The sequence below is a fragment of the Halomonas sp. KM072 genome, assembly GCF_050710315.1.
GTDB lineage: Bacteria > Pseudomonadota > Gammaproteobacteria > Pseudomonadales > Halomonadaceae > Vreelandella > Vreelandella hamiltonii.
The window spans coordinates 56,450-513,500 of record NZ_CP136132.1; the positions used below are offsets into that span (position 1 = coordinate 56,450).

Genomic DNA, 457,051 nt, shown 5'->3' on the forward strand with positions numbered 1-457,051 from the left:
CGCCAATCGGGGTCTTTCCAGAGAGACTCTGGCCATCCAGGCGGCCTTCTCCGGTGATCACCAGATCCGCCTTGGCCAGCAGGCTGCTCACTTGGGCTTGCTGCATGATCATGTCGATACCCGGCGAGAGTCTGGCGTTCAAGAAGTTGCTGGCGGCAAAGCCCATGCCGCCCGCGGCACCCGCGCCTGGCATGTCTCGGTCATCGCGACCCAGGGCTTCTACGGCGAGCGTGGCAAAGTGCCCCAAAGCGCGGTCGAGGGTGGTCACGTCGTCGGGGCTGGCCCCCTTTTGCGGCCCGAACACGGCGCTGGCACCGCGCTCACCGAGCAGCGGGTTATCCACGTCCACGGCGGCCGTGACGTCCAGGCTGGCCAGCCTCGGGTCCAGGGTGGTGAGGTCCAGCGTGGCCAGCTGCTGCAGGGCAGCCCCGCCGGGAGGCAGCGGCTGGCCATGCTGGTCGAGCAGCCTGGCCCCCAGCGCCTGCAGCATGCCGGCGCCCGCATCGTTGGTGGCGCTACCGCCCAACAGGAGCAGGGCCTGGGTGGCGCCGGCGTCCAGGGCCGCCAGGAACAGTTCGCCCACGCCATGGGTGCTGGTGTGCAGGGCATTGCGCTCGTCGCTGTTCAAGTGCTGCAAGCCGCTGGCTTCTGCCAGCTCGATAAACGCGGTACGCTGCTCGCCAAGCCAGCCCCAGCGGGCCTGGCGGGGCCTGCCCAGGGCATCTTGAACGGTGAGCGTGCGACACTCTGCCTGAGTGGCTGCCATCAAGGCATCCAGACTGCCCTCGCCGCCATCGGCCAGCGGGCAGAGGTGCGTGATGGCTGAGGGTGCCGCCCGTGTAATGCCGTGTGCCATGGCCTGGGCCGCTTGTTCGGCGCTCAAGGCATCTTTAAAACTATCCGGGCAAAGCAGTACATTCATCGCACAACCTCCTTGAAACGTTGTCTCAGCGTATTGTCGTTCTTTTTCGTGTTAGCCAGCGAGCTTAGCGTGCTGCTGGACCGCGCACCAGTCGCACAAAGGGCAACCAGTCGCACAAAGGGCAAGAGGAATTCACATGAAGGTTATCCCGATCAGCATGACCTGCCTGCTGGCCTTGGCCGGCTGCCAGACAGTGCCAGACCGCTTGCCCCAGGCCGAGCCTGGGCCTGCTGCGGCCTGTGCATTCCCGGTCCATCAGGCAGCCGACTCCCTGGCGGCGGTCACTCGTGCTGTCGATGTGCTGGAAGCGTGGGGCTTTAGCCTGGACGCCACCGACACTCGGCTTGGCCTGGTCAGCGCCTCCCGCGAGCGCGAGCTGGTGGGATATTATGACCGTTATGATTATTACTCCCCCTACGGCAGCGGCTTCCGGCTGTTTGGCGGGATGGGCGTGGGACGCGGCTCCAGCATCGGCCTGGGAGTCGGCGGGCGTTTTGGTGCGGGCGCCGGGCAAACGCCCACGGAAGTGGAGCGTGTATCGGTGCTGGTCAGTGACGCGCAGCTACGCCTGTCTCGGGACATTCGCCGTTTCGATCACTTCGGTGAGCAGCGCGAGGCCTACAGCGCCAGTAACGATGACTTTTGCGGACGCTTTCAAACAGCCTTTCAACAGGCCCAGGGGCAGGGGGGCTTATGAGCCGTTTCATCAAGTGGGGAGCCGCGCTGGTCACACTGCTGTGGCTGGCCGGATGTGCAACGACGCAGCCGCTGGAAAGCCGCGATCTGCACTACCGTGCCGATACCGAGCAGACGTTCCGTGAGGCCGTCGCGATGATGATCGAACAGGGGTATGTGGTGCGCCATGCCGATATGTCCCTGGGGCGGGCGGAAGCGGTGCTGGCCCGCTGGCCCGGCTACCGGTTGCAGCTTCAAGTGAGCGAATCGGGCGGCGGCACGCTGGTGCGGGTATCTGCGCTCAGCGGCAGCCAGCCGATTCCCCCGTACGTGCTGGACCCGTGGCTGGTGGAGTTGCAAAGCAGATTAGGAGAGTTACCGTGACGTGGAAAACAGCCAAACGCTGGGGGTGGATGAAAGGGGCAGCCTTGGGCATGGGGCTTGGGTTGGCCAGTGGTAACGTATGGGCGCACCCCCATGGCTGGATCGATCTCAGCATGCGCGTGATCACCAACGAGGCGGGTGAGGCCACTGGCGTGCATCAAACCTGGCGCATGGATCCGTTTTACAGCCTGGTGGTGTTCGAGGAGCTGCAGCAGGTGCCCGGCGCGTCGCTGGAAGAGGGCCTGGACCAGCTGGGCAGCGATATCCGCGACAATCTGGTGCCCCAGCACTACTTTACCGAGCTGCGTATCAACCGCCAGCGCCAGGCCTTTGGCGAAGTGACGGAATATACCGCCATGGAGCGGGATGGCCGTTTGACCTTCATGTTCATACTGCCCCTGGAGAGCCCTCAGCCGTTGCAAGGCAACGTGCTGGAGTACCAGGTCTTTGACCCTACCTATTACATCGAAGTGGTGCATGAGGCCGATAACGATGGCCCCAGCAAGGGGGCGCTGGTGTTGAATGGCGAGCCCGCCTGCGAGCTGAGCATCATCGCGGCCGATCCAGACCCCGAACTGGTGCTGCAGGCAGCCCTGCTGGACGTGGACGAAGAGGGTGAGCCGGGCCTGGGACGCCACTTTGCCGAGACCGGCAGGGTGGATTGCCGCTGACGCAGACGCCTGCTATCGTATATCAATTTGTTACTTTATAACTTTTTTGCCGTGGAGGGAGGATGCCGATAACACGACAACAGTTGGCCTGGGCAGCAGGCGGTATTCTGTGTGCCATCCTGTTGGTCTGGGTCGTGCAAAGCAATCTGCAGGGCGTCAGCTACCAGCTGTTGGGCTGGCAGCGCGACTTGCACCGCAGCCTGACGCTGGCCATCACGGAACTCTCCCGTACGCCGTCTACGGGTACGTGGATGACGCTGCTGGGAGTCAGCTTCGCCTATGGCGTGTTTCATGCTGCGGGGCCTGGTCATGGCAAGGCGGTGCTGGCCACTTACCTGGCTTCCCATGGGGGAGCGACCCGGCGTGCACTGGGGCTGTCGTTTGCGGCTTCCTTGCTGCAGGGTGTGACGGCCATCGTCATGGTCGTGGTGCTGGTGCACGGGCTGGGATGGGTCACTCGGCAGGCCATGGGGAGCGTGGTCTGGGTGGAACAGGCGAGCTTTCTGCTGGTGGCGCTGCTGGGCGTCTGGCTATGCTGGCGTGCCATCAGGCAACTGCGCCACGCTCATAGCGCGCAGGCACCGGTGGCCGAGCCCCACCATCATGAGCACAGCCACAGCCACAGCCACAGCCACAGCCACAGCCACAGCCACAGCCACAGCCACGATCATGCCCACTGCTGCGGCGGAGCCCACCATATCGAGCCACAGCAGGCGCTGGAGTGGCGTACCGCGTTGATGACGGTGGGTGCCATTGGCATGCGCCCCTGTACCGGCGCCGTGTTGATGCTGGGGGCTGCCAGCCTGCTGGGGCAGTTCCATGTGGGGGTGGCCTCGGTGCTGGTCATGTCGCTCGGTACCGGCATCACCGTGTCGGCGCTGGCCATGGCCAGTATCGTGGCGCGGGGCTGGGCGACACGGCGGCTGGAACGACAGCAGAGCCAGCAAGTGGTGGAGAAAGTCGCGGGATGGGTCGCCCTCACGGGGGGCGCGCTGATCGTGGCGCTGGGCGTCTCCTTGTCGTTGGCGGGAGCAGCGCAGCCTGCCAGCGGCCCGCTGCTGAGCGAGCCGCCGAGTCGCAGTGTACTGCCCGGCGGCTGAGGCAGCCTAGATGCTCAAGCCATTGATCAGGGCCAGCAGCTGTTCACGCTGTTTTCCCTGGTCCGCAAGCTCATACGGCTCAGGCGTGCCGTTGCCCCATACCGGGGCGGGCCAGCTGGCATCGTCGCGGTAGCGGATCACTACGTGAAGGTGCAGTTGGCTCACCACATTGCCCAAGGTGGCGATATTGAGTTTGTCGCCGTGATAGGCCTCTTTCATGGCCGCTCCTAGGGCCGAAGCTTCTCGCCACAGCTGGGCCTGGTCTGTGTCGCTTAGCTCGAAGACTTCGCTGACATCGTTGACGCGGGGCACCAGCACCACCCAAGGGTAACGGGCATCGTTCATGAGCAGCACACGACACAGGGGCAAGTCGGCCAGTGGGAAAGTGTCTGCTTCCAGGCGAGGGTCGAGAATCAGGTCGGCCAAGTGACGTCTCCAGGTGGGGCTTGATGGCAAGCGTAGGTTCAAGGCTGCAGCATAGCAGGCGAAATACCGAAAATCTGTTACGCTAAGACGGAAGCCGCTTCGTTCTCGACGAAGGGAGGCTCGAAGGCGACATCACTTGTTAAGGAGAACATGATGAAAAAATTACTGGCGACAAGTTTTATCCTGCTGATCACTGCCGGTGCGCTGGCGGGCTGTAATACCGTGGCAGGCGCAGGCCAGGATGTTCAGGAAGGTGGTCGTGCCGTTCAGGATGCCGCTAGCTGATCAAGGCGGGCTTTGAGCAAGCAAGGGTCAGGCAGTCATGCCTGACCCTTGCTTTTAGAGGACGACCATCAAGCGCTTTTCTTGAGGAACACGCATGCCACTTCCCCGTTTCACCTTCCGACATACACGTGCCCTGACGGCGCTGCTGGCTGCCTTGCTGCTGGCCGCTTGCACGTCCCAGGCTCCCAGTGAACCAGCTCCCGAACCTCCCGTGGTCGGCAGCGCGCCGGTGGACGCCGAGGCGGTCTGTGATGCCGATGCCGTGGCCCATGCCATTGGCTCGCCTTTCGACGAAGCCCTTGTCGAAGCGCTGCGCGATGAGAGCGGTTCCCGGCATGTGCGGGTATTGCGGCCTGACAGCGCGGCGACCATGGATTACCGGGAAGATCGTTTGAACATTGTGTTGGGCAGTGACGAACTGATCGAGGCCGTGCGCTGCGGCTAACGCAGTATCAGCCATACGCAGGCAGCGGTGAGCACCCCCATGGTGATGTTGAAGGCCCGCCATGCCCGGTCGCTCTTGATCCATTGCCCGATGGCGCTGCCAAACGCGGCCCAGAGGGCAATGCAGGGTAGCGCGACCAGTTCGGCAAAGCTTGCCAATACCAGGGCGTTCACCACGGGCTGCCCGCTCTGCGGCAAAAAGCTGGCCATGAGGGCCAGTCCCATCACCCACGCTTTCGGATTGGCGAACTGAAACATGGCAGCCTGCCAGAAGGTGAGCGGCACACTGCGCTGCTGGCGGTTCAGGTTGGGCGGCGGTGCCGTGGCGATCTTCCAGGCCAGGTACAGCAAGTAGCCGCTGCCTGCCCAGCGCAGCAGGTTCTGCACCACGGGAAAGCGTTCGAACAGTACGCCAAGCCCCAGCGCTATGGCCGAGAACAGCAAAAAGCAGCCGCCCAGAATGCCCCACATGTGAGGCAGCGTGCGCCGAAAGCCAAAGTTGGCCCCGGAGGCGGTCAGCATGAGGTTGTTAGGCCCTGGGGTGAGTGTCATGGACATCATGTAAAGCGCTGCCGGGCCCAATACTAGCCATTCACTGTTCATTTTGTACCCATACAATTTTTGGTTTGAGTTGTTTTGCCTGCCTGATTTCCAGCATAATTGCCCCTTGATCACCGTCAAAGGTTTTTATTGTCACCATGACAATTTGGGTGCCACATATCGATTCGCATAGCGGTCCTCGCTATCGCGCCATTGCGCTGGCCATCGGAGAGGCCATCCAGCGGGGTGAGCTGGCGCCCGGTACGCGCTTGCCACCTCAGCGGCATCTGGCCGATGCGCTGGGCGTCACGGTAGGTACGGTCACTCGCGGCTATGCCGAAGCAGAGCACCGCGGCTGGGTCACGGCCCGGGTGGGCAGTGGCACCTATGTCAAGCCGCTCCAAGCTCGCCACGTCTTCGATACGCTCCATGAGCGGGAGAACGGTCTGACCGACCTCAGCTTGAGCCTGCCGCCGCCCCATCCATTGAGAGCCCAGGCGCTGAGTACGGCGCTGCAGGCCCTGAGCAGCGAACCGGACGTGCTGAAACGCGGAATTACCTACTCCGGGGCGCAAGGGAGCGAGCACCATCGCCAGCTGCTGGCACGCTGGCTGGGCCGGCTTGGCATGGCCCTGGCGGCCGACGAACTGCTGGTGACCCAGGGTGGGCAGCATGCCATCAGCCTGGTGCTGAGCACCCTGCTGCGCCCCGGCGAGCTGGTCGCCGCCGACGCCCTGACTTATCCCGGCGCCATCAGCGCTGCGCAGCAGGCCCATCTGAAAATGGTCGGTATCCCCTTCGACCAGGAGGGCATGAGCATGGCAGCGCTGGAGGCGCAGTGCGCGCGCCAGCCGCCACGGCTGATCTATCTGACCCCCGATCAGAACAACCCGACGGGCACCTGCCTCAGCGAAGAGCGCCGCACCCAGCTGGTGGCGCTAGCCCGGCGATACGATATATGGCTACTGGAAGATGGCGTTCAGTACCTGCCGGTAGAGCAGCGCGGTACGCCGCTCTACCAGCTGGCCCCGGAGCGCACGCTGTTCGTGTTCAGCACGGCCAAGGTGCTGGCGGGCGGGCTGCGCATCGGCGTACTGCGTGCGCCGCCAGCGCTATTGGAGCGGCTTGCGGCGGGGGTGCGGGCGCAAAGCTGGATGGTGCCGCCGCTGATGGTGGATGTTGTCTGCCACTGGATTGCTCAGCCAGCGGCCAGCGAGTTGCTGGCCTGGCAAACCGGTGAGTTGTCGGCCCGCCAGACGCTTGCCGAACAGCTCCTGGCAGGCTATGCCCTGGGCCGTCGGCCATCTGGAAGCAATGTGTGGCTGGCGCTGCCCGAGGGCGTGCGTGCCCTGGAACTGTGTACGCGGCTTCAGCAGGAGGGAGTCAAGGTGGAGAGCGCCGAGCCTTTCTGCGTGGGCAGTGCCCCGGCACCTCAGGCCATACGCATCTGTATCGGTGCAGCACCGGACCAGACCGCGCTGGTGTCGGCGCTGAACACCGTACGTGCCAGCCTGGCGCAGCCGCCGTTGGCCACCACCACCGTGTGATGCCAAAGCCCGTGGCCAGCTGCCTCAATCATAGCGATCTTTCCAGCGCTGTCGCGCTACCTGCTCCTTGAGCATCTCCAGGATATCCAGCAGCACCTGCTCGGTTACCTGCTGGCTACCCTGGTCGACCTGCAGCCAGCTATCGAAGCCGCTGTCGGCGGTCTGCTCCAACAGTCGGCGAAAGGCCGGGGAGTGCAGCTGCTGGGCAATCTCGTCCACCAGCCGCTGAGCAACGCCGCTCAGCGACGCTTCCAGGGCGCTGGATGCCGCGTGCCCCATGGGCAGGCGCTGCAGGCGACGGATCTCCGGGCTTTCGCGCAGCGTACGGCTGACCAGCTCGCTGATGGCGGTCTGGATGGCGCTGCGGTTCTGCTGATAGGCCTGCCCTGCGGTGGCTTCCAGGCGCTGGGTGATCTCATGGATCAGCTGGCGTTTGCGCGGCATGATGACCCGCTCGATGACCCGCTCCGAGAGGGAGTCGCTGGACGTGATCTGCTGTTGAACGTTGCCTAGCAGGCGCAGAGCGATACGGTCCGAGAGCTCTTCCAGCAGAATGTCGTAATACTTGGCAAAGAAGCGGTAGAGCGGCCACTGGGTGACCGTGATGAGACCAAGCCGATGCAAGCGGTGCAGCAGCGACACCACACGCAGGATGCGCAGCAGCCGGAAACCGCCCACCGGAATACAGCCCAGTACGTCGTACCAGTGGACGAACGGGTAGAAAAACCAGCGGTGATAGCGCCGTTCGGCGATGGCCACCGTCCAGCCCAGCAGGACATCGGCCACGAACAGGCCGACAAACATCAGGTCGATGGTGGTGAAGCGGCTATGGATCGTCGTGTCGTAGGCCGCATGGGCGCTCGGGGCCATGGCGGCGAAGGCTTGATTGAGCGGCTCGATCAGAAACAGCGAGTCGAACAGCAGCAGGCCCAAATTGACGGCCACTGCCGTCAGGATCAGCAAATCCCAGCCGATATGTGCGTATTCGACCCCCTTGGGCAGATGGGGGTAGCGCCGCCTGATGGGCATGGTGACTCCTTGTCATGACGAATAGGGCAGCGACTAGCGCTGCCGGTGATGCTGCTGGGCCCGCTCCTCTTCCTGTTCGGCCTGCTTGCGCAGCTTCTTGCGCAGGGCGGCTTTTTCGAAGCGCAGCTTCTGTAGCGGCGTCTCCAGTGCCAGCGGCGGCACGCGAGCCGGTTTGCCCTGCTCGTCCACGGCCACCATGGTCAGGTAGCAGCTGTTGGTGTGGCGTATCAGCTTGGCGCGAATGTCTTCCGCCACCACTTTGATGCCGATTTCCATGGAGGAGCGGCCAACGTGATTGACGCTGGCCAAAAAGGTGACCAGCTCACCCACATGGATGGGCTGCTTGAACAGGACCTGATCCACCGAGAGCGTCACCACGTAGTGGCCCGAGTAGCGGCTGGCACAGGCATAAGCCACCTCATCCAGCTTCTTCAGGATAGCACCGCCATGCACTTTGCCACTGAAATTGGCCATGTCGGGGGTCATCAGGACCGTCATGGACAGTTCGTGCTGGCCAGGAAGTGGGCTGTGTTCAAGCGTCGTGTCGGTCATGGAGATCACCTTGTGAAAGCCAAAAAATACCCGCCCCCTGGCGCGCTGGCCGAGCGGGGCGGGTGGTCAACAGCGTAGCGGGTGGCTTAGAACCAGACCAGCCCTACCGAGATGATCGCGCCGGTAATGAACAGCTGGATCAGACAGAAGCCCATGATGTCCTTGGCCTTGAGCCCGGCAATGGCCAGTACCGGCAGCGCCCAGAAGGGTTGCAGCAGGTTGGTCCAGGCGTCGCCCCAGGCAACCGCCATGGCGACCCGAGCGATATCCGCTCCGAGTGCTTCGGCCGCCGGTAGCATGACCGGTGCTTGAACGGCCCACTGGCCGCCGCCGGAGGGCACGAACAGGTTGACGATACCGGCGCTGATGAACGACCAGAACGGCAGCGAGTTAGCCGTGGCAAACGAGACCAGCCACTCCGACATGCTCTGCGCCAGGCCCGACTGCACCATGATGGCCATGATCCCCGCATAGAAAGGGAACTGGATGACGATGCCCGCGCCGCCCTTGATGGCTTCGTTCAGGCTGGTAAGCAGGTTGCGCGGCGTGCGGTGCAGCACGATCGCCAGGAACAGGAACATGAAATTCACCACGTTCAGGTTCAGGCTGCCGCCGCGCAGCAGGAAGTGGTCCAGCAAGAACAGCAGGCCAGGTATACCCACCAGCAGGGCCAGCGGCATGCTGTTTTCGAGCTTTTCGGCAGGACGGGTAATGCGACCGATGGGCTCGGGCTCGTCATCCAGCAGCCTGGGGTCTACATACACGCTGTCCTTTTCATCCGGCAGCATCAGGCGATTGACCAGCGGTACGGCAATGAACAGACACACCACGATGGCCAGGTTGAAGAAGGCAAAAATCGTCGAGCTGGTACTGATGACGCCGATCTGATCGGCAGAGAAATGCCCCTCGGTGGCGATGGTGAGCGGCACCGAGCCTGCGAGCCCGCCGTGCCAGACCACGAAGCCGGAGTAGGCGCTGGCCACCAGCAGGCGATAGTCCACCTTGATCAGGCGGGCCAGTTCCTTGGCGAACAGGGCCCCGACGACCAGGCCGAAGCCCCAGTTGATCCAGCTGGCGGCCAGCGAGACCAGCGTGACCAGAATGATGGCCCCGCCCGGCGTTTTGGCGGTACCAGCAATTTTCTGCAGGATGCGCTTGACCGGCGGCGAGCTGGCCAGCATGAAGCCGGTGACCAGCACCAGCAGCATCTGCATGGAGAAGGTCAGCAGGCCCCAGAAGCCATCTCCCCACATGCGCAGTACGGCCAGGGGCGTTTGTCGCTCGACGGCGATGGCCGCTACCGCCGCTACCAGTGTCAGCAGCAGGACAAATATATACGGGTCGGGTAAATAGCGTTCGACCAGCTTGACCGCCGGTTTCGAGATGAGTTTTAGCATGGAGTGCTCTCTTTATTCGTTATTAGGAAGTGCGCGGCTAATATACGGCGGTGCGGCATAATTTTCACCCCTCGACGACTCACGGAGCGGCCCCCTCAAGCTCACGTTAGCGTAATTGGCCAAAGCCGCCCGTTGTGGGCTTCAACGCTAGCTTAGCGAGCTGGATGGTCGCACCACCGGGTGCGCCGGTAGTGGCGGTAATAGAGAATCAGCACCAGCGAACGTGTCACGGTGAACAGGGTGAGTGCCAGCCACAGGCCATGATTGCCAGCATCCTGCAGCCACCACCAGCAGGGCAGGTAGACGGCCAGCCCGGCAAAGATGCTGTTACGCATTTGGCTGACGGCGGTGGTGCCAATGAAAACGCCGTCCAGCAGGTAGCTCCACACGGCGATCAACGGCATCAGCACCATCCAGGGCAGATAGACGGCGGCTACCGCGCGCACTTCTTCCAGCCCGGTGAGCAGGGCAATTAGCTGGTTGCCGAACAGGGCAAACAGCAGGGCGGCGGCCCCGGCGGTCCAGAAGGAGAAGCGTGCCGCGGCCCGGACGGTGGCGGCGAATGCTGGCCAGTCGCGGCGCCCGTAGGCTCTGCCCACCAGCGATTCTGCGGCGTGGGCAAAGCCATCCAGAGCGTAGCTGGTCAGCATAATGAACTGCAGCAGCACGGCGTTGGCGGCCAGCACGGTATCTCCCTGGCGAGCCCCCTGGGCGGTGAAGAATGCCATGGCGAACAGCAGCCCCAGCGTGCGCACGAACAGGTTGGCGTTGACATTGAACAGCGCCGCATAGGCGCTCCATGCCAGCAGCCGCTGGCGCTGAAAGTGGCCCTCGAGAAGCCCCAGCTGGCGCATCACCAGATAACCGCCAAACGCCAGCGCGCTGTAGTCGGCCAGCACGCTGGCCAGCGCAACGCCGTTACTGGTCATGCCCAGCCCCACCACGAACCAAACGTCCAGAAGGATGTTCACACCGTTGGTCAGCAGCAGGATCATCAGCGTCACTCGGGAATTCTGCTGCCCCAGAAACCAGCCCAGGATGGCATAGTTGGCCAGCACGGCAGGGGCCGACCAGAGTCGGATTTCAGCGTATTCCCGGGCCAGCGGGGTGGCCTCGGCGCTGCCGTCCAGCAGCCACAGCCCCAGCGAGATCAAGGGGGAGCCCAGCAGGATCAGCAGCACGCCAATCCCAACGGCGATGATCAGCGACTGGCCCAGCAGGTTGCGTACATCGCTTGGCGCATCGTGCCCCATGGCTTGCGCCACCAGGCCAGTGGTGCCCATGCGCAGGAACCCGAAGCCCCAATAGAGAAAGCTGAACAGGGTGGCCCCCAGCGTGACGCCTGCCAGGTAGCGGGGGTCGGGCAGGTGGCCCACCACGGCGGTATCCACCAGTCCCAGCAGCGGGACGGTGATGTTGGAGAGAATGATGGGCCAGGCTAACGCCCAGATGCGCACGGGTCAGGCTGCGGTGATGATGCGATACTTCTCCATCAGCTGTTGCTGAGTCTCGGGACGTTCCGGGTCCAGAGGAATACAGTCGACCGGGCAAACCTGCTGGCACTGAGGCTCGTCGAAGTGGCCAACGCACTCGGTGCACAGGTTGGGGTTGATGACATAGATCTCCTCGCCGGGAGAAATGGCATCGTTGGGGCATTCGGGTTCACAGACGTCGCAGTTAATGCATTCGTCAGTAATCATCAGGGCCATGGGCATACCTCACGAATGGCGGAACACTCGGGCGGTGATATACCCGAGTGTTTTACTCAACAATAGCGATGGTTAACCAGTGTAGTGCTTACGCAGCGCCTCTGCGACCTGCGGGTGCACCAGCGCTGAAATATCGCCTCCCAGCTTGGCGATTTCACGCACGATGGTCGAAGAGATGTAGGAGTTTTCCACCGCAGGCGTCAGAAAGACACTTTCCAGCTCGGGGTTCTGGGCGCGATTCATGTTGGCCAGCTGTAGCTCGTACTCGAAATCCGAGACGGCGCGCAGGCCGCGCAGAATGATCGTCGCGCCCTGTTCGTGCATCATGGTGGTGAGCAGCGACGAGAAGCCGATCACCGACACGTTCTCCAGCGAGGCGCACACCTGCTGAGCCAGCGCGATGCGGGTCGGCAGCTCCAGGGCGGGGCGTTTGCCGGGGCTGGCCGCCACGGCGATGACCACCTGATCGAACATGCGCGCACCCCGCTCGATGAGATCGAAGTGGCCATTGGTGATGGGGTCGAAGGTGCCGGGGTAGACCGCGATATTGCGGCGTGGGGCGCTCATGACTGCCCCTCGCCGTTCAGTGAGCCAAACGGGTTGTCGACGTTCAGCGATACCGCCTGGTGGTAGCCAGGAATGTGAATACGGTCTGCCTGGATATCCAGCTCCGGGCCTTCCAGCACGGCTTCGCCAAACTGGTAGCGCGGGGCGTAGTGGCCCTTGTCCGCCTGGCTGAGATACGCGGCGGCCTGGGCACGCACGGTCTCCCGCTTGGCTTTCCAGGCCTCCACGGCAGCGCTGCCATGGCGCTGGAGGAGCAGCCGCTCGGTGACCTGGGGAGACAGCACCACGCCGGTGGCGTTATTGCCACCAAACCCTTTGGCGTTGATGAAGGCGGCATCGGCGCTGAACGCCTGGGGCGTCGTGGAAAAGCGCAGCCGCTCGGCATAGACGTCATCGGCCACTGCATCCAGGGTGGGAATGCCCGGCAGCAGGCCGTGGGCGAAGCTGCCCAGTGCGCTGGCCAGCTGGTCGCCCGCCGCAGAGCCCTGGGAGTGGCCAATGAACGCCTTGATGGCCACCACCGGCCACTGCTCGATTCCGTTCGCACGGGCAATCTCATCGAACACATGGGATTCCGTGGTGCGGTTCTTCGGCGTACTGGTGCCATGGGCATGCAGATAGGTACGCTCCTTGAGCGCGGTCTCTCCCAGCATGTTCCTGACCAGCGCCGCAGCCTTGCCCAGCGTGATGTAGTTGCCGATCCCGGGTGCCGAAATGGAGCGCTTGAAACCGTCGGCGTTGACGAACACGTCAGGGACGGCTCCCAGAATGTCGGCCCCCAGTTCCAGGGCCAGCGCATCGTCCATCAACAGCACGAACTGGCTGGCTTCGGCCATGGTGAAGCCGCAGTTGCGGGCAAACGGGCGGCAGGCGCGCTGGTAGTCGGCATCGGTGAGCAGGGTCAGGGCGTCCAGGGCTTTCAAGCTGGCGTCGTCTGCCAGCGCGCCCATGGCCCGAAAGCCTTCGATGATCTCGGGGGTGATCGGCGCATCGGCGGTGCCGACCATGACCACTCGGCGGCGTCCGGCGCGAATGTCGTCGATGCCCAGGCGCAGGTTGTAGAGGAAGCTGGCGCAGGCGCCCAGGGCCGCGCCGGTGCCGCCCACGCTGCCCAGCACATAGGCATTGAGGAAATCGGCCGGCATCTGCCCATACCCCAAGGGCATCTGCTTGGACGTTGCGCGCTGCCCGCTGACCAGGCTTTTCAGCAGCCCGCCCCAGCCTTCGTCATCCAATTGGCCAATCGAATTGCCCGCATAGACGGCGATATGGTCAGGGTTGAGCTGCTGGCGCAGGGTCTCCCAGTCAAGGCCACTGGCGCCAAGGCAGTCGCTGGCCCCGAAAATGGCCATGGCCAACCCCCGCGGATGATGCACGCTGCGGTACAGGCTGGCCGGGTCGAACCCGGAGGGCAGCTGTGCGGCGGCCTGAACCTTGGGTTCCTGGGCATCGGGTAGCAGGACCTCCAGCATGCCCGCCGGCAGGGTCACTTCTACCTCTCGTGCATCCAGCTCGCGTACTTCCCAGCCTTCCGGCAGTTGCTCGGGCAGTTGCCGACGGCGCAGGGTGACGCGCACGGGCTCTGCCAACGCCAGTTCTGCACGGCGGTTGGCAGGCAGGCCCGGCGCCTGGAAGCGGGGGTCCTCGTTACGACGGATCAAGGTGTGGTCGAGCACCTGCTCACGCAGCAGGCTGGCAGGCGAGTCAATAGGCTGGCCTGTGCTGTCTTGCCATCCATGGTCGGAGTGCTCGGCAAGACGCATGAGCGCGGCCAAGCCTTCCAGTGTCTGGCGCTGCTGATCGGCTGGTAAAGCATCAAGCACGGTGCGGCGGAAGGCCTGATGGCCCGAGGTTCTGCCGGCGGGATTGATGCCGCCCATGCCGACAATCACCGGTAAGTGTGACAAGCCGGGTTCCTCGTGGTGCGGTGGTGTTTAATGACAGTTATCGTCAGGGGCCCTTTCATAGCGCCTTACCTGAACTTAATAGTGAGCTTGAACATCGACTCTGGCGTGATCATAGCACCGGGCGAGCAACGGCGTCATGCCGCGCAGCCGGGAGACTGGTAGAATCACGTTTTTTTCATGCAGGGGATGTCATGCAGCACACCTCACGATCGGTGACTTCCAATCAACCGGGCCCACACCAGGATGTGGTGCGGCGCGTTGAGCGTGCCTTGGCGCATCCGCTGCGCAAACCCATCGCCGACCATACTCGCCTGGCTTTCGAGCAGGCGGAGGCCTGGCGGCGACAGCATCCCGCACCGCTGATCATCGATGCAGGGTGCGGGGTCGGGCTATCGACCCGCCGTTTGGCGCAGAGGTTCCCTGATCACTGTGTGATCGGCGTTGACCGCAGCGCAGATCGGCTGGGGCGAGATCACGGCGAGCTGCCGGGCAATGCGCTGCTGGTGCGCGCTGACCTGGTGGATTTCTGGCGTTTGGCGCGGGAAGCCCAGTGGGCGCCCGTGCGCCACTATCTGCTCTATCCCAACCCTTATCCCAAGTCGTCCCACTTGAAAATGCGCTGGCATGGTCACCCGGTTTTCCCCACACTGTTGGCGCTGGGTGGGCGGCTGGAGCTGCGCTCGAACTGGGACCTCTATGTGGAGGAGTTTGCCCAGGCCGTACAGGTGGTCACCGGTCGCGAGGCGGCGGTGGCCCAGATAACGCCCAGCGGCGATTATCTGACGCCGTTCGAAGCCAAGTATGATCAAAGTGGCCAGGCGCTATGGCGCTTGACCATCGATCTGGAGCAGCCATGACCTTTGTGTATCTCGTGCTTGCGATTGTGGCAGAAGTCGTGGCGACCAGCGCCCTGAAAGCGTCGGAGGGCTTTACGCGTCCTGTGCCGAGCCTGCTGGTGGTGGTGGGTTACGGGGTGGCCTTCTACCTTTTGAGCCTGGTGCTGCGCACGCTGCCGGTGGGTATTGCCTACGCCATCTGGGCGGGGCTGGGTATCGTACTGGTAACGCTGGTCGGTATCGTCGTCTTCGGTGAGAAGCCCGACGTGCCTGCCGTACTGGGTATTACCCTGATCGTGGCTGGCGTGGTCACCTTGCAGGTGTTTTCCAACATGAATGTGCATTGAGGTAGCCAAACGTGACGTGTTTTTTTAACTTACCTGCGCGCTGGCTGCGTGGCAGTGTCGTGGCGGGTATCGCCAGTGCCGCGCTCTGCGCCAGTACCTCCCTGTGGGCGGATTTCACTCGGTTGAGCCAGCTGGAAGCCAAGGGGTTTTCGGTGAGTGCCGAGGCGCGCCTGCTGGAGGGTGGCAGCCCCGGTGACCTGCTGTTGGGAAGCCTGAACCCCGAGCGTCAGCTGTCGCCTGCGTCGGTGACCAAAGCCTATATGGCGGCCGCGCTGCTCAACCGCTTTGGCCCCCAACACCGCTTTACCAGCCAGCTGGTGAGCACCGCGCCCGTGGAGAATGGCGTGCTCCGTGGTGACCTGGTGTTCGAGGGCGGCGGTGACCCCGGACTGACCAGCGAAGACCTCTGGCGGCTGGTGCAGCGCCTGCAGCTGGCCGGCGTCGAGCATGTGGACGGCGCGCTGGTGGTCAGCCAGTGGCGCTTTGGCCCGGTGGAGTGCATCACCACCGACCGCTGCAACGCACGCACGCGGGTCGCCAATGCCTACAGTGCGCCGCTGACCTCGGCGGGGGTCAACTTTGGCACCTGGTGCGTCAACGTGGCGCCCGCCACCACTGCCGGTCAGCCTGCGCGCACGGGCTTGTGCGACAGCACCGCGCCGCTGATCGTGATCGACAATCAGGTCGTCACACGTCCGGCCAATAGCGGTACGGAAATCAGCGCAGAGCGGATCACCGATGAGCGTGGCGACGTCATGCGCCTGACGGGACAGATTTCCACCAACGCGGCGGCCCGGGATGTCTATCGTGGGGCTGGCGATGCGGCTGAGCAAACGGCACAGCTTCTGCTGGCCATGCTGAATCAGGCGGGGGTGACGGTACGTGACCCTTGGCGAGTGGGCTCGACGCGTCCGCCCAGCGAAGCGCGTCGTCTGGCCGCCGTCGACGGTCAGCCGTTGCAGGAGCTGCTGCTGCGGACGATGAACTATTCCAACAACTACATGGCCGATGTGCTGGCGCTGAACCTGGTGGAAACGCCCCAGGCACAGCTGCGTCAGGCGGGCCAGGCCATCGAGGCCTATGCCCAGGGGCTGTCTGGCCACGGCCCGATCACGCTTTCCAGCGGTAGCGGCTTGACCACGGACAACCGCACGTCTGCCCATGGTACCAACGTGATGCTGGAAGACATGTATCGTCAGAGCGCGCTGTTTCCGAGCTTCGTGGCATCGTTTCAGTCGCCTGCCAACGGAGTGATGCGCTTCATCCGCCGCGGTTCGCCCACGTTCCAGAATAACGTCATGCTCAAGACCGGTACGCTGAATCAACCCTTTGCCGTGCGCGCAGTGGCGGGCTATTTCCGCACGGCGCAAGGGCGCTGGGGAGTCTTCAGCGTACTGGTCAACGGCAGCGGCAGTACCCCTTATCTGAGCTGGCCGGAAGTGCTCGACCCGCTCTCCCTGGATCTTGACGCCATGATCCTGGCTCATTAATCAACGTGCAGACGAGACAACGGGCATGAAGCCACAACACACCGGGTTAACCCATCTGGTTCACTCCACGCGCTACTCATGGAAAGGCCTGAAGGCCGCGTTTCGTAACGAAGCCGCCTTCCGTCAAGAGTTGGCCATTGCCGCCGTACTGCTGCCGTTTGCCTGGTGGATCGGCGAGGGCCCGGTCAGCTGGCTGCTGCTGGTGGGCAGCCTGCTGCTGGTACTGATCGTGGAGCTGTTGAACAGCGCCATCGAGAACGTGGTGGACCGTATCGGCACCGAACACCACGAGCTCTCTGGCCGTGCCAAGGATATCGGCTCGGCGGCGGTCATGCTGTCACTCATCATGGCGGGGCTCACCTGGGGCCTGTTAGGCTGGGAGAAGTGGCTGGGCTGACCCGCTCCCATGGCCCCGACAAGCAATGACAGGACAGCAATGACAGACCAGCAATGACCGACAAGCAATGAGTCGTGTCACTTCGACGTGCGTTAGGCGCAGAGGTAGATATGCAGACACCGCAGGCTCTCTTTTCCACCACCACGCTGCCTGACGCACTGTCAGGCCCGGCCGCCGACGCTCGGCAGCGTCTCGTGGATGCCCTGGCACAGGCCGACAACCTGGCCTCGATGACCGGCAAGTCACTGCCTTCCGGGCCATGGCATGACCTGCCAGAGGCGCGTCGTGAAGCGCTGGCTCGCGTGGTGACGGTCTCGACGTTCGCATTGGAAACCCTGGCGCGCTTTCCCCACTGGCTGGCCGAGCTGGAGGCTTCTGGGGAGCTGGACCGCGCTCCCGACAAGGCGACGCTCGTGCAGTGGCTGCACGACGCCTTGGCAGGCTGTGAGGAGGAAGAGAACCTGCAGCGTACCCTGCGCCGCTTTCGCCGTGCCCGTATGCTGGGCATCGTCTGGCGTGACCTGAACCGGCCTGCAGGCGCCACCATGTGGCAGACGGCGCAGTCGGTTTCCTGGCTGGCAGAAGTGTGCATCGAGGCGGCACTGGGTTGGCTGGAAAATTTTTACGCCTCTCGGTGGGGGCTGCCTGACATGCGAAGTGATGGCTCACCCCAGCGGCTGGTGGTGCTGGGCATGGGCAAGCTGGGCGCGGGCGAGCTGAACCTCTCCTCCGATATCGACCTGATCTTTGCTTTCCCCGAAAAAGGCGAAACCCAGGGAGGGCGCAAACCCCTCGAGCATCAGGAGTATTTTACCAAGCTCGGCCAGCGCTTGATTGCTGCCCTGGATGCCATGACGGCCGACGGCTTCGTGTTTCGCGTGGACATGCGTCTGCGCCCGTTGGGCGACGGTGGACCGCTGGTGGGCAGCTTCTCGATGCTGGACAGCTACTATCAGGATCAGGGGCGTGAGTGGGAGCGTTACGCCATGCTCAAGGCGCGCCCCGTGGCAGGGGATATCGACGCCGGGCAGACGCTGCTGGCGAGCCTGCGCCCGTTCGTCTATCGCCGCTATCTGGACTTCGGCGCCATCGAGTCGTTGCGCGAACTCAAGGCGATGATCAACCGAGAAGTCAAACGCAAGGGCATGGAGAGCAATATCAAGCTGGGGCCCGGGGGCATTCGCGAAGTCGAGTTCATCGTGCAGGCGTTTCAATTGATTCGCGGTGGGCGAGATACCGAGCTGCAAGTGACATCGCTGTACACGGCCCTCAATCGTCTGCCTGAATTGGGGTTGTTACCCACTGCCGTGGTGGACGAGCTGCTGCCGGATTACGCCTTCTTGCGTGATCTGGAACATGCCATTCAAGCCCTGGATGATCGCCAGACCCAGCAACTGCCCACCGATGACGATGATCGCGAGCGGGTGGCCTTCGCGCTGGGCTACGACGGCTGGTCATCCCTGCAGGAGCAGTTGAACCGCGTGCGTGAGCGGGTGCGCCGACACTTCGATGCCGTGATTGCCGACCCCGAAGAAGAAGCCGACGCGCCGCAGAGCGAAAACGCCCTGGCGCAGTGGCGCTTGCTGTGGCGCGAAGAGCTGGAGCCCGACGAGGCGCAGGCCTTGCTGGCCGGGGCAGGGTTCCATGAGCCTGAGCGAGCCCACAAGCGGCTGGTCAGCCTCTACCACTCACGGGCAGTGCAGAGCATGCAGCGCATTGGCTTCGAGCGGCTGGACGCCCTGATGCCGCTGCTGCTGGAGGCGTTGGCCAGCAGCGACGCGCCGGACACCGCCTTGGCGCGGGTGCAGCCCTTGATCGAGGCCGTGCTGCGGCGGACGGCCTATCTGGCGCTGCTGCGTGAAAACCCCCATGCGCTGGAGCATCTGATGCGGCTCTGCTGCGCTAGCCCCTGGATTGCCGAGCAGCTGGCCAGATACCCCATCCTGCTCGATGAGCTGCTCACCCCGGACACGCTCTACACGCCTGCCGACAAGGCGCGCCTTGCCGACGAGCTACGCCAGACGCTCAATCGCCTGCCCGAGGATGACGAAGAGACGCAGCTGGAAGCACTGCGGGTCTTCAAGCACGCCCAGATGCTGCACGTGGCGGCATCGGATGTGGTCGGTACGCGGCATCTGATGAAAGTGAGCGATTACCTCACCTTCATTGCGGAAGTGATTCTGGAAGCGGTGCTGGCCATGGCCTGGAAGCACTTGGCCCGCAAGCATGGCGTGCCCCCTGGTTGTAATAACCGTGAGCCGGCGTTTCTGATCATTGGCTATGGCAAGCTGGGCGGCATCGAGCTGGGCTACGGCTCGGATCTCGATCTGGTGTTCCTGCACGACAGCGACGGCAAGGGCGCCACTGATGGCCCGCGTTCGCTGGACACTCCGGTCTTTTTTACTCGCCTGGGGCAGCGCATCATTCACCTGCTGACGGCCATCACGCCTGCGGGCAGCCTTTACGAGGTGGATATGCGGCTGAGGCCTTCGGGCAACGCTGGCCTGCTGGTGACCTCGCTGGAGGCTTTCGCCGACTATCAGCGTCAGAATGCCTGGACCTGGGAGCACCAGGCGCTGGTGCGGGCCCGCGTAGTGGCGGGCAGTGATGCACTGGCTGCGCGCTTCGAGACGCTGCGAGGTGCGATTCTGGGCGTCGAACGTGCCCAGGACACCTTGCGCAGCGATGTGGTCAACATGCGCCACAAGATGCGTGACCATTTGGGCAGCAAGGGGGCGGCCAATACCGTGAGCACCGAGGGCACCTTCGACTTGAAACACGATGCGGGTGGCATGGTGGACATCGAATTCCTGTGCCAGTATGCCGTGCTGGCCTTTGCCCACCAGACGCCCGCGTTGCTGACCTACAGCGACAATATCCGCATTCTGGAAACCCTGGCCGACAGCGGGCATATCACCCCCAGCGAAGCCGAACAGTTGAAAGAGGCTTACCTGGCTTACCGCAGCCGTACACACCGGGCCGCGCTGACCGGCGAAAAGGCAGAAGGAAGTGCCCGCGAGCTGGCGAGCCATCGTCGCGTGGTGGCGGACTTGTGGCAGCGTTTTCTGGGCGCCTGATCCACCAAGGGCTAATGGGCAGCCGCCCTGCTGAAAAGATAGCCTGAAAAAGATAGCCTGATAAGCAGTAGCCTGATAACAACAAGGACGACAGGACATGCATGCCACAACCCCAGCGGGCTCGCCGGTTCGGCAGGGCTGCCCATGACTGGCCACATACTCGCCACGCTGCTGCCGGTGTTCCTCATTGCTGGCTGCGGCGCTGCCTACGGGCGCTACCGCAGCCCCGACATTGGCAGTCTGAATACCCTGAACATGGAGCTGTTCGTGCCGCTGCTGGTATTTGCCGTACTGGCAGACCGCCAAGCGCCGCTGGCCGACTATGCCTGGCTGGCAACGGCGGCTGCCCTGGTGGTGCTGGGTTCCGGCCTGGTGCTGTGGCCAGTGGCCAAGTGGCTCTCGCTGGACATCAAGGTCTTCCTGCCGCCCATGATGTTCAACAACTCCGGCAACATGGGAGTACCGCTACTGGTGCTTGCCTTTGGGCCCGAGGCGCTGCCCGCTGCCGTGGTGGTGTTCATCATCGAAATGCTGCTGCATTTTTCGGTCGGGCTCTACATGCTGGACCCGCGTACTTCCCTGTGGCGGATGCTGCGCATGCCCATCGTGGCTGCCAGTGTGGCAGGGCTGCTGGTCAATGTGGGGGGAGTGGCACTGCCCAGTTGGCTGTTGGAAGCCATGCACATGTTGGGAGGTATCTGTATCCCGCTGATGCTGTTTGCCTTGGGGGTACGGCTGCTGGAGATCGATTTCAGCGACTGGCGCACAGGGTTGCTGGGTGCCGTGCTGTGCCCGCTGTCGGGGCTGGTGGTTGCCTTGCCCTTGATGTGGCTACTGCCGTTGAACTCGCTGCAGACCGCCGTGCTGCTGGTATTTGCAGTGCTGCCCCCGGCAGTGCTCAACTATCTGGTCGCGGAACAGTACAAGCTGGAACCGCACAAGGTGGCTTCGCTGGTACTGATCGGTAATCTGGGCAGTCTGGTGGTCATGCCGCTGGCGCTGGCAGCGGCCTTTGCCTGGATACAAGCACCACCCTAGTGACGTGCTGGTCAAGTGACGTGCCGACTCAGTGGCGCGGCTCGTCCTTCACTTCATAGCTGCCTTCCAGAACGTCCTGGTGCGGGCGATGGCCATGAGATGCCTGGTTTTGGGAAGAAGCATGACGTTGAGAGGCATAGCCGCCACCGATATCCTGAGCCTGCTCGGCACGCATCTGTTCCATGCGCTTTTTCATCTTGTGGCGCACGAAGGGCATCATGGCCCAGCCGATCAGCAAAAATATCAGGCCCAGTACCATGCCGACGATCATCAGCGCCCCGAAGGCAAGCCAGGTCAGCAGCAGCTTGACGCTGCCCATTACGCCAGTGGGGCGTGACTGAGCAGCTCGGGCGCGCCACTGGTGCGCAGCTTGCCAGGCAGCATTACGTTGATCGCGATTCATCTGTGGCATATATGCCTCCATCGTTCGTTTGCCTTTATTGGAACATACCCCGGTAGGCAAGTTCACTCTTGCAATCTGCATTTGGCTGATTCGTAAATGAGTAAACGCTAATTTTGCGGTGTGAAGCGCCTGACATGCGACTTCCCACATTGAGTGTTAGGATTTATGCGAGCGCACAAAAGTGTTTACCAAGTTCATTAACCAGGGTGGTGATATGACGAACCATGGAGGTAAGTCGGTATTTATCGCATCAGCGATCATTATTTTCGGCTTGGTCATTATTGGTGCAGCCTTTCCACAGGCCTTTGGCAATGCCGCCGAAACGGCACTGACAACCATCACGGAACTGTTTGGCTGGTTTTATCTGTTTTCGGTGTTTGGCTTTGTGGTTTTTCTGGTCGGTCTTGCCTTGAGCAAATACGGCAAAGTACGTCTTGGCCCGCAGGACAGTACACCCAGCTATAGCTTTTTTTCATGGATCAGCATGCTGCTGGCGGCCGGTTTTGGGGTAGGCCTGGTGTTCTACGGAATGGCCGAACCCATGTCGCATTACATCGAACCCCCTTACGGCGACGTTCCTGCAGAAAGCGAAGCCGCTGCCCGTTACGCTATTCAGTACAGCTATTTCAATTGGGGCATCCACCAGTGGGCGGCATTTTCGGTCGTGGGGCTGATCATTGCCTACTTTCAGTTTCGCAAAGGCCAGGCGGGGCTGGTGTCGTCGGTTCTCTCTTCGGTTACCGCAAAACATCCACGAGTGCGCCCCTACGCGTCCTGGCTGGATGTGTTTGCGGTCGTCGCCACGGTCATGGGGGTCGCGACCTCGCTGGGGTTGGGTGTACTGCAGATGAACGGTGGCTTGAACGCCGTTTTTGGCTTGCCTGAGAACGGCTGGTGGCAGTTCGTGATCCTGCTGGTGATGTTCTGTGCCTACATGGCTTCTACCTGGTCAGGGCTGGATAAAGGTATCAAGCGGCTATCCAATCTCAACATGGTGCTGTGCATCGGCTTGATGGTCTATGTGCTGGTTACCGGGCCGACGGTCGCCATTCTGGAAACCATCACGCTGGGGATCGGGGATTATCTGCAGAACTTCATTGGCATGAGCCTGCGTATCTCTCCCTACAGCGACAACGAATGGGCCAGCAACTGGACGATCTTCTACTGGGCCTGGGTGATTGCCTGGTCTCCTTTCGTCGGCACCTTCGTGGTTCGGGTTTCCCGTGGGCGTACGATCAAGGAGTACGTGTTTGGCGTGCTGTTCGTTCCGCCTTTGCTGGCTTGCCTGTGGATCGGCGTATTTGGCGGCGCTGCGTTGAACATGGAGCTCAACGGGGATGTGGGCCTGGCGGCGGCCACGGAGGCGAACATCACGGTGGCGCTGTTCGAGATGTTTGCCCTGATGCCGTTTTCCGGTGTGCTGTCGGTCATTGCCATGATGCTGATCTTCATTTTTCTGGTGACCTCGGCAGACTCGGCGTCGTATATCGTGGCGCAAATGACCGATAATGGTTCCATCAATCCGCCGTTGTACAAGCGGATTATCTGGGGCGTGCTGATCGCAGCGATTTGTCTGACGCTGATCGTGGCAGGCGGGCTCTCCGGGCTGCAGTCGGCAGCGGTGCTGTCGGCGCTACCGTTTACGTTCATTTTGTATATGATGGTCGTCGTCCTGGTGCGCGAGCTGCGTGCCGACCGCAAAGCCATGCTGACTCAGCTGTATCGGCGTCACGGGGAAACCCCGGTGGGGGCAGATGCCTTCGAGGCCGAACTGTTGGGTGAAGAGGAACGGCTGCGTCGTGCGCCCAATGTGGTGAATCGGCGTATCAACAGCTAGTCAACAGCGTCAATCATAGAGGAAGCACCAATGGAGCAGGCGTGCTGATGGCCAGACAGGGACGTCACGGAGCCACGCGAAGGCAGCCCAAGGGGATAGCCTTCGACCGCTGGCTGGATCGCATCGTGACGGTGGCAGTGGTGACTGCGATGTTGGTGGGGCTTTCCGCCGTACTGGCGCACTGGCTGCTGTGACGAGCCCAGCGGTGTGGTGCCATTGCAGAAACGCCCGGCTAAGCCGGGCGTTTCTGCGTTTCGATGCGGTTTCGTCCGCGACGCTTGGCATGATAGAGCTGCTGGTCGGCGCTGCTCAGCAAGTCGTCATGACCCAAGGGGTGGTCGGGGGTGGTCGTGGCGATGCCCATGCTGGCGGTCAAGTGCGAATGCGTGGTGGAGTAGGCATGGGGGATCGCCAAGTCCAGGATTGCTTGACGCAGACAGCCGGCGATCTGCATGGCCTCCTCGGCCCCCAGGCCTGGTAGTACACAGACGAACTCTTCCCCGCCGTAACGGGCCAACAGGTCCCGGTGCGGGTTTATGCAGCCGTTGAGCGCTTCGGCCACGGCGCGCAAGGTATCGTCGCCCATGGCATGACCGTAGTGGTCGTTGAACTCCTTGAAGTTGTCGATATCGATGAATATGACCGACAAGGGCTGGTGCTGGCGCGCACAGCGCTGCCACTGCTTGGCCAGAAACATGTCGAAATGTCGGCGGTTGGCGACGCTGGTGAGGCCGTCATACTGTGACAACTGGTGAAGATGGTCGCGCTGCTCCAGCCCTGACTGGAATTCACGCAGCAAATGGTCGAGGCTCTCTACCAGGTGCCCCAGCTCATCGTTGCGGTGCCAGGCCAGGGTGGGTTTTGGCCACTGGCCGGGGCGAGTGGGGTCGGTATGGATGATGGACGCATGTACCTTGAGCAGCGGGCGCGTAATGAAGAAGTGAAAGAAGACAATGACCAGGCTGCTCAATAGAAACGCTTCGATCATGCTTCTTCCCACGACGGAGTAGCCGCGTTCCAGAAACTGGCTGGCCAGATAGCTGTCATCCAGCGAGAGGACGATTTCACCGACGATGGCTTCCGGCGCTCCGCTGCCCATGTAGTAACTCAGCGGCATCGCATGATGAATGATATCGCCGAACAGCCGCTTGCCCAGCCAGCTGTCGGGCCGGGGGTCTTGCATGTCAAAGGCTGCCAGCGCGCGGCCGAAGTCGTCACGCACGGCCACCTGGGCAATGTCGTTGCCATTGAAGAGCCCATAGGCAATCTGGTGTGCCAAGTCCGGGTTGAGCTGAAACGCGGCCTCGGCAGCCGCTCCGTTGACGATGGCCAGCTGTTGCGAGGTACGCTGTTTGACCTCTTCACGCATCGTGCTGGCATGGCCCACCAGCTCCAGGCTGCCTGTAATGAGGCTGATCACCAGCGCAATCATCAGGGTCAGCAGCGCCTGCTTGAGTGTGAGTCGGCCACTCATGAAGGGTCTCTTGTCAACGCTCACGGCGCTGGCTCCTGTGTCGGCGCTGGGGGCGTGTCCAGATGGCGTTGCAGCAGGCGGGTGGTTTCAACACCTACGCTAGGGTGGCAAGCCAGGTACAGCGGGGCATAATAAAAGGTAAACAGGTGCTGTACTGCCAGATTCTGAGCGTTGGCCAGGTACTCGGCCGTGGCACGCCCGGTGACGATCACGTCCAGCAGTCCTGCGCCCAGGCGCGCCATGTTTTCACGTTCACTCGGGGCTCGTAGCACGGACACACCCTGGCTCTCCACGTAATCGCCGACAGCGTCTTCACGGAAGCTGCCCACCCGTTTGCCTTGCAGGTCCGCCAACTGAGTGGCGTCCAGCGGTACCGGCGGCGTGGCCAGACTGAAAGCCGACCACTCGTTGATGACCAATGGCCCCACCCACAGGAACAGCTGCTCGCGTGCGGCGGTGCGCGTGGTGGAATACACGCAGTGATGGTCACGCAACTGGGCTTCGGTATAGGCACGTGCCCAGGGCAGCAGGCGGAACTCGGCATCGATCCCGGCGTGCATGAGCGCATTACGGAGTTGCTGAGTCGCCGAGCCGACCACGACGCCCTGATCGTTGTGATAATTGAACGGAGGGTACTCTTCCGTATTGATGGTCAGTGGTGGCAAGTGGGCCAACGCAGGGGAGCTCAGCCAACCGCACAGCCCCAGCATCACCATGCTGCTTCTCCAGAGGAGTCGTCGCCAACGCTGTCTAGCCATCATGGTATGCCTGTGTGACTGCCGGGTAAGCGTTCACCCGCTCCAGCGCCTGCTGCAACTGCGTTACCAACTGCGGGTCGGTGTCAGTGTTCAGGGCAAAGTATAGATAAGATTCGCTGAGTGTATATAAAGAAGTCACTACCTCGGCACGATAGCCTTCCTGTTCGGCGATCCAGCGAGCCACATCCTCGCTGTACGCCCATAGGTCGACCCGTTGGTGCAACAACATGTGCAGTGCGCTGCGATTGTCGATGGCGGGGCGAATCAATCGCTCCGGGTAACCCGCCTCGATCAGTGCCTGGGCGCCAATGTCTTCACGGATGACGGCCACGCTCAGGCCCTGCTGTATGGCGTCTTCCAGGGAAGTGACAGGGTGCAGGGCGCCTTCTGCCGCCAGCAGCACCACTCGGTCTCGGGCAATGGGGCCAACCCAGTGAAAGCGTGGCTCTCGGGAAGGGGTGCGAGTGGTGGAGAAGAGCACGGTATTGGGGCGGTTCAAGGCAATTTCGTAGCCTCTTACCCAAGGAAAATAACGGATGGTGTCACGCTTGAGAGGGGTGCTGGTGTGCGCCAGCATGGCCTCGAGCAGGTCCACCGAGGTGCCCTTTATCTCGCCTGCCTGGAGATAGTTGTAGGGGGGGTACTCTTCGGTAATGAACGTCAACCCGGCAAGCGAGGCAGGTGGCGCATCGGCAAACGCAGACAATGAAGCAAGGCAACTGCCCAGCCACACTGAGAGTACAGCTCCCCCTTGCTTGTTGATCAACTTGCCGAGTCCCATCCTGGTGTGTCCTTGTCATTATATAATCCAGCAAAGTTAGAGTAACTTGATAGCGCTGTCACCTCTATTCTGTTAACGCTTTTATGGCGGTATTGCATTTGGTGCTGCTAATCTTGAGCTTCTTTCCACGCGAGTACTTTTATGCTGCCCAGTGCTGCTCCAATGGCTAAAACGCCTTACGCTTCCCGCCGGGAAATTTTCGGCTGGGCAATGTTCGATTTTGCCAATCAAGCCTACACGTTATTAATTATTACCGTGGTTTTTGGCGAGCTGTTTACCACCGTCATTGTGGGTGACCGCAATGATGGCTATCGGCTCGCCAACTTTCTTTGGAGCCTTGCGCTGGCGATCAGTTATCTGATGGTAGTGGTTAGTGCTCCCTTGTGTGGCGCGATCATGGATTACCGTGCCGAGAAAAAACGCTTTCTGTTCTTCAGCTATCTGGCCACGGTGCTGACCACCGCCATGCTCTATTTCGTGGCGCCGGGCTACGTGGTGCTGGGGTTATTGCTGATCGTGCTGTCGAACTATGCCTACTCCATGGGAGAGTCGTTCATTGCTGCCTTTCTTCCCGAGCTGGGCCCACCGGATGCATTGGGGAGAATTTCCGGGTTTGGCTGGGCGTTAGGCTATGTGGGTGGACTGGTGGCTGCAGGTTTCACGTTGATGGTGCTGGGGGAGGCGACGGCGGATAATTTCGAGCGAATCCGTTGGGTGGGACCCTTCGCAGCCGGGTTCTTCCTGTTGGCGGCAATCCCTACGTTCCTGTGGCTGAAAGAGCGTGGCATACCGCAGCCCGCTGGCGTCCCTTACCGTCAGATTGCTCGGCAGCGGATCATGGGCACCTTTCATGAACTGCGTTACTTCAAGGACTTGAGCATCTTTCTGGTGTCGCTGCTGTTCTCCATGGCCGGTGTTTACATCATCATCGCCTTTGCCTTCATTTACGGTGCACAGGTCATTGGTTGGGATGAGAGCATACGCAACATCATGTTCATCATCGTCCAGGTGACTGCGGCCACCGGGGCCATCGGTTTTGGCTTTTTGCAGGATCGTCTGGGCGCCAAACGCACTTATCAGATGACCCTTGGGCTATGGGTAGCCGCCATCGTCGCCATATGGGCCACGCCGGAACTCACGGCCTGGTTGAATGGCCGTTTCGGGCTGGAGTGGCAGGCGCAGCATCTCTTCCTGTGGGTAGGCTGCCTGGCGGGCTTGAGCCTGGGCTCCAGCCAGTCCGCCAGCCGTGCCCTGGTGGGGGTCTTTTCCCCGTTGCCCAAATCTGCCGAGTTCTTTGGCTTCTGGGGCCTGGCCAACAAGCTGGCAGGTGTCATGGGGATCGTCATGCTGGGTGTATTGCAGGCTTTGATAGGCCTGCAGGCTTCCATTCTCCTGTGTGTGGTGCTGTTCATAACGGCTATGCTGATTTGTATGTTCGTGAATGAACGCCGGGGTCGCGATGCTGCGACGGCCTGGAAAAGCTCCTGATGTCGCGAGGTAAAGCATGACGACAGCCAAGTCGCAGCGAGGCGGTATCGTCATGATGCTGCTGTTCTGGGTGCTGCTGATCGCCGTGGGCACCTGGTGGATACAGGGGGGGCTCGAGCAGATGCTGTACCCCAATGCCCAGATCATGAATACGTCGCCGGAGAATGGCCCTGTCACGCTCAAGCGCAACCGTGCCGGACATTTCGAAGCGCCTGGTGAGATCAACGGCGAAAGCGTCACGTTCTTGCTTGATACCGGCGCGACCTATGTAGCCGTGCCTGGGGAGCTGGCATCGCAGTTGGGCCTGGAGCCGGGGCGGCGCGCCTGGTTCAATACCGCCAATGGCCGGGTCGAAGGCAGCCTGACCCAGTTGGATGAAGTGGTGCTGGGCGGCATTCGCATGAGTAACGTGCAGGGCTCCATCAGCCCAGGCATGGAGCGAGATACCGTCCTGTTGGGCATGAGTTTTCTGAATCATCTGGCCATCGAGATTCGTGGTGGGGAAATGATTCTGCGTGTACCAGAACCTTGAACCAAACTTGTGCGCTTGCCTGACATGTGCTTAGCTGAATGCTCACGGATGCAACCCACCAAGGAGAGATCATGGGTATTGAAGTCGGCGGTTTGTTAGGTTTGATTTGGCTCGTCATTGTCGTGTGGGCCATCGTCAAGGTCGCCAAGAGTTCGGCAGGCGGTCTTGCCAAGTTGCTATGGATTATCGTGCTGTTGATGTTCCCGCTGGTGGGCCTGATAGCCTGGTTCCTGCTGGGGCCCAAAGGGTAGCGTGCTCGACGGCTAGTACGACTGAAGGCAAGTATTGAAAAAGGCAGGCCCAATGGGCCTGCCTTTTTGCGATCAATGCGATGGACGCGCTCGAATCAGCTGTTACTATCGCTGGGTGGGGCCTTGTAATGCCCCGGGATTTTCAACTTCTCACCGTTGGGCAGATCGCGCACTTGGGTGGGTACATAAACACGCTTGATCACACTTTTTGCCTTGCCATTTTCCATGGCGATATCCTCCTGCCACATTGTCGACAGTTGCGCCTTCACATTAGCGCTTGATGGTGGAAGAATCAAGCCACCCACGGAAACGTCAGGGAGATGGGTACTGAACGTTGATCAAAGGGCAGGCGTTACCTCGGTTTTAGGGTATCCTGAAAGCGGTCACAACCTGCGGTTGCAGAGGGGGTGTGCGGGTGACAACACAAACTGCCTAAGCGGAGTGAAGGAAAAGGATGGTGGATCACTTGGAACAGCAATTTCAAGCACTTGGGTCGCAGGAGGCGGTAACGCCCGACTACCCCGACCAGGATCATGTGCTGATTATTGAAGATGATCAGCGCTTGGCGGAGCTCACCCGTGACTACCTGGAAGCCAACGGCTTTCAAGTGACGATCGAGGCGGATGGTGCCAAGGGGGTAGATCGTATCCTGACGCTGCAGCCGGATCTGGTGATTCTGGATCTCATGCTGCCCGGTGAGGATGGCCTGGCCATCTGCCGCCGCGTGCGGCCCAATTTCGCCGGGCCGATCATGATGCTCACCGCGCGCACCGACGACCTGGATCAGGTGCTGGGGCTGGAAATGGGCGCCGATGACTACGTACCGAAGCCGGTGCAGCCGAGGGTGTTGCTGGCCCGTATGCGTGCCCTGTTGCGACGTGCCGACGGCCCTGCTCCCGATGGTGAAATGCGCCTGAAGTTCGAGAATCTGGAAATCGACAATGCCACCCGCGAGGCCTGGCTGGCAGGTGATCGGATCGATCTGACCAGCGCCGAATTCGACCTCTTGTGGCTGTTGGCACGTAATGCTGGGCGGGTACTGACGCGTGAAGAGATTTTCAGCGACCTGCGCGGCATCAAGTACGATGGTCAGGATCGCTCGATCGACGTGCGGGTCTCCCGTATCCGACCCAAGATTGGCGATGACCCCAATCAGCCTCACCGGATCAAGACGGTGCGTAGCAAGGGCTATCTGTTCGTCAAGGACAGCTAACCAGGAGAGGTCGCCCAATGTGGCGAGTGCTGAGTCACGGCTCGTTCTTACGTTTTTATCTGCTGCTCGGGCTGGCGCTGTGCGTGGTGTTCCTGATTGCACTGGGGGGACGCTCGTTCATCGAGCAAGTGCGTCGGGAAGATTACCGAGAACAGCTGGCTGCGTTGCCCATGTCGATGATGACTCAGCGCCTGGCCAGCGTGGCAGAGGACGAGCGGGAAGCGCTATTGGGTGAGCTTTCCGAACGGCTTGGCATGCAGTTGGCGCTGCGTCGCATGGCGGATACGCCGCTGGGCTACTTCGAGCGCACACGTATCGAGCGAGGCAACGTGCTGGTGGAGGAGCCCCCCTGGCAGCTGCGCCAGCGCCTGCCAGGATCGTCACGCCAGCACGAGGCATGGGTGCTGGAGGCGAATTTTGCCGCTTGGGGCGAGCGCCAGTGGCAGGGGACCTTGGTAGCGCTGGGCGAGTGGCTGGCAGATATGCCGCCCTCAGAGCGTACCCTGGCGCTGGGGCACTTGCGTTCTGGTAGCTGGCCATTGACGCTGCTGAGCGCACCACCAGAAGACCTGACCGCCGAACAGCGCTTTCAGATGACGCTGGGGGGCGTCATCACTCGGCTGATGTCCGACAAGCTCGCCATCACGCTGGTCTACCAGCTCCCCGTCCCGCCGGGTGACACGCCCCAGTGGCTACAGGCAGGCCCCGTCACGCGGGGCGATACGCTGCCGCTCAACTTGCACCTCCCGTTGCTGGTCGGCCTGATGGCCGTGCTCAGCCTGATCGTTTATCTGATCATGCGCAGTATCGAATCACGCATGGCGCGACTGGAACTGGCGGCAACTCGCATCGCCAGTGGCCGCCTGGAAACCCGTGTAAAAGTGGAAAGCGGTGATTTTCTCGGCCGTGTCGGCATGGCTTTCAACGGTATGGCCAATCAGGTACAGAGCTTGCTCCGCGGCCAGCAGGAGATGATCCGCGCGGTCTCCCATGAGCTGCGTACCCCGGTGGCGCGTATCCGCTTTGCCGTGCAGATGGTGGAAGACATGACCGACCAGCCAGCCATTCAGAGGCAGCTGCAGGGTATCGATGCCGATATTGCCGAGCTGGACGAACTGGTCGATGAGATTCTGACCTATGCCCGGTTGGGGGGAGACACCCTGCACGGTGCCGAGCTTGAAATGAGTCTGGTCGACTGCCGTGCCATGGCCAACCGGGTCATCGATACCCTGGCCCCGCTGCACGCAGGCCTCACGCTTGAGCTCGACCCTGGCCCAGACATCGAACTGCTGGCCGAGCCTCGCTATCTTCAACGGGCGCTACAGAATCTGGTCGGCAATGCCTGTCGTTACAGCAAATCACAGGTGATCATTCGGCTCTGGGATGAACCCCACCTCGTGCGCATCGACGTGGAAGACGATGGGCCGGGCATCCCGCCGGAAGCTCGTGCCGATATCTTCAAGCCGTTTGCCCGGCTGGACGATAGCCGAGCCCGCAGCTCGGGCGGGTATGGCCTGGGGTTGTCCATCGTGCAGAAAATCATGAGTGGTCATGGCGGCAGCGTCACCGTGGACAGCAGCCCAGCGCTGGGCGGCGCCCGCTTTACCCTGCTCATTCCTCGTCGCGATTCGCCGGCCTGATCCCGGAGAGTACCGCAAAGGAAGTCTCCTGAGCCGTGCGTAAAAAGTCCTGCATCCACGGCGCCTCCATGGTCTCTTCACGAATGGCCGCGTACAGCGTGCTCCAGATACCCTGTTCGCCCAGCTTGACGGCACTGACGTAGTGGCGCTCCAGATACTCGGTCAAGGCCCAGTTGGGCAGCGCGCAAACCCCACGGCCGCTGGCCACCAGCTGCATCATCATGATGGTCAGTTCGGCCGTACGAATCTCCTTGGGGCGCACATTGGCGGGCGTCAGAAATTGGGTGAAGACGTCCAGTCGTGACTGCTCCACCGGGTAGGTGATCAACGTCTCTTCGGCCAGGGCGGCGGGCAGAACATAGGCACTGCCCGCCAGGCGATGCTGGCGGGCTACGGCCAACAACCCCTCGTAACGAAACAATGGCTCGTAGTGCACCCCTTCCAGCGGCTGAGGGTCGGCGGTGATGACCAGGTCCAGCTGTTCGCGAGCCAGAGCAGGTAGCGGGTCGAAATGGTGGCCGCTGGGAATGTCGATTTCCACCTCCGGCCAATGGTCACGAAAATAGTCCACGGTGGGCATCAGCCACTGAAAGCAGCTGTGGCATTCGATGGCCATGTGCAGGCGTCCCTGCTCGGTGCCTGCCAAGCGCGCCAGGTCTCGCTCGGCCTTGCGTACTTCGGGCAAAATGTCATCGGCCAGCGCCAACATGCGCAAACCGGCGCGGGTAAATTCCACGGGGCGCGTCTTGCGCACGAACAGCGCGCTATCGATGCGGCCTTCTAGGTCTTTCAACTGGTGGGAAAGCGCCGACTGGGTGAGGTGCACGCGCTCGGCGGCTTCCACCAGCGACCCCGTTTCCCTCAGTGCCAGTAGCGTGCGCAAATGGCGTAGCTCAATCATGGTGAGTATCTGTCATAGGTAATGAAACAGCTTGGCTGTTATTCAGCGTCACATATGACAGTGTCGCATACCCTCGAACATTCCCCTATCCAGACGCCCCCTGAGTTTCCAACGGTGGCGGCCACTCAGGGTGCTTGGGCGTCGTCAGCTCTTCGTGGCGTAAGCGTAGAGCAGCGTTTCCTGGGCGCTGATGGCATCGCCGTGGCCAGGGTCCTGGAGCTGGTAGCTGCCATCGCTCTGCAGTAGCCAGCTCTGGCAGTTATCGACCAGGTAGGTCTCCAGGTCCTTGCGCACCCGGGTGGCGAGCTTCTTGTCCAGCAACGGGAAGCAGGTTTCCACGCGGTGGAACATGTTGCGCGACATGAAGTCGGCGCTGGAGCACCAGGTTTCCGGTTTGCCGTCGTTATGGAAGTGAAAGACTCGGGTATGTTCCAGAAAGCGGCCAATGATCGAGCGTACGCGAATGTTGTCTGATACGCCCGGCACGCCGGGTTTCAGGCAGCACATGCCGCGAATGATCAGGTCGCACTCCACGCCCGCCTGAGAGGCTCGGTAAAGCGCCTTGATCAGCTTGGGCTCGGTCAGCGAGTTGCACTTGATGATGATATGGCCACGTTTGCCCTTGCGGGCGATCTGGGCTTCCCGATCGATCATTTCCACCAGCCGCTCGTGCAGCGTGAACGGCGCGTGCAGCAGCGTATCGATCTTACGCGCGCGGCCCATGCCCGAGAGCTGCTGGAAGACCTTGTGCACGTCGGCACACAGCGCCTTGTTGGCAGTCAGCAGGCTGTAGTCGGTATACAGCTTGGCGGTCCTGGCGTGGTAGTTGCCCGTGCCCAGGTGCGCATAGTGACGCAGCTCACCCCGCTCACGGCGGACGATATGCAGCATCTTGGCGTGGGTCTTGTAGGCCATGATGCCGTAGATGACGATGGCCCCGGCTTCCTGTAGGCGCGAGGCGAGCTGCAGGTTGTCTGCTTCGTCGAAGCGTGCCCGTAGCTCGATGACCACGGTGACCTCCTTGCCCTGGCTGGCGGCATCCACCAGCGCGCTGACGATGGAGGAGTCGGCACCGGTACGGTAGAGCGTCTGCTTGATGGCCAGCACGTCCGGATCGCGTGCGGCTTCGCGCAGCAGGTCTTCGATGGGGGAGAAGGCCTGGAAGGGGTGGTGCAGCAGAATGTCGTTGTTGGCAATGGCGCTGAACAGGCTGCCGCCCTTCAAGCCCTTGGGCACGCTGGGGGTAAACGGGCGATAGAGCAGCTCGGGGCGGTTCACGTCGCCCAGCACGGCCATCATGCGGGTCAGGTTCACTGGCCCCTGTACGCGGTATAGATCGTCGTTGTCCAGCTCGAACTGGCGTAGCAGGAAGTTGATGAGCTCATCCGGGCAGTTATCGGCGACCTCCAGGCGTACGCCGCTGCCATAGCGCCGTGCTAGCAGCTCGCCGCGTAACGCCGATGCCAGGTCTGAGACCTCTTCCGGGTCGACGCTCATGTCCGCATTGCGGGTCAGGCGGAACTGGTAGCAGCCGCGCACGCGCATGCCGGGGAACAGCTCTTCGGCATGGGCATGTATGAGCGAAGACAAAAAGACATACTCGGTGTAGCCCTCTGCACACAGCTCTCTGGGCAAGGCCATCAGCCGTGGCAGCGAGCGTGGGGCGGGCAGAATCGCCATGCCGCCAGCCCGGCCAAAGGCATCTTTGCCCTCCAGCTCGACGATGAAGTTGAGGCTTTTATTGACCAGTCGCGGGAACGGATGCGAGGGGTCCAGGCCGATGGGGCTGATGACCGGCATGATCTCGTTATCGAAAAACTCACGCGCCCAGGCCTTTTGCGCCTCGTTCCACTGGTCGCGACGACGAAAGCGCAGCCCCTGAGCCTCCAGGGCGGGCAGCAGGGTGTCGTTGAGAATCGTGTACTGGCGGGCGATTTGCTGATGGGCAATGGTTGAGATTTCTGCCAGCACGGCTTTGGGCAAACGGCCATCCGCTGCGGTGGTGTCATCGCCCAGCGCCATTTGGTGCTTGAGCCCCGCGACCCTGATTTCGAAGAATTCGTCCATGTTGGACGAGAAGATCAGCAGGAACATGAGACGGTTCAGCAGCGGGTGCGCATCGTCCAGCGCCTGCTCCAGCACGCGAATATTGAACTGCAGGTGCGAAAGCTCTCGATTGAAGTAGAGCTGTGGGTCATCCAGGTTGGCTTCCGGGAGTACTTCACGGGCCTGTACTCCTGTCGGTGTACGGTTGACCCGTAAAGGCAGTACCTCGGTACTCTCGCTAACGAAAGTCTCGTTACTGGGCACTGCACTGCTGACATCGGTGTTGGAATCGGCTGAGTTGTCTTCCATGCTGGCCCCCTGCGGTAATGGCGCTTGCCCATGCTGCTTGTTATAACGCGAATTGCGTCAAGTATGCAGGGGGAAGATGACAAACAGGTGTCACCGATTTGTCATCTTGATGGCGTCAGCGCTGCAAAAGACGCGCCGCTTCCAACGCGAAGTAGGTCAATATGCCGTCGGCACCTGCCCGTTTGAAACACATCAGCGATTCGAGAATCACCGGCTCTGCGGCCAGCCAGCCGTTGTCGAAAGCCGCGCGGTGCATGGCGTACTCACCGCTCACCTGATAGGCGAAGGTCGGCACCTGCAGCTCGCTTTTGACACGACGCACCACGTCTAGGTAAGGCATGCCTGGCTTGACCATCACCATGTCGGCGCCTTCGGCGATGTCCAGCGCCACTTCGTGCAGTGCTTCGTCGCTGTTGGCGGGGTCCATCTGATAGGTGCGTTTGTCGGCCTTGCCCAGGTTGGCGGCGGAGCCGACGGCATCCCGGAAGGGGCCGTAGTAGTTCGACGCGTACTTGGCGCTGTACGCCATGATGCGCACGTTGTGCAGCTGCTCCTGCTCCAGTACCTGGCGAATCGCACCAATTCGGCCATCCATCATGTCGGAGGGGGCCACAACGTCGGCGCCGGCTTCCGCATGAGAAAGAGCCTGCTTGAGCAGCGTGTCCACCGTACGGTCGTTTTGCACGTAGCCCTGGGCATCGAGAATGCCGTCCTGACCGTGGCTGGTGTAGGGATCCAGCGCCACATCGGTGATGATACCAAGCTCTGGCACGGCTTCCTTGAGGGCACGCACGGTGCGCTGTACCAGGCCACTGGCATTGTAGGCTTCTTCGGCCAGCTCGCTTTTTTGCTCGGCGCCGATCACCGGAAACAGTGCCAGGGCCGGTATGCCCAGGGCATGGGCCTCCTTGGCTTGCTCGATCAGCAGGTCGATGGACAAACGCTCCACGCCGGGCATGGAGGCCACCGCTTCACGCTGATTTTCGCCTTCCAGCACGAACACCGGCAGAATCAGGTCGTTGGGCGTCAGGGTCGACTCCTGCATCAAGCGGCGTGAGAAGTCGTCCCGGCGCATGCGGCGCATTCGGGTGGCGGGGAAGTGGCGCGGGCTTGAGGTGTTCAACGGCTCTCTCCAGACAGTCTCGAAAAGGGTGCCCCACGAGCATTGGCCAACAGCGCGGTCAACTCTCTGGGCGTGGGTTGAGTATATCAGTCATGCCATGCAGCGAAAGCCGCCTTGTGGCCGCAGGGCAGACTGACTAAAGTGAGTCACTCAGCCATTCGCATGGCTTCGACAAGGAGAGAGGTATGACCAAGCAGGTAGCGGTGGTATTAGCCGGCTGTGGCGTGTTCGACGGTTCGGAAATCTACGAAACGACCCTGACACTGCTGCGTCTGGATCAGTTGGGCATAGGGTATCGCTGCTTTGCACCCGATGTAGAGCAGCACCATGTCATCAACCACCTGGATCAGACGCCGGTGGAGGGTGAGCGACGCAATGTGCTGCAGGAGTCGGCCCGTCTGGCGCGTGGCGAGATCAGTCCGATCACCGAGCTGGTGTCCGATGACTTCGATGCGGTGATCGTGCCTGGCGGCTTTGGCGTTGCCAAGAACCTGTCCGACTTTGCTGTGCAAGGCGACGAGATGCAGGTGCTGGAAAGCGTCAAGGAGGCGCTGGCAGGGTTCAAGGAAGACGCCAAACCGATTGGCTTGATGTGCATTGCCCCGGTCATGGTGCCACGGCTGCTGGGGGATGGCATTGCCGTGACGGTAGGGCATGACCCCGGTGTGGCGGGTGCGATCAGCGCCATGGGGGGGCTGCACCGTAGCTGCGGCGTAGAAGAGATCGTCGTGGATCTCGAACATCGCGTGGTCACCACGCCTGCCTATATGCTGGCAACGCGCATCAGTGAAGCCGCCACGGGCATCTTCAAGCTGGTGGACCGTGTCGATGAAATGATGGGCTAGGCTTGCAGGCCCACCCGTAGGGAAAAAGCCTCTGTCATCGTGGGATGACAGAGGCTTTTTAATGGCCGTCAGCATTCACTACGGCTAGTCGGTCTGCTCTTCCTCGGCCTGCGCTTGCTTGGCGTTTCTGGGCTTGCGCACCAGACGGCCAAACAGCAACCCCACTTCGTACAACAAGTACATGGGAATCGCCAGCAGGCTTTGAGAAATCACATCGGGCGGCGTCAGCAGCATACCGACGACAAAGCACCCCAGGATGATATACGGGCGCTTTTTCGACAGGCTTTCCACGGTCGTCGCGCCGGAGAGAATCAGCAGGAACGTGGCGATGGGTATTTCAAAGGCCACGCCAAACGCAAAGAACAGCTTGAGCACGAAATTCAGGTACTGGTTGATGTCGGTCATCACCGCGACATTTTCCGGCCCCGTTTGGGTAAAAAACTCGAACAGCAGCGGAAACACCACGTAATAGGCAAACGCTGCCCCGGCATAAAACAGCGCCACGCTGGAAACGAGAATCGGAATGGCCAGCGCTTTCTCGTTGTCGTAAAGCCCCGGCGCCACGAAGGCCCAGGCCTGGTGCAGCACGAAAGGAATGGCAATGAAGACCGCCACCACCAGCGTCAGCTTGAAGGGTGCCAGGAAGGGCGAGGCGACCTCGGTGGCAATCATCTGGGAGCCTTCGGGCAGCAGTGCCATCAGCGGCTCGGCCACGAAGGTGTAGATATCGTTGGCAAAGGCATAGAGCCCCAGGAAAATCACCAGGATCACCACGACCGCCTTCATCAAGCGCGAACGCAGCTCGATCAGATGCTCGATGAGAGGCGCCTGGCCCTGGTCGTTTTGCGGTGGCTGGGAGTTGCCAGACATGCTCATGAGTGGGGTCTATCCTTTTGATCGGCCGTATCGGTGTCGCTCGGCAGGTCTTCACGCACGGTCTGCAAAGCGTCATCCAGGCGTGCGCTGGCCCTGGCCACCCGCTGTTCGGTGTCTGCCTGAGCGGAAGGCTGGGCAGACGAGGCTGAAGGGGCATCAGCAATGCTCTCGACATCCTGCTTGGCTTTTTTCAGGCTGTCATCGAGCTTTTTCTGCTGCTCATTCAGCTTTTGCCGCAGCTCTTCGGCTTCCAGTTGGGCACTGATTTCACGCTGCATACCGGATACCGTGCGCTTGATCTTGCCGATCCATAGACCCGCCGTGCGCGCCGCCTTGGGCAGGCGTTCCGGGCCCAGCACCAGCAGTGCCACGACGGCGATGAGCATGAGTTCAAGAAAGCCGATATCCAGCATGGGTTATTTGCGCTCTTCGTTGCGGTCGCCAGAGTGAACGTCTGCCGCTGGCTTCTGCTCAGCTTGAACGTCATAGGTGTTGCCGTTCTCTTCGTGGGCGACCTTGGCCTGAGGCTGGTCAGAGGGCTTGTCGCCGTCCTTCTCTTCCTCGTGCATGGCTTTCTTGAAGCCCTTGACCGCGCCGCCCAGGTCGGTGCCCACGTTACGCAGTTTCTTGGTGCCGAAAATCAGGATGATGATGCCCAGAACAATCAGCAGCTGCCAAATACTGATACCACCTAACATATGCGTTTCCTCATGGATGCAGGGTTAACGTTGTGATCGGGACGCTTTTTCGTCGTGACCAGAGATTCCAAACCGTCGCGCAAGCTCGTCCAGTACGGGCTGATGGTCCAGATCCAGATGCGACAGCATGACCAGGCTATGAAACCACAGGTCGGCCGTTTCGGCGATCAACGCTTGACGGGCCTGCTCATCGCCGTGCTCGGCATCCTTGGCGGCCAGCAGCGTTTCGGTGGCCTCTTCGCTCACTTTCTCGAGTATCTTGTTCAAACCCTTATGATGCAAGGAGGCAACATAAGATTCTTCTGGTTGCGCATGGCGACGCTGTTTCAAAACGTCGGCCAGAGCGTCCAGTACGGGAGCTTGGTTGGCATCTGTCATGGTGTTCTCGTTATTCATCGCAATAGAGTGTCATCCGGCACGTGCTGGGAAGGCTCACTGCCAGATCAGCAGCAGCAACCCGACCCCGGCAGCTGCCAGAATCGGCCAATCCTGGGTGGCGGCCCAACTGCTCAGCGGCTGCCAGGCAAGCGCGATGGCCACTAGTGCCAGACCGATGCGCAGCCGATGCTGGCGTTTGCCCTGTTGTTTCAACTGGTGGCGCATCTGGCTGAGCGCGGTGACCTGCTGATGCCGCTGGCGGTGCTCATGTTCCATGCGGCTGAGCGCCTGATGTGCCAGCACCGGCAGCTCTGGCAGCTGATGCGAAAGCTCCGGCGCCTGGCGCTTGAGCGATGCCCAGAGCCCGCCGATACCCGCGCGCTCTCTCATCCACCTCTCCAGGTAGGGCTTGGCGGTGCTCCACAGGTCCAGCTCAGGGTAGAGCTGACGCCCCAGCCCTTCGATGTTGAGCAGGGTTTTCTGCAGCAGCACCAGCTGCGGCTGAACTTCCATGTTGAAGCGTCGCGCCGTTTGAAACAGCCCCAGCAGCACCTGCCCAAAAGAGATGTCCTTGAGGGGCTTTTCCAGAATCGGTTCGCACACGGTACGAATGGCCGCGGCAAATTCGTTGGCACGGGTGTTCTCGCCCACCCATCCCGACTCGATGTGCAGGGAAGCCACCTCGTAATAGTCCTGATGGAAAAAGGCCAGCAGGTTGCGCGCCAGGTAATCCTGGTCTTCCCGGGTGAGGCTGCCCACGATGCCGCAGTCGATGGCGATGTACTGGGGGTCGTCCGGGTCGTCACAGTTGACGAAGATATTGCCGGGATGCATGTCCGCGTGGAAGAAGTTGTCCCGGAATACCTGGGTGAAGAACAGCTCCACGCCGCGCTCGGCGAGCTTTTTCAGATTGGTGCCGCGGGCCCGCAAGGTCTCCAGGTCGGCCACCGGTACGCCGCGAATGCGCTCCTGCACCATCACGTGTCGCCGCGTGTAGGGCCAGTAGATGGTGGGCACGAAGAGGAGCGGCGAGTCCTTGAAATTACGCTTGAGCTGAGAGGTGTTGGCCGCCTCCTTGTAGAGGTCCAGCTCGTCGAACAGGGTGGCTTCATAGTCGCGAATGACTTCTACCGGGCGCAGGCGTCTGGCTTCGGGCACTTTGGCCAGCAGCTTCGCTACCTGGTACATCAGCCCCATGTCCTGACGCATGATTCGGTCGATGCCGGGGCGAATGATCTTGACCACTACCTCTTCGCCACCGTGCAGGGTGGCGGCATGCACCTGGGCAATGGAGGCCGAGGCGAGGGGCACGCGGTCGAAGGCCGCAAAGGCCTCCACCAGGGTCATGCCCAGCTCTTTCTCTACCCGGGCGGCTGCCAGCTCGCCAGCAAAGGGCGGCACCTGATCCTGCAGGCGTTTCAGCTCGTCGGCAATGTCTTCCGGCAGCAGGTCGCGGCGGGTCGAGAGCATTTGGCCGAATTTGATGAAGATCGGGCCCAGTGCCTCCAGCGCCAGTCGCAGGCGCTCGCCGCGACTTCGGCTGCCCACCGGCACCAGTTGGAGGGGCGAAAAGCGAGTCAGTAGCCGCAGCCAGAGCGGCATGCGCTCGGCAGGTACGAGGGTATCCAGGCGATGCCGAGTCACTACCCAGACGATCTTGAACAGCCGCAGGCTCATTCGCTCGGCTCCTCGGGCGCATTGACCTTGGCCAACTGCGTGAGACGCCGATTCAGGCGCTGCAGTCTGGCATCCAGGCGGTCGGTGGCGATTTCCAGCTCGGTGAGGTGGTCGCGCAGCACGTCGCGCTGCTGGCGGCCCGGTAGCAGGCGTGCCTCTTCGAAGACATACTCCGACACATCCTGCAGTAGCTCGTCCTTGGCGCGTAGCCCCCAGCGTGCCGCGCGGCGCAGCCCTTCGGCCAGCGAATGGGCAGGCATGTCGCCCAGCCAGTGTGCCAGCTCGCCTTCCCAGTCGACCTCCAGGTCCAGCAGCAGCTCTCGGGTAGCTTCCAGTAAGTGGACATGCCCCCGAATGGCCAGCTTGCCCTCGAACATCAGCCGCTCCACGGAGGCGCCGCTGAGCCACTCCGAGAGGGTTTCCGGGGTCAGTTCGACCACCGCATCCACGTCGCTTTCATCGACGTCGTCGCCGTGCTGCAGGTCCAGTCCGGCATTGTGATAGCAAAGCAGCAGCGCCAGCTGTGGCTTTTCCAGACGCACCAGCAGACGGCTGCCCGCCAGTGCGGCCAGCCGCCCAGGGGCAGCCGGGTCACGGGCAAGCAGTGCGTTCAGAGTTCGTTCACAACCGGCCAGCAGCAGGGTCGGGGTGACTAGCATGCGGGCCTCGTCGTCCGGTGGGTCAGCGTGCGAGGCGTCATAGCTTGATGCCGCGGTGCAGGGCGACGATGCCGCCGGTCAGGTTGGTGTACTCCACTCGATCGAGCCCGGCGGTTTCCATCATGCCCTTCAGGGTCTCCTGGTCGGGGTGCATGCGGATCGATTCGGCCAGGTAGCGGTAGCTTTCGCCGTCGCCGGCGACCAGTTCGCCCATTTTGGGCAACAGCCGGAACGAGTACTCATCGTAGGCTTTGGAGAGCAGCGGGTTGTTGGGCTTGGAAAACTCCAGCACCAGCAGGCGGCCGCCGGGCTTGAGTACCCGTGCCATGGAGCGCAGCGCGGCGTCCTTGTCGGTCACGTTGCGCAGGCCAAAGGCGATGGTGATGCAGTCGAAACTGTTGTCCGGGAAGGGCAGACACTCGGCATTGGCCTGGACGTACTCGACGTTGCCACCGACGCCGTTGTCCATCAGCTTGTCGCGGCCTACCTTGAGCATGGAGGCGTTGATGTCGGCCAGAACGACCTTGCCGCGGGGGCCGACCAGACGCGAGAACTTGAGGGTCAGGTCCCCCGTGCCGCCAGCGATGTCCAGCACATGATGGCCGGGGCGAACGCCAGCACGCTCGATGGTGAGGCGCTTCCACACACGGTGGATGCCCATGGACATCAGGTCGTTCATGACGTCGTAGCGAGCGGCGACCGAGTGGAAGACATCGGCGACGCGTGAGGCTTTTTCGTCGACCGGGACTTCCTGGTAGCCAAAATGGGTGGTGCGTTTTTCCGTGGGGCTCATGGGGCTTCAGCTCCCGAGTTCGAGGCGGTAGTAGTCGACCATAAGGTCATCGCAATCATTGATTGGCAACATTGTAGCCTTCTCGAGCCTGCTTTGTCTGCGCTTCACCTGGGGCGCGGCGTCACAGCTGCTTGAATTGAATGCCCGCAGGCTCGCGGGAGGCGCCTGCTGCTTCCAGCCGCTCAAGGTAGTTGTTCCAGTAGGCGTGTTGATGCGTCGCGAGGTCGTGCAGGTAGTTCCAGCTGTAGAGGCCGCTGTCGTGGCCATCGTCGAAGTGCAGCTTGAGAGCGTAGTTGCCCGCCTGGGTGATGTTCTGCAGGCCGATGTCTTTCTTGCCTACTTGCAGGACCGCCGTGTCGCCACCGTGGCCACGCACTTCGGCAGAGGGAGAGTAGACGCGCAGCAGCTCCACGGGCAGCCGGTAGGTGTCGCCCGAGGCGTAGCCGAGTTCCAGCTCGCGGGCCTGCTTGTGGTAGTGCACTCGGGTGGGGACCGGGGCGTCGGTGGTAGAGGGCGTGTGGGTAGACGTGTGGGTGTTGGAGGCGTTCATGGTCGGGGCGCTCATGGTTGGCGTGACGTCGTTCAGGCACGAGTGACACCTGGCCGGGGTGGCCAGGTGTCGGGGTGCGGCAGACGTTACAGAATATAGCGGGAGAGATCTTCGTCTACCGCCAGTTCTCCCAGCTGCGCGTTGACGTAATCTGCATCGATCACCAGCGGGCTATCCATATCGCCGCCCTTGAACGAGGCTTCTTCCAGCAGCCGCTCCATGACCGTGTGCAGACGGCGCGCGCCGATGTTCTCGGTGCCTTCGTTGACCTGCCAGGAGATCTCCGCGATGCGTTCGATGCCGTCGGGAGTGAACTCCACGTCCAGCCCTTCGGTGCCCAGCAGTGCCTGATACTGCTTGGTCAGCGAGGCGGAAGGCTCGGTGAGGATGCGCTTGAAGTCTCCGGGAGTGAGTGCGTCCAGCTCCACGCGAATGGGCAAACGACCCTGTAGCTCGGGGATCAGGTCGGAAGGCCGCGCCAGGTGGAAAGCACCGGAGGCGATGAACAGGATATGGTCGGTCTTCACCATGCCATATTTGGTCGACACCGTGGAGCCTTCGATCAGCGGCAGCAGGTCGCGCTGAACGCCCTCGCGTGACACTTCTCCACCGCTGGACTGGCCGCTGCCCTTGGCCACCTTGTCGATCTCGTCCAGGAAGACGATACCGTGCTGTTCGACCGCCTCGACGGCACGAGCCTTGATCTCCTCTTCGTTGACCAGCTTGCCCGCTTCCTCGTCACGCAGCAGCACCAGGGCTTCCTTGACGGTGACGCGACGCTTTTCACGCTTTTGCTGGCCCATGTTGGAGAACAGGCTCTGCAGCTGGCTGGTCATCTCCTCCATGCCCGGCGGCGTCATGATGTCGATGCCCTGGCTCTGGGCGGTGATTTCGATGTCGATTTCCTTGTCGTCCAGCTGGCCTTCGCGCAGTTTCTTGCGGAACAGCTGGCGCGTGCTGCTATCGTCCCGGGGCTGCTCTTCCTGGCCGCGGGGCGGCGGCAGCAGCGCATCGAGAACGCGGTCTTCGGCGGCATCTTCTGCGCGGTGGCCGACTTCTTCCTTGGCGTGCTCGCGCACCATCTTGATGGCGGCTTCCATCAGGTCGCGGATGATCGACTCCACGTCGCGACCCACGTAGCCCACTTCCGTGAACTTGGTGGCTTCGACCTTGATGAAGGGCGCACGGGCCAGTTTGGCCAGGCGGCGAGCGATTTCGGTTTTACCCACGCCGGTGGGGCCGATCATCAGAATGTTCTTGGGGGTGACTTCCGGGCGCAGGTCATCGTCGAGCTGCATGCGCCGCCAGCGGTTGCGCAGCGCAATGGCGACGGCGCGTTTGGCATCCTGCTGGCCGATGATGTACTGGTCCAGCGCATGGACGATTTCACGGGGTGTCATCTGAGTCATAAAGGGGCCTCAACGGTCGTCGATGTTCAGCTCTTCGAGCGTGACGTGGTGGTTAGTGAATACGCAGATGTCACCCGCGATTTGCAGGGATTTTTCGGTGATTTCACGGGCGGAGAGATCGGTGTTCTCGAGCAGCGCGCGAGCGCTGGCCTGGGCGAAGTTGCCCCCCGAGCCGATGGCGATGATGCCGCGTTCGGGTTCGACCACGTCACCGTTGCCGGTGATGATCAGCGAGGCGCTGTGGTCGGCCACGGCCAGCAGTGCTTCCAGACGGCGCAGGGCGCGGTCGGTGCGCCAATCCTTGGCAAGCTCCACGGCCGCCTTGGTGAGATGGCCCTGATACTTCTCCAGCTGAGCTTCGAAACGTTCGAACAGGGTAAAGGCATCCGCAGTGCCGCCGGCAAAACCGGCCAGTACCTTGCCGCGATACAGGCGGCGAACCTTGCTGGCGTTGCCTTTCATCACGGTGTTGCCCAGCGACACTTGGCCGTCGCCAGCGAGGGCGACCTGGTTACCGCGGCGAACGGAGACAATGGTGGTCATGGAGATAACTCCTTGGGGGAGACGCGCTCCCGATGACTGATCGGCCACGTCGGGTGACCGTAAAAAAGCGATTCCCAACAAAATGCGGGCAGCTGATGAAAAATCAACCGCCCGCTCGAGAAAGCCAGGTGATAAAACCGCGCCTTCAGGCGCGGTCAGGGGGATAGCTCAGTTCTGCAGCTGTATCAGCAGGGGGTCGATCCCTTGGGTGTTCATCAGGTCCTGAGCGCGGTTCAGCTCTCGGGTATCCTCGTAAGGACCTACCTGTACACGGTGCCAGGTGTCGCCATTGGCCTGCACTTCGCTGATCTGAGCCAGCAAGCTCAGGTTGCGCAGCCGGCCGCGCAGCTGCTCGGCGTCGCTGAGGTCGCGAAACGAGGCGGCCTGCAGCACGTAGCGGTTCGGCGTGCTGGCACTGGTGCTGGCGGCGGCAGGCGGCTGGGTAGCTGCCACGGCGGCCTGTTCGTTGGGCCGCGTGTTGGCGGCAATGACCTGAGCAATCGGGTCGTTGGCGCTGCTGCCGGTGTCGCCTGGCGACGTGTCGTCCGAGGCTGCTGGGTCGCTGGCGGCCTCTGCGGCAGTCTCGGCGATTTCCGGCCGAGTGATATTGGCCGGAATGGCGCCGCCCGGAGCGATGACTTCGGTTTCGGGAAGCAGCGTGTAGAACTCGAAGGTGGGCATGGCAGGCTCTGCCGAGGCTGCCTGCCTAGTGCCCTGGGCGTCCCCGCGCTCATCGCTGGAGGGCTTGGGCAGCACCGTGGCCTGGGGCGTGCTGCTCTGCTCCTGCCACGGGGCGGTGCCGTGCTGATGCTGCGCCAGGAAGAAGCCAGCGGCCACTCCGGCCACCCCCCACAGCCAGCCGGGAATACGCCACCCGTCGCCGGAGCGGCGAGCAGATTTACGCTGCGAGGTGGCGCCTCGACGGGACGGCTTGTTACGCGGGCTGGCCATGAATTACATCTCCTCTGGGGCACTGACCCCCATCAGATCCAGCCCGTTGCGCAGCACCTGACGCGTGGCCAGACCGAGCGCCAGGCGGGTGTTGCGCAGCGTGTCGTCTTCGACCATGACCTTGACGGCGTTGTAGCAGGTGTGGAAGTCGCCCGCCAGATCCAGCAGATACTGGGCCACCTGCTGGGGCTCGCGATTGCGGGTCGCATGTTCGACCACTTCCGGGTAGCGGGCCAGGCGGTTGAGCACGGCTTTTTCCTGATCGCTGTCCAGCAGCGCCAGGTTGGCCATTGCCACGCCGTGGTCGAAGGGCTGGCCTGCCTCTTCGGCCTTGCGCAGCATGCTGCATACCCGAGCATGGGCATACTGGATGTAGTACACCGGGTTGTCGTTGGACTGGGAGCGCGCCAGGTCGATATCGAAGGTCAACTGCGAGTCGGCGCGGCGCGCGGCCAGGAAGAAGCGGGTGGCATCGCGGCCGACTTCGTCGATCAGGTCGCGTATGGTGACGTAGCTGCCTGCACGCTTGGACAGTTTCACTTCCACGCCCGACCGGGTCACCATGACCATCTGGTGCAGCACGTAGTCGGGCCAGCCCTGCGGAATGCCCACGCCGAGTGCCTGCAAGCCCGCACGTACGCGGGTAACGGTAGAGTGGTGGTCGGCGCCCTGTTCGTTGATCACGGTCTTGAAGCCGCGCTGCCACTTGTTCAGGTGGTAGGCCACGTCGGGCAGGAAGTAGGTGTAGCCGCCTTCACGCTTGCGCATGACGCGGTCCTTGTCGTCGCCGAAGTCGGTGGTGCGCAGCCACAGCGCGCCATCCTGCTCGTAGGTGTGGCCGTTGGCGACCAGGGACTCGACAGTGGCCTCGACCTTGCCGTCCTCGTAGAGAGAGGATTCGAGGAAGTAGACGTCGAATTCGACGCCGAAGGCCTTGAGGTCCAGATCCTGTTCGCGGCGCAGCCAGGCCACGGCGAACGCCTGAATGGCTTCCAGGTCGTCGGCATCGGCCTTGGCCGTCACCTTGCGGTCGTCGGCGGTGACCGTCTTGCCAGCCATGTAATCGTTGGCCACATCGACGATGTATTCACCGCGATAGCCATCGGCAGGCCAGCTTTCGTCCTCGGGGCCCAGCCCCTTGGCACGGGCCTGGACGGAGAGCGCGAGGTTGTTGATTTGCGCGCCCGCGTCGTTGTAGTAGAACTCCCGAGTGACGTCATAGCCGCTGGCTTCCAGCAGGCGGCAGAGGCAGTCCCCAATCGCGGCGCCGCGACCGTGGCCCACGTGCAGCGGGCCCGTGGGGTTGGCCGAGACGAACTCCACCTGCACTTTTTCACCCTTGCCGATCAGGCTGCGACCAAAAGCGTCGCCGCTATCCAGTACCTGGGCAACGATCTGGGCGGCGGCATCGGCGGCGGCAAAGAAGTTGATGAAGCCGGGGCCTGCGATGTCGGTTTTCTGAATGGCGTCGCTGGCGGGCAGGGCGGCTACCAGGGCGTCGGCCAGCTCTCGGGGCTTCATGCTGGCAGGTTTGGCCAGCATCAGGGCCAGGTTGGTGGCGTAGTCGCCGTGGGCTTTGTCCTTGGTGGGGTCGACCTTGATGACCGGCTGTACATCGTTGGGCAGCACGCCTTGGTGTTTGAGCGCATCAACGGCGCCTTCGAGCAAAGCAATAATCGTGTCTTTCATGTCAATATCCGGGTGTCTTCGGTGGCGGCGTGTGCAAGCGCCCAAATGGTGCAGCGTCAAAACGGCCATTATCGGCAATTGGCGCGCAGTTTCAAAGCCGTATTCCAGGCCGGGGCAGGCTGGGCGTCGCGGGCGTTGTCATGGCTAGGCCAGTGTTTGCGGGTCGATGTCCACGGACCAGCGCACCTTGCGCGCATCGCGATGAGCTTCCAGCCACTGTACCAGCCAGTGGGCCGCCGTGTGTCGGTGGCTGCGTTTCTGGGCCGTGATCATGACGTGCAGATGGTAGCGATTCTGGCGGCGCTCCATGGGGGCTGGCACTGGCCCCAGGCAGCGTACCGGCAGGTTGGCATCCGTGAGCCACTGGCGCAAGGCCTGTGCAGCCTGCTGAGCCAGCGCCATGGCAGCAGGCTCCTGGGGGCTTTCGACGCGCAGTAGCGCCATGAAACAGAACGGGGGAAGCTGTGCCAGCCTTCGTTCTTCCAGCAGGTTGCGGGCCAGGGCGCCATAGCCATGTTCGGCCAGCTGGCCCAGATGGGGGTCGTCGGGGTGCAGGGTCTGCACCAGCACGCGGCCTGGATGAGCGGCCCGCCCGGCTCGGCCAGCCACCTGCTCCAGCAGCTGGGCGCTATGCTCCAGCGCGCGGAAGTCGGCGGCATAAAGGCCGCCATCGGCATTGACCACCACCACGAGGGTGACGTGGGGCAAGTGGTGGCCCTTGGCCAGCATTTGTGTGCCCACCAGCAGGCAGGGTTCACCGCGATGGATCTCCTTGAGCACCTGCTCGAAGCTCTCTTTCTTGCGGGTACTGTCGCGGTCGATGCGGTGCACGACGGTGTCAGGAAAGAGCCCCTGCAGGGTCTCTTCGGTACGTTCGGTGCCGCTCCCCAGCGCGCGCAGGTCGCCGCTGCCGCACTCTGGGCAGGCGGCGGGCAGGGCGCGTCGGCTGTCGCAGTGGTGGCAGGCCAGCAGAGGGGGCTGCCTGTGCAGCGTCATGCGGGCATCGCACTGATGGCATTCTGCCAGCCAGCCACAGCTGTGGCACGCCAGGCTAGGGGCGAAGCCGCGCCGGTTGATGAAGACCAGCGCCTGCTTGCCGGCTTTCAGCGTCTGGCGGATGGCTTGCAGCGCGCCGGGCAGCAGGCCTCCCTGGCGATGCTGATGGCGCATGTCCAGGAGTTCCAGTTTGGCGGGCGGGTGGCGGCTGGGGCGCTGGGTCAGGCGCAGGTGCCGATAGACGCCCGAGAGCGCTTGCTGAAGGCTTTCCAGTGAAGGGGTGGCGCTGCCCAGCAGCAGTGGGATCTGGTGGTGGTGTGCCCGGGCCACGGCGAGATCCCTGGCGTGGTAACGAAGCCCGTCGTGCTGCTTGTAAGAGCCATCGTGCTCCTCGTCGACGATGATCGCGCCAGGGTTGGCCAGCGGTGTGAAAATGGCCGAGCGGGTGCCGATGATGACCATGGCGCGCCCGCTGGCGGCGGCTTCCCAGACGTCCAGGCGCTCCGGGTCGGTGAGGCCTGAATGCAGGGCCACCACGGGTACCCGGAAGCGGCTCTTGAAACGCGCCAGGGTTTGCGGTGTCAGGCCGATTTCGGGTACCAGCACCAGCGATTGTTTGCCCTTGGCGGCCAGCGCCTCGATCAACTGCAGGTAGACTTCGGTCTTGCCGCTGCCGGTCACGCCCTCCAGCAGGCACGGGTGGTAGTCGTCCAGCTTTTCGTGCAGCGCCGCCAGGGCCGTGGCCTGCTCACGGTTGAGGGGTAATGACGGCGTTGCCAGCAAGCTGCCGGAGACGGGCTGCCCCGCCGTCAGGGTGATCTCCTGGGGTTCGGCCAGGCCCTTTTTTTGCAGCGCCTGGAGCTGTTCACGGGTGAACCCGTGGGCACTGATGGCCCGCCCTGCCAGCCCGTGGGGGTGCTGGCGCAACAAGCGGTAGAGCTCGGCCTGCCGCGGCGCGCGCTGTAGCGGCGTGTCATCGCCCTGACGCGCATGCCACAGGGTTTGCGTGCGGCCCGCCATGGGGTGGCCCTGGCGCAGGCGTGCGGGCATGGCGTGCTGCATGGTGTCGCCCAGGCTGTGCTGGTAATAGCGGGCGGTGAACTGGCACAGCCACTGCCAGTCTTCGGGGAGCGGCGCGTCGTCCAGTGCTTCACTGACCGCGCGCAGCTGGGCGCGGGGCAGTTCGCTGCCGGAAGCCAGAGAGACGACGACCCCCACCACGTCGCGGCGGCCAAACGGTACCCGCACCCGCAGCCCCGGCAGCCAGCCGCAGGCGGGCGCGCGGGGTGCTGGCAGGTAGTCGAACAGGCGACGCAGCGGCGATGGCAGGGCCACTTTCAGCACCTGGAAAGCGCCCGGAGCACGCTCTGCCGTGGCGGGTGGGGAAGAAACAGAATCAGACAATTGGCCTCCGGCGTTTAGTTTGCTAGAATGCGCGGCCGCTCTCAATCTATCGGATCGAGCGGTTAACCGGTTAGCAGTTTTTCACACCCGTATGCGGTGCCTGGCAGCGGATCAGGTGGCGGCATATAGCTCATGAGGCTCAAGATGAAACAAGGTATCCACCCGAATTACAACACGGTCACCGCCAACTGCTCTTGCGGTGCCAGCTTCCAGGTTGGTTCTACTTCTGGTCAGGACTTCTCTCTGGACGTATGCTCCAACTGCCACCCCTTCTACACGGGCAAGCAGAAGCAGGCGAGCACTGGTGGCCGCGTAGAACGCTTCAACAAGCGTTTTGGCGCTGCAGTCAAGCGCGGCTGATCCCGACGGATTCAGCCCATCGCAGGCACGCTATGTGTCCTGTGCAAAAACCCACGCTACGGCGTGGGTTTTTTGTCCCTGCCTTATTTTGCCGCTCCCTGGCGGCACTGGCATCTGAACGCTGGCCGAACGCTGTGTGATGAAGCCAAGGTCCTGAGCCTTCTGTCGCGACGTTGCCCACAGCCGCTATTGCGCGGCGACTGTGGATAAGTCCGTGCGTCGTTTTGGAATCTATTTCCAGCTTATGCTGCAGTGCACCATAACGAAACCGTTATGGGTCAGGGTGCTACGCATAAGTTGCAGCAAATAAAGCTGAAAAGTTCCGAATGGGTGGGAAAAGTCGCGAAAACGCACGTTTCGTGGGTTGGTTGACTAGCTGCTTGAGACGCTTGGGTTTTTTCTATATTCTGATATGACTTTTCTACTTTAGGCTGATTGGACCTTGACCATGACGGATGCAAACAAGCAGGCAGCTTTGGATTATCACGCTAAGCCGATCCCCGGTAAGCTTTCCGTGGAGTTGACCAAGCCCACCGCGACAGCTCGGGATTTGGCGCTAGCGTATAGCCCAGGCGTGGCTGAGCCGGTTCGCGAAATCGCTCGCGAAGCGGAAAATGCGTACCGTTATACCGGCAAGGGTAATCTGGTCGCGGTTATTTCGGACGGCAGTGCGATTCTGGGCCTGGGTAACCTGGGGCCGCTGGCCAGCAAGCCGGTGATGGAAGGCAAGGGCGTGCTGTTCAAGTGCTTCGCGGGCATTAACTCCGTTGATATCGAAGTAGACGCTGAAAGCCCGCAGGCGTTTATCGACACCGTTGCCCGCATTGCCGACACCTGGGGCGGTATCAACCTGGAAGACATCAAGGCCCCCGAGTGTTTCGAAATCGAAAAGGCGCTGATCGAGCGCTGCAGCATTCCCGTGTTTCATGACGACCAGCACGGTACGGCCATCGTCACCGCTGCCGGGATGCTGAATGCCTTGGAAATCGCTGGCAAGCGCATCGAAGACGTGAAGATCGTCTGCATGGGCGCAGGGGCGGCTGCTATTGCCTGCATGCGCCTGCTGATCTCCTGCGGTGCTAAGAAAGAGAACTTAGTGATGCTGGATCGTCGTGGCGTCATTCACACTGAGCGTGACGGCATCAACGAGTACAAAGCGGAGTTCGCCCGTGATACCGACATGCGCACCCTGGACGATGCCATCGACGGTGCCGACGTGTTCATCGGCCTGTCTGGCCCCGGGCTGCTGTCTGCCGAGCAGGTGAAGAAGATGGCGGCGGATCCGGTCATTTTTGCTTGCACCAACCCGGACCCGGAGATTCATCCGGAGGTGGCTCGGGCAGCGCGCCCGGACGTCATCATGGCCACTGGCCGCTCGGACTTCCCGAACCAGGTCAACAACGTGCTGGGCTTCCCGTTCATCTTCCGTGGTGCCCTGGACGTACGCGCCACGCGCATCAATGAAGCGATGAAGCTGGCCGCTGTGCATGCGCTGAAAGATCTGGCCCGCGAGCCGGTGCCCCAGGAAGTGCTGAACGCCTACGAGCGTACCGAGATGAGTTTTGGTCGTGAGTACATCATCCCCACGCCGGTCGATATTCGCCTGCTGGCGCGTGTTTCCTCGGCGGTGGCCCAAGCAGCGGTGGACTCCGGGGTTGCCCGCAAGCCCTACCCGGCGCACTATCCGCTCAAGACCATCAACGATGTCTACGGCGGTTGAGTGCCGCTCGACACGTGATTGGCTGTTCGAGACGTCATGACATCAACGCCCGCTTTCTGCGGGCGTTGCCGTGTGTGGTGTTCGTGTTCATGTAGGTGCCGGGCGTCAGGTGAGCGGGTAGCGCACCAGCCCCTCTTGTGCCGTCGAGGCAATCAGCTGCCCATCGCGGCGATAGATATGGCCTCGCGCCAGCCCTCTGGCACTGCCGCTCCAGGGAGAGTCGATGGCGTACAGCAGCCACTCGTCCAGCCGCGTATCTTCGTGCAGCCACAGCGCGTGGTCGAGGCTGGCGATACGCAGCTTCGGGTCCGTGTACTTGATGCCGTGAGGGATCAACCCGGTGGTCAGCAGGTTGAAGTCCGACGCGTAGGAGAGCAGGTGGCGATGCAGCGCGGGGTCGTCGGGCAGCGGGCCGCCCGCGAACCGGAACCATAGGCACTGCCCGGCAGGCGAGGCGCTGTCCGGATTGTTCTTCAGGTGCAGGAACTCGATGGGGTGGCCCGGGAAACGGGCATGTTTGGCGTCACCGCTCTCCAGCAGCGCTTCGGGCGTGGGCACGTCAGGCATGGCGCGCTGATGGCTGATGCTCTCTTCAGGGCTTTGAAACGAGGCGCTGCAGAAGAAGATGGGCCGCCCCTTTTGAATGGCGGTGACTCGGCGGGTGGTGAAGCTGCCGCCGTCGCGAATGGTATCGACCTGGTAGACCACCGGGCGATGGGGGTCGCCGGGGCGCAGAAAGTAGCCGTGCTGGGAGTGAGGGCGACGCTCCTCGGGGACGGTGTGGGCGGCGGCGGCCAGCGCCTGGCCAAGTACCTGCCCTCCGTACAGCTGGGGAAACCCGAGGTCCTGGCTTTGGCCGCGAAACAGCGTCTCTTCCAGGGGTTCCAGCTCCAGCAAGCTAACCAGTGACTTCAGCGCATCGTTCATTCTCGGTATCCTTGGTGCTGTCTGCTTGATCACTGAGGAGGCCGCCCTCAGCGTTTGGCGATCACGTCATTGAAACGATCGTTTCGCTACCTTAACGGAGTTTGTCTTGATACGCAGCGATGAATTTTACATGCACCGCGCGCTGGACCAGGCGCACCTGGCGATGGCCGCCGGAGAGGTACCGGTGGGGGCCGTGGTGGTAGACGCCGAGGGGGAGATCGTCGGGGTGGGCCACAATGCGCCGCTGTCCAGCTGCGACCCCAGTGGCCATGCGGAAGTGCGTGCGCTGCGCGATGCCGGGCAGCGGCTGGGCAACTACCGTCTGGAGGGCTGTACGCTCTACGTGACCCTGGAGCCCTGCATGATGTGCACCGGCACCATGGTGCATGCCCGCATTCAGCGGCTGGTGTACGCTGCCGCCGAGCCACGGGCGGGAATGGTGGAGTCAAAGGCCAATCTGCTCGCCCAGCCTTGGTTCAATCACCATATCGACGTCACCGGCGGGGTGCTGGCGGCGCAAGCCAAGAAGCTGCTCAAGCAGTTCTTTGCCGACAAGCGCTAGCGCCGTCCCCGGTATCACGGGGTGAGCGGCGGCACGATCTCGAACAGCAGCAGCGGCTCTTCACTGGCCGGTGTCTGCTCCAGTTGGAAAAACTGCTGTCGACTGCGCTCCACGTATTCGATCATTTCGTAGTAGCGGCGAATGTTGCGCACGTAGATCACCGGCTCCCCGCCACGGGCGTACCCGTGGCGCGTCTGGCTATGCCACTCGCGTTGCTGCAGCAGCGGTAGCGCGGCACGCACGTCCTGCCACAGGTTGGGGTTGCCGCCGCGTCGTTCGGCAATGTTGCGGGCATCATAAAGGTGGCCAAGCCCCACGTTATAAGCAGCCATGGCCATATAGAGGCGGTCTTCGCCGGTGATGCTGTCCGGTAAGCGGTCCTTGATGCTGCGCAGATAGCGGGCTCCGCCGTCGATGCTCTGGGCGGCATCGGTGCGGTCCGAAACGCCCATCTCGCTGGCTGTAGGGTTGGTCAGCATCATCAGGCCCCGCACCCCCGTGGGGGAGACGGCGTTAGGGTCCCAGTGGGATTCCTGGTAGCCCACGGCGGCCAGCAGTTTCCAGTCGAACCCCGTGTCTCGGGCGGCCTGCTTGAAGAGCTCGGTGTAGCGGGGCAGGCGTTCATCCAGGTGGTCCAGAAACGTGCGCGTGCCCACGTACTCCAGGTAATCGTCATGGCCAAAATAGCGGCTGATCAGGCGGTCCAGGGTGCCGTTTTCATGCAGCTCCTGCAGGAACTGGTTGGCCGCGCCGAGTAGACCCAGCCCTCGGCCGCTGGGCAGCGCCCAGACCAGCGAGAGGGGCTCGCCCAGATAGAAACCGCGTTCGACATTGGGAAAGAACAGCCGGTTCAGGCGGAACTGGTGGTCGAAGATGATGGCCGCATCCAGGGTGCCGTTCTCGACTTGGGCCATCAGCTCGGCCACTTCCAGTTCGTTGGACTCCTTCCAGCTCAGGTTGGGATAGTCGCTTTGCAGGGCTTTCAGAGCATCGCTGGTGCCCGCTTCGCTCAGCGTGCCGATGGACAAGCCGACGAGGTCTTCGGGTGCGTTGATGCCATACAGGCCGCGCCGATAGACCACCAGTGGCTGCATCTCGATGATCGGGCGCGTGTAGTGAATGCCGGGGGTATCGGCCATCAGCGGCAGCGCGGCTGCCCCCAGGTCACCCTGTTCGCGCACGGCAGGCAAGACGCCGTCCGGGTGGTGGCTGGCATTCAGATTGAGGCTGACCCCGAGGGAGTCCGCAAAGCGGTGCATCAGTTCGTATTCGAACCCGGTTGGCCCCTGGCGGCCTTCGTAGTAGGTGGTGGGCGTATTGCGGGTATGTACGGTGATGAAGTCTTTGGCCAGCACGTGGGTGAGGTGTTCGCCGTCGGGAAAGGTCGATGGGCGCGGGATCAAAACCAGCAACAAAGTCGCGATCATCGCGAAATATGCCCGATAAAAGGCGCTAAAATGTCGGCAAATCAATGTCGGCATGATGTCTTGTCGGCGTGGAACGAGCTGCCACGATACCCAGCCTTTATCGCCGTGTCACCTTGTTGATTTCGTGTGGCCGCCGCTTTCCAGTATCATAGTGCGCAGTCCGTGTGTCGGTCGCTTAGCGGCCCGGTGATTTCCTGCTCGACTCTTCCTGCTTTAGAGGCTCCCAGATATGCTCGAACTTCGAGGCGCGCCCGCCCTTTCTGCCTTCCGTCATGAACGGCTGCTAACGGTGTTGCGTGAATGTGTTCCAGAGGTGGAAGCGCTGTCCGCCCACTACGTCCACTTCATTGACCACCACGAAGAGCTCGATACCGCCTCCCAGGAACGGCTGGCCAGGCTGCTCGATTACGGCAGCCAAGCCGCCCAGGAACCCCTCGAACAAGCCCTGCGTTTCCTGGTGGTGCCGCGCCTGGGCACCCAGTCGCCCTGGTCTTCCAAAGCCACGGACATCGCCCATAACTGCGGGCTGAGCCAGATCCAGCGCATCGAGCGCGGCGTCGACTACCGTGTTGCATTGCGTGGCACGGCCACGGCAGAGCAGTGGGACGCCATCGGCGCACTGCTCCACGACCGCATGACCGAAAACGTGCTGGCCGACACGGTGGCGGCCAGCCAGCTGTTTGCCCACCACTCACCGGCACCACTGGGCAGCGTGGATATTCTGGAGGGCGGGCGTGCCGCGCTGGAAGTCGCCAACCGGGAGCTGGGCCTGGCGCTGGCAGACGACGAGATCGACTATCTGGTGGCGGCCTTCGTCGAGCTGGGGCGCAACCCCAGCGACGTGGAGCTGATGATGTTTGCCCAGGCGAACTCGGAGCACTGCCGCCACAAGATTTTCAACGCGGACTGGATCATCGACGGCGAAGCCCAGAGCCATTCGCTGTTCAAAATGATCAAGAACACCTTTGCGACCTCACCGGACAACGTGCTGTCGGCCTACAGTGACAACGCGGCGGTGATCAAGGGCAGCCACGGCGGTCGCTTCTTCCCCACGCCGCTGACCGGTGCAGAGGGTGAACGCGCTCTCTACGATGCTCATCAGGAGCCCATCCATATCCTGATGAAGGTGGAAACCCACAACCACCCCACGGCGATTGCGCCTTTCCCGGGGGCGGCCACCGGCTCCGGCGGCGAGATTCGCGATGAAGGCGCCACCGGTATGGGCGGCAAGCCGAAGGCGGGCCTGGCGGGTTTCACCGTTTCAAACCTGCGTATCCCCGAGTTCGTGCAGCCCTGGGAGGCCTTCGATTACGGCAAGCCCGAGCGCATGCAGTCGGCGCTCAACATCATGCTGGAAGGCCCGATTGGTGGCGCGGCCTTCAATAACGAGTTCGGCCGCCCCAACCTGACCGGCTACTTCCGCACCTACGAGCAGGATGCCCTCAGTGCCAATGGCATCGAGCGTCGCGGTTACCACAAGCCGATCATGATTGCCGGTGGGTACGGCAACATTCGTGCCCAGCACGTCCAGAAGGGCGAGATTCCGGTAGGCGGCAAGCTGATCGTCATGGGCGGCCCGGCGATGCTGATCGGTCTGGGCGGCGGTGCGGCGTCCAGCATGGCGTCGGGGGAATCGAGCGCCGATCTGGATTTCGCCTCGGTGCAGCGGGAAAACCCGGAAATCGAGCGCCGCGCCCAGGAAGTGATCGACCGCTGCTGGGCAATGGGTGAGAAAAACCCCATTCGCTTCATCCACGACGTGGGTGCCGGTGGCCTCTCCAATGCGTTGCCGGAGCTGGTCAAGGACGGTAACCGTGGCGGCCTGTTCGACCTGCGTGCGGTGCCCAACGCCGAGCCGGGCATGAGCCCGCTGGAAATCTGGTGCAACGAAGCCCAGGAACGTTACGTGCTGGCCGTGGCCCCGGAAGACCTCGATACCTTCGATGCGCTGTGCAAACGCGAGCGCTGCCCCTACGCGGTAGTGGGCGAAGCCCAGGCAGAGCACCATCTGGAAGTGCGCGATGGCCACTTCGAAACCAAACCCGTCGATTTGCCCATGAGCGTGCTGTTCGGCAAGCCGCCGAAGATGACCCGCTCGTTCGAGCGTCAGACGCCCGAGCTTTCCGGCGTGATGCTCGATAACCTGGACCTGCGCGAAGCCATGGACCGGGTGCTGCGCTTGCCCACGGTGGCCTCGAAAAGCTTTTTGATCACCATCGGCGACCGTTCGATCACAGGCCAGGTGGCCCGTGATCAGATGGTCGGCCCCTGGCAGGTGCCGGTCGCCGACGTGGCAGTGACCACCGCCAGCTTCGATACCCATGCCGGTGAAGCCATGGCCATGGGCGAGCGCCCGCCGGTGGCGCTGATCGACCCGGCTGCCAGCGCCCGTTTGGCGGTGGCAGAGGCGATTACCAACCTGGCCGCCGCGCCGATCGCCAAGCTCTCGGACATCAAGCTCTCCGCCAACTGGATGAGCGCCGCTGATCACCCCGGTGAAAACCAGGCGCTGTATGACGCCGTTCATGCCGTGGGCATGGAGCTATGCCCGGCACTCGGCATCGCCGTGCCGGTGGGCAAGGACTCCATGTCGATGCGTACCGCCTGGCAGGAGGGCGATGATGCCGAAGAGAAGAGCATCACCTCGCCGCTGTCGCTGGTGGTCACTGGCTTTGCACCGGTCACCGATGCGCTGGCCACGCTGACCCCACAGATCAACCTGGAGCAGGATGAGTCGGATCTGATCCTGATCGACCTGGGCAACGGCCAGAATCGCCTTGGCGGCTCGGCGCTGGCGCAGGTGTATGGTCAGGTGGGCGACGAATGCCCCGACGTGGACGACCCGGAAGACCTGAAAGCGTTCTTCGAGGTCATTCAGGGCCTGAACCGGGATGGCAAGCTGCTGGCCTACCACGACCGTAGCGACGGCGGCCTGCTGGTGACGCTGCTGGAAATGGCCTTTGCAGGTCATGCCGGTCTCGAAATCAAGCTCGACTGGCTGATCGACGAGCCGGTAGAAGCCTTCAACGCGCTGTTCTCTGAAGAGCTGGGGGCGGTGATCCAGGTAAGCCGTGAGCACACTGAAGAGGTGCTGACCCAGTTCGCCATGGCCGGTGTCGAAACCTGCGGCGTGATTGCCCGCCCGCGCTACGACGATCAGGTACGCGTGACGCTGTTCGAAGAGCCGCTGCTGGAAACCACCCGTCAGCTGACCCAGCGCACCTGGGCCGAGACCAGCTACCGGTTGCAGGCGCTGCGCGATAACCCCGAATGCGCCAAGAACGAATTCGACAACCTGCTCGACGTGCGTGACCCCGGTCTCAGCGCGGCGCCCACCTTCGATGTCAATGACGACATCAGTGCGCCTTACGTCAACACTGCCAAGCCAGCGGTGGCCGTCCTGCGTGAGCAGGGGGTCAATGGCCAGGTGGAAATGGCCTGGGCCTTCCACAAGGCCGGGTTCGATGCGGTGGATGTGCACATGAGCGACATCCTGGAAGGTCGTGTCTCGCTGGATACCTTCCAGGGCTTGGTGGCCTGTGGGGGCTTTTCCTATGGTGACGTGCTGGGGGCAGGCGGCGGCTGGGCGAAGTCAGTGCTGTTCAACGAGCGCGCCCGCGAGCAGTTTGCAGCGTTCTTCACCCGGGATGACAGCTTCTCGCTGGGGGTGTGCAATGGCTGCCAGATGCTGTCTCAGCTCAAGACGCTGATCCCGGGCGCCGAAAACTGGCCCAGCTTCGTGCGCAACGAATCCGAGCAGTTCGAAGCCCGCGTGGCCATGGTGCGGGTAGAGAAAAGCCCCTCGATTCTGCTGGCCGGCATGGAAGGCTCGACGCTGCCCATCGCCGTGGCCCACGGCGAAGGGCGTGCCGAGTTCCGCGATACGGCGCACCTGCGCAGCATGCAGTCGAGCAGCCAAATTGCCCTGCGGTACATCGACAATTACGGTCAGGTCACCACTCGCTATCCGGCCAACCCCAATGGTTCCCCGTCGGGTATCACGGGGCTGACCACGCCGGATGGCCGTGTGACCATCATGATGCCTCACCCGGAACGGGTGACGCGGGCAGTGACCAACTCCTGGCGTCCGGCAGAGTGGACCGAGGATGGCGCCTGGCTGCGGCTGTTCCGCAATGCGCGGGTATGGCTGGGTTGATGGGCAGGCGCATCATGGCGATGGTGTGCCATGACATACCCTGAAAAGGCGGCCTCCGGGCCGCCTTTCTCGCCTGATGCGCCGCCGCAGCTGCGCGCCTACCAGCAGGAAACGGTCAAGCGGGTGGTTCACCACTTTCGCGCCACCAGCGACCCGGCGGTGGTCGTGCTGCCCACGGGCAGCGGCAAGTCGCTGGTGATTGCCGAGCTGGCGAGGCTGGCTCGTGGGCGGGTGCTGGTGCTGGCCCACGTTCGCGAGCTGGTGGAGCAGAACCACGCCAAGTACCAGGCCTATGGCCTGGTCGCGGATATCTTCAGCGCCGGGTTGAAGCGCAAGGAGGCCAGTCGGCAGGTGGTGTTTGGCTCGGTGCAGTCGGTGGTGCGCAACCTGGCGCAGTTCAACGACGCCAGCTTCACGCTGCTGGTAATCGACGAGTGCCATCGGGTGTCGTTGGAGGAGGATTCCAGCTACCGCCAGGTGATCGACCATCTGCAGCGCCAAAACCCGCAGCTGAAGATTCTCGGCCTCACCGCTACGCCCTTTCGGCTGGGCCAGGGATTTATCTATCACCGCCACTACCACGGCATGGTGCGCGGGGGAGAAGAGAGTTTCTTCACCGACTGCGTGTTCGAACAGCCGCTGCGCCTGATGGTCAAGCAGGGCTTTCTGGCCGCCCCTCGGCGGCTGGACATGGCCATTGAGGGGTACGACTTCTCGGCGCTTGCTCCCTCTTCCAACGGACTGTTTCGGGAAGAAGAGCTGAATCGGGTGGTGGCCGGAAGCCGTGCCACGCCGGGCATCATTGCCCAAGTGGTCGAGCAGGCGGCCGACTGCCAGGGCGTGATGATTTTTGCCGCGACGGTCGCCCACGCCGAAGAGATCATGGGGTATCTGCCTGCCGACCAATCCGCGCTGATCACCGGCGCGACGGCCTCCGCCGAGCGCACCGTGCTGATCGATGCGTTCAAGGCGCGCAAGCTCAAGTATCTGGTCAACGTGGCGGTATTGACCACCGGGTTCGATGCCCCGCATGTGGATCTGATCGCGATCCTGCGCCCCACCGAGTCGGTGAGTCTCTATCAGCAGATCGTGGGGCGCGGACTGCGCCTCTCGCCAGGCAAGGAGGCGTGCCTGATCCTGGATTATGCGGGCAACCCCTGGGACCTCTATGCCCCTGAGGTAGGCGAGCCGCGTCCCGACAGCGATAGCGAGCCGGTGCAGGTCGAGTGCCCCGAGTGTGGGCATGCCAACCTGTTCTGGGGCAAGCGCGACGGCGAGCTGGTGATCGAGCATTTTGGCCGCCGCTGCCAGGGGCTGGTGGAGGACGACGCCGGACGCCGTAGCCAGTGCACCTTTCGCTTTCGCTTCAAGGTCTGCGATGCGTGCGGGGCAGAGAACGATATCGCTGCCCGCCGCTGCCATGGCTGCGAGAAGCTGCTGGTGGATGCCGATGACAAGCTCAAGGAAGCGCTGCGGCTCAAGGACGCCAGAGTGCTGCGGGTGAGCGGCATGCAGCTGGAGGCGACCACCAACGGGCGCGGCCTGCCGCGTCTCAAAGTGACCTACCATGACGAAGACGGTGCCAGCCTGAGCGAATGGTTTGCCCTGGAGACTACCGCCCAGCGCCGCGCCTTTTATGCGGTCTTCTTGCGCGCCCACCTGCGCGCGCCGGGCGTGCCGTGGCAGCCAGCAACGCCAGACGACGTGGTGGCTGCCCAGTCCCGCCTGCGCCATCCCGACTTTGTGGTGGGCAGAAAGGTAGGCCGCCACTTTCAAATCCGCGACAAGCTGTTCGACTATCAGGGCCGCTATCGTAAAGCCGCCGAGGCGGCCGAGATGCCGCATTGATGGAGCGCTGTTACACTGCCATTTTCAACTGACAAGGACTCGACCCGCGTGAGCGAGACGCCCAGCGCCGTGCCGGATCAAGACGCGATGCCTTCTACGGTGGAGCCCACCGTGGAGGCCCTTGGGCGCCTGTTCGATGAACCCATTACGCAGCTGCCGGAAGATCTCTATATTCCCCCCGAAGCGCTCCGGGTCTTCCTGGAAGCGTTCGAGGGGCCGCTGGATCTGCTGCTGTATCTGATTCGTCGGCAGAATCTCGACATTCTGAGTGTCAACGTGGCGGTGATCACCCATCAGTACATCGAGTACGTGGAGATGATGAAGGCCATGGAGATCGAGCTGGCCGGCGAGTACCTGTTGATGGCGGCCATGCTGGCCGAGATAAAATCACGCACGCTGCTGCCGCGCCCCCCCAAGGCGGAAGGCGAGGAAGAAGAGGACCCCCGGGCGGAGCTGATACGCCGCCTGCAGGAGTACGAGCGTCTCAAGGAGGCCGCTGAAGCGCTGGATGCCCTGCCCAGGGTGGGCCGGGACTGGTTCAGTGTGCAGGCGGGCCTGCCACCGCTGGAAACCCGCGTGATTCATCCCGATGTCGAGCTGGACGAACTGCTGGGCGCGCTGTCGGACATTCTCAAGCGGGCCGAGCTGGCCCAGGCCCATCAGATCAGCCGAGAGGTGCTCTCGACCCGGGAGCGCATGCTGAAGATCATGGAGCGCTTGCACGAAGATGGCACCCATGGGCGCTATACCCCCTTCGAAGCGCTGTTCTCCCTGGAGGAGGGGCGGGCAGGGGTCGTCGTGACGTTCATGGCCATTCTGGAGCTGGCCAAGGAGTCGATGATCGAAATCGTCCAGAACGCGCCGCTGTCGCCGATCCATGTGCGTGCTCGGCAGGCGGCGCTGGCCGATGGGGACGAGGACCCCTTTGCGCGGGAAAGTGATGACCCTGCGGACGAAGAGTCTGCCTTCGAACCTGACGAGGAGTCACGGTGAGAGACACCACGTTGGACGATATTGTCGAAGCCGCGCTGCTGGCGGCCGGAGAACCGCTGCCCGTGGAGCGGCTGGAGACGCTGTTTCTGGAGGATGAGTGCCCGTCTCGCAAGGCGCTGCGCGACGCCCTCGCGCGGTTGGCCCGGCGCCACGAGGACGGGGCGCTGGAACTGGTCGAAACGGCCTCGGGTTTTCAGCTGCGCATTCGCCCGCGGCTGTCGCACTGGGTGTCGCGGCTGTGGGATGAGCGCCCCCAGCGCTACTCCCGTGCCCTGCTGGAAACCCTGGCGCTGATTGCCTATCGCCAGCCGGTGACCCGGGGCGATATCGAGGAAGTACGGGGCGTCAGCGTCAGCAGCTCGATCATTCGCACGCTGATGGAGCGGGGCTGGGTACGCATCGTCGGGCACCGCGACGTGCCGGGGCGTCCCGCCGTGTATGCCACGACGCGCAGCTTTCTGGATGACTTCGGGCTCAAGACGCTGGATGCCTTGCCGCCCATGCACACGCTGGTGGCCGCCGACGAAGAAGCATTGGCTGAGGAACCGCCCGCGGCGACGCATGTCGCACTGGACGAAGCCGTCGAAACCGTGCAGGATGCGCCACCCCAGCAAGATCAGAACACGTCGGCAGCGAGTGCCGACCCCCACGCCGAGACGGCGTTAACCCAGCCGCTGAGCTTTGCCGATCTGGAGGCACGGCTTGCGGCACGTGCCCAGCGTCGAGATGAGGACGCGGGCACGCAGACCAACGATGTGAGGTCAGACGACCATGAGTCAGAGTAACAACACCACGCCGCCCACCAGCGAAAAACTGCAGAAAGTGCTGGCCCGTGCGGGCCTTGGCTCCCGCCGTGAAATGGAAACCGCGATTGCCGATGGCCGGGTGAAGGTGAACAGTCAGGTGGCCAAGCTGGGTGACCGCGTGGAAGCCCGCGACAAGGTCAGCTTCGATGACCGCCCGGTCACGCTGCGCCCGGAAGAAGAAGTGCCGCGTCGGGTCATCATGTACAACAAGCCGGAAGGCGAGCTGTGTACCCGCAAGGACCCGGAAGGCCGTCGCACGGTCTTCGAGCGTCTGCCGCGCCTGAAAGGCGAGCGCTGGATTGCCATCGGGCGGCTGGATATCAATACCAGCGGCCTGCTGCTGTTCACCACCGACGGTGAACTGGCCAACCGCTTGATGCACCCCTCCACCCAGGTGGAGCGTGAGTACGCGGTGCGGGTCATGGGCGACGTCAAGCGAGAGCATATCGTCGCCATGGTAGATGGCGTCATGCTGGAAGACGGCCCCGCCCGTTTCACCGACGTGCAGGAGTTTGGTGGCGAAGGTATCAACACCTGGTTCCACGTGGTGATTCTGGAAGGCCGCAACCGCGAAGTGCGCCGCTTGTGGGAGTCCCAGGGGCTCACCGTCAGCCGCCTGAAGCGCGTGCGCTACGGTAATATCTTCCTCGACAAGCGTGCCAAGGCGGGCGAGTGGGTAGAGCTTTCCCAGGACGAAGTCGACGATCTGGCGACCCTGGCGCACCTGGAAACCCGCAAGGTGCCCGAGCTGACGCCGGACGAGAAAAACCGCTGGAGTCGCGACAAGCACAAGCGTCGCCCGGTTCAGGCCATGCGCAAGCCCAAGCGTCGTTAAGCGATGCTCGCCGCGCGGTGTGGGGACACCGAGCACCGCGCGGTTTTTTTAGACGAAAGACAAAAAAGGCTTGCTATTGTCGGGTGTGATCCGTACTATATGCATCCGTTCGGACGGGTCGTTAGCTCAGTTGGTAGAGCAGTTGACTTTTAATCAATTGGTCGTAGGTTCGAATCCTACACGACCCACCATTCGAACAGCGGCGATGTTACCAGGCGATGCACTATGGTAACGCCGTACAGAGCGGCGAAAGCCCTCAGAAAAGCAGCAGGATTTGGGTCGTTAGCTCAGTTGGTAGAGCAGTTGACTTTTAATCAATTGGTCGTAGGTTCGAATCCTACACGACCCACCAAATTCAACGCCCCTGGTAGCTTGCTGCCAGGGGCGTTCTGCTATGCGCGTTCTGGACTGGCGATGGGCAGGGTGCATCGGCAAACCATGCCGCACTGCAGCGTGCGGTTCTGCTTGCAGCAGGCAATACTTGTCCACCACAATGGACCTGTAACGATGTGTGGATTTGGCTGTCGATCATGCTCGGCAGCGCTGGCCCGCAGTAGCAGGCCAGATCGGCAACCGGCGAGTGCGACAGACGCAGCGGCCAGTTGCCCCGAGGGCGGCGCATGCGGAGCGCATACGTCGCAACTGGTGTTTAACGGGGGGATTCCCTGTTCGTCACAGTGGTAGACACGATGACTATTCTGACTTCTCAAGTGGCGCTGGAGGCACCGCTTCCCAGCCCGTACTGCCCAACGCGCATCCCGGCGGAAGACGAAGCGCGAGTGGCTGAGATCAAGCAGTTGCTCAAGGCGAACAACGCCGTGCTTGTGGCGCATTACTATACCGACGACGCCATTCAGCAGTTGGCCGAAGAGACTGGTGGCTGCGTAGCTGACTCCCTCGAAATGGCCCGGTTTGGCGCTCGTCACGACGCCACCACTCTGGTGGTGGCCGGGGTGCGCTTCATGGGTGAGACGGCCAAGATCCTCTCCCCGGAAAAGCGGGTGCTGATGCCCACTCTGGAGGCCACCTGCTCACTGGATATCGGCTGCCCCATCGACGAATTCAGCGCGTTTTGCGACGCCCACCCGGATCGCACGGTGGTGGTCTACGCCAACACTTCGGCGGCCGTCAAGGCGCGTGCCGACTGGGTCGTGACCTCCTCGATCGCCGTCGAAGTGATCGAACACCTGCAGGCCAACGGGGAAAAAATTCTCTGGGCACCCGACAAGCATCTGGGGGGCTACATCCAGAAAAAAACCGGCGCCGACATGTTGATGTGGGACGGTGCCTGCATCGTGCACGAGGAGTTCAAGGCGAGAGGTATCGAGGATCTAAAGCGCCTCTACCCAGATGCCGCCGTGCTGGTGCACCCGGAGTCGCCGGAGGCCGTCGTCAAGCTGGCCGATGTGGCGGGTTCCACCTCGCAACTGATCAAGGCGGCGAAAACCCTGCCCAACGAAAAGCTGATCGTGGCCACCGACCGCGGCATCTTCTTCAAGATGCAGCAGGCCGTGCCGGGCAAGACGCTGTTCGAAGCGCCGACCGCAGGCAATGGGGCCACCTGCCGTAGCTGTGCTCACTGCCCGTGGATGGCGATGAACGCGCTGGATAACCTGGCGGGCGCGCTGCGGGAAGGCAGCGGCGAAATTTTCGTCGATGCGGCCTTGCGTCAGCAGGCGCTCAAGCCGCTGGAGCGGATGCTGAACTTCAACGCATAGGCTCTGCCTGGCGTGAATGCACTAGGCCCGGCGCCCTTTGGCGCCGGGCCTAGTCGTATTTGGCTGGGCAGCGCGGCTAAAACCTTTCCAGCGCCTCTCGGTATTCGATGAACGCCTCGCGGCGCTGCTCGATGCGCGCCAGCGCCTGCTGGTCGTTCTCCTGCTGGGCAGCGTCTCGGGCGATGCCCAGTTGGCGAATACCGCTATCCATTCTGCCGGTGAGCTGCAAATGCTCGGCGCGGGCCAGGTGCCCCCAGGCATTGTGGCCACTGCGGCCAGCCGCTTCCGCCAGCAGGTTGAACCCCTGAGGGTTGTCCGGGTGGCGCGCCGTGACCTCTCGCAACAGCGTGTAGGCTGCCTGGGGGTCGCGTTGCAGCTGCGCTTCTGCCAGGGTGAGCTGGGCGGGGAGGTAGTTGGGCATCAGTCGCAGCAGCCGCTGACTGCGCTGGATGGCATCGTCGTAGCGCTGGGCCTGCAGGGCTACCTGGGCGGCCGAGGCGGGCAGCATGGCGTAGTCCGGCAGCTCGCTGGCCAACCGATCCAGGGTCTGGAGCGCCTGATCGGTCTGGCCGTTTTGCGCATCGATCAGGGCCGAGACGTAGCGCAGGGCGGGCTCCTCGGCGCCCTCTTGCGTGAGGCGAGAAGCTGCTTGTTGAGGGCTGTTACGATGAATGCTGAGCAGTGCCCGGGCGCGCATCATGTCGTACAGCGTGTCGCTGGTATAACGGTTGGCGACGCTGAGCTGTGCTGCCCGTGCCTGAGCATCGCTCAAGCGGCTGTCGGAGACCGGGTGGGTCAGCAGAAATTCCGGGGGCGTGCCGCCCTGCAGGCGCGCCATGCGCTGCATGGCACCAAACATGCGCACCATGGCTTCGGGGTCGTAACCGGCGGCGGCCATGGCTTGCAGGCCCACACGGTCGGCTTCCTGCTCGAAGCGCCGCGAATAGCTGAGCTGGTCCTGAATCAGTGCCGCCTGGGAGCCCATGGCGGTGGCGATACCGGCATCGCCACCGCCGCTGGCGGCAATCAGCATGCCCGCCAGCATGGCGGCCATGGCGGGCAGTTGCGTCTGTTCTGCCCGGGCGCTGCCGCGCGCAAAGTGGCGCTGGGAGAGGTGCCCCAGCTCGTGGGCGATGACGGAAATGAAGGCGCCTTCATCCTCGGCAAAGGCAAATAGCCCCGAGTTGATACCTACCACACCACCGGGCACGGCAAAGGCGTTGAGCGAGCGGTTATCGACCATTACGGTGGTCGTCTGCAGACTGCCCAGCTGACTATGGGGCGCCAGCCTGGCCACCAGGCTTTCCAGGTAGTCGTTGACGATGGGGTCCTGCCACTGGGGTGCATGGGCCCTGAACTGGCGCAGCCAGGCACGGCCCAGGCGATACTCCTCGTTGCTCACCGAGGTAGAGGTCCCTCCCAAAGTGGGCAGCTGGTAGCTGTCGCTGCTATGCGCTGGCGCGCTGAGGCCAGCAGTGCCCAGCAGCAGGGCCAGTACGCAGGCCAGGCGTGGCGTAGCAGTCTTAAGGTGCGCCATGGCATCCCTCGTGGTGGTTGGTTGCTGCAGTTGTTGCAGCAGTTGTTGCAAATGCGTCGCTGCAAACACAGCGTGTGACATTGATTCGGGCAAGGAAGTGCCGTTAAATCGAGTCAGGTTGGTCATCGTCCGAACAGTGTATGCAACAATACGGCGGTTATGTAGCGATGAGCTGTTTTCGTCATGTGTGATAGCGCTTTCACTAGGGAGAGGGTATGTCTGAGCAAATAGCATCCGCGCTGGCCGAGGGGGTAGAGCCCGATGCGGTACTGGACGCTACCGGGCTGCACTGCCCGTTGCCGCTGTTGAAAGCCAAGCAGGCGCTGGCTGGCTTGTCTGCCGGGCAGCTGCTGGAGATTCGTGCCACCGATGCGGGCTCCTGGCGCGACGTCGCTTCCTTCGCCGAGCTGAGTGACCATCGATTGGAAGCCAGAGCCCAGCAGGGCGAGATCTACGTGTTCTGGCTACGCAAAGCCGGGGTGGCTTGCTCATGACCATGCGCGCCATTCTCAGGAGCTGGATCGAACGCTATTTTTCCGATGAAGAAGCACTGGTTCTGCTGGTGGTGCTGATCGCAGGGTTGGCGGCCATCATCATGTTTGGACGCATGCTGGCGCCGTTCTTCACCTCATTGGTGCTGGCGTTTTTGCTACAGGGGCTGGTCAACGGGCTGACTCGGCGAGGTGTGCCTCACCTGTTGGCGGTCATCATCGTGTTCGTGGCCTTCGTCAGCGTGTTGCTGACCATGGCGTTCATCCTGATGCCGTTGATATGGAACCAGCTGGTGGGGCTGGTGCAGGAGACGCCACGCATGTTTGCCACGGCGCAGATATGGCTGGATGAGCTGCAGGCGCGCTTCCCCAACCTGGTCACGCCTGATCAGATGCAGAGCTGGATCGGGGTGGCCGGACGCGAGATCAGCCAGGTAGGGCAGCGCGTCTTGACGCTGTCGCTGTCGTCGCTGGGTAACGTGATGTTGTTGATCATTTATCTGGTGCTGGTGCCCATTCTGGTGTTTTTCATGCTCAAGGATCGCGAGGCGCTGGTGGGGTTTGCGCTCTCGCTGCTGCCGCAAAAGCGCTCGCTGTTGACGCGTATCTGGCAGGAGATGGATCGCCAGATCGCCAACTACATCCGAGGCAAGGCCATCGAAATCGTCATTGTCGGTACGGTCTCGTACCTGACCTTTTCCTTGTTTGGGCTGCCTTATACGGCGCTGTTGGCCGTGCTGGTGGGCTTGTCCGTGCTGGTGCCTTACATCGGCGCTGCGGTGGCCACCATTCCCGTGGCGGCGGTGGCGGTCTTCCACTTCGGCGTGAGCGAGCAGTTTGCCTACGTGCTGCTGGCCTACGGCATCATCCAGGCCCTGGATGGCAACGTGCTGGCGCCGGTGCTGTTTTCCGAGACCAATAACATCCACCCGGTCTCGATCATCGTGGCCGTGCTGTTCTTTGGCGGCATCTGGGGGTTTTGGGGGGTCTTTTTCGCCATTCCGTTGGCGACTCTGCTCAAGGCGCTGGTCTTTGCCTGGCCCAGAGGGCTGGAGGAGCATCAGGAGCTGCGTGAGCAGATAGAGCTGAAGGCCGATTGACGAGGGCTTGCCAAGTGGCACCGGATGCTGTCCCGGTGCCATGGCTCAACGAGCCTTCAGGGCCGGTTATTCGGCGTGCAGTGCTTGAGCTGCTGCCAGCACCTCTTCCGCATGACCGGGCACCTTGACGCCACGCCACGCTTTGGCCAGCTTGCCGTCCTTGTCGATGAGAAACGTGCTGCGCTCGACGCCCAGGTGCTCCTTGCCGTACATCTTCTTCAGCTTGATGACGTCAAACAGCTGACAGACCGCTTCGTCCTTGTCCGAGATCAGCGCAAAATTGAAGTCCTGCTTCGCCTTGAAATTCTCCTGGGCGCGCAGGCCGTCTCGAGAAACGCCGATGACTACGGTGTTCGCGGCATCGAAGGCCGCCTTGCGATCACGAAAGTCGCCACCTTCGGTGGTGCAGCCCGGTGTGCTGGCCTTGGGATAGAAAAATATCACCACCTGCTGGCCGCGCAGTTCGGACAGCGTAATGGTGGTTTCGCCAGTGGCGCTGGCCGAAAAGTCGGGAACGGGTTGGCCAATTTCGAGTGACATACAAGCTCCTCACAGATAGGGGTTCACCAAGATTACACGCATGCGCCGCCGTGCTGTCAAAGCGAATCGTTCTGGTTTGGCAAGTCTCGGTGGTAAACTCTACGTGCTTTACGCTGTACAGGCTCGAATCGCCTGAGTACCATTTGCTTTTTACAGGCGGGGTCATCGTGTCCTTCGAGGTATCCGCGCCGCGTCTTTTACTCGATCATGGACCATGCCACCCCGCTTGGCCGGTCGAGCTCCACTTTTTGCAGGTGAGGAAAATACGGATGATCACAGGCAGCATTGTCGCCCTGGCGACGCCGATGAAGGTCAATGGCGACATCGACTGGGAGGCGCTTCGTCGCCTGGTGAACTTCCATCTCGAGAACGGTACCGACGCTATCGTGGCCGCTGGCACCACCGGTGAGCCCACCACCATGTCGTTTGCCGAGCACTTCGATGTGATCCGTAGCGTCGTGGAAGAGGTCAATGGGCGTATCCCGGTCATTGCCGGTACCGGCGCGAATGCCACCTCCGAAGCGGTCGAGCTGGCGCGCTATGCCAGCGAAGTAGGCGCCGACTACTGCCTCTCCGTGTGCCCTTACTATAACAAGCCTACTCAGGAAGGCCTGTACCAGCACTTCAAGGCGGTGGCCAAGGGCAGCAAACTGCCGGTCATTCTTTATAACGTGCCGGGGCGCACCTGCTCGGACCTCTACAACGAAACCGTGATTCGCCTGGCCGAGGTGGACAACATCATCGGCTTGAAGGATGCCACCGGGAACCTTGAGCGCGCCGAGGATCTAATCTCTCGCCTGAAAGGCAGCGGCTTCATGCTCTACTCCGGTGACGATGCCACGGCTTGTGATTTCATGCTGATGGGCGGACATGGCGACATTTCGGTCACCGCCAATGTGGCGCCCAAGGCGATGCACGAGCTGTGTGTCGCCGCGGTGGCGGGGGATGCCGACAAGGCCCATCAGATCAATACGCGCCTGATGCCGCTGCATACCAATCTGGGTGTCGAGTCCAACCCGATCCCCGTCAAATGGGCCCTGAACCGTATGGGGTACATGGAGCAGGGCATTCGTCTGCCGCTGACCTGGCTGTCCGAAAAGTATCACGGTACGGTAAACGAAGCGCTGCAACTGGCGGGTGTGATCAAGGAGTAACCCCAGGCGCTGCGAACGCATTTGCTACCCGGTGACAAGGTGCCTTGCCGGGTAAATGACCTGTTGACTGTTAAGGTGGCTTGATGAGCTCTGTGCTAGAAAAACGTGCGCTGAAATGGATTCCGCTGGCGCTGGCCGCAACCGTCACGCTGGCGGGCTGTGCGCGTGACGGTTACTACCACGACCGCAACCTGGACTACACCGAAGCCGCCCCAGCGCCGCCTCTCGTTTTGCCGGAAACGCGCAATGCTCAGCGTTATCGTGATGCCATGCCGATTCCTCAGGCGGGGCTTCAAGGTGCTCGTGTCGATGAAGCAGCGCGTATTGGGCCTCCTCAGTCGCTGGCACTGGGCAGTGGGCTGGAGCCTGAGTACGTCGAGCGTCGCCAGGCGGGTGATCAGGTCTGGTTGGTAGTCGCGGCGGATACGGGCGCGGTATGGCCGCAGCTCGAGGCATTCGTGCGCAGTCGCCAGTTGGGCGTTCAGGAAAGCAGCGCTACTCAGGGCGTCATCGTCACGCCTCAAGCCACGTTGCGCTTGCAGAGCGCACTGCGTGCCGGCAGCAGCGAAGTGCGCTGCGAGCAGGGTGGCCAGAGTGTCGAGAGCTGTGTGGCCGCGTTGGAGCAGTACCTCGGTGCGCGTAGCGCAACGGCCAGCGCATCCTCCTGGACCGCTCAACGTCTTGCCAGTGAGCAAACGTTGCAAATGCGTCAGCAGGGCGATGAGTGGGAAGTTCTGATACCGCAGCCCATCGAGCGCGTGTGGGCCGAAATGAACCACTACCTGGCGCTGGACTTCACTCAGGAAGGTCAGCGTGACCTGCTTGAGGCCTCGGCTGATGACTACGAGTTCCTGGTCGAGTACATGACCGAGACCGAGCGTGGGCGTAACCCGCTGCAGATCGTGTTCAGTCAGGACGTGCGCCGCATGTCTCAGAATATTCGCCTCGTGCTCCAGCCGGAGGGCAACCAGACCGTACTGCGCGCCATCAATGCCAGCGAGCGTGGATTCAGCGCTGATGACCAGCGCGAGTTGCTTGAGCGTGTCTCCGGCTACTTACGTTAACTCTTAGACCTCGATTTTAGACGGAGCCCCCATGGAAAAGCGCCAGGAACTCTACGCCGGTAAGGCAAAATCCGTATACACCACTGACGACCCTGACTTGCTGGTACTGCACTTTCGTGACGATACCAGTGCCTTCGATGGCAAGAAGAAAGAGGCGCTCGCCCGTAAAGGCATGGTGAACAACATCTTCAATGCCTACATCATGCAGCGTCTGGAAGAGGGCGGCATTCCCACCCACTTCGAAAAGCAGATTTCCGATACCGAAAGTCTGGTCAAGAAGATGGAGATGATTCCTGTCGAGTGTGTCGTGCGTAATATCGCTGCGGGTGGGCTGGTGAAGCGTCTGGGCGTGGAAGAGGGCATTGCGCTCAATCCGCCTACCTTCGAACTGTTCCTGAAGAACGACGAGAAGGGCGACCCGATGATCAACGAGTCGCTGGCTGAAACCTTTGGCTGGGCCACGCCGGAACAGCTGAGCAAGATGAAGGCGCTCACCTTCAAGGTGAATCACATCCTCAAGCAGCTGTTCGCCGAGGGCGACATGCTGCTGGTGGACTACAAGCTGGAGTTCGGTCTCTTCAAGGGCGAAGTCGTGCTGGGCGACGAGTTCTCCCCGGATGGCTGCCGCCTGTGGGATGCCAATACCCGTGAGAAGCTCGATAAGGATCGCTTCCGTCAGGGGTTGGGCGGGGTCATCGAGGCCTATGAAGAAGTCGGCCGTCGCCTGGGTATCACCTTCCCCACCTGATCCGTCAGGCTTGCCATGGGGCCGCTCGCTGGCGCCATGGTCACTTGCGGTCTTCGGGCTCTATCGCCACCACCTCCAGGGTGGTGGCGTCGTTTTCGGCGGCGGTCAGCGCCCGAAAGCGCACATCGACATTGCGCAGGCGCACCCCGTAAAGACGTTCGGCCTGTCCGCCCCGCTGATAGGCGGGGCGTGGGTCTTGGCCAAGCACCTGCTCGATCAGCGCCCGCAGCGACGCGCCATCTTGCCGCTCGGACAGTGCGCCGTGAGCCTCTGGCGAGAACACCACGGCCACCGTTTCCGGCGGTTGGGGGGCAAATCCCGCCTGAGCGCTGGGGACGGCCTCTGCCCAGGGCAGATAGGGCTTGATGTCCACCACGGGGGTGCCGCTGACCAGATCACAGCCCGCCAGGTGAAGCGTCACGCCGGGCCCGGTCTCGATGCCGGAGAGTGCAACCAGCGACAACCCCAGCCGATTGGGGCGATGGGTGCTGCGGCTGGCGAAGACGCCCACTTTGCGGTTCCCCCCCAGCCTGGGCGGGCGTACCAGGGGCGACCAGCGCTCGGGACTTTGGTGAAAGATGAACGATACCCACAGGTGGCTGAAGTCTTCCAGTCCGCGCACGGTCAGTGGGTCGTCGAAAGGGTGGGCCAGTACCAGGCGAGCATTGGCGGCCGGGGCCAGGCCAGGCTGGCGAGGCACGCCGAACTTGTCCGGGTAGTCGCTGATGATATGGCCAATGGGCGTGATCGAAAACGGCCCAAGGCCCCGAGGATCGTGCATGGCACTCCCTTTTGCGTGTGAGCGCACTGTTGCGTGGTGACATGGCGCCGCACGTTCGATGAATTCAAGCTCGGCTGGCATGGGTTGCCCGCCAGGGCGATGAGTATAGACTAGCCAACGGAACCGACACAGCGCTGCGCTTGACGGCCAGCGTCATCCCATTGAGGCAACGCATGTCAAACATCGATCCTTCTTCACCGGCGGCCACGCCAACGGCCCGCGTCACGTATCGCGCGGCGCTGGCCAAGGACGCCGCCGACCAGGCCGAGGTGTTCTATCACGCCGTCATGCAAGGCGCGGCCAATCATTATGGGCTGGCCGAGCGGCGTGCCTGGGCGCAAGCACTGCCCCGTGAAGCCACTGCCTGGGCGGCGCGTCAGACGCTCTACACAACGCTGGTGGCCGCCTGCGATGGCCGCTGCGTTGGCTTTCTCGAGCTGGACGTGAGCGGCGGGCGCATTGAAACGCTCTACGTCTGGCCATCACTGGCGGGGCGTGGCATCGGCACCACGCTGTTGATCCATGCCGAGCGCATTCTGCTGGAGCATAGCGTTTCGCAGGTAGAGATCGAAGCCAGCCGGATGCTGCTCGAACGACTGCAGCGCCGTGGCTACGATAACCTCGGCGAGCAGTGGGTCGAGCGCAGCGGTGAAATGCTTCAGCGCTACCGGTTGGTGAAGCAGCTCAGCGCGGTGGAAACCTGACGATCAAACGTTGAAGGTCTGGGTGATGCGCATCGACAGGTCGACGGAGGCCACATCCTTGGTGAGCGCGCCGCTGGAAATGCAGTCCACCCCGGTGTCGGCAATGGCTTTCAGCGTCGTGTCATCGACGTTGCCGGAGGCTTCCAGGGTGGCGCGTCCCCCATTGATCTCTACCGCTACGTGCAGGTCTTCGATGTCGAAATTGTCCAGCATGACGATATCGGCGCCCGCTGCCAGCGCCTGGTCCAGCTCTTCGAAGGTTTCGACTTCCACTTCCACCGGTACGTCGCTGGCCAGTTTGCGGGCCTGCGCCACGGCGGCCTGAATGCCACCACAGGCTGCGATGTGATTCTCCTTGATCAAGAAGGCATCCCACAGGCCCAGGCGGTGATTATGGCCACCGCCACAGGTGACCGCGTACTTTTGTGCCAAGCGTAGCCCCGGCAGCGTTTTGCGGGTGTCCAGCAGGCGTACGCCGGTGCCTTCGATCAGGTCTACATAGCGGCGAGTGGCGGTGGCCGTGGCAGACAGCGTCTGCAGAATGTTCAGCGCAGCGCGCTCGCCGGTCAGCAGGCTGCGGGCGGGGCCTTCGAGCTCCAGAAAACACTGCTGGGCCTCCAGCATGTCGCCATCGCTGGCCTGCCAGCGCAGCGTGACGCGCTCGTCCAGACAGCGGAAAATTTCCTCGACCCAGGCAACACCACAGAGTACCGCCGGTTCGCGGGTGATCACCTTGGCGGTGGCCCACTGGCTCTCAGGGATCAGCAGTGCAGTGATGTCCCCGGTGCCCAGGTCTTCCGCCAGCCAGCGGGGAACGCAGGTGCGAATCTCTTCATCAAGCGCGGTTTGATAATGCATAGCAGTGGGTTCTCGAAGCGTGATCTTGGGTGAAAGGCATTATAGTGAAACACAACGCTAACGTAGAGGAGCAAGTAAGCCGAATGAACCAACTCGCATCCCGCGGCCAGTGGGCCAAAGCTCGGCAGGTCGTGTCACCCAACCAGGATGCGCGGCCCGAGCACGAAGTGTCGCTGCTGTTGCTTCACGCGATCAGCCTGCCCCCCGGGCAATTCTCGGGTCACGCCATCGAGGCGCTGTTCACCAATCGGCTGGTGCCCGACGCACACCCTTTCTTCGCCACTATTGCGCACCTGCGGGTGTCGGCGCATCTGCTGATTCGCCGCGATGGCGAGTGCGTTCAGTTCGTCGACGTCGACCAGCGCGCCTGGCACGCCGGGCAATCGCGCTGGTGGGACCCGGCTACGCAGGCATGGCGGACACGCTTGAACGACTTCTCCGTGGGAATCGAGCTGGAAGGCGATGACCAGACACCGTTCAGCAAGGCGCAGTATGCGTCACTGGTCGAGGCCACGCACTGGCTGATGGCGTGTTACCCGGCATTGACCGCTGAGCGGATCACCAGCCATGCCCATGTAGCACCTTTGCGCAAGACCGACCCCGGCCCCGCCTTCGACTGGGCCTATTTCCGCCAGCGCTTGATGGCGGCCACCCATGACACGGTGAAACGTGGCGAATAAGTGGTTCTTTTAGCAACAAATGAAACGGTAGTTTGGTTACACGAAGGTATCCTAAGTCGTAGCGACCAAGGTCCTATAAAGCGCTTATGTTGCAGTGCAATAGTTTGTTTTCGATGGCTTTTTGCGGCGTGCCGGAATTGGCAGCGTGGCGACTTTGCGGTATCTTCGCATATACAAAAGGCTAATTTTTACCAAATACCTGTAGCTTAACTACATTCATGAAAGCGTAGCTCATTGAATGTAGGGTGAAAATCCCCTGCTCGATGCATCGCGTCGGCTATTCACAGGCCTGTGGTGGCCAAACACCGCAGCCGCCCCAGGCCCGAAGGGTTGGCGGGGCTCATTGTCATTTATCGTCATTCGGAGAGACCTCTATGAGTCTGGAGACAAGAGAAGATCTCGATCCGGTCGAAACCACGGAGTGGCTGGAATCCCTGGAATCGGTACTGGATCGTGAGGGCGAAGATCGCGCCCGCTACCTGATGACCCGCTTGGCGGATCGCCTGCGCCGGGACGGGATGAAGGTGCCCTTCTCGGTGACAACCCCCCACCGCAACACGATACCGGTTCATCGCGAAGCCCCGATGCCTGGCGATCTGTTCATGGAGCGTCGCATTCGCTCCCTGATCCGTTACAACGCCATTGCTCAGGTCATTCGAAACAACCGTGCCAATCCTGGGCTGGGTGGTCACATTGCAAGTTTCATGTCGTCGGCCACGCTGTACGATGTGGGCTTCAACCACTTCTTCCGCGCCCCCAAGGGTGATTTCGAAGGCGACCTGATCTATATCCAGGGCCACGTGGCACCGGGTATCTACGCACGTTCCTACCTGGAAGGCCGTCTGACCGAAGAGCAGATGGACAAGTTCCGCCGTGAAGTGGATGGTGACGGCCTGTCGTCTTACCCCCACCCCTGGCTGATGCCTGACTACTGGCAGTTCCCCACGGTATCCATGGGGCTTGGCCCGATTCAGGCCATCTATCAGGCTCACGTGATGAAGTACCTGCATCACCGTGAACTGAAAGACATGAAAGACCGCAAGATCTGGTGCTTCATGGGCGACGGCGAGTGCGACGAGCCGGAATCGCTGGGTGCCATCTCGCTGGCTGGCCGCGAAAATCTGGACAACCTGATCTTCGTCATCAACTGCAACCTGCAGCGTCTGGACGGCCCGGTGCGCGGCAACTCTCGCGTCATGGACGAGTTCGAAGGCGTCTTCCGCGGTGCCGGCTGGAACGTGATCAAGGTCGTTTGGGGTCGTCTCTGGGATCCGCTGTTCGAGAAGGACAAGAAAGGCATCCTTCAGAAGCGCATGGACGAGGCGGTCGACGGCGAGTACCAGAACTACAAAGCGAACGGCGGTGCTTACACCCGTGAGCACTTCTTTGGTAAGTACCCAGAAACCGAAGCGATGGTCAAAGACCTCTCCGACGAGGATATCTGGAAGCTCAACCGGGGTGGCCACGACCCGTTCAAGGTCTACGCGGCTTACCACGAAGCGGTCAACACCACCAACGGCAAGCCCACGGTGATCCTGGCGCATACCGTCAAAGGTTACGGCATGGGCAGCGGCGATGGCGAAGCCGCCAACGAAGCCCACCAGGTCAAGAGCATGGAGTACGAAGCGCTGAAGAAATTCCGCGACCGCTTCGGCATTCCGCTCACCGACGAACAGCTCAAGGAAGTCCCGTACTACAAGCCGGAAGAGGACTCTCCCGAGCTCAAGTACATGCACCTGCAGCGCGAGCGTCTCAACGGCTACCTGCCGAGCCGCCGCAGCGATTTCGAAGCGCTGAACATCCCCAGCCTGGAAGACAAGACGTTTGCTTCCCAGATGGGCGGTTCCAAAGGCCGCGAAATTTCGACCACCATGGCCTTCGTGCGTATCCTGAACGGCCTGGTGAAAGACAAGCAGCTGGGCAAGCAGGTTGTGCCGATTGTCCCCGATGAGGCCCGTACCTTCGGTATGGAAGGCATGTTCCGCCAGCTGGGTATCTACACTGCCGAAGGTCAGAAGTACGAGCCGGTCGATAAAGGCCAGATCATGTACTACCGCGAGGACCAGAAAGGTCAGGTACTCGAGGAAGGCATTACAGAGGCAGGCGCGATGTCGGCGTGGATCGCCGCCGCGACCTCCTACAGCAACAACAACGTCACCTTGCTGCCGTTCTACATCTACTACTCGATGTTCGGCTTCCAGCGTATTGGTGATTTGGCCTGGGCCGCAGGCGACCTGCAGGCGCGTGGCTTTATGGTCGGCGGCACTGCCGGGCGTACCACGCTCAACGGCGAAGGCCTGCAGCACCAGGATGGTCACAGCCTGATCCAGGCGTCTACCATCCCCAACTGCCGCAGCTACGACCCGACTTATGCTCACGAAGTCTCGGTCATCGTGCAGGATGGTCTGAAGCGCATGTTCACGGACAAAGAGAATTGCTTCTACTACCTCACCGTCATGAACGAGAACTACGAGCACCCCGAGCTCGAGAGCGTCCCCGCCGACGATATCGTCAAGGGTATGTATCTGCTCAAGGAAACTCAGGGTGACAAAGGCCGCGTTCAGCTGCTGGGGTCGGGCACCATCCTGCGTGAAGTCGAAGCCGCTGCCGAGCTGCTGACCAACGACTGGGGCATCGGGGCCGATATCTGGAGCGTCACCAGCTTCAACGAGCTGCGCCGCGAAGCGCTGCTGCTGGAGCGCGAAGCCTTCCTGAACCCGGACGCCGAGGCCAGCAAGCCCCACGTGACCCAGTGCCTGGAAGGTCGTGATGGCCCGGTGATTGCCTCTACCGACTACATGAAACTGTATGCGGACCAGGTACGCGCCTGGGTACCCAACGACTACACCGTATTGGGCACCGATGGCTTTGGCCGTTCCGATACCCGCGAGAAGCTGCGCTACTTCTTCGAAGTGGATCGCTACTTCGTGACCGTTGCGGCGCTGCGCGCCCTGGCCGATCGCGGTGAAATTGATCGCAAGCACGTTGGCGAAGCGCTGAAGAAGTACGGCATCGATGCCAACAAGCCCAACCCGCTGACCAGCTAAACCGCTGCCCGGCGGGCCACTGCCCGCCGGCTCGATCCGATTTGGAAGGAGCGCGACCTTGAGTAGCGAAATCATCAAAGTTCCCGACATCGGTGGCGATACCGATGTCGAAATCATCGAGATTGCGGTGTCAGAAGGCGACGTCATCGAAGCGGAAGACACCCTGATCACTCTGGAATCCGACAAAGCCAGCATGGATGTACCGGCCCCGAAAGGTGGCAAGGTGATCAAAGTGTTGGTGAAAGAGGGCGACAAGGTCTCCGAGGGAGACGACATCGTCGAGCTGGAAGTGGAAGGCGGCGGCGATGCCGAACCGGAAGCCAAGGCTGACAGTGCCGCCGAGGAAGCGCCTGCGCCCAAGCAGGAAGAGGCCCCTGCACCGGCAGCGAAAAAAGCCAGCGGTGGCAAGCAGACCGTTGATATCAAGGTGCCTGACCTGGGTGGTTCCGACAATGTCGAGATCATCGAAGTGGCCGTTGGCGAAGGCGACGACGTCAACGCCGAAGACACGCTGATCACGCTGGAGTCCGACAAGGCTTCCATGGACGTGCCCAGCCCGCATAGCGGAAAAATCGTCTCCTTGACCGTCAAGGAAGGCGATACCGTGTCGGAAGGCGATGTCATCGGCAAGATGGAAATCGCCGGTGGCGATGACGCTGCCGACGAAGAGCCTGCCAAGGCCGAACAGCCTGCCCCTGCCAGCGAACCCGCCGAAGAAGAAGCGGCTGAAGAAGAGAGTGCCGAAGAGGAGAGCGGTAGCGGCGAGCCGGAGCGTAAAGAGATTCGCGTGCCGGACCTATCCGGCTCTTCTGACGTGCCGATCATTGAAATCGGTGTGGCTGCCGGTGATGAGGTTAACGAAGAAGACCCGCTGATCACCTTAGAATCCGACAAAGCCTCCATGGACGTGCCGAGCCCTTATAAAGGAAAGCTCCTAGAGCTGACCGTGAAAGAGGGTGACACCGTTTCTGAAGGCGACGTGATCGGTTATATCGAAGTCGCCGGTACCAAAAAGTCGGCGCCGAAAAAAGCAGCGCCTGAAAAGGCACCGCAAAGTAGCGCTAGCCCATCGAGTGCCAAGCCGGCTCAATCGCCAGCAGGCACGCCAAGCCCCGAAGCGCAAATGGCGTCCCATAAGCCGCGCGATGGCAAGCTGGTACATGCTGGCCCGGCGGTACGCATGCTGGCCCGCGAGCTGGGTGTCGACCTGGGGCTGGTGAAGCCCAGCGGCCCGAAAGAGCGCGTGCTCAAGGAAGACGTGCAGGCCTACGTCAAGCAGGTGATGGCCAACCAGGGCAGCGCCCAGGCCGCCGCACCGGCAGCGTCAGGTGGCGCGGGTATTCCTGCCGTGCCGGAAGTCGACTTCAGCCAGTTCGGTGAAGTGGAAGAGAAGCCGATGGGCCGCCTGCTCAAGATGGGGGCGACCAATCTGCATCGCAGCTGGCTCAACGTGCCTCACGTCACCCAGTTCGACGAAGCCGATATCACCGAGCTGGAAGACTTCCGCAAGGCGATGAAGGCCGAGGCCGAAGCCCAGGGTGCGAAGCTCACGCCGCTGCCGTTTTTGGTCAAGGCGTGTGCCTTTGCGCTGCGCAAGTACCCGCAGTTCAACGTCAGTCTGAAAGGCGACGGCGATACGCTGGTCTGGAAGAAGTACGTGCATATCGGTATCGCGGTGGATACGCCGGATGGCCTGATGGTGCCCGTACTGCGCGATGCCGACAAGAAGTCCTTGATCGAGATCGCCAAGGAAATGGCAGAGCTGGGCAAGAAAGCGCAGACCAAGAAGCTCAAGCGCGACGAGATGACCGGTGGCTGCTTCACCATTTCGAGCCTGGGCTCGATTGGTGGCACGGCCTTCACGCCTATCGTCAATGCGCCTGAAGTGGCGATCCTGGGCGTGTCGAAAGCGCAAATGAAGCCGGTGTGGGATGGCAGTGCCTTCCAGCCGCGCTTGATGATGCCGCTGTCGCTCTCCTATGACCACCGGGCGATCAACGGTGCCGATGCGGCACGCTTTACTGCCTTCCTGGCAGACGTGCTCACCGATATCCGTCGTCTGTTGCTGTAATCAGACCACGAGCAAGCCACAAGCGGCGCCCCTATGGGCGCCGCTTGTGTTTCTGTGGCGTCAGCAGAAAACCAGCGTGACCAAAGTACTAGCCATCGCCACTTTGCTGTTTTCGCTTGAAAAAACGCAAAATAATCGGCCTTTCAGGCTTTTGGGGAGTTGTGTCGCCTGAACGGCACCGTTATTGTCGATTCATTGATTTATTCGATCACCACCAATCAAGTACGAACATTCAAGGAGCAGTGCCATGCGTTTAATCCTGTTGGGTGCCCCCGGCGCGGGGAAGGGGACTCAAGCTCAGTTTATTTGTGAGCAGTTCAAGATTCCCCAAATTTCCACCGGGGATATGCTGCGCACCGCCATCAAGGACGGCACTGAGCTGGGGCTCAAGGTCAAGGAGATCATGAACAGTGGTGGGCTGGTGTCCGACGAGATCATCATCGACCTGGTCAAGGAGCGCATCAGCCAGCCGGACTGCGCCAACGGTTTCCTGTTTGACGGATTCCCCCGCACCATTCCTCAGGCCGATGCCATGAAAGAAGGCGGCGTGAAGCTCGATCACGTGCTGGAAATCGCCGTGCCGGATGAAGAGATCGTCAGCCGTTTGGCGGGTCGCCGCGTACACCCGGCCTCTGGTCGCGTGTATCACATCGAGCACAATCCGCCCAAAGAACCGGGTAAAGACGATGTGACCGGTGAAGCGCTGATCCAGCGGGAAGACGATCAGGAGTCCACGGTGCGTAACCGCCTGTCGGTCTACCACGAACAAACCGCGCCGCTGGTGGACTACTACCAGCGGTGGGCCAAAGAGGACCCGTCTGCGGCACCCCAATACCACCGCGTGGAAGGAGTGGGCAGCGTGGCCGATATCACCCGCCAGGTGAAAGAAGCGCTGAACTGAGCCTGGTAACAGACTGCTCGAATGACGATGGCCCGCAGGTGCCCTGCGGGCCATCGTCGTCAAGGCCGCCAGGCGGTATACTAGCGGCCTATTTATTTCGGAGTGCAACACGGTTATGTCGTCGCGATATCTTCTGGCATTGGATGCCTCCTCCAGTGCCTGCTCTGCCGCGCTGCTGCGTCAGGAGAATGATCAGTCCGAGTGCCTGGCGCGTTACGAAATGACGCCGCGTGCCCATACCAAACGCTTGATGCCGATGGTCGACGAGCTGCTGGCTGCTGCCGCCATTGCGCCCGGGCAGCTGGATGCCGTTGCGTTTGGCCGTGGGCCGGGCTCCTTTACCGGCCTGCGCATTGCCGCCGGGGCGGCCCAGGGGTTGGCCTTCGGCCTGGAGCGCCCGCTGCTGGGCATCTCGACGTTGGAGGCCCTGGCCCTGCAGGTGCATCGCCGTTATCACTTTCGCCATGTGGTGACCGCGCTGGATGCCCGAATGGGTGAAATTTACGTGGCCAGCTGGCACTGCCTGAATGACGTGGTCAGCCCGCAAAGCGATGAGCGAGTACTGGCCCCAGGCGCTTTTAGACTGCCATCCGATGAAACCGACTGGGTCGGAGTCGGCTCGGGCTTTGCGCTTTGGGACGCTTTCGATGTGGGAGTGCATGTGGGCATGACCCAGCACCTCAGCGACGACCTGGAGCCGCGCGCCGAAGAGATGGCCTGGCTGGCCGCGCGGGACCTGGACGCGGGGTTGGGTGTCGCCGCCCATGAAGCGCAGCCCGTCTACCTGCGTAACGACGTGGCCTGGAAAAAGCCGGCATGAGCCCGGCGCGCCCACCGATAGCGCTGCCCGCCGGGCTGACGCTGGAAGAGCGCGATGGCCGATTGGCGCTGGTCGGCGACGAGCGCCAGTACGGCAAGCCCTTGAGCGTCGATTTCGTGTCCGGCAAGGCGGCCCATCGGCGTCAGTTCGGCGGTGGGCGCGGCCAGCTGGTGGCCAAGGCGTGCGGGCTTTCCAAAGGCGTGACGCCGAGCATCGTGGACGCCACGGCAGGGCTCGGGCGTGACGCATTCGTGTTGGCTAGCCTGGGTGCCGAGGTGCTGATGATCGAGCGCGTACAGGCCATTGCCGCGCTGCTGGAGGATGGCCTGGCCCGGGCGGCCAGGGACGCCGAGACGGCGCCCATCACCGCGCGCATGCAGCTGCGTCATGGCGATGCCTGTGAGACGCTGGCGGCGCTGGTGGCCAGCGCCGAGTTCACCCCGCAGGTCGTGCACCTGGACCCCATGTTTCCCCATCGCGAGAAATCGGCGCTGGTGAAGAAGGAAATGCGCCTGTTTCGTGAACTGGCCGGGGAGGATGATGACGCCCCGCGCCTGCTGGAAGCGGCGCTGGCGGTGGCCACTCACCGGGTGGTGGTCAAGCGCCCCCGTAAAGCGCCGCCTATTGCCGGCCCTGCGCCGCAGCATACAATCGAAGGCAAAACCAGCCGCTATGACCTGTACGTTCACCGCTCCTTGAGCCGCTGAGGCGGCCTGCAGGCATGGCGCAAGAGAAGGAGTCTCTATGCAGTACGCGTGGCGAGAAGGTAACCGTGTGATTCTGCTGCCGGAAGCATCGCGCTTTCTGCCAGCCATGTTCGATGCGGTCCATCAGGCCCAGCACTATGTTTTCGTAGAGCTTTATCTGATGGAGTCGGGTGAGTTGGCCGACCAGATGATCAATGTGCTGGTGGCTGCGGCCGCGCGTGGCGTGCAGGTGTATGTACTGCTGGATGGCTATGGCGCCATGGGGCTGGACCGCGAAGATCGTGAGCGGCTGCAGGAGGCAGGTGTGGCCTTGCAGCTGTTCAACCCGATTGGCTTCCACTCGCTGGCACGCAACCTGAGTCGTGACCATCGCAAGATCGTGGTGGTGGATGGCGAGGTAGCCTTCACGGGCGGGTTTGGCGCGGTGGATGAATTCCTGGAGGCCTGGTACGAAATTGCCGCCCGGGTCGAAGGGCCCGTGGTGGCCGACTGGGAGGCGCTGTTTCGTCGCTTGTGGCGTTCGCGGCTGACCCGCTATGCCTCCCCGCAAGGGCCGCGTCTGGCACTGCCGGAGGCGCGGGTAGCCGAGCCGCACGAAGAGGGTGTCAGGGGCAGGGTCATCTCGGGTCGTGGCTATCGCTACCAGGCCATTCGGCACTCACTCTACGCGCGGGTCCACCAGTCTCGCCAACGGCTGTGGCTATGTACGCCCTATTTCGTGCCGACCTTTTCGCTGCGTCGGCGGCTGGTGCGCGCGGCCAAACGCGGGGTGGACGTTCGCCTGCTGCTACCCGGTGCCAAGCATGACCACCCCGGCGTGCGTTACGCAGGCCAACGCTTTTACCACAGCTTGCTGAAAGCAGGCGTGCGCATCTTCGAATTCAAGCCAACCTTCATTCATGCCAAGTTCGTGCTGGCCGACGACTGGGTGAGCCTGGGCTCCTGCAACTTTGACCACTGGAACCTGCACTGGAACCTGGAAGCCAATCAGGAGGTGGAGGATGCTGCCTTCGCCAGCGACGTGCGCGAGCTGTTCGAGCGCAACTTTGCGGCCAGTGACGAGGTGGATGCCCATGCCTGGGCCACGCGGCCCTGGTGGCAGCGCGCCCGGGAGTGGGTATATGGCGCGCTGGATGGCCTGGTGACGCGGCTCAAGTAGCGGTTTACCTGCGCTTTTTGCCTTTGGCAGGGGTTTTCTTGCGGGGCTTGGGTTTGGGCGTTTCCGGGGGCACGCGGTAGTGCAGGTACAGGTCGAGCACCAGTTCGGGTAGCTGGGCCACCAGCGCTTCCTGATTGGCCTGGTCACTGGCCATCTCGGCCATGTCGGGTTCGTCATCAAACAGACCCGAGAGCAGCATGAAGGGCAGCAGCAGGGTGGCCGCAGCCTCTTCGTCTTCCTGGAACCAGGCGCTTTCGTCGCTGAACACGCCTTCCATGAAGCCTGCGCACCAGTCGCCGATGGGCGTCTCTTCGGCGGGCAGGCCATCCAGGGTCAGCTCGAAGGGCAGCTCCGGCAGGCCGCCTTGCTCCAGCACCGCCATGGCGTTATCACGCAGCAGGCAGAGGAGGTGCGTGACCTCGTCGCGTTCGGCGTCGTCCTGGTAGTTGGGCTCGCCCTGAAAGAGCTCGGCAAGCCACGCGTCGCGGGGCTGTTCGCTGGGCGCCACGGCCAGGGCCACCAGAAAGCCATGGGCCGAAATCAGGTCCAGGGCATCTTCGCCCACGCGGTCCGAATCGAGAAAGTCGTCCAGCCTGTCCAGCTGCTCATCTTCCAGCAGCGGCTGGGGGGGCACGCTGTCGGAAGCGGTTGCGGGGGGCTCGTTGTTGCGCTCTGCCATGAAAAGCCTCATCGGGTATCTTGAATCGAACAACATCTTGACGGTTAGTTTATCACTAATGAACACCACACCACTGCCTTCCTGGCCTGCTGATGAGCTGGAAGCGTTGTCACCACCCGCGCTGGCTTCCGCCGCCCGTGAACGGGTCGCGGAAGCGCTGGCCCGCTGTCGGGAAGTGTATCCGACGCTACCTACTCCCGGCGTCTGGTTCGACCTGAAGGGCGCAGGGGCTGGGCAGGCCCACTGGGGCAGACAAGGGCTGCGCTTCAATCCCGTGCTGATGGCGGCCAACCGCATGGCCTTCTTCGACGAGGTGATCCCCCATGAAATGGCCCACTGGCTGGTCTTTCACTTGGCCAACGGCACCCGTTTGAAACCCCATGGCCGGGAGTGGCAGACCGTCATGCGTGACCTGTTTGGGCTGGAACCCCGGGTTACCCACCGTTTCGATATCGGGCAAGCGCAGTCGCGGCCCTACCGCTACCAGTGCGCTTGCCAGACCCACGCTTTTACGGCCAGACGTCATGCCTTAGTGGTAAAAGGGCAGCGATATCGCTGCCGACATTGTCATCAGACCTTGGTCTACAGTACTTGATGGATCTCGGAAATATGTTTTAAGTGTATGTTTTTTAAAATAAAAATGTTAATACCAATGTCTAAGGGGAAGCCATCATCGGGAGGTTTATGCTAGGTAAAGATTAGCCGGGTCGGTACCACCAATAACAAGACCGACACAACTTCCACGAGAGTGCATTTTCACGGACAGAGGCAATTTCATGAGCGAGCATCAGAACGTCTATCCAGTGCGCGATAGCATCGCAGCCAAGGCATGGGCCGACAAAGACAAATATGCGGCAATGTATCAGCAGTCCATGGAGGACCCTGAAGGCTTCTGGGCCGAGCAAGCCAAGCGTCTCGACTGGATCAAGACCCCCAGCAAGATCAAGAATACCTCGTTCGCCCGCGACAACGTCGATATTCGCTGGTTCGAAGATGGCGAGCTGAACGTCAGCGCCAACTGCCTGGACCGCCATCTGGCCACGCGTGGCGACCAGACGGCGATCATCTGGGAAGGCGATGATCCCAGCGAATCCAAACACATCACCTACCGTGAGCTGTACGAGCGTACCAACCAGCTGGCCAATGGCCTGAAATCGCTGGGCATTCAGAAAGGTGATATGGTCACGCTGTATATGCCGATGATTCCCGAAGCCGCCATGGCCATGCTGGCCTGTGCGCGGATCGGCGCAGTGCACTCGGTGGTCTTTGGTGGCTTCTCCCCGGACGCCGTGGCTCAGCGCGTCATTGGTGCGGACTCCAAGCTGGTGATCACCGCCGATGAGTCGGTGCGCGGTGGCAAGCATGTGCCGCTGAAAGAGAACGTCGACTCGGCGCTGACCCGTGATGGCACCGACGTGTGCAAGAACGTGCTGGTCGTCAAACGCACCGGGGGCGATATCGACTGGCAGGCAGGCCGTGACCTGTGGTTCGACGAGCTGGTCGATCAGCAGTCGACCGAGTGCCCGGCCGAACCCATGAACGCAGAGGATCCGCTGTTCATTCTGTATACCTCAGGCTCTACCGGCGCGCCGAAAGGGCTGAAGCATACCACTGGCGGCTACCTGACCTATGCCGCCATGACCCATCAGTATATTTTCGACTACCAGGAAGGCGAGATCTACTGGTGTACCGCCGACGTGGGCTGGGTCACCGGGCATAGCTATATCGTGTACGGGCCGCTGGCCAACGGTGCTACGACGCTGATGTTCGAGGGCGTACCGAGCTATCCGACCCACGGTCGCATGGGTGAAATCGTCGATAAGCATCAGGTCAATATCCTCTACACCGCACCGACCGCCGTGCGTGCGCTGATGGCTCATGGCGACAACGTGATGGATTCCAGCAAGCGTGATTCGCTGCGCTTACTGGGGTCGGTGGGGGAGCCGATCAACCCGGAAGCGTGGGAGTGGTTCTACCGCGTCATCGGCAACGAGAAGTGCCCGATTGTGGATACTTGGTGGCAGACAGAAACCGGCGGCATCATGATTGCGCCGCTGCCGGGGGCCACCGACCTGAAACCAGGCTCGGCGACCACGCCTTTCTTTGGCGTCAAACCTGCCCTGGTCGATAACGAAGGCCACCAACTCGAAGGAGCCACCGAGGGCAACCTGGTGATTCTCGACTCCTGGCCGGGGCAAGCGCGCTCTATTTGGGGCGATCATGAGCGCTTCGTTCAGACCTATTTCTCTACCTACGACGGCATGTACTTCACGGGCGACGGCTGCCGTCGTGATGAGGATGGCTACTACTGGATCACCGGCCGGGTGGACGACGTGCTGAACGTCTCCGGCCACCGCATGGGCACCGCCGAGATCGAGTCGTCTCTGGTGGCGCACTCTGCCGTGGCCGAAGCGGCTGTAGTGGGCTTCCCCCACGATATCAAAGGCCAGGGCATCTACATCTACGTGACCCTGAACGACGGTATCGACCCCACGGACGAGCTAAAGAAAGAGCTGACCCAGTGGGTGCGTAAGGATATCGGCCCCATTGCGTCGCCGGATGTCATCCAGTGGGCGCCGGGGCTGCCCAAGACCCGTTCGGGCAAGATCATGCGACGCATCCTGCGCAAGATCGCGGCCAACGAGTGTGATGGGCTGGGCGATACCAGCACGCTGGCAGACCCGTCGGTGGTCGATGACCTGATCGAACATCGTGCCAACCAGTAAGGGAATCACCCCCATGAATCGTCTTGTGGGGGCTGTTTTCAATGACCAGCGTCACGCCTGGATTTATTGAATCAGGGCAAATTGCGTTAGTCTGTCGCGGTGCCGGCCATGAGCCGGCACCGCTGTTTCTGTTTGAATGACGTTCCAATGACAAATTGTGCATGTGATGCTTGGGCATGATGAAGCCCATGGGGTACCATGCCTCAACCGTATGAGCCTAGCGTCGCGGCGGCAGGCAACCCCGCTGCTCGAGGAACCGGAGGAAAATCCATGGCAGTAGCCCATAAGTTTATCGTCGCTGACGACCATCCGCTGTTTCGCGCAGCGCTTACCCAGGCGTTGCGCCAGTTGGCCCCCCAGGCCGAGATCGTCGAAGCCGACACCATGGAAGCCACCACGGAGGTCGTCAACCGACATCCCGATGCGGATTTGATCCTGCTGGATCTGCACATGCCGGGAGCCCACGGCTTTTCGGGGTTGATTCAGCTGCGCGGGCAGATGCCCGATATTCCCGTTGCCGTGGTGTCCGGCAGCGATGAGCCTTACGTGGTGCGGCGTGCCATCGACTACGGGGCGTCCGGGTTTATCCCCAAATCCTCCTCGCTGCAGCTGATTGCCGAAGCCGTGGGCGAAATTCTGCAGGGGGAAGTATGGTTGCCTGAAGCGCTGGCCAACGTACTGGAAGAGACCAGCGAAGAGGAGTCGCGTTTTGCCGAAGCGATTGCGTCGCTGACTCCCCAGCAGTTCCGGGTATTGAACATGCTCACCGAAGGTCTGCTCAACAAGCAGATTGCCTATGAGCTGAATGTCTCGGAAGCCACGATCAAGGCGCACGTCACGGCAATTCTGCGTAAGCTGGGCGTTCACTCGCGCACCCAGGCGGTCATCGCCGCGCAAAAGCTGGAAGTGGAGCCGCCCAAAGTCGAGTCCTGATCGCGACGGTAGGCAACCAAAACGCCGCGTCTGGAGTTCTCCAGGCGCGGCGTTTTGTTAGCTGTGGCCTTGTCAGGGCCAGGGTCAGGGTTTGGCCCGACTGGCCTGCAGGGTGCGTGTCAGCAGAGCACGCAGGGCGGCGGGTTTCACGGGCTTCAGGAGCATGTGGTACCCCGCCCGCTTGATCTCCTCGGCCACGGTTTCGGTGCGGTCAGCGGTGATCACGATGCCCGGCACGGCGCCCTCGAAGCGCTCGCTGAGGGCTTCCAGAGCCATCAGGCCGGTGACTTCGTTATCCAGATGGTAATCCGCCAGGATGGCATCCGGGTCGCCATCCATGTTGCGCAGAATCGACTTGGCCCCTCCGATGCTGGTGGCGGTGAAGACCTCGCAGCCCCAGCCGCTCAGCATGGCGGTCATGCCCTCCAGAATCAGGGTTTCATTGTCGATACAGACGATGCGGGTGCCCGCCAGCTTGTTGCCACTGCGGCGATGACCAGCCTCTTGCTCTATCGGCGCAATCTCCTTGGCCGCCACGATGGGTACGCTCACCGAAAAGACCGTCCCGATGCCTTCCCAGGAGCGCACCTTGATGGGGTGGTCCAGCACGCGACTCATGCGGTCGGCGATGGACAGTCCCAGCCCCAGCCCTTTTTCGCTCTCCTTGTGACGCGACACCTGATCGAGACGACGAAACTCCTGGAAAATCTCGGTGAGCTTGGACTCGGGAATGCCGGGGCCGCTATCCCATACCTCGATCAGCAGCCGTTCGCCCTGGCGGCGGCAGCCCAGCAGCACGCGCCCTTCCTGAGTGTAGCGAATGGCGTTGGAGAGGAAGTTCTGCACGATACGGCGCAGCATTTGCGGGTCAGAGTCGACCCACTTCTGGGTGGGAACGACGTCCAGGTCCAGACCGCGGTCGTCGGCCATGACTTCGAACTCGGCCCGCAGCGGGCGGAAGATGTCGGCTAGCGCGAAGTGGCTGCGGCGTGGGGTCAGCGCGCCCGCATCCAGCTTGGAGATATCCAGCAGCGTACCCAGCAGCTCTTCGGCGGCCTGAAGCGAGTTGTCGATATGCCCAATGGTGCGCTGGGTATCGCTGGCGGTGACGTTTTGCATCAGCGCCGAGGTAAACAGGCGCGCAGCGTTCAGCGGCTGTAGCAGATCGTGGCTGGCGGCGGCCAAAAAGCGCGTTTTAGAGGCGTTGGCATCCTCGGCCAGCTGCTTGGCCTGGCGCAGCGCTTGCTCCGCTTCTGCGCGCACCCGGTTCTCCTGGCGCAGAGCGGCGTTGGCCTCTGAAAGCGCCTGGGTGCGCTCCCTGACGCGCTCCTCCAGGGTTTCATTGGTCTCCTTGAGCGCAATCTCGGCCTGGCGGCGTTCGGTAATATCCTGATACAGCGCAAAAAAGCCTAAAATCGACTGGCTGTCGCCAAAGTGGGGCGTATAGGTCACCAGCATGTAGCGCATGGCGTCATTGACGCGCATGGAGACTTCGAAGCTGACACGCTCACCGGCCAGCGTTCGCTGTACCCAGGGCAGCCGCTCTTCGGCCTGCTTGACCGGCAGCACGTCTTCGTAGCGCCGCCCAATCACCGCGTTGCGGTCGATGTTGAAGGCCTGCTCGTAGGCGCGGTTGGTGAACAGATAGCGGCTCTCCTTATCGAAGTAGGCAATCAGCGCCGGTACGTTATCGGTGTAGATACGGATATTGTTTTCAGAGCGAATCAGCGCCTCTTCGATACGCTTTTGCTGGGTAATATCCTGATAGGTGTAGACAAAGCCGCCGCCGGGCATCGGGTTGCCCTGTACTTCCAGCACGCTGCCATCCTGGCGGTAGCGCACGTAGCGGTGGGGTTGACCATCGCGAATGTTATCCAGCAGCAGTTGCACGTGCTCTTCCGGGTCGCCAGGGCCGTACTCGCCATTATGGGCGTTGTAACGGAAGATGCGATCCATCGGTGCGCCGACGCGAATGATGTGGTCGGGGAAGCGGAATAGCTCTAAATAGCGCTGGTTCCAGACCACCAGCCGCAGGTTCTGGTCGACCACACTGATACCTTGGTTGATGTTTTCGATGGTGGCCTGCAGCAAAGCGCGGTTGAACTCCAGCACCTGGGAGGCTTCATCGACGATGGAGATCACATCGGAAATGCCGATGCCGCGCCCCTGCAGCGCCGAGTTCACCACAATACGGGCCGACGAGGCGCCCAGCACCGATGCCAGGAAGCGTTCGGTGAACTGGATGACGTCGATGGAGGCACGGGCGCCATCGTCCAGCGGTTTGCCCACGCGACGGGCGTAGTCTTCGAAGGCGCGGTCCACCTGGCCTGCACCGAGGAAGCGCTCACACAGTACCTTCAAGTCGCCTACCGTGGTCGCGCCCGTCCAGGGGCGGTTCACCGAGGTCTGGCGGGTCTCGACGCTATCGACGAACAGCGACGCCTGAATGCGCTCGACCACGCGCTGGGAGGTGATCTGCGAGACGAAGATATAGCAGAACAGATTGATCCCCAGCGAGAGCATTACCCCGTGGGTGAACGGGTCGCCCAGGTTGAGGCCGAACAGGGCCGTGGGCGAGAGCCACGAGATGCCCAGTGGCCCGCCGAACAGCCATGCCTGGGGCAGCACGCCGGCGTTGATCATGGCCGGCATCAGCAGGCTGTAGGCCCAGATGGCAAAGCCGGCATTCATGCCGATGACGACGCCCAGCCGGTTACCGCGCTTCCAGTACAGCCCGCCGATCAAGGCAGGCGCAAATTGCCCGGCCGCGGCAAACGAGAGCATGCCGATGGAGGCCAGCGAGGTGAACTCACCAATCAGCTGATAGAAACCGTAGGCCATGGCCAGCACGGCGATGATGGTCAGGCGGCGAGCGCGCAGCACCAGCCGTCCGTAGTCTCGGGCCTTGGTGTCGAACCAGCGCAGCCGGAACAGGGCCGGAATGACGATTTCATTGGAGATCATGATGGACACCGCCACCGCGGCCACGATGACCATGCCGGTGGCTGCGGAAAAGCCGCCAATGAAGGTCAGCAGGATCAGCCACTGCTGGCCTGAAGCCATGGAGAGCGCCAGCACGTAAGTGTCGGGCTCGACGCCGCTTTCCGAGAACAGCATCAGCCCTGCGGCGGCCAGCGGTACCACGAAGAAGGCAATGGCCAGCAGGTATAGCGGGAACAGCCAGCGCGACTTGCTGGCGTCGTCCGGGTGAATGTTCTCGACTACCGCCACGTGGAACTGACGTGGCAGGCAGAGGATGGCCAGCATGGCCAGTAGCGTTTGTGCCCAGAAGCTCTGGCCGAAATCCTGGTTGGCCAACTGGCGCTGCAGCTCCAGCTGGCTTTCCGCATGGCCCATCAACTCTCCCAGCCCGCCGAACATGCCCCAGGTGACGAAGGCCCCCAGCACCAGGAAGGCCAGCAGTTTGACCAGTGACTCGAAGGCGACCGCGTGAATCAGCCCCTCATGGTGCTCGGTGGCATCGGTATGGCGTGTGCCAAACAGGATGGCAAAGATCGCCATGACGATAGCCACATAAAACGCCGTATCGGCAAACAGCGGGGTGTGAGTGATGTCCTGTGCATCGGTCAGCACGCTGAAACTGGTCGAGACGGCTTTTAGCTGCAGGGCGATATAGGGCAGCGTACCGATCAGCGCCACCAGGCTGGCAAAGGCGGCCAGCGACTGCGTCTTGCCGTAACGCGACGCAATGAAGTCGGCGATGGAGGTGACGTTCTGGTGCTTGGCAACGCGAATCATCTTGGCCAGTACCGGCCAGAACAGCAGAAACGTCAGAATTGGCCCGACGAAAATGCTGGCAAACGACCAGCCTGCCGTGGCGGCCTGGCCCACCGCGCCGTAAAACGTCCAGGACGTACAGTAGATCGCCAGCGCCAGGCTGTAGATGATGGGGCGGCGGCGGCTGGCGCCATGGGTCCGCGCTCGGCGGTCGCCGTACCAGGCAATGCCGAACAGCACGGCAATATAGAGTAGTGATACGGCTACCAGCAGCCCGCCGTGAAACATGCTTCTCTCCCTGTCTTGTTATCTGCGCCCCATGCGGCGGTGCGTTCGGTGAGGCTCCATTCTAGGGGAATTGCCCTGCAGCGCCAGTGCTCAAGATGAATGAGCAGGCTCGGCGCAGGCTTGTTCGAGCAGCGTGGAGGAGGTGCGCAACGTGCGGATGCCGGTGATGTCCGGCGAACGGGTGTCGATATCCACCGGCACCAGCTCACGGCTGCTGCAGTTCAATAGGTAGGCCTGGGGAATCACCAGGTCCGTATGGTGGCGCTCGAAGTGGTAGAGCATGAACTCGGCAAGCAGGGCGCCCTCGTGCTGGGTGCTCTGCAGGCTATCGCGGTCGAGCACGCTGAAGCGCGTGGTCATGGGAAACACGAAGGTCCAGGGGCGCCATACTTCGGTGCCGGTACTGCTGTCCACGACCACCGCCGAGGCGGGCAACTGCTGCTGCTTGTGATCGAACCAGGAGTACTCCACGTGAATCTGGTAGCTCAGCATGCCGAGTCCGGCAAAGACCGGCACGATCCATTTGGGCAGACGGCGTCCTGACAGGTGGCGCAGTATCAGGGCAATACCCGCCGCCGCCAGGGCGGCGAAGACAGCGGCAATCAAGTGCCAGATCATAACGATGCTTCCTAAAACAGCTCGGGCTTCCCATGGGAAGCCCGATGCGTGATGGGTTCCAGGGCTAGCCCGTTGGCTAGCCAGGAACGATTATGGCTTAGTGATCGACAGCGGCACCAGCCCCTTTCGGGTAACGCACGCTCTCGACAAGCTCCTGAATCTCCTTGGGCGGTGCTGCCGTGACGCTGGAGACAGCGAAGGCGACCGCAAAGTTGATCAGCGCGCCGACGGCACCGAAGGAGAGCGGGGAAATGCCGATGAACCAGTTGTCAGGCGTGTTCGGCAGCATGTTGGTACCGGGGATGAAGAACCAGCCCAGGTAGGTGAAGATGTACAGCAGGGTAGCCACGAGGCCCGCCAGCATGCCGCAGATTGCGCCAGCGCTGTTCATGCGGGTGGAGAAGATACCCATCATCAGCACGGGGAACAGCGAGGCTGCCGCGATACCGAAGGCCAGGGCGACCGTCTGTGCCGCAAACCCGGGTGGGTTCAAGCCCAGATAGGTAGCCAGCAGAATGGCACCCCCCATCGAGATCCGTGCCGCCAGCATCTCGTTTTTCTCGGAAATGTTGGGGTTGATGGTGTTCTTGATCAAGTCATGACTGATGGCCGAGGAGATCGCCAGCAGCAAGCCCGCAGCTGTGGACAGGGCGGCAGCGATACCCCCCGCGGCGATCAGGCCGACCACCCAGCCGGGCAGGTTGGCAATCTCCGGGTTGGCCAGTACCAGAATGTCATTGTTGACGTTCAGCTCGTTGCCTTCCCAGCCGCGCGATTCGGCGGTGGCTGCGAATGTTGTGTCGGCGTCGTTGTAGAACTGGATACGGCCATCGTTGTTCAGGTCATTGAAGGTGATGAGGCCGGTATCTTCCCAGGTTCTGAACCAGGTGGGACGGTCTTCATACAGCAGAGGCTCGGCCGCTGCCATTTCGTAATCCTCTACCTGCCCGGTCATTTCGGGATAGACGGTGGTCATCAGGTTCAAGCGCGCCATGGAGGCCACCGCAGGTGCGGTGAGGTAAAGCAGAGCGATGAACACCAGCGCCCAGCCGGCAGACCAGCGAGCGTCAGCCACCTTGGGTACCGTGAAGAAGCGAATGATGACGTGGGGCAGGCCCGCCGTACCGATCATCAGCGACAGGGTGAACAGCACCATGTTCAGCTTGTTGTCCACATCTGCGGTGTAGTCGCGGAAGCCCAGCGCGTTGACGACGTCATCCAGCTTTTGCAGCAACGGAACGCCCGACTCGGTGTGGGTGCTGAACATGCCGAACATCGGGATCGGATTGCCGGTCAGCTGCATGGCGATGAATACCGCAGGAATGGTGTAGGCCACGATCAGTACGATGTACTGGGCCACCTGGGTGTAGGTAATGCCTTTCATGCCACCAAATACGGCGTACAAGAACACGATGGCAGCGGCGATCCAGATGCCCCAGGTACTGGGCACTTCGAGGAAGCGAGAGAACGCCACCCCGGCACCGGTCATCTGGCCGATGACGTAGGTCACCGATGCGATGATCAGACACACCACCGCCACCACGCGGGCGGTACGGCTGTAGAAGCGCTCACCGATGAAGTCCGGCACGGTAAACTTGCCGAACTTGCGCAGGTAAGGTGCCAGCAGCATCGCCAGAATAACGAAGCCGCCTGTCCAGCCCATCAGGAAGGTGGAGTTGGCGTAGCCGCCCGAGGCAATCAGGCCCGCCATGGAGATGAACGACGCGGCAGACATCCAGTCGGCAGCCGTGGCCATACCGTTGGTAATGGGGTGAACACCGCCCCCCGCCACGTAGAAGTCTTTGGTAGACCCGGCCCGTGCCCATATCGCAATGCCGATATAGAGCGCGAACGACGCGCCTACGAACAAAAGGTTAATGGCAAATTGGCTCATGCTTGCTTACTCCCCCAGGCCAAATTTCTTGTCGAGCTGATTCATTCTCCAGGCATAGAAGAAGATCAGGCCGATAAAGGTGAGAATGGAGCCTTGCTGAGCGAACCAGAAACCCAGGTCCGTACCGCCAACGGAAATGCTGGCCAGCAGTGGGCGGAACAGGATGGCGCATCCGTAAGAGACGAAGGCCCAGACGATCATGCACCCGAAGATCAGGCGTACGTTGGCCTTCCAGTACTCAGCAGCATTGGTCTTGTCGTCTGCCATTGTGTTGCTCTCCAGTTGTGATTTTTAGGGTTGGAAAGTGAACTCAAGATAGCGTGTGATCCATCAGGGCAACGCAGACAAGAGATACCGACGGTGGTGGACTCATTGAATGGCGTTACCAGGCACGTCACCTTATTGTTGTTAAGCCGTCAGCGTTGAGGTGTTCTCGAGTTGTTGTCAGCGGCTCTGGATACATGGCTAGGGTGGTGTGCTTTAATCCTGTATGACTCGCTAATAATACTGGGCAATAAATGCAAAAAATAAATCCCAGACTTTGGTATCACGCCCCTTGAGCGGCTTTTTATGGCCTGGATTTTGTTTTATATCTTACTGTTTTTTAGGGAATAAGCGATCTTTTCCGCAGGGTGAGGCATGACGATAGGACAATGGTCTATGGCTCTGGCTAAACCAATGTTTGCTACCTTGGTAAAAGTGACCAAACAGCGTTAAAGAGGAAATGGAAAAGCGAGACTTTAGTCGCTAAACCAAGGTCGTTAAGACGTTAGCGTTATAGCGTAAAGTAGCAGGTTGCAAAGCAGGTCAAAGAGGGTAACAGGTCAACAATAATCACAATAGCCATTGCGTGGCGCGATACAAGGCGCTTGATCGAGGTTGCTACATGGTAGAAGTAGAGCTGTCTCAACTGCCATTTACCCTGCTGGACGAGGATGGCCGAGATCACGTGCGTCGGGGCATGGACCTGGCGTTTTTCGAGCGTGACGAAATCATTCTGGAAATGGGTCAGCCGGGCGTTTCGGTGTTCTTGATCCACAAGGGCGAAGTGGCCGAGCTGGATCCGACGCTGCCTGCCGCCAGCGCGCGTATCGGTCACTATACGGCGGGCGACCTGTTCGGCGCGATCAGCATTTTGAATGGCAAGAGCCGCTACCGTTTTCAGGCTGAAGACGAATGTCTGTGTTATGTCATGCCCAAGGCGCTGTTCAGCCAGCTGTGCCGACACTACCCGGCGTTCGAGCAGTTTTTCAAGCAGTCGCTGTCTCACAAGGCACGCCTGCTGACCGAGAAGCGTGCCGATGGGGGAGTCACCATGGCGGGGTTCATGCTGGCCCGCGTCAGCGAGTGCATGCGTCAACCGCTGATGATGGATGCCCAGGCTTCCATTCAACAGGCCGTCCGACAGTTGAATGAAAGTCATGCCGACAGCCTGCTGGTGGCCACCGAACGCGGCCCAGGCATGGTCACCAAAACGGATTTGCTCAACGGTCTGGTCCTCGATAGCGCTTCATTGGACACCCCGGTGGCTGCGTTGGCCAACCTTGCACTCGTCACTGTTGCCCCCGGGCAATATCTGTTCGAAGCCTTGATCACCATGACCCGCCATCAGGTATCACGCGTCGTGGTGATGGAGGAGGGCAGGGTGCAAGGGGTCGTAGAGCTGACGGACGTACTGGGGTTCTTCTCCAGCCGTAGCTATGTGGTCAGCTTGCAAGTGGAGCAAGCCGATAGCTTGCCTGCCCTGGCATCGGCCAGTCAGCGCACGCCCGAGCTGGTCAAGGCGCTCATGGCCCAGGGCGTCAAGCTGCGTTTTGCCATGGACCTGCTGGCCGCGTTGAATGGCCGCATCATGAGCAAGGCGTGGGCCTTGACCGTACCCGAGCAGTATCACCCGCAAAGCTGCCTGATGGTCATGGGCAGCGAGGGCCGTGGCGAGCAGATTCTCAAGACCGACCAGGACAACGGGTTGATTCTGGCCGACGACTGCCAGTGGCCGGACGTGGCCGAGTGCATGAACACCCTGTCAGAGACGCTGGTGCAGCTGGGCTACCCGCCGTGCCCTGGCAACATCATGGTGTGTAACCCTGAGTGGGTGGGCACGGTGTCGACGTGGGAGTCGAACATCGCCAGGTGGGTGTCGGCCCGGGATGGCGACAGCCTGATGAAGCTGGCCATTTTGCTGGATGCTCACGGCGTCGCGGGCAACCCCGCGCTGCTGGACCGTGTGCGTGAGGCGCTGTTTGCGCGCTGTTCCCATGATGAGCTGCTGCTCTCCTATTTCGCCCGCGCAGCGCTGCGTTTCTCGACGCCGTTGACGCTGTTTGGCTCGCTGAAAAAGCCCCAGCACGGCATCGATATCAAGAAAGGCGGCATTTTTCCGATTGTTCACGGGGTGCGCACCATGGCGTTGGAGCGGCGCATCAAGGCGACCTCTACGCTGGACCGGCTCGACGCCCTGGCCGCCGACGGCCGCCTGGACCGCCGCTTTGCCGACGACCTGGGTGAGGCGCTGGCGCTGTTTACCGAATTGCGTCTTAAGCAGCAGTTGCAGGAGCTGAAAAGCGCGGGCGCCCGCGATGCCGATACCGGCAAGCGCACCAACCGAGTCGTGGTTCAGGAACTATCGTCGCTGGAGCGCGACCTGCTGCGCGAGGCGCTGCACATCGTCAAGGACTTCAAGCAGCGGCTGTCCCATCGTTATCATCTGGAGTATTCGTGAGTGGAATGCGGCTATTGGATAGGCACGTGGGTCTCTTGAGCGGCTCACTGAGAACGTTGGTGCAGCGTGAAAGCGATCGACGGCGGTTCGCGGATACGCCGTATGGCTGGCTGTTTCAGCCCTATATGGGCGAAGAAGCGGTGGCGTTGGCGTGCCGTGAAAGCCAGGCTCGCCCGGGCGAGCTGCGCATGGCCGCTGTCGTATTGACGCCGCGCCGGGTGTTGACCAGCCATGCCTGGAGCGACACGCTGACCATGAAAGGCGAATACATGCCTCATCGTCAGGAGCGAGACGACGCACCTGCTTCGTCAGTTGACTCGGGAGCCCGGGTCGAAGCGTTGGCGGAGTTCATCGGCAATCGGCCAGTGGTGGGGTGGCAGCTGGATACCTTGCTGGCGCCGCTTGGTCGGATGTTCAAAGCCACGCTGGGGTTTGGGCTACCCAATGCCCAAGTCGATCTGGCCAGGCTGCACGCTCGTCAGCTACGCCGCTTGCATCCCCAGGCAGAGGTCGGCCCGAGCATCAACGAAGCGCTGTCATGCTGGTCTTTGCCGCTGGCCTGGCCCTCGGTGCAAAGCGAGGCCACGGCGGCGGCGCTGCTCTATCAGCGCCTGCAGAGTGAGCGCCTTTTCACGGTGTGAGCCGACGCGCTGCCGCTCGGTGTGGCCAGAGGCCGACGATGGGTTTGTATTGGGTCGCGCCTGCGAGTCTTGTAGAATAGCCGCTGCTCCTTCACCCATCGGCAGTACAACGACCATGTTATCACCTGACTTTTTCGACCCCTCCTCGGCGACGCGTGCCACCAATGCGGCGTCTGAACAGCAGCCTGAACTTCAGGATGCCAAACAGAAGCGCGAATTCAACAAGTTGCAGAAGCGTCTTCGTCGTGAAGTGGGCAACGCCATCATCGATTACAACATGATCGATGAGGGTGATCGGGTCATGGTATGCCTGTCGGGTGGCAAGGACAGCTACACCATGCTGGAAATCCTGCGCAATCTGCAGCGCAATGCGCCGGTCAATTTTTCCCTGGTGGCGGTCAATCTCGACCAGAAACAGCCGGGCTTTCCCGAGCACGTGTTGCCCCGTTACCTTGATAAGCTGGGTGTGGAGTACCACATTCTGGAGCGGGATACCTATTCGGTGGTGAAGGAGAAAACCCCGGAAGGCAAGACCACCTGCGCGCTCTGCTCGCGGCTGCGTCGCGGGTCACTTTACGGGTTTGCCGAGGAGATCGGCGCCAACAAGATTGCCCTGGGCCACCACCGGGAAGACATCCTCGAGACGCTGTTTCTCAACATGTTCTTTGGCGGGACCTTGAAGGCCATGCCGCCCAAGCTGCTGTCCGACGACGGCAAGAACATCGTGATCCGCCCCCTGGCCTACTGCAAGGAAGCGGACATTGCCGAATTCTCACGGCTGATGGAGTTTCCGATCATTCCCTGCAACCTGTGCGGGTCGCAGCCCAACATGCAGCGTCAGATCGTCAAGGACATGCTGGCCGAATGGGACAAGAAGCACCCGGGTCGCTTGGAAAGCATGTTCAAGGCCGTCACCAATGTGGCGCCTTCCCAATTGGCCGACCGGGCGCTGTTCGACTTCGTCGGGCTGGAAGCCAAACAGGCGGCGTTGATGGAAGGGCGCATTCAGGCGTTCAACGTGAGCTGATTGCCTGCTCTTCCTCTTCGGCCAGGGTGATGAGCCGTTGCAGGTCGAGAATATTGACCTCTCGACCCGAGACGGCCACCACGTTCTGCTGCTGAAAGCGGCTCAGGATGCGGCTGACGGTTTCGACGGCCAGGCCCAGGTAGTTCCCCATATCGGCGCGGGACATGGAGAGCCGGAAGCTGTAGGGCGAGTAGCCGCGTCGCCGGAAGCGGTCAGAGAGGGTAATCAGGAAGCTGGCCAGCCGCTGGTCGGCGGTTTTGCGCGATAGCAGGCGCATCATGCGCCGATCATCACGCAGCTCCTTGCTCATGCTGCGGTAAAGCTGGCCGCGCAGTTCCGGCAGCTCTTCCGATAGGGTGTCCAGGTGGTCGAAAGGAATCTCGCACACCGTGGTGGTTTCCAGGGCGATCACGCTGCCGGGATACTGCTCTTCATCGATACCATCCAACCCCACCAGCTCGCTGGGCAGATAGAAGTTGGTCAACTGATCGTTGCCGTTGCCTTCGCTGGTCACCTGTTTCAGGCTGCCGGAACGTACCGCATAGACGCTGGTGAACGCATCGCCCTGGCGAAACAGCGGTTCGCCCTTCTTGAGCGGTGCGCGGCGGCGGATGATGGCGTCGAACTGGCTCATATCCTCCAGCTCCAGGGCGAGCGGTAGGCACAGCGAGCTGAGGCTGCAGGTCTGGCAGCGCGCCTCTTGCAGCAGTGAACGTCGTTGGCTGGCAGGATATGGCATGTTGTTCTCCCTTTTCATTAGCCATCATAGGGTCAGGGGGTGGATGTCTCAAGGTGCCGTTTATACGATCTTCGAGTAACGCTGGGAGGATTGCCCCGGCAGGCGCGCATCGAATGCCATGGCCAGGTGGCGAATCAGCAGCCGCCCGGTCGGTGTTGCCCGCAGGCGGGTCCCTTCGCGCTGCAGCAGGCCATCCCGCTCGGCAGGCTGCAGATGCTCCAGCGCACTGGCGAAGTAGACGGGCGCATCGATGTGCCAGCGCTGGCCAACGCTGGCCAGGTCAATTTCCATATCGCACATCAGGCGCTCGATGACGTCTCTTCGTATTAGATCATCCTTATTTAAACGTATCCCTTTGACGGTTGCCAGCCGACCTTCATCCAATGCCGCTTCGTAGGCTGCCAGTTGGGTGGGGTTCTGGGCATACAGGTCATCGATACGGGAAATGGCCGAGACACCCAGGCCAATCAGGTCGCATTGGGCGTGGCTGGAGTAGCCCTGAAAGTTGCGCTGCAGGGTGCCTTGGCGCTGTGCCTGGGCGAGGCTGTCGTCCGGGCGGGCGAAGTGGTCCATGCCGATATGCACGTAGCCTGCCTGAGTGAGCATCTCGATGGTGGTTCGCAGGATCGCCAGCTTCTCGTCGGCGCTGGGCAGGTCTGTTTCGCTGATGCGCCGCTGGGGGGCAAAGCGGCTGGGCATGTGGGCGTAATTGAACACCGACAAGCGGGCCGGGTTGAGGTCGATGACCTGGGCAAGCGTGTCGGCAAAGCTCCGCTCGGTCTGTAACGGTAGCCCGTAAATCAGATCCAGATTGAGGGAGCGAAAGCCCAGCCGGTGTGCTTCGTCCATCAGGGTTTCAGTCATGACCTTGGGCTGCACGCGGTTGATGGCCGCCTGTACGCTAGGGTTCAGGTCCTGGACGCCCAGGCTGAGGCGATTGAAGCCCAGCGACTGCAGGTGGCGCAGGGTGAAGACATCCGCCTCGCGGGGGTCGATCTCGATGGCGTAATCGCGGTCAGGAGCGTTGGAGAGCCCAAACCTCGCGTCCAGCCTGTCTATCAGGTCGCTCATTTGCGCCAGGGTCAGGAATGTCGGTGTGCCACCGCCCCAGTGCAGCTGTTGCACGGGCCGCCGAGTATCCAGGTGGCGCGAGGTCAACACCATTTCACGATCGAGGCGCGACAGGTAGGGCTCGGCCAGCTGGGTGTTCTTGGTGGCGATCTTGTTGCAGGCGCAGTAGAAGCAGATCTTGCGGCAAAAGGGCACGTGCACGTACAGGGAGAGCGGTCGCTGGCTGGCATTGCTGCGCGCCAGGGCTTCAGTGACGTCGTCGGCACCGATGCCTGCGTCAAAGGAGAGTGCTGTGGGGTAGGACGTATAGCGTGGGCCGCTGGTATCGTAACGGCGCAGCAGGGCCTCGTCCCAGGCAGGGGTCTCGGCCGCTGCGAGGTGAGGAGTTGCGGTGGCAGCAGAGGCAAGGGGCATGAAGAGACGCTCCGTGGTAACAGGGCAAAGTAGCCAGGTGGTGGGCCACCGGCCGACATATGCCTGCATGCTAAGGCATCGAAGCGGGCAAAGCGTTGAGCTATATCAAGCTATGAGTGATGCGCCGTCGGCAGCAGCGACCACAGTTGCCACAGGGCAAAGCCGATGATGGTCAAGGCAGCCACGGTACGCGTGGCGGGGTGGCGAATGAGGTGGCCCATCTGGCGAGCCGCCAGGCCGGTGGCCAGCAGCGCGGGCAGCGTGCCCAGTCCGAAGGCACCCATCAGCAACGCGCCCTGCCGCGGGTCGGCCGTGGCCAGGCTCCAGGCCAGCATGGAGTACACCAGCCCACAGGGTAGCCAGCCCCAGATGGCGCCCAGGGCAAAAGCTTGGGGCAGGTGCACGACGGGCATCAACCGTCGGCCCAGAGGTTCGAGATAGCGCCACAGGTAGCGCCCGGCGGCCTCGACTCGGAGCAGTCCTTTCCACCAGTTGGCGATGTACAGCGCCATCAGAATCAGCATGACCGCCGCTACCACCTGCAGGCCCACTCGGGCGGCCGGGGAGAGCGAGACCAGCGTGCCCAGCGCGGCCACCAGCGCACCGGCCACCATGTAGCTGAGAATACGCCCCAGGTTGTAGCTCATCAGCAGCCCGCCCAGGCGAGCAGGGTGGCGCATGCTGGGCGGCACGGCGAAGGTGAGGGCGCTCATGATACCACCGCACATGCCGATGCAGTGTGCCCCGCCCATGAGGCCAAATACCCAGGCCGCCAGCAGCGGCGGCAGGTCCAGCCCGGTCGGGTTCATGGCGGGGGCTCTTGGTCGCGAGGCGGTTTGGCCCTGTTTTTTCGCTCGGCGCGCTGTTCGGGGGGCAGGTCGTTTTCATCGTCATCGAACAGGATGCGGTGGGCAGGGCCTTCCAGATCTTCGAACTGGTCGTGCTTCACCGCCCAGAAGAAGGCCCAGACCGCGAGGCCGAGCAGGATCAGCGATAGCGGAATCAACAGGTACAGAATGCTCATGCAGTCACCGGTGTGGCGGGGGCGATGCTGGGGGGTGGAGCACTGCGCCAACGCGATAGACGCAGGGCGTTGCCCACCACCACCAGCGAACTCAGCGACATGCCGATGGCGGCCAGCCAGGGCGGAATGAGCCCCATGGCGGCCAGCGGCAAGGCCGAGAAGTTGTAGCATACCGACCAGATCATGTTTTGACGCATGATGCGGCGGGTGGCCTGGGCAATATCCACGGCATCGTGGATGCGCATCAGGCGTGGGCTCATCAGCACCGCATCGGCGCGGGTACGCGCCAGGTCGGTGGCACCGTTCATGGCAATCGCGACATCGGCCCCGGCCAGCACGGGCACATCGTTGATGCCATCACCAATCATCACCACCCGTTCGCCCTGGGTCTGCAGCTCGCGCAGCCGGTTCAGCTTGTCCTCGGGGGACTGGCCCGCGTGCCAGGTCTCGATATTGAGCTGATCGGCCAGGCTTTCCACGGCTTCCCGGGTATCCCCGGAGAGCAGCTCCACCGCCAGACCGCGTGCTTGCAGGGCCGCCACGGTTTGCGCGGCGTCTTCCCGAATGCCGTCATGCAGCTTGAACCAGGCGCGCGGCTGGTGATCTTCGCTCAGCAGCAGCCACTGTCCGCTGCCCGGCACCGCGATGCTTTGCTGGCTGGCGAAGTCGGGCTTGCCCAACCGCCAGACGGCACCATCAAGAGTACCCTCGAGGCCGCTACCGGTATGGCTCTTCACATGTCGGGCCTGAAGCGTGGCATCCCGGAAGGGGCGGAAGGCGCGGGCGATAGGATGCTCGGAGTGGGCTTCCAGCGCGGCGGCAATGGCGCGTAGATGCTCGCTATCGTGATGTCCCAGCGGTTGGGTCTGGGTGAGCTGCATTTCACCGCGGGTCAGCGTGCCGGTCTTGTCGAAGATGACGCGGGTAACGTTGGACAGCGACTCGATGGCATCGGCGCGGGTAATCAGCACGCCCCGCTGGCGCAGCTGGCCGTGGCCGGCGGTCAGCGCCGTGGGCGTGGCCAGAGCCAGTGCACAGGGGCAGGTGACCACCAGTACCGACAGCATGATCCAGAGCACTCTCGATGGGTCGATGATCCACCAGGTGATGGTGACACAGGCCGTCACCAGCAGTAGCCGAAGGACGAACAGGTGGGCCATGCGGGCGGCCATTTGCGCCAGGCGGGGGCGGCTGGCAAAGGCGCGATCGGTCAGGTCGACGATGCCTGCTACCCGAGCCGTATTGCCGGGGTGGGTGACGCGCATGATCAGCGGATTTTCCATGTTCTGGCTGCCGCCCACCACGCTATCGCCGATACGCCGGGTTACCGGCAAGTACTCGCCGGTCAGCATGGATTCGTCGAGGCTGGATTCGCCCTCTTCAATCACGCCATCGGCAGGGACGCCGTGGCCAGGTTTGATCAAGACGCGGTCGCCAATCGCCAGTTCGCTGGCCGGCAGAATACGCTCACTGCCATCCGCCTCCAGACGAATGGCCGAGACCGGCAGTACGCCGCTCAGCGCATTGCCGCTGTGGCCGCTACGGCGCCGCGCGCGGCCTTCCACGTAGCGGCCAAACAGCAGAAAGAAGGTGAACATGGCCACGGAGTCGAAATATACCTCGCCGACATCGAACAGCACCGCATAGCTGCTGGCCAGGTAAGCGCCGCCAATGGCCAGCGAGACCGGCACGTCCATGCCCAGCACGCCGCTTTTCAGGTCGCGCAGGGCATTGCGGAAAAAGGGCTGTGCCGAAAACAGCACCACTGGCGTTGCCAGCGCAAACGATAGCCAGTGGAACAGGGCATAGAAGTCGGCGCTCAGCTCCCCGGGGTCCGACACATAGATCGGTATCGAGAACATCATCACTTGCATCATGCCCACGGCGGCTACGATCAGGCGCCGCACGTTCATGCGCTCTTCGTGTTGCAGGCGTGCCTGGGCCTGATCGGGCTCGTAGGGTTGGGCGTCGTAGCCAATGCTGGCCAGCTCGGCAAACAGTTGGGAGAGCTTGATACGTGTCGGGTCCCAGCATATGCGCAGGCGGTGGTGCGACAGGTTGACCGCGCTGGAGCTGACGCCTTCCAGGGCGTTCAGGCGGTGTTCGATGAGCCAGGCGCAGGCGGCGCAGGTAATCCCCTCTACGGCCAGGGTGGCCCGCAGGTGGCCGTCATCCCCTTCCGGGTGGGTGAACTGGGCCTGCAGCGCCGGGTCGTCGAACACCGACCAGGTCTCTGCTTTGCTGGCCTGACGCTCGTCGGGACGCTCCGGCAGCTCGGTGCGGTAGCGGTAGTAGCTCTCCAGGCCGCCTTCCACGATGGCGTGGGCGACGGCTTCGCAGCCGGGGCAGCAAAGCGGCTGGGGCGCTTCGTCAATGACGATTTTCCACGGTGCCCCATCAGGCACCGCGTTGCCGCAGTGATAGCAGCTGGCTAGAGATGCAGTACTCATTCGCTCTGCGTGCGGCCTCCGGGTAGAAGGGCGACACTCTCTTCATTGGGGAAGCGCGCCTCACCGATCAGCCGCCAGTCGGCGTCGGTTTGCTGGGGCTGTAGCTGAATGTACCAGCGGTAGCGCAGATTGTCGGGGCCCTGGGTGATGTAGCGGCCTTCGCGCACGTGCTGCAGCACGAACTCCTGATCACGGTCATCCTGGGTCGGGAAGATCAGCGTCAGGTAGAGGGTCTCCGGGCGGTCGTCGCCGGTCAGGTCCAGCACGATATCGCTGGTGAGCGGATCGATGCGCAGCTCTGCAGAAAGCCCCAGCTCATTGGCACGCTCCTGTTTGGCCAGCACCATGTTGATGGCTTTGCCGTGTTCGTAGTAGTCCTCCTGGACCACCATGCCGTCGGCGGTCTTGACCGACAGTACGGCAAAGGTGGTGCTGACCACGATGGACGAGGAGAGCAGTGCCAGCAGGAACCATGGCCAGAACTGCTTGTACCAGGGCTGAATAGGGGTGTCGGACATGGGGACTTATCTCCTAACGTCGCCCAGGAAACGTGTCTCACGCTCCGAGCGAATGGTGTTGTCTTGCTGAGACTGCAAGATAAAGGTAATCGGTTGGCTGGGTTCTCGTAGCTCCGCCGGGTCGGCCAAAGCGGTCACGATCTGGGTACGAGTCTCACCAGCAGGCACTTCGATCGATGTGCGGTCCAGGGTGAGTGTCTCGAGCCCGGTCGCGCTCAGTCGATAGGTATGGGCCGTATTGTCCAGATTGCGAATCGTCAGGTTATAGACGTTGCTGACCTGACCCTCTCGCGTGATCTGGTAAAGCTGGGTGCGCTCCCGCTCGGCCTCGAAGCCCAGCGGCATGCGGTCGTTCACCGCCCAGGCAAACGTGGCGATCATGACCAGCAGCGCGGCCAGATAGCCCAGCAGGCGGGGGCGCAGCACATGGCTCTTCTTGCCTTCCAGCGCGTTCTCCGTGGTGTAACGAACCAGCCCACGGGGGTAGCCCATGCGATCCATGACGCTGTCACAGGCATCGATACAGGCGGCGCAGGTGATGCATTCGTATTGAAGGCCGTCGCGAATATCGATCCCGGTAGGACATACCTGTACGCAAAGCTCGCAGTCGATACAGTCACCGTATCCTGCCGCCTGAGCCTGGGAGTGGCTGAGGGTCTTCTTGCGGTGGCCGCGCGGCTCCCCACGGGCCGCATCGTAGGAGACGATCAGCGTATTGCGGTCGAACATGACCGACTGAAAACGGGCGTAGGGGCACATGTAGATACACACCTGCTCACGCAGCCAGCCCGCATTCAGGTAGGTGAACACCAGGAAGAAGCCGACCCAGAAGTAGGACCAGCCGTGGGCCTCCAGCGTGGGCAGCTCGACCAGCAGCGAACGAATGGGCGTGAAATAGCCCACGAAGGTCACGCCGGTGGCCAGAGCGATCAGCAGCCAAGCGCTGTGCTTGGCGGTCTTGCGCCACGCCTTGCTGGCGTCCATGGCCTGTTTGTCCAGCTTGATGCGCTGATGGCGGCTGCCTTCGATACGATGTTCCAGCCAGATGTACAGGAAGGTCCAGACGCTCTGCGGGCAGGTATAGCCGCACCAGACACGACCAGCAAACACCGTGATGAAAAACAGCCCAAAGGCACAGATGATCAATAGCCACGAGAGCAGCACGAACTCTTGCGGGTAGAAAGTCGCCGCAAAGATATGAAACTCACGCCCGGGCAGGTCGAACCATATGGCCGGTCGCTCTCCCCAGTTCAACCAGGGAAGTAGAAAAAAGGCCATCATCAGCGCCCAGTTGGCGCTGCGCCGGATCTTTTGAAACAGGCCTTTGATTTCACGCACGTAGATATGCCGCCGCTTGGCGTACATCTCCTGGGTCTCGTTCTGGCCAGGCGTGTGGTGCCCAACGGTTGGCGGCGTAATATCGTGGCTAGGTATTTTTTCCATGGCGGTGATCGCAGCTCAGTGAGGCAGACGTGGGCGGCAGCCGAGTGGTGGTTGCGGGCGTTGTAGCGTTATGCCGTGTCGCTAAATCTGTGTCGATAAACCTGTTTCGATAAACAATAGTGTAACGGATCGCCGAACGGCTGAGCGGTTGCTGGATGTAGAAAGGGTGCGGTATGAAACCGCACCCTTGGTACACGCTGGCGTCAAACGCCTGATAACGAGATCAGTCGCGGAAGCGCAGGCTGTACACGTAAGCGGCCACCAGGTGGACGCGCTCTTCACCAATGTACGCCGCTTGAGCAGGCATGTGGCCGTTACGACCATTGCGCAGCGTTTGGCGAATGGAGTCGGCAACGCTCTGACCCGGTGCCTGATACAGCCAGATATCGTTGGTCAGGTTGGGCGCGCCGAGTGCCGTGTTGCCGGTGCCGCTAGGTGTGTGACAGGCGGCACAAGCGGCCAGGTACGTGCTTTCACCGCTGGCGGCGCGTTCCTCGTCGTGCTCCAGATTGGAGAGCGACAGCACGTACTGGGTCAGGTTCTCGATGTTGTTTTCACCGAGCTGCTGCCAGGAGGGCATCAGGCCGTTACGACCATTGTTCAGGGTCGCGAGAATGTTCTCGGGCTCGCCGCCATACAGCCAGTCGTCGTTGGTCAGGTTCGGGAAGCCGTAGCCGCCCTGTGCATTGGAGCCGTGACACACCGCGCAGTTGTTCAGGTAAATGCGCTCGGCCACCTGCATGGCCTCGGCATCCTGTGCCAGCTCGGGGATCGGCACTTCCTGGTACTGAGCAAAGATCGGTGTGAAGCGCTCGTTGGCCTGCGCCACCTCCTCTTCCCACTGGCCTTCCTGGGTCCAGCCCAGTACACCTGCATAGTTGCCCAGGCCTGGATAGAGCACCAGATAGCCCAGCGCAAAGACCACGGTCAGGATGAAGAGCTTGAACCACCATTGGGGCAGGGGGTTGTCGTACTCTTCGATGCCGTCAGCCGCATGGCCAGTGGTCTCTACGTTGCCATCAGCATCCGGGGTCTTGTCGGTGCGGCGGTTGGCCATGAGGATCCAAACGCTCAGCGCAATCGTGCCCAGAGTGATGACGATGATCCAGGCGCTCCAGAAGCTGGATAGGGAGTCACCCCATAAGTTATTCATCTATTCTTATCTCCCCTGTCGTGGCGGGAATCCGCTTCGCCCTCTGGCGAAGCATGCTTGTCACGGGTCGGTTGCTTATCGTTTTCATCGTCGGCAAAGGGCAGGTTGGCCGCTTCATCGAAGTCGGGTTTGCGCCGCTTGGAGTAGGCCCAGAAGAAGATGCCTACGAAAGCGACAATGAGAATGAACGTGATAAGTCCGCGGAAAGTTCCCGTATCCATAACTTAACGAGTGCCCTCGAGCACGGTTCCTAGCTGTTGTAGATAGGCCACCAGCGCAGTGATTTCCTGCTGGCCGCGTACTTCGGCGGTGGCGTTGGCGATATCTTCATCGGTGTAGGGAACGCCCAGCTGACGCAGCACGCGCATCTTGCGCGGTGTTGCTTCGCCATCCAGGGTGCGCTCGAACAGCCAGGGGTAAGCCGGCATGATGGACTCGGGCACGACATCGCGCGGGTTGTACATGTGGGCGCGGTGCCAGTCATCGCTGTAGCGGCCGCCTACGCGCGCCAGGTCTGGCCCCGTACGCTTGGACCCCCACAGGAAGTTGTGCTCGTACACCTGCTCACCAGCCACGTTGTAGTGGCCGTAGCGCTCGGTTTCCGCACGGAACGGGCGAATCATCTGGGAGTGGCAGCCCACACAGCCTTCGCGGCGGTAGATGTCCCGGCCTTCGAGCTCCAGTGCACTAAGCGGGCGCAGCCCCTCCACGGGCTCCGTCGTATCCTTTTGAAAGAACAGTGGCACAACTTCGGCCAAGCCGCCGAAGCTGATCGCAACCAGGATCAAGACGGCGAGTAGGCCAACGTTCTTTTCGACAATCTCATGTTTCATTGGTCTGAACTTCCCCGGTTTAAGCGGCTTGTGGTGCCGAGTAGCTGATGGCTTCACGACGCTTGACGGTCATGTACACGTTGAACGCCATGATCAGCATGCCGACTACCCAGAACAGGCCGCCTATCAGACGAACGAAGTAGCCTGGGCCGCTGGCTTCGACAGACTCAACGAAGGTATACATCAGCGTGCCGTCGGCGTTGATGGCGCGCCACATCAGGCCTTGCATGATGCCATTGACCCACATCGCCGCGATGTACAGTACGGTACCGATGGTGGCCAGCCAGAAGTGCACGGCGATCAGGCTGACGGAGTACATTTCGGTGCGGCCGAAGACCCGCGGAATCAGGTGGTACATGGAGCCGATGGTGATCATCGCTACCCAGCCCAGGGCACCAGAGTGCACGTGGCCGATGGTCCAGTCGGTGTAGTGAGACAGCGCGTTGACGGTCTTGATGGCCATCATCGGGCCTTCGAAGGTCGACATGCCGTAGAACGACAGAGCCACGACCAGAAAGCGCAGGGTCGGGTCGGTGCGCAGCTTATGCCAGGCGCCCGACAGGGTCATCATGCCGTTGATCATGCCGCCCCAGGAAGGTGCCAGCAGGATGATCGACATGATCATGCCCAGCGACTGCGCCCAGTTGGGCAGTGCGGTGTAATGCAGGTGGTGCGGGCCTGCCCACATGTAGATCATGATCAGCGCCCAGAAGTGGACGATGGACAGACGGTAGGAGTAGATCGGACGCTCGGCCTGTTTGGGTACGAAGTAGTACATCATGCCCAAAAAGCCTGCCGTCAGGAAGAAGCCCACCGCATTGTGGCCGTACCACCACTGCACCATGGCATCCACGGCACCGGCATAGATCGAGGTGGAGTACATCATGGTGACCGGAATGGCGGCGTTGTTGACGATGTGCAGCACGGCCACGGTCAGGATGAACGCAGCAAAGAACCAGTTGGCCACATAGATGTGGGACGTGGCGCGCTTCTTGATCGTCATCAGGAACACGATGGCGTAGCTGATCCAGACAACGGCAATCAGGATGTTGATTGGCCATTCCAGCTCTGCGTACTCTTTCGTGGTGGTATACCCCAGTGGCAGGCTGACCACGGCAGAAAGGATGACCGCCTGCCAACCCCAGAAGGTGAACGCGGCGAGCTTGTCAGAGAACAGACGTGTCTGACAGGTACGCTGAACGACGTAATACGACGTCGCGAACAGCGCTGAGCCACCGAAGGCAAAGATGACGGCGTTAGTGTGTAACGGACGAAGACGCCCGAAGCTAGTCCAAGGTAAGCCGAGGTTCAGTTGCGGCCAAACCAGCTGGGAGGCGAGGATGACGCCAATCGTCATGCCCACGATGCCCCACACAACGGTCATGATCGCGAACTGCCGAACTACCTTGTAATTGTAGGTCGGGTGTTCCAGTGCTGTGCTCATTTCATGTTCCCATCGAACGCGGTTAGGGGGTAACCCGTAGCATTGTGCATTAGCATTTTGCCTGGGTGCGGCCACCCGCTTGATGATGCAGGTCAAGATCCGGCCTAGATTCTATCGCAGCCGAGGCTTAAGCTGAACACGCCAATGGATGTAACGCTGAATTAGCAGGAGTCGACGTTGTCCTATTATGCTGGTCTGGGGTTCGAGCCGCTTGCGCCGCAGGCACTGTTCAAGGGTATTGCCAGCCCCGCTGTTCAGCGCTTTTACGTGGAAGGATATGGGCCGGTGAGTGTTTCCGGCATGCCCCGGCAGGGGCGCTTGCTGCTGCTGCACGGTGCGGGAGCAGGGCACCTGAGCGATTTTATGCGGCAATTTGCCGCGACGCTGGCGGCGCATGACATACAGGTATGGGCCATCGATTTGCCCTACATGCAGCAGATGCACGAGCAGGGCAAGCGTCGCCCGCCACCACCCGTGCTGAAAAATGTGGCCTGTGTCGCTGACTGGTACTCCCTGATCGAGCCGTTGGGCCCACTTCCTTTATGGGTGGGGGGCAAGTCCCTGGGCGGGCGCCTGGCGTCGTTATTTGCCAGTGAACGGACGTGCCCGGGCGTGATGGCCGTGGGGTATCCGTTCCATCCTCCTAAAAAGCCGGACGTGCTGCGAACGGAGCACTTTGCGTCGTTGTCCTGCCCGACGTTGATCATCCAGGGCGAGCGAGATCCTTTTGGCACCCGTGCTGAGGTAGAGAGCTACCGACTACCGAGGCGCGTGCAGGTGGAATGGCTTGCCGATGGGGACCATGATTTCAAGCCACGGAAATTATCCGGCCTGAATCAAAAGGTTTTGATTGACGAGGCTGCCCGGATTGCGGCATCCTTCGTCCGCGCTCAAGGAGCGGAAGTCGGTGATACGTGCAGCACACTGGTTTAAATGCAGAATTTAAACGCTTCGTGTTGACATTTGAACAGGCTTCTGTAGAATGCAGCGCCACGTGACCAGCGGGTGGTTAGCTCAGTTGGGAGAGCACCAGCCTTACAAGCTGGGGGTCACTGGTTCGAACCCAGTACCACCCACCATTGACATGGTGCCCTGGAAACGTAAGCAGCAAGTGATGCATTTGTGGACCGGTAGTTCAGTCGGTTAGAATGCCGGCCTGTCACGCCGGAGGTCGCGAGTTCGAGTCTCGTCCGGTCCGCCATCATCGCTCAATGTTGCACATCAGTTATCGTAATTCGGACCGGTAGTTCAGTCGGTTAGAATGCCGGCCTGTCACGCCGGAGGTCGCGAGTTCGAGTCTCGTCCGGTCCGCCACGATAACCTGAAGCAGTCGATTGATCAGCCAATGGCTATCAATGATCGGGTGGTTAGCTCAGTTGGGAGAGCACCAGCCTTACAAGCTGGGGGTCACTGGTTCGAACCCAGTACCACCCACCATTCAGTTTCACATTTATGCGCCTCTGAACCGCTTAAATTGTCTGTTGAATGGTTATGTGTCTTACAGTGGACCGGTAGTTCAGTCGGTTAGAATGCCGGCCTGTCACGCCGGAGGTCGCGAGTTCGAGTCTCGTCCGGTCCGCCATTAAGCACCTGCCGGCAGTCATTAAGATGAAGCCGAAAAAATTCCAAAAAGCCCGAATCATAGATTCGGGCTTTTTTATTGCGCGTACATAACACGCTAACAGCACCGTGCAGATCATTGACTGCACGGTGCTGTTACTTGCTTTTGTTACTTACTATGGAAGCGTTAGGCGATTGCGCTGACGCCTGCTTTGGCAATTTGCACGTCTTGATCTGGCTTGACGCCAGAGATGCCAACAGCGCCGACGACTTGGCCATCCACGATGATCGGCACGCCGCCAGATAGCAGACCCTGTAGCGGCGCAGAGACAAACGCCGTGCGGCCACCGTTAATCATCTCTTCAAACACTTGGGTCTCTTTACGACCCAGGGCCGCGCTACGCGCTTTTTGGGTAGCAACATCGGCGCTAAACGGGGCAGCACCGTCTAAACGGCGCAGTGCCAGCAGGTGGCCGCCATCGTCGGTGACGGCAATGGTGACCGGCCAGCTGTTGTTGTCAGCTTCTTTCTGTGCAGCGTCGAGTACTTGGATAACGTCGGCTTGGCCTAAAACAGCTTTGGTTTGCATCAAAGGTTCCTTTTTATCATAGGGATTAAAGCGCTGCGCCCGACAGTTAATGCGTTGTGAAAAGCGCAGCGAGTGTTCAGGGTTATACCAGGGCAGCGTCCACGACTTCTACCCAGTGGCGTACCGGCGTGCGGTTGGCACTGGCCAGATGTGTCTGACAGCCGATATTGGCGGTCACAATCACCTCAGGGTTGCCTGCTTCTAGCGCATTCAGCTTGTTATCGCGCAGCTGGGTAGCGAGCTCTGGCTGTGTCACTGAGTAGGTGCCCGCTGAGCCGCAGCACAGGTGGGCATCTTTCACGGGCGTTAGGGCAAAGCCGAGTTTGCTAAGCACGCCTTCCACTGCGCCGTTGAGCTTCTGGGCGTGCTGCAACGTACAGGGGCAGTGGAATGCCAGACGCTGATGCTCCTTGAGCTGCAGGGTCTCCAAAGGCTCGTCGCGCAGAATCTCGACGATATCCTTTGCCAGTGCACTGACTTTTTTGGCCTTTTCAGCGTAGGCGGGGTCGTCCTTGAGCATGTCGGCATACTCTTTGACGAACGCGCCGCAGCCGCTGGCGGTTTGTACGATGGCTTCCGCGCCCTGCTCGATTTGCGGCCACCAGGCATCAATATTGGCGCGCATCCGCTCGCGGCCCGCCTCTTGGGCATTGAGGTGGAAGTCGATAGCGCCGCAGCAGCCGGCTTCACTGATTGGTGTGACGCTGATGCCCAAGCGGTCGAGCAGGCGAGCCGTGGCTGCATTGGTGTTGGGCGACAGGCCTGGCTGCACGCAGCCTTCCAGGATCAGCACCTTGCGGGCATGGCGCTGGCTGTCGGGTCGCTGGCCTGCATCGACCGGTGCGGGCGGCATTTTGCTACGCAGCTTGCCAGGCACCAGCGGTTTGAAGGTTTGCCCCAGACTCAGCAGCGCCTTGAAGCGCTTGGGGTCCACCAGCATTTTACGCAGGGCGTAGCGTTGGGCGCGTTCGGCGGCCGAGCGGGGCACGCGGCGCTCGATCTCGGCGCGTCCTATATCCAGCAGCTTGTGATACTCGACGCCCGAGGGGCAGGTGGTTTCACAGTTGCGGCAGGTCAGGCAGCGGTCGAGGTGCAGGCGAGTCTCTTCGGTGACCTGGTCATCGTCATCGCGGCTCTCCAGCAGCTCTTTCATCAGGTAGATACGCCCGCGCGGCCCGTCTCGCTCATCGCCCAGCAGCTGGTAAGTGGGGCAGGTGGCGTTACAAAAGCCGCAGTGTACGCAGGTGCGCAGAATACGCTCGGCTTCCTGAATATGCGGTTTCTGGCGGTCGGCATCGGTAAAGTGCGTCTGCATGTCAGCTCTCCTGATTAAAATGCCGCATAAAGACGACCAGGATTGAAAATGCCGTGGGCATCCAGTTCGGCCTTCAGGTTGCGATGATACTTTTCCACGACTGAATTCAGTGGCGTGAACGGTGACTCCGCACCGCCCTGATGATGCGGGGTGTAGCAGGTGGCGTGGCCGCCTGCCTGCTGGCAGGCATCGCGCAGGGTTTGCGCGGGCAATGGGGTTTTCACCCAGCGCTGACTGCCGCCCCAGTCGTAGAAGATATCGCTTTCATCGACGGCCAGTGCCAACGGCGGTGTATGGGGTGGTAGCGACAGGCGCCACAGAGCTTGGCCCTCGGCCAGGTTGAAAAAGGCGTGCTGCAGGTCGCGTAGCTGCTGCCAGAAGTCTGCCGAGAGGGCGTCGCCGCCCAGCCGCTCTTTGGTCGCCTTGACCGAGCTTTCGCCGCCTTCCAGGCGAATGAACAGCTCGCCCGCGTGCCAGGCTGCAGCGGTGATCGGCAGCGGCTGGCGGCCCAGCTCGGAGAGCTTCGCCAGGGCGTCTTCCAGACCCATGGAGAGGCGCAGGCTATGGCTGGCGGTGGGAATCGGCAGCACCTTGAAAGAGATATCGGCCAGTACGCCCAGCGTGCCTTGGGCGCCGGTCATCATGCGGGAGAGATCGTAGCCCGCCACGTTCTTCATGACTTCGCCGCCAAAGCGCAGCAGTTTGCCTTCCTGGGTGATCACCCGGGTGCCCAGCACGAAATCCCTGGCAGCCCCGGCCCAGGGGCGACGGGGGCCGGACATGCCGGTGGCGACCGCACCGCCAATGGTGCTGGTTTCGCCAAAGATCGGTGGCTCGAAAGGCAGCATCTGATGCTTCTCGGCAAGTGCTGCGTTCAGCGCGTCAAGCCGTGTGCCGGCCCGCACGGTCACCACCAGCTCCACGGGGTCGTAGGAGACGATGCCGCGATGGGCCGCGACATTGAGTTCCGCGCCTTCTACCGGGCGGCCATAGAAAGCCCGAGTGTTTCCCGCCACGATGCGTAGCGGAGTGCGCTCGGCGTAGGCGCTGCGCACCTGTTCGCACAGTTCAGCGGCGATATCCTGGTCAGCGTGTATCGCTAGTTCGGTCATGGTCGGTCCTTGTGGCATCAGAAGCGTGGCAGCTCCGGATGCGGTAACTCGTTGTTATGTACATGCATGGCGCCAAATTCGGCACAGCGCGCCAGGGTGGGAATGTTTTTCCCTGGGTTGAGCAGCCGTTTGGGGTCGAACGCCGCTTTCAGCGCGTGGAAGACCGTCAGCTCATCGGGCTGGAACTGGCTGCACATCTGGTTGATTTTTTCGCGACCTACGCCATGCTCGCCAGTAATCGAGCCACCGGCGGCCACGCATAGCTCCAGGATCTTGCCGCCTACGTCTTCCGCCAGGGCAAGCTGACCCTCTTTGTTGGCATCGAACAGGATTAGCGGGTGCATATTGCCATCGCCCGCGTGAAACACGTTGGCCACGGCCAGACCACTCTCCTCGGAAAGCGCGGCAATGCCCTTGAGTACCCGGGGCAGCTCGCGGCGGGGGATGGTGCCATCCATGCAGTAGTAGTCCGGTGACATGCGGCCTACCGCCGGGAAGGCGTTCTTGCGCCCGGCCCAGAACTTGGCGCGCTCGGCTTCGTCCCGGGCCTGTTGAATATGGGTGGCTCCGGCCGCTTCCAGTACGCGGCGCACGGTCTCACAGTCGTCGTCCACGTCTGCTTCGACGCCGTCCAACTCGCAGAGCAGAATGGCTTCGGCATCCACTGGATAGCCCGCCTTGATGAAGTCTTCTGCGGCTTGAATGGCGAGCTTGTCCATCATTTCCAGGCCACCGGGAATGATCCCTGCGGCAATGATGTCACCCACTGCGCGGCCTGCCTTTTCGATATCGTCGAAGCTGGCCATGAGGACCTTGGCGGTTTCCGGTTTGGGCAACAGCTTGACGGTAATCTCCGTGACCACCCCCAGCATGCCTTCGGAGCCATTCATCAGCGCGAGCAGATCAAAGCCTGGCGCATCCAGCGCTTCGGAGCCCAGCGTCATGTGCTCGCCTTCGATGGTCAGTACGTCCACGCGCAGCACGTTATGCACGGTCAGGCCATACTTGAGACAGTGCACGCCACCGGCATTTTCGGCGACGTTACCGCCAATGGAGCAGGCAATCTGGGAAGACGGGTCGGGCGCGTAATACAGGCCATAGGGCGCCGCCGCCTCGGAAATCGCCAGGTTGCGAACGCCGGGCTGTACCCTGGCCAGACGGGCATCGGGGTCGACGCTGATGATCTGATTGAAGCGCGACATGACCAGCAGCACGCCTTGTTCCAGGGGCAGGGCGCCGCCGGAAAGCCCGGTGCCCGCGCCGCGGGTCACCACCGGCACGCCCAGGGCGTGACAGCGCTTGAGCAGGCCTTCCACTTGGGCCAGCGTTTCCGGCAGGGCGACCAGCATGGGCAGCACCCGATAAGCCGCCAGGCCATCGCATTCGAATGGGCGCAGGTCTTCTTCGCGGTGCAGCAGGGTCAAGGTAGGCACAGCGCTTTGCAGGTCGCTGAGCACCTCGGCTTTATCACGGTGAACGAGCTCGCCATCGAGGCGCTCGTCGAACAGGATATTCATCGCGACATCCTTCATTTTTATCGTTGAACAGAGCAGCAGGTTGCCGCCGCTTGACGCCAATCTGAGCTTTTTTCAGGCGCCTGTCCAGCCTGTGGTGCAGTGGTCTGACCAGTAATTGGTCGATAGTCGCAAGGTTCATGGCATACTCACCCCAGGCAGCTACTTGGTCTTACCGCCAGGAGGCATTGTGGCTCAAGCAGAGAGGAGGACAAGTGGTACTCAACAACGACGACATCGCCGCGGGCAAACGCACGCCCGAGCACGTGGCGGCCAAGCTGGAAGAGCTGATTCTCGAGGGAGTCTTTCGACCGGGGCAACTGCTGCCTTCCGAGCGGCGGCTATGTGAGCGTCTGGGTGTTTCTCGTGCCTCCCTGCGTGAGGGGCTGAGGATCTTGCGCAGCAAGGGCATCATCAACACTCGCCAGGGCCATGGTTCCACCGTGGCATCTCTGTTGCCGAGCCAACACCAGAGCCCGCTGATGCACCTGTTTCGTGACCATCCACGGACGTTGTTCGACCTGCTGGAAGTGCGCGCGCTGCTGGAAGGCGAGTCGGCCTATCTGGCGGCTCGGCGTGGCACGTCCATGGACCGCGTGCTGATCACACGCCGCTATCGTGACATGGCCGAATACGCTGCCCAGACGGATACCCTGGAAGTCGAGCAGTTGGCGCGGCTGGACCACGCGTTTCATCTGGCCATCTCCCAGGCCTCCCACAACCCCGTACTGGTGCATACGCTGCAGGGGTTGACCGATCTGCTGCTCAGCTCGGTCTTTGCATCGGTCAAGCACCTCTACCACCGGCCCGGCCCCAGAGAGATGATCAATCAACAGCACGCACGCCTGCATGACTCGGTAGTCAGCGGCCACGCCGAGCAGGCGCGGCAGATTGCGCTGGAGCACCTCACCAGCATCAGTGAATTGCTGAGAGAGCTGGAGGCGGAGCACGATCGCCTGGAGCGCTCCGCCATGCGCCTGGAACAGTGGCAGTAATCGTGACACTCTTCATGAGCGAATAACCAACAAAAGGAGCGTTACGTGGCCATCTATCAATTTGGCGAGCATCGGCCCGCTATTCATGAAGACGTATACATTGCCGACACGGCGGACGTCATCGGTCAGGTTACCCTGAAGGCACGCGCCAGCGTGTGGTATCAGGCGGTACTGCGCGGCGACAGCGATCATCTGGAAATCGGTGAAGAGAGCAACATTCAGGATGGCGCCGTACTGCACGCGGACCCCGGCTACCCGCTGAAGGTGGGAAAGGGGGTGACCGTCGGGCACCAGGCGATGCTGCATGGCTGTACCGTGGGGGATGGCTGCTTGATCGGCATTCAGGCGGTCGTGCTCAACGGCGCCGTGATTGGCGAGAACAGCCTGGTAGGCGCAGGGGCCTTCATCAAGGAAGGGGCGGTCTTTCCGCCAAACTCGCTGATTGTCGGCTCACCTGCCAAAGTGGTCAGGGAGCTGTCGGCAGAGGCGGTGGAAGCGCTGAAGCTGAACGCACAAAGCTATGTGATACGGGGCAAGCAGCACGCTGACTCGCTCAAGCGCATCAATTGAGCTTGCATGTACCTGAAAACGCCCACCCCCAGGCGTGGCCTGGGGGTGGGAGAGGGTGTCTGAGCCCAACTGAGGTTACATCAGCGGGTCAGTGATACCCAGCACGTAGAACGCGACCAGCGCGATGATGCCGGCGAATATCAGGTAGTAGATGGTCGGAATGATCGTTTTACGAATCGTGGTGCCTTCGCGACCCAGCAGGCCAACGGTTGCCGAGGCAGCGACCACGTTGTGAATCGCGATCATGTTACCCGCTGCAGCACCCACCGCCTGAAGTGCGACCATGGCGGCGGTTGAGAGTCCCAGGGTTTGCGCAATGCTGAACTGGAACTCGGCCAGCATCAGGTTGGAAACCGTGTTGGAACCGGCGATGAAAGCGCCCATGGCGCCCACGGCGGGAGCAAAGAAGGGATAGACACCACCCACGCCGTTGGCGACGGCCTGGGCCATCATGACGGGCATGGAGACCAGGTCTGCGCCATTGACGCCCGAGTTGATCAGGATGCGCACCATCGGCACGGTGAAGATGAGTACGAAACCCGCACCAAAAATGGTCTTGGTGGACTCTGAAACCGCAGCGCTCATCTGACGCGGATTCATCTTGTGCAGGAAGTAGGTCACGAACACCACGGCTAGAATGATGCCGCCCGGCAGGTAGAGCGGCTGGAGGCCGCCGCTGACGCCGGTTTCACCGAAAATGTTGGTCCAGTTCAGGTTCACGGAAGTCAGTGCCACACGCAGGGGCTCGACGGTACGGGAGGCCACCAGGAAGATCGCCAGCAGTACATAGGGGATCCAGCCTTTGAGCGTCGAAATCGGCGTCTTGCCTACCACGTCATCCAGCTTGATCTGCAGATTGCCGATCCACTCGTCCGGCCAGGAGGTGGCTTCCGGGAAATCCCAGGTGTCTTTCGGCAGCAGGAACCCTTTACGCGCGGCGGGTACGACAATGGCCAGACCGACCATGGCACCGATCATCGAGGGGAACTCTGGCCCCAGGAAGACGCCTACCAGCATGTAAGGTACGACGAACGCGATGCCCGTGAAAATGGCGAACGGAGCAATGGACAGCCCCTCTTTCCAGGAGCGGTTGGCGCCAAAGAAGCGCACCATGATCAGCACTAGAATCAACGGCATGAGGATACCCACGATGCCGTGAGTGATCGCCGTGGTGCTGGTGACCTGTTGGAAGAAGGCTTCCCAGGTGGAGCCGTTGGCTTCCAGCTGCGCCGTGATACCGGCACGGTCCAGGCCGCTGCCTACGCCCACTACAATCGGGGTGCCCACTGCGCCAAACGATACCGGGGTCGACTGAATCATCATGCCTACCACGACGGCTGCCAGCGCCGGGAAGCCCAGGGCGACCATCAGCGGTGCAGCCACGGCGGCAGGAGTACCAAAGCCTGAAGCACCTTCGATAAAGCAGCCAAACAGCCACGCGACGATCAGCGCCTGCACACGACGGTCCGGGCTGATGCCTGAAAAGCCGTTACGAATGGCCGTGATGCCACCGGAGTGCTTGAGGGTGTTCAGCAGCAGGATGGCGCCAAAGATGATCCACAGCAGGCCAGCGGTCTGGATCAACCCTTGAACGGTGGATGCCGCGACACGGCTGAACGACATGTCCCATGCGGTCAGGCCGATAATGGCGGCGGTGAGGAAAACGATCGGCATTGCTATCTTGGCGGGGATTTTAAAGCCTATGAGCAATATCCCTGCCAGCAACAGCGGCAGAAATGCCAGAAGAGCTAGTATATTTTCATTCATGGGAGGAACGGCCCCTTGTTATTGATTTGGTGTGCTCCGCGAAAGCCAACGCATCATTTTCAATGATAGTTGGGACAGCGTGAAAGATACGGTCAGGCGCCTGGAATGACTATATTGGAAAATTGGTCTTACCAGTAAAAGGGGCTTTTTCGGCCGCGTGTCGAGGCGTTTTTTTAATATCAAGTGACTGTTATTCATTGCTTTTTTAGTGCTGCAAAGAAGCGCCGAGTCGACACCGTTATTAGACTAATAGACAGTTCAGTCAAGGAGGAGAAAGGCAGTACACAGAGGAGGGATGTTCTAGGCCTATCGCGTATGCTGTGACGGCGTATAGTGTAGGTGCACTCTTTACCTCTTTTCAGGATTCGTTCGACCATGGCCATCACGCTTTATGATTTGTGCGGTCGCGATGATCGCTTGAGATTTTCCCCCTATTGCTGGCGCGTGCGCATGGCGCTGGCCCACAAAGGGCTGGCATACACTACCGTGGCTTGGCGGTTTCAGCAGAAAGAGGCGCTGGCATTTGCCCACTACGACAAGGTGCCGGTGTTGACCGATGGTGACACGGTGGTCACCGACAGCTTCGATATCCTGCGCTACCTGGATACCACTTACCCTGAGGCGCCGGTGCTGGGCGATGGGCTGGGCTTGCAGCGTGTCACGTTGTTCAAGCAACTGGTGGATCGCAGCATTACGCCCGCGCTGTTTCGTATCGTGGTGCTGGATCTGCTGGAAGCCATCCACCCGGAGGATCGAGAGTACTTCCGCACCACCCGTGAAGCGCGCTTTGGGGCCAGCCTCGAGGCGGTTCACGACCCTGAGAAAGGCCGCCAGCAGCTGCACCAGGCGCTGGTACCCGTCAGTGCGCAACTCAAGGAGATGCCTTTCCTCGATGGTGACTCCCCCGCTGGGGCAGATTACCTGCTGTTCGGCAGCATGATGTGGGCCTATAGCGTCTCGACCGAAACGCTGGTGGAGGAGCGTGACCCCGTGGCCGGATGGTTCCAGCGCATGCTGGCGGTGCACGATGGCGTGGCGGGCAAGGCCATGACCATTCGTGATCTATACTAGGCAAAGCGGTAATCGCCGCTGACACTCACAGGCAACATGAAGGGCCACACCCTGTATGGGCAAGCCCTTCATGGACAAGGAGATGGCAATGATTGACCTGTATTACTGGACAACGCCCAACGGCCACAAAGTCTCCATCATGCTTGAAGAAGCAAAGCTCGCTTATCGCGTAAAGCCCATCAATATCGGGCGTGGCGAGCAGTTCGACCCCGAGTTCCTGGCCATTGCGCCCAATAATCGTATTCCTGCCATCGTCGACCATGCCCCGCGCGACGGGGGGCAGCCCATGGCGCTGTTCGAGTCAGGGGCGATTCTGGAGTACCTGGCAGACAAGAGTGGCCAGTTCCTGCCAGCAGAAGGGCGCGAGCGTTATGTGGTACTGCAGTGGCTGCACTGGCAGATGGGTGGGCTAGGCCCCATGGCCGGGCAAAATCATCACTTCTGCCACTATGCGCCCCACAAGATCGACTACGCCATCGAGCGCTACGTGCGTGAAACCAATCGGCTTTATAGCGTGCTGGACCAGCGTCTTTCCCAGCAGCACTATGTGGGCGGCGACCGTTACTCGATTGCCGACATGGCCATCTACCCATGGATCGTGCCCTGGGAAAAACAGCGCCAGACCCTGGAGGAGTTTCCCGACCTGGAGCGCTGGTTCGAAGAGCTTTCCCAGCGTCCCGCCATTCGCAAAGCCTATGCATTGGTCGAGGATGTGAACCCCCAGGCAGGTGCGCCCATGGATGACCTGGCGCGTAAGCACTTGTTCGGAAACCGCTAATAATGATTAATCGCGAGTGAGTCATCGATAATGGCGATGCAGCGTGTGTGAAGGTAAAAAATTCATGTTGCGCTGCACAAAAAGCGCTGCTAGCTTTGATGTTAGCAACGGCAACCGCCTATCAAGATGCGCCGTCGAGCGCATCGTACCGCTAGCTCACTCAAGGAGATTTAGTGATGAACAAGACAGCAGAAAAAACTAGCCAGCAGTTCGAGTCCGTGTTTGTTTCACCCATGCGCTCTTACACACTGGCAGCGCTGGACTACTACGAGCAACTGGTCGGTGCTCAAATGGATGCTGCACGCGCCTATTCCGACATGACCATCGCCCAGGCGCGCACCTGGCTCGACGTCAAAGACGCCGATAGCTTCAAGAAAGCCATGGAAAGCCAGCAGAAAGCGGCCAGCGACATGATGGAGCGCATGAAAGGTGACTCCGAAAAAGTGACCTCTATCAGCCAGGGCTTCCTGCAGGAAAGTCAGAAAATGGCGGAAGAGACCACCAAGAAAGCAGCCGATACTGCCAAATCGTAACGGTTGCTCCATGAAAATGCCGCGCCCTGAAGCGCGGCATTTTTTTATCCGAAGAGCGGGCGTTAGGTGGCGTCGCCTGCACGCGCTCTCAGCCGAAACCGTGCAATCCTGATGATTTGCTCGATGGCCGTTTTTCTTTCTTGTACCGGATCGTTGTTCAACCGCTTTTCAAAGGCCTCCAGAATGGCATAGCGGTCCAGGCCCTTGACGGCAATCACGAAGGGAAAGCCAAATTTTTCCTGATAGGCGGCGTTCAACTGCTCGAAGCGGGCAAACTCTTCCGGTGAACACTGATCGAGCCCAGCACCGGCCTGTTCGCTGGTAGAGTCGTGGGTCAGCTCCCCGGCCAACGCGGCTTTGCCGGCCAGGTCAGGGTGTGCCTGAATGACGGCTGTCTGCTGCTCGGGGGATGCCTGTTGAAGCATCTTGCCCATCAGTTCGGCCAGCGCATCCGGGGCGTCGTGAGCCTTTTCCAGGCCGTGTTGCCAGGCAGCCTTGGCCACCCAGGGAGAGTGTTCATAGACATCGCCATAGTGGGCCACGAAGGTTTCCAGGCTGCTTTGGCTCGGGGCAGGGGACAGTCGCAAAGGCGTTTCAGTCGGCACAAGGGTTCTCCAAGCGTGCGAAAAGGGAATTGCTGTATACAATAAATAGCATCAACGGTACTCTTTGACCAATAGGTCAAACCTGCCAACAACACCAATAACCCTGCCAATATGAGGAGTGACGATGGGACGCTTGACTACCCACGTGCTGGATACCGCCAAAGGGCAGCCCGGTCAGGGCATCATCATCGAGGTCTTTCGGTTGACCGGTGGCCAGCGCGAGCCGTTAGCGACCACCGTCACCAACAGCGACGGCCGCTGTGATGCGCCGCTGTTGGAAGGCGAGGCGCTGACCGCTGGCGAATATGAGCTAGTGTTCCATGCGGGAGACTATCTACTCCAGCAGGGGGTCGAGGCTGCCGAGCCCCGCTTCCTGGACGTCATCCCGCTGCGCTTTGGCGTGGCCGATGCCAGCCAGCATTACCACGTACCGCTGCTGCTCTCGCCGTATGGCTACTCGACCTATCGCGGTAGCTGAGGGGGCTTCACATGCAAGCGTACACTATCGAATTTGCCAACCTGCTGCTGCGCTGGCTCCACGTGATTGCCGCCATCGCCTGGATCGGAGAGTCGATCTATTTCGTCATGCTGGATAACAGCCTGCGCACGCCCAAGGCTCAGGAAGATCGTGACAAGGGTGTGTTTGGTGAGATGTGGGCGGTGCATGGCGGTGGTTTCTATCATAATCAGAAATACGCCACGGCCCCTGCCAAGCTCCCCAACGACCTGCACTGGTCGTTCTGGAAAGCCTACACCACATGGCTCTCTGGCTTTGCGCTGTTCGTCATTCTTTATATGGTCAATCCGGGCTTCTACCTGGTCAACCCCAACAGCAACTGGGCCTGGGCGGCCAACCTCACCGGTTGGCAAGCCAATCTACTGGCATTGGGCTTCCTGCTGGGCGGCTGGGTGGTCTATAACGAGCTTTGCAAGCGTATCAGCCCGGATATGCAGCGTGACGGCCTGCTGAGCATTGCCGTGGCGGTGATGATGGTGGTCGTGGCGTATTTGAGCACCCAGATGTTCACCGGGCGGGCAGCCTTTCTGCTCACTGGGGCCGTCATGGCCACGGCCATGTCGGCCAACGTCTTCTTCTGGATCATTCCCGGCCAGCGCCGCATGGTCAAGGCCATGAAAGCCGGAGAGGCCCCCAACCCGCTAGATGGCAAGCGCGGCAAGCAGCGCTCGGTGCACAACACCTACTTCACGCTGCCGGTGGTGCTGCTGATGGTGAGTAATCACTACTCTTTTCTTTACTCCCATGAGCAGGCCTGGATCGTCATGGCCTTGTTCATCTTTGCTGGCGCGCTGATTCGTCAGTTCTTCGTGCTGATGCATGCGGGCAAGGTTCAGCCTGCCTATCCTGCGATAGGCGTAGGGCTCATTCTGCTGGCGTTCTGGGTAGCAGCCCCCAGCCCGCGCGCCGCCGTGGAAAGTACCGGCGCGGCCCCCGATCAGGCTCAGATCACCGCTCTGGTGGAGCAGCACTGCACCCTGTGCCATGCGCGTAACCCTGAGCACGCCGGGTTCTCCGCGCCGCCTGCGGGCTACGCCTTCGATCACTGGGAAGAGATACTGGGCCACAAGGCGCAGATTCAGCGGGTCGTCGCCACTCGCTACATGCCGCTGGGCAATATCACCAACATGAGTGACGAAGAGCGCGATATCATAGCGGCCTGGGAGGAGTAAAACGGTTCGCAGAGAGGAGACCCCATGAGCGAAGCGCAGGCGGCGTTGAAACGGCGGCCCACGGAAAAAGAGGGCGACGAGCGCCACGAAGCCATTTACCGAGCAGTGAGCGATGCCATCGTGGAGCAACGCCTCAAGCCGGGTGCCCGGCTGCGCGAAGATGCCCTGGCAGAGGTGTTTGGCATCAGCCGCACGGGGATCCGTAAAATCCTGCAGCGGCTGGCGCTGGAGCAACTGGTGACCCTGACGCCGCGCCGTGGGGCCAGCGTGACGCGTCCTACTGCCGATGAAGCCAAGGACGTGTTCGATGCACGCCAGCTCATCGAGTGCGGCCTGATGCCCGACGTGGCAAGGCGCATGGATGCCAAGGCGGCTGCCGAGCTGCGAGACATGGCCAGGCAGGAGCGACAGGCCCTGCGCGGCGGCCAGCAAAGCGTGGCCATCCGTCTCTCGGCCGATTTCCACGTGCGCCTGGCGCAGCTCTCCGGCAACGCCACCCTGGCGGAATTCGTCGAGCGCCTCTGCTCGCGCTCTTCACTGATCCTCGCCGTATATGGTCATCGCGGCCACCTGGGCTGCGAGTCCCACGACCATGACGATCTGATCGGCTACCTGGAAGCAGGCAATGGCGAACGCGCCAAGGCCTTCATGAGCCGTCACCTCAAGGCCATCGAAGCGTCGCTGTCGATAGTCGAAGAGAAAAGTGATACGCCCGACCTGCGTGAAGTCTTTCGTCTTTGAACTCTATCACCGCAGGGCCTGATCACCGCAGTGCCGGGTAGGCGTTGGGTCGTTTTAAAGCCTGCTGGCGCTGTCCGTGATGCCATCTTCCTCGATGTGTGCTCATGAGTGGCCTTGATAGGGCTGCGTCGGCTGCTGTGGCGCACTATTTTGGGTTGAACGCGTGCTCGCTTGCACCGTTGCAATGCCTTCAAGCCAACAGGTACAGCACAGGCGTCGCGCAGCAATAGCAGGATTGTGTTGTCTTTCATAAAAAGAGGGTCAGGAAGAACTCTCGCTAAATATCTCATGTATACGAAAAATATATTTTTTGTACATTGCTTTTTGCTGCTTTTGGCACCGTTTTGATGGTTGGCCTCCTTTTTGGCACTCCTCTTGCACTACTTAAGCACGGTATAAGCATCAAGAGCTTTGCTTTCTGCTAAGTAAACAGTAAGGGGACGATTAAAATGGTATACAAGAAAATGGTGGCGACCCTGCGTTTCATGCATCAAACCCGACGTACCGCGCTGTTATCGCTGGGCGTAGCGCTTTTCGCAGCCCCAGCCATGTCGGACGAGCAAGTGCTGCGTATCGCGATGACGGCCTCCGATATTCCGCTGACGACCGGGCAGCCTGATAGCGGCTTCGAGGGTTATCGCTTCCTCGGTTACACCATCTATGATGCGTTGATCAACTGGGACATGTCCTCGGCAGAGGAGGTAAGTGGATTGACGCCAGGGCTGGCGGAAAGCTGGGAGGTCGATGCGGACGACCAGCGAGTGTGGGTTTTCAATCTGCGTGAGGGTGTGCTTTTCCATGACGGTAGTGAGTGGAATGCCGACGCTGCCATCTGGAACCTCGATAAAATTTACGATGAAGCGTCCGAGCAGTTCGATGCCCGCCAGGCAGGTAACGTGCGGGGCCGTATTCCTTCCATGGATGGCTACGAAAAAGTAGACGACTACACCATTCAGTTCACCACCAGCGAGCCAGATGCATGGTTCCCCTACCAGCTTTCCTTCCTGCTCTTCTCAAGCCCTGCGCAATGGGAAGCATTGGGCGGTGACTGGGATGCGTTTGCCAGCGCTCCTTCGGGTACAGGGCCTTTCAAGCTGACGCGCCTGGTGCCTCGCGAGCGTGCCGTGCTGGAACCCAACCTGGAGTATTGGGATGAAGCGCGTGTGCCTCGTTTGACACGACTCGAACTGATCCCGATGCCTGAATCCAGCTCGCGCACTTCCGCACTGCTCTCGTCGCAGGTCGATTGGATCGAGTCACCTGCGCCAGATGCCATTCCTCGTATGCAGTCTCAAGGTATGGAGATCACCAGCAACCCTTATCCGCACACCTGGCCTTATCAGTTCTCAATGCAAGAAGGCAGCCCCTGGCGTGATATCAACGTCCGCAAAGCGGCTAACCTGGCAGTGGACCGTGAAGGTCTGGAAGCCATGCTGGGTGGTTTGATGGTGCCCGCAGTGGGTATCGTGGCGCCGGATCATCCCTGGTATGGCGAGCCCACCTTCGAAACCCGCTACGACCCTGAAGAAGCCATGCGGCTATTGGCCGAGAGCGGTTTTGGCCCCGACAATCCCGTCGACATCAAAGTGCTCATTTCGACCTCCGGCTCCGGCCAAATGCAGCCCTTGGCCATGAATGAGTACATTCAGCAAAACCTTGCGGAGGTTGGTATCGACCTCGAGTTTGAAGTGCTGGACTGGGAGTCGTTATTTCCAAACTGGCGTCGTGGCGCTGCGGATGCCAGCAGTCGTGGAGCGCATGCGACCAACATCACCTTCGCTTGGTTGGACCCGTTCTCTGCTTTTTACCGCTTCATGCACTCCAGTATGGCTCCCCCCAATGGCTTCAACTGGGGCTATATGAATGACCCTGAATATGACCGTTTGCTGGATGAAGCGCGTGTCACCTTCGATCAAGCCGAGCAAGACGCCATCCTCGCCGAGTTCCATGCCCGCATGGTCGATGATGCCGCTTGGCTGTGGGTAGCCCATGACGTTGGCCCGCGCGCGATGCAGCCCCACGTCAAAGGGTTCGTTCAGGCTAAAAACTGGTTCCAGGACCTGACCCCCGTCTATATCGAGGAGTGAGTTATGCACGCGGAGTGGCTTGTCAGCCACTCCGCGCATAGCCAGGAGACACGATGAGCACCTACTTCCTCAAGCGAATTCTGTATGTCATTCCGATCACCTTGGCGGTGAGTTTTTTCTGTTTCTCATTGGTCCATCTGTCACCGGGCGACCCCATGGACGCCGTCGTCTCTCCCGATGCGCCCAGTGACGTCGTCGCGATGGTGCAGCGAGCCTACGGCTTTGACCGGCCATTGCCAGAGCAGTTTGGGCGTTGGGTGAGCCGAGCCGTGCAGGGTGACCTGGGCATGTCGGCCGCCAATGGCAGGGCGGTGACGACAGAAGTGTTCAGCGCCCTCAAAAACACCCTGTTGCTCGCCGCTGCTGCGTCAATGATTGGCTTTACCTTGGGGTGCACGTTTGGAGCACTCGCCGGCTATTACCAGGGGTCCATGCTTGACCGCATCGTGACGGGCGTTGCCGTGGGTGGCGTCAGTATTCCGCACTACTGGTTGGGCATGCTGCTGGTGATCATCTTTTCAGTGGAGCTGAGCTGGCTGCCTTCCTCCGGTGCAGGGCCAGGAAGCTCCAGCGATTGGAGTTTCGAGTGGGCCTACCTGCGTCACTTGATTCTACCTGCGGTGACGCTGTCGGTGATTCCCATGGGCGTCGTTACGCGCACGGTGCGAGCCATGGTGGCGGATATCCTGGCCCACGAGTTTGTTGAAGCGCTGCGCGCTAAAGGTTTGGCAGAGCGGCGTATCTTTTTGCATGTCATCAAGAATGTCGCGCCTACTGCGTTAGCGGTGATGGGGCTGCAGTTAGGGTATCTATTAGGTGGCTCAATTCTCGTCGAGACCGTGTTCTCTTGGCCTGGGACAGGGTTGTTGCTCAATAACGCTATTTTTCAGCGCGATTTGCCCATCTTGCAAGGCACGATTTTGATCCTGGCGTTGTTCTTTGTAGCGCTCAATTTAATGGTCGATCTCGTCCAGGCGCGCCTTGACCCACGTATTCAGCGCGGCTGATCGGCTAGGAGAATCTCATGACAACGACCTCTCTTGATGCTTCGGCGAAGACCGACGTGCAGGTGACCCCAAGCAAAGGGTACTGGGGGCCGGTATTTCGGCGCCTGAGGCGTGACCCTGTGGCACTGGTAGCAGGCATCATCCTGCTGTGTATCCTGGCCATGGCGATATTTGCTCCCTGGTTGGCTCCCATGGACCCGTATAAAACCAGCATGATGTCGCGGTTGCGGCCGATTGGTACATCAGGCCATTGGCTGGGTACCGACGAGCTAGGTCGCGACATGCTTTCGCGATTGATCTACGGCGCTCGATTATCGCTATTGATCGGCGTCATGCCAGTGGTGAACGCGTTCGTGATAGGAAGCGCGATCGGTATTGTCGCGGGCTTTGTAGGAGGCAGAACCAATACCATCTTCATGCGCATTATCGATGTGTTTTATGCCTTCCCTGCCGTGCTGCTGGCGATTGCGTTAGCGGGGGCATTGGGTGCAGGCATCATCAACTCGCTATTCTCGTTGACCGTGGTGTTCATACCACCCATTGCGCGGGTCGCGGAAAGTGTGACAACGCAAATACGCAGCGCCGATTACATTGAAGCCGCCCGTGCCAGTGGGGCGGGCAGTTTGAGAATCATCCGCTGCCATGTGCTGGGCAATGTACTCAGCCCCATTTTCGTTTATGCCACCTCGCTCATCAGCGTCAGCATGATCCTGGCCTCAGGTCTCTCATTTCTTGGTTTAGGGGCCAGGCCGCCGATGCCGGAGTGGGGCCTTATGCTCAATACCTTGCGCGATGCCATCTACGTCAACCCATGGATTACCATTCTGCCCGGCGTCATGATTTTTACGGTATCGATCTGTTTCAACACGCTCAGCGATGGTCTGCGCTCTGCCATGGATGTGAAACTATGAATGCTGAACGTGTTTCGATAGACGCTTCTCCAGCCGTGACAACACCCTTGGACCCCCGTGATAGAGGAGGGGCTGCCCAGCCACTGTTGAGCGTGAAAGGGCTGCGCAAGCACTTCATTATCAAAAAAGATTTTTTCGGCCGTCCTGTCAGTAAGGTGCATGCCGTTGATGGCGTCGATTTCGATGTTTTGAAAGGTGAAACGTTAGGCATTGTCGGCGAATCAGGCTGTGGTAAATCCACCACGGCACGCCTGTTGATGCAGCTACTGACCCCCGATGCGGGTGAAGTGATCTTCGATGGCGATCCCGTCGGTACGCCTGGCGGCTTGTCGCTGCGTGATATGCGTCGCCAGGTTCAGATGGTGTTTCAAAACTCCTACGCTTCGCTCAACCCCCGTATGAGCGTCGAGGAGTCCATCGCTTTTGGGCCTCAGGTACATGGCCTTGGCAAGAAAGAAGCCACTGCCAGGGCTCGCAAGCTGCTGGACCAGGTCGGCCTGCTCCCGAATCAGTTTGCGAGTCGTTATCCTCATGAGCTTTCCGGGGGGCAGCGCCAGCGCGTCAATATTGCTCGCGCGTTGGCACTTGAACCCAGGCTACTGATTCTTGATGAAGCCGTTTCGGCCCTGGATAAATCGGTAGAGGCTCAAGTGCTCAACTTGCTGGTCGACCTGAAGCAAGAGTACGGTTTGACCTATCTCTTCATTTCCCATGACCTGAATGTCGTGCGATATATCAGTGACCGTGTGATGGTGATGTATTTAGGGCGAGTCGCTGAAATGGGCGAGAGTGAGTCACTCTATCAGGCACCCGCTCACCCTTATACACGCGCCTTGATGTCGGCCATGCCCTCCATGGATCCCGATAATCGCACCCAGGCAGCCCCACTTGCGGGCGATCCTCCCAACCCGATTGATTTGCCCCGAGGTTGCCGATTCTGCCCGCGTTGCAGCATGGCGGTGGAGGCTTGTCGTGCAGAAGAGCCAGAGCTGAGACCGTTGAAGGAGGGGGCGACGCGCCACTTCGAACACCGTTCGGCTTGTTGCCGGGCAACCGAAGTGCAGTTGCTGGCAACGACATCGAGTGTTGAGGAAGCATCGCTATGACGGCCCATGATCCTTTGAACTGCCAGACATCTTCTGAGCCATCCCCGCAGGCGCTGACCTCCGTTAGCGAGCCATTGGTGGATGTACAAAACCTGAAAGTGCACTTCAAATCCCCTGGCCGTTGCGTGCAGGCGGTGAACGGCGTTGATTTGACCCTTGCCAAAGGCGAGGTACTGACGATTCTGGGGGAAAGTGGCTCGGGCAAGAGTGTGACATTACGCGCGCTGATGCGGCTGCTGCCCGAACGAAGAACGTCCATGGAAGGCCATGTGACAGTAGCCGGGCAAGATATCCTCGCCATGTCGCGGCGTGAGCTGTCGGCCTATCGGGGGTTTACCACCTCGATGATTTTTCAGGAACCGATGCTCGCGTTCGACCCTGTCTTTCGTATAGGTGATCAAATCGCCGAGACGGTATGCCGCCATGAGGGGGTAAGTCACGCAGAGGGCTTGGCGCGGGCACTGGAACTATTCGAGCTGGTGCGGATTCCATCCGCCAAACGACGCTTGTCCAATTATCCCCATGAAATGTCGGGGGGGATGAGCCAGCGGGCCATGATTGCCCTGGCCTTGTCATGCCGCCCACGGCTGCTGTTGGCGGATGAGCCGACAACGGCTTTGGATGCGACCGTTCAGATACAGATCCTGCTGTTGTTACGCGACTTGCAGCGTGAGTTGGGTATGTCGGTCATTTTTGTGACTCACGATATGGGCGTTGCCAATGAGATTTCCGACCGCATCGCGGTGATGTATGCAGGCCGCGTCGTGGAAACAGGCAGCGTGGATGAAATTATTCGCGCACCACGACATCCTTACACTTTAGGGTTGATGCAGTCGCGTGCTTCTGGTGAGTTAAAAGGTGCGCGACTCAGTGCAATTCCTGGCTCTCCGCCGGACATGGCGTTTCCACCACAGGGCTGTGCCTTTGCACCGCGCTGTTCGTTGGCCACAGAGGAGTGCCGGCAACACGTGCCTCCCGCTAAAGTGCTCGGCCAACAGCATTGGGCCGCGTGCTGGAAAGTGGACGCCTGAACGCTTCAGGGTACGCAAGGAGTATGCTTTCGGAAAGATGCCCGCCACGCAAGGTGGCAGGCAAGGGCAGGGCGGATTACTGAGTGAAGCGCTGGCAAGCGGGCCAGTGTTTCATCAGCAGGTAGTAGGTCAGCCCGGCGGGGATCAGGCTGGCATACCAGGAGACCGATGAGAAAGCGAGGGCGGCTGCGATGCCGACGACCGTGGCGATCAGTGCGGCCTGGTTGATGCCCTGATAAGGGCCGTTTTCATCGTAGAGCTTGCCGATGTCCAGCGTGCGGCGACGGATGACGTAGTAGTCCACGACCAGGATGGCGAAGATGGGGCCGAGGAAGGCCGAGTAGGTTTGCACGAACATCTGCAGGCCTGCGGCCGACTCCGGCTGCACCAGCTTCCAGGGGAAAGTCGCAAAGGCCAGCAGCCCGACGATCACGGTGGCCACCGGAAATTTGAGCTTGAAGACGTCCATCAGCACGTAGGTGGGCGGCACCACGTTGTTCAGCACGTTGGTGGTCACCTGGGCAAAGGCGATGAAGAGCAGGGTGATCATCAACAGCGGGGTGTTATCCACGGCGTTGGCGAATACCTGAATGGGGTCGGCGGTGCCGGTAGCCTGGGACACCATGTAGCCGATCAAACCCATGAACAGCGTGCAGGGCAGAATCGACATGGCGTAAATGGTGGTCAATAGCCCTTGTCCGGTGCCTTTTTTATGTTCACGCGAGTAATCGCTTACATTCAGCATCATGGTGCTGTAAATGCCTAGAAACAGCATGGTGGCGCTCCAGAAGGGCATGCCCCAGGAGCCTTCCATGGTCAGCAGGCTGGCCGACAGCTCATCGCCATAGCGCTGCACGGTGGCGTAGAACATGTACATCAGCGAGCAGAGAATAAAAGCGCTGCCGATATTCTCCAGCCACTTGATGCCCTGAAAGCCGAGCACCGAGAGGCCGATCTGCAAAAACTGAAAGGTGATGAAGTAGAAGATCAGGTTGTCGAAGCCGAACAGCGTCGCCGACACCATGTTGAGGGCACCGGCCCCAATCCAGCTCTGGAAGCCATACCACACGATGGCAGGCACGGCGCGCACCAGCCCGGGGATACGCGTTCCGGTGAACCCAAAGGCGCTGCGCGCCTGCACCATGAACGGAATGCCGTACTTGTATCCGGCGGCGCCATTGATGGCCAGCGCCACGCCGATCACAAAGCAGCCGATGGCGATGGCCAGCGTGGCTTGCAGCAAGTTGAGCGTGCCCACCACGCTGGAGCCCATGGCGAAGGTGCCAATCGACACGCAGCCACCAAACCAGGCAAGAAAGTAGGAGGTGCGCCCCATGATACGGGTGCTTTGCGGCGCCAGGCTTTCTGCGCCGACGGCTTTGCTGGCGCCTGACTGCGCCGCGTTGGGTGCTTCTTCTGAGGTAAGAGCAGAGGTAGAAGTGCTCATGTTACCGTCCTCGCAAGATTATCGATGTTATTGGTAACCCGGGCAGTAGACTGCCCGGGAGACGCTTGCGGCGTGGCGTGCTGATGCTGATATTCGTCGTGTTGTTATGATTTTTTGTAGGCGTGCTTTCTTTTACGGCCGGTTGCTGGTGTCAGCTCTTCACTGGCGCGTGGGTGGCAGCGTCAGGTCGGAAAAACCTGAAAACTTGCCGGTAAAGGTTTTGCGGCGCGGGTAATCCAGGTCGCCGTATTTACTGGTCTGCAAGCCCAGCCCGACGAGCGACTCGGCCAGTTTCAGCGCGGCGCTCACTCCTTCCACCACGGGCAGGCCTACCTCGTGGCTAATGGCCTGGGTCAGGTTGGCCATGCCCCCGCAGCCCAGCACGATGGCGCCAATGCCATCTTCGTCGCGGGCACGGCAGCACTCCTGCACGATACGGCTGAACGCCGCGTCCGGATGATCTTCCAGATCCAGTACGGGGATCTCGGCGGCGCGGATGCGGCGGCAGTGGTGGCGAAAGCCGTACTGCTCCAGCAGGTGCTCGGCGATGATGCCGGTGCGTCCCAGCGTCGTCACAATGGAGAAGCGAGTGCTGATCAGCGTGGCCATATGAAAGGCGGCTTCGGCAATGCCGATCACCGGCGCGCGAGTCAGCTCGCGGGCGGCCAGCAGGCCAGGGTCGCCAAAGCAGGCCACCACGTACGCATCGATACCGCCTTCGCGTTCGCCTTTCAGAACTTCTTCGGCAACGCCTACTGCGCTCACCGCTTCATCGAAGTGGCTTTCGATGGAGACCGGGCCAGCCTCGGGTTGCGTCGCGCTGATGAGGGTCCCCGGTGCTGCCAGCTTGTCGGCGGCTTGACGAATGGTTTCTGTCATGGCCGCCGTGGTATTGGGGTTGATCAGACGTATATGCACTTTCGGATACTCTTGTGTGAACAATATTTTCTATCTTGTATACAAAAATAGGGCGGTTTTTAGCCAAGTGCAAGGGGCTAATGCACTTGATGCTCTCGATATGGGTTGACCAATCGTTCAGGTTTCAATAGCTTGGCTCAGCAGGGGCCGTCAAAGCGTCGAGAACTCAAATGATTAGCCCTGCGCTGCATTGCAGGCGCTGGTTAAAATGACTATTTTGTATACAAACTAATATGCGCTGCCTCGCTAAAGGAGCCCGACCATGTCTTCCCATTACCCGCGTGACCTGATTGGCTACGGCCAAACGCCCCCTCATGCCCAGTGGCCCAACGGCGCCAAAATAGCCGTGCAGTTCGTACTCAACTACGAAGAGGGCGCGGAGAATTGCGTGCTTCACGGAGATGCGGGGTCCGAGCAGTTCCTTTCCGAGATCATCGGGGCGGCCAGCTATCCCGACCGCCACCTGAGCATGGAGTCCATCTACGAGTACGGCTCGCGAGCTGGCGTGTGGCGCATTCTGCGCGAATTTGAGCGTCGTGGGCTGCCGCTCACCGTGTTTGGGGTGGCCATGGCGCTGGAGCGCCACCCGGAGGTGGCGCAGGCGTTCAAGGAGCTGGGCCATGAAGTGGCCTGTCACGGCTACCGCTGGATTCACTATCAGGAAACGCCCGAGCACGTAGAGCGCGAGCACCTGCAAAAAGCCATGGAGATTTTCCAGCGTCTGTACGGTGAGAAGCCACAAGGCTGGTACACCGGCCGCGATAGTCCCAATACGCGGCGCCTGATATTGGATGAAGGCGGGTTTCTCTACGACAGCGATTACTACGGCGACGACCTGCCCTTCTGGACCCGCGTGAGCGACAGCCAGGGCGCCGAGCACCAGCATCTGGTGGTGCCCTACACCCTGGATACCAATGACATGCGTTTTGCGGCGCCGCAGGGGTTCAATACCGCCGACCACTTCTTTACCTACCTGCGCGACGCCTTTGATGTACTGTATGCCGAAGGGGAGGAGGCGCCGAAAATGCTTTCGATTGGCATGCACTGCCGGTTGCTGGGCCGCCCGGGCCGTTTCCGTGCGCTTCAGCGCTTTCTGGACCATATCGAAGCGCATGATCGAGTATGGGTTGCCCGCCGGGTCGATATCGCTCGTCACTGGGCCGAACACCACCCCGCACCGACTCAGTAACCCAAGGATGCGATAGGACACCATGACGCCCCACATAGGACAACGGATTGCCGCCCAATTCGATGCGCTGACGGCCCAGGAGCAGCGGGTCGCCACGTTCATTCTCGACCATTTCGATGACCTGGCGGTCTACAGCGCCGCCGATCTGGCGCGACTGACGGGGGTATCCAAGTCCACGGTGAGCCGTCTGTTCAAGCGGCTGGGGTTCGAGAGCTTTCGCACGGTCAAGACCCACGCGCGGCAGCTGCGCAACCTGGGGGTGCCGCTGGTCATCGATGACGATGCCATGCAGGAGGAGGGCGGTGCACCGTTTCAGCGCCACCTGCAGCGCGAACAGGAGAATCTCCAGCGCTGCCTGGCCAGTTTGCCCCCCGCCACGTTTGCCGACTGCGTCGATGCGCTGGCGGCTGCCCAGCAGATCGTGGTCATGGGGTTTCGCAACAGCTATCCGCTGGCGTTACATCTGCGCCAGCAGTTGATTCAGGCGCGTGGGCGAGTACGCCTGGCGCCTCAGCCCAACCAGTCGCTGGCGGAAGAGATCGTCGATTTGACCGAGCAGGACACCATCGTGCTGTTCGGCTTTCGTCGTCGGCCCACGGCCTTTGCGGCACTGGTGACGGCCCTGGAGCGTTCGCCCGCCAGGGTGCTGCTGATCGCCGACCCCACCGCCGCCACTTTTGCACCGCAAGTGTCGTGGTTCATGGAAGTGCCTCTGGAGAGCTTGTCGGCCTTCGACAGCTACGCCACCGCCAATAGCCTGATTTGCCTGCTGGCCAATGCGGTGCTGCATCACAACCTGAGTGATGGGCGAGAGCGCATCAGTGATATCAGCGACCAGTACGAGGCGCTGAGTGAGCTGGCAGCGCCAGTGATGAGCGTGGATTGGGACGCTCACCAATAATGGTGCGTGCTGGTTCTTGATGCACCAAACACGAACGTTGAGGCCTGTCGAAGCGTTGCTTCGACAGGCATCTGCCTGCCTGAAAAACTCTCAAACTGCTGTTATCCATGCACTTTGTGCCTGAGTGGCCCTGTAATTGCTCTGCTGAGGCTGTGAAACAAAAGTTTCGGACTGTACTTGCTTGCAACGAAGCTTTCATCACGGCGCTATTCATACGCGACTGTCGCACTCGCTGGCTTGGCCAATCGCATAACTGCAGGAGAGCATCATGGGCACGATCCCTCAGGGCTTTACACAATCTATTCAGCACTTCTTGAAACGTTGCCAATCCGGCGTGCTGGCCACCGGTGTGACCGCTGCGCTGGCTGTGGGTGGCGTGGGTGCCAGCACCGCCGTGCAAGCGGATGCGCTGGAAGCCATCGAATCCCGTGGCACCATACGCATTGCGGTCCCGCAGGACTTCCCGCCGTTTGGTTCGGTCGGCACCGATCTGCAGCCGCGCGGCTACGATATCGACATGGCCAACTACATTGCCGATGAGATGGGCGTGACGCTGGAGCTGATTACCGTGACCAGTGCCAACCGCATTCCCTACCTGCAAACGGGCCAGGCGGACCTGGTGATCTCCAGCCTGGGCAAAAACCCGGAGCGTGAAGCGGCAATCGATTTCTCGGAGGCCTATGCGCCTTTCTTCCTGGGAGTCTTCAGCGCTGACGCCGATGAAAGCATCGCCGGCCCCGACGAGCTGGCCGGTAAAACCATCGGCGTGACGCGGGGCGCCGTGGAAGACATGGAGCTGACCGAGGTCGCCCCCAGCTCGACCACCATCCGTCGTTTCGAGGACAATGCCACCACCATCTCGGCTTTTCTGTCTGGCCAGGTGGACTATGTCGCGACCGGCAACGTGGTGGCCGCAGAAATTGCCGAGCGCAACAGTCGCCGCGCACCGACCCTGCTGTATCAACTGCGTGATTCCCCCTGCTATATCGGCCTGAACAAGAACGAAGCAGCGCTGCAGACGGAAGTGAACCGGTTGATTGCTCAGGCGCTCGAGGACGGCACCCTGAACGAGTTTTCCCAGCGTTGGTTCAGTGCCGACCTGCCTGACGGCTTTGGTAGCTGAGGGTCGTCATGGGGCCAACACTCGATTTCTTGACCCTGTTGCCCTACGTCGGTGAGCTGATCAAAGGCTTGACCACCACGGTCATCTTGACCGTGGTGACCACCTTGACCGGTTTGGCACTGGCGGTAGCGGTAGCTTATCTGCGGGTAAACGGTCAGTCCTGGGTACGCTGGGGGCTGGGCGGTTATGTCGAAGTCATCCGTAATACTCCGTTCATCGTGCAACTGTTCTTTATCTTTTTTGGTCTGCCTGGCCTGGGCATCAAGCTGGACGCCATCACGGCGGCGTTTATCGCCATGACCCTGAACCTTGCCGCGTACAGTGCCGAAATCCTGCGTGCGGGCATCAGTGCCACGGCCAGGGGGCAGTTGGAAGCCGCCCGAGCGCTGGGCATGAACACCCTTCAGGGGTATCGCCATGTGGTACTGGTACCGGCCTTTGCGCGTGTCTATCCGTCACTGATCAGCCAGTCGATCATCGTCATGCTGGGGTCGGCGGTGGTGTCGCAAATTTCGGTCTTCGATCTCACCTACGCGGCCAACTTCATTCAGTCTCGCAACTTCAGAAGCTTCGAAGTCTATTTGCTGATCACCTTGATCTACCTGCTGCTGGCGTTCGTGATGCGCCGCGTCTTCATGCAAGTGGGTAAACGAGTCTTTGCCTACCAGCAAGGAGAACAACGATGATCGAATTCACCTTCTGGGATATTTTGCGCAACCTGCTGCTGGCGGCCCGCTGGACCGTAGTGCTGTCGTTGATTGCCTTTGTCGGCGGGGCCACGGTGGGGCTGGTATTGACCTTCATGCGCCTCTCCAGCTCGCGCTGGCTGCAACGCCTCACCGCGCTCTACGTGGATGTGTTTCAGGGCACCCCGCTGCTGATGCAGCTGTTCCTGATCTTTTTCGGTGCGGCGGCGCTGGGGTACCCCGTGACTGCCTGGCTGGCGGCCTCCGTGGCCCTCACGCTGTTCAGCAGCGCTTTCCTGTGTGATATCTGGCGGGGCTGCCTGGAAGCCGTTGCCAAGGGGCAGTGGCATGCCGCTCGGGTGCTGGGCATGAATTACTTCCAAACCATGCGTCATGTCATCCTGCCCCAGGCGCTGCGGCTTTCGGTACCGCCCACGGTCGGTTTTTCGGTACAGGTCATCAAGGGCACCGCGCTGGCTTCGATCATTGGCTTCGTCGAGCTGACCAAGGCGGGCACGATGCTCAACAACGCCACCTTCGAACCGTTCACCATCTTTGCCCTGGTGGCCCTTCTGTATTTCGCGCTGTGCTACCCGCTGTCCTGCTACGCGCGCCATTTGGAGAAAAAGCTCTATGACGCTGGTCTGCGTTGATAACGTTCACAAAGCCTTTGGTGACCTGGAAGTGCTCAAGGGAATCGACCTCTCCGTTGCCCAGGGCGAAGTGGTGGCCATCATCGGCCGGAGCGGCTCGGGCAAAAGTACTCTGCTGCGCTGCCTCAATCAGCTCGAACAGCACGACAGCGGCGAGATCACCATTGCCGGTCAAGCGCTGGATGCGGGTGTCATGTCCCCCCGTGAGCTGAGCGAAAACGTGGGCATGGTCTTTCAGAGCTTCAACTTGTTCCCCCACAAAACGGTGGGGGAAAACGTGTGCCTGGCCCCCGTCGTGGTGCGCGGGGAAAAGCGCGACGAGGTCGAGAAAATCGCCCGTGAAGTGCTGAGCAAGGTCGGCCTGGCCGACAAGTACGATGCCTACCCGGCACAGCTGTCCGGTGGCCAGCAACAGCGGGTGGCCATTGCTCGGGCGCTGGCCATGCGGCCCAAGGTGCTGCTCTGCGACGAAGTGACCTCGGCCCTGGATCCGGAGCTGGTGGGGGAGGTGCTGCGCGTGCTGGAGGCGCTGGCGGCGGAAGGCATGACGTTGATTCTGGTCACCCATGAAATGGGCTTCGCCAGAGACGTGGCAGATCGCGTGGTATTCATGCACCAGGGGCGCATCCATGAAGAGGGCGAGCCGGGCGAACTGTTCAGCCGCCCCCAGACCGCCGAGCTGAAGCAGTTTATCTCGGCGGTGCTGTAGGGGGCTGAAGGGGGTGCTGACGTGAGCGGCCTGGGCTGGCCGCTTTACGTATGGTGCAACGTGGCTTATCCGACCCACTGCGTGGCTTGGGCAAAAATCAAGAAGCCCAGTGCTATCAGTACCCACACGCAGAAGAGTGGAAAGAAGAACTTGACCCACTTCTGCCAGGAGACACCGGCCAGTGCCAGGGTAGCCATGAAGTAGCCGGAGGTGGGGTAAAGAATATTGCCGATGCCATCGCCCAACTGGAAAGCCAGCACCGCCGTTTGGCGGGTCACGCCAATCATGTCCGAGAGCGGGGCCATCAACGGCATGGTGACCAGTGCCTGGCCGCTGCCGGAAGGAATGATGAAGTTGAAACCAAGCTGCGCGAAGAACATGCCGATGGCAGATAGCAGCGTGGGCAGGCCTCCGACCAGATTACCCAGGCCATACACCAGGGTGTCCATGATCTGGCCATCTTCGAGCATGACTGCGACCCCACGGGCAACCCCGGCAATCATGGCGCCGACCAGCACGTCTCGGAACCCTTGATTGAAACCTCCGCAGATGTCGTCGGTGCTCAAACCTGCAACGAGGCCGACGACCACGCCCATGATGATGAACAGCCCGGCCATCTCCATCATGAACCACCCTTGCTGCAGGACGCCGTAAACCAGCAGGGCAAAGAAGGCGAAGGTGGTGAGCGCCGCCAGTTTCTGGCGAGTGGAGGCTACCAGCGCACGGCTGTTCTCGGCATGCTGGTAAAGGGCACGCTTTTCGGCTTCGCCGGGGTCACTGTTCAGCAGGCTTCGCTCGGGTGAGTGGCTCACCTGGCGAGCATAGCGCATCACAAAGAAGATCGCCGCGGCCAGCATCACGATGAAAGCCAGAGTGCGCAAGCCGTACCCGGAGTAGAGAGGCAGTGCCGACAGCTGCTGGCCAAGGCCGGTGTTGATCGGGTTGAGCACGCCCGTGGTAAAGCCCACGGTGGTGGCGCACAGGGCCACGGCGGCTGCAGTGACCGAGTCGAAGCGTAGTGCAATCATCAGCGGCAGGATGACCGGTACATATACCAATGCCAGCTCTTGCGTGCCTATCACGGTGGCAATCAGGGCAAACACGGTCATCAGCACCGGCAGGGTGAGCAGGCCCTGGCCAGCGAAACGTCGGGTCAGCTTGTCGACGCCAATTTCGATGATGCCGGTGCGCCTGAGCACCATGAACATGCCGCCAATCATGAAGGTGAAAAAGACCACTTCGCCAGCGCTCATCAGCCCATTGGGAATGGCCAGCATGAAGTCGGTGAGCCCGACGGGGCTGGGGTCGATCGTGGTATAGGAGTCGGGGTCGATGGTGATGCGGCCATTGGGCCCTGGAACGCGTTCGAATTCTCCTGCGGGTACGAAGTGAGTGGCAATGGCCGCCATGGCGATAAAGACAAACAGCACCACGTAGATGTCCGGGATGCGGCACCAGCTCTTGGCGGTGCCAGGGGTACCCGCAGAAGAGGGGCGATGTTGTGACATGCAGGGCCTCGCATTGTTGGGCCATCCGGGGACGGCTCTTGTTATCCATTGCAGTGGGCCGGGGCGCCGCGATCACCCATCGATGGCGGCAGAACTCGGTTCGTATGTTTTAGAGTTATGAAACGAAAGTTGCCAAAAACATTACTACTGGGAGGTATGTTTCACAAGCCCGTCGGTATAAGCTTTAAAAAGTGCGGTTTATTTTGTATACAAGAACATCATCAACATTGACCACTCGACAGGACATGCCATGCCAGCCAATTACTATGCGCCCACCGGCGGACACCCGCCGCAAACTCAGTTGACCGCCGACCGTGCCGTTTTCACGGAAGCCTATGCGCTGATCCCCAAAGGGGTGATGCGCGATATCGTGACCAGCAACCTGCCTTTCTGGGAAGGCACGCGGCTGTGGGTATTGGCGCGTCCGCTGTCCGGGTTTGCAGAGACGTTCTCTCAATACATCATGGAAGTGCAGCCCGAGGGCGGCAGCGACAAGCCTGAGCTGGACCTTCAGGCAGAAGGGGTGCTGTTCATCGTGGAAGGAGAGCTGACGCTGACATTGGCTGGCGAGCGTCATCTCATGGGCCCTGGCGGCTACGCCTTCATTCCCCCCGGCAGCCACTGGCAGGTTCGAAACGAGTCCCGCGAGCCGGTGCGCTTCCATTGGGTGCGCAAGGCCTATGAGTTCGTCGAGGGGCTGGACGTACCGCCGGCCTTCGTCACCAACGAGCAGGAGATCGCACCGATCGAGATGCCGGGCACGGAAGGGCGCTGGGCAACGACGCGCTTTGTCGAACCTGGCGATGTGCGCCACGACATGCACGTCAACATCGTGACGTTCCAGCCCGGTGGCGTGATTCCGTTCGACGAAACCCACGTGATGGAGCACGGGCTCTACGTGCTGGAAGGCAAGGCGGTCTATCACCTCAACCAGCAGTGGGTAGAAGTGGAAGCGGGGGACTTCATGTGGCTACGCGCGTTCTGCCCTCAAGCCTGTTATGCGGGTGGGCCTGGCCCGTTCCGTTACCTGCTGTACAAGGATGTGAATCGTCACGCGGCGCTGCGCCTTGGCGCTCGCTGACGCTGGCGCACAAGCACACTGACCACCAGGAGCCATCATGCTGACACTCGAAGCAAAACCCCTGACACAAGCAGCATTTGAACCATTTGGCGAGGTGCTCGATGCGCGTACCTCGCCATCGTTTCCGATCAACGCAGGGCGTACCCAGCGGCATCACGATTTGGCGCGGGTCGAGACGCTGGGCGACAACCCGCGCACCCTGGTGAGCATCTTTGTCAGCCAGCCGGTGTCGCTGCCGTTGACGCTGACGTTTCTGGAGCGCCACCCGCTGGGCAGCCAGGCCTTCATGCCGCTGCACGAAGAGCGTTTCATCGTGGTGGTCGCCCCGCCCGGCGACACCATCGCGCCCCAGGACGTTCGGGCCTTCGTGACGGATGGCCGCCAGGGGGTGAACTACCGAGCAGGCACCTGGCACGCCATTCAGTCGGTGCTGGAGCGGGAAGGCGAGTTTCTCGTGGTGGACCGCGGTGGAGATGGCAACAACTGTGACGAGTACCCGCTGTCCTTGTGCGTGCACGTGGCGCCGTAATCGCTGACATTGGCCGTTGCAACAAGTACATGCGAGTGTCATCTTGCTTGGGGTATGCTGATACGCGAACACTTCCTCTTTCACTGGTCAGGACATTTATGAGCACAAACACCCATATCCCCCTTCGTCGTACCAAGATCGTCGCTACCCTTGGCCCTGCCAGTGACCGCGAGGGCGTACTGGAGGCCATGCTGAAGGCAGGGGTGGATGTGGTGCGCTTGAACTTTTCGCATGGCACCGCCGACGACCATCGGCGTCGCCTGGCCCGGGTGCGTGAGATTGCTGCCCAACTGGGCCGCAGCGTAGCGGCGCTGGGCGACCTGCAAGGCCCCAAGATCCGCGTTGCCCGTTTCAAGGAGGGCGCGGTGTATCTGGAAGAGGGCCAGGACTTCGTGCTCGACATGGCCATGGACAGCGATGCCGGTACCCAGCAGGGCGTCGGTTGCGACTATAAGACCCTGGCCGATGACGTCACGGCCGGCGACCGCCTGCTGCTGGACGATGGCCGCGTGGTACTGGACGTGACCCGTGTCGAAGGCAAGCAGGTACACACCCAAGTTGTCGTGGGGGGCAAGCTCTCCAACCACAAGGGGATCAACAAGCAGGGGGGAGGCCTCTCCGCGCCGGCCTTGACCGAAAAAGACAAGGCCGACCTGAAAACGGCGGTGGAGATCGGCGTCGATTACCTGGCGATTTCGTTCCCGCGCTCGGCAGAAGACATGCGTGAAGCACGTCGGCTGCTGGGCGAGGAAGGCAAGGAGATTGGTCTGGTGGCCAAGGTCGAGCGTGCCGAGGCCGTGGCCGACGAGGCGATGCTGGATGGCATCATCGAAGCCTCTGAAGCCGTCATGGTGGCGCGTGGTGACCTGGGCGTGGAAATTGGCGATGCCAAGCTGGTCGGCGTGCAGAAACGCATGATCAAGCGCGCCCGTTCGCTCAACCGGGCCGTGATCACGGCGACCCAAATGATGGAAAGCATGATTTCTGCGCCGCTGCCCACCCGAGCAGAAGTGTTCGACGTGGCCAACGCCGTGCTGGATGGCAGCGATGCCGTGATGCTGTCGGCAGAAACGGCGGCGGGCGACTACCCGCTGGAAACCGTCGAGGCCATGGCGCGCGTGTGCCTGGGAGCCGAGCGAGAGCGGGTGGCGCAAGAGTCCGGGCACCGTATTCATGAAGGCTTTACCCGGCCGGATGAAACCATTGCCCTGTCGGCCATGTACGCTGCCAACCACATGAAAGGGGTAGCGGCGATTGCCTGTATGACGGCGTCTGGCTATACGCCGCTCATCGCATCGCGGATTCGCTCCGGTCTGCCCATCGTGGGCCTGGCACACAACCCCATCGCTCAGCGTCGCATGGCGCTTTATCGCGGCGTGGTATCGCTGCCTTTTGATACCTCCGAGATGAGCGCCACCGAGCTGAATGACCAGGCGTTGACCCTGCTGGTCAAGCAAGGGGTCGCCAAGCTGGGTGACCACGTCATCCTCACCCGTGGCGACCACATGAATGCTCACGGTGGCACCAACACCATGAAGGTGATGGTGATTAACGAGCAGCATGTAGAAAGTGCTCAGGCCTAAGCGCATGCGTTGGCTGCTGTGCCTCGGTTGCCTGCTGCTGGGTGCGCCTGCCATGGCAGGCGCACCCATCGTAGCGGCGGCCTCCAGTCTGCACTTCTTTTTGGAAGAGGCTTCTGAGCGGTTTACCCAGCAAACCGGGCATCGGCTGCGCCTCAACCTGGGCTCTTCCGGTAACTTCCGCCGTCAGATCGCCCAGGGGGCGCCCTTCGAGCTGTTTCTTTCCGCCGATGAGGGCTTCGTGCAAGCGCTCTACCGGGAAGGGCACGTCGTGGATGAAGGCGTGATCTATGCACGCGGGCGGCTGGCCTGGGTACAGCCTGTCGGCCGCTATCCTCCGCCCGATGAACAGGCGCCCTTGGCCGGCGTGGAAGACGCCGTGGCCGCGTTGCAGAATGGCCAGCGCCTGCGGATTGCCATGGCCAGCCCCGAGCATGCACCGTATGGCGTGGCCGCTCAGCAAGTGCTGGAAAGGGCAGGGCTCTGGGAGGCCAGTCGCCCGCTGCGCATACAGGGGGAAAACGTTTCCCAGGCGATGCAGTTTGCGCTGTCCGACGACGCAAGGGGCGGGCTGGTGGCCTATTCGCTGGTGCTGGCGCCTGGGCTGGCGGCCCGTAGCGAGAGCGTGCTGATCCCCGAAGCGTGGCACACGCCGCTGACTCAGCGCATGGTGCTGACCCCTCACGCCGGAGAAGCCGCCCAGGCCTTCTATGCCTGGCTGCAACAGCCCGAGGCCCAGGCACTCTTTCGCGCCTACGGCTTCAGTACCGAGTGATGGACTGGACGGCGCTGGGAGTCTCGCTGCGGCTGGCGGCGTTGACGAGCCTGCTGCTGGTGCCACTGGGCATCTGGTGCGGGCGGTGGCTGGCCACGGCTCGGTTTCGTGGCAAGGGCGTCTGCGAAGCGCTGATTGCCCTACCTCTGGTGCTGCCGCCCACGGTGCTGGGCTTCTATCTACTGCAGCAGTTTGGACGCGATGCGCCGCTGGGCAGCGCCTGGGCGGCGCTCACTGGCAGCGGCCTCAACTTTACCTTCACCGGGATTCTGCTGGCCTCTTTGATTGCCAACCTGCCGTTTGCCATTCAGCCCATTCAGCGGGCCTTCGAGCATGTGCCCGTGCATTTGCGCGAAGCGGCCTGGTGTAGCGGGCTCAGCCCCTGGCAGACCCTGTGGCGTATCGAACTGCCGCTGGTGTGGCCAGGCATCCTGTCGGCGACCGCGCTGACCTTTGCCCATACGTTGGGGGAGTTTGGCGTGATTCTGCTGGTGGGCGGCGCCATCGATGGCGAAACCCGAACGCTCTCCATTGCCATTTATGACCGAGTGCAGGCCTTCGACGAGCAGGGCGCGGCCACCATGTCGGCGCTGCTGCTGGCCATCTCGCTGGCGACGTTGGGGCTGGTCTATGGGTTGGCGGGCAGGCGCAGGTGGGTACGTGGCTGATTTGACGGTGTCCGTACAACAGGCGGGGCCCATCCCCTTGAACGCCACCTTCCGCTGCGCGCCGGGGGAGCTGCTGGCGCTGGTGGGGCCATCGGGCAGCGGCAAGACCACCCTGCTACGCGCCATTGCCGGGCTCTACCATCCTGCCCAGGGCCACATCAGCTGCGCCGGTGAGCGTTGGCTTTCGGCCGGACAGGGGCCGCGCCAGGCACTGACACCCCAGCAGCGCAAGGTGGGCATGGTCTTTCAGGACTATGCGCTGTTCCCGCACCTGACTGCGCAGCAGAACGTCCAGATTGCCATGGGGCACCTCCCCCCAGTGGCAAGACCCGCACGTGCCGCGCAATGGCTGGCCCAGGTGCGCCTGGAAGGGCTGGAGAACCGCTACCCCAGCCAGCTTTCGGGAGGGCAGCGTCAGCGGGTTGCCCTGGCGCGGGCACTGGCACGAGAGCCCCGCGTGCTGCTGCTGGACGAACCCTTTTCTGCGGTCGATCAGGTCACTCGGCGCCGCTTGCAGCGGGAGCTTGCGCTGTTGCGTCAGCAAATTGCCATCCCCATCGTGCTGGTCACCCACGACCTCGAAGAAGCGACGGCCTTGGCCGACCAGATCTGTGTGCTGCACAACGGCAACAGCTTGCAGCAGGGCGGCCCGGAGCGGCTGTTTCGCCAGCCTGACACGCCCCTGGTGGCGCGTTTGCTCGACCGCCACAATGTTTTTCAGGGGCAGGTGGTCAACACGGCCAGCGGGCCACGGCTGCAGTGGGGCGAGTGGTGGCTGGAAGTCGCTCGCGGCCTCGAGCACTGCTCGGTGGGGGAGACCGTGACCTGGTATCTGCCGCCGTCGGATATCGTCTTGCACCGACGCGGGCGGCCCTCCCAGGGGGAGCGCGAAAACCCGGTGACGGCCACAGTGAGTGAAATGGTGGTGCTGGGCAGCATGACCTCGGTTTCGCTGCGCGTTTCGCATGGGGATATGCTACGTTTCGATATCGCTACCCACGCGGCCAAACGCAACCAGCTGGCGTTGGGGGAGCCTGTGACCGTCTCGCTGCTGGCCGAGGGAATTCACCTCATGACCTCGCCGCAGGCCACTGTATAGGAAGAAGGAATCTGTCATGACCCTGTCCCGCCGCCAACTGCTAAAAACCACCCTGGGGGTCTCCCTGGCGAGCTGCCTGCCGCTGTCGCTCGTGACCGCCATGGCCGCCGAGTCGGCCATGGTCGATACTCTGCCGCTGGCGATTCACAGCGAGGGCGGGCCGCATCGTCTGGAAGTGGAAGTGGCCGAAACGGTCGCCCAGCGTCAGCGTGGGCTGATGGGACGTGAACACTTGCCAACCTCACGCGGCATGCTGTTCCGCTTCGAGAGCGAACAGCCCGCAGGCAATGCGTTCTGGATGTATCGCACGCTGATCCCGTTGGATATCGCTTACATCGATGACCAAGGCCGCATCGTGGCGATCAATACCATGCAGCCCTGTGAGTCCAGCACCCCGCGTGAGTGCCCCTCCTACCCTGCCGGCGTGGCCTACCATGCCGCCCTGGAAGTAAACGCGGGCTACTTTGCCGAGCGTGGCATCCAGGTAGGCGACTGCGTGTCCGTGCCTGCGCTGGCCGGCTTCTGCCGCCCGGAGTAACCCCGCATACCAGCCAGCAGTGAGTGAAGACGCTGCGGCGAAAGTCGATGGCCAAAAGCAGCGGCCAGCGCTTCCCTTCACTCGGTGAGCGCCTACAATGGGGTGTCGCTGGCGGGGCTTTCCCGTATGGCGCGGAGCGCCCGCCAGATCACGGCGTTCTTCACGACTCATAAAAATGAAAAAAGGATCGATAACAATGACGCTGACACGCTCCATGGCTCGTTTGACCGCTGGCTTGGCCGGTGCTGCACTCCTTTCCGCTGCTTTTTCTGCACAGGCGCGTGAACTCTCTGTCTCCACCGTGCTGTCCGATGCCTTCCCTTGGGGGCAGGCCGCCGAAAAATGGGCAGAGCTGGTGGAAGAGCGCAGTGGCGGTGAACTGACGCTGCGGGTATACCCCAACTCCCAGCTGGTCTCCGGTGACCAGACCCGCGAGTTTTCCGCCATGCGCTCCGGGCTGATCGATGCGTCCGTCGGTTCGACCATCAACTGGTCGCCGCAAGTGCCGGAGCTCAATCTGTTCTCCTTGCCGTTCCTGATTCCTGACGAAGCCGCCGTGGACGCCGTGACTGGCGGTGAAGCGGGTGACATGGTCTTCGAGGCCATCGAGTCGCGTGGCGTCATGCCGTTGGCCTGGGGGGAAAACGGCTTTCGTCAGGTGTCCAACTCCCGTGGCCCCATCAGCCAGCCGGATGATCTCGATGGCCTGAAAATTCGCGTGGTGGGCTCGCCCCTGTTCCAGGACACGTTCTCGGCACTGGGCGCAGACCCGACCCAAATGAGCTGGACCGACGCTCAGCCTGCGTTGACCACCGGCGCGGTCGATGGCCAGGAAAATCCGCTGTCGGTGTTCGACGTGGCGCGCATCGACCAGGTGGGCCAGGCGCATTTGACGCTGTGGAACTACATGAACGACCCGCTGATTTTTGCGGTGAACCAGCAAGTGTGGCGTACGCTCAGTGAAGAGCAGCAGACGATGCTGCGTGAAACCGCGCAGGAAGCCGGAGCGTGGGAGATCGCCATGACCCGCGAGCAGGAGCATGAGCGGCTGGCCGCCATTCAGGAACGCGGGGTGACCGTGACCGAGCTGACCGATGAGCAGTACCAGGCGTTCGTGGAGGCGACCCAGTCCGTCCATGAAAAGTGGGTGCCCCGCATCGGCGAAGCCCTGGTAGAGGCTGCGCAAGCGGCAATCGACGCACGCTGATATTTCGCTAGCTGCCGTCGCCGCTCCCGAGCGGCGGCTATTTGTGTGAGGTTGCCATGAAAGGCCTTCCTGATGCCCGGCCCGAACGCTGGCTGGGCGCCCTGGCGTTGATCATCATCTCGCTGATCAGCCTGGGGAACGTCATCACGCGTTACATTACCGGCGGCTCTTTCTCGTTTACCGAAGAGTTCTCGGTGTTTCTGCTGGTGGTGCTGACCTTTGCGGGCGCCTCCGTCGCCTTGCGCCACGACCGGCATATTCGGCTGGGCTTTCTGGAGCGCGCCTTGCCTCCAAAGTGGCGGGGTGTCCTGATCCTGTTTCAGGCGCTGTGTGGCTTGACGGTGTTGGCCCTGATTACCTGGTATGGCGGCAAGCTGGCCTGGCAGGAGCGGGAGTGGCAATCGCTTTCTCCTGGGTTGGGGTTGCCTCAATGGTGGTACTTGGCCTGGTTGCCAGTACTGACGCTGGCCATGAGCTGGCGACTGGTGCAACAGACCCGGGCGCGCTTGAAAGGGGAGTTTTCTCATGACGCCTGATATCTGGATGATTCTGGCGTTCGCGGGCCTGCTGATTGCTGGTGTGCCGGTGGCCTTCTCACTGGCGCTGGCCGGTTCTGTGGGCATTGTCGCGGGGCTCTCGCCCGACATGCTGGCGACCCTGGGCACCAACACCTATAACAGCATCGCCAAGTAAGTGCCTAACCGAAAGTTTTCGTGCATAATGTATGTAGGATAACTGACACGGACGGAACCATGGCAAGGCGCTTCGTTGCACCTCTCACTGAGTCTGAGCAGCAGACGCTGTCCTCCGCCTATCACCATGGTGAGAAGCGCGCCCTACGTCGACGTGCGCATGCCATCTTGCTGAGCAATCAAGGTCATACCATCGCTCAGATCTGTGAGATATTGCAGGTCCGCCGCGATGCCGTATCTCGATGGCTCAAACAGTGGGAGGTAGCAGGGCTTGATGGGCTGATCGACAAGCCGCGCAGTGGCCGCACGCCGGCCTTGGATGACGACGACCACCATCGGCTGCAGGAACTTGTCGCCGAACAGCCCCACCAGCTCCGCTCCTTGCATGCCCGCTTTCAGGAAGAGACCGGGAAAAACATCAGCATGGTGACGCTCCGCAGGGCGCTGAAAAAAAAATAGGCTCAGCTTCAAGCGTATTCGGCATTCACTGAAGGCACGGCGCGACGAAACGGATTTCCGCAACACTCAAGGCCTTCTCAAGGTGCTTCAGGAGCGGGAAGACCTGGGTGAGCACGAGCTCTATTACTTCGATGAGTCGGGCTTTTCGCAGTCGTCACCGGTTCCATACGCGTGGAGTCCCATTGGGCAGCCCTTTGAGATGACCGCCTACTCCCATAGCCGAAGGTTGAACGTACTGGGGTTCCTCAGCCGAGCCGGGAAGCTGGTCTACCATACCTCCACGGAGCCGGTGACTACCGAGACAGTCATCGAAGCATTTGATCAATTTGTGGCCCAGAAAGATCCCGATACCTTCGCCATCGTGGTGCTCGACAATGCCAGCATGCATCGCTCCAAGGCCTTCAGAAGGAAGATTATGGAGTGGATGTCGCATCGTGTGCATCTGGTCTACCTATCGGCTTACTCGCCGGAGCTTAACCTGATAGAGATTCTGTGGCGGCAGATGAAGTACGCATGGCTACCGTTGAGTGCCTATCTCTCATTTGACCACCTCAGCAAGGAGGTCTGTCGCCTACTCGACGGCTACGGGTCTGAACGCACGATAAATAAATAAGGTAATCCCCCGGCTTTGCCGGGGGACTACCCGAGGTTTGACCGTGTGATGCGGTCAAAGGGAACCTCCAATCTCGGCCAAGAGATAGGAAGTTCCCAATGAGAGAGTACCAGAGTCTTGCTCACACAACATGGAACTGCAGGTATCATGTCGTGTTCATCCCCAAAAAGCGAAAGAAGGTGATCTTTGGTGGTATCCGAAAACACCTTGGTGAGGTGTTCCATGAGCTGGCAAGACAGAAGGAGTGCCAGATCGTAGAGGGGCACCTGATGCGTGATCACGTTCACATGTGTATCAGCATCCCTCCGAAGCACTCGGTGTCACATGTGGTTGGCTACATCAAAGGGAAGAGTGCGATATCTATAGCCAGAAACTTCATGGGCAGATCGCGAAATTTCTCTGGTGAAAGCTTCTGGGCGAGAGGTTATTTCGTCTCGACAGTAGGGCTTGATGAAGGAATGGTAAGGGCCTATATCCGGAATCAGGAAAAGGCGGATGAGCATTATGATCAGCTCAAGTTTGGAATGTGAGGCAGCCGCCTTCAGGCGGCTCAGATTCTTGCCCCTTTGAGGGGCTAACAATATAAAGCCCCCGGCTTTGCCGGGGGATACTTACTTTTGAATAGCCACTTAGCCGCCATCAGGCTCTTTTGAAGGTCGGAGGCGAGTATGACTGTATTGGCATTCCTTGCTGGGCTGTTACTGCTGATCATCGGGGCCGAGGGGTTGGTCAGGGGCGCTTCTCGCCTGGCAGCCCGGTTCGGCATGTCGCCGCTGATCATCGGGTTAACGGTCGTGGCCTTTGGCACCAGCTCGCCGGAACTGGCGGTCAGCCTGAAGGCGGCCGTCGATGACCAGGCGGGTATTGCCATGGGTAACGTGGTGGGCAGCAATGTGTTCAACGTGCTGTTCATTCTGGGCGTCTCGGCGCTGATCGTGCCGCTGACCGTGGCACATCAGCTGATTCGCTTCGATATCCCGCTCATGGTGGGCCTCTCCTGGCTGGTCCTGCTGCTGGTGCTGGATGGCAGCGTTGGGCGCTTTGATGGCGGGCTGCTGGTGGTAGGCCTGGGAGCCTACCTGGTGTTCCTGTTTCGCCAGAGCCGTCGGGAGCCCTCGCCGGAGAGCCCCGTGGAGCCTCGCGCGGAAGGTTACGGGCTGGTGAGCAACCTGGCGTATGTGCTGGGGGGCTTGGGCATGCTGGTACTGGGGTCACGCTGGCTGGTGGACGGTGCCGTGGTATTTGCTCAGGCCCTTGGCGTGAGCGACCAGGTAATCGGCCTGACTATCATTGCGGCGGGTACCTCGCTGCCTGAAGTGGTCACCTCGATCGTTGCCGCACTGCGTGGTGAGCGCGACATTGCCGTGGGCAACGTGGTGGGAAGCAACGTGTTCAACATCCTCGGAGTGCTGGGCCTGACCGGGTTGCTGGCCCCCACCGGCATTGCTGTCCCTGATGCGATGGTGGGCTTCGATATTCCGGTCATGATTGCGGTGGCCGTGGCCTGCCTGCCAATCTGCTTCACCGGCGGGGTGATCAGCCGCTGGGAGGGCGGCGTGCTGTTTGCCTATTATCTGGCCTATACCCTCTACCTGATCTTGGCCGCCACTCACCACGATGCGCTGCCGGTCTTCAGCGTCACCATGCTCTACTTTGCACTACCGCTGACGGCCCTGACGCTGGCGGTGTTGGCGGTGCAGGAGCGCCACCGGAGGATACGGCCTTGAATAATGGGTGGGACAAGTCGGGGCTATCAAGTCCGTGGACGCTATCGACTGACGGAGAACACATTCACCTCTTCGGCGGGTAGCGGTTTGACGAAGAGGTGGGCTTGGCCTGCGTTCCATGTCAAGGCGTAGTTGTGCTTCTAATAAACAGTAAAACCGCTTCACTCAAGAGTGAAGCGGCCTTTCTCTACTGCCATAGTGATGGATTACAGGGTCATGAAGGGTTTGGCCTCACCGCCGCGGAACTGGTAGACGTCCCAGTCGCCCCGCTTGGGCCCAGGCATGCCGGGGGTGCCGATGGGCATGCCGGCGAGGCCGATCCCGCGGGTGTCCGGGCGTTCCTCGAAGAGTTTCTCCACCGCCTCGAAGGGCACGTGACCCTCGATGGCGTAACCCCCCATCTGAATGGTGTGGCAGGACCCGAGGCCATAGGGCAAGCCGACGCGCTGCTTGATCTTGCCGACCTCGATATCGTCGACGAGCTTCACCTCGACCCCGCGGGCCTCGAGCTGGCGGGCGTACTCGTCGCAGCAGCCGCATTCCGGATTCTTGAACAGGGTCGCCTTGTCGGGCAGAGCAGCCTGGGCGGTGCCGGCGCCGAGCAGTAGGGCAGCAGAGAGCATCAGAGTAGAGCCGAAGCGGTTCATGAGTGAGCCTCCGGAAGGTCACGGGACGTGGGGCGGGGCGTGAACAGATACTTGGTGAGCGAAGCGATGCCGAGACCGAGCAGCAGCATCATGGCGACGGGCATGATCCAGCCCAGGGGGCCCATCAGGGCGGCACATTGAGTCATCATGGTCTTGGCTCCTCTCAGTGGTTTACCCAGGTCACGCCGTTGGGACCCTGGCCGGTGTCATAGCGGCTGATCACAGTCCCGGCCTCCAGGTCGATGACCGACAGGCTGTCGTCATAGAGGCTGGTCACGAAGGCGAAGCGCCCGGAATCATCGACGCTAATACCGTGGGCACCGGCACCGACCTCATGGGTGGCCACCACCGCCAGGCTGTCGAGAGCGATGACCGAGACCCGGTTATCGGGCTCGTCCTCAGTGCCCTCATTGGCCACCAGCATGTAGCGGCCATCCGGGGTGGCGTGTACCTGGATCGGCAGCCGGCCCACCTCGATGCGCTCGACGACCTCGCGGCGGTTGGTGTCGATGACGGCCACGCGGTTCTCGTCCCGTAATGAGACGAAGACCCGGGTGCCATCCGGGGTGAAGCCCACTTGCACGGGAGCCTGGCCGACCGGCAGGCGAGCGACCTCTTCCCGCGCTTCGACATCGATGATCGATACGCTGCCATCCAGGACGTTGGCCACATAGAGCTCCTGGCCATCGGGACTCAGACGCAGTCCGTGGGGATACTCACCGGTGGCGATGGTCGCCACGCTCTCCTTTGCCTCCAGGTCCACGACCGAGACGCTGTTGTCCCCCGCATTGGTGACGAAGGCGAATCGGCCTTCCCGGTCACTGACCACATGGGCCGGGTGGCTGCCCACCTCGATGCTGGCCAGGGGAGCGCCGCTCGGGTCATGGGAGGGGTAGAGCTTGAGCTTGCCGGGGGCATCACCGTGGGCATGGCCGCCGTCATGGCCATGGCCGTGGTCGTCGGCTGCCGGCTCCCCCACGGCCATCAGGTAGCGGCCGGAATCGCTGATCTGAACGTTGTGGGGCGCGATGGCCATGGCGTGGGTGCTGGTCCCGCCGCTCGACAGGTTGATGTGGGTGAGAGAGGCACCACGCTCGTTGGCGGTAACCACCGTGCCCGCCGGTACCGCGTCGGCGAGTGTCGGCATAGTGGAGAGGGCTAGCCCGGCGGCCATGAGCCAGCCGAGGAGCCGGTGGTTGCCGGTGAGCGTCAATGAGGAAGGCAGGAATGCCTCGCGCGCCGTTGCGGCCGATGAAAAACGGATAGACATGATGTACTCCTGAGGAACGTAACCATAATGCGAGCGGTGTCGCGGCGAACGGTGTCGCGGTCCGACGGCCGGGCCGTCTTCGTTCGATCAGGCTCTGGGAGGGCGCCTGGGAGTCGGCGGGATCTGCGGGGATGCGGCCATGGCCGCTGAGATGGCCCGCCGCTCCGGTCCCACCACGGGCAGTAGCGCCTGACCCATGGCGGTTGAACAGGTGACGCAGGATGAAGCGTCATGGTCATGCTCGGCACTGAGACCGCCACTCGAATGGGGGTCATCCGACATCCACTCGGCGGGGACGCCGCAGTCAGGGGATGACGCCATGGTGGCGCCGTGACTCGATAGCGTCACCACCGCCAACAGCAGCGCGAGCAGGAGGGCCAGCCAGCGGCCTCCTGTGCGTTGCGTCAGCGATGTGCGTTCGAGTCGTGCCATGCTGGACTCCCCCTAATGTGGCCTTCAGGTTGCCCCAGTTTGGGCGACGCTGCATTGATCCTGGGCAACTTCCGCCGCGGCGGCTGGGTACCCATCAGTCGTCATGTCTGTGGCTGTGGCGATGGATGAACAGGTGCAGCCCCATGCAGAGTCCCATCGGCAGTAGCAGTAGCCAGGTGCCAGCGCCGAAGGGGTTGCCGCGCCACAGCACGGTAAACATGGCCACTCCCATCAGCACCAGACAGGCGATCATCATCGCGTTGTGACGGTTCATGTCGATTCTCCTTGCGGGTTCGTGCGGGTGAAGCGCCGCTTGAGCAGCAGCGAATTGCCGATCACCGAGAGCGAGCTTGCGGTCATGGCGATCACGCCAATCATGGGGTGCAGCAGGCCGGTGGCGGCGATGGGAATGGCGGCCACGTTGTAGCCGCTGGCCCAGATCAGGTTCTGGACGATCTTGCCGAAGGTGGCACGCGAGAGGTGCATCGCCTCCACCACGCCTGTCAGCTCGCCGCGCACCAGGGTCACGTCGGCGGCCTCGATGGCCACGTCGGCCCCGGCGCCGATGGCGATGCCCACGTTGGCCTGCTTGAGTGCCGCGGCGTCGTTGATGCCGTCGCCCACCATGGCCACGTGGTTGCCATGCTTCGCCTGAAGCGCGCGGATGGCGTCGACCTTGCCCTCGGGCAGCACCCCGGCCTGGACCTCGTCGATGCCGACCTCCTCGGCCACGGCGCGGGCGGCCCGCTCGTTGTCGCCGGTGACCATCACCACGTGCAGGCCCAGCGCGTGCATGCCGCGAATCGCCTCCTTCGATTCCTGCTTGAGGGTGTCGGCCACGGCGACGAGGCCGAGCGCCTGGCCGTCGGCGGCGACGATCACTACCGTGCGCCCCTTGCCTTCGAGCTTGCCCATGGCGTCATCCAGGGCCTCGAGGCCGGCCACGCCTTCCTCCTCGAGCAGCCGGCGATTGCCGATCAGCACGCTCGCGTCGCCCACCCGGCCCGAGACGCCGCGGGCACCGGTGGAGCGGAACTCGCTGACCTCGCCGGGCGTCACATCGCGTTCCTTGGCACCGTCGACAATGGCCCGGGCGATGGGGTGCTCCGAGGCGTTCTCCACGCTCGCCGCCAGGGTCAGCAGGCGCGACTCCTCGACGCCCTCGGCGGCCACCACCTCGGTCAGCGTCGGTTCGCCGCGGGTGATGGTGCCGGTCTTGTCCAGCACCATCACCTTGACGTCCTTGAAGGTCTGGATCGCCTCGCCGGAGCGGATCAGGATGCCGCGCTCGGCACCGATGCCGGAGCCCACCATCAGCGCCGTGGGCGTTGCCAGGCCCAGCGCGCAGGGGCAGGCGATGACCAGCACCGCCACGGCGGCCAGGATCGCCAGCACCGGGGTGGCGGCCTCGGGGTTGACCCAGGGCAGGAAGGTCGCGCCCCAGTCGAGGATCGGGCGCAGGGCGTCCGGAATGAGCAGCCACACCACCAGGCTGGCCAGGGCGATCAGGATCACCGCCGGCACGAAGCGGCCGGTCATGCGGTCGGCGAACTCCTGGATCGGCACCCGGGAGCCCTGGGCCTGGTCGATCAGGCGCACCACCTGGGCGAGGAAGGTGTCGCCGCCGACCCGGGTCGCCTTGACCCGCAGGCGCCCCTCCTTGTTGATGGTGGCGCCGATCACGCTGTCGCCGGGGCTCTTGTAGACCGGGATCGATTCGCCGGTGGCGATGGATTCGTCGAGGTGGCTCTCGCCCTCGACCACCTCGCCGTCGGTGGGGACCTTGTCGCCGGGGCGCACGATCATGATGTCGCCGGGCGCCAGCTCCTTGACCGGCACCTCGACCTCCTCACCGTTGCGCTCCACCCGGGCCGTCTTGGCGCCCAGGGTCAGCAGGCGGCGAATGGCCTGGGAGGCGCGCCCCTTGGCCAGGGCCTCCAGGTAACGCCCCAGCAGGTGGAAGGTCATGATGGTGGCGCCCATCTCGATGAACGAGGTCATGGGGGTAATGAAGCCGACCAGGCCGATCAGGTAGGGCGGCAGGCTGCCCATGGAGATCAGCACGTCCATGTTGAAGGTGCCGTTCTTCAGCGAGCGCCAGCTCGAGCGGTGCGTGGCGGCGCCGCCGTAGAGAAAGATCACCGGGAAGGCCAGCAGGGCGACGATGGCCAGGTAGCCCGGGATCGGCTGCCAGAACATGTGCGGCATCATCAACAGCATGATCAGGGTGGCGGGTATGCCGGCGATGATCAGGCGCTTGCGCGCCTGGGCGAGGTAGGCCTCCTCGATCTCGGCGTCGCCGTCGCCCGCCTCCTGCTCCTCGGTCTGCACGGCGGCCACGTCATAGCCGGCCCCCTCGACGGCGCGCTTCAGCGCCTCACCATCGGGGCCACCGGCCTCGATGGTCACACTGACGCGGTGGCTGGCGATATTGGTCTGGATCTCGCCCACGCCATCGAGGCGTTCGAGCGTCTTGCGCACGATGCCGGCGCAGTGGTCCGAGCCCATGCCGGGCACCGTCAGGCGAATCTGCTGCTGGCCACCACCGCTGACGGCGGCCACATCGTAGCCGGCGCCCTCGACGGCGGCCTTCAGGGTATCGCCATCGGGCCCGCCTTCCTCGACCGTCACGCTGACATGGTGGTTGGCGATATTGGTCTGGATCTCGCTCACGCCATCGAGGCGCTCGAGCGTCTTGCGAACGATCCCGGCGCAGTGGTCGCTGCCCATGCCGGGAACCGTCAGGGTGATCGTTCTGGACCTGGTGTCACTCATCACGTGCCTCCTGCCGCTGTCGCCGAGTGGACGGCCAAGGTTGGCCGTCCTGGATGTTGCGTACTCAGTGACTCCGCCGATCAGTGATGGGCGTCGTGGTCCTCGGGATCCGCGTCGGCGGGTGCCGCCTGGCGGAGCTGCTCGCGCTGCTCATCGGTCATGAGGTCGTGCATGGCGTTACGCATGCGCACCATCTCGGCCATAATTTCGCCCTGCAGCTCAGCCATGCGACCGTGGAGTTCCTGCACCTGCTCAGGGTCCGGACGTTCGCCGTGCATCTCGGCCATCAGGTCGTCGCGCAGGTTCATCAGGCGGCCCTTGCGCTCGAACTGGGCGGGGCGGTGTTCCTGCATCAGCTCGCGCATCTGGCTGCGCTGGTCGGGCTCGAGCATCGACATCATGCCCATGCCTTCGGCCATCATCGGGCAGGGCATCATGCCGCCACCCATCATTCCTCCCATCATGCCGGGGCCCATGCCGCCCTGGCCGCCACCACCCATCATTCCTCCCATCATGCCGGGGCCCATACCGCCCTGGCCGCCACCACCCATCATGCCGGGGCCCATGCCGCCCTGGCCGCCACCACCCATCATTCCTCCCATCATGCCGGGACCCATGCCGCTTCCCTGGCCGGGTTGAGAGTCCGGCATGCCCTGGGCGAGGGCGATCCCAGAACCACTGGCACCGATGGCCAGCGCGAGTCCGAGGGCGAGAGTCTGCTTGCGAAGTTTCATGATCGTTCTCCTTGCTGCTGATTGGTCCCGTCGAGGGCCAATGCTCACAGTATTCCGGCTATGTGCGGCGCAGAGGTCAATGCCGCGCGATTACGACTGTGTGTCTGGGAAACCACCCAGATCTCAGGACCGGAAGCGCTGCGTCAGCAGGTAGAGGGGAACGACGTGGGGAGAGGCGGGCCCAGGAAGGGTCTGACCAAGTGCCGAGGTGAGGTGTATAGACGGCCCGGCGGCGGGGACGATCGGAGGCCACGGATCGGGGGTGACATCGGGCGCCTCGCTCCGGGGCAAAACACCTGATACAGAGCGCCAGGCGTGGTCATGGTGGCAGTGGGGCCCCGCGGGAGGTGAGGTGAGCCAGGCGTCCGTCGATACCTCGCCGGTGGCGAGCTCGAGGCTGGTCGCAGCCACCGGGTTGCCCGGGTGGTCAAGCTCCTCTGCATGGGCCTTGGCCAGGGGTGCGGCTAGCAGCAGTGCCAGCACGAACAAGGCAGCAAGCCAGAGGGAGATTCCTCTCCGGCCGTGACCTGCACACTGTTCAGGCACCTGTGGCTGCATGACGGGGGCTCGCTTCTCGGTACCGCGTTGACCTTACCCTAGCCCAACGGCGTGCCCTGTCCATTGATTCACATCAAAGGAGCTCCGTTGGTAAACCTGCGTGCAGGGCTCAGGTTGCGGCTCTCTTCTTGGCCGTGAAATACTCGCGCTTCCATTGGCTCACAAGGCCGCTTGTCCCTAATGCGTCGACTCTCCTATCACTGGCTACTCAGCCTGCTGATGGCCCTGGTGCTGGCCATGGCGCCGCCCGTGGCCGCGGGCGGGCATCACGGTGATGCCTCCTGCCTGGGGAGTCAGCTGGAGGAGCGTTCGGCCATGCAGGGGTCGGCGGACTGGGACCTCTCGGCAGCCGCCGACCCGAGCGAACCGGATGCCTCCCTGGCTTCTCCTTGCTGCATGCCCTGTGCCCAGTGTGGCGCCACCTTTGCTCGGTTGACCATTGACGCGATGGCCTCCCCCCTTCCCCTGTCCGGGCCCGACCTGGGCTATCCATCGGGACCTCCTGCTCCCTTCGAGCGGCCTCCTCGTACCTGAACCTCCCCCCCTTGAAGGCGCCGTGGTCGATCTAGCCCTTCCACGTGCATGGCACCCACTTCCAGGTGATCGCCACCCGCGATGCCGACAGCGACTGGCTGTTCCACTGCCACATCATCGAGCAGGAGGCGCTAGGCATGATGGCGACGATCCGCGTGAGCTGACCTTGCCGTATGGTGTTTCGGCGCCATGTGGTGGTTCGCATGGCGCCGGCCACACCTGACGAAAGATAAGGAAATGACGTCATGACCCATTATCGATGGCCACTTGTCATGGCCGTGCTACTGACCCTGCTGGCGGGTTGCTCCCGCGAGCCGAGCGGTATCAGTCTCGAGCAGCTGCGACAGCAGACCCACATTCACGGCCTGGCCTTCGACCGAGCGGATGGCGAACGACTGTGGCTGGCCACCCACCACGGCTTCTATGCCGTGGGTAGCGATGGGATGGCCCGCCGGGTCTCCGAGGAGACCCATGATTTCATGGGATTCGCGCCCCACCCCGAAGAGGCTGAGACCTTCTTTGCGAGCGGCCACCCGGCCAGGGGAGGCAACCTCGGGGTGGTGATGTCCACCGATGGGGGTCGAAGCTGGTCCCGGCATGCTTCCGGCGTTGATGGCCCGGTGGATTTCCATCAGCTGACCATCAGCGCGGCCAGCCCCGACACGCTCTACGGAGCCTATGCCGGCCAGCTCCAGGTCAGCGAGGATGGCGGGAGCAGCTGGCAGGTTCGAGCCAAGGCACCGGCCGGGCTGATTGCCCTGGCCGCCTCGAGCCGTGATCCCGATCAGCTCTATGCCGCCACTCAGACCGGGCTCTTGATGAGTCCGGACGGCGGTGAGCGCTGGCGCCAGATATACCCCGAACGCCGCCCAGTGAGCCTGGCGGTGGCCAGCCAGGGGACGCTCTACGCCTTCATGCTGGACGTCGGCCTGCTGCGAGCCGAGGAAGCCAGCCGTGACTGGGAGGTGGTGAAGCGGGGCTGGGGAGAGCGCTATCTGATGCACCTGGCGGTGGATCCGAACGATCCCCAGCGCCTGGTGGCGGCCGATGACCTGAACCGGCTGCTGATCAGCGATAACGGTGGACGCGACTGGTCGCGTCTCGAGTGAGCCGGGGGGTAGCGCATGCTGCAATATCCCCAGATTGACCCGGTGGCCATCAGACTCGGCCCGTTCGCGATTCACTGGTACGGCCTGATGTACGTGGTCGGCATCGTCGCCGCCTGGTGGCTGGGCCGCCTGCGCGCGCATCGCCTGGGCCTGACCCATGATGATATCGGCGACCTGATCTTCTACGCCGCCGCCGGCGTGGTGCTGATCGCCGGGTCGCGTCGTCAAACCAAGGAGGTAACATCATGAGCCATCACGATCATCGTGTCGGTGTATCCGAGATCCACCTGGTAACCCGGCACCTGAAGCTCGAGCCCAACGATGAGGCGGCGATAGGCGCCGCAGTGGCCGACATCGATGTGCTGTACGGGCTGGATAGCGTCTTCTACGACGCCAAAAAGCACCGGCTGGATTTCGCCTATGACGCGACGCGGCTGTGTCTCGACTGCATCGAGGAGATTCTCGAGAAACACGCCGTGACCATCAGCCAGGGGTGGTGGAACCGGTTCAAGGAAGAGCACTACCGATTCGTCGATCAGAATGTGAAGGATAACGTCCGCCAGGAGCCTTGGAGCTGTCATCAGTCGCCGCCTAAGGGAAGGAGGAAGTGACAGGACGAAGGCACGGACTCGCCAGGGGCGGAGGCGGCCCGGTGAGGCAACTTCTGGCCACTCCGGAATTCAACGTGGTGCTGTTCGCCTTGCTGCTCAACTTCCCCTGGGAGTTCCTGCAGGTCCCCCTCTTCGCTGAGATGCCGGCCATGGCGCACTGGGACGCCGTGCTCTTCTGCACACGGGCGACCCTGGGTGACGTGCTCATCGCCCTTGTCGCCTACTGGGTCGTGGCGGGGGTGCGGCGACGGCGCGACTGGCTGCGCTGCCCTGACGCCAAGGCGATCGCCGGCTTCGTGGCGGTGGGCGTCGTGATCACGATCGGTCTGGAGTGGCACGCCACGGTCCTGCAGGATCGCTGGCAGTACGGTGAGCTGATGCCCACCCTGCCGCTGCTGGGGACGGGGCTGGCCCCGCTGCTGCAGTGGCTGCTGTTGCCGCCGCTGATCGTCTGGCTGGCGCGTCGCCAGCTGCTGGGCGTGATCTATCTCCAGCAGGTTGACCCTGCCACCGCCGCTTCCGCCGACTCGGCACGAGAGGAACGACCATGATGAGCATGAGGTTGCTGAACGGACGCCAGAGCGGGTGCCGCAGGTGAGGGGGACGCGAGAACCACCCGCCTCAGGCCGGGTGCCGGCCAGGCGACGTCGGCCCTGGCGCTGCAGCTGGTGTTTCTCGAGGACTGGCGCTGGGCCACGGAGGAACTGCCCTGGACGCCGCGGGTGCCGAGCCACCATGGCACCCCGGTGCTGATCCTGCCGACCGGGCCCGCGGATCGCTTCGAGACCGCGAGCCTGATGATCCAGCAGGCGATCCATGCCGCCCATGAGCGAATCTGGATCTCCAGCCCCTACTTCGTGCCCGACGAGGGGGTGCTCTCGATGCTCAAGCTGGCCGCCCTGAGCGGCGTGGACGTGCGGGTGCTGATCCCGGAGCGGCCGGACAATCCGCTGACCTACTTCGCCGCCTACGCTTTTCTCGACTCGCTGCTCGAGGCGGGGGTCGAGGTCTATCGCTACGAGGGGGCTTCCTGCACGGCAAGGCCTGCCTGGTGGACGACATCGGCGCGGCGGCAGGCACCGTGAACCTCGACAACCGCTCCTTCCGCCTCAATTTCGAGGTCACGGCGCTGGTGATGGACCCGTCGTTCGCCGCTGAGGTCGAGTCGATGTTCGAGGTGGATTTCGCGCGGTCCCGGCAGATGCACCCAGCAGAGATCGAGGCTCAGTCGCGCTGGCACCGGGTGGCGGCGCGGGCGGCCTATCTGCTCGCGCCCGTGCTCTGAGGCTGGATGTCGCCGCCGTGGTGCATCCCTGGCATCGTCAGTCCCTGACGTCGAACGCCAGCACGCCGGTCACGTCCGAGAACGTCATACGCACCTGCCAGGCACCCGACATGGGGAGCGGCGCCGCGACCGCGTAGCTGTCGCGGTCGGTCGGTTCGGCCGTCCGGCTGAGTGACATGTCATGGCCGGGCATGACGAAGGTGATCGGGACGCGCATGGCCTGTCGAGGCGGGTTACCGTCGGGCCCGCGCAGCTGGAAGGAGAGTTGTGCCTGTTGCTCGGCATCGATCACGAGACTGCCCGCCACGCTCCACTGGTGCACCGTGCCGGAGAAGCGGACCCCGCCGCGTTCTGCCCCCGACTGAGTCGGTACCGGGCCGTCGACCCGGAGGGTCGTTTCATCCCCCGCCATGAAGGGCATGGCCATGAGCACGGCCAGCACCAGGAAGCAGGGGATCCCCACGGCGAGCGCGACAAGGCGGGCAGAGCGATTGGGTTGACTGGAATTGAGAGCCATCGAATCACTCCTCCGATGATGTACGTTGCGTGCCGGAGAGCGGCAGGGTGAGGCAGAAGGTCGTGATGCCATTCTGAGAACGGACCGCGACGTCTCCACCATGGGCCTTGACGATTGATCGGGTGATGGGGAGTCCCAGACCTGCGCCTTCGCCATGGTGGTGGCGGATGTTGTCGGCGCGGTGGAAGCGATCGAACAGTTTCGGTAACTGATCGGCGGGGATCGTCTCTCCAGGATTGATGACACACAGTTTCGCCATATCCTGGTCATGGGTAATGGTGATCTCGATCGTGCCGCCAGGGGGAGTGTGCCGCACGGCGTTCGACACCAGGTTGGCAATCGCTCGGCGAAGCATCAGGTGGTCGCCGGTGACTGTGGCGGTACCACTCAGCTGCATCCTGACCTGTTTCTCCTCGGCAAGGGCATCATAGAACTCCAGCAAAGCGGTCACTTCCTCCTCCAGATGGACCGGTTCGGCAGGATTTGGCAGTAGCCCATGATCGGTCTTGGCCAGGAACAGCATGTCGGCGATCATTCGCGCCAGTCGTTCCAGCTCCTCCAGGTTGGAGTGCAGTGCGTCCTGGTATTCCTCTGTGCTGCGTGGTCGTGACAGGGCGACCTGGGTTTCGGTAAGCAGGTTGGACACCGGGGTGCGCAGTTCATGGGCGATATCCGCCGAGAACTCGCTGAGGCGTTGAAAGTCGGCTTCGAGCCTGTTCAGCATGCCATTGAACGCATTGGCCAGCTCGACCATTTCCGGTGGCGTGGCTTGCAGATCAAGGCGATCATCCAGGCGCTCAGCTGACAGCCGCCTGGCCGTCGCGGTGATCCGCTTGAGGGGGGCCAGGCCTTGGCGTGCAACCAGCCAGCCGAGCAATGCTGTCAGCAGGGCGGCTATCGCAATGACCGTCCAAAGATAGCGGCGGGTGTCCTCGAGAAAGTGAGCATGGTGGGTGATATCCAGGCCAAGCAGGACACGTACCGGTATGGACTGCGGTAGAGGAAGGCGCTTGTGAACTTCATCACCAATGAATTCGTAGCCCGCCACGCTCCAGCGGGTACTGGGTGAGTCAACGTCTCCATTCTTTACTGGCTCGAGAAACTCCGGTTGGTAGGCGTAGAGTATTCGCTGCTCCTCATCGCGGATGGAGACGGAGAGTGTGGCTTGGCTCGTCAATAGGTCGTCAAGATATCTGGGCAGTGTATTCAGCGCGGCAGGGCTATCGACTCGATCAAGCAGGTTCTCGATCATGTTCAGCTTTGCTGTCAACTCCATATGGTCGATTTCGTCGAAGTGATCCCGAATCAGGTACTCGAGCCACAGGCCAAGCAGCAGCAGCAGGATTGCCACCAGCAAGGAGTAGAGTGTGGCCAGGCGGGCCGTCAAGGAACGTGGGTAAAGGCTCATTAGCTATTTCCCGGCTCCAGCACATAACCCATGCCGCGTACGGTCCGGATCAACTTCTCGGGGAAGGGGCCATCGACCTTGGCGCGTAGCCGTCTGACGGCTACGTCGATGACGTTGGTATCGCTATCGAAGTTCATGTCCCACACCTGCGAGGCTATCAGTGAACGGGGGAGGACTTCTCCCTGGCGGCGAATCAAGAGCTCTAGCAGGGCAAACTCCTTGGCGGTGAGGTCGATACGTTCGCCGGCTCGAGTCACACGCCGTCGCAGCAGGTCGAGTTCCAGGTCGGCAGCGCGGAACACTTCTGGCTCACGTGCCTTGCCGCGCCTGAGCAGGGAGCGAATCCGCGCCAGTAGTTCGGAGAAGGCGAACGGCTTGACCAGATAGTCATCCGCCCCGAGCTCGAGCCCCCGCACTCTGTCGTCGACCTCGTCTCGTGCGGTCAAAAACAGTACGGGTACGTCCTGCCCTGCGCGGCGCACCATTTGCAGGATGGTCCAGCCATCCATCCCAGGCAGCATGACGTCAAGCAGCAGCAGGTCATACTCCCCGGTCTGCGCCAAGTGCAGGCCATCCAGGCCATCGCGCGCCAGGTCAACGACGAAGCCTGCCTCTCTAAGGCCTTGCGCCAGATAGTCGCCGGTCTTTGGCTCGTCCTCAACAATCAATAACTTCATGAAGCCTCCACTGGCGGGTCTGGCTCGACATGACAAAAATGTCATTTTCGAGTCAGTTTCCTGTCCGCTACTGCATCTTACTATGCCTACATGAACAAGCAACACGGGGGATGAGTAGGCAGAATGGTTACTCTATCACGCCCGAAGTTGAAATTGACAGTCCTGGCGTTTGCAAGTTGTTAACAGGAAATTTCATTGGAAAAAGAGGTGTGTCATGATCAAGAAGATTGCTTTTGCTACTGCCGTTCTCACTATGTTTTCCGCTCCTGCATTTGCCAGTTTCGGCACTGCGGCATCAAACGGGAATGTGCTGCAAGAAGGTAGCACGCCTAGCGTGATCATTAATTCTGGCCAGCCGCATACTTACCAACTCAACCTGGATGAAGCCGCAACGGTCAGGATTGCTAGCAGTCACTTCCCCGGGATGCACTCCATACTGCCAATGAAAGCCGAGTTGATCGATGCTCAGGGCAATACCTTGAGTCAGGTGAGGTCTTCTGGTGGCGACTTTGAAATTCGAGAAGCGTTGCCGGCCGGCCAGTATAGCTTGGTGGTATCAGGAAATTCCGCGCCGCGTGGGGATAGTTGGGACGTCCATCGTTATAGCCTTCACGTTGCGTTCAAATAACGCGGTATTCAAGCTTTGAAGAAGCATGGCTGGCCGGCACCCGTCGGCCAGTTTGATACATATAACCAAGATTGTTTATGGCTTTTGGCCATGGTGCATCCGCCATGGCGCTGTTCTTGCCGCAGTGCACAGGTGAGTATGGAGGGTGGTGAATGGGCTCTCGGTTACCCAAGATGTTGGCTGTGGCGTTAAGCACGGCTTTTATGTTGCCTTTGCCGGTATTGTCAGAGCCGGTGCTTTCTCTGATGGAAGCTGAGCGGCTCGCTCGCATCGACGACCCTGCCTCGCTGCGCTACCAGGAGCTGGCTGAGGCTCGACGTGAGGCCGCCATCTCGGCCAGACAGCTTCCCGATCCCATGCTGATCATGGAGGTCATGGACGTCGCACGAGAGGGTCTTTCCATCGATGACGACACCATGACCCAACTGCGTGTGGGAGTGCGCCAGACCTTCCCGAGAGGCGACAGCCGTCGATTGGCAAGCGAGCGGGAAGGCGCGTTGGCCATGGCTGACGCAGCTCGTGGCAGCAACGCAGAAATCACTGCCGTTCGCGCCGTGCGGCGTGCCTACCTGTCGCTCTACGAGCAGCGCGCCATCCGGGAAGTGCTGGAGAAGAGCCAGACCTTGTTCGAGGACCTGCGCGATATCACCGAACGCGAGTTTGCTTCCGGCTTTGCCGATCAACAGGATCTGTTACGCGCCGAACTGGAGCTGAGCCGGTTGCATGATCGCCTGCTTTCCGTTCAGGCACAGGAAGCGGCAGCACGGGCCCAGCTTGCGCGTTGGGTCGGTCAGGATGCCATTTCACGCCCCTTAGCCCCCGACCTGCCCGACCTGCCCGACATGACCGCGCCGGCGGATGCGTTGCTGTCGCACCCGCTGCTCGCCGCAGAACAGGCTCTCGTCGATGCCGGCAACCACGGTGTCGAGCTGGCGCGTCAAGGCTACAGGCCTCAGTGGTCGGTCGAGCTGACCTATGGCACGCCAACGGAACGGGGCATGGACATGCCGGATCGCATGTCGGCGATGGTCATGGTCGACCTTCCGCTCTTTACACGCCAGCGCCAGGACCGCGATCTATCGGCCAGCGTGCACCGTCGTGAGGCCGCCCAGTATGCCTGGGATGCACAGGCCCTCGAGTTGCAGCGCCAGGTGGGGGAGACCCAGGCCAGGTGGCATCAGTTGAGCGAGCGTGAGCGTCAGTATGCAGAGCGCCTCCTTCCGCAGGCCAGGGAGAACGCCGAAGCCGCCGAGCATGGGTATCGCAATCGCACCACGGACTTCAACTCGTTTGTGCGTGCACGCCTGACCGAGCTGGAAACGCATATCGAGGCCGTGCGTATCGGGTCGCAGCGTCGCCTTGAGCAGGTGGACCTGCTCTATCTACTGGGAGAAAACGCATGAAGGCGTTCGCTGTCATCGTCCTGCTGGCTGCGGGGGCTGCCGCAGGCGCCGCTGCCGTGACCTACTGGCCGGGTTCCCACGCACACGTTGCCGCGGTGGACACGACCAACGGTGAGAGAGAGATTCTCTATTACCGCCACCCACATAACCCCTCCGTGACCTCTCCCGAGCCGCGCAAGGATGAGATGGGCATGGACTTCATTCCGATCTATGCGGGTGGCGGCGACGCGACGCCCGGCACAGTCAGTATCAGCCCTGTCGTGCAGCAGAATATGAATGTGCGTATCGGCTCGGTGGCTCGTGGTGATCTGGCGCGCCTGGTCGAGACAGTCGGCTTCGTCGACTATGACGAATCGAGACTCAGCCACGTTCACCTGCGTACTCAGGGCTGGATCGAGGAACTCAGCGTCAGAACCACCGGCGAGCGAGTCGAGGAGGGGCAGCTGCTGTTCCGCCTCTATTCGCCGGAACTGGTCAATGCGCAAGAGGAGTTGCTGCATGTCGTGCGTCGTGGCGGCAGTCCTGCTCCTGCGCGCGAGCGCCTCCGGGCGCTGGGGGTCAGTGCCGCCGAGATTGCCGAGATCGAGCGGGCCGGTCAGCCGCGCCGACTGATCTCCGTACGGGCGGGGCAGAGTGGGGTAGTGGAGTCGCTGAACGTGCGTGAAGGCATGTATGTCACACCGGGCACCGAGGTGATGACCATTGCCGACCTCTCGCAGGTATGGGTGATTGCCGACCTGTTCGAGCATCAGGTGGATGCCGTGGCTCGAGGTGACGCCGCCCATGTGAAGCTGCCCTTCCGCCCGGGCGAGCGTCTCGAGAGCAAGATCGACTATATCTATCCGAGCCTGAACAGTCAGACGCGAACCGTTCAGGTTCGCCTGGCCTTTGACAATCCCGGTGAGCGACTCAAGCCGGGAATGTATGCCGATGTCCAACTGACCACTCGACCGCTGCAGGGCGTCCTGTACCTGCCGGCCGAGGCCGTGATCCGTACCGGCAGGCAGGACCGCGTCATCCTGGCGCTGGGTGAAGGGCGTTTCCAGGCGCGTGAAGTTCAGGTAGGGCGTCGTGCCAACGGCAACCTGGAGATCATCGAAGGCCTCCAGGAAGGAGAGCGTGTGGTTCTCTCCGGCCACTTCCTGCTCGACTCCGAAGCGGCAGTCAGTGCCGAGCTGGCGCGCATGACCGAAGCCGAGCAGGAGAGTTCGGATGGCGATGTCTGGGCCGATGGGCGCCTGATTTCCATCGACCGCGATGCCCGCGTGCTTAACGTCGACCACGCGCCGATTCCCCTGCTGGGCTGGCCGGCAATGGTCATGGACTTCACCGTGGCCGATGATCTCGAACTCGATGGGCTGCACGACGATATGCCGATACGCTTCCGCATGCGCGAGCGCGAGGAGTTCGTCTACGAAATCACCGCCATCGAGCCGCTGAGCCACGACCACTGAGGAGTCGATTCATGATCGAAAGGATCATCACGTGGTCGCTGCACAATCGCCTGCTTGTGCTCCTGGTAACGGCCATTTTCGTCGTCTGGGGGCTCTTCACCGGCAGGCAGATGCCGCTGGATGCCATTCCTGATCTCTCCGACGTTCAGGTGATCGTTCATACCAGCTATCCCGGCCAGGCCCCCCAGGTGGTGGAGGATCAGGTTACCTATCCCCTGTCGACGGCCATGCTGGCCGTACCCCAGGCGCGCGACGTGCGCGGGTTCTCCATGTTCGGCGACTCCTACGTCTACGTGCTGTTCGAGGATGGCACCGATCCCTACTGGGCACGCTCCCGCGTGCTCGAGTACCTGAGCCAGGTGGCGCCGCGGCTGCCAGCCGGCGCCACGCCGGCGCTGGGGCCGGACGCCACCGGTGTGGGCTGGGTCTACCAGTACGCCCTGGTGGACCGCAGCGGCGAGCTCGACCTGGCCGGCCTGCGCTCGCTGCAGGACTGGTTCCTGAAGTTCGAGCTGCAGTCCGTGACGGGCGTGTCCGAGGTCGCCACGGTGGGCGGCATGGTCAAGCAGTACCAGGTGGTGCTTGACCCGAATCGTGCGCGTGCCTATGGGCTGACCCTGTCCGGCATCCGCTCGGCCATCGAAGGCGCCAACCGCGAGGCAGGTGGTTCGGTCATCGAGATGGGCGAAGCGGAATACATGGTGCGCTCGCGTGGCTACCTCACCGGCATCGAGGAGCTACGCCTGGTGCCCGTTGGCCTCGGCGGCGACGGAACCCCCGTCTTGCTCGAGGACGTGGCCGAGATCCGCATCGGCCCTGCTGCCCGTCGCGGCATCGCGGAGCTGGATGGCGAGGGCGAGGTCGTAGGCGCCCTGGTGGTCATGCGCCATGGCGAGAACGCGCTGGCCACCATCGAGCGGGTCAAGGCACGTCTCGATGAGCTGCGACCGAGCCTGCCCGAAGGCGTCGAGATCGTGGAGACCTACGATCGCTCGGTGCTGATCCAGGAGTCGGTCGACAACCTGACGGTCAAGCTGCTGCAGGAATTCCTCATCATCGCACTGGTATGCATCGTCTTCCTGCTCCACTTCCGCTCGGCGCTGGTTGCGATCGTGGCACTACCGATCGGCATTCTGGCGGCACTCATGATCATGCAGGCCAAGGGCGTCAACGCCAATATCATGTCGCTGGGCGGCATTGCCGTGACCATCGGCGCCATGGTGGACGCCGCCATCGTCATGGTGGAAAACCTGCACAAGCGGCTCGAGAAGGCGCCCCCGGGCGAGGATCGCTGGCATACCGTGGCCGAGGCGGCCAAGGAGACCGGCCGGCCGATCTTCTTCGCGCTGTTGATTATCGTGGTCAGCTTCCTGCCCCTGTTCACTCTCCAGGGACAGGAGGGTCGGATGTTCCAACCGCTGGCCTTCACTGGTACCTATGCCATGGCGGCGGCCGCCGGACTGGGCATCACCCTGGTGCCGGTGCTCATGGGCTACCTGGTGCGTGGGCGCATACGCCCTGAGTCTGCCCATCCGCTGAGCCGCATGCTGATTGCCATATACCGCCCCGGGCTGGATGCCCTGCTGCGCTATCCCTGGGCCACCATTGCCGCAGCAGTGCTGATTGCCGCCAGCGTGGCCTATCCGGCGACCAAGCTGGGCAGTGAATTCATGCCCCAGCTGGATGAAGGCGATCTCATGTACATGCCCTCGCTGGAGCCCGGTGTCTCCATCGGCAAGGTGCGTGAATTCATGCAGCAGACCAATCGTCTGATCATGTCGGTACCGGAGGTGGATCGTGTCTTCGGCAAGGCGGGGCGTGCCGATACGGCCACCGATCCGGCCCCGATCGGCATGCTGGAGACCGTCATTCGCTTCAAGCCCCGCGATCAGTGGCGCGAGGGCATCACCAAGGCCGATATCATTCGCGAGCTCGACGAGGCGGTGAGCTTTCCCGGGGTGGCGAACGTCTGGGTGCCGCCGATCAAGACGCGCATCGACATGCTTTCGACCGGCATTCGCTCTCCCGTGGGCATCAAGGTGGCGGGTGCCGACCTGGCGGAAATCGAGCGCATCGGTCGCGAGATCGAACGCGTACTCCAGGACGTCCCTGGCACGGCCTCAGCCTATGCCGACCGCACCGCTGCCGGGCGCTATGTCGAAGTCGATATCGACCGGCGCGCTGCCGCGCGTCATGGCGTCAACGTCAGTGACCTGCAGGCCATCATTCAGACGGCGGTGGGTGGGATGAATGTCAGCGAAACCGTCGAGGGGCTGGAGCGCTATCCCATCAACCTGCGCTACCCCCAGGATTGGCGTGATTCGCTGGAGAGCCTGCGGGACCTGCCGGTCATCACCTCGACAGGAGCCTATCTCCCCCTGCAGGCACTGGCGAACGTGGGCATCGTCGACGGCCCGGCCATGATCCGCACCGAGAATGCACGCCTCAACGGCTGGGTCGTGGTCGACATTCGCGGACGCGATATCGGCTCCTACGTGGCCGAGGCGCGCCAGCGTGTGATGGATCAGGTCGCTCTGCCGGCCGGGTATTCGGTCACCTGGTCGGGCCAGTACGAATACATGGAACGGGCCAAGGAGCGCCTGCAGTGGGTGGTCCCGGTGACCATCGTGCTGATCTTCCTGCTGCTATACCTATGCTTCCGTAACGCTGCCGAGACTTTCATGCTCATGGGTTCGCTGCCATTCGCCGCCGTCGGTGGCGTGTGGCTGCTCTACTGGCTCACCTATGACGTCTCGGTGGCCGTGGCGGCGGGTTTCATCCTGTTGATAGGCCTGGCAGCAGAGTTCGCCGTGGTGATGCTGATGTATGTCCGCGGGGCAGTGGAGCAGCGGCGGCCCCGTACCCGAGGTGAACTGCGTGAAGCGATCATCGACGGCGCGGTCATGCGGGTACGTCCCAAGGCCATGACCTCGCTCACGGTGGTGCTGGGTCTGAGTCCGCTGCTGCTGGATTCCGGCCCAGGATCCGAGGCCATGCAGCGTATTGCCACGCCCGTGGTCGGCGGCATGATTTCTGCCCCCCTGGTATCGCTGCTGCTCATTCCCGTTCTTTATTGGCTATGGCAGCGACGACACTTCCCCGAGTCCGTCTCATCCGAGGCTGCGCTCAGCAACTCCAAAACCGAAGGAAACCTTTGATATGAAAAACAGTATGCTTCAGTTGGTGGTCGTGATGGGCGTTATGGTGGCGCTACCTGCGATGGCGACCAGCGATCATGGACACGGCAAGCATGCCGGTCATGGCGCCAAGACAGGACATGAGCATCAGGAAATGCGCACAGCCGAAGGCTTCGGTACCGTACAGTCGATCACGCAGGATGGCTATAGTGTCGTGCTGGCCCATGAACCCATCGCCGAGCTTCGCTGGCCGGCCATGACCATGGAGTTGGCTTTGGCCGATCCGACCTTGGCAGAGGGTATTGACGCCGAGGAACGTGTTCGCTTCGTGCTGCGCCAGACCGGCGAGACCGATTATGTCATTGTGTCGATCGAGCAGGTGAGGGCCCCGTAAGGCGGCCTTATCCTGGCGATAAACGCAGTGCCCTGGCGGCATCGTGGACGTGCTTCCCCGCAAGATCCCTACGATGTCCTGCTGATCCATGTCGATCGCAGCACCAGCGTCTATCAGGCATATCGCTGACCAGCGCGAATGAAACGGCTAATGGCTCGGGATCAATCTCGGGATCAATGAGGAGAATGCAGTCATGAACACAGTGGATCTCGACGTGCAAGGCATGAGTTGCGGCTCATGTATCGCGAAGGTCACCGATGCACTCAAAGAGTTGCCGGGAATCAATGGGGTGGAGGTACATCTGGCCACGGGCCGCGTTCGTGTCCGTGGCAACTTCGACCAAGGCAGCGATCCGCTGCTGTCGACATTGCAACAGGCCGGATATCCCGCGCGCCTGTCAGACAGCGACGTCCTGTCCAGCCAATCAGCGGGCGGCAATGGTCGCCGGGGTTGCTGCGGCTGATTTTCTCGAAAACTAGAAAAGGTGCAACGCACATGAACCGTATTTCTCAAATTCGCTCTCTGATTATCGGTACCAGCCTCGCAATCGGCCTGCTGATCACATCGGTTGCCCAGGCTCACATCTCCCTCGTCGAATCCACACCGGCGGCCGATGCCGTCGCCGCGACCCCGAAGCAGATCGATCTCGTCTTCAATGAACGGCTTGTACCCCGCGCCTCGCGCCTGGAGCTGAGCGCCATAAAGAACGGCGAAGTCACGGAGAAATTCGAGCATATCGACATTGAATTCATCAACGACGGCAAGACACTACGCGCCAAACTGCATCATCCTCTCGGAGCGGGCGTCTACCGCGTGCAGTGGCGCGCCGTCGGCGACGACAACCATCCGATGACCGGAGAATTCAGCTTCACTGTCGAATAAGCAGGTGCCCTCATCATGTTCAGCATGCTCGACTACGGGCTTCGGCTCGCGCAGTACCTGGACCTCATGCTGTTGTTCGGGTTACCGCTGTTCGCGTGGTACGGCCCGGCTGCGTTGACGGTCAGTGGTGATCGGTGCTCACTCCTGCCCAAGCGGGCCTTGAGCCTCGGGCTGCTGATCTGTGCGGTGCTGGGCCTGGCGCTGGTGAGTATCGAGATTGCGCGCAATACCGCGGGCATCATGGGCATCGCGGTTTCCGAGTTGGGCCGGGATGACCTGGCTTGGTATCTGTTCGACGTCCCCGCCGGCTTCGCCGGCTTGACGCGAGCACTCCTGCTGGTTGTGCTGATCGCTGTGCTCGGCTGGCGGTTGTGGCGTGGTGAACGCCCGTTCCCTGTCCGGCGAGTGACCGTGCTGGCCGGTGTGGCGCTGCTCAGCCTGGCCTGGAACGGACACGCTGCCGGGGGCGATGGTGTGAGCGGTGCAGTGCGGCTGGTGGCCGGTATCGCGCACCTGCTCGCCGCCGGCGGTTGGATCGGCGCCATAGCGGCTTTTCTGCTCCTGTTTCTGCGGCACGGCAAGCCCGCCAAGGGCCAAGGCTTGTATGTGCTGTGGCAGGCGCTGCACAGCTTTTCACGCCCAGGCACCGTTTTCGTCGGCGTCCTGGTGGTGACCGGCATCCTGCACTACGCGGATCTGACCGGCTGGTCCATCGCACCGCTGTTTCACAGCCTGCACGGCAACCTGATGCTGTTCAAGCTGGCACTGTTCGCTGCGATGCTGGGCCTGGCCGCCCTGCATCGCTGGTGGTTGGTACCCCGACTCGAACATGACATCCATTCCGGCGCCCCCTCGCACTCCGCGCAGCACCTGCGACTGAGTGTGATCATCGAGGCGACGATCGCTCTCCTCATCCTGGTAAGCGTAGCGGTACTCGGCACCCTAAGCCCTCATGGATGACAACGCTTGGACAACAACAGGTGGACAACCGCCAACCAGGAATTTCGTGCACGCCTTGCACGAGTAATGAGGGTGCCTCATGGAGCTAAGTGCCTAACCGAAAGTTTTCGTGCATAATGTATGTAGGATAACTGACACGGACGGAACCATGGCAAGGCGCTTCGTTGCACCTCTCACTGAGTCTGAGCAGCAGACGCTGTCCTCCGCCTATCACCATGGTGAGAAGCGCGCCCTACGTCGACGTGCGCATGCCATCTTGCTGAGCAATCAAGGTCATACCATCGCTCAGATCTGTGAGATATTGCAGGTCCGCCGCGATGCCGTATCTCGATGGCTCAAACAGTGGGAGGTAGCAGGGCTTGATGGGCTGATCGACAAGCCGCGCAGTGGCCGCACGCCGGCCTTGGATGACGACGACCACCATCGGCTGCAGGAACTTGTCGCCGAACAGCCCCACCAGCTCCGCTCCTTGCATGCCCGCTTTCAGGAAGAGACCGGGAAAAACATCAGCATGGTGACGCTCCGCAGGGCGCTGAAAAAAAAATAGGCTCAGCTTCAAGCGTATTCGGCATTCACTGAAGGCACGGCGCGACGAAACGGATTTCCGCAACACTCAAGGCCTTCTCAAGGTGCTTCAGGAGCGGGAAGACCTGGGTGAGCACGAGCTCTATTACTTCGATGAGTCGGGCTTTTCGCAGTCGTCACCGGTTCCATACGCGTGGAGTCCCATTGGGCAGCCCTTTGAGATGACCGCCTACTCCCATAGCCGAAGGTTGAACGTACTGGGGTTCCTCAGCCGAGCCGGGAAGCTGGTCTACCATACCTCCACGGAGCCGGTGACTACCGAGACAGTCATCGAAGCATTTGATCAATTTGTGGCCCAGAAAGATCCCGATACCTTCGCCATCGTGGTGCTCGACAATGCCAGCATGCATCGCTCCAAGGCCTTCAGAAGGAAGATTATGGAGTGGATGTCGCATCGTGTGCATCTGGTCTACCTATCGGCTTACTCGCCGGAGCTTAACCTGATAGAGATTCTGTGGCGGCAGATGAAGTACGCATGGCTACCGTTGAGTGCCTATCTCTCATTTGACCACCTCAGCAAGGAGGTCTGTCGCCTACTCGACGGCTACGGGTCTGAACGCACGATAAATTTTGAATAGCCACTTACCCGCTGATCGCCATTCCGCTGTTCATATTGACCGGGCTCATTTTTGAGCGGGCAGGGGTCGCGCTGCGTCTGGTGCGCTTTGCTCAGGCCTTGATTGGCCCGCGCCATGGCGGCCTGGCGCTGGTGGCCGTGCTGGTATGCATGATCATGGGCGGCATGAGCGGCTCGGGCCCGGCCGATGCTGCCGCCGTGGCCATGGTCATGCTGCCCAGCATGACCAAAGCGGGCTACCCGAAGCCGTTTTCTGCCACGCTGATTGCGGCCTCTGCGTCGACCGCGATTCTGATCCCGCCCTCGGTAGCGCTGATTCTTTACTCCATCGTCGTGCCGGGAGTGGACCTGCGGGCACTCTTTGCCGCTGGCCTTTTTCCAGGCGTGCTGGCCGGGTTGGCACTGCTGGTCCCCGCCATGCTGGTCGCCAAGCGCTACGGCTGGGAGGGCACCCCGGTGGAGGGAGCCGAGCAACTGACCGTGCGCGGCACCTTTCGTGACGCCTTGCCTGCCCTGTTTGCGCCGATCTTGATACTTGGTGGCCTGCGTTCAGGCTTGTTCACGCCTACCGAGGCCGCCGTCGTGGCCGTGGCCTACGGGGCGCTGGTGGGGCTGCTGCTGACCCGTGAGCTGACGCTGCGTGATTTATGGGAGCTGCTGGGCGAAGCCGCGATCATTTCGGGGGTGGTCATGCTGATCATTGCCCTGGCCGGTATCTTCGCCTGGGCAGGCACCATGCTGGGCACGTTCCGGCACATGGCCGAGTGGATCATCGGTTTGACGGATAACGGCGTCCTGCTGCTGATACTGGTGATGCTGGCCGTCCTGGTGGCGGGCATGCTGCTGGATGCGATCTCCATTTATCTGATCATGATGCCGATTCTGATTCCGGTAATGCAGCATTTCGAGTGGAACCCGGTATGGTTCGGCATTCTGCTGGCCATGAATATCGCCATTGGTCAGTTCACTCCGCCTGTGGCGGTCAACCTCATGGTGACCACCGAAGTCGCCAAGATTCGTCTGGAGCATACGATAGGCTGGGCCATGCTGTTCGTGCTGGCCATGGGCTGTGCGCTGGCACTGGTGGCCATTTTCCCGAGTATTGCCCTGTGGCTACCCCAGGTGCTGGGCTACAACGTTTGATGCATGGGTAATCGGGTCAGCCGGGTTGGGATACCCTATGCAAAAATGGTATGGCTGAGGGAGGCATGTTTAACGGTGACTAAACGTTACATATGCACAAACCCCGCTAAACTTATTCCTCAGTGGCGTCTCGTGGCAACGCGTAGCAGCCCAGCCTTCGAGGGAGGCACTCGCTGCAGGGTTGCCCTCGACATCCAGGGGGTGACTACTTGCGCGGCATGCTCAGCGGGTGCGTAGGGGCGGAAAAAACGTCTCCTGTAGCCGCAGCGGCAAGCATGAAATAGCGGCGAGCTTCGCCAAGTGGTTTTTTTTTCGCTAAAGTAGTCACCGTCGGCAGTAATTGCCGAGGTCGATAACAGACTGTCTTGACAACGTTTTGCAACCGTAGCACCTGAAGGGAACCGTTCTGCAGGTGGTTGCAAGGCGCATAACGCTCACAACATCAAGATAAAGAGGTGTATTCATGAAACGCCATGTATTTTCTACTGCGGCCTTCTCGGGCGCGTTCATTGCTGCGGCTTCCTTCGCTTCTCCGGCGGTAGCTCAGGATCGCTACATCACCATCGGTACCGGTGGCCAAACGGGCGTTTACTACGTCGTCGGTCAGTCGGTGTGCCGTATGGTCAACCGTGGCAGCGATGAGCACAACATTCGTTGTAACGCACCGTCCACCGGCGGCTCCGTTGCCAACGTCAACGGCATGAAGAGCGGCGAGCTGGACATGGGCGTTGTCCAGTCGGACGTTCAGTACCGTGCTTACAACGGTGAAGCCAACTTCGAAGAAGAAGGCGCGTGGGAAGACATGCGTGCGCTCTTCACCATGCATGGCGAGCCGCTGACCGTGGTTGCCCGTGCCGACTCCGGCATTCAAAGCATCACCGACTTCCCCGGCAAGCGCGTCAACATCGGTAACCCCGGTTCAGGCCAGCGCAATACCATGGACGTGGTGATGGATGCGTTTGGCTGGGACGAGAGCACCTTCGCTCTGGCCTCGCAGCTGGACGCTGCCGAGCAGGCGGCTGCACTGTCTGACAACAACATCGATGCCATGGTGTACGTGGTAGGCCACCCGAACGGCTCTATCCAAGAAGCGACCACCACCATTGATGCGCGTCTGGTCTCTGTGACTGGCGAAGAGATCGACGGTCTGATCGAAGAGTACCCCTACTACACGCGTTCTGTGATTCCGGGTGGCCTTTACCGTGGTAACGACGAAGATGTCGAAACTTTCGGTGTGGCGGCAACCTTCGTTTCTTCCACCGCTGTTGATGAAGACATTGTTTACGAAACGGTGAAAGCAGTATTCGAGAACTTCGATCGCTTCAAGCGCCTGCACCCGGCATTCGAAAACCTGAACGAAGAAGACATGATCTCCGACGGTCTGACGGCGCCGCTGCACGATGGCGCAGCACGTTACTACCGTGAGCGTGGCTGGATCGAATAAGTCTTGAAAAGCGATGCTGCTGGCTAAGGTGAGCAGCCTCGCGATGAGTGATAAAGCGCGGGCACCTTGGGTGTCCGCGCTTCTTGTTGAAAGTACTGATTCACAGTGCTGACCATTAGGCAGGGCAAGCGTATGCGTGATGACAAACAACCTTCGGCAGCCGCGGAAAGCGACCTGGAGGATATGGTCGCTTCCAGCGATACAGGGGCAAGGAAGCCCCTGGGCGTGCCGGGTAAGCTGCTGGTAAGTATTGCAGCTGCCTGGTCGCTATTTCAGCTATGGATTGCATCGCCACTTCCTTTCATGCTCGGGTTCGGCGTTTTCAACTCTACGGAAGCGCGCTCCATTCACCTGGCATTTGCGCTGTTTCTGGCCTTCATGGCCTATCCTGCGTTCAAGCGCTCGCCGCGTGATCGCGTGCCGCTGCTGGATTGGGGATTGGCTGCGGTTGCCGCCTTCTGCGGCGCCTATCTGTTTCTGTTCTTTGGCGATTTGGCTCAGCGTCCGGGCAGGCCCATCACCCAGGACGTGGTGGTCGGCGTCGTCGGCATTGTGCTGCTGCTGGAAGCCGCCCGCCGTGCGTTAGGGCCACCGCTGATGATCGTGGCCGGGGTGTTTATCGCCTACTCCCTGTTTGGGCCTTATATGCCGGGTATTCTGGCGCATCGCGGAGTCAGCCTGAACGGTTTGATCAACCACCAGTGGCTGGGCACGCAAGGGGTGTTCGGCATTGCAGTCGGCGTCTCTACCAGCTTCGTTTTTCTGTTCGTACTGTTTGGCGCCTTGCTGGATAAGGCAGGGGCCGGTAACTATTTCATCAAAGTGGCCTTCTCGATGCTGGGGCACTTCAAGGGCGGTCCGGCCAAGGCAGCGGTGGTGGCCTCGGGCATGACGGGACTGATTTCGGGCTCTTCGATTGCCAATACGGTCACCACCGGTACCTTTACCATCCCCATGATGAAACGCGTTGGCTTCAGCTCGGAGAAAGCGGGCGCGGTGGAAGTCGCTTCTTCGGTGAATGGCCAGATCATGCCGCCGGTCATGGGGGCTGCCGCCTTCCTGATGGTGGAGTATGTCGGCATTCCCTATGTGGAAGTCATCAAGCATGCGTTCCTGCCGGCCATCATTTCCTACATTGCGTTGATCTATATCGTCCACCTCGAGGCACTGAAGGCGAACATGACCGGTCTGCCGTCCAGCAACCCGGCACGCCCGTTGATCAACAAGGTGCTGGGCTTCCTGACCGGTCTGATTCTGATCATGGCTCTCTCGTTTGCGGTCTATTATGGCCTGGGGTGGCTGAAACCGCTGTTGGGTGATGCGACTCCCTGGGTCGTCGCGGTGCTGCTGGCAGTGGCCTACGTGGGCCTGCTGAAAATCGGGGCGGGCTACCCTGAGCTGGAGATGGACGACCCCAACTCCAAGGTCGTCACGCTGCCTCAGACGCGTCCCACGGTCATGGTCGGGCTGCACTACATCCTGCCGGTCGTGGTGCTGGTCTGGTGCTTGATGGTCGAACGGCTCTCGCCGGGGCTGTCTGCCTTCTGGGCAACCGTGTTCATGATCTTCATCATGGTTACCCAGCGGCCAATCACCGCTCTGTTCCGTGGCCGTAGCAAAATGGCCGCCGACATCAAGGAGGGTTTCCTTGACCTCTGGGATGGTCTGGTAGCCGGTGCTCGCAACATGATTGGGATCGGTATCGCCACGGCCACCGCCGGGATCGTGGTGGGTGCGGTATCCCAGACTGGCGTAGGCCTGGTGCTGGCCGACGTGGTCGAAGTGCTGTCGGGCGGCAATCTGATGATGATTCTGCTGCTGACGGCGCTGCTGAGCCTGATTCTGGGTATGGGGCTGCCGACCACTGCCAACTACATCGTGGTGTCGGCGCTGATGGCCCCCGTCATCGTCCTGTTGGGCCAGCAGAACGGCTTGATCGTGCCGCTGATTGCCGTGCACCTGTTCGTGTTCTACTTCGGTATCATGGCCGACGTGACGCCCCCGGTGGGCCTGGCGTCGTTTGCGGCGGCTGCGGTGTCGGGGGGCGATCCTCTGCGGACGGGCTTCCAGGCGTTCTATTACAGCCTGCGCACGGCGGCCCTGCCGTTCCTGTTCATCTTCAATACCGACCTGCTGCTGATCGACGTTTCGTTCCTGCAGGGGATCGTGGTGTTCATCATCGCGACCATTGCCATGTTGATCTTCGCGGCGGGAACCCAAGGCTACATGCTGGTTCGCAGCCGCTGGTACGAGTCGCTGCTGCTGCTACTGGTTGCCTTTACCCTGTTCCGCCCCGGTTATTGGATGGACCGCATCCATGATCCGTACGAGTCGGTGCCGCCAGCACAGTTTGCAGAAGCACTTGGGCAAGTCGAAGATGGCAGTAACCTGCGCGTGCAAATCGCGGGAGAAGACAACTTCGGCGACCCCATGACCACGTATATTCTGGTGCCTGTACCGCGTGGCGATTCCGCTGAAGAACGCATGGAGCGTCTGGGCATGGAGCTGTGGGTAGACGGTGATCAGGCCACGGTCGACTTCGTGCAGTTCGGCGGCCTGGCGCAGGATCTGGGCTTCGATTTCGATCAGGAAATCATCGAAGTGCTGGCGCCCGTCGACCGCTGGGCAAAAGAGTGGATGTGGATTCCCGGGTTCGTCCTCTTTGCCTTTGTCGTCATGCTGCAGCGCCGTCGTCGCGAGAAAGAGCGTGCGGCCATGGCCAACACCTGAGGAGACCACGATCATGTATCAGAAGATCCTGCTGCCGGTGGACCTGAACGAAGAAGCGTCATGGAAGAAGGCGCTGCCCACGGCAGTGACATTGTGCCAGACCTTTGGAGCATCGCTACATATCGTGACGGTACTGCCAGAGTTCAAGATGCCCATGGTGGGGGCCTACTTTCCGAAAAATTTCTCGGAAAAAGCCCACTCTGCCATCAAGGAGGCGCAGCATACGTTCATCAAGGAGCAGGTGCCTGAAGGGATCAAGACCCAAAGCGTGATCGTTGATGGCTCGCCCTGGGAGGCCATCATCAAGGTCGGCAAGAAAATCGATGCCGACCTGATCGTGATGGCCTCGCATACCAAGCGCAAGTTCGTCGATTATGTGCTGGGCCCCAACGCCGAGCACGTCGTGCATCATGCCAAAGTGTCGGTCATGATCGTGCGCTAACTGCTCGCTTCGAAAGTACCCAAGCAACGCGCCAGGCATCTAGCCTGGCGCGTTTTTTTGCATATTACCCAGCGCTAATGCATCGAATTATTCGTTGGTAATGGACCCTCTTGAGGATTTTTTGTACGTGACTCCATGAAAGCGCTTTGCCTGGAAACAACTCAACTACATTAAAAGAGCATTAAGCCATTAACGTGGAATTAATGGTGTCATCACACAGGGGAAGCATTTGCCTGAGTGTTTGGTGCGACAACGCCATCTGGGGTAAATCACGGGAGTTACGCCATGAATGTAACAACAAAAACACAGCCAGTGGCAGGTGTGCCCAACGTCAAGATCACTATCAACAAGGTAGGCATGGACAGGCCAAGAGCCTGGCTGGCCGCTGGCGTAGAAGATTTTCGTCGCGCGTCCGCCATCAGTCTGGCGTACGGACTGTTCTGGGTGGGCTTGAGTATTGCCATTACGGCTGGGGCCTTCACGCTGGGTTACTGGTACTGGCTGCTGCCCATGATTGCCGGGTTCATGTTCGTGGGGCCGTTAGTGGCCGTTGGGTCTTACGGTATCAGCCGTGCCCTTGAGCAGGGGCGCGCGCCCAACCTGGGCGATGCGTTTGGCAGTTGGAAGCCCCATGCGGGTCAGTTGGCCATGATGGGCGTGATGATGATGATTTTCTTCCTCGCCTGGATTCGCTTGGCCACACTGCTGTTCGCGCTATTCTTCGGTTTTGAAGTGCCGAGCCCCGCTACGCTGTATACCGCGCTGCTCACTACGCCCGAGGGGTTGGGAATGTTGGCCGTTGGCACAGTGGCAGGAGGAGTGCTTGCCTTTGGCGCGTTTGCGATCAGCGTGGTGGCCATTCCGACGCTGATGGATCAAGACCTGACCTTCATGGAAGGCATCGAAGCCAGCGTGCGCTGCGTGGCACGCAATTTCCGCCCGATGTTGCTGTGGGCCGCCATCCTGACTGGTTGTGTGCTGGTGGGTGTCATGACGTTCTATATCGGCTTGGCGCTGATTCTGCCCGTGCTTGGGCATGCCAGCTGGCACGCCTACGAAGAGCTGGTGCGCTTTGAGCCCATCGAGCAGCTGAAGACCTGATGATACGTTGATGCAATGTCACCTCGGTAGGAGGATGTCATTCGCGACGGGCCAGAAACATCGTAATTAGCCTGACCTGTGAATCGAGATGGCGTACCCTAGGCGCCATCTCTTTTTATTTTATTCCTGTCGCAAGGCTTGATTCGCGTGGTGCGCTCAGGGCAATACGATACGAGGGCATAGTAGTGAAAGCGATGTTATTGGGGTGGATCATGCTGGCGTTCAGCATTCCTCATGCAGTGCTGGCAGAGACGACAAAACCGCTGGAAGCGCCTGAAGGGCCTGTCATTCTCACGGTCGACGGTGGCATCGGAGCCACCAACGCAGAGCATGAGGCACAATTCGACCATGAGATGCTGCTGGCGTTGCCGCAGCACTCGTTTACCACGGGGACACCGTGGACAGAAGGCAAAAGCCACTACCGTGGGCCGTTGATGCGCACGCTGCTGGAGTTCCTGGAGAGCGAGGGAGATACCGTCAACGTTGCCGCGCTGAATGGTTACGAGGCGGAAATCCCGATCAGTGACTTTTACGACTACGATGTCATTCTCGCGCTGGAGCGCGATGATCAAGCCATCCCGATTCGTGAGTATGGCCCGCTATGGGTGCTTTACCCTTTCGATCATGACGAAGCACTGCTGAGCGAGCGCATGCGCTTCAGGGCAGTCTGGCAGGCAATGCATATCAATGTCCGCCAGTGAGTCTACGCCTCGGGCACCTCGCTTGCTGCGTTACCCTCGGCGTCTCAAGCTGCTGGCCATCATCACGGTGCTGCTGTTTGCCGCCGCACTGGTGGTGGCAGGGCTCTCCGCATGGCGCCAAGACAACCTGACCCAGAGCTTGCGTGAAGATACGGCCTGGGTGGTCTATAAACTCGATCGCGATGCCGTTCAGCTATTGAATCATCTGCTGGCAGAAACGCGTACTTCGCTCTCTCCCACCGCTCAAGACGCGCTCAACCTGAGGTTCGAGCTGCTCTACAGCCGCATCACGCTGCTGCGAGAAGGCGAGGTGAGTTCGCTATTGCAGAGTATCAGTGCGGCGAGGGAGCTATTGGCGTCGATTCAACAACAACTGGATCGGCTTGACCCCATGTTCGAGCCCTATGCCGTGCTGACCCCACTGCCCATCACGGAACTGGAAACAGAGCTGCAGGCCCTCACTCGCCTGACCGAACGTTTCGTGATTGCGATCAATGGCTATCTCGCCGAATCGGCAACAGAAGAGCGCGCCTTGTTGAGCGCGCTGTACAAGCTGCTCATTACGCTGCTGTTCGGAATGAGCGTGGCCGTCTTGCTGGTCATTGCGTTTTTGGTGCGTGAAATGCGGGAAAGCGCGGCCGCGCGCCGTGAACAGGAGCAGCTGGGCAAACAGCTTCAGGTGACCGCTCGCCAGGCGCAAGCGGCCAACCATGCCAAATCCGATTTCCTGGCCATGGTCAGCCATGAAATTCGTACGCCTCTGAACGGCGTGATCGGGATGAGCGAACTGCTGCGTGAGCCTGCCAGCCCTGCTCAGGTAGAAGATTACGCCCGAACGATCCACGAGAGCGCCAATCAGCTGCTGGCCATGATCAACGAGATTCTCGACTTCTCCAAGATCGAGGCAGGTCATTTGACGTTGGAAACGATCCCCACGGCGCTCCCCCCCTTGGTGGAAGGCGTCATGGCACTGTTCGAACCCAGGGCTCAGGCCAAGGGCGTGCAGCTCTCGCTGTATATCGATGCGCTGGTGCCCGCCTGGGTCATGATCGATGCTGGTCGGCTGCGCCAGATTCTGCTCAATCTGATCGCCAACGCCATCAAGTTCACCGATCATGGCAGCGTCACCATCCGCGTCAGTTCTACCGTCAACGTACTGGTATTTGAAATCCGCGATACCGGGTGCGGCATCCACCCTGAACAGCAGGCATCCTTGTTCGAACCCTTTCAGCAGGCCGACGAGAGCGTCGCCAGGCGCTACGGGGGTACCGGGCTGGGGCTGGCGATTTGCAAGCGCTTGTGCGAAGCCATGCAGGGCCGCATGGGAGTGAACAGCGAGCCTGGTCAGGGCAGTACGTTCTGGTGTGAGCTGCCTTTGGTCGAAGCAAGCCCGATCGATGCTCCCTTGCCCGTCGTTCCTTCCAAGGATTTTGCGGGGTTCTCGCTACTGCTGGTGGAAGATAATGCCGTCAATCGGAAAGTGGCCGTGGGCTTGCTCTCGCGACTGGGGTGTGAAGTGGTGTGTGCCGAAAATGGTCATGAAGCGCTGAACATGGTCAAGCGTCAGCCAGTACACCTGGTGTTCATGGATATCCAGCTGCCCGATATGAGCGGCATCGAGGTCACGCGTCGACTGCGCCAACAGGCAGGCTGGTGTCAGCAGGTGCCCATCATCGCCATGACCGCGGGCGGTGCAGACGATGACCGTCAGCGCTGTCTGGCCGCCGGGATGAACGATTACATCACCAAGCCGCTATCGCTGCTGGCATTGAGCAATGTGCTGGCACTGCACCTGACCGAACAGCACGGGCAGCTTCTACCCAGCATGCCTGAGACACGGGAAGAGCATGATGACGCGTGCCTGTTGGACGAGACCGCACTGCAAACGCTGTTGGCCTCGTTGGGTAGCGAGAGTGTGACCCAACTGATCGTGCTTTATCACCAGCAAGTCAGCGACTATACCGCGCAGCTAGCCGGCTACTTCTCCCGTGAAGGGCACGTGGGCAGCGAACAGGCACTGCAAGTGAAGCGGCTAGCGCACCAGCTGCGCGGCGAGTCGTTGAGCATCGGAGCCGAGCGGTTGGCTGCCGAGGCCAAGCGCCTGGAGCTGATGGCCGATATGCCTGCGCCCGAAGGTGAGCAACTGATGCGTGCATTCAGCAGCGTACGCCACTGCGCAGGTCGTACTCATGCAGCGCTGGAGAAATGGCGTCGTGACCATCAACTCTACTGACAGCGGTATTCGTACGGCTGCAAGTCGCCATGCCGACCCCGCTCAGGCGGCCGCAGAGCTGGCTTCCCAACTGCACCACCCCAATGCGGGATTTTTGCTGTTCTTTTGCAGCGCGGGGTACCCATTGGAGGCATTGGCAACGGCGCTTGGTGAGGCCTTTGGTGAGCTGCCCATCTGCGGTTGTACCACGGCAGGTGAGCTGACTCCGCAAGGTTACGAGCGAGGGTCCATTGTCGCCATATGTCTCGATCAGCGGTTTTTCGCCGTCGAAACGGCATTGATCGACGATCTCGAAGGTTTTGATCTCGCCGTGGCTCAGTCACTGGTCGACACCTTGCTGGATCATTGTCGGCAGCAGGCGGTGGCGCCCGTCAATGAACACAGCTTTGCGCTCACGCTGCTGGATGGCTTGTCGAGCCGAGAAGAGCAGGTGCTGGCCACGCTGGATGCCGCGCTGGGGCGCATTCCCAGCTTCGGAGGCTCGGCCGGTGACGACAATCACTTGTCCCATACCCATGTCTACGCGAATGGCCGCTTTCACACCCAGGCTGCCGTGGTGGTGATGATCAATACTCAGCTGCCGTTCGAGGTGTTTTCCACGCATCATTTGCGACCCTTGGCGCACAAGCTGGTGGTGACGGCGGTCGACCATGAGCAGCGGCGGGTACATGAGCTGAATGGGTTGCCCGCGGCCCAGCTCTATGCCGAACTGGTAGGGCGTCCGGTGGCGGCACTGGACCCCGTGGTGTTTGCCCAGCACCCGCTGGCCGTGCGATTGGGAGGCCAGCACTACATTCGCTCCATCCAGCGCGTCAATGACGACGACAGCCTGAGCTTTTACTGTGCCGTTGAAAACGGCATCGTCCTCACCGCCATGCAGCCGGCCCCCTTGTTGGAGAACCTGGCGACCATGCTGGCACGTGTGGAAGCTCGCCTGGGGGCGCCAGTGGCTATCCTTGGCTGTGACTGCTTTTTGCGGCGCATGGCGCTCGAGTCGTTGGGGCAGCTGGCTCAGGCCTCGACGCTGCTGCGCCATGCCAACGTGGTCGGTTTCAATACCTACGGTGAGCAGCATCATGGCATGCACGTCAATCAGACCTTTACGGGGGTGGCCTTTGGCGCTCTTCCAGCCGCCTGAGCAACACGGTGAACAGCCGACTCTGGCAACGCTGCAGGAGGAAAATCGCCGTTTGCGCAAAGTATGCCAGGCGTTGATGGCGCGCGTGGAGTCAGGCGGCAGCCCCAGTGGCGCCCCGTATGCCGCGTTCGAGCGCTCGGTACTGCTGTCCGAGCAGGTGCGTGAGCGCACCGATGCCCTGCACCGTGCGCTGGACGAACTGGGGCGCGTGAATGCTCGGCTGTTGGCGGCCAATGCCCAGGCCGAAGCTGCCAACCTCTCCAAGACCCGCTTTCTGGCGGCGGTCAGCCATGACTTGCTGCAGCCCTTGAACGCCGCGCGGCTGTTTGCCAGTGCGCTGGAATCTCACACCCTGCCCGATGCCTCGCAGGCGTTGGTGGGGCATATCGGCCGCTCCTTGAAGGATGTCGAAGGCTTGCTGGGCACGCTGGTGGACATTTCACGGCTGGACGCCGGGGTGCTCCACGCCGACAAGGCACCCTTTGCCGTGAGTACCCTGCTGGATGCGCTGGCCGAGGAGTATCGTCAGGTGGCTGCCGTGCGCGGCTTGTCGTTTCACTACGTGGCGTCTCGGGCCTGGGTGGACTCGGATCTGGCGCTGCTGGCGCGAGTGGTGCGCAACTTCCTGAGTAACGCCGTGCGCTACACCGAACAGGGGCACCTGTTGTTGGGATGTCGGCGGCGAACCAACGGGCTCGAGATCATGGTGGGAGATACGGGCACCGGTATTCCTGAAGCGCAGCGGCAGGCGATCTTTCTCGAATTTCGGCGTGCCAGCCAGCCTCAGGGAGACCACAGCCGCGGGCTTGGGCTGGGCCTGGCCATCGTCGACCGTATCAGCGCCATGCTGGAGCACCCGATTGCGCTTACGTCGCGCCCCGGGCGCGGCTCCCTGTTCTCCGTTCTCGTGCCCTATGCGGGATCGGCCGGTGCCGCGTCTGCAAGTGGTGTGGGCGCTGGTTGGTGGCACGAAGACCCTCTACAGGGCTGCGTGGTGTGGGTGGTGGATGATGACCCGGACATCCTCGCGGGCATGCAGGCACTGCTCGGCGGTTGGGGTTGCCGCGTGCGTGCTGCCGCCACGGTGAGTGCGCTGGAGGCGGCCAGTGACGGGGAGCGACCTGCGGTTCTGCTGGTGGATTATCACCTGGGTGAGCATCGTGAGAATGGTATCGATCTGGCCGCGCGACTGCGGCGGCGTTACCCCGGCCTGGCGACCGTCGTCATTACCGCCAACCACGAAGCTGCGGTCAAGCGCGCCTCTCGGGAAGCAGGCCTGCACTACTTGCTGAAGCCTCTGAAGCCCCTGCGGCTCAAGATGCTGCTGGGAACGCTACTGGAGAACCATCCGCCAGGATAGGGCGCGTTGGCTCAAGGGGAGGGCTTGCCCGGCAGACCGGCAGTGCGCTGGGCAATATGGCTGCTCAGATCCTCTTCGCTGGCCAGCACGATGGCATGCACACGGCTGGACGCGCCCAGTTTGCGCAGGATGGCGGAAACATGGGTCTTGACGGTGGTTTCGGCAATCGTCAGTTCCCGCGCGATCTGCTTGTTCGACATCCCCTGGCTCATGCAGCTCAATACATCCAACTGCTTGTCGGTCAAGCGCGGTAGGCGCCCGGGTCGTTCGACGTCCTGGAGGGCGGTCGACGAGGAGACACTGGCCGCGACAGGGGCGCGCTGGGCAGGAGGGCGGCGCATGATATCGGCAGGCAGATACAGCTGGCCCTGGAGTATCTGCTCCAGCGCCGACAATAGCTGCTCGCCAGGGGTGGACTTGGGGATATAGCCCACCGCGCCCTGGGTGATGGCATCCAGCACCAGTTGGCGCTCCTGATGCGCCGAGACAATGGCCACCGGCAGCCAGGGAAAGGCGCTGCGCAACGTTTTCAACCCTTCCAGGCCGTCGGCATCCGGCAGGCTCAAATCCAGTAGCAGCAAGTCCAGCGTGTCGTGTGCCTCGATATGCGCCATGGCTGCCGCCAGGCTGTCAGCCTCCAACAGCTGCGTGTCGGCCAGCCCGCCGCGGATGACCGCTTGAAGCGCGTCGCGAAACAGCGGGTGGTCATCGGCCACTAGTAGCGAATACATAGCATCTCCTACCAAGGAATGAGGGTGCATCCTGCCATTGGGCGATACCGGGATTGCCTTCGGTGACCAACACTGAATAGGCACCTTTTAATAATCATAATACTCAGGAGCAGTACCATGATCTACGCCAACCCAGGTGAATCGGGCTCAGTCGTCTCGTTCGAAAAACGCTATGGCAACTACATCGGCGGTGAGTTCGTACCTCCGGTGAAGGGCCAATACTTCGACAACATTAGCCCAGTCAATGGCAAAGTGTTCTGTGAAATTCCCCGCTCCAGCGCCGAAGACATCGAAAAAGCGCTGGATGCCGCCCATCAGGCAGCGCCTGCCTGGGGCAAGACCTCCGCGCAAGAGCGCAGCAACATTCTGCTCAAGATCGCCGACCGCATAGAGCAAAACCTCGAAATGCTGGCCGTGGCCGAAACGTGGGATAACGGCAAGGCCGTGCGGGAAACGCTCAATGCCGACATTCCGCTGGCGGTCGACCATTTCCGTTACTTCGCGGGCTGCCTGCGGTCCCAGGAGGGCACCGCGGCCGACATTGACGCCAATACCGTGGCCTATCACTTTCACGAGCCGCTGGGGGTCGTCGGGCAAATTATCCCCTGGAACTTCCCCATTCTGATGGCTGCCTGGAAGCTTGGCCCCGCGCTGGCTGCCGGGAACTGCGTGGTGCTCAAGCCCGCCGAGCAGACGCCCGCTTCCATTTTGAAAGTGGTCGAGGTGATCGGTGACCTGCTGCCGCCTGGCGTGCTCAATATCGTCAACGGTTTCGGCGCGGAAGCCGGTCAGGCGCTGGCCACCAGCAAGCGTATTGCCAAGATTGCCTTTACCGGCTCGACGCCCGTAGGGTCGCATATTCTCAAGTGTGCGGCCGAGAACATCATTCCCTCTACTGTCGAGCTGGGCGGCAAGTCGCCCAATATCTACTTCGCCGATATCATGCAGGCCGAACCGTCCTTCATCGATAAGGCGGTCGAGGGCCTGGTACTGGCCTTTTTCAACCAGGGCGAAGTGTGTACCTGCCCGTCGCGTGCGCTGATTCAGGAGAGCATGTACGACGAGTTCATGGCCAAAGTGCTCGAACGCACCAAAACCATCAAGCGCGGCAACCCGCTGGATACCGATGTCCAGGTAGGCGCTCAGGCCTCCCAGGAGCAGTTCGACAAGATCATGTCCTACATGGACATCGCCCGTGACGAGGGCGCGGAGTTCCTCACTGGGGGTGACAAGGAGACCCTCGACGACAGCATCAACAGCGGTTACTACATTCAGCCCACGCTGCTGAAAGGCAATAACCAGATGCGCGTGTTCCAGGAAGAGATCTTTGGCCCGGTGGTGGCCGTCACGACCTTCAAGGACGAAGAGGAAGCGCTGGCCATCGCCAACGACACCGAGTTTGGCCTGGGGGCAGGCGTGTGGAGCCGCGACATCAACGTGGCCTTCCGCATGGGGCGTGGCATTCAGGCAGGCCGCGTGTGGACCAACTGCTACCACCAGTACCCGGCCCATGCGGCCTTCGGTGGCTACAAGAAGTCCGGGGTTGGCCGTGAAACCCACAAGGTCGCGCTGGAACATTACCAGCAGACCAAAAACCTGCTGGTCAGCTACGACATCAACCCGCTGGGCTTTTTCTAGCCTGCATCTATGTATAACGCCGCCCGGCACCTGCCGGGCGGTATTGTCAGTCCCCCCTGACGCTTACTCTATTGATAAGAGCCGTTTTCAAATGGCCGTATCGACCATCAAGAGGAGTTGCACATGGATAGCACAATGCGCGCGGCAGTGGTTCGCGAGTTTGGTCAGCCGCTGGTCATCGAAGAAGTCGATGTACCTCGTCCCAAACAGGGCGAAGTATTGATGAAAGTGGCGGCCTCCGGGGTTTGCCATACCGATTTACACGCCGCCCACGGTGATTGGCCGGTCAAGCCTTCGCCACCGTTCATTCCTGGGCATGAGGGCGTCGGCTACATCGTGGCCGTTGGAGAGGGCGTCTCCCATGTCAAAGAGGGGGACCGCATTGGTGTTCCCTGGCTCTACTCCGCCTGTGGCTACTGCGAGCACTGCCTGGGCGGGTGGGAGACGCTGTGCGAATCTCAGCAAAACACCGGCTATAGCGTCAACGGCGGCTTTGCCGACTATACATTGGCAGATGCAGGCTATGTGGGGCGCCTGCCGGAGTCAGTGGATTTCATCGATATCGCTCCGGTGCTGTGCGCTGGGGTGACGGTCTATAAAGGCTTGAAGATGACCGACACTCGCCCGGGCCAGTGGGTGGTGATCTCCGGGATTGGTGGGCTGGGGCACATGGCCGTGCAGTATGCCAAGGCCATGGGGCTGAACGTCGCAGCGGTGGATATCGATGACGGCAAACTTGCCCTGGCCGAACGTCTGGGGGCGACGGTGACGGTCAACGCCATGAAAACCGACCCGGCGGCCTATCTGAAGAAGACCATTGGCGGTGCTCATGGGGCATTGGTCACGGCCGTTTCACCGAAGGCTTTCGATCAGGCGCAAAACATGCTGCGTCGCGGTGGCACGCTGGTGCTGAATGGGCTGCCGCCCGGCGATTTTCCGCTGCCGATCTTCAACACGGTACTCAACGGCATTACCATTCGCGGGTCCATCGTCGGCACACGCAGCGACCTGCAGGAAGCGCTGGACTTCGCTGCCGAAGGCAAGGTGAAGGCCACGGTAGCGACAGATACGCTAGATAATATCAACGATGTCTTCCAGCGCATGATCGACGGCAAGATCGAAGGTCGCATCGTGTTGGACATGGCGAGCTAATAGCCAGTGAATGGCATCACCTCAGGGGAAGGCTACTTCCCCTATTTTAGTACTTCACACCCCCAGGTTCGCTATCGGCCACCACCTAGCCAGCGGCGAGACATACGCTCCGCGTGAGCAAGCGTACGGACGACCGCCAGTTTGCCTGTTTCACGCTTGATGCCTGCGCGCTTCAGTTTCAACGCCAGGCGTGGCGGTAGCCCCACGAAGATGATCCCTACGCCTTGCTCGCCCAGCTCTCGGCGCAGCGACGCCAGTGCCACGATGGCGGTGGTGTCCAGGCTGGGCACCTCGTGCATGTCTAGCACGACCATACGAACGTCGGAGTCCACGATGCGTAGCGTGGCGATGGCCTTTTCGGCGGCGCCAAAAAACAGCGGGCCGCTCATCCTGTAGAGTGCGGCCTCTGGTGGAAAGCACTCTCCTGTAGAGGGTGAGTCCAGGCGCTGAGTATGGGTCAGTTGAGCCATTCGGCGGATGAACAGGGCGGCTGCCAGCCCGATACCGACGGCCACCGCGATGACCATATCGAAAATCACCGTCAGCCCGAAGCAGATGAGCAGCACCGCCACATCGCTGGCGGGGGCGCTTTTCAGCGTATGCATGAAGTGGCGCGCCTCGCTCATGTTCCAGGCAATGATGAACAGCAGCGCCGCCAGAGAGGCCATGGGAACAAACCCCAACAGGCCTGCCAACGCCACCACGGCCAGCAACACCACCAGCGAATGCACCACGGCAGCGATAGGTGAAAAGGCACCGCTCTTGACGTTGGTGGCAGTCCGAGCCAAGGCCGCCGTGGCGGTAATGCCACCAAAAAAAGGCACCACCATGTTGCCCAGGCCTTGGCCAATGAGCTCGGCATTGGGGTCGTGGCGGGTGCGTGTCAAACCATCCGCTACAACGGCACACAGTAGCGACTCGATGGCGGCCAGTAGCGCGATGGCCAGGGCGGGGCCCAGCAGCGCCTGAATCAAGGCAAAGTCGATCACCAGTGGCTGACCATCGGCGCCGGGAAAATGCCACGGGGCGATCAGCCCAGGGGCGAAAGGGGGAATGCCGTTGCCGTGTTCACCGCCAAGCTCCCAACTGAAGCGAGACGCAATGGTGTCCACTTCTATTCCGCCCCACAGTAACAGCGTGGCGGCCAACGTACCGATGGCCAGGCCTGCCAGCGGCGCGGGGAGGGGAGTGTGCAAGCGTGGCCAAATCAATAGAACGGCCAGCGTGACCATCCCCACGCTGAGCTCTTCCAGCGACAGGCTCGGCAGTGCCTGGCCAATCAACAGCAGGTTGTGCAGGGTACTGTCGCCGAGCGTAATGCCGCTCAAACCAAGAAAGTCAGGCAGCTGCAGCAGCGCAATCACCACGCCGATGCCCGCTGTAAAGCCCAGAATGACCGGGTAGGGCACGTATTGGATCAGGCTGCCCAGCCTGGAAAGCCCGAGGGCCACCAGGATGACGCCCGCCATGAACGTGGCAATGAGCAGCCCGCCGAGACCATGGTGGGCGACGATAGGAAAGAGGATGACCACGAACGCTGCCGTTGGGCCGGAGATGTTGAACCGCGACCCACCGGTCAAGGCAATGATGGCACCGGCGACGATGGCGGTGTAAAGCCCGTGTTGTGGGGGCACCCCCGTAGCTACGGCCAAGGCCATGGAGAGGGGCACCGCGACCACGCCGATGGTCAATCCCGCCAGAACATCGCGCTTCAACCGATCCAGCGTATAGCCTTCACGCCACGCCTGTAACAGAGCACTACCAGGCATCGGGAATACATATCCCGACGTGCGAGCGTCACGAGACATGGGAAAGCCTCCTCAACGATAAGCCAAACAAGCTCTTACGCTACGCCTGAGCCTGCGTTCTCACAACAAGGCGTTAGTCTCGACCGTTCGTCTCGAACAGGCATAAAAAAATCCCGGCACGGTGGCCGGGATAGAGATTGCAGGGAGAACATGCTGACGCTACATCTGGGCGTCTTCTGGTGGCTCGCCGATGGTGCCGGGCATGGCTTGCACATGGCCCATCTGCTCCCCGGCCAGGGTCAGGAAGTGCAGGTGGCGTTCGTACTCGGCCACCAGATCGCCAATCACCTGACCACGGGTATAGCCGTTGAGGTCTTTATCCTGGCCGCCTTCGGCCAGATAGACATCCAGGCGCACATAGAAGTCATCGTCTGCCGGGATGAAGCTCGGGGTGCGCATGCGGTGCGGGCAGACCTGATAGACAAAGCTGGTGGCTTCGCCAAAGTCGACCTGCAGCGTCAAGGTGGGCAGCGACTCGCCTTCCACCTGCTCTTCGGTCACGTTGGCGGTTTGGCCACGGCTTTCGAGCTCCTGGGCAAACTGGGTCATGGCGGGACGGATCGCGTGCTCGATGGTGGCCGCTGCCCCGGCACGGTTGGAGGTATCCAGCGCACGGTCCAGGCGCTCGCGCCAATCGCCGCCAGGCGCACTACCTGCAATCATGCGGCGTGCATCGGCCTTGCTGCCTTCCAGCTTCAAGGCTTTGTAGGTGCCTACCATGATGGCAAAAATCACCACCGAGAACGGCAGGGCGGTGATCACCACGGCGCTTTGCAGTGCGTTCAGTCCGCCTGCCATCAGCAGTGCCACGGTAATCAGGCCGATCACGGCCGACCAGAAAATGCGCAGCTTCACCGGGGCATCATGGTTCACGTCGCTCAGAATCGAGGTGAAGTTGGCCAGTACCAAAGCGCCGGAGTCGGCAGAAGTAATGAAGAACACAATGCCCAGCACGGTGACCACAGCGGCGGTGATACCGACGTAGGGGTAGTACTCCAGCAGCGTGTAGAGGGTGGTTTGCGGCGAGTTCAACGCCTGTTCGCCCAGCTCGGCGACGCCTTGATTGGCGACCAGCTCGATACCGCTGTTACCGAAAATGGACATCCACACCATCATGAACGACAGCGGAATGAACAGCGCACCGGCGACGAATTGGCGAATAGTGCGGCCACGAGAAATACGCGCCAGGAACAGGCCCACGAAAGGCGTCCAGGCAATCCACCAGCCCCAGAAGAAAATGGTCCACCACATTTTCCACTCCTGGGCGCCTTCGTCGGCAAACGCGTAGGTATCGAAGCTGGCAGCGACAAACCCGGAGAGATAGTCACCGGCGTTGTTCACCACCTTGTCGAGCAGGGTCAGGGTATCGCCGGAAAACAGCACGAACAGCATCAGCGCCAGCGCCAATAGCATGTTGAACTCGGAGAGGCGGCGAATGCCCTTCTCGACCCCGGTCACCACGGAAATGGTGGCCAGCACCACGACCAGACCAATCAGAATGATCTGTACCGTCAACGTCTCGGGAACGTCGAACATGTAGTTGAGGCCGTAATTGAGCTGCAGAACGCCAATCCCAAGACTGGTGGCGATACCGAACACGGTGGAAATGACCGCCGTGATATCCACGGCATTACCGATGGGGCCGTGGATGCGCTTGCCCAGCAGTGGGTAGAGGGCGCTGCGGATCGCCAGTGGCAAGCGGTGGCGGTAGCTGAAGTAGGCGAGTGCCATGCCCATCAGCACGTAGAGCCCCCATCCCGAAAGCCCCCAGTGCAGGTAAGTCTGAACGACAGCGTTGCGCATGGCCTCTTGGCTTTCAGGCGTCAGGTCCGGCGGGGCCAGGTAGTGGGCCACCGGCTCTGCCACGCTGAAAAACAACAGGTCAATGCCAATGCCGGCAGCAAACAGCATGGCGGACCAGGAGAGCAGCGAGAACTCCGGGCGTGAATGGTCCGGGCCCAGGCGTATGCTGCCGAAGCGCGACATGCCGATCAGCACCACGAACACCAGGTAGGCGACGATGGCGAGCATGTAGTACCAGCCGAAGGTGGTACTGACCCAGGCCAGGCCCGCGTCGAAAAAAGCGCCTGCCTGCTCGGTAAACAGCATGGTCATCACCAGAAAGATGAGTATACCGGCGACGCTGCCGTGGAAAACCACGGGGTTGAGTCGATCCCGCGAGGGGAGGGTCGAGTTGTCTTTCGCCATGGAGGCGGACTCCTGTTGTTAAGACAAGGGAAGAATTATTTTTGAATGAACGTTCAAATAAAATACGCGGTTTGCTACGCCAGTTCAAGTGACGAGCCAACCACGTAAAATGTTGAAACAGGAGTATAGATAGCCCTGCGCCCAGCAGAGCTGGGCGCAGGGTGGCAGGACGAACGTTAAATCAACGCTTATTCAGCATTGGCCTGATCACCGTGGCGGCCACCACGCTTGCCGTGCTCCTGACGGTATTCGGCGTGCACCTCGTGCATGGCATCCCGCAGTGCCTGCTGCTCTTCATCTGACAGAATGTCTGCAACGCGGGCCTGATGCTCCTCACGCAGCGCCATGACCGCTTCACGATGCTCGGCATGGGCCTGATTCAGTGCGGTTTGCTGCTCTTCGCTCAGCTCGGCGCGCTGGTAAACTTCCTGGCGGCGCTCTTCCATGCGCTCGTGCATGGCTTCACGGTCCATGCCACGGTGCTCATGTTGCTCGGCCTGTGCGGTGAACGCCAGGGGCATCAGGGCAATGGCCAGAAAGGCAGGAGCAAAACGTTGGCTAAGAGACATTTTCATGGCATACCTCATGGGTCATTAATGGGCTAATGTTGACCATGGCAGTATCCAGGGGCTTGGTGTAAATCGGTTGCAGGAAGTGTGCAACAACCGTGGTCTTATGCGGAGGGGCAAGGATCACGCCACAGGGTGAGGGGCACAGGAAACAGGAGAACACCATGCCAGAACTTGGATTCATTGGCCGCTATGCGCGCCTGGGCGCGCTGGTAGCGCTGCTCAGTGGCTGTGGTGCCACCCATCAGGCCAGCCAGGGTGAACCGGCCATCGAACGCCAGGGCCTGCGGGAGGCGCTGCCGTTCACGGCGCTGGTCCAGCAGCGCTATACCCCGGACGACTGGCCCGAGCCGCTGGTGGCCGATGTGCTGCTCCCCCGCACCGAGGGCGCGGGAACTAGATGTCAGAGGGTTGTGTGAGGGCCGAGCTGACGGGGCCAGTGCGTCTTGCGCTTGGCCCATTTTTTTATTTGACGCCCCACCTGGCGAAAGCAAAAATTAAAACGGTTGACTTAAACTCAGCGGCTGCGTTATTCCATGGAGAGCCTGTGCGGTAGAAAAACATGTAGAAAGCTAATAAAAACAATGGCCCCTTCATGAAAGGGCCCCAACGAAGAGAATGTGCATGTCAAATGATCACTTCTATGACAGCGCGCCGTGGGCACATCTTTATGGCACCCACCATCACGCAATAGGTGACCAGCCGCAGCCGCGCTTTGCCAGTATTCCCGCGATGGTCACTGCGGCAGCCCAGCAGTTTGGCTCCCACACCGCGTTCACCACCTGCATGCCCAACGGCATGAATGGCACGCTTGCTTATCGGCAGACGGATACTCTCTCCGATGCGTTTGCGGTTTACCTGCGTGACACCCTGGGACTTGCCAAAGGCGACCGCGTTGCGGTGCAAATGCCCAACTGTCTCGCGCTTCCGGTGGCCATTTTCGGCGTTTTGAAAGCGGGCTGTGTGCTGGTGAACGTCAATCCGCTCTATACGCGTCGAGAAATGGAGCATCAGTTCAATGATGCTGGCGTCAAGACGCTTGTCATCATGGATATGTTTGCCGACAAGCTGGAGGACGTGCTCCCCAACACTGGCATTCAGCACGTCGTACTCACGTCGCTTTCGCAATGGTTTTCACCAGTCGTACGCACGGTATTGGATGCCGTACTGAAATATTGGAACAAAGCCATCCCCAGGCACTCGCTGAACGCCGTGACGTTGAGCCAGGCCATTCAAACGGGTAGCGAACGGCAAGCCGAACAAGGCATTGACGTGGCGCGCTACTGGCAGGCTACCGCGCGTGAAGACACCGCGCTGTTGCAGTACACCGGCGGCACCACCGGCGTCAGTAAAGGCGCAGAGCTGACGCACGGCAATCTGCTGAGCAATTTAGAACAGGTCGATCTGGTGGTTGACAGCCACATAGAGGTTGGCAAAGAGTGCGTTCTCACCGCACTGCCCATCTACCATATCTTCGCGTTTACGGTGAACCTGCTGGCGTTCTACAGCAAAGGGGCGCACAACGTGCTCGTGCCCAGCCCGCGGCCTATCCAGAACTGCCAGCGCGCTTTTGATAACTACCCGATCTCCTGGATTTCAGGCGTCAATACGCTGTTCAACGCGCTGCTCAACGAAGAGTGGTTCACCGTGTACCCGCCTAAAAACATGAAAGTGGCGATGGCGGGCGGCACCGCGCTACATAAATCCGTCGCTGAGCGCTGGCGCGCGGTGGTCGGCACACCGATTGCCGAAGGCTACGGGCTGACAGAAAGCTCTCCGGTGATCTGCTTCAACCCGATTGGGCATGAGCGTGCTGACAGCATCGGCATTCCCGCGCCGTTTACCCAGGTGCGCATCGTCGATGAACAGGGCGTGACGGTTGCCCCGGGCGAGCCTGGCGAGATTATCGCGCGCGGCCCACAAATCATGAAAGGTTACTGGAACAACCCGGAAGAGACTGCCAAAACGCTGAAAGGTGGCTGGCTTTACACCGGCGATGTGGGAACCATGTCAGAGGATGGTCACTTTCAAATCGTCGACCGTAAAAAAGATATGATTCTGGTCAGTGGATTTAACGTTTACCCCAACGAAGTAGAAGACAGCATTGCACGCTTACCTCAAGTGCAAGAGTCCGCCGTCATTGGTGTCCCCGACGATCAGACAGGCGAAGCGGTTCACGCCTACGTCGTGCTGCGTGAACAGGGGCTAAGCGCCAAGGACGTTATCCGGCACTGTAAAACAGAGCTTGCCGCCTACAAGGTTCCCAAAAAAGTGGTGTTCTGGGATGAGCTGCCCAAAACCCCTGTTGGCAAGGTGCTGCGCAAAGAAGTGCGTGCCATCGTGCAGGGCAGTCACGCCGAGACTCAACAACAATAACCGCAAACAGCGGCAGGCTACGGAGTTACAGCACCATGCTAAGCCCATTGGAAGAAAGCTTACTGTCGATCATGATGGTGATCATCATGTTCGGCATGGGGGCATCGCTCACCTTCAAGGACTTCAAACTCTCCATGCGCCACCCCCAGGCCATTGGGGTTGGCTTCTCATCGCAGTATCTGCTGATGCCTTTTATCGCCTTTGCCCTGGCGCGCCTTCTCGACCTGTCGGTTGAACATACCGTGGGGCTAGTGCTGATGGGGTGCATGCCGGGCGGCACGACCTCCAATATTTTTGCCTACTTCTCACGAAGCCTGCTCAGCCTCAGCATCATGATGACCATCTGCTCCACGCTGGCGGGCTTTGTTCTGGTGCCGCTGTGGATGGCGTTTTATACCCAGGGGATCGATGACGCCTTCCGCATACCGCCCGACCAAATTGGCCGCTTGCTGTTCGTACTGCTGATTCCAACGCTGTTGGGCATGTGGATACGCCGTAAAAATGCCAACCTTGGCGCCGTCATTGAGCTGGTAGGTGGCGTGTTGGGGGCTATCGTGATCGTGTTTCTGGTGGTGACGTGGGCACCGCGCAACTGGCGCTTGCTGATGGAGACCAGCTGGCAGGTATATGCAGCGGTGATTCTGCTCGGTTTGGTGGGTTTTCTGTTCGGTTATTTATTCTCCCGCGTGCTCAAACTCAACCCGCAAAAAGCCCGCACGGTATCTCTTGAAACGGGGATTCAAAACGGCCCGCTGGCCGCATTGATCGTCATCATGACGTTCAGTGGCGAAACACAGCAGCTGATTCTGCTCATACCCGTCATGTATTCGCTGTTTATCGTGCTGAATTCCACGGCCGTAGCAGTGTTTTACCGCAAGCTAACGAAAAAGGAGGAATTGGCCCGCGATCAAGCCAAGGTCGAACCTGCGTAGGTCGGTCGGAAGGTTCAGCCGGAGGGCAGGTGCGGGGACTAGACTTTAGTTGGTTTTGATCCCCGTGCAAGGTTGATGACAGTTTCGTGGGATAGCGTTGTTCTCTACAGGCAGCCGCCTGATTCTAACAACACGCACAACAAGAGACATCGCTATGCTCAAGCAACCTGTCAGCTCGTTTCCTCGCGCGCTCAAATCCCTGCTGGTGGGCGCCACCGTCACGGTAGCGTCACTGGCCATGGTGCTGCCTGCTGCAGCAGACAGCTACCCGGAACGCCCGCTCAACATGGTCGTCGGGTTTGGTACCGGCGGCAGCGCCGATCGGTTGGCCCGCTTGATGTCGGGATACATCTCCGAAGAGATTGGCGTACCCATTCAAGTCACCAACCGCCCCGGGGCGGGTACTCAGGTCGCTTCCAACTACGTGCTGAACGTACCGGACGACGCCTACACCGTTTATGCCTCCACCTTCGCCCCTTACCTGACCAACTCGATTCTGACGGGTGGGGCCAATTTCAGCGTGGATGACTTCTCTTACATCAATTTTCAGTGGTTCGACCTCGACCTGATCGCAGCCAACAAGGACAGCGGTTACGACGACCTGCCTTCGCTTTTGGAGGCGATTCGTGAGCAGCGCGGCCAGGTGCGCGGTGCCGTGGTACAAGGCTCGGCGGGCCACCTGATGGTGCGGTTGCTGCTGGAAGAAGCCGGTATCCCCTAACGTCGAGGCAATCGAGCGCGCAAGATTGTCGTTATCTTCTACGATGAGCGCTTTCATGGTGCATTGACCCGTAGCGGTGCCCAAGTGCGCCTGTCGATCTGCCAGGCTTACCCTTCGGGCTGATATTTGTAACCCACACCATACACCGAGCGAATGATTTCCTGCTCGGGCAGGGCTTCGGTGATCTTTTTGCGCAGCTTCTTGATATGGCTGTCGACAGTACGTTCGGACACGATACGGTTGTCGCGATACATGTGGTCCATCAACTGCTCGCGGCTGAAAATACGCCCCGGCGACTGCATCATAACGCGTAATAGCTGAAACTCCACGGCGGTGAGCCCCAGGTCCTGGCCATTGACGAGGGCCTGCCAGCCCTCTTCATCCAGGGTGACCGGCGCTTGCCGTGTGGTCGGGGTGTGGCCGGTGGCCTCGGCAATGGCCTGGCTGCGGCGCAGCACGGCCTTGACCCTGGCCACCACCTCGCGGGGGCTGAACGGCTTGCAGATGTAGTCATCGGCGCCCAGCTCCAGCCCCAGCAGCCGGTCCACCTCCTCGACCTTGGCCGTTACCATGATGATGGGCAGCAGCGGCCACTGCTGGCGTATTTCCCGGCACAGGGTGAGGCCATCCTTGCCGGGCAGCATGACGTCCAGCAGTACCAGCGCCGGTGAGTGCTGGGTGAGCCAGGGCATCACGTCGCTGCCATGGCCGATGATGGTGGGGGCGAAGTTATGGCTGCCAAGGTAGTCCGCCATGAGCCTGGCAATTTTGGGTTCGTCTTCGACGATCAGCAGGGATGCTTCCTGGGTCATGGTCAACTCGCATTCAGTAAGGGTCAGAAGAAATCAGCGGAAAGCGCAGTGTCCAGGCCAGCCCGCCCAATGTCGAGGCGCTGGCTTCCATGGTGCCTCCGTGAGCACTCACCAGGGCGCTGGCAATCGACAGGCCCAGGCCGCTACCGCCGCTGGCACGGTTACGCGACCCCTCGACCCGATACAGCCGCTCGGTGAGCCGCCCCAGCTCGCTGTCGGGGACACCGGGGGAGCTGTCCTGCCAGACGATGACGGCCTGACCGCGCTCGCAGCCGAGCGTGACGCGCAGCGCCCCAGGCGATTGCGTATAGGCACAGCTATTGTCCAGCAGATTGCTCCACAGCTGGCGCAGGCGTTGGGCATCGCCGCGAATCATGATGTCTTCTTCCAGCTGGCAGGTCAGGCTCAGGCCGCTCTGCTCAAGCCAGCGGTCGGCGTCGGTCAGGCGGCTGCCCAGGCTGTCGCTCAGGTTCAGCGGGGCCAGCTGGATGTCCAGCGCTCCCGCATCGCTTTGCGAGAGCAGCCGCAAGTCGGAGACCAGGCGCTCCAGCTGAGCCACTTCCTGGGCCAGCGAGCTCAGGTTTTCCTGATTCAGCGGGCGAATACCATCCTGCATGGCTTCGATTTCACCGCGCAGTACGGCCAGCGGGGTGCGCAGCTCATGGGCCGTGTCCGACACCCAGCGTGCCCGGGCCTCACGGCTGGCTTCCAGGGTGGCCGCCAGCACGTTGAAATCCCGGGCCAGGCGAGACAGCTCATCGCGGCCGCGTTCGGGCAAGCGGGTATGGTAGTCGCCTTCGGTGAGCCGCAGGGTGGCACCGGCCAGCGCCCGCGTGCGTCGGCCCAGCCACCAGGAGAGCCCGCCAGCCAGCAGCAGAGAGGCCAGGCCCAGCGAGACCACGATCAGGATCAGGTTGCGCTGCTGGCGCTCCAGAAAGCGGCTCTCCATGCGCTCCATCATCTCCTGGGGCGGGCGAAAGCCGAGGGCGCCAATGGCTTCACGCTGGCCATTGGGCGCCAGGTCGCTGTAGAGGGTCATCCAGTGCCAGTTGCGGGAGCCCCGTGGAGTATCGCTGGGGGGAATGATGGCGTGGCCATCGGCATCCTGCAGAGCGAAATCCTGCGCTTCCCCCAAGGGAGATGGCCGATCACGATGCTCCTGGCCCAGTTCGAAGCGTACGATGTAGGGCCAGCGGTCGGGGGCCTCTTCCAGCCACGCCCAGCTGTTCTGAGTTTCCCAACGGGTAATGAGGCCGTCGGCCAGCAGCGTGGCACGGCGCTCCTGGGCCTGGTTCAGGTAGTCGAGAAAGCCGCGATCGATACTGTAGGTGACCGCCAGAAACACACTGGCAGCAATGGCCACATTGACGCTCAGGATGGCCGCGAACAGCTTCATGCCCAGCCGCGAGGGGCGCCATTGGCGCAGGCTATGAAACGCCTTCATGGGTTGGCTCTCTCGGGTTCGGGTGGCTGTGGTGCGCTGAGGCGTTCGCGCAGATTCTCCAGGCTGAGATAGAGGCAGGGCACCATGATCAGCAGAATCAGCGTGGCGAACAGCATGCCAAAGCCCAGAGAGATGGCCATGGGAATCATGAAGCGTGCCTGTCGCGAGGTTTCCAGAATCATCGGTGCCAGCCCCAGGAAGGTCGTCAGTGTGGTCATCATGATTGGCCGCAACCGGCGTGTGGCAGCGGCCACGATGGCTTCCCGAGGCGCCATGCCTTCGCGCCGCTTGCGGTTGGCGTAGTCGATCAGCACCAGGGCATCGTTGATGACCACGCCGGACAGCGCCAGCATGCCCAGCAGGCTGATGATCGACAAGCCAAAGCCCATCAGCAGATGGCCCCCAATGGCCCCTACGATACCAAACGGAATGGCGGCCATCACCAGCAGCGGCTGCAAGTAGCTTCGGAAGGGAATCGCCAGCAGGGCATAGAGTGCCGCAATCATCAGCCACATGGCCTTGCGCAGCGTGGCCAGGTTGTCGGCGGTATCCTGCTGGCGGCCACCCATGCTGACTTCGAGGCCCGGCCAGGTATTGCTGAGGGTGGGGAAGACATCCTCCTGCAAGGTGGCGAGCACCTGATTGATGGCCTGGTCGCCCTCGGAGTCGGCGGTGACGGTGATGATGCGCCGGCCGTTGATGCGTTGCAGGCTGCTGGACGCCTGGCTGAGGGTGATGTCGGCCACCCGCGACAGCGGCACGCTGAGCCCCTCGGGGGTGCGTACGGGAAGCCGGTACAGCTCACTGAGGCTATCGCGAGAGGCTTCCGGTAAACGCACTTCGACGCTGACCTCTCGGCGGCCGATGAACTGCTCGACAGCGGTGGCGCCTTGCAGCGGACCACGCAGGGCCTGTGCCAGGTCACTGCCGGTCAGCCCCAGCGAGCGGCCTTCGGCCGACAGGCGCATTTCCAGCTGTGGCTTGCCGTCGCCCAGGCCGCTGTCGATGTCCGTCAGCCCGTACTCCGCCAGCTGTTCGGCCAATCGTGTGGCGGCTGCCTCCAGCACCTGGGTATTGGGGTGCGAAAGCCGCAGGCTCAGCGCGGCGCCGCTGCCGGGGCCGCCAAAGTCGGATTCGAAGCGGACCGATTGTGCGCCCAGCAGGTCGCCGGTCAGTTCACGCCACTCGCGGGCAATGCGTGAGGGTGGCCAGCTCTCCAGGCTTTCCGAAGCGATGTCGAGGCGTACGGAGAGGCTTTCGCCATCCAGGCTGCTACGGGTGCTGGTGAAGCTCAACCCCTCTTCACGCTTGCTCAGGGCCGTGGCGGCGTCCAGCAATTGCTGGCTCAATTCGCGGCTGACGCTGATGTGGCTACCAATCGGCAGGGTGACGCTGGCCTGAACCTGGTCGGATTCCACCCGGGGCATCAACGAGAAGCCCAATCGGCCGCTCATGGCCCATGCCAGGGTGATCGCCAGCAGCGCCACGCCCAGCGAGACGGTCAGCAGACGCTGGTTCAGTGCACCCTGCAGAAAGGGCTCGAAGCGCCGGTAGGTGAAATGGTGCAGCCCCTGCTGCATGCGTAGCCGCACGGCCTCCAGAGGGCGCTGCCAGGCTGGCGTTTGCCTCGGTTTGCTGGCGTGGGCCAGGTGTGCGGGCAGGATCAGCAGCGCTTCCACCAGCGAGATCACGAAGACCGTGATCACCACGACCGGCACCGTGGCAAAGATCAGCCCCAAAAAGCCGGGCAGGAACAGCAGGGGCAGGAAGGCCACGATGTTCGACAGGATCGCAAAGGTGAGCGGCGTGGCAATTTCCTGGGCGCCCTTGACCGCCGCATCGCGCAACGAGTAACCCTCCTCGCGATAGCTGTAGATGTTCTCGCCCACCATGATGGCGTCATCGACGACGATACCCAGCGCAATGATGAATGCGAACATCGACATCATGTTGAGCGAGACGCCTATCCAGGGCAGGAACAGCATGGCCCCCAGAAACGCCGTGGGAATGCCCAGCGTCACCCAGAACGCCAGTCGCGCTTCGAGAAACAGCGCCATCAGCACCAGCACCAGCGCCAGGCCCATCCAGGCGTTCTTGAGCAGCAGACCGAGCCGGTCTTCGTAGACCTCCGAGCTGTCCCGGGCGATGTCCAGGCTCACGCCGTCGGGCAGGTTGGCGCGCAGCCGTTCCAGCTCGCCGCGTACTGCGTTGGAAATGCTGGTCGGGGTCTGGCCGCCGATCTGGTACACATCCACCGAGATGCCCGGCTGGCCGTTGTAGAACTCCTCCCGGTCGGTTTCGGCAAAGCCTTCACTGACCTGGGCAATGTCGCGCAACAGCACCGGCGAGCCCTGGGCCGTGGTCAGAATGGGCAGCTCGGCGAACTCTTCGGCGCTATTGCGGCGCCCCTGGTAGCGGATCAGCCATTCGCCCTCGGCGGTGGTCAACTGGCCGCTGGCCAGATCCAGTGCTTCGGCGGCGATGCGGCTGGCCAACTGCTGATGGTCGAGCCCGTAGCGCTCGATGGCTTCATCGTCCAGGTGCACCTGGATTTCCCGGTCCCGGTTGCCGGAGAGCTCTGCCCGGGAGATGCCGCTGGTGGCCTGTAACTCGGCCCGCACGTTCTCGGCGGCGTCATGCAGGGCTTCCTGGCCCACCCTGCCGTACACCTGCAGGCTGACCACGCTGCGCGAGCGGCCTGCCAGGGTAATGCGGGGCGGGTCGGCGGCGGCGGGCAGGGTGGTAATGGCATTCACGGCCTGTTGGATGTCCTGGTAGGCGCGCATCACATCCACGCCGTCGATCAGCGTTGCGCTGACCACGCCGCTGCCTTCGCTGGCGCTGGCGGTCATCTCGTCGATGCCTTCCACGTTGGCGATGGCGGCTTCCATGGGCAGCAGCAGGCTTTGCTCGATATCTTCCGGGGTGGCGCCGGGGTAGCTGATGGAGACCTGGACGATTTCCGTTTCGAACTCCGGAAAGACCTCTTTCTTGATGGCCATCGAGGCCATCAGGCCACCCACGATGAACAGCACCATCATCAAGTTGGGGGCAACGCCGTGATCCACCATCCACGCCAACGGGCCTTTACGCATCATTGAGCGCTCTCCTGATCACGTGCCGGGGTGTCGCCGCGTTGGCGCAGGCGAACTTCCTGCCCCTCGCGGGGCTGCGCCAGACCTGCAACGACCACGCGCTGGCCCGCCTCCAGGCCCTCCCGGATCAGTACGTCATCCTGGCCGCGATAAGCGAGAGTGACGCGGGTACTGCGCAAGCGGTTGTCGTCGTCCACCCACCAGACCTGCTCGCCGGGGCGCAGCGCGGCAGAGGGTAGCCTGATCAGTGGCTCCTGAGCGCGTGTGTGGAAGGTGAGCCGCATGACGTCGCCCAGCCGCAGGGCGGGACCCTCATGATTCAGGGCCAATGGGTCGTTCACGGCAATCAGCAACTGGGCCTGCAGGCCGTTCTCTTCCAGGTTGGGCAGCACGGAGAGCAGCTCGCCCTCCCGTTCGGCCTGATCGGGCCAGCCCTGGCTGGTGAGCGTGACGCGACCGCCACTCTCCAGCCAGGCCAACGTATCGCCGGGCAGCGACGCGCGTACCCAGAACTGCTCGACACCCACCAGGCTGAGCACTTCGGTGCCTTGGCTCAGCAGGCTGCCAGCCCCCACCAGGCGCTCCTGAACCATGGCGCGCCAGGGCGCCGTGAGGGTGGCTCGTTCCAGGTTTAGCGCCGCCTGGTCGCGGACCACGCGCGCCTGGGTCAGCTGCGCCTGGGCCTGGCGCAGCTGGGGTTCACGCAGCACCAGCGCACGCCGTTCGGCGCTGAGCTGCCTGCCGAACGACTCGTACTCACTGCGGGCGCGCTGCTGTTCGGCCTGCTCCAGGGCCAGCTGGGCTTCGGCGTTTGCCAGTTGAGCCTGGGCATCCTCCAGTGCCAGCTGCAGGTCGGCCTGGTCGATGTAAGCCACCGGTGCTCCCTGCTCGACCACACGGCCGGGCAGTACGCCTTCGGCAAAACGTTCCAGCTGCCCGGCCACGCGGCTGGCCAGCAGCGTCGACTGTTCCGCTTCGACACGACCAAAGCCACTCAGGGTAGGCGACTGTAGGCGCTGTTCGACGGTCGTCACGTCGACCACCGGGGGCACGGGCGGCGGCGGCGGTCTGCGCTCTACTCTGGGTGGCTGGCTGATGATCCACCAGGCCACGGCAAGGCCGCCTGCCAGTACCAGCAAGGCGGCCAGGGCACCCAGGCCCAGGCGGCCTTGCTGTGAGGAGGCAAAAGAGCGAGGTGGAGTCATGGCCGGGGGGTATCCATTGGCTGAAGGCAAAAATGCCCGAGAAGTGGCAAGATCATGCTAGCATCACCGATTCCTACGCAGCGATTAGGCAAGCATTGTGCAAATAGCGTGCAACCCAAACGCTGACGCGGTTTCCGATACCTGTCATCATCGACGTGAAAAACCATAGACTTCCTGGTCTGCATGACGCTATGAAAAACACCGCCACGCGCGATAAGTTGATTGATACCGGCGCTGAGCTGATTGCCCAGCAGGGCTATAACGCCACGGGTATCAATGCCGTTCTAAAAACCTGCGGTGTACCCAAGGGTTCGTTTTACCACTATTTTGCCAGTAAAGAGGACTTTGGTCTGGCGGTGATCGAGCGGTTTGCCAGCCAATACGATGCCAATCTGGCCACCTTGATGGAAGATTCGGCCGTGCCACCTCTCGAACGCCTGCGTCGCTACTTCGCGGCAGGCCGGGCGCATATGCTCGACTGTGACCACTCCACGGGCTGCCTGATCGGCAACCTGGGGCAGGAGCTGGCGGGCCAGAACGACACCTTCCGCGATGCCCTCAGCGTGGTCTTCCAGCGCTGGGAAAAACGCCTGGTCACGTGCTTGAGCCAGGCGCAGGCAGAAGGCAGCGTGCCGGAAGGGTTGTCACCTGACACGCTGGCCAGCTTCATTCTCTCGGGGTGGGAAGGTGCCATCCTGCGCGCCAAGACGCTCAAGTCCCTGGCTCCCATGGAGCAGTTCGAAGCCATTCTGTTTTCCCACGTGCTGGCGACTGCGACACCACCGCCTCGTTAATGGCGCGCACGAAAATGGTACTCCCCTGCGGCGATATCGTTCTGAATGGCGGCCAGTAGCGCCGCATCCAGGGATGGGTCGTCCAGTGCCAGTAGCCCGCACTGGGCGAGTGCTTCGCGCAGACTGGTCTGCTCATCCAGCCGCTGATAGACCACTCTCACACAGCAGGGCATGCGCTCGCTGTTGTCCGCCACGCCCATCTTCAGCCCCGTCAATCGCGTTACCTGGCTTTGAAAGCTGGGGAACAAAATGGTTTGAGTGATCTCGTGGCCGTTCAGGGTTTCAGCGCCCGCTCAAGTAGCGGTTGAACTGTGCCCGGTTGATGGGCAAACGACGACACACGTCGGCAATAGAGGGGTAGTAGCTGCACAGCAGGCGCAAATTGGCCACAAATTCATCGTGCATGGGCGTGACTCGAGGCTCTTGGGCGGTGGCGGCTAATGTGCCGCCTTGTGTCGGCAAGTGCAATGCTTTCATCTGTTTCCATCAAGGGGCATAAGATGTTCGAAGGCTTTGAAAAACACACGCGCCATGTGAATGGCATCGATATCCACTACCGCCTGGGGGGCAGTGGCCCGGCGTTGCTGCTGCTTCACGGGCACCCGCAGACCCATATGATCTGGCACAAAGTGGCGGCCAAGCTTGCCCAGCACTTCACGGTGATTGCCGCCGACCTGCGCGGCTACGGCGACAGCGGCAAGCCGAACGATGACGCAGAGCATCTCAATTACGCCAAGCGCACCATGGCCGCCGATATGGCCGAGCTGATGAGCGCGCTGGGCTTTGAGCGGTTTAAAGTACTGGCCCACGACCGCGGCGCGCGGGTGGCGCATCGTTTAGGCGTTGATTACGCCGAGCGGGTTGAGCGCATGGTGCTTTTAGATATCGCCCCCACGCTGGCGATGTATCGCGGCACCAATGAAGCGTTTGCCCGCAGCTACTGGCACTGGTTCTTTCTGATTCGCCCTCAGCCGCTGCCGGAAATGCTGATTCAAGCCGACCCCGCTCAGTATCTACAAAGCGTGATGGGCGCCCGCAGCGCAGGTATGGCACCGTTCGCCCCGGAAGCGCTGGCGGAGTACGAGCGCTGCCTGTCGCTTCCCGGTACGGCCACGGGCATCTGTGGCGACTACCGCGCCAGCGCCACCATCGATCTGGAGCACGACCAGGCGGATATCGACGCGGGGGTGAAACTCACCTGCCCGATCAACGTGATGTGGGGTGCCGAAGGTGCGATTGAAGCCTGCTTCGATGCGCTGGGCGAGTGGCGCAAGGTAGCGACCCAGGTAGAGGGCAAGGCGCTGCCCTGCGGGCACTACATTGCGGAGGAGATTCCTGACCTGCTGCTGGAGGAGGCGCTGCCGTTCTTGCTGGATCCGCAATAAGTGATTCACGCGACTGCCCAAGACGAAGCGGGCAAAAAACTGGATAATGGCCGCCATTCGCCTGATGCGTTGGTGCTCAGGCACACTCATTACTCCGGACGCCCGCTTATGGAAATCAAAGTTAACTATCTCGACAACCTCCGCCTGGAGTCCAGGTTCGACGATTTTACGGTCATCTCCGACCAGCCGATTCGCTACAAGGGCGACGGCTCGGCCCCTGGCCCGTTCGACTACTTCCTGGCGTCGTCGGCCATGTGTGCCGCCTACTTCGTCAAGGTGTACTGCAACGCGCGCAATATTCCCACCGAGAACATTCGCCTGTCGCAAAACAACATCGTCGACCCGGAAAACCGCTACAAGCAGATCTTCAAGATTCAGGTAGAGCTGCCGGAAGATATCTCGGAAAAGGATCGTGAAGGCATCCTGCGCTCCATCGACCGCTGCACGGTGAAGAAGGTTGTTCAGACCGGCCCCGAGTTCCAGATTGAAGTGGTCGAGAACATCGACGAGGACGCTCAGGCGCTGCTGATGGGCGCGCCGGAAGGGAGCAGCACCTACATCGAAGGCAAAGATCTGCCGCTGGAGCAGACCATTGCCAACATGAGCGGCATTTTGGCCGACCTTGGCATGAAGATCGAGATTGCCTCCTGGCGCAATATCGTGCCCCACGTGTGGTCGCTGCATATCCGCGATGCGGCCTCGCCCATGTGCTTTACCAACGGCAAAGGCGCGACCAAAGAGAGCGCGCTGTGCTCGGCGCTGGGCGAGTTTATCGAGCGCCTGAGCTGCAACTTCTTCTACAACGATCAGTTCTTGGGTGAAGAGATCGCGAACAGCGAATTCGTGCACTACCCCAATGAGAAGTGGTTCAAGCCGGGCCCGAATGACGAGCTGCCCGCCGAAATTCTCGACGAGCACTGCCTGGCGATTTACAACCCTGAAGGCGAGCTGGGTGGCTCCAACCTGATCGATACCAACTCGGGTCGTGAAGACCGGGGCATCGTTTCGCTGCCCTTTGTGCGCCAAAGCGATGGCGAAACGGTCTACTTCCCCTCCAACCTGATCGAAAACCTGTTCCTCAGCAACGGCATGAGCGCGGGCAACACCCTGGTGGAAGCCCAGGTGCAGTGCCTCTCAGAAATTTTCGAGCGGGCGGTGAAGCGGGAGATCCTCGAACAGGAGCTGACGCTGCCCGACGTGCCGCAAGAAGTGCTGGCCAAGTACCCGAGCATTGTCGAGGGCATCAATGCCTTGGAAGCCCAAGGCTTCCCGGTGCTGGTGAAGGATGCCTCCATGGGCGGGCAATTCCCGGTCATGTGCGTGACGCTGATGAACCCGCGTACCGGCGGGGTATTCGCTTCCTTTGGTGCCCACCCAAGTTTTGAAGTAGCGCTGGAGCGCAGCCTGACCGAACTGCTGCAGGGGCGCAGTTTCGAAGGCCTGAACGACCTGCCGCTGCCAACTTTCAACTCGCAGACTGTCTCTGAGCCGAACAACTTCGTCGAGCACTTCATCGACTCGGTAGGCGTAGTCTCCTGGCGCTTCTTCAGTGCCAAGCCCGACTTCGAGTTCAGCGAGTGGGACTTCTCTGGCAGCAACGAGGAAGAAGCCGAGACCTTGTTCGGTATTTTCGAAGAGCTGGGCGCGGAAGTGTACATGGCAGTGCGCGAAGACCTGGGCGCGCCGGTATGCCGCATTCTGGTACCTGGCTACTCCGAGGTGTACCCCATCGAAGACTTGATTTGGGACAACACCAACAAGGCGCTGGACTACCGCGAAGATATTCTCAATCTGCATCGCCTGGATGACGAGCAGCTCACCGATCTCGTCGAGCGCTTGGAAGAGAGCCAGATGGACGACCACGCCGATATCATCACGCTAATTGGTATCGAGTTCGACGAGAACACCGTGTGGGGCCAGCTAACCATTCTGGAGCTGAAACTGCTGGTTTACCTGGCACTTGGCCGCCATGAAGAGGCGCTGGACTGCGTGCAGATGTTCCTCCAGTACAACGACAACACCGTTGAGCGCGGCCTGTTCTATCAGGCGGTCAACGCGGTGCTGGAAATTGCCCTGGACGACGAATTGGAGCTGGACGACTACCTGCCCAACTTCAAGCGCATGTTCGGCGAAGCGACTATGGAGGCGGTCGTGGGTTCAGTAGACGGCACTGTACGCTTCCACGGCCTCACGCCCACCAACATGCAACTAGAAGGCTTGGATCGTCACCAGCGCCTGATCGAAAGCTACAAGAAGCTTCACGCAGCGCGAGCGGCTAAAGCGGGTATTGCGCGCATGTAACCAGTAGAGGCGATTGGGGTTGACGAGGCATTAAGTACTCCGTAAGCTAAAAATTATCCACGCCTTAGGCAGTAAGCTTTCCCACATATCTCGGGATAAGCCGACCCCTAGGGCGTTTTTTGTTTGAAGCAGGAAAAGGCCCGCACCGTTTTTATGTGGTGCACTCTGGCGCAGTGAGTGCAACCAACTGCACCGCTGCGCCAAATTTAATTACATGCCTGGCTTGGTACAACACTCTTCGCGCAATTCAGCCAAAGAACCAGTAGCACACCAGAATGGCGGTGGTGATGCCTGCTACATCGGCGACCAGGGCGCATCCCAGCCCATGACGAATGCGGCTAATGCCCACGGCGCCAAAGTAGACCGCCAACACATAAAAGGTGGTTTCGGTGCTGCCCTGGAACGTGGCGGCCAGTAGCCCTGGGAAGCTATCGACACCAAAGGTGTTCATGGTCTCGATCATCATGGCGCGGGAGCCGCTGCCGGAGAGCGGTTTCACAAAGGCGGTGGGTAGCGCATCCACAAAGCGGGTATCCCAGCCGATGCCCTCTACCAGCCAGCGAATGCCGCCAAGCCCGGCATCCAGCACGCCGCTGGCGCGCAGCACCCCGACGGCCACCAGCATGGCCACCAGGTAGGGCAGCAGGGTGATGGTAAAGCTCAGGCCTTCTTTGGCACCCTCGATAAAGGCGTCATACACCTTCACGCCGCGCAGTGCCCCCACGACCAGGAACATGATCACAATGCTGAACAGCGTGAGGTTGCCAACCAGCGTGGAAGCCGCGGCCAGCGCTTGAGCCGACATCCCCGCCAGTGTGGTGATCAAAAGCCCCAGGGCCAGCGCAGCGGCCAGCAAGTACCCCAGCACCACCGGTTGCCAAAGCTTCAGACGCTGCATGATGGCCACCGCCAGCAGCCCGGCGAGGCTGGATGCACTGGTCGCCAGCAGAATCGGCAGGAACACCAGCGTCGGCTCTGCCGCCCCTTGCTGGGCGCGGTACATGAAGATCGTGACGGGCAGCAGGGTCAGCGATGAGGTATTCAGTACCAGAAACAGGATTTGCGCATTGCTGGCGGTATCGCGGCTGGGGTTAAGGGTTTGCAGCGAGTGCATCGCTTTGATGCCAATGGGCGTGGCGGCGTTATCCAGCCCTAGAATATTGGCGGCAAAGTTCATGCTGATCAGCCCCATGGCCGGGTGGCCGCGGGGCACTTCGGGCATCAAGCGGCTAAAAAGCGGGTCGAGTACCCGCCCCAGTAGTCGTATCAACCCTGCCTTTTCGGCAATGGAAAGAAACCCCAGCCACAGCGTCATGGTGCCCAGCAGCACCAGAATGATATCGACGCTGACCCTTGCCATATCGAACAGCGACTGCACCAGGCGGGCAAACACTTCGCTATCGCCACCCACCAGCCATTGCCAGAGAGATGCCGCAAAGGCGGCAATAAAGAAGCTTAACCAGATTCCGTTGAGCATGGTGGGTGGGCGTCCTTGATGATCGAAGCAATACGCTAGCTGCGTATCCTACCCAAGGAGCGCCCGCTCACGCTAACCCGACAGCGAAAGAAAGAACAGAATCAGCGGCGGGGAGAGTAACGAGAGGATAAAGCCGCTGACCACGGCAATGGGCACGCAGGCCACGCCGCCATGCTGCTGAATCACGGGCAGGGTGAAGTCCATGGAGGTGGCCCCGCCATAGCCAATCGCCAGCGCGGTGTGGCGATGGATGACCAGCGGAATCAGTATGAATGCCAGCAGCTCGCGGGTCAGGTCGTTGAAGAACGCCACGCCGCCCATCAGCGGGCCGAGCTGGTCGCCAATCAGGATGGCGGAAAGCGAGTACCAGCCGAAGCCTGAGGCCATGGCCAGGCCTTCGTTCCAACTCAGCGAGAGCAAGGGGGCGGCGGCCAAGCCTGCCAACAGCGAGCTGAGCGCCAGGGTGACCGCAATGGCGAGCCCCAGACGGTTGAGCAGAATCTGCTTGAGCGGCATGCCCGAATTGCGCAGCTGGCAGCCAATCAACACCAGCAGCACGTAGAGCACCCACTCTGCCAGCCAGTCCGCCGTGGTATACAACGTTTCCCCCAGCACAGGGCCGAGCAGCAGCCCCAGCGCCACGCCACCCGCTACCACGGCAACGAGCATCAGCGAGCCGCCCATGGCCGCCAGTTTGCTGGTGGGGGCGTCCTTGACCACGGGAGAGTTCCCCGCGCTCAGGCGTACGCGCCTGGAAAGCCACCAGAGGGCGGCAAGATTGAAGAGGGTGGTGATACTGAACAGCAGCAGGGCGTTGCCCCCGAGGCGAGACAGCTGGCTACCCAGGTTTTCAAGCCCCGCCAGGCTCACTCCCATGAACAGCAGTATCAAGTATACCGAGCCGCTGACGGCTCGGTTGATGAGGTTCAGCCACCACGTGGAACGAACGCGAACCAGATAGCCCAGAAACAGCGGCAACAGTACGATCAATAAGCCAGAGAGCATCTAGAGTTCTTTACCCTCGGCAGGCGTGAAGCGTGTCATGGTGATGGCGGTCTGGCGACTGCCTTCCTTCTGGTACTCCGCAGAGAGGATCAGCCCGGGCCAGTCAGGGTGGAAATTGATCACCAGGTGACGGTCGGGTTTCTCGGCATCTACCAAGGTGACCTGCTTGGCGTCGAACTCCCCAGCGGGGACGCTGACGCTGGCTGGGGGATTCAGGTAGTACTGGAAGTGCTCGTCTCGACCTCGGTGGTCCACGAACGAGATATCGCAAGGCGCTTCTTGGGTGCAGTCTTCATGGCCGACCCGCCGTGACAGGTCGAACAAAGCCGTCTGGCGGTCCAGCGAGTGGATATCGGCTTCGTTCAACTGGTAGCTATCGCCCACGCCGAATAGCGAGTAGCTGCTGTGGTAGAGCAGCGAGCGTGTGGTGTCATCGTCCACCGCAAAGCGGCTACGCTCTTGTCCGCGCGCCACGGCCACAGAGAAGCTCATGTCGCTGAGCCAGTGCAGGCCTTCGTTGGATAGGGTGTGGGTGATGGTCGCGCCGGGCCAACCACGAATCTCCAGCCGATACTGAGCTTCGAACGGTTGGGGCGCTGCCCACGGGGAGTCTTCGATGGGTTGCTCTGCGAGGGCGGCTGTCATGCCAGACACGCTCAGGGCACCCACAGTGATGCTCAGCCAGCGGCGAGCCGCAGTTACGTTGACGTGACGCAAAGGCCATTCCTCCATTGAATATATGATTCTCAGAACCCTTGTGTCAGCCCTTGGTTCCACAGCGTCGCTGGCCCGTTCTCAGCAAACGATCACGCTTGGCAAAGTATAACGTGCCAAGCCAGGGGCGTCAGTAGCCCGCATCGGGGTTGACGGTGGCGAGAGGCTCACCGGCATCGAAGGCATGCAGGTAGGAGATGACCTGGTCGATGGCATCGTTCAGCGGAGTCGGGGCCGCCATATGCGGCGTCACGATCACCTTGGGGTGTTGCCACAGCGGGTGATTGGCAGGCAGCGGCTCTTCGTGGAAGACGTCCAGCAGCGCACCGCGCAGGTGGCCTGGCTGCTGTTCCGTGCCAAGGGCTTTCAACAGAGCTTGTTCGTCGATCAGACTCCCGCGCCCCGGATTGATAACACTTGCCCCTGGCGGAAGTTGCGCCAGCCGGGCGGCGTTCAGGATATGCCGAGTGGCCGGGGTATCGGGCAGGATGGTCACGACGCTTTGCACCTTGCTTAACAGCTGGTCCAGGCCCTCGTCACCGTGCAGGCAGCGTACCCCGCTGATCTGTTTGGCAGAGCGGCTCCACCCCAAGACCGGAAACCCTGCCTGCTGTAGCGCACTGGCCACGTAGCCACCAATGGCCCCGAGCCCCAGCACGCCTACCGGCCAGTCGGCCTTGTCGGCGACTGGCTGCGGCGTCCACTGGGCGTGGGCCTGCTGCTCGCGGTAGCGGTCCATGCTGCGGTAGAAGTGCAGCACGCCGTATAGTACGTAGTCGGCCATCAGTTCGCTCATGCCCGCGTCGCGCAGTTTGACGATGGGCACGCCTTCAGGAAGGCCCGGCGTATTGAGCAAATGGTCGACGCCAGCCCCGAGATTGATGATGCCTTTCAGGTGCGTTTGCTCCTGCAGCAAATGGGCCGGTGCCTTCCAGACGGCCAGGTAATCGGCATTGAGCCGCTCGCTGGCCGGGGCGTCGCTGGTCAATACCGTGGCCTGGGGCAATGCGTCGGCAATAGCGGCCTGCCACTGCGCGGCATTGTCGATATGGACGACAATTTTCATGAAGGCTCCTTAGCTGCGGCTTTTGGGGAAGCTCTATCATGAGCGAGAGAACCCGAAGACCGCAACCCATGCCAAGCGCGTCGCTTCACGGCCAACGCCTCGTTAGAAGCGATGTTAACGGTCTATGCAATTTTTGACATAAAGGCTTTGACCGGCAGCCAAGGAGGGGTGCTAGTATCGCCTTAAGACGACATTGGCGGGCCAGCAGCGGCGGTGACCAGGTCGATCCTGTGGCCCAGTGGCGCGTTTCACCGCAGGCGCTGGTTCTAAGTGATCTTTTATTGGCGAGTTGCCCGATGACAGAGGTTTCCCTGCCTTTCACCCGTGAAGAGTACGCCAGCCGTTTATGGAAAGTGCGTGCTGAAATGGCCGGTCGCGGCATCGATGTGTTGATCGTCAGCGACCCCTCCAACATGGCGTGGCTGACCGGCTACGACGGCTGGTCATTTTACGTGCACCAGTGCGTGCTGGTGGGGCTGGAAGGCGAACCCGTATGGTTTGGTCGCCGTATGGATGCCAATGGCGCGCTGCGCACCTGCTGGATTCACCCTGATAATATCACCTATTATCCGGATTATTACGTCCAGAACCCTGACATGCACCCGATGGAGTATCTGGCGCAGTCGATTATGCCGGACCGTGGCTGGCATATCGGTGTGGTGGGCATGGAGATGGATAACTACTACTTCTCCGCTAAAGCGTATCAAAGCCTGCTGAAAGAGTTGCCCCATGCGCGCTTTATGGATGCCAACTCGCTGGTGAACTGGTGCCGGGCGATCAAGTCTCCCCAGGAAATTGCCTATATGCGGGTCGCCGCCAAGATCGTCGAAGGCATGCACTCGCGCATTCTGGAAGTGATCGAGCCGGGGCTGCCCAAGAGCAAGCTGGTGTCTGAAATCTATCGCGTGGGCATCGAAGGGTTCATCGACGAAAATGGCAAGGTGTTTGGCGGTGATTACCCGGCCATCGTGCCCATGCTGCCTACGGGTAAGGATGCGGCGGCACCCCACCTGACCTGGGACGATACGCCGTTCCGCAATGGTGAAGGCACCTTCTTCGAAATTGCCGGGGTGTTCAAGCGCTACCATGCGCCCATGTCGCGCACTGTGTTCCTCGGCACGCCGCCCACCGACTTCATCCGCGCCGAATCGGCCTTGCTGGAAGGCATCGAAAACGGTTTGGCCGTTGCCAAGCCCGGCAATCGCACGGCCGATATCGCCATGGCGCTGGGCGCAGCCATGGACAAGTACGGTTTTGACCGCGGTGGCGCGCGCTGTGGTTACCCCATCGGTATCTCTTACCCACCCGACTGGGGCGAGCGCACCATGAGTTTGCGCCCCTCGGATGAAACCATCCTGCAGCCCGGCATGACCTTCCACTTCATGCCCGGCCTATGGGTTGATGACTGGGGCCTGGAGATTACCGAAAGTATCCTAATAACCGAAGACGGCTGTGAAACCCTGGCGAATTTCCCCCGCCAGCTGTTCGTCAAATAGCCGCGTGATAACACAAGGGAAACACAATGACGCTTCACCCGAACCAACTGCGGCCAAGCCCCATTTCCGCCACCGTTGATTTCGACGCCGATGGCGTGCAGCACGGCTTTTTAAAACTGCCGATTTCCACCGATGAGTCGGCTTGGGGCGCGGTGATGATCCCCATCACGGTAGTAAAAAATGGCGAAGGCCCCACGGCACTGCTCACCGGCGGCAACCATGGCGATGAGTACGAGGGCATCACTTCGCTGTTGAAGCTCTCCTCAACGCTGAAAGCGGAAGACGTGACCGGACGCGTGATCATCGTGCCCTGCATGAATACCCCAGCGGTGATGGCGGGCAAACGCACCTCACCCATGGATAAAGGCAACCTGAACCGCAGCTTTCCTGGCGACCCTAACGGCACGGTGACCTCACAAATTGCCGACTACTTCACCCGGGTGCTGGTGCCCATGAGTGATGTGGTGCTCGACCTGCACTCTGGCGGCCGCACGCTGGATATTCTGCCGTTTGGCGCTTCCCACGTGCTGGATGACAAAGCTCAACAGCAGGCCGCCCTGGAAGGGGCTAAAGCGTTTGGTGCGCCTTACGCCATGGTGATGTTTGAGCTGGATGCCGAAAAACTCTTCGACACCGCCTGCGAGCGCCAAGGCAAGGTGTTTGTGGCGACCGAACTGGGCGGCGGCGGCACCTCTACGCCGCAAAGCATCGCCATTGCCGAGCGCGGCGTGCGCAACTTCCTGATTCATTACGGTTTGGTAGAAGGCAACGTGGAGATGCCCGAAGGCGGGCAAATGTACCTGGATATGCCGGACGCCAGCTGCTACGTGCAGAGCCAGCACGCCGGTGTGCTGGAGCTGCTGGTGGCACTGGGCGACGAAGTGAAGAAGGGCCAGACCATTGCCTATGTTTATGACATGACCCGCAGCGGGTCGGCGCCAGTGGCGTACCAGGCCGAGCGTGACGGCATTCTGATGGCGCGCCGGGCCCCTTCGCTGATCAATATGGGGGACACCCTGGCGGTGATCGCCGATGTTGTCGAACGCCTGGAGGCGTAGCCCCCGGCATGATGAAACTGGATCGCTATGATTTAAAAATCCTCGATATCCTCTCCCGGGATGGACGGATCACCAAGTCTAAGCTGGCCGAGGCGATCAATCTCTCGGTCAGCCCCTGCTGGGAACGGGTGAAGCGCCTGGAAAAGGCCGGAGTGATCGAGGGCTACACCGCGCGCATCAATGCTGAGGTATTGGTGCCGCGCAACCCCGTATGGGTGCAGATCGAGCTCAAGCAGCACAACGCCGAAAGCTTTGCCCGTTTTGAAGCGCTCGTGATGGCTACCCCCGAGGTCACCGAATGTGTGGCCGTGGGCGGTGGCGTTGATTATCTGGTGAAGTTCGAGGCCCGCACCATCGACAGCTACCAGCGGCTGATGGACAAGTGGCTGGTATCCGAGGTGGGCATTGAGCGCTACTTTACGTATATCGTGACGAAGACCGTCAAGCATCAGCCGATTGGCATCGACCTCAGCGCTGCGCTTTAGCCGCTTTGCCTTGCGGCCAAAAAAAACCATCATAAAACGTCTTGCCACAAAAAAAGTGCCGGAAAACACCGGCGCTTTCAAAAACACTTCGTGGCGATTCTCCCTTACGCTAGGCACATCGATTTAGCGCGGCCCTTGAGCCGCGATGGATGATCCTTTTGATGTGCACGGTGTGTCGCCTCTAGCGGGCCTCATCGTATTGGCTGCAACCTGGGGAGGTGCCCATGACCACACTATCGACCACGCTTGCTAAACGTCTGGAAGACCCGCGCCTGTTCCGGCAGTACGCCTACGTGAACGGCAAGTGGACCCATGGCGAAGGTGGCCGTGAAGAGGCCGTGTACGACCCGGCAACCAACGAAGCCATTGGCCATATTCCGCTGCTGGAAGCAGAGCAGATTACCGCTGCTGTGGATGCCGCCGAAGCGGCGTTTGTCCACTGGCGGGCACTGCGCGCCGACGAGCGTTGCGAACGCCTGCTGGCCTGGTACGACCTCATTCAAGCCAACCGCGAAGACCTAGCGACCATCATGACCCTGGAGCAGGGCAAACCGTTGCCCGATGCCCGTGGTGAAGTAGAGTATGGCGCAAGCTTCGTGCGTTGGTTCGCGGAAGAGGGCAAGCGCACCTACGGCGAGACCATCCCGAGCCACATTCCCAATGCATCGCTCGGCACCATTAAAGAGCCGGTGGGCATTGCCGCGATGATTACACCGTGGAACTTCCCGCTGGCGATGATCACCCGCAAAGCCGCTGCCGCGCTGGCCGCAGGCTGCCCGGTGATTGTGAAGCCTGCCAACGAAACGCCGTTCTCGGCGCTGGCGCTGGCAGAACTTGCCGAGCGAGCGGGCATCCCAGAAGGCATCTTCAACGTGGTATTGGGCGAGCCTGCGGAAGTCTCCAAGATTTTGTGCAGCGAACCGCGTATTCGTGCGCTCTCGTTCACCGGCTCCACCCGCGTTGGCCGCCTGCTCATCGAGCAAAGCGCTAGCACCGTGAAGCGTCTTTCACTGGAGCTGGGTGGCAACGCGCCGTTTATCGTCGGGCCAGATATGGACCCGAAAGAGGCCGCCTATGCTGTGGTAGCGGCCAAGTTCCAAACCGCTGGGCAAGACTGCCTAGCTGCTAACCGGATTCTGGTACACGAATCGATTCACGATGAGTTCGTGGCCCAGTTCACCGAGCGTATGGCGGCCCTCACCGTGGGCAATGGCCTGCACGGAGAAGTTGATCTTGGCCCGCTCATTCACCGCCAAGCGGTCGAAAAAGCAGCCGCGATTGTGGACGACGCGATCTCCCAAGGCGCTACGATGGTGGCGGGCGACCAAAGCCAAGCGCCGGGCGACAACTTCTTCATGCCGGTGCTGCTGACCGGTGTGACACCGCAAATGAAAGTATGGCGGGAAGAGAACTTTGCCCCCGTGGCTGGCATTACCGCTTATAGTAGCGACGACGAAGTGATCGAGATGGCCAACGACACCGAATACGGCCTGGCCGCGTACATCTACACCCACGATATTCGTCGTATTTGGAAGCTGATGCGCGCACTGGAGTACGGCATGGTGAGCGTCAACTCCGTGAAGATGACCGGCCCGCCCGTGCCCTTCGGCGGCGTCAAACAGTCCGGCCTTGGCCGTGAAGGTGGCGCTACAGGTATCGATGAGTACCTGGAAACGAAATACTACTGCCTGGGCGCGCTGGGTTCGGTATCGGGCAGCTAGGTTTAGGAACCACAGCATCGCGCGCTGAAGCGCCCTCCCACAACACCCGCTGAGGTGCTTGAATAGGCCCTGTGGGAGGCCGGCTCCGCCGGGCGGAGGCACCGCTAGGTGCCCAACATTACGTCAGTCACCAAAGATAAAACACCCTCCCCAACAGTGGGGAGGTTTATTGTAAAGAGAGAACGTTATGAGCTTGCATCAGGATCTGATCGAACGCGACCGTAAAGTCACCTTCCACGCCTCTACCCACCTGCGTGACTTCGCCCACGGCGACGCACCGGGCCGTGTTATTACCGGTGGTAAAGGCATTAATATCGTTGATAAAGATGGCCGTGAGTTCATCGACGGTTTTGCGGGTCTTTACTGTGTGAACATCGGCTATGGTCGCACTGAAGTGGCTGAAGCTATCTACAAGCAGGCGCTGGAACTCTCCTACTATCACACTTATGTAGGCCACTCCAACGAGCCGCAAATCGAGCTTTCCGAGCGCGTGCTGAAAATCGCAGGCCTCAACATGTCCAAGGTCTACTACGGCATGTCGGGTTCTGATGCCAACGAAACCCAGCTCAAAATCGTGCGTTACTACAACAACGTACTGGGCCGCCCGCAGAAGAAAAAGGTCATCTCGCGTATGCGCGGTTACCACGGCTCCGGCATCGCGTCTGGCTCGCTGACCGGCCTGAAAGCGTTCCACGACCACTTTGACCTGCCCATCGATACCATCCGCCATACCGAAGCGCCGCACTACTACCTGCGCGCCGCCGAGCAGCACGGCATGACCGAGCTCGAATTTTCTGCCTACTGCGCGGACAAGTTGGAAGCCATGATTCTGGAGGAAGGGCCGGACACCGTGGCTGCCTTCATCGGCGAGCCGGTGCTCGGTACTGGCGGTATCGTGCCCCCGCCGGAAGGCTATTGGGAAGCGATTCAGCCGATACTGGACAAGTACGACGTGCTGCTGATTGCCGACGAAGTGGTGTGTGGATTTGGCCGTACCGGCTCCGACTTCGGCAGCCACCACTACAACATGAAACCTGACCTGATCACCATCGCCAAAGGCCTGACCAGCGCCTATCAGCCTCTTTCAGGTGTGATCGTTGGCGACAAGGTGTGGAAAGTGCTGGAGCAAGGCACCGGCGAATTCGGCCCCATCGGCCACGGCTGGACCTACTCCGGCCACGCCCTGGGCTGTGCTGCTGGCCTGGCCAACCTGGATATCATCGAGCGTGAAAACCTGGTGGGCAACGCGGCAGAAACCGGCGCTTACTTCCAGCAGCAGCTGAAAGCGACCTTCGAGGGTCACCCGCTGCTGGGCGACGTGCGCGGCGTTGGCCTGATGGCGGCGCTGGAGTTTTCACCGGATGCCAAACAGCGCCTGCACTTCGACCCCGTGCTGAAAGTCGGCCCGCGCGTCGCGGCGGCGGCCATGGAGGAGAACCTGATTGCCCGCGCCATGCCCCAGGGCGACATCCTCGGCTTTGCGCCGCCGCTGACCATCAACCGTGGAGAAGTGGACGAGATGATTGGCCGTGCCAAGCGTGCCATCGACCGAGTCACTGATGAACTGGTGCGCTCTGGCGATCTGAAAACCGGCCAGCAGGAAGCAGCCTTTACCGTATAAGTTCAGGCCTTCATTGCTTAAACACCGCTGCCTATGGCAGCGGCGTTTTGGTTTGAATAGCCGCGTTGGGCCAAAACTGGCTCAGGACGACAGGGCGATAAACTCGCTAAGCTGTAGCAGTGCGCCAGGAGATGGATTGAACCAGGACTGTCGTTAGCGCATGAGCACACGCATAATGGTCGTTGTTCCATCATCAGGATGCTTGATCATGTCGAAGAAAATCTACTGTACCGCCAGCTTCAAACCCAAGCCCGGCAAAGAAGAAGCGGTCTTCAAGGCATTGCAAAGTCTCGAGCCCAACGCCCATCGTGAAGATGCTTGCCTGCTGTACACGGTGACTCGCCAGATCGACAATCCGTTTGCCCAAGGCACCAGCTACCCCATCGTGTTCCATGAAATCTGGGCTAGCCGTGAAGAGTTCGAAGCGCATTGCCAGCGTAAAGAGATCCAGGAATTTTTCGCTCGGCACGTCGAGTCGCCGGATGGCGACATCGAAGACGCCAACGTATGTGTCTACACCGATGAGCCGTGGAATTTCGACGCCCCCAAGGTGTCATGAGTGCACAACGTGTAGAATAGCCCCGCGAACGAGAGCGACTACGGAGTCAACATGACCGAAAAAAAGATGAACGTCGAAAGCTTTAACCTGGATCACACCAAGGTAAAGGCACCCTACGTGCGTCTGGCCGATATCAAGGAAGGCCAGCACGGAGACCGTATCCACAAATACGACCTGCGTATCTGCCAACCCAACAAGGAGCACATGGAGATGCCAGCGCTGCACTCCCTGGAGCACCTGATGGCGGAATTGTCGCGCAATCATACCGATAAAGTCGTCGATATCAGCCCGATGGGCTGCCAGACCGGCTTCTACATCGCGTTGATCAACCACGACGATTACGACGACGTACTGTCGATCATCGAGCAGACGCTCAACGATGTCTTGACCGCTACCGAAGTGCCTGCCTGCAACGAAATGCAGTGCGGCTGGGCCGCCAGCCACAGCCTGGAAGGTGCCCAGGAACTGGCCCGTAACCTGCTGGCCAAGCGCGGTGAGTGGACTGAGGTGTTTGCTTAATCGGTCGCTGTTTCGAACGCCCCATTGACGGGGCGTTCGGCAATATAGGTGCACGTCCCTGTGCATGAAATCTTCTGCTCAAATATGCGTGTCAGCAGCCAGTTGCTCGATGGAGTGGGCGACATGGCGGGCGTCTTGCAGAATCTTGTTCACGATGGCATCGATTTCGCTGACGCTGGATTGGCTGGCTTTGCCTTGTTGAATCACCTGTTGCATGGCTTGCGTCGTGCGCTCTACCAAATGGCTGTTCTCTTTCAAGACACGGGTGATCTGCTCGACGGCTTCTGAGGCTCCCTTGGCTAGCTGACGCACTTCATTGGCTACGACGGCAAACCCGCGACCTTGCTCCCCAGCTCTGGCGGCCTCTACGGCAGCGTTCAATGAGAGCAGGTTGGTTTGGCTGGCAATACTGGCAATCGATTCCGTGATCTTGTTGATGCTCTGTGATTGCTTGTGCAGAGCATCGATCAACTCTTGTGCCTGTGCCAATGTCTGGGCTGCCTGCTCAGAGCCTTTGACCATCTCATCCAGATGGTCCAGGCTGTCCTTCGCGGTGCGCTCTATTTGCGAAGTGCTGCTTTGAGCGGAACTGATGGTACCCGACGTGGCATTGACCTTCTCGACCAAGGGGGTGATGTCGCTGGCAAACTTGACGACTTCCACGACATTGCCATCGCTATCCCTGACGGGGTTGTACGTGGCTTCCAACCAAATGCTTTTGCCCTGCGCCGTTTTGCGCTCGAACCGACCCTTGGTGAAATGACCTTGTGCCAAACGTGCCCAGAAGTCTGGATGCTCACGATAAAAGTTGTCGTGGCAAAACATCCGGTGGTGTTGCCCCACATATTGATTGGCACGGTAGCCAATAGCCGCTTCGAAGTTTTCATTGGCCTCGAGTATTTCTCCCTGAGGAGTAAACTCGATGACGGCCATCGAGGCATTCAAGGCTTTCAATACGGCTTCCTGGCGCTGAGCCTTTTGATGTCTTGCGGTGACATCGTTGGCAATCTTGAGCACGCTCTTTACCGTGCCGCGATAGTTGGTGATCGGCACGTACATGGCTTCCAGCCACACTTCTTCACCGCTGTCTTTGAAACGCCGGAATCGCCCGGTGAAACTCTCCCCTGATGCCAGCGAACGCCAGAACTGCTGGTACGCTGGCTGTTGAGCGTCTGTAGGGTCACAAAAGATGCGATGGTGCTGCCCTTTGATCGCGCTCAACTGGCAATCCATGAGCTTGAGAAAAGCAGGGCTTGCATGTTTGATCATCCCCTCTGGCGTGAACAGAATGCAGGCGGTATGGCCGAGTAACGCATGATAGAGCGGTGCATTGAAAAAATGGGTATCCATATTTTCCTTCTCTATAGACTGTTAGCTTGCTTAAGAGAGGGCAAGGGGAGGCTCCTAAGCTAACCATGGCACAGCAACTGCTTTTGAGCTAATTTATATTAGCCGCATGCTGTCCTGTCATTCACTCATTGGTATGAGGTTATGTTTGACAATATAGCAGGACTTGTCTCATATTCGTTCAATTATAAATGTTAAAAAAAGTGAATTGTTTTTCTATAAGTGGCTGATAAATAAAGATGGTGACGCTTTTCTTGAGGTCTTTTCAAAATCCGGTGGAAGACGCCAAGCCAAAGGGTCGCTAGTCTACGTTGGGAGCGGTAAGTGAAACGTATTGCGGGCCAGTGACACGAGGCGAGCATGCTAAATCAACGTTGGCAGCACATCAGTAAGTACAAGCTCACGCAGGAGAATGAGTCGGATGCTCTGGATCATCTGATTGCCTCCTTGGCAGACTTCTTCGAATTCCCCGTTGCATTGATCTCGGTGCTTGGCCAGAAGCAGTGGTTTATCGCCAAAGCGGGGTTGGACGTGGATTTCACTTCCCTCGAGGATGCCTTCTGTCGCTACGTCGTTGAACTGCGCGCTCCGCTGGTCATCGAGGATGCCAGCCAACACCCGGATTTTTGCGATAACCCCCTCGTGCTTTCCAGCCCGTATATTCGCTTTTATGCAGGTGTGCCATTGGTGGCGGGCGGGCGGGCGGGAGGTCGGCGCCGTGTGCCTGATCGATGATCGGCCCAATACGCTGACCGCCAAAGACCTCAAGTTTTTAGAATCGCTCAGCTTTTTCATCAGTGATTACATCCGTCTCATCGACAAGCAGCGCGCCAAGGTCAGCAGCGCAGATTTTTCATTGATGATCGAGGCCGCTGATGTCGGCGTCTGGGATTGGGAAATTCCCAATGACCATAACGTCTTCAATCAACGTTGGTGCGAGTTGCTAGGGCTTGAGCGCGATGAGGTGGAGAGCCGGTCGTCTTTCTGGAAAGGCTTGGTACATAGTGACGACTATGCGCGGCTCAACAATGCCATACGTGCCCATCTGGCAGATGAAAGCGCCGTCTTGAATGTGGAGTATCGGCTGCGCCATGCGGAGGGTCATTGGCTATGGGTCAACACTTATGGACGTACCGTGGCCAACGACAGTGCAGGCCGTCCACTGCGCATGACCTGCGTGATTCGTGATATCAGCGAAAAGAAACGTATCGAGCTGCGCGAGTACAAGCAGGTTCAACTGCTGAATTTCATGAATCGTGCGCAGAGCGTCTTCCTCCAGGAAAAAAACATTCGTCACTCCTGCGAGCTGGTGTTCGATGAATTGCTTGCCTTGGCAGAGAGCCAGTTCGGCCTGATTGGCCAAGTCGTGGAACAGGAAGGTCATGGCAAGACTTTGTTCATTCATGCGCTGACGAACATTAGCTGGAGCGAAGAAACCAATGAACAGTACCGTGCTTATCAGCGCGGCGAGCTTTTTTTCAATAATCTCGATAACCTGTTTGGCCACGTCGTGACGTCGGGTAACGTGGTCATGGCCAACCAGCCCAGACGCCACCATGCGTCACGGGGAACGCCGGCTGGCCATCCTCCCCTCAAGCGCTTTCTGGGCCTTCCTATCAAGATCGGTGACGAGACCGTCGGCATGATTGGACTGGCCAACAAGGAAGAAGATTATTCCGAAGAGGACGCGCTTTTCTTGCAGCCGCTTCTGGATACGTTAGGGGCTCTGTTCTACGCCTTGGAGGTCGAGCAGTCGCGACTCGATGCCGAGCGTAAGTTGCGCTATCTGGCTGAAACGGACGTGTTGACCAAACTGCCTAATCGGCGTGCTTTTATCGAACGTATCCAAGGGTTCTATGCCCATGATGCCAGCGTGGCCAGAAGCTTCTGCATTGCCGTCATCGATATCGACTATTTCAAGACGATCAACGATCAATATGGGCACCAAGTGGGCGATGAGGTGCTTCAAGAAGTTGCTTTCCGCCTGAGCAGTAGTGTGCGCTCCGACGATCTGGTCGCACGCCTGGGAGGAGAGGAGTTTGGGGTGGGGATGTACGATACCAAAGAGGGCTGTTCGCTGGAGCATTTGCGCAAAGCGGTGGCCTTGACACCCATCGTGACCAGTGAAGGCCTGGTGAGCGTCACCGTCAGCATTGGAGCCTGTCAGGTGAATCCTGAAAGCGCCCCTGCACAGTGGGAAAGCGACCTGCGCAGCGCCGACCTTGCCCTGTATCGTGCAAAACGCGATGGCCGCAATCGAGTGAAGTGGCACATGCCCTCTTCGGTCATCAACCCTTGATGGGTCAGGCAGGGTCGATGGTCAGCAATAACCGTTTTTGACCCTCTTGGAGGGCGGGGCTTCGATGCACCAGGCCATGCTGTTCTGAACCTTCCCAGGCGCTGCCCTTGATCAAGGCAATATCGCCGGGTTTCAGCCGCTGTATGGCGTTCTCATCCAGCACGATATCGGGGCGGTTGGGGTGCGGGGCGCCCAAGCCTTGTCGGTTGACCGCGTCATTGGGCAGCCACTCACTGCCCGGTCCTGAGTAGGTGCACACCAGTCGTACCCCCAGGTTATCGCAGTGAAAGCGGGGGCACATGGCCGCCGTGAGCAGACGCAGGCGAATACCGACGCTGTCGGTATCGAACAGGTAGGCAATGGCCTGGGCAATGGTCGCCACATCTTCCACCAGCGCATCGCCTGCCTCAGGGGAGGGCAGCTTGCGTTTTAGGTCGGCCATGAAGGCTTCTTCCGGCGCTCCTAGCCAGGCATAGTGCCAATCGCGGGTGGTCTGAGACTGTGCATTGGCGTTTACTGCCAGCTCGGCGGGTAGCTTGCGCTGAAAAATGGCAATATTGATAGGTGCTTCGAAAATCTGTGGCAGGACGCTGATGTCATGCCCTTGGGCGGCATGAGAGGGCAGAGGCTGGGTCGGCGTTGAGAGCAACGGCGTCATGATGGGCTCCTCGGTGAAATCTGTTTGTGCTCATGTTGATATGTTATAACATATTTTTAATGAGTGGCCACAGAGGGTAAGAGGCTTCCCTTCGGTCCCCGCCAAGACACGCACGAGGTTGCCATGCATGATACGACGCCGATCCCCGTCAACGTCCTGACGGGATTTTTGGGCAGTGGCAAGACTACGCTGCTCAATCGCTGGGTTCGCCAAGCCTCCATGCGTAATACGCTGGTGGTGATCAATGAGTTTGGGGAAATAGGGCTCGACCACCAGTTGCTGACCCATAGCGATGAGCAGGCGGTCGTCGAGATGAGCAGCGGCTGCCTGTGCTGTACGCTGCGGGGCGATTTGAGCCGAACCCTGCAACGGGCCCTCGACGCTCAGGCCGCAAAAGGCAAGCCTGCCCCTGAGCGTGTCGTGATAGAAACCACTGGCCTTGCGGATCCTGCCCCGTTATTGCAGCTCATGATGACGGACCATTGGCTGGCGCACCGCTTTCAGCTCGATAGCGTGATCTGCTGTATCGATGCCGCCAACGGTGATGCCACGTTGCGTACCCATCGCGAATCCCAGCGCCAAGTGGCCGTGGCCGATCGGCTATTGATCACCAAGACCGATCTGGTCGATGAACATCTTCTCTCGGCACTGGCCAATCAACTGGCCACGCTGAATCCGGCGGCTGAGCAGTGGCAGGTGCTATCCGGCAACCTGAACCCTGAACTGCTGGTAGGCGCCGGGCTCTATCAGGCGGGTACAGGTCGATATCGCGTGGAAAGCTGGCTCAAGTCGGCGAGCTATCACACCACCTCGCTGGCCAGTGGGCAGTTGGAAGATTCTGGTGAGCAGCAGAGCCTTGCTCCTCTGGCGCCGCCCTCTGTGTCGGCGCATCACGACGATCAGATCAAGGCCTTCTGTTTCAGCGTAGAGGAGCGTATCAGGCCGGAAGCATTGGAGAACTGGCTGGATCTGCTGATGGCCATGATGGGCGACAGGATGCTGCGCATGAAAGCCATCGTGCATCTGCAAGGGCGAGACACACCGCTGGCGCTGCATGGCGTGCAGCATATCTTCCACCCACCGGCGTCGTTACCCGCTCACTGTGTCAGCGATCAGGTCTCCCGGTTCGTGTTCATTACCCATAACGTCTCTCCGGAGACGGTGCGTCAGCTATATACGTTTTTCAACGGGACGATACCATCCTCGTCGGATGACTTGGTGGCAGACTGAGGGTGATCACATTGCATACGGGGCTAGGCGCCAGTCCGAGACTCAAAAAAACGCTAATCTATTGACAGCTTGCTCTTCGAGGGAATATAAGTCCTCTACCACTCACTGCCTCAGGCTGCCATGCTCCTCTTATTGATCACCGCCACCTTGGCGATTGCTGTCTCTTTTCTTTGTTCAATACTAGAGGCTGCGCTTTTATCCATCACACCAAGTTATATTGCCAAGCAAAAAGATCATAAACCACGTTTGCATGCAGCGCTGGTAAAGTTAAAAGGCAACATAGATCGCCCGCTTGCCGCTATTTTGACGCTCAATACCATAGCGCATACCGTTGGAGCCACTGCCGTAGGGGCTCAGGCAGCCACCGTGTTTGGTGAAGCATCCATCGCCGTCGTCTCGGCGGTCATGACGCTACTGATCCTGGTGCTTTCTGAAATCATCCCTAAAACAATAGGCGCTACTTATTGGCGCAATATCGCACCTTTATTGCCTCGTTTGTTAAATATCATGATCGTTGGCTTGTTGCCTTTTATTTGGATGTCGGAGTTGATGACACGACGCTTGGGCAAGTCGGAACATGATGTCGATTTGCGCGACGAGATTAAAGTGTTGGCTAAAATAGGGCTGGAAGAAAAGGTACTGGATGCCGATGAGTCGCGTACAATTATCAACACGTTGAATTTGCATGATATTGCCGTGAGTCAAGCAATGACGCCTCGTACGGTCTGTGAAACCGTGCCGCCAAGTATGACCGTGCATGAATTCGACAAGAAACATGGAAAGTCTTCGTTTACTCGCTTTCCTGTCATGGATGGAGGTGAACTGGCGTTTGGCTATGTACATAAATCGGACATGTACCATGCTGATGATGCCAGCACGATGCGCGAACTCATGCACCCTATTGGCAGCGTTGATGTCACCAGTAACGTGGAGCAGGTCTTTACCTCGATGCTCAAGGATCACCTCCACATGCGTGTGATTTACGATGAGCATGGCACGTTCGTGGGTCTTATTACATTAGAAGACATCATCGAGACTATCCTGGGTCAGGATATTGTGGATGAGACAGACAGCGTTACCAACCTTCGCCACTTTGCAAAGCAGCGTTGGATCAAAAGAGCTAAGTGAGCGCGGGCATTTGTGTGCTTCCATCATGAACGCCGTTTACCTGCTTAGCTCAAAAAGTTCTATAGTGAAGGGCGATAAAGTCATATAAGGTATGAAAACCGGATACCCTTACTTGAGGAGCCACCATGTCACTACGTATCAATGCCGTTGTACCTGACTTCGAAGCGGAAACCAGCCAGGGACCGATTCGCTTTCATGAATGGATAGGCGATAGCTGGGCGATTCTGTTTTCCCACCCCAAGGATTTCACTCCTGTCTGCACCACTGAGTTTGGCGCGGTGGCTACCCTGAGCGCTGAATGGGAAAAGCGTGGCACCAAGGTGATCGGGGTGTCTGTGGACGGTGTCGAGGATCACAAGCGCTGGGCGGGCGATATCGAGACCGTCAGCGGCAGTGCTGTGAGCTTCCCTATCATCGCCGATGAAGGGCTCAAGGTCTCCAAGCTGTTCGACATGCTGCCGGAAGACGCCTACTTGCCCGATGGCCGCACGCCTGCCGATAGCGCGACGGTGCGCTCGGTTTTCATCATTGGCCCGGACAAGCAGCTGAAGCTCTCGATGACCTACCCGATGACCGTCGGACGCAATTTTGCCGAGATCCTGCGCGCGCTGGATGCTCTTCAAACCACCGCCAAGCACGGCGTGGTCACGCCTGCGGATTGGAGTGTAGGGCAGGATGTCATCATTCCTCCCAGCGTTTCCAATGAAGATGCTCAGCAGAAATTTGGTGAATTCGACGCGGTACTGCCGTACCTGCGTAAAACCAAACTGCGCTAAACCGTAGCACGCCCCGCCAGCCTGAGCTGGCGGGGTAGCTCAGCTCGCTTCGAGCGCGAGTCGCTCGATCGAGTGAGATACGCTTTGCGCTCCCTGCAATATCTCGTTAACGATCGCCTCGATCTCCTTCACGCTGTTCTGGCTATTCTGGCCCTGTTCCACCACCTGCTGCATATTTTAATAATTATCAATGATTGATCTGCTCCACCAGGGCTTGAGCAAAGGTCGACGTCGTGCCAGTGCCGCCCATGTCGGGGGTGATCATGTCTCGGCGGGTTTCGAGTACCGCACGGATGCCGTTGCGAATGGCGTCTCCTTTTTGCTGCATGCCCAGGTGGTCCAGCATTTGTGCTGCTGCCAGTAGCAGCGCACAGGGGTTGGCCATGTTCTTGCCCGCAATGTCGGGCGCAGAGCCGTGTACGGCTTCGAAGATAGCGGCTTTTTCACCGATGTTGGCGCCTGGGGCGAGCCCAAGCCCACCCACGAGCCCGGCGCACAGGTCCGAGAGAATGTCGCCAAACAGGTTGGTGGTTACCACTACATCGAACTGGTGCGGGTTCATGACCAGTTGCATGCAGGCGTTATCCACGATCATTTCCTGAAACTCGATCTCGGGATACTCACTGGCGACTTCCCGGGCTACGTCCAGAAACAGGCCGGAGCTGGTCTTGATGATGTTGGCCTTGTGGACAGCCGTCACCTTTTTACGCCCGTTCTGTTTCGCTAGCTCAAAGGCGTAACGCACGATTCGTTCGGAGCCCTGGCGGGTCACCTTGATCACGGAAAGCCCGGTATTGCCGTCGTCCACCATTTCCTGGCCATCGGAGAGGTAGGCACCTTCGGTATTTTCCCGCACGGTGATCATGTCGATGCCATCGTAGCGTGAGCGCGTGCCGGGAAAACTGATGGCCGGGCGAACGTTGGCATAAAGGTCAAAATGACGGCGCAACTGAACGTTGATGGAGGAGAAGCCCTTGCCAATCGGCGTTGTCAGCGGCCCTTTCAGGGCGATACCGTGTTTCTCGATGGCATCCAGCGATGTTTGAGGCACCAGCGTGCCGTGCTTCTCGAGCGCGACCAGTCCCGCATCGATAAATTCATAGGTCAGCCCGCACTCCAGGGCCTCCAGCACCTTCAGGGTGGCGTCCATGATTTCGGGGCCGATGCCGTCGCCTTTGATCACTGCTACTGTCTGGCTCATGTGCGGATCCTCTCGTGAAGTGGTTGAAAAAGGATGAAGAACAGGCGGCAGGCCTGCCGATTGAGTGCCATGGTAAGCGATACTTAGGGAACGGGTCATCGTCTAAACGTCTAGGGTGGGTGGGTGCGAAAGCCCCTGTTTGCTGATAAAATGCTGCGCTCAAAGCGAGCCGGGCCCTCGGCGGTCTCTGCCTCGTCTGAAGCGACAAAAGGCCAACAAGGTTTATCTTGCAATGAACGACACCATGGCAGCCATCCTTCTGCCGATATCAGGGCTGATGACTCCACCCTAGGTTCTCCCTCCTTTTCGGCGCCATGACGCGCTTCGCGTCATCTCGGTGCCATGGCATTCCGTTGCCGTTATTTGGCTATCGGCGCGTCAGCGTCTTCGTTTGGTAGTCTTCCTTCAACAAACTTTGACAACGCTATGCCCACATGCTGCCTCCGTGCGGTCCTGGTGTGCAATGTCGATCACCCTCAAACCATGGATTCCCTGAATGGCACTTTTCAGCAAGCAAGAATGGTTCTCCAATATCAAGGGCGATACGCTCTCAGGTATTGTCGTCGCGCTGGCGCTAATTCCTGAAGCCATCGCATTTTCGATCATTGCTGGCGTCGACCCCAAGGTGGGGCTGTATGCCTCGTTCTGTATTGCCGTCATCATCGCCTTTACCGGTGGTCGCCCCGGCATGATTTCTGCCGCCACCGGAGCGATGGCGCTGCTGATGGTGACGTTGGTGAGAGAGCATGGCCTGGAGTATCTGCTGGCGGCCACGCTATTGACGGGTGTATTACAAATCATCGCGGGCTACCTGAAGCTGGCGGAGCTGATGCGCTTCGTCTCCCGCTCGGTGGTCACCGGGTTTGTGAACGCGCTGGCGATTCTGATTTTCATGGCCCAGTTGCCGGAGCTTACCAACGTGACCTGGCATGTTTATGCCATGACAGCCGCAGGGCTGGGCATCATCTATCTGTTTCCCTATTTACCGGTGGTGGGTAAGTCGATTCCGTCACCGCTGGTGTGCATCGTGGTATTGACCGTAGTGTACATGGTCAGCGGTATGGAAATTCGCAGCGTCGGCGATATGGGCGAACTGCCGGATACGCTGCCCGTTTTCCTGTGGCCGAACGTGCCGCTGACTCTTGAAACGCTGATGATCATTTTCCCTTATGCGGTCATGCTGGCGGTCGTGGGCCTGCTGGAATCGATGATGACGGCCACGATCGTGGATGACCTCACCGATACCTCCAGCGATAAGAATCGCGAGTGTAAAGGCCAGGGCGCCGCCAACATTGGTGCCGGACTGATGGGCGGTATGGCGGGCTGTGCCATGATTGGCCAATCGGTGATCAACATCAAATCCGGTGGTCGTACGCGCTTATCCACGCTGATTGCCGGTGTCGTGCTGCTGCTGATGGTGGTGTTCCTGTCGGAATGGGTGTCGCAAATCCCCATGGCCGCGCTGGTGGCGGTGATGATCATGGTCTCGATTGGTACCTTTAGCTGGGAGTCCATTCGCGACCTGAAGAAACACCCGATGAGCACCAATATCGTCATGCTGGCAACCGTCGCCGTTACGGTGAGCACTCATAACCTGGCGATGGGTGTCTTTGTGGGTGTACTGCTGGCGGCCATGTTCTTCGCCAATAAAGTCGGCAACATCATGTACGTGGGCTCCAAAGAGCTCGTGCCTGGAGAGAAGCGCGAATATCAGGTGGTCGGGCAGGTGTTCTTTGCGTCGTCCGAGCGCTTCATGGCTGCGTTCGATTTCAAAGAGAGCGTCGATAAGGTCACCATTGATCTATCGAAAGCGCACTTCTGGGATGTGACCGCTGTGCAGGCCCTCGATCGCGTGGTGATCAAATTCCGCCGTGAAGGCACCGAGGTCGAGCTGGTAGGCCTGAACGAAGCTAGCGCCACCGTGGTCGATCGTTACGCGGTGCACAACGACCCGGAAGCGGTTGAAAAGCTGATGGGCGGCCACTGAGCCAGGTAAGGAGAACAACATGACTGAACAGGTAATCGCCGCCATTGACGGCTCCCAATTTGCCGAAGGCGTTTGTGACTACGCCGCCTGGGCCAGCCTGGCCCTGGAAGCACCTTTGACGCTGGTGCACGTCGTGGATAACCACGCAGGCGTGCCCGAAGCGCAGGATTTGTCCGGCAGCCTGCGTTTCGGTGCCCGCGAAAAGTTGATGGAAGAGCTTTCGGCGCTGGATGAGCAGCGTGCCAGGGTAAACCGAGAGCAGGGCAAGCTGATGCTCGAAGCTGCCAGTGCCAGAGCGGTAGAAGGCGGTGTGAGTGCGCCCACTCCCCGCCAACTGAATGGCACGCTGGTGGAAACGCTGGTGGCGTTGGAGAAAGAGATGCGCTTGCTGGTAGTGGGCAAGCGTGGTGAAACCGATCATCAGGCAAGCGGGCATCTGGGTGCCCACCTGGAGCGTATGGTGCGCGAAATGCAACGCCCGATGTTGATGGTGCCCAGAGCCTTCAGGCATCCAGAGGAGGTGCTGATAGCCTTCGACGGTAGCAAAACGGCCAGGAAGGGAGTCGAAATGTTGGCCCGCTCCCCGCTGTTTGCCGGGGCAACCTGCCATGTGCTGATTGTCGGGTCAGACACGGCGGAACATCGCAGCGAGCTGGCATGGGCGCTTGGCACCTTACGCGATGCGGGACATCATGCGCAGGGAGAAATTCGTGCCGGGGAAGTGGATGACGTTTTACAGGCGTATGAGCAAGAAAACGCCATCGACCTGCTGGTCATGGGTGCTTACGGGCACTCGCGGATTCGTCATTTGTTGGTCGGCAGCACAACCACGACCATGCTGCGCAATAGCCGAATTCCGGTACTGATTCTGCGCTGACCGACCTACCGTCTGCCGTCAGGAGTGTCATACACGCCAGTCTTTATTCGAGACTGGCGTTTTTCGTTAATGGCTCAGGCAGCAATTTGCTTGGCACCCAGCGAAGGTAGCCCACCATGCCGAACAGCTCGACGAGGGACTGAAATACGATCACGACCACGGCAGCTTGCCAGCCGTTGGGCAGAGTGAGGGCGATGGGCAGCATCACAAAGGAGTTGCGTGTGCCAAAGCTGAAGGCCAGGGTGCGTGCGCTGCGGGTCGGGAGTGAGAAAAGTCGTCCTAACGCTCGGCCCAAGAGCCCCGCCAGCAGGAGATAGCCGCTAAACAGAAGCCCTAATGGCAGCAACCACTGGGTCAGCGCCACCACGCTGGCCACTTGCGACGCCGCGATGATGAACACGACGACCGCCAGCAGTGGTACCGGGCAGTATCCCATGGCTTGCGTGATGCGTTGAGCCTTTGCTGAGCGCTCCGCCAGACGCTCCGTAAGCCAGGCAAGCAACAGAGGGGTGGCGATCAGCCCCACAAAGGCGCTGATCAGTGCTGTGGATAGGGCGATGTTCAGCCACTCTATGCCCAATAGCCACCATAAATAGACGGGGAGGGCGATCATTTGTATCAGGAGCAGTAGCGGCGTGGCGGCAATGGCGCGGCCCGTATCGCCTTTGCCCAGATGAGTAAAGGTGATGAACCAGTCGGTGCAAGGCACCAACAGCACTAGCAGTACGCCAGCCAATAGGGCGGGTGGCAGGGGCAGCCATAAAGCTGCCAAGCCTGCGGCGGCAGGAATCACGATGAAGTTGCCCACCAGCAGTGCTGCAATGAAACGTTTGTCCTGAAGGCCTTGGCGAATAGCGAGCAGGGGGATTTGGGTAAAGGTGGTGTAGAGCAGCGCACCCAGTAACGGCCAAAGCAATGGCTCCAGCACGGCCATGCGTTCGGGAGCCCATAGTCCTGCGCTTATGCCCAAGCCAATGCCAAACAGATACAGCCAGCACTGCTGTCGTTCCAGGATATCTTTCATTCGGCAGCAGGCGATGAGGCAAGTGCCCAGCGCTCTCCGGCCCAGGCGGCCAGCAGCCATAGCGGGACGCTGACCAGCACGTAGAGCGGTGCCAACCACCACTGGGGCTGTTGGGCGAGGTAGAGCGTTTCCAGGCTGAACAGTGAAAAGGTGGTGAAGCCGCCACAAAAGCCTGCCACCAGCAGAGGTTGGTGGCGTGCCAGCGCGCGGTGAGGAAAGCGCGAGGCGGTGGCTGCCAGCCAGCCGATCAGCAGCGAGCCCACGATATTGACCAGTAGCGTGCCCCAGGGGAAATAGCTGCCAAGCGCTGCCAGGGATGCCAGTGACACCCCATAACGCAGCAGGCTGCCCACGGCGCTGCCGAGCCCAACGGCCAGATAGGCGTTCATGACAACCCCCCGCCCAGCCACCAACCCAGGATGGCCATCAAGAGCCCCAAACCTAACGTACTGGCAACGTTGAGTGCCGCCCGAGCGGCTTGGCCGGACTGGTAAAGCTCCAGGGTTTGCAGGCTGAAGGAGGAGACGGTGGTATAGCCGCCCAGTAGGCCGATGATGGCGAAGGCCCAGATGGGGTCGTGATGCTGCAAGCCATAACGTGCCAGCAGCCAGCCCGCCAAGAGCGCGCCGCTGGCATTGACGATGAGCGTGCCCCAGGGGAAGGCTTTGCCTAGCCGTTTCGCGGCGGCATTGGACACGGCAAAGCGGCCCATGCCGCCAAGCGCGCCTCCCAGGGCAATCAGAAAGAGACTGGCCATGCCAGCGTCCATGGTGGCCTCGTGCGGAAAGCAGAATCAAGGCCGGAAAGTGTAGCATGTTCGGCAAGGCCCTGAGGGCGGGCCTTGCTCACTTTCATGCCTCAACCGGCGAAGATCAAGCGGTGGCCATGGAGGAGTGCTCGACGGGGGCCTCGCTGGATGCCGCCGTGCTGGCCATGTTGATGCCTGACAGCACGGCCTTGAGCGAGGCACTCACCGTGTCGCTGTCCTCTGCCACGGCACATACCCGTTGGCCGTCGATATTCAACTGCACGAAGGCAATGGCATTGGCCTCGCTGCTGCCCCCCAGTGAGTGCTCGCTGTAGTCCAGAATGGCCACGTGGCTGCCGGTATGCTGTTTCCAGGCGTCGGTGAACGATGACATGGCTCCGTTGCCCGTGCCGGAAAGGCGCAGCGTTTCGGTGCCGTGCCACAGGGTGATGTCGATGCCTTCCTGATGGCCTTTGGAAAGCCGGTAATCCGCCAGGGAGAGCGGGGCATCCAGGGCAAACTGATCGAACATCACCTGGCGGACCATGGCGCTGGAGAGCTCGCTGTTGCGCCGCTCGCTCTCTTTCTGCACGTGGGGGGCCAGTGCCAGCATCATCCAGCGGGGCAGGTGAATGCCGTAGTCGCGCTCCAGCAAAAAGGCCATGCCGCCTTTGCCTGACTGGCTGTTGACCCGGATCACTGCCTGGTAGTCGCGGCCGATGTCATGGGGGTCGATGGGCAGATAGGCCACTTGCCACGGCTCATCGGGCTTCTGATGCTTGAGCGATTTACGAATGGCATCCTGGTGGCTGCCGGAAAACGCGGTGTAGACCATCTCGCCCACCCAGGGGTGGCGGGGGTGAATGGCAATGCCGGTGCACTCATGCACGACCTGGATGATCTCGTCGGGGTTGGAGAGATCCAGCGCCGGGTCGATGCCCTGGCTGTACAGGTTCATGGCCAGCGTCACGATATCCATGTTGCCGGTACGCTCGCCGTTGCCCAGCAGCGTGCCCTCGACGCGATCGGCACCCGCCAGCAGGGCCAGCTCGGCAGAAGCCACTGCGCCGCCCCGGTCGTTATGGGTGTGTACCGAAATGATCACGCTATCCCGACGGCTGATATGCTGGCAAAAGTACTCGATCTGGTCGGCGTGGTGGTGTGGGCCGGCCACTTCCACGGTGGTGGGCAGGTTGAGAATGCACGGGTTGTCTGGCGTGGGCTGCCACACATCCATGACCGCTTCGCAGATGGCCAGTGAAAAATCGATCTCCGTGCTGGAGAAGCTTTCAGGGGAGTACTGGAAGCGCCAATCGACGTCGGGGTACTGCGCGGCATGGGTCTTGACCCAGGTGGCGCCCTGAACGGCGATGTCGGTAATGCCCTCGCGGTCCATCTCGAAGACCCGTTCGCGCTGAATGGTCGACGTGGAGTTGTACAGGTGGATGATGGCGCGCTTGACGCCCACCAGCGAGGCAAACGTTTTCTCGATCAAATGCTCTCGGCACTGCACCAGCACCGCAATGGTGACGTCATCGGGAATCTGGTCCTCTTCGATCAACCAGCGCACGAAGTCGTAATCCGGCTGGCTGGCAGAGGGAAAGCCGACCATCACTTCCTTGATACCGACCTTGATGATCTGGTGCCAAAAGCGCTGCTTCTGCTCGACGGTCATTGGCTCCAGTAGCGCCTGGTTGCCATCGCGCAGGTCCTCGCTCACCCAGATGGGAGCGTGGGTCAGTTCCCGGTCGGGCCACTGGCGATTGAACGCGGGTACCCGCGGGGCAGGGCGATACTTGCGATGATCGAAGGCAGACATGGTGAGTTTCCTGAAAGCATGAGGTTGTTTGAGGCGGCCGCTTGTGGCGTGAGCCGCGTGCCAGGCCTCCGGGTAAGAGGCCCTGGGAGCAGCTGCTTTTGGCAGACATGCTAGTGTAACCGGAATGCCGCGAAAGGTTATTGCGAAAATAGGCCAGTGGGCAGAAAAAGTGGCAGAATATGGCGGGTTTATGGATTTCATTAGTAGAGGCTGTCGAGCATGTCGGTGACTCCCCTGACGCTGGATCGTTATGACCGTCGTATCCTGGGTATCCTTCAGCAGGAAGGGCGCATCAGTAACCAAGAACTGGCCGAACGCATAGGCCTCTCGCCATCCCCCTGCCTGCGCCGGGTTCGGGCGCTGGAAACCCATGGGCTGATTACTCAGTACCGGGCCGTGGTGGACGCTCGGCCGCTGGGCTATCAGCTGATGGCGCTGCTGCATATTTCCATGGATCAACACACCCCCGAGCGCTTCGATAACTTCGAGCGCCACGTGCGTGACATTCCCAACGTGGTGGAGTGCTTGATCATCACGGGTCAAGCCGCCGACTTTCAGCTCAAGATTCTGGTCAAGGACATGGATGACTACCAGCATCTCCTGCTGCATGTCATCAATCGGATCGAAGGGGTCACGGGGGCGCATACCAGCTTTGTGTTGCGCCGTGTCTTTGAGCACCGCCCGGTACCTACCTGAGACGGGCTGTTCGATATGACCGGACAGTTCGATATGGGATAGGCAGTGGCTTGCTGGCGGTTTACACTGCTTTTTTTAATCGACACAGGAGATTGAACCATGAGTATTCAGCGTCATGATACAAAAGCCCGCATGAGCCGTGCCGTGATCCATGGCGGCGTGGCGTATCTGTGTGGCCAGGTGGCGGGCCCCGAGGCGCGCCATGGCGATATCAAGGAGCAGACCGAGAGCATGCTGGCGCGGGTGGATGCGCTATTGAAGGAGATCGGCTCCAGCCGCGAGCAGTTGCTCAGTGCGACGATCTACCTCAAGGAGGGCAGCGATTTTGCGGCCATGAACGAGGTTTGGGATGCCTGGGTACCGGAAGGCCATGCACCGGCACGCACCTGCGTGTGTGCACCGATGCCTGCCGATGAGTTGAAAGTCGAGATTACCGTGACCACGGCGGTAGATGCGTAGTCGCCGCGTTACTTGATGGACTTTTCGGCCGGAAAGCGGGTATCGCGCAGGCTGTCCTTGATCTTCTTCAGGTGCGGCAAGAAATCTTCGCCGCGCCTGAGGGTGACCCCCGTGGCCAGCGCATCGATCAAGGTGAGCTGAATCATTCGGGAGGTCATGGGCATGTAGTGGTCGGTATCTTCGGGGGTGGCGACTTCCAGGGTCGCGGTGCACTCACGTGAGAGCGGAGAGTCCGGTGCGGTAATCCCCAGCACCACGGCGCCTGCTTCGCGGGCCACCTTGGCGATATCGACCAGTTCCCGCGTGCGGCCCGTGTAGGAAATGATCACCACCACATCGCCCGTATGGCAGGCGGCAGCCACCATGCGTTGCATCAGCACATCCACATATGCCATGACCGGCAAGTTGAAGCGGAAGAACTTGTGCTGCGCATCCTGGGCCACGGCACCGGAGGCACCCAACCCGAAAAAGTGAATCTGCTTGGCCTGGGTCAGGTAATCCACCATACGCTCGACGGCGGCCATGTCCACCTCGCGCTGGGCTTCGTCCAGGGCGGCAATGGTGGCTCCGAAAATCTTGTGCGTGTACTGGGTGGCCGTATCGCCGGGCTCGACGGCACGGGTCACGTAAGGCGTTCCGCCGGCCAGGCTCTGCGCCAGCTTGATCTTGAAATCGGGATAACCCTTGGCGCCGAAGTTGCGGCAAAACCGGTTCACGGTAGGCTCGCTGACGCTGGCCGCCTGAGCGAGGCTGGCAATGCTCAGGCTGGTGGCGGCTGCCGGGTCGTCGAGGATCACGTTCGCCACCTTGCGCTCCGAACGATTCAGCTCTTCGAGACGTTCCCTTAGGCGGTCTAGCAGGTCATGCGCCATTGACTGACTCCGTGGCAGGCGTTGAGGGTAAACGAGGCGTCCACTGGCTGCACCAGTGATAAAACTCATCTGCAGGCAGTGGACGAGCATAGTAATACCCTTGCGCCGCTTCGCAACCTATCGAACGCAAATAGTCGGCCTGGGCAGCCGTTTCGATGCCCTCGGCGACGACGTCACAGCCCACCGCATGGGCCAGTTGGGTGATGGTCAAGGCCAGGTGACGATCCACGGCGTCCTTTTCCAGATCCATGACGAAGGCCCGGTCGATTTTCAGCGTCGAGAAAGGCAGGGTCTTCACATAAGCGAGGGATGAGTGGCCGGTGCCAAAATCATCGATGGCCACGGCAATATTCACATCCGCCAACTGGGCCAACTGGATACGTGCATTATCCAGGTCGCTGAGCAGGCCAGACTCGGTCACTTCGAGCGCAAAAAAGCGCGCCGGAATCCCGTGCCGGGCGAGTCGCGCCAGCAGCGCTTCGGCAAAGTCCTTGCGTGCCAATTGGCGCGCAGCCACGTTGACGGCGATATGGAAGTCATCGTCCAGCAGGCTCTGCTGCCGCCACTGGGCAATATGGCGCATGGCCTCTTCCAGCACCCACTCGCCAATCGACAGAATATCGCCACTGGCCTCGGCCAAGGGGATGAAATCCCCAGGCGAGACATGCCCCAGCTCGGGATGGTGCCAGCGCAGCAGCGCTTCGGCGCCCAGCACCCGCTGAGTGGCCAGCGACAGCTTGGGTTGAAAAGCCAACGACATCTCGCCACGCTGGGTCGCCCCACGAATGGCCTGCTGCAGGTGCAGGCGGTGGCGCTGCTGGGTTTCCAGCGTTTCGTTGTAGCTTTGAATGCGCAGCGAGCCTGACTGGGGTAGTGCCAGAGCAGCCTTGTGCACCAGCCGTTCGCTGTCGAACGGGCCCTGTGCCCAACTGATGCCAATGCGTGCATTGAGCGGCAACAGCAGGTCGCCCACTGCCTGATCCTGATCGAAACAGCTCAGTAGCTTGGATGCCAGCTGGCGCAGGGCCTTGAGGTCGTTGCTATCGGCAATGACCAGCAGTTCGCTGCCGCCCCATACGCCCAGGGTGCAGCGTTCACATAGCTGGGCGTGGAGCCGATGGCTGATATGCACCATGAGCTGATCGGCAACGCCGTAGCCGTGCAGGCGTACCACATCGTCGAGATGATCCAGGGCGATGAACAGCAGGCCCGTGTCGTCACCTGCCTGGGCGGCCTCTTGCAGCGTTTGGGTCAGCGCCCGTCGATTGGGTAGCTGGGTGATGTGGTCGGTGCGCGACTGGCGGTCCAGCTCTTCGGTGCGTTTGGCCACCATCTGTTCGAGGGTCTCGGCCTGTTTGTCGCGCACCTGATAACGGTGTTCCACATCCAGCGTGTTGCGAATGCGCTGGAGTACCTCGTCATGCTTGAAAGGCTTGGTGAGAAAATCACGTACCCCCATGCTCAGCGCTTTATGGCGTGTTTCGTCATCGATCTGGGCGGTCAGTACGATGACTGGCGGCATCTGAGCCCCGAAGTGCGCCTGCAGCTGTGACATGACCCCATAGCCATCCAGGTAGGGCATCCGGATATCCAGCAGGATCAGGTCGGGCAACTGTTGTTGGCACAGGCCCAGCACCTGGCGAGGGTCGCTGATTCCCTGCACGTGGTCGAAACCGTGATCGTCCAGCAGGTCCAGCAGCAGCTCGACGTTGATGCTGTTGTCGTCGACGATGAGTAAGCGCTTGCTCATCAGGGTCATGTGGCCATCCTTGGAGAGTGAGCGGGGGCGACAGCCAGATAGTGGCTCAGGGTCGCGGAGAGCTTGTCGAGGTCGATAGGCTTGGTCAGGTAGTCGGCAAAGCCAGCCTCGAGGCCTCGGGCAATGTCCCGTTCCATGGCGTTGGCCGACAGGGCAATGACGGGAAGGTGCTTGAGCTGCTCATCGTGGCGAATGATCTCCAGCGCTCGATAACCGCTCATACCCGGCAGGTTGATGTCGAGCAACACCAGGTCGGGCGGTGAGTAACGCATGATTTCAAGCCCCAGCTCGGCGCTGGACACGGTTTGCAGCTGGACGTGTGGGTAGTCGTCCACGATATCTTCCATGAGCTTCTGGTTGGTGGGGTTATCCTCGATATAGAGCAGGCGGTAGCTGCTCTGTGAGGCAGTGTCTCCCAACGTTGCCGACACCGCCGAGGAAGGCTCGGCGGTGTTTTTTTCTGCCATGGGCAAGGTAAACCAGAAGGTGGAGCCACGTTCGGGTTGGCTGTCCACGCCAATGGCCCCCCCCATTCGCTCCACCAGCTCACGGGTAATGGCCAGGCCGATGCCCGTCCCTTCGATGACGCCGTGCTCCTCATCCAGCCGATTGAAGGGTTCGAACAACTCTTCCAAACGTTCGGCAGGGATGCCTTTGCCAGTATCGGTCACGCTGACGCGCAGCATCGGTGCCTGGGGCACCACCTCCAGGGTGATACTGCCCTGAGGGCGATTGTATTTGATGGCATTGGAGAGCAGGTTCAGCAGGACCTGTTTGGTGCGGGTGTAATCTGCCTGCACGACCCAGCTCGAGTCGAGGGTCGGGCGCTGAAAGTGAATGCCTGCGGCTTCGATGCTGGCTTCCAGTGTACTGGCAGCATCTTCCAGCAAGCGATCGAGGGCAATGGTCTCGATGGACAGGCTCATGTGCCCAGATTCGATCTTGGCCAGGTCCAGCACCTCATTGATCAGGCTCAGCAGGTGCTGGCCACTCTTCTCGATTTGGCCTACCTGCCGCTGCTGCTTTTCGCTCAGCGGGTCTCGTCGACCTTTGGCCAGCAACTGGGCAAAGCCGATGATGGCATTCAGTGGCGTGCGCAGCTCATGGCTCATCGAAGAGAGGAAGTCGCTCTTGGCTCGGTTGGCTTTTTCAGCCTGGTCACGGGCCGTGGCCAGATCCAGAGCGACCTGTTCGCGTTCGGCCATTTGCCGATAAAGATTGATCAGCAGGGCACAGGTATCCGTGAAGGGCTGCAGCCAGTTGAGTAGCGACTGGTCCAGCGGTTGTCTGCTGTTGGCGATGGCGAACATGCCAATCAACTGGTCGCCACTGAAAATGGGCGCACCCAGGTAGTTGTCCAGCCGCGGGTGACCGGGAGGGAAGCCGCCCCGCTTGCTGTGCCCATAGACGTCATCGGTGATGACCGTTTCGCCATGGGCGTACACCCGCCCAAGCAGCGAGTCCGGATTGGTCAGGGTCATGTCGCCACTGCGCAGCATTTCCATCAGGTGGCGCGACTCGTCGTTCCAGGACAGATCGGTGATGGCGTGGATCTTCAAGGCACTGGTGGTGTCCGTGGGGAGCACTTCGCCGATCAGGGCGTAGTCACTGTCGGTCAGCTCGCGCAGTGCCTCCATCAGGAACGTCCACAGCTGCTCGCCGGACATCAGCGCCTGATAGTCGGTGATACCCTGATGCAACACCTTGAGCAGGCTCTGCTCCTTGTGCATGCGCTTGGTGGCGGCATGCACATCCGTCAAGTTGGTCAGGATGCCCAGGAACTCGACGATTTCCCCCTTTTCATCGGCAATGGCATTGACCGCGAGATGCACCGGTACGGTGTGGCCCTGCTGGTGCAGTGCGTCGACTTCCCGGCCACGGCCAATCACCCTGGGGTCGCCTCCGGCCAGAAAGTGGGCCAGGAAACCGTCATGTTGGTCACGGATGGACGCGGGTGTCAGCATGGAAACGTTGCGCCCTACCACTTCATGATGGGCATAGCCCAGCATGCTGAGCGCATAGGGGTTGATGCTCAGCACCTTGCCTGTGCGGTCGATTCGGACGATGCCCGTGGCGCTACCATTGAACAGTGTCTGGTAGCGCAGATTCGTCTGGGAGAGGTGGTAGCGCATCTGATGCTGACGCAGCAGCTCATCGACCTGGCCTGCCAGCTGTTCGAGTAGCCGGCGGTCACGGTCGGAAAATGGGCGTGGCTCGGGGCCGATCAGGCACAGCGTGCCCACGACCATCCCTTGAGCAGGCCGGAGAGGGTGGCCCGCATAAAAGCGTATGTGGGGAGCCCCGGTGACCAGCGGATTATCGAAAAAGCGTTCGTCCTCGTGAGTATCTTCCACCACCAACGGTGCATCTGCCGCCACGGCGTGGGCGCAGAACGACACTTCACGGTTGGTTTCACAGGCATCGAGCCCTTGACGCGCCTTGAACCACTGCCGGTCACGGTCCACCAGCGACACCAGCGACGTGGGTACGTCGAACAGCTCGCAGGCCAGCTGCGTCAGGCGTGCAAAGCCTTCGTCGTCTGCAGTGTCGAGAACGTGTAACCCATGCAGGGCAGCCAGGCGCTGAGATTCATTGTCTGGTAAGTCGGCCGCGTGCATGGCATTTCCTGAGTGTGTGAGCGTATGCAATCAAAGCATATTAGATAAATATCGGGCGTTGGCCTGTAATCTTTAGCCGAGCCTGAGCAATTTCAGCATCCAGCGGCGATAAGGAGGTCGCAGCCAGCGGCTGTTGGCGCGTTTGGCTTGATAAAACATTCCCCGCATATGGCTGAAACGCTCGAAGCCGTGGCGGCCATGATAAGCCCCCATGCCGCTTTCACCGACCCCCCCGAAGGGAAGCGAAGGTACGGCGTGGTGCAGCAATGTTTCGTTGAACACCAGCGCGCCCGAGCGAGTGCCCTCACGCAGTAGCTGCTGCAATCCTTTGTCATGGGTAAAAGCATAGAGCACCAGCGGCGCTGGGCGAGCGTTGATGAAGCGCAGCGCGTCCTTCTGGTGCTGTACGCTGATGATAGGCAAGGCACGGCCAAAGATCTCCTCTTGCATCAGAGGAAGCCCCTGATGGGGGTCGATCACCAGCGCGGGAGCATGCGAGCCGTGATCGATCACGCGGCAGCCTTGATCACGCGCTTGCTCGATCAGGCGCTCACTGCGTGTGGCGAAGTGTTCACTGACATGGCCGGTGGCTTCCTTGGCGGTGGGGCGCTGCTGGCGTATGGCCCGCTCCAGTGCCTTGATCAGCGCTTCCAGGCGGCTGGCCTCTACAAGAACATAATCGGGAGCCAGGCAGGTTTGGCCGTTGTTGAATCCTTTGCCGAACACGATGGCCTCGGCAGCGCTCTCCATATCCACATCGCTGGCGACCAGCGCAGGCGACTTGCCGCCCAGCTCCAACGTCACTGGGGTCAAGTTGGTCGCAGCGGCGGCTGCGACCAGGCGGCCCACTCTGCTCGAGCCGGTAAAGACCAGGTGGTCGAACGGCAGTGCGCTGAAGGCGGCGGCCACGTCCTCGCCTCCCTCGATCACAACGAACTCGTCATCGGTAAAGTATTGCGGCACCAGCTTGGCCAGCAGCGCGCTGGTATGCGGCGCCTGCTCGCTGGGTTTGAGGAGCACGGTATTACCCGCAGCCAGCGCATCCACGGTGGGCATCAGCGCCAGGCACCAGGGATAGTTCCAGGCGGACATGACACCCACCACGCCCAGCGGCTGGGGCGAGATGCGTGCACGGGCTGGCCACAGTCGCCAAGGTATGGTGGCGGCTTGCGGGCGCATCCAGTGCCACAAGTGCAGGCGGGCGTGGCGAATGGCGTGCAGCACCGAGCTGATCTCGGCCAGGCGAATTTCTACTTCACTGCGCTGACCAAAATCCGCTTGAATCGCCTGGATGATCGCCCGTTGATGGCGCCGTGTCATGAGTGCCAAGCGTGCCAGACGCTCGCGCCGAATGGCGAGGGTCGGGTAGGGCGCAGTGGCGGCGGTTTCCCGCTGCGCGGTCAGTAGGGTCGTGAGATCACGCTTCATGGCCACTCCTTGGAATCGTTCGACATTGACCATACTGGCAGGTTATAGAGGGGGAAACCCTCGACGCCAGACATTGACAATTGTTCACATCGTTAATGGTAAAGTAAGCCATCCACGGCGTCTGCCCGTGCCCTGGGAGTTGTCATGCCTTCTCTGTCGTTGACCATTCTACCTGCCATCGAGGCTGTTTCGGCAAGCCAGTGGGATGCATTGGCTGCGCCGGGTCAGCCGTTCATGCGTCATGCGTTTCTCCAGGCGCTGGAGCAAAGCGGCTCGGTCAGTGCTGCCACGGGATGGCAGCCCAGTCATCTGTGCGTCTGGCAAGGGCAGCAGCTCGTCGGGGCGCTGCCGCTGTATCGCAAATACCACTCCTACGGTGAGTACGTGTTCGACTGGGGCTGGGCCGACGCGCTGGAACGGGCAGGGGGGCAGTATTACCCCAAGGCGCTGAGTGCGGTGCCGTTTACCCCCGTGCCTGGGCCACGCACTCTGATCGCCGAGGAGGCACCTGCTGCTGAGGTATACGCCTGTCTGGCCCAGGGCATCGAGCAGTTGTGTGAAGCCCGGGAGCTCTCCAGTTGGCATCTGCTGTTTGCCCATGAGCAGGAGGTGGGCGCCTGGCAACGCCAGTGGCCGCAGCTCATCACTCGTGAAGGCGTACAGTTTCAGTGGCGTGACCAGGGGTTTGGGGATTTCGAAGGCTTTCTGGCCTCGCTGGCATCCAAGCGCCGCAAGATGATCAAACGTGAGCGCCGATTGGTGGCCGAACAGGGGATTACCCTGACGCGTTTGGTGGGCAGTGAGATCAGTGACGCAGACATGGCGCACTTCTACCGCTGCTACACCATTACCTACCATGAGCGTGGTCGCCCACCGTATTTGAATCACGCCTTTTTCGAGCGCCTGCGTCATACCATGACCGAGTCGCTGGTGCTGATCCAGGCCCGGTTGGAAGACCGCCCGGTGGCAGCGGCGCTCTGTTTTCAGGATGCCACGACCCTCTATGGCCGTTACTGGGGAAGCGAAGTGGTCGCAGACTGCCTGCACTTCGAAGCTTGCTACTATCAAGGCATTGAATACTGCCTGGAAGCCGGGTTGACGCTGTTCGACCCCGGCACGCAGGGAGAGCACAAACTGGTGCGTGGCTTTGCCCCGCAGCGCGTGCGTTCGCTGCACTACATCGTTCACCCCGGGTTGGCTGCCGGAGTAGGGCAGTTTTGCCAGCAGGAAGCCGAGCATGTTCAGGCGTATCGGCAGGCGGCCAGCCAGTCTTTACCCTATAAGTCGCCTCTGGCGTCGCAGGACCCTGCGGCTTGATGGCATAATGCGCGCCGCTCTGGCTTTTATACAGGAACACTCTCATGCACAGATGGCTCTTGGTGATACTGCTGGCAGTGCTTGGCCTGATGCAGTACCAACTGTGGCTGGGCAACGGCGGCTGGCGCGACCTTCAGCGGGTCGAAGAGCGTGTGGCTGAACAGGAGGCGGCCAATCAGCCCCTGCGCGAGCGTAACGCCCGACTGGCGGCCGAGGTCACGGATTTGAAAACCGGGCTGGCCGCCATCGAAGAGCGTGCACGCAGCGATATGGGCATGGTGCGTTCCGACGAGCAATTTTTCTGGGTGCCTGGTGTCGCCATCGAGAACGAGCTGCTGGGGATTCATGCGGGGTTGATCGCCCAGCCTGGCGTCATTCCACCGCGTGAGCGCGAAGGCGGTGAGCCATGAGTGAAACGCTCTGGCTGGTGGTGCCCGCCGCAGGGCAGGGCAAGCGCATGGGGGCTGATCGGCCCAAGCAGTATTTGTCGCTTGATGGGCAGCCGATCCTGGCCCATACCCTGGCCAGGCTAGCCCAGGCTTTTCCCGAGGCCCATCTGGTGCTCTGCCTGGATCGCGACGACGGCTGGTTCGACCCGCATAGCGTACCGTTCAAGCGCTGGCAGCGGGTCGATGGCGGCCAGGAGCGCATGCATAGTGTGCTCAACGCGCTGCGTGCCATTCCCGCTCGTGCGGATGACATCGTCATGGTGCATGACGTGGCGCGCCCCTGTATCACCCAGCAGGATTTGCTGGCGCTGCATGCGGCCATCCAGAGCCACTCGGCCGGTGCGCTGTTGGCCATGCCGGTGGCCGACACCATGAAGCGTGACCGAGGTGATCAGTGCAGCCTGCGCACCGAACCCCGCGACGGGCTGTGGCATGCGCTGACTCCGCAAGGCTTTCGTTACGCGCTGCTGGTGCGCGCCCTGGAGCAGGCTGTGCTGCACGGTACGCTGGTCACCGACGAAGCCTCTGCCGTCGAAGCATTGGGAGAAGCCCCGCGGCTGGTCAGCGGTCGTCGCGACAACCTGAAAGTGACCCACCCCGGCGATCTGGCGCTGGCGGGCGCCATCTTACACACTCAACAAGCCGCCGCGTCGATGGCGGATAACGGCAACAGGAGCGCCTAATGCGAATTGGCCATGGATTTGACGTGCATCGCTTTGGACCCGGCGACCATCTCATGATTGGAGGCGTCGTGCTGCCCTTCGAGCAGGGGTTTGTGGCGCACTCCGATGGGGATGTGCTGCTGCATGCCATCAGTGATGCGCTGCTGGGTGCCTGTGCGCTGGGCGATATCGGCCATCATTTCCCGGATACCGACCCCGCCTGGAAAGGCGCCGATAGCCGTGGACTGCTGCGTCACGTCATGTCGCTGGTGCGCCATGCCGGCTATGAGGTGGGCAATCTCGATGCCACTTTAATGGCGCAGGCCCCTAAAATGGCGCCTCATATCCAGGCCATGCGAACCGTCATTGCCCAGGATCTGGAAATCGCCCTGGGCCAGGTGAATGTCAAGGCCACCACCACCGAACGGCTGGGCTTTACCGGGCGGGGTGAAGGTATCGCTGCCGAGGCCGTGGTGCTGTTGACTCCGCGAGCGTCAGCGGATGCTTGAACTTCCTGATTGGCAGCGCAGCCTGACGGCCGATTTCGGCCCGCCCGCCCCAGGCCACTACCGCACCGCGCCGGAAGATTTTCGGGTCGACGAGCAGCTCGACTTCATCCCCGAAGGGCAGGGCGAGCACCTTTGGCTGCGGGTGGAGAAGCGCAACCTGACCACGCTGGAGGTGGTCAGGCAGCTCAGCCGACTATGCAGCGTGGGGCAACGCGATATCGGCTACTCAGGAATGAAAGACCGGGTCGCCGTCACGCGGCAGTGGCTCAGCGTACATCTGCCGGGGCGCCAAGCGCCGGAAGGGCTGGCAGGTGCCCTGGCCGAGCTGGGCATTCAGGTGCTGGAGCAGGCGCGCCACCCGCGCAAGCTGAAGCGCGGCGTGCACCGCACCAACCATTTTCAACTACGGCTCAGTGGCGACGCCGTGCAGCGGGAAGACTTTACCGCGCGTTGGGAAGCACTGTGCCGTCACGGCGTACCCAACTATTTTGGCCATCAGCGCTTTGGCGCGGGTGCCCGCAACTTGCAGCGAGCCCAGGCGGTGCTGGCCAAGGGCTGGCGCAAACGCGATGACCGCCAGGGCATGATGCTCTCCACCGCCCGCAGCTTTCTGTTCAACGAACTGCTCAGCGTGCGCTTGCAGGAGGGCAGTTGGTGCTGCCCGTTGGCAGGCGACACGCTGATGCTGGAAGGCACCCAGAGCGTGTTTGCCGTCGATTCAGTGGATGAGGCGCTGATCGAGCGGGCCGCCGCGATGGACCTTCACCCCACCGGGGTGTTGTGGGGCGTTGGTGAATTGGCGCAGGGGGCGGCGGCGAAGTATGAAACTCTGCTTCGGCAGCGGCATCCAGCGCTGTGTGAAGGGCTTGAAAAAAGTGGCGTCAAGCGAGCCCAGCGGGCCCTGCGCGCCTGCCTGATATCACCCAGCATCACCCATGAAGACAACGCTGTGCTACTCTCATTTGCCCTGCCGCGAGGCAGCTTTGCCACGGCGGTGATCGGCGAGTTGATCGACCACCCCGACACCGCCTGATGCACGTGTAAGGAGACCGACATGCGGCGACTGCTGCTTTCCAATGACGATGGCGTTCACGCCCCCGGCCTGAAGGCGCTGCATGATGCGCTCACGGCCCATGCGCACTTGCGCGTGGTTGCCCCTGACCGCGATCGTAGCGGGGCCAGCAATTCGCTGACACTGTCTCGGCCGCTGTCGCTGACCGCACTGGACAGCGGTTTCTATAGCGTCGATGGCACCCCGGCCGACTGCGTCTATCTGGGGGTGAATGGGCTGTGGGACGAACGGCCAGAGCTGGTCATCTCCGGCATCAATCATGGCAGCAACCTGGGCGATGACGTGCTCTACTCCGGGACGGTAGCCGCCGCCATGGAGGGTCGTAACCTGGGCATGACGGCCATCGCCATGTCGCTATGCGGCACCCAGCACTTCGCTACGGCCGCGCATGTGGCGGCCAGCCTGGTGGGGGCCGCCGACCGCCTTTCGTTGCCGCCGCGTACGCTGCTCAACGTCAATGTGCCCGATTTGCCCTGGGAAGCCATCAAAGGCGTCAAGGTCACTCGGCTAGGGTATCGCGGCCCCGCTGAAAAGCCCGTGCCGGTGCAAGACCCCCGTGGCCGCACGCGCTACTGGATTGCCCCGGTGGCGGCCAACGCCGATGATGGTGAAGATACCGATTTTGCGGCGGTCGAGGCGGGCTATGTCTCGATTACCCCGCTGCAAACTGACCTGACGCGCCACCCGGCGCGCCGTGATGTACAGGACTGGTTGGATGCCTTTGCCTGATCTATCGCCTGGCGAGTTGAGAGGGCGTGGTATGACCTCTCAGCGCACCCGAGATCGCATGATCGAACGGCTGCAGCAGCAGGGCGTACAGGATACGCGGGTGCTGGAGGTCATGGCCCGTGAGCCACGCCACTTGTTCGTGGACGAAGCACTGGCGCACCGCGCCTATGAAGACACCGCGTTGCCGATTGGTTTTGGACAGACCCTGTCGCAACCCCTGACCGTAGCGCGCATGACCGAGCTGGTCTTGAAGGCGTCGCCCCGGCGTGTGCTGGAGGTCGGAACGGGTTCCGGCTACCAAACGCTGATTCTGTCGCGCCTGGTCGACACTCTCTACTCCGTAGAGCGCATCCACGCGCTGCACGCGCGTGCGGCAGAGCGGCTGTGGCGGCTGGATGCTCCGGCGACTCTCGCCGTGGCCGATGGGGGCGAAGGGTGGCCGGAAGCCGCCCCTTTCGATGTGATTTTGCTCACTGCCTGTGCGCAAACGCTACCCCAGGCATTGCTTGAGCAGTTGACGCCAGAAGGCGCATTGATTGCGCCGCTGGAAGAGTCCGACGGCAGCCAATGGCTGACCCAGGTCAAGCGCATTGGCTGTGCATTTGAAAAGCGCCGGCTCGAACCCGTGCGCTTTGTTCCCCTGTTGCAAGGAGTTGTGGATTGAAGCGTCGAGCGATAGAACTTTTTTTCAAAGGCGCTGGCATGGGAGCCGCCGATGCCGTTCCCGGAGTGTCCGGTGGCACCATTGCGTTCATTACCGGTATCTATGAAGAGCTGATCAACACCATCAAACAGTTTGGCCCCAGCGCCCTGGGGGCCTGGCGTCATGGTGGGCTGCGCGGGCTTTATGTCCACCTCAACCTGGCCTTCCTGACGCCTCTGCTGGCCGGTGTCGCCATCAGCCTGTTCAGCGTCGCGCACTTGGCGCTTTGGCTCATGGAGGCCCAGCCGCTGTTGCTGCAAGGCTTCTTTTTCGGGCTGGTGGCGGCCTCGGGGCTGGTCGTCGGCCAGGCGGGGGAGCGCTGGAAAATAGCCTATCTGCTGCCGCTCGCCCTGGGGTTGCTGCTGGCTCAACTGCTGCCGGGCATGATGCCGCTGGTGTTGATGATCGGTAATGAAGCGATGGTCGTGGTGGTCGCCGGCGCCATCGCCATCAGCGCCATGCTGCTGCCGGGCGTGTCGGGGAGTTTTCTATTGCTCACCATGGGCCTCTACGGCACCATCATGGGCGCGATTCGCAGCTTCGACCTGGGGATCATCATCCTGTTCGGCATGGGTTGCCTGCTGGGTCTTGCCCTGTCCTCACGACTACTGTCATGGCTATTGAAACGCTATCATGGGGCAACCCTGCAGCTGCTGCTGGGGTTTATCGTCGGTTCGTTGCCGGTTCTCTGGCCCTGGCGTGAGCTGTTACGCTACCAGCTGGGTTCGGAGGGGCAAATGATACCGCTGGCCTATCGCTATCTGTTACCCAGCGACTACGCCGTGCTGACCGGCGAGTCCGCGCAGGTCGCTGGTGTCGTATCGTTGATGGTCTTTGGAGCACTGCTGGTCGTATTATTGAATCGTCGCGCAGTGACGCATTCCTCACGCTCAACAACCCCGAGCCATTGAGCGGGAATCGAATCATCGAGTGTGAGCGCACGGCATTGAAAAGGAGTAGGGATTGCATGCGTAAGGTTTTTATCGTGTCGGTGTTGGCGCTGGCGATCAGCGGCTGTGCCAACCAACAGCAGGGTACGCCACAGGTACGCGATTTGAGTGAAGCCCGTCGCGTGGTTGAAAATACCCCTCAGTACACCGTCAAGGCAGGCGATACCCTGTACGGTATTGCTTGGCAGCACAACCTGGATTACCGCCAGTTGGCGGCCTTGAACAACATCAGCCCGCCTTATCAGATTCAGCCGGGGCAGACCATCGCCCTGCGCGAAGGCGCGGGTGCCAGCACGGCCCCCAGTCAGGCACCTGCCACGGCGTCGCGGGGTGTGGTGGCCACTGGGTTACAGCCTCAGGCCACGGCCGTTGCCAGTAACGAGCAGGAACTGGACTGGCTGTTGCCCGATGAGAGCGCCATCGAGCGTAACCAGCGCCTGACGGCGGAGCCTCGCGCCGTGGAAGCTGCGCAGCAGGTGGCTGCCAATACGGCGCCGTCAGAACCGCCTGCATCGGCTGCTGCTGAGCCGCCGTCTGAACCTGCCGCCGAGCCCGAGCCGGCTCCCGAGCCCGCGCCCGCCGCAACGCCAGAGCCAACGCCTGCGGCGCAGCCTGCTCAGGCCGCTCGCCCGGATCGCTCCTCGCGTACCTTCACGCCTGTCGATAATGTCGACTGGCGCTGGCCTACCGATGGAGAGATTACCGGTGAGTTTGGTCAGGGTGGGAGCATTACTGCCGGGATTGATATCGCGGGGCAAAAGGGGCAACCTGTGCGAGCGGCAGGCCCCGGTATCGTGGTGTACGCGGGCAGCGGTGTGCGTGGCTACGGTAACCTGATATTGTTGAAGCACAACGATCAATACCTCAGCGCCTACGCACACAACGACAGTTTAAGTGTCAAAGAGAACGATGTTGTCGAGGCCGGTGAGGTCATTGCCACCATGGGCGATAGCGACGCAGATAGTGTCAAGCTGCATTTTGAGGTGCGCCGCGATGGCCAGCCACAGAATCCACTCGACTATTTGCCCGCTCGCTAGGCACCACGCTCTGAAGGTAACGTATTAGCTTGATCAAGGTAACCCGGACAGCTAACTAAGGCGTCATATAACAATAAGGTGCACGCGCACAGGGAGTGCGACCACCCGGACTTTTTCGAATGGCGGATAGGTGAGACAACGGGGGTATGACCATGAGTATGCTGGAGAAGGACCTACAGGAGATCGACCTCGACGAGGTTGGGGAAGCGCTGGACGAGGCCGATGACGATGCCACGGCTGAGGAGGCAGAGTTCGAGAAAGCGCTGGGTCGGGACGACCGCCAATCCACTCAGAGCCTCGACGCTACCCAGATCTACCTCAATGAAATCGGCTTTTCGCCGCTATTGACGCCGGAAGAAGAGGTCTATTACGGACGTCTGGCGCGCAAGGGCGATGCCCTTGGGCGCTCGCGGATGATCGAGTCCAACCTGCGGTTGGTGGTCAAGATTGCCCGACGCTATTTGAATCGAGGTTTGACGCTGCTGGATTTGATAGAAGAGGGCAACCTCGGGCTGATCCGCGCGGTGGAAAAGTTCGACCCCGAGCGGGGTTTTCGCTTCTCCACTTATGCCACCTGGTGGATTCGGCAAACCATCGAGCGCGCTTTGATGAATCAGACGCGCACCATTCGTCTGCCGATTCATGTGGTCAAGGAGCTGAACATCTATCTGCGTGCCGCCCGTGAGTTGACCCAGAAGCTCGACCACGAAGCCACCGCAGAAGAGATTGCCGAGCATCTCGACAAGCCGGTCGAGACCGTCAAGAAGATGCTGGGGCTCAACGAACGTGTTTCCTCGGTGGATTACCCAATGGGCGGCGAGAGCGACAAGCCACTCATCGATACCCTGACCGATGATGATGTGCTGGGTCCGGAAGCATGTCTGGTGGATGGAGACGTGCGCGAGCATGTCGACCACTGGTTGGACGAGCTCAGCGAGAAACAGCGCGAGGTGGTGGTGCGTCGCTTTGGCCTGCGTGGGCATGAAGCCGCCACGCTGGAGGAAGTGGGTGCCGAAATCGGTCTGACCCGCGAGCGTGTTCGTCAGATCCAGGTAGAAGCGTTAAAGAAGTTGCGACGCTCGCTGGAAAAACAGGGGCTTTCTCTGGATTCGATTTTCGAGGCGTAGCCTCGTCGAAGCCACTTGGCCCGGCCAGCACGTTCGACATGCTAGTCTACAGCGCACCGAGCATTTCACTCGGTGCGCTGTTTTTGATAGCCAGCCTGTCTGGCAATCGGGTAACGCCCGCTAAACCCATATCCGTTCGCTAGCCGTGCGGATTATCAGCACCGCGCTGTCGTACGAGCGCTCTGATAAGTGAGATAGCCATGCGCCCGTTAGTGGCCCATATTGACCTGGACGCGCTGCGTCACAATTACCAGCTGGCCTGCCGCTGCGCGCCTCAGAGCCGCTCGGTCGCCGTCATCAAGGCCGATGCCTATGGCCACGGTGCGCTGGCCTGTGCCAACGCCCTGGAAGCCGAGGTGCCTGCGTTTGCGGTGGCCTGTATCGAAGAAGCACTGAGCCTGCGTGAAGGCGGCATCAAGGCCCCCATCATCCTGTTGGAAGGTATCTTTACCGCTGACGAGCTGGCGCTGGTCGACCATCATGGCCTGTGGATCAGCGTGCACAGCCATTGGCAGGTAGAGGCGCTTTTGGCCTATGCCCCGCAGCGGCCGATTCCCGTCTGGTTGAAGGTCGATTCCGGCATGCACCGGCTGGGATTCTCTCCTCAGGAGGCGCCTGCGGTATGGCAGCGTCTGCACAGTGCCCCACAGGTCACGGCGCTGCACCTGATGAGCCACTTCGCCAACGCCGATGCCCAGGATGCCAGCTACTTCGAACACCAGATGGGCGTCTTGCAGGCCCTGGCGGCAACGCTGAAAGCACCGCTTTGCCTGGCCAATTCACCTGCCACCCTGGCTCGGCCAGTCGCCCATGGCGACTGGAATCGGCCGGGTATCATGCTGTATGGCAGTGACCCCCTGGAAGTGGCCAGCGAGCTGACCCGCCAGCTGCGCCCGGTGATGACGCTGCGCTCGGAAATCATCGCCCTGCGTGAGCTGGCCGTCGGCGAACTAGTGGGCTACAGCGGACGCTGGAAGGCCCCACGCCCCTCTAAAATTGCCGTAGTCGCCGCAGGTTATGGCGATGGCTATGACCGCCACGCGGTGGATGGCACTCCCGTATTGGTGAACGGCCAGCGCTGCCCCATTGCCGGTAAGGTCTCGATGGATATGCTGACGGTGGACGTTACCGACGTGCCTGATGCCGCGATTGGCAGTGAAGTGGTGCTCTGGGGCACTGCTAGCAATGGCAGTGTGCTGCCGGTGGACGAGGTGGCCCGCTACTGCGATACCATCAGCTATACGCTGCTGACCGGTGTGCTTCCCAGGGCTCCTCGGCGCTATCATGGGGCTCACGTTTAAACGGTTATCTGTATGTCAAAAGCGTCTTATCCGCGCTCCTTTGCGCACCCTCGCTACTGGCCGACATGGCTGGCGATTGGTCTAATGTATGTGGCCGCGTGGCTCCCCTGGCGGTTGAAGCTATGGGTAGGTAAAGCGATTGGCCTGCTGGCGTGGCGCTTCGTGAAGCGTCGTCGGCACATTACCGCCACGAACATCGCGCTCTGCTTTCCCGAGAAAAGCGCCGAGCAGCAGCGCCAGCTGGTCAAGGAAACCTTCATTGCCAACGGTATCGGGCTGGTGGAAACCGCCACCGGCTGGTGTCGCGATGCCGAAGGCCTGCGTCATCGCGTGGCCTATCATGGCCAGGAGCACCTGGCCCATGCCAAAGCTCAGGGCAAGGGCGTGCTGGTGGTCGGTATTCACTTCTCGACGCTGGATCTGGGTGGCGCGCTGCACTCGCTGTTTTTCCCGGCGGACGTGGTCTATCGCCCCCATAACAACCCGCTGTTCGAACGCTTCATGACCCGGGCACGCTCGCGCATTTTTGGCCAGGCCATCGACCGTCACGACCTGCGTGGCGTGGTGCGGCGGATCAAGGCGGGGCATATCGTATGGTACTCCCCGGACCAGGATTTCGGTCGCGATGTCAGCGTCTTCGCTCCGCTGTTTGGGCAGCAGGCGGCCACCATTCGCCTGACGGCCAAGATCGCCCGCATGACCGGAGCGCCGGTGGTACCGCTGATGTTTCACCGCAATCCGGACAACCGTACCTACACCATCGAATGTCTGCCCGCCTTCGAAGGCTTCCCCAGCGGCGATGAAGTGGCCGATGCCACCCGAGTGAACGAATTCATCGAACGGGCCATTCGCAAGCACCCCGAGCAGTACCTGTGGCTGCACCGGCGCTTCAAGACGCGCCCTGAAGGCGACGCCGGGTTTTACTAGCGCAGCCTGGGGTTGGCGCATGAACGAGCATGAAAAAAGCCGCCCGAAAGGGCGGCTTTGCGTTGTGCCAGCGGAAACTTTTGCCCGCAACCTCAGTCGAGATTGCGCGAGTAGAAGATTTCCAGCATCTCTTTGCGCAGACGGCCTTCGATATCGCGGGCTTCTTCGAAGGTGATGTCGCGGCGCGACGTGCCGAACAGGTAGTTGTCCAGCTCGAAGTCCTTGAGCAGCATCTTGGTGTGGAACATGTTTTCCTGATACACGTTCACATCGATCATCTGGTAGGCCTGCTTGGTATCTTCTGCCAGATAGTCCTGAATCGAGGTGATATCGTGATCGATGAACAGCTTCTTGCCATCGACGTCACGGGTGAAACCGCGCACGCGGTAGTCCATGGTGACGATGTCGGAGTCGAAGCTGTGGATCAGGTAGTTCAGCGCTTTCAATGGGCTGATATGCCCACAGGTGGATACATCGATATCCAGACGGAAGGTGCTGATGCCGTTGTCGGGGTGCGACTCGGGGTAGCTGTGTACCGTCACATGGCTTTTGTCCAGGTGGGCCACGACCGTTTCCGGCAGCGGGCCAGGTCCTGGCTCGGTTTGCCCTGGCGTCGGGTCATCCAGCTCGTGCTCGGCAATCAGAATGGTCACACTCGCGCCATGCGGCTCATAATCCTGACGCGAGATGTTCAGTACATGAGCGCCAATGATGTTGGTGACGTCTTTCAGGATCTGCGTCAAACGTTCGGCGTTGTAAAGCTCATCGATATAGTCGATATAAGCCGCACGCTGCTCTTCGGTTTTGGCGTAACAGATGTCGTAAATATTGAAGCTCAAAGAGCTGGTCAGGTTGTTGAACCCGTGGAGTCGGAGATTATCTGACACTTCCGAACCTCCCTATGGCAGATGAGGACACCCCGACGAGCCAGCGCCGGAACCGACAAACACTTGTCACCGTGCTAACGCAGCCGCCGTGAAGACGACCCCGCACTACGCAGTAAAGGGAAAAACAAGCGGGCGTATTATGCCCGCCCAGGGCGTGGCTTGCATCCAGCCACGCCATTTTTTTTGATGCTGCAGCGTCACCCGCGTGGCCAGCCGACCCATGACGGCTCAAGCTTCGCGGATCTCATAGGAGTGAGTGATGTCGACACCGCCTTTGACCAGCATGATCGACGCGCTGCAGTACTTCTCGGCCGACAGCTCCACGGCACGCTGGACCTGCTTCTCTTTCAGGCCGCGACCAGTGACCACGAAGTGGACGTGGATCTTGGTGAAGACGGCGGGGACTTCATCGGCGCGCTCGGCGTCCAGCTCGGCAACGCAGTCGGTGACCTCTGCGCGGGCCTTATCAAGAATGTTCAAGATATCAAAGGCGGTGCAACTGCCCATGCCCATCAACAGCATTTCCATCGGCCGAGGGCCGGTGTTGCGACCGCCGTGGTCGGGTGGGCCATCAATCACAACGCTGTGTCCGCTACCGGATTCCGCCACAAACTGGCGGCCATCGGTCCATTTTACCTGTGCTTTCACGTTGCTCTCCTCATCTTGGCGACGAAAGGTAAGTCGCGCAGCATAACATTTCTAGAAGGCAACGCACGGCTTCATCGTGCGCTGCCAGCTGGTATCAGGCTGAGTGAAGGTGCCTATCAAGCTCGGCCAGTCGTTCAGGCGTGCCCACATCGACCCAGTGGCCCGCAAAGTGCTCGCCGCTAACGCGGTGCTCTGCCATGGCCCGTTTCAGTAGTGGGGCCAGGGCGAAGGCGCCGGCAGGTTCAAAGGCGACCAGTTCAGGGCGTATCAAACTGATGCCTGCAAAGGTGAAGCGAGCCTCCCCGTGTGGTGAAACGCGCCCCTGGCGAAGTGAAAAATCGCCTTCAGGGTGATGGGCAGGGTTATCCACCAATACCAGATGCGCCAAATCACCTGCTGCCAGCGTGGAAGCACTCGGTAGGTAGTCACACCACACATCACCATTGACCAGTAAGAACGGCGCATCGCCCAGCAGCGGTAGTGCCTGTTGAATACCACCGCCGGTCTCAAGCGGGCTAGCCTCCTGGCTCCAGTGAATGCGCATTTGGTAGGCCGAGCCATCGCCCAGTGCAGAGATAATTTGCTCGGCACGGTAGCTCACGTTAATGACCACTTCATTAATGCCTGCACGCTTTAAACGCTCCAAGTGGTGCACGATCAGCGGTTTGCCCGCCACGGGCAGCAATGGTTTAGGGCAGTGGTCGGTGAGCGGGCGCATCCGTTTGCCCAGGCCTGCCGCCAAAATCATCGCCTTCATGGCGCGTCCTCTTCCAGGCGCTGCATGATCGCCGGGCGCAGCACGCCCGTTACCCACTCGGCAAACGTGCGATGTTCAGGCAGGGCCGCCAGGCTATCTTCCAGGTGATCGAGGAAGTGGGGCAGGCGGGCCAGGTAGCCCTGCTTGGCGTCGCGTAGCGTCAATCGGCAGAAGATGCCCAGTACCTTGAGCGAACGTTGGGCTGCCATGGCATGGCACTGGACCAGAAAGTCCGCTTCCGAGGTGGTGCGGAGCAGTCGCCCCTCCTGGCGAGCCTGCTGGTAGAATAGCGATACCAGCTCGGCAAACTGGCTGGCGCTGAAACGGCAGTAACGCCCCCGCAGCAGCGAGATCAGGTCGTAGCTGAGCGGGCCAGCCACGGCATCCTGAAAGTCGATCATCGTCAGTTGCTGATCCTGGCACATGAGGTTCATGGCATCGAAGTCCCGATGTACGCTGACCACGGGCTGTGCCAGCGCGCTATGGATCAACGCCTGACGCAGCGCGGGCCACGACTCGGGGGCGGTCAGCCCTAGCCAACGTTCCAGGCACCATTCGGGGAACAGGTCGAGTTCACGCCCCAGCAGCGCCTCATCGTAGGCGGGTAGCGCAGCAGGGTCGGCACGATTCTGCAACTGAGCAATCAGCGCCATCGCTTCAAGGTGGCGCTGGCGGGTGCTGTCAGGGTCCGTGAAGGTGTCCTGAAGCGGGGTGTCGCCCAGATCCTCCAGCAGCAGGAAGCCTTCGTCGAGGTCGCTGGCATAGATGCAGGGGACCGCTAGCCCGGCGGCATGCCAGCGTTTGCCGATGGCCACGAAAGGCGCCGAGTCCTCCTGGGCGGGCGGCGCGTCCATGACGATGCGTGTGCTGCCATCGGGGAGCGTGAGGCGAAAATAGCGCCGAAAACTGGCGTCGCCGCCCGCCGGTGCCAATTGAATATGCGCGGGCGCGAGGCCATGATGCTGCGCTGCCCACTGGGTGAGGGCGTCGATCCTGGAAGAGGACATGCAAGCTCCTTGCTGGTCGGGCATGATGCGGGCTGTATAATACCGATTCTGGATGCCAAGGATAACGAACATGGGCAAGCGAATCTCGCGCACCACTCCGGTTGCGCAAACGCTGTTGGGCAGTGTGCTCGCCGGTGCCTCGCTGTCAGCGGTGGCTCAGGGCCAGCCGCTGTCGGCTGACGCGCTGGACTGGCAGCCCTGGGGGCAGGACGAAGCACGTCAACAGCTGTGTCGTGGGCGCTATGTGATGCCCGACTATCGTTTGTCCGCGCAAGAGAACCCGGAAACGCTCTCGGTGGAAACCGATGAAGCGGATTATGCCGCGGATGGCGAAGCGTTGCTGCGCGGCGATGTGGTCTTGCGTCGCGGCAATACCGAACTGCAGGCCGATCAGGTATTTCTCCCGGCGGACCGCCAACGCGTCGATGCCGAAGGTGATCTGGTCATCCGCGACGGTCAGGCCATGGTGCGTGGTGAACAGGCCACGCTGATGCTCAATGAAGATCGCGCCTCGCTGCGCAATAGCCATTACGTGCTCTATGAGCAGCACCTGCGCGGTCAGGCCAGTCAACTGGAGCAAACCGGAGAAGAGCAGTATCGCCTGCGCGATGCCACCTTCACTACCTGTGATCCGGGTGCCAACAGCTGGCAACTGGTGGGTAGCGATATCCAGTTGAACCAGGCCACCGGATTCGGCACGGCACGCCACGCGCGCCTGCAGGTCAAGGACGTACCGATTTTCTACTGGCCCTGGCTGCGTTTTCCCATCGATGACCGCCGCCACACGGGGCTGCTGTCGCCCACGCTGAGCTTCTCCAGTGACGGCTTTGACTATGTTCAGCCGTTTTACTGGAACATTGCGCCTAACCATGACGCCACCATTACACCGCGCTGGATGTCGGACCGTGGGCTGCTGCTCAATGGCGAGTATCGCTACCTGTTCGAGCAAAGCCAGGGGATCGTGGAGGGTGGTTTCCTGGGCAGCGATGGTGGCAGCAGCACCGGAGACAATCGCTTCGAAGGCGAAGAGCGCTGGTACATCGATGCGCAGCACGCCGGTGCCTTGGCCCCGCGCAGCGACTATCAATTGCGCTACGGAGCGGCCAGCGATGGGCGCTATTTCGACGACTTTGGGGGTGAGTTCGGCAGCGGTGATCGGGTCAGCATGGAGCGCCTGGCGCAGGTGGACTACCGCGGCGAGCGCTGGCAGCTGGACGCCAGGGCCCAGGGGTTTCAGCGCCTGGAAGACCCGCTCAGCGATACCGATCGCCCTTTCTACCGCCTGCCCAGCCTGACCGCCAACTCGGACTGGCAGCTGGGCAGCGGGTTTTATACCCAGTGGCGCTCCAACGCGACCTATTTCTGGCGTGACGTGGACGAACGGCGGGTCCCCGAGCGGGAAGCCGCCATTGGTACCCGCCTGCACCTGACCCCCAGCGTGGGCTGGCGCTATGAGCAGCCCTGGGGCTATATCGAACCGCGCAGCGAGCTGTGGCATACCGCCTACGAACTGGATTACGGCGACCGTATCACGGACCGCGATACGTCGCCCTCGCGTAGCGTCGCCATCACCTCCATCGACGGTGGGCTGGTCTTCGAGCGTGAGCTTGAGCTGGGCGGGCGTGACTATCGCCAGACTCTCGAGCCCCGTATCAACTACGCCTACGTGCCGCGTACCAACCAGACCCAGCTGCCGGACTTCGATAGCCGTGAACGGGCGTTCTCCTGGGATCAGCTCTGGTCCCCGCACCGCTTCTCGGGGGCTGACCGGGTCGGTGATCTGAATCGCGTCTCGTTGGGCGTGCAGTCCCGGTTGATCGAAGACAGCGCCGGACGTGATCGTTTGACGCTGGGCGTTGGCCAGAGCCTCTATTTCGCCGAGCGGCGTATCGACAGTGACGGTGACCCGAGCACGCTGCCGCCGCGTCCGGAGGATGCTCCCAATGCCAATCCGCTGAGCCGCTATCAGGCCACGCGAGACCGCTCACCGCTGGTGACCCGTCTGGACTGGCAGATCAACGACCGCTGGAGCACGGGCTATGAATGGCTCTACGACGACGAGCGTGAGCAGACCGAACGCTCCAGTGTCGATGTACGTTATCGCCATCCGGACGGCCACGTAGTGAACCTTGGCTACCGCTGGGAGATCGAAGGGTTCGATCCTTCCGTGGTGCCCGGCGACGACGGCTTCCGCGACTACAGTCGTGAAGAGTGGGACCTGTCGCTGGCCTGGAAAGCCAGCCCAAGGATTGATTTGATTGGCCGCTACCTGCACGATCAAACCAACGATCGTCCTCTGGAGCAGTTGGCGGGCTTGCAGTGGAACGACTGCTGCTACGGTGTACAGCTTGTCTGGCGGGAGTGGATAGACGACAACGATACCGCCAGAGTGGAAGACGACTTTAGTGACCGTGGGCTGTTCTTGCGCTTTGTCTTCCGTGGTCTTGGCGGTGTTGGTCAACAGGCCGACAGCTACTTTGAGCAGGCGATCCCTGGCTACCGCCCCACACCCCTTTAACGATCACCTTGAATGGCGACTGAAAGAGACTTTTTATGACGATCAGAAAGACCCTGCGGACCCGCAAGCTCTCCCAGCGGGCAAGACTGCTTTCGGCGGGCACCATGATGACCCTGTGCCTGGGTGCTGGTGCTGCCCTGGTACCGTTGAGCGTTCAGGCCCAGAGCTTCGAATCCGCGCAGCGTCAGCCGCTGGATAGCGTCGTGGCCGTTGTCAACGATGGTGTCATCATGCGCAGTGAGCTGAACGACCGCATCGCGCAAATCGAACAGCAGGCGGCCGCTCAAGGCGGGCAACTGCCGCCCCGCAGCCAGTTGGCCCAGCAGGTGCTGGAGCGCATGGTGATGGACGAAATTCAGCTGCAGATGGCCAGCCGCGCCAACCTGAGCGTGGACGACACCGAGCTTAACCGTCAGCTGCGTACCATTGCCGAGTCCAATGGCATGAGCCTGGATCAGTTTGCCGATGCCGTGGAAGCCGATGGCATGAGTCTGGCCAGCGTGCGTGAGGAAATACGGCGCGAAATGCTGATGCGCCAGGTGCAGCAGCGTCAGATCAGCCAGCGGGTTTCCGTGTCGGACCGGGAAGTGGAGCGTTTTCTCGAGCAGCAGCCCTCTCAGCAGGGCCAGTCGTTCCTCGAAGAGACCCGTGCGCGCCACGTGCTGGTCGAGCTGACGCCCACCCGTGACGAAGCGCAAGCGCGTAGCCGCGCAGAGCAGGCTCGCCAGCGCCTGCAGCGGGGCGAAGACTTTGCCACCGTTGCCCGTGAACTCAGCGATGACCGGGGAAGCGGCATGAACGGTGGCGACCTGGGTTGGGTGCGCCCCGGCCAGACGGTGCCTGCCTTCGAAGAGGCCATGAACTCGCTCGGCCCCAACCAGCTGTCCGAGCCGGTGCGCTCGCAGTTTGGCTACCACGTGATCGAAGTGCTGGAGCGTCGTCGTCAGGACGTGACCGAAGAGAGCCGTCGCGAGCAGGTGCGCCAGGCCATCTTCCAGCGTCGTGCCAATGAAGAGCTGGAAGTATGGCAGCGTGAAATTCGCGAACAGGCCTTTGTGGACATTCGCCTGTAATGTCGCTGCCGCTGCTGATCACCACCGGGGAGCCCGCCGGTATCGGCCCCGAGCTGACGCTGATGCTGGCGGCCCAGGGGCGTCTGAACAACACCGTGGCGGTAGGTGACCCGACGCTGCTCGCCCAGCGGGCGGCGTTGCTCGCGCTCACGGTGGAGATCGTGGTCGCCGAGCCGGGCAGCCAGCAGGTCTCCTCGCCAGGGCGCCTGGTGGTGTGGCCGGTCGCCTTGCGCGCACCGGCCACGCCCGGCGTGCTGGACTCTGCCAATGCAGGCTATGTGCTGGACACCCTGCAGACGGCAGTGGAGGCCTGCCTGGCGGGACACGCGGCGGCCATGGTGACTGCCCCGCTGCACAAGGGCGTGATCATCGAAGGCGGCTACCCGCACTTCACGGGCCACACCGAGTGGCTGCGTGACGCCTGCGGCGTGGATGAGGTGGTCATGCTGTTGGCCACGGACGCTGCGCTGCACGCCACGTCGCCACAGTGGCAGGGCGAAAGCGACCTGCGGGTTGCTCTGGTGACCACCCATCTGCCGCTGCGCGATGTGGCGGATGCCATCACCGGCGAGCGCATCGCGCGCATCAGCCGCCTGCTGGTGGCGGACCTGCAGCGTCAATTCGGCATTGCCCAGCCTCGGGTGGCGGTATGTGGGCTCAACCCCCATGCGGGTGAAGATGGCCACCTGGGCCGCGAAGAGCTGGAAATCATCACGCCCACCCTGCAGGCGCTGCGTGCCGAGGGCCTGAACGTGGAAGGCCCGTTTCCGGCCGATACCCTGTTTACCCCACGCCATCTGGCGGGGGTCGATGCGGTACTGGCGATGTATCACGACCAGGGCCTGGCAGTGCTAAAATACGCAGGCTTTGGTCAGGCTGCCAACATCACCCTGGGGCTGCCGCTGGTACGCACCTCGGTAGACCATGGCACGGCGCTGGACCTGGCAGGCCGCGGCATTGCCAACCCCTCCAGCCTGGGCGTGGCGGTGGCACTCGCCCAGCGGCTGGCCACCCAGCGTGCCTCCTCTCAGGCCGCCCCATGAATCAACCCTCCAAGGAACACTGTTAGATGTCTCAAGTGCCCCAGCAGCACCGTGCTCGTAAACGCTTCGGTCAAAACTTTCTCCGTGATCTCGGGATCATTTCACGGATTGTCCGTGCCATCGGGCCGCGTGAAGGCGATCGGCTGGTCGAAATCGGTCCCGGCCAGGGTGCGCTCACTGCTCCCTTGCTGGAAGCTACCGGCAAGCTGGAAGTCATCGAGCTGGATAGAGATCTGATTCCGGGGTTGCGGGTGCAGTTTTTCAACTACCCCGAATTCGTGATTCACGAAGGCGACGCACTGAAGTTCGATTTTGCCGCCCTCAAGGGCGACGGTCAGCCGCTGCGCGTGGTGGGGAATCTGCCTTACAACATTTCGACGCCGCTGATCGTGCACCTGCTGACCATGGGGCCAGCCATCGCCGATATGCACTTCATGCTGCAAAAAGAGGTGGTGGAGCGCCTGGCGGCCGAGCCCGGCAGCACCGATTGGGGGCGGCTCTCGGTGATGGCGCAGTATTACTGTCAGGTGGACCAGCTGTTCATCGTGCCACCGGAAGCCTTCGTGCCCCGTCCCAAGGTCGATTCCGCCATCGTGCGGCTGACGCCCCATGCATCGCTACCCCAGGTGGCCGATGATCCGGTCCTGCTTTTCGAGCTGGTCAAGCTGGCCTTTGGGCAGCGCCGCAAGACGCTGCGCAACAACCTGAAGGGGCGGGTCAGTGCGGAGGCCCTGGAAGCGTTGGGCATCGACCCTGCCCGGCGCCCGCAAACCCTGACCGTGGCGGAATACGTGACCATCGCCAATCATGTTGCTGCCAATGAGGACGTGGAACAGCGGAGTGGTGACGCGTGAGCGGGCTGGAGATCGAGGTCAGCGTCACGCCAGAGTTTCAGGACGCCGAGTCGAGTGCCAGCGAGGCCCGCTACGTGTTCAGCTACACCGTGACGGTGCACAACCAGAGCCCCCATAGCGTGCAGCTGATGGCACGCTACTGGAAAATCACCCAGGGCAATGGCGACAGCCAGGAAGTGCGCGGCAAGGGCGTGGTGGGTCAGCAGCCGCTGATTGGCCCGGGGCAACGGTTCCGCTATACCAGCCGAGCGATACTGCAAACCCCGGTAGGTGTCATGGAGGGTGCTTACACCTTGTTGAACACCTACACCCAGCGGGCGTTCGATGTGCCCGTCTCGCCCTTTCGGTTAGCGGTGCCCCGCCAGCTGCATTGACACCTCACCTAGCGCGACCAACGTGCCACCCGTGATCAGGGTGAAGGTCTTGAGCGCATCGCGCCGGGTAAGACGCAGGCGCGCGTCGTCGGGCAAGGCAGAGGCAGGCATGGCGGGGCATCCTTGTGGTGGCCAGTCGTGCGCGAATCGCACCCCCGGTGGTTGTCAGGGCTTGGCAGATAGGCCTGCCAAGGGTTGCCGAGTCGCTAACGTTATAGTGGGATATGCACGGCGATTGCTCCAGCGGTTTATGCGTGGCCACCGATACGGCCCCGCGATGCCAACATTGAATCAGTCAACAGGCCTTTACCCATGAGCACTTATGTCATTGGCGACCTGCATGGATGTCATGCCGAGTTTGTCGCCTTGCTGGATAAAATCAGCTTTGATCCCGCCCGCGATACGCTCTGGCTGGTGGGCGATTTGATCAACCGGGGGCCTGGCTCCCTGGCCTGCCTGCAGGAAGTGAAAGCGCTGGGCAGCGCCGCACGCAGCGTGCTGGGGAACCACGATTTCCACCTGCTGGTGGTGGCACGGGGGGGCGGCAAGCTCAAGCGCCACGACACGCTGGACGACATTCTGTCTTCGCCCCACCGTGACGATTTGCTGGACTGGCTGCAAAGCCTTCCTCTTGCGGTACAGGCCGATAACACGCTGATGACCCACGCCGGGCTGCTGCCCAGTTGGAGTGCCGAACAGGCGCTGGCACTGAGCGGAGAGGTACAAGCAGCGCTGGGCAGCGAGCAGGCGGGAGCTTTCCTGCGCCAACTGTTCGGCAATCAGCCTGACCGCTTCCACGACCAGCTCGAAGGCATGGACAGGCTGCGCTGCATCGTCAATGTGTTCACTCGGATGCGCTTCATCGATACCCAGGAGCGGCTCGATTTTGCTGCCAAGGAGGGGTTGGATAGCGCGCCTGCGGGCTTTGCGCCCTGGTTCCAGTTTCCCCGTGCCGACGATCTGCGCCTGCTGTTTGGCCACTGGGCAGCGTTGGAGGGGCGTACCCCCGGCGCGAAGGTGGATGTGCACGGGATCGATACCGGGTGCGTGTGGGGCGGTTCGCTGAGTGCGCTGGTGCTGGAGAGCGGCCAGCGTGTCAGTGTGCCCAGCCAGCAGGGAGGCCGCTGATGTTTCAGCTGGATGCATACACCCAAGGGCTGGAGGTCTACCGCGTGGGTGGGGCCGTGCGGGACGAGCTGTTGGGATGGCCCGTGGTGGATCACGACTGGGTGGTGGTGGGGGCAACCCCCGAAATGATGCAGCAGCGTGGATTCAAACCCGTCGGGCGCGATTTTCCGGTGTTCCTGCACCCGGCTACCCAGGAGGAGTATGCGCTGGCGCGTACCGAGCGCAAGTCGGGCCACGGGTATGGCGGGTTCGAGGTGCACGCCAGCCCCGACGTGACGCTGGAAGAGGATCTCTCCCGTCGGGATCTGACCATCAATGCCATCGCCCAGGCGGCGGATGGGCATTTGACCGACCCTTATCACGGCCAGCGGGACATCCAGCAGCGCTGGCTTCGCCATGTCTCCCCCGCCTTCAGTGAAGACCCCTTGCGCGTACTGCGTACTGCGCGTTTTTTAGCCCGCTATGCCTCCATGGGCTTTGCCGTTGCTCCGGATACCCTGGCCCTGATGCGCGCGGTCAGCCGCAGCGGAGAGCTGGCGCATCTGGCAGCCGAGCGCGTGTGGGTCGAGACCGAGAAGGCGCTGGCCGAACCCAGCCCCGAGTGCTATTTCACGACCCTGGCCGCGTGTGATGCGTTGGCGGCGTGGTGGCCTGAGCTGGCAGCGAAGGCGTGTCTGGCCCAGGCCCTGGAGGCCATGCAGGCAGCTCCCGAACAGCGCGAGCCGCCGCTGGCGCACTGGCGCTATGCGCTGCTGGTGTCGGTGCTGAGTGAGCCACAGCGCGAAGCCCTGGCCGTGCGTTTGAAGTTGCCCAATAGCGTTGCGCAGCTGGCACGCCATGCCGCCTCGACCAAGGCGCTGCTGGCAGCCCCGCTGGAAGCCGAGAAAGTGCTGTGCTGGCTGGAGCGTCTGGATGGCTGGCGCAAGCCTGCCCAGGTCAGCGCGCAATTGCAGTTGCTGGAGCGGCTTGCGCCGGCCTTGCGCCCCGTTCTGGAGGCGGCCTGGCAAGCCGCCTGCGCGGTCAGCCCTCAGGTGTTGATGGGGGAAGGCTACCGAGGGGCAGCCTTGGGAGAAGCGCTGCGTCAACGGCGGCGCGAGGCCGTGGCCGCAGCGCTTTAGCGCGCGTGGACCTTGCGCGGCAAGGGGTCGGCCTGGGAAACGAAGCGCCCCTGCCACTGAAAGTCGATGGCCCACAGCCGCTGACGACCCAGGGTGAAACGCTGCCACAGCGTGGCATAAGGCGTATGGCAGCGGGGGTGCCGTTCGTCGGGCAGCAGCTCGGCCAAGGGTTGCAGTACGAACGCGTTCTGGGTGATTTCAGCCCGCGGCAGGGCCACGTCATCTATCACGCCGCAGGCGTCCCCTACGGTCAGCAGATCGATATCCAGGGCGCGTGGGCTGCACTTGACCATGTCGGGCGTCCGCCCATGGGCCATTTCCAATGCTTTGGACCAAGCCTGCAGTCTGGCCACGGACCAGTCGCTATGGAACGCCACCACCAGGTTGTAGAAATTGCGGCTATCCTTGAAGCCTACGGGTTCGCTCTCGAAAATGCGCGATATCTGCAGTTCGCCAAACGTCTCTGCCAGGGCATCCAGGCACAGGCGGATGTGCTTTTCCGGGGCGATATTGCTGCCCAGGCTCAGTGTCACCAGACTCATGGGTCGCTATCCTTGCGGTTTTTTGGCAGGCTGCCACGGGTGATTTCCAACCCGACACTGGCTGCTTGAGGCACCGCGCCGGGCTTGCGCACACGCATGTGCAGCCAGCTGATCGGGAACTCGTGCTGCAAACTGGCGGCCAGCCGCTCGGCAAAGGTTTCGACCAGCGCAAACTGATGCTCGTCGGCGAACTGCTGGATTCGCTGGCAGATCGCGGCATAATCGAGAGTCAGGCGCAAATCATCGGTGGCGGCGGCAGGCCGGATGTCCGTGGCCAGGGAGAGATCCAGGCTCAGCGATTGCGTGATGGTGCGCTCCCAATCGTATACGCCAATCACGGTTTCTACGGTGAGTGCTTCAATCAATATGCGGTCCACAGGCCATTCCCCAGCGTCGACAAGCGGGCGATTGTACTGGAGGACGACCATAAACGACAGTTCAGGCGGCGGCGCTGGCTGATGATGGGCAGGGTGAGCAGGGGATGCTGTGGATCGTCATGGGGTACTTGAGCGGCAGTTGGCTGGCGGCGGTGAGCGTCTGCCGTTGGGCAGGCGTGGCCGATCCGCGCTTTTGCGGTTCCTGTAACCCCGGGTTTTCCAACGTGTTACGGCTGTATGGCCCTCGGCTGGCGGCGGCCACCCTGGCGTTGGATGCCTTGAAGGCGGTGCCGGTGGTCTTGGCTGCCAAGTGGCTGGCCTTGCCGATTATGTGGCAGGGTCTGGTAGGGCTGGCGGTGCTGCTGGGCCACAGCTTCCCGCTCTGGTATGGGTTTCGAGGCGGCAAGGCCGTCGCCAGCGCCTTCGGGGTGTTGCTGGTGCTGGTGCCCAGCGTCGCACTGCTCAGCGCTGCCATCTGGGCGTTGATGGCATGGCGGTTGGGTACCGCCGCGCTGGCGTCGGTTGCGAGCGCGCTGTTGGCGCCCCTGCTGTGCGCCTGGCTGGCGCCTGACTATATGATCGTGGTGGGCGGGTTCAGCCTGCTGGTGCTGACCCGTCATGTGCTCAATATTCGTCGTTGGCGGCAGGGGGAAGAGCCCCCGCTGCGCAAATAGGCCAACGGCTTATCGGGTGGTGCTGAGGGGCGCTGTCAGCGTGTCCAGTGGCCAGCGTGGTGTAGCCTGCATGATACCGCTGTCGTCGCGCTCTCCTGCCGCCAGACGCTGGGCGCCCACATAGGCAATCATGGCACCATTGTCGGTGCAGAAGCGCCCACGTGGGTAATAGGCCCGGGCCAGGCGCTTTTGGGTCTCCAGGGCCAGGCGCTCGCGCAGCCGCGTATTGGCACTCACACCACCCGCCATCACGATGCGTTTCAGGCCGGTCTCGTCCAGGGCTCGGCGGCATTTGATGACCAGCGTATCCACGACGGCCTCTTCGAAGGCGCGTGCCACGTCGGCTTTGGCCTGTTCGTCCAGCTCGCCTGCGGCTTCCAGCTGGCGAATCGTCGTCAAGGTGTGGGTCTTCAGGCCTGAAAAGCTGAAGTCGAGCCCGGGGCGGTCGGTCATGGGGCGCGGGAAGCGAAAGCGCTTAGGGTCGCCCTGTTCGGCCAGCTTGGCCACCAGCGGGCCGCCTGGGTACGCCAGGCCCAGCATCTTGGCGGCCTTGTCGAAGGCCTCACCGGCCGCATCGTCTACCGATTCGCCCAGGAGTCGATAGCAACCCAGCCCCTGTACTTCCACCAGCTGGGTGTGGCCGCCGGAGACCAGCAGGGCCACGAAGGGAAAGGCAGGAGCCTCCTCCTCCAGCATGGGCGCCAGCAGGTGGCCTTCCATGTGATGCACCCCCAATACGGGAATGTTCAGCGCCCTGGCCATGCCATGGGCGGTGCTGGCACCGACCATCAGCGCACCCACCAATCCCGGGCCCGCCGTATAGGCGATGCCGTCCAGGTCGTGGCGAGAAAGATGGGCCTCTTTCAATACCTGTTCGATGAGCGGCAGCAGCTTGCGTGTGTGATCCCGAGAGGCCAGTTCGGGCACCACGCCGCCATAGTCGGCGTGCATGGCGATCTGGCTGTACAGGGCATCGGCCAGCAGACCCTGGCCGCCAGTGTAGGCCGTGTCGTAAATGGCGACGCCGGTTTCGTCGCAGGATGTCTCGATGCCCAGTACACGCATGGCAAAAGCACTCATCTGATTGAAAAGGCAGGTACTCGAAACCGACTAGTCTAGCATTGTCGTGCCCGCTGGGCGTAAGCATTTGCAAAGATGGCCAACCACGACTAGACTACTGTGCGCTGTAAAACTGGGTCGTACACCGTCTTGTTCGGTGTGCGTACTATCCGAACTCAAGACTCCTTAAGGTAGGTGAGTGCTTAATGCCTTCTGTAAAAGTACGTGATAACGAGCCGTTTGACGTCGCCCTGCGTCGCTTCAAGCGTTCTTGCGAAAAAGCTGGCGTTCTGTCTGAAGTACGTCGTCGCGAGCACTACGAGAAGCCGACTGCTGAGCGCAAGCGCAAAGCGGCAGCTGCCGTAAAACGTCACGCCAAGAAGTTGCAGCGTGAGCGTAAGCGTTTCGAACGGCTCTATTGATCCGTACCTGGAGAGAGCCAGAGCAGTTGGCTGGTTGTCTCAAGAGGGATGCCAAGCGGCCGCCACCAGGTGGCCGTTTGTTTTTCGTTTCGTGTTGTCTGTTTTACGCGGTTTAAGGTGATCAGGCGCGTGGCCTGATGACGTTAGACCCGCCCACAAGCGTGTTGCGCGAGGATGCCCTCAGCCCATGGCAGGTCAAATTCCACAGCGATTTATCGACGATCTGCTTGGCCGCGTCGACGTGGTCGAGGTGGTGGGGGAGCGCGTACAGCTCAAGAAAGCGGGCCGTAATTTTTCCGGCCTGTGTCCTTTCCATCAGGAAAAAACACCTTCGTTTACCGTCAGTGCCGACAAGCAGTTCTATCACTGCTTTGGCTGTGGTGCCCACGGTAATGCGCTACGCTTTTTGATGGAATACGACAAGCTTCCCTTTCCCGAGGCGGTCGAGCAACTGGCCGGGCGGCTGGGGCTGGACGTGCCCAGGGAAGGGGCGGACGACCCGCGTGCCCAGCAGCGGGAGAAAAAACGCAAGGAAGGTGTCAACCTTCTCGAGGTGGCGGCCAGCTTCTATCGCGAGCGATTGAAGATGCAGGAGGGGCAGGCGGCCCAGCGCTACTTGCAGGGGCGTGGCCTTTCGCCAGACGTGATGACCACCTACGGGATTGGCTATGCCCCCGGCGGGTGGGAGGCGCTGAAGCAGCATCTGAGCGCCAAGGGTATCGGTGAGTCGGTGCAGGTCGAGTACGGCCTGCTGATTCACCGCGAGGACACTGGGCGCACTTATGATCGCTTCCGCGACCGGGTGATGTTTCCGATACGCGATTTGCGCGGTCGGACCATCGCCTTTGGCGGTCGGGTCATGGGGGATGAGCAGCCCAAATACCTCAACTCGCCGGAGACGCCCGTCTTTCACAAGGGGCGCGAGCTGTACGGCTTGTACGAGGCGCGTCAGGCGACCAGCAAGCTGGAACAGCTGGTGATGGTCGAAGGTTACATGGACGTGGTGGCGCTGGCGCAGTACGGCATTCATAACGCCGTGGCCACGCTGGGCACCGCCACCACCGAAGACCACCTGACTCGGCTGTTCCGCCTGGTCAGTCGCGTGGTGTTCTGTTTCGACGGTGACCGCGCCGGGCGTCAGGCAGCCAGTCGTGCGCTGGAAACCGCGCTGCCGCAGATGATCGATGGCCGCGAGGCACGGTTTCTGTTCTTGCCGGAAGGGGATGACCCGGATTCGCTGGTGCGCCGCGAGGGTCGCGAGGCCTTCGAAGACCGCGTGACCTGCGCCATGCCGCTGTCGGAGTTTCTGTTCGAGCAGGCTGCCCAGGGGCGCGACTTGCAGACCGTGGAAGGGCGCGAGCGCTTCGCCAGTCACGTGCTGGAGGCGCTGCAGAAGGTCCCGGAAGGCATGCTGAAGTCGCTGCTGCTGGAGACGCTCGCCAAGCGAAGTGGGCTGTCCCAGGCGCAGTTGCAGGGGTTGCTGGACAAACGCGTGGCAGCAGCCTCCAGGGTGTCGCCGCAGTGGGAGCCGGTCGATGCGCAGGCGGCGCCGGAAGAGCAGGTTCGCCCGCGCGCTGGTCGGCCGTTGCGTCAGGCGAGCACCTCGCGGGCGCTCTCCACCGTAGGACGTATCGTGCAGCTGTTGCTGCATGAACCGACGCTGGTGGCCGTTCTGCCGGAAACGCAGGATTGGCTGCCTGGCCAGGATCCTCAGGCATCGCTGTGCCGTGACCTGATTGCCCTGCTGCGCGCCGGACGCTACCGCAGCCCGCAAGTGGTACTGGCGCACTTTCAGGGCAGTGATGAGGGGCGTGTGCTGGCAGAGTTGGCCGCGCGTGAGCTGCTGATTCCCAGGGCGACCCGTGAGGACGAGCTGACCGGACTGGTCGAACACCTGGTCGAGAAGCAGCGCAAGCGTTCGCCGCAGGAAGAGTACGATGCCTTGCTGGCGCTGGAGCGCTCAGGGCAAAAGCTGGATAAGGAGCAGCGGCAGCGGTTGGCCGGGTTGGTGATGGAATTGACCCAGGGCCGCTAATGCACAAGGTGGTTGCAAGAGGTGAGGGGTTGAAATCTCGAACTTCAGGGCCACATAGAGGTTATGCCGCCAAGTATTGGCTAACCGAACAACCTAACACACCTGAATGATCGCGAAAATACGTTTCGCTGGAAAAAATCCAGCTATTTACGCTATACTGTTCGGCTTGTTGAGTTTAATCGATTCAGCGCCCCAGGTGTTTCATTCTTCTTCGTCGAGATAGGGTTTCTATGGCTGGAAATGCGCAGCAGCAGTCACGTCTGAAGGAGTTGATCGCGCGCGGCAAGGAACAGGGCTACCTGACCTATGCCGAGGTCAACGACCATCTACCCGAGGATATCGCCGACCCGGATCAAGTGGAAGACATCATTGGCATGATCAACGACATGGGTATCAGTGTCGTTGAAGAAGCGCCAGATGAAGACACTTTGATGATGTCGGATCACTCCGCGGACGAATCCGCTGCGGAAGAGGCCGTTGCGGCACTCGCCGCCGTGGAAAGCGACGTCGGTCGCACCACTGACCCTGTCCGCATGTACATGCGTGAGATGGGCACGGTGGAGCTGCTGACCCGTGAAGGCGAAATCGAAATCGCCAAGCGGATCGAAGAGGGCACGCGGGAAGTCATGTCGGCGCTTGCGTACCTGCCCGGTGCCGTTGCCTCCATCCTCGAAGCCTACGACGCGACCCAGGACGAAGAGGCGCCAGGGCGCCTTTCCGACCTGTTCTCCGGCTTCATCGACCCCGATGAAGGTATTCCCGGGGTGGCTGAAGCGGAAGCCCCCGAGCCGGAAGTCGATGCCGAGCTGAGCGATGACGAGGATATCGACAGCGACGATGATGACGAGGACACCACCGCCAGCGAAGGTGGCCCGGACCCGGAAGAAGCCAAGGCGCGTTTCGAGCAGATCCGTGAGCAAAATGCTGCCGTCGAAGCGGCGCTGGCCAAGTTTGGCCGTGGCAGTAGCGAGCTGAAGGCCGAGCAGGCGCGTCTGGCCGAGCTGTTCTCGCCCATCAAACTGGTGCCCAAGCACTTCGAGCGTCTGGTGGGGCAGATCCGCATCAGCGTGGAGCAGGTGCGTGCCCAGGAAAAGGCGGTCATGCAGCTGTGCGTCAAGAAAGCCAAGGTGCCGCGCAAGACCTTCATCAAGTCCTTCCCGGGGCATGAGTCGGACTTGTCGTGGCTGGACGCTTTCCAGGAAGCGCAGCCCAAGTATGCCGACCGTCTTGAGCCACTGCGTGCTGACATCGCGCGCTCTCAGCGCAAGATTGCGTTCGAGGAAGACATGGTGCAGCTGACGGTGGCGGACCTGAAGGAAGTCAACCGCAAGCTCTCCATCGGTGAAGCGAAGGCGCGCCGGGCCAAGAAAGAGATGGTCGAGGCCAACCTGCGTCTGGTGATCTCGATCGCCAAGAAGTACACCAACCGTGGCCTGCAGTTCCTGGATCTTATTCAGGAAGGCAATATCGGTCTGATGAAGGCGGTGGACAAGTTCGAGTATCGCCGTGGCTACAAGTTCTCCACCTACGCGACATGGTGGATTCGTCAGGCCATTACGCGCTCCATCGCGGATCAGGCGCGGACCATTCGTATTCCGGTCCACATGATCGAGACCATCAACAAGCTCAATCGTGTCTCTCGTCAGATGCTGCAGGAAATGGGCCGCGAGCCGACGCCTGAAGAGCTGGGCGAGCGTCTTGAAATGCCGGAAGACAAGGTGCGCAAGGTGCTCAAGATCGCCAAGGAGCCGATCTCCATGGAGACGCCGATTGGTGATGACGACGACTCTCACCTGGGCGACTTCATCGAGGACAGCACCATGCTGCTGCCCATCGATATGGCGACCGGCGAAGGCCTGATCGAAGCGACCCGTAACGTCCTCGGTGGTTTGACCGCTCGCGAAGCGAAAGTCCTGCGTATGCGTTTCGGTATCGACATGAACACCGACCACACCCTGGAAGAAGTCGGCAAGCAGTTCGACGTGACCCGAGAGCGGATCCGCCAGATCGAAGCCAAGGCGCTTCGCAAGCTGCGTCATCCCAGCCGTTCCGAGCCGCTGCGTTCCTTCCTGGACGAGTAAAGCCGCGAGTAGTGAAGAGTGAGTGGTGAAATAGAGTAGCCACGAAGACCAAAAAGCCCGCCGTTCAGAGAACGGCGGGCTTTTTATGTTATGCCGTTTAAAGCTTAGAGCGTGTAGTAAGTGGCAGAGCCTGGACCAACCGGCAAGCCAAGAATAAACACCCAGATAAAGAACAGCGCGCTCCAACCGATCAGCATGAACAGCGTGTAAGGCAGCATGAGAGCGACCAGCGTGCCGATGCCCATGTCGTTACGGTAGCGGGTCGCTACGGCCAGAATCAGCCCGAAATAGCTCATCATCGGGGTGATCAGGTTGGTGACCGAGTCGCCGATCCGGTAGGCGGCCTGAATCACTTCCGGGGCGTAGCCCATCAGCATCAGCATGGGCACGAAGATGGGTGCCGTCACGGCCCACTGCGCCGATGCGCTGCCCAGCGACAGGTTGATGAAGGCGCACATGATGATGAACAGCGCAAATAGTCCAGGCCCGCGCAGCCCCAGGGACTCCAGCAGGTCGGCCCCGGCAATGGCGGTCACCGTGCCAAAGTTGCTCCAGTTGAACAGCGCCACGAACTGAGCGGCAAAAAAGACCAGCACGATATAGAGGCCCAGGCTGCTCATGCTCTTGGCCATGGCGTCCACCACATCGCGGTCATTGTGCATGGTGCCTGCCAAGCGACCATAGATGAAGCCCAGCACGCTGAACGAAACGGCCACGATCACCACGATGCCGCGCAGGAAGGGGGAGCCGCTGATCAGCCCGGTCTCGGGGTCGCGCAGAATGCCGCCTTCAGGCACCACCATGATGGCCACCAGGGCGATGAGTGCCAGAGTGGCCAGGCCGGTGCCCTTCAGCGCCCGCTTTTCGGTGTCGGACAGGCCCTCCATGCGCTGCTGATCGATACCGCTGTCGGCATAGGCCGTATCGAACTTGCCCAGCTTCGGCTCGACGATGCGTTCCGTGACCAGGCCGCCAATCAGGGTGACGAAAAAGGTGCTGGCAAACATGAAGAACCAGTTGGCTTCGGCCCCGACGATATACGCCGGGTCCAGCAGACGAGCGGCTTCCTGAGTGATGCCCGAGAGGAGCGGGTCGACGGTACCGATCAAGAGGTTGGCGCTGTAGCCGCCGGAGACGCCACAAAACGCGGCTGCCAGACCGGCCAGCGGATGTCTGCCCAGCGAATGAAAGATCATCGCCGCCAGCGGAATCAGCACCACATAGCCAAGCTCGGCTGCCATGTTCGACATGATGCCCGCAAATACCACGGCATAGGTGACGATGCGCGGTGAGCGGTTGAGTACCAGCGCGCGCATGCTGGCCGACAGCAGGCCCGAGTGCTCGGCCACACCCACCCCCAGCATGGCCACCAGCACGGTACCCAAGGGCGCAAAACTGGTGAAGTTGGTCACCATTTCGGTGACCAGGCGGCGCAGGCCCTCGGCGTTGAGCAATGAATTGACGGCAATCCACTCGCCTTCATTGGCTGGGCGTGGGTCGGCTACCGATACCCCTAGCGCCCCCGCAATGCCGCTGCCGACCACCACCAGTACACACAGGATGGCGAACAGTGTCACCGGGTGAGGCAGCAGATTGCCCAGCCATTCGACGCTATCCAGGAAGCGAGTGAACGCCCCGCGTTTTAGCGTATTTTCACGATTGTTTGGTGTATTCATAACGTTTGTGTCGTCAGTTGGTTGTTTTTTAGCAAAATTGCCCAAAGCGGTGTGGGGGACGACACTACGTGGATGGTCAAGGGGGCGCAAATGGCTTTACGTATAGCGGGATGTAAAAAATGAAATGCCGTCTCTGGTGGTGCTCCCAAAGACGGCAAGAAGAACCGATTGGCAGAGCGTCAGGCGCTTTTCTGGCGAGCAAGGTGCAGGCGTCGGGCCAGCAGGAGCAGCTCGATCATGGCAAACAGAATCAGGCTATAGCCCAGCAGCTCGACCACTTCTTCTGCCACATCCTTGAAAACCCGGACGTACTGCTCCTCCAATACGGCGCGCCAAAACACTTGCCTGCCATACAGACGTGAAAATACATAAGTAACCAGTACGCCGCCTGCAAACAGCCCAAAGGCAAAGCTATTGCTGAAGTGGCGAAACTCCTCCAGAAAACGCTGACGCTGGTACACGACCCAGGCCAGTGAGGGGAGGATGATCATGGCGACCAGGATTTTCCAGGTATGCCGTGCGACGTACTCATCGAGAAAGTAGTCCTGCTCACGTACCAGCGAGGCAGTGAGGAAGGCCAGCAGCAGAAGGGTCACCGTGGGCCATACTTTCAGTACATGGCGTACGTAGAGGAGCAGGGTGCAGCAACTGATCAGAATGAAGGTCTGGGTCAGCTCGGTGAACCCCAGCTCGGTATAGCGCACGCTAGGCAGATACAACGCTTCCAGATACGCGCCTTGGGCGATGCCTCCGATGAAGAGCATATAGAGTGTCGCGCGCAGCAGCGCAGTGCGAAAATCAATAGGCCAGGAGGGTGGCATCACGGTTCCTCTACGTCAGGCGAGATCAGTCAAACAACAAACATGCATGAATGGATGTTCATTATATCGTCACTTTTCTGTGCTGACACGTCGAACGTACCAGGAATATCTCGACGAATGGCGGGTTGCACTGCAAAGTAACGACATGAAAGCAATAACGACCGTTGAGGGGCGGGTGTCGCCATGGCAATTAGCGTCTTTGATCTGTTTCGGATAGGCATTGGCCCATCCAGCTCGCATACTGTGGGGCCCATGCGCGCGGCGCGGGATTTCGTGATGGCGTTGCCGGAAGCGCCAGTGTCACGGCTGGTGGTGCGGCTGCACGGGTCGTTGGCCGCGACTGGGGTAGGTCACGGCACCGACAATGCGGTGGTGATGGGCCTGATGGGTGAAATGCCCGAGTCCATCGAGCCCGACAGCATTGCCGGACGCCTGGCGGCGCTGGACGACGGGACGCCACTGACGCTGCCCAATGGGCATTCGCTGCCCTTCGACCGTGCGCGAGACATCGAGTGGGACGAGACCTGTCTGGCCTTTCATCCCAATGCCATGGTAATCACGGCCTACCAGCAAGAGCGGGTCATCGCGACCAACACTTACTACTCGCTGGGCGGCGGCTTCTATGTGGACCAGGCCTGTGCCGATCAGGGCGGGCTGGATGAGGACAAGACGGCGCTGCCTTATCCGTTCGAGTCGGGTAACGAGCTATTGGCACTGTGCCAGGCGAATGATTTGCGTATCAGCCAGCTGATGCTGGAAAACGAGAAAGCCTGGCGCAGCGAAGACACCATCCGTACCGAACTGCTGAAGATCTGGCACGCCATGCGTGACAGTATCGAGAACGGATTGAAAGCCACCGGTCGGTTGCCCGGCGGGCTGAATGTGCGCCGTCGCGCCAACGCCCTGCATCAGCAACTGCTTTCGCCGCCCGCCCAGCAGCGCCTGATCGTCAGCAGTTTCAGCGTGATGGATTGGGTCAACCTGTTTGCGCTGGCCGTCAATGAAGAGAACGCGGCCGGCAAGCGGATGGTCACGGCGCCCACCAATGGGGCTGCCGGTATCGTTCCGGCGGTGCTGGCCTATTACCTGAAGTTCGAACCCGACGCTTGCGATGCCGACGTGGTCGATTTTCTGTTGGCGGCGGGCGCCATGGGCATACTCTGCAAGAAGAATGCCTCGATCTCCGGGGCGGAGGTGGGCTGCCAGGGGGAGGTCGGCTCGGCGTGCGCCATGGCGGCGGCCGGGCTGGCCGAAGTGCTGGGCGGTACGCCGCGGCAGGTAGAAAACGCTGCGGAAATTGGCCTGGAGCATAACCTGGGGCTGACCTGTGACCCGGTGGCGGGGCTGGTGCAGGTCCCCTGTATCGAGCGCAATGCCATTGCGTCGGTCAAGGCCATCAATGCCGCCCGCATGGCGCTGCATGGTGATGGCGACCACTTCGTCTCGCTGGATAAAGTGATCAAGACCATGCGCGATACCGGACGCGACATGCAGGACAAATACAAGGAGACCTCCAAGGGAGGGCTCGCGGTCAACGCCATCGAGTGTTAATCCGGCAGCGCGTGTCAGGCCTGGGGCAGGGTGCGGCCGATATTGGCCACCAGATAGTCCACCAGTTGACGAATCTTGGGTGACAAGTGGCGGTGGCGCGGGTAGACCGCCCACACCGCCGTATCGTGGTGCTGGAAGGGTTCCAGCACCGAGATCAGTTCACCATTGGCCAGATGCGGAGCGACGTAGTAATCCGGCAACTGAGCCAGGCCCAGCCCTTTCAGGGCTGCATCCAGCAGGGCTGGCCCCGAGTTGCCGCTCCAGCACCCCTCCACCTTGACCTCTCGCCGCTGGCCGTTCACTTCGAACAGCCAGTTGGGGCGCGACCCCAGCAGGCAGCGGTGTTGGCTCAGCTCGCCCAGCGTGTGGGGGCGGGGCGCCTGACGAAAATAGGCCTGTGAGCCCACCACGTATTCGCGGCGTTCGCACAGCCGCCGAGCAATCAGGCTGGAGTCTTTCAGCACCCCCATGCGAATGGCGATGTCGAAACCCTCTTCGATCAACTCCACCGGGCGATTGGTGAAGTGCATGTGTACTTCGAGCTGAGGGTGCAGGCGCTGGAAATCATTGACCAGCGGGGCAACGTAGCGCTCGCCGAAGGTCGTTGCCGAGGTCAGTTTCAGTAGCCCATGGGGTTTGGCCTGCAGCTCGCTGATCGCCTGCTCGGCATCACGCAGCCCATCGAACAAATGGCGGCAGTGCTCCGCGTACAAGGCCCCCGCATCGGTCAGACGAATCTGCCGCGTGGTGCGGTAGAGTAGCTGCACGCCTAGCTGATTCTCCAACTGGCTGACCAGCCGACTGATATGCGAGGTGGACACCTTCAAGTGGCGAGCCGCGGCCGAAAAGGTGCCGAGCCGTACGACTTCCACGAACGCTTCGATACGATCCCAGCGCTGCATGGCGCTCCTCATGTGCATCTGGCGGTGAAGGGTGGCAGCGAATGAGCAACGCGATTATTGCTCAGTGGCAATAATCTTGTGAGTGTATCCCGCTTTATCCCTTTCGCCTAGCTGGCCTACACTGCAAGCACGTTTATCCATCCACTTTATCGAGCGCTGTTGCGCCCAGGCAGTGGAACGTCGCTGCGCAACACCTCGGGGAGATTTGCATGAAATCACGTGCTGCTGTTGCACTCGAAGCGGGCAAGCCGCTCGAACTGGTCGACATCGATGTGGAAGGTCCCAAGGCGGGCGAGGTACTGGTGAAGATGGCGGCCACCAGCGTCTGCCATACCGATGCCTATACCTTGTCGGGCGCCGACCCGGAAGGCAACTTCCCGGCGGTACTGGGCCACGAAGGTGCGGGTATCGTGCAGGAAGTGGGCGAAGGCGTGACCAGCCTGAAGCCGGGCGACCACGTCATTCCGCTGTATACCGCTGAGTGCGGCAAGTGCAAATTCTGCCTGTCCGGCAAGACCAACCTGTGTGGCAGCGTGCGCGCTACCCAAGGTAAAGGGGTCATGCCCGATGGCACATCGCGCTTCTCGCTGGAAGGCAAGATGCTGCACCACTACATGGGCACCTCCACCTTCAGTGAGTACACCGTGTTGCCGGAAGTATCGCTGGCGGTGGTCTCCAAAGAAGCGCCGATGGATAAAATCTGCCTGCTGGGCTGTGGTGTTACCACGGGTATTGGTGCCGTTATGAATACCGCGAAAGTAGAGCCCGGCTCTACCGTTGCCGTGTTCGGCTTGGGTGCCATTGGCTTGGCGGTGATTCAGGGGGCGGTGATGGCGAAAGCTTCTAAAATCATCGCGATTGATGTCAATCCAGACAAATTTGTGCTGGCCAAGCAGTTCGGCGCGACTGATTTCGTCAACCCCAAAGATTACAGTGACCCGATCCAACAGGTCATCGTTGATATGACCGACGGTGGCGTGGATTACTCCTTCGAGTGCATCGGCAATGTCAACGTGATGCGTTCTGCCCTCGAGTGCTGCCATAAGGGCTGGGGTGAGTCGATCGTCATTGGCGTGGCGGGTGCCGGTGAAGAGATCTCCACGCGTCCCTTCCAACTGGTCACCGGCCGGGTATGGAAAGGCTCTGCGTTTGGCGGCGTGAAAGGGCGTAGCGAGCTGCCGGGTTATGTAGACCGTTATATGAACGGCGAGCTGAACATCGACGACTTCATTACCCATGACATGCCCTTCGAGAAGATCAACGAAGCCTTCGACCTGCTCCATGCCGGCAAGAGCATTCGTACCGTTCTGCATTACTGAGTATGATGAAAGCAGCCTGAAAGAACGCGGCCGGGGCAACCCGCCGCGTTTCACTGTTTAAGGAGCCTGCCCATGAGCATGAGTGAAACGTTGGAACTGGTGTCGGCAAACCGCAGTTTTGGCGGTTGGCACAAGCGCTACCGCCACTACTCCCGAGCCCTGGACTGCGACATGGTCTTTGCGGTGTACCTGCCGCCACAAGCCGAAAACGAGCGGGTGCCCCTGCTGTGGTGGCTGTCGGGGTTGACCTGCAATGACGAAAACTTCATGCAGAAAGCCGGCGCGCATCGCATTGCGGCAGAGCTGGGCGTGGCGATCGTGTGCCCGGATACCAGCCCGCGTGGCACCGATCTCCCCGGCGAGCACGATAGCTATGACCTTGGCTCCGGGGCGGGTTTCTACGTGAACGCCACCCAGGCGCCGTGGAAATCCAACTACCGTATGTACGATTACGTGATTGAAGAGTTACCGTCGGTCGTGCGCCAGCACTTTCCTGTCAATGGTCGTGAATCGATCAGCGGGCACTCCATGGGAGGGCATGGTGCATTGATTCTGGCGCTGCGTCATCCGGGGCGCTTCCGCTCGGTATCGGCCTTTGCGCCGATCGTGAACCCGATGAACTGCCCTTGGGGGCAAAAAGCCTTCACCAGCTACTTGGGCGACGACCAGTCGCGCTGGCGTCAATACGATGCCTGTGAGCTAGTGGCCAACGGTGCATCTCGCCAGCGGCTGTTCATCGACCAGGGCGAGGCGGACCAGTTCTTGGAAGAGCAGCTCATGCCTGAGCGCCTGGAAGCCGTCTGTGAAGAGCACGATCACCCGCTGACATTGCGTCGCCAGCCGGGCTATGACCATAGCTACTTCTTCATTGCCTCGTTCATCGAGGACCATTTGCGCTATCATGCGGAACACCTCATGAAACGCTAAGGATTCCGAGATGCTCGATCGCGCGCTGCGCCGTTGTCTTCGTCTGCTATGGCGGCTTGTCTGGCGTGGTGCGCTGGGGTTCGTGGTGCTCTCCGTGGCGTTGGTGCTGCTATTTCGTTTCGTACCGCCGCCGGGTTCCATGGTGATGGTGGAACGCAAGGTACAAAGCTGGGTCCATCGCGAACCCATCACCATCCAGCGCCAGTGGCGTAGCTGGGACAATCTCTCGAATAACGCCAAGCTGGCGGTGATTGCCGCCGAGGACCAGCGCTTCCCGATTCATCGTGGTTTCGATGTGGTGGAGCTGCGTCGTGCCTGGGAGGCCAGCCGCGATGGATCGAGGCTACGGGGGGCCAGTACGCTCAGCCAGCAAACGGCCAAGAACGTTTTCCTATGGAGTGGGCGCAGTTGGCTGCGCAAAGGGCTGGAAGCCTGGTTCACCCTGCTGATCGAAACCTTCTGGAGCAAGCAGCGGATTCTGGAGGTGTACCTGAACGTGGCCGAGTGGGATACCGGGGTGTTTGGGCTGGAAGCTGCCGCCGACCACTACTTTGGTGCTTCCGGAAGTGCCTTGACCGAGCGCCAGGCCAGTTTGCTGGCGGCCATCCTGCCTAGCCCGCGCACTCGCAGCGCATCGCGACCCGACGCCCAGGTCGAGCGCCGCGGCCAGTGGATTCGCCAACAGATGCGTAATCTGGGCGGCACGGCTTACCTCGAACGGCTTTGAACGTTCTTCAATCGTATTGCTCGTCAGCCACGCTGGCCAGCACGCCTACCTGTGGCCTGGCGAAGTAATACCCCTGCTGTACCGAAATGCCCAAGGCCAGCAGGCAGCGTGACTCCGCCCGTGTCTCGACCCCTTCGGCCACCAGTTGGGTGCCCAGAGTGCGCGCCAGGGCGACCAGGCTCTTGAGAATGGCCTGCCGCCGTGGATTGCCGTCGCAGCCCATGACCAGCTCTCGGTCTATCTTCAGCGTATCCGGTCGCAAATCGGTCAACAGGTCCAGGTTGGCATAGCCGTTGCCAAAATCATCCAGCGACGTGGTGAACCCCATGCGGCGATAGCTATCGATGATGTTGCGCAGGTGTGTTCGGTCGACCACCCGTTCGGTTTCGGTGATTTCGAAGTTCAGCCGTTCGGTGGGCCAGCCCACCCGGCGTGATGTCTCCAGGGTAGATTGAATACAGGCTTCGGGTTCGTAGACGGCATTGGGAAGAAAGTTGATCGAGAGACGCGCCTCCATCCCCAGCTCACTGGCCAACTCGATGGCTTTGACCCGACACGCCTGGTCAAAGCGATACAACAGGTCGTCGGTCACCTGCTCCAGAATGGAAAAGGCGGACTCACCGTTGATGCCTCGTACCAGCGCTTCGTAATAGATCACTTCACGACGAGCTACGTCCACGATGGGCTGAAAGGCCATGGTAAACGCGAAAGGTACCGGTGTGTCGCAGCGGTTGCAGACGCCGTTTACTCTGGCGCAATGAGGTTGTGCTGTCATGTTCTTCCAAGCCCTGGAACGATCAAAATTATTAGGGTTATTTGCTGGCGGATTTGACGACCATCACCACCCCTGCAATGGCAATGATCATGCCGATGAGCCCCATCAGCGGCAGCCGCTCATCAAATAACCACCACGCCTGCAGCGCGGTCACGGGAGGTACCAGATAAAAGAGGCTTGCCACGCGGGAAGCCTCCCCCTTTTTTATCAAGGCCATCAATAACAGGATAGCGGCAATTGACAGAATCAGCACGAGCCAGCCCAGCGTCAGCAGGAAGGTCGTGCTCCACGCTACGGAGCGGGTCTCGAACAACAGCGCGCCCAGGCCCAGCAGGGTGCCTGCAGCCAGGTACTGAATCACTGCACCCGACAGCAGCGGCATGCTGGTGCAGTAGCGTTTCTGGTACAGCGTGCCCAGTGAAATACCCAGCAATGCGGCGAGTACACTGACCAGTGCCCCCATGCCAAAACCGCTGAACAGCGAACTGCCAAACTCCAGCTTGCTACCCAGCACCAGGCAGATGCCTACCAGCCCCAGCGCCAGGCCCAGCCATTGCCGTGCGCCCAGGCGTTCGCCCAGCAGTGGGCCTGCACAGGCGGCGGTCAACAATGGCTGCAAGCCGACCAGCAAGGCCGCCAGACCCGCTGGCATTCCCAGGTAAATGCCATAGAATACGCCGCCAAGATAGGTGGCATGCACGAGCAGGCCCGATATCCCGATATGCATCCATAGCCTTGGTGAACTCGGCCATGGAATGCGCATCAGCAAGGTCAGCGGCACGAGCAGCAGCAGCGTCAACACGAAGCGGATAAACAAAAACGTGAAGGGTTCGGCGTAGGGCAGGCCAAACTTGGCACCAATGAACCCCGTGCTCCATAACAGCACGAAGAGCCCAGGCATGGCGGCCAGGGCGAGCGAATGGCCGTGCATGTTTTGCAAGGCCTTGAAATGGCTAGACATAAAGCTCCTATTTGCCAGCGTGTTGTTTATCTGTTGTTGTTACGTTATGTTCTTCTTGTAACGTGTTTTTACATAAAAGACTGAACCTGTGCCTGAACCACGCGTCACACTGGGCACATTCATAACGCGCCAATGAGGTTTCTTACCATGCAACGTATGACTGCTTTGTTCTCTGCTGCTCTCCTTGCCACTGGCCTGATGGCGGGCACTGCCCACGCCCAGCAAGCCCAGGACCCGGCACAAGATCCGATGGCGACCCAGCAGGCGCCTGCACAGGATTTTTCTGATCAGCAGCTACAGCAGTTCGCCGATGCTTCTCAAGAAATTGCCGTGATCTCTCAGGAGTACACACAGCGTCTGCAGGAAGCAGAAGACGAAGCTGCCCAACAGGAAGTTCGCGCTGAAGCCAATGACCGCATGATCGAAGTGGTCGAAGACAGCGGTCTGGACGTCGACACGTTCAATGCTATCGGTCAATCCATCCAGCAGGATCCGGAAATGATGCAGCGCGTTCAGGAAATGGCTAGCCAGTCATAAGCCTGTTGCCACCGCCTCTGGCGGTGGTGAACCATCGAGACCTGCAGGATAGTGCCAGATTTTCCTTAACGTGCGAAGTACCTGCCTGTTCTGTGGTCCAAAAGCCCAGCGCCAACGCGCTGGGCTTTTTTTGCGTGGTTCACGCAGGCTGAAAGGTTGTCCTCTACCGACGCACACGCCACACTAAATGGCTGATCATTAACCCTTTGAGCCTCTGCAGGAGAGCGTATGGACGTGGAACTTCTGGAAATCCGCCAGCACATGGGACAGTTCCCGCCATTCGATGGGCTGTCCGACGAGCTACTGGACGCCATTGCCGCCCGGGTGGAGGTGAGTTACTTCAAGACGGGTAGCGACATTCTCGAGCTGGACGCCACCCTCGATGAGCTGTGCTATATCCGCAGTGGGGCAGTAGAAGTGTATCGGCGGCAGGGCGAACTCTACAATCGCCTGTCAGAAGGAGACATCTTCGGTCATTTCAGCCTGCTGCGTAACCACAAGGTGCGCTTTCCTGCCAAGGCCATCGAAGATACGTTGATCTATTTCATACCCAACGACGTTTTCCAGCGGCTCTGTGAGGAAGACGATGAGTTTGCCGACTTCGTGGAGTTGGAGCGGCCTCGGTTGGAGACCGCTGCCGAGCAGCAGAAAAAGTCCAACGACATGATGGTCACGCGCATACGCAAGCTGGTGACACGCTATCCGGTGATGGTGGAGTCCACCACCAGCGTTCAGCAGGCGGCACAGCAGATCAGCGCTGCCCAGGCATCGGCCGTACTGGTGATCGATGAGGGGAGCAATCATCCTCGCTACAGCTTTCAGGACAGCGAAGGCAAGACCTGGCAGATGTGCGGCATTCTCACCGACAGCGATTTCCGCACGCGGGTCGTGGCCGAGGGGCTGGCGCCCTCCACGCCTGTGGGTGATGTGGTATCAGAGCGGTTGATTACCGTCCAGTCGGATGCCACGGTCTACGAGGCCATGCTGGTGATGCTGCGCAGTAACGTGCATCACTTGCCGGTGCTGTATCGCCAGCGCCCGGTAGGTGTGGTGCATCTTTCCGATATCATTCGCTACGAGACCCATAGCGGTCTTTATCTGGTCAGCAATATTTTCAACCAGTCCAGCGCCCAAGGGTTGGCCAAGCTGTTGCCCGATGTTCGCGCTGCCTTTGCACGGATGGTGCAGGAGGGGGCCAATTCACAGATGGTGGGCAGCGCGCTATCGACCATCGGGCGCAGTTTTACCCGCCGTTTGCTGGAGTTGGCCGAAGAGTCGCTGGGGCCACCCCCGGTGCCTTACTGCTTCATGGTCAATGGGTCCATGGCGCGTAACGAGCAGAGCATCGTGACGGACCAGGACAATGCGCTGATCTTGTCCGATGATTTCGTCCCGGACGAGCACGACGCGTATTTCCAGGCGCTGGCAGCCTTTGTCAGCGATGGATTGGCCGCCTGTGGCTACACCTATTGCAAAGGCGATGTCATGGCCACCAACCGCCAGTGGCGCCAGCCGCTGAGCGTGTGGAAACGCTACTTCCAGGACTGGATGGCCAACCCCACCCCGGAGAGGTTGCTGCACAGCTCGATCTTTTTCGACCTGGACAGTGTCTATGGCGAAGAACACTACGTGGAAGCGCTTCAGGACCTGATCGCCCAGACGGCACCCCAGTCGCCTCTGTTTCTGGCCGCCATGGCGCGTAATGCCTTGAACCGTACGCCCCCGCTGGGCTTTTTCCGCACGTTCGTGATGGAAAAGGATGGCAAGCACAACAACTCCATCAACCTCAAACGGCGTGGTACGGCGCCCATGGTAGACCTGATTCGTGTGCATGCGCTGGCCTGTGGCTCCAAAGCGCAGAACTCCTTTCAGCGGCTGAACGACATCAGCCAGACCCAGCTGTTGGCCACCGGGGTCAGCGACAAGCTGAGCTATGCCCTGGAGTTCCTGTGCATGTCGCGTATTCGCCATCAGGTCATCGACCTGCAGGAAGAGCGCGAGCCGGATAACAACATCGAACCCGAAAACGTCGAAGACAGCGAGCGGCATACGCTCAAGGATGCGTTTCAGGTGTTGAGCCATGCGCAGAAATTCCTGAAATTCCGCTACCCGATTCCCACGCAACGGCAGGGGCGTTGATATGCACGGTATTCGCCCACGTCAGAAAGTGACCCAGGCCGACTGGGCTGGCTACATGGCTGCTCGCGCCCAGCGCGCTGATAATGAGGCGTTGCAGCGTTTCTTCAGCACGCCCTTGCCAGACCCCGACACCCCTCTGGGCGAGGTGCCCATGGTGGCGCTGGACCTGGAAACCACCGGGCTGGACGAGCGTCGCCACGGTATCGTCAGCGTGGGGGCCGTGCCCTTTACGCTGAGGCGGATACCGCTTGCCCAGCGACGTTATTGGGTGGTGAAGCCTGCGCGGCCGCTGGACGAAGCCTCCATCGCCTACCACCATATCACCCACTCGGAGGTGGCTGACGCCCCTGATCTGGACGAGGTGCTGGATGAGCTGCTGGAGGTGCTGGCGGGCCGAGTGGTGGTGGTCCATTTTCGCAACATCGAGCGCCCTTTTCTGGATGCCGCCGTGAAAGAGCGGCGCGGCGAGGGCGTGCTGTTTCCCATGATCGACACGATGTCGCTGGAAGCCAGACTGCATCGGCAGACCCTGTGGGCGCGCTTTCGCCGCTGGCTGGGCAGGCCGCCGGTGTCGATTCGGCTCAATGCCAGCCGTGAACGCTATGGCTTGCCGCCCTACCAGGGGCACCACGCCCTGGTGGATGCGCTGGCCACCGCCGAGCTGCTGCAGGCGCAAATCGCCAACCGCTACTCAGCGGATACGCCGCTCAAGGCACTCTGGTGCTGACGGACTAGCGTGTGGGTAGCGTGCAAACACAAAACGGGCAGCCCATGGGCTGCCCGTTTTGCGTAAGGCCAGCAAGAAACGCTGGCCAAGGAGGGGTCAAACGGCTTTGGGTTCGCTCATCAGCCCTTTGATGATGGCGTAGCAGGCCACCAGTAGAATGATGGTGAACGGGAAGCCCGTCGATACGGCCATGGTTTGCAGCGCGGTCAAACCGCCCCCCAGCAGCAGTGCAATGGCAATGGCCCCTTCGATGATCGCCCAGAACACACGCTGCGGCTTGGGAGCATCCACCTTGCCACCGGCCGTGATGGAGTCGATGACCAGCGAGCCCGAGTCAGACGAGGTCACGAAGAAGATGATGACCAGCAGAATCGCAATGAACGAGGTGATCTGCGACAGCGGCAACTGCTCCAGCATCATGAACAGCTGCAGGTCCACACCGGCGTCACGCACGGCTTCGATACCCTGGCTCACGTACTGGTCGATGGCAGTGCCACCGAACGTGGTCATCCACAGTACCGAGACGACCGAAGGCACCAGCAGCACCGAGATCAGGAATTCACGAACGGTACGGCCACGGGAAACCCGCGCGATGAACATGCCGACGTAGGGTGACCAGGAGATCCACCAGGCCCAGTAGAAGGCCGTCCAGCCTTGGCTGAAGTTGGCATCTTCACGGCCAAAGGGGTTGGAGAGGGCCGGTAGATGCACCACGTAGTTGATCAGGTTTTCGAAAAAGCCCGTGGCAATCAGCAGGGTGGGGCCTACCGCGATGACGAAGAACAGCAGTGCCGCCGCCATGGCGATGTTGATTTTCGACAGCAGCTGTACGCCTTTGTCGACCCCGGCAATGATGGAGCCGATGGCAATGATGGTGATGCCGATGATCAACAGGATCATGGTGACATCGCTTTCCGGTGCGCCGAACAGGTAGCTCAAGCCCGCAGCGGCCTGGGTAGCACCCAGCCCCAGCGAGGTCGCCAGACCGAACAGCGTGGCAAACACCGCCAGAATATCGATCAGGTGCCCTGGCCAGCCCCATACGCGCTCACCCAGCAGCGGGTAGAACACGGAGCGCATGGAGAGCGGCAAGCCTTTGTTGAACGAGAATAGCGCCAATGACAGAGCCACCACGGCATAAATCGCCCACGGATGCAGACCCCAGTGGAAAATGGTCGCGGCCATGCCCAACGCAGCGGCGGCAGCCGTGTCACCTTCGGCTCCCGCCAACGGTGCCCAGTCTCCGCCGTCCAGCGAGGTGCCAAAATGGGTCAGCGGTTCGTTGACCCCGAAGAACATCAGCCCGATGCCCATACCCGCCGCAAACAGCATGGAAAACCAGCCGGTATAAGTGAAATCAGGCTTGGCGTCCGCTCCGCCGATGCGAATCTTGCCCAACGGCGATACGATCAGGCCCAGACAAAGCAGGACGAAGATATTGGCGGACAGAATGAAGAACCACGACAGGTTGCCGGTCAGAAAGCCGAAAATCGAGTCGTAAAGCGGTGCGATGGTGTCCTGTAGCGCCAGCGTGAGGATCACGAACAGCAGTACCACCAGCGCCGAGATGGTAAATACCTTGCCGTGCAGGTCAAGGCTGAACCCCATGGTGCTGGTGGTAATGTTGTCCTGACCGATCACGTAGTCGGTATCTATCAGGTTGGCCGGGCCATCAGGGGCGGGGATGCCTTCTGATACCGGCTCATCAGCGGGATGCTTAGAGTCAGGATTATCCACGGGAGCCTCTCCATGTCGGACAGAAACCGCCAAACGCACCTGGATGGGCCAGCAGTTACCTTCTGGCCAATCACCAATGCGTTAGCAGGCGTGTATTACATCAGTAACAGTAGCAAACGTTGCTTAATCTTTGTTCAACGCGCGGGCACATTAGCACGAAAAAACGTCACATTTACAACGACGACAGAGGGCCGAAGCCCTCTGTCATTTAACGCTCGGGGCAGAGTATGACTAGCCGTTGAGCCACTGCTCGACCACGTCTTGGTTCTCTTCTACCCACTGCTTGGCATTTTCGTAGGGGTCGCTGCCATCTTCTTGGTTCATCAGCATCACCTCACCCATCTGCTCGGGCGTCCACTCGAAGGCATCCAGAATGGCGTAGGCTTCTGGCATGTCTTCTTCCAGACCGCTACGTACGACGGTATGGATCTGCTCGGCACCGCCGTAGACGTTTTCTGGGTCTTCGAGGTACTTCAGATCGAACCGAGCAAACATCCAATGCGGCGTCCAGCCAGTGACGACCACATCCTCTTCGTTTTGGATGGCACTGGCCAAAGCAGCCGTCATGGTGGCACCGCTGCCGCTGCGCAGGTTCAGCCCGAGGTCATAGGTATCCACGACCTCTTCGGTGAGTGCCATCAGGCCGGCACCGGGGTCAATACCGATGATCTCGCCGTTGAAGCTGTCGGCGTTGTCGTTCAGATCGGCGATGGAGTCCACGTCGGTGTACTCAGGTACGACCAAGCCGAGCTTGGTGCCATCCAGATTGGGGCCTAAGTCTTCGGTATTGTCACCGACACGCTCCATGTAGTCTGCGTGAGTGGTGGGCAGCCAGGCGGCGACGATGGCATCGGCATCACCCGTGGAGAGGGCTTGGAACATGGCCGCTGCGGACAGCGAGGTCAGTTCCACCTCGAACCCTGCCTGCTCGAGAACCGCAGCAATGACGTTAGTGGAAGCGACTTCAGAGGACCACTCGACATAGGCCAAGTTGACCGTGCCTTGATCTTGGGCGTGGGCCATGCTACCGGCAGCGAGACCTGTGCCAGCGAAGAGGGCTAATGAGGCGAGACGGATGCGGTGATTCAACGTACGAGTTTTCATTCACTTGCTCCCTGTTGATGGGCAGTGGCGAGCGCCACTGCAGTATAAATAGTGTGTTGTGGTTTAACGTAAATTACCTTTTGGCGCTTTCAGCATGGTCAATCATCATGGAGGGATCAAATGCCATGGTCAACGCAGCGCCAAGATCGGCTATGAGCGGCGCGATTTGCGCAGCGACTGCGTCAGACGATCCAGCAGCATGGCTAGAATGACCACGGCAATCCCGGCTTCGAAGCCATCCCCTGGACGCAAACGCTGAATGGCTCGCCAGACTTCGCTACCCAAACCATCGGCGCCGATCATGGCGGCAATGACCACCATCGACAGTGCCAGCATGATGGTTTGGTTGATGCCCGCCATCACCGTGGGCAGCGACAGCGGCAACTGCACTTTGAACAGTTTTTGGCCTCGCGTGGCACCGTAGGCGTCGGCAGCTTCGATGAGTTCGGTCGGCACTTGGCGGATGCCCAGTGTGGTAAAGCGAATGGCGGGCGGCATGGAGAAGATGACCGTGGCAAAAATCGCCGACACCGAGCCAATGCCGAAAAACGGGATGGCAGGGATCAGGTACACGAACGCGGGCATGGTCTGCATGAAGTCCAGCACGGGCATGATCAGCCGGTAGAGTCGCTCGGAAAGCGCTGCGGCGATGCCTACGGGCAGCGCGATGACCACCGCCACCAGTGTGGCAATCACCACCAGCGTGAGCGTCTCGATCATGGGGTTCCAAAGCCCTAGGTTCCAGATCAAAGCCAGCCCGGCAACCGCACCAATGGCCAGGCGAGTGCTGGCGAGTTTCCAGCACAGCAGTGCAATAATCGCCAGTAGCGCCCACTCGGGCAGCCACATTAGGCCATCGTTGAGGCTGTTGATCCCTGTCTGTGTCACGCGGGAAATGCTGCGGGTAACCACCGAATATTCACTTGTCAGCCACGTCAGGCCGCTTTCGATCCAGCTACCTAAAGGAATGCGTGTTATCTCCATTACTGTTCTCCTGCTCGTGCCAGTTCATCCAGGACTGCGCCTTTCACTACAACGCCCAGCAGGCGCTGCTGCTCATCCACCACGGCAATCGGGTAACTCTTTTCGCTAAACATGGCGAAGAGGTTTTGCAGCGGCTCGTCTGGCGGCACTTTGCGGAAATCTTGAGTCAGATGCTCGGTAATGGTCTCGGCTTTTGCCTCAATGGCGCGGCTGGCAGCGTCCGCTTCCAGCAGGCCTAACAACTGACGGTCACGGTCAGTGACGTAGATGGAGTCAATGCTGTGGTCGCGCATCCGATGCAGCGCTGTACGTGGGCCATCGCTGTCGCGTGCGGTGGTGCGTACCGGGCGCATGGCGCTCTCGGCGGTCAGAATGCGCGAGCGGTCCACCCCTTCAATAAAGCGGCGGACGTAGTCATCGGCAGGCTTGGTCAGAATCTCTTCTGGCGTGCCAATTTGTACGACTTCACCATCTTTCAGCAGCACGATGCGGTCGCCGATATTGAGCGCTTCATCGAGGTCGTGGGTGATGAAGACAGTGGTCTTCTGCATTTTGCTTTGCAGCTGCAGTAGCTCTTGCTGCATATCCTTACGGATCAGCGGGTCGAGGGCCGAGAACGCCTCGTCCATCAAGAGCACACTGGCATCGTTCGCCAGGGCGCGAGCAAGCCCAACGCGTTGCTGCATACCACCTGATAGTTGATTGGGGTAGGCGTCTTCCCAGCCCTCTAAGCCCACCTGCTTCAGCGCGTTATGAGCAATCGACTGGCGCTCCGATTTTTCGACGCCGCGAATTTCCAGGCCGAACTCGGCATTCTGTTGAACCGTGCGATGGGGGAAAAGCGCGAAGTTTTGAAAGACCATCGAGAAATGACGGCGGCGGCACTCCAGCAGCGCTTTTTCACCCAACGTGGGGATGTTCTCTCCGTCGATGATGATCTCGCCTTCGGTCGTATCGATCAGGCGATTCAAACAGCGAATCAGCGTGGATTTACCCGAGCCAGACAGGCCCATGATGACCAGTAGTTCACCTTCGTAGACGTCGAAGGAGATATCGGAAAGGCCGAGGGTTTGGCCGGTTTTTTCGAGAATCTCAGGGCGTTTGAGGCCCTGGTCGCGTAACTCGAGGGCTTTTTTGGGCTGTTTGCCAAAGACCTTGCTCAAGCCGCGTACCTGAATTTTGACAGGGCGTGTCTCGTCCATCAGCGGTGCCTTTTGATTGAATGAGCAGCCTTGTGTCGTTACTCAATGCGCTTACCTGCGGCATTTACGTGCTCCCTGCAAGCAGCGACACAAAACGGTTCATAAGTAGAAGGTTAGGTTATGTTTAATAAATTATTAAAAATTATTATACATAAATGGGCGGGGTGTGTCACAACGCGCCCGCCAGCCAGGCCATATTACGCCACATGTGCCATTTTGAACCCACGCCCATGACCCTGTCGTGACAGCGAACGGTGGCTGCGATTTTTTAATAAGCTATTGTTTTTTTTAAATATAAATGTATTTTTTCAATGTTGGCATGAAGTGTGAATGTACCTTTTTAGAAAAGCTTGGCAAGTGACGCAAGCACGTTACACGTTAGTCGAAATAAGGAGGCAATCTTTATGGATAAACAAGTGAGCCAATCGCGCAAGCGTCCACGCGTACTGACACTATGCATGCTCGCCGCCACGGTCAGCACACTGGCACTGGCAGGTTGTGGAAATGGTGAAGACGAGATGCCCCCGGCTCAGCAGCCTGAGACCATGGAACAGGGTGCGACCTCCGGCCAAGTGCCCAGCACTACCGAAGGCGATAGCATGATGGGCGAAGAGCCCGCTGCTCCAGCAGATCCCATGGCAGACGATCCCATGGCGGCTGACCCAGGCCTCGAGGGTGATGCGGCATCCACGCAGGAGCCCATGCCCGGCGAGACCACTGATATGACCGACCCGCAGGAAGAGCCTGGCTTTGGTGAAGGCACCGACCCGATGCCCGGCGCCAATGACGAAGCACCTGCAGACGACGAAGACGAGATGACCACGACCCAGTAACGTTTACCGCTCCCTACGATGCCAGGTCGCCCAGCTGTCTGTTCCCTGCGGCTGCTCCACACGGCCTGTCATCCTTTCACCCCCGCGCCCGCGGGGGTTTTTTGGTGCGCCCGGCACGGGCGCACTCCTGGAGGTGCAAGTCCTCCCGTGAGCTGGCCACAGCGAACGAAGCGAAGCGCAACTGCGGAAGGGCGACCGACCGTGGGGAGGAAGCGTGGAGCGTAAACCGTGAGCCGATGAACAAGAATCGGATACGAGGCACTGCCAAGCAGGGCGAGCGGGCCAAAAGTCGCGAAGTTCTTGTGGCCAAGGCGAGGCGGTGTAAATCCGGCGGTTGTGCGGTGAAGGAGTGTGTTCTTACCCGGGGAGATCTCGCCTCATGTCTGAAAGGGCGACGTGGCAACACGGAGCGAGAAGTCAGCAGAAGCCATAGTAGCTGCTTGGTCAGGGCGAAGGGCTGAACGAGAAGGAGCGTCAAACGCCTTGTCGATGAGCACTGTAACGCATCAGATGCCCGCGTCAGCGGGGCGGATCGCGGAACGGAAAGGTGAAGCCTTGCCGAATGCGCTCAGCGATGAAACAGGGCTCCCGCGGCGAGAACCGGAAGGCGCAGGGCGAAGCCTGCTTGAGCAGGCCTTCGCACGAGAGAATATGCAACGGGCATGGAAGCGCGTGAAGGCCAACAAGGGATCGGCAGGTGTGGACGGGCTGGATATTGCCCAAACCGCGGAACACCTGCGATGGGTGTGGCCGGAGCTTCGCCAGCAACTGCTGAGCGGCTCCTACCAACCACAACCCGTTCGTCGGGTCGGCATCCCGAAACCGGACGGCAGTGAGCGGGAACTGGGTATCCCCACCGTCACCGACCGTCTGATTCAACAGGCACTGCTGCAAGTGCTGCAACCTCTGATTGATCCCACCTTCAGCGAGCACAGCCACGGCTTCCGCCCGGGCCGCCGGGCCCACGATGCGGTGTTGGCTGCGCAACGCTATGCCCAACAGGGCCGCCACATCGTGGTGGATGTCGACCTGTCGAAGTTCTTCGACCGGGTTAACCACGACATCCTGATCGACCGCCTGAAGAAACGCATAAACGACCCCGGAGTCATCCGGCTGGTGCGTGCGTATCTCAACGCGGGCATCATGGATGGTGGCGTGGTCATGGATCGGCATAAGGGCACGCCGCAAGGCGGGCCGCTCTCGCCGTTACTGGCCAACGTTCTGCTGGACGAGGTGGATAAAGAGCTGGAACGTCGGGGGCACTGCTTCGCCCGTTACGCTGATGACTGCAACGTTTACGTTCGCAGTGAGAAGGCGGGAGAACGGGTGATGCGCCTGCTACGCCGGTGTTACAACAAACTGCGCTTGGTGATCAACGAATCCAAAAGTGCAGTCGCCAGCGTGTTCGGTCGCCAGTTCCTCGGCTATACCTTATGGCAAGGGAGGAACGCAGAGGTCCGACGCGCGGTATCCACCAAGGCGTTACAGGCGTTCAAGCTCCGGATCAGGCAACTGACCCGGGGGGCAGGTGGTCGCAGCATGGCACAGGTGGTGGAGAAGCTCCGCAGTTACCTGCTCGGCTGGAAAGGGTACTTCAGGCTGGCACAAACGCCACGCATCTGGCGATCACTGGATGAGTGGATACGTCGCCGCCTGAGAATGCTCCACCTCCGGCACTGGCGACGGGGCAAGACGATCTACCGGGAGCTGACCCGCTTAGGCGCGAGTTCCTGGGTTGCGGAATCCGTGGCGGCGCTGAGTCGTCGCTGGTGGCATAACAGTCGCTCTGCCATCCATAATGTGCTGACCATTGCCTACTTCGATCGGTTGGGAGTGCCGAGACTCTCGTGAAACCTCAACTTCTCGAACCGCCCGGTGCGGACCCGCATGCCGGGTGGTGTGGGAGGGGCGGAACTTATTGGTTCCCCCCTATCCCGATCATCCTGGCCAGTAGCCGCTAAAGTTAAACAGGCAGGAGGCGAACAAGCAGGTGTTTGGCCTGCCAAACGCATTCGACGATCTCGCTTTCCATGGGGGGCGTTTTTCACAAGAGATTTTCAAAAGGGAAGGAGCACGACATGAAGTCACCAAAGCACCAGCGTGTATATGCAATGTTGTTCAGTGCGCTCTTGATGACCGGGGTATTGGCGGGGTGTGGCGACAGCTCGCCGCCTAACGGAGAGCCCGAACCGGAAGAGCCCATGGGCAGTGGCCCCATGGCCAATGATGGCACCACCCCTGAAGAGACCCCGGGGGAAGGCGTGGATAATTAAGAGGCTTCAACGAGACCGCCCCCTGACATGGGGGCGGTTTCGTTATGGGTCACTCGTCGCTGTCTTCCAGGCGACGGTAGAGCGTTCGCCGCGCGATGCCCAGAACTTCCGCCGTACGGCGCTTGTTGCCGCCGGTGGCTTCCAGCACTTTGCGGATGTAGCGTTTCTCCACCTCTTCCAGACTGGGCCAGCGGGCCGGCGCAGGGGCCGGTGCCGAGGTGCCGGGCAATACTTCGCCACTCAAGGTCGGCGTGGGGTCGGCACTGTTTTGCTGATGAGCCTGGTCGCGTAGACGCTCGGGCAGGTCCTGATGCTTCAACAGGCCCTCCTCACTCAAGGTCACGGCCCGCATGATGGCGTTTTCCAGCTCGCGCACGTTGCCGGGGTAAGTGTAGTTGAGCAGGCTGTTGAGTGCTTCAGGCTCGATATGCTCCACCTGCTTGTGCTGAGACTCGGCGTGTTTGTCGATCAGCGCAAAGATCAGGTGTTCCACATCGGTGCCGCGCTCGCGCAGGGGAGGAATACGCAGCGAGAACGTTTCCAGACGATAAAACAGGTCGCTACGGAAGTTCTCCTGCTCGATCTCCTTTTCCAGGTTGCGGTGGGTGGCCGCAATGATGCGCACGTCCACCGGTTCCTCGCGCTCCCCGCCCACCGGGCGAACGGTCTTCTCTTGCAGAGCACGCAGCAGTTTGGCCTGCAGGTTGATCGGCATTTCACCAATTTCATCCAGGAACAGGCTGCCCCCCTGGGCGCTCTGGAACAGGCCCTTGCGGGCTTCGTTGGCGCCGGTGAAGGCGCCTTTGACATGGCCGAAAAACTCGCTTTCCATCAGGTCGGCGGGAATGCTGGCGCAGTTGACGGGCACAAAAGGCGCGTCGTGGCGGCTGCTCTCCTGATGAATGGCCCGCGCCAGCAGTTCCTTGCCGGTACCGCTTTCACCCAGAATGAGAATGGGGGCGTCGCTTTTGGCCAGCCGTGAGGCATCGTGGAACAGCGACTGCATCGCCGGGCTTTTGCCCACGATGCCATGGAATTGGCTCAACTCGGTATCGTGGGATAGCGAGAGGCGCTGGCGCTCCAGCACACGAAACACCGCTTCGCGAATCGCATCCAGATCCAGCGGCTTGGTCAGAAAATCGTCGGCCCCCAGCTTCAGGGCTTCCACGGCCTGGTCGATGGTGCCAAACGCGGTAATCACGATGATGCCCAGCTCGCTGCCGCTCTGGCGAAGCTGCTGCAAGAGCTGAATGCCGGTCATGCCTGGCAGCCGTACATCGGTGATCATCATCGCCACTGGGGTATGGCTAAGTAGCGCAATGGCTTCTTCGGCGCTGGCGACGCCTACGGTTTCATAGCCCGCATCGTGAAGCTCCTCTTCCAATAACTCACGTATAGCGGCGTCATCTTCCACCACCAAAAGCGGTAACAGGTGTTCCTGATGGGTCACAAGCGTTGTCCTCAAGCGGATGCGGTGTCACAAAGGGGCAGCGTGATCTCGAAGCCAGCACCACCCAGGGTGCTGTCAAAAACGCCAATCGTCCCGCCGTGGTCGTTGATAATGCGGTGTACCATGGACAGCCCCAGGCCACTGCCTTGCCCCACCGGCTTGGTGGTGAAAAAGGGGTCGAACACTTGATGATGATGCGAAGTCGGTATGCCTGACCCGTTATCTTCGACCCATACCGTAAGCTCGTCGCTGTGCGACTGGGCGCGAACACGAATATGGCTAACGTCCGGGGCTTGGGCGGCGTTGCGTAATAAGTTGGTCAGCACCTGCACAATTTGTTGACCGTTAACTAATAAATGGGGGGGAGGGGACGGAAGATCAATATCCAGGCGAATATTTCTTGGCTCCAGCTCTTCCTCGACCAGCTCGCTGGCACTCAGGATAAGCTGGTCGAGCGCCTGATTTCCTTTCTCTACGTTATGTTGTCGGCCCAATTCCATCAATTGGCGCACGATTTCGACGATACGCTCCACTTCGCCGCGTATTCTGCCCAGTCGGGCGCGCTCATCGTCGCCGATGGTGTCCCGGCGTGCCAGGCGCTGGGCCTGGCCGTTGATGACGGTGAGCGGGGCACCGATTTCATGGGCGACACCCGCTGCCAGTACGCCCAGCTCGGCCAGCTTCTTGGATTTGCGCAGGCGCTTTTCCAGCTCGATCTCGCGGCGCTGACGATCCTCGATATCGCGGTCCTTCTCGGCCATGGCGTCCAGCATGCCGTTCAGGCCTGAGGCCAGCCGACGGTATTCGGTAGGGCCATCAGCCGTGGCCCGTTGGCTGCGGTCGCCATCTTCTACCAGCAGCATGACGTGCAGCAGCCGGTTCAGGGGGCGCTCGATGTAGCGACGGAAGCCCCACCAGATACTGAACACGATGCCCGCCGCACCGATCACGAAGACCAGCACGGCCACGATGCTGATGAACCCGGTGTAGTTTTCGATACCGGTATTCAGGCGGTTGACCTGCAGCACGCCCTGTACGCTGCCATCCTGGGTACGCAGCGGGATCAGTGCCGAGTAGTAGGTCCAGCCCTCCTGCTGGCGATAGTTGCTGTAGAGGTCGTCGCGTTCGATGACTTTCCGGATCTCTTCAGGGGTGAACAGGTCCTTGCCCAGCCCCAGGCCGTATACCTCGCGCCCATGGGTGTCGAACACATAGGCACCGTAGATACGGTGAAACGAGAAGGCCGACTGCAGGGCCTCCTCCAGGGGGGTGGCGCTGTCGCGGGCCACCGCGTAACTCAGCGACGTGCTCAGCGCCCGGGTGATGATCTCCACCTCGGTTTGCAGCTTGGAGCGTACGTTGTCTTCCAGCGATTTGATCGCCACCAGACTAAACACCACCAGGATCACGAAGAGCGGCACGATGACCGTTAAGATGATGAGGTTACGTAATCGCATCGTGCTTCCTGGTGGTGTCTCGGGAGTCGAACAAGGTTAGCGCTGTGTGGGCGTCAAGCGATAAAGGCTGCCTTGGCCGCCATCGGTTAGCAAATAAATCGCTTCATCTGGCCCTTGGCGCACATCGCGAATACGGCCGATCTCACCTTCTAAAATCAGCTCTTCACCGGCCACTTGACCCTCTTCAAGGGTAAGGCGCAGCAGCTTTTGGCTGCCCAGACCACCCGCCAGCAGGCTTCCTTGCCAGGGCTCAAAGGCATCGCTAGTCACCTCGGCAAGACCTGAGGGGGCAAAGCGCCCATCAAAGCGATACACCGGGTCAACCATGCCAGGCTTAGATTCAACGCCTATCGGTTCGTTGGTGCTGTAGTCATTGCCTAAACTCACCTCCGGCCAGCCGTAGTTATTGCCAGGCACAATCTGATTCAGCTCATCACCCGTTCGCGGGCCATGCTCGGTGGCCCAAGGTTCACCATTGCTGAGAACGGTCATGCCCTGAATGTTGCGATTGCCCATGGTGTAAATTTCATCCAGTGTATCGTCGTCATCCACAAAGGGATTATCGCCAGGGGCCTCTCCGGTCTCGGTGAGCCGAATGGTAGAGCCTGCGTGGTCATCGCTGGCCTGAGCGCGAGAAGGGTCTACGCCGCGGTCTCCGATGCTCATCAGCAGCGTGCCATCTTTAAGCCATGCCAAACGGGAGCCGTAGTGTCGGCCGGGAGAGGAGGCGCGATCCTGCTCGAAAAGATGCTCAACGTCGCCTAACGAATCCCCTTTCCACTTAACGCGGGAGAGCGCTGAACGGCTGTTATCGCCCTCAGGCTTGCTCCAAGTAAAGTAGATCCAATCGTGCTCGCCATCGCCAAACTCAGGGTGCAGCGCCACATCCAGCAGGCCACCTTGGTTGTTCTGGCTCACTTGGGGCATGCCTTCAAGCACTTGCGTTTGCCCGTCAGAGTCAGCGAGATTTAACTCACCGCTGCGCTCGCTCACCAAGTAGCGACCATCGGGAAGAAACGCCACCGCCCACGGGTTCGCAAAGCCATTGGCCACGCGCTCAATGGTAATAGCGAAGTGGTCGGTTTCCAGGGCATCATGAACCACCTCTGCCTGGGCAGTGCTGGCAAGCATCAGCCCCACCAGGGAAGGAGCCACCCAGCGTTTAGCCTGTAAACGTAGCGAGCGGTGTGGGGTCATCAACGGCGTAGCGTATCGAGTTGGCATCGAGTGTCCTCTGTTAGCGCTGGATCAGAGTCTAAGTCTAGCAGTGACTGCCGTAAGCGGCCGGGGGTTCCCCGGCGCTACATCAACAGTGCCAACAGTATCGGTAAATATATTAGCGCCATGAGCGTTGAGCAGAAGACTAAACTGGCCACATAAGCGGGTTCGCGCCGGGCGCGCTGGGCAAACAGATAGTTGAATACCGCCACGGGCATGCACATTTGCACCACCAAAATGCTCTGCGCCAGCGGCGGTAAGCCAAGCCAACCAGAAATAAACCAAGCGGCAGCGGCGGCCAGAGGGATACGGATCAAGCTAAAGCCAACCCCTGAGCGTAAGCTTTCCACCTGAATACTAGCGAGCGATACACCGAGGGTGATGAGCATCAGCGGTACTGTGAACCCAGACATTAAATCAACGGTGTTGGCCATCCATAGCGGGAGCGGCGTGTCGGTCAACAGCAGGGTCATGGAAATTAAGATGGCATAAACCGTGGGGGTTTTAATCAGCGTTTTAATCGGGTTTCCGCTACTGCTGAGCACGGCTCCTAAGGTGAACTGAAACAGCGATACCGTCACCATCACCGTAATACCGTAAGCAAAACCTGCGCTGCCGAAAGCGTAAAGCACGACAGGCAGCCCCATATTACCCGTGTTGGGATACATCATCGGCGCGATCAGTACCCGCCAATCTCGACGCAGCAGTTTGGCCACGGCAAAGCTGGCTGCCCCCATGCTGATAATGACCAGCGCGGTGGCCAGCATCATCTGCCCAAAGGTGCCGGCATCAATGTTGGCACCAGAGAGCGACGCCAGTACCAACGCAGGGGTACCAATGTTGAATACCAAACGCGTAATAAAATCGACGGGGTAGGGTTGCCCTAAGCGTACCCATAAAAAACCCAGCCCGGCACCGGCCAGCACTGGCGCCATGACGGCGAAGAGTTCAGCGAGCATTAACGTTCCTTGACGATCATCGGCCGCCTATTGTGGGTAATTAGGCGGCTAACTGGCAAGGCGAATTGCTAATGGGCGTAAACGGCGTTTGCGTGGGTTTGCCACTCGTTAGGCACCTGGTCACGCAGAAAGTCCAGCAGCGCGTTGACCCGGCGTGAGTGATGCCCATAGGCATACAGCAGCGTCACGGGTAAGGGGGCGGGCTCCCAGCCGGGCAGGCAGTTGACCAAATCGCCAGGGTGGTGGCGTTCGCGTTTCTCGACCACCCAGTGGGGCAGCAGGCCGATCCCTTGGCCATAGGCAATGGCATCGATGTGCAACGCCGTGAGATCTACCCGGAGCCGCGAGCGGGGCGCGTTGAACAGGTAGTCGGCGTGTTCGGGGTGATGCAGCAGCAGGCCGCTAGAGGCAGTATCCAACAAGTCGATCCAGGCATGCGCATCCAGCTCTTGGGGGTGTTGCGGTGTTCCCGCGTGGGCCAGATAGTGTGGGTTGGCGTAGAGGCCGCGGGTGAGGTGGCCCAAGCGCTCTTGATTCAGCCCACACTCATGGGTAGCGCCTAGCCAGATATGCACGCTATTGCTGTGCATTTTACTAGGCGGCGTTTCCCGGGTGTGCAAGGTCAGCTCGACCTTGGGGTAGCGGGTCAGAAACGCATCCACGACGCCCGCCATCCAGCCCCGGGCCAGGGCGCCATGCACTTCCAGGGTGACCTTGCCGCTGATCTCTTCACGCAGCTCGGCCAGCGCCTCTTGGCTATGGGCCGCCATGGCCAGCAGCTCGTTACAGTAGCTCTGGAACAGCAGCCCCGCTTCGGTCGGGATCAAGCGATTGGCTTGGCGCCGCAGCAGCGGCTGGTTCAGGCGGGCTTCCAGTTGGCTGATGCGACGGCTCAGGGTGGACTTGGCCAGCCCCAGCTTCTGGGCGCTGCGGGTCAGGCTACCCGTCGACATCACATCGGCAAATGCGGCAAGTTCATCGAAATCGTACATGGCACGGCCACCGAGCTGAGTCATGGAGCGAATAGTGTGCCATTTATTTTGATGAATGAAAATAATTTATATTTGTGTTCCGATTTGTTGAACGCACCGTCCCGCCTCTTTGTGCAAAGAGTATGCAAAAATACAAATGCTAATAATTCGTATTTAAGTATGAGTGCTCTTTCAATTCAAAGGAACCCGCTATGTCTTTACGTTTGCGCCGTACGCTGCTGGCCAGCGCTATCTCATCTCTCGCCTGCGGGGCAGTTGCGGCTCAAGAAACGCCTCAGCTCAACGATATCGTGGTCACCGCTTCTGGCTTTGAGCAGCAAATTAGCAGTGCGCCCGCCTCAATCAGCGTCATCTCCCGTGAAGAGCTGGAGCGTGGTCACTATCAAAACGTCACCGATGCGCTGCGGGATGTCCCCGGCGTGGTAGTGACTGGAGGCGGGGCAGGCGATAACGGCAATGACATCTCCATTCGCGGTATGCCTTCCCAATACACGCTGATTCTGGTGGATGGCCGCCCACAAAACTCCCGCGAATCACGCCCCAACGGCAGCGCAGGCTTCGAACAGGATTGGCTGCCGCCGCTGCAAGCCATCGAGCGTATCGAGGTGGTGCGCGGGCCGATGTCAACGCTATACGGCTCCGATGCCATCGGCGGGGTGATCAACGTGATTACCCGCAAGGTAGCGGATACCTGGCACGGCAATATCCAGCTCGATACCGTGCTGCAGGAAGACAGCGCCTCCGGCGACAGCCGCCAAGCCAACTTCTACCTAAGCGGGCCGCTGGTGGCGGATCGTTTAGGCCTGCAGCTGTATGGCCGCACCTCAGAACGCGACGAAGACGATATTGAAAACGGCTACGAAGAGAAGAGCTTGCAAAGCCTGACCGCACGGCTAAGCCTGGCCGCCAGCGATAACCACGACTTTACTGCAGAGGCGGGGATCACCGAGCAGGATCGCCGCTCGCTGGTTGGGCGCTCGGCGCCTGCGGAAGGGTGCCGTGGCGGCTGCACCGACAGTATCGGTGAATACACCAATAGCCATGTAGCGCTGACCCATAGCGGCCGCTTCGAGTGGGGCACCAGCGAAACCTTCGTACAGCGTGAGCGCAGCGAAAACCAATCGCGGGATATCGAGATTACCAACACCACCGCGAAAACCAGCGCAGTGATTCCCTTGGGTATGCACATGCTCACCGTCGGCGCGAGCTGGGAAGAGGAGTCGCTGGAGGATGGCACCACCAACCAAATCTCCGACCGTACGGCGGTTGAAAACAGCCAGTGGGCGCTGTTTATGGAAGATGAGTGGATGCTGACAGACGCCTGGGCACTGACCGGCGGGTTGCGCTTGGACGATGACGACAACTACGGCAGCCATCTGAGCCCGCGCCTTTACAGCGTATGGAACATGACGCCGGAATGGACGCTGAAAGGCGGCGTATCCACCGGCTACCGTTCCCCCAACCTGCGGGAAATTACCCCGGACTGGGGGCAGATCAGCCGTGGCGGTAATGTTTATGGCAACCCTGACCTTGAGCCGGAAACCTCGCTCAATAAAGAGATTGCCCTGCTGTACGGCAACGACGCAGGCCTGAACGGCAGCCTGACGCTGTTCCATAACGATTTCGAGGACAAAATCACCCGTATCGCCTGCCCGATCGATATTTGCAATGCAGGCCCGAACCAGTTCGGCAGTGACCCCACGTACCGGGTCAATATCGACGATGCAGTGACCCAAGGGGTCGAGGCCAGTCTGAGCGCACCGTTGAGCGATACGCTGGCGCTGACCGCCAGCTACACCTTCACCGATTCCGAACAGAAAAGCGGTGAGTACGCCGGCGAGCCACTGACCCAGCTGCCCCGTCACCAAGTGTCGGCCACGTTAGATTGGGATGTGAACGCACGGCTTAGCCAGTGGACCAAAGTGAGCTACCGGGGCGAGGAGAGCCAGCCCACCACCGGGCCGTCGCAAAGCTCGATTGTCGCACCGTCTTACACCTTTGTGGATGCGGGTATTGGCTATCAGCTCAACGATAGCACCACGGTGAATGCCGGTATCTACAACCTGTTTGATGAGCGCATCACCTACGACGAATACGGCTATGTGGATGACGGCCGCCGGTTGTGGCTTGGCCTGAACGTCGCTTTCTAAAAACGTTGCTTTCTAAACATACTGTTAGTAGGCAATAGACGCGGCCACCGATGGGTGGCCGCGCTTTTTATGCCCGCGACCAGCCCGGCCACTGATGAGGAGAGCAGCGCATCCTCCAGGGAGTTCACCGTGCCGACCAGGTTAAGCTCTTGATAGATCGGCTCCCCGTTGACGCTGGCCAGTTCCACCCGTGGGGCCGATTGTGCCTGCGCGGTGCTGGCGAAGAGTGAGAAGGCCAGTAGCAGTACAAAGGGGAGTGGGCGGGCAAGTGAAGGCACCGTCATAACAGGCTGTTTCCTAACATGAGTGAAAGGTGGTAAATGCGAAGGCGAGTAAAAGGCGCTGCTCATACTACCCAAGCGAGTGCGTTGACATATAGTAAAACCATGAATTGTCGCCATAGAGGGAAGCTACTGCTGAGGTGATCCACAAAAAGCATAAAAAAGCCCCGGTGCGAAGCCGGGGCAGCAAGTGAGCATTGAAACAGTAAGCAGAAACTACATGGGCGTCTGTTTAGAACTCATAGCGAGCAGAGAGCCACAAGCGGCGACCCTCTTCGCTGTTGGCGTAAACGTTGCCAAAGCTAGTGCCATCGCCGTAGGCGCGGTAGTCGACAAAGTCTTTATCAAATAAGTTGTAGAGGGTGGCGCTGACGTTAAATTGGTCAGTAAACGCATAGCTGCCGCCTAGGTGAAACAGCGAGTAGGCTTTGAAATCCCCCAGGTCAGCGAAGGAGGGCGCGCCCCTAACACGTTCACGGTTGCGATAACGCTCGCTGCGGTACTCGGCAGAGAACCAAGTATCTAGCTTCGGTGTCGCCTGCCAACGCAGCGTGGCGTTCAGCGCGTGTTCGGGCGTATCAGTTAGCGGTTCGCCACGGTTATTGCCGCTTTTCTGCTCGCTATCGGTGTAGGTGTAATTAGCGGATAAGCGCCAATCGGGGGTGAATTGATAGCTGGTGGAGAGCTCAACCCCCTGGGTCACCGCTTCATCGATATTCACGTCCTGGCTATACATGCCATCCGGGATAAGCGGGTCGTTTTCAATCAGGATATCGTTGCCGCTGGCAATTTTATCGTCGAACTGGTTGTAGAACAGCGTCGCGCTGGCGGTAAAGCCTGTTTGGCTATCGTAGTGCGCGCCGATTTCGCTGCTGGTGCTGGTTTCCGGCTCAAGGTCCGGGTTGCCGATCGTCAGGATCGTGCCCTGGCCGGTCACCCCGTTATTAACCCGGCAATAAAATAGCTATGATGCGGCGTATCGAATTGACGGGGCTTTGAAGTATTTCGCGACTCGCCTCGGGAGCTTCTGAAGCTTCCGAAGGTGAGACATCGCCTTCCTCTTCAGCTGGTCTCTGCTGCGCGCCGGAGTACCGCTATGCACGCCGGCTTTGAGGTCGCAGTTCAGATACTCATCGGGGTTCAATTCCGGCGAGTAGGGTGGAAGGTAGAACACTTCAATCTCATCCCGATGCTCCGCCAGCCAGGCCTTGACGATCTTGGCGTGATGGACCTTGAGGTTGTCCAGGATCAGGAAGACCTTCCGCTTGGCATCACGAATCAAGCGCTTCATGAAGTCGATCAGAATTTGCGCATTCATGGTGCCGTCGAAAAACCGGAACCGTACCTTGCCCTGGTTAGTGACGGCGGAAATGAGATTGATCGTCGCTCTTCTCGCATTGAGCCGGAGGATGGGGGTGACGCCTTGAGGTGAGTAGCCACGCACATGCTGGCTATCGCTACGCAACCCGGTCTCATCGCCCCAGTAAATCTCGGCATCTTCGGCCTTGGCTCGGGCATGAATGGTTGGGTAGTCCTCCTCCAGCCAGCGCTTTACTTCGGCTGGACGCTGCTCATAGGCCTGCTTCTTGGGCTTCTGAACAGTGAACCCCCAGCGTTTCAGATATTCGCCAATGGTGCGAATTGGCACCCACTTCCCGGTTTCCAGCTTGATCAACTCCTGTACGGCCTTGCGTGTCCACAGGGCATACTGAAGCTTCAACTGGTCAGGTGTCTTGTCGACCAACATGGCCTGGAGTCGACTTTCTTCATCAGGGGTGAGCTGGCGGCCAGAGCCCTCTCTTCGCCCACGAACCTGGGCGAGCAAGGCCTTTAGACCGCCTTCACGGTATTTCGTAAGCCACCGGCCGACGGTGAGAGGGTGAACGCCAACCTCCTTGGCGATCTCTTTGTTCTTCATCCCACGCTTGGAAAGGCGAACCGCAAGTTTTCGCTTTTCTTCCTGAGCGGCGGGATGGAGTGTGCGAGCATCTTCTCTGTTCATGCCGGCATTATAGCATATCTATTTGGATGCCGGGTTAATAATACCCGAGTGAAGGTCATTCAGGGTCGGGGTCTTGTAGCCACGGCTCACGCCGCCTTTTAGCGTCCAGTTCGGCGTGGTGTTCCAGACTAAATAGCTACGGGGGCTGAACTGGCTGCCAAACGCATCGTGATGGTCGTAGCGGCCGCCCAGCGTCAGCGCGAGATCATCACGCAGCATCCACTCGTCTTCCGCAAAGAGCGACCAGGTGGTTTGCTCGAAAGTCTCATTGGCCAAGCCATCATCCAACTCAGCATCCCACCACTGTAGGCCAACAGTGGTCATGTGGTTACCCAGCGGCATAATAAACTTGCTATCCAGTACCGTATTGGTGGTTTCCAGCTTACGCGGGGCACCGCCAATAATGCTGGGGAAGCCCTCATAAGCAACACCCTCTTCTCCGGGAATGGTGCGTCCGGTAGTTTCCGTGGTGTTACGCATCAGGCTCGATTCCAGCGTGCCAGAGGCGAAACGCCCAGTATGGCCGATAGCCACCTGTTCCCGCTCAAAACGCAGCTCGTCGGCATAGCCGTTTGCCGCGCCAGGGTTGGGCGCACAGCTGCGGGTACGGCCGTCCAACGTGCCGAGTTGGCACTCGTCGTTGTTGTAGCGCTGGCGGTTCACTTCCCCATCCAGCCAAAGGTCGTGGCTGTCGTTAGGCGTCCAGGTTAGTTTGCCGCCCAGGTTGTACACATCGCCCTCTACCGGGCTAGGGCCGCGCTGGCTTACCTCAACCGGGTTGCCGTTAGCGTCGGTGTAGACAAGCTCTGATGCGTCACGCTCATAAAAACGCCCGCGCAGTTGAACGCCCAGCGTGTCCTCTACCAGCGGGCCGCTGGTGTAGAGGTTAATTTCACGGCGGTCGCCAAAGTCACGATCTTCATTAAAGGTACTCTCGACGCCGACCGAGCCAACCCATTCGCGGTCTACTCGGCGGGTAATAATGTTGATCACGCCGCCCATGGCATCTGAACCGTATAGGGTGGACATCGGCCCGCGAATTACCTCAATACGTTCAATGCTGGAGACCGGCGGGAAGAAGCTGGTCGAGGTTTCACCAAAACCGTTAGGCGTGACGCTTCCAGCCGCATTTTGGCGGCGGCCATCAATCAGGATTAGCGTGTAGTCGCTGGGCATACCGCGAATGCTGATATTGCTGCCACCGGTTTTGCCCACTTGTCCGCCAACATCGACTCCTTCTACATTACGCAGTGCATCAGCCACGCTGGTAATGCGTTCGCGCTGAAGCTCTTCTCTGGAAATAACCGAGATACTCGCCGGAGCATCCACCATTGCCTGCTCAAACCCACTGGCAGAGACAACAATGTTATCCAGTTGCGCTGATTCTTGCGCATTAGCCACCGAGGCAGTAACGCTGAGCGCGATGGCGCTCGCGAGGGCGGTGCGAGTAAAGCGTGGCATGGCGATCCCCTGATATGAGTCTTGTTTGCTAATGAAACTGATTATCAAATGAGCGGCAGGTTCTAAGAAGAAAAGTTCCCACTTGCGAGATGGTTTTATCGAACAATGCGTTGCTAGTAGTGGAACGGTCGCTGGCAGAGATTCTGACCTGCCCATGGCGTTAGAAGCGCCATGTGCCGTTCCACCCAGCGTTGCAGGACATGCAACGGGAGATTCGTTGGAATATAGGTGCAAGTGTTTTTGAGAATCGTTATTATCAGTGACGAGGATTATTTAGGCATAGCGTTTCACCGGAGAGTCATATGCGACACACGTTACTGCAGCGCGGTTTACTGGGAATGTTGATGGGCGGTTTGCTGGTGGGTACTGCCCAAGCGCGCACCTTGGAGACGGCCTACGGCGACGTGGAGGTTACTGATAACCCGGTGCGTGTCGTCACGCTGTATGAAGGCGCGCTGGATGCCGCGCTGGCGGCGGGCGTGACGCCGATAGGGGCCGTCACCACCCGTGGCGGTGATAACGTGGCGCAATACGTTACTGACTACCTGAATGCCCACGAGCTTGCGCACCCCGAGATTGTGGGCGTCGTGCGGGAAATCAATATCGAAGCCGTGTTGGCCCAGCAGCCGGATCTGATTCTGGCCGCGGCCCAACTGCCGGAGGAGCAGTACCAGCTTTTGTCACAAATCGCCCCCACCGTGGTACCTCCCACACAGCCACTGGCAGCCGATAACTGGGAAGCCGAAGCGCGCCTATTCGGCCAGGCTTTGAACCAGGAAGAGGCCATTGACGAAGCGATCAGCGCCGTCGATCAGCGGGTCGACGCGATGGCAGAGGCGGTGGCTGACGCCGACGTAGGCGACAACGCCTACCTAGTGCGCTGGATGCCCGGTGGCCCTATGGTGATGTCGGAAAACCTGATTGCCACCGGCCTGTTAGAGCGCGTCGGCCTGGATGTTCAAGGCGGCGAGCTGATCGGTGAACGGGGCGTGCACAGCGACGTATTAAGCCTAGAAAACCTCTCTCAAGTAGACGGCGACTGGCTGTTTTTAGCCACGCTAAATGATGACGGCCAAGCCGCGTTAGATAGCGCCAAACAGAGCCCCGCCTTCAACCGCTTGAACGTGGTACAGAACGAACGAGTGGTGCCGGTAAATGGCCAGCTCTGGAGCAGCGCCAACGGCCCGCTGGCGGCCCAGGCGATTCTGGATGACATCGAGAATGCCTTGTTGCCGTGATGCTACTTACCAAGGCAGGGAGTAGCGCCAGGTGGCGCTGTTCATCTCGACACTGGATGCTGATTCTGCTCACCGCCCTTGTGGCGGTGAGCGTCGTTAGTTTGTTGATAGGCGCAGGCAGCGTTGGCCCCCGCCAAGTGCTGGGGCTGCTAAGCGGTAGTGATCACGCGGAAGCGCGTTTTATCGTCTGGGAGCTGCGCGCCCCTCGCACGCTAATTGGTATTGCCGTTGGCGTTGCGCTGGGCGTAGCGGGGGCGCTGCTGCAAGCGGTTTCACGCAACCCGCTGGCCGAGCCGGGCTTGTTGGGCGTGAGCGCTGGCGCTGCGTTTGCTGTTTCCCTGGCGCTGGTATTAGGGGCCAGCGCGTCCACTTTACGCATTCCCGTGGCCCAGTTAGGGGCGCTGATCGGCTGCGTGTGCGTGCTCGGCGTGGCGCGGCTGCGCGGTGTGGGGAGCGACCCGGTGCGCTTGGTGCTGGCCGGTGCCGCGTTTTCGGGGCTGCTTGGTTCGCTTAGTGCACTGATGTTGCTCTACGACCAGCGTGCCGCCGATGAGATTCGCTTTTGGGTGGTGGGCAGCTTGGCCGGTAGGCGGCTAGACGATTTATGGGCCGTACTGCCCAGCCTGCTGGTCGCAGGGGTGGGCGTTGTATTGATTGCCCGGCCGCTGGCCGCGCTGGCGCTAGGGGAGCGGGCCGCCAGCGGTTTAGGGCACCACCCTGGGCTGATTCGCTGGCTGGCGGTGGGCTGCGTGGCGCTATTAGTCGGCGCGGCCACCGCTATTGCCGGGCCGATTGCGTTTGTGGGGCTGGTGGTGCCTTTTGTGGCGCGGGCCATCGCCGGGCCGGATATTCGCCGCACGCTCTGGTTCTGTCTGCCCATTGGCCCACTGATCGTGCTTACCGCCGATATTATCTCCCGTGTCGTCGTTGCTCCCTCCGAGCTGCCCTTGGGCGTACTCACCGCGCTATGCGGTGCGCCGGTGCTGATTGCGGTGGTGCGGGCCAAGCGCCTGCCGATGCTCTAACGCACTCTCTTTGGTTATCTGATGCTATGAAAATGACGGCAAAACAGTCGATGAGCGGTGTGGCAATGCCCCGCACATCCACCGCTTATCAAGAAGAGGTGAGTGCCCAGGCGGTGGCTGCCCCGCAGGGCTACTGGCGCGCCGCGCTGCCTCGTTATGGGGTGAGCGTGCTGTTGGAAAAACGCGCCGTGGCAGTAAATATAGGGCTTAGCGCCGCGCTGCTGGCCGCCTGCGTGCTCTATTTAAGCCTGGGCAGCGTGACGCTTTCCCCCAATGTGGTGGTGGCTTCCTTAATAGGGCAGGGCGATAGCATGACCGCGTTTATGGTGCAGCAGCTGCGCTTGCCGCGCCTGATCGCCGCCTGCTTCACCGGGGCTGCGTTTGCGCTGGCCGGGGTATTAATGCAAACCCTGGCCCGTAACCGCTTGGCGACCCCCGGCATCATCGGTATCGATAACGGTGCCACCGCCTTTGCGGTGGCCTCGATTGTTGGCTTGGGGGTAGGCATCGCCCCGCCCGCCATGGCGCTGGCGGGGGCGACCACCGCCGCCGTACTCACCTTTGGCTTGGCCGCAGGCAGCGGCACCCAGGGCTACCGCTTTATCGTCGCGGGCATTGGCGTGGGTGCGGTGTTCGGTGCGGTCACGCAGCTGATGCTGGCGCGGGTAGCGATTGATACCGCCAACGCCGCCTACCCCTGGACCGTCGGTTCCCTCAATGCCCGCCCGGCAAGCGCGGTACAGCTGCTGGGCATTGGCCTGGCGCTTGGGCTGGTGGCCGCGCTGGCGCTGGCCCGCTCGCTCACGCTGCTGCGCTTTAAGGATGCCATCGCCAGTGGCTTAGGCACCGCGGTGAAAGCGCGGCGGCTGCAGGTGCTGTTACTGTCAGTGGTGCTCACTGCGCTAGCGGTTGCCGTGGCGGGGCCGGTGGGCTTGGTGGCGCTGATTGGCCCTGAAATCGCCCGTTCGCTCTCCAGCGCCCGCCATGTGCCCATTTTAGCCGCTACGCTGGCGGGGGCGCTGGTGATGGTGCTGGCCGATTTAGCGGGCCGCACGCTGTTTGCCCCCATCGAGATCCCCGTGGGGATTGTTACCGCCGTAGTGGGTGGCCCCTGGCTACTCTGGATACTAATGCGCCCGCAACGGAGCCGCCCATGACTTCATTACCCACGCTTTCCACCGATGCGCTCAGCATGAGCTACGGCCAGCGCCAAGTGATTCACGAACTCGGCGTTAGCTTGCCCAGCGGGCAAGTAACCGCCATTGTTGGCCCCAACGGCTGTGGTAAATCCACGCTGCTTTCTGGGCTTGCCCGTCTACACAAACCCGATAGCGGTGCCGTGCTGCTCAACGGCCACGACATCGCGCGGATGCCCGCCCGCCAACTTGCCACCAAGCTGGCGCTACTGCCCCAAGAGGCGGTCGCTCCGGAAGGGCTGACCGTCACCGAACTGATTCGCTTTGGCCGTCAGCCCCACCAAGGCTGGCTGCGCCAATGGTCGGCGGAAGATCAACAGGTGGTGCACCATGCGCTTGCCGCTGCCGGGTTGGAAGCGCTAGCCGACCGGCCGTTGGAAGCGCTTTCCGGCGGCCAACGCCAGCGCGCCTGGATCGCCATGACCATCGCTCAGCAAACGCCGCTTTTACTACTCGACGAGCCCACCTCCGCGTTAGACTTAGGCCACCAAATAGAGGTGTTCGAGCTGGTGCGCGACTTGGCCTGCCACGGCCGCACGGTGGTGATGGTGCTGCACGACCTGGCCAGCGCCTGCCGCTACGCCGACCACCTGATTGCCATGCGCGACGGGCAGATTGTTGCCCAGGGTGCGCCCGCTGAGGTGGTGACGCCTGCGCTGGTGTGGGAGCTGTATCAGGTAGAGTGCACGCTGCTGCTCGACCCCGATACCGGCAGCCCTTTGCTTGCCAACGTGCGGCGGGCGAGCCAACCCGCGTAACGTGTCGACGGATAACCACCCTAGATAACAACGTAAAAGGAATTGATGTGGCTTCTTCCCCGACCCCCGCTGACAAAGCGTCCGTCAATCAAAGCTTTCACGCCTTAATGCGCCTGCTGCGCTATGCCAAAGGCTATCGGCGGCAGATTATCACCGCCACGATCTGCTCCATCATCAACAAGCTGTTCGATATTGCCCCGGAAATTCTCATCGGTGTCGCCATCGATGTGGTGGTGAACCAGGAGAACAGCTTCGTGGCCCGTCTGGGGTTCGAAACCCCGCACGAGCAGATCGCCATCCTCGCGGTGCTGACCTTCTTTATCTGGGCGGGGGAGTCGCTATTCGAGTACCTGTACCAGGTGCTGTGGCGCAACCTGGCCCAGCGGCTGCAAGCGGATATGCGCCAAGATACCTATGAGCACGCCCAGCGGCTTGATATGGCGTTTTTCGAATCGAAAAGCTCCGGCCAGCTGGTGGCCACCATGAACGATGACGTCAACCAGCTAGAGCGCTTTCTGGATGGCGGTGCCAACGCGCTGATTCAAGTGGTGGTCACGGTGGTAGCCGTGGGCGCGGTGTTCTTCGTGCTTTCTCCGCTCATCGCGCTGCTGGCATTCACGCCGATTCCGCTGATCATTTGGGGCGCGTTCTTCTTCCAACGCAAAGCCGGGCCGCTGTACAGCGATGTGCGCGAAAAAGTGGGCGACCTTGCCAGCCGTCTCTCCAACAACCTCAGCGGCATCGCGACGATTAAAAGCTTCACCAGCGAAGCGCGGGAAGCCGAGCGACTGCGGGATGCTAGCGAAGCCTATGTAGAAGCCAACCGCCGCGCGATTAAAGTCAGTTCTGCGTTTATTCCGGTTATCCGCATGGCGATTTTGGCGGGCTTTCTCGCCACCTTTACTGTTGGTGGCATGATGGCGCTGAACGGCAGCCTCAACGTGGGCGCTTACGGCGTGCTGGTGTTTCTGACCCAGCGCCTGCTGTGGCCGCTCACCGGCCTTGCCCAGGTGATTGACCTGTTCGAGCGCGCCATGGCCAGCACCAAACGGATTCTGGATTTGCTCGAAGTACCGATTACCGTAAAGGACGACAGCACCACGCCGTTGGCCGCCCCGGTAAAAGGCGAGGTGCGTTTCGAGGCGGTGAGTTTCCAATATGAGGCTAGCCAAGTAGGCGTGAACGGCGTTGATCTACACGTGCCCGCTGGCAATACGCTGGCGCTAGTGGGGGCCACCGGCTCCGGTAAATCAACGCTGATCAAACTGCTGCTGCGTTTTTACGACCCCGCCAGTGGCCGTGTGTTGGTAGATGGCCAGCCGATCACCGACGTCAGTATGCACTCACTTCGCCAAGCGATTGGCCTGGTCAGCCAGGACGTGTACCTGTTCGAAGGCAGCATTCGCGACAACATCGCCTACGGCATGCCCGATGCCGACGAAGCCGCCATCATCGAGGCCGCCAAAACCGCAGAAGCCTGGAGCTTTATCGAGACGCTGCCCCAAGGGCTGGACACCCCGGTGGGGGAGCGGGGCGTGCGCCTTTCCGGCGGCCAACGCCAGCGCCTTTCCCTGGCCCGGGCGCTGCTCAAGGACCCGCCCATTCTGGTGCTGGACGAAGCCACCAGCGCCGTGGACAACGAAACCGAAGCGGCAATCCAGCGCTCGCTGAAGCGCATTGCCCACGGGCGTACGGTCATCATGATTGCCCACCGGCTGTCCACCATCGTGCATGCCGATGAAATCGTCGTGATCGAAAAAGGCCAAGTGGCCGAGCGCGGCACCCATGCCAGCCTGCTAGACGCTGACGGCCACTACGCTGCCCAGTGGCGGGTACAAACCGGTGCCGCCCAGGCGGGCGATGTGGAAGTGCTGGGCCGTTAGGCCGTCACTTGCCACTTACGCAAGCGCCGCCCTATGGGCGGCGCTTGCGTTTAGCGGTTCACCAACAGCGCGTTCAGGGTCACCGGCACATGCTCATCGATCTGCTGATAGCCCAGCAGGGAAAGCACCGTGCGCAGCGTACTGTTGGCCATCAGGGCATTGCCATCCAGCGCCATCGGTTCGGCATGGGTGACCCTTACTTCGTTCAGCCCGACGCGGGTAAAGCGCAGCGGCACCGCTTCCTCCTGGGTCAGCCGGTCGGTCTGGACTCGAAAGGTCAGGGTTTCCACCAGTTCCTCGCCCATGTCCAGGCGGTCCAGGCGCTCGGGTGGCATTTGTGCCACCAGCGTGACCAGCGGCGTATTGGCCAGCAGGCCCACCCACGGCGGCAGGTCACCCAGGCGTTGCAGCAGGTCGGTCTGGCTCAGCCGGAGCGGCAGGCGCAGCGTGCCATCGGGGGAGATATCGCCCTGCAAATTGCTCACGTGATGATGATGAGTTTGCGGCGCGCTACCGTCCAACTGGGTAATGGACGCCCGCACCTGCGATTGGGCAGGGTCCAACTGCCAGTCGGCCTGAACGGGCAGCGCCAGCAGCAGCGGAAAAAGAGCAATCAAGGCTTTCACAGCGTGTCTCCATAGAAGCAGTCATCAGCAGACCCCGGCCGCGCCGATTAGTGCCCGAAGGCCCGCAGGCAACCGCATCATGTCAGGTATCGCAGCCTGCCCGAAAAAGTGCCGCCCCACCACAAGATAGCGCCCCAAGGGGTAGCCGTGCCCCCACACATTCGCTATGATATGCACGCTTTTCGGGCCTATAGCTCAGTTGGTTAGAGCAGGGGACTCATAATCCCTTGGTCGTAGGTTCAAGTCCTACTGGGCCCACCATTTCTAAAGGTTCTGCTTTTCCTCGATAGCGATTTATTGATTTCTGGCTCCTTTTGCCATGTTTTAGCTCCCTTCTATTTATATCTTCACTCATTTTTATTACTGTCTAACGGCAATGAATATTTAGTGCGTTAGTGATGGGCGTGACGAATAGTCGCCAATGTCTCGAAATCGACCCATACGGTGAAGACAGTGGAAATGCTCGATAACATCAACCGTCTTTTGGGCGATGACCTGAAAACAAGCGTTACGCGTGGCGCCCGTTTGAAAATTGCCGCTTCCTGTTTCTCCATCTATGCCTTCGAAGCGCTGAAGAAAGAGCTGACGGGAGTGGAAAGTCTGCAGTTCATCTTCACCGCGCCCACCTTTGTACCCAACGACGTCACGGATCGGCAGAAGAAGGAACGTCGGGAATTCTTTATTCCCAAGTCTCAGCGTGAAAATGGCCTATATGGCACCGAATTTGAAATTCAGTTGCGTAACAAGCTCACCCAGCGGGCAGTCGCTCGAGAGTGTGCCCAATGGATTCGTCAAAAAGCCACTTTCCGATCCAATAAAACCAAATCTCCGATGCAACCCTTTATACACGTCGCAGGAGAAGGCAAAGCGACGGCCTACATGCCTGTCAACGGTTTTACGGCTGTCGATCTGGGGTATCAGCAGGGCGATGCCGTGTCCAATTTCGTCAATTGCATGGACGAGCCTGCCCACACACAGATGTATCTGCACCTCTTCGAGCAGATATGGAATGACAAAAGCAAGGTAGAAGATGTTACCTCGGCGATTTGCGACCATATCGAGTCGGTCTACCAGGAGAACTCTCCCGAGCGCATCTATTTCATCATGCTCTACAACATCTTCCGGGATTTCTTGGAAGATGTTGACGAAGACGTGCTGCCGAATGAGCTGACCGGCTATCGCGATACCCTGGTGTGGAACAAGTTGTTCAACTACCAGAAGGACGCAGCCACCGGCATCATCAACAAGCTGGAAACCTATAACGGCTGCATTCTGGCCGATAGCGTAGGCCTCGGCAAAACCTTCACTGCCCTGGCCGTGGTCAAGTATTACGAGCTGCGCAACAAGTCAGTCCTGGTGCTGTGCCCGAAGAAACTGGCGGACAACTGGCGCAACTACAACAGCAACCTGACCACCAATATTTTCGCCAAAGACCGCTTCAACTATGACGTGCTCTGCCACACGGATCTGTCCCGCACTTCGGGTGAGTCCTTTGGCATGCCCTTGAACCGGGTCAATTGGGGCAACTATGACCTGGTGGTAATCGACGAGTCCCACAACTTTCGCAACAACGATGTCTACAAGGACCGTGAAACCCGTTACCAGAAGCTGATGAACAAGGTTATCCGAGCCGGGGTGAAAACCAGGGTGCTGATGCTGTCTGCCACGCCGGTCAATAACCGCTTTATCGATCTACGCAACCAGTTGGCGCTGGCCTATGAGGGGGAGTCCGATGCCCTGGGCAAGCATCTGAACACCAATACCAGCGTGGAAGAGATTTTCCGCCGGGCACAGAAGGCCTTCAACGCCTGGTCGGACTTGCCCCCGGAGCAGCGCACCGCAGCGTCCATCCTCAAAGCACTGGACTTCGACTTCTTCGAGCTGCTGGACTCGGTCACCATTGCCCGCTCGCGCAAGCATATCCAGACCTTTTACGACACCACAGACATTGGTTACTTCCCCGAGCGCCGCAAGCCACTGTCGTTCCACTGCCCGATTACTGCACGTCAGGATGTGGCTGACCTCAACGAGATTTTCAGCCACCTATCGGTGCTAAAGCTCTCGGTTTATGCCCCCGTCAGTTACATCCTGCCCAGCCGGTTGCGCAAGTACGAAGAGCTGTACGATACCCAGGTAGAAGGTGGCAAAGGCAAGCTGCGCCAGGCCGACCGTGAACGCAGCCTGCAGGCCCTGATGACCACCAACCTGCTCAAACGCCTGGAAAGCTCAGTAGCCGCTTTCCGCCTGACACTGGCGTCGCTCAGCGGCAACATTACTCGCACGCTGGAAGCCATCGACGCCTTCGAGTCCAGCGGCAAAGCCGATCAGGTAGGTGATTATCTGGATGATCTCGGTGTCTTTGATAGAGATGATGAAGAGTTCTCGGGCCTGGACGAGTTTACCGTAGGCAAAAAAGTCCAGATCAGTCTGGCGGATATGGACCTGCCTTCCTGGCGTCACGACCTGGCAGCAGACCTGGCCTTGATCGACAACCTGTTGGAGTCCATGCGCAAGGTAGCCCCAGCGGATGACACCAAGCTGCAACACCTGCTCACACTGATCAACGACAAGATCGACCGGCCGCTGAACCCCGGCAATCGCAAGGTGCTGATCTTCACAGCCTTTGCCGATACCGCCAATTACTTGTATGACAACCTTGCGCCGATGGCCTTGAAGCGCGGATTGCATGTTGGCAAGGTGACAGGATCTGATGCCCCCAAGTCGACCCTGCGAAAAGGCTACGACTTTCAGAGTCTGTTGACCCTGTTCTCGCCACGCTCCAAGGAAAAGGCCATAGCGTTACCGGATGAGCCCGGCGAGCTGGATATTCTGATTGGCACCGACTGCATTTCTGAAGGCCAGAACCTGCAGGACTGCGATTACCTGATCAACTACGATATTCACTGGAACCCGGTGCGCATCATTCAGCGCTTCGGACGTATCGACCGTATCGGGTCGCCCAATCAGCAAATCCAGCTGGTCAACTACTGGCCGGATATCAGCCTGGATGAATACATCAACCTCAAGGAGCGGGTAGAAAACCGCATGGTAATCGCCGATGTCACTGCCACCGGTGATGACAACGTGCTCACCGCCAAATCCAGTGACATTGCCTACCGCAAGGAGCAGCTCAAACGCCTGCAGGATGAAGTCATTGAGCTGGAAGACGTCAAGGCCGGCATCTCGATTACCGACCTGGGTCTGAACGACTTCCGTATGGATCTGCTGAACTATGTGAAAGCCAACGGCGAGCTGGATAACGTCCCCTTTGGCATGCACGCCATCGTTCCAGCGCAACCAGACGTCGGCCTACTGCCTGGCGTTATTTTCGCCCTGAAAAACATCCACGACAGCGTCAACGTCAACCAGCAGAACCGTCTGCACCCCTATTACCTGGTGTATATCGGGAACGACGGTGAAGTGATTGCCGACCATACCGAGGTCAAACGTCTACTCGACCTGATCCGCAGTAGTTGCAAAGGCAAGGATGAACCCATCCGCGCCCTGTGCCAGCTGTTCAATGAGCGGACCCAGGACGGGCGCAATATGCAGCCCTACTCCGACCTGCTCAGCCAGGCCATTCGCAGCATGATCGAGGTGAAGGAAGAAAAGGACATCGACAGCCTGTTTGGCGGCGGCCGCACCACGGCACTGACCACCACCATCCAGGGACTGGATGATTTTGAACTGATTGCGTTTCTGGTCATCGAGGGCAGCACCGCATGACCCTCTTTGCCTGGCCGAAACAGGCGGCCTTCGGCCGCGTGGTGCCCAAGAGCAAGATCTACGAGCACGCCACCGTCAGTACCGCTCTTAAGGAACGCTTTGTCCAGCAGGTGGAGCAGATCAACTGGGCCTACAAACTGGCCCCGGAAACGGTCAATCTGCCAGCCACGCCTGCGGTGGCAGAAATCCAGGTGTTTCGTCTCAACCTCAAGGGGGCTAGTCTGGACCAGGACGTACTCAAGGCCATCGACCGTGCCATTCCATTTCCGCTGATCTTTGAGCTGGTACAGGGTGGCCGCATCAAGCTAGCAGCAGCTTACAAGCGGCCCGCGCAGAAACCCAAAAGTGATGCGGACATTTCGATAGTGGGTAATTACCTTGAGACAAACTGGTGTCCGCGCGACACTCCACGTCAGTCCTTGCCGGTGGCACTGGATATGAACGGGCTTTACGAACAACTGTTGCTTCACATGATGCCCATACCTGCACGGTCAGAGGAGTCTTTAGCTGACGCGGTGGGGCGCGTAGAGCAGCTTCGGGCTAGGCAACGGGAAATAGACAAGGTCGCAGCTCGGTTGAAGCGTGAGAAGCAGTTTAATCGCAAGGTTGAAATGAATGCAGAATTGCGGCGAATGAAAGCTGAGCTTGAAAGGCTAAAATAAACGAGTTTGTTGACTATTTTCGAAATTACCCTGTAGGGGAGCAACTATGGCCACCGGCAAACTTCTCCGGCAGCTTGTAAAATCAGGCACAGAGGGCAATCTCGAAGCCTTCAAACGGGCTTCTGAACAACTGATCCAAGAAGAGCGTGCAAGAAAGCATCATCTTCTGGCCAACGACCTTGAAAGAATTCTTTATGGTCGTCGCAATGCCACCGGAGCGGCTAATACGTTCTTAAGTGATCGCGTCCCAAAAGATAAAGAACGCAATATCCCGCTTTTGCAGATCAGTGAACCCGTCCGACGCATCGAAGATGTCGTGTTGTCGGATGAAAACGCTTCTTTGCTAAACGAGCTATTGCAAGAGCATCATCGAGCTGAAGCCCTGCATAGCTATGGCTTGCACCCAGCTGACCGATTACTGTTCTGCGGCCCGCCTGGCTGTGGAAAGACGCTGACAGCAGAGGTTCTGGCCAGCGAACTGGGACTACCTCTAGCAATCGTGCGCATTGATAGCGTGGTGTCTTCGCTGTTGGGTGAAACCGCCTCAAATTTGCGTCAGGTTTTTGACTTCATTGCCATTACACCGATGGTTGTTTTGTTCGATGAGTTCGATGCGTTGGCTAAAGAGCGCGCAGATACTGCTGAGCATGGTGAGCTGAAGCGTGTCGTTAATGCCTTCCTACAGATGCTAGATGCCTACGAGGGAAAGAGCATTCTGGTCGCGGCGACTAACCATGAGCGCATCCTTGATACGGCAATCTGGCGCCGCTTTGACGAAGTGCTGGTCTTCGAGTCTCCAAATCTGGAGCAGTTACGTCGATTATTGTCCATCAAGCTCCGCGGGTTGCGTCGTGAGTTCGATATTGACGATGCACGCATAACGAGTCTTTTCAAGGGCATGAGCCATGCTGATGTGGAACGTGTGTTACGTCGGGCAGCAAAAGACATGGTGCTAACAGGTAAAGAATTTCTCAGCGAAAGGCACCTTCAATCGGCTATTAGTCGCGAAGATGCTCGCAGAGCTCGCATGCAAGGAAACTAAGTCGTCATGGAAGAAACCTTTCCGCATCTGAACATTCAACGAGAAGCACCAGTTAACGAAAAGCGTCCTGGGGGGAACCCGCGCACCGCTCCACCGGACGATGTACCTTCTCATGGAAGAGGGCTACTCGGAAAGCTAGCTAATGCAACGAGAGAAGCTAGCGAAGATATCGGTGGTTTTGATGAACGTAAACTCTTTCGGTTCACAGTTCAGAAAGGGTTTAACCCTGACGACCTAAGAAAAATTTCCACGGAAATAGAAGTTGTCAGCCAGGAAGACGAAACCGTCATCATAGGCTTCGCTACCAATGCGGCGATGGCACAGTTTGAAGCTCGTCTTGCCAGCATGGCATCCGGGGGATATGTCACCAATAAAGAAGTCATTTACGCATTACAAAGTGTGGATGGTTGGAGCCCGGAAGATCGTAAAAGTTGGGCACTGAAGCAGCACGGTTTTCCTGATGATGAAGATTTTCTTTTGGACGTCGAAATCTGGCCTCTAGAAGATAGGCCTGATGCCAGACAACAAGCCTGGGATAAGTTTGATAGCTGGTTATCAGAACAAAGGATTGAGAAGCTTGACCAGGTCAAAAAACCTGAGCTGACTCTTTACCGTTTACGCTGTACAGCCGCTCAGGCTGAATCATTGCTCCACCATCGCGATATTCGATCAATCGACCTACTGCCAAGCTTTGCGCTGGAGCGCTCGATAGTGTTCCAAGATCTTCAGCAATTCCCAGAAGTGCAGGCACCGCCAGCCCAAGCGCCGGGTGTTGTAGTGCTAGATAGCGGCATTGCCGATGGTCACCCTTTATTGAAAGCAGCCGTAGCCAACACAGCAAGCTTTCTACCGGGCGAAGGCCCGCACGACGAGAATGGGCACGGCACCCACGTTGCGGGCTTGGCGCTCTATGGTGATTTTGAAAAGCATCTTCGTGCGGGAGCCTTTACACCGACCTTACGCCTGTACAGTGGTCGGATTCTCGACAGAAGCAATGAGAACACCACAGGCTTTGTAGAAAACCACATAGAAGAAGCCGTTCGACACTTCGTTACCGAGCATGGTTGCAAGGTGTTCAACTTGTCATTTGGTGATTCCAACAAGCCTTACTTTGGAGGGCACCTGAAAGGACTTTCGGTCACGTTGGACACCCTTTCTCGTGAGCTTGGGGTGCTGTTTGTCGTATCATCGGGAAATCATCGGATTGGTGAAGGTTCGCCAGATGGCCTGGAATGGCGCGACCAATACCCAGAATATCTGCTAAATGAAAGTTGGCGGGTTATTGAACCAGCCCCTGCATTGAACGCGCTTACCGTAGGTAGCTTGGTTAGACATACTCAAACTTATAACAGTCAACGTTATCCACTCGACCCGGCGGAAATACCAATTGCGCAAGCGGGCCAGCCATCCCCTTTTACTCGCAATGGCCACTCAGTAGATGGTGCTATCAAACCAGAATTGGTAGCACACGGCGGAAACTGGGCGATACACGCGCGAGCTAACTACGCATTGCTGGACGGATTAACTGGCCTGGGGGTTGTATCCACCGGTCTGCAATTTGTGCATGGTCGACCTTTCCATGTGGATACCGGGACCAGCATGGCAGCACCCCAGGTTGCACATCTGGCAGCGTCCATATTCCACGAATACCCTGATGCCACAGCCAATTTCATCCGCGCGCAACTCTGCCTGAACGCAGCTATACCACAGGCCAGTCAGCACCTCTTTGAAAAGAACAAAGCGCTTAGCCGGGTTTGTGGCTATGGTGAGGTGGATGAAACTGCGCTGAAGCGGTCCAGTGAAAATGCTGTCACCCTCATTACGGAGAGCAGGATCGAAAACAAGCGGCACCATTTTTATGAAATCCCGGTGCCGCCTGACTTCACCAGCGGCGGAAAGAAGCGTCTTCGGGAAATTGCGGTCGCATTGGCCTACGCGCCGCCTGTTCGCTCAACACGAATAAAGTATCGCGCCACACGCATTGATTTTAAATTGGTTGCAGCGCGAGACCTTGAGCATGTCACTACTATGTTTAATAAGGCAACGAAGAAGGATGACTATCAAAGCATCAAGGAACTAGCCGGGGCGACTATTGGGCAGACTGCCCGAAGCAAGGGAACAGTCCAAGCTGATTCCTGGAAATTTTTTCAATTCAATTCCAACTCCGCATTACGCAATAAAAAACTGTTTGTTGTAGTCACTCGTAATGATTTTCCATGGGGCGAAAGTCTATGTGATAGCGAAGAAAGTTACTCACTTCTGGTAAGTCTCCGCGATAAGCAGAATTTATCCGCGCAACTTTATACACAAATCAAGGCTCGCTTGGATGCCAGGGTACCGGTACGTATTCGCGTATAGCCATATCAGAACCTGAGAAAAGAATTCAAGAGGTATATTTCCGTGGACAAACTCAAAATGCACAGTCCTGATCTGAGTCAGGACAATATTGCCAAAATTCGTGAGCTGTTCCCCGGCTGCGTGACCGAGGCACGGGATGAGGCAACAGGGAAATTGCGCCTCGCTGTTGATTTTGATCAGCTGCGCCAGGAGCTAAGTGATTCGATTGTGGATGGGACGCAGGAACGGTATCGGTTGGACTGGCCAGGGAAACGAGAGGCGTTGGCGCTAGCAAATGCGCCTATTGCGAAATCGCTTCGGCCGACGTTAGATGAAAGCTCTCAGTTTGAACAAACAGAAAACATATTCATTGAAGGTGACAATCTAGAGGCTTTGAAGCTGCTTCAAGAGACCTACCTCGGAAAAATTAAGATGATTTACATTGACCCACCTTACAATACGGGCAATGACTTCATATATGACGACGATTTTTCTGAGGATACAGAAGCATTTTTGCAAAGATCTAACCAGATGGACGAATCTCGAAATCGCTTGGTGGCAAATACAAATGCCAACGGAAGGTTTCATTCGGATTGGATCTCTATGATTTACTCAAGAATAAAGCTAGCAAAAAACTTGCTGGCAAATGACGGGGTTATTTTCATCAGCATTGATGATGTAGAGGTCGACAACCTTTGCAAGGTCTGTGACGAGATTTTTGGTGCAGAAAATAGAATTGGGTTAATAACCGCTGTGAGCAATTTGAAAGGGCGTAGTGATGATAAATACTATGCCACGGCCCACAATTATTTGCTCGCTTATCAAAAGAAGAATTTTATATCGCTAGGTGTCCCTCTTCCAGATGAATACTTAAAGGAGTATCAAGAGACTACTCCAGATGGAAGAAGGTACAGATTGCAAGGACTGAGGAAGCGGGGTGATAGTGCTAAAAGGATAGACAGGCCTAAAATGCACTATCCTTTCTATGTGAACCCCTTGGATAACTCTGTTTCGCTTCAGAAGTCTGAACAACACAGCATAGAGGTGCTCCCTCTTCTCTCCGATGGAGAGGATGGTCGGTGGCGCTGGGGAAGAGAGACATCCGCGGAAAGAATATCTGAGCTATGTGCTCGCACCGTGGGTGCAAATAAAAGATACGATATTTTTCAGATTGATTATGCCGAAGGAGAAAATGGGGAAAAAAGAATAAAGCCTAAAACTGTATGGAGCGGCAATGGTTTTGCGAACGAAACTGGGTCGCTGGAGCTTAAAAGTCTTTTCGGAAAGAAATTTTTTGATACTCCAAAACCAATAGGATTGATTAAATATTGCCTTCAGCATGCCACCCATAACAACGATTTGGTTTTGGATTTTTTTGCGGGATCGTCTACCACAGCACATGCGGTCATGCAGCTAAACTCTGAGGATGGTGGAAGACGCAAGTTTATTATGGTGCAACTCCCAGAGCCGTGCGATGAGAAGTCCGATGCATTTAAAGCTGGCTATGGATCAATCGCCGATATTAGCAAAGAACGTATTCGCCGTGCCGGACAAAAGATCCTTGAAAGTGATTGTCACCCCGACTGGAACCGCGATGTGGGCTTCCGCGTGCTCAAGGTCGACACCTCTAACATGAAGGACATCTACTACCGCCCCGATCAGCTGTCCCAAGGCGATTTGTTGGAAGCCGTGGACAACGTCAAACCCGACCGAACGCCGGAAGATCTGCTGTTCCAGGTGCTGGTGGACTGGGGTGTGGATCTGACCCTGCCGATTCGCCGCGAATCCCTGCAAGGCAAAACAGTGTTCTTCGTCGATGACAATGCCCTGGTCGCCTGCTTCGATACTGATATTACCGAAGAGCTGGTCAAGGAGCTGGCCAAGCATGAACCACTGCGGGTGGTGTTCCGTGACAATGGCTTTGTCTCCGATGCGGTGAAGATCAACGTCGAGCAGATCTTCCGTCAGCTGTCGCCCAGCACCGAGGTCCGTGCGCTATGAACCAAGGTGCTGATCAGCCCGGTAGCACAGGGGATGTCCTGCTGTATGAGGCGGCCGAAGGCCGGCTGCGGCTTGAGGTGCGCTTGCAGGATGAAACCCTGTGGCTGACCCAGAACCAGCTAGCCGAGCTGTTTCAGACCACCCAGCAGAATATCAGCGGCCATATTCAGAACGTCTACGCTGAGGGCGAGCTGGAGCGGGAGGCAACTCACAAGAAATTCTTGTCAGTTCAGCTCGAGGGTAGCCGCGAGGTCAGCCGTCAGCGGGATTTCTACAATCTGGACATGATCATTGCCGTTGGCTACCGGGTCAAAAGTGCCATCGCTACCCGCTTCCGGATCTGGGCTACCGAGCGCCTCAAGGAATACATCATCAAAGGCTTTGTCATGGATGATGAGCGCCTCAAGGAGCCGCAGAACGACCGCTATTTTGAAGAGCTGCTGGCGCGTATCCGCGATATCCGCAGCTCTGAAAAGGTATTCTGGCGCAAGGTGTTGGATATCTACGCCACCAGCACGGACTACGACCCCAAGGCGGAGCAAACCCAGCTGTTCTTTAAACAGGTGCAGAACAAGATGCACTGGGCGGCTCATGGGCATACGGCCTCTGAACTGATTTTCCAGCGTGCTGATGCCAGTTCACCCAACATGGGTGTCACCAACTTTCCGGGCAAGAACCTGCTGAAGCGTGATATCGAGGTTGCCAAGAATTACCTGAATGAAGAAGAGCTCAATATCCTGAACCGCATCGTCAATGCCTACCTGGAATTGGCTGAGGTGCAAGCGCTCAACCGCCAGCCCATGACGATGGCCGACTGGCAGCAGCGACTGGATCAATTCCTGACCATGACAGGGCGTGAGCTGCTGACCCATGCAGGTAGCATCAGTAACCAGCAAGCGGTGAACAAGGCGCATCAGGAGTTCGAGAAATTCCGCGAGCAAAGGCTGCAGCAGCCTTCAGAGGTGGAAAAGCACTTCGTCGAGGCAGAAAAGAAGCTGAAGCAACTGAAGTCACCCACACGTAAGGGCGACAAGGGCGGGCAGCGTTGAGCGCCGCCCTCGGTTCTTTCTGCATGACGACGTGCAGAAAGCCTTGCAGAAAGAATGCAGAAAGAGAATGCCATGAAGCTGAAGTTTAAAACCCAGGCCTACCAGACCCACGCCGTGGAGTCCGTGGTCGACTGCTTTGCCGGTCAGCCCCTGCTCGATGGTCTGACCTACCGGATCGATCCGGGTCAGCACTCCCAAGCCAGCGCCTTCGACGAAGATGGCTTCAGAAACGCTGATCTGGTGCTCAGCGAAGCCCAGGTATTGGAAAACGTCCAGACGGTCCAACGCCGCCAGAACCTGCCGGTGGTAACCTCGCTGACCGAGTTCACCACCTTCGACAACAAGGGCAATCGAGTGCCCGTCAAGGCGGCTTACAAAAAGGATGCTCTGGCGGCTACGCGCATCCACCTCGACGTAGAGATGGAGACCGGCACCGGTAAGACCTACTGCTACATCAAGACGATATTCGAGATGAACAAGCGCTATGGCTGGAGCAAGTTCATCATCATGGTTCCATCCATTGCCATCCGTGAAGGGGTATACAAGTCACTACAGATCACCGCTGAACACTTCACCGAGAGTTATGGCAAGAAGGCGCGATTCTTCATCTACAACTCCAAGCGACTGCATGAGTTGGAGAGCTTCTCGTCGGATGCCGGCATCAATGTGATGGTGATGAACATCCAGGCGTTCAACGCCCGAGGCGCAGACAACCGACGTATCTACGATGAGCTGGATGACTTTCAATCTCGCAAGCCTATCGATGTGATTGCCGCCAACCGGCCTATCCTGATTCTGGATGAACCGCAGAAGATGGAAGGCAAAGCCACCATGGAAGCGTTGCCCCAGTTCAAGCCGCTGATGATCCTGCGTTATTCGGCCACTCATCGAACCCAGCATAACCGTATTCACCGCCTGGATGCGCTTGATGCCTACAACCAGAAGCTGGTCAAGAAGATCGCCGTGCGTGGTATTCAGACGCGGGGGCTGGCTGGAACAAATGCTTATCTGTATCTGGAAGGCATCGATATTTCCAGAAAGGCGCCCGTTGCTCGTATCGAGCTGGAGGTGAAACTCAAGTCGGGTGTGATCAAGCGTCAGCTACGCCGCCTGCAGTTTCGCGATGACCTGTTTGCCGAGTCCGGCGAGCTGGACCAATACCGTGACGGCTTCACTATTAGCCAGATCGATGCCACTAACGATACCGTAGAGTTCACCAACGGGCAGGTTTTGCAAGCCGGTGAAGCCAACGGCGATATGTCCGAGCGAGACATCCGGCGTATCCAGATCCGTGAAACCATCAAGGCCCACCTGGATCGGGAAAAGCAGTTGTTTGCCCAGGGCATCAAGGTACTGTCGCTGTTCTTTATCGACGAGGTGGCCAAGTACCGCGACTATGACCAGTCGGATGAGAAGGGCGAGTACGCCCGTATCTTCGAAGAAGAGTATCAGCTGCTCAAGAACGAATACTTATCCGAGTTGGCTATTGATAACGAGGCTTACAGGAAGTACCTGGAAGGTATTGACCCAGCAGCTACGCATAATGGTTACTTCTCTATTGATAAGAAGACAAGCCGTCTGAAAAACCCCAAGGTCGGTGCCCGCTCCGTCGACTCCGACGATGTGGATGCCTACGACCTGATTTTGAAGGACAAGGAGAGTCTTCTGGCCTTCCATGCTTGGTCAGATGACGCAGAAACTCGTGCTAAACGACAGGTCAGGTTTATCTTCTCTCACTCGGCGCTGCGCGAGGGCTGGGATAACCCCAACGTCTTTGTCATGTGCATGCTCAAGCACAGTGACAATACTATTTCTCGACGTCAGGAAGTGGGGCGTGGGTTACGTTTGTCGGTGGATCAGCACGGCGACCGCATGGATACCCCGGCCATCGTACATGACATCAACGTACTGACCGTGATTGCCAGTGAAAGCTATAAAGACTTCGTAGCAGGGCTTCAGCAGGAAATTGGTGATACGTTGAGTGCTCGGCCGCGTCAGGCAACTGAAGCCTACTTTACTGGTAAGCAGTTGCTCACCGAAGAAGGCCCGATAGATGTGACGGCCGCTATGGCCAAACAGATTTACCGCTACCTGGTAAAGAACGACTATACCGATAATGATGACCAAATCACGGATGATTATCACAATGCCAAAAAGCAGGGTACCTTGGCCGATCTACCGGATGACCTGAAGCCTTATGCCGATCAGGTGTTTGACTTGATCGACAGTGTGTTCAGCGATGCTCAACTGCCGAAGATCGAGGATGGCCGTAAACCCAAAACCAACCCCCTCAACGCTAACTTCGACAAGAAGGAGTTCCAGGCGTTATGGCAAAGGATCAATCGCAAAGCAGTGTACCGTGTCGAATTTGACTCGGACGAGCTGGTGCGCAAGTGCATCGCAGCCCTGGACAAGAGCTTGCGCGTCACCCCGCTTCAATACACCGTGCAAAAGGGCATCCAGCAGGATGGCTTGACTGATGAGCAACTGAAGAAAGGCGATGGCTTCAAGGTCGAGGAAACCGCCACGGAGTATGGTGATTCAATCCACTCGCGGGTCCGCTATGACCTGGTAGGCAAGGTGGCCGAAAACGCCCAGCTGACCCGCCAGACGGCAGCCAAAGTTCTGCAAGGTATACAACCCGCCGTGTTCCAACAGTTCCGGCAAAACCCAGAACATTTCATTGCCGAGGCCTCCCGGTTGATCACCGAACAGAAGGCCGCGATGGTGATCGAGCGCCTGGCCTACGATGAAGTGGACGAGCGCTACGATGTGGATATCTTCACCGCCAACCAAACCGGACAAGACTTCTCCCGAGCCACGCAAAAGCTCAAAAATCACGTCTACGACTACGCCATCACCGATTCTGAGATCGAGCGTCGCTTTGTCACCGAACTCGATACCAGCAGTGAGGTAGTAGTTTATGCCAAGTTGCCACGTGGCTTCCTGATTCCTACCCCGGTGGGCGACTACAACCCAGACTGGGCTATTTCATTCCGAGAAGGTAACGTCAAACACATCTACTTTGTCGCTGAAACCAAGGGCTCAATGTCGTCCATGAAACTACGCGAGATCGAAAAAACCAAGATTGAATGTGCTCGCAAGTTCTTCGCCGAGATCAGTCAGCAGGTCACCGGTGATAAAGTGAAGTACGACGTGGTAACAGACTACGCCAAGCTGATGGATGTGGTAGGTCCGTAAGCTGCTCGAGGGCGATCAACTGTCAAGTCATGCTTGACAGTTGATGTGGATCTGCGTGTTCGGCAGCTACCGACAATATAAAGCTCCTCGAGCTCGCCCATATGATGCTTGCTTATGGTCGATATTGCTTTAGTGCGAAGCCAGCTCTTCAAAAAACGCAGGGTCATCCTGAATCGTCGCCAGTACCTTAGCGTGCCACACGCTGCTATCTGTCTAGCCCAGAAGGGTGAATCCTACTTCCACCATCCCAAACACCGCCACCCCCGCCGCCACTGGCCAGCCCAGGGAGCGCAGGCGCCGCCATACCAGCAGCGTCACGCTCAGCCCGATGGCCGTGGCGAGCCACGAGGTCGGGCTGGGGTTGACGGGCACGATGGAAACCCCGAGCACGCCTGCAATCATCAGCGGGCCGAGGATCACCAGCCACTGCGGCATGGCATTGAGGCCGGTGTCGCTACCCAGGCGGCGCTGCATCCACAGAAAGGGCACCACCCGCATCAATAGCGTGCCCAGCGCGCATATCACCACGGCAACCCACAGCGATGTGCTCATGGCGTGTGCTCCCGGCTGCGAAAGGTCAGGGTGTAGAAACACAAAGCGCCGCAGGCCGCCGCCAGCGGAATGGCCACATTGCTCCAGCCTGCCAGGTTCAAGCCCAGTGCGGCCAGCACGGTACAAGTGGTGGCGGCCGCCCAGCGTTTGCTGGTAAAACGCGGTGCCACCATGGTGAGGAAGAGCGCAGGCAGGGCAAAGGGCATGATTTCTCCCAGCAATGGCCAGCGGGCGGTGACGGCTTCGCCACCGCTGGCTCCGGCAATGGTACCTATGATCCATACCCCCCAGGCCAGCAGCGACGCGCCCACGAACCAGGCAAAGCGCTTGGCCTCGGGGAGCTGCGGCAGGCGGGTGAGCGCCAGGGCAAATACCTGGTCGGTCAGGCCGTGCATCAGCCAGGGCCAGTGGCGGCTACGGGGTAGCAAAGGCGCCAGGTTTGGCCCATACACCACATGGCGCACGTTGATCAGCAGGGTCAGCGCCACCACCAGCCACAGCGGCGCACCAGCCGCGATCATGCCCACGAACAGAAACTGCGAGGCGCCAGCGTAGATCAGGGCCGAAATGATCGCGGCTTCCCAGGTCGTGAAACCCGCCTGGGTTGCGACCAGGCCAAACGACAGCGAAACGGGCACATAGCCACCCAGCAATGGGATGGCTTCGCGAACGCCCTGAAAGCCGGCGCGCAGGGCGGAATGCTGGCTCGTATCGGCTTGCTCGATCGACTGGTTCACGATGGCGTACTCCCTTGGCCGTCAGTAGGAAACGTTAGCTTGGCAACTATTATGACCTTCTGTCAGGGGCGTGTCATGGGTAGAGAAGGTTTCCAGTGGCATCTTTCATGCATGGTCTATAGCGCGTCTGCTACGAGGAAGCGCGATGTATTCATTAGCCATGCTCAACCCCGTTAAATCGATACTGCGCAGTGTGGCACTTCTGTTGCTGGGCAACGGCCTGCTCAACACGCTGCTTACCCTGCGGGGCACGGCGGAAGGTTTCTCCAGCGCGGTGCTGGGCATCATCATGTCCGGCTATTTTGTCGGGTTTATCTGCGGCACCTGGGTAAGCGGGCGCTTGATTCGGCGTATGGGGCACATTCGTACCTTTGGCTTCTGCGCTTCCATTTGTTCATCGGTGGCGCTGTTGCATCTGGTGTTTATGAAGAGGATGAGCGTGAGCGTTTGGCGAGACTGCTGAAAACATCCAGCGGGTAGTACGCGAGCGTCGTAGAGCAAATCGTGGGTAACCGTCGTGGGGAGGGCGTGCGGGGGAGTGGCGGTGGTCAGCCGCCACTCCCCCTGGCAAACGCCTACGCGCGCTTCGCCTCTTGCGCCCGGCAGGCGGCAGCCGTAAACAGCACGTCGGTGGACGAATTGAGCGCCGTTTCGGTGGAGTCCTGCACCACGCTGATGACGAAGCCGATTGCCACGGCCTGCATGGCGACTTCGGTAGGAATGCCGAACAGGCTCGCCGCCATGGGAATCAGCATCAACGACCCACCGGCCACGCCAGACACACCGCAGGCCGCCAGGGCCGAGACGACGCACAGCAGCAGGGCAGTGGGGAAGTCCACGGCAATGCCCAGCGTATGGGTGGTGGCCAGGGTAATGACGGTAATGGTGATCGCGGCGCCGCACATGTTGATGGTGGCGCCCAGCGGAATGGAGATGGAGTAGGTATCGGCATCCAGCTTGAGGCGGCGGCACAGTTCCAGGTTCACCGGGATATTGGCCGCCGAGCTGCGCGTAAAGAAGGCGGTGATGGCACTGCCGCGCAGGCAGGTGAACACCAGGGGGTAAGGATTCTGGCGAGTGACCAGATAGACCAGCAAGGGGTTGCTCACCAGGGCGACGAACAGCATGCAGCCCACGATGACACCCAGCAATTGGGCATAGTTGAGCAGCGCCTGCATACCGGATTCAGCCAACGTACCCGCCACCAGGCCAAAAATGCCAATGGGGGCCAGCCGAATCACCAGCGTCACGATGCGGGTAATGGCGTTGGAGAGGTCTTGCAGCGCCTGGCGCGTGGTATCGGCCGCCTGACGCAGCGCCAGACCCAGCGCAATGGCCCAGGCCAGAATGGCGATGAAGTTGCCTTCCATCAGCGCGCTGACCGGGTTGGTGACCGCGTTCAGCAGCAAGTCACGCAGTACGCTGAAAATGTCGCTGGGCGGGTTGCCGTCTACCTGGCCGGCATCCAGCGTCAGTTCGGTCGGCATCCAGAAGCTGGCGGCCACCGCAATCAGCGCGGCGATCAGCGTTCCACATACATATAAAAGCAGCACCGCACGAATGTGCGTAGGTTGCCCTTGGCGATGTGCCGCGATAGCCGCAGCGACCAGTACGAATACCAGAATGGGGGCGACGGCCTGCAGGGCGGCGATGAACAGTTGGCCCAGCAAGCCAATGTCGCTGGCGACCGTAGGGGCGAGTAGCGCCAGCAGCACCCCCGCAATGATCCCCATCACGATCTGGGGTACGAGCCCCCATTGTAACAGTGGTCGGAAGAGGGCAGTGGCGGTAGCTATCATGACGGAACTCTCAGGTAGTGGGTGCAGATAGTAGGTGCAGATAGTAGGTGCAGTAGTCGGTGGAGCCGCGAGCTGGCAAGCCGCCAGCCCGTGCCTGAAAGGGGCAGTATTCTATCAGCTACGCAGAAGCTGTGGGGGGGCTGCAAAAAAGCGCCTAAGGCTATCTCGAAAATGGCGGGCCAGAGATATACTGATATTAGCGTCTGGGCTCGGCGTCAGCAGGCTTGGCGCGCTAACGTGGTTTCCTCTAAAAAAACATCAGGAATACACCCATGCGTATCAAAGTGTGGCTCTTCTCTTTATTGCTGCTGTGCAGCTCGTCGCTCGTGATGGCGGACGATTACTATGTGGATATCACCAATCGGACCGGCTACACCATCTATTACATGTACGTGAGCCCAGCATCGTCTTCCAGCTGGGAAGAGGACGTGCTAGGGAGCGATGTGTTGATGAATGGTGATACCCAGCGGGTGACGTTGACGGGCTATCGCAGCCCTTACTTCGATATTCGCCTGGTCGATGAGGATGACGATAGCTATACCTTCTGGAACATCGATGTATCGCGCCAGGATATCGTGGTCACGTTGGAGCATCTGGACTAAAAGAAACGGCTTGCGCTCAGGGAGCGCAAGCCGAAGTAAGCCTTGTAGGAAACTGGGTAGTCAGTGCATCAAGCCACGGCGACAGAAACGGATGACGTCGCTTTCATCGCTTGATTAGCGGCACTGGAAGATTCAGCGTGCTGTGCGGCGCTCAAGGTCGCCATGTCGGCATAGGCCTTGCCGTCGCCTATGCGATTGAGCACGATGGCCAGCAGCGCCCAGCCATAATGCTCGAAGGCCAACAGGGGCAGGGCCAGCATACCGATCAGAAAGGCCGCCAGGGTCACCTGATCCGGGGTGATGCGGCAGGCGTGAAGCGCGCGGGCGACCCAGCGTAGCGGAGGGTGGGTCAGGGGCATGGTAAAGCGGTCCAGCATGGGTGAACTCCTGAGCGGGGTGGGGCTCAGCCTGGAGCAGTGAAACAGATTTGTATACCTTGATTCTCTGCGGGCAACATCTTAGCCAATGCTAATAATTACGACCAAAGTGTTTAGACTTTGGTTGTAATTGTCGTCAATTTACTGGACTAATGGCTTATGGCAGTGAATAAAGGGCACCTCAAAAAAGCCAGACGCGCTGGCACATTTGTCCTTGGGTTGGCCCGTAAGGCGCCCATTCGTTCACCCTGACTGCGAGCGGTACTTCATAATGCGCAGAACTGCCACGATGACGCTCTGGGACTCCCTTTGGCATTCCCACGACCAAGCAAAAAACCTCCTCATGTGTGCGCTGCCCACTTCTGGCACGGGCAGCGCTGGGCGAGGTGGTTCCTCTGACGCACAGCCAGGCAATCAGCCTCCGCGTCCGCCTGCCTTCAACACGGCGCAAAAAATTGGCCTGGTACTCGGGCCTGCTCTCTTTGCCTTTGTTTTGCTGTTTTTTCATCCGGCCGACCTGAGCTTCGAAGGGCGCATGGTGCTGGCTACCACGCTGTGGGTTGCCGTCTGGTGGATCACCGAAGCGATTCCGATCCCGGTCACCTCGTTACTGCCCATCATCCTGCTGCCGATTACCGGCGCCCTGGATGGCAATACGGTGACGGCGGCCTACGGTAACCCGATCATCTTCCTGTTCCTTGGCGGCTTCATGATCGCTCTGGCCATGGAAAAATGGGATCTGCACAAGCGCATTGCGCTGTCGATCATTTCCATTTTAGGCACCAGCATCAATAGCATCGTCTTTGGCTTCATGGCGGCCACCGGCTTCTTGTCCATGTGGGTATCCAATACCGCAGCGGTCATGATGATGCTGCCGATTGGTACCGCCATTGTCTACCAGGTGACCCAGGAGCTGAAAAAAACCGAAGGAGATCACAGCGACGAGATTGATAAGTTCAGTAAGTCGCTGATTTTTGGCGTGGGCTACGGGGGCACCATAGGCGGTTTGGGCACCCTGATCGGCACCCCGCCCAACATCATTCTGGCCGCTATCGTCAGCGAGCTGTTTGGCGTCGAAATTTCCTTTGCGGGCTGGCTGATGTTTGCCTTCCCGGTGGTGGTGATTCTGCTGTTCATCGGCTGGATCATGCTGACGCGCTTTATTTACCCCATCAAGCTGGCCAAGTTGCCGGGTGGCCGTGCGCTGATTCGTAAGGAGAAAGAGGCGCTGGGCAGCATCTCCTTCGAAGAGAAGGCGGTGCTGGGGGTTTTCCTGTTTGCAGCGTTCTTCTGGATCACCCGCTCGTTCCTATGGCAGGGGCAGATCCTGACGATCCCCGGCATTAACGACACCATGATTGCGATTACCGCTGCCGTGGCGCTGTTTCTCATTCCTTCTCCCAACAAAGGCGGCTGCCTGCTGGGGTGGGATGTGGCCAAAGACGTACCGTGGGGCATCTTGCTGCTGTTTGGCGGTGGCTTGGCGATTGCGGCGGGCTTTGGCTCGTCGGGTCTGGCTTCCTGGATTGGCGGCCAAATGAGCGTGCTGGAAGGCGTCAACTTCCTGCTGGTGATTCTGCTGGCGGCCGGCATGGTACTGTTCCTGACCGAAATCACCTCCAACACAGCCACAGCGACGATGATTTTGCCGGTGCTAGCCTCATTGGCGCTGGCGCTCGATATTCATCCGTTCGTGCTGATGGTGCCAGCGGCCATGGCGGCCAACTGCGCCTTTATGCTGCCAGTGGGCACGCCGCCCAATGCGATCATCTTCGCCACGGGTAAAATCAAAATCATCGAGATGGTGCGCAACGGTTTCTGGCTCAACATCATTGCGATGCTGTTGATCGTGGCCGCGGTCTACTTCCTGCTGCCGATGCTGTGGGGCGTGGATATCACCACCTACCCGGATGCGTTTAGAGACTAACCCGCGACGTGTTCCGCATTAATCGCCCCGCCTCGTGCGGGGCTTTTTCATGGGTGAAACGCAGGCGCGGTTGCTATGATGACCGCACACTTTTTTCATCGAGCCTGTCATGCGATTACTTCACACTGCCGATTGGCATTTAGGGCGTCTATTTCACAACCTTTCCCTGCTGGATGACCAGCGTCATGTGTTGCAGCAGTTGCTGGAGATCATCGACCGCGAGCAGGTGGATGCGGTGCTGGTCGCGGGCGATATTTACGACCGCTCGGTGCCACCCGCTGCGGCGGTCACGCTGCTGGATGAGATATTGGTCGAGCTGTGCGAGCAGCGCGGCCTGCCGGTCGTGATGATTTCCGGTAACCACGATGGCGCTGAGCGGTTAGGGTTTGGCGCGCGCCATTTGCGCCAAGCCGGGCTGCATATTCTCACTGACTTAGCCACTTGCGATCAGCCAGTCACGCTCACGATTGGCGATGACACGGTGGATGTGTTCGGCATCCCCTACGCGGACCCAGAGTACGTGCGCAGCGCGTTTGGCGTGGACGTACGCGACTTCGATAGCGCCCACCGCTACCTGCTGGAGCGCATTGAGGCACAGCGCCAGCCGGGCCGCCCGACGCTACTGATGAGCCACTGTTTTGTGGATGGCGGCACCGCCAGCGACTCCGAGCGCCCGCTCACCCTAGGCGGTGCCGAAAGCGTGGCGTGGGAACCCATGCAGAGTTTCGACTACGTGGCGTTGGGCCACCTTCACGGCCCCCAGATTCGCGGTGGCGAGCACATTCGCTATAGCGGCTCGCTGCTGAAGTACAGCTTTTCCGAAGCCACCCAGCGCAAAGGCGTCACCCTTGTTGAGGTGGGCAGCGAAGGTGTCACTCAAATAGCCCACCATCCGCTGCTGCCCCACCGGGACGTGCGCGTGCTGGAAGGTGAGCTGGCTCAGCTGCTGGCCCAAGGGGCCGCTGATCCCCACGCCGATGACTATCTGCTGGTGCGTCTCACCGACCGTCATGCCATTCTCGACCCGATGGGTAAGCTGCGGGCGGTGTACCCCAACGTGCTGCACCTGGAAAAGCCCGGCATGCTGGAAGCAAAAGGCCGCCAACAGCTAGGCCGCGAGCGGCTTACGTTCAGCGCGCTGGATATGTTCAGCGACTTCTTCACTCAAACCAGCGGCGAACCAATGAGCGACGCCCAGGCCCGTGCCATGAGCGAGTTGATCACCGCCTTGAGTCGCGAGCAGGAGGGCCAAGCATGACGCCATTAACGCTGACCATGCAGGCTTTTGGCCCCTTTGCCGGTAGCGAAACCATCGACTTCACCGCGCTGGGCAGAAGCCCGCTGTTTCTGATTAACGGCCCCACCGGGGCGGGTAAAAGCTCGATCCTCGATGCGATTTGTTTTGCTTTGTACGGCCAAACCACCGGCAACGAGCGGGACGCCGTTCAAATGCGCTGCGATCAGGCGGATGCCTCTCTGCTCACCGAAGTCAGCCTGACGTTTCGCCTGCGTGATGTCATGTATCGGGTGCGCCGAGTGCCTCTGCAGGAGCGTCCCAAAGCCAGCGGCGAAGGCACAACGACACAAACCGCAGAAGCCCAGCTGTGGCGACTCACTCCAGAAGGCGAGGAGGACGAGTGCCTAGTGGCGCGTAAGGTCACCGACGCCACGGCGGAGCTGCAAGCGCTAATAGGCCTAGACGCCAATCAGTTTCGTCAGGTGATGGTGCTTCCCCAGGGTAAGTTCCGGGAGCTGCTGCTGGCAGGCTCCAAAGAGCGCGAAGTCATTTTCTCCCAGCTGTTTCAAACCCAGGTGTTCCAGTGTATTGAAGAGCGCCTGCGCACTCAGGCTAATCAAATCGAGCGGGCGGTGAGCGATCATCGCCAGCATATCAATGGCATTCTTGCCGGGGGGGAGCTTGAGAGCGAAGCCGCGTTGGCGCAAGAGCTGGAAGCGCTGGTGCCACAGGTAGACCAAGCGCGGGAAGGCTTTGAAACCGCGCAGCGAAAGCGCCGACTTGCCGAACAGCAGCGCGATGAAGCCCTGGCGCTGCAGCGCCAATTTGAGGCGCGGGACGCGCTGGCAGCCGATAAAGCCCGTCATCTTGAGCAGCGAGGCGAGGTGGAAAACAGCCAGTCGCGGTTAGCGCAAAGCGCCCATGCCCAAGCGCTGCGCCCCCAAAAAGCCGCTTTAGACCAAGCGCAGCAGGCGTTGGCCACCGCTCAGGCGGAACAGCACCAGGCGCACGCCGCGTTAACGACGCAGCGCACTAGCGCTGAGCAGGCGCAGCAGGCGTTAGAATCGGCGCGCCAGCGTCAGGTAGAGCTTCCTGAACTAAGGGAGCGGCACCGTCAACTGGGAGAGTTTATTCAAAAGAGCCAGCAGCTCAGTGAGCTGCAGCGGCACTTTCAAACGTCTCAGGCTGCCTGGCAACAAGCCGATGAGGCGCTTAAGCGCGATGAGCAGCAGCTAGATGGCATTCGCCAGCAGGGCGAAGCCATTGGCGTTCACCTGGAACGCTTGCAGAGTGAGTTTCAGCAACTGGCCAGCGCCCCCGCTGAGCTAAGCCGCCATCACCACCTGCTAACCCTGCGCCAAGAGCTGGATGAACTCACCCAGCAGCGTCAGGCGTTAACCACGCAACAGCAGCAGGCTAAAAACGCGCTCAGCCACCAGCAAGGCGAGACCGAGCGTGCCGAACGCTACGCCACTGAGCAGGAGATGCGCTGGCACCAGGGCCAGGCCGCGCTGTTAGCGCTGACCCTTGAGCAGGATGCCCCCTGCCCGGTGTGTGGCAGCCTGGAACATCCCGCCCCAGCGATGAATCGCGCTGAGTTGGTCACCCAGGCACAGGTGGAAGACGCTAGAACGGCGCAAGAACAGGCGCGCCAGGCACTGCAACGTGCAGAGCGTCACCACCATCAGCTCGCTCAACACATCGACAGCCACACCGAGCAGGCTCAGCGGCTTACCCAGCAGTTGGGGGAGTGGGCTAGCCAGCCGCTGCTTGCACTACAACAGGCCTATGAAGACCTGCGCCAACAGGTACAGCGCCGGGAGCAGGTTGAGGCCGAGATTCGCCAGCAAACCGCTGCCCGGGAGTCGCTGCGACGTGATTGGGGCACGCTGGATAAGCAGCTTAAAGCCCAGCGTCCTGAGGTGGAAAAGGCGAAAGAGAGCGCGTTACGCCTAGAGAGCCAGCGTGATCAGCTGAGCCAATCGCTGCCGGAAGACGCCCGGCATCCTGAGGCAATGCGCCAAACCCTGGCTGAGCTGGAGCAGCACATCGCCCAGCTTGAAAAGGCCTGGGAGAGCGCTCAACAAGCACTTTCGACTAGCCAGACCCAACTGGCGCGGGCGGAAGAGCAGCTACGCGGGGCGAACGAGCGGGTCGAGCGTAGCGAGCAGTCGCTTCAGCAGGCTCACGCCGAGTGGCAGGCCGCGCTGCAGGCTAGCCCCTTTGGTGATGAGGCGGAATATCAGGCCGCCCAACTGAATGATGCCCAGCGGCATGAGCTGACGCATCGGGTGGAGGCGTATCAACGCCGCTTGGCCGAGCTTGAGGGCGCGCTAGAGAATTACCAAACCCAGCTGGCGGAAAAAACGCCGCAGGATGTTGCTGCACTGAATGCCCAGGCTGAAAGTGCACAGGCTCAAGAAAACAGCCAGCTAGAGGCCTGGCGGCAACTGGATGGGCGATTAGCCACGTTGCAAAACATTCACCAAAAGCTGGCGGCTGCCCACGCCTCCCAGGCGGAGCTGGAAGCCCAATACCAGCTGTGGGGCACGCTGAGCGACGTCGCCAATGGCCGCACCGGTCATCGCATCAGCCTGCAGCGCTTCGTGCTGGGCGTACTGCTGGACGACGTGTTGATTCAAGCGTCGGAACGTTTGGTGCGCATGAGCCGTGGGCGTTACCAGTTGGTGCGCCGGGAAGCCCCCTCCAAAGGCAATAAAGCGTCTGGCTTAGAGCTAGACGTGGCTGATACCTACACCGGCAAAAATCGCCCGGTGGCCACGCTCTCTGGTGGGGAGTCGTTTATGGCGGCGCTGTCGCTGGCGCTGGGGCTTTCTGATGTGGTGCAGGCCTACGCGGGTGGTATTCAGCTCGATACGCTATTTATTGATGAAGGCTTTGGCAGCCTGGACCAAGACGCCTTGGATCAAGCCATTGCCATGCTGAGCGAGCTGCAAATGAGCGGTCGCATGATTGGGATTATTTCCCACGTCAGCGAACTCAAAGAGCAGATGCCGGTTCGTATTGAGGTGAGCGCTAGCCGTCATGGCAGTTCGGTCGCGGTGAAAGGGGCGTTGAGCTAAGCGCTAACGCGAGGTTAATTCATGCTGCATTCATGTAGCATGCGCTATAACAAGGGTTAAACGACCCGCGTTCGATCCGTCGAACGAATGTTTATTGAGGAGTGCAAGGATGAACGCAAGCAAAATTCTACAGCAGCTGATGAGCCAGGCCAGTGGTAGCAAAGGCAGCAGCGGCGGCATGGATGTCAAAGGCGTGATTGATGGGCTCTCCCGCCATTTAGGCGGTAATAGCAGCCAAGGTACGCGTCAAAGCAGCGGTTCCAGCGGTTTTGATGTGAAAAGCCTGCTGGGCGGCAGTGCCCTGGGCATGCTGGTGGGCTCGAAGCGTGGCCGCAGTATGGGCGGCAAAGCGCTCAAGTATGGTGCCATTGCGGGAGTCGGCGTACTGGCCTGGAAGGCATGGCAAAGTACTCAGGAGAAGGAGAAGAAGGGGGCTGGGACCCAATCCTCATCAGAAGGCGAGCGTGTCGAGGTGTTGAGCGGTGAGTATCAAGAGCGCCGCAGCCTGGAGCTGCTGCAGGCAATGATCATGGCTGCCCGGGCGGATGGTCATATCGACGAGCAGGAGCAGGCGCTAATCACCGATCAAATCGATGCCCTTGGCGCGGATCAGGAGATGCACCGCTGGGTGGAACAGCAGCTAAAAGCGCCGCTGGATGCCCAGGCACTCGCCCGTGAGGCGGACTCCCCCCAGGCAGCTCGCGAGATGTATCTCATCAGCGTGGCAGTGATTGACGACCAAAACCCCATGGAGCGGGCATGGTTGGATCAACTCGCCAGCGCGCTAAACCTAACGCCAGAGATGGCGGCGGAGCTTGAACGTCAGGCACAGCAGGCTGGCTAATGCTCGATACGTTTAATTTTTGGCTAGCTACCGGCTTTGGGTTGGGGCTAGCGCCCGTTGCGCCGGGTACCTTTGGGTCACTGATTGGCTTGCCGCTGGCGTGGTGGCTCTTGGGTCGCCCGACCGGGCAGCAGGCTGCCATCATCGCGCTGATGCTGGTGGCCGCGGTGCCGGTGTGTCATATCGCGGCGTGGCACTACGATGGTTTGGATCACGGTAGCATTGTCGCCGATGAGTACGTCGCCTTCCCGCTGGTAGTGCTGGGGCTAAAAGCCGCTCGCCATCCGCTGGTACTGGCCTTGGCGTTTGGCGTTTATCGCTTCTTCGACGGTTTGAAGCCGCCCCCCATTCATTTAGCAGAATACGTGAGCGGTGGGTTGGGCATTGTGTTGGATGATGTGATTGCCGCGCTGGTAAGCTGGCTGGTGGTCGCGCTGATAGTGATGCTATGGCAGCGTTGGCAGCAGAAAATCGTCTAACGCCACTTTTAAAATACGCTACCCATAAAAAATGCCGCAGGTCATAAACGACACTGCGGCGTTTTTATGGATTAGCCCATCGTAAGCCGATGGGCTTGGCGGTGTTAGCTTTGCACCACAATCACCGATTTAATGTTGACGAACTCGTGCATACCAAAGCCGCCGTGCTCACGGCCGTAGCCGGAATCTTTCACGCCGCCAAACGGCATTTCAGGCGTTGCCACACCAAAGCCGTTGATAAACACCATGCCGGTATCGAAATACTTGCTGGCAAGCTCGGTGGCGCGCTTCACGTCTTTGGAGATGATGCCGCCGCCCAAGCCGTAGCGGCTGTCGTTGGCGATGCGCATGGCATCTTCATCATCTTTGGCACGAATCAACGCGGCAACCGGGCCAAACAGCTCGTCGTCATAGGCGGGCTGGCCGGGGGTGACGTTATCCAGCACGGTGACCGGGTAGAATGCCCCTTTACCTTCTGGTTTTTCGCCACCGCAGAGGATTTTTGCGCCTTTACGCACGCTCTCTTCCACCTGTTTGTGAAGGCCGTCACGAAGATCGACACGGGCCATCGGGCCTAGGTCGCTATCTTCTTTGGTCGGGTCGCCTGCTTTTAAGTCCTTCATGCGTGCCACGTAGCGCTCTTTAAACGCTTCGTAGTTCTTTTCGGTGACCACAAAGCGTTTTGCCGCTACGCAGGTTTGGCCGCCGTTAAACACGCGGCCAGTGACGCAGGTATCCACCGCCACGTCCAGGTCGGCATCGTCCAGCACCAAGTAGGCATCGTTGGAGCCTAGCTCTAGTACGGTCTTTTTCAGATGCTCGGCGGCTTTGGCGGCCACTTTGCGGCCAGCGCCGTCGCTGCCGGTCAAGGTCACACCACGCACGGCTTTATGGGCGATGATGGTGTCGGATACATCGTGTGAAATCACCAGCGTGCGGAAAACGTTTTCCGGCAGGCCCGCTTCGCGGTAGATTTTTTCCAGCAGCAGGCCGCTGCCCGTCACGTTTTCAGCGTGTTTTAGCAGCACGCTGTTGCCCGCCATAATATTGGCGATGGAGTAACGCACCACTTGGTAAGCAGGGAAGTTCCAGGGCTGAATGCCGTAAATCACGCCCATGGGGGAGTAGGTAACAATACCGCGCTCGCCGTTGCCGGGTTTGCGCTCTTCATCGGCCAGCTTGGTGGGGCCATGTTCGGCGGTGTAGTCACAAATGCCGACGCAGAGATCCACTTCCAGGCGCGCTTGCGAGGGCAGCTTACCCATCTCTTTGACCATCAGGTCGGTAAGCTCTTCTTTATGCGCGTTTATGGCTTCGCCAATCGCTTTCACCACCTTGGCGCGGTGCTCTAGCGGCTTGAGCCGCCAGTCTAAAAACGCCTCATGACTGGCCTCGACTATCTGCTTGGCCTGGCTTTCATCCATCAGCGTGTAGGTCTCAAGCGTTTCGCCGGTGGTCGGGTTCACTGTCGTAATGGTGTTGCTCATAAGATCTCCTATCTCTTTAGATCAACGGGGCGTTCAATCAAGTAGAGTAGTCCTTTAGCCGACTGGTCTATTAATGCTGACTTTTTACCTTAGTAGAAAAATGGCGTTTTGCCCAAATGAATAATTAGCCATTTAATAACGCTCACGTTGGGGCAAGTCGCATAGGAAATCGTTCCATAAAAAAACGCCAAGGCGGATAAAGCGTCTTGGCGCTTTTGAGGGTAACGGAGAGGGTTACTTGTCAGGTTCCGCTTCCTTACAGCGACCTTAGCCGATGCGGCCACACCGTATCGAGGGTGTCTAGTGCGGCTTTAATCGTGGGCTCGGTGGCGCGGTCGCAGCGCCAGATCAGGCTTAATGCGCAGGGCAGGCGAACGTTGTCTGCCACCGCCAAGCCGCTCTCTTGGCGTTCGGCCATGGCCAGAGCGTCTCGCGCTAGGCTCAGGCCCACGCCTGCTCTGACTAAATCCAGCATACACGCCTCTTGGTCGACCTGGGCAACACGGTTCGGAGTCGCGCCGCTTGCGGTCAGCGCCCGCTTAAGTAGTCGCGAATGCGCTGACACGGTGGGAGTTACAATCCAGGGTAGTTGCGCAAGCGCCTCCCAGCGGGTGTCGGCAAGTTTGGCTTCCCAGCCCGGCGGTGCCACCACGTGGTAGTGAAAGTGAGTTAACTCCCGCCACGCCAGGGCGCTATTGCCGGTACCTTCGCCGGGCGGGGCGAGAAAAAAGCCCACATCCAACTCCCCTTGCTCAACGCTGTCCAATACGCTGCCGCTCATGCCGTGGTGAAGCTCGGTTTCCAGCTGGGGTGCTCGGGCCATCAGGCGGCTGAGAAAATCGCCCAGGCGGATGAATTCAGGGTCCACGATGGTGCCGATGCGCAGCTTGCCGCGCAGGGTGCTGTGCAGGGCACTGGCGCTTTGTTCGAATGCCAGCGCACTGGCCAGGGCGTTTTCGGCGGCGGGCAGCAGGGCATAGCCATCGGCAGTGAGGCGCAAGCCCTGAGGGCGGCGGGTGAACAGCGTCAGGCCAAGGTGTTGTTGAAGCTGCTTCAACTTTAGGCTGACGGCAGGCTGGGTGAGGTGCAGCTGTTCAGCGGCGCGAGACACGCTGCCGGTATGGGCAACGGCCACAAAGGCCCGTAGCGTGGCGTACTCCTGCATGGTCGATGACCTTCGTTGTCATGTTATTAGCAGAGCTTATATCCGGGTTAAAAATTACTCAATTGCTTGGCCTGTGGCGCCGAGTAGTCTAGGGCAGATTCTCCTCACCACTTAAACGATGTTTATAAAGGTAGCGACAATGACAACTCACGCCATTCACCACTTCATCAACGGCCAGCGCAGCGAAGGCACCTCTGGTACTTCCCAGGACGTGTTCAATCCGGCCACGGGTCAGGTCACCGGCCGCGTGGCACTGGCGTCGGCGGCGGATGTGGATACGGCCGTGCAGGCGGCCCAGGCGGCCTTCCCTGCCTGGGCCGACACGCCCCCCATTCGCCGCGCTCGGGTGATGTTCAAGTTTCTGGAGCTGCTCAATACACACAAGGATGCGCTGGCCGAAGCGATCACCAAAGAGCACGGCAAGGTGTTCACCGACGCCCAGGGGGAAGTGGCGCGTGGCATCGATATCGTCGAGTTTGCCTGTGGCATCCCTCAGCTGTTGAAGGGTGACTATACCGAGCAGGTGAGTACCGGCATCGACAACTGGACCGTGCGACAGCCGCTGGGCGTGGTGGCCGGGATCACCCCGTTCAACTTCCCGGCCATGGTGCCCATGTGGATGTTTCCCATCGCGATTGCCGCCGGGAATACGTTCATTCTCAAGCCCAGCCCGCTGGACCCCAGCGCTTCGCTGATGATTGCCGACCTGTTGCAGCAGGCGGGCCTGCCGGATGGCGTGTTCAACGTGGTGCAGGGCGACAAGGACTCCGTGGAAGCGCTGATCGATCATCCGGAGGTGAAGGCGCTGTCGTTCGTCGGTTCCACCCCCATTGCCAACCTGATTTACGAGCGTGGCGCGAAGCACGGCAAGCGCGTGCAGGCGCTGGGCGGCGCCAAGAACCACATGGTGGTGATGCCCGATGCCCACCTGGACAAGGCCGTCGATGCGCTGATCGGTGCCGCCTACGGCAGCGCCGGTGAGCGCTGTATGGCCATCAGCGTGGCCGTGCTGGTGGGCGACGTTGCCGATAAAGTCGTGCCGATGCTCACCGAGCGAGCCCAGGCGCTGAAGGTCAAGGATGGCATGCAGCTGGACGCCGAAATGGGCCCCATCGTGACCCGCCAGGCCCATCAGCGCATTACCGGTTACATCGAAAAGGGCGTGGCCGAGGGTGCACAGCTGATCGTCGATGGCCGTGAATTCGACGGCGCCAACGCGGGAGAAGGCTGCGCCGAGGGGTTCTGGATGGGTGGCACGCTGTTCGATCACGTGACCCCCGACATGACGATCTATAAAGAAGAGATCTTCGGCCCGGTGCTGGTGTGTGTGCGCGTGCCGGACGTGGCCACCGCCATTCAGCTGATCAACGACCATGAGTTTGGTAACGGCGTGAGCTGCTTCACCGAAAGCGGTAGCGTTGCCCGTGAGTTTGGCCGCCGTATCCAGGTAGGTATGGTCGGCATCAACGTGCCGATTCCCGTGCCCATGGCGTGGCACGGTTTCGGCGGCTGGAAGCGCTCGCTGTTTGGCGATACCCATGCCTATGGCGAAGAGGGCGTGCGCTTTTATACCAAGCAGAAGTCGATCATGCAGCGCTGGTCTGACTCCATCGACGCCGGTGCCGAATTCGTGATGCCCACGGCGAAGTAACGCCCGCTCTTCACCGGAGTCACCCGCATGTCCAACAATACAACTACCCCCATGGCGGCTCATGCCGCCATGCAATGCTTTGACTATATCGTGGTAGGCGCAGGCACCGCTGGGTGCCTGATGGCCAACCGACTGAGCGCCGACCCGAACAATCGGGTGCTGCTGATCGAAGCCGGTGGCCGAGACAACTACCACTGGATTCATATACCCGTCGGGTACCTGTATTGCATCAACAACCCGCGCACCGACTGGCTGTTTCGCACGGAGCCCGACCAGGGGTTGAACGGTCGCTCGCTGATCTACCCGCGCGGCAAGACCCTGGGGGGCTGCTCCAGTATCAACGGCATGATCTACATGCGCGGCCAGGCGCGGGATTACGACCACTGGGCGGAAGTGACCGGCAGCGATGCCTGGCGCTGGGAGAACTGCCTGCCGGACTTTATCAAACACGAAAACCACTACCGATTGGATAAAGGCAGCGACGGTGATGACACTCACCGCGCGTTTCATGGCCACGGCGGCGAGTGGCGGGTGGAGAAGCAGCGCCTGAAGTGGCAGGTGCTGGATGACTTTGCCGAAGCTGCCGTTCAGGCCGGTATTCCTCGAACCGAGGACTTCAATCGAGGCAGTAACGAAGGCGTTGCCTATTTCGAAGTCAACCAGCGCGACGGCTGGCGCTGGAACACGGCCAAGGCGTTCTTGCGCTCGGCCTTGAAGCGGGACAACCTGACGCTGTGGCACTCCACCCAGGTGAATCGGCTCTGCTTCGAGCGTTATCAGACCGTCCCCCGCTGCGAAGGAGTCGAAGTGGTGCGAGCAGGCAAGACGCTGCGCGTGCAGGCCAGCAAGGAAGTCGTGCTGTGTGCCGGCGCGATTGGCTCGCCCCACCTGCTGCAGTTATCGGGCATCGGTCCCGCCGAGCACCTTGCCGAGCATGACATCGAGGTCGTGAACGACCTGCCGGGGGTGGGCGAGAACCTGCAAGATCACCTCCAGATACGTTCGGTGTATCGTGTCAGCAATGCCAAAACGCTGAACGCCATGGCCAGCACGTTATGGGGCAAAGCCGGTATCGGATGGGAGTACCTCACGCGGCGCACGGGACCCATGAGCATGGCGCCGTCGCAGTTGGGCGCGTTCACGCGTAGTTCCGACGACCAGCCGTATCCCAATATCCAGTACCACGTGCAGCCGTTGAGTCTCGAAGCCTTTGGGCAGCCGCTGCACCCGTACCCTGCGATCACCGCCAGCGTGTGCAACTTGAACCCTACCAGCCGAGGCACCGTGCGCCTGAAAAGCGCCGACCCGCGCCAGGCACCGGCGATCGCGCCGAACTATCTGAGCACCCCCGAGGACCGCAAGGTGGCCGCCGATTCGCTGCGGGTGACGCGACGCATCGCCGAGCAGCCCGCCTTTGCCAGATACGCCCCGGAAGAGATCAAGCCGGGCGTGGAGTACCAGACCGACGAGGAGCTGGCCCGTTTGGCAGGGGATATTGGCACGACGATTTTCCATCCGGTCGGCACCACGCGGATGGGAAAAGACGACGACCCCATGGCCGTGGTGGATGCGCAATTGCGGGTTCGCGGGGTGTCTGGACTGCGGGTGGCCGACGCGGGAGTGATGCCCACCATCACCAGTGGCAACACCAATTCGCCGACGCTGATGATCGCCGAAAAGGCCGCCGGATGGATTTTGGAAGAAAATTCATTGCACTGACATTTTTTTCCATCATAGTGTTGACGTGCAGCGTTGTTAAGCGCATGCTGCATGCAGTTGGTTAGCAAGTCGAACGTAGTCAGCAGTATCGAAACGCTCTCGCGTTGAGTCTGGTGAAAGTTTCTTGTTCTACCCACTGCAACTCGGGTATTACCCGGCTCTTCATTAAGCTAAATCGAGGATTTCGATCATGGCAACTGGTACCGTTAAGTGGTTTAACGACACTAAAGGCTTCGGCTTCATTTCTCCGGACGACAATGGCGACGACCTGTTCGCGCACTTCTCCGAAATTCAAGCTGACGGCTTCAAAACTCTGCAAGACGGCCAGAAGGTTTCCTTCGACGTCACCCAGGGTAAAAAAGGCCTTCAGGCTTCCAACATCAAAGTTCTGTAATCTGAACGAATGATGTTGTCAGGTGATCTACGGGTCAGCCTGTAAAAAAACCCCGCCTTCGTGCGGGGTTTTTTGTTTGCCACGATTTTCACCTCACCTCACCTCACCTCACCTCACCTCACCTCACCTCACCTCACCTCACCCCTCATGGGTATATTCTATTTTGTTCTTACTGTGTTTCTAAAAATAACTTTTTAGAATATCGGGCGGGCGGCACAATATCCCCAGGTTCGTTTATCAAGGATATGGGTTTATGCCGCTGGATGCCTGGATTGCCGTTGGGGTGGTGCTGACGATTTTCCCCCTCATGGCGCTGTCGCGCCTGGGCCCCGATATCATTCTATTGGGAGCCGTGGTGGTATTGATGACCCTGGGGGTCATCGACCCGCAGCAGGCGCTGGGAGGCTTCTCCAACAGCGGCCTGTTCACCGTGGCGTTCATGTACGTGCTGGTGGCCAGCATCCGTGAAACCGGCGGCATCGATTTGATCATTCGCTATGTGCTGGGCCGCCCGAGCACCGAGCGGGGCGCCCTGACCCGGCTGCTGCTGCCGGTGGCGTCGCTGAGCGGCTTTCTCAACAATACCCCGGTGGTGGCCACCTATATCCCTGCGGTGATGAGCTGGAGCCGCCGTTTGAAGTTGTCTCCCCAGCGGCTGCTGATGCCGCTGAGCTTTGCCTCCATTCTGGGCGGGACCATCACGCTGATCGGTACCAGCACCAATCTGGTGGTGCATGGGCTGCTGGTGGAGCGCTACCCGGAGCTGGCCATGGGGCTGTTCGACCTGGCCTGGGTTGGCCTGCCGGTGGCTCTGGCCGGGCTTGCGTACCTGATCGTGCTGGGCCCGCGCATCCTGCCTGCCCGTAAAGGCGTCGCCAATGCCTTTGCCAACCCCAGAGAATTTACCATCGAGATGGAGGTGGACCCCACTGGCGTGCTGGTGAACCGCACCGTGGAGGAGGCGGGGCTGCGGCATCTTCAGGAGCTGTTTCTGGTCGAGATCGAGCGTGACGGTAACGTGGTCAGCGTGGTGGGGCCGGGCGAGCAGCTCAAGGGCGGTGACCGGCTGGTGTTCGTGGGCACTTCGGCGGCGGCCGTGGAGCTGCAGCAGATCCGGGGGCTGATTCCCTCCCGGGATGGCGCTTCCAGCCTGGAGAAGGAGTTCAAGGAACGACGTTTGGTAGAAGCCGTGGTCTCCAGTCAGTGCCAGTTCATTGGCCAGCGCATTCGCGACGGACGCTTTCGAACTCTGTACGGGGCGGCGGTGCTGGCGATTTGTCGCGGCGGTGAGCGGGTGACCGGCAACCTCGGGCAGGTACGCCTGCAGCCAGCGGACGTGCTGCTGCTCGAGGCTCGCCCGCCGTTCATCGAGCGCCATCGCCAGTCCAAGGATTTCCTGCTGATCAGTGAACTCAACGGTGCGGCCAGGCCGGTGCATGAAAAGGCGCCGCTGGCTTGGGCGATCCTGCTGGGGGCGGTGATGCTGGCGACCTTTGGCGTGCTCAGCATGCTCAATGCTGCCATGCTGGGCGCTGCCATGGTGCTGCTGACCGGTTGCTGCACGGTAGGCGCAGCCAAACGGGGTCTGGATACTCAGGTTCTGCTGACCATTGCGGCCTCGTTCGGCGTGGGGGCTGCGCTGCAAACCTCTGGAGCAGCCGACGTGATGGCGGGCGGTATTCTCTCTCTGGTGGCAGGTAATCCCTGGCTACTGCTGTTGGGCACCTACTGCGTGGTGGCGCTGCTCACCGAGATGGTGACCAATAACGCGGCGGCGGTGATCATCTTTCCGGTGGTGATGGCGGCGGCCGAAAGCCTGGGCGTCAATCCCATGCCCTACGTGGTGGCCGTCATGTTTGCTGCGTCGGCCAGTTTCCTGACCCCCATTGGCTACCAGACCAATCTGATGGTGCATGGCCCAGGGGGGTATCGGCTGGGGGACTTTCTGCGCGTAGGAGGTGGCTTGAACCTGCTGACCGGGGCCATTGCGGTGACGTTGATTCCGTGGGTGTGGCCGTTTTAAGTGGGGAAGGACTCGCCCAACGCGTCGCTTTACGCTAGGGTGGCGCTTTTGACAGCCACCAAGGAATGCGACATGACAGCTCCAGGCGAACTGATTATCGAGCCGCAACATGGTCAACCCGCCGATGCGTGCGTGTTCATCATTCATGGACTCGGTGCCGACGGGCACGATTTCGAGCCGCTGGTGCCTGCGCTGGCCTTGCCGGAAAGCGCCCATGTGCGCTTCATCATGCCCCATGCGCCGCGCCTGCCGGTGACCATCAATGGGGGCATGGTAATGCCTGCCTGGTATGACATCCTGGCCATGGACCTGGGGCGCCGGGTCGACGAAGTGCAGCTGAAAACCTCTGCTGCGCGCATTCAGGCGCTGATTCAGGAGCAGATCGATCAAGGCATCGATAGCCAGCGCATCATCGTGGCAGGGTTCTCTCAGGGCGGCGCGGTGGCTTATCAGGCGGCTCTCTCGTTCCCCCAGCCGCTGGGCGGGTTGCTGGCGATGTCGACCTACTTTGCCACCGCCGACAGCATTGAACTTGCCGAGGCCAACCGCCATATCCCCCTTGAGGTGCATCATGGTAACTTTGACCCCATCGTGCCGGAAACGCTTGGCCGCTCTGGCGCCGAGCGCCTCAAGGCGCTCGGTTACTCGGTGAACTATCGTCAATATCCCATGGCCCACGCGCTCTGCCCGCAGCAGGTCAACGATATCGGCAGGTGGTTGAGCGAACGGCTCGCGTAGTACGGCCTCCTTTTTCGCTGGCCAATGCACAGGATAGGCGGAGGCACTTCATGATGTCGGTGGATATATTGGAAGCTGGGCTGGCGCTTTGCCTGGTGGCAGTGGCGCTTGCCTGCCTGTTGGACCGCCATCTGCGGCGGACCTGTCGGTTGTTTTTGCTGTTCACGCTGCTGATGAGCCTGGCCTGGTGGCAGTGGCAGGCGCCCTGGTTGGGGCTGATGGAGCTGGTGCTGGGGGGCGTGCTCACCGGCGGCAGCTTCTTCTATGCCTTGAAGGCATTTCCCTCGGCTCACCCAGAGGCTGCCCACTACGACCGAGTGCAGCACGGGGCCGGGCATGTCATCAGTCGTGGGCTGCTGGCGCTGGCGTGGAGCGTGATGATCGGCGCCGCGCTGCGCTACCTCTTGCCCGACATGGCCTACTCGTTGAGCGAACACCCCTTGATGCTGGCGGCGGTGGTCATGGTCTCGGCGGCCATGGGGGCTTTTGCACTGCATCGACACTGGCTGCGTCGGCTAATGGCCTTCAACGTGCTGGGGTCGGGTGTGTTTCTGCTGTTGGCAGGCATGGCGGGCCCCTTGCCCAATGCCCAGGCGCTGATTGGCGTGGGCTTGCTGATTGCCTGGCTGGGCACCCTGCTGGGCGTGCTGTTGATACGACATCTGCTGCAGCTGGAAGGGGTGTCGGCCCTGGTCGATGAGCAGCCAGCCCCCCTGGCCCCCCGTGAGGCTTCACAATGAGCTGGCGTTTTGGCTTGCATGACAGCACTTTCGAGCCGTTGTGGTCGACCCACTGGGCGCTGCTGGTCGTTCTGCTGCTACCTGCCCTGATAGGCCTGCTGGGGGCCTGGTTGCGTCCCGCGCGCATGGTGCCCGTCCTGCTGGCCTGTACGCCGGTGCTGGTAGCAGGCCTGTGGATGGTCATGGATGCCCAGCAGGCGGGCGTGTTGCGCTGGCAGTGGCAGCTGGCAGGGGTGGATCTGGCGCTGCGCTTCAGTGGCGTGAGCGGCTTCATGCTGCTGATTACCCAGTGGGTCGCGTTGGCCGCTGCGCTGTATACCCCTGGGCACTTGGCGCTTTCCCAGGCTGGCCCTCAGGGGCGCTGGCTGTGGCTGCTCATGGGCGTTCTGGTGAGCGCGCTGTCGTTGATCTGGATGGCGGCCGATTTGCTGACGCTCTACGCCGCCTTGGAGCTAATGGGGCTGGCCGCCGTCGGCATGCTGTTGCTGTCGGGCAAGGGCAGTGCGCTCAAGGCCGGTATGCGCTACCTGCTGCTGGCGTTGGTGGGGTCGTTGGCGTTCCTGCTGGGCATTGCCCTGCTGCTGGGGTACTGGGGGGAACTGACGCTGATGGGCCTGGCCCAGGTGGTCGAGCCAGGCCCGGTGAGCTGGATTGCGGCGGCGCTGATAGGCGCGGGGCTGGCGCTGAAGGCGGCGCTGTTTCCGCTGCATGGCTGGCTGACCCCGGTGCACGAAAACGCCTGGACGCCAGTGAGCGCCCTGCACGCGGCGCTGGTCATCAAGGCCTCGCTGTTCATTCTGCTGATGGTGTGGAGCGTGCTGCTGCCCGATACCTGGCTGGCCCCGCAGCTGGTGGGCTGGCTGGGAATGGCGGCCATCCTGTGGGGCGGGCTGGTGGCATGGCGGGCAGTATCGCTGAAAACCCTGATCGCCTCGTCCACGGTGGGCCAGCTGGGTTATTTGATGGTGGCATTTCCGCTACTGCTGGGGCCGCAAGCCTCGCCACTGCCCCAGGCGCTGGCCTGGGAGGGTTTCTGGCTACAGCTGATGGGGCACTCGCTGGCCAAGGCGGCGATGTTTCTGGCGGCCGGCAATCTGCTGCTGGCCACCGGCAAGAGTGCTCTGCAAGCGCTGGCGGGCACCAGCCGCCGACTGCCGCTCTCACTGCTGACTTTCGGCATCGCCTCCATCACGCTGATGGGCCTGCCACCCAGCAGCGGTTTCACGGCCAAGTGGCTGCTGCTGCAGGCCATGGTGCTCACTCAGCAGTGGCTTGCCGTTGCAGCATTACTGGCGGGAACGCTGCTGACCGCGGCCTACGTGTTCAGGGTCTTCCGCTACTCGTTCGATGAAACCGCACCGCGCCATGACTACCAGCCATTGGCGCCGGGCATGGATGCGGTGGCACTGGCGCTTGCCCTGGCCGCGCTGCTGCTGGGTCTGTTGGCCCACTTGCCGTTGGCCCTGCTACAAGGAGGTGGCGCATGAACGCAGCCTGGTTACCGCTGACCACACTGGCGACGTCCATGCTGGCCGCCGTGGCCATTTTTGCGCTACCTGAAGAGGCGCGGCGCTGGCGTACCGGCATCAATCTGCTGGCGGCGGTCAGCAAGCTCGTGCTGGTCGTGCTGATGGTCGGGCGCGTGGCGGAAGGCTACGAGGACACCTTCAGCTTCCAGATTGTCGAGGGCGTCGATTTCGTACTGCGCGCCGATGCGCTGGGCGTGATGTTCGCCGGGCTCTCATCGCTGCTCTGGCTGTGCACCACTGTGTACGCCATTGGCTACCTGGAGCATGCGGCCAACCGCAAGCGCTTCTTTGGCTTTTTCAGCCTCTGCGTGGCCAGCACGCTGGGCATTGCGCTCTCCGGCAACCTGTTTACCTTCCTGATTTTTTACGAAATGCTGACGCTTTCGACCTACCCGCTGGTAGTGCATTCGGGCACGGCCAAGGCGCTGGCGGCAGGGCGCGTGTATTTGCGTTACACCCTGACCGGCGGGGTCGTGCTGCTATTGGGGGTCGTGCTGCTGTATAGCCTGACAGGCGACCACTCCTTTGCCTCCGAGCGGGGTCTGTCGCCTTACCTGGCCGACCACCGTGGCCTGCTGACGCTGATTTTCGTGCTGCTGGTCGGCGGCCTGGCGGTCAAGGCGGCCATGGTGCCGCTGCATGGCTGGCTGCCCAGAGCCATGGTGGCGCCTGCTCCGGTGAGTGCGCTGTTGCATGCCGTGGCGGTGGTCAAGGCGGGGGCCTTCGGCATTCTCCGCGTGATCTATGACCTCTACGGGATCGAGCTGAGCGTCGAACTGGGGGTGACCACGGCCTTGGCCATCGCGGCCTCCATCACCATCATCTACGGCTCGCTGAGGGCCATCGCCCAGCAGGAACTCAAGCCACGGCTGGCCTTCTCGACCATCAGTCAGGTGTCGTATGTGATTCTGGGGGTCAGCCTGCTTGGGCCTTTCGGCACCATCGGTGCGCTCGCCCATCTGCTCCACCAGGGGCTGATGAAGGTCACGCTGTTTTTCTGCGCGGGCAACTACGCCGAAGAGCTGGGCATCCATCGCATCGATGAGATGGATGGTGCTGGCAAACGCATGCCGCTGACCAGTCTGGCCTTTACCGTGGGGGCGCTGGGCATGATCGGGCTGCCGCCCATCGCGGGGTTCATCACCAAGTGGTACCTGGGCATTGGTGCCATTCAGGCCGAGATGTATTGGGTGGTGGCGGTGCTGGTGGCCAGCAGCACGCTGAACGCCATTTACTTTCTGCCTATCCTGCATCGGCTCTGGTTCCGGCAGGGGCCCGATCACGGGGTGGGTGCGTGGCCCAACGAGCAGCGTCTGGGGCGCCTGGAAACCCATGGCTGGCTGTTGTGGCCAGCCGTGTTTACCGCGCTGGCCAGCCTGGGGGCCGGGCTGCTGGCAGGCTTGCCGTTTAGCCCCCTGGACTGGGCAACGCGGGTGGCGGTAGGGGAGTATCTACCATGATGACGACACTGCTGCTGGCCGTGGCCTTGCTCTGGCCGCTGTGCGTGGCTGCCGGGGCGGTATGGCATGCCTACCGCACCCCGCCAGCGCAGCGGCGCTACTGTTCGTGGCTGTGGGTCAGCGCCGCCTGGCCTGCGTTACTGCTGGCTTATATGGGTGAAGGCCGTTGGGTGCTGGAAGCCTGGATGCTGGGGGGCTGGTGGGAGCTGAATGCGCTGAGCCGCCCCTGGCTGGCCTTCAGCGCGCTGCTATGGAGCCTGGCAGCGCTGCATGCCCGGGGCTACTTTGCCGCCGAGGAAGCCTTGGCTCGGGGGGGCGATGACGACGCCCAGCGGCGCTTGCAGCGGTTGACGCTGTTGTGGCCCCTGGCCCTGCTGGGCAATGTCCTGCTGATCCTTGCCCAGGACATTGCCAGTTTTTACCTGGGCTTTGCGCTCATGACCTTTGCCGCCTACGCGCTGGTGGTGCATAGCGGCAGCGCCGAGGCGCGGCTGGGGGCTCGGGCCTACCTGATTCTCGCCGTGCTGGGCGAAGGGCTGATTCTGGGGGGGCTGCTATGGGCGGCTGGCTCCATCGACACCTTGACCCTGGAGGGCGTTCGCGAGGCCATTGCCCGCTCGGAGCACGGTGCCTGGATGGCACTGCTGCTATGGCTGGGGTTTGGCGTCAAGGCCGGGGTGGTGGGGCTGCATGTGTGGCTTCCGCTGGCCCACCCGGTCGCCCCTGCGCCTGCCAGCGCGGTGCTCAGCGGTGCCATGATCAAGGCCGGGCTATTGGGCTGGCTGAACGTGCTGCCCCTGGGGGAGTCGGGCCTGGCGCCTGAATTGGTACTGCTGGGCCAGGCCATGATGGCGCTGGGGCTGGCCGCTGCGTTCGGGGCTGCCCTGTATGGTGTGTGGCAGCGTCACCCCAAGGCCGTACTGGCCTATTCGAGTATCAGCCAGATGGGCATGCTGACGGCGCTGGTAGGCACCGGGTTGACGGTGCCTCAGGCGTGGCTACTGCTGCTGCCCGGACTGGTGCTGTTTGCGGCCCATCATGCGCTGGCCAAAGGGGCGCTGTTCATGGGAACCAGCATCAGCGAACACATGCCCCGCTGGCGTGTACCGCTGCTGTTTGCGCTGATGGCGCTGCCGGGCGTATCGCTGACAGGTGCCCTGGCAGCCGGGCTGGTCAGCAAGTGGGGAGTCAAATCGGTGCTTTACGATGCCCAACTGACCACGCTGGTGCTATTGCTGACCTGGGCAGCCGTGGGCACCTCGCTGCTGGTGAGCGTGTGCCTGTGGCGGCAGTGGCAGCTGCGCAAGAGCGGTGGCAGCCACCCCATGCAGTGGGGCGCCTGGTTGGCCGCCGTGGTGGCCGCGCTGGCCACCCCGCTGTGGCTGCCGCTGTACGGTGCCGAGGTGCCGCCGTTGGCCGAGTGGGCCGGTATCGTCTGGCCTTTCCCGGTGGGTCTGTTGGCGTTGGTGGTAGCGCTTTCCCTGCGCCAGCGTGTGAAAGTTTCTCCACCGCCAGCGGGCGATCTATGGTGGCTGTACGCGCCGCTGGCAGGCTATGCCCTGCAGGGCTGTCAGCGCTTCAGTGATGCGCTGGGGCGCGTCAAAGCTGCGTCGGTGGCGCACAGCCTGGCTTTCGAGCGAACGGTCATGCAACTGCTCAGGCACAGCCTGCGTGCAGAGCCCTGGCTGCGCCAGCACGGCAGCGGGCTGATGATGGCCATGGCCGTGCTGCTGGCGCTACTGTTGATGTGGGAGGGACGGGCATGAGCAAGCCACAGGCGGGGTCGCAAGCGTACCAGGCAGACCGAGGGCGCCAGGCCGTGACGCCGGATGACATACCCCGGCTAGGCTGGCTGGATATCGGCTGGCGCGTGTTGAGGGCGGCCCGCCGAGACCGGGTGACCATGTACGCTGCCTGCGTGGCGTTCTACGCCTTGCTGGCGCTGTTCCCCACCATAGCCGCCGTGATTTCCATCTGGGGGCTGCTGTTCGACCCGGTAGAAGCAGGGCGCCAGCTTTATGAAATCAGCCGTTTCATGCCGTCCGATGCGGCCAACCTGATCGATCAGCAGGCCCAGGACGTGGTGGAAAGTGCCCAGCGTGGCAACGTCATGGCCGCCCTGGCTGGGTTGATGGTGGCCATGTACATCGCTTCCAAAGGGGTGTCGGCGCTGGTGGTGGGCCTCAACGTGGTTTACGGCGAGCGTGAGAAGCGGCCCGCACTGTTGCGCCTGGTCGTGCTGGTGGCGCTGACGTTCGGGCTCATCGGCATGACCCTGGTGTCGCTGGGGTTCATTGCCGTGGTGCCCATGCTGGTGGAATGGCTGATGGTGGAGCCTCCCTTTGACAAGCTGTTGCAGTGGCTGCGCTGGCCAGCGCTGCTGGTGCTGATGAGCCTGCTGATTGCGCTGTTGTATCGCTTTGCACCGTACCGCCGAGCGGCCAAGTGGCGCTGGCTGAGCTACGGCACGCTGCTGGCCACCGCCACCTGGCTGCTGGGGTCTGGGGGGGTGTCGCTTTACGTGCGCTACTTCTCCTCTTTCAGCGAGCTTTACGGTTCACTGGGCGCCGTGGTGGCGCTGATGCTGTGGTTCTGGATGTCGGCTTTCGTGGTGCTGCTGGGGGCCGAAATCAACTGTGAAATGGAGCGCCAGACCTACCAGGACACCACCACCGGCGAGCCGCGCCCGCTGGGTGACAGAGACGCCTTTGCCGCGGATACGGTGGGCGTGAAGACCCCTTGGCAGGATCGCGACTCGCAGGATTGAGCAGCGGCGACCGCCCAGCCAGGCTGTGCGGTCGTGGGTTGGATGGTAGGACGACGACGTCAGTGGCTGTTCAAAGCAGTTCCTCTGCTGCCAGTGCCAGCCGTGAGCGCTCGACGCTTTTCAGCGTTATGTGACCTGCATGGGGCCAATCCCGGAACCGCTCCACCACGGCGGCCATGCCGCAGGTGTTGGCGGTCAGATAAGGAGTGTCGATCTGCCCCACGTTGCCGAGGCAGACGATCTTGGTGTTGCGTCCTGCCCGTGTCACCAGCGACTTGAGCTGTTTGGGCGTGAAGTTTTGCGCCTCGTCGATGATCAGAAACGTATCGTTGAGCGTGCGCCCGCGCATGAAGCTGGGCGAGCGGATCTGCACCCGCGAGCCGATCAACTGCCGCGTGGCACCGTTGTCCCAGCTCGACTCTCCCTCTTCGTTGCGTAGCAGGTTATCCATGTTGTCATGGAAGGCCCCCATCCACGGTGACATCTTTTCCTCTTCCGTGCCCGGCAGAAAGCCGATGTCTTCGCCCATGGGAATGGGGGCTCGAGTGAACACGATGCGTTCGAAGCGTTTGCTGTCCAGGGTCTGCTGAAACGCGGCGGCCAGGGTCATGAAGGTTTTACCGGTGCCCGCATTACCGGCAATGGTCACCAGGTCGATCTCGGGGTCCATGAGCAGGTTCAGGGTAAAGTTCTGGCGGCTGTCATGGGCGTGTACCCCCCAGACGCCCGCGTGGTGGCGGTAGTTGGTAAGCAGCTGCAAGCGGGCAGAGGAGGGCGATAGCTCCCGAACGATGGCTTCGAATTCCGCGCCGTTTTCGCTATCCGACACCAGCATGCCGACATGCCAGTCCCTGGGCATGGTGCCGCAGAGCTGGTAGAAAGTGTGGTGCGCGACGCGCTCGACATTGACCTCCACGTTGAGACTTTCCCAAAGCGAGGCACCGCCCAGGCCCGCGGCCTCGTACACCTTGGCCCCTTCGATCATCGCATCGCTGTCGGAGAAGGCGCGGTCGTTGAGGTAGTCCTCGACGGGCACTTTCAGCGCGGCAGCCTTGACGCGAAGATTGATGTCCTTGGTGATCAGAATCACCGAGGCATCCGGGCGCTCGTCACGCAGGCGGCAGGTCTCTGCCAGGATGCGGTTGTCGGGACTGTCATCCAGCGCGTCGAACGGCTTCAGGTCGTTGTAGCACAAAAAGTGCAGCCGACCGGACTCCCCGCTGATACGTGGAATGGGGATGCCTTTCTGGATTTCATCGAAGGTGACCTGATTGGTCAGGTCGGACAGGGTGCGGCTGATCTGGCGAGCGGTGCGGGCAATTTCACGGATGCCGTTCTTGTGCTTGTCCAGCTCTTCAAGCACGGTCATGGGGATGACCACATCGTGCTCATCGAAATGATAGAGCGCGGCGGGGTCGTGAATCAGGACGTTGGTATCCAGCACATACAGCCTGGTGGCTTTCTTATCGAGTCGTACCATCGCGGAAACTACTCCTTGGTTGACGGCAATACCGACACTGGCAGATGCTCTTTACGCTTGGATGACACTTACCTGTGCCGCTTCGCTAGCGTGTCCTGCTCCTCCTTGTTAAGTACTTGCTTATAGCGTGGAAGGCTTTGGCCATTTTCGCTACCGCGATATTTCAACGTAGTCATTGATCCCTGTGGTGATGACGTTCGAGGCCTAGCGAGTCGCGCTCAGAAAACGCGTAACGCTGGTCAATAGCGCGGTGGCTACCACGCCAAGGCTTTCGCCCTCCACGTAGCGGTAGTAGTGGCTCTCCAGCGCCAGGTCATGATTGAGCGCGCAGAGCTGGCCGTTGGCCAATGCTCCTTTGACCAGCGGGTAGGGCAGGAGTGCCCAGCCGGTGCCGTTGATCGCCGCATCACGGATCACCTCGAACATCGTCAACCCCAGGTAGTTGGTCGAAAACAGCGCTTCGCTGACCAGCCTGTCGCCCTGGTCGAAGGTCAGGCACACCTGCGTGTACTGGGCCAGATCATCTCGGGTGACGCTGGGCAGGCGGCTGAGCGGGTGATCGGGAGCGGCCACCAGGCTCATGCTGACCGGTGCCAGATGATTGGCCTTCACCGTGGTGCCCTCGGCGGTATACAGGCCGAAAGCGATGTCCACGGTTTGACGCACCACGAACTGTGGGTGCTCTTGCGGGGGCAGCAAGTACACCGAAATGGCGGTCAGCGGGTAGCGCTGCTTCAGTTCGTGCATGACCTGACGCCAGAAGGCTTCTGGCAGCGCATCGTCGCGGGCAATGCACAGTTGGCTCTCGACGCCTTGCAAATGCTGCTGGCAATGCTTCTTGATCCGGCTGGCACTGGTCAGCAGGCGGTAGCAGTCCGGCAACACGCTTTCGCCCACCGCCGTGAGCTGCAGGCTGTTGCCCGAGCGTTCGAACAGCGCCACCCCCAGGCTATCTTCCAGTGCGTTCACGGCCGCACTGAGCGTGCTGCGTTTCATGCCGGTATGCCGAGCCGCCGCCGCAAAGGAGCCGTGTTCGGTCACTTCGATAAATGCTTCCACCTGTTCTGCGCGCATGATGTTGCCTTCCTGGGTGCCAATAATATTGGCGCTGAGCGATTGGTTTAACGTGGCAGGTCTCCCTATGATACCTCGCGCTATACCTACTTTTCATGGAGCAATTCGCGTGACCCCCTTCATCGCAGAGCGCCGTGCGCTCAGATTTTCCGCCATTTCTGCCAGTCTGTTCGCGTTTACCGGCCTGGCGATCGGCTTGGCCAGTGGCTCGATCACGATACTCTTCGACAGCGGCTATTCGCTATTAAGTTTAGTGCTGGCCTCGCTGTCGCTGTTTGCCCTTCAGCAGGCGCGCAAGCCCGCTGATGATCACTACCCCTTTGGGCGGTTGACGGTAGAGCCGTTGGCAGTGCTGCTCAAAGGCGTGGTGATTGCCCTGGTCTGCCTGTTTTCGCTGGTCTCGGCGCTGTGGAGCCTGGCTCAGGGAGGCCGCCTGGTGACCCTGGACCTGGCTCTGATCTTTGGTGTGGTCAACGTCACGGGGTGTCTGGTGACGTGGTGGTGGCTGGCGCGTCATGCGCGGGTTGCCAAGTCTTCGCTATTGAATGCCGAGCTTCGTCAGTGGCAGATGGATACCTGGCTGAGTGCCGCCGTGATGCTGGGGTTCGTGCTGACCTGGGGGCTGACGTTGACGCCCTGGGCGCATCTGGCACGGTTCGCCGACCCGGTCATGGTGCTGATTATCGCGGGCTATTTCTTGCCAATGCCGATTCGCATGGTCAAGGATGCCTTGCGTGAACTGATGTTCGGTGAGCCCGTGGGCAGCGTTCGTCAGGAAGTGATTCAGGAAGTGGCGGATTTCGATATTGCCGACGACGATGTGCGCCTGGCCCAGGTGGGCAGTTTCCTGATGGTGGATATCCAACTGGACAAGCAGCAGATCGATGACGCCGAAGAGATCGTGGAAAGCGTCGAGCAGCACTGCAAGCAGCGTAATTTGCGCCCGGTCATGAGCATTACACTGGCGACTTCCAAAGCGTTGACACGCTATTAAGTTTGGCAGTAGACGATGAGATGTCCACCGCCACGTTCAACTCACGAGACCTCCATGACCCCGGCCATCAATAGTGCACGGCAAGCAGGCATTGCCTTTCAGGTACACGACTATCCACATGAGGCAGCGGCTACGTCCTATGGCCTGGAAGCCGCCGAAAAGCTGGGTGTTTCACCGGCACAAGTGTTCAAGACGCTGGTGGTCAGCCTGGATGGCAAGCAGCTGGCCGTGGGGATCGTACCGGTCGATTGCCAGCTGGGGCTGAAGCAGATTGCCAAGGCCGCAGGGGCCAAGAAGGCGGCGATGGCAGCGCCTGAAGCAGTAGAGCGCAGCACCGGTTACGTGCTGGGCGGCGTCAGCCCGCTGGGCCAGAAAAAGCGTTTGCCCACCTTCATCGATGCCTCTGCAAAGGCGTGGCCCACGCTGTATGTCAGTGCCGGGCGCCGTGGGCTGGAGATCGAGCTCTCCCCCGATGACCTGGCCGCCTTGAGCCAGGGGCAATTCGCGGCGCTCTCCGCCTGACGCCATGCCAAGGGCGGCCCGCTCCCAGTCAGGCAGGGCAGGGAGCTTTCTGGTATGGTGCTTCACATTATCGAATTGCTGGGCCTCATGCCCCTTCAGGAATTTCTTGTGTCAGATACCTCTTTTGCATCTCTTGCGCTGTCGCCTGCGCTGCTTGCCACGCTGGACTCCCTTGGCTATCACCAGATGACGCCGGTTCAAGCGCAGAGCCTGCCGCCCATGCTGGCGGGCCGCGACGTGATGGCCCAGGCCAAGACCGGCTCGGGCAAGACCGCCGCGTTTGGCCTGGCGTTGCTCTCTCAGCTCCGGGTGGAAGCGTTCAGCGTGCAAGGGCTGGTGCTGTGCCCGACCCGGGAGCTGGCAGACCAGGTAGCCGAAGAGCTGCGCCGTCTGGCGCGCGGCATGGCCAACGTGAAAGTGCTGACACTGTGTGGCGGCGCGGCCTTTGGCCCGCAATTGGCCTCCCTGGAGCACGGTGCGCATATCGTGGTGGGCACGCCGGGGCGCATTGACGAGCATTTGCGCAGAGGCTCGCTGACGCTGGGGTCACTGACGACCCTGGTGCTGGACGAAGCCGACCGCATGCTCGATATGGGCTTTCAAGCCACCATCGACGACATCATTGCCGACACGCCTGCCGACCGCCAGACACTGCTGTTCAGCGCCACCTTCCCGGACGAGCAGTCGACCGAAGGCTTGGCCATCATGACACGGGGTGTCATGCGCGACCCGGTCAGCGTCAAGGTGGAAGAGACCCACGATGCCACCACCATCGAGCAGCATTTCTACGCCGTGGCCAACGACGACGCACGCTTTGCGGCGCTGAAACAGCTGCTGCTGGCCACCCGCCCTACTACCAGCGTGGTGTTCTGCAACACCAAGCGCGAAACCCAGGCGGTGGCCGACAGTCTGGTCGATGCGGGTTTCAGTGCGGTGGCCCTGCACGGCGACCTGGAGCAGAAGGATCGTGATCGGCTGCTGGTGCTGTTCGCCAACCAGAGTGCGTCGATTCTGGTTGCTACGGACGTGGCCGCCCGTGGGCTGGACATCGCCCAGCTGGATGCCGTCTTCAACTACCAGATCGCCCGCGAGCTGGAGGTTCATGTACACCGGGTCGGGCGCACCGGGCGTGCCGGTGCCAGCGGTATCGCCTGCACGCTGGTGACCCCGCAGGAGCAGTATCGCCTCGAACGCCTTGCGGAGCTGCTGGGCGAGCCGCTGTCCCCCGAGCCGCTGCCCAAGGCGTCCGACAGCACTCCGTTCGAGCCACCCATGGCCACACTACAGCTGGCAGGTGGCAAGAAAGATAAGCTGCGCCCAGGCGACATTCTGGGCGCCTTGACCAGCGAAGGCGGCCTGCGGGGTGATCAGGTGGGCAAGATCAAGGTACTGGCCCGCAGCGCTTACGTAGCGGTGGAGCGCGGTGCCGTTCAACGCGCCCAGGCCAAGCTGGAGCGGGATAAACTCAAGGGGCGTGCTTTCCGAGTGCGCCGCATTCGTCACTAACAGGATCAGCGCAGCAAGCCATGAAAACACCCAAACGATTACAGCCCCTGGTCGACGATGGCCTGATCGATGAGGTGCTGATGCAGTTGATGAGCGGCAAGGAAGCGCAGGTGTACGTCGTACGTTGTGGTGACGAGAGGCGCTGTGCCAAGGTCTTCAAGGAGGCCAAGCAGCGCAGCTTCAAGCAGGCGGTGCAGTATCAGGAAGGGCGCAAGGAGCGCAACAGCCGCCGCGCGCGGGCCATGGCCAAGAAGACCCGCTACGGCCAGAAAGAGCAGGAGCAGGCGTGGCTCTCCGCCGAGGTGGACGCGCTGTATCGGCTGGCCGCTGCCGACGTGCGCGTTCCCAAGCCCTATGGCTTCGTGGATGGCGTGCTGCTGATGGAGATGATCAGCGATGCGGCGGGCGATGTGGCCCCGCGCCTTGACGATGTCACCCTGACCCACGAGCAGGCGCTGCGCTATCACGCCAAAGTGATCCAGGACGTGGTGCGTATGCTGTGTGCCGGTCTCATCCACGGCGATTTATCCGAGTTCAACGTGCTGGTGGATGCCGACGGCCCGGTCATCATCGACCTGCCCCAGGCGGTGGATGCCGCAGGTAACAACAGCGCCGCCGCCATGCTCGAGCGCGACGTCAACAACATGCGCGCCTATTTTGGCCGCTTTGCCCCGGAGCTGCTGGACACCCACTACGGCAAGGAGATGTGGGCGCTCTATGAGTCCGGCGAGCTGCACCCCGAAAGCCAGCTGACCGGCCACTTCGAGTTCGACAGCCACATTGCCAACGTGGCAGAGCTGATGGAAGTCATCGACGACGCCAAGGAAGAGGAAGCCGAACGCCTGGCGCGCCTGCGCGGCGATGACGACGAAGACTAGCCGCCGATATCGTGTACACTAGGCTATCCATTAGCAGAGTAACGACATGCGCGGGTGTCGGCGGCCGGTCGCCAGTGCTTGAGTAGGTCACGTTTCAGGGAGGGGCGCGTGAAGGGAAGTCGTTTCAGTGCAGCCAGTGCCAGAGCGCTGGCCTTGTCGCTGGGTGTCGGCGCCCTGGGCGGCCTGCTGTTTCAACTGCTGAACCTTCCCCTGGCCTGGATGCTGGGCCCGCTGGTGGCCAATCTGCTGGCCTCTGCCAAGGGCGCCAGCGTTGCAGTGCCCGAGCCGCTGCGCAACGTGTTTCTGGCCGTCATGGGGCTGGTGCTGGGCAGCCAGGTAACGCCGGAGCTGGCACATCGTGTGCTGGACTGGCCGCTGTCGGCGGCGCTGCTGCTGCTCGGGGTGGCCGCCTCCACCGCGGTGGCCTCGGCCTGGTACCGGCGCTGCGGGTTCGACCCGGTGAGCGCCTGGTTTGGTGCCGCCCCCGGCGCGATGACGGCGATGATTCTGCTGGGCGAAAAGTGTGGTGGTGACCCTCAGCGCATCGCCGTAGCCCAGTCGCTGCGCATTATTCTGGTCATTCTCTTCCTGCCACCGCTGTTCTGGGCCTTTGAAGGGGGCGAGGGCTCGTTGGGGCCAGCCGCTTCGTCGCTGGAACACGGCTGGATGTTGCTGACCATTCCCCTGCTGATACCGCTGGGCCGCTGGCTGCGCATTCCCAGCTCGGCGCTGCTGACCCCCTTGCTCATGGCGGCCCTGCTGTCGGGGCTTGACCTGGCCAGCCTGGCGCTGCCCCAGTGGGGCATGAACCTGATGCTGTGGGTGCTGGGCAGTGCCATTGGCTCGCGTTTCCAGGGCATGACCCGCAGGTTGCTGGGCCGCTACCTGTGGCAATCGGGCGTGGCGACCCTGCTGGCCCTGATGGCCCTGGCGGTATTCGCCGAACTCATTCATCGCACCGTAGGGGTGGGCCGAGATGTGGCGCTGCTGGCGCTGGCCCCTGGCGGCATCGGTGAAATGGCGATTCTGGCCGTTGCCCTGGATATCGACCCGGTCTTCGTGGCATTTCATCACCTGCTGCGCATGATTACCCTGATGGTGTTCGCGCCGTTCTGGGCGCGCTGGCTGCTGAGCCGCCGCCGAGCGCACTGACAGACGCCATTCGGCTCTCTTCAGAGGCTTCTTCGTCAAGGACTTCCCATGTTGTCACGCCTGCTGTTGCCGCTGTTCCAGTTTTTTGAACGCCGCGTAAACCCCTACCCGGAAGGTGAGGTGTCGACGCCTCCCAAAGGGTTGCTGCCGTTTATCTGGCACTTTTCGCGGCCAGTCTGGCCCTGGCTGCTGCTGATGTCGCTGATGACTGCCGTGGTGTCCGCCGCCGAGGTGATGTTCTTCAGCTACATGGGCGAGCTGGTGGATTGGCTGGGCCGGGTCGAGCGGGCCGACTTCTGGGCGCAGCACGGGCTGTGGCTGGCGGGCGTCGGGCTGGCGGTAGTGGTCGGGCTGCCCCTGCTGGTACTGGGCCAGTCGCTGATCACCCACCAGAGCATTTTTGGCAACTACCCGATGATTGGCCGCTGGCTCTCGCATCGCCATATGCTCAGCCAGAGCCTGGCGTTCTATCAGGACGAGTTTGCCGGGCGCGTGTCGCAGAAAGTGATGCAAACGGCGCTGGCCGTGCGGGAGACCGTCACCAAGGTCATGGACCTGATGGTCTACGCCATCGTCTACTTTACCGGCGCGGCGATTCTGCTGGGGCGGGCCGACCCCTGGCTGCTGCTGCCGCTGGGTGTCTGGCTGGTGGGCTATCTGGGCATCATGCGCTACTTCGTGCCCCGGCTGCGGGACGTTTCCATGGCCCAGGCGGATGCCCGTGCGCAGATGACCGGCCGGGTCGTCGATAGTTATAGCAACATTCAGACCATCAAGCTGTTTGCCGACACCCAGCGCGAAGAGCGCTACGCCAAGGATGCCATGGAAGGCTTCATGATCACCGTACACCGTCAGATGCGGCTGGTCACGGTGATGAGTGTCTGCTTGACGCTGCTCAATACGCTGCTGCTGGTCGGCACCGCCGGCATGGCCATTGCGGCCTGGTTCATGGAAGCGATTTCGCTGGGGGTATTGGCCATTGCCATTGCGCTGGTGATGCGTATCCGCTTCATGTCGGACTGGATTCTCTGGGAGGTCGCCGGGCTGTTCGAGAATATCGGCACGGTACAGGATGGCATGAACACCATCGCCCAGCAGCCGACGGTCAAGGATGCCCCCGACGCCAAGGCGCTGAGCGTGCCCAAAGGCGAAATCGTCTTCGATGCCCTGCGCTTTCAGTATGCCCAGGCCAAGGGGCAGAGCCGACACGTGTTCGACGGGCTGAGCCTGACCATTCGACCCGGCGAGAAGATCGGCCTGATTGGCCGCTCTGGGGCGGGTAAGTCGACCCTGGCGAACCTGCTGCTGCGTTTTTACGACCTGCAGGGGGGGCGCATTCTGATCGACGGCCAGAACATTGCCGAGGTCACCCAAACGTCGCTGCGCCACCAGATCGGCATGGTCACCCAGGACACGTCGCTGCTGCACCGCTCGCTGCGCGACAACATTCGCTACGGCAGCCCCCAGGCCAGCGACGACGATGTGTGGCAGGCGGTGTGCCGCGCCCATGCCGATACGTTCGTTCATGATCTGGTCGACCCGCAGGGGCGCCGGGGCCTGGATGCCCATGTGGGCGAGCGGGGCGTCAAGCTCTCCGGGGGCCAGCGTCAGCGCATCGCCATTGCTCGGGTACTGCTCAAGAATGCGCCTATTCTGGTGCTGGACGAAGCCACCTCGGCGCTGGACTCCGAAGTGGAGGCCGCTATTCAGGAGCAGCTGGATGCCCTGATGGAAGGCAAGACCGTCATCGCCATTGCCCATCGGCTTTCGACCATTGCCATGCTGGATCGCTTGATCGTGGTGGATGAAGGCCGCCTGGTAGAAAGCGGCACCCATCAGGAGCTGCTGGCCCGCAACGGTATTTACGCCGGCCTGTGGCAGCGCCAGTCGGGCGGTTTTTTGGGCAATGACCTTGATTCTGAACAGGCGACCCCCATGTAGCCGTAGAGAGTCGATACTAGACCGGTCGCCTATTTTTGGCGCATGCAAAGGAGACAGTGATGCAAGCCATACAGCTACGTGCCCCCGGTGGGCTGGACCACCTCGATGTCGTCGACCTCGCTGCTCCCGGCGAGCCCGGCCCCGGCGAGATCAAGGTGCGCCTGCACGCCAGCTCGCTGAACTTCCATGACTATGCCGTGGTGGCGGGAATGATCCCTGCCGCTGATGGCCGTATCCCCATGTCGGATGGGGCCGGGGTCGTGGAGGCCGTGGGCGAGGGAGTAGAGGAGTTTGCCGTCGGTGATGCAGTAGTCTCGACGTTTTTCCCCGATTGGCTGGAAGGGCCCGCTCGGGTAGGCGATTTTGCCACCACACCCGGCGACGGCGTCGATGGCTATGCCCGTGAGCAGGTGGTGCGCCCGGCCAACTGGTTCACTCACCAGCCGAAGGATTACAGCCATGCCGAGTCCGCCACGCTGACCACGGCGGGTTTGACCGCCTGGCGTTCACTGGTGGTAGACGGCGGGCTGAAAGCGGGCGATAGCGTGCTGGTGCTGGGCACCGGTGGCGTCTCCATCTTTGCTCTGCAGTTTGCCAGGCTGATGGGCGCCCGGGTCATCGCTACCTCGTCGTCCGATGCCAAGCTGGAGCGCCTGCGTGAACTGGGCGCCGAGCACACCATCAACTACCGTGACACGCCGGAGTGGGGCAAGCGCGTGCTGGAGTTGACCCATGGTGAAGGGGTCGATCACGTGGTGGAAGTTGGTGGGCCGGGCACCTTGCCGCAATCCATCGACGCCGTGAAAATCGGCGGGCACATTTCGCTGATCGGCGTGCTGACCGGCCGTGAAGGCGAGGTGCCCACGGCAAAGCTGATGGCCAAGCAGGCACGTTTGCAGGGGCTGATCGTTGGCAGCCGCCGCCATCAGATGGAGATGATCAAGGCGATCGAGGCAGCCAATCTGAAGCCGGTGATCGACCGGGAGTTTGCGCTGGCCGATATCGCGGATGCGTTTCGTCATCAGGAGTCTGGCAAGCACTTCGGTAAAATCTGCCTCAGCTATTGATCGGGAGACCGTTTGATCGAAGGTAAATTGATCGAACCCGAGCAGATAGCGATAAGCACAACGCCCGCCATGATGGCGGGCGTTGTGTTGCATGACAGCGAAAAGGGAATGATGCTGAACAGGCTTGCTACGCCTTGCGGCTGAACACCACGCCCTTGACCTCCAGCTCCCAGATATCATCGTAGTGCACGGTAACACCGTTCATGTCACCGGGGTCGCCGGTACTGTTCTTGATGATGGTCTCCGGGATCACTTTGACCCCCGTCATACCCACATGCTGTATGCGCGCGCTGAACCGATTACCGTCCTGTTCGATCAGCACCCGCTCCCCAGCAATGCACTTCGCAAGCTTCTCGTGTAGCTCTTCCCTGGTGACGTCAACCACGCTCATCGTTGCCTCCTGCGCATCGCTCATCAATGGATTGGCCTTATCCTAACGACTTTATTTTAGACGATAAGTTCGGCTATCACTGGAAGCCTTTCAAACACCGCAGCATACCCAGGCCAGCCAGTGGCAGCGCAGTTGGCGCGTGGCCACTGCCTGGATGCTGGGAAACCGTGCCGACAGGCGTCAGGCGGCACTGGAGAGCGAGCTGCGCGCCTTGCCGGAAGTGAAACTCGCCCACTGGGCGCCTCCGGTGGATTGGACGCCTGCCGCGATGAGCTTGCATCGAGCGCTGGCCGCCTATCAAGAGGCACCGCTGGTGCTGTTCGTGTCGCCTCCCCACGGTGGGCATGCGGATATCGTTGGCCACTGGGCGGGCCAGCGCGGCATCGAGTGCCTGGAGGTGCCTACCTTTGCCGAGCGCATGGCTGGAGAGCTGGCGTGGGTAACGGCGGCTGGGGCAGGGCGTGTTGGGGTGTGATAGCTGGAGCTACGCCTTTCTGAAGCAGGCCGTCGGGCTGGAAGGAGTTCCCGTGTTGACGCTGCAAGGGCTAGAAGGCGCACAGCTGGCGGACTATTTTTCCCAAGCCGCAGGCACTGCTGGCCCTGGCCAGAGGGGAAGCCGTCGCGGCACTGGGCCGCTCTCAGGAAAACCCCTATCTTTACCGATACACCGAGCGTTGGCTGTTCGAACGTGGCGTCACGCCGCTATCGCCCATCAAGGACATGATTGGCAGCCAGGCCACCAAAGGCATGCACGTGCTGGCGCGCTTTGCGCCGCATAGCGTGGCGTGCGGTCAGTGGCAGAGCGAGCAGGGGGAGCTGACTGTCGTGGAGGGGTATCCATCCCCCGCCAACAGGACATGCACGATGCATGGCAGTGCGCGTTGCTGGCCTGGGCTCTGGAGCATGCGCCCCAGCAGGTTGCCTGGCCGCCAGCGGAGATGCCGACGGCCGAAGGGTGGATTTTCGTTCCTGGTGATGCGCTGAAGGGCTAGCCGCTCAGGCGTTCTCTTCCGGCAGTTCGGCGCTGTGGAAGACGTTCTGCACGTCGTCCAGCTCGTTGAGCATGTTCAGCAGCTTTTCGAACATGGCGACGTCGTCACCTTCCACTGGCGTGGTGTTCTGCGGCAGGAACTGGATTTCATCCACTTCGAAGTCGATCTCGCCAAAGGCGTCCAGCAGTGCCTGCTTGGCCTTGGCGTAGTCGGTGTGGGGGGCAAATACCGTGATGCGACCATCTTCCTGCTCGATGTCGGTGACGTCCACGTCGGCTTCCATCAACGCTTCCAGCACGGCTTCTTCATCGCCACCGGTAAACGAGAAGATCGCGCAGTGATCGAACATGTGGCTCACACTGCCCGGCGTGCCGATCTTGCTCTTGGTCTTGGTAAAGCAGCCGCGCACATCGCCAAAGGTGCGGTTGGGGTTGTCGGTGAGGCAGTCGACGATGACCATGGCATTGCCGGGGCCGAAGCCCTCGTAACGAGCGGACGAGAAGTCCTCGCCTCCGGCACCGCTGGCCTTGTCGAGGGCCTTGTCGATGACGTGGGACGGCACCTGGTCTTTCTTGGCACGCTCCATCAGACCGCGCAGCGCAAGGTTGCCATTGGGGTCGGTGCCCCCTGCCTTGGCGCAGACGTAGATTTCACGCCCGTACTTGCTGTACACCTTGGTTTTCGCAGCGGCCGTCTTGGCCATGGATTCCTTACGGTTCTGAAACGCCCTACCCATATTGAAGTCCTTTATTAACCATGAACTGCCTGCACGGCAGGCGTCATTGATCGGCGTTGCCGAACGTTCTGAAAAAGGAAAATTTTACCCAACAGCGTACCATGCTAACAGCGTTATTTAAGGCCGTATTCAAGGCCGGGGGAGGATTCCACGATGCGCGGCCCAGGCAGCCACCCGCCTGCGCTTGAGCTGGCGTATACTGGTGCGCTGATCAACCGCTGGACTCATGGAGAAACGCATGCCGCTGACGCTCTGGTTATCGCTGGCCGCCATCTGTGCCATGGGGGCCATGTCCCCGGGGCCTAGCCTCGCGCTGGTACTGCGCCACACCCTGGGGGGCGGGCGGCTGCCCGGCGTGACCGCGGCGGTGTTCCATGCCCTGGGCGTGGGTTTTTATGCCCTGTTGACCGTGCTGGGGCTGGGCGCGCTGGTGGTACGCCATCCCGAGGTCTTTCAGCTGATCACCTGGGGTGGGGCCGCCTACCTGGCGTGGCTGGGGGTCAAGGCCTTGCGGGCCGGGCGCGCCAGCTCGCTGGCAGCCAATGCGGTGGTCACCACGCCAGGCCAGGCGGCCCGAGAAGCGGTGCTGGTGGCCCTGGGCAATCCCAAGCTGATCATCTTTTTCGTGGCCCTGCTCAGTCAGTTCGTGACGCCGGACATGAGCCCGTTGGCCAAGGGCATCATCGTGGCCACGGCGATGGTCATCGATGGCGGCTGGTACGTGCTGGTGGCCGTGGGGCTGTCGCACTCGCGGGTGCTGCCCTGGCTGCAGCGCCACGCCCACTGGGTCAACCGTGTTACCGGTGTGCTGCTGATCGCGCTGGCGCTGAGGGTCGTGGCGGGGCCACTGTTATAAGCAGCCATGGTGGAAAATTCGCGCAGGCGTGAGCCGCCGGGCTGGTGCTGGCAGGCCGCCTCGTGGCAAGGTAGCGTCAGACGATAGCAAGAGGGTGTGTGATGAGCATTTACGAACAGGATTGCTACACCCATCAGGGCCAGCCCTTCAACCTGCGTGCGCTGCGCGGCCAGGTGCTGTTGGTGGTCAACGTCGCCAGCCAGTGTGGCTTTACGCCCCAGCTCAAGGAGCTGGAAAGCCTTTACCAACGCTACCGTGACCGTGGCTTTACCGTGCTGGGCTTTCCCTGCAACCAGTTTGGGCGGCAGTCGCCCGAAAGCGCCGAAGCATTCTGCACCTTCGGGGAGCAGCAGTTCGGGGTCAGCTTTCCGCTCATGGAGAAGGTGAACGTCAACGGGGGCAACGCGCATCCGCTCTTTACGCTGCTCAAGCAGGAAGCGCCAGGCGTGCTGGGCACGCGGGCCATCAAGTGGAACTTCACCAAGTTTCTGGTCGCCAGAGACGGGCAAGTGCTGGCGCGTTTTGGCCCACGAGACCATGGCCCACGCCTGCGCCTGGCCGTGGAGGCGGCGCTGGACAAAGCGTGAAGGGGCTAGAGCTCGCCCCGGCTGACCATCAGCCGCTGCATCAGGTCGTTCCAACGGTGGCGTACCATCATGGTGGTCAAGCCCGAAAACAGCGCCCAGGTTTTGCGCCGCCAACCCTTCAGGCGCAGGTTGTGATTGACCAGCTGCTTCATCAGCTTGTAGTCATCGAACTTGCGCCACTCGCTGGCCACCGACAGCTGATGGCGTGACAGCACCGGGGCCAGCTCGATACGGAACACCCACTCGAGCTCCTTGAGCGGTAGCCCGTGCTGTTCGATGACCTCGATCATGCGGGCGTAGTCGCGCTCGGTGGGTTCGCGGTCCAGCCAAAGCGGGGCGAGCGCCAACCAGAGGTCGCCGCGTTCATCGACTAGCTGCTGTGCATTCATCACGGTTCTCATCGGCAGGAAGTGGGCAGGGCGCTATCCTGCCGTGAATCCCCCATAACCTCAAGAGCGGACAGGGCGCGCCGAGCCCGCTAGAATAGCGCCTACTGGCAAGTGAGCACGAGGGTGCTCCGATGATACTCATCCGATGAAGGGGTCCAATGTGATCATTAAACCGAAAGTTCGGGGCTTTATCTGCACCACTACTCATCCCAAAGGCTGCGAACAGAACGTTCTCGAACAGATCGAAGCGACCCGCGCCCGTGGTTTGGACAAGCACCAGGGCCCGAAGAAAGTGCTGGTGATCGGGGCTTCCAGCGGCTACGGCCTGGCGGCGCGTATCACGGCGGCCTTCGGCTACGGTGCCGATACCCTGGGCGTGTTCTTCGAAAAGCCCGGCAGCGAGAAGAAGCCCGGCACGGCGGGCTGGTACAACAGCGCGGCCTTCGACAAGTTTGCCAAGCAGGAAGGGCTGTACAGCAAGTCCATCAACGGCGATGCGTTCTCCCATGAAGCCCGCGAGAAAGCCATCGAGCTGATCAAGCAGGACATGGGCGAGATCGACCTGGTGGTTTACTCACTGGCCTCGCCGGTGCGCAAGATGCCCGATACCGGCGAGCTCAAGCGCTCCAGCCTGAAGCCCATCGGTGAGACCTACCGCGCCACGGCCATCGATACCAACAAGGACGTGATCATCGAAGCCGAGGTGGAGCCGGCGACGCAGCAGGAGATCGACGACACCATCACCGTGATGGGCGGCGAAGACTGGGAGCTGTGGATGAGCGCTCTGGCAGACGCAGGCGTGCTGGCCAAAGGTGCCCGCAGCGTGGCGTTCAGCTATATCGGCACCGAAATCACCTGGCCGATCTACTGGCACGGTGCCCTGGGGAAAGCCAAGGAAGACCTGGACCGCGCAGCGGCGGCCATCGATGCCAAGCTGCAAGAGAGCGGCGGCGGTGCCAACGTGGCGGTGCTGAAATCCGTCGTTACCCAGGCCAGCGCGGCGATTCCGGTGATGCCGCTGTACATCGCCATGGTGTACCGCATCATGAAAGAGCAGGGCCTGCACGAAGGCACCATCGACCAGTTGAACCGTCTGTTCGGCGAGCGCCTCTACTCAGGCCAGCCCGGTGAGATGGCCACCGACGAGCAGGGCCGTCTGCGTCTGGACGACTGGGAGCTGCGTGACGACGTTCAAAAAGCCTGTCAGGACCTGTGGCCAAACGTCACCACCGAGAACCTGTTCGACATTACCGACTATGCTGGTTACAAGCATGAGTTCCTGAAGCTGTTTGGCTTCGAGCGTGACGATGTGGACTACGATGCCGATGTGAACCCCGATGTGGCGTTCGATGTCGTAACCTTGTAACGCTGGGCGACGGAGTGAACGCCGCGCTGTTTCATCTAACCGGTCAGGAAGAGGTGGAGTATGGATACCAGAGAGAGCAAGACCCCGGAAGAAGAGAAAGAGCACGTACTGAACCAGCGGTTGCCCGAAAATTTCGACAAGGCGGCGCCGCATAAACAGCCGGAGGCCAAGAAGCCCCCCAGTGGCATGCACAAGCTGCTGCCCGTGGTGATCATTGGCCTGGGCCTGGTGGTGGCGGCCTTTGTCATCCTAGGCATGGGCAACAGCGGCGGTTGACGCAGCACCTTCGTTTGCCGGGCCAGTGGCCCGGCAATTTGCATTTATGCGCCGTGTTTTTGTTCCTGCGGTCATGGCGCTGCCTTCCGCGCCGCAATTGGGTAAGATGACGTTTGATTTGAACACGTTATCTCGACAGCCAGCGGCGGTTTCCATGCAGTGCCTCTCACCTTGTCACACCTTCACATGCCCACTCGGCCGTTGACGCCTTCCCCCGATCAGCGTCGGCGGGTTGCCTTTGTGCTGCTTCCCGGGTTTTCGCTATTGGCCCATGCCAGCGCCATCGAGCCACTGCAGATGGCCAATCAGCTCAGTGGCCAGATGCTGTATCACACGGTGACGCTCAGCCTGGACAACGAGCCCGTGCGCAGTGCATCGCAGCTTTCGCTGCTGGCCCAGCACCCGTTGGAAGCCGCTCTTGGGCCGCTGGACATGCTGCTGGTCTGTGCACCGATACCGCTACCCTACGTACTGCCCGCCAGGCTTCACGAGTGGCTGCGCGGTCATCAGGGCAGGGGCGTTGCGCTAGGCGGCCTGGCGGGGGGCACCGAAGTGCTGGCCCGCTGCGGGCTGCTGGAAGGCTATCGCGCGACGCTGCCCTGGCAGCGCTTCGACGCATTTGCTCAGGCGTACCCCCAGGTCACGCTTTCCCAGCAGCTGTTCGAGATCGACCGTGACCGTCTGACCTGCGCGGGCGGCACCGCTGCCATGGACATGATGCTGACGTTGATCGGCAAGCATCACGGCCCACGGCTGGCAGAGCAGGTCTCGGAGCAGTTCGTGTGCGATCGCATTCGCCTTGCCGATGAGCGCCAGCACGTACCGCTGCGCCACCGCCTGGGCCACGCCCCGCAAAGCCTGGTGGATGCGGTCACGCTGATGGAAGCCAATATCGAAGAGCCGCTTTCGACCCTGGAACTGGCCGAACATCTGGGCATTTCCCGGCGTCAGTTGGAGCGGCTGTTCAAGAAGTTCCTGCAGGCGGTGCCCAGCCGTTATTATCTGGACTTGCGGCTGCAGGAAGCCCGCAAACAGCTCAGAGAGAGCGACCGTCCCGTGGGCGACATTGCCCTGATGACCGGTTTCTCCTCGGGCGCGCACTTTTCCACCGCCTACCGTAACCACTTTGGGATCACCCCGCGGGAAGAGCGGCTGGGGTAGGCGCAGCTTTTCATAATTTAGCGTCCCAATCGTGAAAGCAGGGCGGCCACCGCCCCTCGTATACTGATGTCATCGCTGACTCCACCGGAGGATTTGTTTCATGAGCCACACCCCAAGTCGCCAGGATTTCGACCACTACATGATGCCCAACTACTCACCGCAACAGAGCATTCCGGTGCGTGGTGAAGGCAGCCGCCTGTGGGATCAGCAAGGCCGTGAATACATCGATTTTGCCGGGGGGATTGCGGTGAACTCGCTGGGCCACTGCCACCCGGTACTGGTCAATGCGTTGAAAGAGCAGGGCGAGAAGCTCTGGCACTTGTCCAACGTGTTCACCAACGAGCCTGCGCTCAAGCTGGCCAGGACGCTCACCGAGCGCACCTTCGCCGACAAGGTATTCCTGTGCTCTTCCGGCGGTGAAGCCAACGAGGCGGCGCTGAAGCTGGCGCGCCGCTGGGCGGTGGATCACCACGGCGAGCACAAGGACAAGATCATCTCGTTCTACCAGTCTTTCCATGGCCGCACCTTCTTCACCGTGAGCGTGGGCGGGCAGCCAAAATACTCCCAGGGCTTTGGCCCGGTGCCCGGCGGCATTCTGCACGCCAACTTCAACGACCTGGAGAGCGTGCGCAAGCTGGTGGGCGATGACACCTGCGCCATCATGGTCGAGCCCATGCAGGGGGAGGGCGGCATCGTGCCTGCCACCCAGGAGTTCCTGCAGGGCCTGCGCGATCTGTGCGACGAGCACAACGCGCTGCTGATTTTCGATGAAGTGCAAACCGGCGTTGGCCGCAGCGGCGAGCTGTACGCCTACAAGAACTTCGGCATCACTCCGGACATTCTCACCAGCGCCAAATCGCTGGGCGGTGGCTTCCCGATCGGCGCCACCTTGACCACCGACGCCATTGCCCAGTCGCTGGTGATCGGTACCCATGGTTCCACTTACGGCGGCAACGCGCTGGCATCGGCGGTGGCCCTGGCGGCGGTCGAGTTCATCGACACCCCCGAAGTGCTGCAAGGGGTCAAGCAGCGTCACGACCTGTTCCGTGAGCATCTGGAAACCATCAACCGCAAGCACGGCGTGTTCAAGGAAATCCGCGGCATGGGCCTGTTGATGGGCGCACAGATGTCCGATGCCTTCGAAGGTCGCGCCAAGGATATCCTGCCGCTGGCCATGGAAGAGGGCGTGATGGCGCTGATCGCAGGTCCCAATGTGCTGCGCATGGCGCCGTCGCTGGTGATCCCCGAGGCCGACATCGCCGAAGGCATGGCGCGTCTCGAACGAGCCATCGAGCGCCTTGTTGCCAGCGCATGAGCAGGCCGCAAGCGTTACCAGAAGGAGCGTTGAGCATGCTGGTTATCCGTCCGGTCACTCTGGCTGACCTGCCTGCCCTGGAACAGCTGGCCGAGCACGCCGTTCCTCGGCTGACCAACCTGCCTGCCAACCGTGAGCGGTTAGAGGAGCGCATCCTGCGCTCCCAGGAGGCGTTTGGCAGCGAGGTCGATTTTCCGGGTAACGAGCAGTACATGTTCGTGCTGGCGGACGATCATCGTCATGAGGTACTCGGTACCGCCACCATCCGCGCCCAGGCGGGGGCCGCCGAGGCCTACTATACCTACCGCCAGGAGACGCTGATCCACGCCTCCCAGCAGCTCAACGTGCGCCGGGAAGTACAGACCCTGGCGCTGTCCCACGAAGTCTCGGACGCCACGCTGCTCTGTGCGCTGTCGCTCAACCCGCGTTACAAGGGCACCAGCGCCGAGAGCCTGCTGCGGCGGGCGCGGCTGATGTTCATTGCCCAGTACCCGGAGCGCTTCTCGCGGATTCTCGCCGTGGCGTTTCCGGGCTATCTGGACCGCCAGAATGAATCACCCTTCTGGGAGAGCGTGGGCCGCCACTTCTTTGCCCGCGGTTTCCAGGAGATGAACCACATGGCCGGGGTGCGCTCGAAAAGCTTCATTGCCGAGGTGATGCCCCAGTTTCCGCTCTACCTGCCGCTATTGACGCCGCCCGCCAGGGCAGCCATTGGCCGTGAACATCCGGCCCATGAAGCGGCGCTGACGGAAATGCTGGCGGAAGGCTTCGTCCGTTCCCGGCATGTGGATATCTTCGATGCCGGGCCCATCGTCAAGGCCGAGCGCGAACGGCTGGAAACCTGTCGTCGTGCCGCCTGGCACCCGGTGCGGGTGCGCCCGGAGCATGCCTTGCCGGATGCCGAACCGGCGATGATCGCCAACCAGACGCTGAGCGATTTTCGCTGCATCGTGGCGCGCTATGCGCTTTCGCCCACCGGGCAGCTGATGCTTTCCCCGCAGCATGCACAGCGCCTGGGGGTGGAAGAGGGGCGTGCCGTATTGGCGGCACCGTTAGCCCTGCCCAGCGCCGTCGATGCGCTCGATGAAGGAGAGATGTAATGCGCATTCGCCCCATTGCCCGTGATGATCTGGATGGGCTCCAGGCGCTGGCGCAGCAGGCAGGCGTTGGCTTTACCTCGCTGCCGGATAACCGTGAGTTCCTGGCGGGCAAGATCGACGCCGCCGCCCGCGCGTTCGAAGAGCGCACGCCAGTGGACGACCGGCTCTACTTTTTTGTACTGGAAGATGAGTCCAACGGCGAGCTGGCAGGCTGCTGCGCCATTGAAGGTCAGGTGGGTCGTGAGGTGCCGTTCTACAACTATCGGCTTGGCACCCTGGCCCACTCTTCGGTACAGCTCGACCTGCACCGTACCATCGACACGCTGTTTTTGAGCTCGGACCATACCGGCGATGCCGAGGTGTGCTCGCTGTTCCTGCGCCCGGAGTACCGTGGCGAGGCCAACAAGCATTTGCGCAACGGTGCGCTGCTTTCCAAGGCGCGCTGGCTGTTCATGGCTCAGTTCCGCGACCGTTTTCCCGAGAAGGTGCTCGCCGAAATGCGCGGCGTGTTCGATGAAAATAACGTCAGCCCGTTCTGGCAAAGCCTGGGCAAGCACTTCTTCCCCATGGATTTCAGCGAGGCAGACCGGCTGACTGGCCTGGGTCAGAAAAGCTTCATTGGCGAGCTGATGCCCAAGTTTCCCATTTACACCACGTTCATGTCGGAAGAGGCGCGGGCCTGTATTGGTCAGGTACATCGCCACACCCGCCCCGCGCTGGAGATGCTCAAGAAAGAGGGGCTGCGCTGGGAAGGCTACATCGACATCTTCGACGGCGGCCCCACGGTGGAAGCCTATATCGATGATGTGCGGGCGATCCGCAATTCACGCTGCTATCAGGTGGAGGTGTCGCCCGACGCTGCCGCAGAAAGCGTCAGCCGCTGGCTGGCGGCCACCACTCAGATGCAGCACTTTACCGCTGGCTGGATTGGCCGAGGCCCCGCCGACGAAAGCACCGTCGTCCTGACCCCTCAGGAGGCCGAGCGGCTGGGCGTCGCCACGGGCGACACGCTGCGTCTGCTGGAAACCTGATCTGCCCACGTACCCGACTACCCGGCTCAGCAAAGGAGAGCGTCATGCATAACCCGAACGCACGCACCCCGCGTATGCCCGCCCAACAGCAGCAGTTGATCGATGGGGGCTGGGTGGTCGGCGAGGCCGCCCCCGTGACCAAGCACGACCCCGTGGCAGGCACGCTGCTCTGGCAAGGTGCTTCGGCGTCGCAGCCCCAGGTGGGGCGGGCAGTCGAGGCCGCCAGGGCCGCCTTCCCCGGTTGGGCGCGCACTCCCTTTGCCGAGCGTCAGGCGCTGGTGGAGCGGTTCGTCGAGGTGCTCAAGGCGCACCAGGAAGACCTCGCCGTGGCGATTGCCGCAGAAACCGGCAAGCCGCTATGGGAAGCGCGTACCGAAGTCGGAGCCATGGTGGGCAAGGTGGCGCTCTCCATCAAGGCGTACCACGAGCGCACCGGCGAACGTGAAAAAGAGCTGGGTACCGCCAGGGCGGTCCTGCGCCACCGGCCCCACGGGGTGATGGCCGTGTTCGGCCCCTATAACTTCCCTGGGCACCTGCCCAACGGCCACATGGTGCCCGCGCTGTTGGCGGGTAACACGGTGGTGTTCAAGCCCAGCGACCAGACCCCGCTCACCGCGGATTTGACCCTGCAGTGCTGGCTGGAAGCCGGCTTGCCCGCCGGGGTGATCAACCTGGTACAAGGCGGCGTGGCCGTGGGGCAGGCGCTCTCTGCCCATCCGGGTATCGATGGCCTGCTGTTTACCGGCAGCGCCAAAGTGGGCGGCCTGTTGCAGCAGCAGTTTGCCGGGCAGCTGGATAAAATCCTCGCCCTGGAGCTGGGGGGCAACAACCCGCTGGTGGTCAAGGAGGTGGAGGATCAGCGCGCAGCCGTCCTGACCATTTTGCAGTCGGCGTTTCTTTCCGGCGGCCAGCGCTGCACCTGCGCTCGTCGTCTGATGATTCCCCAGGGGGAGGCGGGAGATCGTCTCATCGATGCGCTTTCGGATGCCATCGCCAAGCTGCACGTGGCGGGGCAGTTCGACGAGGAGCCCGCGCCGTTCTATGGCGGCCTGGTGAGCGTGGCCGCGGCCGATGGCCTGCTCAAGGCGCAGGACGAACTGGAAGCCATGGGCGGCACGGTGATCAACCGTATGCAGCGCCTGGCAGAGAACACCAGCCTGCTCAGCCCCGCGCTGATCGACGTGACCGGCCTGGAGGTGCCCGATGAAGAGCACTTTGGCCCGCTGCTGAAAATCCATCGCTATGCCGATTGGGACGAGGCGCTGGCACTGGCCAACGACACCCGCTACGGGCTGTCTGCCGGGCTGATCGGGGGCGAGCAGGCGGATTGGGACGACTTCCTGTTGCGTATCCGCGCCGGTATCGTCAACTGGAACCGCCAGACCACCGGGGCATCGGGTGACGCGCCCTTTGGCGGCGTAGGCGACAGCGGTAATCATCGCCCCAGCGCTTACTACGCCGCAGACTACTGCGCTTACCCGGTCGCCTCCATGGAGGCCGAAAGCCTGGAAATGCCCGAAACCCTGCCACCGGGAGTCACCCTATGAGCGTCCACAGCATTCGGGAAGTCAACTTCGACGGCCTGGTAGGGCTGACCCACAACTACTCGGGACTGGCCCACGGTAATGTGGCCTCCATGAGCCACGGGGGCCTGGTCTCCAACCCCCGAGAGGGCGCGCTGCAGGGGCTGGCCAAGATGAAATCGCTGATGGACGCGGGCTATGCCCAAGGCGTGCTGCCTCCTCAGCAGCGGCCTGATTTGGGCGCGCTGCGCGACTTGGGCTTCACCGGCAGCGACCGTGAGATGCTGGCACGTGCCGCGACACAAGCGCCGCAGCTACTGCGGGCGGTGTGTTCAGCCTCCAGCATGTGGACGGCTAACGCAGGCACAATTACCCCCAGCGTCGATGCGCCGGATGGTCGGGTGCACTTTACTCCCGCCAACCTGCAGTCCAGCTTTCACCGCTACCTAGAGCCGAAGACTACCGGCCGCGTGCTGCAAGCGATTTTTCGCCATGAGCAGCACTTTGCCCATCACCCGGTGCTGCCTGCCACGCCGGCATTTTCCGATGAAGGGGCGGCCAACCACACCCGCCTGTGCGGCGAGTATGGCGAGCCAGGCGTGCACCTGTTCGTGTATGGCCGACAGGCGTTTGGCGGCGGGCGGAACGAACCCAAGCGCTACCCCGCCCGGCAAACGCTGGAAGCCAGCCAAGCGGTGGCCCGCCAACACGGTCTGAGCGACGCGCAAACCGTCTTTGCCCAGCAGCACCCGGAGGCCATCGATGCTGGGGTGTTCCACAACGATGTGATTGCCGTGGGTAACGGTCCGGTGCTGCTCTACCACGAAATGGCATTTCTCGATGAAGAGCGCACGCTCAACGAGCTGCGCGCCAAGATGAGCACGCCGCTGATTCCCGTTCGGGTGCCGATGGAAGCGGTGAGCATGGAAGACGCGGTGGCGTCGTACCTGTTCAACTCGCAACTGCTTTCCAACCCGAATGGCACCATGACTCTGGTGGTGCCCAGCGAGTGTCAGGAGCGTGAAGCCGTGTGGCGCACGCTGCAGGACTTCATCCTGGCAGGCAATAACCCCATTGGCGAAGTGATTGTCAAGGACGTGAAGCAGAGCATGCGCAACGGCGGTGGCCCCGCCTGCTTGCGTCTGCGCGTGGTGCTCAGCGAGGCCGAGCGGGCTGCCCTCAGCGGTCGCGTGCTGCTCGACGATGCGCTTTACGACGACCTCACCGCCTGGGTGAGCCGCCACTACCGCGACCGCCTCGCTACCGACGACCTGGCCGACCCGCAGCTCGCGACGGAGGTGCTCACCGCGCTGGATGAGCTGACGCAGCTGCTGAACATTGGCTCGGTGTATCCGTTTCAACAGGGGTAAGCGCCCTGCCAAACAGCTCATCATGAGGTTTTCTCATGATGAGTTGAATTAATGTCGCTTTTCATTCATGTGGTGGGTCTGGCATAAAGAACACATCCTCTTCGATGACGTGGCGCTAACGCCCGTCTATCGAAACGTCACACATGGCATCGAGCGCTGAGCTGCATTGGGGCGCCGTCGCCAATCTCGACCAACAGGGTGTTTGTTCGCGATGAGCTACGACTTTACCTTCGATATCAAGAGCGTCCGGTTCGACGAAAACTACCGTCCTGCCGAGAGCACGCGTACCACGACCAACTTCGCCAATCTGGCGAGAGGCGAGCGCTGCCAGGAAAACCTGCGTAACGCGCTGACCATGATCGACAATCGCTTCAATACCCTGGCCCATTGGGATAACCCCAAGGCAGACCGCTACGCCGTCGAGCTGGAGATCATTACCGGCGAGCTAAGCGTGGCGGCTGAAGGCACTACCTTCCCGGCGATCGAGATGTTGAAGACGACCATCATCGATCGGCATCTCGACAAACGCATCGAGGGCATGACGGGGAACAACTTCTCCTCCTACGTCCGCGACTACGACTTCAGCGTGTGGCTCTCGGAGCACAACAAGGAGCGGTCGGAATTTGGTATTCCGGAGGGGTTTGGCGATCTTCACGGCAAGCTGTTCAAGCGTTTCGTCGACTCCGAGGCGTATCGATCCGTTGCCAGCAAGGCGCCGGTGATCTGTCTCAGCGTTTCCAGCAACAAGGTGTATCGCCAGACGGAAAATCGCCACCCGGTGCTGGGCGTCGAATACGTGAACGACACATCGTCACTCACGGATTTCTATTTCGCCAAGATGGGCCTGCAGGTGCGTTACTTCATGCCGCCCCATAGCGTGGCACCGCTGGCGTTCTACTTTTCCGGCGATCTGCTGGCCGATTACAGCGATCTCGAACTGATCAGCGCCATCAGCACCATGGAGACGTTCCAGAAGATCTATCGACCGGAAATTTACAACGCTAACTCGGCGGCAGGTAAGGTCTATCAACCGCATCTGACCCATCAGGACTACTCGTTGACCCGTATCGAGTACGACCGCGAAGAGCGTAGCCAGCTGGCCATCGAGCAGGGGCGCTTTACCGAGCAGTATTTCATCAAGCCCTTCCGCCAAATACTCGACAAGTGGTCGGCCGATTACGCCCTTTGATCCCCTCATCATGAAGGTTTTTTCTTATGAAGACACTGTTGCCCACCTCGACCGCCGGTAGTTTGCCCAAGCCCGCCTGGCTGGCCGAGCCCGAGACGCTCTGGTCTCCCTGGAAACTGCAGGGCGACGAGCTGGCGGAAGGCAAGCAGGACGCGCTGAGGGCGTGCCTGCACGATCAGCGTCAGGCAGGCATCGACATCGTCAGCGATGGCGAGCAAACTCGCCAGCACTTCGTGACGACGTTCATCGAGCATCTCGATGGTGTCGATTTCGAGCAGCGCAAGACGGTCAAGATCCGTGATCGCTACGAGGCCAGCGTGCCTTCGGTGGTGGGCCCCGTCTCGCGGGAAAAACCGGTCTTCGTCGACGATGCCAAATTCCTGCGTCAGCAGACCGACCAGCCCATCAAGTGGGCGTTGCCAGGCCCCATGACCATGGTCGACACCCTCTATGACGGCCACTACAAGAGCCGTGAAAAACTCGCCTGGGAATTTGCCAAGATCCTCAACCAGGAAGCCCGTGATCTGGCGGCGGCGGGGGTAGACATCATTCAGTTCGATGAGCCCGCCTTCAATGTGTTCTTCGATGAGGTGAACGACTGGGGCATCGCTGCTTTGGAAAAAGCCATCGAAGGCGTCGCCTGCGAGACCGGCGTGCATATCTGCTACGGCTACGGCATCAAGGCCAACACCGATTGGAAGAAGACGCTGGGGTCCGAGTGGCGCCAGTACGAGGAAATCTTCCCCAAACTGCAGGCCTCGAACATCGACATCGTCTCGCTGGAGTGCCAGAACTCCCACGTTCCCATGGAGCTGATCGAGCTGATTCGTGGCAAGAAGGTGATGGTCGGAGCCATCGACGTGGCCACCCACACCGTCGAAACCCCGGAACAAGTCGCCGATACCCTGCGCAAGGCGCTACGTTTTGTGGATGCCGACAAGCTCTACCCCTGCACCAACTGCGGCATGACGCCCCTGCCGCGCAAAGTAGCGCAAGGCAAGCTGAAGGCATTGAGCGCAGGTGCCGACATCGTGCGCCGGGAGCTCTCTCGATAACAGGCTCCTCGATAACAGGCTCTTGGATAACCAGGCTCGATAGCCTGTCCCGATAAACAGGCCAAGTCCTTCCCGCCATACCCTGCTAAACGCCATTGGGCAAGTCACCTGCTATCTCGCGCCTCCCCAGTGAGGCGCATCAAGCGGCAGTGGTGGCCAGCACGCCAGTGCCCAAACGCTCATAAAGTGCTGCCAGCGCAGCTGCTTTGCTCTCTTCGCTCCAGCGCTGGGAATAGGCCTGGCCGCGTTGGCCAAGGTAGCGGCGCAGGACGTCATTGGTGAGCAGGCAATTGACGTGTTCTGCGAAGCGAGCAGGGTACGCTTCCGCGATCAGGCAGCCTTCCCCTTGTTGCAGTACGTCCAGCGTGCCCATGGCCGCAGTAGAAACCACCGGCGTTCCCAGGGCCATGGCTTCCAGCAGTACCAACCCTTGTGTTTCGGTGGGGGAGGCAAACACGAAGGCGTCGGCGGCTCGATAAGCGTCCTGCAAGGCGCCATCGCGGGACAGGTAGCCCACGAAAAACACCGCCTCTGCCAATCCTGCTTGCGTTGCTTGGCGTTTCAACGACGCCAAGGCAGGCCCTTCTCCTACGATTACCAGGCAGGTATCCGGGTGCCGTTGGCGTACCTTGGGTAGCATGTCGATCAGAAAGCCGATGTTCTTTTCATAGGCGGCACGACCCACGAACAGCAGCAAGTGTCCTTGGGTGGGGAGGCCGTGGCGCTCCCGAAAGTGCCCACCTGCCGTACTGGTGACGAAGCGGTCAAGTGACAAACCGGTAGCAATCGTCGCGATAGGTGACTGAACGCCGTAGGTTTTCAGCGTGTTGGCCATGGCCGACGATGGTGCGATCACGGCAGCGAGCTGGTGGCATTGGTGCACCGAAAAGCGTCGAGCGGCAAACCGCAGGCTGCGGCGCGGCAGTCCTGGCACGTAATGATGAAGATACTCTTCGAAAAGCGTGTGGTAGGTGCCCACCACCGGAACGTTCAGCCGTTTACCCAAGGCAATGCCTGCATAATGCGCCACGAAAGGCGTATGCACATGAATCAGGTCGAACTTCAGGCAGTCCAGGGAACTGGCCATCGCCATGATGCGCTGGTACCGCATCATGCGGTCTTCAGGATCGCCGATGACCCCGCGTGAGTCGATGCGCCAGGTGCGCGGCTCCTGAGCTGTGTGAGCAGGGTAGTCGGGGCAGATCAGGTGCACTTCGTGGCCCTGGCGCTCCAGGGTGTTGCGGAAGCTCTCGATCGAAGTGGAAACGCCGTTAACGCGCGGGAAGTACACGTCGGAAAGCATTAGAATCTTCATGTTAGGCGACTTGGCGGCTGGCAGGGTAAGGCCAATCTGCCATAGTGCCGTGACGCCGCCGTGACAATGGCCCTGCGCCTGGGGTGGCGTTCGACGCCGAGAGGCTGCCTGGTTGGGCAGCGGCATGTTCACTCAAATGGAATCGTGATGCGACGTTTATGGGTATTGCCTACCTCCCGTGCGGGCTGGTGGTTGTTGGTAGCGTTTGTGGGGCTGGTCGGTGCTGGAATCTGGCCGGTCATTGGCTGGGTCAACCGAGCGACGCTGGTCATGGGGTTGCCGCTGCTGGTGGTGTGGAGCTACGTGATCATATTGGCCTGCGTGGTCGTCATGCTGGTGGGCAATCGCATCGTGGAGCGTGACGACCATGAGTAGCCTCTGGCCGCTGACCATCACGCTGCTGTATGTGGCCGCTGCCATGCTGCTTGGCCTGCGCGCCCGAGCGGGCCGTTCCATGAATAGCCTGGAGGAGTGGGGGGTGGCAGGGCGCAGCATGGGGCCTGTCACGCTGTACCTGCTGATAGCGGCCGGCAGCGTCAGTGCCTACACCTTCATGGGCGCGCCCGGCTGGGCCTACTCCAAAGGCGTGGCAGTGTTCTACGTGGCCGTTTACCTGGCCTATCTGGCGCTGGTGGCCTGGTATTTCGGGCCCAAGGTATGGCAGTTCGGCAAGCAGTTTGGCCATGTCACCCAGGCCAGTGCCATTGCCGACCGCTACCAGAGTGTGGCGCTGGGCGCGCTGGCGGCCAGCGTCATGGCGGTAGGCTCGATTGCCTATGCGGTGCTGCAAACGGTGGGGTCGGCATACATTCTCTTCGTGATGAGCGGCGGGGCCATTCCGGTGTGGCTGGGGGTGGTGCTGGTGCTGGCGTGTATCGCCGTGTATCTGTGCGCCAGCGGTCAGCGCGCGATTGGGCGCACCAACGCGTTTCAAGGGGCGCTGATGCTGGTCGTGGCCTGGGCCGTCGGGCTTTGGGCGATGCAGAGTGCGACGGGCAGCGTGAGTTTTGCGGCCGTGTTCGAGCGTATTCAGACTGACCACGCGGAGTTTCTGACGCTGCCTGGAGCGGCGGGCGACATGAGCTTCAGTTTCTGGACCACTTCGATCATCGTTTCGATGTTGTCATTCATGCCGCCCGTATGGACCCAGTGGATGAGTGCTTCCTCGGCACGCACGATACGCCGTAGTGCGACCTGGCTGCCGACCTACTACATCGTGATTTTGCCCATGGTCACCGTGGGTTTCATCGGTATCTTTTCATTGCCGGAGCTGGCACGGGCAGACTCCGTCGTGCTGGAGTATGCCATGCAGCACTTGCCGGTGGTGCTGGTCGGACTGTTGGGGGCAGGCACGCTGGCAGCCGCCATGTCGTCGAGTGAGCCGTTCATACATTCGGTCTCCCTCTCCATGAGCAAGGATGTCCTGCAGCCTTTGCTGGGGTTGTCCGATGGTACGACGGCCAAAGTGGCACGCTGGTTGATCCTGCCCATCATGGCGCTGGTGATTGCGCCGCTGGCGATTGCCGAGCCGGGAAGCCTGGTGATGATTCTGCTGGTGGGGCTGGGGTTTGCTTCTCAAGTGCTGCCTGCGTTCATCGGCATGTTCTTTTGGCCTAGAGCGTCGAAGCTAGGTGTCATGGCGGGTATCGTGGCGGGCTTCATGGTCACGGTGGCATTCACCGCCGTGTGGCCACATCCGCTGGGGATCCATGCCGGATTCTGGGGGCTGATGGTCAATCTGCCGCTCTTTTTTGCCGTGTCGCTGGTCACTCCAGCGGGGGCCAGTGAGGTGGTCGAGCGGTTCTTTCGCATTTCGGCGCCACGAGGGCTGACCCGGCTGGGGCGTTAGAGGAGAAGAGAGAAGAGAGAACAGACGAGGCCAGCGCTGACGCTGGCCTCGCGGGTATGGCTACGATTGGCCGCCTGCAGCGCCCCCCACGATGCCACTGCGGAAGCCGCCCTGACGAGAATTGGCGTGATCCAGATGGTTGGCCACGGCGTCTTCCGGGGTGCCCGCCATTTCACGGAACATGCCCATGGAGCCCAGCAGCGCCGAGGATTCGTAGGGCACGAAGACGCGCTCGCCGTCCTTGGCCATGGTGGGCAGCACCTTGATGTAGCTCTGGCCAAGCAGATAGCCCACTACCGTACGCTTGTGCTCGTCGCTGTCGCCAATGGCGCTGAGCACCAGCTTGATCGACTCCTGCTCGCCCTGGGCACGCAGAATGGCCGACTCTTTATCGCCCTGGGCGTTGAGGATGGCAGACTCACGCTGGCCCTGGGCCATGGCGATGGCTGCTGATTTCTCGCCTTCGGCTTCGGTGACCGTTGCACGACGCTTACGCTCGGCAGCCATTTGCAGACGCATGGCCGACTCCACCTCTTCCGGCATGGCGATGTCCTGAACTTCGACCCGGGAGATCTTGACCCCCCACTTGGAAGCAGGCTCTTCCATGGCAGCCTGAATCTCGTTGTTCACCTCGGCCCGGGATTCGAACAGCTTATCCAGCTCCATCTTGCCGACCACCGAACGCAGCGTGGTCTTGGCCAGTACCTCCACGGCCTGGCTCATGTTCTCGACTTCATAGACTGCTCGCTTGGGGTCGATGATCTGATAGTAGAGCGCGCCGTTGATCCGCACCGTGACGTTGTCGGTGGTCACGACCGGCTGGCCCGGAAAGTCCATGACGGTTTCCCGACGGTCGATACGAATTTCATCGCTGGTGATGGGGTGATACTCCTCGCCCATCTTCTTGTAGCGAATCATGGTGATGGCGCGGGGCTGCTCGATAAAGGGAATGATGATGTTGATGCCGCTCTCCAGCACCCGGTGAAACGAGCCTAGTCGCTCGATCACCATGACTTCCGATTGGCGAACGATCACCAAGCCCTTGGAAATGATCAGAATACCGATGACCACGATGATCAGGCTGATCAACAGGCCTGGGCTGATGGGTAGATCCATGGTTAAAGCTCCTTGTGTTGCGAATGGTCGTCCTGGGGAACCGGGTTGCTGGCAGGGGCCAGCATGACCAGGGCGGTGGTGCCCTCGAAACGTTTGAACACCACCGGAGTGCCGGAGGGCAGCTCGGTGGCTCCGCTCTCCAGCACGCGTAGTCGATAGAAGTCGCCATTGACCTTGATGCCGGTGGCATTATCGAAGTCGCGGGTCAGGGTGACATAGTGTTGGTTCTTTTCCACACCGGTACCGGTGGTGCCGTAGGCGACCCCCTTGGGCGAAAAGCGCGGGCGAATCACCATCACGCCCACGGGCACCAGAATACCCGCGAAGATGCCCATGCTGAGCAGTTGCCAGGGCAGTGTCAGCCCCAGCGCGGTGACGGCGGCGGTCAAGGCGGCGGCGATGCCCAGCGCCAGGAGGACCATGGCGCCAGAGGTCAGCTCGCCGAGACTGAGCAGCAGCGCGATGACTAGCCAGGTGTAGGCCGGATTCCAATCCATGAGCACTCCTTATCAAGTGGACTCCCCCAAGGGTAACGTACCTTAGGCCTAGCGTCTCCCCACTTTTCCACAGGTGGTGCTGTAACTGCCTGAATAGCGTTGAAAATTTCAGTGCTATCAACGAGATCGGGGCTTTCCCGCCGGTATCATGTTGTTACCCCTAACACCATGAACCAAAAGGAAAGCCCCGATGCTTCAAGATGCCAAAGACCGCGCCAAATGGAAAGCTCGCCTGATCGACTGGTGTGACGACCTGTCGGATCACCTCGCTCGACCCGTCGTGAAGCTGGCGGCAGAAACGCTCTTTGGCATCCTGGCCAGCGGTAGTTTGCGCCAGGCCGAGATCGCCCGCGCCTTGAAGGAACCCTGTCGGCTACACCACACGCAGAAGCGGTTGTCGCGCATGCTGTCCCGGCACAGCGAGCTTGCCTGGGCCGCGGAGCAACTGCAGCTCCAGCGGATCACGCCCTATATCACCGATGACATGGTGCTGGCCATCGATCCGGGCGACCTGAACCGGGATGGCGCCCCGACCAGTGAATACCGAACCCGCGTTCGCGACGGTGATACCGGCGAGATCGTCGGCGGTTATCCGCTGATCAGCGTGGTGGCACGCGACCTGAAGCGGGGCACCACCTGGCCACTGCTCACGCGGCTGCTATCGCCGGCTCGCGGCGGCTACCGCAGTGAAAACACCGATATCCTGAGCGTGATGGATACCGTGCAGCGCCATGTGGAGGGCCGGCCACTGTGGGTCATCGATCGTGGCGGCGATCGAGGGCGGCTGTGGGATGCCTGGCTGCGCGCCGAGCGTCATGTGCTGGTCCGGGCCGCCAATCAGCGCTTCTGGCAGTGGCGAGATACCGCCAAGACGTCGCAGCAGATTGCCCGAGATCTGCCACTGAAGCACCGCGGCCACTTGCGCCGTGGGCAGCATATCCCGGTGCGGTTCGGCATCACCAAGGTCACACTGCGGGAGCATCCGGAGACGCCGCTGTGGATGATCGTTGTCGATCATGAGAAGTCGGAGCGCCTGGTGCTGGTGACGACGCGCCCGGTGCGTGGTCGCCGCCAAGGCGAGCGGATGATTCAGGCTTACCTGGATCGCTGGGCCTGCGAGGAGGGGTACCGGTTCACCAAGCAGGGGTTCGACCTAGAGGGTGTCCAGGCACGCCGTTTCACGACGCTGCAGAACCTGGTGGCGCTGGCCAGCCTGGCCTGGGCACTGCTTGTCATTTTCAGCAATTAGTGCGACCCTCAGGGCGTAATATCGGGCTATTATGGTAGTCTGTACAGGATTGAGTGCGACAGAATTAATAGCAATTGATGCGACAGGTCTTGTTTTATTCAACATTTGGTGCGACTGCCCATGCCACTGCCTACATCCGTTCGTAAAATCGGCCCTACCCGACGAAGTGTGTCTGGCTACTATGCCTTTCGCGGGGAGGAGTCTATTGCGTTCGAGTCGACGCTCGAACGTGATTTCCTCATCAAGGCTGACTTTGATGTGAGCGTCCTTGGTGTGATATCCCAGCCGTGCGAGATCCCGTTTCATCATCCCGTGACCGGTAGGCGCTACACCTACACACCTGACTATTTGGTTTATTACCGTCTCGGTAACCGTCATTACAGGGATTACCCAAAACCTCTCCTGGTGGAGGTCAAACCACGGGAAAAGTGGCAAGCACATTGGCGTGAATGGTCGCCTAAATGGAAGGCGGCGATACGGCATGCCAACAATGAGGGCTGGGCGTTTCGCATTCATGATGAAAGCCGCATTCGTGATAAGACCTTGGACAACATTACCTTCCTAGCGCGCTACAAGCGGATGGTGTTTCCCTCTGTCGAAAGCCAGGCAGTCCTCAACACGGTGAGGGAAATGGGGGTGGCGACCTTGGATTACCTGCTTTCTCGGCACTTTATGGGCGATATTTACCGGGCAGAGGGGATTGCGCATTTATGGCATCTACTGGCGACTCGGCAGTTAGATTGCGATATGGCCCAATCCTTCAGTCCTCTATCGGAGGTATGGGTACCCGATTATGAATAACCATCGTGGCAGCGCAACTGAACCCAATAACGGCGTCGCCCAAACACGCCAACACTTGCAGATTATGGTGGGTGAGCAGGTTCAGAAAGATGGCACCGTTTACCGAATTTCCCAGGTGCTCGATTTTGAGACAGTCATTGGCATTGCCGTTGAGTCCGGGCGTAGTTGCCCGCTTCGCATCAAAGAACTAGCGCCTCTCAATAGCGGGTCCGTATCCCCTGAGCAGGATATGTCCGAGATTGGGGATACCGATTGGCGGGAGGCCGAGCATCGCTTTTCCATCATTAAGCCCTTGGTGGATCGCCATACGGTGGGGCGGGATGCAGCGGAGGAGCGTGCGAAACAAACGGGGGTTGATACGGCTACGATCTACCGTTGGTTGAAGCGGTATAAAGCGACGGGCTCGGTGCTCGCATTGATTCCTCAAAAGCCAGGGTGGAAGAAGGGAAAGTCGCGTATTCCCGCGCATGCCGAGGCAGTGATTCAGGAAGTCATCAAAGAGGTGTATTTGACGCTGCAGCGTCCGTCCGCACAAAAAGCGGTACAGGAAGTCATGCGGCGCTGCCATGAACGGCGCATCGACCCGCCGAGCCCTGGTACCGTTCGTGCTCGTCTGCGTGATATCCCAGAGCGTGACCGGTTGCGTGGCCATGGTTTTAGAGACAAAGCCATTAACAAGTTCCAGCCGGCTGCCGGAAAATTTCCCAATGCGGACTATCCCCTGAATCCGTGAGACCGGCCCCCGGAAGCACTTCTAACCCACTGACCTGCATGGCAATATAGCCATTATCGCCATTCACCCAGACAGTGCCATGCCCAACATAAAGTTCCGCGCCAGTCGCCGCACCCTCACCAGCCACGCCGGGCTGTCCATCATCGGGCAATGCTTCGAGATCGCTGGCGTCGACAGCATCGACAGCCGCTTCCCCACCACGCTGGGCATGCGCACCAGTGACGTGATCAAGAGCTACCTGGGCCTGCTGTGTCTGGGCATGAGCGACTATGACGCTGTCGAGAACTTCCGCCGCGACAAGCCCTTCCAACAACTGCTGACCCTGCAGAAGGTGCCGAGCGCGGCGACGCTGCGACAGCGGCTGGAGAAACTTGCCGCCAACGACCTGCAGGCGCGCACCGCCACCTGGTCCACGACCCTGCTGTCACTGATCGAAGCACCGATCACCGCCGAGACGACGCACGTCTGCCTGGACATCGACACCTTCGTCATGGACAACAGCAACTCGAAGAAGGAAGGCGTCTCGCGGACCTACCAGAAGGTCGATGGCTACACCCCGATCGCCGCCTATCTGGGCAACGAAGGGTGGTGCCTGGGTCTGGAACTGCGGCCTGGCAAGCAGCACACCATGAAGGAGAGCAACGCCTTCCTGGAGCGGGTACTGCCTCGCGCCCAATGCTTGACCAGGCAACCGATCCTGTTACGCGAGGACAGCGGCTTCGACAGCCAGGCGCACCTGGCGCTTCTCGAACAGCAACGCCAGGTCTTTGCCGACGAGGGGCGCCGGCTCGACTATGTCGTCAAATGGAACCCGCGCGGCTCGGCCACGGCTGATCGAGATACCTGGCTGGCGGTGGCGGCGGACTACTGGGAAGAGCTGCGTCCTGGCAAGCGCCAGGCGCTGTGGACGCAGACCGTCTCGATCCACGACGACAACAAGACCGAATACGTCGTCCAACGCGTGATGCGCCTGGTAGAGCGCACCGCCGATCGCGATGGCCAGTTGCTGCTCGAACCGGACTATGAGTTGGAAGGCTGGTGGACCAGCCTGGACGAGGCGCCGGAGGCGGTGATCAAGCGCTACCAGGCGCATGCCACCCATGAGCAGTTTCACAGCGAGATCAAGACCGATCTCGACCTGGAGCGCTTGCCGTCCGGCAAGTTCGCCACCAACGATCTGATCCTGCATCTCGCCCAGTTGGCCTACAACATCCTGCGCCTGATGGGACAGCTGGGCATGACCGGCGAGCTGAGCCCGGTTCGCCACCCGGCCAAGCGGCGCCGGCTGCGCACCGTGCTACAAGAGTTGGTGCACCGTGCGGCTCTCGTGATTCACAAGGCACGGCAGATCATCCTCGACTTCGGGCAGGATATCGGGCGCATGACGGTGCTCAAGACGCTGCGGAGCCGACTGCGTTATCCATGAGGAACGCCATGCTGACCGTCAATCGGCGACACTCTATCCACAAGCAGTTCCAGGCGACACGCGATCGCCAGATATGTCGTGCCTGGCGGGTGGAAAGGCATGACAAAACGGGCCGTCAGCACCGATCAGCACGGTGGGTTTTGGCAATAACGGGCTTGCGAAAGCCAACTTGCACGGGGCGAATGATCAAAAAGTGCTCGCTGGCGGTGATAGGGAAAGTGTCGGCGCCGGCTTCACGGATTCAGGTATCCGTTAGCCGTTATGCAGATTGACCACACGCCTGCCGATATTATTTTGGTCGATGACGTGTATCGCAAGCCGATTGGTCGCCCATGGATTACGTTGGCCATGGACGTGTTTACTCGCATGGTCACGGGGTATTACTTGTCGTTTGACCCGCCCTCTGAAACATCTGTCGGCATGTGTGTGGCGCACTCCATGCTTCCTAAAGATGAGTGGTTGCTACTGCATAATGTGGAGGCTGAGTGGCCGGTATGGGGCACACCCGCCACGATTCATGTCGATAACGGCCCAGATTTTCGCTCTGAGACGTTTCGGCGCTCATGCCTAGCCTATGGGGTCAACCTTGAGTTTCGGCCTGTTAAGCAGCCTCGTTATGGTGGCCACATTGAGCGGGTACTGGGCTCTCTTCTAAAGGAAATCCATAACCTGCCTGGGACGACCTTCTCCTCCATTAAAGAGAAAGAGGGATACGATCCAGAGAAGCACGCGGCCATGACGAAAAGCGAGTTTGAAGAGTGGCTGGTGACGTTGATTTGCAAGGTTTACCACCAGCGCCTTCATTCTGGGATTGGTATGTCGCCGATGAAAAAGTGGGAAATTGGTGTGTTTGGCAATGCGGATGTGCAGGGAGTGGGATTAGCGCCGAGGCCTGCTGACAGGCTCTCTGTATTGCTCGATTTTTTGCCCAGCTTTCAGCGTACGATCCAGACCTTTGGTGTGACCATCGATGGCATAAACTATTACGATGAAGCGCTAAGACCTTGGATCAATGCCAAAGATCCAGACATGCCAGACAAGAAACGCACCTTTGTTTTCCGGCGCGACCCTCGCGACATTAGTGTCATTTGGTTCAAAGACCCGGAGCTCGGGCACTATTTTCGCGTGCCCTTTGCCAATCTTGCCCTCCCCTCGATGAGTGTTTGGGAGTATGCCCAAGCTAAAGCGCGCCTTCGGCAGGAAGGAAGAAACTCGGTCAATGAGACTGAAATTCTACGCGCTATTAGTGAGCTGCGAACCCATGTGGAGGAGTCGCAAGCACGTACTAAGCGAAGTCGCCGTCAGGCACAACGACGTAAAGAGCATGAGAAGAAGGTGACGCCTGCAGATCCCCTTTTACATGCGCCCTCAACTGCGGCCCCTAAAGAGACACCCGCTCAAGGGGACGGTCTTTTAACGGGTGATATCGATGTGAACTGGGACATAGCATGAGCACACACCTTCATCCTGATCTTCGTCACGTCTTGGGGCTGTCCGCTAAAGAGCGAATGGAGTTTATGGATCAACCGCGCTGGTTGGGCTATCCATTGGCCAATCGTGTCATTGAGGTCATGCGTGGGTTGATGGAGAAGCCCAGTCGTCCTCGTATGCCTAACCTCTTGCTCGTGGGTGACTCCAACAACGGAAAGACAAGTTTCGTAAGCAGTACGGTGAAGGCTACGTGAATGAAGACGTAGAGCCCGTGAAGCCTGTTGTTGTCACTCAGGCTCCCCCGAGTGCCGATGAGAAAAGTCTGTATATCGCAGTGCTAGAGAGTTTCTGGGCTCCCTACCGGCCTACAGATCCTGTTCCCAAGCTGCGCTACCAGGTGATTCATCAACTGCGTGCTTGCCATACGCGCTTACTGATCATCGATGAGTTTCACTCTCTGTTAACCGGTGGTGCTGTTAAGCAGCGCGAAACGATGAATGCCATTAAGCTTTTATGCAATGAGCTAATGATTCCCATCGTTGGTGTGGGGACGCAAGATGCTGTGCGTGTGCTGCATTCAGACCCACAGCATGCGAGTCGCTTTGATGTGGTCGCGTTACCAAAGTGGGAGCTCAATCAGGAGTTTCAGAAGCTGCTCGCTGGCTTTGAGAAGATATTACCTCTCAAACATCCTTCCCAACTGCATGAGCCCCAATTGGCGACCCAGCTCCACGCGATTTCTGGCGGTAATTTGGGTGACCTGCACCGGCTGCTGATTGAGTGTGCAAATGCCGCTATTTTGTCTGGAGCTGAGTGCATCGATGAGAAAATTATTCAGAGTAAATCATGGGTGCGGCCCACCCGTGGCATTAGGGAAGTGATGCTGTAATGACCTGGGCGCTGAGTGTGCCCCTGCTGCCTGAGGAGTCCCTTTCATCATGGCTCGTTCGGGCGGCGTTGCGACAGGGGTGTGATCCTTTGTCGCTCACCGGGGCTATTTGGCCAACATGGCGTATATGGACGAGGGACATTGATAGGGAAATACCCCTCGCAAGAATGCGCCCATTAGTGAATGCCTCGGGGATATCTTCCGCTAAGTTTCAGAAAGCGGGGATGCGGGACGATTGTGAGAAAGTGGTCGGTTACTCGTTACCGGAAACCCGGACTTGGCCCTGGTTGTTGGCACTCGGCAGCCGAAATCGAACCCGCCATGGAGGACAACAGGTATGCACGTTGTGCTTGGCAGAGGACTCAACCCCCTACTTGCGCCGGCACTGGCGATTCGCTTGGCACACTGGGTGCCGCTTTCATGGGGTGCAGCTGGTAGATGAGTGCCCAGCATGCAAGGCCCCTATAGAGCCCCATCGCCTGACAGCGGAAGATCAACATTTAGCTCAATGCAGCCGGTGTCATAACGATTTTAGAAAGGCGGTATGCACGTCGCCTTTACCTGAAGCGTTCAGTGTTCAAGTGATGGCTGATCGTGTGTTAGAACAGGATAAGGTGACGTTTAGGCAGGCCTCTATCGCACCCGCCGATTGGTTTTCTATGGTGGCCTTTTTTATTGGCGTTATACGGCGTGCAAGTCGGCGGCCTGTGTCACCCCTGGCCGATGCGCTTCTTTCATTGGGCATTTCGGTTACGGATTGCCGAATGCCTGTGTCTGGCCTGGCGTTTGAGCTGCTGGCTGTCAGCGAGCGTAGTGCCTTATTGGTAGCGTTGGAACGCTTGCTCAGTATGGGCCTTGAAGAAACGTTCAGCGTTCTGGTCGCGTGCAATGTCAAAACGAGCGCGCTTCATGATCCCCGAAGGTCGCCCCCCGTTGTGTTGTTGCCGCTGCTATCACGGTTATCTCACCACCCTCATGGGCCGCATCGCCGCCGTGTTCCCCCGGCTTGTCGCCCCATGTCGGAACGCGCTGTTAGAGCCTCATGGGCGCGTTTAAAACGCAGAATGAAAGCGGAGCCAACCTCTTGAATCAACACCAAACGGTCGACTGCGATGAGTGTGGCCGAGAAGTCTCCAAATTGTGGCGACGCCATAAAGGGCACGGCTACTGTTCAACTTGCTATGCTCGTGTGTTTAAGCGGCGGATGTGCCCACGATGTGGTGAGTTAGCCCGTCTGCCTAAGAATGACCCAGACGCCGTCTGTCGTCAGTGCAACGTTGACAAACCGTGTGCACGATGTGGAAAAGCCAGTTCAGACTACAACATCGGCAAGGTCACTCCCTACGGCCCTGTCTGTATCGCCTGCGCTCCCTATTTCAAAGAACCAGAGCCCTGCGAGGCGTGTGGGAAAGCATCTCAACGTCTTACCCGAGTGGCGCGTATGGGGCATGATCATCTCTTATGTCCACGCTGTTCGACAGCAGACCACGGTACCTGTTCTGCATGTCGTCGACATCGTTTATTGGTGGTGGCACCCAACGGGGATGCGTTGTGCAAAGCCTGTAATGAGCAAGGGGAAATTGCCTGCCCATCGTGTGGTAATCCCATGCCAGCGGGTCGAGGTGATGCCTGTGAGCCCTGCTATTGGACGCGAACATGCCGTAAACGCATCACCATTGGCCAAGCCGGTATCACTACCAAAGCGTTAAGTGAGGCCTTTGGGGAATTTGGTGAATGGCTGATTCGTATCACTGGGCCGCATAAGGCTGCCCTCAAGATCAATCATTTCTTCTCGTTCTTCCTTGAGCTCGACCAGGCATGGTCACGGATACCGAGCTATTCGGAGCTACTTCATCACTTCGGGGCGGAGGGCTTGCGGCGTGTGAGGCTTCCCATGCGATGGTTGCATGAAGAGCAAGGGGTAGAGCCGGATCACCAAGCAAAGCGGATCGACTCAGAGAAAAGACGTATTCAAGCGTGTCTCAGTTCTATGCCGTTCGCTTCGCTATCAGACCAAGTGCTGCAAGCCTATTGGCTGCAATTGGAAACCCGTATAGAGGCGGGCAAAACGTCCCACACCTCCGCACGACTTGCACTAAGAGCGGCAGCCGCATTGCTACTCGCTACTGACCGGGAGGGGCAGCGACTGCCTCAACAGGGCGATGTGGACAACTATTTGCATGCGGTGCCCGGACAAGCAGCCTCGGTCACGGGGTTTACTAATTTCTTAAATCGCCAACATGCCACCACGTTGGCTCCTCGGGTGGATGTAAAACGGGCAAGAAAGCGGCGAAAAGAAACACTAGCCCGCACCCTGATGACGATGGCCCGGTGTGCTGATCAAGGAGAGGCCTGGAGGGAGGCATGGATCGTTGCTGCCATGGAGTATTTCCATGACACAAAATTAACGCAGAAAATGCTTCGACAACAGACCGTAGAGCGGACGACAGACGGGATACAGGTGGTAGTGGGTGGCGTTACCTACTGGCTGCCTCTGGATATTGAGTGCTAAGACACTGATAGCGCGCAGTCACTTGGAGGGCCCCGCGACTCTGTAGGCGAATGTCGCCCCGCCGTTTGGACGGGGCTATGGCTCTCTACCTATATGCCAGGGCTCAACGGGGTGCCAAAAGGCGTGTCATGACCGTTGAGATGACGTCAAAACCAGGTCTTCATAAATGCCCTTGATAGCCTTCTCTTCTGGGCTGTGGCGCTGTGGCTCCTGTTCCTGCTTTGGATGTAGTGGGGTTATAAGCCCGTTAGAGAGTGACAGGACATCGCTGAGCTGCTCGTAATCGAGGTTTACGTTATCGACATTGTATTGGTTAAGGCGTGTCATGGTCTCTGTGAGTGCGGTCATACTGTGCTCTTCTTCTCCAAGCGGCGGAAAGGCTTGAATCAGCGGCTGACCGCCTTCCCAACCTATCTTGATCGGCTGATTGATGATGTTGACTTGGGTGCCGGGTGGAATGCGGTCAAATATAGATTCGATGTCTTTGGGTAACATGCGGATACAACCTCGGCTTGCGCGCATGCCAATGCCATCGGGCTGGTTGGTGCCGTGAATCAAATAGCCATCGAAGCCTAGGATGATGGCATGGTCTCCTAGCGGGTTATCGGGGCCGGGCGGTACAACGCTTGGTGCGGTTTCGCCGCGTGCTTCCGCTTCACGTTTTACCGACTCAGGCGGGTACCATGCGGGGTTTTTAATGTTCATGGTGGTCTCGGTCACACCAAGGGGTGTATCAAACCCTTCGCGACCGATGCCGATAGGATAGGTCTCAACGCGCGGTGTCTCACCGGTTTTGACATCTGGGTAGTAGTAAAGCCGCAGCTCGGCGATATTGATGACGACCCCAGTACGCTCGACATTCGGCAGGATGAAGCGTCCTGGAATGGTTACTTCAGTACCCACTCCGGGCACCCAAATACTGACCTCTGGGTTAGCACGTACAATCTCCTGGTAGCCAAGGTTGTGACGTCTGGCAATATCAATCAGAGTATCCTCGTAATTCTTCACGATGAAGGTGTCAGCCTCTCCGATAATATTGCCTTCCTCAGGTAGTGGGTAATGCCCCTTGGGCCATTCCGTCTCCTGGGCAGTGGAAGGTTGTGCCGCCATGGCGACAGGGAGCCATGCCAGAAACGAAACCATCACACTCACGATGAAGCCGATCTGCATTGGCCATGGGAGGAATCTCTTAAGTATTGCTGCGTTCTTTGCCAAGAGCATCGCTAGGTTCCTTTTTCATCTAATGCGTCGTTTTTTGATCGAGATAAGTTCAGTTGTAACCCGAGCAGTGTCAGCACCGCAGCGAGTATCCAAGCGGGGCCACTACCGGTGCGTGTGAAAGGAGTTAGGCCCTGCATCGGGGTCACCTCGCCCGTTAAACTGGCCTGTTCAAACTGTGGGGCACGGGCTGTGACGTGACCTTGTGAATCGATGATGGCCGTCACGCCATTACTGGTAGCTCGAAGTAGGTGACGACCATTTTCTAAGGCACGTAGACGCGCCATTTGAAGATGTTGGTGTGGGCCAATGGAACGCCCAAACCACGTATCGTTGGAAACCGTTAATAGCAGCTCGGCATTACGCGCCTGCTGGGCGACATGGTCGGCAAAAATGATTTCGTAACAAATGGCATTGCCAATGGTGGCTCCAGCCACGTGTAACGGAGCCTGTTCGCCTGACCCTGGGGTCAGGCGAGGTACTGGCAAGTCGAAAAAAGCAAGGGTGCCAGCGAGGAGACTTTGGAATGGCAAATACTCGCCAAAGGGCACCAAGTGCGCCTTCTGGTATTCGCCCTGCACATCATTTAGCCCTATGACGCTGTTATAAGAGCGCCCTTCACTGTCGCGTTGCAAAATGCCGGTCAACAAGGCGGTGTCAGGCCCCAGGTCGGACGCTACTTGCTCAAGTATTTGCTGTGCTTCCTGCTCAAGCATGGGAAGGGCTGCCTCGGGCCAAACGATGAGATCGATATCCCTTGCTTGCTCCCGTGTCATCGCCGTGTAGATACTGATCGCCTCGCGCTGCCCTTGGGCAGTCCACTTAATGCGCTGGTCAAGATTCCCTTGCAGCAATGCCACCCGGATGGGCTTGCCAGCCGGGGTTGTCCATTGGGCGGGCAATAGGAATGGAACGATCCACAAGGCGGCCATTGGGACAAGGAAACTCCAGCGGCGACGCAGTACCTCTACCCCTAACGTACCTGTCAGCGCGGTCATGAGTGACAGCAAGTACACACCACCAACGGGCGCCCATGGGGCTAGTGGAGAATCAATCTGAGAGGTGCCCAGCAATAACCAGGGAAAGCCGGTGAGCATCCAAGTGCGTAGCCATTCGCTCACCACCCACATACCGGCAAAGCTAAGAAAGGCGAACCGTGGCCCCGTGATGCGTCGATAGAGCCCAAAGGGGACTGCAAAGAAGAGCGCCAGGACGCTGACAAAAAGAGTGGTGAGGAACATCGCCACCAAGGCCCCGGTGCCACTGAAATCGTGAATAGCAACGAAGACCCACGACGTGCCTGAACCGAACAGGCCTACCCCATAGCACCACCCACGCAGGGTGGCCATGGCGGGCGTTAGCAACTGTATCTTCCAATAGACCAGTGCCACGGCCACTGGGCCAAGCCACCATAGGGAAAAGGGGGCGGCACTCAAGGTGGTCAGCACCCCAGCGGCGAGCGCTACAACGCAATCGACTATTGGTGAGGAGCGCCCAGCAAAAAGCGTATATTCTTTATCTTTATCGACCACATCCATAGCGTTACTCAGAGCGCTTAAAAGCAGGACTTTCACGCCATAACGCCACCGCGAACATCAATACACCGGCAAATAGCGCGATATCGGCCATGTTAAAGGCGGGCCAATGCCATTCGCCCCAGTAAATGTCCAGATAGTCGACGACGTACCCTCGCGCTAAGCGATCAACAGTATTACCGAGCGCGCCGCCAAGAATCAGGCTGTACGCACAGGCCTCCAAGCGCGACAGGGGTTTGCATAGCTGCACAACCAATACGACGACCACCACCAACGCTAAACCAAGAAAGAGGTAGCGCTGCCAACCCCCTGCTTCTGCGAGAAAGCTGAAAGCGGCTCCTGTGTTCCCGGTATAAACCCAGTTAAAAAACGGCGTTAGCGGAATGACTTGGCCAAACGACATCTGAGCATGCACAATTTCCTTGACCAGTTGATCGGCTAGAGCCATCACGCAAGCTAATGTGAACCATGGCCAGCGACGTGAAGGGCTATCGTGTTGCACTGTTCTCATGAGGTTACTTTTCCTTGTGACAGGCCTGTCATTGCGGTACTGGGCGAAAAGCGGTAACCCAGCAGTCGCATGGCGTTCAACGTCACCAGGACGGTAGCACCGGTATCGGCCATCACCGCAATCCACATGCCGGTAATACCCAGCGCCGTTGTAACTAGGAAAATGGCTTTTAAGCCAAGGGCGAGAACAACGTTGGTTTTCACATTGCGCAGCGTGGCACGAGAGAGGTCTATCAGCTCAGCGATGCCGGTAACGCGGTTCTTGAGCAAGGCTGCATCGGCGGTTTCCAACGCCACATCCGTGCCGCCCCCCATCGCGATACCCACATCGGCTGCCGCGAGTGCCGGTGCATCGTTGATGCCATCGCCTACTTTACCGATGGGGCCACGGCCAGCCGCTTGCCAGTCTCGAACATACGCTGCCTTGTCTTCAGGCATTAGTTCGCCGTACGCTTCAATGCCTAAGCGACCCCCCGTGGCAGCGACGGTGCGGGCATTATCACCGCTGAGCATGACCGCCTGTACGCCTAAACGGGATAGCGCCGCTAGGCCTTCAATGGCATCTTCGCGTGGCTCATCGCGAACCGCGATCAAGCCCAGTAAACGCTCGCCTTCGACGAGGAGAGCGAGGCTCTTACCGGCTTCTTCTAACGCGACAATCCGAGCACTGAGACTTTCCTCAAGGATGACTTTCTCGTGAAGGTGACGAGGCGTCATTAAGCTCAGCTCGCGACCCTCCACCTGGCCGGAAACACCGCGCCCCGCCAGAGCGCGGCCGCCGGTGACGGTGGGGAGGTTGATGCCCGACTGTCGGGCATGCTCAACGATAGCCGTGGCGATAGGGTGACTGGAATCCCGCTCTATTGCGGCGGCGAGCCGCAATACGCTGTTATCGTCTTCCTCAGCAATCCAAGACTCCACATCTGTGACTCTTGGGGTACCCGCAGTGAGGGTGCCCGTTTTATCTAATGCCACCAAGCGAAGCTTACCTAACTGTTCAAGAACGGCTCCCCCTTTGATCAGTAGTCCGCGCCGAGCTCCCGCCGAGAGACCGGCGGCGATGGCGGCTGGGGTGGAAATGACTAACGCGCAGGGGCATGCGATTAACAGCAATGCTAACGCACGGTAAATCGACTCCGACCATGCCATGGTCGATACCAGCGGTGGCACTATCGCCATCAGTAGGGCGAGTAAGACGACGGCGGGCATATAGTAATACGCAAAACGATCAATAAAGCGTGCTATCGGTGCCTTGGCGGCCTGTGCTTCTTCAACCAGACGAATAACGCGTGCGATCGTATTGTCATCAGCGCCTCGTGTTACCTCCACCTCCAGGGCGGCATCAAGATTCACTGTGCCAGCAAAAATGTCATCACCAGGCGCTCGCGAACGGGGTATGGACTCGCCGTTTACCGGCGACTCGTCAATGTCGGAGGTGCCCACCAGGATGCGTCCATCGCAGGGTACGCGATCACCGGGCCGCACCAGCACACGCTGCCCGGGTTTAAGTGACTCCGCCGAGACGTCACGCAGATGGCCGTTGTCCATCAGCCTCGCCGTTGAGGGTGTTAAATTTGCCAAGGCTGAGATACTGCGGCGCGCTCGTGAAGCAGCTACCCCTTCGAGTAGCTCACCTACGGCGAACAAGAACACGACCATCGCAGCTTCAGCGGCAGCATTGATGGCCAATGCGCCAAGCGCAGCGATGCACATCAGCATCTCTATGGTAAAGGGATTGCGCATTTTGAGGGCGCCCCAGGCACTCTGCGCAATGGGTATTAAGCCGACTAGCGTGGCCAAAATGAAAGGCATATTACCCAGCGCAGGCCATGCTAAACGAAGCGCGAAGGCCACTATCAGCAGATTTCCTGTGATAATGACCAAGCGCCCTTTAGCGGTTTGCCACCAAGAGGATGAAGCACCAGATGCGCGTGTTTGGCCATCATGGGAAGCCACTTGATAGCCTAGTTCGTTCAGGATGCCCTCAATGGTCTTTCGCGAGGGGGCCCCGTGATCGTGGTGGTGAATCTTCACTGATCCCGTGACCGAGCTTGCCGTGACTTCCTCAATGCCTTCCAGTCGCTCTAGCGCCGACACAACCTTGCGCTCACAACCGCCGCAGTCCATGCCTTCAACACGCAGCGTCAAGGTGGTAGGCGCTGTTGTCGGCGTTGATGTTTTCATGGTGCCTCTCCTGCCAATGGGCTATGGTTTTTAAGTGTAAACCTTGTAGCAACTACAGCTTCAAGCCCTGCGTAAGGAGTTTTACCATGTCGATGATCGGCCAAAGTATCAGCATTGGTGAGTTAGCACGACGAGCCGATTGCAAACCTGAAACGGTTCGCTATTACGAGCGTATTGGGCTGTTGCGCGATGCGACACGAACCGGTGGGGGGCAGCGCCGCTATGGAGACGACGCTGTGCGGCGCTTGACCTTTATTCGTCATGCCCGTGACTTTGGCTTTTCGGTGGAGTCAGTGCGAGAGCTTTTGGCCATGTCAGATCAACCTGATATGCCTTGCCAAGAAGTCGATGCCATCGCCACGCATCACCTAAAGAAAGTGGAGTCCCGCCTTCAACGACTGTCCATACTGCGTGAGGAGCTTCAACGGATGGTCACACAGTGTGCCGGTGGTAAAGTGGAAAGCTGCCGAATCATTGAGGTCATCAGTGATCATCAGCTCTGTATCACTGAAAAATCGCACGGAGGGGCTCACGACTTGGGTTAGCACTAACGCTACGCCCCACGCCCAATGGTTAGCCCAGCGAAACATCCAAAAACAGCATGAGTACCAATCCGATGGAGAGGCCCAGCGTGGCCTTTTTTTGGTGCCCGCTTCGATGAGTTTCGGGAATAATCTCATGACTGATCACATACAACATCGCCCCCGCTGCAAAGGCCAACCCCCAGGGCAGTAGCGCTTGTGACATGCTGATGACTCCAGCGCCTAATAAGCCACCTAACGGCTCAACAAGCCCCGTAAGGGCGGCAATCGTCCATGACCGCCAACGTGAATAGCCCACGCCTAGCAGTGATACTGCTACGGCCAGTCCTTCTGGGGCATTCTGAAGTCCAATGCCAATCGCTAGTGGAATGCCTCCTTCGCTTCCCCCTGCGCCGAAGGCCACGCCAACGGCCAGCCCCTCTGGCAGGTTGTGTATCGTAATGGCAATAATAAACAACCAGATACGACGTAGTGAGGCAGCCTCTGGCCCTTCTCGCCCCTGTTCGAAGTGCTCATGAGGTAAGAGTTCGTTCAGTAGTGCGACCATTCCAATCCCTAGCAAGATGGCCGCACAGGCAATGGCAGCAGGTACCACGCTACCTCCGTAACGCAGCTCCGAGGCTTCTAAGGAGGGTATGATCAGTGAGAAGAAAGAGGCCGCTAGCATGACGCCAGCGGCGAACCCCAACGCTAAATCGCGAACACCACGATTCGGTCTTTTGGTAAACAAGATAGGAAGCGCCCCGACAGCCGTCATCAAGCCCGCGGCAAGGCTTCCCAATACCCCCATTGTGACGAGAGAAACCTCTTCCATACCGATTACCTGTCTTGTGGTAGATGAGTGATCACAGCGCTAGGGTTCCATAACGAGGCAAGCACACGTTCACGTTACTAACAATCCATGCAACGTTGCTAAGCACGGGTGGTTACGGCTCGTTAAACGAGATCAAGTCATAAATGGACGCCGTGCCGATAGCTTGTTCCAAGCGATCTCTTGCCTCGTAAAGTGACGCTTGATATTCACCTTGAGTCGGCTGCTCACCCAACATGATGCGTTGACCTTGACCAAGGGGATCAACAGGCTGGTTATTGACTCTCACTTCGTAATGCAGGTTGGGGCCCGTGGCGACCCCGGAGGAACCTACCTCTCCGAGCGACTCTCCCGCATTGACTAAATCCCCAACCACTAGCTGTGGGGAGAATCGGCTAAGGTGTGTGTAGCGACTAATGGCCCCTGTGTCGTGCTCCACCTCGATCACCTGCCCATATCCCCCTTGGCGACCCATAAAGAATACGCGCCCAGGTGCGGTGGCAATGACCGGCGTTCCTGTCGGCGCAGCCAAGTCAATTCCATTATGAGGACGCATCCCTCCATACACAGGATGTCGCCGATTCCCAAAGCGAGACGTTAAGCGGGCACTAAGCACGGGCAACCGCAACGTGCCTAGCAGGGTGTCGCTTTTGAAAAGAGCTACGTCCCCCTTTTGGGTGACCGGCCATATGACCTCCAAGGGCTCTGCCTGATCAGGCAGAGCGGCATAACTGAGGCGTGGTGGCCCAACACGGGCGCCGTCCTGGCGTCGATCTTCCTCCCACACTAATTGAATACGTTCACTGCCAGAAAACTCCAGCGGCGCTGCGATAAACTCGCTGAGCAGTGTTTCCAGTTTAGTGGCGAAACGCGTTGGGACACCTTCTGCTGCCAAGGCCTCGTAGAGGGTGGTATCAATGACGACATCACGCCCAAAGGTTAGGGTATCAACGCTATCGAGCGGTAATGTGCCTTCTTGCTCGCTAGCCGCCTGTAACTTGACAGGGCTAAGTTCAGACGGAGGCAATGACAGATGCGTTTGCCAATTGGCTTCGGCTAGCAAGGGGTAAAAGCCCACCAAGCCTAGTAACCACCAGCGCTGCATCACTGGCCATCCTCTTCCCCAGAGATCTCCGCTACTTCACTCTCGACGGCATCAATCAGCTCTTGCATACCAAAGGGGTCTAAAGGCTCGCCATTGACAAAAAAGGTAGGTGTTTGGCGAATCTGATTGGCTCTGACATCCGCCATGTCTTGGTCAATCACCGCCTGCACCTCAGCAGAAGTCAGTTGCTCTTCGGCAGCCGCTAAATCAAGGCCTCCTTGGCTCGCGATATCGAGGATAGCGGATTCATCAAAACTGCCATGTGAAGCCCATTGATCCTGGCGAGCCAGCAGCCTCTCCAGTACCGGTTCAAAGACGCCCTGACGACGAGCAACTTCTAATACCCGAATGGCCTTGTCCGATACGTCGCCGTGGAAAGGAGTGTAGCGCACGATGAGCCGCACTTTTTCTGGGTAGGTTTCCAGAATACTTTTTGTCAGGGGATAGAAAGCACGGCAGGCTTCGCAAGCCGGATCGAAGAATTCCACAATCGTCACCGGCGCGTCTTCTCGTCCCAAGATGGGGGAGTGTGAACGCACCAAGGAGTCCTCGGCCTGGACACCGCTCTCTTTTGCTGCCTGAGCTTGCATGTCTAAGAGGGCAGGCTTCGATACGGCGACGATCGCAGCGGTCAGCATTAACGTACCGGCCAATATAAAAGACGCTTTTTTGAACATGTTTCTCTCTCTGTCTCAACGATGGGGTGGAAAAGTAGGGTTGAAAAATAAGCCAATCGCTATGGGAGTAAGCTGCTCGCTATCTACCTGAGCTGGGAGCCGGCCTCGGTCTGTCACTCATGCCCATATAGATTGGCATTTTGATGCGCGTGGTCACTATGCTCAAACTCTAGGCTGGAATGAGCAATACTGAAGCGCATTTTAAGCTGCTCCTTGATCTCTGCTTTGACGGATTCAAGCTGCTGCCAGCCGGTTTCTGTCAGAACCACGTGGCAGTCAAGGGCTGCCATGTTTTCCTGCATCTGCCATAGATGCACATGGTGAATATCCTGGACTCCCTCGATATCTCGTACGGTCTCAACGACTGCCTGCCCGTCAATGTCCGGGGGAGATCCCAGCATTAGCGTACGGATAGGGCCGCCAATTTCAGAGAAGGCTAGGTAAAGAATATATAGCGCAATCCCTATCGTGATCGCGGGGTCTACCCAGCGCATGTCGTACAGTAAAATAAGCGAACCACCGATAATCACGGCGATGGAGGCAAACGCATCCGATAAGTTATGCAGAAAAAGGGCGCGGATATTGACACTCTCTTTTTGCATTGACCACGTGAGCATGGCGGTAAGGGCATCGACGACGAGCGCGACGCCACCAATAATCACGATCGTCCATCCCTCTATCTCAGGGGGATCGACCATCCGCATAGCGCCTTCGTAAATCAGGTAGACACCGACAATAATGAGGGTGGTGTAATTGATGAGTGCTGCCACTATCTCGATGCGGCCATAGCCAAAGGTCATATGCACATCGGCAGGCCGTCTGGCGATTTTACGAGCAGCAAAGGCAATGACTAATGCTGCCAAGTCAGAAAAGTTATGTAACGCATCAGCGATCAGCGATAGGCTCCCCGCCATAATGCCACCGACGATTTGAGCGATGGTTAAGAGCCCATTGGCCCAAATGGAGATGCTGACGCGCCGGTCGCCAGAGGCAGGATCAATGTGGGGATGATCATGATGATGTCCCATCTGTTACCCTCTCTCGAATTATCTGTTCTTGGTACTATAAAACCTCTAGCAACTAAAGCTTCAACCCTTGAGCATTATCTATTTGCATCGCTGGATTGGGAAGCACGTCCCTAGCTACCAAGGAGCCTTTGTGTGCTGGGCCGAAGGTGATCATGTTTTAGGTGCGGGGCTCAATCCACTTCAACCGGTAACGTCCAATCCACCATGGGTAGATTCATTTATTTTGTCGAGGCGCACCTTGTCTGGTTTGTAATCGTCGTCGCGGGGGGAGGCTTACTCTTTCCGGCCACCGGAATAATGCTTAAGTTCGCGATTGGGCCATTACTGGCATTACTGATGTTGATTATCAGCCTCACATTCGATGCGCATGCAGTGCGCATCGTGTTCCGAAAGCCGTCACGGCAGTTGTTGGCATTGGGGCTGGTCTATGGGCCTATGTCGATTGCCGGGTGGCTAACGGGCCGTCTATTTTTTGGAAGCGGCCCGCTGGCTGCTGGCCAAACCTTGCTCGGCACGCTGCCGACAGATGTGTCTTCTCCTCTTTTGGTACTGATGGCGAAAGGCAATGTGGCGCTTGCCGCTGTTTTCAACGCAGTCAACACCGCGTTATGTCCGTTTATTGTTCCCTTCCTGTTTTTATGGCTCACCGGCCTTCAGTTAGACGTGCCGCTTGGATCAATTATTCTTGAATTAACACTAATCGTGCTTCTTCCTACCGTGATTGGGGTCAGCTTGCGTACAAGGTTCTCGGCTTTCTTTGCACGGCATGATTCAGCGTATGCAGGGATAGGGTCGATTCTGTATCTGCTGATCCTACTCGCCGTGGTCGGGCCGAATGCCACCACGATCATTGGCTATGGCTGGTATGCGTTTGTGATTGCGGGCGCGGCCCTGTGCCTCAATTTGATTGGGTACCTGGTAGGTATGTCCTCACGGTTACTCACCTCTGATCGCAAAGAGGTGATTACCTATCTTTTCACGGTCAGTAAAAAGGAATTCAGCATCGCTGCAGCGTTTGTCGCTGCTTCTGGCTTGCCATCAGAGATCGCAATTCCAGCCGCTTTTTTTGCCGTGATTCAAATGATCACTTCGCCCATCGCAGCGAAGATCCTCGCCCGCCACTGAAGGGATGGCCGTATCGGCTCTTCGTCAGAAGAGCAACCTGCACACGAGGTGTACAGGTTGCTCTTAGCGACAAAACAGACACCGCTACTCATAAAGGTGGCAAATAGTACCTATGCTAAGTCACTGCGACCAATACTGACCTTGCTAAAAGCATTTAACACAGAGGCTTCGCAGGGTATCTGTTCCTTTTTGGATTTAGGGTGCTTGAACGTATCGGCGAATCCTGGGCAGTGACCAACTAGTTTTTGGACAACACCTTCTACGTGCCGCACGTTAGACAGCACTTGGCGTAACCACTGCTCGAAGCTGCCTTGGTGGCTCAGCGTGAAGACTAAACCTTTATAGGAAGGAGGCTTGGATGCCTCCTCGCTACCGCCAGCTCTGGGTTTTGGAGGGCGTCGTTGGATCTCCATGAGATAGAGCGTTTGATCTAACACATGCACCCGAACGACGAGCACCCCGCGAGGTACCTTGGTCTGAGTATCAATGTAAACCCAATTAGCGACTGACGTTTCCACCTCCTCGTCTATTTCGAAAGGTTCGAGGCTGATCAACCGAGGGTCGGGGGAAGTGCTAAAGCCGTCTTCAAAGGTAAACCAGCTAACGCCACGAATCGTTTCGGGATAGGCCGATTGCAAATAGAGAAGCGCATTCCACATATCACGTAGAAAGCCCTGTGATTCCAGTGTAATAGGAGCATGAATAGAGGCCTGTCCGACCCCTTTTCCTGATCCATGCGGCTCCCCAGTGGAGAAAATAGTTTCGTCACCCGGAACGGGGACGCCTCGTGTATCGGGCACATTTTTTCGAGTATATCGTTTATCCAAGACGGCGCGAGGCTTACCTAAAATAACGAATTCGTCCTCAGGAAGGTCTAGCCAAGAAGAGCCATGGTCGGGCTCTTCATCATCCGTCAGGTCAATGACATCGGGGATGTCTTGAAGCTGATGATAGGGAAATTGAGTGGGAGCATCATCGCCATCGGTGGCTGGTACTGTCGTTGACTTCTCTCTTTCGCGGTGGATCGTGGCACCATCGGGCTGCGTACAGCCTAATATCTGCAAGCCTAGGAATGTGTTGCCACCATCAATTGGAACGCCAGAAACAGAGATTTCCCCGCTGCCTTGAAACCATGGGGTGGCTTTTAAAAGCATCTCATCTGGCGTGGAGCTGGTTTCAAATTGTGAATATATATATTTTGCAGCGCGCTTGGCATACGGATCGTACAACATATGCGCGAGCAAAATGGCATCGTGTTTATGAACATGATAGGTAAATTTGACAGGCCACGTACCTGGGGATGCAGGCGCATCAAGCGGTCGATAAAGACGTTTTTTGACTTCTTCCCAAGGGTAAGTGGCGAGCACTCGCTTGATTTCAGAAGATCGGCCGTAAACGCGAATAAAAAATTCTGTGCAAGGGATGAGCAAGTGTTTGCCATCTGGAAGGTCAAATTCAATCAGGTATGTTTTGTGCTGATTTTTCTGGGGTAAGTAGTTCGAGTCATGAAAAGCGGTATAGAGGCTTCGTCCTGATTGTCGTAAATCATCTAAGGTGACAATTCGCCAGCCGCCTGGAGAAAAAGAAACGGAGAATTTTCTTTCCTCGTAGGCAATACGCGAGCTACTCACGCCCTTTTCCCATACTGACCCTATTCTCAATAGCCCAAGATGCGTTAAGACAGTCTCACGTCTCATCACGCCTCCTAAGTTATTTTCATGGTCGATGGTTCTTAAGAAGATATGGATTTTAGGGACGCTTCGTAAGCGATTGTTCTTAAATATAGGCCCGTACCACCAAACGACCAAGCGCTCTGCCTCGTTTTTTAGGGTGCCATCATGGAAGCTAAAGGTTCTGGATTGTTTAAGAGAAACGGTCACAAAGGCGCACTCTATGTAAACTCAACATAGAGATTGTCGCAGCAATTATTGTTTAGTCGCAACAATTGTTGGAAATGACACTGCTTGCGGCCTATCAGGACCGAGCGCCGGAGTTGGTGCGGCACGCGCAACGTCAGAAGCGACACCGCCGGCTGATATTCCCGTTCTATAGCCTGCAGCGGGGCTGGCAACGGCTGTTTGCTCAAGGCCGAAGTGTTTTCTATCCCCTCTGGAGAAGAGCGCCAGACGCCGAGGCACGAATACCAGACTTGTTCACCTCCTCAGGAGGACTATGCCGATGACACGCCGGAAAATGGGGAGACCCTAGACCTTAGGCCTCTTGACCTCTGTGCTGCCCCAAGGTTTTAGACTTTTAATCTATCGTGACGATAGCGTCCTGCCTGACAGAGGCAGGCAAAGCCAATCAGCCATTGAGGAGCACACTGATGTCCAACGCTTGCCAAGGTGTCACCCAGAGCCTTTTACCCGCCATGCCCAGGCCGTACTGGGTAGGCGTCATGATGCTCGCGGGGGCGCTGATCACGCCGCTCAGCCATGCGCAATCAGATAGCCACGCCCACGAGTCCCATGGGCAGGCCGCATCACCTTCAGAGAATCCGGCCGTTGCCGCTTTTCAGGCGGCCAATGACCGTATGCATGAAGATATGAACATGGCCTTCAGCGGAGATCCCGACGTGGACTTTGCCAAGGGCATGATTCCGCACCATGAAGGCGCCATTGCGATGGCCGAGATCGTGCTCGAATATGGCGATGACCCAGAGATTCGCCAGCTCGCCGAGGAGATTATCGCGGCTCAAGAGAGTGAAATTGCGTTTCTGCGCGAGTGGCTCGAGCGTCAGGAACATTAACGTCACCTTGCCCGCATAATCCGCTACGCACCGGCCGCAACAGTGATATTCTGTCCGCCTCTTCAGGGTCGCATCAAAGGAGCGCCGCGTGTCGGGGGTAATTTACGGGTTGGATTTGGCGGGGATGATCGTGTTTGCCCTGTCGGGAGTCATTTTGGCCTGCCGTTCGCGGATGGACCCGTTTGGCATGCTGGTGCTGGCAGCGGTGACCGGGGTCGGCGGCGGCACCTTGAGGGATCTGGTGCTGGGTGTCCGGCCGGTGTTCTGGGTCACCGACCCCACGTATCTGTGGGTCATCCTCGCCACGGTGGGCGTGTCGTTGGTGGGATTTCACTATATCCATCGTCTGTCTCGGGGGTTTTTACCCATCGCGGATGCCTTCGGCCTGGCGCTGTTTACCGTGATCGGTACCCACAAGGCGCTGCTGCTGGGCACGTCGGGGGTGGTGGCGGTACTCATGGGCATGATGACCGGCGTGGCGGGAGGCATGATTCGTGACGTGTTGGCCCAGCGGGTGCCCATGGTGCTGCGCGAAGAGATCTATGCCACCGCCGCCATGGCGGGCGGGATCGTCTATGTGGTGCTCCAATCCTTGCAGGCACCGCTGACGCTTGCCATTGCGGCTGCCTTGAGTGTCACCCTGGGGCTGCGCTTGGCGGCGATTCACTGGCACCTGGCGCTGCCGGTGTTTGCCTGGGTGACCGTGCCGCCCAAACACGACGAAGCCGACGACACGACAGAGCCACACACCACCTCGCTCTCGACGCCCCAGAAGGCCAAGGAGCGGGTGCGCATGATTCGCCGCGAGCGTCGTCGTCGCTAAGCGCCTGCCGGTACTTATGGGCGTTGGGTGGCGCGCCATTGATCGAACCAGCGCCGAGGCTGAATGACGCGCAGGGTTGGCTCGCTCTCCACCAGCTCGACGCCGATACCCAGCGCCCCCAGGCGGGCATACAGCGCGCCATTGGCCTGCTGATTGTCCAGGGTGATGTCCGACAGTAGTAACAGGGGGCCACCTGTCAGCGCCAGGTTGGCCAGTCGGATCTGTTCGTCGTCGATGTTCAGTTCAGCGCTGCCCTCGATGGGTTGCACGTCGAGCAGCCGACCCAGCCAGTCGCGCTCTCGGGCGCGGGCTAAAAAAAGCCGCGCCAACAAGCCGGAGTCGCGCATCCCCAAGCGCAGCTGGCTGGTCAGCTGCAGCGGGTCGCCCCACACCAACCGTGCCTGCTGCAGGTCGAGCTGCACCCACCAGCCCGCATCCTGAGTCCCTTCCTCGCTTTGGCGGAACATGTTTTCCAGCCGCACATAGGAGTCGCTGGCGGTGAAGCGGCGAGCATCGAGATCGCCGTCGGTGAGCCTTAGCTGCATTGCGATATCCCCGCGTAGCCGCTGGTCCAGCAGGGCCAGCTCGGTCTCGAAGGCGCGCAGGGTAATCTCCCCTTGTGCCTGGAGCCCTTCCAGCAGCCATTCGCTGCTCAGGCTGGCGTGGCCGGAGAGCAGCTCCACCCCGGCATCGTCAGGAAGAAAACGGTTGTAGCGGGTCATGTCCGGCACTTCGGTGATGGGCAGCACGATGCGGGTCACGAAGTGCTCTGGGGCGGCGGCTTCCAGCACCTCACTGAAGCGGTCTGTCTGCGTGGTCAGCGCCAGGTGGCGGCCTTGAAGATGGGGGCGATCGTCGTCCTGATGGCTCAGGGCAAACTGGGGAATGCCGAGTGAAAGCCGCGCCTGTTCGGGGCTGTCCAGCTGCGCGGTCAGCTCTCCACGCCCTGTGGCGAGATAGTCCAGAAAGGTCACGGCCAGCTCATTGGCGTTGACCCTCAGGCGTGTGGGGGCCTGGAGCTGGTCGTCCTGAAATGCCCCCTGCAAGAAGAGCTGGCCTTCGCCCGAGAGGCTGATGCCATGAGCATCTGGTAAAAAAGCGTTGAGAAAACTGAGCCGTTGAACGCTGCCGTCGACGCTGAACTGCCCGCTGGGCACGCCTGCCCGGCGCTGAAACTGCCCGTCGCGAAGCACGATGATGCTCTCCAGCGGCTCCTCCAGGGCGTGCTCGTCGGCCACCTGCCAGCGCAGCCGTGAGCCGCTGATATCCAGCGCCGTGCCGTCCAGCGCGGCCTGGCGTATCGTCAGCTGCAACTGCGCGTTGCTGACTAGGGTGCCGCGCTGATCGCCCCGCTGCCAGCCGGTGGTCAGCTGATTGCCCGCCAGGTGCAGCTCACCCTGCATGGCCTGTGTGTCGAACTCCAGTTGTCCCCGGCTGGTGGCGCTGCCGCGCTGTAGTGTCAACGGGGCGGGAGAGGGCAGCAGGCCTGCCAGGTAGGGTTGCAGTACGCCCAGATCGGGGAGCGTGGCTTCTGCCCAGCTCAGCCGTGCCGTGGCCTGCTGCCTGGCCTGTTCGGGGTCGAGGGGGCTGGTGGCGTCCAGGGTCAGCTGCGCGTTGGCCATCAGTTGGCGCGTCTGGTGATACAGCTCGGCATCACGCAGTGCCAGCGTGGCGTGCAGCTGCTCATCTTCGTTCAATTGCGCGTTCAAGGTGCCTCGGCCCTGGGTGGTGAAGTCCAACAGCGCTGCACCCAGCGCTGGGGCCTCGATGGCCAGCTCGGCCTGGTAGGGGCGTGCGTCGCGCAGGGCAAGCTGGGCATCGATACTCCCCTCGCCAGTGAGCCTGATGCCCTGGCCTTCCAGCGCGGTGGCCAGGTAGCGGTCCAGCATGTCCAGCCTAGTGACCTGGCCAGAGAGGGCCAGCGTGGCATGGGTAGGGAGCGCCAGCTGGTCCAGGCGCTGGTTGGGAAGCTCGGTGGCCAGGGTCAGTTGGGTATCGGTGGCATAGGGGCGGGTGTCGGAAGGTGTGGCTTCTGCCAGCGTCACCTGTGCCAGACGGGTGGAAAAGCGCAGTTGCTGCTCTTCCACCGCAAGACGTACCTGGCCTTCGCCGGTGGCGGTGTGGCGTGGGGGCGAGGCATCTGCGAGCAGCCAGCGGCGTGCTTCATCGCGGCGCGCCAGGCGCTGCTCATCCAGCGCAAGCTCCAGGACGGGCGCGGTCAGTACCAGCTCGCTGTCGGGCTGCAGTTCGCCTGCCACCAGCGCAAGGTCACCCTGGAGCTCACCGCGGCCCGCCAGGCTGAGCCACGGCAACGCTTCCAGATAGGGCATGAACACGTCCCAGGCATCGGCCTGGGCGGTCAGCGACAGCCGCGCATCCAGGGCGCTCAAGAGCGCTTCTTCGAGGGCCTCCCCCCGTAATGCCTGGGTAGCGGTCTCGGCCAGCGACGCCGTACTGCGCAGGTCGATCTGCTGGATCAAGGTGGTCTGATCACTGAGCCGCACCAGGCTGCCCAGGGTAATGTCCAGTGACACATGCGGCAAGGCCAGCCGATCCTGACTAAGCTGGGTATCCATGACCTGCAGCTGGCCTTCGGCCTCCAGCGCCAGATCGCCAACCGTCAGGCGGCGAATGCCGTCGGCATTCAGGGCGTGAAGGTAGAGTTCGCCACGCAGCAGGGCCAGTAGCGAGAGCGACAAGGTGGCCCGTTCGGCCTCTACCGAGAGGGGCAGGGCAGCATCGTCCCGGGCCAGGTAGAGGTTTTCGACCTCCCAGCGGCCGGGGTGCAGGCTCTGGGCACTCGACCAGCGCACCTCTACGCCGTCGATGGTGGAGATCTGGCGCGGCAGCCACTGGCTATTGAGCAGCCAGTAGCTGCCCGCCAGCCAGACCAGAGCAACCAGAATCACGCCCACCAGGACGTAGATTAAAGGGGAACGGCGGCGCGGCGTGGGGGGCGTCTCGTTGGTCATACAAGCATCCTGGCAGATGACTCCTGTTGGCGCGTGTTTTATGGCATTATGCGCGACGTGGGGCAGTTATGGGTTTTCGATTTCAACGCTAGGCAGGCAGCAAAGCCATGTTCAAGGATTTTTACGCGCAGCGCGGAGAGTACGTGGTGATCTCCGCCGAGCAGGCCAGCCGCTTCGCCAAGGGCGTGGCCGGTGACTACAACCCGATTCACAACCCGGACGCACGGCGTTTCTGTGTGCCCGGCGATTTGTTGTTCACGCTGGTACTAGTGAAGTTCGGGCTGTCGCGACAAATGGAATTTCGCTTCACCAATATGGTAGGCGCTGATACACCGCTCAAGTTTAGCGAAGCCGACAACGGCGATATCCATGTCTGCGACGAGAGCGGAAAGTGCTATTTGCAGGTGGTGCGCCGAGGGGAAGTCACCCGTGACGAAGCGGCCGTGGAAGCCTTCGCGCGTTGCTACGTGGCCTTCTCGGGCAAGAATTTCCCGCACTATCTGAAGCCCTTGATGGAGCAGCACGGGGTGATGTTCAACCCCAAGCGCCCGCTGGTGATCTACGACAGCATGGGCTTCTGTCTGGACCGGCTGGATGCGCTGTCACCGGATCTCGCCTTGACCCAGTCGTCTCTCGAAGTCCAGGGCAAGCGTGCCGATGCGCTGCTGGAGTTCTCCATCCAGTCCTCTGGCCAGCCCGTGGGCGTGGGCTCCAAGAAGCTGGTGGTCAGCGGCCTGTGCAACTACGACGACAGCGAGATGGCGGCCATCGTGGCTGAGTTCTATCGTCTCAAGGCCGCTTACGAAGCCGCCTGAAGCGCGATGTCAAAGCCCCCATGGCGGTGTGACGCCATGGGGGCGCTGCTCTCAAGTTTCCGGTGGCTGCGTGGCCAGCTGTAGCGCCACGGTGGTAACGCGCTCCCCCAGAATCCCTTCGACGCTCAGCGTCATGCCGTCCAGATGCAGCGTGTCGCCGGCTCTCAAGGGCTCGTCGAGCGCTTTGTGAAACGGCGTGTCCAGCGCCCTCTCATCGGGATCAAGTGTATGCAGTTGGTGGAAAACGGTGGCGTGCGGTGTACGGAGTGGGTCGGCATGGCATCGTCCTGATGGCAGCGGAACCTTTACCGCTTGCGGGCTTGCCGTACGCTTATTCGAAGTTGATGACTCGCCACAGCGGGGCGAATTACAGCGCGTTAACTGCCAACATTGCCGCCACTGGCTCGACAGACACCATTCAACACAAGACTAAACGAAAGCAGGGGCACGCAATGGCGAAAACAAGAGCCAAAAAGTGATACGTCGCTTGGGTAGGTCGGACCCCCGGGATCTACACGACCTGGGCTGAGTGTGAGCGCCAGGTTAAAGGGTTCCCCTCCGCACGCTATAAGTCTTTCCAAAGTGAAGAGGCTGCCCACCAGGCGTTTGCCAGAACGGCCAAGGCGCCAGCTCACAAAGCAAGTGGCAGCCGCTCCACCAAGAAAACGGCCGCGAAAACGCCAAAGGCTCCGACTCAGAAGACCCTGAGCGCCGTCGATGTCGAGATTTTCTGTGATGGGGCGTGCGACCCTAACCCTGGCCCCTCCGGCTCCGGCGTGGTGGTTTACCGGCAAGGCATGCTGAGCGACCTGTACTACGGCCACTTTGCCCCGATGGGAACCAACAACACCGCCGAGCTGTTGGCGCTGCAAGAGTCGCTATTCCTTGCCAAAACGGCCCTTTCCGAAAGTAAGAGCGTGCGTATCCGCCCCGACTCGCAGTATGCAATCAAGTGTATCAGCCAATGGGCGAGCGGGTGGAAAAAGCGTGGTTGGCGTCGGCCCAACAATGAGCCGGTCAAGAATCAGGCCATTGTAGAAGCCGCTTATAACCTCTACAACGAAATTGGTCACGCCATCGAATTGGTGCACGTCAAAGCCCATGCGGGGATCAAGGGTAACGAGTTGGCCGATCGCATGGCGATGAAAGCTTCTGTCGAACGCCAGGGCGCGTTTGTTAAATACCAGGGTACTCTGGACACCCAAGAGATCCTTCGCTTGGAGCGGGGGTAAGGAGAGACAGATGGAATTTTGCTCACGGTGCGATGGTGGGGCTATTCACGCGCCAAACTGCCCGATGTGTGGAGGTTCCGGTTTTGTCGATAGCCAGAAGGGGGCTAGTGCGTCAGCTTATAGCGTGCCGTCTCCGTTCCATAACAACGCCAGCGCGGCCCGCCTCGCACGAGAGGAAGAAAAACGACGCTCGGTGAAAGTCTACAGGGCTAAGGGCAGCCCCCAAAAGGAATCAAGACTTGGCCCGAAGACTGAAGCCGTTCCCGCGATAGCGCCTAACCCGCACTCTCATGCGAAACAGGCGAAGACTAGGCGGCCCCAGCCAAAATCGGGCAAGGCAAAGGAAGCATCTGGAGCCAGGATCACCAACACCGCATTGGCCGATCAGTTGAGCGCTTTAAAATCGGAGCTAGTGCTGGCACCGGCGAAACCGGCTAAAAAGCGCAAAAAGAAACGACGCTCTCCCAAAAGTCGAGAGAACCCGGTCCTATCGGCTCCCCGGTTATCACGGCCCAAGCCCCGCAAGAACATCCCTTTCATTCCTGTAGTGAATGGCAAGGTATCGGTACTGGTGGGGGTGCGTGAAAAGAGCGAATCACGATTTGCGACCAGTGTTGGGCCCATGCGTGCCGCGGGAGCCTTCAAAAGTGATCTTCCTTTTAATACGGCGCGCGACGAAGATGAGCCGCAAGGCACAAGCCGTGCTTTTCAAGAGCATCACCAGGAAGAAGATGGTAGCCGCTATATGGGCCATAGCTTTCGTGAAGAAAGCGGTCGCTTTGGCTCACTGCCGCTGCACGACAACCTGGACGAAATAGACGATTATTAATTTTTTTCAAATGGCAAACAGCCCATTATGGGCCCGACACAAAGAGGTATATATGAACCATCTTCATGCTGACAATGCTGGATTCAGCGCCAACGAAGAAACACAGGCTGCTGGCGCTCACAAGGATAATGTCGCTCCGTTTCAGCTGCCCGCAGATCACGTCGAGTATCCCGCTGCCTCTTTGGAGGAGATCGCACCGCGGGTAGACGATATCCTGGAGGCCGCCAAATCACTGGCTTCTGCGGCCAAGAAGCTGGAGAAAAACCGTCAAGAAGAAGAAGAGGCAGAACAGAGCGCAAGAGCGCTTCAACAAGAAGCCAATGAGGCTTTTGACGCTCGCCTAGCAAAGCGAGAAGCACCGGAGGCACGCTCTTTTGAGGATGTACAGAAAGACTTGTTGAAAGCGATCAAGCGACTCGACAAGGCCGTGGAGAGTGCCAGCGAGGAAACAGGGAAAGCACAGGGGGCCTATAGAGAATTGCTCAGCATCATTACGCCATCCCACTGATTGTTAAACGGCATCGGAGTGAATCATGCATAACAGCGTCTCAAGTGATGGTGTGATTAGCCTGCCGCAGGCCTTGGCGAACTACAAAATGATTCTGTCAGCCGCCCAAAGGCTGTCGTCGTCAGTCAACAAAGCTGAGCGAAAGCGCGCTGAGGAAGCACGGGCCAGGGAATTGGCGAGTCGCCTGCGCGATGAGTCGAAAGCCGCTTATAAGGCCTTAGCGGATGGAGACTTTTCAGGGCAGTTGCGTATCGAAAAGACCATCCAGAGGGATCTCCAAAAGGTCAATAATGAGGTCGATCGTGCCATAGAGGGAGCAAACAAAGAGGCAGAGAAATCCGAACAAGCCTACGCGGATCTTTTGTCGGTTCTCAGAGGTGTATAAACGTTACCCCAAACCCAGCCTGTCGGCTGGGTTTGGGTCTCGGGCAATGCGCTAGGGCGACGTTTGCTGAAATTTCTGGTAAAGCGCATCAAGTCGAGTGAAATTGACCTCTTCGCCCAATAAGCCGTTCTTTTCCACTAAATGATAGCGGTCTTTGTCTTTGGTAATAAAAACAACATCGCCATATTTACGTGGGGTATGTAAGCTCTTATTCCGAATGTCCTTTATGTCGTGCTTGGTTTCCACAAGCCGCTGCAAGGGTTTATCTCCGGGCAAGTGAGAAACGCAAACTACGAAGTCAGGATAGAAGTTATTGCGATGCTCGCCGCGTACTAACCGTACGCTAAACGGCTTACGGTCTGGATTGCGGAACCACCATGCCACAAAGTCGGCTCGATCTAGCGCTTCAGCAAAGGCCTTCTCATCTTTATTCAGGAAAAAGTCATTATCCATCAAGACGCTGCGAACGACGCTGGTGCCGATGGTCCAATGACGATTTCTGGCGAATTGGCGTGACTCATAATCCAACAGCTGCTCTATGTCGCCAGCAGCGTCTTTCTGTGGTGGCATGATGCCGTACAGATGTTTCGTGGAGGGGTTAAGGCCTACCTCCGTGGGAAAAAGGTAACCATCAGGCAACGGCTCACTCGGCACTAATTTGGAGTGTTGAGAGACCTCTTCCCATAAACCTTCTTCTAGCGCTGCACGGTGCGTGCAAACAACCCAGTGAGCGGCATAGCGGGCTAACCGCTGTACCTGTGCGCTGTCCAGCTCATCGGCGTCACCGTCGCTATCGAGTAACGCTTGCTCAATCGGCGGTGTTAGGCGCTTGGCGAGCGTATTGATAAGTTTTTTCCTGTCGTCGTCCTCTAACATGGGGAGTCCTGCCATTTGAATGGCGGCTTCCCGTGCTAAGGCGTTTCGATCAAGTGCAATAGAGACCTTTCTTTCTTCTATGCTATCCGGGCGGGTAAGCTCAATACGTCGTTCCGACTCGCGGTGTTTGCCACACGCTAACCTTATCGCCTGCTGCTGGTCGTCGTTCGAGATTTGCAGTCGAGTCGCCACCTTCACGATCAGCGAGGCCATATCCAGCGCATCAGGCCTTGCCTCGCTCTCTAGTGCATCAGGCACTTCGGGGAAATGACGGCGAAGAGGGTAGACACTAATGCCATGCTCATTCAGATGGCTCACCCATTCGTCCCAGCTTTCTGCTGTATGAGGAGAAGGGCGCTTCGGTGTGTTGTCACTTTGCACTTCGTCTAGGTCGTCACCGCCAATGAGGTCTAGGCCTCCTTGCCTGCTTAGAGGTGGAGTGTCAGGTCCCGTGCCTGTAGGCTCTGTGTGACGTGTATGGGTATCTGAATGCTGCCCCGTCCAGCGCTGTTGGTCATCACTGCTTCTGGGCGCTGAAGGCGGGAAGTTATGGCTTATTTCCCCTTGCGGTGTTGGGCGGTTAGTGAATGTGCGGGCGCCACTACGGGTGGATCGCTCCTGCATTTTTTCGACTTGCCCTTCTAATTGGCTCTTAACTGCCATGGTTGTTTTTACGGCAGCCTGGAACCCAGCCTGTGCGTCTGCATCCCCCAGGTAAACATACGCTGTGTTCAAGTTGTCGGGGATATCTTTTGCGGTAGCGAACGCCTCACGAATAGGCTTAGCCACGCGCATGACGCGGCCAATAAACTGCATGGCAAAGTCAGCGTCACTAACAGGTTTAAGCGATGCGAGCACGAAGGCACGCGGCGCATCGAACCCTGTGCCTGCGGATTGTTTAAAAATCAGAACTTCGATATTGGGGTCATTGGCGATAGCGCCCATCATCGTGGGGTTTGGTTCGTCAGCAGAGTGCTTGCCAATAACATGGGGAGAAACGCCTATGTTACGTATTATTAACCCGGCAATAAAATAGCTATGATGCGGCGTATCGAATTGACGGGGCTTTGAAGTATTTCGCGACTCGCCTCGGGAGCTTCTGAAGCTTCCGAAGGTGAGACATCGCCTTCCTCTTCAGCTGGTCTCTGCTGCGCGCCGGAGTACCGCTATGCACGCCGGCTTTGAGGTCGCAGTTCAGATACTCATCGGGGTTCAATTCCGGCGAGTAGGGTGGAAGGTAGAACACTTCAATCTCATCCCGATGCTCCGCCAGCCAGGCCTTGACGATCTTGGCGTGATGGACCTTGAGGTTGTCCAGGATCAGGAAGACCTTCCGCTTGGCATCACGAATCAAGCGCTTCATGAAGTCGATCAGAATTTGCGCATTCATGGTGCCGTCGAAAAACCGGAACCGTACCTTGCCCTGGTTAGTGACGGCGGAAATGAGATTGATCGTCGCTCTTCTCGCATTGAGCCGGAGGACGGGGTGACGCCTTGAGGTGAGTAGCCACGCACATGCTGGCTATCGCTACGCAACCCGGTCTCATCGCCCCAGTAAATCTCGGCATCTTCGGCCTTGGCTCGGGCATGAATGGTTGGGTAGTCCTCCTCCAGCCAGCGCTTTACTTCGGCTGGACGCTGCTCATAGGCCTGCTTCTTGGGCTTCTGAACAGTGAACCCCCAGCGTTTCAGATATTCGCCAATGGTGCGAATTGGCACCCACTTCCCGGTTTCCAGCTTGATCAACTCCTGTACGGCCTTGCGTGTCCACAGGGCATACTGAAGCTTCAACTGGTCAGGTGTCTTGTCGACCAACATGGCCTGGAGTCGACTTTCTTCATCAGGGGTGAGCTGGCGGCCAGAGCCCTCTCTTCGCCCACGAACCTGGGCGAGCAAGGCCTTTAGACCGCCTTCACGGTATTTCGTAAGCCACCGGCCGACGGTGAGGGGGTGAACGCCAACCTCCTTGGCGATCTCTTTGTTCTTCATCCCACGCTTGGAAAGGCGAACCGCAAGTTTTCGCTTTTCTTCCTGAGCGGCGGGATGGAGTGTGCGAGCATCTTCTCTGTTCATGCCGGCATTATAGCATAGCTATTTGGATGCCGGGTTAATAAGAGCGTTTCGGCCTCTTCAATGGTACCGGCACCATTGGCAACCTGCACCAGTAGCAGCGGCGTCATGCTCGTGATCCCAGCGTCGCTTAACTGGTTTTTCAGCCATTGGTTCCGTTTCCAGGCTTGGCGTAGCAGCGTCAGCTTTAAGTCAGCTACTTGTTTGATCTGTGCGCTTAGGTCGTAAACAACCGCCTGGACGTAGGCTTTGTTTAGGCGAGCCTCTATTACATCATCTCGGCTGACATTAAATGACTCAAAGCTTGAGCGGCCAGAATGGTGTAGGAAGGTGTTTATGCGGTCGCTCTTTGGCGTCGCGGTGGCCATGGCTAAGTAGTCAGGCGCCAGCCAGTGGACAAAGCGACCAAACTCCGTGGCGTTATCAAGGGCAATATGTGCTTCATCAACTACCACGCCGATGCGAAGCTGTTTTGCTTTGGCGCGTGTTTTAAATTGCGCCAGCGTTAGCTTCTCCTCGCTTCCGCCTTCGTCGTAGTCAGCTCGCCGCCACATTTTGCGTGAGACGCCTTGTGTCGTTGAAATAAGCGCTTGTCCTGCTTGAGGCTCCTGGTTGAGTCCATCCGCCAGTAAGACGGGAGCGAGCCCTGGAGCAGTGCTTTTAAGCGCATCCATGGTTTGCATGACCAAGTTGCTAAAGGGCACGAACCATAGCCATATTACGTTGGCGTCGGAGGATTGCCCTATTTGCTGCATGCACTGTGACAGCATGAACGTTTTGCCCGATCCCGTGGGGGCTCGCAGTAAGCAGGGTGGTTCGCGCTCACTTAAAAGTGCCTGTGATATGTTGGCTATCAGCGTGCTTTGAAAGGCTTCTGGTACGAGCAACGAACCACGGCCTACGGTGACACCTTCCGCTAAGTTGACGGTCTCCATTAGCAGGCCTCCGCTGTGCTGGTAGTCGGCTTGACGTAATCAAACACATCGCTCAATGCGCGACTTTCTATGTGGCTGTCATAGGGCAGGGCGTCAGACAGTGTTTGTGGCCGTCCGCTATACACAATCACGCGCTTGGCAGGCCATTCCTTTAATTGGCGAATGACAGCTTCATCCATTTTACGACAAACGAGGATGGCTACATGGGCATCGCCCCCCACCGGCAATATGTGTGTATCGCTGGCACCACTGGGAAGGTGAAGTTGCTCTGTATCGCGCATTGAAAGAAGGGCTTGTGCATGTTCTGGCGTCGCGTCTAGCTCCAGGTCGGCTTCTTCGATCAAGTCAAGAGTGAGGTACGCGAAGCTGCCGCCCATGGCTTCAATATTACGTTGGCCAGCCATAAATCTGCGAATGCGCTCAGCACAAATGTCCCGGCAGACGTTTTTGTTAGGGCTTTTTTTGGTGGCCTCTGTACTGGAGCATAGAATAAAGCGGCGGTTACCCCCATCTTCCTGATTTAATTCCATAACAGCCTGCCCAGTAGTGCCACTGCCCGCAAAAAAATCTAGCACAATATCATTAGGCTGCGTCGCTTGGGCCAGCAAGTTTCTAATGAGGGTTGGTGGTTTTGGATATTGAAATGCTTTATGTCCAAATACCTCTTGAATAATTTCTGTTCCTTCACCTGCATTGGGCGAAGTTATAGGAGCAAAATCTTCATCGTCGTACAGTTCATTAGTGCGGAATATCCATGAACTGAGTGGATTTGTGTGGCTTCTTAAATCTTTCCAAAATTTCTTAAACAAAGGGCGTCCAAAGCCTATCTTTTTACCAATCCAAAACTCTAAATCAGGCGATCCTTTTGAAAAAAGAGGGCGTTTCCGTTTAGGGAAACACTGCACAAATCCCGCCAGAGCTGTCTCGTGGCCACCGGCGGGGTAGAATCTGACCCGTTCAACACCCACTGACAGAGCTATCCGATGAAGCAGATCTCGTTCGCCCAGGCTGAGCACCAGAACAAGAAGAAGGTTACCCGCCGAGAGCGGTTCCTGACCCAGATGGATGCCCTGGTGCCATGGCAACGCCTGATCGACGCACTGTCGCCATCCTACTTCCCCAACGCGGCAGGCAAGCGGGGCCGGCCGCCGATTGGTCTGGAGCGCATGCTGCGGATCTACTTCCTTCAACAGTGGTATGCGCTTGCTGACGAGGCGCTCGAAGATGCCATCTACGACAGCCAGGCGATGCGCGACTTCGTGGGGATCGACCTGGCCATCGAGAGCGTGCCGGATGCGACCACACTACTGCGCTTCCGCCATCTGCTGGAAAAGCATGCCCTGACGCATCGGATCTTCGAGGAGATCAATGCTCACCTGGCCGAGAAGGGGTTGTTTATGCGTGAGGGCACCATTGTCGACGCCACCATCGTCGCGGCCGCGCCCTCCACCAAGAACAAGGCCAAGCAGCGCGACCCCGAGATGAAACAGACCCGCAAGGGCAACCAATGGTCCTTCGGCATGAAGGCTCACATTGGCGTCGACGCGGTGACCGGGCTGACGCATACCGTGGTTGCCACCTCGGCTAACGTGGCAGATGTCACCATGGCAGACCACTTGGTGCGGGATGATGACAAGCGAGTCCACGCTGATGCCGGCTACATCGGTATGGGCAAGCGCCTGGGTGAAGAGAAGGACGCGGAGGATTCCCGTTGCTGTATCGCGGCAAAACGGGGCGGCATCAAGAAGATGGAAGAGAGCCCGATGAAAGAACTGTTGCTGAAGATCGAGAGAACCAAAGCCAGCATCCGCGCCAAGGTGGAGCATCCGTTCCACGTCATCAAGAACCTCTTCGGCTACCGCAAGGTGCGCTACAAGGGGCTGGCCAAGAACCAGGCGCAGCTATTCAGCCTGTTCGGGCTGGCCAACCTGGTGCTGGCGACGAGATGCGAAGGACGAGTTGACGGGGCCAGTGCGCCTTGAATCTGCCCTGCCAGCCGAATAATCCGGCTGGCAGGGGAAATAGGCCATCTTTACTGGTCAGAAAGCGACCGCTGATGCGGTGAAAGTACCATTCTGAGCGCTTCAGCCGCTTAGAACCGAATTGATCAGCGGTTCCTTAGGTGTGACTGGAACTTCTCCAGCGTCAATAGCCGCATATAATTCAGCCAAGCTTTCCCACACCACAACCTTCTCGTTTTCAGGGAATATAATTTGATCGTTCCGAATAAAGTCTTCCATTGTTGAAGCTTGGAGAGACTGCCTCTCGCTGACTCGGCTTTCAGTCGCGTATGCCCAGACACGGTTTTCGTCACACGGATACCATGTATCTGTGTCAGGGTTATATATCGGGTAATACAAGTTAGGCCGCTCAAAACGGTCGAAGGCCAAGGTCAATGGATCACCATTCCACGCTCCTCTTGGATCATTGTCTGGGTTCTTATACTTTTTCTGTGTTTTTGCCTGCCCATTAAAAGCAAAACCTTTATTGGCATAAACCAAGATATGCTCATGAACGTCACTAAAGTTACGCCCTTTCGCACTTGTTGTGTCCCTTGTCCTCCATACCAAGCTACCCACTCTACGGCTTGGCAATACCTCCTCCATTAATAACTCTAACCGAGACCGGTTTTCATCGTTGATAGAGACAAGAATCACCCCATCCGAGGTAAGAAGGTCTCGCGCCAACTCAAGACGCCGGTACATGAACTCAAGCCATGTTGATTGCCGGTATCTGTCGGTTTTGCTCATGATCTTGTCGTTATATACCCAAGCGCTGTTTCCAGTGTTATACGGCGGGTCGATGTAGATAACCCTGATTTTTCCCGCATGGGTTTTCCGTAACAGACGTAAAGCATCAAAATTATCGCCTTCGATGATCATATTGCCGGTACTTTCATCTGATCCAAAATGTGACAGCTCAGGAGACAATTTTGGAAGCACCGCATTGGCATTAAGCGCACGGTCATGGTCAATAGCATCGCGCTCCCAGACTAAACCTAATGGTTTTTCCGTCAGCAGGTAGGCCAATTGTCGGCGCAGTTCTTGCTCGCTCATCGAATTGAGCCGCTTTAATAAATCAGAGTGTTTACTCGCCATTAACAAGTCTCCTTGGGGGATATTTGATTTCCGTTGCGCGCTTTCTTTGGATAGGGCTCCAAAACGAGTTGAAATTGGATTGTCTGCCCTATGGCCGGTTTAGCCATTCGGCCATGCCGCCATCCTCCAGCGCATAAGCGCCTCTGCCTGAACGCCATACAATCTCTTTTTCGCGCAAGCTTTCCAGCGCTTTCTGAATCTTTGTCGCCGTTGGGGCCTTGGCTTTTGGGTCTAGCTGGCAAAGGTGTCCGTTAATAATGCTAAGCGTGTCTTCTTTAAACGGGGCGAAAGGCAACTTAGCGGTTGACTGTTCGGCCATCGCTTGAAGCACCGCCTTCTGCAAAGCAGGGAGAGCCTCAAAGGTTAGTCGGTAGTCTATCCATAGCTCTTCCTGGAACTCATGGGCGTTCCTTTCCAATAGGTCACCTAGATTAGGCGCTTCACCCATTTCTAGGGCAACTCGTCGGACAATGCTGGCCAATAGCTCCGGTCGATGGCCGACCAAGCAAAAGGCTTGATACATATCTTCTTTATCGAAGTGGTTTGTCTCAGCAAGCTTCGCGTTCAAGTCCTTGGTATAAGCCTCCACAAAATCCCGATCTAGCAAGGGGAAAGGGGTAATTTCAGCGCCAAAGAACGGTTGTTTGGTATGCAGCACTAGCTGCGCTAGCTTGTCTCTACTGGAGCCGGTGAAAACGAGCCGTAGCCCTGGCCGCTTCCCTCCCTGGTTTAATGCATCGCGGGCAGCTTTAAGGGCAAACATGGCATTGACCCCTTCATTGCTGTTGAGAGCGTGCTGGGCCTCGTCCACGATTATTAACCCGGCAATAAAATAGCTATGATGCGGCGTATCGAATTGACGGGGCTTTGAAGTATTTCGCGACTCGCCTCGGGAGCTTCTGAAGCTTCCGAAGGTGAGACATCGCCTTCCTCTTCAGCTGGTCTCTGCTGCGCGCCGGAGTACCGCTATGCACGCCGGCTTTGAGGTCGCAGTTCAGATACTCATCGGGGTTCAATTCCGGCGAGTAGGGTGGAAGGTAGAACACTTCAATCTCATCCCGATGCTCCGCCAGCCAGGCCTTGACGATCTTGGCGTGATGGACCTTGAGGTTGTCCAGGATCAGGAAGACCTTCCGCTTGGCATCACGAATCAAGCGCTTCATGAAGTCGATCAGAATTTGCGCATTCATGGTGCCGTCGAAAAACCGGAACCGTACCTTGCCCTGGTTAGTGACGGCGGAAATGAGATTGATCGTCGCTCTTCTCGCATTGAGCCGGAGGACGGGGGTGACGCCTTGAGGTGAGTAGCCACGCACATGCTGGCTATCGCTACGCAACCCGGTCTCATCGCCCCAGTAAATCTCGGCATCTTCGGCCTTGGCTCGGGCATGAATGGTTGGGTAGTCCTCCTCCAGCCAGCGCTTTACTTCGGCTGGACGCTGCTCATAGGCCTGCTTCTTGGGCTTCTGAACAGTGAACCCCCAGCGTTTCAGATATTCGCCAATGGTGCGAATTGGCACCCACTTCCCGGTTTCCAGCTTGATCAACTCCTGTACGGCCTTGCGTGTCCACAGGGCATACTGAAGCTTCAACTGGTCAGGTGTCTTGTCGACCAACATGGCCTGGAGTCGACTTTCTTCATCAGGGGTGAGCTGGCGGCCAGAGCCCTCTCTTCGCCCACGAACCTGGGCGAGCAAGGCCTTTAGACCGCCTTCACGGTATTTCGTAAGCCACCGGCCGACGGTGAGGGGGTGAACGCCAACCTCCTTGGCGATCTCTTTGTTCTTCATCCCACGCTTGGAAAGGCGAACCGCAAGTTTTCGCTTTTCTTCCTGAGCGGCGGGATGGAGTGTGCGAGCATCTTCTCTGTTCATGCCGGCATTATAGCATAGCTATTTGGATGCCGGGTTAATAACACGACAAGCCTGCCGGTGGCAGCAGAAAGCAGCTGAAGCGCATCACTGAGCGTCGCGCCAGCAGGCAGTTTGCCTGTAGATAGATCCCAAGTGACCGAGCGTAGAACGGTGACCTGCGAGACGCCTGTAGACTTGAGCAGTTTCGTTACCTGGCTCTCATGGTCACTGAGCTTCGATACAATGGCGCTTTCGATTAATGTGGACGGATCGGCATCACGGTTTGACCATAGATCGACATAGACAGGCTCCCATCCGGCAGAGAGGCACGCTGGAATTAGGTCCTCCTTGAGGAAGGTGCTTTTTCCAGTGCGTCTTGGGGCTGTTAGGAACATGCCGCTGCTGAAGTCGATAATGCCAACGCCAGCCATGCCATCGACCAGAGAGGAGGCGAGTTTTTGCCGGTGGTACACAAAAGGGAGCTGCACTTTATCACCAATTATCTAAAATCATATAAATTACACTCTAGCAGATAATTCAGGATAAAAGTAATGTGGCTATGTGTTCTGGCCGAGGCCTGTACCGCCCCACCTCGTTAAGCTTCTCCCTACCCCCAAAGGTCATCCTATGCGTCCTGAAGCGCCTCTTGATCAAATTGCGCGTCAAACCTCGGCCTTCCAGGCCGGGGAAGGATAGCGCGAGGCGCGCAGCGCCTCCTGGTTGACAGGCTATATTTACCGCGCTAGATTCAAGTCATGACGACCGTACACCGCGCCTACCGTTATCGTTTTTATCCTACGCCTGAGCAAGTCGATCAGCTTGCCCGGACGTTTGGTTGTGTGCGGTACGTCTACAACCATTTCCTGCGCCAGCGCACCGATGCCTGGTTCGAGCGTCAGGAGCGCATGGGCTACAGCGCCACCGCCAAAGCGCTCACCAGCCTCAAGAAAGAGCCGGGCACAGCGTTTTTGGCTGAGGTGTCCAACGTCTGCTTGCAACAGTCGCTCCGGCATCTGGATCGGGCCTTCAGCAACTTCTTCAAAAACCAGGCGCGGTATCCCACCTTCAAGAAGAAGCAGCGCAAGCAATCGGCCACTTACATGGCCAACGGCTTTCGCTGGCGCGACGGCAAACTGTGGCTGGCCAAGCAAAAAGACCCGCTGGCTATCCGCTGGAGCCGGTCTTTTTCCGGCACGCCAAGCAGTATCACGGTGAGCTGTGACACCGCAGGCCGTTATCATGTCAGTTTTTTGGTGGAGGAAGTGGCCACACCACTGCCGGTCACCCCCAAAATGGTCGGCATCGATCTGGGGCTGACGCACCGCGTCATCACCAGTGACGGCGACAAAATCCCCAACCCGCGTTTTTTGCGGCGCACTGAGCGTAAGCTGGCACGGGCGCAACGGAACCTGTCGCGTAAACAGAAAGGGTCGCAGAACCGCGCCAAAGCGCGGCATCGGGTCGCCAGGGTGCATGCCAGGCTGGCCGACCAGCGCCGTGACGCCACCCACAAACTTTCCACGCAGCTTATTCACGAGAACCAAGTCATTGCTGCCGAGAGTTTGCAAATCAAGAACATGGTCAAAAACCGCTCACTGGCCAGGGCCATCAGCGACGTGGGCTGGCATCAGCTCACCCAACAACTGACGTACAAGGCCGAACGGTACGGGCGTGATTTCGTCCAGATCGACAAGTGGTATCCCAGCTCGAAGCGTTGTTTTCACTGTGGTCATATCACCGAGAAGATGCCACTGAACGTCCGCACCTGGGACTGCCCTGGCTGTGGCACCCAAGGCATTGACCGCGACGTAAACGCTGCCCGCAACATACTGCAATCGGGCAAAGCCATTCTGGCCGGGGCTGACAAGCTTCGCCAGCATGAGAAAACTACCGTGGGACTCACGGGAGGTTAAGCCTGTGGAGCGTGTATAAGACCTGAGGTGCTATCACCAAAGGCGACGGGCTGCGAAGCAGGAACCTGGAAGGCAACAACCAGGGAATCCCCCTTCCTTTCCGTCGTCAGACGGCAGCGCAAGCTGAGGGAGGGGAGGAGGTCAAAAGAACGCCTATCATCCTGTCTTTTGCGCCGGAGCGTCAAGCGGGATACCAAAAGCACGGGTGTTATCAACGAAGTAGCTGGGGTATTCTCAAGGCGCTAACGAAAATAACGCAAGACGCTGGTCTTGCCGCTGGGATCCCGAGAGGCTTTGCATGAAACGATTCAAAACGCTGACACTGGCCTGTGCGGCGGCTGCTTTGGCCGTCACTTCCCTGAGCGCCCAGGCGCGGGACTTTCGCTTGGGGCTGATCACGCCCGCCCAGCACCTCTGGTCGACGGAAGCCGAAGCCTTTGCGCAAACCGTGCACGAACGCTCGAACGGCGAGCACAGCGTAAGCGTTTTTCCTGCCCAGCAGCTAGGCAATGAAGCGCAAATGGTGCAGCAGCTGCAGACCGGTGCCCTGGACATGGCATTTTTGACCATCGCCGAAATCTCCAACCGGATACCGGATTTTGGTGCGCTGTATGCGCCCTACCTGGTGGATGACGTCAACCATGCCGCGCGCCTGCTGCGCTCCGAGGCGGCCGCCGAGCTGCTCGAGCTGATGCCGGAAGGCGTGGGCCTGGTAGGGCTGGGGTATGGCATGGTCGGTATGCGTCAGGTGCTCAGCCGCAGCCCCATCGAGAGCGCCGCTGATTTTCGCGGCCAGCGCCTGCGCATCACGCCCTTCGAGCCAATCCGTGATTTCTACACGGCCACTGGCGCAGCGCCTGCGCCCATGCCGCTGCTGGAAGTCTACGATGCCCTGGCCAACGGTCAGGTCGATGCCATCGACATGGATTTCGATTCCATCCTGATCCTGAAATTTCATGAGCAGGCGCAAAACCTGCTGATCTCCAACCATATGATGTTCCCCATGGTCGGCGTGGTATCGGGGCGTGTGTGGCGTGAGCTGTCGGAACAGGATCGCGAGCTGTTCGAAACCGCCATGGCCGAGCATCTCGACAATGTGCTGAGCGGCTTCGAAGCCATGGACGCCGCCCAGGAAGAGGAAATTCGCGCCCTGGATATCAACATCGTGGAAGCGGATGCCGAGTTCTTTGCCGATGCCATCGCTCAGTGGGAGGGCATCTGGGCGCCCAAGGCTCCGATGCTGGAAACCCTGCGGGCGGAAGCTGACCGCTTGCGCGACGAGTAGCGCTGAACCAGAGGCTTTCGATGATCATGCTGCAACGCCTCTCCCTCAGGCTTGCCCGTTACGAAGAGATGACCGCCGCTGCCCTGGCAGCGGCGGTCACGTGTCTCATCCTCGCCAACATTGCCTTTCGGGCGCTGGGCAATCCGCTTTACTGGGTCAGTGAACTGGCTATCTACGCCATGATCTGGATGACGTTTTTGATTGCCGGGGCGGTCTTGAAGCGCCGCCAGGGCATTGCCGTGACGCTGCTCAGTGATCTGTTGCCCGCCACGGGGCAGCGTGCCATTACCTTGGCGGTGGACGCCATGGTGCTGCTGTTTGCGCTGCTGTTGGCGTGGCTCTGCTGGCGCTGGTATCAACCCTGGGCGTTGGCCCAGGCCGGGTTCGATGTGCGCGCCTTCCAGGGCCAGACCTTCAATTTCATCTACGCCGAAAACACCTCCACGCTGGGCATCAAGAAATTCTGGGCGTGGCTGATCGTGCCCTGGTTTGCGCTGTCGCTCAGCCTGCACGGCGTGGCCAACCTGCTGCAATCCGTTCAGGGGCTGAGGGAACGCACATGACCGTTGTGGTATTTCTGATTCTGCTGCTGGGAGCGGTGCCGATTGCGCTGGTGCTGGCGCTCACGGCCATGTGGTATATCCAGGCATCCGGCAATGCGGTGCTGTTCGATTCGTACCCTCAGCAGCTGTTCAGCGCCATCGAGAGCTATGGGCTGCTGGCCATTCCGCTGTTCATGCTGGCGGGCGAGCTGATGAACGAAGGCGGCCTGACCAAACGGCTGATCGCCCTGGCGCGGCTGCTGGTGGGCGGGTTTCGCGGCGGGCTGGCGTATATCAACCTGGTGGCCAACATGATGATGGCGGCGATCATTGGTTCTGCGGCGTCGCAAATCGCTATCATGTCGCGGGCCATGGTGCCCGCCATGGAGCAGGAAGGGTACGACAAGCCCTACAGCGCCGCGATTACCGCCGCCGGTGGTTTACTATCGCCGATCATTCCGCCCTCGATGCTGTTCGTGCTGTTTGGCGTCATGGCGCAGGTGCCGATTGCCGAAATGTTCATTGCCGGACTGCTGCCCGGGCTGCTGTTAGGGGCCAGCTTTTTCGTGGTCATTGCGCTGGTGGGGCTGGTCCAGCAGTACCCCAAGGGGGAGTGGCCCAGCCGCCAGCAGGCGCTTCACGACGCGCTCTGGGGGCTGCCCGCGCTGCTGATTCCGGTGATCATCATTGGCGGCATTCTGCTGGGCATTGCGACGCCCACGGAGTCGGCTGCCCTGGCATCGCTGGCGGCCCTGCTGATGGGGCGCTGGGTGTATGGCGACCTGCGTCTGGGGCAGCTCCCGCAGGTGTTGGCACGTACGGCCATGAATGCAGGGCTGGTGATCATGCTGATTGCCGCCGCCGGGGTATTTGGCTGGGTGGTGGTGTATGAGCGCTTGCCGCAGATGGCCGCCGCGTGGATTGCCGCGCTGACCAGTGATCCTTTCGTTTTCCTGCTGCTGGTGATTGCGGCGCTGCTGCTGGTGGGCATGATCCTCGATGGCATTGCTGCACTGATCCTGGTGGTGCCCATTCTGATGCCCATTGCGCAGAGTCAGTTTGCGATCAGCCCTTACCAGTTTGGCGTGGTGGTGTGCCTGACGCTGGTGATGGGGCTACTGACCCCGCCAGTGGGAGCGGGGCTGTTCATCGCCTCCTCCATGACCGGCGCGCCGCCGCTGAAAATTTTCCGCGCCTTGCTGCCTTTCCTGCTGGCCACGCTGTTCACACTGGTGCTGCTGGCCTGGCTGCCGTGGCTGACCAACGGACTGATTCAGCGCTGAGCGGTTCTATCCCCTTGTCAGCAGGCCTTGACGATGTGCCCTGGTGAACGGATGCCAGGGCCCAGCGCAGGCCGGTCAGGCCGCGCTATGGTCGGTGAGCGGCATGACATCCACTTCCACTTCGAGTTGGTGCTCCCCGCCGCCGTTCATGACGCCTTTGAGCGGGGCCACATCGGCGTAGTCGCGACCCCAGGCCAGCACCGGATGCTGTTCACCGGCCAGGGTGCCGTTGGTGGGGTCCAGGGCTAGCCAGCCCCAGTCGGGTATCCACACGGCCAGCCAGGCGTGGGAGGCATCGGCGCCAATCAGGCGGGGCTGGCCGGGGGGAGGCTGGGTTTCCAGATAGCCGCTGACATAGCGGGCAGGCAGGCCCACCGAGCGCAGCGCGCCAATGGCCAGGTGGGCAAAGTCCTGGCAGACGCCCCGTCGGTTGGCCAGTACGTCACTCAAGGGGGTGGCCAGGGTGGTGAAGCTGGGGTCGTATTCGAAGGTATCGTAGATGGTCTGGTTGAGGGCCATGGCGGCTTCCACCAGCGGGCGGCCGGGCGTGAAACAGCTGCGGGCAAAGTCGGCCAGCTCATCGTTGCGGCGAATGAATGGCGAATCCAGCCGATACAGCTGCATGTCGAAGCGGCTGTCCTGGCGCAGTTGCGCTGCCACGCTTTCCCAACTGGGCGAACTGGCAGGCAGCGGCCCCAGAGGCTGAGTGTTCAAAGGCGTGACGACCGTCACGTCCAGCGTCTGGTGCACCTCTTCCATGGCGAAGTAAAGTACCCGATTGCCAAACACGTCCCGCCGCTCTGCCTGTACGTGAGGCATAGGGCTGATGGCCAGCTCGGAGGCCCCGCACTGCTGGTGCTGCGTCTTGCGAGGCAGCACGCGCGCCTCGCTGTGGCACAGGGTCACGGGCGCGCTGTAGTGGTAGCGCGTGGTGTGCCGCAGGGTGTAATTCATTCGTCGGGCTCCATGCTGACAAGTTGGCGCGGTCGCTCTACATGGCTGAAATGACTGTGGCTGATGGCGTCCGAAAGGGCACTGAGCGGCGCAATCAGCTCATCCAGCAGCTGTTCCAACGCGGCCTGGGCATCGGGCGTGTCGGCCAGATGGCTCAGACGGTCGATGTCGGCCAGGTGCAGGGCGGCATTGGCCTGGATCAGCAGCCGCCGCTCGGCGTTGCGGTAGGGTGACGAGCTGCCGGGTAGGCGGTCCATCTGCCGTTCCAGACGCTTGAGCATGTAGCCCACCGAGCGAGGGTTGGTCTCGTCGAACAGCAGCAGGTCGAGAATGGCCTCGGGGTGCAGCTCGCTCCGGTAACGGCGACGATAGGCGGTGAAGTTGTCCGTGGTGGCCAGCACGACCTCCCAGAGTGCCAGCCCCGGCGAATGGGGCGCGTTCAGGGTCAGCTTGAGCAGCGATAGCAGCCCCAGCACGCGGTCCAGAAAGCGCCCGATGTCCATGAACCGCCAGCCGTAGTGATGGGGCATGGTTTCGTTGCATAGCCCAAAGAAAGCGGCAATTTGCGCCGATAACCCTTCACAGGCGCGCCGCGCGGCGCTGGCGCCCAGGCTGGGGCTGAACGTATCCACCCGCTGGCGTAGCTGATGCACCACCCGCCAGGAGTCGTCGCCCAGGTGGTCGCGTACGCTCCGAGCGTTGCGCAGCAAATGAGCAAACAGGGGCTTGAGGGCCTGGGGGTCTCGCTCGTCGAACTGGGCCAGCAGCGCCGTGCGTTTTTGGGCAAAACCCACCAGCGGGGGTTTGGCGCCTTCGCCGTCGGCGTTCAAGGTGGTGATTTCCAGCGCCAGCAGCAGTTCGTCCAGTAACTGGTCGGCAATTTCGTCCTGGTCGTACTCCATCAGGCGCATCAAGGCTTCACGCAGCAAGCGGGCACGGGCATCCAGCCGCTCGCCGTAGCGACCCAGCCAGAACAGGCTTTCCGCCACTCGGCTGGGCAGGTCGGTGCCATCACGGGTAGCCACCACGGGGCCGCGTGCCTGACGCAGTTGGCTGACGTGGGGCTGGGGCGTATTGGCGGTCACCCAGACGTCCTTGACGATGGGACTGCTGAGCGACGGCGAGCCGGGGGTGCCCACCCAGGCAAGCCCACCCGGCATGACGTGATAGTCGCTGGGCTGTTGGCTTTGGGTCGCCACGCTGCCCGGGGCTCTGGAAACGAAACAGCGCAGGTTCAGGGTGGTGGGCGACAGCCGCTGCATGTGCGGGTCGAACATGGGGGCCGTGGCGGACTGTGTCCGGGCATCGGCGCTGGGCAACAACAGCGCCTCCCCCAGCAGGTGCTGGCACAGTGCTGGCAGGTAGTCGGCCAGTTCCGGCAGCTCCAGAGCGCCTACGCCCAGCGCATTCGACATCGCCACGCCGCTGGCGCGGGCGGCTTGCAAAAGCCCTGGTACGCCCAGGTGCGAATCACCGCGCAGTTCCAACGGGTCGCAGTAGGCATCGTCGCAGTGGCGCAGCACCACGTCCACCGGTTGCAGGCCGCCCAGGGTACGTAACCAGAGCTGGCTGTCGCGCACGACCATGTCCTGGCCTTCTGCCAGGTCGATGTTCAGGTAGTTGGCCAGGTAGGCATGCTCGAAATAGCGCGGGCTGCCCGGCCCTGGGGTCAACAGCACCACGGTCGGGTTGTCGCGGTGCTGGTAGGCCAGTGCGGTCAGCGTGCGGTGGTATTTGTCCAGGAAACCCGCCAGACGCTTCAGCGGCGCGTTGCGGTACATTTCAGGCAGCGCGCGGGCCATGAGGATGCGGTTTTCCAGCGTGAAGCCGGTGCCGGAAGGAGCCTGCAAGCGGTCGCCTATGACGCGCCACTGCCCCTCTGAATCCTGGATGACATCGATGCCGTGAAAGCTGATCGCAGGGCGGTCGCTGGGCTGAGAGCCATGGCAGGGCAGCAGGAAGTGGGGCGAGGCCAGCAGCGCCTGGGTGGGCAGCAGGCCCGCATCGAATAGCGTGCGAGGCCCGTACAGGTCGTCATACAGCGCATTGAACAGCCGCGTGCGTTGGGTCAGGCCGATTTCCAGCGCTTGCCACTGCGCCTGGTCGATGACCCAGGGAAGCGGGTCCAGCCGCCAGGCGCGCCCTTGGGTGTCATCGTGCATATTGAAGATGACACCGTTCTCGGCCAGCAGCCGCTGAAGCTCTTCATGCTGCTGATAGCGACCCTCGGCGCCCAGACTTTCCAGAGCGCTGAGCAGGCTCTGCCAGCCTGGGCGCAGTTGGCCATGATGGTCGAGCATCGCATCAAACGTGCCGGGCTGTCCCTTGCCTAGCTGATTCAAGTAGTCCTCGATGAGCCCGGCAGCGCCGAGCTCAAGCAGTGAGGGAGAGACAGGGGCGGTCATGATCCTGAGAGTCCTGAGCGAGTAAGGGACGGATTATCCTGCAGCTAGCACCGATAGGAAAGCATTACACTCCTCATCGGCGCGGGCTCCAGCGTAGGTCAAGGGTACACGGCAGTTCCTGGCTGGGTGTTTCTGGCATGGGCGCCTGGTAGCCATGACCGTGGCCGCTGTCGCTGAAGCGGCCCAGGCGTCTGGCTTCGGCTTCGAAGGCATTGACCGGGAACGTCTCGAAGCTGCGCCCCGTGGGATGCACGACATGGTAGGTGCAGCCCGCCACCGAACGCTGGTTCCAGGTGTCGATCACATCGAATACCAGCGGGGCATGCACGGGGATCTGGGGGTGCAGGGCCGATGGCGGTTGCCAGGCGCGGTAGCGCACACCTGCGACGGCTTCGCCGTTGCGCCCGGTGGGAGTGAGCGGCACCTGGCGGCCATTGCAGGTCACCACGTAGCGGTCGCCGCTCATGCCGTTGACCTTCACTTCCAGGCGTTCCACCGAGGAGTCCACATAGCGGGCGGTACCGCCTGCCGTGGCTTCTTCACCCAGCACGTGCCAGGGCTCGATGGCCTGGCGCAGCTCGATGGAGAGCATGGGAGTATGCAAGCGGCCATGCACCGGGAAGCGGAACTCCCGGAACGGCGCAAACCACTCCAGCTCGAAATCGAACCCATGGTGGCGCAGGTCGTGCAGCACATCGTTCAGGTCTTCCCACAGGTAGTGCGGCAGCATCCAGCGGTCCTGCAGGGCACTGCCCCAGCGTACCGGGCGCGCACGGTAGGGCGTCTTCCAGCAGCGCGCCACCAGAGCGCGGATGAGCAGCGTCTGCATCAGACCCATGCGGGCGTGGGGGGGCATTTCAAAGCCGCGCAGCTCCAGTAGCCCTAAACGGCCGCTGTCGCTGTCCGGTGAGTAGAGCTTGTCGATACAGAACTCGGCGCGGTGGGTGTTGCCGGTCAGGTCGGTGAGCAGGTGACGCAGCAGTCGGTCCACCAGCCAGGGCTGAACGACCTCGCCTTCGGGCATCTGTTGCAGGGCGATTTCCAGCTCGTAGAGCGCCTCGTGGCGGGCTTCATCCACTCGCGGGGCCTGGCTGGTCGGGCCAATGAACAGCCCGGAAAACAGATACGACAGGCTCGGGTGGTGCTGCCAGTAGGTCACCAGGCTGGCCAGCAGGTCCGGCCGACGCAGAAAAGGTGAATCCTCCGGTGTCATGCCGCCCAGCGTGACATGGTTGCCGCCGCCGGTGCCGGTATGGCGGCCATCGACCATGAATTTTTCGGTGCCCAGCCGCGCCTGGCGGGCTTCGTCGTAGAGCCGTTCGGTCTGGGCGACCAGCGCTGGCCAGCTGTCGGCCGGCATGATGTTGACCTCGATGACACCGGGGTCCGGGGTGATCTGGAAGCTGGACAAACGCGGGTCACGGGGCGGCGCGTAGCCTTCGATCATGACCGGGCAAGCCAGCGCCTGGGCGGTTTCCTCGATGCTGCTCAACAGGTCGAGGTAGTGCTCCAGGTGAGTCAGCGGCGGCAGGAAGATATGCAGGCGGCCCTCGCGAGGCTCGACGCACAGGCTGGTATGGATCACCTTGTGTTCGCGGTCGTCGGCGGCGCTTGGCTGCTGCTGAACGGCTTCGCCTTCCGGGTGGCTATGGCTGGGATGCAGGCTCTGGCCATGGCGCTCGGCGCTGGTGAAGCGATGCTGTTCGGCATTGCGGCGCGCCACTTCCCCGTGAATGTCGCCCAGCGCAGGTCGCGGTGCAAACAGCGACTGGGGCTGCGGCTGGTCTTCCGGGTCGGCCCAGGGCAGTGCCGACAGCGGCAGACGCAGGCCCATGGGTGAGTCGCCCGGCACCAGGAAGAGATGGTCGCGCTTGAGCGGCCAGCGGCCGCTCTCCCAGCGATGAGACTGGGCAATCGAGTGGCGCAGCGGGAGCGCATAGCCCACCACAGCGCCCAGGTCCTGCTCCAGCAGGCGTGCCAGGCGACGGCGTTCGGCATCGTCTTTCAGGTCGGCGTTACGCGGGTCGACGCTGACCGGCAGGGTCTGCTCTTTCCAGAGGTAGTAGTAGGCATCTTCGTAGGCGGGAATCCAGTGGCGCTGCGCCACGCCCAGACGCTCGCCCAAGGCATGAATGAAGCGCTCTACCATGGCGTCGTCCACCTTGGCGAGGGGCGAGCCTTCGGTGCTGGCCAGCCACTTGGGGTCGCGCCACAGGGGCACACCATCCTTGCGCCAGTAACAGGCCAGCGCCCAGCGGGGCAGCGGCTCGCCGGGGTACCACTTGCCCTGTTGCTGCTGAATGACGCTACCGGCCGCGTAGGCTTCCTGCAGTCGGGTCAGCAGCGCCTCGGCACGCTCACGCTTGTGCTCGCCCAGCGCTTCGGTGTTCCACTGGGGGCTCTCCATGTCGTCGATGGAAACGAAGGTCGGCTCGCCCCCCATGGTCAGGCGAACATCCTGCTGCTGGAGGACCTCATCCACCTGGTCGCCCAGTGCCAGAATGGCCTGCCACTGCTGGTCGCTGTAGGGGCGGGTGACGCGCGGGTCTTCATGGATGCGCTCCACGCGCATCTCGACATCGAACTCCACTTCGCACTTGTCGGAAAAACCGGTAATGGCCGCAGCGCTGCCGGTGGTGGGGGTGGCGGCCAGCGGAATATGCCCTTCACCAGCGAACAGGCCGGAGGTGGGGTCCAGGCCCACCCAGCCTGCGCCCGGCAGGAAGACTTCGGTCCAGGCATGCAGGTCGGTAAAGTCCACCTCGGTACCGCTGGGGCCATCCAGCGCTTTGACATCCGGGGTCAATTGAATCAGGTAGCCGGACACGAAGCGGGCGGCCAGCCCCAGATGGCGCAGGATCTGTACCAACAGCCAGGCGCTGTCACGACAGGATCCACTGCCCAGGGTGAGTGTTTCTTCACAGCTTTGTACGCCGGGCTCCATACGTACCAGATAGCTGATGTCCTGTTGCAGACGCTGGTTGAGCGCCACCAGAAAATCGACGCTGGTGGTGGGCTCCCGAGAAACTTCCTTTAGCCACTCCTTCAGACGTGGCCCCGCTTCGGTAACCTCCAGGTAGGGGCCCAGCTCTTTGCGAAGCTCGTCGGAATAGCTAAAGGGAATGGTCTGGGCGGCATCGTCCAGAAAAAAATCGAACGGGTTGATGACCGTCATCGGCGCCACCAGCTCGACGGCAATGGTGAGCTCCTTGCGTGGCTCTGGAAACACGATACGCGCATTAAAGTTGCCAAAGGGGTCTTGCTGCCAATTCAGAAAGTGGTCATCCCCTGAAATATTCAGCGAGTAGGCATCGATATGCGTGCGGCAGTGGGGGGCCGGGCGCAGGCGGACGACATGGGGTGACAGTTTGACGGGGCGGTCAAATCGATAGGTCGTGCGGTGATGCAAGGCAACGCGAATGGTCATGAGCCACCCTCAAATAAAAGCGTAAATTCTCGCAGCTACTGATGAGCTGCGACGCAACAAGACATTTACCCAAGAGTATCGTTGGAGTTGAACTTTTTTGCAGCTGCAATATGCCTCAAGGCGTTTAAGAAGTGTGGAAAATTGTTATCGCACTAAATTGGTGCTTTTTTTATGTGTCTTTTTGGTTGGGGCACTAAATTGGTTCAGGTGGCGTATGAAAAAAACATCAGTGCTCAGAAAAGCGGGCATGTTTTATCAAAACTCAGCGTCATAGCGTTGAAAAATCGGGGAAGGTGGTACGCGTCTTGCGTGGTTATATAGCCCAATAAGTACGTCGATTGCACGCGGCAGGCCTACACTATTGTTCAAGGAAGTTGCCGCTTCCACCCTAGCGCCAGGAGAGCGCCCATGAGCCAAGTCAATTGGAACAACTATGCGTGCCGTGAGTTTTATGATGAGTTGCTAGAGGCGCCGGGCAAACCCAGGGCCTCTGCCGATGAACTTTGCAATATGTTGGCTCGGTTTAGTGCCGAGGAGTTGGCGGAAAGAAAAACCGCCGCAGAAATTGCCATTCGTACCATGGGTATTACGTTTACCGTTTATTCCGAAGGGGCGATGATCGACCGTGCCTGGCCATTCGATATCGTGCCCAGGATCATACCGGCCCATGAATGGCGCAAGACAGAAGCCGGTTTAAAGCAGCGCGTTCAAGCACTTAATCTCTTTATCGACGATCTTTATCATGACCAGAAAGTGGTCAAGGACAAAGTGCTGCCTGCGGAAGTACTGGCCCAGTCGGCCAACTTTCGTCCCCAGTGTGTAGGGATCAATCCGCCCCATGGTATCTGGGCGCATATCTGCGGTTCGGACCTGGTGCGCGGAGGCGATGGCACGCTTTATGTGCTGGAGGATAACCTGCGAATTCCTTCCGGCGTATCCTACATGCTGGAAAACCGCAACGTGACCAAGCGCGTGCTTCCCGAGCTGTTTGCCTCGGGCAAGATTCTGCCGGTAGACGACTACGTGGCGCAGCTGTACGACATGCTGGCAGCCATGTCTCCCCGCCCGGGTGATGACCCTCAGGTCGTGGTATTGACCCCCGGCATCTACAACTCGGCCTATTTCGAACATGCCTATCTGGCCCAGCAGATGGGGGTCGAGCTGGTGCAGGGCAGCGACATGCTGGTGGACGACGATGACGTGGTCTACATGCGTACGGTGGAGGGGCTGCGACGGGTGGATGTCATTTATCGTCGTGTGGATGACGAGTTTCTGGACCCTGAAGCCTTCAATCCGCATTCCATGCTGGGCGTGCCTGGGCTGATGCGCGCCTGGCGGGCGGGCAAGGTGGCGCTGGCCAATGCGCCAGGGGCAGGCGTGGCAGACGACAAGGTGGTATACGCCTTCGTGCCAGAGCTGATCCGCTACTATCTGGACCAGGAGCCGCTGCTGCCCAACGTGCCCAGCTACCTGTGCATGTTCGATGAAGACCGCAAGTACGTACTGGATCACCTCGATGAGCTGGTGGTGAAGCCTGCCAATGAGTCCGGCGGGTATGGCATGCTGATCGGGCCTCGCTCCACCAAGGAAACCCGTGACGAGTTCGCCCGCCTGATCAAGGAGAACCCGCGCAACTACATGGCCCAGCCTACGCTGGCGCTCTCCACCACGCCCACCCTGGCCAACGGCTTGCCGCAACCGCGCCATGTGGACCTGCGCCCGTTCATTCTCTCCGGCCCTGAAACCCATGTCACTACGGGAGGCTTGACCCGCGTGGCGTTGGTGGAAGGCTCGCTGGTGGTCAACTCTTCTCAAGGGGGCGGCAGCAAGGATACCTGGATCGTCGAGGTCGATGAGAACGCGGCTGATGCCGCCGAGCAGGAAGGAGTCTAGCGCCATGCTGTCACGCGTAGCTGAAAACCTGTACTGGATGGCGCGCTACATCGAGCGGGCCGAAGACACTGCGCGGCTGTTGAGCGTCAATAGTCACCTGATGCTCGACCTGCCGCGCCACCTGCCGCTGGGCTGGGCGCCGCTAATCGAAATGACCGGCACCCTTGAAGCGTTCAACGAGCGCCATTCCAGCTTTGACGAGCGCAGTGTCGTGCATTTTTTATGCGCCGATGCGCAAAATGGCAGCTCGATTCTCTCGGCGCTGGCCAGCGCTCGGGAAAACCTGCGCACTACTCGGGACGTGGTGCCCAGAGAAATCTGGGAGGAGGTCAATCAGCTCTATCTGAGCGTGGCCGACCACGCGGAAAACGGCGTCAGCCCGCGCCGACGCGACTCCTTCTTGAAGAACGTGATTCGTGGCTGCCAGACGCTGACTGGCCTGATCGAAGGCACGTTGAGTCATGGCTCGGCACGTACCTTCATCCAGTTGGGAAGGCATCTTGAACGGGCCGACATGACCACGCGTATCGTGGACGTGCGCTCGGCAAGCCTGTTGCCCCAGAACCCTGAAGAGCTGCTGCCGTTCGAGAACCTGCAGTGGATGAGCGTGCTCAAGTCCCTGACGGCTTATCAGATGTATCGTCAGGAAGTGCGGCTGAGAGTGCGGGGCCCCGATGTGCTGCGCTTCCTGCTACAGGACCCGAACCTGCCGCGCTCAATTGCCTGTAGCCTGGAAACGCTGGGCCAGGAGCTGCAGCTGCTGCCTCGGCAGGATCGGGTGGCCGCCACGGTGTCGCTGGTACGGGCCGATGTGGTCGACGCCGATATCCAGGCGCTGGCTCACTCGCCCAGCAAGCTGCATGCGTTCGTCGACGAGCTGCAGATCGGCTTTGCCGCGATCCATGACACGCTCAAGGCCACGTATTTCGTGAACAGCGACAACGTGCCCAAGGTGACCCAGCGTCAAAGCCAGGGCCACCTGGGTGATCATGACAACGATTGATCACGCGGAGCGAGCGTCGGCGCTGGCGTTGTGGATCAGTTCGTGAAGGTACGCCAGCTTGTCGCGTACCGGGGGTGGCAGCACCCCCGGTGCCAGGTCCAGTAGCCCCATGTCGCGGTTGAGTTCATTGACGGCCATGCCTACCTGATGAAACGCCCGTAACATGCTGTCCAGCGTGCCGTCATATTCGGCGCGTGAAATTCCCATGTGCAGAGCGGTATCCAGCACGGCCACCATGTCCAGATAAAACGCGAAGGTTTCGGCAAAGTCCTCCCACGGGTGCATGGAGGCATAGGCAGAAATGAACCGGGTCGGCCAGTCGGCTGGCGCGCCTTGCTGGTAGTAGATTTCCAGCGCATCACCGTAGGTGGGGTCGTTATGGTCGCCAAACACTCGGCAGCTGGCGGCCTCGTCCTGATCCTTGACTAACAAGTCCCAATAGTAATGCCCCACTTCATGGCGAAAATGGCCGATCAGGGTGCGGTGGGACTCGTTCATGTCCACCCGCAGTCGCTCACGCTCGACGTCGTCGGCTTCCTTGACGTTGATGGTGATATGGCCGTTGGCATGGCCGGTATAGACCTTTTCCTGATTCGCGGTGGAGCGCCAGAGCCCTTTGTCGGGGAGGGCGTCGGCCATGAACGAGAAGCTCAAGGGGACGCGAATATCATCGCCCTGGGTTCCGTGAGGGAGCTTGAGAATCTCCAGGGTGTGGAACAGACGACGCTTGGCAGCTTCCAGTGCGGCCCAGCGCTCGCGGTGACCCGCTACATTCAGGTCAGGAATCACATCGTTGTAGCGACAGCAGTCGCACAGCGTGTCGGCTTCGCCTTGGGCCATGATCACCATGCGGTTGCATACGTTCTCTACCGCGTAATTGTGGCACTTCATCAAGTGGGTGCCGCAGCCTTCGTGAGTGCAGCGGTATCCGCCGCCTTCCAGGGGGGCCAGAGCAACGATATTGCTGCAGGCCGGGCACCAGCCGACTTCCGACTCACAGGCCACGCAGTGGGTGTTTTCGAAGAACAGCGGATTGCCGCATTGGCAGCTGAACGTTTGCATGGATGCCTCCTTGTGGAAAGCCACGTTATGCATCGTCGATAGTCAGGTCAGAAATAGTCAGGTCAGAAATAGTCAGGTCAGAAAGGTGCTTTGTCAGCATAGCGAGGCTGCTTCCCGTAGGGAAAGGCTATTTCCCCATGGCCGTGAATTTAGCTTTATCGAGTGGCTAATTGACGTTTACGTCAACTTGCTGATATACCCTAGTGGCTCCTTATTCAAACCCATAACAAACACAACCACGAGGAACGTCTGTATGTCCGTTCGCCAGATTCCCATGTATATCGATGGTCAGCCGGTCGAGTCGCAAAGCCAGGAGTGGCGGGACGTCGTCAATCCGGCGACCCAGCAGGTCGTGGCCCGCGTGCCGTTCTGTACCCCTGAAGAGGTAGAGCGTGCCATTGCCAGTGCCAAAACCGCGTTCAAGGAGTGGCGCAAGGTGCCACTGGGCAAACGCATGCGCATCATGCTGAAGCTTCAGGCCCTGATTCGTGAGCACACCGCAGAGCTCGCCGCGCTGATCACCGAAGAGCATGGCAAGACGCTGCCTGACGCGGAAGGTGAGGTTGGCCGCGGGCTGGAAGTGGTCGAGCACGCCTGTTCGATCACGTCTCTGCAGCTGGGTGAGCTGGCCGAAAATGCGGCCAATGAGGTCGATGTGTACACCATGCATCAACCGCTCGGTGTGGGCGCCGGGATCACTGCGTTCAACTTCCCCATCATGCTGCCCTGCTTCATGTTCCCGCTGGCCATTGCCACGGGCAATACGTTCGTTCTGAAGCCTTCCGAGCAGGACCCCAGCTCGACCATGCGGCTGGTGGAACTGGCCCATGAGGCGGGTATTCCAGCGGGCGTGCTCAACGTGGTGCATGGCGGGCCCGAGGTCGCCAACCAGATTGCCGACCACCAGGACATCAAGGCGCTGTCGTTCATTGGCTCTACCCATGTGGGGTCGCTGCTATATGGCCGTGCGGCGGCTGCCGGTAAGCGCATGCAGTCCATGATGGGGGCCAAGAACCACTGCGTGGTGATGCCGGATGCCAACCGTAGTCAGGCCATCGACAGCCTTCTGGGGTCGGCTTTCGGGGCGGCAGGACAGCGCTGCATGGCCAATTCGGTGGTGGTGCTGGTAGGCAAGGCACAGGAGTGGCTGAGCGATATCGAAGCGGGCGCCCGCAGCATGAAGGTGGGCCCCGGTACTCAGCGGGATGCCGATTTGGGGCCGCTGGTGTCTCCTCAGGCCAAGGAGCGTGTCGAGCGCTTGATCACCGCCGGTGAAAAAGAGGGGGCAACGCTGCTGGTGGATGGCCGAGGCTATACGGTAGAAGGATACCCGGAGGGCAACTTTGTGGGGCCGACGCTGTTTGCCAACGTCACGCCGGAGATGACCATCTACCGTGAAGAAATATTTGGCCCGGTGCTATGCGTGGTGGGGGTCGAGACGCTGGACGACGCCATCGACTTCATCAACGCCAATCCGAACGGCAATGGCACGTCGATTTTTACCAACTCGGGCTGGGTGGCACGCCGATTCGAAACCGATATCGACGTTGGTCAGATCGGTATCAACGTGCCGATTCCGGTGCCGGTAGCTTATTTCAGCTTCACCGGCTCTCGGGCTTCCAAACTGGGGGATTTGGGCCCCAATGGTAAGCAGGCCATCGCGTTCTGGACACAAACCAAGACGGTGACTGCACGCTGGTTCGAGCCCGAGAACGTCTCCAGCGGGATCAATAGCACGATCGCTCTGTAGAAATCCGCTTGAAGAGTGGGTGACACGTCAGAAGTCTTCTTCCCGATGGAAGAAGACTTCTGTTATTCAAACGGGCTCGAACAGCGGCAGGCTGTCGCGCAGGAGCTGCTCGATAGGCTCAAGTTGGCTTTCATGCAGCACCAGAAGGTAGGGAGCATCTGGCTCATCGTTCAGCGGGGCCAGCAGGGCAAATTCGCCCTCTTCGAGATGGAACTCATGGATTTCGCGCAGGCCGTGGGGCGTTTCGCACTGAGAGCAGCGGTAAGTATCGTCTTCGCCATAGACCAGGCGATGATACATCTTGAACAGCGTGTAAAGCGCCAGCCCCCCTTCGAACGCTGGCCAGCGAGCAGGCGTTTCGCGGATATCCTCGTTCAGGGTCAGGCCTTCGGCTTCGGCACCTGCGATGGCGTCGGCCAGCGGCGCTGCCAGGATGGCGCTGCCATCGGCAGGTAGCGGTGCATTCTGTCGATTGGCCGCCGCAAAACGCGCAGCCGCGGCATGGAAATCTGCCAAACTGTTCAGGTGGAAATCAGCATGTTGCAGGTCTTCTGGCTCGAAGCCGCCGTTCTCCCAACCGTGAATCACCCGTAACGTGATTTGACCATGAGCGATAGGGCGAGCCAGCAAAGTATGAAGCATGATGCGGATATGCAACTGGCGCTCATCCGTATCGTTTTCGAACGCACGGTAGGGGTCCGCGAACAATGCATGCAAACGCCCTGGCGTGTGCTCTCTTGCTTCAGAATAAGACATGGTGGTTTCCCTGTTCCAGACGCCGCTTGGCTCAACGCTAACGGCTCTTGTGAGATATGCTCAGCAAGAGTATGGCGAGCCTCAAGGTGTAATGAAAGCCTAAAGAGTTAGCATTTTGTTAACCATAAAGACGTATTGAAGATGACGGTCATCAACATAACAAGAAAGAGGTAAACATGTCTGCGTCATTAAGCCGATTTAATATCCCCGAGAGCCTGGACGACCTGCCTGACGACATTCGCAAGGCCATGTTGGCGGTGCAGGAAAAAGCCGGGTTCGTGCCCAATGTGTTTCTCATGCTGGCGCATCGCCCAGCGGAATTTCGCGCTTTCTTTGCCTACCACGATGCATTGATGGAGCGGGAATCCGACACCTTGACCAAGGCAGAAAAGGAAATGATCGTGGTCGCCACCAGCGCTCGCAATCGCTGCCTATACTGCGTCGTGGCGCATGGCGCGCTGGTACGCATCTACAGCAAAGACCCTCTGCTGGCCGACAACGTGGCCATCAACCACCACACAGCGGGGCTGAGCGAGCGGCACCTGCGCATGCTCGATTTTGCGCTGCACAGCGCCATCGAGCTGGGGGAGTTGACGCCGCAGTGGCAAACCCGGTTGGCGGAAGTGGACTTTACCCTGGAAGACTGCTGGGACATCGGTGCCATCGCCGCCTTTTTTGGCATGTCGAATCGTTTGGTCACCCTGGCGGGAACCCCTCCTAATCCAGAGTTCTATCTCATGGGGCGCGTGCCGAAACCAGCCTAGGCCATGGTTCAGGACGCATTGTAACGCTTTACCAGGGTTCCCCTTTCAGTGAAGATACCGCCTTCATTCACTGTCGCCAGGGGAGCCCACTACGGGCTGAGAATGCGCGTCACGCAGACCCTGGAACCTGATCCGGTTAATACCGGCGGAGGAAGCGCGACATGCCGTACCTGACGTCTGCTGTGCTGGGCGCAGCGCTGTGCTGCTTTGCTTTTTTAGGCCTTCGGGCACGTTTTGGGGGAGGCTCGCTGGATGACTATGTCACGGCGCGCAACTCACAGACGGCAACCACCCTGGGGCTCTCTTTTCTGGCGTCGGGGATGGGGGCCTGGATTCTCTTCGCGCCTCCTGAAATCGGCGCGTTCGTGGGGCCGGTGGCTCTGTTGGGCTATGCCTTGGGGTCGGCGCTGCCCTTTCTGGTGCTGGGGCTCTACGGGCCCAGAATACGTCGGGCGCTGCCAGGCGGGCGCAGTATCGCCGAGTTCGCCGAGGTGTGTTACGGGAAAGGGGTTCGCCACTGTGTCACGCTGGCCTCCGTGGCGTACATGGGGTGTTTCCTGGCGGCTGAACTGACGGCCATCGGTGCCATTACCGCGCTACTGTCAGATGTTCCACCTGCCTGGGTCATCATTGGCGTAGCGCTGACGACCCTCGTCTATACTGTTCTGGGTGGACTGCGAGCCAGTTTGGCCACCGACCGCTGGCAGGCTTGGCTACTGTTGATCTTGCTATGTGCCGTGGCGGGCGTGACGTTATGGCGCTTGCCTGCCATGCCCAGTGACGCGGCGTTGCCGGCCTTGCCCATGGGAACTTCGCTGAGCGTGGCATTGACACTGGTCATTGCCGTGACCGCAGCCAACCTGTTCCATCAGGGCTATTGGCAGCGGCTGTGGGCGGCTCAGGATAGCGCCAGTCTTGGCCGTGGGGCATGGCTGGGAGGCGGCATGACGGTGGTCGTGGTCATGGTCATCGGTGGAGTCGGCATGATGGCAGCGCTGAGCGGTGTGAACCTCGGCGAGCCGCCGATGCCCTTTTTTGCCCTGTTGGCAGAGGCTCCTGTATGGATCACGCTACCGGCACTGGTGCTGGCCGTGACGCTGGTGACCTCCAGCGTGGATACGCTGCAAAACGGCATTGCGTCGCTGTGGGCAACGGGAGAGCAGCCACATGCCTTGAACAAGGCACGCTGGATCACGGTACTGCTGATGGTGCCGGTGATTCTCATCGCCTTGCAGGGGCTGTCGGTGCTGAGACTGTTCCTGATTGCCGATTTGCTGTGTGCGGCCATCGTGGTGCCAGTGCTGCTGGGCCTGTGGCAGCGCATGACGCCACTGGCGGCCATCAGTGGTGGTGTAGCGGGCCTGGTGGGGGCGGTATTGCCGGGCTGGCTGGGTCAAGGCTCCTTGATGGCGGGCATCATGGCTGCCACGTTTCCTGGCAGTATTCCCACCCTCGGGCCCTTCCTGGGAGCGCTGCTGCTCTCTAGTCTGGTCAGCGTCATCGTGGCCTGTAGCACCCCTGTGGGTAAGCGGTGACAAAAAAATCAAGGCGTTAGGCAGGCTCACAAGTTTCACGTTATGATGTTCAGGGGGTGTTAACGACATTAGGTGTAACGACCATGAGCCACCTGTTGCCATCGAATGAAGCGCTGCGTATTGCCGCCTTGCAAGAGCTGGCGTTGCTGGACACCCCCAATGAACCGGTATTCGATCGAGTCACTCGGTTGGTGACGGTCCTGCTGGGGGTCCCTCAATCTACCGTCACGCTGGTGGATACCGACCGCCAGTGGTTCAAGTCTCAGGTTGGGCTGGAACTTTCGGAAACGCCGCGCGACGTGGCGTTCTGTGCCTATACCGTGCTGGCGGAAGCGCCGCTGGTCGTCAACGATGCGCTTCAGGATCCGCGCTTCGCCAGCAACCCTTATGTCATCAAACCCGACGGCATACGCTTTTATGCCGGAATCCCTCTGAAAACCACCCAAGGTCTGGTATTGGGCTCCCTGTGTGCCATGGATTCGCGCCCTCGCGAACTGAGCCCCCAGGAATTCACCGCGCTACAAGACCTGGCCGATGTGGTGTCCGGTGAAATTCATTTGCGCGAGCGTTTGATACAGGAAGAGAAGCGTAATGCCAGTTTCAAACGTGACCTCACCGCGCTGCATAACAGCCTGGAACAGCAGATAGAGCGGCGTACCCGCGAGCTCAATCTGGTCATCGAGTCGGCCTACGACGCCTACCTGAGCATCGACGATCGTGGCCGTGTTCTGGACTGGAACCACGCAGCGCATACCATGTTCGGCTGGTCGCGCAAGGAGGCGTTGACTCGTCCCGTCACCGACCTGATGTTTCCTGCTGGCGTGCCTCGGGAAGACGATGCTTCACCCATCGAGTGGGAAGCACGGCGTCGAGACGGAGGACGTTTGCCGGTAGAAATACGCCACAAACGCTACGAGCTCAATGGGCGCTGGCGGCGCAGCCTGTTCATTCACGACATCACCGATCGGCAGCAGCTGGCACGCCTGCGTGACCAGGAGGCCAGGCAGGATGCCTTGACCGAGTTGCCCAACCGCCGAGCCCTCGACGAACGCTTGCCTGAGGCCATGGCGCGGGCGATGAGCTATTGCGAGACATCGCCAATCGCCTCAAAACCGCCGTGCGTGAAACGGACTTCGTGGCCCGTTGGGCAGGGGACGAGTTCGTTCTGGTGCTGGAGAATATAGAGCACGATGCCATCGCACCGCTGGCGCAGAAGTTGATCCAGCTCATTGAAGTCCCTCTATCCATAGGCGATACCGTGCTCAAGGTCAGCACCAGTATCGGTATTGCAGAGTATGTCCCCGGGGCAGAAGAAACCCCGCAAGAGTTGTTGAAGCGAGCCGATGTGGCGATGTACGAAGCCAAGCGAGCCGGCAAGGCGCAAACGCGCTTGGCAAGCCCTGCGCTGCCTTCAACCGACGCCAGTTAATTCAAGGAAAGCACATGATTCGATGTCTGATGACCACACCAGAGGGAGAAGTGCGCGAAGGCGACCTCTCGCTGATCGATGTCTGGAAACGCCAGGAGGGCGCGCATATCTGGGTCGATATGCAGGGCGAAAGTGAAGCCAGCGAGCGCGAGGTGCTCGAGGGATTTTCCTGCCATCCCATGGCGATTCAGGATGCCCACAAGGTGCGTCATCCTCTGTGGTGATCTGGTGGATGGCTACATCTCGATTTCATCGCATCAGTTGAACATCACCATGGTGTGGTTGCATAGCGCAAACAGCGTGGGGAAAAAAGCCGAGGCAGAGAGGCCAAACAGCAATGCCCCTGTACAGGCACCCACCAGGAAGGTGCCTATCAGGTGGTGGAAAATATCTTGAGTGATCGGCACGCCCAGCCTGCGCTGATCAAGGAGTAACGTCATCGCCGAGGTCCAGGTAACCGGCCTGTTCGATACGCGTCCAGACGGGCGCTTTCTCTGCGTCGGTCATGCTGCCCCAGCAGGCAATCTCATCCAGAGTGCGCCCGCAGCCGCTGCACAGCGCCGTCTCGGGGTTGATTTGGCAAATATGGCGGCAGGGTGACACAGGGCGAGGCTGGTTGGGCATGGGGGCGTGGTATCCGGTTCGAAATGGGGGAGGTTCACGGAGGGCGTCAACCCAGCGGCACTTTACCACGCAGTGACTTGATCTTGCCTTTGCGGGTCTTGTGGTCCACCCGCCGCCGCTGGGAGCCTTTGGTGGGCTTGGTAGGGCGGCGTGTCTTCGGCGTACGGGCCACGCTTTGAATCAACGCCTGCAAGCGGTTCAAGGCGTCTTCCTTGTTCAGCTCCAGCGTGCGAAAGCTCTGCGCCTTGATGATGACCACGCCCTCTTTGCTGATCCGCTGGTCGGACAGCGCCATCAGCCGCTCCTTGTAGGTAGGGGGCAGCGTCGAGCGCGCAATGTCGAAGCGCAGATGCACGGCAGAGGCGACTTTATTGACGTTCTGGCCGCCCGCCCCCTGGGCACGAATCTGGCTGATATCGATTTCCCAATCGGCCAGCGTGACGCTATTGGAAATAGTGAGCATTCAATTCTCTGGTAACCCATGAGTTGACAAGGCTAGCACACTTGACAGCAGGACGGCTCGACGGCCTAGTAACACTCGGTCTCTACAACAATGATTACCTGGTTCCTATGGCCTGATAAGGAGTCTTCATGGATACTCTGCTGGAAACCTCGCCGCTAAGCGCCGGAACGCTCTATCGCCTGCTGTCGGGCAGTATTTGCCCCAGACCCATTGCCTGGGTGGCCACCCAGGATGGCCAGGGCAATGCCAATCTGGCGCCGTTTTCGTTTTTCAACGTGGCCAGTATCGACCCTCCCATTCTGGCTTTTGCACCGCTGCTGGATGGCAGAGCCCAGCCCAAGGATACGCTGCGCAATCTGGAAGACGTCGGCGAGTGCGTGGTGCATGTGGGCACCGAAGGCTTGATCGAGGCGCTCAATACCACCAGTGCCAGCCTGCCGCCCCAGGAAGACGAGTTTGTCCTGGCAGGGCTGGAAAAGGCTGCCATGCCTGGTGTGAGCGTGCCGCGTATTGCGGCGGCGCCCATCGCCTTTGGCTGCCAGCGAGTACAGGTGATCCGCTTCGGAGATCAGCCGCTGGCAGGCAGCCTGATCCTGGTGAAAGTGGTATCGATCCACACCGATGAGTCCGTCTGGGATGGCCGCCACGTGCATCTGGACACGCTCAAGCCGGTGGGGCGCCTGGCAGGTAGCGACTATGTCAGAGTCAGCGACCGCTTTGCCCTGCACCGACCTGGCTAGAGGCCGAAAACGCCCTCTTGGGCGATTAAAGTCGTGGCGGTTTGTGCCGATATTTGTCCAAAGCAACCTGAGGATAAAGCAATGCACAAAATGAGAACGTGGCTTCTGGTAGCGGGCTTACTCACTTCCCCGCTTTCTCTGGCGGAGCTCAAGGTGGGTATCGTGGCACCGTTGAGCGGTGCAGCGGCTCCCCTGGGCACGGGTATGCAGCAGGGTATCGAGGCTTATTTTGCCAAAGTAAATGCCGAAGGTGGCGTCAACGGGCAGTCGCTGGTACTGCAAGCCTTCGACGATCAATACTCGCCGCTGCCCGCCGCCGCGCATACGCGGCAGCTGGTCGGTGACAGCTCCCTGCTGGCGGCCATCGGTAACGTCGGCACGCCCACTGCCGCCGTGACCATTCCCATTCATAACCAGCACAACACGCTGCTGTACGGCGCCTTTACTGGCGCTGGCATTTTGCGCCGTTCACCCCCCGACCGCTATGTGATCAACTACCGGGCAAGCTATGTGCAGGAAACGGCCGCCATGGTGGCGGGGCTATTGGAAGCAGGAATCCAGCCCGAAGAGATTGCCTTTTTCACGCAGAACGACAGCTTTGGTGATGCAGGTTACAATGGCGCGCTGCGCGCCTTGCACGAAGAGGGCTTTACCGACACCTCACAGCTGGCCCACGGCCGTTTTACACGCGGTACCCGCAATGTTCACCAAGGGCTGGCAACCATTCTTCAGGCACCTGTCGTGCCTCGTGCGGTGATCATTGTCGGCACCTTTGGCCCCGCTGCCGATTTTATCCGCGAAGCGCGTCAGGACCTGCCGGAGACCGTGTTTCTGAACGTCTCTTTCGTGGGTAGCCAAGCCCTGCTGGAGGCGCTGGGGCCACTGGCCGAAGGGGTGATCGTGACTCAGGTCGTGCCGCCACTGGATGCTGACCTGCCAGCGGTAGAAGAGTACCGCCAGGCGTTGGCGGCGCATGTGCCCGGCAGCGAGCCGGATTTCATCTCCCTGGAGGGGTATCTGGCTGCCAAGCTGTTCGTGGAAGGGGTGAAAGCCGCCGGAGAAAATCCGAATCGGCAAGCCATCGTGGAAGGCTTGCTGGGATTGGGCACCATCGATATTGGCGTAGGTGAGCCGCTGACCCTGGGGGAAGGAGACCATCAGGCCAGCGATGCCGTGTGGGCCACGGTCATTCGCAACGGACAGTTCGAGCCGGTCGATTGGGCAAGCGTTGCACCATAATTCAAATAGCATAACCACTGACACAGCGAATACCCCTGATGAAAAAGACGATAAGCATACGAGCCATGCTCATTAGCCTATTCGCTGCCGCCGTTCTGGGCGCGATGGTACTGGCGGGCACCGGCTGGATGACGAATCAGCGGCTGATCAACGTTCAGCACCTCATCACCAGCGATGTACTTCCTTTGCAGGATGCCAGCCGCAGCATGGTACTGACCATGGGCGCGTTTGGTCAGCGTCATGCCGACCTGCTGGCGGCCGACAGCGAGGCGGCCCTTGACGGCGTGACCTCGCGCAGCGCGTTGAACGAACGCTTTGCACGTGCGCGAGACGGATTGGAGCGCAGCAGCCAATCGGCGCTATCGAACCAGCTCAGTGCACTGGACACTCACTACCAGAGCTTGCTGGCGGGTGATGAAACACTGGAAGAAGTACGCCGTGAAGCCTTGAATCTCTCGGCACAAATGGTCTCCCAGCTGCAACAGATGCAGGCTGCCATCACCACGGTCATGCACAGTGCCGAAGACATCGCCGGTCGCACGGCGCTGGCGCAGGTGCGTGAAGAGCGCCGTCAGCGTGAGCTGATGGAAGCCTGGCGTGAGGAGGGCACGACCTCGCTACCGACCCAACTGTTGGACACCATGTTCGCTCCTCGGGTGGACATTGGACGGCTGAGCGGCAATGCCCGCATGGCCGTGGCGACGCTATCCGACCTTGCGCGCCAGATGATGCAGGTGGAGAGCGTGGATGCGCTGGTCAACCTGCGTACCAATGAGATTGCCCAACAGGTAACCCTGGCACGCCAGTCGCTGGCTGCCATGGGAGAAGCACCCAGCACGACCGTCGAACAGCGCGCGCTGATCGCCGAACTGGACTCGGTGATTGCCGACCTGCATGCCCTGATGGTGGAAGATACCGGCTCCGTTTATGACCTGCGCCAGCAGCAGCTGGCCCAAGGCGAGCAGGTACAGGTGGCGCTGGCCAGCGTGGCACAAGCGTCCGATGAGATGCAGGGCGTACTGAGCGATATCGAAGCCTACACGGTCGAGCGTGCCGCCAGTGCCAGCAGTGAAGCGGAAACGCTGGCCAACGCCGGGCGCACGCTGCTGGTACTGGTCACGCTGGGCGTCATCGGCGTGCTGGCCATTTTTGGTTGGCGCACGATGGTGCGGGTACTGGGTCCGCTGGTCGCCATGCGCCGCCAAATGGAAAGCATCAGCGGTGCTGCGGGTGAAAATGCCGATCTCTCCATGCGTCTGGCCCTGGCCCATAATGATGAAGCTGGGCAAACCGCCCAGGCCTTCAATGAGATGATGGACACCTTCGAAGCCATGGTGGCACAGATCCGCGAAAGCGCCGAAGCCATTGCTTCCAGCAGCCGCCAGATTGCTGTTGGCAACGAGAACCTGTCCCAGCGTACCGACCAGCAGGCGTCCTCGTTGGCGGAAACCGCGTCCAGCCTCGAACAGATTACCGCCACGGTCAAACAGACGGCGGACTACGCCGACCAGGCCAAGGATGCCAGTACCAACGTCGATGGCCGGGCGCGCTCGGCGGGGGATGTGGCCCAGCGTACCACTGCAGCCATGAGCGACATCCGCCAGGCCAGCGAGAAGATCACCTCGATCATCAAGGCCATCGACGATATCGCCTTCCAGACCAACCTGCTGGCCCTGAATGCGTCGGTCGAGGCGGCCCGCGCGGGAGAGCAAGGGCGAGGGTTTGCGGTGGTCGCCCAGGAAGTTCGCAAGCTGGCAGGGCGCAGTGCTGAAGAGGCCGCCCAGATTCGCCATCTGGTCGACGATAGCGTGCAAAAAGTCAGTGAAGGTGAGCAGCTGGTGACGGCCTCCAGCCAGCACCTGCAAGAGATCATCGACAGTCTCACCGAGGTCACCCGTTATGTGACCGAGATCGCCGATGCCACCAAAGAGCAGTCAGCCGGCATCGATCAGATCAATCAGGCGATTTCGCAGCTGGATCAGGTGACTCACCAGAACGCACGGCTGGTTCAGGAGGCCACTACGGCAAGCCACACGCTGGATGAGCGCGCGGGGGACATGCACTCCCTGGTCAGCCGCTTTCAGGTAAGCCACGATGCCGGGCGTCAGCCTGCGGCGCTGCCCTCTCAGTCATTGTCTCAGTCACCGTCCCAGTCTCGACGACATGCTCAATCACAGCCCGCTCGCTTGAAATAAGCGCTTCTCCATCCACCTTTCCCCCGACAGCGAACGCCCCGGCGTTCGCTGTTTGCCTCTCAATCGGTTGAACTTTGCTGCACTTGCCTACACTGATAACCGCCGCTAGTACAGTAACGGCATCGCCCGCTACTTGCAGCGGCTGAATTCGAGGGTAGGCGGCTTGCTGCTGCCTTGCCGTGGCATCACCGGGGTAGTCGACGGCATTTGGGGCGGCCTCGCATGGCCACGGCCGCCAACAGCGCCACCAGGCTCAGCCAGACCAGCGCGCTGGGCCAGCGGCTTTTGTTGCGTGTACGGCTGAATGTTCTTGTAAATGCTCTGGCCATCCCTTTCCCCTTGGAAACATGACGTGTCTGCCCAGCATAGCCAGCGATGTGGTAGCGTGGCTACTTTTCCCGCCTGATCCAGGATGCCGCCATGAGGGACGCTGACATGCACTCATCCAGACACTCTCCATCGGAGGTGACCGCCATGCAGGCAACGGCTTTGCTCGCCTGCCGAGTGCGCGCGCTGCTCGAGCAAGCGCCTCGGCAGGCCCTGCCCATGACCTACCAGCAAGTGGCGGCTGCCCTGGGGCTCACCCCGCCGGGCACCATTGCGCAAGTGGCCAATGCGCTTGAATGGCTCATGGAAGAGGACGTGGCGGCAGGGCGGCCCCTGGTCGCGGCGCTGGTCATCAGTCGGCGTGGCGAAGATCGTCCGGCCAGCGGGTTTTTCGAAAAGGCCGTGGCGCTGGGGCGCTTTCCGCAGGACCCCGCGACCCACGCGGAGCACTACCTGGCCGAGCGCGAGGGGGCCATGAATCTCCGTTGACTCACGCCTTGCGCAGCGGGTCGAGCAGGCCACTCAGGCCGTTATGGTCGATTTCGTGCATCAAGTGCAGCAGCTGGCCAATCTCCCCGGAAGGGAAGCCTTCTCGCGCAAACCAGTTGAGATAGGGCCCAGGCAGGTCGGCGATGATCCATCCTTCGTATTTGCCGAAGGGCATTTTGCGTGAGACCAGCTTTTCGAGGTCTTCGGGTTTCATTCGGTAATTCCTTTCATTCTCATTTAAGCGTTCTTTTATGTTTCCGCGCCCACGGTTTTTTGTTAGACTTTCGTCGACAATCACACCCCCCCTCGACGCTGGGCGCTCACTGCTCCGGCACGTCATTTCTGTATCGTCAGGGACATGACATGCAAAAACGTTTAAGTCTTTTACTCTGCTCGCCGCTGCTGGCGCTAGCAGCAATGCCCGTTTCGGCCGATGAACCGGTCGATGTCCTGCTGATTGGCGGCGGCATCATGAGCGCTACGCTGGGCACCTATCTCCAGGAGCTGGAGCCGGAGTGGAGCATACACCTCTACGAGCGATTGGATGAAGTCGCCGCTGAAAGCTCCAACGGCTGGAACAACGCCGGTACCGGACACTCGGCTTTCTGCGAAATGAACTACACCCCTGAGCAGTCGGACGGCAGTGTGGCCATCGACCGTGCGGTCAACGTGACCGAGCAGTTCGAGGTGTCTCGCCAGTTCTGGGCGCACCAGGTGGACCGTGGCATGCTCGGCGAGCCCGGCTCGTTCATCAGCACCTCTCCGCATTTGAGCCTGGTATGGGGCGAAGACGACGTGGCGTTCCTGCGCGAGCGTCACGCCACCATGGTACAGAACCCGCTCTACGCCGGAATGGAGTACTCCGAGGATTGGCAGGAACTGGCCGAGTGGATGCCGCTGGTCATGGCCGGTCGTGAGAACGACGGCACCCCGGTGGCAGCAACGCGCATGCAGATGGGCACCGAGGTGAACTACGGTGCGCAAACGCGCCAGATGATCGAATCTCTGGCCCAGAGCGACAACTTCACGCTGGGTCTGAACAGCGAAGTGCGCGGCTTCGAGCGCAATGACGACGATACCTGGCAGGTTCGTATCGCCGATTTGGCCAGCGGTGATGAGTTCACCGTCGATGCGCGTTTCGTCTTCATCGGTGCGGGCGGTGCGGCGCTGCCGCTGCTGCAGGAAACCGGCATTCCTGAAGCAGAGGGCTACGGCGGCTTCCCGGTGGGCGGCCAGTTCCTCTACACCACCAACCCGGACGTTGTGTCTCAGCACCTGGTGAAAGTGTATGGCAAGGCCGGTGAAGGCTCACCGCCCATGTCGGTGCCTCACCTGGACATCCGCTATCTGGACGGTGAACCCGCGCTGTTCTTTGGCCCGTTTGCCACATTCTCCAGCAAGTTCCTGAAAGAGGGCTCCTGGACCGACCTGTTCGGCTCCATGACGCTGAACAACACTTGGCCGATGATGCAGGTCGGGGTCGATAACTTTGATCTCGTGCGTTATCTGGTCAGCCAGGTGATGATGTCGGAAGAAGATCGCTTCGAAGCCCTGCAGGACTTCTACCCGGAAGCCAACCCCGATGACTGGTCGCTGTGGACAGCGGGTCAACGCGTGCAGATCATCCGTGACGATGAAGAGCAGGGCGGTGTGCTGCAGTTTGGTACCGAAATCATCAGCTCTGCCGATGGCAGCATGTCGGCGCTGCTGGGTGCCTCGCCTGGCGCTTCCACCGCTCCGTCGATCATGCTGAACCTGCTGGGTCGTGTGTTCCCCGAACAGGTAGCTAGCGAGGAGTGGCAGTCTACCCTGACCGCTATCGTGCCGTCCTACGGCCAGAAACTGGCGGAAAATCCGGAGCTGCTGCGTGACGTGCGTGCCTATACGGCACAAACCCTGCAGCTTGACGAGCCCATGAACCTGCAGGCGGGTGATGCCGTCGAGGCAAGTGACGTCGAAGAGACCGCTGACGAGGCAGAGCAGGACGCCGAGCCCGCTGACGAGGCGGAAGCTCAGGACAGCGAGCAGGAAGAAGAGGTAACGCAGGCGTAAGTACAACGCCTGTCGTTGGTCGATACAACGCCAGCCTTCGGGCTGGCGTTGTGCGTTTCGTTCATTGCTATGCGGCGTATTCCACCAGCAGAGCGATCAGGGCACGGGCTGCCTCGTGGCCAGGTTGATCGCCTCGATATACCACCCCGATATCCCGGTGAAAGGTGTGCTCACCGAGGCTGACTGCCCTGATGCCGCTGGGCCAATGGTCAAGGGCGCGAGGCTCTGGTACCAGCGCGACGCCCACGCCGTTGGCCACCAGCCGAACGATGGCATCCAGCTCATCGACTTCACACACATCGCGCACCTGGCAGTGCTGATCGCGCAAGAAGCGCTCGACCTGCCGCCCCCCAAAGGACGTCCGGTCGTAACGCACGAACGGATGACGCTCCAGCAATGCTCGCCAATCGCTCCCTGACCAGCCCTGCGGTACCAACAGGCGAAAGGGTTCATGGGCCAGCGGCTGCCAGCGCAGGTCGCTATGCAGCGAGAAGGGCGGCCGAATGATCACGGCCATGTCGAGCTCTCCTGCATCCACTTGGCTCATCAGCCCCAGTGACAGCCCAGGCACCACCCGGCTGCGGCAGTGGGGAAAGTGGCGGTGAAAATGTGCCAGCACGTCCGGTAGCAGCGTACGTTGATACGAGGCAATGGCGCCTAGCGTGATGAGCGTGCCGGGGGCCTGGTCGGTGCCTGCTGCCCCCAGCGTTCGGTACAGCGCCAGCAGGGTGCGGGCCTGCTGCAGGGTTTCCTGCCCTCGCGGGGTGAGGACGGCATGGCGACCGCTGCGCTCGAACAGTGTGACCCCCAGCTCCGCTTCCAGGCGCTTCATCTGGGCGCTGACGGCCGCCTGGGTCAGCCCGGTCTGCTGCCCGGCAGCGGCAAAAGTGCCGTGCTGGGCCACGGCGACAAGCGTTTTAAGCTCACGAATCATGATCGGTAACTCATCAATATTTTTTGTGAGTTTATCAAAAAACAATTGATTTTATTTTTGCATGGCGGCTTTTAGGATGGCTGAACCAACCCTAAACGCAGCACATCGCGGCATACCCGATAACAGGAGCTTCTCATGAGCCTTTCCCCTTTCCACCTGGCAATCCCCGTTTACGATGTGCCGCTGGCACGCGCTTTCTACAATGATGTTTTTGGTCTGGAAGAGGGGCGTTCCAGTGACCATTGGGTGGATTTCAACTTCTTTGGCCACCAGCTGGTGATTCACGGGCATCCCAAGACGCCTGGGCAGGAAAGCGCCCATACCAACCCGGTGGATGGCCATAATGTGCCGGTACCGCATTTTGGTGTCATCCTGGAGTGGGATGAGTGGGAAACGCTGGCCGAGCGCCTGAAAGCCCGCGATACCGATTTCGTGATCGAACCCTATATTCGCTTCAAGGGAGAAGTGGGCGAACAGGCCACCATGTTCCTGCTCGACCCCTGCGGCAATGCGCTGGAGTTCAAGGCGTTCAAGGACAAGAGCCAGATTTTTGCCAAGTAAGTGCGCTTGTGTCGCCGACAGGGCGCGTGTCAGGCGCGCATGGCCTGCTCCTGTCGGCGATGCTGTAGCGGTGGCTCGCCAAAGTAACGCTTATAGTCGCGGCTGAACTGAGGCACGCTGCGGTAGCCGACGGCCAAGGCGGTCTGGTTGACGTTATGGCGGTCCTGCAGCAATAGCTGCTGAGCCTTCAGCAGCCGCAGCCGTTTCAAGTATTGCGCTGGGGAAGCCCGAGTGATCTGCTTGAAGTGCTGATGAAAGGTCGAGACGCTCATGTTGGCTTGACGAGCCAGCTGTTCCACCGAAAACGGATCGGCAAAATGAGCGTGCAGGTGGGAAAGCACCTGCACGATTCTCGCATAGTGGCCATGGCCGCTGACCAGCGCACGCAGCGCTTGCCCCTGTTCCCCCTTGAGCGCTTCGAACACCACATCGCGTATGCGCGCTGCCCCCATGGTGCGGCACTCCATCTCGTCGTGCAGGGTGTGGGCGAGCCGCAGTACGGCGGCCAGCATGCCCTCGTTCATGGCCACCGAGGCCATGGGCCTGGGGGTTTTCACGGTTTGCACAAGCGGCCCCTGATCGCCCATGGCCGTGACCAGCTCGTTGAGCAGTGCGGGGTCCAGAGAGACCGAAATACCCAACAGCGGCGCCTCTTCGGAGCCGTGTGTTTCGCACTCGAAAGGCAGCGGCAGGGTCTGAACGAGATAGTGGCCAGGATTGTAGTGAATCTCGCGGTCACCCAAGTAACCGATCTTTCGCCCTTGGGCAATCACCGTCAGCCCCGGTTCGTACATGAGCGGGGTGCGCGGCTGATGCCGTTTCAGACACAGCAGGCTGACGCGTGGCAGTGTCGAGGCGTTCATTCCTTCCCGTCGAATCAAGGGAGAAAGGCACTGAGCGAGGGCATTACCGGCAGCGGTGGTAGTGGCCATGGTAGCTCCGAAAGGTAGACAGTTTTGGGGCAGCTGCGACGATTGTGCCTTTTTTGAGCGAATTTTTGTTATTTTATTACGCTTGAGTAGAGAAATAGGCAAAAAAAACGGAGCTTCGTTCATCGCTAACCGCGGCGGTACGGCCAATAATGGTGACTTCTCTCGCATGGGCGGGATGCCTTGAACAGGAGTTTCCATGAGCCAAGCAAAATCTTACGCCGCGTTTTCTGCCGACAAACCCCTCGCGCCGTTTACCTTTGAGCGTCGTGCGCCGCGTGCCGACGACGTTGCCATCGAAATTCTCTACTGTGGCGTATGCCACAGCGACCTGCACTTTGCGCGTAACGACTGGGGCATGAGCCAATACCCCGTCGTGCCCGGTCACGAGATCGTCGGCCGCGTAACCGCTGTGGGCAGCGACGTGAGCCGCTTCCAGGTAGGCGATCTGGTAGGGGTGGGCTGTATGGTCGATTCCTGCCGTACCTGTTCGGCCTGCCAAGAAGGCGTAGAGCAATACTGCCTGGAAGGCTTCACCATGACCTACGGTAGCCCCGACCGTCAGGATGGCACCCTGACCCAGGGCGGCTATTCCGATGCCATCGTGGTGAGCGAGCATTTCGTGCTCAAGATGCCTGACGGTATCGATCTGGCCTCGGCAGCGCCTATCCTGTGCGCCGGTATCACTACCTACTCACCGCTGAAGCATTTCGGGGTAGGTAAAGGGCACAAGATCGGTGTGATTGGTATGGGTGGCCTGGGCCATATGGGCGTGAAGCTGGCCAAGGCGCTGGGCGCAGAAGTCACGGTATTTACCCGTTCCGACGCCAAGGTAGAGGAAGCCAA

At 60.4% G+C, this 457,051-nt stretch carries 418 protein-coding genes, 8 tRNA genes, 7 pseudogenes and 1 riboswitch (2 of these 434 cut by a window edge); of the genes and pseudogenes, 265 read left to right on the forward strand and 168 right to left on the reverse strand.

The features are described 5' to 3' along the window. Positions 1 to 922, reverse strand: the 5' portion of a protein-coding gene (locus RVM26_RS00270; RefSeq protein WP_498940115.1) for a glycerate kinase. It extends 209 nt beyond the left edge of the window; the window shows 922 of its 1,131 coding nt (coding positions 1-922); its start codon is at positions 920 to 922; its stop codon lies beyond the left edge, outside the window. A gap of 136 nt (positions 923 to 1,058) precedes the next feature. Here RVM26_RS00270 and RVM26_RS00275 point away from each other — a divergent pair, with 136 nt between their 5' ends. The 4 genes from RVM26_RS00275 (at position 1,059) to RVM26_RS00290 (ending at position 3,752) form a co-directional block, all read left to right on the forward strand. Next, a complete protein-coding gene (locus RVM26_RS00275) occupies positions 1,059 to 1,619 on the forward strand; it encodes a hypothetical protein (protein ID WP_081136385.1) in 561 nt (186 codons plus the stop codon). Next, positions 1,616 to 1,981: a lipoprotein gene (locus RVM26_RS00280; protein ID WP_016916090.1), complete on the forward strand. Its 366-nt coding sequence runs from the start codon at positions 1,616 to 1,618 to the stop codon at positions 1,979 to 1,981. The genes RVM26_RS00275 and RVM26_RS00280 overlap by 4 nt, the downstream gene beginning before the upstream one ends. 29 nt (positions 1,982 to 2,010) lie before the next feature. Further along, entirely contained in the window at positions 2,011 to 2,652 is a 642-nt protein-coding gene (locus RVM26_RS00285; RefSeq protein ID WP_498941692.1) for a DUF1007 family protein, read from the forward strand. A 62-nt stretch (positions 2,653 to 2,714) separates the two neighbouring features. Beyond that, positions 2,715 to 3,752: a nickel/cobalt transporter gene (locus RVM26_RS00290; RefSeq protein ID WP_498940117.1), complete on the forward strand. Its 1,038-nt coding sequence runs from the start codon at positions 2,715 to 2,717 to the stop codon at positions 3,750 to 3,752. A 6-nt stretch (positions 3,753 to 3,758) separates the two neighbouring features. Here RVM26_RS00290 and RVM26_RS00295 read toward each other — a convergent pair whose 3' ends face one another. Next, the gene (locus RVM26_RS00295; RefSeq protein WP_498940119.1) at positions 3,759 to 4,178 is read right to left on the reverse strand and encodes an HIT family protein; all 420 of its coding nucleotides are present in this window, start codon (positions 4,176 to 4,178) and stop codon (positions 3,759 to 3,761) included. Between the two features lie 153 nt (positions 4,179 to 4,331). Between RVM26_RS00295 and RVM26_RS00300 the strand changes: the two genes are divergently transcribed. Both RVM26_RS00300 and RVM26_RS00305 read left to right on the forward strand, forming a co-directional pair. Further along, entirely contained in the window at positions 4,332 to 4,463 is a 132-nt protein-coding gene (locus tag RVM26_RS00300; protein WP_039182850.1) for an entericidin A/B family lipoprotein, read from the forward strand. Positions 4,464 to 4,557: 94 nt separating this feature from the next. Beyond that, a complete protein-coding gene (locus RVM26_RS00305; RefSeq protein WP_039182853.1) occupies positions 4,558 to 4,908 on the forward strand; it encodes an I78 family peptidase inhibitor in 351 nt (116 codons plus the stop codon). Here RVM26_RS00305 and RVM26_RS00310 read toward each other — a convergent pair. Beyond that, entirely contained in the window at positions 4,905 to 5,510 is a 606-nt protein-coding gene (locus tag RVM26_RS00310; RefSeq protein WP_039182856.1) for a LysE family translocator, read from the reverse strand. The two genes, RVM26_RS00305 and RVM26_RS00310, sit on opposite strands and share 4 nt — an antisense overlap. A 95-nt stretch (positions 5,511 to 5,605) precedes the next feature. Between RVM26_RS00310 and RVM26_RS00315 the strand changes: the two genes are divergently transcribed. Further along, positions 5,606 to 6,994 (forward strand): aminotransferase-like domain-containing protein, encoded by a 1,389-nt coding sequence (locus RVM26_RS00315; RefSeq protein WP_498940123.1) that lies wholly within the window; start codon positions 5,606 to 5,608, stop codon positions 6,992 to 6,994. A gap of 24 nt (positions 6,995 to 7,018) precedes the next feature. On the opposite strand, the gene RVM26_RS00320 is transcribed toward RVM26_RS00315, so the two are convergent. From RVM26_RS00320 to RVM26_RS00350, 7 genes are all read right to left on the reverse strand, one after another. After that, positions 7,019 to 8,023, reverse strand: coding sequence for an ion transporter (locus RVM26_RS00320; protein ID WP_039182861.1), 1,005 nt, complete (start codon positions 8,021 to 8,023; stop codon positions 7,019 to 7,021). 33 nt (positions 8,024 to 8,056) lie between these two features. Beyond that, positions 8,057 to 8,575: an acyl-CoA thioesterase gene (locus RVM26_RS00325; protein ID WP_039182865.1), complete on the reverse strand. Its 519-nt coding sequence runs from the start codon at positions 8,573 to 8,575 to the stop codon at positions 8,057 to 8,059. Positions 8,576 to 8,661: 86 nt separating this feature from the next. After that, on the reverse strand, positions 8,662 to 9,972 hold the full coding sequence (locus RVM26_RS00330) for a short-chain fatty acid transporter (RefSeq protein WP_498940125.1): 1,311 nt from the start codon (positions 9,970 to 9,972) through the stop codon (positions 8,662 to 8,664). A 152-nt stretch (positions 9,973 to 10,124) separates the two neighbouring features. After that, on the reverse strand, positions 10,125 to 11,429 hold the full coding sequence (locus RVM26_RS00335) for an MATE family efflux transporter (RefSeq protein WP_498940127.1): 1,305 nt from the start codon (positions 11,427 to 11,429) through the stop codon (positions 10,125 to 10,127). Between the two features lie 3 nt (positions 11,430 to 11,432). Next, positions 11,433 to 11,681 (reverse strand): YfhL family 4Fe-4S dicluster ferredoxin, encoded by a 249-nt coding sequence (locus tag RVM26_RS00340; RefSeq protein WP_096921490.1) that lies wholly within the window; start codon positions 11,679 to 11,681, stop codon positions 11,433 to 11,435. A gap of 72 nt (positions 11,682 to 11,753) precedes the next feature. After that, complete coding sequence (gene coaD / locus RVM26_RS00345; protein WP_039182878.1) at positions 11,754 to 12,248, reverse strand: pantetheine-phosphate adenylyltransferase; 495 nt, start codon at positions 12,246 to 12,248, stop codon at positions 11,754 to 11,756. Next, positions 12,245 to 14,128, reverse strand: a complete 1,884-nt coding sequence (locus tag RVM26_RS00350; RefSeq protein WP_039182882.1) for a beta-ketoacyl synthase — start codon at positions 14,126 to 14,128, stop codon at positions 12,245 to 12,247. The genes coaD and RVM26_RS00350 overlap by 4 nt, the downstream gene beginning before the upstream one ends. Positions 14,129 to 14,346: 218 nt before the next feature. Between RVM26_RS00350 and trmB the strand changes: the two genes are divergently transcribed. The 6 genes from trmB (at position 14,347) to RVM26_RS00380 (ending at position 21,340) form a co-directional block, all read left to right on the forward strand. After that, entirely contained in the window at positions 14,347 to 15,012 is a 666-nt protein-coding gene (gene trmB, locus RVM26_RS00355) for a tRNA (guanine(46)-N(7))-methyltransferase TrmB (RefSeq protein WP_287805528.1), read from the forward strand. Further along, the gene (locus RVM26_RS00360) at positions 15,009 to 15,338 is read left to right on the forward strand and encodes a DMT family transporter (RefSeq protein WP_039182888.1); all 330 of its coding nucleotides are present in this window, start codon (positions 15,009 to 15,011) and stop codon (positions 15,336 to 15,338) included. The genes trmB and RVM26_RS00360 overlap by 4 nt, the downstream gene beginning before the upstream one ends. An 11-nt stretch (positions 15,339 to 15,349) precedes the next feature. Beyond that, the gene (gene dacB / locus RVM26_RS00365) at positions 15,350 to 16,828 is read left to right on the forward strand and encodes a D-alanyl-D-alanine carboxypeptidase/D-alanyl-D-alanine endopeptidase (protein ID WP_039182891.1); all 1,479 of its coding nucleotides are present in this window, start codon (positions 15,350 to 15,352) and stop codon (positions 16,826 to 16,828) included. Positions 16,829 to 16,853: 25 nt separating this feature from the next. Then, complete coding sequence (locus tag RVM26_RS00370) at positions 16,854 to 17,225, forward strand: diacylglycerol kinase (RefSeq protein ID WP_016916107.1); 372 nt, start codon at positions 16,854 to 16,856, stop codon at positions 17,223 to 17,225. 110 nt (positions 17,226 to 17,335) lie between these two features. Next, on the forward strand, positions 17,336 to 20,302 hold the full coding sequence (glnE, locus tag RVM26_RS00375) for a bifunctional [glutamate--ammonia ligase]-adenylyl-L-tyrosine phosphorylase/[glutamate--ammonia-ligase] adenylyltransferase (RefSeq protein ID WP_498940131.1): 2,967 nt from the start codon (positions 17,336 to 17,338) through the stop codon (positions 20,300 to 20,302). Positions 20,303 to 20,446: 144 nt separating this feature from the next. Continuing rightward, positions 20,447 to 21,340 (forward strand): AEC family transporter, encoded by an 894-nt coding sequence (locus RVM26_RS00380; RefSeq protein ID WP_039182898.1) that lies wholly within the window; start codon positions 20,447 to 20,449, stop codon positions 21,338 to 21,340. Positions 21,341 to 21,368: 28 nt separating this feature from the next. On the opposite strand, the gene RVM26_RS00385 is transcribed toward RVM26_RS00380, so the two are convergent. Continuing rightward, positions 21,369 to 21,752, reverse strand: a complete 384-nt coding sequence (locus RVM26_RS00385; RefSeq protein ID WP_081192720.1) for a hypothetical protein — start codon at positions 21,750 to 21,752, stop codon at positions 21,369 to 21,371. A gap of 205 nt (positions 21,753 to 21,957) precedes the next feature. On the opposite strand from RVM26_RS00385, the gene RVM26_RS00390 reads away from it, so the two are divergent. Beyond that, positions 21,958 to 23,580 carry a BCCT family transporter gene (locus RVM26_RS00390; protein ID WP_498940134.1) on the forward strand — a complete coding sequence of 541 codons (1,623 nt, stop codon included), beginning with the start codon at positions 21,958 to 21,960 and terminating at the stop codon, positions 23,578 to 23,580. 47 nt (positions 23,581 to 23,627) lie between these two features. Beyond that, positions 23,628 to 23,774, forward strand: a complete 147-nt coding sequence (locus RVM26_RS00395; protein WP_498940136.1) for a hypothetical protein — start codon at positions 23,628 to 23,630, stop codon at positions 23,772 to 23,774. Between the two features lie 38 nt (positions 23,775 to 23,812). Here the strand turns inward: RVM26_RS00395 and RVM26_RS00400 are convergent, their stop codons facing one another. From RVM26_RS00400 to RVM26_RS00410, 3 genes are read right to left on the reverse strand one after another with little or no spacing between them, the layout of a single operon-like run. Beyond that, complete coding sequence (locus RVM26_RS00400; RefSeq protein WP_498940138.1) at positions 23,813 to 25,054, reverse strand: GGDEF domain-containing protein; 1,242 nt, start codon at positions 25,052 to 25,054, stop codon at positions 23,813 to 23,815. Between the two features lie 20 nt (positions 25,055 to 25,074). Further along, positions 25,075 to 25,815: a substrate-binding periplasmic protein gene (locus tag RVM26_RS00405; protein WP_498940140.1), complete on the reverse strand. Its 741-nt coding sequence runs from the start codon at positions 25,813 to 25,815 to the stop codon at positions 25,075 to 25,077. Further along, positions 25,805 to 26,593: a substrate-binding periplasmic protein gene (locus tag RVM26_RS00410; protein ID WP_498940142.1), complete on the reverse strand. Its 789-nt coding sequence runs from the start codon at positions 26,591 to 26,593 to the stop codon at positions 25,805 to 25,807. Before RVM26_RS00410 ends, RVM26_RS00405 begins: the two co-directional genes overlap by 11 nt. Before the next feature lie 162 nt (positions 26,594 to 26,755). Between RVM26_RS00410 and RVM26_RS00415 the strand changes: the two genes are divergently transcribed. From RVM26_RS00415 to RVM26_RS00425, 3 genes are all read left to right on the forward strand, one after another. After that, on the forward strand, positions 26,756 to 28,081 hold the full coding sequence (locus RVM26_RS00415) for an MFS transporter (protein WP_240525246.1): 1,326 nt from the start codon (positions 26,756 to 26,758) through the stop codon (positions 28,079 to 28,081). A 16-nt stretch (positions 28,082 to 28,097) separates the two neighbouring features. Continuing rightward, entirely contained in the window at positions 28,098 to 28,613 is a 516-nt protein-coding gene (locus RVM26_RS00420) for a retropepsin-like aspartic protease family protein (RefSeq protein WP_096921480.1), read from the forward strand. 71 nt (positions 28,614 to 28,684) lie between these two features. Further along, positions 28,685 to 28,864: a PLDc N-terminal domain-containing protein gene (locus RVM26_RS00425; RefSeq protein ID WP_039181690.1), complete on the forward strand. Its 180-nt coding sequence runs from the start codon at positions 28,685 to 28,687 to the stop codon at positions 28,862 to 28,864. Positions 28,865 to 28,959: 95 nt separating this feature from the next. On the opposite strand, the gene RVM26_RS00430 is transcribed toward RVM26_RS00425, so the two are convergent. Continuing rightward, on the reverse strand, positions 28,960 to 29,091 hold the full coding sequence (locus RVM26_RS00430) for a hypothetical protein (protein ID WP_016916118.1): 132 nt from the start codon (positions 29,089 to 29,091) through the stop codon (positions 28,960 to 28,962). A gap of 227 nt (positions 29,092 to 29,318) precedes the next feature. Between RVM26_RS00430 and RVM26_RS00435 the strand changes: the two genes are divergently transcribed. Then, positions 29,319 to 30,077: a winged helix-turn-helix domain-containing protein gene (locus RVM26_RS00435; RefSeq protein WP_016916119.1), complete on the forward strand. Its 759-nt coding sequence runs from the start codon at positions 29,319 to 29,321 to the stop codon at positions 30,075 to 30,077. 17 nt (positions 30,078 to 30,094) lie between these two features. Next, entirely contained in the window at positions 30,095 to 31,717 is a 1,623-nt protein-coding gene (locus tag RVM26_RS00440; RefSeq protein ID WP_498940146.1) for a sensor histidine kinase, read from the forward strand. On the opposite strand, the gene RVM26_RS00445 is transcribed toward RVM26_RS00440, so the two are convergent. The 3 genes from RVM26_RS00445 to hemB form a co-directional block, all read right to left on the reverse strand. Beyond that, positions 31,689 to 32,618, reverse strand: coding sequence for a LysR family transcriptional regulator (locus RVM26_RS00445; protein WP_498940148.1), 930 nt, complete (start codon positions 32,616 to 32,618; stop codon positions 31,689 to 31,691). The genes RVM26_RS00440 and RVM26_RS00445 overlap by 29 nt on opposite strands. A 144-nt stretch (positions 32,619 to 32,762) precedes the next feature. Beyond that, a complete protein-coding gene (ppk1, locus tag RVM26_RS00450) occupies positions 32,763 to 34,973 on the reverse strand; it encodes a polyphosphate kinase (protein WP_498940150.1) in 2,211 nt (736 codons plus the stop codon). A 115-nt stretch (positions 34,974 to 35,088) separates the two neighbouring features. Then, positions 35,089 to 36,096 (reverse strand): porphobilinogen synthase, encoded by a 1,008-nt coding sequence (gene hemB, locus RVM26_RS00455; RefSeq protein WP_016916124.1) that lies wholly within the window; start codon positions 36,094 to 36,096, stop codon positions 35,089 to 35,091. A gap of 185 nt (positions 36,097 to 36,281) precedes the next feature. Between hemB and elbB the strand changes: the two genes are divergently transcribed. Beyond that, the gene (elbB, locus tag RVM26_RS00460; protein ID WP_287805557.1) at positions 36,282 to 36,941 is read left to right on the forward strand and encodes an isoprenoid biosynthesis glyoxalase ElbB; all 660 of its coding nucleotides are present in this window, start codon (positions 36,282 to 36,284) and stop codon (positions 36,939 to 36,941) included. Positions 36,942 to 37,025: 84 nt separating this feature from the next. On the opposite strand, the gene tatC is transcribed toward elbB, so the two are convergent. The 13 genes from tatC to RVM26_RS00525 all read right to left on the reverse strand — a co-directional run bounded on the left by tatC (position 37,026) and on the right by RVM26_RS00525 (position 49,564). Then, positions 37,026 to 37,817, reverse strand: coding sequence for a twin-arginine translocase subunit TatC (tatC, locus tag RVM26_RS00465; RefSeq protein ID WP_144979492.1), 792 nt, complete (start codon positions 37,815 to 37,817; stop codon positions 37,026 to 37,028). Further along, positions 37,814 to 38,230: a Sec-independent protein translocase protein TatB gene (gene tatB / locus RVM26_RS00470; protein ID WP_498940153.1), complete on the reverse strand. Its 417-nt coding sequence runs from the start codon at positions 38,228 to 38,230 to the stop codon at positions 37,814 to 37,816. The genes tatC and tatB overlap by 4 nt, the downstream gene beginning before the upstream one ends. Positions 38,231 to 38,233: 3 nt before the next feature. Beyond that, entirely contained in the window at positions 38,234 to 38,515 is a 282-nt protein-coding gene (gene tatA, locus RVM26_RS00475; protein WP_039181664.1) for a Sec-independent protein translocase subunit TatA, read from the reverse strand. Positions 38,516 to 38,539: 24 nt separating this feature from the next. Next, a complete protein-coding gene (locus RVM26_RS00480; protein ID WP_287805562.1) occupies positions 38,540 to 38,893 on the reverse strand; it encodes a phosphoribosyl-ATP diphosphatase in 354 nt (117 codons plus the stop codon). A 54-nt stretch (positions 38,894 to 38,947) separates the two neighbouring features. After that, entirely contained in the window at positions 38,948 to 40,570 is a 1,623-nt protein-coding gene (gene ubiB, locus RVM26_RS00485) for a protein kinase family protein (RefSeq protein ID WP_498940156.1), read from the reverse strand. Next, positions 40,567 to 41,229, reverse strand: a complete 663-nt coding sequence (locus RVM26_RS00490; protein WP_498940158.1) for a ubiquinone biosynthesis accessory factor UbiJ — start codon at positions 41,227 to 41,229, stop codon at positions 40,567 to 40,569. Before RVM26_RS00490 ends, ubiB begins: the two co-directional genes overlap by 4 nt. A gap of 37 nt (positions 41,230 to 41,266) precedes the next feature. Beyond that, positions 41,267 to 42,022, reverse strand: a complete 756-nt coding sequence (ubiE, locus tag RVM26_RS00495) for a bifunctional demethylmenaquinone methyltransferase/2-methoxy-6-polyprenyl-1,4-benzoquinol methylase UbiE (protein ID WP_096921472.1) — start codon at positions 42,020 to 42,022, stop codon at positions 41,267 to 41,269. 121 nt (positions 42,023 to 42,143) lie between these two features. Then, entirely contained in the window at positions 42,144 to 42,572 is a 429-nt protein-coding gene (locus tag RVM26_RS00500) for a gamma-butyrobetaine hydroxylase family protein (protein WP_498940160.1), read from the reverse strand. An 86-nt stretch (positions 42,573 to 42,658) separates the two neighbouring features. Beyond that, the gene (gene hslU, locus RVM26_RS00505) at positions 42,659 to 43,981 is read right to left on the reverse strand and encodes an ATP-dependent protease ATPase subunit HslU (RefSeq protein ID WP_081136344.1); all 1,323 of its coding nucleotides are present in this window, start codon (positions 43,979 to 43,981) and stop codon (positions 42,659 to 42,661) included. A 9-nt stretch (positions 43,982 to 43,990) separates the two neighbouring features. Beyond that, the gene (gene hslV, locus RVM26_RS00510; protein WP_039181652.1) at positions 43,991 to 44,524 is read right to left on the reverse strand and encodes an ATP-dependent protease subunit HslV; all 534 of its coding nucleotides are present in this window, start codon (positions 44,522 to 44,524) and stop codon (positions 43,991 to 43,993) included. A gap of 168 nt (positions 44,525 to 44,692) precedes the next feature. Next, on the reverse strand, positions 44,693 to 45,475 hold the full coding sequence (locus RVM26_RS00515; protein ID WP_498940163.1) for an SPOR domain-containing protein: 783 nt from the start codon (positions 45,473 to 45,475) through the stop codon (positions 44,693 to 44,695). 3 nt (positions 45,476 to 45,478) lie between these two features. After that, a complete protein-coding gene (argS, locus tag RVM26_RS00520; protein WP_039181646.1) occupies positions 45,479 to 47,164 on the reverse strand; it encodes an arginine--tRNA ligase in 1,686 nt (561 codons plus the stop codon). A gap of 144 nt (positions 47,165 to 47,308) precedes the next feature. After that, positions 47,309 to 49,564, reverse strand: coding sequence for a primosomal protein N' (locus RVM26_RS00525; RefSeq protein ID WP_498940165.1), 2,256 nt, complete (start codon positions 49,562 to 49,564; stop codon positions 47,309 to 47,311). 144 nt (positions 49,565 to 49,708) lie between these two features. Between RVM26_RS00525 and rpmE the strand changes: the two genes are divergently transcribed. After that, positions 49,709 to 49,924 carry a 50S ribosomal protein L31 gene (rpmE, locus tag RVM26_RS00530; RefSeq protein WP_016916139.1) on the forward strand — a complete coding sequence of 72 codons (216 nt, stop codon included), beginning with the start codon at positions 49,709 to 49,711 and terminating at the stop codon, positions 49,922 to 49,924. Between the two features lie 448 nt (positions 49,925 to 50,372). Next, a complete protein-coding gene (locus tag RVM26_RS00535) occupies positions 50,373 to 51,644 on the forward strand; it encodes a malic enzyme family protein (RefSeq protein ID WP_498940167.1) in 1,272 nt (423 codons plus the stop codon). A 105-nt stretch (positions 51,645 to 51,749) separates the two neighbouring features. Here the strand turns inward: RVM26_RS00535 and RVM26_RS00540 are convergent, their stop codons facing one another. Then, the gene (locus RVM26_RS00540) at positions 51,750 to 52,571 is read right to left on the reverse strand and encodes an acyl-CoA thioesterase (RefSeq protein ID WP_287805132.1); all 822 of its coding nucleotides are present in this window, start codon (positions 52,569 to 52,571) and stop codon (positions 51,750 to 51,752) included. A 109-nt stretch (positions 52,572 to 52,680) separates the two neighbouring features. Here RVM26_RS00540 and tadA point away from each other — a divergent pair, with 109 nt between their 5' ends. After that, positions 52,681 to 53,133 carry a tRNA adenosine(34) deaminase TadA gene (gene tadA / locus RVM26_RS00545; RefSeq protein WP_287805137.1) on the forward strand — a complete coding sequence of 151 codons (453 nt, stop codon included), beginning with the start codon at positions 52,681 to 52,683 and terminating at the stop codon, positions 53,131 to 53,133. Between the two features lie 14 nt (positions 53,134 to 53,147). Here tadA and mltF read toward each other — a convergent pair whose 3' ends face one another. Further along, positions 53,148 to 54,614 (reverse strand): membrane-bound lytic murein transglycosylase MltF, encoded by a 1,467-nt coding sequence (mltF, locus tag RVM26_RS00550; RefSeq protein WP_287805130.1) that lies wholly within the window; start codon positions 54,612 to 54,614, stop codon positions 53,148 to 53,150. A gap of 175 nt (positions 54,615 to 54,789) precedes the next feature. Here mltF and purL point away from each other — a divergent pair, with 175 nt between their 5' ends. The 8 genes from purL to nadA all read left to right on the forward strand — a co-directional run bounded on the left by purL (position 54,790) and on the right by nadA (position 64,916). Further along, positions 54,790 to 58,716 carry a phosphoribosylformylglycinamidine synthase gene (gene purL, locus RVM26_RS00555; RefSeq protein WP_498940169.1) on the forward strand — a complete coding sequence of 1,309 codons (3,927 nt, stop codon included), beginning with the start codon at positions 54,790 to 54,792 and terminating at the stop codon, positions 58,714 to 58,716. 30 nt (positions 58,717 to 58,746) lie between these two features. Then, entirely contained in the window at positions 58,747 to 60,564 is a 1,818-nt protein-coding gene (gene radD, locus RVM26_RS00560; protein WP_498940171.1) for a DEAD/DEAH box helicase, read from the forward strand. A gap of 48 nt (positions 60,565 to 60,612) precedes the next feature. After that, the gene (locus RVM26_RS00565) at positions 60,613 to 61,557 is read left to right on the forward strand and encodes a segregation and condensation protein A (RefSeq protein ID WP_287805124.1); all 945 of its coding nucleotides are present in this window, start codon (positions 60,613 to 60,615) and stop codon (positions 61,555 to 61,557) included. Next, entirely contained in the window at positions 61,554 to 62,342 is a 789-nt protein-coding gene (gene scpB, locus RVM26_RS00570; protein ID WP_096921466.1) for an SMC-Scp complex subunit ScpB, read from the forward strand. The genes RVM26_RS00565 and scpB overlap by 4 nt, the downstream gene beginning before the upstream one ends. Then, positions 62,329 to 63,198 carry a 23S rRNA pseudouridine(2605) synthase RluB gene (gene rluB / locus RVM26_RS00575; RefSeq protein ID WP_016916149.1) on the forward strand — a complete coding sequence of 290 codons (870 nt, stop codon included), beginning with the start codon at positions 62,329 to 62,331 and terminating at the stop codon, positions 63,196 to 63,198. Before scpB ends, rluB begins: the two co-directional genes overlap by 14 nt. A 115-nt stretch (positions 63,199 to 63,313) precedes the next feature. Next, positions 63,314 to 63,389, forward strand: a tRNA-Lys gene (locus RVM26_RS00580). A gap of 85 nt (positions 63,390 to 63,474) precedes the next feature. Next, a tRNA-Lys gene (locus RVM26_RS00585) sits at positions 63,475 to 63,550 on the forward strand. Positions 63,551 to 63,887: 337 nt separating this feature from the next. Next, positions 63,888 to 64,916, forward strand: coding sequence for a quinolinate synthase (gene nadA, locus RVM26_RS00590; protein WP_498940173.1), 1,029 nt, complete (start codon positions 63,888 to 63,890; stop codon positions 64,914 to 64,916). 76 nt (positions 64,917 to 64,992) lie between these two features. Here the strand turns inward: nadA and RVM26_RS00595 are convergent, their stop codons facing one another. Beyond that, complete coding sequence (locus tag RVM26_RS00595; protein WP_287805118.1) at positions 64,993 to 66,453, reverse strand: M48 family metalloprotease; 1,461 nt, start codon at positions 66,451 to 66,453, stop codon at positions 64,993 to 64,995. Between the two features lie 215 nt (positions 66,454 to 66,668). On the opposite strand from RVM26_RS00595, the gene RVM26_RS00600 reads away from it, so the two are divergent. Together RVM26_RS00600 and RVM26_RS00605 are read left to right on the forward strand one after the other, a co-directional pair. Beyond that, entirely contained in the window at positions 66,669 to 66,947 is a 279-nt protein-coding gene (locus tag RVM26_RS00600; RefSeq protein ID WP_096921464.1) for a sulfurtransferase TusA family protein, read from the forward strand. Continuing rightward, positions 66,944 to 68,044: an AI-2E family transporter gene (locus tag RVM26_RS00605; protein ID WP_287805115.1), complete on the forward strand. Its 1,101-nt coding sequence runs from the start codon at positions 66,944 to 66,946 to the stop codon at positions 68,042 to 68,044. The genes RVM26_RS00600 and RVM26_RS00605 overlap by 4 nt, the downstream gene beginning before the upstream one ends. Before the next feature lie 66 nt (positions 68,045 to 68,110). On the opposite strand, the gene RVM26_RS00610 is transcribed toward RVM26_RS00605, so the two are convergent. Beyond that, positions 68,111 to 68,584: a peroxiredoxin gene (locus tag RVM26_RS00610; protein WP_498940175.1), complete on the reverse strand. Its 474-nt coding sequence runs from the start codon at positions 68,582 to 68,584 to the stop codon at positions 68,111 to 68,113. Positions 68,585 to 68,853: 269 nt separating this feature from the next. On the opposite strand from RVM26_RS00610, the gene dapA reads away from it, so the two are divergent. The 3 genes from dapA to purC all read left to right on the forward strand — a co-directional run bounded on the left by dapA (position 68,854) and on the right by purC (position 71,550). After that, positions 68,854 to 69,738 carry a 4-hydroxy-tetrahydrodipicolinate synthase gene (gene dapA, locus RVM26_RS00615; protein WP_287805112.1) on the forward strand — a complete coding sequence of 295 codons (885 nt, stop codon included), beginning with the start codon at positions 68,854 to 68,856 and terminating at the stop codon, positions 69,736 to 69,738. 83 nt (positions 69,739 to 69,821) lie between these two features. After that, the gene (locus RVM26_RS00620) at positions 69,822 to 70,802 is read left to right on the forward strand and encodes an outer membrane protein assembly factor BamC (protein ID WP_039181603.1); all 981 of its coding nucleotides are present in this window, start codon (positions 69,822 to 69,824) and stop codon (positions 70,800 to 70,802) included. Positions 70,803 to 70,833: 31 nt separating this feature from the next. Then, positions 70,834 to 71,550 carry a phosphoribosylaminoimidazolesuccinocarboxamide synthase gene (gene purC / locus RVM26_RS00625; RefSeq protein WP_498940178.1) on the forward strand — a complete coding sequence of 239 codons (717 nt, stop codon included), beginning with the start codon at positions 70,834 to 70,836 and terminating at the stop codon, positions 71,548 to 71,550. A 40-nt stretch (positions 71,551 to 71,590) separates the two neighbouring features. On the opposite strand, the gene tsaA is transcribed toward purC, so the two are convergent. Next, on the reverse strand, positions 71,591 to 72,331 hold the full coding sequence (gene tsaA / locus RVM26_RS00630; RefSeq protein WP_498940180.1) for a tRNA (N6-threonylcarbamoyladenosine(37)-N6)-methyltransferase: 741 nt from the start codon (positions 72,329 to 72,331) through the stop codon (positions 71,591 to 71,593). A 173-nt stretch (positions 72,332 to 72,504) separates the two neighbouring features. Between tsaA and RVM26_RS00635 the strand changes: the two genes are divergently transcribed. After that, positions 72,505 to 73,035, forward strand: a complete 531-nt coding sequence (locus RVM26_RS00635; protein WP_287805106.1) for a GNAT family N-acetyltransferase — start codon at positions 72,505 to 72,507, stop codon at positions 73,033 to 73,035. 3 nt (positions 73,036 to 73,038) lie between these two features. On the opposite strand, the gene nadC is transcribed toward RVM26_RS00635, so the two are convergent. Beyond that, on the reverse strand, positions 73,039 to 73,893 hold the full coding sequence (gene nadC / locus RVM26_RS00640) for a carboxylating nicotinate-nucleotide diphosphorylase (protein ID WP_287805104.1): 855 nt from the start codon (positions 73,891 to 73,893) through the stop codon (positions 73,039 to 73,041). Between the two features lie 83 nt (positions 73,894 to 73,976). Between nadC and ampD the strand changes: the two genes are divergently transcribed. The 7 genes from ampD (at position 73,977) to RVM26_RS00675 (ending at position 83,278) form a co-directional block, all read left to right on the forward strand. Next, a complete protein-coding gene (gene ampD, locus RVM26_RS00645) occupies positions 73,977 to 74,573 on the forward strand; it encodes an N-acetylmuramoyl-L-alanine amidase (protein WP_498940182.1) in 597 nt (198 codons plus the stop codon). Between the two features lie 374 nt (positions 74,574 to 74,947). Beyond that, positions 74,948 to 77,620: a pyruvate dehydrogenase (acetyl-transferring), homodimeric type gene (aceE, locus tag RVM26_RS00650; RefSeq protein ID WP_498940183.1), complete on the forward strand. Its 2,673-nt coding sequence runs from the start codon at positions 74,948 to 74,950 to the stop codon at positions 77,618 to 77,620. 58 nt (positions 77,621 to 77,678) lie between these two features. After that, on the forward strand, positions 77,679 to 79,691 hold the full coding sequence (aceF, locus tag RVM26_RS00655; RefSeq protein WP_287805099.1) for a pyruvate dehydrogenase complex dihydrolipoyllysine-residue acetyltransferase: 2,013 nt from the start codon (positions 77,679 to 77,681) through the stop codon (positions 79,689 to 79,691). Positions 79,692 to 79,938: 247 nt separating this feature from the next. After that, the gene (adk, locus tag RVM26_RS00660; protein WP_287805097.1) at positions 79,939 to 80,592 is read left to right on the forward strand and encodes an adenylate kinase; all 654 of its coding nucleotides are present in this window, start codon (positions 79,939 to 79,941) and stop codon (positions 80,590 to 80,592) included. A 115-nt stretch (positions 80,593 to 80,707) separates the two neighbouring features. After that, entirely contained in the window at positions 80,708 to 81,412 is a 705-nt protein-coding gene (gene tsaB, locus RVM26_RS00665; protein ID WP_096921458.1) for a tRNA (adenosine(37)-N6)-threonylcarbamoyltransferase complex dimerization subunit type 1 TsaB, read from the forward strand. Then, positions 81,409 to 82,119 (forward strand): class I SAM-dependent methyltransferase, encoded by a 711-nt coding sequence (locus tag RVM26_RS00670; protein ID WP_287805095.1) that lies wholly within the window; start codon positions 81,409 to 81,411, stop codon positions 82,117 to 82,119. The genes tsaB and RVM26_RS00670 overlap by 4 nt, the downstream gene beginning before the upstream one ends. Before the next feature lie 37 nt (positions 82,120 to 82,156). Continuing rightward, entirely contained in the window at positions 82,157 to 83,278 is a 1,122-nt protein-coding gene (locus tag RVM26_RS00675; RefSeq protein WP_498940187.1) for a phospholipase D-like domain-containing protein, read from the forward strand. Between the two features lie 4 nt (positions 83,279 to 83,282). Here RVM26_RS00675 and RVM26_RS00680 read toward each other — a convergent pair whose 3' ends face one another. Continuing rightward, positions 83,283 to 83,957 (reverse strand): YecA/YgfB family protein, encoded by a 675-nt coding sequence (locus RVM26_RS00680; protein WP_189462520.1) that lies wholly within the window; start codon positions 83,955 to 83,957, stop codon positions 83,283 to 83,285. Positions 83,958 to 84,015: 58 nt separating this feature from the next. Here RVM26_RS00680 and RVM26_RS00685 point away from each other — a divergent pair, with 58 nt between their 5' ends. From RVM26_RS00685 to RVM26_RS00695, 3 genes are all read left to right on the forward strand, one after another. Further along, complete coding sequence (locus RVM26_RS00685) at positions 84,016 to 84,552, forward strand: SprT family zinc-dependent metalloprotease (RefSeq protein WP_039181567.1); 537 nt, start codon at positions 84,016 to 84,018, stop codon at positions 84,550 to 84,552. Between the two features lie 181 nt (positions 84,553 to 84,733). Further along, the gene (acs, locus tag RVM26_RS00690; protein WP_498940189.1) at positions 84,734 to 86,683 is read left to right on the forward strand and encodes an acetate--CoA ligase; all 1,950 of its coding nucleotides are present in this window, start codon (positions 84,734 to 84,736) and stop codon (positions 86,681 to 86,683) included. A 270-nt stretch (positions 86,684 to 86,953) separates the two neighbouring features. Continuing rightward, positions 86,954 to 87,616, forward strand: a complete 663-nt coding sequence (locus tag RVM26_RS00695) for a LuxR C-terminal-related transcriptional regulator (protein WP_016916171.1) — start codon at positions 86,954 to 86,956, stop codon at positions 87,614 to 87,616. An 84-nt stretch (positions 87,617 to 87,700) separates the two neighbouring features. Here RVM26_RS00695 and RVM26_RS00700 read toward each other — a convergent pair whose 3' ends face one another. From RVM26_RS00700 to RVM26_RS00715, 4 genes are all read right to left on the reverse strand, one after another. Beyond that, a complete protein-coding gene (locus RVM26_RS00700; protein ID WP_498940192.1) occupies positions 87,701 to 91,642 on the reverse strand; it encodes a hybrid sensor histidine kinase/response regulator in 3,942 nt (1,313 codons plus the stop codon). A 90-nt stretch (positions 91,643 to 91,732) separates the two neighbouring features. Beyond that, positions 91,733 to 92,260, reverse strand: coding sequence for a hypothetical protein (locus RVM26_RS00705; RefSeq protein WP_096921454.1), 528 nt, complete (start codon positions 92,258 to 92,260; stop codon positions 91,733 to 91,735). 97 nt (positions 92,261 to 92,357) lie between these two features. Next, the gene (locus tag RVM26_RS00710) at positions 92,358 to 94,154 is read right to left on the reverse strand and encodes a sodium:solute symporter family protein (RefSeq protein ID WP_287805085.1); all 1,797 of its coding nucleotides are present in this window, start codon (positions 94,152 to 94,154) and stop codon (positions 92,358 to 92,360) included. Positions 94,155 to 94,160: 6 nt separating this feature from the next. Continuing rightward, positions 94,161 to 94,421 carry a DUF4212 domain-containing protein gene (locus RVM26_RS00715; protein WP_039181551.1) on the reverse strand — a complete coding sequence of 87 codons (261 nt, stop codon included), beginning with the start codon at positions 94,419 to 94,421 and terminating at the stop codon, positions 94,161 to 94,163. Between the two features lie 619 nt (positions 94,422 to 95,040). On the opposite strand from RVM26_RS00715, the gene RVM26_RS00720 reads away from it, so the two are divergent. The 3 genes from RVM26_RS00720 (at position 95,041) to ttcA (ending at position 98,544) form a co-directional block, all read left to right on the forward strand. Beyond that, positions 95,041 to 96,876 (forward strand): DUF294 nucleotidyltransferase-like domain-containing protein, encoded by a 1,836-nt coding sequence (locus RVM26_RS00720; protein WP_287805068.1) that lies wholly within the window; start codon positions 95,041 to 95,043, stop codon positions 96,874 to 96,876. 59 nt (positions 96,877 to 96,935) lie between these two features. Then, positions 96,936 to 97,517: a 3'-5' exonuclease family protein gene (locus RVM26_RS00725; protein WP_498940194.1), complete on the forward strand. Its 582-nt coding sequence runs from the start codon at positions 96,936 to 96,938 to the stop codon at positions 97,515 to 97,517. Positions 97,518 to 97,632: 115 nt separating this feature from the next. Further along, positions 97,633 to 98,544, forward strand: a complete 912-nt coding sequence (gene ttcA / locus RVM26_RS00730; protein WP_039181541.1) for a tRNA 2-thiocytidine(32) synthetase TtcA — start codon at positions 97,633 to 97,635, stop codon at positions 98,542 to 98,544. Here the strand turns inward: ttcA and fnr are convergent. The 11 genes from fnr to ccoN all read right to left on the reverse strand — a co-directional run bounded on the left by fnr (position 98,531) and on the right by ccoN (position 109,633). Beyond that, positions 98,531 to 99,283, reverse strand: a complete 753-nt coding sequence (gene fnr, locus RVM26_RS00735) for an FNR family transcription factor (RefSeq protein ID WP_498940196.1) — start codon at positions 99,281 to 99,283, stop codon at positions 98,531 to 98,533. The genes ttcA and fnr overlap by 14 nt on opposite strands. A gap of 60 nt (positions 99,284 to 99,343) precedes the next feature. After that, positions 99,344 to 100,768, reverse strand: a complete 1,425-nt coding sequence (gene hemN / locus RVM26_RS00740; RefSeq protein ID WP_096921451.1) for an oxygen-independent coproporphyrinogen III oxidase — start codon at positions 100,766 to 100,768, stop codon at positions 99,344 to 99,346. Positions 100,769 to 100,878: 110 nt separating this feature from the next. After that, a complete protein-coding gene (locus RVM26_RS00745) occupies positions 100,879 to 101,577 on the reverse strand; it encodes a sulfite exporter TauE/SafE family protein (protein ID WP_498940198.1) in 699 nt (232 codons plus the stop codon). Then, positions 101,574 to 101,792 (reverse strand): cbb3-type cytochrome oxidase assembly protein, encoded by a 219-nt coding sequence (gene ccoS, locus RVM26_RS00750; RefSeq protein WP_498940200.1) that lies wholly within the window; start codon positions 101,790 to 101,792, stop codon positions 101,574 to 101,576. The genes RVM26_RS00745 and ccoS overlap by 4 nt, the downstream gene beginning before the upstream one ends. Continuing rightward, positions 101,789 to 104,242: a heavy metal translocating P-type ATPase gene (locus RVM26_RS00755; protein WP_498940201.1), complete on the reverse strand. Its 2,454-nt coding sequence runs from the start codon at positions 104,240 to 104,242 to the stop codon at positions 101,789 to 101,791. Before RVM26_RS00755 ends, ccoS begins: the two co-directional genes overlap by 4 nt. Continuing rightward, a complete protein-coding gene (locus RVM26_RS00760) occupies positions 104,239 to 104,760 on the reverse strand; it encodes a FixH family protein (RefSeq protein WP_498940203.1) in 522 nt (173 codons plus the stop codon). Before RVM26_RS00760 ends, RVM26_RS00755 begins: the two co-directional genes overlap by 4 nt. Before the next feature lie 6 nt (positions 104,761 to 104,766). Further along, on the reverse strand, positions 104,767 to 106,203 hold the full coding sequence (ccoG, locus tag RVM26_RS00765) for an RdxA/RdxB/FixG family protein (RefSeq protein ID WP_498940205.1): 1,437 nt from the start codon (positions 106,201 to 106,203) through the stop codon (positions 104,767 to 104,769). A gap of 223 nt (positions 106,204 to 106,426) precedes the next feature. Then, complete coding sequence (gene ccoP, locus RVM26_RS00770) at positions 106,427 to 107,356, reverse strand: cytochrome-c oxidase, cbb3-type subunit III (protein WP_016916186.1); 930 nt, start codon at positions 107,354 to 107,356, stop codon at positions 106,427 to 106,429. Beyond that, a complete protein-coding gene (locus RVM26_RS00775; protein WP_039181513.1) occupies positions 107,353 to 107,577 on the reverse strand; it encodes a CcoQ/FixQ family Cbb3-type cytochrome c oxidase assembly chaperone in 225 nt (74 codons plus the stop codon). The genes ccoP and RVM26_RS00775 overlap by 4 nt, the downstream gene beginning before the upstream one ends. A 3-nt stretch (positions 107,578 to 107,580) precedes the next feature. Beyond that, entirely contained in the window at positions 107,581 to 108,189 is a 609-nt protein-coding gene (gene ccoO, locus RVM26_RS00780; protein WP_016916188.1) for a cytochrome-c oxidase, cbb3-type subunit II, read from the reverse strand. Between the two features lie 19 nt (positions 108,190 to 108,208). Beyond that, on the reverse strand, positions 108,209 to 109,633 hold the full coding sequence (gene ccoN / locus RVM26_RS00785) for a cytochrome-c oxidase, cbb3-type subunit I (protein ID WP_039181509.1): 1,425 nt from the start codon (positions 109,631 to 109,633) through the stop codon (positions 108,209 to 108,211). Between the two features lie 177 nt (positions 109,634 to 109,810). Here ccoN and RVM26_RS00790 point away from each other — a divergent pair, with 177 nt between their 5' ends. From RVM26_RS00790 to RVM26_RS00815, 6 genes are all read left to right on the forward strand, one after another. Beyond that, complete coding sequence (locus RVM26_RS00790) at positions 109,811 to 110,566, forward strand: alpha/beta fold hydrolase (RefSeq protein ID WP_498940208.1); 756 nt, start codon at positions 109,811 to 109,813, stop codon at positions 110,564 to 110,566. Positions 110,567 to 110,636: 70 nt separating this feature from the next. Further along, positions 110,637 to 110,712 (forward strand) — tRNA-Val (locus RVM26_RS00795). A gap of 45 nt (positions 110,713 to 110,757) precedes the next feature. After that, positions 110,758 to 110,834 (forward strand) — tRNA-Asp (locus tag RVM26_RS00800). A gap of 36 nt (positions 110,835 to 110,870) precedes the next feature. Further along, positions 110,871 to 110,947, forward strand: a tRNA-Asp gene (locus RVM26_RS00805). Positions 110,948 to 110,994: 47 nt separating this feature from the next. After that, positions 110,995 to 111,070: transfer RNA gene (locus RVM26_RS00810), tRNA-Val, on the forward strand. 68 nt (positions 111,071 to 111,138) lie between these two features. Next, positions 111,139 to 111,215 (forward strand) — tRNA-Asp (locus tag RVM26_RS00815). Positions 111,216 to 111,380: 165 nt separating this feature from the next. Here RVM26_RS00815 and RVM26_RS00820 read toward each other — a convergent pair. The 4 genes from RVM26_RS00820 to glcD all read right to left on the reverse strand — a co-directional run bounded on the left by RVM26_RS00820 (position 111,381) and on the right by glcD (position 115,726). Further along, on the reverse strand, positions 111,381 to 111,782 hold the full coding sequence (locus RVM26_RS00820; RefSeq protein WP_044628702.1) for a GlcG/HbpS family heme-binding protein: 402 nt from the start codon (positions 111,780 to 111,782) through the stop codon (positions 111,381 to 111,383). Between the two features lie 82 nt (positions 111,783 to 111,864). Then, the gene (glcF, locus tag RVM26_RS00825; protein WP_498940210.1) at positions 111,865 to 113,097 is read right to left on the reverse strand and encodes a glycolate oxidase iron-sulfur subunit; all 1,233 of its coding nucleotides are present in this window, start codon (positions 113,095 to 113,097) and stop codon (positions 111,865 to 111,867) included. Between the two features lie 14 nt (positions 113,098 to 113,111). Continuing rightward, the gene (gene glcE / locus RVM26_RS00830; protein ID WP_287808651.1) at positions 113,112 to 114,209 is read right to left on the reverse strand and encodes a glycolate oxidase subunit GlcE; all 1,098 of its coding nucleotides are present in this window, start codon (positions 114,207 to 114,209) and stop codon (positions 113,112 to 113,114) included. Between the two features lie 17 nt (positions 114,210 to 114,226). Further along, positions 114,227 to 115,726 carry an FAD-binding oxidoreductase gene (gene glcD / locus RVM26_RS00835; protein ID WP_498940213.1) on the reverse strand — a complete coding sequence of 500 codons (1,500 nt, stop codon included), beginning with the start codon at positions 115,724 to 115,726 and terminating at the stop codon, positions 114,227 to 114,229. A 212-nt stretch (positions 115,727 to 115,938) separates the two neighbouring features. On the opposite strand from glcD, the gene glcC reads away from it, so the two are divergent. Both glcC and RVM26_RS00845 read left to right on the forward strand, forming a co-directional pair. Beyond that, positions 115,939 to 116,718, forward strand: a complete 780-nt coding sequence (glcC, locus tag RVM26_RS00840) for a transcriptional regulator GlcC (protein WP_498940215.1) — start codon at positions 115,939 to 115,941, stop codon at positions 116,716 to 116,718. Between the two features lie 45 nt (positions 116,719 to 116,763). Beyond that, positions 116,764 to 117,288 (forward strand): gamma carbonic anhydrase family protein, encoded by a 525-nt coding sequence (locus RVM26_RS00845; RefSeq protein ID WP_100730961.1) that lies wholly within the window; start codon positions 116,764 to 116,766, stop codon positions 117,286 to 117,288. A 75-nt stretch (positions 117,289 to 117,363) separates the two neighbouring features. On the opposite strand, the gene RVM26_RS00850 is transcribed toward RVM26_RS00845, so the two are convergent. Beyond that, positions 117,364 to 119,055, reverse strand: a complete 1,692-nt coding sequence (locus tag RVM26_RS00850) for an L-lactate permease (RefSeq protein ID WP_498940217.1) — start codon at positions 119,053 to 119,055, stop codon at positions 117,364 to 117,366. A gap of 375 nt (positions 119,056 to 119,430) precedes the next feature. Between RVM26_RS00850 and RVM26_RS00855 the strand changes: the two genes are divergently transcribed. From RVM26_RS00855 to RVM26_RS00865, 3 genes are all read left to right on the forward strand, one after another. Next, a complete protein-coding gene (locus tag RVM26_RS00855) occupies positions 119,431 to 120,126 on the forward strand; it encodes a glutathione S-transferase family protein (protein WP_498940219.1) in 696 nt (231 codons plus the stop codon). A gap of 88 nt (positions 120,127 to 120,214) precedes the next feature. Further along, the gene (locus RVM26_RS00860; protein WP_039175401.1) at positions 120,215 to 120,904 is read left to right on the forward strand and encodes a glutathione binding-like protein; all 690 of its coding nucleotides are present in this window, start codon (positions 120,215 to 120,217) and stop codon (positions 120,902 to 120,904) included. Between the two features lie 176 nt (positions 120,905 to 121,080). Beyond that, on the forward strand, positions 121,081 to 121,437 hold the full coding sequence (locus RVM26_RS00865; protein WP_016916200.1) for a phasin family protein: 357 nt from the start codon (positions 121,081 to 121,083) through the stop codon (positions 121,435 to 121,437). A gap of 62 nt (positions 121,438 to 121,499) precedes the next feature. Here the strand turns inward: RVM26_RS00865 and uraD are convergent, their stop codons facing one another. After that, entirely contained in the window at positions 121,500 to 122,042 is a 543-nt protein-coding gene (uraD, locus tag RVM26_RS00870) for a 2-oxo-4-hydroxy-4-carboxy-5-ureidoimidazoline decarboxylase (RefSeq protein ID WP_498940222.1), read from the reverse strand. Between the two features lie 124 nt (positions 122,043 to 122,166). Here uraD and uraH point away from each other — a divergent pair, with 124 nt between their 5' ends. The 8 genes from uraH to RVM26_RS00910 all read left to right on the forward strand — a co-directional run bounded on the left by uraH (position 122,167) and on the right by RVM26_RS00910 (position 130,614). Further along, on the forward strand, positions 122,167 to 122,520 hold the full coding sequence (gene uraH, locus RVM26_RS00875; RefSeq protein WP_498940224.1) for a hydroxyisourate hydrolase: 354 nt from the start codon (positions 122,167 to 122,169) through the stop codon (positions 122,518 to 122,520). Positions 122,521 to 122,531: 11 nt separating this feature from the next. Continuing rightward, a complete protein-coding gene (locus RVM26_RS00880) occupies positions 122,532 to 123,731 on the forward strand; it encodes a urate hydroxylase PuuD (protein ID WP_498940226.1) in 1,200 nt (399 codons plus the stop codon). A gap of 24 nt (positions 123,732 to 123,755) precedes the next feature. Beyond that, the gene (locus tag RVM26_RS00885) at positions 123,756 to 124,472 is read left to right on the forward strand and encodes a GntR family transcriptional regulator (RefSeq protein ID WP_498940228.1); all 717 of its coding nucleotides are present in this window, start codon (positions 123,756 to 123,758) and stop codon (positions 124,470 to 124,472) included. Between the two features lie 449 nt (positions 124,473 to 124,921). Next, a complete protein-coding gene (locus tag RVM26_RS00890) occupies positions 124,922 to 126,559 on the forward strand; it encodes an ABC transporter substrate-binding protein (RefSeq protein ID WP_139790039.1) in 1,638 nt (545 codons plus the stop codon). A 53-nt stretch (positions 126,560 to 126,612) separates the two neighbouring features. Then, positions 126,613 to 127,566: an ABC transporter permease gene (locus RVM26_RS00895; protein ID WP_039175412.1), complete on the forward strand. Its 954-nt coding sequence runs from the start codon at positions 126,613 to 126,615 to the stop codon at positions 127,564 to 127,566. A 17-nt stretch (positions 127,567 to 127,583) separates the two neighbouring features. After that, positions 127,584 to 128,477 carry an ABC transporter permease gene (locus RVM26_RS00900; protein ID WP_498274744.1) on the forward strand — a complete coding sequence of 298 codons (894 nt, stop codon included), beginning with the start codon at positions 127,584 to 127,586 and terminating at the stop codon, positions 128,475 to 128,477. Then, complete coding sequence (locus RVM26_RS00905) at positions 128,474 to 129,583, forward strand: ABC transporter ATP-binding protein (RefSeq protein ID WP_498940230.1); 1,110 nt, start codon at positions 128,474 to 128,476, stop codon at positions 129,581 to 129,583. The genes RVM26_RS00900 and RVM26_RS00905 overlap by 4 nt, the downstream gene beginning before the upstream one ends. After that, positions 129,580 to 130,614 carry an ABC transporter ATP-binding protein gene (locus RVM26_RS00910; protein ID WP_081136256.1) on the forward strand — a complete coding sequence of 345 codons (1,035 nt, stop codon included), beginning with the start codon at positions 129,580 to 129,582 and terminating at the stop codon, positions 130,612 to 130,614. Before RVM26_RS00905 ends, RVM26_RS00910 begins: the two co-directional genes overlap by 4 nt. A gap of 76 nt (positions 130,615 to 130,690) precedes the next feature. Here RVM26_RS00910 and RVM26_RS00915 read toward each other — a convergent pair whose 3' ends face one another. Continuing rightward, a complete protein-coding gene (locus tag RVM26_RS00915) occupies positions 130,691 to 132,061 on the reverse strand; it encodes an NCS1 family transporter (protein ID WP_498940233.1) in 1,371 nt (456 codons plus the stop codon). 159 nt (positions 132,062 to 132,220) lie between these two features. Continuing rightward, positions 132,221 to 132,979 (reverse strand): aspartate/glutamate racemase family protein, encoded by a 759-nt coding sequence (locus RVM26_RS00920; RefSeq protein ID WP_039175418.1) that lies wholly within the window; start codon positions 132,977 to 132,979, stop codon positions 132,221 to 132,223. A 262-nt stretch (positions 132,980 to 133,241) separates the two neighbouring features. Here RVM26_RS00920 and puuE point away from each other — a divergent pair, with 262 nt between their 5' ends. The 6 genes from puuE to RVM26_RS00950 all read left to right on the forward strand — a co-directional run bounded on the left by puuE (position 133,242) and on the right by RVM26_RS00950 (position 138,240). Then, a complete protein-coding gene (gene puuE, locus RVM26_RS00925; RefSeq protein ID WP_039175422.1) occupies positions 133,242 to 134,168 on the forward strand; it encodes an allantoinase PuuE in 927 nt (308 codons plus the stop codon). A 22-nt stretch (positions 134,169 to 134,190) separates the two neighbouring features. Then, the gene (locus RVM26_RS00930; protein ID WP_016916209.1) at positions 134,191 to 135,069 is read left to right on the forward strand and encodes a MurR/RpiR family transcriptional regulator; all 879 of its coding nucleotides are present in this window, start codon (positions 134,191 to 134,193) and stop codon (positions 135,067 to 135,069) included. 268 nt (positions 135,070 to 135,337) lie between these two features. Beyond that, positions 135,338 to 136,192, forward strand: coding sequence for a transporter substrate-binding domain-containing protein (locus tag RVM26_RS00935; protein WP_498940235.1), 855 nt, complete (start codon positions 135,338 to 135,340; stop codon positions 136,190 to 136,192). An 8-nt stretch (positions 136,193 to 136,200) separates the two neighbouring features. Continuing rightward, positions 136,201 to 136,878 (forward strand): amino acid ABC transporter permease, encoded by a 678-nt coding sequence (locus RVM26_RS00940; RefSeq protein WP_498940237.1) that lies wholly within the window; start codon positions 136,201 to 136,203, stop codon positions 136,876 to 136,878. Beyond that, positions 136,875 to 137,531 (forward strand): amino acid ABC transporter permease, encoded by a 657-nt coding sequence (locus RVM26_RS00945; RefSeq protein ID WP_498940239.1) that lies wholly within the window; start codon positions 136,875 to 136,877, stop codon positions 137,529 to 137,531. Before RVM26_RS00940 ends, RVM26_RS00945 begins: the two co-directional genes overlap by 4 nt. Next, positions 137,512 to 138,240 carry an amino acid ABC transporter ATP-binding protein gene (locus RVM26_RS00950; RefSeq protein WP_016916213.1) on the forward strand — a complete coding sequence of 243 codons (729 nt, stop codon included), beginning with the start codon at positions 137,512 to 137,514 and terminating at the stop codon, positions 138,238 to 138,240. Before RVM26_RS00945 ends, RVM26_RS00950 begins: the two co-directional genes overlap by 20 nt. 65 nt (positions 138,241 to 138,305) lie before the next feature. On the opposite strand, the gene RVM26_RS00955 is transcribed toward RVM26_RS00950, so the two are convergent. After that, positions 138,306 to 139,748: a YfcC family protein gene (locus RVM26_RS00955; RefSeq protein WP_498940241.1), complete on the reverse strand. Its 1,443-nt coding sequence runs from the start codon at positions 139,746 to 139,748 to the stop codon at positions 138,306 to 138,308. Positions 139,749 to 139,998: 250 nt separating this feature from the next. Here RVM26_RS00955 and RVM26_RS00960 point away from each other — a divergent pair, with 250 nt between their 5' ends. From RVM26_RS00960 to RVM26_RS01020, 13 genes and pseudogenes are all read left to right on the forward strand, one after another. Then, positions 139,999 to 140,829 carry a bifunctional allantoicase/(S)-ureidoglycine aminohydrolase gene (locus RVM26_RS00960; RefSeq protein ID WP_218315035.1) on the forward strand — a complete coding sequence of 277 codons (831 nt, stop codon included), beginning with the start codon at positions 139,999 to 140,001 and terminating at the stop codon, positions 140,827 to 140,829. A 37-nt stretch (positions 140,830 to 140,866) separates the two neighbouring features. Continuing rightward, positions 140,867 to 141,358, forward strand: coding sequence for an ureidoglycolate lyase (locus RVM26_RS00965; RefSeq protein ID WP_081136249.1), 492 nt, complete (start codon positions 140,867 to 140,869; stop codon positions 141,356 to 141,358). A gap of 98 nt (positions 141,359 to 141,456) precedes the next feature. Then, positions 141,457 to 142,941, forward strand: a complete 1,485-nt coding sequence (gene pyk / locus RVM26_RS00970) for a pyruvate kinase (protein ID WP_498940244.1) — start codon at positions 141,457 to 141,459, stop codon at positions 142,939 to 142,941. A 4-nt stretch (positions 142,942 to 142,945) separates the two neighbouring features. Continuing rightward, on the forward strand, positions 142,946 to 143,713 hold the full coding sequence (gene modA / locus RVM26_RS00975) for a molybdate ABC transporter substrate-binding protein (RefSeq protein ID WP_498940246.1): 768 nt from the start codon (positions 142,946 to 142,948) through the stop codon (positions 143,711 to 143,713). Beyond that, on the forward strand, positions 143,713 to 144,381 hold the full coding sequence (gene modB, locus RVM26_RS00980; RefSeq protein ID WP_498940247.1) for a molybdate ABC transporter permease subunit: 669 nt from the start codon (positions 143,713 to 143,715) through the stop codon (positions 144,379 to 144,381). Before modA ends, modB begins: the two co-directional genes overlap by 1 nt. Further along, entirely contained in the window at positions 144,344 to 145,480 is a 1,137-nt protein-coding gene (locus RVM26_RS00985; protein WP_498940249.1) for an ABC transporter ATP-binding protein, read from the forward strand. The genes modB and RVM26_RS00985 overlap by 38 nt, the downstream gene beginning before the upstream one ends. 16 nt (positions 145,481 to 145,496) lie before the next feature. After that, complete coding sequence (locus RVM26_RS00990) at positions 145,497 to 146,018, forward strand: DUF192 domain-containing protein (protein WP_081136242.1); 522 nt, start codon at positions 145,497 to 145,499, stop codon at positions 146,016 to 146,018. A 196-nt stretch (positions 146,019 to 146,214) separates the two neighbouring features. Beyond that, positions 146,215 to 147,225, forward strand: coding sequence for a DctP family TRAP transporter solute-binding subunit (locus RVM26_RS00995; RefSeq protein WP_498940251.1), 1,011 nt, complete (start codon positions 146,215 to 146,217; stop codon positions 147,223 to 147,225). A 56-nt stretch (positions 147,226 to 147,281) separates the two neighbouring features. After that, positions 147,282 to 147,761: a TRAP transporter small permease gene (locus RVM26_RS01000; RefSeq protein WP_498940253.1), complete on the forward strand. Its 480-nt coding sequence runs from the start codon at positions 147,282 to 147,284 to the stop codon at positions 147,759 to 147,761. Next, a pseudogene (locus RVM26_RS01005) lies at positions 147,751 to 147,915 on the forward strand (TRAP transporter large permease); the annotation flags it as partial. The gene RVM26_RS01000 and the pseudogene RVM26_RS01005, both read left to right, overlap by 11 nt. Before the next feature lie 62 nt (positions 147,916 to 147,977). Continuing rightward, positions 147,978 to 148,989 (forward strand): IS630 family transposase gene (locus tag RVM26_RS01010; RefSeq protein ID WP_498940255.1). Its coding sequence is split into 2 segments (ribosomal slippage): positions 147,978 to 148,364 and positions 148,366 to 148,989, totalling 1,011 coding nucleotides; the frame shifts between segments, so codons are not numbered across the junction. A 98-nt stretch (positions 148,990 to 149,087) separates the two neighbouring features. Further along, positions 149,088 to 149,519: an IS200/IS605 family transposase gene (gene tnpA / locus RVM26_RS01015; protein WP_110069601.1), complete on the forward strand. Its 432-nt coding sequence runs from the start codon at positions 149,088 to 149,090 to the stop codon at positions 149,517 to 149,519. 138 nt (positions 149,520 to 149,657) lie between these two features. Further along, positions 149,658 to 150,716, forward strand: a complete 1,059-nt coding sequence (locus tag RVM26_RS01020; RefSeq protein ID WP_498940258.1) for a sodium:calcium antiporter — start codon at positions 149,658 to 149,660, stop codon at positions 150,714 to 150,716. 206 nt (positions 150,717 to 150,922) lie between these two features. Here the strand turns inward: RVM26_RS01020 and RVM26_RS01025 are convergent, their stop codons facing one another. From RVM26_RS01025 to RVM26_RS01055, 7 genes are all read right to left on the reverse strand, one after another. Continuing rightward, positions 150,923 to 151,363, reverse strand: a complete 441-nt coding sequence (locus RVM26_RS01025) for a DUF411 domain-containing protein (protein WP_498940260.1) — start codon at positions 151,361 to 151,363, stop codon at positions 150,923 to 150,925. Next, positions 151,360 to 151,512 carry a hypothetical protein gene (locus RVM26_RS01030; RefSeq protein WP_498940262.1) on the reverse strand — a complete coding sequence of 51 codons (153 nt, stop codon included), beginning with the start codon at positions 151,510 to 151,512 and terminating at the stop codon, positions 151,360 to 151,362. The genes RVM26_RS01025 and RVM26_RS01030 overlap by 4 nt, the downstream gene beginning before the upstream one ends. Before the next feature lie 14 nt (positions 151,513 to 151,526). Continuing rightward, positions 151,527 to 152,633 carry a YVTN family beta-propeller repeat protein gene (locus tag RVM26_RS01035; RefSeq protein ID WP_498940263.1) on the reverse strand — a complete coding sequence of 369 codons (1,107 nt, stop codon included), beginning with the start codon at positions 152,631 to 152,633 and terminating at the stop codon, positions 151,527 to 151,529. Between the two features lie 87 nt (positions 152,634 to 152,720). Next, positions 152,721 to 153,065 (reverse strand): DUF2946 family protein, encoded by a 345-nt coding sequence (locus RVM26_RS01040; RefSeq protein ID WP_498940265.1) that lies wholly within the window; start codon positions 153,063 to 153,065, stop codon positions 152,721 to 152,723. A 94-nt stretch (positions 153,066 to 153,159) separates the two neighbouring features. Next, entirely contained in the window at positions 153,160 to 153,339 is a 180-nt protein-coding gene (locus RVM26_RS01045; RefSeq protein WP_498940267.1) for a hypothetical protein, read from the reverse strand. Beyond that, positions 153,336 to 155,840, reverse strand: coding sequence for a heavy metal translocating P-type ATPase (locus RVM26_RS01050; RefSeq protein ID WP_498940269.1), 2,505 nt, complete (start codon positions 155,838 to 155,840; stop codon positions 153,336 to 153,338). The genes RVM26_RS01045 and RVM26_RS01050 overlap by 4 nt, the downstream gene beginning before the upstream one ends. A gap of 80 nt (positions 155,841 to 155,920) precedes the next feature. After that, positions 155,921 to 156,574 (reverse strand): Spy/CpxP family protein refolding chaperone, encoded by a 654-nt coding sequence (locus RVM26_RS01055; protein ID WP_498940271.1) that lies wholly within the window; start codon positions 156,572 to 156,574, stop codon positions 155,921 to 155,923. Positions 156,575 to 157,312: 738 nt separating this feature from the next. Between RVM26_RS01055 and RVM26_RS01060 the strand changes: the two genes are divergently transcribed. The 8 genes and pseudogenes from RVM26_RS01060 to RVM26_RS01095 all read left to right on the forward strand — a co-directional run bounded on the left by RVM26_RS01060 (position 157,313) and on the right by RVM26_RS01095 (position 160,671). After that, positions 157,313 to 157,666 carry a hypothetical protein gene (locus RVM26_RS01060; protein WP_498940273.1) on the forward strand — a complete coding sequence of 118 codons (354 nt, stop codon included), beginning with the start codon at positions 157,313 to 157,315 and terminating at the stop codon, positions 157,664 to 157,666. A gap of 44 nt (positions 157,667 to 157,710) precedes the next feature. Continuing rightward, positions 157,711 to 157,830 (forward strand): multicopper oxidase domain-containing protein, encoded by a 120-nt coding sequence (locus tag RVM26_RS01065; RefSeq protein ID WP_119023476.1) that lies wholly within the window; start codon positions 157,711 to 157,713, stop codon positions 157,828 to 157,830. 81 nt (positions 157,831 to 157,911) lie between these two features. Beyond that, positions 157,912 to 158,775 (forward strand): sialidase family protein, encoded by an 864-nt coding sequence (locus RVM26_RS01070; protein WP_498940275.1) that lies wholly within the window; start codon positions 157,912 to 157,914, stop codon positions 158,773 to 158,775. Between the two features lie 15 nt (positions 158,776 to 158,790). Then, positions 158,791 to 158,982: pseudogene (locus RVM26_RS01075) on the forward strand (prolipoprotein diacylglyceryl transferase family protein); the annotation flags it as partial. A gap of 38 nt (positions 158,983 to 159,020) precedes the next feature. Further along, positions 159,021 to 159,386 carry a cation transporter gene (locus RVM26_RS01080; protein WP_498940277.1) on the forward strand — a complete coding sequence of 122 codons (366 nt, stop codon included), beginning with the start codon at positions 159,021 to 159,023 and terminating at the stop codon, positions 159,384 to 159,386. 41 nt (positions 159,387 to 159,427) lie between these two features. Continuing rightward, positions 159,428 to 159,937: a hypothetical protein gene (locus RVM26_RS01085; RefSeq protein WP_498940279.1), complete on the forward strand. Its 510-nt coding sequence runs from the start codon at positions 159,428 to 159,430 to the stop codon at positions 159,935 to 159,937. Between the two features lie 117 nt (positions 159,938 to 160,054). Continuing rightward, positions 160,055 to 160,471, forward strand: a complete 417-nt coding sequence (locus RVM26_RS01090; RefSeq protein WP_498940281.1) for a phospholipase D-like domain-containing protein — start codon at positions 160,055 to 160,057, stop codon at positions 160,469 to 160,471. Then, positions 160,438 to 160,671, forward strand: a complete 234-nt coding sequence (locus RVM26_RS01095) for a phospholipase D-like domain-containing protein (RefSeq protein WP_498940283.1) — start codon at positions 160,438 to 160,440, stop codon at positions 160,669 to 160,671. The genes RVM26_RS01090 and RVM26_RS01095 overlap by 34 nt, the downstream gene beginning before the upstream one ends. A gap of 37 nt (positions 160,672 to 160,708) precedes the next feature. Here RVM26_RS01095 and RVM26_RS01100 read toward each other — a convergent pair whose 3' ends face one another. Genes RVM26_RS01100 through RVM26_RS01110 form a run of 3 tightly spaced genes read right to left on the reverse strand, consistent with a single transcriptional unit; the run spans position 160,709 to position 163,273 of the window. Continuing rightward, entirely contained in the window at positions 160,709 to 161,188 is a 480-nt protein-coding gene (locus RVM26_RS01100) for a FixH family protein (RefSeq protein ID WP_169956247.1), read from the reverse strand. Positions 161,189 to 161,192: 4 nt separating this feature from the next. Then, on the reverse strand, positions 161,193 to 162,596 hold the full coding sequence (locus RVM26_RS01105) for a sensor histidine kinase (protein ID WP_498940285.1): 1,404 nt from the start codon (positions 162,594 to 162,596) through the stop codon (positions 161,193 to 161,195). Further along, positions 162,596 to 163,273, reverse strand: coding sequence for a heavy metal response regulator transcription factor (locus tag RVM26_RS01110; RefSeq protein ID WP_169956251.1), 678 nt, complete (start codon positions 163,271 to 163,273; stop codon positions 162,596 to 162,598). Before RVM26_RS01110 ends, RVM26_RS01105 begins: the two co-directional genes overlap by 1 nt. Positions 163,274 to 163,487: 214 nt before the next feature. Between RVM26_RS01110 and RVM26_RS01115 the strand changes: the two genes are divergently transcribed. From RVM26_RS01115 to RVM26_RS01200, 18 genes and pseudogenes are all read left to right on the forward strand, one after another. Further along, positions 163,488 to 163,901 (forward strand): hypothetical protein, encoded by a 414-nt coding sequence (locus RVM26_RS01115; RefSeq protein ID WP_498940287.1) that lies wholly within the window; start codon positions 163,488 to 163,490, stop codon positions 163,899 to 163,901. A 152-nt stretch (positions 163,902 to 164,053) separates the two neighbouring features. Beyond that, a complete protein-coding gene (locus tag RVM26_RS01120; protein WP_498940289.1) occupies positions 164,054 to 165,304 on the forward strand; it encodes a TolC family protein in 1,251 nt (416 codons plus the stop codon). After that, the gene (locus RVM26_RS01125; protein WP_498940291.1) at positions 165,301 to 166,758 is read left to right on the forward strand and encodes an efflux RND transporter periplasmic adaptor subunit; all 1,458 of its coding nucleotides are present in this window, start codon (positions 165,301 to 165,303) and stop codon (positions 166,756 to 166,758) included. The genes RVM26_RS01120 and RVM26_RS01125 overlap by 4 nt, the downstream gene beginning before the upstream one ends. 11 nt (positions 166,759 to 166,769) lie before the next feature. Continuing rightward, positions 166,770 to 169,916 (forward strand): efflux RND transporter permease subunit, encoded by a 3,147-nt coding sequence (locus RVM26_RS01130; RefSeq protein WP_498940292.1) that lies wholly within the window; start codon positions 166,770 to 166,772, stop codon positions 169,914 to 169,916. A gap of 1 nt (position 169,917) precedes the next feature. Next, positions 169,918 to 170,289: a copper-binding protein gene (locus RVM26_RS01135; protein ID WP_498940294.1), complete on the forward strand. Its 372-nt coding sequence runs from the start codon at positions 169,918 to 169,920 to the stop codon at positions 170,287 to 170,289. 193 nt (positions 170,290 to 170,482) lie between these two features. Beyond that, on the forward strand, positions 170,483 to 170,752 hold the full coding sequence (locus RVM26_RS01140) for a heavy-metal-associated domain-containing protein (protein WP_169956264.1): 270 nt from the start codon (positions 170,483 to 170,485) through the stop codon (positions 170,750 to 170,752). A gap of 32 nt (positions 170,753 to 170,784) precedes the next feature. Beyond that, on the forward strand, positions 170,785 to 171,171 hold the full coding sequence (gene copC / locus RVM26_RS01145; protein ID WP_498940296.1) for a copper resistance CopC family protein: 387 nt from the start codon (positions 170,785 to 170,787) through the stop codon (positions 171,169 to 171,171). A gap of 15 nt (positions 171,172 to 171,186) precedes the next feature. Continuing rightward, positions 171,187 to 172,131 (forward strand): CopD family protein, encoded by a 945-nt coding sequence (copD, locus tag RVM26_RS01150; RefSeq protein ID WP_498940297.1) that lies wholly within the window; start codon positions 171,187 to 171,189, stop codon positions 172,129 to 172,131. 148 nt (positions 172,132 to 172,279) lie between these two features. Beyond that, a protein-coding gene (locus tag RVM26_RS01155; protein ID WP_498940299.1) for an IS630 family transposase occupies positions 172,280 to 173,294 on the forward strand; the annotation gives its coding sequence in 2 pieces (ribosomal slippage) (positions 172,280 to 172,666 and positions 172,668 to 173,294; 1,014 coding nt in all). After that, positions 173,291 to 174,436: pseudogene (locus tag RVM26_RS01160) on the forward strand (TRAP transporter large permease); the annotation flags it as partial. The gene RVM26_RS01155 and the pseudogene RVM26_RS01160, both read left to right, overlap by 4 nt. Positions 174,437 to 174,899: 463 nt before the next feature. Then, complete coding sequence (locus RVM26_RS01165) at positions 174,900 to 175,880, forward strand: TAXI family TRAP transporter solute-binding subunit (RefSeq protein ID WP_096921424.1); 981 nt, start codon at positions 174,900 to 174,902, stop codon at positions 175,878 to 175,880. A 132-nt stretch (positions 175,881 to 176,012) separates the two neighbouring features. Continuing rightward, positions 176,013 to 178,610: a TRAP transporter permease gene (locus tag RVM26_RS01170; protein ID WP_498940302.1), complete on the forward strand. Its 2,598-nt coding sequence runs from the start codon at positions 176,013 to 176,015 to the stop codon at positions 178,608 to 178,610. A 13-nt stretch (positions 178,611 to 178,623) separates the two neighbouring features. Next, positions 178,624 to 179,052, forward strand: coding sequence for a universal stress protein (locus tag RVM26_RS01175; protein ID WP_039175450.1), 429 nt, complete (start codon positions 178,624 to 178,626; stop codon positions 179,050 to 179,052). 285 nt (positions 179,053 to 179,337) lie between these two features. Then, positions 179,338 to 180,153, forward strand: a complete 816-nt coding sequence (locus RVM26_RS01180) for a DUF2189 domain-containing protein (protein WP_498940303.1) — start codon at positions 179,338 to 179,340, stop codon at positions 180,151 to 180,153. A gap of 194 nt (positions 180,154 to 180,347) precedes the next feature. Beyond that, a complete protein-coding gene (locus RVM26_RS01185) occupies positions 180,348 to 180,854 on the forward strand; it encodes a putative pterin-binding protein (RefSeq protein WP_498941693.1) in 507 nt (168 codons plus the stop codon). Continuing rightward, positions 180,841 to 183,087 (forward strand): ATP-binding protein, encoded by a 2,247-nt coding sequence (locus RVM26_RS01190; protein ID WP_498940305.1) that lies wholly within the window; start codon positions 180,841 to 180,843, stop codon positions 183,085 to 183,087. Before RVM26_RS01185 ends, RVM26_RS01190 begins: the two co-directional genes overlap by 14 nt. Further along, complete coding sequence (gene nosP / locus RVM26_RS01195; RefSeq protein WP_498940307.1) at positions 183,044 to 184,225, forward strand: nitric oxide-sensing protein NosP; 1,182 nt, start codon at positions 183,044 to 183,046, stop codon at positions 184,223 to 184,225. Before RVM26_RS01190 ends, nosP begins: the two co-directional genes overlap by 44 nt. Next, a complete protein-coding gene (locus RVM26_RS01200; RefSeq protein ID WP_218314385.1) occupies positions 184,203 to 185,585 on the forward strand; it encodes a hybrid sensor histidine kinase/response regulator in 1,383 nt (460 codons plus the stop codon). The genes nosP and RVM26_RS01200 overlap by 23 nt, the downstream gene beginning before the upstream one ends. Before the next feature lie 11 nt (positions 185,586 to 185,596). On the opposite strand, the gene RVM26_RS01205 is transcribed toward RVM26_RS01200, so the two are convergent. Continuing rightward, on the reverse strand, positions 185,597 to 186,316 hold the full coding sequence (locus tag RVM26_RS01205) for a response regulator (RefSeq protein ID WP_218314386.1): 720 nt from the start codon (positions 186,314 to 186,316) through the stop codon (positions 185,597 to 185,599). Positions 186,317 to 186,433: 117 nt separating this feature from the next. Here RVM26_RS01205 and exaC point away from each other — a divergent pair, with 117 nt between their 5' ends. Together exaC and adhP are read left to right on the forward strand one after the other, a co-directional pair. Further along, positions 186,434 to 187,954 (forward strand): aldehyde dehydrogenase family protein, encoded by a 1,521-nt coding sequence (exaC, locus tag RVM26_RS01210; protein WP_498940309.1) that lies wholly within the window; start codon positions 186,434 to 186,436, stop codon positions 187,952 to 187,954. Between the two features lie 123 nt (positions 187,955 to 188,077). Beyond that, the gene (gene adhP, locus RVM26_RS01215; RefSeq protein WP_287808681.1) at positions 188,078 to 189,106 is read left to right on the forward strand and encodes an alcohol dehydrogenase AdhP; all 1,029 of its coding nucleotides are present in this window, start codon (positions 188,078 to 188,080) and stop codon (positions 189,104 to 189,106) included. A 71-nt stretch (positions 189,107 to 189,177) separates the two neighbouring features. Here the strand turns inward: adhP and dauA are convergent, their stop codons facing one another. The 3 genes from dauA to RVM26_RS01230 form a co-directional block, all read right to left on the reverse strand. Further along, entirely contained in the window at positions 189,178 to 190,914 is a 1,737-nt protein-coding gene (gene dauA, locus RVM26_RS01220) for a SulP family inorganic anion transporter (RefSeq protein WP_498940311.1), read from the reverse strand. A gap of 159 nt (positions 190,915 to 191,073) precedes the next feature. Beyond that, entirely contained in the window at positions 191,074 to 193,122 is a 2,049-nt protein-coding gene (betT, locus tag RVM26_RS01225) for a choline BCCT transporter BetT (RefSeq protein WP_287808683.1), read from the reverse strand. 188 nt (positions 193,123 to 193,310) lie between these two features. Further along, positions 193,311 to 193,697, reverse strand: coding sequence for a hypothetical protein (locus RVM26_RS01230; RefSeq protein WP_096921413.1), 387 nt, complete (start codon positions 193,695 to 193,697; stop codon positions 193,311 to 193,313). Positions 193,698 to 193,855: 158 nt separating this feature from the next. Here RVM26_RS01230 and RVM26_RS01235 point away from each other — a divergent pair, with 158 nt between their 5' ends. The 4 genes from RVM26_RS01235 to RVM26_RS01250 all read left to right on the forward strand — a co-directional run bounded on the left by RVM26_RS01235 (position 193,856) and on the right by RVM26_RS01250 (position 197,720). Further along, positions 193,856 to 194,110 (forward strand): hypothetical protein, encoded by a 255-nt coding sequence (locus RVM26_RS01235; RefSeq protein WP_498940313.1) that lies wholly within the window; start codon positions 193,856 to 193,858, stop codon positions 194,108 to 194,110. 205 nt (positions 194,111 to 194,315) lie between these two features. Further along, a complete protein-coding gene (locus RVM26_RS01240) occupies positions 194,316 to 196,067 on the forward strand; it encodes an acyl-CoA synthetase family protein (protein WP_498940315.1) in 1,752 nt (583 codons plus the stop codon). Positions 196,068 to 196,102: 35 nt separating this feature from the next. Then, positions 196,103 to 196,999, forward strand: a complete 897-nt coding sequence (locus RVM26_RS01245; RefSeq protein WP_287808686.1) for a bile acid:sodium symporter family protein — start codon at positions 196,103 to 196,105, stop codon at positions 196,997 to 196,999. Positions 197,000 to 197,153: 154 nt separating this feature from the next. Then, the gene (locus RVM26_RS01250; protein WP_498940317.1) at positions 197,154 to 197,720 is read left to right on the forward strand and encodes a Bug family tripartite tricarboxylate transporter substrate binding protein; all 567 of its coding nucleotides are present in this window, start codon (positions 197,154 to 197,156) and stop codon (positions 197,718 to 197,720) included. Between the two features lie 107 nt (positions 197,721 to 197,827). Here the strand turns inward: RVM26_RS01250 and RVM26_RS01255 are convergent, their stop codons facing one another. The 4 genes from RVM26_RS01255 to RVM26_RS01270 are packed head-to-tail and all read right to left on the reverse strand — an operon-like array spanning position 197,828 to position 204,276. Next, on the reverse strand, positions 197,828 to 198,532 hold the full coding sequence (locus RVM26_RS01255; RefSeq protein ID WP_016916247.1) for a response regulator: 705 nt from the start codon (positions 198,530 to 198,532) through the stop codon (positions 197,828 to 197,830). A gap of 13 nt (positions 198,533 to 198,545) precedes the next feature. Continuing rightward, a complete protein-coding gene (locus RVM26_RS01260; RefSeq protein ID WP_498940319.1) occupies positions 198,546 to 199,976 on the reverse strand; it encodes a sensor histidine kinase family protein in 1,431 nt (476 codons plus the stop codon). Next, entirely contained in the window at positions 199,973 to 203,074 is a 3,102-nt protein-coding gene (locus RVM26_RS01265) for an efflux RND transporter permease subunit (protein WP_498940320.1), read from the reverse strand. The genes RVM26_RS01260 and RVM26_RS01265 overlap by 4 nt, the downstream gene beginning before the upstream one ends. Continuing rightward, positions 203,071 to 204,276, reverse strand: a complete 1,206-nt coding sequence (locus RVM26_RS01270; protein WP_287808694.1) for an efflux RND transporter periplasmic adaptor subunit — start codon at positions 204,274 to 204,276, stop codon at positions 203,071 to 203,073. The genes RVM26_RS01265 and RVM26_RS01270 overlap by 4 nt, the downstream gene beginning before the upstream one ends. Positions 204,277 to 204,467: 191 nt before the next feature. On the opposite strand from RVM26_RS01270, the gene RVM26_RS01275 reads away from it, so the two are divergent. Further along, positions 204,468 to 205,070, forward strand: coding sequence for a TetR/AcrR family transcriptional regulator (locus RVM26_RS01275; protein WP_287808695.1), 603 nt, complete (start codon positions 204,468 to 204,470; stop codon positions 205,068 to 205,070). On the opposite strand, the gene RVM26_RS01280 is transcribed toward RVM26_RS01275, so the two are convergent. Then, positions 205,067 to 205,285 carry a hypothetical protein gene (locus RVM26_RS01280; protein WP_498940323.1) on the reverse strand — a complete coding sequence of 73 codons (219 nt, stop codon included), beginning with the start codon at positions 205,283 to 205,285 and terminating at the stop codon, positions 205,067 to 205,069. The genes RVM26_RS01275 and RVM26_RS01280 overlap by 4 nt on opposite strands. A gap of 67 nt (positions 205,286 to 205,352) precedes the next feature. Beyond that, positions 205,353 to 205,547, reverse strand: coding sequence for a hypothetical protein (locus tag RVM26_RS01285; RefSeq protein WP_498940325.1), 195 nt, complete (start codon positions 205,545 to 205,547; stop codon positions 205,353 to 205,355). A gap of 23 nt (positions 205,548 to 205,570) precedes the next feature. Between RVM26_RS01285 and RVM26_RS01290 the strand changes: the two genes are divergently transcribed. Continuing rightward, positions 205,571 to 206,455 carry an alpha/beta fold hydrolase gene (locus RVM26_RS01290; protein ID WP_498940326.1) on the forward strand — a complete coding sequence of 295 codons (885 nt, stop codon included), beginning with the start codon at positions 205,571 to 205,573 and terminating at the stop codon, positions 206,453 to 206,455. 108 nt (positions 206,456 to 206,563) lie between these two features. After that, positions 206,564 to 208,756, forward strand: coding sequence for an OsmC domain/YcaO domain-containing protein (locus RVM26_RS01295; RefSeq protein WP_498940328.1), 2,193 nt, complete (start codon positions 206,564 to 206,566; stop codon positions 208,754 to 208,756). A 247-nt stretch (positions 208,757 to 209,003) separates the two neighbouring features. Here the strand turns inward: RVM26_RS01295 and RVM26_RS01300 are convergent, their stop codons facing one another. From RVM26_RS01300 to RVM26_RS01315, 4 genes are all read right to left on the reverse strand, one after another. After that, positions 209,004 to 210,233, reverse strand: coding sequence for a nucleoside recognition domain-containing protein (locus RVM26_RS01300; RefSeq protein ID WP_498940330.1), 1,230 nt, complete (start codon positions 210,231 to 210,233; stop codon positions 209,004 to 209,006). A gap of 72 nt (positions 210,234 to 210,305) precedes the next feature. After that, the gene (locus tag RVM26_RS01305) at positions 210,306 to 211,238 is read right to left on the reverse strand and encodes a LysO family transporter (RefSeq protein WP_498940332.1); all 933 of its coding nucleotides are present in this window, start codon (positions 211,236 to 211,238) and stop codon (positions 210,306 to 210,308) included. Further along, positions 211,239 to 211,955: a hypothetical protein gene (locus tag RVM26_RS01310; protein WP_498940334.1), complete on the reverse strand. Its 717-nt coding sequence runs from the start codon at positions 211,953 to 211,955 to the stop codon at positions 211,239 to 211,241. A 127-nt stretch (positions 211,956 to 212,082) separates the two neighbouring features. Then, positions 212,083 to 213,018 carry a 2-hydroxyacid dehydrogenase gene (locus RVM26_RS01315; RefSeq protein ID WP_039175527.1) on the reverse strand — a complete coding sequence of 312 codons (936 nt, stop codon included), beginning with the start codon at positions 213,016 to 213,018 and terminating at the stop codon, positions 212,083 to 212,085. A gap of 296 nt (positions 213,019 to 213,314) precedes the next feature. Here RVM26_RS01315 and doeA point away from each other — a divergent pair, with 296 nt between their 5' ends. The 7 genes from doeA to RVM26_RS01350 all read left to right on the forward strand — a co-directional run bounded on the left by doeA (position 213,315) and on the right by RVM26_RS01350 (position 220,477). Further along, positions 213,315 to 214,514: an ectoine hydrolase DoeA gene (gene doeA, locus RVM26_RS01320; RefSeq protein WP_498940336.1), complete on the forward strand. Its 1,200-nt coding sequence runs from the start codon at positions 213,315 to 213,317 to the stop codon at positions 214,512 to 214,514. 26 nt (positions 214,515 to 214,540) lie between these two features. Continuing rightward, complete coding sequence (doeB, locus tag RVM26_RS01325) at positions 214,541 to 215,572, forward strand: N(2)-acetyl-L-2,4-diaminobutanoate deacetylase DoeB (RefSeq protein ID WP_498940338.1); 1,032 nt, start codon at positions 214,541 to 214,543, stop codon at positions 215,570 to 215,572. A gap of 8 nt (positions 215,573 to 215,580) precedes the next feature. Beyond that, positions 215,581 to 216,057 (forward strand): Lrp/AsnC family transcriptional regulator, encoded by a 477-nt coding sequence (locus RVM26_RS01330; RefSeq protein WP_498940340.1) that lies wholly within the window; start codon positions 215,581 to 215,583, stop codon positions 216,055 to 216,057. Between the two features lie 224 nt (positions 216,058 to 216,281). Beyond that, positions 216,282 to 217,778: an NAD-dependent succinate-semialdehyde dehydrogenase gene (locus RVM26_RS01335; protein ID WP_498940342.1), complete on the forward strand. Its 1,497-nt coding sequence runs from the start codon at positions 216,282 to 216,284 to the stop codon at positions 217,776 to 217,778. 187 nt (positions 217,779 to 217,965) lie between these two features. Next, on the forward strand, positions 217,966 to 219,399 hold the full coding sequence (locus RVM26_RS01340) for an aspartate aminotransferase family protein (protein ID WP_498940344.1): 1,434 nt from the start codon (positions 217,966 to 217,968) through the stop codon (positions 219,397 to 219,399). A gap of 208 nt (positions 219,400 to 219,607) precedes the next feature. Further along, positions 219,608 to 219,958, forward strand: coding sequence for a putative quinol monooxygenase (locus RVM26_RS01345; protein ID WP_394425306.1), 351 nt, complete (start codon positions 219,608 to 219,610; stop codon positions 219,956 to 219,958). 51 nt (positions 219,959 to 220,009) lie between these two features. Next, entirely contained in the window at positions 220,010 to 220,477 is a 468-nt protein-coding gene (locus RVM26_RS01350; RefSeq protein WP_039175540.1) for an S-ribosylhomocysteine lyase, read from the forward strand. Between the two features lie 78 nt (positions 220,478 to 220,555). Here the strand turns inward: RVM26_RS01350 and RVM26_RS01355 are convergent, their stop codons facing one another. Beyond that, positions 220,556 to 221,827 carry a methyl-accepting chemotaxis protein gene (locus RVM26_RS01355; RefSeq protein WP_498940347.1) on the reverse strand — a complete coding sequence of 424 codons (1,272 nt, stop codon included), beginning with the start codon at positions 221,825 to 221,827 and terminating at the stop codon, positions 220,556 to 220,558. A 357-nt stretch (positions 221,828 to 222,184) separates the two neighbouring features. Between RVM26_RS01355 and RVM26_RS01360 the strand changes: the two genes are divergently transcribed. Both RVM26_RS01360 and RVM26_RS01365 read left to right on the forward strand, forming a co-directional pair. Further along, entirely contained in the window at positions 222,185 to 222,559 is a 375-nt protein-coding gene (locus RVM26_RS01360; protein WP_498940348.1) for a GAF domain-containing protein, read from the forward strand. Next, entirely contained in the window at positions 222,543 to 224,123 is a 1,581-nt protein-coding gene (locus tag RVM26_RS01365; protein ID WP_498940350.1) for a sensor domain-containing diguanylate cyclase, read from the forward strand. Before RVM26_RS01360 ends, RVM26_RS01365 begins: the two co-directional genes overlap by 17 nt. A gap of 4 nt (positions 224,124 to 224,127) precedes the next feature. Here RVM26_RS01365 and RVM26_RS01370 read toward each other — a convergent pair whose 3' ends face one another. Further along, positions 224,128 to 224,781 (reverse strand): DUF1826 domain-containing protein, encoded by a 654-nt coding sequence (locus tag RVM26_RS01370; protein WP_486996359.1) that lies wholly within the window; start codon positions 224,779 to 224,781, stop codon positions 224,128 to 224,130. 123 nt (positions 224,782 to 224,904) lie between these two features. Between RVM26_RS01370 and RVM26_RS01375 the strand changes: the two genes are divergently transcribed. From RVM26_RS01375 to RVM26_RS01385, 3 genes are all read left to right on the forward strand, one after another. Beyond that, positions 224,905 to 226,011, forward strand: coding sequence for a CobW family GTP-binding protein (locus tag RVM26_RS01375; protein ID WP_498940352.1), 1,107 nt, complete (start codon positions 224,905 to 224,907; stop codon positions 226,009 to 226,011). Between the two features lie 120 nt (positions 226,012 to 226,131). Beyond that, positions 226,132 to 227,139: a CNNM domain-containing protein gene (locus RVM26_RS01380; protein ID WP_144979727.1), complete on the forward strand. Its 1,008-nt coding sequence runs from the start codon at positions 226,132 to 226,134 to the stop codon at positions 227,137 to 227,139. A 125-nt stretch (positions 227,140 to 227,264) separates the two neighbouring features. After that, a complete protein-coding gene (locus RVM26_RS01385) occupies positions 227,265 to 227,915 on the forward strand; it encodes a peroxiredoxin (protein ID WP_498940354.1) in 651 nt (216 codons plus the stop codon). A gap of 187 nt (positions 227,916 to 228,102) precedes the next feature. Here RVM26_RS01385 and RVM26_RS01390 read toward each other — a convergent pair whose 3' ends face one another. Next, entirely contained in the window at positions 228,103 to 229,116 is a 1,014-nt protein-coding gene (locus RVM26_RS01390) for an isocitrate dehydrogenase (RefSeq protein WP_498940356.1), read from the reverse strand. Between the two features lie 496 nt (positions 229,117 to 229,612). On the opposite strand from RVM26_RS01390, the gene RVM26_RS01395 reads away from it, so the two are divergent. Together RVM26_RS01395 and RVM26_RS01400 are read left to right on the forward strand one after the other, a co-directional pair. Next, positions 229,613 to 231,103: a SulP family inorganic anion transporter gene (locus RVM26_RS01395; protein ID WP_100731021.1), complete on the forward strand. Its 1,491-nt coding sequence runs from the start codon at positions 229,613 to 229,615 to the stop codon at positions 231,101 to 231,103. A gap of 19 nt (positions 231,104 to 231,122) precedes the next feature. Then, complete coding sequence (locus RVM26_RS01400; protein ID WP_498275201.1) at positions 231,123 to 231,980, forward strand: universal stress protein; 858 nt, start codon at positions 231,123 to 231,125, stop codon at positions 231,978 to 231,980. Positions 231,981 to 232,023: 43 nt separating this feature from the next. Here RVM26_RS01400 and RVM26_RS01405 read toward each other — a convergent pair whose 3' ends face one another. From RVM26_RS01405 to RVM26_RS01420, 4 genes are all read right to left on the reverse strand, one after another. After that, positions 232,024 to 233,004 (reverse strand): arsenic resistance protein, encoded by a 981-nt coding sequence (locus RVM26_RS01405; RefSeq protein WP_498940358.1) that lies wholly within the window; start codon positions 233,002 to 233,004, stop codon positions 232,024 to 232,026. Beyond that, positions 233,001 to 233,393: a fluoride efflux transporter CrcB gene (gene crcB / locus RVM26_RS01410; protein WP_039175569.1), complete on the reverse strand. Its 393-nt coding sequence runs from the start codon at positions 233,391 to 233,393 to the stop codon at positions 233,001 to 233,003. The genes RVM26_RS01405 and crcB overlap by 4 nt, the downstream gene beginning before the upstream one ends. Then, positions 233,390 to 233,773 carry a fluoride efflux transporter FluC gene (locus tag RVM26_RS01415; protein WP_096921376.1) on the reverse strand — a complete coding sequence of 128 codons (384 nt, stop codon included), beginning with the start codon at positions 233,771 to 233,773 and terminating at the stop codon, positions 233,390 to 233,392. Before RVM26_RS01415 ends, crcB begins: the two co-directional genes overlap by 4 nt. A 103-nt stretch (positions 233,774 to 233,876) precedes the next feature. Then, on the reverse strand, positions 233,877 to 235,571 hold the full coding sequence (locus RVM26_RS01420) for a 2-isopropylmalate synthase (protein ID WP_498940361.1): 1,695 nt from the start codon (positions 235,569 to 235,571) through the stop codon (positions 233,877 to 233,879). A gap of 219 nt (positions 235,572 to 235,790) precedes the next feature. Between RVM26_RS01420 and RVM26_RS01425 the strand changes: the two genes are divergently transcribed. Beyond that, on the forward strand, positions 235,791 to 236,267 hold the full coding sequence (locus RVM26_RS01425; protein ID WP_498940363.1) for an Lrp/AsnC family transcriptional regulator: 477 nt from the start codon (positions 235,791 to 235,793) through the stop codon (positions 236,265 to 236,267). Positions 236,268 to 236,366: 99 nt separating this feature from the next. Then, complete coding sequence (locus RVM26_RS01430; protein ID WP_039175573.1) at positions 236,367 to 236,726, forward strand: RidA family protein; 360 nt, start codon at positions 236,367 to 236,369, stop codon at positions 236,724 to 236,726. A gap of 8 nt (positions 236,727 to 236,734) precedes the next feature. Here the strand turns inward: RVM26_RS01430 and RVM26_RS01435 are convergent, their stop codons facing one another. From RVM26_RS01435 to RVM26_RS01450, 4 genes are all read right to left on the reverse strand, one after another. Further along, positions 236,735 to 237,598 (reverse strand): MurR/RpiR family transcriptional regulator, encoded by an 864-nt coding sequence (locus tag RVM26_RS01435; RefSeq protein ID WP_498940366.1) that lies wholly within the window; start codon positions 237,596 to 237,598, stop codon positions 236,735 to 236,737. Continuing rightward, positions 237,588 to 239,357 carry an EAL domain-containing response regulator gene (locus RVM26_RS01440; RefSeq protein WP_498940368.1) on the reverse strand — a complete coding sequence of 590 codons (1,770 nt, stop codon included), beginning with the start codon at positions 239,355 to 239,357 and terminating at the stop codon, positions 237,588 to 237,590. Before RVM26_RS01440 ends, RVM26_RS01435 begins: the two co-directional genes overlap by 11 nt. After that, positions 239,354 to 241,975 (reverse strand): GAF domain-containing protein, encoded by a 2,622-nt coding sequence (locus RVM26_RS01445; protein ID WP_498940369.1) that lies wholly within the window; start codon positions 241,973 to 241,975, stop codon positions 239,354 to 239,356. The genes RVM26_RS01440 and RVM26_RS01445 overlap by 4 nt, the downstream gene beginning before the upstream one ends. 72 nt (positions 241,976 to 242,047) lie before the next feature. Next, the gene (locus RVM26_RS01450) at positions 242,048 to 243,403 is read right to left on the reverse strand and encodes an aldehyde dehydrogenase family protein (RefSeq protein ID WP_498940371.1); all 1,356 of its coding nucleotides are present in this window, start codon (positions 243,401 to 243,403) and stop codon (positions 242,048 to 242,050) included. 144 nt (positions 243,404 to 243,547) lie between these two features. On the opposite strand from RVM26_RS01450, the gene RVM26_RS01455 reads away from it, so the two are divergent. The 12 genes from RVM26_RS01455 (at position 243,548) to lpxL (ending at position 254,186) form a co-directional block, all read left to right on the forward strand. Continuing rightward, entirely contained in the window at positions 243,548 to 244,720 is a 1,173-nt protein-coding gene (locus RVM26_RS01455) for a GNAT family N-acetyltransferase (protein WP_498940373.1), read from the forward strand. Positions 244,721 to 244,764: 44 nt separating this feature from the next. Then, positions 244,765 to 245,130: a cell division protein FtsB gene (ftsB, locus tag RVM26_RS01460; protein ID WP_016916293.1), complete on the forward strand. Its 366-nt coding sequence runs from the start codon at positions 244,765 to 244,767 to the stop codon at positions 245,128 to 245,130. Next, entirely contained in the window at positions 245,127 to 245,852 is a 726-nt protein-coding gene (ispD, locus tag RVM26_RS01465; protein WP_498940375.1) for an IspD/TarI family cytidylyltransferase, read from the forward strand. Before ftsB ends, ispD begins: the two co-directional genes overlap by 4 nt. Next, complete coding sequence (gene ispF, locus RVM26_RS01470; RefSeq protein WP_016916295.1) at positions 245,852 to 246,340, forward strand: 2-C-methyl-D-erythritol 2,4-cyclodiphosphate synthase; 489 nt, start codon at positions 245,852 to 245,854, stop codon at positions 246,338 to 246,340. The genes ispD and ispF overlap by 1 nt, the downstream gene beginning before the upstream one ends. Further along, positions 246,333 to 247,373, forward strand: a complete 1,041-nt coding sequence (gene truD, locus RVM26_RS01475) for a tRNA pseudouridine(13) synthase TruD (protein WP_498940377.1) — start codon at positions 246,333 to 246,335, stop codon at positions 247,371 to 247,373. The genes ispF and truD overlap by 8 nt, the downstream gene beginning before the upstream one ends. 21 nt (positions 247,374 to 247,394) lie before the next feature. Then, entirely contained in the window at positions 247,395 to 248,141 is a 747-nt protein-coding gene (surE, locus tag RVM26_RS01480; protein WP_498940379.1) for a 5'/3'-nucleotidase SurE, read from the forward strand. Continuing rightward, positions 248,128 to 248,805 carry a protein-L-isoaspartate(D-aspartate) O-methyltransferase gene (locus tag RVM26_RS01485; RefSeq protein WP_016916298.1) on the forward strand — a complete coding sequence of 226 codons (678 nt, stop codon included), beginning with the start codon at positions 248,128 to 248,130 and terminating at the stop codon, positions 248,803 to 248,805. The genes surE and RVM26_RS01485 overlap by 14 nt, the downstream gene beginning before the upstream one ends. Before the next feature lie 38 nt (positions 248,806 to 248,843). Then, entirely contained in the window at positions 248,844 to 249,755 is a 912-nt protein-coding gene (locus RVM26_RS01490; RefSeq protein WP_498940381.1) for a DUF368 domain-containing protein, read from the forward strand. Positions 249,756 to 249,811: 56 nt separating this feature from the next. Beyond that, on the forward strand, positions 249,812 to 250,831 hold the full coding sequence (locus tag RVM26_RS01495) for a M23 peptidase family protein (protein WP_498940383.1): 1,020 nt from the start codon (positions 249,812 to 249,814) through the stop codon (positions 250,829 to 250,831). A gap of 152 nt (positions 250,832 to 250,983) precedes the next feature. Then, positions 250,984 to 251,958: an RNA polymerase sigma factor RpoS gene (gene rpoS / locus RVM26_RS01500; protein WP_498940385.1), complete on the forward strand. Its 975-nt coding sequence runs from the start codon at positions 250,984 to 250,986 to the stop codon at positions 251,956 to 251,958. Positions 251,959 to 252,158: 200 nt separating this feature from the next. Beyond that, entirely contained in the window at positions 252,159 to 253,259 is a 1,101-nt protein-coding gene (gene alr / locus RVM26_RS01505; RefSeq protein WP_498940386.1) for an alanine racemase, read from the forward strand. A gap of 12 nt (positions 253,260 to 253,271) precedes the next feature. Then, on the forward strand, positions 253,272 to 254,186 hold the full coding sequence (lpxL, locus tag RVM26_RS01510) for a lysophospholipid acyltransferase family protein (protein WP_498940388.1): 915 nt from the start codon (positions 253,272 to 253,274) through the stop codon (positions 254,184 to 254,186). A 92-nt stretch (positions 254,187 to 254,278) separates the two neighbouring features. On the opposite strand, the gene speD is transcribed toward lpxL, so the two are convergent. The 4 genes from speD to RVM26_RS01530 all read right to left on the reverse strand — a co-directional run bounded on the left by speD (position 254,279) and on the right by RVM26_RS01530 (position 257,485). Further along, the gene (speD, locus tag RVM26_RS01515) at positions 254,279 to 255,073 is read right to left on the reverse strand and encodes an adenosylmethionine decarboxylase (protein ID WP_016916304.1); all 795 of its coding nucleotides are present in this window, start codon (positions 255,071 to 255,073) and stop codon (positions 254,279 to 254,281) included. Between the two features lie 228 nt (positions 255,074 to 255,301). Next, positions 255,302 to 255,721 carry an OsmC family protein gene (locus RVM26_RS01520; protein ID WP_498940391.1) on the reverse strand — a complete coding sequence of 140 codons (420 nt, stop codon included), beginning with the start codon at positions 255,719 to 255,721 and terminating at the stop codon, positions 255,302 to 255,304. 94 nt (positions 255,722 to 255,815) lie between these two features. Next, entirely contained in the window at positions 255,816 to 256,478 is a 663-nt protein-coding gene (gene murU, locus RVM26_RS01525; protein WP_498940392.1) for a nucleotidyltransferase family protein, read from the reverse strand. Next, positions 256,475 to 257,485 carry an aminoglycoside phosphotransferase family protein gene (locus tag RVM26_RS01530; protein WP_498940393.1) on the reverse strand — a complete coding sequence of 337 codons (1,011 nt, stop codon included), beginning with the start codon at positions 257,483 to 257,485 and terminating at the stop codon, positions 256,475 to 256,477. Before RVM26_RS01530 ends, murU begins: the two co-directional genes overlap by 4 nt. A 70-nt stretch (positions 257,486 to 257,555) precedes the next feature. Here RVM26_RS01530 and RVM26_RS01535 point away from each other — a divergent pair, with 70 nt between their 5' ends. The 5 genes from RVM26_RS01535 to apaG are packed head-to-tail and all read left to right on the forward strand — an operon-like array spanning position 257,556 to position 263,347. Further along, on the forward strand, positions 257,556 to 260,003 hold the full coding sequence (locus RVM26_RS01535; RefSeq protein WP_498940394.1) for an LPS-assembly protein LptD: 2,448 nt from the start codon (positions 257,556 to 257,558) through the stop codon (positions 260,001 to 260,003). A 35-nt stretch (positions 260,004 to 260,038) separates the two neighbouring features. Continuing rightward, a complete protein-coding gene (locus RVM26_RS01540) occupies positions 260,039 to 261,076 on the forward strand; it encodes a peptidylprolyl isomerase family protein (protein ID WP_498940397.1) in 1,038 nt (345 codons plus the stop codon). Beyond that, the gene (gene pdxA, locus RVM26_RS01545) at positions 261,076 to 262,119 is read left to right on the forward strand and encodes a PdxA family dehydrogenase (RefSeq protein ID WP_498940399.1); all 1,044 of its coding nucleotides are present in this window, start codon (positions 261,076 to 261,078) and stop codon (positions 262,117 to 262,119) included. Before RVM26_RS01540 ends, pdxA begins: the two co-directional genes overlap by 1 nt. A gap of 26 nt (positions 262,120 to 262,145) precedes the next feature. Continuing rightward, positions 262,146 to 262,973 carry a ribosomal RNA small subunit methyltransferase A gene (rsmA, locus tag RVM26_RS01550; protein WP_498940400.1) on the forward strand — a complete coding sequence of 276 codons (828 nt, stop codon included), beginning with the start codon at positions 262,146 to 262,148 and terminating at the stop codon, positions 262,971 to 262,973. Further along, positions 262,970 to 263,347 carry a Co2+/Mg2+ efflux facilitator ApaG/CorD gene (gene apaG / locus RVM26_RS01555; RefSeq protein ID WP_016916312.1) on the forward strand — a complete coding sequence of 126 codons (378 nt, stop codon included), beginning with the start codon at positions 262,970 to 262,972 and terminating at the stop codon, positions 263,345 to 263,347. The genes rsmA and apaG overlap by 4 nt, the downstream gene beginning before the upstream one ends. Here the strand turns inward: apaG and RVM26_RS01560 are convergent. Then, a complete protein-coding gene (locus RVM26_RS01560) occupies positions 263,321 to 263,458 on the reverse strand; it encodes a hypothetical protein (RefSeq protein WP_498940403.1) in 138 nt (45 codons plus the stop codon). The genes apaG and RVM26_RS01560 overlap by 27 nt on opposite strands. A 201-nt stretch (positions 263,459 to 263,659) precedes the next feature. Between RVM26_RS01560 and RVM26_RS01565 the strand changes: the two genes are divergently transcribed. After that, on the forward strand, positions 263,660 to 264,475 hold the full coding sequence (locus tag RVM26_RS01565) for a diadenosine tetraphosphatase (protein WP_498940405.1): 816 nt from the start codon (positions 263,660 to 263,662) through the stop codon (positions 264,473 to 264,475). Continuing rightward, positions 264,475 to 265,593: a tRNA nucleotidyltransferase/poly(A) polymerase-related protein gene (locus RVM26_RS01570; RefSeq protein WP_498940407.1), complete on the forward strand. Its 1,119-nt coding sequence runs from the start codon at positions 264,475 to 264,477 to the stop codon at positions 265,591 to 265,593. Before RVM26_RS01565 ends, RVM26_RS01570 begins: the two co-directional genes overlap by 1 nt. On the opposite strand, the gene folK is transcribed toward RVM26_RS01570, so the two are convergent. Beyond that, positions 265,590 to 266,135, reverse strand: a complete 546-nt coding sequence (gene folK, locus RVM26_RS01575) for a 2-amino-4-hydroxy-6-hydroxymethyldihydropteridine diphosphokinase (RefSeq protein ID WP_498940409.1) — start codon at positions 266,133 to 266,135, stop codon at positions 265,590 to 265,592. The two genes, RVM26_RS01570 and folK, sit on opposite strands and share 4 nt — an antisense overlap. Continuing rightward, positions 266,132 to 266,512 (reverse strand): dihydroneopterin aldolase, encoded by a 381-nt coding sequence (gene folB, locus RVM26_RS01580; RefSeq protein WP_039175618.1) that lies wholly within the window; start codon positions 266,510 to 266,512, stop codon positions 266,132 to 266,134. Before folB ends, folK begins: the two co-directional genes overlap by 4 nt. A 104-nt stretch (positions 266,513 to 266,616) precedes the next feature. Between folB and RVM26_RS01585 the strand changes: the two genes are divergently transcribed. Next, entirely contained in the window at positions 266,617 to 267,186 is a 570-nt protein-coding gene (locus RVM26_RS01585) for a glycerol-3-phosphate acyltransferase (protein WP_039175619.1), read from the forward strand. 9 nt (positions 267,187 to 267,195) lie between these two features. On the opposite strand, the gene tsaD is transcribed toward RVM26_RS01585, so the two are convergent. Continuing rightward, the gene (gene tsaD / locus RVM26_RS01590; RefSeq protein WP_498940412.1) at positions 267,196 to 268,251 is read right to left on the reverse strand and encodes a tRNA (adenosine(37)-N6)-threonylcarbamoyltransferase complex transferase subunit TsaD; all 1,056 of its coding nucleotides are present in this window, start codon (positions 268,249 to 268,251) and stop codon (positions 267,196 to 267,198) included. 200 nt (positions 268,252 to 268,451) lie between these two features. Between tsaD and rpsU the strand changes: the two genes are divergently transcribed. The 3 genes from rpsU (at position 268,452) to rpoD (ending at position 272,783) form a co-directional block, all read left to right on the forward strand. Continuing rightward, positions 268,452 to 268,667, forward strand: coding sequence for a 30S ribosomal protein S21 (rpsU, locus tag RVM26_RS01595; RefSeq protein WP_016416934.1), 216 nt, complete (start codon positions 268,452 to 268,454; stop codon positions 268,665 to 268,667). Between the two features lie 187 nt (positions 268,668 to 268,854). After that, positions 268,855 to 270,702: a DNA primase gene (dnaG, locus tag RVM26_RS01600; RefSeq protein WP_498940414.1), complete on the forward strand. Its 1,848-nt coding sequence runs from the start codon at positions 268,855 to 268,857 to the stop codon at positions 270,700 to 270,702. A gap of 230 nt (positions 270,703 to 270,932) precedes the next feature. Then, the gene (gene rpoD / locus RVM26_RS01605) at positions 270,933 to 272,783 is read left to right on the forward strand and encodes an RNA polymerase sigma factor RpoD (RefSeq protein WP_498940416.1); all 1,851 of its coding nucleotides are present in this window, start codon (positions 270,933 to 270,935) and stop codon (positions 272,781 to 272,783) included. Between the two features lie 104 nt (positions 272,784 to 272,887). Here the strand turns inward: rpoD and RVM26_RS01610 are convergent, their stop codons facing one another. Further along, positions 272,888 to 274,459, reverse strand: a complete 1,572-nt coding sequence (locus RVM26_RS01610; protein WP_287805647.1) for an AbgT family transporter — start codon at positions 274,457 to 274,459, stop codon at positions 272,888 to 272,890. 179 nt (positions 274,460 to 274,638) lie between these two features. After that, entirely contained in the window at positions 274,639 to 275,280 is a 642-nt protein-coding gene (locus tag RVM26_RS01615) for a hypothetical protein (RefSeq protein ID WP_498940418.1), read from the reverse strand. 183 nt (positions 275,281 to 275,463) lie between these two features. Here RVM26_RS01615 and RVM26_RS01620 point away from each other — a divergent pair, with 183 nt between their 5' ends. Then, positions 275,464 to 276,831: an L-serine ammonia-lyase gene (locus RVM26_RS01620; RefSeq protein ID WP_039175634.1), complete on the forward strand. Its 1,368-nt coding sequence runs from the start codon at positions 275,464 to 275,466 to the stop codon at positions 276,829 to 276,831. Positions 276,832 to 276,845: 14 nt separating this feature from the next. Here RVM26_RS01620 and RVM26_RS01625 read toward each other — a convergent pair whose 3' ends face one another. Further along, complete coding sequence (locus RVM26_RS01625; protein WP_498940421.1) at positions 276,846 to 277,733, reverse strand: LysR family transcriptional regulator; 888 nt, start codon at positions 277,731 to 277,733, stop codon at positions 276,846 to 276,848. Positions 277,734 to 277,942: 209 nt separating this feature from the next. Here RVM26_RS01625 and RVM26_RS01630 point away from each other — a divergent pair, with 209 nt between their 5' ends. The 3 genes from RVM26_RS01630 (at position 277,943) to mtgA (ending at position 280,706) form a co-directional block, all read left to right on the forward strand. Further along, complete coding sequence (locus RVM26_RS01630; protein ID WP_498940423.1) at positions 277,943 to 279,052, forward strand: S-(hydroxymethyl)glutathione dehydrogenase/class III alcohol dehydrogenase; 1,110 nt, start codon at positions 277,943 to 277,945, stop codon at positions 279,050 to 279,052. 72 nt (positions 279,053 to 279,124) lie between these two features. Beyond that, positions 279,125 to 279,979 carry an S-formylglutathione hydrolase gene (gene fghA, locus RVM26_RS01635; protein WP_137093544.1) on the forward strand — a complete coding sequence of 285 codons (855 nt, stop codon included), beginning with the start codon at positions 279,125 to 279,127 and terminating at the stop codon, positions 279,977 to 279,979. Positions 279,980 to 279,989: 10 nt separating this feature from the next. Then, complete coding sequence (mtgA, locus tag RVM26_RS01640) at positions 279,990 to 280,706, forward strand: monofunctional biosynthetic peptidoglycan transglycosylase (RefSeq protein WP_287805656.1); 717 nt, start codon at positions 279,990 to 279,992, stop codon at positions 280,704 to 280,706. A 7-nt stretch (positions 280,707 to 280,713) separates the two neighbouring features. On the opposite strand, the gene RVM26_RS01645 is transcribed toward mtgA, so the two are convergent. Together RVM26_RS01645 and RVM26_RS01650 are read right to left on the reverse strand one after the other, a co-directional pair. Next, positions 280,714 to 281,481 (reverse strand): EAL domain-containing protein, encoded by a 768-nt coding sequence (locus RVM26_RS01645; RefSeq protein ID WP_498940426.1) that lies wholly within the window; start codon positions 281,479 to 281,481, stop codon positions 280,714 to 280,716. A gap of 37 nt (positions 281,482 to 281,518) precedes the next feature. After that, entirely contained in the window at positions 281,519 to 282,442 is a 924-nt protein-coding gene (locus RVM26_RS01650; RefSeq protein WP_287805658.1) for a DMT family transporter, read from the reverse strand. Positions 282,443 to 282,589: 147 nt separating this feature from the next. Between RVM26_RS01650 and RVM26_RS01655 the strand changes: the two genes are divergently transcribed. The 3 genes from RVM26_RS01655 to RVM26_RS01665 all read left to right on the forward strand — a co-directional run bounded on the left by RVM26_RS01655 (position 282,590) and on the right by RVM26_RS01665 (position 285,845). Next, a complete protein-coding gene (locus RVM26_RS01655) occupies positions 282,590 to 282,979 on the forward strand; it encodes a DUF4168 domain-containing protein (RefSeq protein ID WP_039175645.1) in 390 nt (129 codons plus the stop codon). Between the two features lie 228 nt (positions 282,980 to 283,207). Then, on the forward strand, positions 283,208 to 285,118 hold the full coding sequence (locus RVM26_RS01660) for a DUF294 nucleotidyltransferase-like domain-containing protein (protein WP_287805660.1): 1,911 nt from the start codon (positions 283,208 to 283,210) through the stop codon (positions 285,116 to 285,118). Between the two features lies 1 nt (position 285,119). Next, positions 285,120 to 285,845 carry a 3'-5' exonuclease gene (locus tag RVM26_RS01665; RefSeq protein WP_498940429.1) on the forward strand — a complete coding sequence of 242 codons (726 nt, stop codon included), beginning with the start codon at positions 285,120 to 285,122 and terminating at the stop codon, positions 285,843 to 285,845. 96 nt (positions 285,846 to 285,941) lie between these two features. Here the strand turns inward: RVM26_RS01665 and RVM26_RS01670 are convergent, their stop codons facing one another. The 4 genes from RVM26_RS01670 to RVM26_RS01685 all read right to left on the reverse strand — a co-directional run bounded on the left by RVM26_RS01670 (position 285,942) and on the right by RVM26_RS01685 (position 290,872). Next, positions 285,942 to 287,582: a BCCT family transporter gene (locus tag RVM26_RS01670; protein ID WP_498940431.1), complete on the reverse strand. Its 1,641-nt coding sequence runs from the start codon at positions 287,580 to 287,582 to the stop codon at positions 285,942 to 285,944. A gap of 231 nt (positions 287,583 to 287,813) precedes the next feature. Further along, complete coding sequence (locus RVM26_RS01675; protein WP_287805666.1) at positions 287,814 to 288,686, reverse strand: glycine betaine ABC transporter substrate-binding protein; 873 nt, start codon at positions 288,684 to 288,686, stop codon at positions 287,814 to 287,816. Positions 288,687 to 288,836: 150 nt separating this feature from the next. After that, a complete protein-coding gene (locus RVM26_RS01680; RefSeq protein ID WP_287805667.1) occupies positions 288,837 to 289,670 on the reverse strand; it encodes an ABC transporter permease in 834 nt (277 codons plus the stop codon). Next, a complete protein-coding gene (locus tag RVM26_RS01685) occupies positions 289,670 to 290,872 on the reverse strand; it encodes a quaternary amine ABC transporter ATP-binding protein (RefSeq protein WP_287805669.1) in 1,203 nt (400 codons plus the stop codon). The genes RVM26_RS01680 and RVM26_RS01685 overlap by 1 nt, the downstream gene beginning before the upstream one ends. 404 nt (positions 290,873 to 291,276) lie before the next feature. Between RVM26_RS01685 and RVM26_RS01690 the strand changes: the two genes are divergently transcribed. The 3 genes from RVM26_RS01690 (at position 291,277) to RVM26_RS01700 (ending at position 293,978) form a co-directional block, all read left to right on the forward strand. Beyond that, positions 291,277 to 291,705 (forward strand): hypothetical protein, encoded by a 429-nt coding sequence (locus RVM26_RS01690; RefSeq protein WP_498940435.1) that lies wholly within the window; start codon positions 291,277 to 291,279, stop codon positions 291,703 to 291,705. Positions 291,706 to 292,194: 489 nt separating this feature from the next. Next, a complete protein-coding gene (gene ltrA, locus RVM26_RS01695; RefSeq protein ID WP_498940437.1) occupies positions 292,195 to 293,556 on the forward strand; it encodes a group II intron reverse transcriptase/maturase in 1,362 nt (453 codons plus the stop codon). Positions 293,557 to 293,783: 227 nt separating this feature from the next. Continuing rightward, positions 293,784 to 293,978, forward strand: coding sequence for a hypothetical protein (locus tag RVM26_RS01700; RefSeq protein ID WP_039175655.1), 195 nt, complete (start codon positions 293,784 to 293,786; stop codon positions 293,976 to 293,978). Between the two features lie 49 nt (positions 293,979 to 294,027). Here RVM26_RS01700 and RVM26_RS01705 read toward each other — a convergent pair whose 3' ends face one another. The 5 genes from RVM26_RS01705 to RVM26_RS01725 form a co-directional block, all read right to left on the reverse strand. Beyond that, positions 294,028 to 295,428, reverse strand: a complete 1,401-nt coding sequence (locus RVM26_RS01705) for a sigma-54-dependent transcriptional regulator (protein ID WP_498940438.1) — start codon at positions 295,426 to 295,428, stop codon at positions 294,028 to 294,030. An 11-nt stretch (positions 295,429 to 295,439) separates the two neighbouring features. After that, positions 295,440 to 296,885: a sensor histidine kinase gene (locus tag RVM26_RS01710; RefSeq protein ID WP_498940440.1), complete on the reverse strand. Its 1,446-nt coding sequence runs from the start codon at positions 296,883 to 296,885 to the stop codon at positions 295,440 to 295,442. A 36-nt stretch (positions 296,886 to 296,921) separates the two neighbouring features. Further along, on the reverse strand, positions 296,922 to 298,082 hold the full coding sequence (locus RVM26_RS01715) for a PQQ-dependent sugar dehydrogenase (RefSeq protein WP_284453652.1): 1,161 nt from the start codon (positions 298,080 to 298,082) through the stop codon (positions 296,922 to 296,924). Between the two features lie 104 nt (positions 298,083 to 298,186). Further along, positions 298,187 to 299,062, reverse strand: a complete 876-nt coding sequence (locus tag RVM26_RS01720) for an AEC family transporter (protein ID WP_284453647.1) — start codon at positions 299,060 to 299,062, stop codon at positions 298,187 to 298,189. Between the two features lie 68 nt (positions 299,063 to 299,130). Continuing rightward, a complete protein-coding gene (locus RVM26_RS01725; protein ID WP_498940442.1) occupies positions 299,131 to 300,054 on the reverse strand; it encodes a LysR family transcriptional regulator in 924 nt (307 codons plus the stop codon). 191 nt (positions 300,055 to 300,245) lie between these two features. Here RVM26_RS01725 and RVM26_RS01730 point away from each other — a divergent pair, with 191 nt between their 5' ends. Continuing rightward, positions 300,246 to 302,204, forward strand: coding sequence for a ligand-gated channel protein (locus RVM26_RS01730; RefSeq protein ID WP_284453648.1), 1,959 nt, complete (start codon positions 300,246 to 300,248; stop codon positions 302,202 to 302,204). On the opposite strand, the gene RVM26_RS01735 is transcribed toward RVM26_RS01730, so the two are convergent. The 4 genes and pseudogenes from RVM26_RS01735 to RVM26_RS01750 all read right to left on the reverse strand — a co-directional run. Beyond that, complete coding sequence (locus tag RVM26_RS01735; RefSeq protein WP_284453649.1) at positions 302,201 to 302,488, reverse strand: hypothetical protein; 288 nt, start codon at positions 302,486 to 302,488, stop codon at positions 302,201 to 302,203. The genes RVM26_RS01730 and RVM26_RS01735 overlap by 4 nt on opposite strands. A 229-nt stretch (positions 302,489 to 302,717) precedes the next feature. Continuing rightward, positions 302,718 to 303,422, reverse strand: a complete 705-nt coding sequence (locus RVM26_RS01740) for a TonB-dependent receptor domain-containing protein (protein WP_498940444.1) — start codon at positions 303,420 to 303,422, stop codon at positions 302,718 to 302,720. Between the two features lie 27 nt (positions 303,423 to 303,449). After that, complete coding sequence (locus tag RVM26_RS01745; protein WP_287804249.1) at positions 303,450 to 304,487, reverse strand: IS630 family transposase; 1,038 nt, start codon at positions 304,485 to 304,487, stop codon at positions 303,450 to 303,452. A gap of 39 nt (positions 304,488 to 304,526) precedes the next feature. Next, positions 304,527 to 305,948, reverse strand: a pseudogene (locus RVM26_RS01750) (TonB-dependent receptor domain-containing protein); the annotation flags it as partial. Positions 305,949 to 306,250: 302 nt separating this feature from the next. Here RVM26_RS01750 and RVM26_RS01755 point away from each other — a divergent pair. The 5 genes from RVM26_RS01755 (at position 306,251) to RVM26_RS01775 (ending at position 312,048) form a co-directional block, all read left to right on the forward strand. Next, positions 306,251 to 307,186, forward strand: a complete 936-nt coding sequence (locus tag RVM26_RS01755) for an ABC transporter substrate-binding protein (protein ID WP_498940446.1) — start codon at positions 306,251 to 306,253, stop codon at positions 307,184 to 307,186. A 56-nt stretch (positions 307,187 to 307,242) separates the two neighbouring features. Then, complete coding sequence (locus tag RVM26_RS01760) at positions 307,243 to 308,211, forward strand: FecCD family ABC transporter permease (RefSeq protein WP_498940448.1); 969 nt, start codon at positions 307,243 to 307,245, stop codon at positions 308,209 to 308,211. A gap of 65 nt (positions 308,212 to 308,276) precedes the next feature. Further along, positions 308,277 to 309,368, forward strand: coding sequence for a FecCD family ABC transporter permease (locus RVM26_RS01765; RefSeq protein ID WP_287808751.1), 1,092 nt, complete (start codon positions 308,277 to 308,279; stop codon positions 309,366 to 309,368). Then, positions 309,365 to 310,165, forward strand: a complete 801-nt coding sequence (locus RVM26_RS01770; protein WP_498940450.1) for an ABC transporter ATP-binding protein — start codon at positions 309,365 to 309,367, stop codon at positions 310,163 to 310,165. The genes RVM26_RS01765 and RVM26_RS01770 overlap by 4 nt, the downstream gene beginning before the upstream one ends. A gap of 107 nt (positions 310,166 to 310,272) precedes the next feature. After that, entirely contained in the window at positions 310,273 to 312,048 is a 1,776-nt protein-coding gene (locus RVM26_RS01775; RefSeq protein WP_498941694.1) for an ABC transporter ATP-binding protein, read from the forward strand. A gap of 50 nt (positions 312,049 to 312,098) precedes the next feature. On the opposite strand, the gene RVM26_RS01780 is transcribed toward RVM26_RS01775, so the two are convergent. Next, positions 312,099 to 312,674: a hypothetical protein gene (locus RVM26_RS01780; RefSeq protein WP_039175667.1), complete on the reverse strand. Its 576-nt coding sequence runs from the start codon at positions 312,672 to 312,674 to the stop codon at positions 312,099 to 312,101. Between the two features lie 184 nt (positions 312,675 to 312,858). On the opposite strand from RVM26_RS01780, the gene RVM26_RS01785 reads away from it, so the two are divergent. The 8 genes from RVM26_RS01785 to RVM26_RS01820 all read left to right on the forward strand — a co-directional run bounded on the left by RVM26_RS01785 (position 312,859) and on the right by RVM26_RS01820 (position 326,692). Continuing rightward, positions 312,859 to 312,935, forward strand: a tRNA-Ile gene (locus tag RVM26_RS01785). A 198-nt stretch (positions 312,936 to 313,133) separates the two neighbouring features. Further along, on the forward strand, positions 313,134 to 316,400 hold the full coding sequence (locus RVM26_RS01790; protein ID WP_498940451.1) for a helicase-related protein: 3,267 nt from the start codon (positions 313,134 to 313,136) through the stop codon (positions 316,398 to 316,400). After that, a complete protein-coding gene (locus RVM26_RS01795; RefSeq protein WP_172416413.1) occupies positions 316,397 to 317,062 on the forward strand; it encodes a DUF4391 domain-containing protein in 666 nt (221 codons plus the stop codon). Before RVM26_RS01790 ends, RVM26_RS01795 begins: the two co-directional genes overlap by 4 nt. Positions 317,063 to 317,108: 46 nt before the next feature. Further along, positions 317,109 to 318,104, forward strand: a complete 996-nt coding sequence (locus RVM26_RS01800; protein WP_172416412.1) for an AAA family ATPase — start codon at positions 317,109 to 317,111, stop codon at positions 318,102 to 318,104. Positions 318,105 to 318,110: 6 nt separating this feature from the next. Further along, on the forward strand, positions 318,111 to 320,462 hold the full coding sequence (locus tag RVM26_RS01805) for a S8 family peptidase (protein ID WP_498940452.1): 2,352 nt from the start codon (positions 318,111 to 318,113) through the stop codon (positions 320,460 to 320,462). Positions 320,463 to 320,504: 42 nt separating this feature from the next. Then, complete coding sequence (locus RVM26_RS01810; protein WP_498940454.1) at positions 320,505 to 322,442, forward strand: site-specific DNA-methyltransferase; 1,938 nt, start codon at positions 320,505 to 320,507, stop codon at positions 322,440 to 322,442. Further along, entirely contained in the window at positions 322,439 to 323,491 is a 1,053-nt protein-coding gene (locus RVM26_RS01815; protein ID WP_498940456.1) for a virulence RhuM family protein, read from the forward strand. The genes RVM26_RS01810 and RVM26_RS01815 overlap by 4 nt, the downstream gene beginning before the upstream one ends. A 72-nt stretch (positions 323,492 to 323,563) precedes the next feature. Beyond that, positions 323,564 to 326,692, forward strand: coding sequence for a type III restriction-modification system endonuclease (locus RVM26_RS01820; RefSeq protein ID WP_498940458.1), 3,129 nt, complete (start codon positions 323,564 to 323,566; stop codon positions 326,690 to 326,692). A 213-nt stretch (positions 326,693 to 326,905) separates the two neighbouring features. Here the strand turns inward: RVM26_RS01820 and RVM26_RS01825 are convergent, their stop codons facing one another. Together RVM26_RS01825 and RVM26_RS01830 are read right to left on the reverse strand one after the other, a co-directional pair. Further along, positions 326,906 to 327,244, reverse strand: coding sequence for an AzlD domain-containing protein (locus tag RVM26_RS01825; RefSeq protein ID WP_498940460.1), 339 nt, complete (start codon positions 327,242 to 327,244; stop codon positions 326,906 to 326,908). Beyond that, positions 327,241 to 327,981 (reverse strand): AzlC family ABC transporter permease, encoded by a 741-nt coding sequence (locus RVM26_RS01830; protein WP_498940462.1) that lies wholly within the window; start codon positions 327,979 to 327,981, stop codon positions 327,241 to 327,243. The genes RVM26_RS01825 and RVM26_RS01830 overlap by 4 nt, the downstream gene beginning before the upstream one ends. Positions 327,982 to 328,126: 145 nt before the next feature. On the opposite strand from RVM26_RS01830, the gene RVM26_RS01835 reads away from it, so the two are divergent. Next, the gene (locus RVM26_RS01835; protein ID WP_498940464.1) at positions 328,127 to 328,444 is read left to right on the forward strand and encodes a hypothetical protein; all 318 of its coding nucleotides are present in this window, start codon (positions 328,127 to 328,129) and stop codon (positions 328,442 to 328,444) included. A gap of 112 nt (positions 328,445 to 328,556) precedes the next feature. Here RVM26_RS01835 and sstT read toward each other — a convergent pair whose 3' ends face one another. Then, on the reverse strand, positions 328,557 to 329,780 hold the full coding sequence (gene sstT / locus RVM26_RS01840; protein ID WP_498940466.1) for a serine/threonine transporter SstT: 1,224 nt from the start codon (positions 329,778 to 329,780) through the stop codon (positions 328,557 to 328,559). A gap of 272 nt (positions 329,781 to 330,052) precedes the next feature. Between sstT and RVM26_RS01845 the strand changes: the two genes are divergently transcribed. Continuing rightward, positions 330,053 to 330,382, forward strand: coding sequence for a hypothetical protein (locus tag RVM26_RS01845; RefSeq protein WP_039175695.1), 330 nt, complete (start codon positions 330,053 to 330,055; stop codon positions 330,380 to 330,382). 68 nt (positions 330,383 to 330,450) lie between these two features. Here RVM26_RS01845 and RVM26_RS01850 read toward each other — a convergent pair whose 3' ends face one another. Beyond that, positions 330,451 to 330,759, reverse strand: a complete 309-nt coding sequence (locus tag RVM26_RS01850; protein ID WP_498940468.1) for a hypothetical protein — start codon at positions 330,757 to 330,759, stop codon at positions 330,451 to 330,453. 343 nt (positions 330,760 to 331,102) lie between these two features. On the opposite strand from RVM26_RS01850, the gene RVM26_RS01855 reads away from it, so the two are divergent. From RVM26_RS01855 to RVM26_RS01875, 5 genes are all read left to right on the forward strand, one after another. Further along, positions 331,103 to 332,686 (forward strand): SLC13 family permease, encoded by a 1,584-nt coding sequence (locus RVM26_RS01855; RefSeq protein ID WP_498940470.1) that lies wholly within the window; start codon positions 331,103 to 331,105, stop codon positions 332,684 to 332,686. A gap of 109 nt (positions 332,687 to 332,795) precedes the next feature. Then, a complete protein-coding gene (locus RVM26_RS01860) occupies positions 332,796 to 333,944 on the forward strand; it encodes an exonuclease SbcCD subunit D (protein WP_476294553.1) in 1,149 nt (382 codons plus the stop codon). Next, the gene (locus RVM26_RS01865; protein ID WP_476294552.1) at positions 333,941 to 337,006 is read left to right on the forward strand and encodes an AAA family ATPase; all 3,066 of its coding nucleotides are present in this window, start codon (positions 333,941 to 333,943) and stop codon (positions 337,004 to 337,006) included. Before RVM26_RS01860 ends, RVM26_RS01865 begins: the two co-directional genes overlap by 4 nt. 109 nt (positions 337,007 to 337,115) lie before the next feature. Then, positions 337,116 to 337,850, forward strand: a complete 735-nt coding sequence (locus RVM26_RS01870) for a tellurite resistance TerB family protein (protein WP_475312806.1) — start codon at positions 337,116 to 337,118, stop codon at positions 337,848 to 337,850. Next, on the forward strand, positions 337,850 to 338,329 hold the full coding sequence (locus RVM26_RS01875) for a phosphatidylglycerophosphatase A family protein (RefSeq protein WP_427775149.1): 480 nt from the start codon (positions 337,850 to 337,852) through the stop codon (positions 338,327 to 338,329). Before RVM26_RS01870 ends, RVM26_RS01875 begins: the two co-directional genes overlap by 1 nt. Before the next feature lie 104 nt (positions 338,330 to 338,433). Here the strand turns inward: RVM26_RS01875 and RVM26_RS01880 are convergent, their stop codons facing one another. Together RVM26_RS01880 and RVM26_RS01885 are read right to left on the reverse strand one after the other, a co-directional pair. Next, the gene (locus RVM26_RS01880) at positions 338,434 to 339,816 is read right to left on the reverse strand and encodes an NAD-dependent succinate-semialdehyde dehydrogenase (protein ID WP_498940474.1); all 1,383 of its coding nucleotides are present in this window, start codon (positions 339,814 to 339,816) and stop codon (positions 338,434 to 338,436) included. Between the two features lie 256 nt (positions 339,817 to 340,072). After that, positions 340,073 to 340,981, reverse strand: coding sequence for a LysR family transcriptional regulator (locus RVM26_RS01885; RefSeq protein WP_498940476.1), 909 nt, complete (start codon positions 340,979 to 340,981; stop codon positions 340,073 to 340,075). A gap of 139 nt (positions 340,982 to 341,120) precedes the next feature. On the opposite strand from RVM26_RS01885, the gene RVM26_RS01890 reads away from it, so the two are divergent. The 10 genes from RVM26_RS01890 to RVM26_RS01935 all read left to right on the forward strand — a co-directional run bounded on the left by RVM26_RS01890 (position 341,121) and on the right by RVM26_RS01935 (position 354,002). Beyond that, positions 341,121 to 342,632 (forward strand): CoA-acylating methylmalonate-semialdehyde dehydrogenase, encoded by a 1,512-nt coding sequence (locus RVM26_RS01890; RefSeq protein ID WP_039175712.1) that lies wholly within the window; start codon positions 341,121 to 341,123, stop codon positions 342,630 to 342,632. A 51-nt stretch (positions 342,633 to 342,683) separates the two neighbouring features. Then, complete coding sequence (locus RVM26_RS01895; protein WP_498941695.1) at positions 342,684 to 344,351, forward strand: GMC family oxidoreductase; 1,668 nt, start codon at positions 342,684 to 342,686, stop codon at positions 344,349 to 344,351. 190 nt (positions 344,352 to 344,541) lie between these two features. Then, a complete protein-coding gene (locus tag RVM26_RS01900; protein WP_009101184.1) occupies positions 344,542 to 344,745 on the forward strand; it encodes a cold-shock protein in 204 nt (67 codons plus the stop codon). Between the two features lie 253 nt (positions 344,746 to 344,998). Then, complete coding sequence (locus tag RVM26_RS01905; RefSeq protein ID WP_287806355.1) at positions 344,999 to 346,768, forward strand: SLC13 family permease; 1,770 nt, start codon at positions 344,999 to 345,001, stop codon at positions 346,766 to 346,768. Positions 346,769 to 346,840: 72 nt separating this feature from the next. Continuing rightward, positions 346,841 to 347,506, forward strand: a complete 666-nt coding sequence (locus RVM26_RS01910; protein ID WP_039175719.1) for an alpha/beta hydrolase — start codon at positions 346,841 to 346,843, stop codon at positions 347,504 to 347,506. A 50-nt stretch (positions 347,507 to 347,556) separates the two neighbouring features. Beyond that, entirely contained in the window at positions 347,557 to 348,246 is a 690-nt protein-coding gene (locus RVM26_RS01915) for a hypothetical protein (protein ID WP_498940479.1), read from the forward strand. Next, a complete protein-coding gene (locus RVM26_RS01920; RefSeq protein ID WP_498940481.1) occupies positions 348,243 to 349,733 on the forward strand; it encodes a complex I subunit 5 family protein in 1,491 nt (496 codons plus the stop codon). Before RVM26_RS01915 ends, RVM26_RS01920 begins: the two co-directional genes overlap by 4 nt. Further along, positions 349,730 to 351,235, forward strand: a complete 1,506-nt coding sequence (locus RVM26_RS01925; RefSeq protein ID WP_498940483.1) for a complex I subunit 5 family protein — start codon at positions 349,730 to 349,732, stop codon at positions 351,233 to 351,235. The genes RVM26_RS01920 and RVM26_RS01925 overlap by 4 nt, the downstream gene beginning before the upstream one ends. Further along, the gene (locus RVM26_RS01930; RefSeq protein ID WP_498940485.1) at positions 351,232 to 353,001 is read left to right on the forward strand and encodes a proton-conducting transporter transmembrane domain-containing protein; all 1,770 of its coding nucleotides are present in this window, start codon (positions 351,232 to 351,234) and stop codon (positions 352,999 to 353,001) included. Before RVM26_RS01925 ends, RVM26_RS01930 begins: the two co-directional genes overlap by 4 nt. Beyond that, positions 352,998 to 354,002 (forward strand): YihY/virulence factor BrkB family protein, encoded by a 1,005-nt coding sequence (locus tag RVM26_RS01935; RefSeq protein ID WP_287806368.1) that lies wholly within the window; start codon positions 352,998 to 353,000, stop codon positions 354,000 to 354,002. The genes RVM26_RS01930 and RVM26_RS01935 overlap by 4 nt, the downstream gene beginning before the upstream one ends. A gap of 70 nt (positions 354,003 to 354,072) precedes the next feature. On the opposite strand, the gene RVM26_RS01940 is transcribed toward RVM26_RS01935, so the two are convergent. Both RVM26_RS01940 and RVM26_RS01945 read right to left on the reverse strand, forming a co-directional pair. Next, positions 354,073 to 355,482: a PhoH family protein gene (locus RVM26_RS01940; protein WP_287806371.1), complete on the reverse strand. Its 1,410-nt coding sequence runs from the start codon at positions 355,480 to 355,482 to the stop codon at positions 354,073 to 354,075. 204 nt (positions 355,483 to 355,686) lie between these two features. Continuing rightward, positions 355,687 to 356,556, reverse strand: coding sequence for a LysR family transcriptional regulator (locus tag RVM26_RS01945; RefSeq protein WP_189462632.1), 870 nt, complete (start codon positions 356,554 to 356,556; stop codon positions 355,687 to 355,689). A 109-nt stretch (positions 356,557 to 356,665) separates the two neighbouring features. Here RVM26_RS01945 and RVM26_RS01950 point away from each other — a divergent pair, with 109 nt between their 5' ends. The 8 genes from RVM26_RS01950 (at position 356,666) to RVM26_RS01985 (ending at position 364,760) form a co-directional block, all read left to right on the forward strand. Further along, positions 356,666 to 357,550, forward strand: coding sequence for a cation diffusion facilitator family transporter (locus RVM26_RS01950; RefSeq protein WP_287806373.1), 885 nt, complete (start codon positions 356,666 to 356,668; stop codon positions 357,548 to 357,550). A gap of 54 nt (positions 357,551 to 357,604) precedes the next feature. Next, positions 357,605 to 358,072, forward strand: coding sequence for an aminoacyl-tRNA deacylase (gene ybaK / locus RVM26_RS01955; protein ID WP_498940489.1), 468 nt, complete (start codon positions 357,605 to 357,607; stop codon positions 358,070 to 358,072). A 108-nt stretch (positions 358,073 to 358,180) separates the two neighbouring features. Next, positions 358,181 to 359,578, forward strand: coding sequence for an ATP-dependent RNA helicase (dbpA, locus tag RVM26_RS01960; protein WP_498940490.1), 1,398 nt, complete (start codon positions 358,181 to 358,183; stop codon positions 359,576 to 359,578). Between the two features lie 20 nt (positions 359,579 to 359,598). Then, positions 359,599 to 360,456, forward strand: coding sequence for a PA4780 family RIO1-like protein kinase (locus tag RVM26_RS01965; protein ID WP_287806382.1), 858 nt, complete (start codon positions 359,599 to 359,601; stop codon positions 360,454 to 360,456). 108 nt (positions 360,457 to 360,564) lie between these two features. Next, positions 360,565 to 361,608 carry an AbrB family transcriptional regulator gene (locus RVM26_RS01970; protein ID WP_287806385.1) on the forward strand — a complete coding sequence of 348 codons (1,044 nt, stop codon included), beginning with the start codon at positions 360,565 to 360,567 and terminating at the stop codon, positions 361,606 to 361,608. Between the two features lie 48 nt (positions 361,609 to 361,656). Continuing rightward, positions 361,657 to 363,549: an ABC transporter ATP-binding protein gene (locus tag RVM26_RS01975; protein WP_498940493.1), complete on the forward strand. Its 1,893-nt coding sequence runs from the start codon at positions 361,657 to 361,659 to the stop codon at positions 363,547 to 363,549. A 59-nt stretch (positions 363,550 to 363,608) separates the two neighbouring features. Then, on the forward strand, positions 363,609 to 364,616 hold the full coding sequence (locus tag RVM26_RS01980) for a zinc-dependent alcohol dehydrogenase family protein (RefSeq protein WP_287806391.1): 1,008 nt from the start codon (positions 363,609 to 363,611) through the stop codon (positions 364,614 to 364,616). 12 nt (positions 364,617 to 364,628) lie between these two features. Continuing rightward, on the forward strand, positions 364,629 to 364,760 hold the full coding sequence (locus RVM26_RS01985) for a hypothetical protein (protein WP_287806394.1): 132 nt from the start codon (positions 364,629 to 364,631) through the stop codon (positions 364,758 to 364,760). On the opposite strand, the gene RVM26_RS01990 is transcribed toward RVM26_RS01985, so the two are convergent. After that, the gene (locus RVM26_RS01990; protein ID WP_287806397.1) at positions 364,744 to 365,007 is read right to left on the reverse strand and encodes a hypothetical protein; all 264 of its coding nucleotides are present in this window, start codon (positions 365,005 to 365,007) and stop codon (positions 364,744 to 364,746) included. The genes RVM26_RS01985 and RVM26_RS01990 overlap by 17 nt on opposite strands. Before the next feature lie 139 nt (positions 365,008 to 365,146). Here RVM26_RS01990 and RVM26_RS01995 point away from each other — a divergent pair, with 139 nt between their 5' ends. Further along, entirely contained in the window at positions 365,147 to 365,482 is a 336-nt protein-coding gene (locus tag RVM26_RS01995; protein WP_287806399.1) for a hypothetical protein, read from the forward strand. A 521-nt stretch (positions 365,483 to 366,003) separates the two neighbouring features. Here the strand turns inward: RVM26_RS01995 and RVM26_RS02000 are convergent. Beyond that, positions 366,004 to 366,735, reverse strand: a complete 732-nt coding sequence (locus tag RVM26_RS02000; protein WP_287806405.1) for a YebC/PmpR family DNA-binding transcriptional regulator — start codon at positions 366,733 to 366,735, stop codon at positions 366,004 to 366,006. 238 nt (positions 366,736 to 366,973) lie between these two features. Between RVM26_RS02000 and RVM26_RS02005 the strand changes: the two genes are divergently transcribed. Together RVM26_RS02005 and RVM26_RS02010 are read left to right on the forward strand one after the other, a co-directional pair. Beyond that, positions 366,974 to 367,591: a LysE family translocator gene (locus RVM26_RS02005; RefSeq protein WP_096921310.1), complete on the forward strand. Its 618-nt coding sequence runs from the start codon at positions 366,974 to 366,976 to the stop codon at positions 367,589 to 367,591. 101 nt (positions 367,592 to 367,692) lie between these two features. Then, positions 367,693 to 368,178 (forward strand): glutathione peroxidase, encoded by a 486-nt coding sequence (locus RVM26_RS02010; RefSeq protein ID WP_096921309.1) that lies wholly within the window; start codon positions 367,693 to 367,695, stop codon positions 368,176 to 368,178. A 5-nt stretch (positions 368,179 to 368,183) separates the two neighbouring features. Here RVM26_RS02010 and RVM26_RS02015 read toward each other — a convergent pair whose 3' ends face one another. Further along, complete coding sequence (locus tag RVM26_RS02015; RefSeq protein ID WP_039175751.1) at positions 368,184 to 368,567, reverse strand: DUF7079 family protein; 384 nt, start codon at positions 368,565 to 368,567, stop codon at positions 368,184 to 368,186. Between the two features lie 160 nt (positions 368,568 to 368,727). On the opposite strand from RVM26_RS02015, the gene fabV reads away from it, so the two are divergent. The 10 genes from fabV (at position 368,728) to RVM26_RS02065 (ending at position 379,953) form a co-directional block, all read left to right on the forward strand. After that, positions 368,728 to 369,933: an enoyl-ACP reductase FabV gene (fabV, locus tag RVM26_RS02020; RefSeq protein WP_026002006.1), complete on the forward strand. Its 1,206-nt coding sequence runs from the start codon at positions 368,728 to 368,730 to the stop codon at positions 369,931 to 369,933. A gap of 60 nt (positions 369,934 to 369,993) precedes the next feature. Further along, positions 369,994 to 370,209, forward strand: a complete 216-nt coding sequence (locus tag RVM26_RS02025) for a hypothetical protein (protein ID WP_498940498.1) — start codon at positions 369,994 to 369,996, stop codon at positions 370,207 to 370,209. Between the two features lie 186 nt (positions 370,210 to 370,395). Then, positions 370,396 to 371,370 (forward strand): GlxA family transcriptional regulator, encoded by a 975-nt coding sequence (locus tag RVM26_RS02030; RefSeq protein WP_498940499.1) that lies wholly within the window; start codon positions 370,396 to 370,398, stop codon positions 371,368 to 371,370. 100 nt (positions 371,371 to 371,470) lie between these two features. Beyond that, positions 371,471 to 372,685 carry an aspartate aminotransferase family protein gene (locus RVM26_RS02035; RefSeq protein ID WP_100731903.1) on the forward strand — a complete coding sequence of 405 codons (1,215 nt, stop codon included), beginning with the start codon at positions 371,471 to 371,473 and terminating at the stop codon, positions 372,683 to 372,685. A 35-nt stretch (positions 372,686 to 372,720) separates the two neighbouring features. Continuing rightward, the gene (locus tag RVM26_RS02040) at positions 372,721 to 373,785 is read left to right on the forward strand and encodes an arginine N-succinyltransferase (protein WP_498940501.1); all 1,065 of its coding nucleotides are present in this window, start codon (positions 372,721 to 372,723) and stop codon (positions 373,783 to 373,785) included. Next, complete coding sequence (gene astA, locus RVM26_RS02045; protein WP_016916412.1) at positions 373,785 to 374,816, forward strand: arginine N-succinyltransferase; 1,032 nt, start codon at positions 373,785 to 373,787, stop codon at positions 374,814 to 374,816. Before RVM26_RS02040 ends, astA begins: the two co-directional genes overlap by 1 nt. Before the next feature lie 74 nt (positions 374,817 to 374,890). Beyond that, positions 374,891 to 376,363, forward strand: coding sequence for a succinylglutamate-semialdehyde dehydrogenase (gene astD / locus RVM26_RS02050; RefSeq protein ID WP_498941696.1), 1,473 nt, complete (start codon positions 374,891 to 374,893; stop codon positions 376,361 to 376,363). After that, the gene (astB, locus tag RVM26_RS02055) at positions 376,360 to 377,709 is read left to right on the forward strand and encodes an N-succinylarginine dihydrolase (protein WP_498940504.1); all 1,350 of its coding nucleotides are present in this window, start codon (positions 376,360 to 376,362) and stop codon (positions 377,707 to 377,709) included. The genes astD and astB overlap by 4 nt, the downstream gene beginning before the upstream one ends. A 211-nt stretch (positions 377,710 to 377,920) precedes the next feature. Continuing rightward, the gene (locus RVM26_RS02060; protein WP_498940506.1) at positions 377,921 to 378,898 is read left to right on the forward strand and encodes a DUF1852 domain-containing protein; all 978 of its coding nucleotides are present in this window, start codon (positions 377,921 to 377,923) and stop codon (positions 378,896 to 378,898) included. A 26-nt stretch (positions 378,899 to 378,924) separates the two neighbouring features. After that, entirely contained in the window at positions 378,925 to 379,953 is a 1,029-nt protein-coding gene (locus RVM26_RS02065) for a methionine synthase family protein (protein ID WP_498940508.1), read from the forward strand. Positions 379,954 to 380,092: 139 nt separating this feature from the next. Here the strand turns inward: RVM26_RS02065 and RVM26_RS02070 are convergent, their stop codons facing one another. Then, on the reverse strand, positions 380,093 to 381,394 hold the full coding sequence (locus tag RVM26_RS02070) for a glycosyltransferase family protein (RefSeq protein ID WP_498940510.1): 1,302 nt from the start codon (positions 381,392 to 381,394) through the stop codon (positions 380,093 to 380,095). A gap of 21 nt (positions 381,395 to 381,415) precedes the next feature. Between RVM26_RS02070 and RVM26_RS02075 the strand changes: the two genes are divergently transcribed. Together RVM26_RS02075 and RVM26_RS02080 are read left to right on the forward strand one after the other, a co-directional pair. Next, the gene (locus RVM26_RS02075; protein ID WP_039175766.1) at positions 381,416 to 381,643 is read left to right on the forward strand and encodes a hypothetical protein; all 228 of its coding nucleotides are present in this window, start codon (positions 381,416 to 381,418) and stop codon (positions 381,641 to 381,643) included. After that, positions 381,636 to 383,117 carry a sodium:solute symporter family protein gene (locus RVM26_RS02080; protein WP_498940512.1) on the forward strand — a complete coding sequence of 494 codons (1,482 nt, stop codon included), beginning with the start codon at positions 381,636 to 381,638 and terminating at the stop codon, positions 383,115 to 383,117. Before RVM26_RS02075 ends, RVM26_RS02080 begins: the two co-directional genes overlap by 8 nt. Positions 383,118 to 383,177: 60 nt before the next feature. Here the strand turns inward: RVM26_RS02080 and RVM26_RS02085 are convergent, their stop codons facing one another. Then, positions 383,178 to 384,233 carry an SPFH domain-containing protein gene (locus RVM26_RS02085; RefSeq protein ID WP_227407728.1) on the reverse strand — a complete coding sequence of 352 codons (1,056 nt, stop codon included), beginning with the start codon at positions 384,231 to 384,233 and terminating at the stop codon, positions 383,178 to 383,180. Between the two features lie 2 nt (positions 384,234 to 384,235). After that, on the reverse strand, positions 384,236 to 384,730 hold the full coding sequence (locus tag RVM26_RS02090; protein WP_039175771.1) for an NfeD family protein: 495 nt from the start codon (positions 384,728 to 384,730) through the stop codon (positions 384,236 to 384,238). A gap of 190 nt (positions 384,731 to 384,920) precedes the next feature. On the opposite strand from RVM26_RS02090, the gene RVM26_RS02095 reads away from it, so the two are divergent. The 8 genes and pseudogenes from RVM26_RS02095 (at position 384,921) to RVM26_RS02130 (ending at position 393,771) form a co-directional block, all read left to right on the forward strand. Continuing rightward, entirely contained in the window at positions 384,921 to 385,979 is a 1,059-nt protein-coding gene (locus RVM26_RS02095) for a transposase (protein ID WP_016916420.1), read from the forward strand. Between the two features lie 120 nt (positions 385,980 to 386,099). Next, on the forward strand, positions 386,100 to 386,780 hold the full coding sequence (locus RVM26_RS02100; protein WP_022521280.1) for a heteromeric transposase endonuclease subunit TnsA: 681 nt from the start codon (positions 386,100 to 386,102) through the stop codon (positions 386,778 to 386,780). Continuing rightward, entirely contained in the window at positions 386,773 to 387,513 is a 741-nt protein-coding gene (locus RVM26_RS02105) for a hypothetical protein (RefSeq protein ID WP_498940515.1), read from the forward strand. The genes RVM26_RS02100 and RVM26_RS02105 overlap by 8 nt, the downstream gene beginning before the upstream one ends. 79 nt (positions 387,514 to 387,592) lie before the next feature. Then, positions 387,593 to 388,939, forward strand: coding sequence for an IS1380 family transposase (locus RVM26_RS02110; RefSeq protein ID WP_498939457.1), 1,347 nt, complete (start codon positions 387,593 to 387,595; stop codon positions 388,937 to 388,939). Positions 388,940 to 389,200: 261 nt separating this feature from the next. Further along, positions 389,201 to 390,391, forward strand: a complete 1,191-nt coding sequence (locus RVM26_RS02115) for a transposase (RefSeq protein ID WP_498940517.1) — start codon at positions 389,201 to 389,203, stop codon at positions 390,389 to 390,391. A gap of 65 nt (positions 390,392 to 390,456) precedes the next feature. Then, a pseudogene (locus RVM26_RS02120) lies at positions 390,457 to 391,259 on the forward strand (TniB family NTP-binding protein). Next, a complete protein-coding gene (locus tag RVM26_RS02125; protein ID WP_081139052.1) occupies positions 391,259 to 392,347 on the forward strand; it encodes a TniQ family protein in 1,089 nt (362 codons plus the stop codon). Before RVM26_RS02120 ends, RVM26_RS02125 begins: the two are co-directional and overlap by 1 nt. A 518-nt stretch (positions 392,348 to 392,865) precedes the next feature. Further along, positions 392,866 to 393,771: a hypothetical protein gene (locus tag RVM26_RS02130; RefSeq protein ID WP_016916423.1), complete on the forward strand. Its 906-nt coding sequence runs from the start codon at positions 392,866 to 392,868 to the stop codon at positions 393,769 to 393,771. 126 nt (positions 393,772 to 393,897) lie between these two features. On the opposite strand, the gene RVM26_RS02135 is transcribed toward RVM26_RS02130, so the two are convergent. From RVM26_RS02135 to RVM26_RS02150, 4 genes are read right to left on the reverse strand one after another with little or no spacing between them, the layout of a single operon-like run. After that, the gene (locus RVM26_RS02135) at positions 393,898 to 394,941 is read right to left on the reverse strand and encodes a L,D-transpeptidase family protein (RefSeq protein ID WP_016916424.1); all 1,044 of its coding nucleotides are present in this window, start codon (positions 394,939 to 394,941) and stop codon (positions 393,898 to 393,900) included. 53 nt (positions 394,942 to 394,994) lie between these two features. Next, complete coding sequence (lnt, locus tag RVM26_RS02140) at positions 394,995 to 396,527, reverse strand: apolipoprotein N-acyltransferase (RefSeq protein WP_022521287.1); 1,533 nt, start codon at positions 396,525 to 396,527, stop codon at positions 394,995 to 394,997. Between the two features lie 4 nt (positions 396,528 to 396,531). Beyond that, positions 396,532 to 397,035, reverse strand: coding sequence for a signal peptidase II (gene lspA / locus RVM26_RS02145; protein WP_022521288.1), 504 nt, complete (start codon positions 397,033 to 397,035; stop codon positions 396,532 to 396,534). Continuing rightward, on the reverse strand, positions 397,032 to 399,218 hold the full coding sequence (locus tag RVM26_RS02150; protein ID WP_054644987.1) for a heavy metal translocating P-type ATPase: 2,187 nt from the start codon (positions 399,216 to 399,218) through the stop codon (positions 397,032 to 397,034). Before RVM26_RS02150 ends, lspA begins: the two co-directional genes overlap by 4 nt. An 86-nt stretch (positions 399,219 to 399,304) precedes the next feature. Between RVM26_RS02150 and RVM26_RS02155 the strand changes: the two genes are divergently transcribed. Continuing rightward, positions 399,305 to 399,763 carry a MerR family transcriptional regulator gene (locus RVM26_RS02155; RefSeq protein ID WP_022521290.1) on the forward strand — a complete coding sequence of 153 codons (459 nt, stop codon included), beginning with the start codon at positions 399,305 to 399,307 and terminating at the stop codon, positions 399,761 to 399,763. 28 nt (positions 399,764 to 399,791) lie between these two features. Here RVM26_RS02155 and RVM26_RS02160 read toward each other — a convergent pair whose 3' ends face one another. The 4 genes from RVM26_RS02160 to RVM26_RS02175 all read right to left on the reverse strand — a co-directional run bounded on the left by RVM26_RS02160 (position 399,792) and on the right by RVM26_RS02175 (position 403,381). Continuing rightward, a complete protein-coding gene (locus RVM26_RS02160) occupies positions 399,792 to 400,574 on the reverse strand; it encodes a ZIP family metal transporter (protein ID WP_016916429.1) in 783 nt (260 codons plus the stop codon). Between the two features lie 112 nt (positions 400,575 to 400,686). After that, entirely contained in the window at positions 400,687 to 401,676 is a 990-nt protein-coding gene (locus RVM26_RS02165) for a M23 family metallopeptidase (RefSeq protein ID WP_022521291.1), read from the reverse strand. Continuing rightward, positions 401,676 to 402,353 carry a DsbA family protein gene (locus RVM26_RS02170; RefSeq protein ID WP_022521292.1) on the reverse strand — a complete coding sequence of 226 codons (678 nt, stop codon included), beginning with the start codon at positions 402,351 to 402,353 and terminating at the stop codon, positions 401,676 to 401,678. The genes RVM26_RS02165 and RVM26_RS02170 overlap by 1 nt, the downstream gene beginning before the upstream one ends. A gap of 113 nt (positions 402,354 to 402,466) precedes the next feature. Beyond that, entirely contained in the window at positions 402,467 to 403,381 is a 915-nt protein-coding gene (locus RVM26_RS02175; RefSeq protein WP_035556048.1) for a cation diffusion facilitator family transporter, read from the reverse strand. A 204-nt stretch (positions 403,382 to 403,585) separates the two neighbouring features. Here RVM26_RS02175 and RVM26_RS02180 point away from each other — a divergent pair, with 204 nt between their 5' ends. Continuing rightward, complete coding sequence (locus tag RVM26_RS02180; protein WP_027957952.1) at positions 403,586 to 404,506, forward strand: bile acid:sodium symporter family protein; 921 nt, start codon at positions 403,586 to 403,588, stop codon at positions 404,504 to 404,506. 110 nt (positions 404,507 to 404,616) lie between these two features. Here the strand turns inward: RVM26_RS02180 and RVM26_RS02185 are convergent, their stop codons facing one another. Beyond that, on the reverse strand, positions 404,617 to 406,386 hold the full coding sequence (locus RVM26_RS02185; RefSeq protein WP_128082404.1) for a hypothetical protein: 1,770 nt from the start codon (positions 406,384 to 406,386) through the stop codon (positions 404,617 to 404,619). Positions 406,387 to 406,832: 446 nt separating this feature from the next. Here RVM26_RS02185 and copM point away from each other — a divergent pair, with 446 nt between their 5' ends. Together copM and RVM26_RS02195 are read left to right on the forward strand one after the other, a co-directional pair. Continuing rightward, positions 406,833 to 407,255 (forward strand): CopM family metallochaperone, encoded by a 423-nt coding sequence (copM, locus tag RVM26_RS02190; protein ID WP_084123732.1) that lies wholly within the window; start codon positions 406,833 to 406,835, stop codon positions 407,253 to 407,255. An 88-nt stretch (positions 407,256 to 407,343) separates the two neighbouring features. Further along, the gene (locus tag RVM26_RS02195) at positions 407,344 to 408,078 is read left to right on the forward strand and encodes a trimeric intracellular cation channel family protein (RefSeq protein ID WP_144979948.1); all 735 of its coding nucleotides are present in this window, start codon (positions 407,344 to 407,346) and stop codon (positions 408,076 to 408,078) included. 14 nt (positions 408,079 to 408,092) lie between these two features. Here the strand turns inward: RVM26_RS02195 and RVM26_RS02200 are convergent, their stop codons facing one another. Next, positions 408,093 to 411,050 (reverse strand): translocation/assembly module TamB domain-containing protein, encoded by a 2,958-nt coding sequence (locus tag RVM26_RS02200; RefSeq protein WP_498940522.1) that lies wholly within the window; start codon positions 411,048 to 411,050, stop codon positions 408,093 to 408,095. Between the two features lie 107 nt (positions 411,051 to 411,157). Here RVM26_RS02200 and RVM26_RS02205 point away from each other — a divergent pair, with 107 nt between their 5' ends. The 6 genes and pseudogenes from RVM26_RS02205 (at position 411,158) to RVM26_RS02230 (ending at position 414,819) form a co-directional block, all read left to right on the forward strand. Continuing rightward, on the forward strand, positions 411,158 to 411,865 hold the full coding sequence (locus RVM26_RS02205) for a DUF3581 family protein (RefSeq protein ID WP_039175785.1): 708 nt from the start codon (positions 411,158 to 411,160) through the stop codon (positions 411,863 to 411,865). 491 nt (positions 411,866 to 412,356) lie between these two features. Next, positions 412,357 to 412,458, forward strand: a pseudogene (locus tag RVM26_RS02210) (ribonuclease H1 domain-containing protein); the annotation flags it as partial. A 111-nt stretch (positions 412,459 to 412,569) separates the two neighbouring features. After that, a complete protein-coding gene (locus RVM26_RS02215) occupies positions 412,570 to 413,097 on the forward strand; it encodes a ribonuclease H family protein (protein WP_498941697.1) in 528 nt (175 codons plus the stop codon). 10 nt (positions 413,098 to 413,107) lie between these two features. Next, on the forward strand, positions 413,108 to 413,926 hold the full coding sequence (locus RVM26_RS02220) for a hypothetical protein (protein WP_287806434.1): 819 nt from the start codon (positions 413,108 to 413,110) through the stop codon (positions 413,924 to 413,926). A 52-nt stretch (positions 413,927 to 413,978) separates the two neighbouring features. Next, positions 413,979 to 414,434 (forward strand): hypothetical protein, encoded by a 456-nt coding sequence (locus RVM26_RS02225; protein WP_287806436.1) that lies wholly within the window; start codon positions 413,979 to 413,981, stop codon positions 414,432 to 414,434. Positions 414,435 to 414,459: 25 nt separating this feature from the next. Beyond that, entirely contained in the window at positions 414,460 to 414,819 is a 360-nt protein-coding gene (locus RVM26_RS02230) for a hypothetical protein (protein WP_287806438.1), read from the forward strand. A 51-nt stretch (positions 414,820 to 414,870) separates the two neighbouring features. Here the strand turns inward: RVM26_RS02230 and RVM26_RS02235 are convergent, their stop codons facing one another. The 4 genes and pseudogenes from RVM26_RS02235 to RVM26_RS02250 form a co-directional block, all read right to left on the reverse strand. After that, positions 414,871 to 416,643 (reverse strand): hypothetical protein, encoded by a 1,773-nt coding sequence (locus RVM26_RS02235; RefSeq protein WP_498940525.1) that lies wholly within the window; start codon positions 416,641 to 416,643, stop codon positions 414,871 to 414,873. An 88-nt stretch (positions 416,644 to 416,731) separates the two neighbouring features. Continuing rightward, positions 416,732 to 417,768: pseudogene (locus RVM26_RS02240) on the reverse strand (IS630 family transposase). Continuing rightward, positions 417,765 to 418,700, reverse strand: a complete 936-nt coding sequence (locus RVM26_RS02245) for a DEAD/DEAH box helicase (protein WP_498940527.1) — start codon at positions 418,698 to 418,700, stop codon at positions 417,765 to 417,767. Before RVM26_RS02245 ends, RVM26_RS02240 begins: the two are co-directional and overlap by 4 nt. Next, positions 418,700 to 419,605 carry a site-specific DNA-methyltransferase gene (locus tag RVM26_RS02250; protein ID WP_498940528.1) on the reverse strand — a complete coding sequence of 302 codons (906 nt, stop codon included), beginning with the start codon at positions 419,603 to 419,605 and terminating at the stop codon, positions 418,700 to 418,702. The genes RVM26_RS02245 and RVM26_RS02250 overlap by 1 nt, the downstream gene beginning before the upstream one ends. Positions 419,606 to 419,683: 78 nt before the next feature. Between RVM26_RS02250 and RVM26_RS02255 the strand changes: the two genes are divergently transcribed. Next, a complete protein-coding gene (locus RVM26_RS02255; RefSeq protein WP_498940530.1) occupies positions 419,684 to 420,682 on the forward strand; it encodes an IS5 family transposase in 999 nt (332 codons plus the stop codon). Between the two features lie 102 nt (positions 420,683 to 420,784). Here the strand turns inward: RVM26_RS02255 and RVM26_RS02260 are convergent, their stop codons facing one another. From RVM26_RS02260 to RVM26_RS02275, 4 genes are all read right to left on the reverse strand, one after another. Then, a complete protein-coding gene (locus RVM26_RS02260) occupies positions 420,785 to 421,798 on the reverse strand; it encodes a site-specific DNA-methyltransferase (protein WP_498940531.1) in 1,014 nt (337 codons plus the stop codon). A gap of 88 nt (positions 421,799 to 421,886) precedes the next feature. After that, positions 421,887 to 422,609, reverse strand: a complete 723-nt coding sequence (locus RVM26_RS02265; RefSeq protein WP_498940533.1) for an ATP-binding protein — start codon at positions 422,607 to 422,609, stop codon at positions 421,887 to 421,889. Between the two features lie 25 nt (positions 422,610 to 422,634). Next, positions 422,635 to 423,672 (reverse strand): IS630 family transposase, encoded by a 1,038-nt coding sequence (locus RVM26_RS02270; protein ID WP_498940534.1) that lies wholly within the window; start codon positions 423,670 to 423,672, stop codon positions 422,635 to 422,637. Further along, entirely contained in the window at positions 423,669 to 424,139 is a 471-nt protein-coding gene (locus RVM26_RS02275) for a hypothetical protein (protein WP_498940536.1), read from the reverse strand. The genes RVM26_RS02270 and RVM26_RS02275 overlap by 4 nt, the downstream gene beginning before the upstream one ends. A 267-nt stretch (positions 424,140 to 424,406) precedes the next feature. On the opposite strand from RVM26_RS02275, the gene RVM26_RS02280 reads away from it, so the two are divergent. The 4 genes from RVM26_RS02280 (at position 424,407) to RVM26_RS02295 (ending at position 428,674) form a co-directional block, all read left to right on the forward strand. After that, positions 424,407 to 425,564 carry an RNA-guided endonuclease InsQ/TnpB family protein gene (locus RVM26_RS02280; protein WP_498940537.1) on the forward strand — a complete coding sequence of 386 codons (1,158 nt, stop codon included), beginning with the start codon at positions 424,407 to 424,409 and terminating at the stop codon, positions 425,562 to 425,564. Between the two features lie 298 nt (positions 425,565 to 425,862). Continuing rightward, positions 425,863 to 426,849, forward strand: a complete 987-nt coding sequence (locus RVM26_RS02285) for a TRAP transporter substrate-binding protein (RefSeq protein WP_287804407.1) — start codon at positions 425,863 to 425,865, stop codon at positions 426,847 to 426,849. 20 nt (positions 426,850 to 426,869) lie between these two features. Further along, the gene (locus RVM26_RS02290) at positions 426,870 to 427,412 is read left to right on the forward strand and encodes a TRAP transporter small permease (protein WP_016916444.1); all 543 of its coding nucleotides are present in this window, start codon (positions 426,870 to 426,872) and stop codon (positions 427,410 to 427,412) included. Then, complete coding sequence (locus tag RVM26_RS02295; protein ID WP_144979982.1) at positions 427,409 to 428,674, forward strand: TRAP transporter large permease; 1,266 nt, start codon at positions 427,409 to 427,411, stop codon at positions 428,672 to 428,674. Before RVM26_RS02290 ends, RVM26_RS02295 begins: the two co-directional genes overlap by 4 nt. 75 nt (positions 428,675 to 428,749) lie before the next feature. Here RVM26_RS02295 and RVM26_RS02300 read toward each other — a convergent pair whose 3' ends face one another. From RVM26_RS02300 to RVM26_RS02310, 3 genes are all read right to left on the reverse strand, one after another. Further along, positions 428,750 to 429,628: a transglutaminase family protein gene (locus RVM26_RS02300; protein ID WP_498940540.1), complete on the reverse strand. Its 879-nt coding sequence runs from the start codon at positions 429,626 to 429,628 to the stop codon at positions 428,750 to 428,752. Beyond that, positions 429,625 to 432,033: a circularly permuted type 2 ATP-grasp protein gene (locus RVM26_RS02305; RefSeq protein WP_498940542.1), complete on the reverse strand. Its 2,409-nt coding sequence runs from the start codon at positions 432,031 to 432,033 to the stop codon at positions 429,625 to 429,627. The genes RVM26_RS02300 and RVM26_RS02305 overlap by 4 nt, the downstream gene beginning before the upstream one ends. A 73-nt stretch (positions 432,034 to 432,106) precedes the next feature. Beyond that, positions 432,107 to 435,460, reverse strand: a complete 3,354-nt coding sequence (locus RVM26_RS02310) for a transglutaminase family protein (protein WP_498940544.1) — start codon at positions 435,458 to 435,460, stop codon at positions 432,107 to 432,109. A gap of 408 nt (positions 435,461 to 435,868) precedes the next feature. Between RVM26_RS02310 and RVM26_RS02315 the strand changes: the two genes are divergently transcribed. After that, positions 435,869 to 437,353 carry a circularly permuted type 2 ATP-grasp protein gene (locus RVM26_RS02315; protein WP_039175799.1) on the forward strand — a complete coding sequence of 495 codons (1,485 nt, stop codon included), beginning with the start codon at positions 435,869 to 435,871 and terminating at the stop codon, positions 437,351 to 437,353. Between the two features lie 4 nt (positions 437,354 to 437,357). Beyond that, entirely contained in the window at positions 437,358 to 438,356 is a 999-nt protein-coding gene (locus tag RVM26_RS02320) for an alpha-E domain-containing protein (RefSeq protein WP_144979991.1), read from the forward strand. Here RVM26_RS02320 and RVM26_RS02325 read toward each other — a convergent pair whose 3' ends face one another. Continuing rightward, a complete protein-coding gene (locus tag RVM26_RS02325) occupies positions 438,357 to 439,418 on the reverse strand; it encodes a zinc-binding metallopeptidase family protein (protein ID WP_096921291.1) in 1,062 nt (353 codons plus the stop codon). Positions 439,419 to 439,671: 253 nt separating this feature from the next. Between RVM26_RS02325 and RVM26_RS02330 the strand changes: the two genes are divergently transcribed. Next, positions 439,672 to 441,168 carry a CoA-acylating methylmalonate-semialdehyde dehydrogenase gene (locus RVM26_RS02330; protein WP_096921290.1) on the forward strand — a complete coding sequence of 499 codons (1,497 nt, stop codon included), beginning with the start codon at positions 439,672 to 439,674 and terminating at the stop codon, positions 441,166 to 441,168. Between the two features lie 66 nt (positions 441,169 to 441,234). Here RVM26_RS02330 and RVM26_RS02335 read toward each other — a convergent pair whose 3' ends face one another. Continuing rightward, on the reverse strand, positions 441,235 to 441,924 hold the full coding sequence (locus tag RVM26_RS02335; RefSeq protein ID WP_227407738.1) for a hypothetical protein: 690 nt from the start codon (positions 441,922 to 441,924) through the stop codon (positions 441,235 to 441,237). A gap of 176 nt (positions 441,925 to 442,100) precedes the next feature. On the opposite strand from RVM26_RS02335, the gene RVM26_RS02340 reads away from it, so the two are divergent. From RVM26_RS02340 to RVM26_RS02360, 5 genes are all read left to right on the forward strand, one after another. Further along, positions 442,101 to 442,688, forward strand: coding sequence for a carboxymuconolactone decarboxylase family protein (locus RVM26_RS02340; RefSeq protein WP_498940547.1), 588 nt, complete (start codon positions 442,101 to 442,103; stop codon positions 442,686 to 442,688). A gap of 68 nt (positions 442,689 to 442,756) precedes the next feature. After that, a riboswitch (TPP riboswitch) is annotated at positions 442,757 to 442,860 on the forward strand. Next, on the forward strand, positions 442,850 to 444,223 hold the full coding sequence (locus RVM26_RS02345) for an SLC5/6 family protein (RefSeq protein WP_498940548.1): 1,374 nt from the start codon (positions 442,850 to 442,852) through the stop codon (positions 444,221 to 444,223). It overlaps the preceding riboswitch by 11 nt. 83 nt (positions 444,224 to 444,306) lie before the next feature. Beyond that, positions 444,307 to 445,407 (forward strand): GAF domain-containing protein, encoded by a 1,101-nt coding sequence (locus tag RVM26_RS02350; RefSeq protein WP_498940550.1) that lies wholly within the window; start codon positions 444,307 to 444,309, stop codon positions 445,405 to 445,407. Next, the gene (locus tag RVM26_RS02355) at positions 445,341 to 445,652 is read left to right on the forward strand and encodes a GGDEF domain-containing protein (RefSeq protein ID WP_498940552.1); all 312 of its coding nucleotides are present in this window, start codon (positions 445,341 to 445,343) and stop codon (positions 445,650 to 445,652) included. The genes RVM26_RS02350 and RVM26_RS02355 overlap by 67 nt, the downstream gene beginning before the upstream one ends. Before the next feature lie 14 nt (positions 445,653 to 445,666). Next, complete coding sequence (locus RVM26_RS02360) at positions 445,667 to 445,876, forward strand: hypothetical protein (RefSeq protein ID WP_498940553.1); 210 nt, start codon at positions 445,667 to 445,669, stop codon at positions 445,874 to 445,876. 33 nt (positions 445,877 to 445,909) lie between these two features. Here the strand turns inward: RVM26_RS02360 and RVM26_RS02365 are convergent, their stop codons facing one another. The 3 genes from RVM26_RS02365 to arfB are packed head-to-tail and all read right to left on the reverse strand — an operon-like array spanning position 445,910 to position 446,739. Further along, on the reverse strand, positions 445,910 to 446,092 hold the full coding sequence (locus tag RVM26_RS02365) for a hypothetical protein (RefSeq protein WP_498940555.1): 183 nt from the start codon (positions 446,090 to 446,092) through the stop codon (positions 445,910 to 445,912). Continuing rightward, a complete protein-coding gene (locus RVM26_RS02370) occupies positions 446,076 to 446,276 on the reverse strand; it encodes a DUF1289 domain-containing protein (protein WP_287804424.1) in 201 nt (66 codons plus the stop codon). Before RVM26_RS02370 ends, RVM26_RS02365 begins: the two co-directional genes overlap by 17 nt. 46 nt (positions 446,277 to 446,322) lie before the next feature. Then, on the reverse strand, positions 446,323 to 446,739 hold the full coding sequence (gene arfB, locus RVM26_RS02375; RefSeq protein WP_039175823.1) for an alternative ribosome rescue aminoacyl-tRNA hydrolase ArfB: 417 nt from the start codon (positions 446,737 to 446,739) through the stop codon (positions 446,323 to 446,325). A gap of 128 nt (positions 446,740 to 446,867) precedes the next feature. Here arfB and RVM26_RS02380 point away from each other — a divergent pair, with 128 nt between their 5' ends. The 3 genes from RVM26_RS02380 to RVM26_RS02390 all read left to right on the forward strand — a co-directional run bounded on the left by RVM26_RS02380 (position 446,868) and on the right by RVM26_RS02390 (position 450,913). Further along, complete coding sequence (locus tag RVM26_RS02380; RefSeq protein ID WP_498940557.1) at positions 446,868 to 447,479, forward strand: flavin reductase family protein; 612 nt, start codon at positions 446,868 to 446,870, stop codon at positions 447,477 to 447,479. 90 nt (positions 447,480 to 447,569) lie between these two features. After that, positions 447,570 to 448,718 (forward strand): ABC transporter substrate-binding protein, encoded by a 1,149-nt coding sequence (locus RVM26_RS02385; RefSeq protein WP_498940559.1) that lies wholly within the window; start codon positions 447,570 to 447,572, stop codon positions 448,716 to 448,718. Between the two features lie 65 nt (positions 448,719 to 448,783). Continuing rightward, on the forward strand, positions 448,784 to 450,913 hold the full coding sequence (locus RVM26_RS02390) for a methyl-accepting chemotaxis protein (protein ID WP_498940561.1): 2,130 nt from the start codon (positions 448,784 to 448,786) through the stop codon (positions 450,911 to 450,913). Between the two features lie 185 nt (positions 450,914 to 451,098). On the opposite strand, the gene RVM26_RS02395 is transcribed toward RVM26_RS02390, so the two are convergent. After that, positions 451,099 to 451,242, reverse strand: coding sequence for a hypothetical protein (locus RVM26_RS02395; protein WP_498940563.1), 144 nt, complete (start codon positions 451,240 to 451,242; stop codon positions 451,099 to 451,101). A gap of 106 nt (positions 451,243 to 451,348) precedes the next feature. Here RVM26_RS02395 and RVM26_RS02400 point away from each other — a divergent pair, with 106 nt between their 5' ends. Then, positions 451,349 to 451,729, forward strand: a complete 381-nt coding sequence (locus RVM26_RS02400) for a hypothetical protein (protein WP_498940565.1) — start codon at positions 451,349 to 451,351, stop codon at positions 451,727 to 451,729. Between the two features lies 1 nt (position 451,730). On the opposite strand, the gene RVM26_RS02405 is transcribed toward RVM26_RS02400, so the two are convergent. Continuing rightward, positions 451,731 to 451,943, reverse strand: coding sequence for a DUF3820 family protein (locus tag RVM26_RS02405; RefSeq protein ID WP_039175844.1), 213 nt, complete (start codon positions 451,941 to 451,943; stop codon positions 451,731 to 451,733). Positions 451,944 to 452,092: 149 nt separating this feature from the next. Here RVM26_RS02405 and mqo point away from each other — a divergent pair, with 149 nt between their 5' ends. Continuing rightward, the gene (gene mqo, locus RVM26_RS02410; RefSeq protein WP_498940567.1) at positions 452,093 to 453,781 is read left to right on the forward strand and encodes a malate:quinone oxidoreductase; all 1,689 of its coding nucleotides are present in this window, start codon (positions 452,093 to 452,095) and stop codon (positions 453,779 to 453,781) included. A gap of 67 nt (positions 453,782 to 453,848) precedes the next feature. On the opposite strand, the gene RVM26_RS02415 is transcribed toward mqo, so the two are convergent. Then, entirely contained in the window at positions 453,849 to 454,715 is an 867-nt protein-coding gene (locus tag RVM26_RS02415) for a LysR family transcriptional regulator (RefSeq protein ID WP_498940577.1), read from the reverse strand. A gap of 135 nt (positions 454,716 to 454,850) precedes the next feature. Here RVM26_RS02415 and RVM26_RS02420 point away from each other — a divergent pair, with 135 nt between their 5' ends. After that, on the forward strand, positions 454,851 to 455,276 hold the full coding sequence (locus RVM26_RS02420; protein ID WP_039175852.1) for a VOC family protein: 426 nt from the start codon (positions 454,851 to 454,853) through the stop codon (positions 455,274 to 455,276). Between the two features lie 29 nt (positions 455,277 to 455,305). On the opposite strand, the gene RVM26_RS02425 is transcribed toward RVM26_RS02420, so the two are convergent. Continuing rightward, on the reverse strand, positions 455,306 to 456,208 hold the full coding sequence (locus RVM26_RS02425) for an AraC family transcriptional regulator (protein WP_498940578.1): 903 nt from the start codon (positions 456,206 to 456,208) through the stop codon (positions 455,306 to 455,308). Between the two features lie 196 nt (positions 456,209 to 456,404). On the opposite strand from RVM26_RS02425, the gene RVM26_RS02430 reads away from it, so the two are divergent. Then, positions 456,405 to 457,051 carry the 5' portion of an NAD(P)-dependent alcohol dehydrogenase gene (locus tag RVM26_RS02430; RefSeq protein WP_189463671.1) on the forward strand. The gene runs 415 nt beyond the window's last position, so 647 of the gene's 1,062 nt are visible here — the first part of the coding sequence; the start codon lies at positions 456,405 to 456,407; the stop codon falls past the right edge of the window.

Coding starts and splice junctions, on each gene's coding strand:
- RVM26_RS00275 (WP_081136385.1), top strand. CDS start 1,059: ATGAAGGTTATCCCGATCAGCATGACCTGCCTGCTGGCCTTGGCCGGC.
- RVM26_RS00280 (WP_016916090.1), top strand. CDS start 1,616: ATGAGCCGTTTCATCAAGTGGGGAGCCGCGCTGGTCACACTGCTGTGG.
- RVM26_RS00285 (WP_498941692.1), top strand. CDS start 2,011: ATGAAAGGGGCAGCCTTGGGCATGGGGCTTGGGTTGGCCAGTGGTAAC.
- RVM26_RS00290 (WP_498940117.1), top strand. CDS start 2,715: ATGCCGATAACACGACAACAGTTGGCCTGGGCAGCAGGCGGTATTCTG.
- RVM26_RS00300 (WP_039182850.1), top strand. CDS start 4,332: ATGAAAAAATTACTGGCGACAAGTTTTATCCTGCTGATCACTGCCGGT.
- RVM26_RS00305 (WP_039182853.1), top strand. CDS start 4,558: ATGCCACTTCCCCGTTTCACCTTCCGACATACACGTGCCCTGACGGCG.
- RVM26_RS00310 (WP_039182856.1), bottom strand. CDS start 5,510: ATGAACAGTGAATGGCTAGTATTGGGCCCGGCAGCGCTTTACATGATG.
- RVM26_RS00315 (WP_498940123.1), top strand. CDS start 5,606: ATGACAATTTGGGTGCCACATATCGATTCGCATAGCGGTCCTCGCTAT.
- RVM26_RS00320 (WP_039182861.1), bottom strand. CDS start 8,023: ATGCCCATCAGGCGGCGCTACCCCCATCTGCCCAAGGGGGTCGAATAC.
- RVM26_RS00325 (WP_039182865.1), bottom strand. CDS start 8,575: ATGACCGACACGACGCTTGAACACAGCCCACTTCCTGGCCAGCACGAA.
- RVM26_RS00330 (WP_498940125.1), bottom strand. CDS start 9,972: ATGCTAAAACTCATCTCGAAACCGGCGGTCAAGCTGGTCGAACGCTAT.
- RVM26_RS00340 (WP_096921490.1), bottom strand. CDS start 11,681: ATGGCCCTGATGATTACTGACGAATGCATTAACTGCGACGTCTGTGAA.
- coaD (WP_039182878.1), bottom strand. CDS start 12,248: ATGAGCGCCCCACGCCGCAATATCGCGGTCTACCCCGGCACCTTCGAC.
- RVM26_RS00350 (WP_039182882.1), bottom strand. CDS start 14,128: ATGGGCGGCATCAATCCCGCCGGCAGAACCTCGGGCCATCAGGCCTTC.
- trmB (WP_287805528.1), top strand. CDS start 14,347: ATGCAGCACACCTCACGATCGGTGACTTCCAATCAACCGGGCCCACAC.
- RVM26_RS00360 (WP_039182888.1), top strand. CDS start 15,009: ATGACCTTTGTGTATCTCGTGCTTGCGATTGTGGCAGAAGTCGTGGCG.
- RVM26_RS00370 (WP_016916107.1), top strand. CDS start 16,854: ATGAAGCCACAACACACCGGGTTAACCCATCTGGTTCACTCCACGCGC.
- glnE (WP_498940131.1), top strand. CDS start 17,336: ATGCAGACACCGCAGGCTCTCTTTTCCACCACCACGCTGCCTGACGCA.
- RVM26_RS00380 (WP_039182898.1), top strand. CDS start 20,447: ATGACTGGCCACATACTCGCCACGCTGCTGCCGGTGTTCCTCATTGCT.
- RVM26_RS00385 (WP_081192720.1), bottom strand. CDS start 21,752: ATGCCACAGATGAATCGCGATCAACGTAATGCTGCCTGGCAAGCTGCG.
- RVM26_RS00390 (WP_498940134.1), top strand. CDS start 21,958: ATGACGAACCATGGAGGTAAGTCGGTATTTATCGCATCAGCGATCATT.
- RVM26_RS00395 (WP_498940136.1), top strand. CDS start 23,628: ATGGCCAGACAGGGACGTCACGGAGCCACGCGAAGGCAGCCCAAGGGG.
- RVM26_RS00400 (WP_498940138.1), bottom strand. CDS start 25,054: ATGAGTGGCCGACTCACACTCAAGCAGGCGCTGCTGACCCTGATGATT.
- RVM26_RS00405 (WP_498940140.1), bottom strand. CDS start 25,815: ATGATGGCTAGACAGCGTTGGCGACGACTCCTCTGGAGAAGCAGCATG.
- RVM26_RS00410 (WP_498940142.1), bottom strand. CDS start 26,593: ATGGGACTCGGCAAGTTGATCAACAAGCAAGGGGGAGCTGTACTCTCA.
- RVM26_RS00415 (WP_240525246.1), top strand. CDS start 26,756: ATGGCTAAAACGCCTTACGCTTCCCGCCGGGAAATTTTCGGCTGGGCA.
- RVM26_RS00420 (WP_096921480.1), top strand. CDS start 28,098: ATGACGACAGCCAAGTCGCAGCGAGGCGGTATCGTCATGATGCTGCTG.
- RVM26_RS00425 (WP_039181690.1), top strand. CDS start 28,685: ATGGGTATTGAAGTCGGCGGTTTGTTAGGTTTGATTTGGCTCGTCATT.
- RVM26_RS00430 (WP_016916118.1), bottom strand. CDS start 29,091: ATGGAAAATGGCAAGGCAAAAAGTGTGATCAAGCGTGTTTATGTACCC.
- RVM26_RS00435 (WP_016916119.1), top strand. CDS start 29,319: ATGGTGGATCACTTGGAACAGCAATTTCAAGCACTTGGGTCGCAGGAG.
- RVM26_RS00440 (WP_498940146.1), top strand. CDS start 30,095: ATGTGGCGAGTGCTGAGTCACGGCTCGTTCTTACGTTTTTATCTGCTG.
- RVM26_RS00445 (WP_498940148.1), bottom strand. CDS start 32,618: ATGATTGAGCTACGCCATTTGCGCACGCTACTGGCACTGAGGGAAACG.
- ppk1 (WP_498940150.1), bottom strand. CDS start 34,973: ATGGAAGACAACTCAGCCGATTCCAACACCGATGTCAGCAGTGCAGTG.
- elbB (WP_287805557.1), top strand. CDS start 36,282: ATGACCAAGCAGGTAGCGGTGGTATTAGCCGGCTGTGGCGTGTTCGAC.
- tatC (WP_144979492.1), bottom strand. CDS start 37,817: ATGAGCATGTCTGGCAACTCCCAGCCACCGCAAAACGACCAGGGCCAG.
- tatB (WP_498940153.1), bottom strand. CDS start 38,230: ATGCTGGATATCGGCTTTCTTGAACTCATGCTCATCGCCGTCGTGGCA.
- tatA (WP_039181664.1), bottom strand. CDS start 38,515: ATGTTAGGTGGTATCAGTATTTGGCAGCTGCTGATTGTTCTGGGCATC.
- RVM26_RS00480 (WP_287805562.1), bottom strand. CDS start 38,893: ATGACAGATGCCAACCAAGCTCCCGTACTGGACGCTCTGGCCGACGTT.
- ubiB (WP_498940156.1), bottom strand. CDS start 40,570: ATGAGCCTGCGGCTGTTCAAGATCGTCTGGGTAGTGACTCGGCATCGC.
- RVM26_RS00490 (WP_498940158.1), bottom strand. CDS start 41,229: ATGCTAGTCACCCCGACCCTGCTGCTGGCCGGTTGTGAACGAACTCTG.
- ubiE (WP_096921472.1), bottom strand. CDS start 42,022: ATGAGCCCCACGGAAAAACGCACCACCCATTTTGGCTACCAGGAAGTC.
- RVM26_RS00500 (WP_498940160.1), bottom strand. CDS start 42,572: ATGAACGCCTCCAACACCCACACGTCTACCCACACGCCCTCTACCACC.
- hslU (WP_081136344.1), bottom strand. CDS start 43,981: ATGACTCAGATGACACCCCGTGAAATCGTCCATGCGCTGGACCAGTAC.
- hslV (WP_039181652.1), bottom strand. CDS start 44,524: ATGACCACCATTGTCTCCGTTCGCCGCGGTAACCAGGTCGCCCTCGCT.
- RVM26_RS00515 (WP_498940163.1), bottom strand. CDS start 45,475: ATGGCCAGCCCGCGTAACAAGCCGTCCCGTCGAGGCGCCACCTCGCAG.
- argS (WP_039181646.1), bottom strand. CDS start 47,164: ATGAAAGACACGATTATTGCTTTGCTCGAAGGCGCCGTTGATGCGCTC.
- rpmE (WP_016916139.1), top strand. CDS start 49,709: ATGAAACAAGGTATCCACCCGAATTACAACACGGTCACCGCCAACTGC.
- RVM26_RS00535 (WP_498940167.1), top strand. CDS start 50,373: ATGACGGATGCAAACAAGCAGGCAGCTTTGGATTATCACGCTAAGCCG.
- RVM26_RS00540 (WP_287805132.1), bottom strand. CDS start 52,571: ATGAACGATGCGCTGAAGTCACTGGTTAGCTTGCTGGAGCTGGAACCC.
- mltF (WP_287805130.1), bottom strand. CDS start 54,614: ATGCCGACATTGATTTGCCGACATTTTAGCGCCTTTTATCGGGCATAT.
- purL (WP_498940169.1), top strand. CDS start 54,790: ATGCTCGAACTTCGAGGCGCGCCCGCCCTTTCTGCCTTCCGTCATGAA.
- radD (WP_498940171.1), top strand. CDS start 58,747: ATGACATACCCTGAAAAGGCGGCCTCCGGGCCGCCTTTCTCGCCTGAT.
- rluB (WP_016916149.1), top strand. CDS start 62,329: ATGAGTCAGAGTAACAACACCACGCCGCCCACCAGCGAAAAACTGCAG.
- nadA (WP_498940173.1), top strand. CDS start 63,888: ATGACTATTCTGACTTCTCAAGTGGCGCTGGAGGCACCGCTTCCCAGC.
- RVM26_RS00595 (WP_287805118.1), bottom strand. CDS start 66,453: ATGGCGCACCTTAAGACTGCTACGCCACGCCTGGCCTGCGTACTGGCC.
- RVM26_RS00600 (WP_096921464.1), top strand. CDS start 66,669: ATGTCTGAGCAAATAGCATCCGCGCTGGCCGAGGGGGTAGAGCCCGAT.
- RVM26_RS00605 (WP_287805115.1), top strand. CDS start 66,944: ATGACCATGCGCGCCATTCTCAGGAGCTGGATCGAACGCTATTTTTCC.
- RVM26_RS00610 (WP_498940175.1), bottom strand. CDS start 68,584: ATGTCACTCGAAATTGGCCAACCCGTTCCCGACTTTTCGGCCAGCGCC.
- dapA (WP_287805112.1), top strand. CDS start 68,854: ATGATCACAGGCAGCATTGTCGCCCTGGCGACGCCGATGAAGGTCAAT.
- RVM26_RS00620 (WP_039181603.1), top strand. CDS start 69,822: ATGAGCTCTGTGCTAGAAAAACGTGCGCTGAAATGGATTCCGCTGGCG.
- purC (WP_498940178.1), top strand. CDS start 70,834: ATGGAAAAGCGCCAGGAACTCTACGCCGGTAAGGCAAAATCCGTATAC.
- tsaA (WP_498940180.1), bottom strand. CDS start 72,331: ATGCACGATCCTCGGGGCCTTGGGCCGTTTTCGATCACGCCCATTGGC.
- RVM26_RS00635 (WP_287805106.1), top strand. CDS start 72,505: ATGTCAAACATCGATCCTTCTTCACCGGCGGCCACGCCAACGGCCCGC.
- nadC (WP_287805104.1), bottom strand. CDS start 73,893: ATGCATTATCAAACCGCGCTTGATGAAGAGATTCGCACCTGCGTTCCC.
- ampD (WP_498940182.1), top strand. CDS start 73,977: ATGAACCAACTCGCATCCCGCGGCCAGTGGGCCAAAGCTCGGCAGGTC.
- aceE (WP_498940183.1), top strand. CDS start 74,948: ATGAGTCTGGAGACAAGAGAAGATCTCGATCCGGTCGAAACCACGGAG.
- adk (WP_287805097.1), top strand. CDS start 79,939: ATGCGTTTAATCCTGTTGGGTGCCCCCGGCGCGGGGAAGGGGACTCAA.
- tsaB (WP_096921458.1), top strand. CDS start 80,708: ATGTCGTCGCGATATCTTCTGGCATTGGATGCCTCCTCCAGTGCCTGC.
- RVM26_RS00670 (WP_287805095.1), top strand. CDS start 81,409: ATGAGCCCGGCGCGCCCACCGATAGCGCTGCCCGCCGGGCTGACGCTG.
- RVM26_RS00675 (WP_498940187.1), top strand. CDS start 82,157: ATGCAGTACGCGTGGCGAGAAGGTAACCGTGTGATTCTGCTGCCGGAA.
- RVM26_RS00680 (WP_189462520.1), bottom strand. CDS start 83,957: ATGGCAGAGCGCAACAACGAGCCCCCCGCAACCGCTTCCGACAGCGTG.
- RVM26_RS00685 (WP_039181567.1), top strand. CDS start 84,016: ATGAACACCACACCACTGCCTTCCTGGCCTGCTGATGAGCTGGAAGCG.
- acs (WP_498940189.1), top strand. CDS start 84,734: ATGAGCGAGCATCAGAACGTCTATCCAGTGCGCGATAGCATCGCAGCC.
- RVM26_RS00695 (WP_016916171.1), top strand. CDS start 86,954: ATGGCAGTAGCCCATAAGTTTATCGTCGCTGACGACCATCCGCTGTTT.
- RVM26_RS00700 (WP_498940192.1), bottom strand. CDS start 91,642: ATGTTTCACGGCGGGCTGCTGGTAGCCGTATCACTACTCTATATTGCC.
- RVM26_RS00705 (WP_096921454.1), bottom strand. CDS start 92,260: ATGATCTGGCACTTGATTGCCGCTGTCTTCGCCGCCCTGGCGGCGGCG.
- RVM26_RS00710 (WP_287805085.1), bottom strand. CDS start 94,154: ATGAGCCAATTTGCCATTAACCTTTTGTTCGTAGGCGCGTCGTTCGCG.
- RVM26_RS00715 (WP_039181551.1), bottom strand. CDS start 94,421: ATGGCAGACGACAAGACCAATGCTGCTGAGTACTGGAAGGCCAACGTA.
- RVM26_RS00720 (WP_287805068.1), top strand. CDS start 95,041: ATGGTAGAAGTAGAGCTGTCTCAACTGCCATTTACCCTGCTGGACGAG.
- ttcA (WP_039181541.1), top strand. CDS start 97,633: ATGTTATCACCTGACTTTTTCGACCCCTCCTCGGCGACGCGTGCCACC.
- fnr (WP_498940196.1), bottom strand. CDS start 99,283: ATGCCATATCCTGCCAGCCAACGACGTTCACTGCTGCAAGAGGCGCGC.
- hemN (WP_096921451.1), bottom strand. CDS start 100,768: ATGCCCCTTGCCTCTGCTGCCACCGCAACTCCTCACCTCGCAGCGGCC.
- RVM26_RS00745 (WP_498940198.1), bottom strand. CDS start 101,577: ATGAACCCGACCGGGCTGGACCTGCCGCCGCTGCTGGCGGCCTGGGTA.
- ccoS (WP_498940200.1), bottom strand. CDS start 101,792: ATGAGCATTCTGTACCTGTTGATTCCGCTATCGCTGATCCTGCTCGGC.
- RVM26_RS00755 (WP_498940201.1), bottom strand. CDS start 104,242: ATGAGTACTGCATCTCTAGCCAGCTGCTATCACTGCGGCAACGCGGTG.
- RVM26_RS00760 (WP_498940203.1), bottom strand. CDS start 104,760: ATGTCCGACACCCCTATTCAGCCCTGGTACAAGCAGTTCTGGCCATGG.
- ccoG (WP_498940205.1), bottom strand. CDS start 106,203: ATGGAAAAAATACCTAGCCACGATATTACGCCGCCAACCGTTGGGCAC.
- ccoP (WP_016916186.1), bottom strand. CDS start 107,356: ATGAATAACTTATGGGGTGACTCCCTATCCAGCTTCTGGAGCGCCTGG.
- RVM26_RS00775 (WP_039181513.1), bottom strand. CDS start 107,577: ATGGATACGGGAACTTTCCGCGGACTTATCACGTTCATTCTCATTGTC.
- ccoO (WP_016916188.1), bottom strand. CDS start 108,189: ATGAAACATGAGATTGTCGAAAAGAACGTTGGCCTACTCGCCGTCTTG.
- ccoN (WP_039181509.1), bottom strand. CDS start 109,633: ATGAGCACAGCACTGGAACACCCGACCTACAATTACAAGGTAGTTCGG.
- RVM26_RS00820 (WP_044628702.1), bottom strand. CDS start 111,782: ATGCAAACCAAAGCTGTTTTAGGCCAAGCCGACGTTATCCAAGTACTC.
- glcF (WP_498940210.1), bottom strand. CDS start 113,097: ATGCAGACGCACTTTACCGATGCCGACCGCCAGAAACCGCATATTCAG.
- glcE (WP_287808651.1), bottom strand. CDS start 114,209: ATGACCGAACTAGCGATACACGCTGACCAGGATATCGCCGCTGAACTG.
- glcD (WP_498940213.1), bottom strand. CDS start 115,726: ATGAATATCCTGTTCGACGAGCGCCTCGATGGCGAGCTCGTTCACCGT.
- RVM26_RS00850 (WP_498940217.1), bottom strand. CDS start 119,055: ATGAATGAAAATATACTAGCTCTTCTGGCATTTCTGCCGCTGTTGCTG.
- RVM26_RS00855 (WP_498940219.1), top strand. CDS start 119,431: ATGGCCATCACGCTTTATGATTTGTGCGGTCGCGATGATCGCTTGAGA.
- RVM26_RS00860 (WP_039175401.1), top strand. CDS start 120,215: ATGATTGACCTGTATTACTGGACAACGCCCAACGGCCACAAAGTCTCC.
- RVM26_RS00865 (WP_016916200.1), top strand. CDS start 121,081: ATGAACAAGACAGCAGAAAAAACTAGCCAGCAGTTCGAGTCCGTGTTT.
- uraH (WP_498940224.1), top strand. CDS start 122,167: ATGGGACGCTTGACTACCCACGTGCTGGATACCGCCAAAGGGCAGCCC.
- RVM26_RS00880 (WP_498940226.1), top strand. CDS start 122,532: ATGCAAGCGTACACTATCGAATTTGCCAACCTGCTGCTGCGCTGGCTC.
- RVM26_RS00885 (WP_498940228.1), top strand. CDS start 123,756: ATGAGCGAAGCGCAGGCGGCGTTGAAACGGCGGCCCACGGAAAAAGAG.
- RVM26_RS00890 (WP_139790039.1), top strand. CDS start 124,922: ATGGTATACAAGAAAATGGTGGCGACCCTGCGTTTCATGCATCAAACC.
- RVM26_RS00895 (WP_039175412.1), top strand. CDS start 126,613: ATGAGCACCTACTTCCTCAAGCGAATTCTGTATGTCATTCCGATCACC.
- RVM26_RS00900 (WP_498274744.1), top strand. CDS start 127,584: ATGACAACGACCTCTCTTGATGCTTCGGCGAAGACCGACGTGCAGGTG.
- RVM26_RS00905 (WP_498940230.1), top strand. CDS start 128,474: ATGAATGCTGAACGTGTTTCGATAGACGCTTCTCCAGCCGTGACAACA.
- RVM26_RS00910 (WP_081136256.1), top strand. CDS start 129,580: ATGACGGCCCATGATCCTTTGAACTGCCAGACATCTTCTGAGCCATCC.
- RVM26_RS00915 (WP_498940233.1), bottom strand. CDS start 132,061: ATGAGCACTTCTACCTCTGCTCTTACCTCAGAAGAAGCACCCAACGCG.
- puuE (WP_039175422.1), top strand. CDS start 133,242: ATGTCTTCCCATTACCCGCGTGACCTGATTGGCTACGGCCAAACGCCC.
- RVM26_RS00930 (WP_016916209.1), top strand. CDS start 134,191: ATGACGCCCCACATAGGACAACGGATTGCCGCCCAATTCGATGCGCTG.
- RVM26_RS00935 (WP_498940235.1), top strand. CDS start 135,338: ATGGGCACGATCCCTCAGGGCTTTACACAATCTATTCAGCACTTCTTG.
- RVM26_RS00940 (WP_498940237.1), top strand. CDS start 136,201: ATGGGGCCAACACTCGATTTCTTGACCCTGTTGCCCTACGTCGGTGAG.
- RVM26_RS00945 (WP_498940239.1), top strand. CDS start 136,875: ATGATCGAATTCACCTTCTGGGATATTTTGCGCAACCTGCTGCTGGCG.
- RVM26_RS00950 (WP_016916213.1), top strand. CDS start 137,512: ATGACGCTGGTCTGCGTTGATAACGTTCACAAAGCCTTTGGTGACCTG.
- RVM26_RS00955 (WP_498940241.1), bottom strand. CDS start 139,748: ATGTCACAACATCGCCCCTCTTCTGCGGGTACCCCTGGCACCGCCAAG.
- RVM26_RS00960 (WP_218315035.1), top strand. CDS start 139,999: ATGCCAGCCAATTACTATGCGCCCACCGGCGGACACCCGCCGCAAACT.
- RVM26_RS00965 (WP_081136249.1), top strand. CDS start 140,867: ATGCTGACACTCGAAGCAAAACCCCTGACACAAGCAGCATTTGAACCA.
- pyk (WP_498940244.1), top strand. CDS start 141,457: ATGAGCACAAACACCCATATCCCCCTTCGTCGTACCAAGATCGTCGCT.
- modA (WP_498940246.1), top strand. CDS start 142,946: ATGCGTTGGCTGCTGTGCCTCGGTTGCCTGCTGCTGGGTGCGCCTGCC.
- modB (WP_498940247.1), top strand. CDS start 143,713: ATGGACTGGACGGCGCTGGGAGTCTCGCTGCGGCTGGCGGCGTTGACG.
- RVM26_RS00985 (WP_498940249.1), top strand. CDS start 144,344: ATGGGTTGGCGGGCAGGCGCAGGTGGGTACGTGGCTGATTTGACGGTG.
- RVM26_RS00990 (WP_081136242.1), top strand. CDS start 145,497: ATGACCCTGTCCCGCCGCCAACTGCTAAAAACCACCCTGGGGGTCTCC.
- RVM26_RS00995 (WP_498940251.1), top strand. CDS start 146,215: ATGACGCTGACACGCTCCATGGCTCGTTTGACCGCTGGCTTGGCCGGT.
- RVM26_RS01000 (WP_498940253.1), top strand. CDS start 147,282: ATGAAAGGCCTTCCTGATGCCCGGCCCGAACGCTGGCTGGGCGCCCTG.
- tnpA (WP_110069601.1), top strand. CDS start 149,088: ATGAGAGAGTACCAGAGTCTTGCTCACACAACATGGAACTGCAGGTAT.
- RVM26_RS01020 (WP_498940258.1), top strand. CDS start 149,658: ATGACTGTATTGGCATTCCTTGCTGGGCTGTTACTGCTGATCATCGGG.
- RVM26_RS01025 (WP_498940260.1), bottom strand. CDS start 151,363: ATGAACCGCTTCGGCTCTACTCTGATGCTCTCTGCTGCCCTACTGCTC.
- RVM26_RS01030 (WP_498940262.1), bottom strand. CDS start 151,512: ATGATGACTCAATGTGCCGCCCTGATGGGCCCCCTGGGCTGGATCATG.
- RVM26_RS01035 (WP_498940263.1), bottom strand. CDS start 152,633: ATGTCTATCCGTTTTTCATCGGCCGCAACGGCGCGCGAGGCATTCCTG.
- RVM26_RS01040 (WP_498940265.1), bottom strand. CDS start 153,065: ATGGCACGACTCGAACGCACATCGCTGACGCAACGCACAGGAGGCCGC.
- RVM26_RS01045 (WP_498940267.1), bottom strand. CDS start 153,339: ATGAACCGTCACAACGCGATGATGATCGCCTGTCTGGTGCTGATGGGA.
- RVM26_RS01050 (WP_498940269.1), bottom strand. CDS start 155,840: ATGAGTGACACCAGGTCCAGAACGATCACCCTGACGGTTCCCGGCATG.
- RVM26_RS01055 (WP_498940271.1), bottom strand. CDS start 156,574: ATGAAACTTCGCAAGCAGACTCTCGCCCTCGGACTCGCGCTGGCCATC.
- RVM26_RS01060 (WP_498940273.1), top strand. CDS start 157,313: ATGCGTCGACTCTCCTATCACTGGCTACTCAGCCTGCTGATGGCCCTG.
- RVM26_RS01070 (WP_498940275.1), top strand. CDS start 157,912: ATGACCCATTATCGATGGCCACTTGTCATGGCCGTGCTACTGACCCTG.
- RVM26_RS01080 (WP_498940277.1), top strand. CDS start 159,021: ATGAGCCATCACGATCATCGTGTCGGTGTATCCGAGATCCACCTGGTA.
- RVM26_RS01100 (WP_169956247.1), bottom strand. CDS start 161,188: ATGGCTCTCAATTCCAGTCAACCCAATCGCTCTGCCCGCCTTGTCGCG.
- RVM26_RS01105 (WP_498940285.1), bottom strand. CDS start 162,596: ATGAGCCTTTACCCACGTTCCTTGACGGCCCGCCTGGCCACACTCTAC.
- RVM26_RS01110 (WP_169956251.1), bottom strand. CDS start 163,273: ATGAAGTTATTGATTGTTGAGGACGAGCCAAAGACCGGCGACTATCTG.
- RVM26_RS01115 (WP_498940287.1), top strand. CDS start 163,488: ATGATCAAGAAGATTGCTTTTGCTACTGCCGTTCTCACTATGTTTTCC.
- RVM26_RS01120 (WP_498940289.1), top strand. CDS start 164,054: ATGGGCTCTCGGTTACCCAAGATGTTGGCTGTGGCGTTAAGCACGGCT.
- RVM26_RS01125 (WP_498940291.1), top strand. CDS start 165,301: ATGAAGGCGTTCGCTGTCATCGTCCTGCTGGCTGCGGGGGCTGCCGCA.
- RVM26_RS01130 (WP_498940292.1), top strand. CDS start 166,770: ATGATCGAAAGGATCATCACGTGGTCGCTGCACAATCGCCTGCTTGTG.
- RVM26_RS01135 (WP_498940294.1), top strand. CDS start 169,918: ATGAAAAACAGTATGCTTCAGTTGGTGGTCGTGATGGGCGTTATGGTG.
- RVM26_RS01140 (WP_169956264.1), top strand. CDS start 170,483: ATGAACACAGTGGATCTCGACGTGCAAGGCATGAGTTGCGGCTCATGT.
- copC (WP_498940296.1), top strand. CDS start 170,785: ATGAACCGTATTTCTCAAATTCGCTCTCTGATTATCGGTACCAGCCTC.
- copD (WP_498940297.1), top strand. CDS start 171,187: ATGTTCAGCATGCTCGACTACGGGCTTCGGCTCGCGCAGTACCTGGAC.
- RVM26_RS01165 (WP_096921424.1), top strand. CDS start 174,900: ATGAAACGCCATGTATTTTCTACTGCGGCCTTCTCGGGCGCGTTCATT.
- RVM26_RS01170 (WP_498940302.1), top strand. CDS start 176,013: ATGCGTGATGACAAACAACCTTCGGCAGCCGCGGAAAGCGACCTGGAG.
- RVM26_RS01175 (WP_039175450.1), top strand. CDS start 178,624: ATGTATCAGAAGATCCTGCTGCCGGTGGACCTGAACGAAGAAGCGTCA.
- RVM26_RS01180 (WP_498940303.1), top strand. CDS start 179,338: ATGAATGTAACAACAAAAACACAGCCAGTGGCAGGTGTGCCCAACGTC.
- RVM26_RS01185 (WP_498941693.1), top strand. CDS start 180,348: ATGTTATTGGGGTGGATCATGCTGGCGTTCAGCATTCCTCATGCAGTG.
- RVM26_RS01190 (WP_498940305.1), top strand. CDS start 180,841: ATGTCCGCCAGTGAGTCTACGCCTCGGGCACCTCGCTTGCTGCGTTAC.
- nosP (WP_498940307.1), top strand. CDS start 183,044: ATGCAGCGCTGGAGAAATGGCGTCGTGACCATCAACTCTACTGACAGC.
- RVM26_RS01205 (WP_218314386.1), bottom strand. CDS start 186,316: ATGTATTCGCTACTAGTGGCCGATGACCACCCGCTGTTTCGCGACGCG.
- exaC (WP_498940309.1), top strand. CDS start 186,434: ATGATCTACGCCAACCCAGGTGAATCGGGCTCAGTCGTCTCGTTCGAA.
- adhP (WP_287808681.1), top strand. CDS start 188,078: ATGGATAGCACAATGCGCGCGGCAGTGGTTCGCGAGTTTGGTCAGCCG.
- dauA (WP_498940311.1), bottom strand. CDS start 190,914: ATGTCTCGTGACGCTCGCACGTCGGGATATGTATTCCCGATGCCTGGT.
- betT (WP_287808683.1), bottom strand. CDS start 193,122: ATGGCGAAAGACAACTCGACCCTCCCCTCGCGGGATCGACTCAACCCC.
- RVM26_RS01230 (WP_096921413.1), bottom strand. CDS start 193,697: ATGAAAATGTCTCTTAGCCAACGTTTTGCTCCTGCCTTTCTGGCCATT.
- RVM26_RS01235 (WP_498940313.1), top strand. CDS start 193,856: ATGCCAGAACTTGGATTCATTGGCCGCTATGCGCGCCTGGGCGCGCTG.
- RVM26_RS01240 (WP_498940315.1), top strand. CDS start 194,316: ATGTCAAATGATCACTTCTATGACAGCGCGCCGTGGGCACATCTTTAT.
- RVM26_RS01245 (WP_287808686.1), top strand. CDS start 196,103: ATGCTAAGCCCATTGGAAGAAAGCTTACTGTCGATCATGATGGTGATC.
- RVM26_RS01250 (WP_498940317.1), top strand. CDS start 197,154: ATGCTCAAGCAACCTGTCAGCTCGTTTCCTCGCGCGCTCAAATCCCTG.
- RVM26_RS01255 (WP_016916247.1), bottom strand. CDS start 198,532: ATGACCCAGGAAGCATCCCTGCTGATCGTCGAAGACGAACCCAAAATT.
- RVM26_RS01260 (WP_498940319.1), bottom strand. CDS start 199,976: ATGAAGGCGTTTCATAGCCTGCGCCAATGGCGCCCCTCGCGGCTGGGC.
- RVM26_RS01265 (WP_498940320.1), bottom strand. CDS start 203,074: ATGATGCGTAAAGGCCCGTTGGCGTGGATGGTGGATCACGGCGTTGCC.
- RVM26_RS01270 (WP_287808694.1), bottom strand. CDS start 204,276: ATGACTCCACCTCGCTCTTTTGCCTCCTCACAGCAAGGCCGCCTGGGC.
- RVM26_RS01275 (WP_287808695.1), top strand. CDS start 204,468: ATGAAAAACACCGCCACGCGCGATAAGTTGATTGATACCGGCGCTGAG.
- RVM26_RS01285 (WP_498940325.1), bottom strand. CDS start 205,547: ATGAAAGCATTGCACTTGCCGACACAAGGCGGCACATTAGCCGCCACC.
- RVM26_RS01290 (WP_498940326.1), top strand. CDS start 205,571: ATGTTCGAAGGCTTTGAAAAACACACGCGCCATGTGAATGGCATCGAT.
- RVM26_RS01295 (WP_498940328.1), top strand. CDS start 206,564: ATGGAAATCAAAGTTAACTATCTCGACAACCTCCGCCTGGAGTCCAGG.
- RVM26_RS01300 (WP_498940330.1), bottom strand. CDS start 210,233: ATGCTCAACGGAATCTGGTTAAGCTTCTTTATTGCCGCCTTTGCGGCA.
- RVM26_RS01305 (WP_498940332.1), bottom strand. CDS start 211,238: ATGCTCTCTGGCTTATTGATCGTACTGTTGCCGCTGTTTCTGGGCTAT.
- RVM26_RS01315 (WP_039175527.1), bottom strand. CDS start 213,018: ATGAAAATTGTCGTCCATATCGACAATGCCGCGCAGTGGCAGGCCGCT.
- doeA (WP_498940336.1), top strand. CDS start 213,315: ATGACAGAGGTTTCCCTGCCTTTCACCCGTGAAGAGTACGCCAGCCGT.
- doeB (WP_498940338.1), top strand. CDS start 214,541: ATGACGCTTCACCCGAACCAACTGCGGCCAAGCCCCATTTCCGCCACC.
- RVM26_RS01330 (WP_498940340.1), top strand. CDS start 215,581: ATGATGAAACTGGATCGCTATGATTTAAAAATCCTCGATATCCTCTCC.
- RVM26_RS01335 (WP_498940342.1), top strand. CDS start 216,282: ATGACCACACTATCGACCACGCTTGCTAAACGTCTGGAAGACCCGCGC.
- RVM26_RS01340 (WP_498940344.1), top strand. CDS start 217,966: ATGAGCTTGCATCAGGATCTGATCGAACGCGACCGTAAAGTCACCTTC.
- RVM26_RS01345 (WP_394425306.1), top strand. CDS start 219,608: ATGTCGAAGAAAATCTACTGTACCGCCAGCTTCAAACCCAAGCCCGGC.
- RVM26_RS01350 (WP_039175540.1), top strand. CDS start 220,010: ATGACCGAAAAAAAGATGAACGTCGAAAGCTTTAACCTGGATCACACC.
- RVM26_RS01355 (WP_498940347.1), bottom strand. CDS start 221,827: ATGGATACCCATTTTTTCAATGCACCGCTCTATCATGCGTTACTCGGC.
- RVM26_RS01360 (WP_498940348.1), top strand. CDS start 222,185: ATGCTAAATCAACGTTGGCAGCACATCAGTAAGTACAAGCTCACGCAG.
- RVM26_RS01370 (WP_486996359.1), bottom strand. CDS start 224,781: ATGACGCCGTTGCTCTCAACGCCGACCCAGCCTCTGCCCTCTCATGCC.
- RVM26_RS01375 (WP_498940352.1), top strand. CDS start 224,905: ATGCATGATACGACGCCGATCCCCGTCAACGTCCTGACGGGATTTTTG.
- RVM26_RS01380 (WP_144979727.1), top strand. CDS start 226,132: ATGCTCCTCTTATTGATCACCGCCACCTTGGCGATTGCTGTCTCTTTT.
- RVM26_RS01385 (WP_498940354.1), top strand. CDS start 227,265: ATGTCACTACGTATCAATGCCGTTGTACCTGACTTCGAAGCGGAAACC.
- RVM26_RS01390 (WP_498940356.1), bottom strand. CDS start 229,116: ATGAGCCAGACAGTAGCAGTGATCAAAGGCGACGGCATCGGCCCCGAA.
- RVM26_RS01395 (WP_100731021.1), top strand. CDS start 229,613: ATGGCACTTTTCAGCAAGCAAGAATGGTTCTCCAATATCAAGGGCGAT.
- RVM26_RS01400 (WP_498275201.1), top strand. CDS start 231,123: ATGACTGAACAGGTAATCGCCGCCATTGACGGCTCCCAATTTGCCGAA.
- RVM26_RS01405 (WP_498940358.1), bottom strand. CDS start 233,004: ATGAAAGATATCCTGGAACGACAGCAGTGCTGGCTGTATCTGTTTGGC.
- crcB (WP_039175569.1), bottom strand. CDS start 233,393: ATGAACGCCTATCTGGCCGTTGGGCTCGGCAGCGCCGTGGGCAGCCTG.
- RVM26_RS01415 (WP_096921376.1), bottom strand. CDS start 233,773: ATGGACGCTGGCATGGCCAGTCTCTTTCTGATTGCCCTGGGAGGCGCG.
- RVM26_RS01420 (WP_498940361.1), bottom strand. CDS start 235,571: ATGTCTGCCTTCGATCATCGCAAGTATCGCCCTGCCCCGCGGGTACCC.
- RVM26_RS01425 (WP_498940363.1), top strand. CDS start 235,791: ATGTCGGTGACTCCCCTGACGCTGGATCGTTATGACCGTCGTATCCTG.
- RVM26_RS01430 (WP_039175573.1), top strand. CDS start 236,367: ATGAGTATTCAGCGTCATGATACAAAAGCCCGCATGAGCCGTGCCGTG.
- RVM26_RS01435 (WP_498940366.1), bottom strand. CDS start 237,598: ATGGCGCATGACCTGCTAGACCGCCTAAGGGAACGTCTCGAAGAGCTG.
- RVM26_RS01440 (WP_498940368.1), bottom strand. CDS start 239,357: ATGACCCTGATGAGCAAGCGCTTACTCATCGTCGACGACAACAGCATC.
- RVM26_RS01445 (WP_498940369.1), bottom strand. CDS start 241,975: ATGCACGCGGCCGACTTACCAGACAATGAATCTCAGCGCCTGGCTGCC.
- RVM26_RS01450 (WP_498940371.1), bottom strand. CDS start 243,403: ATGAAGCGTGATCTCACGACCCTACTGACCGCGCAGCGGGAAACCGCC.
- RVM26_RS01455 (WP_498940373.1), top strand. CDS start 243,548: ATGCCTTCTCTGTCGTTGACCATTCTACCTGCCATCGAGGCTGTTTCG.
- ftsB (WP_016916293.1), top strand. CDS start 244,765: ATGCACAGATGGCTCTTGGTGATACTGCTGGCAGTGCTTGGCCTGATG.
- ispD (WP_498940375.1), top strand. CDS start 245,127: ATGAGTGAAACGCTCTGGCTGGTGGTGCCCGCCGCAGGGCAGGGCAAG.
- ispF (WP_016916295.1), top strand. CDS start 245,852: ATGCGAATTGGCCATGGATTTGACGTGCATCGCTTTGGACCCGGCGAC.
- truD (WP_498940377.1), top strand. CDS start 246,333: ATGCTTGAACTTCCTGATTGGCAGCGCAGCCTGACGGCCGATTTCGGC.
- surE (WP_498940379.1), top strand. CDS start 247,395: ATGCGGCGACTGCTGCTTTCCAATGACGATGGCGTTCACGCCCCCGGC.
- RVM26_RS01485 (WP_016916298.1), top strand. CDS start 248,128: ATGCCTTTGCCTGATCTATCGCCTGGCGAGTTGAGAGGGCGTGGTATG.
- RVM26_RS01490 (WP_498940381.1), top strand. CDS start 248,844: ATGGGAGCCGCCGATGCCGTTCCCGGAGTGTCCGGTGGCACCATTGCG.
- RVM26_RS01495 (WP_498940383.1), top strand. CDS start 249,812: ATGCGTAAGGTTTTTATCGTGTCGGTGTTGGCGCTGGCGATCAGCGGC.
- rpoS (WP_498940385.1), top strand. CDS start 250,984: ATGAGTATGCTGGAGAAGGACCTACAGGAGATCGACCTCGACGAGGTT.
- alr (WP_498940386.1), top strand. CDS start 252,159: ATGCGCCCGTTAGTGGCCCATATTGACCTGGACGCGCTGCGTCACAAT.
- lpxL (WP_498940388.1), top strand. CDS start 253,272: ATGTCAAAAGCGTCTTATCCGCGCTCCTTTGCGCACCCTCGCTACTGG.
- murU (WP_498940392.1), bottom strand. CDS start 256,478: ATGAAGGCGATGATTTTGGCGGCAGGCCTGGGCAAACGGATGCGCCCG.
- RVM26_RS01530 (WP_498940393.1), bottom strand. CDS start 257,485: ATGTCCTCTTCCAGGATCGACGCCCTCACCCAGTGGGCAGCGCAGCAT.
- RVM26_RS01535 (WP_498940394.1), top strand. CDS start 257,556: ATGGGCAAGCGAATCTCGCGCACCACTCCGGTTGCGCAAACGCTGTTG.
- RVM26_RS01540 (WP_498940397.1), top strand. CDS start 260,039: ATGACGATCAGAAAGACCCTGCGGACCCGCAAGCTCTCCCAGCGGGCA.
- pdxA (WP_498940399.1), top strand. CDS start 261,076: ATGTCGCTGCCGCTGCTGATCACCACCGGGGAGCCCGCCGGTATCGGC.
- rsmA (WP_498940400.1), top strand. CDS start 262,146: ATGTCTCAAGTGCCCCAGCAGCACCGTGCTCGTAAACGCTTCGGTCAA.
- RVM26_RS01560 (WP_498940403.1), bottom strand. CDS start 263,458: ATGCCTGCCTCTGCCTTGCCCGACGACGCGCGCCTGCGTCTTACCCGG.
- RVM26_RS01565 (WP_498940405.1), top strand. CDS start 263,660: ATGAGCACTTATGTCATTGGCGACCTGCATGGATGTCATGCCGAGTTT.
- RVM26_RS01570 (WP_498940407.1), top strand. CDS start 264,475: ATGTTTCAGCTGGATGCATACACCCAAGGGCTGGAGGTCTACCGCGTG.
- folK (WP_498940409.1), bottom strand. CDS start 266,135: ATGAGTCTGGTGACACTGAGCCTGGGCAGCAATATCGCCCCGGAAAAG.
- RVM26_RS01585 (WP_039175619.1), top strand. CDS start 266,617: ATGCTGTGGATCGTCATGGGGTACTTGAGCGGCAGTTGGCTGGCGGCG.
- tsaD (WP_498940412.1), bottom strand. CDS start 268,251: ATGCGTGTACTGGGCATCGAGACATCCTGCGACGAAACCGGCGTCGCC.
- rpsU (WP_016416934.1), top strand. CDS start 268,452: ATGCCTTCTGTAAAAGTACGTGATAACGAGCCGTTTGACGTCGCCCTG.
- dnaG (WP_498940414.1), top strand. CDS start 268,855: ATGGCAGGTCAAATTCCACAGCGATTTATCGACGATCTGCTTGGCCGC.
- rpoD (WP_498940416.1), top strand. CDS start 270,933: ATGGCTGGAAATGCGCAGCAGCAGTCACGTCTGAAGGAGTTGATCGCG.
- RVM26_RS01610 (WP_287805647.1), bottom strand. CDS start 274,459: ATGAATACACCAAACAATCGTGAAAATACGCTAAAACGCGGGGCGTTC.
- RVM26_RS01615 (WP_498940418.1), bottom strand. CDS start 275,280: ATGCCACCCTCCTGGCCTATTGATTTTCGCACTGCGCTGCTGCGCGCG.
- RVM26_RS01620 (WP_039175634.1), top strand. CDS start 275,464: ATGGCAATTAGCGTCTTTGATCTGTTTCGGATAGGCATTGGCCCATCC.
- RVM26_RS01625 (WP_498940421.1), bottom strand. CDS start 277,733: ATGCAGCGCTGGGATCGTATCGAAGCGTTCGTGGAAGTCGTACGGCTC.
- RVM26_RS01630 (WP_498940423.1), top strand. CDS start 277,943: ATGAAATCACGTGCTGCTGTTGCACTCGAAGCGGGCAAGCCGCTCGAA.
- fghA (WP_137093544.1), top strand. CDS start 279,125: ATGAGCATGAGTGAAACGTTGGAACTGGTGTCGGCAAACCGCAGTTTT.
- mtgA (WP_287805656.1), top strand. CDS start 279,990: ATGCTCGATCGCGCGCTGCGCCGTTGTCTTCGTCTGCTATGGCGGCTT.
- RVM26_RS01645 (WP_498940426.1), bottom strand. CDS start 281,481: ATGACAGCACAACCTCATTGCGCCAGAGTAAACGGCGTCTGCAACCGC.
- RVM26_RS01650 (WP_287805658.1), bottom strand. CDS start 282,442: ATGTCTAGCCATTTCAAGGCCTTGCAAAACATGCACGGCCATTCGCTC.
- RVM26_RS01655 (WP_039175645.1), top strand. CDS start 282,590: ATGCAACGTATGACTGCTTTGTTCTCTGCTGCTCTCCTTGCCACTGGC.
- RVM26_RS01660 (WP_287805660.1), top strand. CDS start 283,208: ATGGACGTGGAACTTCTGGAAATCCGCCAGCACATGGGACAGTTCCCG.
- RVM26_RS01665 (WP_498940429.1), top strand. CDS start 285,120: ATGCACGGTATTCGCCCACGTCAGAAAGTGACCCAGGCCGACTGGGCT.
- RVM26_RS01675 (WP_287805666.1), bottom strand. CDS start 288,686: ATGAAAACTCGTACGTTGAATCACCGCATCCGTCTCGCCTCATTAGCC.
- RVM26_RS01680 (WP_287805667.1), bottom strand. CDS start 289,670: ATGGAGATAACACGCATTCCTTTAGGTAGCTGGATCGAAAGCGGCCTG.
- RVM26_RS01685 (WP_287805669.1), bottom strand. CDS start 290,872: ATGGACGAGACACGCCCTGTCAAAATTCAGGTACGCGGCTTGAGCAAG.
- RVM26_RS01690 (WP_498940435.1), top strand. CDS start 291,277: ATGGATAAACAAGTGAGCCAATCGCGCAAGCGTCCACGCGTACTGACA.
- ltrA (WP_498940437.1), top strand. CDS start 292,195: ATGAGCACTGTAACGCATCAGATGCCCGCGTCAGCGGGGCGGATCGCG.
- RVM26_RS01700 (WP_039175655.1), top strand. CDS start 293,784: ATGAAGTCACCAAAGCACCAGCGTGTATATGCAATGTTGTTCAGTGCG.
- RVM26_RS01710 (WP_498940440.1), bottom strand. CDS start 296,885: ATGCGATTACGTAACCTCATCATCTTAACGGTCATCGTGCCGCTCTTC.
- RVM26_RS01715 (WP_284453652.1), bottom strand. CDS start 298,082: ATGACCCCACACCGCTCGCTACGTTTACAGGCTAAACGCTGGGTGGCT.
- RVM26_RS01720 (WP_284453647.1), bottom strand. CDS start 299,062: ATGCTCGCTGAACTCTTCGCCGTCATGGCGCCAGTGCTGGCCGGTGCC.
- RVM26_RS01725 (WP_498940442.1), bottom strand. CDS start 300,054: ATGTACGATTTCGATGAACTTGCCGCATTTGCCGATGTGATGTCGACG.
- RVM26_RS01730 (WP_284453648.1), top strand. CDS start 300,246: ATGTCTTTACGTTTGCGCCGTACGCTGCTGGCCAGCGCTATCTCATCT.
- RVM26_RS01735 (WP_284453649.1), bottom strand. CDS start 302,488: ATGACGGTGCCTTCACTTGCCCGCCCACTCCCCTTTGTACTGCTACTG.
- RVM26_RS01745 (WP_287804249.1), bottom strand. CDS start 304,487: ATGAACAGAGAAGATGCTCGCACACTCCATCCCGCCGCTCAGGAAGAA.
- RVM26_RS01755 (WP_498940446.1), top strand. CDS start 306,251: ATGCGACACACGTTACTGCAGCGCGGTTTACTGGGAATGTTGATGGGC.
- RVM26_RS01760 (WP_498940448.1), top strand. CDS start 307,243: ATGCTGATTCTGCTCACCGCCCTTGTGGCGGTGAGCGTCGTTAGTTTG.
- RVM26_RS01765 (WP_287808751.1), top strand. CDS start 308,277: ATGCCCCGCACATCCACCGCTTATCAAGAAGAGGTGAGTGCCCAGGCG.
- RVM26_RS01770 (WP_498940450.1), top strand. CDS start 309,365: ATGACTTCATTACCCACGCTTTCCACCGATGCGCTCAGCATGAGCTAC.
- RVM26_RS01775 (WP_498941694.1), top strand. CDS start 310,273: ATGCGCCTGCTGCGCTATGCCAAAGGCTATCGGCGGCAGATTATCACC.
- RVM26_RS01790 (WP_498940451.1), top strand. CDS start 313,134: ATGCTCGATAACATCAACCGTCTTTTGGGCGATGACCTGAAAACAAGC.
- RVM26_RS01795 (WP_172416413.1), top strand. CDS start 316,397: ATGACCCTCTTTGCCTGGCCGAAACAGGCGGCCTTCGGCCGCGTGGTG.
- RVM26_RS01800 (WP_172416412.1), top strand. CDS start 317,109: ATGGCCACCGGCAAACTTCTCCGGCAGCTTGTAAAATCAGGCACAGAG.
- RVM26_RS01805 (WP_498940452.1), top strand. CDS start 318,111: ATGGAAGAAACCTTTCCGCATCTGAACATTCAACGAGAAGCACCAGTT.
- RVM26_RS01815 (WP_498940456.1), top strand. CDS start 322,439: ATGAACCAAGGTGCTGATCAGCCCGGTAGCACAGGGGATGTCCTGCTG.
- RVM26_RS01820 (WP_498940458.1), top strand. CDS start 323,564: ATGAAGCTGAAGTTTAAAACCCAGGCCTACCAGACCCACGCCGTGGAG.
- RVM26_RS01825 (WP_498940460.1), bottom strand. CDS start 327,244: ATGAGCACATCGCTGTGGGTTGCCGTGGTGATATGCGCGCTGGGCACG.
- RVM26_RS01835 (WP_498940464.1), top strand. CDS start 328,127: ATGTATTCATTAGCCATGCTCAACCCCGTTAAATCGATACTGCGCAGT.
- sstT (WP_498940466.1), bottom strand. CDS start 329,780: ATGATAGCTACCGCCACTGCCCTCTTCCGACCACTGTTACAATGGGGG.
- RVM26_RS01845 (WP_039175695.1), top strand. CDS start 330,053: ATGCGTATCAAAGTGTGGCTCTTCTCTTTATTGCTGCTGTGCAGCTCG.
- RVM26_RS01850 (WP_498940468.1), bottom strand. CDS start 330,759: ATGCTGGACCGCTTTACCATGCCCCTGACCCACCCTCCGCTACGCTGG.
- RVM26_RS01855 (WP_498940470.1), top strand. CDS start 331,103: ATGTGTGCGCTGCCCACTTCTGGCACGGGCAGCGCTGGGCGAGGTGGT.
- RVM26_RS01860 (WP_476294553.1), top strand. CDS start 332,796: ATGCGATTACTTCACACTGCCGATTGGCATTTAGGGCGTCTATTTCAC.
- RVM26_RS01865 (WP_476294552.1), top strand. CDS start 333,941: ATGACGCCATTAACGCTGACCATGCAGGCTTTTGGCCCCTTTGCCGGT.
- RVM26_RS01870 (WP_475312806.1), top strand. CDS start 337,116: ATGAACGCAAGCAAAATTCTACAGCAGCTGATGAGCCAGGCCAGTGGT.
- RVM26_RS01875 (WP_427775149.1), top strand. CDS start 337,850: ATGCTCGATACGTTTAATTTTTGGCTAGCTACCGGCTTTGGGTTGGGG.
- RVM26_RS01880 (WP_498940474.1), bottom strand. CDS start 339,816: ATGAGCAACACCATTACGACAGTGAACCCGACCACCGGCGAAACGCTT.
- RVM26_RS01885 (WP_498940476.1), bottom strand. CDS start 340,981: ATGCAGGAGTACGCCACGCTACGGGCCTTTGTGGCCGTTGCCCATACC.
- RVM26_RS01890 (WP_039175712.1), top strand. CDS start 341,121: ATGACAACTCACGCCATTCACCACTTCATCAACGGCCAGCGCAGCGAA.
- RVM26_RS01895 (WP_498941695.1), top strand. CDS start 342,684: ATGGCGGCTCATGCCGCCATGCAATGCTTTGACTATATCGTGGTAGGC.
- RVM26_RS01900 (WP_009101184.1), top strand. CDS start 344,542: ATGGCAACTGGTACCGTTAAGTGGTTTAACGACACTAAAGGCTTCGGC.
- RVM26_RS01905 (WP_287806355.1), top strand. CDS start 344,999: ATGCCGCTGGATGCCTGGATTGCCGTTGGGGTGGTGCTGACGATTTTC.
- RVM26_RS01910 (WP_039175719.1), top strand. CDS start 346,841: ATGACAGCTCCAGGCGAACTGATTATCGAGCCGCAACATGGTCAACCC.
- RVM26_RS01915 (WP_498940479.1), top strand. CDS start 347,557: ATGATGTCGGTGGATATATTGGAAGCTGGGCTGGCGCTTTGCCTGGTG.
- RVM26_RS01920 (WP_498940481.1), top strand. CDS start 348,243: ATGAGCTGGCGTTTTGGCTTGCATGACAGCACTTTCGAGCCGTTGTGG.
- RVM26_RS01925 (WP_498940483.1), top strand. CDS start 349,730: ATGAACGCAGCCTGGTTACCGCTGACCACACTGGCGACGTCCATGCTG.
- RVM26_RS01930 (WP_498940485.1), top strand. CDS start 351,232: ATGATGACGACACTGCTGCTGGCCGTGGCCTTGCTCTGGCCGCTGTGC.
- RVM26_RS01935 (WP_287806368.1), top strand. CDS start 352,998: ATGAGCAAGCCACAGGCGGGGTCGCAAGCGTACCAGGCAGACCGAGGG.
- RVM26_RS01940 (WP_287806371.1), bottom strand. CDS start 355,482: ATGGTACGACTCGATAAGAAAGCCACCAGGCTGTATGTGCTGGATACC.
- RVM26_RS01945 (WP_189462632.1), bottom strand. CDS start 356,556: ATGCGCGCAGAACAGGTGGAAGCATTTATCGAAGTGACCGAACACGGC.
- ybaK (WP_498940489.1), top strand. CDS start 357,605: ATGACCCCGGCCATCAATAGTGCACGGCAAGCAGGCATTGCCTTTCAG.
- RVM26_RS01965 (WP_287806382.1), top strand. CDS start 359,599: ATGAAAACACCCAAACGATTACAGCCCCTGGTCGACGATGGCCTGATC.
- RVM26_RS01975 (WP_498940493.1), top strand. CDS start 361,657: ATGTTGTCACGCCTGCTGTTGCCGCTGTTCCAGTTTTTTGAACGCCGC.
- RVM26_RS01980 (WP_287806391.1), top strand. CDS start 363,609: ATGCAAGCCATACAGCTACGTGCCCCCGGTGGGCTGGACCACCTCGAT.
- RVM26_RS01990 (WP_287806397.1), bottom strand. CDS start 365,007: ATGAGCGTGGTTGACGTCACCAGGGAAGAGCTACACGAGAAGCTTGCG.
- RVM26_RS02000 (WP_287806405.1), bottom strand. CDS start 366,735: ATGGGTAGGGCGTTTCAGAACCGTAAGGAATCCATGGCCAAGACGGCC.
- RVM26_RS02005 (WP_096921310.1), top strand. CDS start 366,974: ATGCCGCTGACGCTCTGGTTATCGCTGGCCGCCATCTGTGCCATGGGG.
- RVM26_RS02010 (WP_096921309.1), top strand. CDS start 367,693: ATGAGCATTTACGAACAGGATTGCTACACCCATCAGGGCCAGCCCTTC.
- RVM26_RS02015 (WP_039175751.1), bottom strand. CDS start 368,567: ATGAATGCACAGCAGCTAGTCGATGAACGCGGCGACCTCTGGTTGGCG.
- RVM26_RS02025 (WP_498940498.1), top strand. CDS start 369,994: ATGGATACCAGAGAGAGCAAGACCCCGGAAGAAGAGAAAGAGCACGTA.
- RVM26_RS02030 (WP_498940499.1), top strand. CDS start 370,396: ATGCCCACTCGGCCGTTGACGCCTTCCCCCGATCAGCGTCGGCGGGTT.
- RVM26_RS02035 (WP_100731903.1), top strand. CDS start 371,471: ATGAGCCACACCCCAAGTCGCCAGGATTTCGACCACTACATGATGCCC.
- RVM26_RS02040 (WP_498940501.1), top strand. CDS start 372,721: ATGCTGGTTATCCGTCCGGTCACTCTGGCTGACCTGCCTGCCCTGGAA.
- astA (WP_016916412.1), top strand. CDS start 373,785: ATGCGCATTCGCCCCATTGCCCGTGATGATCTGGATGGGCTCCAGGCG.
- astD (WP_498941696.1), top strand. CDS start 374,891: ATGCCCGCCCAACAGCAGCAGTTGATCGATGGGGGCTGGGTGGTCGGC.
- astB (WP_498940504.1), top strand. CDS start 376,360: ATGAGCGTCCACAGCATTCGGGAAGTCAACTTCGACGGCCTGGTAGGG.
- RVM26_RS02060 (WP_498940506.1), top strand. CDS start 377,921: ATGAGCTACGACTTTACCTTCGATATCAAGAGCGTCCGGTTCGACGAA.
- RVM26_RS02065 (WP_498940508.1), top strand. CDS start 378,925: ATGAAGACACTGTTGCCCACCTCGACCGCCGGTAGTTTGCCCAAGCCC.
- RVM26_RS02070 (WP_498940510.1), bottom strand. CDS start 381,394: ATGCCGCTGCCCAACCAGGCAGCCTCTCGGCGTCGAACGCCACCCCAG.
- RVM26_RS02075 (WP_039175766.1), top strand. CDS start 381,416: ATGCGACGTTTATGGGTATTGCCTACCTCCCGTGCGGGCTGGTGGTTG.
- RVM26_RS02080 (WP_498940512.1), top strand. CDS start 381,636: ATGAGTAGCCTCTGGCCGCTGACCATCACGCTGCTGTATGTGGCCGCT.
- RVM26_RS02085 (WP_227407728.1), bottom strand. CDS start 384,233: ATGGATCTACCCATCAGCCCAGGCCTGTTGATCAGCCTGATCATCGTG.
- RVM26_RS02090 (WP_039175771.1), bottom strand. CDS start 384,730: ATGGATTGGAATCCGGCCTACACCTGGCTAGTCATCGCGCTGCTGCTC.
- RVM26_RS02095 (WP_016916420.1), top strand. CDS start 384,921: ATGCTTCAAGATGCCAAAGACCGCGCCAAATGGAAAGCTCGCCTGATC.
- RVM26_RS02100 (WP_022521280.1), top strand. CDS start 386,100: ATGCCACTGCCTACATCCGTTCGTAAAATCGGCCCTACCCGACGAAGT.
- RVM26_RS02105 (WP_498940515.1), top strand. CDS start 386,773: ATGAATAACCATCGTGGCAGCGCAACTGAACCCAATAACGGCGTCGCC.
- RVM26_RS02110 (WP_498939457.1), top strand. CDS start 387,593: ATGCCCAACATAAAGTTCCGCGCCAGTCGCCGCACCCTCACCAGCCAC.
- RVM26_RS02115 (WP_498940517.1), top strand. CDS start 389,201: ATGCAGATTGACCACACGCCTGCCGATATTATTTTGGTCGATGACGTG.
- RVM26_RS02125 (WP_081139052.1), top strand. CDS start 391,259: ATGACCTGGGCGCTGAGTGTGCCCCTGCTGCCTGAGGAGTCCCTTTCA.
- RVM26_RS02130 (WP_016916423.1), top strand. CDS start 392,866: ATGCCAGCGGGTCGAGGTGATGCCTGTGAGCCCTGCTATTGGACGCGA.
- RVM26_RS02135 (WP_016916424.1), bottom strand. CDS start 394,941: ATGCAGATCGGCTTCATCGTGAGTGTGATGGTTTCGTTTCTGGCATGG.
- lnt (WP_022521287.1), bottom strand. CDS start 396,527: ATGGATGTGGTCGATAAAGATAAAGAATATACGCTTTTTGCTGGGCGC.
- lspA (WP_022521288.1), bottom strand. CDS start 397,035: ATGAGAACAGTGCAACACGATAGCCCTTCACGTCGCTGGCCATGGTTC.
- RVM26_RS02150 (WP_054644987.1), bottom strand. CDS start 399,218: ATGAAAACATCAACGCCGACAACAGCGCCTACCACCTTGACGCTGCGT.
- RVM26_RS02155 (WP_022521290.1), top strand. CDS start 399,305: ATGTCGATGATCGGCCAAAGTATCAGCATTGGTGAGTTAGCACGACGA.
- RVM26_RS02160 (WP_016916429.1), bottom strand. CDS start 400,574: ATGGAAGAGGTTTCTCTCGTCACAATGGGGGTATTGGGAAGCCTTGCC.
- RVM26_RS02165 (WP_022521291.1), bottom strand. CDS start 401,676: ATGCAGCGCTGGTGGTTACTAGGCTTGGTGGGCTTTTACCCCTTGCTA.
- RVM26_RS02170 (WP_022521292.1), bottom strand. CDS start 402,353: ATGTTCAAAAAAGCGTCTTTTATATTGGCCGGTACGTTAATGCTGACC.
- RVM26_RS02175 (WP_035556048.1), bottom strand. CDS start 403,381: ATGGGACATCATCATGATCATCCCCACATTGATCCTGCCTCTGGCGAC.
- RVM26_RS02180 (WP_027957952.1), top strand. CDS start 403,586: ATGGGTAGATTCATTTATTTTGTCGAGGCGCACCTTGTCTGGTTTGTA.
- copM (WP_084123732.1), top strand. CDS start 406,833: ATGTCCAACGCTTGCCAAGGTGTCACCCAGAGCCTTTTACCCGCCATG.
- RVM26_RS02200 (WP_498940522.1), bottom strand. CDS start 411,050: ATGACCAACGAGACGCCCCCCACGCCGCGCCGCCGTTCCCCTTTAATC.
- RVM26_RS02205 (WP_039175785.1), top strand. CDS start 411,158: ATGTTCAAGGATTTTTACGCGCAGCGCGGAGAGTACGTGGTGATCTCC.
- RVM26_RS02220 (WP_287806434.1), top strand. CDS start 413,108: ATGGAATTTTGCTCACGGTGCGATGGTGGGGCTATTCACGCGCCAAAC.
- RVM26_RS02225 (WP_287806436.1), top strand. CDS start 413,979: ATGAACCATCTTCATGCTGACAATGCTGGATTCAGCGCCAACGAAGAA.
- RVM26_RS02230 (WP_287806438.1), top strand. CDS start 414,460: ATGCATAACAGCGTCTCAAGTGATGGTGTGATTAGCCTGCCGCAGGCC.
- RVM26_RS02235 (WP_498940525.1), bottom strand. CDS start 416,643: ATGATGGGCGCTATCGCCAATGACCCCAATATCGAAGTTCTGATTTTT.
- RVM26_RS02245 (WP_498940527.1), bottom strand. CDS start 418,700: ATGGAGACCGTCAACTTAGCGGAAGGTGTCACCGTAGGCCGTGGTTCG.
- RVM26_RS02255 (WP_498940530.1), top strand. CDS start 419,684: ATGAAGCAGATCTCGTTCGCCCAGGCTGAGCACCAGAACAAGAAGAAG.
- RVM26_RS02260 (WP_498940531.1), bottom strand. CDS start 421,798: ATGGCGAGTAAACACTCTGATTTATTAAAGCGGCTCAATTCGATGAGC.
- RVM26_RS02270 (WP_498940534.1), bottom strand. CDS start 423,672: ATGAACAGAGAAGATGCTCGCACACTCCATCCCGCCGCTCAGGAAGAA.
- RVM26_RS02280 (WP_498940537.1), top strand. CDS start 424,407: ATGACGACCGTACACCGCGCCTACCGTTATCGTTTTTATCCTACGCCT.
- RVM26_RS02285 (WP_287804407.1), top strand. CDS start 425,863: ATGAAACGATTCAAAACGCTGACACTGGCCTGTGCGGCGGCTGCTTTG.
- RVM26_RS02290 (WP_016916444.1), top strand. CDS start 426,870: ATGATCATGCTGCAACGCCTCTCCCTCAGGCTTGCCCGTTACGAAGAG.
- RVM26_RS02295 (WP_144979982.1), top strand. CDS start 427,409: ATGACCGTTGTGGTATTTCTGATTCTGCTGCTGGGAGCGGTGCCGATT.
- RVM26_RS02300 (WP_498940540.1), bottom strand. CDS start 429,628: ATGAATTACACCCTGCGGCACACCACGCGCTACCACTACAGCGCGCCC.
- RVM26_RS02305 (WP_498940542.1), bottom strand. CDS start 432,033: ATGACCGCCCCTGTCTCTCCCTCACTGCTTGAGCTCGGCGCTGCCGGG.
- RVM26_RS02310 (WP_498940544.1), bottom strand. CDS start 435,460: ATGACCATTCGCGTTGCCTTGCATCACCGCACGACCTATCGATTTGAC.
- RVM26_RS02315 (WP_039175799.1), top strand. CDS start 435,869: ATGAGCCAAGTCAATTGGAACAACTATGCGTGCCGTGAGTTTTATGAT.
- RVM26_RS02320 (WP_144979991.1), top strand. CDS start 437,358: ATGCTGTCACGCGTAGCTGAAAACCTGTACTGGATGGCGCGCTACATC.
- RVM26_RS02325 (WP_096921291.1), bottom strand. CDS start 439,418: ATGCAAACGTTCAGCTGCCAATGCGGCAATCCGCTGTTCTTCGAAAAC.
- RVM26_RS02330 (WP_096921290.1), top strand. CDS start 439,672: ATGTCCGTTCGCCAGATTCCCATGTATATCGATGGTCAGCCGGTCGAG.
- RVM26_RS02335 (WP_227407738.1), bottom strand. CDS start 441,924: ATGTCTTATTCTGAAGCAAGAGAGCACACGCCAGGGCGTTTGCATGCA.
- RVM26_RS02340 (WP_498940547.1), top strand. CDS start 442,101: ATGTCTGCGTCATTAAGCCGATTTAATATCCCCGAGAGCCTGGACGAC.
- RVM26_RS02345 (WP_498940548.1), top strand. CDS start 442,850: ATGCCGTACCTGACGTCTGCTGTGCTGGGCGCAGCGCTGTGCTGCTTT.
- RVM26_RS02350 (WP_498940550.1), top strand. CDS start 444,307: ATGAGCCACCTGTTGCCATCGAATGAAGCGCTGCGTATTGCCGCCTTG.
- RVM26_RS02360 (WP_498940553.1), top strand. CDS start 445,667: ATGATTCGATGTCTGATGACCACACCAGAGGGAGAAGTGCGCGAAGGC.
- RVM26_RS02365 (WP_498940555.1), bottom strand. CDS start 446,092: ATGACGTTACTCCTTGATCAGCGCAGGCTGGGCGTGCCGATCACTCAA.
- RVM26_RS02370 (WP_287804424.1), bottom strand. CDS start 446,276: ATGCCCAACCAGCCTCGCCCTGTGTCACCCTGCCGCCATATTTGCCAA.
- arfB (WP_039175823.1), bottom strand. CDS start 446,739: ATGCTCACTATTTCCAATAGCGTCACGCTGGCCGATTGGGAAATCGAT.
- RVM26_RS02380 (WP_498940557.1), top strand. CDS start 446,868: ATGGATACTCTGCTGGAAACCTCGCCGCTAAGCGCCGGAACGCTCTAT.
- RVM26_RS02385 (WP_498940559.1), top strand. CDS start 447,570: ATGAGAACGTGGCTTCTGGTAGCGGGCTTACTCACTTCCCCGCTTTCT.
- RVM26_RS02390 (WP_498940561.1), top strand. CDS start 448,784: ATGCTCATTAGCCTATTCGCTGCCGCCGTTCTGGGCGCGATGGTACTG.
- RVM26_RS02395 (WP_498940563.1), bottom strand. CDS start 451,242: ATGGCCAGAGCATTTACAAGAACATTCAGCCGTACACGCAACAAAAGC.
- RVM26_RS02400 (WP_498940565.1), top strand. CDS start 451,349: ATGCACTCATCCAGACACTCTCCATCGGAGGTGACCGCCATGCAGGCA.
- RVM26_RS02405 (WP_039175844.1), bottom strand. CDS start 451,943: ATGAAACCCGAAGACCTCGAAAAGCTGGTCTCACGCAAAATGCCCTTC.
- mqo (WP_498940567.1), top strand. CDS start 452,093: ATGCAAAAACGTTTAAGTCTTTTACTCTGCTCGCCGCTGCTGGCGCTA.
- RVM26_RS02415 (WP_498940577.1), bottom strand. CDS start 454,715: ATGATTCGTGAGCTTAAAACGCTTGTCGCCGTGGCCCAGCACGGCACT.
- RVM26_RS02420 (WP_039175852.1), top strand. CDS start 454,851: ATGAGCCTTTCCCCTTTCCACCTGGCAATCCCCGTTTACGATGTGCCG.
- RVM26_RS02425 (WP_498940578.1), bottom strand. CDS start 456,208: ATGGCCACTACCACCGCTGCCGGTAATGCCCTCGCTCAGTGCCTTTCT.